The 445,796-nt window shown below is 65.9% G+C and carries 425 protein-coding genes, 6 pseudogenes and 1 other annotated feature (2 of these 432 only partly in view); of the genes and pseudogenes, 203 read left to right on the forward strand and 228 right to left on the reverse strand.

Annotated elements, in window-relative coordinates:
- A protein-coding gene (locus AC1RHV_RS04930) for a GFA family protein (protein WP_119451940.1) crosses the window boundary here: on the reverse strand, window positions 1-93 show its 5' end (the start). Its footprint begins 252 nt before the window's first position; 93 of the gene's 345 nt are visible here — the first part of the coding sequence; it begins with the start codon at window positions 91-93; its stop codon lies off the left edge, out of view.
- An 89-nt stretch (window positions 94-182) separates the two neighbouring features.
- Between AC1RHV_RS04930 and AC1RHV_RS04935 the strand changes: the two genes are divergently transcribed.
- Window positions 183-611 (forward strand): VOC family protein, encoded by a 429-nt coding sequence (locus tag AC1RHV_RS04935; protein WP_054453774.1) that lies wholly within the window; start codon window positions 183-185, stop codon window positions 609-611.
- Between the two features lie 46 nt (window positions 612-657).
- Window positions 658-2,097 carry an MFS transporter gene (locus AC1RHV_RS04940; RefSeq protein ID WP_175164149.1) on the forward strand — a complete coding sequence of 480 codons (1,440 nt, stop codon included), beginning with the start codon at window positions 658-660 and terminating at the stop codon, window positions 2,095-2,097.
- Window positions 2,098-2,160: 63 nt separating this feature from the next.
- On the opposite strand, the gene AC1RHV_RS04945 is transcribed toward AC1RHV_RS04940, so the two are convergent.
- Window positions 2,161-3,351 carry a M20 aminoacylase family protein gene (locus AC1RHV_RS04945; RefSeq protein WP_492299907.1) on the reverse strand — a complete coding sequence of 397 codons (1,191 nt, stop codon included), beginning with the start codon at window positions 3,349-3,351 and terminating at the stop codon, window positions 2,161-2,163.
- Window positions 3,352-3,408: 57 nt separating this feature from the next.
- The gene (locus tag AC1RHV_RS04950; protein WP_492299909.1) at window positions 3,409-4,467 is read right to left on the reverse strand and encodes a Bug family tripartite tricarboxylate transporter substrate binding protein; all 1,059 of its coding nucleotides are present in this window, start codon (window positions 4,465-4,467) and stop codon (window positions 3,409-3,411) included.
- Window positions 4,468-4,607: 140 nt separating this feature from the next.
- Here AC1RHV_RS04950 and AC1RHV_RS04955 point away from each other — a divergent pair, with 140 nt between their 5' ends.
- Window positions 4,608-5,321 (forward strand): GntR family transcriptional regulator, encoded by a 714-nt coding sequence (locus AC1RHV_RS04955; protein WP_492299911.1) that lies wholly within the window; start codon window positions 4,608-4,610, stop codon window positions 5,319-5,321.
- Window positions 5,322-5,340: 19 nt separating this feature from the next.
- Here the strand turns inward: AC1RHV_RS04955 and AC1RHV_RS04960 are convergent, their stop codons facing one another.
- Window positions 5,341-6,186: an IclR family transcriptional regulator gene (locus AC1RHV_RS04960; protein ID WP_054456468.1), complete on the reverse strand. Its 846-nt coding sequence runs from the start codon at window positions 6,184-6,186 to the stop codon at window positions 5,341-5,343.
- A gap of 180 nt (window positions 6,187-6,366) precedes the next feature.
- Here AC1RHV_RS04960 and AC1RHV_RS04965 point away from each other — a divergent pair, with 180 nt between their 5' ends.
- Together AC1RHV_RS04965 and AC1RHV_RS04970 are read left to right on the forward strand one after the other, a co-directional pair.
- Window positions 6,367-8,004, forward strand: coding sequence for a GMC family oxidoreductase (locus AC1RHV_RS04965; RefSeq protein WP_175181257.1), 1,638 nt, complete (start codon window positions 6,367-6,369; stop codon window positions 8,002-8,004).
- Between the two features lie 86 nt (window positions 8,005-8,090).
- Window positions 8,091-9,431, forward strand: a complete 1,341-nt coding sequence (locus AC1RHV_RS04970) for an MFS transporter (protein WP_175213495.1) — start codon at window positions 8,091-8,093, stop codon at window positions 9,429-9,431.
- A 53-nt stretch (window positions 9,432-9,484) separates the two neighbouring features.
- Here the strand turns inward: AC1RHV_RS04970 and AC1RHV_RS04975 are convergent, their stop codons facing one another.
- The 3 genes from AC1RHV_RS04975 to AC1RHV_RS04985 form a co-directional block, all read right to left on the reverse strand.
- A complete protein-coding gene (locus AC1RHV_RS04975; protein WP_175213496.1) occupies window positions 9,485-10,495 on the reverse strand; it encodes an aldo/keto reductase in 1,011 nt (336 codons plus the stop codon).
- Window positions 10,496-11,187: 692 nt separating this feature from the next.
- A complete protein-coding gene (locus AC1RHV_RS04980) occupies window positions 11,188-12,240 on the reverse strand; it encodes a serine hydrolase domain-containing protein (RefSeq protein WP_175162875.1) in 1,053 nt (350 codons plus the stop codon).
- 24 nt (window positions 12,241-12,264) lie between these two features.
- Window positions 12,265-13,461 (reverse strand): pyridoxal-phosphate-dependent aminotransferase family protein, encoded by a 1,197-nt coding sequence (locus AC1RHV_RS04985; RefSeq protein WP_175162877.1) that lies wholly within the window; start codon window positions 13,459-13,461, stop codon window positions 12,265-12,267.
- A gap of 285 nt (window positions 13,462-13,746) precedes the next feature.
- Between AC1RHV_RS04985 and AC1RHV_RS04990 the strand changes: the two genes are divergently transcribed.
- The 7 genes from AC1RHV_RS04990 to AC1RHV_RS05020 all read left to right on the forward strand — a co-directional run bounded on the left by AC1RHV_RS04990 (window position 13,747) and on the right by AC1RHV_RS05020 (window position 21,325).
- Window positions 13,747-14,418 (forward strand): GntR family transcriptional regulator, encoded by a 672-nt coding sequence (locus tag AC1RHV_RS04990; protein WP_492300789.1) that lies wholly within the window; start codon window positions 13,747-13,749, stop codon window positions 14,416-14,418.
- An 88-nt stretch (window positions 14,419-14,506) separates the two neighbouring features.
- Window positions 14,507-16,078 (forward strand): ABC transporter substrate-binding protein, encoded by a 1,572-nt coding sequence (locus tag AC1RHV_RS04995; RefSeq protein ID WP_119449429.1) that lies wholly within the window; start codon window positions 14,507-14,509, stop codon window positions 16,076-16,078.
- Between the two features lie 65 nt (window positions 16,079-16,143).
- The gene (locus AC1RHV_RS05000; protein ID WP_054456461.1) at window positions 16,144-17,061 is read left to right on the forward strand and encodes an ABC transporter permease; all 918 of its coding nucleotides are present in this window, start codon (window positions 16,144-16,146) and stop codon (window positions 17,059-17,061) included.
- 1 nt (window position 17,062) lies between these two features.
- Window positions 17,063-17,974 (forward strand): ABC transporter permease, encoded by a 912-nt coding sequence (locus tag AC1RHV_RS05005; RefSeq protein ID WP_492299916.1) that lies wholly within the window; start codon window positions 17,063-17,065, stop codon window positions 17,972-17,974.
- A 2-nt stretch (window positions 17,975-17,976) separates the two neighbouring features.
- Window positions 17,977-18,966, forward strand: coding sequence for an ABC transporter ATP-binding protein (locus AC1RHV_RS05010; RefSeq protein WP_492299918.1), 990 nt, complete (start codon window positions 17,977-17,979; stop codon window positions 18,964-18,966).
- Window positions 18,963-19,934 carry an ABC transporter ATP-binding protein gene (locus tag AC1RHV_RS05015; RefSeq protein WP_119449426.1) on the forward strand — a complete coding sequence of 324 codons (972 nt, stop codon included), beginning with the start codon at window positions 18,963-18,965 and terminating at the stop codon, window positions 19,932-19,934. Before AC1RHV_RS05010 ends, AC1RHV_RS05015 begins: the two co-directional genes overlap by 4 nt.
- The gene (locus AC1RHV_RS05020; protein ID WP_054456458.1) at window positions 19,931-21,325 is read left to right on the forward strand and encodes a M20 family metallopeptidase; all 1,395 of its coding nucleotides are present in this window, start codon (window positions 19,931-19,933) and stop codon (window positions 21,323-21,325) included. The genes AC1RHV_RS05015 and AC1RHV_RS05020 overlap by 4 nt, the downstream gene beginning before the upstream one ends.
- 47 nt (window positions 21,326-21,372) lie before the next feature.
- On the opposite strand, the gene AC1RHV_RS05025 is transcribed toward AC1RHV_RS05020, so the two are convergent.
- Window positions 21,373-22,269 (reverse strand): LysR family transcriptional regulator, encoded by an 897-nt coding sequence (locus tag AC1RHV_RS05025; RefSeq protein WP_492299920.1) that lies wholly within the window; start codon window positions 22,267-22,269, stop codon window positions 21,373-21,375.
- A 112-nt stretch (window positions 22,270-22,381) separates the two neighbouring features.
- Between AC1RHV_RS05025 and AC1RHV_RS05030 the strand changes: the two genes are divergently transcribed.
- Window positions 22,382-22,777, forward strand: a complete 396-nt coding sequence (locus AC1RHV_RS05030) for a hypothetical protein (protein ID WP_492299922.1) — start codon at window positions 22,382-22,384, stop codon at window positions 22,775-22,777.
- A 70-nt stretch (window positions 22,778-22,847) separates the two neighbouring features.
- Here AC1RHV_RS05030 and AC1RHV_RS05035 read toward each other — a convergent pair whose 3' ends face one another.
- The gene (locus tag AC1RHV_RS05035; protein ID WP_054456455.1) at window positions 22,848-23,468 is read right to left on the reverse strand and encodes a TetR/AcrR family transcriptional regulator; all 621 of its coding nucleotides are present in this window, start codon (window positions 23,466-23,468) and stop codon (window positions 22,848-22,850) included.
- Between the two features lie 77 nt (window positions 23,469-23,545).
- Between AC1RHV_RS05035 and AC1RHV_RS05040 the strand changes: the two genes are divergently transcribed.
- The 3 genes from AC1RHV_RS05040 to AC1RHV_RS05050 all read left to right on the forward strand — a co-directional run bounded on the left by AC1RHV_RS05040 (window position 23,546) and on the right by AC1RHV_RS05050 (window position 25,804).
- On the forward strand, window positions 23,546-24,004 hold the full coding sequence (locus AC1RHV_RS05040; RefSeq protein WP_054456454.1) for a hypothetical protein: 459 nt from the start codon (window positions 23,546-23,548) through the stop codon (window positions 24,002-24,004).
- A 120-nt stretch (window positions 24,005-24,124) separates the two neighbouring features.
- On the forward strand, window positions 24,125-24,703 hold the full coding sequence (locus AC1RHV_RS05045) for a hypothetical protein (RefSeq protein WP_175213504.1): 579 nt from the start codon (window positions 24,125-24,127) through the stop codon (window positions 24,701-24,703).
- A 129-nt stretch (window positions 24,704-24,832) separates the two neighbouring features.
- A complete protein-coding gene (locus tag AC1RHV_RS05050; protein WP_119449421.1) occupies window positions 24,833-25,804 on the forward strand; it encodes a tripartite tricarboxylate transporter substrate binding protein in 972 nt (323 codons plus the stop codon).
- A gap of 28 nt (window positions 25,805-25,832) precedes the next feature.
- On the opposite strand, the gene AC1RHV_RS05055 is transcribed toward AC1RHV_RS05050, so the two are convergent.
- From AC1RHV_RS05055 to AC1RHV_RS05065, 3 genes are all read right to left on the reverse strand, one after another.
- Window positions 25,833-26,150 carry a hypothetical protein gene (locus AC1RHV_RS05055; protein WP_119449420.1) on the reverse strand — a complete coding sequence of 106 codons (318 nt, stop codon included), beginning with the start codon at window positions 26,148-26,150 and terminating at the stop codon, window positions 25,833-25,835.
- Complete coding sequence (locus AC1RHV_RS05060) at window positions 26,140-26,646, reverse strand: 2-thiouracil desulfurase family protein (protein WP_492299925.1); 507 nt, start codon at window positions 26,644-26,646, stop codon at window positions 26,140-26,142. The genes AC1RHV_RS05055 and AC1RHV_RS05060 overlap by 11 nt, the downstream gene beginning before the upstream one ends.
- Window positions 26,647-26,749: 103 nt before the next feature.
- Window positions 26,750-27,016 carry a hypothetical protein gene (locus AC1RHV_RS05065; RefSeq protein ID WP_460361272.1) on the reverse strand — a complete coding sequence of 89 codons (267 nt, stop codon included), beginning with the start codon at window positions 27,014-27,016 and terminating at the stop codon, window positions 26,750-26,752.
- 97 nt (window positions 27,017-27,113) lie between these two features.
- Between AC1RHV_RS05065 and AC1RHV_RS05070 the strand changes: the two genes are divergently transcribed.
- The gene (locus AC1RHV_RS05070) at window positions 27,114-27,908 is read left to right on the forward strand and encodes an AraC family transcriptional regulator (RefSeq protein WP_054456448.1); all 795 of its coding nucleotides are present in this window, start codon (window positions 27,114-27,116) and stop codon (window positions 27,906-27,908) included.
- A gap of 26 nt (window positions 27,909-27,934) precedes the next feature.
- Here the strand turns inward: AC1RHV_RS05070 and AC1RHV_RS05075 are convergent, their stop codons facing one another.
- Entirely contained in the window at window positions 27,935-29,656 is a 1,722-nt protein-coding gene (locus AC1RHV_RS05075; RefSeq protein WP_492299928.1) for an NYN domain-containing protein, read from the reverse strand.
- A gap of 102 nt (window positions 29,657-29,758) precedes the next feature.
- Between AC1RHV_RS05075 and AC1RHV_RS05080 the strand changes: the two genes are divergently transcribed.
- The 3 genes from AC1RHV_RS05080 to AC1RHV_RS05090 all read left to right on the forward strand — a co-directional run bounded on the left by AC1RHV_RS05080 (window position 29,759) and on the right by AC1RHV_RS05090 (window position 32,434).
- Window positions 29,759-30,331, forward strand: coding sequence for a GNAT family N-acetyltransferase (locus AC1RHV_RS05080; protein WP_054456446.1), 573 nt, complete (start codon window positions 29,759-29,761; stop codon window positions 30,329-30,331).
- Window positions 30,332-30,581: 250 nt separating this feature from the next.
- Window positions 30,582-31,472, forward strand: a complete 891-nt coding sequence (locus AC1RHV_RS05085; RefSeq protein ID WP_119449415.1) for a motility protein A — start codon at window positions 30,582-30,584, stop codon at window positions 31,470-31,472.
- A complete protein-coding gene (locus AC1RHV_RS05090) occupies window positions 31,469-32,434 on the forward strand; it encodes an OmpA/MotB family protein (protein ID WP_192491966.1) in 966 nt (321 codons plus the stop codon). The genes AC1RHV_RS05085 and AC1RHV_RS05090 overlap by 4 nt, the downstream gene beginning before the upstream one ends.
- Before the next feature lie 48 nt (window positions 32,435-32,482).
- Here the strand turns inward: AC1RHV_RS05090 and AC1RHV_RS05095 are convergent, their stop codons facing one another.
- Window positions 32,483-32,935, reverse strand: a complete 453-nt coding sequence (locus tag AC1RHV_RS05095; RefSeq protein ID WP_054456444.1) for an Lrp/AsnC family transcriptional regulator — start codon at window positions 32,933-32,935, stop codon at window positions 32,483-32,485.
- A gap of 100 nt (window positions 32,936-33,035) precedes the next feature.
- On the opposite strand from AC1RHV_RS05095, the gene AC1RHV_RS05100 reads away from it, so the two are divergent.
- Window positions 33,036-33,668 carry a LysE family translocator gene (locus tag AC1RHV_RS05100; RefSeq protein WP_082401164.1) on the forward strand — a complete coding sequence of 211 codons (633 nt, stop codon included), beginning with the start codon at window positions 33,036-33,038 and terminating at the stop codon, window positions 33,666-33,668.
- A 17-nt stretch (window positions 33,669-33,685) separates the two neighbouring features.
- Here AC1RHV_RS05100 and AC1RHV_RS05105 read toward each other — a convergent pair whose 3' ends face one another.
- Complete coding sequence (locus AC1RHV_RS05105) at window positions 33,686-35,422, reverse strand: SulP family inorganic anion transporter (RefSeq protein WP_492299930.1); 1,737 nt, start codon at window positions 35,420-35,422, stop codon at window positions 33,686-33,688.
- 414 nt (window positions 35,423-35,836) lie between these two features.
- Between AC1RHV_RS05105 and AC1RHV_RS05110 the strand changes: the two genes are divergently transcribed.
- From AC1RHV_RS05110 to AC1RHV_RS05150, 9 genes are all read left to right on the forward strand, one after another.
- Window positions 35,837-36,685 (forward strand): hypothetical protein, encoded by an 849-nt coding sequence (locus AC1RHV_RS05110; protein WP_492300790.1) that lies wholly within the window; start codon window positions 35,837-35,839, stop codon window positions 36,683-36,685.
- Window positions 36,686-36,915: 230 nt separating this feature from the next.
- Window positions 36,916-37,662 carry a hypothetical protein gene (locus tag AC1RHV_RS05115; protein WP_492299931.1) on the forward strand — a complete coding sequence of 249 codons (747 nt, stop codon included), beginning with the start codon at window positions 36,916-36,918 and terminating at the stop codon, window positions 37,660-37,662.
- A 135-nt stretch (window positions 37,663-37,797) separates the two neighbouring features.
- A complete protein-coding gene (locus tag AC1RHV_RS05120) occupies window positions 37,798-38,151 on the forward strand; it encodes a YciI family protein (RefSeq protein WP_119449411.1) in 354 nt (117 codons plus the stop codon).
- A 419-nt stretch (window positions 38,152-38,570) separates the two neighbouring features.
- Window positions 38,571-38,981: a YciI family protein gene (locus AC1RHV_RS05125; RefSeq protein WP_054456440.1), complete on the forward strand. Its 411-nt coding sequence runs from the start codon at window positions 38,571-38,573 to the stop codon at window positions 38,979-38,981.
- Window positions 38,971-39,108, forward strand: coding sequence for a hypothetical protein (locus AC1RHV_RS05130; RefSeq protein ID WP_492299934.1), 138 nt, complete (start codon window positions 38,971-38,973; stop codon window positions 39,106-39,108). The genes AC1RHV_RS05125 and AC1RHV_RS05130 overlap by 11 nt, the downstream gene beginning before the upstream one ends.
- Before the next feature lie 18 nt (window positions 39,109-39,126).
- Window positions 39,127-39,534: a VOC family protein gene (locus AC1RHV_RS05135; protein WP_088140923.1), complete on the forward strand. Its 408-nt coding sequence runs from the start codon at window positions 39,127-39,129 to the stop codon at window positions 39,532-39,534.
- Window positions 39,531-40,808, forward strand: coding sequence for an RNA polymerase sigma factor (locus tag AC1RHV_RS05140; RefSeq protein ID WP_492299936.1), 1,278 nt, complete (start codon window positions 39,531-39,533; stop codon window positions 40,806-40,808). Before AC1RHV_RS05135 ends, AC1RHV_RS05140 begins: the two co-directional genes overlap by 4 nt.
- Window positions 40,809-40,905: 97 nt before the next feature.
- Window positions 40,906-41,730, forward strand: coding sequence for an AraC family transcriptional regulator (locus AC1RHV_RS05145; protein WP_175181486.1), 825 nt, complete (start codon window positions 40,906-40,908; stop codon window positions 41,728-41,730).
- 82 nt (window positions 41,731-41,812) lie between these two features.
- On the forward strand, window positions 41,813-42,772 hold the full coding sequence (locus AC1RHV_RS05150; protein WP_175213513.1) for a DMT family transporter: 960 nt from the start codon (window positions 41,813-41,815) through the stop codon (window positions 42,770-42,772).
- Window positions 42,773-42,783: 11 nt separating this feature from the next.
- On the opposite strand, the gene AC1RHV_RS05155 is transcribed toward AC1RHV_RS05150, so the two are convergent.
- Together AC1RHV_RS05155 and AC1RHV_RS05160 are read right to left on the reverse strand one after the other, a co-directional pair.
- Window positions 42,784-43,458 (reverse strand): HAD family hydrolase, encoded by a 675-nt coding sequence (locus AC1RHV_RS05155; protein ID WP_119449408.1) that lies wholly within the window; start codon window positions 43,456-43,458, stop codon window positions 42,784-42,786.
- Window positions 43,459-43,528: 70 nt separating this feature from the next.
- On the reverse strand, window positions 43,529-44,707 hold the full coding sequence (locus tag AC1RHV_RS05160) for an MFS transporter (protein ID WP_054456435.1): 1,179 nt from the start codon (window positions 44,705-44,707) through the stop codon (window positions 43,529-43,531).
- 107 nt (window positions 44,708-44,814) lie between these two features.
- On the opposite strand from AC1RHV_RS05160, the gene AC1RHV_RS05165 reads away from it, so the two are divergent.
- Window positions 44,815-45,753 (forward strand): LysR family transcriptional regulator, encoded by a 939-nt coding sequence (locus AC1RHV_RS05165; protein WP_492299940.1) that lies wholly within the window; start codon window positions 44,815-44,817, stop codon window positions 45,751-45,753.
- Here AC1RHV_RS05165 and AC1RHV_RS05170 read toward each other — a convergent pair.
- The gene (locus AC1RHV_RS05170) at window positions 45,720-46,511 is read right to left on the reverse strand and encodes a DUF169 domain-containing protein (protein WP_054456433.1); all 792 of its coding nucleotides are present in this window, start codon (window positions 46,509-46,511) and stop codon (window positions 45,720-45,722) included. The two genes, AC1RHV_RS05165 and AC1RHV_RS05170, sit on opposite strands and share 34 nt — an antisense overlap.
- 175 nt (window positions 46,512-46,686) lie before the next feature.
- Between AC1RHV_RS05170 and AC1RHV_RS05175 the strand changes: the two are divergent.
- A pseudogene (locus AC1RHV_RS05175) lies at window positions 46,687-47,438 on the forward strand (SDR family oxidoreductase).
- Between the two features lie 47 nt (window positions 47,439-47,485).
- Here AC1RHV_RS05175 and AC1RHV_RS05180 read toward each other — a convergent pair.
- Window positions 47,486-48,265: a HEAT repeat domain-containing protein gene (locus AC1RHV_RS05180; protein WP_054456431.1), complete on the reverse strand. Its 780-nt coding sequence runs from the start codon at window positions 48,263-48,265 to the stop codon at window positions 47,486-47,488.
- Window positions 48,262-48,792 (reverse strand): MarR family winged helix-turn-helix transcriptional regulator, encoded by a 531-nt coding sequence (locus AC1RHV_RS05185; protein ID WP_225588743.1) that lies wholly within the window; start codon window positions 48,790-48,792, stop codon window positions 48,262-48,264. The genes AC1RHV_RS05180 and AC1RHV_RS05185 overlap by 4 nt, the downstream gene beginning before the upstream one ends.
- Window positions 48,793-48,917: 125 nt before the next feature.
- Here AC1RHV_RS05185 and AC1RHV_RS05190 point away from each other — a divergent pair, with 125 nt between their 5' ends.
- Window positions 48,918-49,433, forward strand: a complete 516-nt coding sequence (locus tag AC1RHV_RS05190; RefSeq protein WP_492299943.1) for a GNAT family N-acetyltransferase — start codon at window positions 48,918-48,920, stop codon at window positions 49,431-49,433.
- Between the two features lie 35 nt (window positions 49,434-49,468).
- Window positions 49,469-49,927: a bleomycin resistance protein gene (locus AC1RHV_RS05195; RefSeq protein ID WP_310532319.1), complete on the forward strand. Its 459-nt coding sequence runs from the start codon at window positions 49,469-49,471 to the stop codon at window positions 49,925-49,927.
- A gap of 43 nt (window positions 49,928-49,970) precedes the next feature.
- Here AC1RHV_RS05195 and AC1RHV_RS05200 read toward each other — a convergent pair whose 3' ends face one another.
- The 4 genes from AC1RHV_RS05200 to tetR all read right to left on the reverse strand — a co-directional run bounded on the left by AC1RHV_RS05200 (window position 49,971) and on the right by tetR (window position 54,612).
- Window positions 49,971-51,935, reverse strand: coding sequence for a TRAP transporter large permease (locus tag AC1RHV_RS05200; protein WP_175181280.1), 1,965 nt, complete (start codon window positions 51,933-51,935; stop codon window positions 49,971-49,973).
- Complete coding sequence (locus tag AC1RHV_RS05205) at window positions 51,932-52,555, reverse strand: TRAP transporter small permease subunit (protein WP_054456427.1); 624 nt, start codon at window positions 52,553-52,555, stop codon at window positions 51,932-51,934. The genes AC1RHV_RS05200 and AC1RHV_RS05205 overlap by 4 nt, the downstream gene beginning before the upstream one ends.
- An 80-nt stretch (window positions 52,556-52,635) precedes the next feature.
- Window positions 52,636-53,760 (reverse strand): TRAP transporter substrate-binding protein, encoded by a 1,125-nt coding sequence (locus tag AC1RHV_RS05210; RefSeq protein WP_054456426.1) that lies wholly within the window; start codon window positions 53,758-53,760, stop codon window positions 52,636-52,638.
- 198 nt (window positions 53,761-53,958) lie between these two features.
- The gene (gene tetR, locus AC1RHV_RS05215) at window positions 53,959-54,612 is read right to left on the reverse strand and encodes a tetracycline resistance transcriptional repressor TetR (RefSeq protein ID WP_119449404.1); all 654 of its coding nucleotides are present in this window, start codon (window positions 54,610-54,612) and stop codon (window positions 53,959-53,961) included.
- A gap of 119 nt (window positions 54,613-54,731) precedes the next feature.
- On the opposite strand from tetR, the gene tet reads away from it, so the two are divergent.
- Window positions 54,732-55,916 (forward strand): Tet(A)/Tet(B)/Tet(C) family tetracycline efflux MFS transporter, encoded by a 1,185-nt coding sequence (tet, locus tag AC1RHV_RS05220; protein WP_492299946.1) that lies wholly within the window; start codon window positions 54,732-54,734, stop codon window positions 55,914-55,916.
- A 53-nt stretch (window positions 55,917-55,969) separates the two neighbouring features.
- Window positions 55,970-56,707 carry a hypothetical protein gene (locus AC1RHV_RS05225; RefSeq protein ID WP_054456423.1) on the forward strand — a complete coding sequence of 246 codons (738 nt, stop codon included), beginning with the start codon at window positions 55,970-55,972 and terminating at the stop codon, window positions 56,705-56,707.
- Here the strand turns inward: AC1RHV_RS05225 and AC1RHV_RS05230 are convergent.
- From AC1RHV_RS05230 to AC1RHV_RS05245, 4 genes are all read right to left on the reverse strand, one after another.
- Complete coding sequence (locus AC1RHV_RS05230) at window positions 56,694-57,359, reverse strand: DUF5074 domain-containing protein (protein ID WP_175162910.1); 666 nt, start codon at window positions 57,357-57,359, stop codon at window positions 56,694-56,696. The genes AC1RHV_RS05225 and AC1RHV_RS05230 overlap by 14 nt on opposite strands.
- Window positions 57,360-57,393: 34 nt before the next feature.
- Window positions 57,394-58,623 (reverse strand): helix-turn-helix domain-containing protein, encoded by a 1,230-nt coding sequence (locus AC1RHV_RS05235; protein WP_054456421.1) that lies wholly within the window; start codon window positions 58,621-58,623, stop codon window positions 57,394-57,396.
- 124 nt (window positions 58,624-58,747) lie between these two features.
- Entirely contained in the window at window positions 58,748-60,136 is a 1,389-nt protein-coding gene (locus AC1RHV_RS05240; RefSeq protein ID WP_119449401.1) for an ATP-binding protein, read from the reverse strand.
- Window positions 60,133-60,795, reverse strand: coding sequence for a response regulator transcription factor (locus AC1RHV_RS05245; protein WP_054456419.1), 663 nt, complete (start codon window positions 60,793-60,795; stop codon window positions 60,133-60,135). The genes AC1RHV_RS05240 and AC1RHV_RS05245 overlap by 4 nt, the downstream gene beginning before the upstream one ends.
- 478 nt (window positions 60,796-61,273) lie before the next feature.
- Here AC1RHV_RS05245 and AC1RHV_RS05250 point away from each other — a divergent pair, with 478 nt between their 5' ends.
- From AC1RHV_RS05250 to AC1RHV_RS05310, 13 genes are all read left to right on the forward strand, one after another.
- The gene (locus AC1RHV_RS05250; RefSeq protein WP_492299949.1) at window positions 61,274-62,971 is read left to right on the forward strand and encodes an HAL/PAL/TAL family ammonia-lyase; all 1,698 of its coding nucleotides are present in this window, start codon (window positions 61,274-61,276) and stop codon (window positions 62,969-62,971) included.
- Between the two features lie 42 nt (window positions 62,972-63,013).
- The gene (locus AC1RHV_RS05255; RefSeq protein ID WP_054456498.1) at window positions 63,014-63,997 is read left to right on the forward strand and encodes a Bug family tripartite tricarboxylate transporter substrate binding protein; all 984 of its coding nucleotides are present in this window, start codon (window positions 63,014-63,016) and stop codon (window positions 63,995-63,997) included.
- Window positions 63,998-64,011: 14 nt separating this feature from the next.
- Window positions 64,012-65,016 carry an ornithine cyclodeaminase family protein gene (locus tag AC1RHV_RS05260; RefSeq protein ID WP_054456417.1) on the forward strand — a complete coding sequence of 335 codons (1,005 nt, stop codon included), beginning with the start codon at window positions 64,012-64,014 and terminating at the stop codon, window positions 65,014-65,016.
- Between the two features lie 10 nt (window positions 65,017-65,026).
- Complete coding sequence (locus tag AC1RHV_RS05265) at window positions 65,027-65,845, forward strand: phosphate/phosphite/phosphonate ABC transporter substrate-binding protein (protein ID WP_492299950.1); 819 nt, start codon at window positions 65,027-65,029, stop codon at window positions 65,843-65,845.
- 198 nt (window positions 65,846-66,043) lie between these two features.
- Window positions 66,044-66,973, forward strand: coding sequence for a LysR family transcriptional regulator (locus AC1RHV_RS05270; RefSeq protein WP_192328168.1), 930 nt, complete (start codon window positions 66,044-66,046; stop codon window positions 66,971-66,973).
- Window positions 66,974-67,102: 129 nt separating this feature from the next.
- On the forward strand, window positions 67,103-67,930 hold the full coding sequence (locus tag AC1RHV_RS05275; protein WP_119449397.1) for a DUF3348 domain-containing protein: 828 nt from the start codon (window positions 67,103-67,105) through the stop codon (window positions 67,928-67,930).
- Between the two features lie 10 nt (window positions 67,931-67,940).
- Window positions 67,941-71,630 (forward strand): DUF802 domain-containing protein, encoded by a 3,690-nt coding sequence (locus tag AC1RHV_RS05280; protein ID WP_492299951.1) that lies wholly within the window; start codon window positions 67,941-67,943, stop codon window positions 71,628-71,630.
- Window positions 71,627-72,277 (forward strand): OmpA family protein, encoded by a 651-nt coding sequence (locus tag AC1RHV_RS05285; RefSeq protein ID WP_054456414.1) that lies wholly within the window; start codon window positions 71,627-71,629, stop codon window positions 72,275-72,277. The genes AC1RHV_RS05280 and AC1RHV_RS05285 overlap by 4 nt, the downstream gene beginning before the upstream one ends.
- Window positions 72,267-72,917 (forward strand): DUF2894 domain-containing protein, encoded by a 651-nt coding sequence (locus AC1RHV_RS05290; protein WP_492299953.1) that lies wholly within the window; start codon window positions 72,267-72,269, stop codon window positions 72,915-72,917. Before AC1RHV_RS05285 ends, AC1RHV_RS05290 begins: the two co-directional genes overlap by 11 nt.
- Before the next feature lie 80 nt (window positions 72,918-72,997).
- Window positions 72,998-73,243 (forward strand): ParD-like family protein, encoded by a 246-nt coding sequence (locus AC1RHV_RS05295; protein WP_054456412.1) that lies wholly within the window; start codon window positions 72,998-73,000, stop codon window positions 73,241-73,243.
- Entirely contained in the window at window positions 73,244-74,035 is a 792-nt protein-coding gene (gene map / locus AC1RHV_RS05300) for a type I methionyl aminopeptidase (protein ID WP_054456411.1), read from the forward strand.
- A gap of 108 nt (window positions 74,036-74,143) precedes the next feature.
- Complete coding sequence (locus AC1RHV_RS05305) at window positions 74,144-75,364, forward strand: MFS transporter (RefSeq protein WP_492299956.1); 1,221 nt, start codon at window positions 74,144-74,146, stop codon at window positions 75,362-75,364.
- Between the two features lie 94 nt (window positions 75,365-75,458).
- Entirely contained in the window at window positions 75,459-76,082 is a 624-nt protein-coding gene (locus AC1RHV_RS05310; protein WP_492299958.1) for a glutathione S-transferase family protein, read from the forward strand.
- A gap of 12 nt (window positions 76,083-76,094) precedes the next feature.
- Here AC1RHV_RS05310 and sodC read toward each other — a convergent pair whose 3' ends face one another.
- The 4 genes from sodC to AC1RHV_RS05330 form a co-directional block, all read right to left on the reverse strand.
- Entirely contained in the window at window positions 76,095-76,619 is a 525-nt protein-coding gene (gene sodC / locus AC1RHV_RS05315) for a superoxide dismutase family protein (protein ID WP_054456408.1), read from the reverse strand.
- A gap of 532 nt (window positions 76,620-77,151) precedes the next feature.
- Window positions 77,152-78,471 carry a DUF445 domain-containing protein gene (locus AC1RHV_RS05320; protein WP_082401160.1) on the reverse strand — a complete coding sequence of 440 codons (1,320 nt, stop codon included), beginning with the start codon at window positions 78,469-78,471 and terminating at the stop codon, window positions 77,152-77,154.
- Between the two features lie 52 nt (window positions 78,472-78,523).
- Window positions 78,524-79,912 carry a GntP family permease gene (locus AC1RHV_RS05325; RefSeq protein ID WP_054456407.1) on the reverse strand — a complete coding sequence of 463 codons (1,389 nt, stop codon included), beginning with the start codon at window positions 79,910-79,912 and terminating at the stop codon, window positions 78,524-78,526.
- Window positions 79,913-80,048: 136 nt separating this feature from the next.
- The gene (locus tag AC1RHV_RS05330) at window positions 80,049-80,978 is read right to left on the reverse strand and encodes a LysR family transcriptional regulator (protein WP_119451407.1); all 930 of its coding nucleotides are present in this window, start codon (window positions 80,976-80,978) and stop codon (window positions 80,049-80,051) included.
- A gap of 199 nt (window positions 80,979-81,177) precedes the next feature.
- Between AC1RHV_RS05330 and AC1RHV_RS05335 the strand changes: the two genes are divergently transcribed.
- Genes AC1RHV_RS05335 through AC1RHV_RS05360 form a run of 6 tightly spaced genes read left to right on the forward strand, consistent with a single transcriptional unit; the run spans window position 81,178 to window position 89,830 of the window.
- Entirely contained in the window at window positions 81,178-83,298 is a 2,121-nt protein-coding gene (locus AC1RHV_RS05335; RefSeq protein WP_492299960.1) for a 3-hydroxyacyl-CoA dehydrogenase NAD-binding domain-containing protein, read from the forward strand.
- A gap of 25 nt (window positions 83,299-83,323) precedes the next feature.
- Window positions 83,324-84,505, forward strand: a complete 1,182-nt coding sequence (locus tag AC1RHV_RS05340; RefSeq protein ID WP_306653372.1) for an acetyl-CoA C-acyltransferase — start codon at window positions 83,324-83,326, stop codon at window positions 84,503-84,505.
- A 9-nt stretch (window positions 84,506-84,514) separates the two neighbouring features.
- Entirely contained in the window at window positions 84,515-85,711 is a 1,197-nt protein-coding gene (locus AC1RHV_RS05345; protein WP_492299962.1) for an acyl-CoA dehydrogenase family protein, read from the forward strand.
- 9 nt (window positions 85,712-85,720) lie between these two features.
- Window positions 85,721-86,854, forward strand: coding sequence for an acyl-CoA dehydrogenase family protein (locus AC1RHV_RS05350; RefSeq protein ID WP_492299964.1), 1,134 nt, complete (start codon window positions 85,721-85,723; stop codon window positions 86,852-86,854).
- A gap of 16 nt (window positions 86,855-86,870) precedes the next feature.
- Window positions 86,871-88,802 carry an acyl-CoA synthetase gene (locus tag AC1RHV_RS05355; RefSeq protein WP_054456401.1) on the forward strand — a complete coding sequence of 644 codons (1,932 nt, stop codon included), beginning with the start codon at window positions 86,871-86,873 and terminating at the stop codon, window positions 88,800-88,802.
- 44 nt (window positions 88,803-88,846) lie between these two features.
- Window positions 88,847-89,830: a tripartite tricarboxylate transporter substrate binding protein gene (locus tag AC1RHV_RS05360; protein ID WP_054456400.1), complete on the forward strand. Its 984-nt coding sequence runs from the start codon at window positions 88,847-88,849 to the stop codon at window positions 89,828-89,830.
- Between the two features lie 17 nt (window positions 89,831-89,847).
- On the opposite strand, the gene AC1RHV_RS05365 is transcribed toward AC1RHV_RS05360, so the two are convergent.
- Window positions 89,848-90,462, reverse strand: coding sequence for an ABC transporter ATP-binding protein (locus AC1RHV_RS05365; protein WP_054456399.1), 615 nt, complete (start codon window positions 90,460-90,462; stop codon window positions 89,848-89,850).
- Between the two features lie 311 nt (window positions 90,463-90,773).
- Between AC1RHV_RS05365 and AC1RHV_RS05370 the strand changes: the two genes are divergently transcribed.
- Entirely contained in the window at window positions 90,774-98,321 is a 7,548-nt protein-coding gene (locus AC1RHV_RS05370) for an autotransporter-associated beta strand repeat-containing protein (protein WP_492299966.1), read from the forward strand.
- 84 nt (window positions 98,322-98,405) lie between these two features.
- Here the strand turns inward: AC1RHV_RS05370 and AC1RHV_RS05375 are convergent, their stop codons facing one another.
- Complete coding sequence (locus AC1RHV_RS05375) at window positions 98,406-101,483, reverse strand: autotransporter family protein (RefSeq protein ID WP_492299968.1); 3,078 nt, start codon at window positions 101,481-101,483, stop codon at window positions 98,406-98,408.
- A 303-nt stretch (window positions 101,484-101,786) separates the two neighbouring features.
- Entirely contained in the window at window positions 101,787-102,383 is a 597-nt protein-coding gene (locus tag AC1RHV_RS05380; RefSeq protein WP_175213537.1) for a short chain dehydrogenase, read from the reverse strand.
- A gap of 130 nt (window positions 102,384-102,513) precedes the next feature.
- Between AC1RHV_RS05380 and AC1RHV_RS05385 the strand changes: the two genes are divergently transcribed.
- Complete coding sequence (locus tag AC1RHV_RS05385; RefSeq protein WP_119451399.1) at window positions 102,514-103,404, forward strand: LysR family transcriptional regulator; 891 nt, start codon at window positions 102,514-102,516, stop codon at window positions 103,402-103,404.
- Window positions 103,405-103,447: 43 nt separating this feature from the next.
- Here the strand turns inward: AC1RHV_RS05385 and gcvA are convergent, their stop codons facing one another.
- Window positions 103,448-104,365: a transcriptional regulator GcvA gene (gene gcvA, locus AC1RHV_RS05390; protein WP_119451398.1), complete on the reverse strand. Its 918-nt coding sequence runs from the start codon at window positions 104,363-104,365 to the stop codon at window positions 103,448-103,450.
- Between the two features lie 150 nt (window positions 104,366-104,515).
- On the opposite strand from gcvA, the gene AC1RHV_RS05395 reads away from it, so the two are divergent.
- The 4 genes from AC1RHV_RS05395 to AC1RHV_RS05410 are packed head-to-tail and all read left to right on the forward strand — an operon-like array spanning window position 104,516 to window position 108,615.
- On the forward strand, window positions 104,516-105,190 hold the full coding sequence (locus AC1RHV_RS05395) for a cupin domain-containing protein (RefSeq protein ID WP_119451397.1): 675 nt from the start codon (window positions 104,516-104,518) through the stop codon (window positions 105,188-105,190).
- Window positions 105,187-106,299, forward strand: coding sequence for a flavin monoamine oxidase family protein (locus tag AC1RHV_RS05400; RefSeq protein WP_492299970.1), 1,113 nt, complete (start codon window positions 105,187-105,189; stop codon window positions 106,297-106,299). Before AC1RHV_RS05395 ends, AC1RHV_RS05400 begins: the two co-directional genes overlap by 4 nt.
- Window positions 106,296-107,366: an alcohol dehydrogenase catalytic domain-containing protein gene (locus AC1RHV_RS05405; RefSeq protein WP_492299972.1), complete on the forward strand. Its 1,071-nt coding sequence runs from the start codon at window positions 106,296-106,298 to the stop codon at window positions 107,364-107,366. The genes AC1RHV_RS05400 and AC1RHV_RS05405 overlap by 4 nt, the downstream gene beginning before the upstream one ends.
- Window positions 107,367-107,391: 25 nt before the next feature.
- On the forward strand, window positions 107,392-108,615 hold the full coding sequence (locus AC1RHV_RS05410) for an MFS transporter (protein ID WP_492299974.1): 1,224 nt from the start codon (window positions 107,392-107,394) through the stop codon (window positions 108,613-108,615).
- Between the two features lie 15 nt (window positions 108,616-108,630).
- Here the strand turns inward: AC1RHV_RS05410 and AC1RHV_RS05415 are convergent, their stop codons facing one another.
- Window positions 108,631-109,092 carry a GNAT family N-acetyltransferase gene (locus AC1RHV_RS05415; protein WP_054456388.1) on the reverse strand — a complete coding sequence of 154 codons (462 nt, stop codon included), beginning with the start codon at window positions 109,090-109,092 and terminating at the stop codon, window positions 108,631-108,633.
- A gap of 176 nt (window positions 109,093-109,268) precedes the next feature.
- Here AC1RHV_RS05415 and AC1RHV_RS05420 point away from each other — a divergent pair, with 176 nt between their 5' ends.
- Both AC1RHV_RS05420 and AC1RHV_RS05425 read left to right on the forward strand, forming a co-directional pair.
- Complete coding sequence (locus AC1RHV_RS05420) at window positions 109,269-110,297, forward strand: MerR family transcriptional regulator (protein WP_492299976.1); 1,029 nt, start codon at window positions 109,269-109,271, stop codon at window positions 110,295-110,297.
- 90 nt (window positions 110,298-110,387) lie between these two features.
- Window positions 110,388-111,074, forward strand: a complete 687-nt coding sequence (locus AC1RHV_RS05425; RefSeq protein ID WP_054456386.1) for a GntR family transcriptional regulator — start codon at window positions 110,388-110,390, stop codon at window positions 111,072-111,074.
- 15 nt (window positions 111,075-111,089) lie between these two features.
- On the opposite strand, the gene AC1RHV_RS05430 is transcribed toward AC1RHV_RS05425, so the two are convergent.
- Entirely contained in the window at window positions 111,090-111,974 is an 885-nt protein-coding gene (locus AC1RHV_RS05430) for a LysR family transcriptional regulator (RefSeq protein ID WP_492299978.1), read from the reverse strand.
- A gap of 154 nt (window positions 111,975-112,128) precedes the next feature.
- Here AC1RHV_RS05430 and AC1RHV_RS05435 point away from each other — a divergent pair, with 154 nt between their 5' ends.
- Entirely contained in the window at window positions 112,129-113,640 is a 1,512-nt protein-coding gene (locus AC1RHV_RS05435) for an MFS transporter (protein ID WP_492299980.1), read from the forward strand.
- 26 nt (window positions 113,641-113,666) lie between these two features.
- Here the strand turns inward: AC1RHV_RS05435 and AC1RHV_RS05440 are convergent, their stop codons facing one another.
- The 9 genes from AC1RHV_RS05440 to AC1RHV_RS05480 all read right to left on the reverse strand — a co-directional run bounded on the left by AC1RHV_RS05440 (window position 113,667) and on the right by AC1RHV_RS05480 (window position 125,363).
- Window positions 113,667-114,950, reverse strand: a complete 1,284-nt coding sequence (locus AC1RHV_RS05440) for a cystathionine gamma-synthase family protein (protein WP_054456383.1) — start codon at window positions 114,948-114,950, stop codon at window positions 113,667-113,669.
- A gap of 288 nt (window positions 114,951-115,238) precedes the next feature.
- Window positions 115,239-116,252, reverse strand: coding sequence for a response regulator (locus AC1RHV_RS05445; RefSeq protein ID WP_054456382.1), 1,014 nt, complete (start codon window positions 116,250-116,252; stop codon window positions 115,239-115,241).
- Window positions 116,253-116,286: 34 nt separating this feature from the next.
- On the reverse strand, window positions 116,287-117,297 hold the full coding sequence (locus tag AC1RHV_RS05450; RefSeq protein ID WP_054456381.1) for a chemotaxis response regulator protein-glutamate methylesterase: 1,011 nt from the start codon (window positions 117,295-117,297) through the stop codon (window positions 116,287-116,289).
- On the reverse strand, window positions 117,294-119,552 hold the full coding sequence (locus AC1RHV_RS05455; RefSeq protein ID WP_492299983.1) for a hybrid sensor histidine kinase/response regulator: 2,259 nt from the start codon (window positions 119,550-119,552) through the stop codon (window positions 117,294-117,296). The genes AC1RHV_RS05450 and AC1RHV_RS05455 overlap by 4 nt, the downstream gene beginning before the upstream one ends.
- The gene (locus AC1RHV_RS05460; protein ID WP_192328901.1) at window positions 119,549-120,199 is read right to left on the reverse strand and encodes a chemotaxis protein CheW; all 651 of its coding nucleotides are present in this window, start codon (window positions 120,197-120,199) and stop codon (window positions 119,549-119,551) included. The genes AC1RHV_RS05455 and AC1RHV_RS05460 overlap by 4 nt, the downstream gene beginning before the upstream one ends.
- A 4-nt stretch (window positions 120,200-120,203) precedes the next feature.
- The gene (locus tag AC1RHV_RS05465; protein WP_082401157.1) at window positions 120,204-121,487 is read right to left on the reverse strand and encodes a CheR family methyltransferase; all 1,284 of its coding nucleotides are present in this window, start codon (window positions 121,485-121,487) and stop codon (window positions 120,204-120,206) included.
- Window positions 121,484-122,014 (reverse strand): chemotaxis protein CheW, encoded by a 531-nt coding sequence (locus AC1RHV_RS05470; protein ID WP_374762720.1) that lies wholly within the window; start codon window positions 122,012-122,014, stop codon window positions 121,484-121,486. The genes AC1RHV_RS05465 and AC1RHV_RS05470 overlap by 4 nt, the downstream gene beginning before the upstream one ends.
- On the reverse strand, window positions 122,014-123,633 hold the full coding sequence (locus tag AC1RHV_RS05475) for a methyl-accepting chemotaxis protein (RefSeq protein WP_054456378.1): 1,620 nt from the start codon (window positions 123,631-123,633) through the stop codon (window positions 122,014-122,016). Before AC1RHV_RS05475 ends, AC1RHV_RS05470 begins: the two co-directional genes overlap by 1 nt.
- Window positions 123,634-123,881: 248 nt before the next feature.
- The gene (locus AC1RHV_RS05480; RefSeq protein ID WP_306653361.1) at window positions 123,882-125,363 is read right to left on the reverse strand and encodes an amidase; all 1,482 of its coding nucleotides are present in this window, start codon (window positions 125,361-125,363) and stop codon (window positions 123,882-123,884) included.
- A 217-nt stretch (window positions 125,364-125,580) separates the two neighbouring features.
- Here AC1RHV_RS05480 and AC1RHV_RS05485 point away from each other — a divergent pair, with 217 nt between their 5' ends.
- Window positions 125,581-125,988 carry a group III truncated hemoglobin gene (locus AC1RHV_RS05485; RefSeq protein WP_119451386.1) on the forward strand — a complete coding sequence of 136 codons (408 nt, stop codon included), beginning with the start codon at window positions 125,581-125,583 and terminating at the stop codon, window positions 125,986-125,988.
- On the opposite strand, the gene AC1RHV_RS05490 is transcribed toward AC1RHV_RS05485, so the two are convergent.
- The 9 genes from AC1RHV_RS05490 to AC1RHV_RS05530 all read right to left on the reverse strand — a co-directional run bounded on the left by AC1RHV_RS05490 (window position 125,989) and on the right by AC1RHV_RS05530 (window position 137,479).
- Complete coding sequence (locus AC1RHV_RS05490) at window positions 125,989-128,259, reverse strand: ATP-dependent DNA helicase (RefSeq protein ID WP_492299987.1); 2,271 nt, start codon at window positions 128,257-128,259, stop codon at window positions 125,989-125,991.
- Window positions 128,256-129,899 (reverse strand): VRR-NUC domain-containing protein, encoded by a 1,644-nt coding sequence (locus AC1RHV_RS05495; protein ID WP_492299989.1) that lies wholly within the window; start codon window positions 129,897-129,899, stop codon window positions 128,256-128,258. Before AC1RHV_RS05495 ends, AC1RHV_RS05490 begins: the two co-directional genes overlap by 4 nt.
- Before the next feature lie 69 nt (window positions 129,900-129,968).
- Window positions 129,969-130,481 (reverse strand): P-loop nucleotide/nucleoside kinase family protein, encoded by a 513-nt coding sequence (locus AC1RHV_RS05500; protein ID WP_192328230.1) that lies wholly within the window; start codon window positions 130,479-130,481, stop codon window positions 129,969-129,971.
- Between the two features lie 271 nt (window positions 130,482-130,752).
- Entirely contained in the window at window positions 130,753-132,066 is a 1,314-nt protein-coding gene (locus tag AC1RHV_RS05505; RefSeq protein WP_125473720.1) for a cytochrome c, read from the reverse strand.
- Between the two features lie 12 nt (window positions 132,067-132,078).
- Window positions 132,079-133,854, reverse strand: a complete 1,776-nt coding sequence (locus AC1RHV_RS05510; protein WP_492299991.1) for a GMC family oxidoreductase — start codon at window positions 133,852-133,854, stop codon at window positions 132,079-132,081.
- A gap of 3 nt (window positions 133,855-133,857) precedes the next feature.
- Window positions 133,858-134,571, reverse strand: a complete 714-nt coding sequence (locus AC1RHV_RS05515) for a gluconate 2-dehydrogenase subunit 3 family protein (protein ID WP_492299993.1) — start codon at window positions 134,569-134,571, stop codon at window positions 133,858-133,860.
- Window positions 134,572-134,894: 323 nt separating this feature from the next.
- Entirely contained in the window at window positions 134,895-135,617 is a 723-nt protein-coding gene (locus tag AC1RHV_RS05520) for an arylmalonate decarboxylase (RefSeq protein WP_175161428.1), read from the reverse strand.
- A 32-nt stretch (window positions 135,618-135,649) separates the two neighbouring features.
- A complete protein-coding gene (locus tag AC1RHV_RS05525) occupies window positions 135,650-136,609 on the reverse strand; it encodes a Bug family tripartite tricarboxylate transporter substrate binding protein (RefSeq protein WP_346545475.1) in 960 nt (319 codons plus the stop codon).
- Between the two features lie 93 nt (window positions 136,610-136,702).
- Window positions 136,703-137,479 carry a GntR family transcriptional regulator gene (locus tag AC1RHV_RS05530; protein ID WP_175161432.1) on the reverse strand — a complete coding sequence of 259 codons (777 nt, stop codon included), beginning with the start codon at window positions 137,477-137,479 and terminating at the stop codon, window positions 136,703-136,705.
- Window positions 137,480-137,656: 177 nt separating this feature from the next.
- Between AC1RHV_RS05530 and AC1RHV_RS05535 the strand changes: the two genes are divergently transcribed.
- From AC1RHV_RS05535 to AC1RHV_RS05550, 4 genes are all read left to right on the forward strand, one after another.
- A complete protein-coding gene (locus AC1RHV_RS05535) occupies window positions 137,657-138,223 on the forward strand; it encodes a hypothetical protein (protein WP_192328239.1) in 567 nt (188 codons plus the stop codon).
- Between the two features lie 169 nt (window positions 138,224-138,392).
- Window positions 138,393-138,989, forward strand: a complete 597-nt coding sequence (locus AC1RHV_RS05540) for a hypothetical protein (protein WP_175181308.1) — start codon at window positions 138,393-138,395, stop codon at window positions 138,987-138,989.
- A complete protein-coding gene (locus tag AC1RHV_RS05545) occupies window positions 138,986-139,567 on the forward strand; it encodes a hypothetical protein (protein WP_492299996.1) in 582 nt (193 codons plus the stop codon). Before AC1RHV_RS05540 ends, AC1RHV_RS05545 begins: the two co-directional genes overlap by 4 nt.
- Window positions 139,564-140,130 carry a hypothetical protein gene (locus AC1RHV_RS05550; protein WP_054456364.1) on the forward strand — a complete coding sequence of 189 codons (567 nt, stop codon included), beginning with the start codon at window positions 139,564-139,566 and terminating at the stop codon, window positions 140,128-140,130. The genes AC1RHV_RS05545 and AC1RHV_RS05550 overlap by 4 nt, the downstream gene beginning before the upstream one ends.
- A 1-nt stretch (window position 140,131) precedes the next feature.
- On the opposite strand, the gene AC1RHV_RS05555 is transcribed toward AC1RHV_RS05550, so the two are convergent.
- Complete coding sequence (locus AC1RHV_RS05555) at window positions 140,132-141,406, reverse strand: hypothetical protein (RefSeq protein ID WP_192352413.1); 1,275 nt, start codon at window positions 141,404-141,406, stop codon at window positions 140,132-140,134.
- Between the two features lie 107 nt (window positions 141,407-141,513).
- Between AC1RHV_RS05555 and AC1RHV_RS05560 the strand changes: the two genes are divergently transcribed.
- Window positions 141,514-141,969 (forward strand): GNAT family N-acetyltransferase, encoded by a 456-nt coding sequence (locus AC1RHV_RS05560; protein ID WP_119451378.1) that lies wholly within the window; start codon window positions 141,514-141,516, stop codon window positions 141,967-141,969.
- Here the strand turns inward: AC1RHV_RS05560 and AC1RHV_RS05565 are convergent.
- Window positions 141,962-143,575, reverse strand: a complete 1,614-nt coding sequence (locus AC1RHV_RS05565) for an ATP-binding cassette domain-containing protein (protein WP_175161443.1) — start codon at window positions 143,573-143,575, stop codon at window positions 141,962-141,964. The two genes, AC1RHV_RS05560 and AC1RHV_RS05565, sit on opposite strands and share 8 nt — an antisense overlap.
- A 137-nt stretch (window positions 143,576-143,712) precedes the next feature.
- Window positions 143,713-144,603 (reverse strand): LysR family transcriptional regulator, encoded by an 891-nt coding sequence (locus AC1RHV_RS05570; RefSeq protein ID WP_054456360.1) that lies wholly within the window; start codon window positions 144,601-144,603, stop codon window positions 143,713-143,715.
- Window positions 144,604-144,787: 184 nt separating this feature from the next.
- On the opposite strand from AC1RHV_RS05570, the gene AC1RHV_RS05575 reads away from it, so the two are divergent.
- The 7 genes from AC1RHV_RS05575 to AC1RHV_RS05605 are packed head-to-tail and all read left to right on the forward strand — an operon-like array spanning window position 144,788 to window position 153,213.
- A complete protein-coding gene (locus AC1RHV_RS05575) occupies window positions 144,788-145,732 on the forward strand; it encodes an ABC transporter permease (protein ID WP_054456359.1) in 945 nt (314 codons plus the stop codon).
- 6 nt (window positions 145,733-145,738) lie between these two features.
- Window positions 145,739-146,596, forward strand: a complete 858-nt coding sequence (locus AC1RHV_RS05580) for an ABC transporter permease (RefSeq protein ID WP_054456358.1) — start codon at window positions 145,739-145,741, stop codon at window positions 146,594-146,596.
- A 1-nt stretch (window position 146,597) separates the two neighbouring features.
- Window positions 146,598-148,253, forward strand: coding sequence for an ABC transporter ATP-binding protein (locus tag AC1RHV_RS05585; RefSeq protein WP_054456357.1), 1,656 nt, complete (start codon window positions 146,598-146,600; stop codon window positions 148,251-148,253).
- A gap of 31 nt (window positions 148,254-148,284) precedes the next feature.
- The gene (locus AC1RHV_RS05590; protein WP_492300001.1) at window positions 148,285-149,415 is read left to right on the forward strand and encodes a C45 family autoproteolytic acyltransferase/hydrolase; all 1,131 of its coding nucleotides are present in this window, start codon (window positions 148,285-148,287) and stop codon (window positions 149,413-149,415) included.
- A 40-nt stretch (window positions 149,416-149,455) separates the two neighbouring features.
- Window positions 149,456-151,009 (forward strand): ABC transporter substrate-binding protein, encoded by a 1,554-nt coding sequence (locus tag AC1RHV_RS05595; RefSeq protein ID WP_054456355.1) that lies wholly within the window; start codon window positions 149,456-149,458, stop codon window positions 151,007-151,009.
- A 10-nt stretch (window positions 151,010-151,019) separates the two neighbouring features.
- The gene (locus AC1RHV_RS05600) at window positions 151,020-152,060 is read left to right on the forward strand and encodes a CapA family protein (RefSeq protein WP_492300003.1); all 1,041 of its coding nucleotides are present in this window, start codon (window positions 151,020-151,022) and stop codon (window positions 152,058-152,060) included.
- A 28-nt stretch (window positions 152,061-152,088) separates the two neighbouring features.
- Window positions 152,089-153,213: a C45 family autoproteolytic acyltransferase/hydrolase gene (locus AC1RHV_RS05605; protein ID WP_175181315.1), complete on the forward strand. Its 1,125-nt coding sequence runs from the start codon at window positions 152,089-152,091 to the stop codon at window positions 153,211-153,213.
- A 134-nt stretch (window positions 153,214-153,347) separates the two neighbouring features.
- On the opposite strand, the gene AC1RHV_RS05610 is transcribed toward AC1RHV_RS05605, so the two are convergent.
- The 5 genes from AC1RHV_RS05610 to AC1RHV_RS05630 form a co-directional block, all read right to left on the reverse strand.
- Window positions 153,348-153,872, reverse strand: coding sequence for a helix-turn-helix transcriptional regulator (locus AC1RHV_RS05610; RefSeq protein ID WP_492300005.1), 525 nt, complete (start codon window positions 153,870-153,872; stop codon window positions 153,348-153,350).
- A 4-nt stretch (window positions 153,873-153,876) separates the two neighbouring features.
- On the reverse strand, window positions 153,877-154,152 hold the full coding sequence (locus AC1RHV_RS05615) for a hypothetical protein (protein ID WP_082401177.1): 276 nt from the start codon (window positions 154,150-154,152) through the stop codon (window positions 153,877-153,879).
- Window positions 154,153-154,407: 255 nt separating this feature from the next.
- Entirely contained in the window at window positions 154,408-154,821 is a 414-nt protein-coding gene (locus AC1RHV_RS05620) for a PaaI family thioesterase (RefSeq protein WP_054456351.1), read from the reverse strand.
- A 42-nt stretch (window positions 154,822-154,863) separates the two neighbouring features.
- Window positions 154,864-156,078 (reverse strand): multidrug effflux MFS transporter, encoded by a 1,215-nt coding sequence (locus tag AC1RHV_RS05625; protein WP_192352408.1) that lies wholly within the window; start codon window positions 156,076-156,078, stop codon window positions 154,864-154,866.
- 3 nt (window positions 156,079-156,081) lie between these two features.
- On the reverse strand, window positions 156,082-156,882 hold the full coding sequence (locus tag AC1RHV_RS05630) for an SDR family NAD(P)-dependent oxidoreductase (protein ID WP_054456349.1): 801 nt from the start codon (window positions 156,880-156,882) through the stop codon (window positions 156,082-156,084).
- A gap of 136 nt (window positions 156,883-157,018) precedes the next feature.
- Between AC1RHV_RS05630 and AC1RHV_RS05635 the strand changes: the two genes are divergently transcribed.
- Window positions 157,019-157,972: a GlxA family transcriptional regulator gene (locus tag AC1RHV_RS05635; RefSeq protein ID WP_054456348.1), complete on the forward strand. Its 954-nt coding sequence runs from the start codon at window positions 157,019-157,021 to the stop codon at window positions 157,970-157,972.
- A gap of 90 nt (window positions 157,973-158,062) precedes the next feature.
- Window positions 158,063-159,676, forward strand: coding sequence for an NAD(P)/FAD-dependent oxidoreductase (locus AC1RHV_RS05640; protein WP_175161458.1), 1,614 nt, complete (start codon window positions 158,063-158,065; stop codon window positions 159,674-159,676).
- 63 nt (window positions 159,677-159,739) lie between these two features.
- Here AC1RHV_RS05640 and AC1RHV_RS05645 read toward each other — a convergent pair whose 3' ends face one another.
- The 5 genes and pseudogenes from AC1RHV_RS05645 to AC1RHV_RS05665 all read right to left on the reverse strand — a co-directional run bounded on the left by AC1RHV_RS05645 (window position 159,740) and on the right by AC1RHV_RS05665 (window position 163,198).
- Window positions 159,740-160,087 carry a hypothetical protein gene (locus tag AC1RHV_RS05645; protein ID WP_054456346.1) on the reverse strand — a complete coding sequence of 116 codons (348 nt, stop codon included), beginning with the start codon at window positions 160,085-160,087 and terminating at the stop codon, window positions 159,740-159,742.
- 84 nt (window positions 160,088-160,171) lie between these two features.
- Window positions 160,172-160,276, reverse strand: a pseudogene (locus AC1RHV_RS05650) (VOC family protein); the annotation flags it as partial.
- A gap of 17 nt (window positions 160,277-160,293) precedes the next feature.
- Window positions 160,294-161,502: a hypothetical protein gene (locus tag AC1RHV_RS05655; protein WP_492300009.1), complete on the reverse strand. Its 1,209-nt coding sequence runs from the start codon at window positions 161,500-161,502 to the stop codon at window positions 160,294-160,296.
- 59 nt (window positions 161,503-161,561) lie between these two features.
- Complete coding sequence (locus AC1RHV_RS05660; protein WP_492300011.1) at window positions 161,562-162,569, reverse strand: hypothetical protein; 1,008 nt, start codon at window positions 162,567-162,569, stop codon at window positions 161,562-161,564.
- A gap of 23 nt (window positions 162,570-162,592) precedes the next feature.
- Entirely contained in the window at window positions 162,593-163,198 is a 606-nt protein-coding gene (locus AC1RHV_RS05665; RefSeq protein ID WP_492300013.1) for a hypothetical protein, read from the reverse strand.
- Between the two features lie 136 nt (window positions 163,199-163,334).
- Here AC1RHV_RS05665 and AC1RHV_RS05670 point away from each other — a divergent pair.
- A pseudogene (locus tag AC1RHV_RS05670) lies at window positions 163,335-164,131 on the forward strand (aminoglycoside adenylyltransferase family protein).
- 60 nt (window positions 164,132-164,191) lie between these two features.
- On the opposite strand, the gene AC1RHV_RS05675 reads toward AC1RHV_RS05670, so the two are convergent.
- The 5 genes from AC1RHV_RS05675 to AC1RHV_RS05695 are packed head-to-tail and all read right to left on the reverse strand — an operon-like array spanning window position 164,192 to window position 169,259.
- The gene (locus AC1RHV_RS05675; protein WP_054456341.1) at window positions 164,192-164,911 is read right to left on the reverse strand and encodes a GntR family transcriptional regulator; all 720 of its coding nucleotides are present in this window, start codon (window positions 164,909-164,911) and stop codon (window positions 164,192-164,194) included.
- On the reverse strand, window positions 164,908-166,575 hold the full coding sequence (locus AC1RHV_RS05680; protein WP_492300015.1) for a GMC family oxidoreductase: 1,668 nt from the start codon (window positions 166,573-166,575) through the stop codon (window positions 164,908-164,910). Before AC1RHV_RS05680 ends, AC1RHV_RS05675 begins: the two co-directional genes overlap by 4 nt.
- Window positions 166,572-167,570: an ABC transporter substrate-binding protein gene (locus AC1RHV_RS05685; protein ID WP_313388333.1), complete on the reverse strand. Its 999-nt coding sequence runs from the start codon at window positions 167,568-167,570 to the stop codon at window positions 166,572-166,574. The genes AC1RHV_RS05680 and AC1RHV_RS05685 overlap by 4 nt, the downstream gene beginning before the upstream one ends.
- Before the next feature lie 34 nt (window positions 167,571-167,604).
- Entirely contained in the window at window positions 167,605-168,462 is an 858-nt protein-coding gene (locus AC1RHV_RS05690; RefSeq protein ID WP_125472951.1) for an ABC transporter ATP-binding protein, read from the reverse strand.
- Window positions 168,463-168,491: 29 nt separating this feature from the next.
- Window positions 168,492-169,259: an ABC transporter permease gene (locus AC1RHV_RS05695; protein ID WP_175213560.1), complete on the reverse strand. Its 768-nt coding sequence runs from the start codon at window positions 169,257-169,259 to the stop codon at window positions 168,492-168,494.
- Window positions 169,260-169,340: 81 nt separating this feature from the next.
- Between AC1RHV_RS05695 and AC1RHV_RS05700 the strand changes: the two genes are divergently transcribed.
- Window positions 169,341-170,507 (forward strand): mandelate racemase/muconate lactonizing enzyme family protein, encoded by a 1,167-nt coding sequence (locus tag AC1RHV_RS05700; protein WP_492300018.1) that lies wholly within the window; start codon window positions 169,341-169,343, stop codon window positions 170,505-170,507.
- Window positions 170,508-170,564: 57 nt separating this feature from the next.
- Here AC1RHV_RS05700 and AC1RHV_RS05705 read toward each other — a convergent pair whose 3' ends face one another.
- Complete coding sequence (locus AC1RHV_RS05705; RefSeq protein WP_492300020.1) at window positions 170,565-171,479, reverse strand: LysR family transcriptional regulator; 915 nt, start codon at window positions 171,477-171,479, stop codon at window positions 170,565-170,567.
- A 226-nt stretch (window positions 171,480-171,705) separates the two neighbouring features.
- Here AC1RHV_RS05705 and AC1RHV_RS05710 point away from each other — a divergent pair, with 226 nt between their 5' ends.
- A complete protein-coding gene (locus AC1RHV_RS05710) occupies window positions 171,706-172,917 on the forward strand; it encodes an MFS transporter (RefSeq protein WP_492300022.1) in 1,212 nt (403 codons plus the stop codon).
- Window positions 172,918-172,997: 80 nt separating this feature from the next.
- Here the strand turns inward: AC1RHV_RS05710 and guaA are convergent, their stop codons facing one another.
- Both guaA and guaB read right to left on the reverse strand, forming a co-directional pair.
- Window positions 172,998-174,590 carry a glutamine-hydrolyzing GMP synthase gene (gene guaA, locus AC1RHV_RS05715; RefSeq protein WP_119451346.1) on the reverse strand — a complete coding sequence of 531 codons (1,593 nt, stop codon included), beginning with the start codon at window positions 174,588-174,590 and terminating at the stop codon, window positions 172,998-173,000.
- 118 nt (window positions 174,591-174,708) lie between these two features.
- Complete coding sequence (gene guaB / locus AC1RHV_RS05720) at window positions 174,709-176,169, reverse strand: IMP dehydrogenase (RefSeq protein WP_054456333.1); 1,461 nt, start codon at window positions 176,167-176,169, stop codon at window positions 174,709-174,711.
- Between the two features lie 378 nt (window positions 176,170-176,547).
- Here guaB and AC1RHV_RS05725 point away from each other — a divergent pair, with 378 nt between their 5' ends.
- The 5 genes and pseudogenes from AC1RHV_RS05725 to AC1RHV_RS05745 all read left to right on the forward strand — a co-directional run bounded on the left by AC1RHV_RS05725 (window position 176,548) and on the right by AC1RHV_RS05745 (window position 181,845).
- A complete protein-coding gene (locus AC1RHV_RS05725; protein ID WP_054456332.1) occupies window positions 176,548-177,717 on the forward strand; it encodes an acyltransferase family protein in 1,170 nt (389 codons plus the stop codon).
- A 462-nt stretch (window positions 177,718-178,179) separates the two neighbouring features.
- Window positions 178,180-180,147, forward strand: a complete 1,968-nt coding sequence (locus AC1RHV_RS05730) for an acyltransferase family protein (RefSeq protein ID WP_492300024.1) — start codon at window positions 178,180-178,182, stop codon at window positions 180,145-180,147.
- A gap of 223 nt (window positions 180,148-180,370) precedes the next feature.
- Window positions 180,371-180,535 (forward strand): annotated as a pseudogene (locus tag AC1RHV_RS05735) (IS110 family transposase); the annotation flags it as partial.
- A gap of 123 nt (window positions 180,536-180,658) precedes the next feature.
- Window positions 180,659-181,132 (forward strand): transposase, encoded by a 474-nt coding sequence (locus AC1RHV_RS05740; RefSeq protein WP_492300026.1) that lies wholly within the window; start codon window positions 180,659-180,661, stop codon window positions 181,130-181,132.
- A gap of 83 nt (window positions 181,133-181,215) precedes the next feature.
- Window positions 181,216-181,845, forward strand: coding sequence for a DUF2239 family protein (locus tag AC1RHV_RS05745; RefSeq protein WP_054456330.1), 630 nt, complete (start codon window positions 181,216-181,218; stop codon window positions 181,843-181,845).
- Window positions 181,846-181,965: 120 nt separating this feature from the next.
- On the opposite strand, the gene AC1RHV_RS05750 is transcribed toward AC1RHV_RS05745, so the two are convergent.
- Window positions 181,966-182,559: a LysE family translocator gene (locus AC1RHV_RS05750; RefSeq protein ID WP_306653332.1), complete on the reverse strand. Its 594-nt coding sequence runs from the start codon at window positions 182,557-182,559 to the stop codon at window positions 181,966-181,968.
- A 118-nt stretch (window positions 182,560-182,677) separates the two neighbouring features.
- Between AC1RHV_RS05750 and AC1RHV_RS05755 the strand changes: the two genes are divergently transcribed.
- Window positions 182,678-183,628: a GlxA family transcriptional regulator gene (locus AC1RHV_RS05755; RefSeq protein ID WP_306653331.1), complete on the forward strand. Its 951-nt coding sequence runs from the start codon at window positions 182,678-182,680 to the stop codon at window positions 183,626-183,628.
- A 107-nt stretch (window positions 183,629-183,735) separates the two neighbouring features.
- On the forward strand, window positions 183,736-184,116 hold the full coding sequence (locus tag AC1RHV_RS05760) for a DCC1-like thiol-disulfide oxidoreductase family protein (protein WP_013394373.1): 381 nt from the start codon (window positions 183,736-183,738) through the stop codon (window positions 184,114-184,116).
- Window positions 184,117-184,174: 58 nt separating this feature from the next.
- Here AC1RHV_RS05760 and AC1RHV_RS05765 read toward each other — a convergent pair whose 3' ends face one another.
- Window positions 184,175-184,444 carry a hypothetical protein gene (locus tag AC1RHV_RS05765; RefSeq protein WP_119451341.1) on the reverse strand — a complete coding sequence of 90 codons (270 nt, stop codon included), beginning with the start codon at window positions 184,442-184,444 and terminating at the stop codon, window positions 184,175-184,177.
- A gap of 122 nt (window positions 184,445-184,566) precedes the next feature.
- A complete protein-coding gene (locus AC1RHV_RS05770) occupies window positions 184,567-185,286 on the reverse strand; it encodes a carbonic anhydrase (protein ID WP_492300029.1) in 720 nt (239 codons plus the stop codon).
- Between the two features lie 193 nt (window positions 185,287-185,479).
- Here AC1RHV_RS05770 and AC1RHV_RS05775 point away from each other — a divergent pair, with 193 nt between their 5' ends.
- The 3 genes from AC1RHV_RS05775 to AC1RHV_RS05785 all read left to right on the forward strand — a co-directional run bounded on the left by AC1RHV_RS05775 (window position 185,480) and on the right by AC1RHV_RS05785 (window position 186,923).
- On the forward strand, window positions 185,480-185,665 hold the full coding sequence (locus tag AC1RHV_RS05775; RefSeq protein ID WP_054456325.1) for a hypothetical protein: 186 nt from the start codon (window positions 185,480-185,482) through the stop codon (window positions 185,663-185,665).
- A gap of 155 nt (window positions 185,666-185,820) precedes the next feature.
- Window positions 185,821-186,321, forward strand: a complete 501-nt coding sequence (locus AC1RHV_RS05780; RefSeq protein ID WP_225588745.1) for a hypothetical protein — start codon at window positions 185,821-185,823, stop codon at window positions 186,319-186,321.
- 2 nt (window positions 186,322-186,323) lie between these two features.
- Window positions 186,324-186,923 (forward strand): OmpA family protein, encoded by a 600-nt coding sequence (locus AC1RHV_RS05785; protein WP_119451338.1) that lies wholly within the window; start codon window positions 186,324-186,326, stop codon window positions 186,921-186,923.
- Between the two features lie 29 nt (window positions 186,924-186,952).
- Here AC1RHV_RS05785 and AC1RHV_RS05790 read toward each other — a convergent pair whose 3' ends face one another.
- From AC1RHV_RS05790 to AC1RHV_RS05800, 3 genes are read right to left on the reverse strand one after another with little or no spacing between them, the layout of a single operon-like run.
- Window positions 186,953-187,462, reverse strand: a complete 510-nt coding sequence (locus AC1RHV_RS05790) for a RidA family protein (RefSeq protein ID WP_492300031.1) — start codon at window positions 187,460-187,462, stop codon at window positions 186,953-186,955.
- The gene (locus AC1RHV_RS05795) at window positions 187,462-188,433 is read right to left on the reverse strand and encodes a Bug family tripartite tricarboxylate transporter substrate binding protein (RefSeq protein WP_492300033.1); all 972 of its coding nucleotides are present in this window, start codon (window positions 188,431-188,433) and stop codon (window positions 187,462-187,464) included. Before AC1RHV_RS05795 ends, AC1RHV_RS05790 begins: the two co-directional genes overlap by 1 nt.
- Window positions 188,434-188,458: 25 nt before the next feature.
- Window positions 188,459-189,466: a membrane dipeptidase gene (locus tag AC1RHV_RS05800; protein ID WP_492300035.1), complete on the reverse strand. Its 1,008-nt coding sequence runs from the start codon at window positions 189,464-189,466 to the stop codon at window positions 188,459-188,461.
- Between the two features lie 98 nt (window positions 189,467-189,564).
- Here AC1RHV_RS05800 and AC1RHV_RS05805 point away from each other — a divergent pair, with 98 nt between their 5' ends.
- The 12 genes from AC1RHV_RS05805 to AC1RHV_RS05860 all read left to right on the forward strand — a co-directional run bounded on the left by AC1RHV_RS05805 (window position 189,565) and on the right by AC1RHV_RS05860 (window position 201,881).
- Complete coding sequence (locus AC1RHV_RS05805; RefSeq protein WP_492300037.1) at window positions 189,565-190,446, forward strand: LysR family transcriptional regulator; 882 nt, start codon at window positions 189,565-189,567, stop codon at window positions 190,444-190,446.
- A gap of 16 nt (window positions 190,447-190,462) precedes the next feature.
- Window positions 190,463-190,672 carry a DUF7661 family protein gene (locus tag AC1RHV_RS05810; protein WP_119451334.1) on the forward strand — a complete coding sequence of 70 codons (210 nt, stop codon included), beginning with the start codon at window positions 190,463-190,465 and terminating at the stop codon, window positions 190,670-190,672.
- A gap of 283 nt (window positions 190,673-190,955) precedes the next feature.
- Window positions 190,956-191,186, forward strand: a complete 231-nt coding sequence (locus tag AC1RHV_RS05815) for a hypothetical protein (RefSeq protein WP_054456318.1) — start codon at window positions 190,956-190,958, stop codon at window positions 191,184-191,186.
- A gap of 237 nt (window positions 191,187-191,423) precedes the next feature.
- The gene (locus tag AC1RHV_RS05820; RefSeq protein ID WP_054456317.1) at window positions 191,424-192,401 is read left to right on the forward strand and encodes a LysR family transcriptional regulator; all 978 of its coding nucleotides are present in this window, start codon (window positions 191,424-191,426) and stop codon (window positions 192,399-192,401) included.
- The gene (locus AC1RHV_RS05825) at window positions 192,398-193,861 is read left to right on the forward strand and encodes a flavin-containing monooxygenase (protein ID WP_175161497.1); all 1,464 of its coding nucleotides are present in this window, start codon (window positions 192,398-192,400) and stop codon (window positions 193,859-193,861) included. The genes AC1RHV_RS05820 and AC1RHV_RS05825 overlap by 4 nt, the downstream gene beginning before the upstream one ends.
- Window positions 193,858-194,832, forward strand: a complete 975-nt coding sequence (locus tag AC1RHV_RS05830) for an ABC transporter permease (RefSeq protein WP_492300040.1) — start codon at window positions 193,858-193,860, stop codon at window positions 194,830-194,832. Before AC1RHV_RS05825 ends, AC1RHV_RS05830 begins: the two co-directional genes overlap by 4 nt.
- The gene (locus AC1RHV_RS05835; protein ID WP_042793948.1) at window positions 194,829-195,743 is read left to right on the forward strand and encodes an ABC transporter permease; all 915 of its coding nucleotides are present in this window, start codon (window positions 194,829-194,831) and stop codon (window positions 195,741-195,743) included. The genes AC1RHV_RS05830 and AC1RHV_RS05835 overlap by 4 nt, the downstream gene beginning before the upstream one ends.
- On the forward strand, window positions 195,740-196,747 hold the full coding sequence (locus tag AC1RHV_RS05840) for an ABC transporter ATP-binding protein (RefSeq protein WP_492300042.1): 1,008 nt from the start codon (window positions 195,740-195,742) through the stop codon (window positions 196,745-196,747). Before AC1RHV_RS05835 ends, AC1RHV_RS05840 begins: the two co-directional genes overlap by 4 nt.
- Window positions 196,744-197,757, forward strand: a complete 1,014-nt coding sequence (locus tag AC1RHV_RS05845; RefSeq protein ID WP_054456312.1) for an ABC transporter ATP-binding protein — start codon at window positions 196,744-196,746, stop codon at window positions 197,755-197,757. Before AC1RHV_RS05840 ends, AC1RHV_RS05845 begins: the two co-directional genes overlap by 4 nt.
- A gap of 65 nt (window positions 197,758-197,822) precedes the next feature.
- Window positions 197,823-199,394, forward strand: a complete 1,572-nt coding sequence (locus AC1RHV_RS05850) for an ABC transporter substrate-binding protein (protein WP_492300043.1) — start codon at window positions 197,823-197,825, stop codon at window positions 199,392-199,394.
- A gap of 3 nt (window positions 199,395-199,397) precedes the next feature.
- Entirely contained in the window at window positions 199,398-200,693 is a 1,296-nt protein-coding gene (locus tag AC1RHV_RS05855) for an acyl-CoA thioesterase/bile acid-CoA:amino acid N-acyltransferase family protein (protein ID WP_492300044.1), read from the forward strand.
- Between the two features lie 18 nt (window positions 200,694-200,711).
- On the forward strand, window positions 200,712-201,881 hold the full coding sequence (locus tag AC1RHV_RS05860) for a CMD domain protein (protein ID WP_492300045.1): 1,170 nt from the start codon (window positions 200,712-200,714) through the stop codon (window positions 201,879-201,881).
- 87 nt (window positions 201,882-201,968) lie between these two features.
- Here AC1RHV_RS05860 and AC1RHV_RS05865 read toward each other — a convergent pair whose 3' ends face one another.
- Both AC1RHV_RS05865 and AC1RHV_RS05870 read right to left on the reverse strand, forming a co-directional pair.
- On the reverse strand, window positions 201,969-202,598 hold the full coding sequence (locus AC1RHV_RS05865) for a LysE family translocator (RefSeq protein WP_492300046.1): 630 nt from the start codon (window positions 202,596-202,598) through the stop codon (window positions 201,969-201,971).
- A gap of 34 nt (window positions 202,599-202,632) precedes the next feature.
- A complete protein-coding gene (locus AC1RHV_RS05870; protein ID WP_492300794.1) occupies window positions 202,633-203,037 on the reverse strand; it encodes a VOC family protein in 405 nt (134 codons plus the stop codon).
- A gap of 229 nt (window positions 203,038-203,266) precedes the next feature.
- On the opposite strand from AC1RHV_RS05870, the gene AC1RHV_RS05875 reads away from it, so the two are divergent.
- The 5 genes from AC1RHV_RS05875 to AC1RHV_RS05895 all read left to right on the forward strand — a co-directional run bounded on the left by AC1RHV_RS05875 (window position 203,267) and on the right by AC1RHV_RS05895 (window position 208,074).
- Complete coding sequence (locus tag AC1RHV_RS05875; RefSeq protein WP_492300047.1) at window positions 203,267-204,127, forward strand: class I SAM-dependent methyltransferase; 861 nt, start codon at window positions 203,267-203,269, stop codon at window positions 204,125-204,127.
- A gap of 109 nt (window positions 204,128-204,236) precedes the next feature.
- Complete coding sequence (locus AC1RHV_RS05880) at window positions 204,237-204,812, forward strand: hypothetical protein (RefSeq protein WP_492300049.1); 576 nt, start codon at window positions 204,237-204,239, stop codon at window positions 204,810-204,812.
- Window positions 204,813-205,710: 898 nt separating this feature from the next.
- On the forward strand, window positions 205,711-206,010 hold the full coding sequence (locus AC1RHV_RS05885; protein WP_492300051.1) for a hypothetical protein: 300 nt from the start codon (window positions 205,711-205,713) through the stop codon (window positions 206,008-206,010).
- A 252-nt stretch (window positions 206,011-206,262) separates the two neighbouring features.
- On the forward strand, window positions 206,263-207,066 hold the full coding sequence (locus AC1RHV_RS05890) for a DUF2971 domain-containing protein (RefSeq protein WP_492300796.1): 804 nt from the start codon (window positions 206,263-206,265) through the stop codon (window positions 207,064-207,066).
- Window positions 207,067-207,480: 414 nt separating this feature from the next.
- Window positions 207,481-208,074 carry a hypothetical protein gene (locus AC1RHV_RS05895; RefSeq protein WP_492300052.1) on the forward strand — a complete coding sequence of 198 codons (594 nt, stop codon included), beginning with the start codon at window positions 207,481-207,483 and terminating at the stop codon, window positions 208,072-208,074.
- 112 nt (window positions 208,075-208,186) lie between these two features.
- On the opposite strand, the gene AC1RHV_RS05900 is transcribed toward AC1RHV_RS05895, so the two are convergent.
- Window positions 208,187-210,082 carry a P-loop ATPase, Sll1717 family gene (locus AC1RHV_RS05900; protein WP_492300054.1) on the reverse strand — a complete coding sequence of 632 codons (1,896 nt, stop codon included), beginning with the start codon at window positions 210,080-210,082 and terminating at the stop codon, window positions 208,187-208,189.
- 294 nt (window positions 210,083-210,376) lie between these two features.
- On the opposite strand from AC1RHV_RS05900, the pseudogene AC1RHV_RS05905 reads away from it, so the two are divergent.
- A pseudogene (locus AC1RHV_RS05905) lies at window positions 210,377-210,777 on the forward strand (transposase); the annotation flags it as partial.
- Window positions 210,661-210,777, forward strand: a sequence feature (AL1L pseudoknot). It overlaps the preceding pseudogene by 117 nt.
- Window positions 210,778-211,176: 399 nt before the next feature.
- On the opposite strand, the pseudogene AC1RHV_RS05910 reads toward AC1RHV_RS05905, so the two are convergent.
- The 4 genes and pseudogenes from AC1RHV_RS05910 to AC1RHV_RS05925 form a co-directional block, all read right to left on the reverse strand.
- Window positions 211,177-211,845: pseudogene (locus AC1RHV_RS05910) on the reverse strand (IS3 family transposase); the annotation flags it as partial.
- A gap of 101 nt (window positions 211,846-211,946) precedes the next feature.
- Entirely contained in the window at window positions 211,947-212,279 is a 333-nt protein-coding gene (locus AC1RHV_RS05915; RefSeq protein WP_492300056.1) for a transposase, read from the reverse strand.
- Window positions 212,280-212,388: 109 nt separating this feature from the next.
- A complete protein-coding gene (locus tag AC1RHV_RS05920; protein ID WP_492300058.1) occupies window positions 212,389-213,288 on the reverse strand; it encodes a DUF5677 domain-containing protein in 900 nt (299 codons plus the stop codon).
- A gap of 163 nt (window positions 213,289-213,451) precedes the next feature.
- Window positions 213,452-214,660: a PDDEXK-like family protein gene (locus AC1RHV_RS05925; protein WP_492300060.1), complete on the reverse strand. Its 1,209-nt coding sequence runs from the start codon at window positions 214,658-214,660 to the stop codon at window positions 213,452-213,454.
- 251 nt (window positions 214,661-214,911) lie between these two features.
- Between AC1RHV_RS05925 and AC1RHV_RS05930 the strand changes: the two genes are divergently transcribed.
- On the forward strand, window positions 214,912-215,241 hold the full coding sequence (locus AC1RHV_RS05930; RefSeq protein ID WP_492300062.1) for a YciI family protein: 330 nt from the start codon (window positions 214,912-214,914) through the stop codon (window positions 215,239-215,241).
- An 83-nt stretch (window positions 215,242-215,324) separates the two neighbouring features.
- Here AC1RHV_RS05930 and AC1RHV_RS05935 read toward each other — a convergent pair whose 3' ends face one another.
- Both AC1RHV_RS05935 and AC1RHV_RS05940 read right to left on the reverse strand, forming a co-directional pair.
- Window positions 215,325-216,125 carry a hypothetical protein gene (locus AC1RHV_RS05935; protein WP_492300064.1) on the reverse strand — a complete coding sequence of 267 codons (801 nt, stop codon included), beginning with the start codon at window positions 216,123-216,125 and terminating at the stop codon, window positions 215,325-215,327.
- Window positions 216,126-216,292: 167 nt separating this feature from the next.
- Window positions 216,293-217,264, reverse strand: a complete 972-nt coding sequence (locus AC1RHV_RS05940; protein WP_492300066.1) for a LysR family transcriptional regulator — start codon at window positions 217,262-217,264, stop codon at window positions 216,293-216,295.
- A 286-nt stretch (window positions 217,265-217,550) separates the two neighbouring features.
- Between AC1RHV_RS05940 and AC1RHV_RS05945 the strand changes: the two genes are divergently transcribed.
- The 4 genes from AC1RHV_RS05945 to AC1RHV_RS05960 are packed head-to-tail and all read left to right on the forward strand — an operon-like array spanning window position 217,551 to window position 222,322.
- On the forward strand, window positions 217,551-218,879 hold the full coding sequence (locus tag AC1RHV_RS05945) for an MFS transporter (protein WP_492300068.1): 1,329 nt from the start codon (window positions 217,551-217,553) through the stop codon (window positions 218,877-218,879).
- Window positions 218,876-219,655, forward strand: a complete 780-nt coding sequence (locus tag AC1RHV_RS05950) for an SDR family NAD(P)-dependent oxidoreductase (RefSeq protein WP_492300070.1) — start codon at window positions 218,876-218,878, stop codon at window positions 219,653-219,655. The genes AC1RHV_RS05945 and AC1RHV_RS05950 overlap by 4 nt, the downstream gene beginning before the upstream one ends.
- Before the next feature lie 34 nt (window positions 219,656-219,689).
- Window positions 219,690-221,432 (forward strand): dihydroxy-acid dehydratase, encoded by a 1,743-nt coding sequence (gene ilvD / locus AC1RHV_RS05955; RefSeq protein WP_492300072.1) that lies wholly within the window; start codon window positions 219,690-219,692, stop codon window positions 221,430-221,432.
- Window positions 221,429-222,322: an NAD(P)-dependent oxidoreductase gene (locus AC1RHV_RS05960; protein WP_492300074.1), complete on the forward strand. Its 894-nt coding sequence runs from the start codon at window positions 221,429-221,431 to the stop codon at window positions 222,320-222,322. Before ilvD ends, AC1RHV_RS05960 begins: the two co-directional genes overlap by 4 nt.
- 42 nt (window positions 222,323-222,364) lie before the next feature.
- Here the strand turns inward: AC1RHV_RS05960 and AC1RHV_RS05965 are convergent, their stop codons facing one another.
- Window positions 222,365-222,982 carry a cysteine hydrolase family protein gene (locus tag AC1RHV_RS05965; protein ID WP_054456292.1) on the reverse strand — a complete coding sequence of 206 codons (618 nt, stop codon included), beginning with the start codon at window positions 222,980-222,982 and terminating at the stop codon, window positions 222,365-222,367.
- Window positions 222,983-223,133: 151 nt separating this feature from the next.
- Between AC1RHV_RS05965 and AC1RHV_RS05970 the strand changes: the two genes are divergently transcribed.
- The 9 genes from AC1RHV_RS05970 to AC1RHV_RS06010 all read left to right on the forward strand — a co-directional run bounded on the left by AC1RHV_RS05970 (window position 223,134) and on the right by AC1RHV_RS06010 (window position 232,128).
- Window positions 223,134-224,084, forward strand: coding sequence for a GlxA family transcriptional regulator (locus tag AC1RHV_RS05970; RefSeq protein WP_306652738.1), 951 nt, complete (start codon window positions 223,134-223,136; stop codon window positions 224,082-224,084).
- Between the two features lie 279 nt (window positions 224,085-224,363).
- A complete protein-coding gene (locus AC1RHV_RS05975; protein WP_254593316.1) occupies window positions 224,364-225,191 on the forward strand; it encodes an ABC transporter permease in 828 nt (275 codons plus the stop codon).
- Window positions 225,188-226,042 (forward strand): ABC transporter ATP-binding protein, encoded by an 855-nt coding sequence (locus tag AC1RHV_RS05980; protein ID WP_492300077.1) that lies wholly within the window; start codon window positions 225,188-225,190, stop codon window positions 226,040-226,042. The genes AC1RHV_RS05975 and AC1RHV_RS05980 overlap by 4 nt, the downstream gene beginning before the upstream one ends.
- The gene (locus AC1RHV_RS05985; RefSeq protein WP_492300078.1) at window positions 226,035-227,072 is read left to right on the forward strand and encodes an aliphatic sulfonate ABC transporter substrate-binding protein; all 1,038 of its coding nucleotides are present in this window, start codon (window positions 226,035-226,037) and stop codon (window positions 227,070-227,072) included. Before AC1RHV_RS05980 ends, AC1RHV_RS05985 begins: the two co-directional genes overlap by 8 nt.
- Window positions 227,065-227,823: an LLM class flavin-dependent oxidoreductase gene (locus AC1RHV_RS05990; RefSeq protein WP_492300080.1), complete on the forward strand. Its 759-nt coding sequence runs from the start codon at window positions 227,065-227,067 to the stop codon at window positions 227,821-227,823. The genes AC1RHV_RS05985 and AC1RHV_RS05990 overlap by 8 nt, the downstream gene beginning before the upstream one ends.
- Complete coding sequence (locus tag AC1RHV_RS05995; protein WP_175162312.1) at window positions 227,820-229,043, forward strand: LLM class flavin-dependent oxidoreductase; 1,224 nt, start codon at window positions 227,820-227,822, stop codon at window positions 229,041-229,043. Before AC1RHV_RS05990 ends, AC1RHV_RS05995 begins: the two co-directional genes overlap by 4 nt.
- A gap of 228 nt (window positions 229,044-229,271) precedes the next feature.
- Window positions 229,272-230,132: a hypothetical protein gene (locus tag AC1RHV_RS06000; protein ID WP_175162310.1), complete on the forward strand. Its 861-nt coding sequence runs from the start codon at window positions 229,272-229,274 to the stop codon at window positions 230,130-230,132.
- Window positions 230,133-230,259: 127 nt separating this feature from the next.
- Window positions 230,260-231,183, forward strand: a complete 924-nt coding sequence (locus AC1RHV_RS06005; RefSeq protein WP_492300082.1) for a bifunctional helix-turn-helix transcriptional regulator/GNAT family N-acetyltransferase — start codon at window positions 230,260-230,262, stop codon at window positions 231,181-231,183.
- 60 nt (window positions 231,184-231,243) lie between these two features.
- A complete protein-coding gene (locus AC1RHV_RS06010) occupies window positions 231,244-232,128 on the forward strand; it encodes a DMT family transporter (RefSeq protein ID WP_175162306.1) in 885 nt (294 codons plus the stop codon).
- A 25-nt stretch (window positions 232,129-232,153) separates the two neighbouring features.
- Here the strand turns inward: AC1RHV_RS06010 and AC1RHV_RS06015 are convergent, their stop codons facing one another.
- The 4 genes from AC1RHV_RS06015 to AC1RHV_RS06030 form a co-directional block, all read right to left on the reverse strand.
- Window positions 232,154-232,726, reverse strand: coding sequence for an HD domain-containing protein (locus AC1RHV_RS06015; protein ID WP_492300084.1), 573 nt, complete (start codon window positions 232,724-232,726; stop codon window positions 232,154-232,156).
- A 45-nt stretch (window positions 232,727-232,771) separates the two neighbouring features.
- Window positions 232,772-233,152: a hypothetical protein gene (locus tag AC1RHV_RS06020; RefSeq protein ID WP_492300086.1), complete on the reverse strand. Its 381-nt coding sequence runs from the start codon at window positions 233,150-233,152 to the stop codon at window positions 232,772-232,774.
- A 67-nt stretch (window positions 233,153-233,219) separates the two neighbouring features.
- Window positions 233,220-233,864 carry a hypothetical protein gene (locus AC1RHV_RS06025; protein WP_306652751.1) on the reverse strand — a complete coding sequence of 215 codons (645 nt, stop codon included), beginning with the start codon at window positions 233,862-233,864 and terminating at the stop codon, window positions 233,220-233,222.
- Window positions 233,865-234,111: 247 nt separating this feature from the next.
- A complete protein-coding gene (locus AC1RHV_RS06030) occupies window positions 234,112-234,495 on the reverse strand; it encodes a hypothetical protein (protein ID WP_054456281.1) in 384 nt (127 codons plus the stop codon).
- Window positions 234,496-234,661: 166 nt separating this feature from the next.
- Here AC1RHV_RS06030 and AC1RHV_RS06035 point away from each other — a divergent pair, with 166 nt between their 5' ends.
- Window positions 234,662-235,177 carry a hypothetical protein gene (locus tag AC1RHV_RS06035; RefSeq protein ID WP_492300088.1) on the forward strand — a complete coding sequence of 172 codons (516 nt, stop codon included), beginning with the start codon at window positions 234,662-234,664 and terminating at the stop codon, window positions 235,175-235,177.
- 259 nt (window positions 235,178-235,436) lie between these two features.
- Here the strand turns inward: AC1RHV_RS06035 and AC1RHV_RS06040 are convergent, their stop codons facing one another.
- Window positions 235,437-236,582 carry an alpha-hydroxy acid oxidase gene (locus AC1RHV_RS06040; RefSeq protein WP_054456279.1) on the reverse strand — a complete coding sequence of 382 codons (1,146 nt, stop codon included), beginning with the start codon at window positions 236,580-236,582 and terminating at the stop codon, window positions 235,437-235,439.
- Window positions 236,583-236,744: 162 nt separating this feature from the next.
- Between AC1RHV_RS06040 and AC1RHV_RS06045 the strand changes: the two genes are divergently transcribed.
- Entirely contained in the window at window positions 236,745-237,083 is a 339-nt protein-coding gene (locus AC1RHV_RS06045; RefSeq protein WP_119451289.1) for a hypothetical protein, read from the forward strand.
- Between the two features lie 113 nt (window positions 237,084-237,196).
- Window positions 237,197-237,628 carry a VOC family protein gene (locus AC1RHV_RS06050; RefSeq protein WP_492300090.1) on the forward strand — a complete coding sequence of 144 codons (432 nt, stop codon included), beginning with the start codon at window positions 237,197-237,199 and terminating at the stop codon, window positions 237,626-237,628.
- 28 nt (window positions 237,629-237,656) lie between these two features.
- On the opposite strand, the gene AC1RHV_RS06055 is transcribed toward AC1RHV_RS06050, so the two are convergent.
- Complete coding sequence (locus AC1RHV_RS06055; protein ID WP_054456276.1) at window positions 237,657-238,073, reverse strand: VOC family protein; 417 nt, start codon at window positions 238,071-238,073, stop codon at window positions 237,657-237,659.
- Entirely contained in the window at window positions 238,070-240,085 is a 2,016-nt protein-coding gene (gene pdxR, locus AC1RHV_RS06060) for a MocR-like pyridoxine biosynthesis transcription factor PdxR (protein WP_492300092.1), read from the reverse strand. The genes AC1RHV_RS06055 and pdxR overlap by 4 nt, the downstream gene beginning before the upstream one ends.
- 90 nt (window positions 240,086-240,175) lie before the next feature.
- Between pdxR and AC1RHV_RS06065 the strand changes: the two genes are divergently transcribed.
- Window positions 240,176-241,879, forward strand: a complete 1,704-nt coding sequence (locus AC1RHV_RS06065; protein ID WP_492300094.1) for an NAD(P)H dependent flavin oxidoreductase family protein — start codon at window positions 240,176-240,178, stop codon at window positions 241,877-241,879.
- Between the two features lie 24 nt (window positions 241,880-241,903).
- On the opposite strand, the gene AC1RHV_RS06070 is transcribed toward AC1RHV_RS06065, so the two are convergent.
- Together AC1RHV_RS06070 and AC1RHV_RS06075 are read right to left on the reverse strand one after the other, a co-directional pair.
- Complete coding sequence (locus AC1RHV_RS06070; RefSeq protein ID WP_492300096.1) at window positions 241,904-243,817, reverse strand: B12-binding domain-containing radical SAM protein; 1,914 nt, start codon at window positions 243,815-243,817, stop codon at window positions 241,904-241,906.
- A gap of 111 nt (window positions 243,818-243,928) precedes the next feature.
- Window positions 243,929-244,471 carry a hypothetical protein gene (locus AC1RHV_RS06075; protein WP_175162290.1) on the reverse strand — a complete coding sequence of 181 codons (543 nt, stop codon included), beginning with the start codon at window positions 244,469-244,471 and terminating at the stop codon, window positions 243,929-243,931.
- Window positions 244,472-244,640: 169 nt separating this feature from the next.
- Between AC1RHV_RS06075 and AC1RHV_RS06080 the strand changes: the two genes are divergently transcribed.
- Both AC1RHV_RS06080 and AC1RHV_RS06085 read left to right on the forward strand, forming a co-directional pair.
- Entirely contained in the window at window positions 244,641-245,063 is a 423-nt protein-coding gene (locus AC1RHV_RS06080) for a hypothetical protein (RefSeq protein WP_492300098.1), read from the forward strand.
- A 110-nt stretch (window positions 245,064-245,173) separates the two neighbouring features.
- Window positions 245,174-246,391 carry a restriction endonuclease gene (locus AC1RHV_RS06085; protein ID WP_313388410.1) on the forward strand — a complete coding sequence of 406 codons (1,218 nt, stop codon included), beginning with the start codon at window positions 245,174-245,176 and terminating at the stop codon, window positions 246,389-246,391.
- A gap of 167 nt (window positions 246,392-246,558) precedes the next feature.
- Here AC1RHV_RS06085 and AC1RHV_RS06090 read toward each other — a convergent pair whose 3' ends face one another.
- Window positions 246,559-247,722 (reverse strand): GGDEF domain-containing protein, encoded by a 1,164-nt coding sequence (locus AC1RHV_RS06090; protein WP_313388409.1) that lies wholly within the window; start codon window positions 247,720-247,722, stop codon window positions 246,559-246,561.
- Window positions 247,723-247,965: 243 nt separating this feature from the next.
- On the opposite strand from AC1RHV_RS06090, the gene AC1RHV_RS06095 reads away from it, so the two are divergent.
- Window positions 247,966-248,901, forward strand: a complete 936-nt coding sequence (locus AC1RHV_RS06095; RefSeq protein ID WP_082401132.1) for a DNA/RNA non-specific endonuclease — start codon at window positions 247,966-247,968, stop codon at window positions 248,899-248,901.
- Between the two features lie 21 nt (window positions 248,902-248,922).
- Here AC1RHV_RS06095 and AC1RHV_RS06100 read toward each other — a convergent pair whose 3' ends face one another.
- The 4 genes from AC1RHV_RS06100 to AC1RHV_RS06115 all read right to left on the reverse strand — a co-directional run bounded on the left by AC1RHV_RS06100 (window position 248,923) and on the right by AC1RHV_RS06115 (window position 251,998).
- Window positions 248,923-249,729, reverse strand: a complete 807-nt coding sequence (locus AC1RHV_RS06100; protein WP_192354868.1) for a hypothetical protein — start codon at window positions 249,727-249,729, stop codon at window positions 248,923-248,925.
- A gap of 1 nt (window position 249,730) precedes the next feature.
- Window positions 249,731-250,396 carry a hypothetical protein gene (locus AC1RHV_RS06105; RefSeq protein ID WP_306652771.1) on the reverse strand — a complete coding sequence of 222 codons (666 nt, stop codon included), beginning with the start codon at window positions 250,394-250,396 and terminating at the stop codon, window positions 249,731-249,733.
- A 138-nt stretch (window positions 250,397-250,534) separates the two neighbouring features.
- Window positions 250,535-251,014, reverse strand: a complete 480-nt coding sequence (locus AC1RHV_RS06110) for a VOC family protein (RefSeq protein ID WP_175162280.1) — start codon at window positions 251,012-251,014, stop codon at window positions 250,535-250,537.
- Window positions 251,015-251,059: 45 nt separating this feature from the next.
- Complete coding sequence (locus AC1RHV_RS06115) at window positions 251,060-251,998, reverse strand: helix-turn-helix domain-containing protein (RefSeq protein ID WP_313388408.1); 939 nt, start codon at window positions 251,996-251,998, stop codon at window positions 251,060-251,062.
- 249 nt (window positions 251,999-252,247) lie between these two features.
- On the opposite strand from AC1RHV_RS06115, the gene AC1RHV_RS06120 reads away from it, so the two are divergent.
- Both AC1RHV_RS06120 and AC1RHV_RS06125 read left to right on the forward strand, forming a co-directional pair.
- Window positions 252,248-253,585 carry a DUF1254 domain-containing protein gene (locus tag AC1RHV_RS06120; protein WP_313388407.1) on the forward strand — a complete coding sequence of 446 codons (1,338 nt, stop codon included), beginning with the start codon at window positions 252,248-252,250 and terminating at the stop codon, window positions 253,583-253,585.
- Between the two features lie 96 nt (window positions 253,586-253,681).
- A complete protein-coding gene (locus AC1RHV_RS06125) occupies window positions 253,682-255,169 on the forward strand; it encodes a DUF1254 domain-containing protein (RefSeq protein WP_313388406.1) in 1,488 nt (495 codons plus the stop codon).
- A gap of 56 nt (window positions 255,170-255,225) precedes the next feature.
- Here the strand turns inward: AC1RHV_RS06125 and AC1RHV_RS06130 are convergent, their stop codons facing one another.
- Complete coding sequence (locus tag AC1RHV_RS06130; protein ID WP_492300102.1) at window positions 255,226-257,253, reverse strand: alkyl/aryl-sulfatase; 2,028 nt, start codon at window positions 257,251-257,253, stop codon at window positions 255,226-255,228.
- 363 nt (window positions 257,254-257,616) lie between these two features.
- Here AC1RHV_RS06130 and AC1RHV_RS06135 point away from each other — a divergent pair, with 363 nt between their 5' ends.
- The 9 genes from AC1RHV_RS06135 (at window position 257,617) to AC1RHV_RS06175 (ending at window position 266,868) form a co-directional block, all read left to right on the forward strand.
- The gene (locus tag AC1RHV_RS06135; protein WP_492300104.1) at window positions 257,617-259,191 is read left to right on the forward strand and encodes a GGDEF domain-containing protein; all 1,575 of its coding nucleotides are present in this window, start codon (window positions 257,617-257,619) and stop codon (window positions 259,189-259,191) included.
- Window positions 259,192-259,206: 15 nt separating this feature from the next.
- Window positions 259,207-259,989, forward strand: coding sequence for a bestrophin-like domain (locus AC1RHV_RS06140; RefSeq protein ID WP_054456266.1), 783 nt, complete (start codon window positions 259,207-259,209; stop codon window positions 259,987-259,989).
- A gap of 57 nt (window positions 259,990-260,046) precedes the next feature.
- On the forward strand, window positions 260,047-261,015 hold the full coding sequence (locus AC1RHV_RS06145; RefSeq protein ID WP_492300106.1) for a hypothetical protein: 969 nt from the start codon (window positions 260,047-260,049) through the stop codon (window positions 261,013-261,015).
- A 172-nt stretch (window positions 261,016-261,187) separates the two neighbouring features.
- Entirely contained in the window at window positions 261,188-261,937 is a 750-nt protein-coding gene (locus tag AC1RHV_RS06150; protein WP_492300798.1) for a DUF899 domain-containing protein, read from the forward strand.
- Between the two features lie 218 nt (window positions 261,938-262,155).
- Window positions 262,156-262,707, forward strand: coding sequence for a hypothetical protein (locus tag AC1RHV_RS06155; protein ID WP_054456264.1), 552 nt, complete (start codon window positions 262,156-262,158; stop codon window positions 262,705-262,707).
- Between the two features lie 104 nt (window positions 262,708-262,811).
- Window positions 262,812-263,297, forward strand: a complete 486-nt coding sequence (locus AC1RHV_RS06160; protein WP_054456486.1) for a nucleoside deaminase — start codon at window positions 262,812-262,814, stop codon at window positions 263,295-263,297.
- A gap of 96 nt (window positions 263,298-263,393) precedes the next feature.
- Window positions 263,394-263,882 (forward strand): hypothetical protein, encoded by a 489-nt coding sequence (locus AC1RHV_RS06165; RefSeq protein ID WP_192352349.1) that lies wholly within the window; start codon window positions 263,394-263,396, stop codon window positions 263,880-263,882.
- Window positions 263,883-263,969: 87 nt separating this feature from the next.
- On the forward strand, window positions 263,970-265,271 hold the full coding sequence (locus tag AC1RHV_RS06170; protein ID WP_054456262.1) for a UDP-N-acetylglucosamine 1-carboxyvinyltransferase: 1,302 nt from the start codon (window positions 263,970-263,972) through the stop codon (window positions 265,269-265,271).
- A 205-nt stretch (window positions 265,272-265,476) separates the two neighbouring features.
- Window positions 265,477-266,868, forward strand: a complete 1,392-nt coding sequence (locus tag AC1RHV_RS06175; protein ID WP_492300108.1) for an FAD-binding oxidoreductase — start codon at window positions 265,477-265,479, stop codon at window positions 266,866-266,868.
- Window positions 266,869-266,895: 27 nt separating this feature from the next.
- Here the strand turns inward: AC1RHV_RS06175 and AC1RHV_RS06180 are convergent, their stop codons facing one another.
- Window positions 266,896-267,312, reverse strand: a complete 417-nt coding sequence (locus AC1RHV_RS06180; protein WP_119451275.1) for a DUF1801 domain-containing protein — start codon at window positions 267,310-267,312, stop codon at window positions 266,896-266,898.
- 137 nt (window positions 267,313-267,449) lie between these two features.
- Here AC1RHV_RS06180 and AC1RHV_RS06185 point away from each other — a divergent pair, with 137 nt between their 5' ends.
- Both AC1RHV_RS06185 and AC1RHV_RS06190 read left to right on the forward strand, forming a co-directional pair.
- Complete coding sequence (locus tag AC1RHV_RS06185) at window positions 267,450-268,847, forward strand: HdeD family acid-resistance protein (protein ID WP_054456259.1); 1,398 nt, start codon at window positions 267,450-267,452, stop codon at window positions 268,845-268,847.
- A 27-nt stretch (window positions 268,848-268,874) separates the two neighbouring features.
- Window positions 268,875-269,924 carry an Lnb N-terminal periplasmic domain-containing protein gene (locus AC1RHV_RS06190; protein ID WP_492300110.1) on the forward strand — a complete coding sequence of 350 codons (1,050 nt, stop codon included), beginning with the start codon at window positions 268,875-268,877 and terminating at the stop codon, window positions 269,922-269,924.
- Here the strand turns inward: AC1RHV_RS06190 and AC1RHV_RS06195 are convergent.
- The gene (locus AC1RHV_RS06195; RefSeq protein WP_492300111.1) at window positions 269,873-271,468 is read right to left on the reverse strand and encodes an FAD-dependent monooxygenase; all 1,596 of its coding nucleotides are present in this window, start codon (window positions 271,466-271,468) and stop codon (window positions 269,873-269,875) included. The genes AC1RHV_RS06190 and AC1RHV_RS06195 overlap by 52 nt on opposite strands.
- Before the next feature lie 159 nt (window positions 271,469-271,627).
- Window positions 271,628-272,533 (reverse strand): LysR substrate-binding domain-containing protein, encoded by a 906-nt coding sequence (locus AC1RHV_RS06200; protein WP_192352347.1) that lies wholly within the window; start codon window positions 272,531-272,533, stop codon window positions 271,628-271,630.
- Between the two features lie 113 nt (window positions 272,534-272,646).
- Here AC1RHV_RS06200 and AC1RHV_RS06205 point away from each other — a divergent pair, with 113 nt between their 5' ends.
- Genes AC1RHV_RS06205 through AC1RHV_RS06215 form a run of 3 tightly spaced genes read left to right on the forward strand, consistent with a single transcriptional unit; the run spans window position 272,647 to window position 275,767 of the window.
- Complete coding sequence (locus AC1RHV_RS06205; protein ID WP_054456255.1) at window positions 272,647-274,329, forward strand: alkaline phosphatase family protein; 1,683 nt, start codon at window positions 272,647-272,649, stop codon at window positions 274,327-274,329.
- Between the two features lie 10 nt (window positions 274,330-274,339).
- The gene (locus tag AC1RHV_RS06210) at window positions 274,340-274,792 is read left to right on the forward strand and encodes a cupin domain-containing protein (RefSeq protein ID WP_054456254.1); all 453 of its coding nucleotides are present in this window, start codon (window positions 274,340-274,342) and stop codon (window positions 274,790-274,792) included.
- 3 nt (window positions 274,793-274,795) lie between these two features.
- A complete protein-coding gene (locus AC1RHV_RS06215) occupies window positions 274,796-275,767 on the forward strand; it encodes a Bug family tripartite tricarboxylate transporter substrate binding protein (RefSeq protein ID WP_492300114.1) in 972 nt (323 codons plus the stop codon).
- A gap of 25 nt (window positions 275,768-275,792) precedes the next feature.
- On the opposite strand, the gene AC1RHV_RS06220 is transcribed toward AC1RHV_RS06215, so the two are convergent.
- The 5 genes from AC1RHV_RS06220 to AC1RHV_RS06240 form a co-directional block, all read right to left on the reverse strand.
- Entirely contained in the window at window positions 275,793-277,091 is a 1,299-nt protein-coding gene (locus AC1RHV_RS06220) for an acyl-CoA thioester hydrolase/BAAT C-terminal domain-containing protein (RefSeq protein WP_492300116.1), read from the reverse strand.
- 9 nt (window positions 277,092-277,100) lie between these two features.
- On the reverse strand, window positions 277,101-278,087 hold the full coding sequence (locus tag AC1RHV_RS06225; RefSeq protein WP_054456251.1) for a Bug family tripartite tricarboxylate transporter substrate binding protein: 987 nt from the start codon (window positions 278,085-278,087) through the stop codon (window positions 277,101-277,103).
- Between the two features lie 227 nt (window positions 278,088-278,314).
- Window positions 278,315-278,872 (reverse strand): DUF1415 domain-containing protein, encoded by a 558-nt coding sequence (locus AC1RHV_RS06230; protein WP_054456250.1) that lies wholly within the window; start codon window positions 278,870-278,872, stop codon window positions 278,315-278,317.
- 69 nt (window positions 278,873-278,941) lie between these two features.
- Window positions 278,942-280,414, reverse strand: a complete 1,473-nt coding sequence (locus tag AC1RHV_RS06235; protein WP_054456249.1) for a M20 family metallopeptidase — start codon at window positions 280,412-280,414, stop codon at window positions 278,942-278,944.
- Between the two features lie 249 nt (window positions 280,415-280,663).
- Complete coding sequence (locus AC1RHV_RS06240) at window positions 280,664-282,289, reverse strand: methyl-accepting chemotaxis protein (RefSeq protein WP_054456248.1); 1,626 nt, start codon at window positions 282,287-282,289, stop codon at window positions 280,664-280,666.
- Between the two features lie 169 nt (window positions 282,290-282,458).
- Between AC1RHV_RS06240 and AC1RHV_RS06245 the strand changes: the two genes are divergently transcribed.
- The 3 genes from AC1RHV_RS06245 to AC1RHV_RS06255 all read left to right on the forward strand — a co-directional run bounded on the left by AC1RHV_RS06245 (window position 282,459) and on the right by AC1RHV_RS06255 (window position 286,423).
- Entirely contained in the window at window positions 282,459-282,965 is a 507-nt protein-coding gene (locus AC1RHV_RS06245; RefSeq protein WP_054456247.1) for a sigma-70 family RNA polymerase sigma factor, read from the forward strand.
- Window positions 282,962-283,924 (forward strand): FecR domain-containing protein, encoded by a 963-nt coding sequence (locus AC1RHV_RS06250; protein ID WP_192328462.1) that lies wholly within the window; start codon window positions 282,962-282,964, stop codon window positions 283,922-283,924. The genes AC1RHV_RS06245 and AC1RHV_RS06250 overlap by 4 nt, the downstream gene beginning before the upstream one ends.
- A gap of 102 nt (window positions 283,925-284,026) precedes the next feature.
- A complete protein-coding gene (locus tag AC1RHV_RS06255) occupies window positions 284,027-286,423 on the forward strand; it encodes a TonB-dependent siderophore receptor (RefSeq protein WP_175181383.1) in 2,397 nt (798 codons plus the stop codon).
- 82 nt (window positions 286,424-286,505) lie between these two features.
- On the opposite strand, the gene purL is transcribed toward AC1RHV_RS06255, so the two are convergent.
- The gene (gene purL, locus AC1RHV_RS06260; RefSeq protein WP_492300120.1) at window positions 286,506-290,555 is read right to left on the reverse strand and encodes a phosphoribosylformylglycinamidine synthase; all 4,050 of its coding nucleotides are present in this window, start codon (window positions 290,553-290,555) and stop codon (window positions 286,506-286,508) included.
- 357 nt (window positions 290,556-290,912) lie between these two features.
- On the opposite strand from purL, the gene AC1RHV_RS06265 reads away from it, so the two are divergent.
- The 3 genes from AC1RHV_RS06265 (at window position 290,913) to AC1RHV_RS06275 (ending at window position 293,879) form a co-directional block, all read left to right on the forward strand.
- The gene (locus tag AC1RHV_RS06265; protein ID WP_492300122.1) at window positions 290,913-291,461 is read left to right on the forward strand and encodes a TRAP transporter small permease; all 549 of its coding nucleotides are present in this window, start codon (window positions 290,913-290,915) and stop codon (window positions 291,459-291,461) included.
- On the forward strand, window positions 291,458-292,756 hold the full coding sequence (locus tag AC1RHV_RS06270) for a TRAP transporter large permease (RefSeq protein WP_054456243.1): 1,299 nt from the start codon (window positions 291,458-291,460) through the stop codon (window positions 292,754-292,756). Before AC1RHV_RS06265 ends, AC1RHV_RS06270 begins: the two co-directional genes overlap by 4 nt.
- A 94-nt stretch (window positions 292,757-292,850) precedes the next feature.
- Window positions 292,851-293,879, forward strand: a complete 1,029-nt coding sequence (locus AC1RHV_RS06275; protein WP_119451268.1) for a DctP family TRAP transporter solute-binding subunit — start codon at window positions 292,851-292,853, stop codon at window positions 293,877-293,879.
- A gap of 118 nt (window positions 293,880-293,997) precedes the next feature.
- Here the strand turns inward: AC1RHV_RS06275 and greB are convergent, their stop codons facing one another.
- The 3 genes from greB to AC1RHV_RS06290 form a co-directional block, all read right to left on the reverse strand.
- The gene (gene greB / locus AC1RHV_RS06280) at window positions 293,998-294,549 is read right to left on the reverse strand and encodes a transcription elongation factor GreB (RefSeq protein WP_306652804.1); all 552 of its coding nucleotides are present in this window, start codon (window positions 294,547-294,549) and stop codon (window positions 293,998-294,000) included.
- A gap of 71 nt (window positions 294,550-294,620) precedes the next feature.
- The gene (locus tag AC1RHV_RS06285; RefSeq protein ID WP_054456240.1) at window positions 294,621-295,466 is read right to left on the reverse strand and encodes a 3',5'-nucleoside bisphosphate phosphatase; all 846 of its coding nucleotides are present in this window, start codon (window positions 295,464-295,466) and stop codon (window positions 294,621-294,623) included.
- Between the two features lie 65 nt (window positions 295,467-295,531).
- Window positions 295,532-296,467, reverse strand: a complete 936-nt coding sequence (locus AC1RHV_RS06290; protein WP_175162245.1) for an alpha/beta fold hydrolase — start codon at window positions 296,465-296,467, stop codon at window positions 295,532-295,534.
- A gap of 292 nt (window positions 296,468-296,759) precedes the next feature.
- On the opposite strand from AC1RHV_RS06290, the gene cfa reads away from it, so the two are divergent.
- Entirely contained in the window at window positions 296,760-297,941 is a 1,182-nt protein-coding gene (cfa, locus tag AC1RHV_RS06295) for a cyclopropane fatty acyl phospholipid synthase (protein WP_306652806.1), read from the forward strand.
- Between the two features lie 71 nt (window positions 297,942-298,012).
- Here cfa and AC1RHV_RS06300 read toward each other — a convergent pair whose 3' ends face one another.
- Window positions 298,013-299,617, reverse strand: coding sequence for a GMC family oxidoreductase (locus AC1RHV_RS06300; protein WP_054456238.1), 1,605 nt, complete (start codon window positions 299,615-299,617; stop codon window positions 298,013-298,015).
- Between the two features lie 206 nt (window positions 299,618-299,823).
- Between AC1RHV_RS06300 and AC1RHV_RS06305 the strand changes: the two genes are divergently transcribed.
- From AC1RHV_RS06305 to nirD, 3 genes are all read left to right on the forward strand, one after another.
- Window positions 299,824-300,711: a LysR family transcriptional regulator gene (locus AC1RHV_RS06305; protein WP_054456237.1), complete on the forward strand. Its 888-nt coding sequence runs from the start codon at window positions 299,824-299,826 to the stop codon at window positions 300,709-300,711.
- A 318-nt stretch (window positions 300,712-301,029) separates the two neighbouring features.
- Window positions 301,030-303,579, forward strand: coding sequence for a nitrite reductase large subunit NirB (gene nirB / locus AC1RHV_RS06310; RefSeq protein ID WP_492300126.1), 2,550 nt, complete (start codon window positions 301,030-301,032; stop codon window positions 303,577-303,579).
- Window positions 303,579-303,929: a nitrite reductase small subunit NirD gene (nirD, locus tag AC1RHV_RS06315; protein ID WP_054456235.1), complete on the forward strand. Its 351-nt coding sequence runs from the start codon at window positions 303,579-303,581 to the stop codon at window positions 303,927-303,929. Before nirB ends, nirD begins: the two co-directional genes overlap by 1 nt.
- 17 nt (window positions 303,930-303,946) lie before the next feature.
- Here nirD and AC1RHV_RS06320 read toward each other — a convergent pair whose 3' ends face one another.
- The gene (locus AC1RHV_RS06320) at window positions 303,947-305,998 is read right to left on the reverse strand and encodes a transcriptional regulator (protein ID WP_492300128.1); all 2,052 of its coding nucleotides are present in this window, start codon (window positions 305,996-305,998) and stop codon (window positions 303,947-303,949) included.
- A 125-nt stretch (window positions 305,999-306,123) separates the two neighbouring features.
- Between AC1RHV_RS06320 and AC1RHV_RS06325 the strand changes: the two genes are divergently transcribed.
- On the forward strand, window positions 306,124-306,972 hold the full coding sequence (locus AC1RHV_RS06325; protein WP_054456233.1) for a class I SAM-dependent methyltransferase: 849 nt from the start codon (window positions 306,124-306,126) through the stop codon (window positions 306,970-306,972).
- Window positions 306,973-307,191: 219 nt separating this feature from the next.
- Here AC1RHV_RS06325 and AC1RHV_RS06330 read toward each other — a convergent pair whose 3' ends face one another.
- From AC1RHV_RS06330 to AC1RHV_RS06360, 7 genes are all read right to left on the reverse strand, one after another.
- Window positions 307,192-308,052: a D-amino acid aminotransferase gene (locus tag AC1RHV_RS06330; protein ID WP_460361174.1), complete on the reverse strand. Its 861-nt coding sequence runs from the start codon at window positions 308,050-308,052 to the stop codon at window positions 307,192-307,194.
- Window positions 308,053-308,076: 24 nt separating this feature from the next.
- Complete coding sequence (locus AC1RHV_RS06335) at window positions 308,077-308,805, reverse strand: amino acid ABC transporter ATP-binding protein (protein ID WP_175162230.1); 729 nt, start codon at window positions 308,803-308,805, stop codon at window positions 308,077-308,079.
- Between the two features lie 27 nt (window positions 308,806-308,832).
- Window positions 308,833-309,516, reverse strand: a complete 684-nt coding sequence (locus AC1RHV_RS06340; RefSeq protein ID WP_054456230.1) for an amino acid ABC transporter permease — start codon at window positions 309,514-309,516, stop codon at window positions 308,833-308,835.
- Window positions 309,513-310,268, reverse strand: a complete 756-nt coding sequence (locus AC1RHV_RS06345; RefSeq protein ID WP_492300129.1) for an amino acid ABC transporter permease — start codon at window positions 310,266-310,268, stop codon at window positions 309,513-309,515. The genes AC1RHV_RS06340 and AC1RHV_RS06345 overlap by 4 nt, the downstream gene beginning before the upstream one ends.
- An 82-nt stretch (window positions 310,269-310,350) precedes the next feature.
- Window positions 310,351-311,259 (reverse strand): transporter substrate-binding domain-containing protein, encoded by a 909-nt coding sequence (locus AC1RHV_RS06350; RefSeq protein WP_492300131.1) that lies wholly within the window; start codon window positions 311,257-311,259, stop codon window positions 310,351-310,353.
- 101 nt (window positions 311,260-311,360) lie between these two features.
- Window positions 311,361-312,260, reverse strand: coding sequence for a LysR family transcriptional regulator (locus tag AC1RHV_RS06355; RefSeq protein ID WP_125470654.1), 900 nt, complete (start codon window positions 312,258-312,260; stop codon window positions 311,361-311,363).
- A 114-nt stretch (window positions 312,261-312,374) separates the two neighbouring features.
- Complete coding sequence (locus tag AC1RHV_RS06360; protein WP_054456227.1) at window positions 312,375-313,436, reverse strand: LacI family DNA-binding transcriptional regulator; 1,062 nt, start codon at window positions 313,434-313,436, stop codon at window positions 312,375-312,377.
- Window positions 313,437-313,548: 112 nt separating this feature from the next.
- Here AC1RHV_RS06360 and AC1RHV_RS06365 point away from each other — a divergent pair, with 112 nt between their 5' ends.
- From AC1RHV_RS06365 to AC1RHV_RS06385, 5 genes are all read left to right on the forward strand, one after another.
- Complete coding sequence (locus AC1RHV_RS06365; protein WP_054456226.1) at window positions 313,549-314,568, forward strand: TRAP transporter substrate-binding protein; 1,020 nt, start codon at window positions 313,549-313,551, stop codon at window positions 314,566-314,568.
- 9 nt (window positions 314,569-314,577) lie between these two features.
- Window positions 314,578-316,458, forward strand: a complete 1,881-nt coding sequence (locus tag AC1RHV_RS06370; RefSeq protein ID WP_054456225.1) for a TRAP transporter large permease — start codon at window positions 314,578-314,580, stop codon at window positions 316,456-316,458.
- A gap of 66 nt (window positions 316,459-316,524) precedes the next feature.
- Window positions 316,525-317,064 carry a VOC family protein gene (locus AC1RHV_RS06375; protein WP_175162222.1) on the forward strand — a complete coding sequence of 180 codons (540 nt, stop codon included), beginning with the start codon at window positions 316,525-316,527 and terminating at the stop codon, window positions 317,062-317,064.
- A 22-nt stretch (window positions 317,065-317,086) separates the two neighbouring features.
- Complete coding sequence (locus AC1RHV_RS06380) at window positions 317,087-318,364, forward strand: ribulose-bisphosphate carboxylase large subunit family protein (RefSeq protein ID WP_119451258.1); 1,278 nt, start codon at window positions 317,087-317,089, stop codon at window positions 318,362-318,364.
- Complete coding sequence (locus AC1RHV_RS06385; RefSeq protein WP_492300132.1) at window positions 318,361-319,710, forward strand: four-carbon acid sugar kinase family protein; 1,350 nt, start codon at window positions 318,361-318,363, stop codon at window positions 319,708-319,710. Before AC1RHV_RS06380 ends, AC1RHV_RS06385 begins: the two co-directional genes overlap by 4 nt.
- Window positions 319,711-319,742: 32 nt before the next feature.
- On the opposite strand, the gene AC1RHV_RS06390 is transcribed toward AC1RHV_RS06385, so the two are convergent.
- A complete protein-coding gene (locus AC1RHV_RS06390; RefSeq protein ID WP_192492073.1) occupies window positions 319,743-320,861 on the reverse strand; it encodes a porin in 1,119 nt (372 codons plus the stop codon).
- Window positions 320,862-320,980: 119 nt separating this feature from the next.
- Window positions 320,981-321,322: a hypothetical protein gene (locus AC1RHV_RS06395; RefSeq protein WP_166738284.1), complete on the reverse strand. Its 342-nt coding sequence runs from the start codon at window positions 321,320-321,322 to the stop codon at window positions 320,981-320,983.
- On the opposite strand from AC1RHV_RS06395, the gene AC1RHV_RS06400 reads away from it, so the two are divergent.
- Together AC1RHV_RS06400 and AC1RHV_RS06405 are read left to right on the forward strand one after the other, a co-directional pair.
- Window positions 321,293-322,180 carry a LysR family transcriptional regulator gene (locus AC1RHV_RS06400; protein ID WP_492300800.1) on the forward strand — a complete coding sequence of 296 codons (888 nt, stop codon included), beginning with the start codon at window positions 321,293-321,295 and terminating at the stop codon, window positions 322,178-322,180. The two genes, AC1RHV_RS06395 and AC1RHV_RS06400, sit on opposite strands and share 30 nt — an antisense overlap.
- Window positions 322,181-322,243: 63 nt before the next feature.
- Window positions 322,244-323,155, forward strand: a complete 912-nt coding sequence (locus tag AC1RHV_RS06405) for a TonB family protein (protein WP_492300134.1) — start codon at window positions 322,244-322,246, stop codon at window positions 323,153-323,155.
- Here AC1RHV_RS06405 and AC1RHV_RS06410 read toward each other — a convergent pair.
- Window positions 323,152-323,874, reverse strand: coding sequence for a GntR family transcriptional regulator (locus AC1RHV_RS06410; RefSeq protein ID WP_119451254.1), 723 nt, complete (start codon window positions 323,872-323,874; stop codon window positions 323,152-323,154). The genes AC1RHV_RS06405 and AC1RHV_RS06410 overlap by 4 nt on opposite strands.
- A gap of 128 nt (window positions 323,875-324,002) precedes the next feature.
- Between AC1RHV_RS06410 and AC1RHV_RS06415 the strand changes: the two genes are divergently transcribed.
- The 5 genes from AC1RHV_RS06415 (at window position 324,003) to AC1RHV_RS06435 (ending at window position 329,924) form a co-directional block, all read left to right on the forward strand.
- The gene (locus tag AC1RHV_RS06415) at window positions 324,003-324,998 is read left to right on the forward strand and encodes an Ldh family oxidoreductase (RefSeq protein WP_119451253.1); all 996 of its coding nucleotides are present in this window, start codon (window positions 324,003-324,005) and stop codon (window positions 324,996-324,998) included.
- A gap of 31 nt (window positions 324,999-325,029) precedes the next feature.
- Window positions 325,030-326,253 carry an iron-containing alcohol dehydrogenase gene (locus AC1RHV_RS06420; RefSeq protein WP_492300136.1) on the forward strand — a complete coding sequence of 408 codons (1,224 nt, stop codon included), beginning with the start codon at window positions 325,030-325,032 and terminating at the stop codon, window positions 326,251-326,253.
- A gap of 34 nt (window positions 326,254-326,287) precedes the next feature.
- Window positions 326,288-327,736 (forward strand): NAD-dependent succinate-semialdehyde dehydrogenase, encoded by a 1,449-nt coding sequence (locus AC1RHV_RS06425; protein WP_054456212.1) that lies wholly within the window; start codon window positions 326,288-326,290, stop codon window positions 327,734-327,736.
- 70 nt (window positions 327,737-327,806) lie between these two features.
- Window positions 327,807-328,895, forward strand: coding sequence for an isocitrate/isopropylmalate dehydrogenase family protein (locus AC1RHV_RS06430; RefSeq protein WP_492300138.1), 1,089 nt, complete (start codon window positions 327,807-327,809; stop codon window positions 328,893-328,895).
- Window positions 328,896-328,940: 45 nt separating this feature from the next.
- Window positions 328,941-329,924: a Bug family tripartite tricarboxylate transporter substrate binding protein gene (locus AC1RHV_RS06435; protein WP_492300139.1), complete on the forward strand. Its 984-nt coding sequence runs from the start codon at window positions 328,941-328,943 to the stop codon at window positions 329,922-329,924.
- A 19-nt stretch (window positions 329,925-329,943) separates the two neighbouring features.
- Here the strand turns inward: AC1RHV_RS06435 and AC1RHV_RS06440 are convergent, their stop codons facing one another.
- Window positions 329,944-332,319: a DNA internalization-related competence protein ComEC/Rec2 gene (locus tag AC1RHV_RS06440; protein ID WP_492300140.1), complete on the reverse strand. Its 2,376-nt coding sequence runs from the start codon at window positions 332,317-332,319 to the stop codon at window positions 329,944-329,946.
- A 229-nt stretch (window positions 332,320-332,548) separates the two neighbouring features.
- On the opposite strand from AC1RHV_RS06440, the gene AC1RHV_RS06445 reads away from it, so the two are divergent.
- A complete protein-coding gene (locus AC1RHV_RS06445; RefSeq protein ID WP_492300141.1) occupies window positions 332,549-333,763 on the forward strand; it encodes a benzoate/H(+) symporter BenE family transporter in 1,215 nt (404 codons plus the stop codon).
- A gap of 23 nt (window positions 333,764-333,786) precedes the next feature.
- On the opposite strand, the gene AC1RHV_RS06450 is transcribed toward AC1RHV_RS06445, so the two are convergent.
- On the reverse strand, window positions 333,787-334,647 hold the full coding sequence (locus AC1RHV_RS06450) for a DUF2272 domain-containing protein (RefSeq protein ID WP_313389598.1): 861 nt from the start codon (window positions 334,645-334,647) through the stop codon (window positions 333,787-333,789).
- Window positions 334,648-334,938: 291 nt separating this feature from the next.
- On the opposite strand from AC1RHV_RS06450, the gene AC1RHV_RS06455 reads away from it, so the two are divergent.
- The 5 genes from AC1RHV_RS06455 (at window position 334,939) to AC1RHV_RS06475 (ending at window position 340,253) form a co-directional block, all read left to right on the forward strand.
- Window positions 334,939-336,462 carry an amidohydrolase family protein gene (locus AC1RHV_RS06455; protein WP_054456203.1) on the forward strand — a complete coding sequence of 508 codons (1,524 nt, stop codon included), beginning with the start codon at window positions 334,939-334,941 and terminating at the stop codon, window positions 336,460-336,462.
- Window positions 336,463-336,579: 117 nt separating this feature from the next.
- A complete protein-coding gene (locus AC1RHV_RS06460) occupies window positions 336,580-337,689 on the forward strand; it encodes an ABC transporter substrate-binding protein (RefSeq protein WP_492300142.1) in 1,110 nt (369 codons plus the stop codon).
- A gap of 9 nt (window positions 337,690-337,698) precedes the next feature.
- Window positions 337,699-338,562 (forward strand): ABC transporter permease, encoded by an 864-nt coding sequence (locus tag AC1RHV_RS06465; protein ID WP_306652835.1) that lies wholly within the window; start codon window positions 337,699-337,701, stop codon window positions 338,560-338,562.
- Window positions 338,559-339,368 carry an ABC transporter permease gene (locus tag AC1RHV_RS06470; RefSeq protein ID WP_054456200.1) on the forward strand — a complete coding sequence of 270 codons (810 nt, stop codon included), beginning with the start codon at window positions 338,559-338,561 and terminating at the stop codon, window positions 339,366-339,368. The genes AC1RHV_RS06465 and AC1RHV_RS06470 overlap by 4 nt, the downstream gene beginning before the upstream one ends.
- 15 nt (window positions 339,369-339,383) lie before the next feature.
- Window positions 339,384-340,253, forward strand: coding sequence for an ABC transporter ATP-binding protein (locus tag AC1RHV_RS06475; RefSeq protein ID WP_125470670.1), 870 nt, complete (start codon window positions 339,384-339,386; stop codon window positions 340,251-340,253).
- 66 nt (window positions 340,254-340,319) lie between these two features.
- Here AC1RHV_RS06475 and AC1RHV_RS06480 read toward each other — a convergent pair whose 3' ends face one another.
- From AC1RHV_RS06480 to AC1RHV_RS06520, 9 genes are all read right to left on the reverse strand, one after another.
- Window positions 340,320-341,273, reverse strand: coding sequence for a Bug family tripartite tricarboxylate transporter substrate binding protein (locus AC1RHV_RS06480; RefSeq protein ID WP_119451245.1), 954 nt, complete (start codon window positions 341,271-341,273; stop codon window positions 340,320-340,322).
- A 112-nt stretch (window positions 341,274-341,385) separates the two neighbouring features.
- Complete coding sequence (locus tag AC1RHV_RS06485) at window positions 341,386-341,805, reverse strand: nuclear transport factor 2 family protein (RefSeq protein ID WP_054456194.1); 420 nt, start codon at window positions 341,803-341,805, stop codon at window positions 341,386-341,388.
- Window positions 341,806-341,813: 8 nt separating this feature from the next.
- Window positions 341,814-343,037, reverse strand: a complete 1,224-nt coding sequence (locus AC1RHV_RS06490) for an NAD(P)/FAD-dependent oxidoreductase (RefSeq protein WP_492300144.1) — start codon at window positions 343,035-343,037, stop codon at window positions 341,814-341,816.
- A complete protein-coding gene (locus AC1RHV_RS06495; RefSeq protein WP_492300145.1) occupies window positions 343,034-343,354 on the reverse strand; it encodes a non-heme iron oxygenase ferredoxin subunit in 321 nt (106 codons plus the stop codon). Before AC1RHV_RS06495 ends, AC1RHV_RS06490 begins: the two co-directional genes overlap by 4 nt.
- 2 nt (window positions 343,355-343,356) lie before the next feature.
- On the reverse strand, window positions 343,357-344,625 hold the full coding sequence (locus AC1RHV_RS06500) for an aromatic ring-hydroxylating dioxygenase subunit alpha (RefSeq protein WP_175162201.1): 1,269 nt from the start codon (window positions 344,623-344,625) through the stop codon (window positions 343,357-343,359).
- Window positions 344,626-344,647: 22 nt separating this feature from the next.
- On the reverse strand, window positions 344,648-345,139 hold the full coding sequence (locus tag AC1RHV_RS06505; RefSeq protein WP_054456184.1) for an aromatic-ring-hydroxylating dioxygenase subunit beta: 492 nt from the start codon (window positions 345,137-345,139) through the stop codon (window positions 344,648-344,650).
- A gap of 35 nt (window positions 345,140-345,174) precedes the next feature.
- Window positions 345,175-346,275, reverse strand: a complete 1,101-nt coding sequence (locus AC1RHV_RS06510) for a cupin domain-containing protein (RefSeq protein WP_054456182.1) — start codon at window positions 346,273-346,275, stop codon at window positions 345,175-345,177.
- 59 nt (window positions 346,276-346,334) lie between these two features.
- Entirely contained in the window at window positions 346,335-347,333 is a 999-nt protein-coding gene (locus AC1RHV_RS06515) for an ornithine cyclodeaminase family protein (protein ID WP_054456180.1), read from the reverse strand.
- Window positions 347,326-348,195 carry a fumarylacetoacetate hydrolase family protein gene (locus AC1RHV_RS06520; RefSeq protein WP_492300146.1) on the reverse strand — a complete coding sequence of 290 codons (870 nt, stop codon included), beginning with the start codon at window positions 348,193-348,195 and terminating at the stop codon, window positions 347,326-347,328. Before AC1RHV_RS06520 ends, AC1RHV_RS06515 begins: the two co-directional genes overlap by 8 nt.
- A 216-nt stretch (window positions 348,196-348,411) precedes the next feature.
- Between AC1RHV_RS06520 and AC1RHV_RS06525 the strand changes: the two genes are divergently transcribed.
- From AC1RHV_RS06525 to AC1RHV_RS06535, 3 genes are all read left to right on the forward strand, one after another.
- On the forward strand, window positions 348,412-349,143 hold the full coding sequence (locus tag AC1RHV_RS06525) for a GntR family transcriptional regulator (protein WP_054456177.1): 732 nt from the start codon (window positions 348,412-348,414) through the stop codon (window positions 349,141-349,143).
- A gap of 15 nt (window positions 349,144-349,158) precedes the next feature.
- Window positions 349,159-349,977, forward strand: a complete 819-nt coding sequence (gene thiM, locus AC1RHV_RS06530) for a hydroxyethylthiazole kinase (protein ID WP_492300147.1) — start codon at window positions 349,159-349,161, stop codon at window positions 349,975-349,977.
- Between the two features lie 86 nt (window positions 349,978-350,063).
- Complete coding sequence (locus tag AC1RHV_RS06535; protein ID WP_492300148.1) at window positions 350,064-352,178, forward strand: 5'-nucleotidase C-terminal domain-containing protein; 2,115 nt, start codon at window positions 350,064-350,066, stop codon at window positions 352,176-352,178.
- Here the strand turns inward: AC1RHV_RS06535 and AC1RHV_RS06540 are convergent.
- The 5 genes from AC1RHV_RS06540 to AC1RHV_RS06560 are packed head-to-tail and all read right to left on the reverse strand — an operon-like array spanning window position 352,175 to window position 357,952.
- On the reverse strand, window positions 352,175-352,939 hold the full coding sequence (locus tag AC1RHV_RS06540; protein WP_119451240.1) for an iron ABC transporter ATP-binding protein: 765 nt from the start codon (window positions 352,937-352,939) through the stop codon (window positions 352,175-352,177). The genes AC1RHV_RS06535 and AC1RHV_RS06540 overlap by 4 nt on opposite strands.
- The gene (locus AC1RHV_RS06545; RefSeq protein ID WP_175162182.1) at window positions 352,936-353,922 is read right to left on the reverse strand and encodes an iron chelate uptake ABC transporter family permease subunit; all 987 of its coding nucleotides are present in this window, start codon (window positions 353,920-353,922) and stop codon (window positions 352,936-352,938) included. Before AC1RHV_RS06545 ends, AC1RHV_RS06540 begins: the two co-directional genes overlap by 4 nt.
- Window positions 353,915-354,907 (reverse strand): ABC transporter permease, encoded by a 993-nt coding sequence (locus AC1RHV_RS06550; RefSeq protein ID WP_306652846.1) that lies wholly within the window; start codon window positions 354,905-354,907, stop codon window positions 353,915-353,917. Before AC1RHV_RS06550 ends, AC1RHV_RS06545 begins: the two co-directional genes overlap by 8 nt.
- 33 nt (window positions 354,908-354,940) lie before the next feature.
- Window positions 354,941-355,891 carry a siderophore ABC transporter substrate-binding protein gene (locus AC1RHV_RS06555; RefSeq protein ID WP_082401124.1) on the reverse strand — a complete coding sequence of 317 codons (951 nt, stop codon included), beginning with the start codon at window positions 355,889-355,891 and terminating at the stop codon, window positions 354,941-354,943.
- 42 nt (window positions 355,892-355,933) lie between these two features.
- Window positions 355,934-357,952 carry a ligand-gated channel protein gene (locus AC1RHV_RS06560; protein WP_119451239.1) on the reverse strand — a complete coding sequence of 673 codons (2,019 nt, stop codon included), beginning with the start codon at window positions 357,950-357,952 and terminating at the stop codon, window positions 355,934-355,936.
- A 212-nt stretch (window positions 357,953-358,164) separates the two neighbouring features.
- On the opposite strand from AC1RHV_RS06560, the gene AC1RHV_RS06565 reads away from it, so the two are divergent.
- Window positions 358,165-358,878, forward strand: a complete 714-nt coding sequence (locus AC1RHV_RS06565; protein ID WP_054456165.1) for a response regulator transcription factor — start codon at window positions 358,165-358,167, stop codon at window positions 358,876-358,878.
- Entirely contained in the window at window positions 358,878-360,269 is a 1,392-nt protein-coding gene (locus AC1RHV_RS06570; protein ID WP_054456162.1) for a sensor histidine kinase, read from the forward strand. Before AC1RHV_RS06565 ends, AC1RHV_RS06570 begins: the two co-directional genes overlap by 1 nt.
- Before the next feature lie 12 nt (window positions 360,270-360,281).
- On the opposite strand, the gene AC1RHV_RS06575 is transcribed toward AC1RHV_RS06570, so the two are convergent.
- From AC1RHV_RS06575 to AC1RHV_RS06585, 3 genes are read right to left on the reverse strand one after another with little or no spacing between them, the layout of a single operon-like run.
- Window positions 360,282-361,100, reverse strand: a complete 819-nt coding sequence (locus tag AC1RHV_RS06575) for a TatD family hydrolase (RefSeq protein WP_054456160.1) — start codon at window positions 361,098-361,100, stop codon at window positions 360,282-360,284.
- Window positions 361,101-361,139: 39 nt separating this feature from the next.
- Window positions 361,140-361,829, reverse strand: coding sequence for an ABC transporter ATP-binding protein (locus AC1RHV_RS06580; RefSeq protein ID WP_119451237.1), 690 nt, complete (start codon window positions 361,827-361,829; stop codon window positions 361,140-361,142).
- Complete coding sequence (locus tag AC1RHV_RS06585; RefSeq protein ID WP_233564600.1) at window positions 361,822-363,054, reverse strand: lipoprotein-releasing ABC transporter permease subunit; 1,233 nt, start codon at window positions 363,052-363,054, stop codon at window positions 361,822-361,824. The genes AC1RHV_RS06580 and AC1RHV_RS06585 overlap by 8 nt, the downstream gene beginning before the upstream one ends.
- Window positions 363,055-363,232: 178 nt before the next feature.
- Here AC1RHV_RS06585 and AC1RHV_RS06590 point away from each other — a divergent pair, with 178 nt between their 5' ends.
- The gene (locus tag AC1RHV_RS06590; RefSeq protein WP_492300149.1) at window positions 363,233-364,177 is read left to right on the forward strand and encodes a hypothetical protein; all 945 of its coding nucleotides are present in this window, start codon (window positions 363,233-363,235) and stop codon (window positions 364,175-364,177) included.
- Entirely contained in the window at window positions 364,159-365,859 is a 1,701-nt protein-coding gene (gene recJ / locus AC1RHV_RS06595; protein ID WP_119451235.1) for a single-stranded-DNA-specific exonuclease RecJ, read from the forward strand. Before AC1RHV_RS06590 ends, recJ begins: the two co-directional genes overlap by 19 nt.
- 92 nt (window positions 365,860-365,951) lie before the next feature.
- Here the strand turns inward: recJ and AC1RHV_RS06600 are convergent, their stop codons facing one another.
- A complete protein-coding gene (locus AC1RHV_RS06600; protein WP_125470689.1) occupies window positions 365,952-367,262 on the reverse strand; it encodes an MFS transporter in 1,311 nt (436 codons plus the stop codon).
- A gap of 257 nt (window positions 367,263-367,519) precedes the next feature.
- On the opposite strand from AC1RHV_RS06600, the gene prfB reads away from it, so the two are divergent.
- The 4 genes from prfB to AC1RHV_RS06620 all read left to right on the forward strand — a co-directional run bounded on the left by prfB (window position 367,520) and on the right by AC1RHV_RS06620 (window position 371,291).
- Window positions 367,520-368,624 (forward strand): peptide chain release factor 2 gene (gene prfB / locus AC1RHV_RS06605; protein WP_119451233.1). Its coding sequence is split into 2 segments (ribosomal slippage): window positions 367,520-367,600 and window positions 367,602-368,624, totalling 1,104 coding nucleotides; the frame shifts between segments, so codons are not numbered across the junction.
- 41 nt (window positions 368,625-368,665) lie between these two features.
- Complete coding sequence (locus AC1RHV_RS06610; RefSeq protein WP_119451232.1) at window positions 368,666-369,421, forward strand: SDR family oxidoreductase; 756 nt, start codon at window positions 368,666-368,668, stop codon at window positions 369,419-369,421.
- Window positions 369,422-369,431: 10 nt separating this feature from the next.
- On the forward strand, window positions 369,432-370,955 hold the full coding sequence (lysS, locus tag AC1RHV_RS06615) for a lysine--tRNA ligase (protein WP_054456145.1): 1,524 nt from the start codon (window positions 369,432-369,434) through the stop codon (window positions 370,953-370,955).
- 15 nt (window positions 370,956-370,970) lie between these two features.
- A complete protein-coding gene (locus tag AC1RHV_RS06620; RefSeq protein ID WP_054456143.1) occupies window positions 370,971-371,291 on the forward strand; it encodes a preprotein translocase subunit TatB in 321 nt (106 codons plus the stop codon).
- Between the two features lie 21 nt (window positions 371,292-371,312).
- On the opposite strand, the gene AC1RHV_RS06625 is transcribed toward AC1RHV_RS06620, so the two are convergent.
- Genes AC1RHV_RS06625 through AC1RHV_RS06660 form a run of 8 tightly spaced genes read right to left on the reverse strand, consistent with a single transcriptional unit; the run spans window position 371,313 to window position 379,775 of the window.
- Entirely contained in the window at window positions 371,313-371,948 is a 636-nt protein-coding gene (locus tag AC1RHV_RS06625; protein ID WP_054456141.1) for a TetR/AcrR family transcriptional regulator, read from the reverse strand.
- Window positions 371,949-371,954: 6 nt separating this feature from the next.
- Entirely contained in the window at window positions 371,955-373,109 is a 1,155-nt protein-coding gene (locus AC1RHV_RS06630) for a thiolase family protein (protein ID WP_492300151.1), read from the reverse strand.
- Window positions 373,106-374,965 carry an AMP-dependent synthetase/ligase gene (locus tag AC1RHV_RS06635; protein ID WP_492300152.1) on the reverse strand — a complete coding sequence of 620 codons (1,860 nt, stop codon included), beginning with the start codon at window positions 374,963-374,965 and terminating at the stop codon, window positions 373,106-373,108. Before AC1RHV_RS06635 ends, AC1RHV_RS06630 begins: the two co-directional genes overlap by 4 nt.
- Window positions 374,962-375,756 (reverse strand): ABC transporter ATP-binding protein, encoded by a 795-nt coding sequence (locus tag AC1RHV_RS06640; RefSeq protein ID WP_054456135.1) that lies wholly within the window; start codon window positions 375,754-375,756, stop codon window positions 374,962-374,964. The genes AC1RHV_RS06635 and AC1RHV_RS06640 overlap by 4 nt, the downstream gene beginning before the upstream one ends.
- A gap of 52 nt (window positions 375,757-375,808) precedes the next feature.
- A complete protein-coding gene (locus AC1RHV_RS06645) occupies window positions 375,809-376,990 on the reverse strand; it encodes an ABC transporter substrate-binding protein (RefSeq protein ID WP_054456133.1) in 1,182 nt (393 codons plus the stop codon).
- A 41-nt stretch (window positions 376,991-377,031) separates the two neighbouring features.
- Window positions 377,032-378,069, reverse strand: a complete 1,038-nt coding sequence (locus AC1RHV_RS06650; RefSeq protein WP_013394582.1) for a branched-chain amino acid ABC transporter permease — start codon at window positions 378,067-378,069, stop codon at window positions 377,032-377,034.
- Window positions 378,070-378,072: 3 nt separating this feature from the next.
- The gene (locus tag AC1RHV_RS06655; RefSeq protein ID WP_054456130.1) at window positions 378,073-378,951 is read right to left on the reverse strand and encodes a branched-chain amino acid ABC transporter permease; all 879 of its coding nucleotides are present in this window, start codon (window positions 378,949-378,951) and stop codon (window positions 378,073-378,075) included.
- Window positions 378,951-379,775, reverse strand: a complete 825-nt coding sequence (locus AC1RHV_RS06660; protein WP_054456127.1) for an ABC transporter ATP-binding protein — start codon at window positions 379,773-379,775, stop codon at window positions 378,951-378,953. Before AC1RHV_RS06660 ends, AC1RHV_RS06655 begins: the two co-directional genes overlap by 1 nt.
- 230 nt (window positions 379,776-380,005) lie before the next feature.
- Between AC1RHV_RS06660 and AC1RHV_RS06665 the strand changes: the two genes are divergently transcribed.
- Complete coding sequence (locus AC1RHV_RS06665) at window positions 380,006-380,809, forward strand: enoyl-CoA hydratase/isomerase family protein (RefSeq protein ID WP_492300155.1); 804 nt, start codon at window positions 380,006-380,008, stop codon at window positions 380,807-380,809.
- Window positions 380,810-380,812: 3 nt separating this feature from the next.
- Here the strand turns inward: AC1RHV_RS06665 and AC1RHV_RS06670 are convergent, their stop codons facing one another.
- The 11 genes from AC1RHV_RS06670 to uvrB all read right to left on the reverse strand — a co-directional run bounded on the left by AC1RHV_RS06670 (window position 380,813) and on the right by uvrB (window position 390,430).
- The gene (locus AC1RHV_RS06670; RefSeq protein WP_492300156.1) at window positions 380,813-381,697 is read right to left on the reverse strand and encodes a methylglyoxal synthase; all 885 of its coding nucleotides are present in this window, start codon (window positions 381,695-381,697) and stop codon (window positions 380,813-380,815) included.
- 138 nt (window positions 381,698-381,835) lie between these two features.
- Window positions 381,836-382,030 carry a Fe-S cluster assembly protein IscX gene (iscX, locus tag AC1RHV_RS06675; RefSeq protein ID WP_054456117.1) on the reverse strand — a complete coding sequence of 65 codons (195 nt, stop codon included), beginning with the start codon at window positions 382,028-382,030 and terminating at the stop codon, window positions 381,836-381,838.
- Window positions 382,030-382,371 carry an ISC system 2Fe-2S type ferredoxin gene (gene fdx, locus AC1RHV_RS06680; protein WP_013394592.1) on the reverse strand — a complete coding sequence of 114 codons (342 nt, stop codon included), beginning with the start codon at window positions 382,369-382,371 and terminating at the stop codon, window positions 382,030-382,032. The genes iscX and fdx overlap by 1 nt, the downstream gene beginning before the upstream one ends.
- 9 nt (window positions 382,372-382,380) lie before the next feature.
- A complete protein-coding gene (gene hscA, locus AC1RHV_RS06685) occupies window positions 382,381-384,243 on the reverse strand; it encodes a Fe-S protein assembly chaperone HscA (protein WP_175181413.1) in 1,863 nt (620 codons plus the stop codon).
- Window positions 384,244-384,315: 72 nt separating this feature from the next.
- Complete coding sequence (gene hscB / locus AC1RHV_RS06690; protein WP_054456112.1) at window positions 384,316-384,828, reverse strand: Fe-S protein assembly co-chaperone HscB; 513 nt, start codon at window positions 384,826-384,828, stop codon at window positions 384,316-384,318.
- A gap of 3 nt (window positions 384,829-384,831) precedes the next feature.
- Window positions 384,832-385,155 carry an iron-sulfur cluster assembly protein IscA gene (gene iscA, locus AC1RHV_RS06695; protein ID WP_042794073.1) on the reverse strand — a complete coding sequence of 108 codons (324 nt, stop codon included), beginning with the start codon at window positions 385,153-385,155 and terminating at the stop codon, window positions 384,832-384,834.
- A gap of 2 nt (window positions 385,156-385,157) precedes the next feature.
- On the reverse strand, window positions 385,158-385,565 hold the full coding sequence (gene iscU / locus AC1RHV_RS06700; RefSeq protein ID WP_054456111.1) for a Fe-S cluster assembly scaffold IscU: 408 nt from the start codon (window positions 385,563-385,565) through the stop codon (window positions 385,158-385,160).
- Window positions 385,566-385,598: 33 nt separating this feature from the next.
- Complete coding sequence (locus tag AC1RHV_RS06705; protein ID WP_054456109.1) at window positions 385,599-386,810, reverse strand: IscS subfamily cysteine desulfurase; 1,212 nt, start codon at window positions 386,808-386,810, stop codon at window positions 385,599-385,601.
- A 21-nt stretch (window positions 386,811-386,831) separates the two neighbouring features.
- Window positions 386,832-387,374: a Fe-S cluster assembly transcriptional regulator IscR gene (gene iscR / locus AC1RHV_RS06710; RefSeq protein ID WP_054456107.1), complete on the reverse strand. Its 543-nt coding sequence runs from the start codon at window positions 387,372-387,374 to the stop codon at window positions 386,832-386,834.
- 194 nt (window positions 387,375-387,568) lie between these two features.
- Window positions 387,569-388,060: a low molecular weight protein-tyrosine-phosphatase gene (locus AC1RHV_RS06715; protein WP_006386176.1), complete on the reverse strand. Its 492-nt coding sequence runs from the start codon at window positions 388,058-388,060 to the stop codon at window positions 387,569-387,571.
- Between the two features lie 249 nt (window positions 388,061-388,309).
- Window positions 388,310-390,430: an excinuclease ABC subunit UvrB gene (gene uvrB / locus AC1RHV_RS06720; protein WP_225588755.1), complete on the reverse strand. Its 2,121-nt coding sequence runs from the start codon at window positions 390,428-390,430 to the stop codon at window positions 388,310-388,312.
- Window positions 390,431-390,505: 75 nt separating this feature from the next.
- On the opposite strand from uvrB, the gene AC1RHV_RS06725 reads away from it, so the two are divergent.
- A complete protein-coding gene (locus AC1RHV_RS06725) occupies window positions 390,506-391,705 on the forward strand; it encodes an amino acid aminotransferase (RefSeq protein WP_054456103.1) in 1,200 nt (399 codons plus the stop codon).
- A 202-nt stretch (window positions 391,706-391,907) separates the two neighbouring features.
- Window positions 391,908-392,558, forward strand: a complete 651-nt coding sequence (gene lexA / locus AC1RHV_RS06730; RefSeq protein ID WP_054456101.1) for a transcriptional repressor LexA — start codon at window positions 391,908-391,910, stop codon at window positions 392,556-392,558.
- A 126-nt stretch (window positions 392,559-392,684) separates the two neighbouring features.
- Here lexA and lon read toward each other — a convergent pair whose 3' ends face one another.
- From lon to loiP, 5 genes are all read right to left on the reverse strand, one after another.
- Window positions 392,685-395,135, reverse strand: a complete 2,451-nt coding sequence (gene lon / locus AC1RHV_RS06735) for an endopeptidase La (protein WP_054456099.1) — start codon at window positions 395,133-395,135, stop codon at window positions 392,685-392,687.
- Between the two features lie 259 nt (window positions 395,136-395,394).
- Window positions 395,395-396,693, reverse strand: a complete 1,299-nt coding sequence (gene clpX / locus AC1RHV_RS06740) for an ATP-dependent Clp protease ATP-binding subunit ClpX (protein WP_054456097.1) — start codon at window positions 396,691-396,693, stop codon at window positions 395,395-395,397.
- Between the two features lie 101 nt (window positions 396,694-396,794).
- On the reverse strand, window positions 396,795-397,448 hold the full coding sequence (clpP, locus tag AC1RHV_RS06745) for an ATP-dependent Clp endopeptidase proteolytic subunit ClpP (RefSeq protein ID WP_054456095.1): 654 nt from the start codon (window positions 397,446-397,448) through the stop codon (window positions 396,795-396,797).
- Window positions 397,449-397,452: 4 nt separating this feature from the next.
- On the reverse strand, window positions 397,453-398,763 hold the full coding sequence (tig, locus tag AC1RHV_RS06750; RefSeq protein WP_054456093.1) for a trigger factor: 1,311 nt from the start codon (window positions 398,761-398,763) through the stop codon (window positions 397,453-397,455).
- Between the two features lie 169 nt (window positions 398,764-398,932).
- Entirely contained in the window at window positions 398,933-399,688 is a 756-nt protein-coding gene (gene loiP, locus AC1RHV_RS06755) for a metalloprotease LoiP (RefSeq protein ID WP_119449349.1), read from the reverse strand.
- 259 nt (window positions 399,689-399,947) lie between these two features.
- On the opposite strand from loiP, the gene AC1RHV_RS06760 reads away from it, so the two are divergent.
- Window positions 399,948-400,499, forward strand: a complete 552-nt coding sequence (locus AC1RHV_RS06760) for a TIGR00645 family protein (RefSeq protein WP_054456088.1) — start codon at window positions 399,948-399,950, stop codon at window positions 400,497-400,499.
- A gap of 120 nt (window positions 400,500-400,619) precedes the next feature.
- Here AC1RHV_RS06760 and AC1RHV_RS06765 read toward each other — a convergent pair whose 3' ends face one another.
- The 5 genes from AC1RHV_RS06765 to AC1RHV_RS06785 all read right to left on the reverse strand — a co-directional run bounded on the left by AC1RHV_RS06765 (window position 400,620) and on the right by AC1RHV_RS06785 (window position 403,340).
- Entirely contained in the window at window positions 400,620-400,826 is a 207-nt protein-coding gene (locus tag AC1RHV_RS06765) for a cold-shock protein (protein WP_006225311.1), read from the reverse strand.
- 330 nt (window positions 400,827-401,156) lie between these two features.
- On the reverse strand, window positions 401,157-401,720 hold the full coding sequence (locus AC1RHV_RS06770; protein WP_492300161.1) for a DUF924 family protein: 564 nt from the start codon (window positions 401,718-401,720) through the stop codon (window positions 401,157-401,159).
- Between the two features lie 228 nt (window positions 401,721-401,948).
- Window positions 401,949-402,152, reverse strand: coding sequence for a cold-shock protein (locus tag AC1RHV_RS06775; protein ID WP_006220190.1), 204 nt, complete (start codon window positions 402,150-402,152; stop codon window positions 401,949-401,951).
- Between the two features lie 375 nt (window positions 402,153-402,527).
- Window positions 402,528-402,848 carry a hypothetical protein gene (locus tag AC1RHV_RS06780; RefSeq protein WP_054456085.1) on the reverse strand — a complete coding sequence of 107 codons (321 nt, stop codon included), beginning with the start codon at window positions 402,846-402,848 and terminating at the stop codon, window positions 402,528-402,530.
- A 93-nt stretch (window positions 402,849-402,941) separates the two neighbouring features.
- The gene (locus tag AC1RHV_RS06785) at window positions 402,942-403,340 is read right to left on the reverse strand and encodes a hypothetical protein (RefSeq protein WP_054456082.1); all 399 of its coding nucleotides are present in this window, start codon (window positions 403,338-403,340) and stop codon (window positions 402,942-402,944) included.
- Window positions 403,341-403,465: 125 nt separating this feature from the next.
- Here AC1RHV_RS06785 and AC1RHV_RS06790 point away from each other — a divergent pair, with 125 nt between their 5' ends.
- Window positions 403,466-403,765: a DUF2513 domain-containing protein gene (locus AC1RHV_RS06790; protein ID WP_054456477.1), complete on the forward strand. Its 300-nt coding sequence runs from the start codon at window positions 403,466-403,468 to the stop codon at window positions 403,763-403,765.
- A gap of 12 nt (window positions 403,766-403,777) precedes the next feature.
- Here the strand turns inward: AC1RHV_RS06790 and AC1RHV_RS06795 are convergent, their stop codons facing one another.
- From AC1RHV_RS06795 to AC1RHV_RS06805, 3 genes are all read right to left on the reverse strand, one after another.
- On the reverse strand, window positions 403,778-404,050 hold the full coding sequence (locus AC1RHV_RS06795) for a hypothetical protein (protein WP_054456080.1): 273 nt from the start codon (window positions 404,048-404,050) through the stop codon (window positions 403,778-403,780).
- Between the two features lie 70 nt (window positions 404,051-404,120).
- Complete coding sequence (locus AC1RHV_RS06800; protein ID WP_054456078.1) at window positions 404,121-404,507, reverse strand: RidA family protein; 387 nt, start codon at window positions 404,505-404,507, stop codon at window positions 404,121-404,123.
- A gap of 24 nt (window positions 404,508-404,531) precedes the next feature.
- Entirely contained in the window at window positions 404,532-405,689 is a 1,158-nt protein-coding gene (locus AC1RHV_RS06805; protein ID WP_492300164.1) for a DSD1 family PLP-dependent enzyme, read from the reverse strand.
- Window positions 405,690-405,787: 98 nt separating this feature from the next.
- Here AC1RHV_RS06805 and AC1RHV_RS06810 point away from each other — a divergent pair, with 98 nt between their 5' ends.
- On the forward strand, window positions 405,788-406,693 hold the full coding sequence (locus AC1RHV_RS06810) for a LysR family transcriptional regulator (protein ID WP_054456075.1): 906 nt from the start codon (window positions 405,788-405,790) through the stop codon (window positions 406,691-406,693).
- Here AC1RHV_RS06810 and AC1RHV_RS06815 read toward each other — a convergent pair.
- Together AC1RHV_RS06815 and AC1RHV_RS06820 are read right to left on the reverse strand one after the other, a co-directional pair.
- Window positions 406,690-407,088, reverse strand: a complete 399-nt coding sequence (locus tag AC1RHV_RS06815; protein ID WP_054456073.1) for a RidA family protein — start codon at window positions 407,086-407,088, stop codon at window positions 406,690-406,692. The genes AC1RHV_RS06810 and AC1RHV_RS06815 overlap by 4 nt on opposite strands.
- Window positions 407,089-407,151: 63 nt before the next feature.
- Window positions 407,152-408,342 (reverse strand): MFS transporter, encoded by a 1,191-nt coding sequence (locus AC1RHV_RS06820; protein ID WP_346545713.1) that lies wholly within the window; start codon window positions 408,340-408,342, stop codon window positions 407,152-407,154.
- Window positions 408,343-408,434: 92 nt separating this feature from the next.
- On the opposite strand from AC1RHV_RS06820, the gene AC1RHV_RS06825 reads away from it, so the two are divergent.
- The 4 genes from AC1RHV_RS06825 to AC1RHV_RS06840 all read left to right on the forward strand — a co-directional run bounded on the left by AC1RHV_RS06825 (window position 408,435) and on the right by AC1RHV_RS06840 (window position 411,528).
- Window positions 408,435-409,019: a TetR/AcrR family transcriptional regulator gene (locus AC1RHV_RS06825; protein WP_125470709.1), complete on the forward strand. Its 585-nt coding sequence runs from the start codon at window positions 408,435-408,437 to the stop codon at window positions 409,017-409,019.
- A 117-nt stretch (window positions 409,020-409,136) separates the two neighbouring features.
- Window positions 409,137-410,579 (forward strand): MFS transporter, encoded by a 1,443-nt coding sequence (locus AC1RHV_RS06830; RefSeq protein WP_054456067.1) that lies wholly within the window; start codon window positions 409,137-409,139, stop codon window positions 410,577-410,579.
- A 94-nt stretch (window positions 410,580-410,673) separates the two neighbouring features.
- On the forward strand, window positions 410,674-410,982 hold the full coding sequence (locus tag AC1RHV_RS06835) for a hypothetical protein (RefSeq protein WP_059373681.1): 309 nt from the start codon (window positions 410,674-410,676) through the stop codon (window positions 410,980-410,982).
- Between the two features lie 126 nt (window positions 410,983-411,108).
- Window positions 411,109-411,528: a shikimate kinase gene (locus tag AC1RHV_RS06840; protein WP_492300168.1), complete on the forward strand. Its 420-nt coding sequence runs from the start codon at window positions 411,109-411,111 to the stop codon at window positions 411,526-411,528.
- A gap of 1 nt (window position 411,529) precedes the next feature.
- Here the strand turns inward: AC1RHV_RS06840 and AC1RHV_RS06845 are convergent, their stop codons facing one another.
- Window positions 411,530-413,179, reverse strand: a complete 1,650-nt coding sequence (locus tag AC1RHV_RS06845; protein WP_054456064.1) for a PqiB family protein — start codon at window positions 413,177-413,179, stop codon at window positions 411,530-411,532.
- A gap of 176 nt (window positions 413,180-413,355) precedes the next feature.
- On the opposite strand from AC1RHV_RS06845, the gene AC1RHV_RS06850 reads away from it, so the two are divergent.
- The gene (locus AC1RHV_RS06850; protein ID WP_492300170.1) at window positions 413,356-413,841 is read left to right on the forward strand and encodes a GNAT family N-acetyltransferase; all 486 of its coding nucleotides are present in this window, start codon (window positions 413,356-413,358) and stop codon (window positions 413,839-413,841) included.
- A 21-nt stretch (window positions 413,842-413,862) separates the two neighbouring features.
- On the opposite strand, the gene AC1RHV_RS06855 is transcribed toward AC1RHV_RS06850, so the two are convergent.
- The 8 genes from AC1RHV_RS06855 to AC1RHV_RS06890 form a co-directional block, all read right to left on the reverse strand.
- Window positions 413,863-414,171: a hypothetical protein gene (locus AC1RHV_RS06855; RefSeq protein ID WP_054456059.1), complete on the reverse strand. Its 309-nt coding sequence runs from the start codon at window positions 414,169-414,171 to the stop codon at window positions 413,863-413,865.
- 66 nt (window positions 414,172-414,237) lie between these two features.
- Window positions 414,238-415,095 carry a 3-deoxy-8-phosphooctulonate synthase gene (gene kdsA, locus AC1RHV_RS06860; protein WP_054456057.1) on the reverse strand — a complete coding sequence of 286 codons (858 nt, stop codon included), beginning with the start codon at window positions 415,093-415,095 and terminating at the stop codon, window positions 414,238-414,240.
- 93 nt (window positions 415,096-415,188) lie between these two features.
- The gene (locus AC1RHV_RS06865) at window positions 415,189-415,752 is read right to left on the reverse strand and encodes a cytochrome b (RefSeq protein WP_492300172.1); all 564 of its coding nucleotides are present in this window, start codon (window positions 415,750-415,752) and stop codon (window positions 415,189-415,191) included.
- Between the two features lie 77 nt (window positions 415,753-415,829).
- Window positions 415,830-416,519, reverse strand: a complete 690-nt coding sequence (locus AC1RHV_RS06870) for an MgtC/SapB family protein (RefSeq protein ID WP_054456053.1) — start codon at window positions 416,517-416,519, stop codon at window positions 415,830-415,832.
- Between the two features lie 51 nt (window positions 416,520-416,570).
- A complete protein-coding gene (aqpZ, locus tag AC1RHV_RS06875; protein WP_054456051.1) occupies window positions 416,571-417,284 on the reverse strand; it encodes an aquaporin Z in 714 nt (237 codons plus the stop codon).
- Window positions 417,285-417,544: 260 nt separating this feature from the next.
- On the reverse strand, window positions 417,545-417,937 hold the full coding sequence (locus AC1RHV_RS06880) for a VOC family protein (RefSeq protein WP_125470718.1): 393 nt from the start codon (window positions 417,935-417,937) through the stop codon (window positions 417,545-417,547).
- A 116-nt stretch (window positions 417,938-418,053) separates the two neighbouring features.
- Window positions 418,054-418,383 carry a hypothetical protein gene (locus AC1RHV_RS06885; protein ID WP_054456047.1) on the reverse strand — a complete coding sequence of 110 codons (330 nt, stop codon included), beginning with the start codon at window positions 418,381-418,383 and terminating at the stop codon, window positions 418,054-418,056.
- Window positions 418,384-418,426: 43 nt separating this feature from the next.
- Window positions 418,427-418,759 (reverse strand): cupin domain-containing protein, encoded by a 333-nt coding sequence (locus AC1RHV_RS06890; protein WP_054456045.1) that lies wholly within the window; start codon window positions 418,757-418,759, stop codon window positions 418,427-418,429.
- Window positions 418,760-419,147: 388 nt separating this feature from the next.
- On the opposite strand from AC1RHV_RS06890, the gene AC1RHV_RS06895 reads away from it, so the two are divergent.
- Both AC1RHV_RS06895 and AC1RHV_RS06900 read left to right on the forward strand, forming a co-directional pair.
- Entirely contained in the window at window positions 419,148-419,831 is a 684-nt protein-coding gene (locus AC1RHV_RS06895; protein WP_492300175.1) for an SOS response-associated peptidase, read from the forward strand.
- 49 nt (window positions 419,832-419,880) lie between these two features.
- Window positions 419,881-420,174 carry a hypothetical protein gene (locus tag AC1RHV_RS06900; RefSeq protein WP_492300177.1) on the forward strand — a complete coding sequence of 98 codons (294 nt, stop codon included), beginning with the start codon at window positions 419,881-419,883 and terminating at the stop codon, window positions 420,172-420,174.
- On the opposite strand, the gene AC1RHV_RS06905 is transcribed toward AC1RHV_RS06900, so the two are convergent.
- From AC1RHV_RS06905 to AC1RHV_RS07060, 32 genes are all read right to left on the reverse strand, one after another.
- Window positions 420,171-420,701, reverse strand: coding sequence for a hypothetical protein (locus tag AC1RHV_RS06905; RefSeq protein WP_492300178.1), 531 nt, complete (start codon window positions 420,699-420,701; stop codon window positions 420,171-420,173). The two genes, AC1RHV_RS06900 and AC1RHV_RS06905, sit on opposite strands and share 4 nt — an antisense overlap.
- Window positions 420,698-421,189 carry a glycoside hydrolase family 108 protein gene (locus AC1RHV_RS06910; RefSeq protein ID WP_492300179.1) on the reverse strand — a complete coding sequence of 164 codons (492 nt, stop codon included), beginning with the start codon at window positions 421,187-421,189 and terminating at the stop codon, window positions 420,698-420,700. Before AC1RHV_RS06910 ends, AC1RHV_RS06905 begins: the two co-directional genes overlap by 4 nt.
- On the reverse strand, window positions 421,186-421,533 hold the full coding sequence (locus AC1RHV_RS06915; RefSeq protein WP_306650434.1) for a hypothetical protein: 348 nt from the start codon (window positions 421,531-421,533) through the stop codon (window positions 421,186-421,188). The genes AC1RHV_RS06910 and AC1RHV_RS06915 overlap by 4 nt, the downstream gene beginning before the upstream one ends.
- Before the next feature lie 21 nt (window positions 421,534-421,554).
- Window positions 421,555-422,106: an XkdW family protein gene (locus tag AC1RHV_RS06920; RefSeq protein ID WP_492300182.1), complete on the reverse strand. Its 552-nt coding sequence runs from the start codon at window positions 422,104-422,106 to the stop codon at window positions 421,555-421,557.
- A gap of 4 nt (window positions 422,107-422,110) precedes the next feature.
- Window positions 422,111-423,241 (reverse strand): hypothetical protein, encoded by a 1,131-nt coding sequence (locus AC1RHV_RS06925; protein WP_492300183.1) that lies wholly within the window; start codon window positions 423,239-423,241, stop codon window positions 422,111-422,113.
- Window positions 423,242-423,347: 106 nt separating this feature from the next.
- Window positions 423,348-426,053: a lytic transglycosylase domain-containing protein gene (locus AC1RHV_RS06930; RefSeq protein ID WP_492300184.1), complete on the reverse strand. Its 2,706-nt coding sequence runs from the start codon at window positions 426,051-426,053 to the stop codon at window positions 423,348-423,350.
- Window positions 426,053-427,432 carry a hypothetical protein gene (locus AC1RHV_RS06935; RefSeq protein ID WP_492300186.1) on the reverse strand — a complete coding sequence of 460 codons (1,380 nt, stop codon included), beginning with the start codon at window positions 427,430-427,432 and terminating at the stop codon, window positions 426,053-426,055. The genes AC1RHV_RS06930 and AC1RHV_RS06935 overlap by 1 nt, the downstream gene beginning before the upstream one ends.
- A gap of 1 nt (window position 427,433) precedes the next feature.
- Complete coding sequence (locus tag AC1RHV_RS06940) at window positions 427,434-427,748, reverse strand: hypothetical protein (RefSeq protein WP_492300187.1); 315 nt, start codon at window positions 427,746-427,748, stop codon at window positions 427,434-427,436.
- Window positions 427,745-428,527 carry a hypothetical protein gene (locus AC1RHV_RS06945; RefSeq protein WP_492300189.1) on the reverse strand — a complete coding sequence of 261 codons (783 nt, stop codon included), beginning with the start codon at window positions 428,525-428,527 and terminating at the stop codon, window positions 427,745-427,747. The genes AC1RHV_RS06940 and AC1RHV_RS06945 overlap by 4 nt, the downstream gene beginning before the upstream one ends.
- 9 nt (window positions 428,528-428,536) lie before the next feature.
- On the reverse strand, window positions 428,537-429,733 hold the full coding sequence (locus tag AC1RHV_RS06950) for a hypothetical protein (protein ID WP_492300191.1): 1,197 nt from the start codon (window positions 429,731-429,733) through the stop codon (window positions 428,537-428,539).
- Window positions 429,730-430,140, reverse strand: coding sequence for a GNAT family N-acetyltransferase (locus AC1RHV_RS06955; protein WP_492300193.1), 411 nt, complete (start codon window positions 430,138-430,140; stop codon window positions 429,730-429,732). Before AC1RHV_RS06955 ends, AC1RHV_RS06950 begins: the two co-directional genes overlap by 4 nt.
- The gene (locus AC1RHV_RS06960; protein WP_492300195.1) at window positions 430,140-430,451 is read right to left on the reverse strand and encodes a hypothetical protein; all 312 of its coding nucleotides are present in this window, start codon (window positions 430,449-430,451) and stop codon (window positions 430,140-430,142) included. Before AC1RHV_RS06960 ends, AC1RHV_RS06955 begins: the two co-directional genes overlap by 1 nt.
- Window positions 430,452-430,462: 11 nt before the next feature.
- A complete protein-coding gene (locus AC1RHV_RS06965) occupies window positions 430,463-431,911 on the reverse strand; it encodes a hypothetical protein (protein ID WP_492300196.1) in 1,449 nt (482 codons plus the stop codon).
- The gene (locus AC1RHV_RS06970; RefSeq protein WP_492300198.1) at window positions 431,908-432,507 is read right to left on the reverse strand and encodes a phage adaptor protein; all 600 of its coding nucleotides are present in this window, start codon (window positions 432,505-432,507) and stop codon (window positions 431,908-431,910) included. The genes AC1RHV_RS06965 and AC1RHV_RS06970 overlap by 4 nt, the downstream gene beginning before the upstream one ends.
- A complete protein-coding gene (locus AC1RHV_RS06975) occupies window positions 432,504-432,818 on the reverse strand; it encodes a hypothetical protein (RefSeq protein ID WP_492300200.1) in 315 nt (104 codons plus the stop codon). The genes AC1RHV_RS06970 and AC1RHV_RS06975 overlap by 4 nt, the downstream gene beginning before the upstream one ends.
- Window positions 432,819-432,865: 47 nt before the next feature.
- Entirely contained in the window at window positions 432,866-433,807 is a 942-nt protein-coding gene (locus AC1RHV_RS06980; RefSeq protein WP_492300202.1) for a DUF5309 domain-containing protein, read from the reverse strand.
- Window positions 433,808-433,817: 10 nt separating this feature from the next.
- Window positions 433,818-434,753 (reverse strand): hypothetical protein, encoded by a 936-nt coding sequence (locus AC1RHV_RS06985; RefSeq protein ID WP_492300204.1) that lies wholly within the window; start codon window positions 434,751-434,753, stop codon window positions 433,818-433,820.
- A gap of 112 nt (window positions 434,754-434,865) precedes the next feature.
- Entirely contained in the window at window positions 434,866-435,213 is a 348-nt protein-coding gene (locus AC1RHV_RS06990; protein WP_492300206.1) for a hypothetical protein, read from the reverse strand.
- Window positions 435,206-435,508, reverse strand: coding sequence for a hypothetical protein (locus tag AC1RHV_RS06995; protein ID WP_492300208.1), 303 nt, complete (start codon window positions 435,506-435,508; stop codon window positions 435,206-435,208). The genes AC1RHV_RS06990 and AC1RHV_RS06995 overlap by 8 nt, the downstream gene beginning before the upstream one ends.
- Window positions 435,486-437,615, reverse strand: coding sequence for a portal protein (locus tag AC1RHV_RS07000; RefSeq protein ID WP_492300210.1), 2,130 nt, complete (start codon window positions 437,613-437,615; stop codon window positions 435,486-435,488). The genes AC1RHV_RS06995 and AC1RHV_RS07000 overlap by 23 nt, the downstream gene beginning before the upstream one ends.
- Window positions 437,615-438,880 (reverse strand): PBSX family phage terminase large subunit, encoded by a 1,266-nt coding sequence (locus AC1RHV_RS07005; protein WP_492300212.1) that lies wholly within the window; start codon window positions 438,878-438,880, stop codon window positions 437,615-437,617. The genes AC1RHV_RS07000 and AC1RHV_RS07005 overlap by 1 nt, the downstream gene beginning before the upstream one ends.
- Before the next feature lies 1 nt (window position 438,881).
- Window positions 438,882-439,118, reverse strand: coding sequence for a hypothetical protein (locus AC1RHV_RS07010; protein WP_492300214.1), 237 nt, complete (start codon window positions 439,116-439,118; stop codon window positions 438,882-438,884).
- Between the two features lie 222 nt (window positions 439,119-439,340).
- A complete protein-coding gene (locus AC1RHV_RS07015) occupies window positions 439,341-439,778 on the reverse strand; it encodes a hypothetical protein (RefSeq protein WP_492300216.1) in 438 nt (145 codons plus the stop codon).
- 2 nt (window positions 439,779-439,780) lie between these two features.
- Window positions 439,781-440,167, reverse strand: coding sequence for a hypothetical protein (locus AC1RHV_RS07020; RefSeq protein ID WP_492300218.1), 387 nt, complete (start codon window positions 440,165-440,167; stop codon window positions 439,781-439,783).
- Between the two features lie 166 nt (window positions 440,168-440,333).
- Window positions 440,334-440,969, reverse strand: coding sequence for a hypothetical protein (locus AC1RHV_RS07025; RefSeq protein WP_492300220.1), 636 nt, complete (start codon window positions 440,967-440,969; stop codon window positions 440,334-440,336).
- Window positions 440,966-441,907 (reverse strand): AAA family ATPase, encoded by a 942-nt coding sequence (locus AC1RHV_RS07030; protein ID WP_492300222.1) that lies wholly within the window; start codon window positions 441,905-441,907, stop codon window positions 440,966-440,968. The genes AC1RHV_RS07025 and AC1RHV_RS07030 overlap by 4 nt, the downstream gene beginning before the upstream one ends.
- Window positions 441,904-442,290 carry a hypothetical protein gene (locus tag AC1RHV_RS07035; RefSeq protein WP_492300224.1) on the reverse strand — a complete coding sequence of 129 codons (387 nt, stop codon included), beginning with the start codon at window positions 442,288-442,290 and terminating at the stop codon, window positions 441,904-441,906. Before AC1RHV_RS07035 ends, AC1RHV_RS07030 begins: the two co-directional genes overlap by 4 nt.
- Window positions 442,272-443,003 carry a hypothetical protein gene (locus AC1RHV_RS07040; protein WP_492300226.1) on the reverse strand — a complete coding sequence of 244 codons (732 nt, stop codon included), beginning with the start codon at window positions 443,001-443,003 and terminating at the stop codon, window positions 442,272-442,274. Before AC1RHV_RS07040 ends, AC1RHV_RS07035 begins: the two co-directional genes overlap by 19 nt.
- Complete coding sequence (locus AC1RHV_RS07045; protein ID WP_492300228.1) at window positions 443,003-443,467, reverse strand: hypothetical protein; 465 nt, start codon at window positions 443,465-443,467, stop codon at window positions 443,003-443,005. The genes AC1RHV_RS07040 and AC1RHV_RS07045 overlap by 1 nt, the downstream gene beginning before the upstream one ends.
- The gene (locus AC1RHV_RS07050; protein ID WP_492300230.1) at window positions 443,455-443,862 is read right to left on the reverse strand and encodes a recombination protein NinB; all 408 of its coding nucleotides are present in this window, start codon (window positions 443,860-443,862) and stop codon (window positions 443,455-443,457) included. The genes AC1RHV_RS07045 and AC1RHV_RS07050 overlap by 13 nt, the downstream gene beginning before the upstream one ends.
- Complete coding sequence (locus tag AC1RHV_RS07055) at window positions 443,862-444,041, reverse strand: hypothetical protein (RefSeq protein WP_492300231.1); 180 nt, start codon at window positions 444,039-444,041, stop codon at window positions 443,862-443,864. Before AC1RHV_RS07055 ends, AC1RHV_RS07050 begins: the two co-directional genes overlap by 1 nt.
- Window positions 444,038-444,412: a helix-turn-helix domain-containing protein gene (locus AC1RHV_RS07060; RefSeq protein ID WP_492300233.1), complete on the reverse strand. Its 375-nt coding sequence runs from the start codon at window positions 444,410-444,412 to the stop codon at window positions 444,038-444,040. Before AC1RHV_RS07060 ends, AC1RHV_RS07055 begins: the two co-directional genes overlap by 4 nt.
- A 97-nt stretch (window positions 444,413-444,509) precedes the next feature.
- Here AC1RHV_RS07060 and AC1RHV_RS07065 point away from each other — a divergent pair, with 97 nt between their 5' ends.
- Window positions 444,510-444,674: a hypothetical protein gene (locus tag AC1RHV_RS07065; protein ID WP_492300235.1), complete on the forward strand. Its 165-nt coding sequence runs from the start codon at window positions 444,510-444,512 to the stop codon at window positions 444,672-444,674.
- Between the two features lie 125 nt (window positions 444,675-444,799).
- On the opposite strand, the gene AC1RHV_RS07070 is transcribed toward AC1RHV_RS07065, so the two are convergent.
- The gene (locus tag AC1RHV_RS07070) at window positions 444,800-445,024 is read right to left on the reverse strand and encodes a helix-turn-helix domain-containing protein (RefSeq protein ID WP_306650373.1); all 225 of its coding nucleotides are present in this window, start codon (window positions 445,022-445,024) and stop codon (window positions 444,800-444,802) included.
- Window positions 445,025-445,097: 73 nt separating this feature from the next.
- Between AC1RHV_RS07070 and AC1RHV_RS07075 the strand changes: the two genes are divergently transcribed.
- Together AC1RHV_RS07075 and AC1RHV_RS07080 are read left to right on the forward strand one after the other, a co-directional pair.
- A complete protein-coding gene (locus AC1RHV_RS07075) occupies window positions 445,098-445,778 on the forward strand; it encodes an XRE family transcriptional regulator (protein WP_306650371.1) in 681 nt (226 codons plus the stop codon).
- On the forward strand, window positions 445,750-445,796 hold the 5' portion of the coding sequence (locus AC1RHV_RS07080; RefSeq protein ID WP_492300237.1) for a DUF4136 domain-containing protein. The gene runs 640 nt beyond the window's last position; 47 of the gene's 687 nt are visible here — the first part of the coding sequence; its start codon is at window positions 445,750-445,752; its stop codon lies beyond the right edge, outside the window. The genes AC1RHV_RS07075 and AC1RHV_RS07080 overlap by 29 nt, the downstream gene beginning before the upstream one ends.

The raw sequence follows: 445,796 nt of genomic DNA on the forward strand, positions 1-445,796 counted from the left end.
GCTGCAGTGCGAGCAATTGCATTCCAGTACCTGGGACGGTTCGCCATCGACTTCGAACGCGATCTGTCCGCAATGGCAGCTTCCTTTCAGCATGGCCGGGCTCCTTTGTACGTGGGGTCAGGCTTCCATCATAGAGCGGCGCCGCCCTCCTGGCACCGTCCGTTCGTCACCCTGGAGACATCATGCCCCAACTATCCGCCTACCTCAGCTTTGACGGCAATTGCGCCGAGGCCATGCACTTCTACGAGCGCGTGCTGGGCGGGCGGATGGAGGCCATGATCCGCTATGCGGACGCCCCGCCCGACGCCGCCATGCCGGTCTTGTCGGACGAAGACGCCGGCCGTATCATGCACGCCCGCCTGGGCCTGGACGAGCAGACCCTGATGGGCAGCGACGCGACCGCCGGGCATCCCTATCCCGGCAAGCAGGGCGTGGCGCTGGCGCTGGCCTATCCCACGGTTTCGGACGCGCAACGCGTCTTCGACCTGCTGGCCGACGGCGGCAGCATCACCATGCCCTTGCAGAAGACCTTCTGGGCCGAGGCCCATGGCTCGCTGATAGACCGCTACGGCACGCGCTGGATGGTCAGTGGCGGGCGCGTTTCCCACTAGAAAAGCAACGCGGCGGATCGAACCGCCATCCACGGAGCAACAACTGATGACGCATGGAATACATGGCAAGCAACGCTGGTGGGCGCTGATGGTGCTTTGCCTGGGCGTGTTGATGATCGTGCTGGACACCACCATCGTGAACGTCGCCCTGCCCTCCATCCGCGAAGACCTGCATTTCACCGAGACCTCGCTGGTGTGGGTGGTGAACGCCTACATGCTGACCTTCGGCGGCTTCCTGCTGCTGGGCGGACGGTTGGGCGACCTGCTGGGGCACCGCCGCATGTTCCTGGCGGGCCTGGTGGTCTTCACGATTGCCTCGCTGGCCTGTGGCCTGGCGCAGAACCAGGCCCTGCTGATCGGCGCGCGCGCGGCGCAGGGGCTGGGCGGCGCGGTGGTGTCGGCGGTGTCGCTGTCGCTCATCATGAACCTGTTCACCGAAACCGGGGAACGGGCGCGCGCCATGGGGGTGTATGGCTTTGTCTGCGCGGGCGGAGGCAGCATCGGCGTGCTGCTGGGCGGGCTGCTGACCAGCGCGCTGTCCTGGCACTGGATCTTCCTGGTGAACCTGCCCATCGGCGTGGTGGTCTATGCGCTGTGCCTGCGGCTGATTCCGGCCGCACCGCCTGCCGCCGCCGGCGCCCGGCTGGACGTGGCCGGCGCGCTGAGCGTCACCGCCTCGCTGATGCTGGCGGTGTATGCGGTGGTCAACGGCAACGAGGCCGGCTGGACCTCGACGCAATCGTTGACCCTGTTGGGCGCGGCAGCCGCGCTGATGGCGCTGTTCCTGACGATCGAAGCGCGGGTGGAATCCCCGCTGATGCCGTTGGGGCTGTTCCGCCTGCGCAACGTGGCCACGGCCAACGTCGTCGGCGTGCTGTGGGCCGCGGCCATGTTCGCGTGGTTCTTCGTGTCGGCGCTGTACATGCAGCTGGTGCTGGGCTACAGCCCCATGGAGGTCGGCCTGGCCTTTCTGCCGGCCAATCTCATCATGGCGGCGTTCTCGCTGGGGCTGTCGGCCAAGCTGGTGATGCGCTTTGGTATCCGCGGGCCGTTGGCCACGGGTTTGTTCATTGCCGCGCTGGGGCTGGCCTTGTTCGCGCGCGCGCCGGCGGACGGCAGCTTCGCCGTCGATGTCCTGCCAGCCATGCTGCTGCTGGGCCTGGGCGCGGGCGTGGCCTTCAACCCGATGCTGCTGGCCGCGATGAGCGATGTGGAGCCCAGCCAGTCCGGCCTGGCGTCCGGCGTAGTCAACACAGCTTTCATGATGGGCGGCGCGCTAGGTCTGGCGGTGCTGGCCAGCCTGGCCGCAGCGCGTACCGCGGGGTTGGCAGCGGCTGGCGCGGCGCCGACCCTGGCGCTGAATGGCGGCTATCAGCTGACCTTCCTGGCGGGCGCCCTGATTGCAGGGCTGGCCGCTGCGCTCAGCGCGCTGCTGGTGCGCACACGTAACCACGAACTGTCGGTCCAGGCCGGTTCGTCGCACTGACACGGGATAGTCGCGGCGCGCGGGCGGCAGGCGCTGTCCTGTCCGCCCGCGCCGCCATTGCCGCTACTTGCGCGGCATCCAGTTCTCAGCCAGCTTCACGAAGGCGCTCGCGCCGATCGGCAGCAATGCGTCGTTGAAGTCATAGCTGGTGTTGTGGACCAGGCATGGGCCTTCGCCGTGGCCGGGTTCACGGTGGTCGCCTTCGCCGTTGCCGATGAAGCAATAGCTGCCGGGCACCTCTTCCAGCATGAAGGAAAAGTCCTCGGCCGCCATGATGGGCGCCTGCACCAGCACGCGCTCCTGCCCTACCACCTGGGTCAGCGCGTTGCGCATGAAGGCGGTCTCGGCCTCGTGGTTGATGGTCGACGGATAGTGCCGCGTGAAGACGAATTCGCATTGCGCGCCGAACATGCCGGCCACGTGCTGCGCGATCTCGCCCATGCGGCGCTCGATCAGGTCCAGGGTTTCGCGGGTATAGGCGCGCACCGTGCCGCGCAGTTCGCAGGTGTCGGGGATGACGTTGACTACGCCGCCCGCCTGCACCGTCGTCACCGAGATGACCGCTGTCTCCAGCGGCTTCTTGTTGCGGCTGATGATGGTCTGGAAGGCCTCGATCATCTGCGCTGCCGCGGGTATGGGATCGATGGACAGGTGCGGCATGGCCGCGTGGCCGCCCTTGCCGCGCACGGTCACGTGGAATTCGCTGTTGGACGCCAGCACCGGCCCCGCGGACGAGGCGAAGCAGCCCACCGGAATGCCGGGCATGTTGTGCATGCCGAAGACCGCTTCCATGGGGAATTTCTCGAACAGGCCGTCGCGCATCATCTCGCGCGCGCCGCCGCCGCGCTCTTCGGCGGGCTGGAAGATCAGGTACACGGTGCCGTCGAAGTTGCGATGACGCGCCAGATGCTGGGCCGCGCCCAGCAGCATGGCGGTATGGCCGTCATGGCCGCAGGCGTGCATCACGCCGGGATGCTTGCTGGCGTGGCTGAACTGGTTGACCTCGTGCATGGGCAACGCGTCCATGTCGGCGCGCAGGCCCAGCGTACGCCCGGAGTCGCCATTGCGGATCACGCCCACCAGGCCGGTCTTGCCGAAGCCGCGATGCACCGGGATGCCCCAGCTTTCCAGCAGCTGGGCCACCAGGTCGGAGGTGCGGTTCTCTTCGAACGCCAGTTCCGGATGCGCATGGATGTCCCTGCGGATGTCGCGGATGGACGGGGAGTTTTCAACAATCTCTTCGATCAGGTTCATAAGCTGCTGCGGGCCCCGCAAGCGGAGCCCCGAATACCAGGGTTGGAAGTAGGAAGTTCAATCGGGCTTGATGCCCAGCTTGCGCAGCACGGGACCGGAAGTGTCCCGCTCGGTTGCGACGCGCTGGGCGAAGGCCGCCGCCGCCAGATGGTACGGCAAGGAGCCGTGGCTGGCGTACATCTGCTTGAGCGCGCCGTCCTGCTGCGCGCGGCCGATTTCTTCGTTGAGCCGCTGCACGATGCCGTCCGGCGTGCCGGCGCGCGCGGCCACGCCCAGCCACACCGCGCCCTCGAAGCCGCGGAAGTTGCTGGCGGCCAGCGTGGGCGTCTTGCCGAAGGCAGCGTCGGGCACGGTCTCGCTCATTGCCAGCGCGCGCAGGCGGCCGTCCTTGACCATGGGCTCGACCAGCGCGGTGCCGGCGAAATAGATTTCGGTATCGCCCGCCAGCACCGAATTCAGCGCGGCAGTGCCGGTTTTGAATGGGACGTGCAGGATGTCCACGCCTGCCTGTTCACGCAGCATTTCGAACAGCACGTGGGGCGGGCTGCCGTTGCCCGAGGACGCGTAGTTCAGGCGGCCAGGCTTCTGGCGCGCCAGCGCCAGCAGTTGATCCAGGGATTTGGCCTCCAATTTGTCGTTGACGGTCAATGCCATGGGGATGACCGCCAGCGGGCTGACCGGCTGCAGGTCGCGCGCCGGATCGTAGGTCAGGGCCGGAAAAATGTAGGGGTTCCACACCAGGTGCGCGTTGGTGACCAGGGCCAGCGTGTGGCCGTCGGCCGGCGCGGACTTGAGCTGCTGCATGGCCAGCATGCCGCCGGCGCCGGGTTTGTTTTCGACCACGACGGGCTGGCCCAGGGCGCGGTGCAGGCGTTCGGCCAAGGGCCGCGCGAACAGGTCCGGCAGGCTGCCAGGACCGCCATTGACCAGCAGGGTCACCGGCCGCGACGGCCAGGTTTCCGCGCTGGCTGCAGGGCCGGCAACCAGTGCGGCCACCGCCGCCACGCAGGCCGCAACATGACGCAGAACCGGGCGCAACAAGGGCCGCCGGGCGGATGTTTCGGGCAGGTTGCGGGTGCGCGGGCCGGTGCGCCGGACGTCATGTAGCCGTATCACTGTGCTTGTCTCCTGGGCGCGCCAGCCGCCGGCTGATTACCGGTCGTGGTCTCGACGCTTTTTTCTACGATAAGCAGCATAAATCTCGGCGTCAATAATTTTTATCGAGATTTTTTAAAGCCAGTGATAAAGTAGCTCCCATGTCAGACGGCGCCACCCTCCCCCCGCTTGCCCATTCCGCCTCGGCCAACACCCTGGTCGGCTCGGCCTATGTCAACCTGCGCCGCGACATCATCCAGGGCGTGCATCCGCCGGGCTCGCGCCTGCGGGTCGAACACCTGAAGGACGATTACGGCGTGGGCGCGGGCACGTTGCGCGAAGCGCTGGCGCTGCTGGTGTCGGACGCGCTGGTCATCGCGCAAGGACAGCGCGGCTTTCACGTCACGCCGATTTCGCTGGAAGACTTCCGCGACATCACCGAGAACCGCGTGCTGCTGGAGACCCAGGCCCTGCGCCAGTCCATCGCCCTGGGCGATGACGACTGGGAAAGCGCGGTGCTGGCCGCCTTCCATCGTCTGAGCAAGGCCGAACAGCGCCTGGCAGCCGACCCCGACACCCGTTTTGAAGAGTGGGAACAGCGCAACCGCGAGTTCCACCGCGAACTGATCCGCGCCTGTCCGTCGCGCTGGCTGCATCATTTCCTGGGCATCCTGTACCAGCAGGCCGAACGCTATCGACGCCTGACCGTCACGCGCAAGCCCATCGCGCGCGACCTGGACGACGAACACAAAGGCATCCTGGACGCCACGCTGGCGCGCGATGCGGACCGCGCCTGTGAATTGCTGGCCGCCCACATCCGCCTGACCTACGAGGCCGTGGCGCGCCTGCCGCCAGACCTGTTCACGCCCGATTGAAAACCCGCAGGCCGGGCCGCTACGTCGCGCCAGTTCGGTGCTGCGCCAGCACGTCGTGCATGGCCCGCGCGGCGCGCTCCAGCACCGGCACCGCGCGCAGCAGCTCGTCCAGCATGACGCGCGCCGTCGGCGCATGGCAGGCCACGGCCGCCACCACGCGGTCGTCCGCGTCGCGCACCGGCACTGCCACGGCGCTCATGCCGCGCACGAATTCCTCGTTGTCGATGCCAATGCCGCGCGCAGCCAGCCGTTCGAGTTCTTCTTCCAGCCTGGCCGGGTCTGTCAGCGTGCGCGGCGTGTTGCGCGTGAGCGGCAGGCGCGCCAGCACCCGCCCGCGCTCCAGCCGATTCATGGACGCCAGGAACAACTTGCCGCTGGCGGTGCAGTGCATGGGCACGTGGCTGCCCACCGCGAAGAACAGGCGCAGCGGTTCCTCCGTTTCCACGCGTTCCATGTAGATCACGCGATCGCCGTCGGGTGCGGTCAGGTTGCAGGTTTCGCCCAGGGTGCCGACCAGTTGGGCGAGCACGGCGCGGCAGGCGCGCGTGAAGGCCGAGGCGCGAAGAGTTGCCAGGGCCAGGGTCGCTGCCTGCGGTCCCGGCACGAAGCCGTTCTCGGTGGGCGTGGCGGCCACGAAGCCGGCACGCTGCATGGCCGCCAGCAGGCGCATCAAGGTGGTCTTGGGCATGTCCAGCCGTTGCGCCAGTTGCGCCAGCGTGGGTGGATGCTGGGCGCGCGCCAGGTGATCCAGCACCACCAGCGCCCGCAGCGAACGCGCGGCCTCTTGATGGGTGGCGGCGTCGTCGGCCTGCTGCGCCGATGCTGCACCGCGATTTTGAAACTGAATCTGCATATTCTGTTCCACTTTTCCGCCCCCGCGCCTGTTGTGCTTTGCTCTGCGCGCGTGCTTCCTAGAATCGCCTCAAATGCCGCAGCGCTCAGGCGCCGGCATCGATCCAGTATATAAGTGCGCCCCACAACGACAAGCAGGGTTAACGCGCCGTAGGCTTGGCGCCGCGCCCTGCTGCAGGGAGAGCTTGCGGACATGTCCGATACCGTGGATTACATCGTGGTTGGCGCCGGCTCGGCCGGATGCGTGATGGCCAACCGGCTGAGCGCCAGCGGCGCGCACAGCGTCTGCCTGCTGGAAGCCGGCCCCAAGGACAGCAACCCGTGGATACACATCCCCATCGGCTACGGCAAGACGATGTTCCACAAGGTCTTGAACTGGGGCTACTACACCGACCCCGATCCCGGCATGCTGGACCGGCGCATCTATTGGCCGCGCGGGCGCACGCTGGGCGGCTCCAGCTCCATCAACGGCCTGATCTACATCCGCGGCCAGCGGCAGGACTACGACGCCTGGGCCGCCGCCGGCAATCCCGGCTGGAGCTGGGACGAATGCCTGCCCTACTTCCGCAAGCTCGAGAACAATGACCTCGGCCCCGGCCCCACGCGCGGCACCGAGGGCATGCTCAACGCCACCTCGATCAAGACGGCGCATCCGCTGGTGGAAGCGTTGATAGGCGCCGCGCAAAAGCTGGGCCTGCCGCATGTGCAGGACTTCAATACCGGCGACCAGGAAGGCGTGGGCTACTACCAGCTCACCACACGCAACGGCCGGCGTTGCTCAACCGCCGTGGCCTACCTGCGTCCCGCGCAGGACCGCAGCAATCTGCGCGTGGAAACCGACGCACACGCCATGGCCGTACTGTTCGAAGGCACGCGCGCCTGCGGCGTGCGCTACCGGCGCGACGGCCAGGTGCATACCGTTCGCGCCCGCCGCGAAGTGGTGCTGTGCGCCGGCGCCCTGCAATCGCCGCAGCTGCTGCAGCTGTCCGGCGTCGGACCCGCAGCCCTGCTGCGCCGGTTCGGCATCGGCGTGGTGCGCGACCTGCCGGGCGTGGGCGAAAACCTGCAGGACCATCTGCAGATCCGCCTGATCTACGAGACCACCCGCCCCATCACCACCAACGACCAGTTGCGCAGCCTGACGGGCCGCGCCCGCATGGGCCTGGAATGGCTGCTGTTCCGCGGCGGGCCGCTGGCGGTCGGCATCAACCAGGGCGGCGTGTTCTGCCGGGTAGACCCGGCCAGCCGCACGCCCGACACGCAGTTCCATTTCGCCACGTTGTCGGCGGACATGGCGGGCGGCAAGGTGCATCCGTTCTCGGGCTGCACCTATTCGGTGTGCCAGCTGCGGCCCACGTCGCGCGGCCGGGTCCAGCTGCGCAGCGCGGATCCCTTCGAGGCGCCGTCCATGCAGCCGAACTACCTGTCCACCGAACTGGACCGCCACATGGCCGTGGCGGCGGTGAAGTATGCGCGCAGGCTCGCCGCCACCGAACCGCTGGCAGGCCTGATGAAGCGCGAATTCCGCCCCGGGCCGGACGTGCGCACGGACGACGAGATTCTGCACTTCTGCCGTGAATACGGCGCCACGATCTTCCACCCGTCCGGCACCGCCAGGATGGGGCCGTCCAGCGACCCGATGGCCGTGGTGGACGAACGCCTGCGCGTACACGGCGTGGCGGGGCTGCGCGTGGTGGACTGCTCGATCATGCCGACGCTGGTGTCGGGCAACACCAACGTCCCCGTGGTGATGCTGGCCGAACGCGCGGCCGAATTCATGTTGCAGGACCTCAGGCAAGCGCAGCCGCAGGCGCTGCGCGTCGCCGCCTGAATCGGAGATGACGGACCCCGGATAGCAGAACCCCAAGGCGCAGGACAACGCAGATTGCCCCACCGCCCCACCAAAGGAGACTAGACATGGCCAAGCAAAACGAAGCCGCGGTGCGCAAAGTCGTCGCCGCGTCGCTGATCGGCGCCACCATCGAGTGGTACGACTTTTTCCTGTACGGCGTCGTCGCGGGCATCGTGTTCAACAAGCTGTACTTCCCTACCGGCGACCCGCTGGTCTCGACCATGCTGGCCTACACCACCTTTGCCGTCGGCTTCGTCACGCGACCGCTGGGCGGGCTGATCTTCGGCCACTTCGGCGACCGCATCGGCAGAAAGAGCATGCTGGTGATGACGCTGATGATCATGGGGATCGCCACCTTCCTGATCGGCCTGGTGCCCACCTACGACAGCATCGGCATCTGGGCGCCGATCCTGTTGCTTTTGCTGCGGGTGTTCCAGGGCATAGGCCTGGGCGGCGAATGGGGCGGCGCGGTGCTTATGGCCTACGAATACGCGCCGCCGGGCAAAAAAGGCTTTTATGCCTCGCTGCCGCAGATCGGCCTGGCCATCGGCCTGTGCCTGGCCTCGGGCACGGTGGCGCTGCTGTCCACCCTGCTGACGGACGCGCAATTCATGGCCTGGGGCTGGCGTATCGCCTTCCTGGCGTCCGCCGCCATGGTGCTGGTGGGCATGTACATCCGCCTGAACATCAAGGAGACGCCCGAGTTCGCGGCGGTCAAGGCCAACAACGCCGAGAGCCGCATTCCGTTCTTCGACATGCTCAAGCGCTATCCGGGCAATGTCTTCAAGGGCATGGGCGCGCGCTACATCGACGGCGTGTTCTTCAACGTATTCGGCGTGTTCTCGATCTCGTACCTGACGCAGACCGTGCAGATCAGCCGGACCGAAGCGCTGATCGGCGTGATGGCCGCGGCCCTCGTGATGTGCTTTTTCATTCCTTTCTTCGGCCGGCTGTCCGACAAGATCGGCCGCACGCGGGTTTACTTCTGGGGATCGCTGATCACCGCCGCGGCATCCTTCCCCGGCTTCTGGCTGATGCTAAATAGTCAGGGCAGCGTGATGCTGATCTGGTTGGCCATCATCATTCCGTTCGGCATCCTGTACGCCGCCGTGTACGGACCGGAAGCAGCGCTGTTCTGCGAGCTGTTCGATGCCAAGGTGCGCTACACGGGGATTTCCTTCGTCTACCAGTTCTCGGGCATCTTCGCCTCGGGCATCACGCCCATCATTGCGACGGCGCTATTGAAGACGGGCGGCGGCCAGCCCTGGCTGATCTGCCTGTACGTGCTGTTCGCGGGGGTGGTGTCGGCGATCTGCGCCATGCTGATCGGGCGTGGCGTGCAACCGGCTGAATTGGAAGCGGCGGCGCAGCCTGCCATGCCGCGCGGGGGATTGGGCAAGGCTTGAACGTAAGAGCGCCGGCCACATGGACCGGCGCGCTTTTCCCCTGGGCTTATGCTTCAGGCCGCTGCTACCGGGCGGCCGTAGAACGGATAGTTGGGGTCGTTGTAGCCGTGGCTGGACGCATGGCCCGGCGTGACCCAGTCGTTGACGACGGCCTCGTCCTCGGCCGTGATCTTCACGTCCAGCGCCGCGTAGTAGTCCTCCATCTGCGCCAGGGTGCGCGGGCCGGCGATGACGGCGGTGATGACGGGATTGGCCAGCACCCAGGCAGTGGCGAAATGCCCCGCCTGCGTGCCGCGGACTGCGGCGTGCGCCACCAGCTTTTGCGCGATTTCCAGGGACTCTTCGCGGAATTCGGTCGCCAGGATACGGCGGTCGCCGCGTCCGGCCCGGGTGTCGGCCGCGGGCGCCTGGCCCGGCAGGTACTTGCCGGTGAGCACGCCGCGCGCGATCGGGCTGTAGGGCACGACGCCCAGTCCATAGTGCTTGCAGGCGGGCAGGATCTCGACTTCGGGACCGCGGTTGAGCATGTTGTAGTAAGGCTGGCACACGACGGGTTGCGGCACGCCCATTTTTTCGCACAGGCGCATGACCTCGGCGATGCGCCAGCCACGGAAGTTGGACAGGCCGAAGCTGCGCAGCTTGCCGGCGCGGATCAGGTCGCCCAGCGCCCACAGGGCTTCTTCGAGGTTTTCCTCATGGTAGTCGCGGTGCAGGTAGAGGATGTCCATGAAGTCGGTGCCCAGGCGCGCGAGGCTTTCCTCCACGCCGCGCATGAGCCACTGGCGCGAATAGTGGGCCTGGTTTGGGCCGGTTCCGACGGCGTTGCCGATCTTGCTGGCAAGCACCCAATCGTGGCGCTGGCCTTTCAGTAGCTTGCCGACCACCTCTTCGGAGCGGCCGCCGTTATAGACGTCGGCGGTGTCGATGAAGTTCAACCCATGGTCACGCGCGGACGCGACGATGCGGGCGGCTTCGTCGTCGGGGGTCTGCTCGCCGAACATCATGGTGCCCAGGCAGAGCGGAGAGACGCGGAGATTGCTGCGGCCGAGGCGGCGGTAGTTCATGGTTGGCTTCCTCTCGTTCACGGAAATGGATTAGGCGGGAGCATGCAACGGCAGGCCCGCGCGAGTCAAATTCGCATCTTGGGCATTCTTGGATGGATTGTTGACGTTTGGTGTTGTGAGGCTGGGGTTCTTGAGTCGCCGGCGTCCGGACTGCGGGATTCCGATGCTCGCCCCGGTGGGGCTGCGCTTCGGATCCCTCCGCCCGGCCACCGGCTCAAGGCATCTGCCCATGAATGGGCCTGAAACCAATGCATAAGGCTGCTGTCAGCCGAGGCGGCCCGGAGCCATCCGAAGCGCAGCCCCACCGGGGCGAGCATCGGAATGGCGCAGGGCTGCCTCGGCGGCTAAAGAACTCCGACATCCGCAAGCTCAAAGCCCTGTCGCTTCGGTTTTGTGAGGCAGGGTTCTTGAGTCGCCGGCGTCCGGACTGCGGGATTCCGATGCTCGCCCCGGTGGGGCTGCGCTTCGGATCCCTCCGCCCGGACACCGGCTCACGGCATCTACCCATGAACGGACCTAAGACCAGTGCATTCGGCTGCTGTCAGCCGAGGCGGCCCGGAGCCATCCGAAGCGCAGCCCCACCGGGGCGAGCATCGGAATGGCGCAGGGCAGCCTCGGCGGTTCAGAACCCCGACATCCGCATACTCGAAGCCGCCTACAGCCGCCACATCAAATACCTAGCCAAAAACGATCTAGACCCCAGCGTCCACCGCCTCCAGGATCTTGCCGAACAGCGCGTCGGCGTGGGCCGAGTTCAGCCAGCGCACAATCACCACCATCTGCCGCTCCGGTTCCACCCACGTAAACGAGCTACCCGCCCCCACGCCAAAGAAGCTGGAAGCCGGCACGCTGGGAAACACGCGGCCTTCATGATTCAGCCAGATCAGATAGCCGTAATACGGCGCGATCGCGCATGGCGTGCGCATGTCCCGGATCCACTCGCTGGACAGGATGCGACGGCCGTTGGCCATGCCGTCGTTCAGCAGCATCTGACCGATCAGCGCCTGGTCGCGGGCGCTGATGGACATGCCGCCGCCCCAGTGCGAACCGCCAGGCACCGACGGCATGCGCTGGCCGTCGATCTCGACCCAGGCGTTGTCGTAGCCCACCCACTGCCAGTTTTCGCTGGCGCCGATGGGCCGCGTGACGGCCTCACGGAAGACTTCGGGCAAGGGCTTGCGGAACAGATGCAGCAGCGCATACGACAGCTGATTGATACGCACGTCGTTGTATTCCCAGTACGTGCCGGGACGTTGCAACGGCCGCGCTTCGCCCTTCTTGCCGTCCGGCGGCACGCCGAAGGTGACGGCGCGATAGCGATCGGCCTGGTCGGATACGCCAAAGCGTTCGCCTTCCCATTCGCTGGTCTGCTGCAGCAGATGACGCCAGGTGATGTCGGCGTTCTGCCCTTCGTCGAAGCCGATGCCGGGCACGCGCTTGCCCACAGGCTCGTCCACGTCCGGCAGCAGGCCGCGGTCATGGGCCACGCCGGCCAGGATTGCCAGGTACAGCTTGGCCACGCTGAAGGTCAGGTCGGCGCGCTCGGGCTCGCCCCAGGACGCGACGGTCTCGCCGCGCACGGTGACCACGCCCGACACCGGGCCGCGGTCGTGGATGGGGCCCAGCAGGCGGTTCCAGGGCGGCGGATCGTTCAGGTGCACGCCAAAGTTGCCCTTGACGCTGCGGTCCCAGGCGGATTCGTGGTCGTTGGCGAACTGGATCGCCTGCTGCATGAGTGTGTTCATCGTTTCCCTCGTTATGTGTGTGTCTCAGGCCGCTACGCTTGCGCGCGAGCCGGCCAGGAATTCCATTGCCGCCTGCACGCCGCCCGCCCTATGCGGCACGGCTGCCGCGGCCAGGCCCATTTCCACGCCGGCCAGCGTGCCGCACAGCGTCAGGTCGTTGAAGTGGCCCAAGTGGCCGATGCGGAACACGCGGTCGGTGAGCTTGCCCAGGCCCTGCCCCAGCGACATGTCGAAACGTTCCAGCACCAGCTTGCGGAAGGCGTCGGCGCCATGGCCTTGGGGCATGACCACCGCAGTGAGCGCCGGGCTGTGCGCGGCCGGATCCAGGCTCAGCAGCTCCAGCCCCCACCCGGCCAGAGCCAGGCGCGTGGCCTGGGCATGGCGCTGGTGGCGCGCGAAGACTTGCGGCAAGCCTTCTTCGCGCAGCATGGCCAGGGCTTCGTGCAGGCCGTAAAGCAGGTTGGTCGAAGGCGTGTACGGAAAGTAGCCGCGGGCGTTGGCGGCGAGCATCTCGCGCCAGTCCCAGTACGAGCGCGGCAGCCGCGCCTCGTCGGCCGCGGCCAGGGCGCGTGCGCTGACGGCGTTGAAGGCCAGGCCGGGCGGCAGCATCAGGCCCTTCTGCGAACCGGCCACGGTCACGTCCACGCCCCATTCGTCGTGGCGGTAGTCGATGGAGCCCAGCGACGAGATCGTGTCCACCATCAGCAGCGCCGGGTGCGCGGCGCCGTCGATCGCGGCGCGCACGGCCGGGATGTCGCTGGTCACGCCGGTGGAGGTTTCGTTGTGCACCACGCACACGGCCTTGATCTTGCGCCCCTGGTCTTCGGCGAGGCGGGCGGCGATGGCTGCCGCGTCCACCGGGTGGCGCCAATCGCCTTCCAGGAAGTCCACCTCCAGGCCCAGCCGCCCCGCCAGCTTGCGCCACAGGCTGGCGAAATGGCCGGTCTCGACCATCAGCACGCGGTCGCCGGGCGACAAGGTGTTGACCAGCGCGGCCTCCCAGGCGCCGGTGCCGGACGACGGGAAGATCACCACCGGAGACTGCGTCTGGAACACCTGCTTGACGCCTTCCAGCACCGCCAGGCCCAACGCGCCGAACTCGGGTCCGCGATGGTCGATGGTGGGCTGGTCGATCGCGCGCAGCACGCGATCGGGCACGTTGGTGGGCCCCGGAATCTGCAGGAAATGCCGGCCGGACGGATGACTGTTCAGGGTAAGCATGCGTAGTCCCAAAGTGGAATATTTTTGTATACCAACGAAAGGCGCAGGGCAGACAAGCAGGACTTTCCCCGCGCGCGGACTTGCGGCATGCGTCACTCTATCCCATTGTTTTTGCGTTAATAACCTAGGGTATACACCCATCTGGCGATACGGAAAGACAGGTTTATAGTTTCGCAAAACACGGGGAATTTTTGTATACCAATGAGCAGCGTTTCCAGCCTGATGCCTGATTCCGGCGCCACCAGCGTGGCCGCCGAAACCGCGCCGCCGCCTGCGGCGCGCGGCATGGGCAACGGCCGCACGCTGCCGGCCACGGTGGCCGGGCAACTGCGCGAACGCATCATCCAGGGCGAATTCCCGCCCGGCTCGCGGCTGAACGAGCGCACCCTGTGCGACCTGCTCGGCGTGTCCCGCACCCCCTTGCGCGAAGCCTTCCGCGTGCTGGCCGCCGAAGGGCTGGTGCAGATCGAACCGAACCGCGGGGCGCAGGTAGTGGCGCTGTCGGAAGCGAACATCCGCGAAGCCTTCGAGGTCATCGGCGGGCTGGAGGCCATGTCCTGCCGGCTGGCCTGCGAACGGGCCACGGACCAGGAAATCGCCGAGATCCGCGCGCTGACCTACGAAATGATGGCCAGCCACGCGCGCCACGACCTCCCCACCTATTTCCGCACCAATCGCGAAATCCACGAACGCATCAGCCTGGCCGCGCACAACAGCCTGCTCAAGCAGCTGTACGACGCCCAGAACGCGCGCATCCAGAACCTGCGCTTCGTCTCGAACGAGAACCGCCAGAAATGGGATCTGGCGATGCGCGAGCACATCGAGATGGCCGAGGCCCTGGACACGCGCGACGCGGACCGGTTGGCCGGCATCATGCGCCAGCACTTGCAGCGCAAGTGCGAGGCCGCGTTGAAGGCCCTTACCCAACCGCCCGCGGCGGCGGCCGATTCCGGCTGACCCGCCGCAGGCAGCACAGCGGGCCGCGCCGCCCGCGACAAGATGGCAGATAAGCAGTACGTGCAGTGACTTCCACAGGAGCCTCACCATGACTGATTTCCGCATCACCCCCGCAGCATCCGCGCCGACCTGGCGCAGCCCCCTCCCCCTCAAGGCCCTGGCTGCCGCCCTGTTGGCCTGCGCCACGCTGGCGGCCCAGCCAGCGCTGGCCGGCAAGAAGGACGACACCGTGCGCATGGCCTACGACCAGGCGCCGGAAAGCGTGGATCCCTACTACAACAACGTGCGGATCGGCGTCATCATCGCCGCCAACGTCTGGGACACCCTGCTCTACCGCGACCCGGTCACCAACGAGTACAAGGGGCAGCTCGCCAAGAGCTGGAAGCAGGTCGACGACAAGACCATGGAATTCGAGCTGCGCGAAGGCGTCAAATTCCATAACGGCGAGGAGTTCGACGCGGATTCGGTGGTGTACACGCTGAACTACGTGGCGGACCCGAAGAACAAGGCCGTCACGCAGCAGAACGTGGCCTGGATCGACAAGGTCGAGAAGATCGACAAGTACAAGGTGCGCCTGACCACCAAGGAGCCCTTCCCCGGCGCCAAGGAATACCTGTCCACCACCGCCGCCATACATCCGGCCAAGTACTACCAGGAAGTCGGGCCCAAGGGCATGAACGCCAAGCCGGTGGGCTCCGGTCCCTACAAGGTGGTGGACTACCAGCCCGGCAAGTCCATCACGCTGGAGCGCAACGCCGATTACTTCAAGGATTCGCCCAAGGCCCAGCCGAAGATCGGCAAGGTGGTGATCCGCTTCATCCCCGACCGCCAGACGCAGATGGCCGAGGTCATCTCGGGCGGCGAGGACCTGATCATGAGCGTGCCCAAGGACCAGGCCGAGCAGCTGGGCGGCATGCCCTCGCTGCAGATGGTCACGGGCGACACCATGCGCATCGTCTTCATGCAGATGAACATCCAGGAAGGCACGCCCGCGCCGCAGCTCAAGGACGAACGCGTGCGGCGCGCCATCATCCACGCCATCGACCGCGAAGCCATGTTGAAGAACATCGTGGGCGAAGGCGGCGGTCTCATCAACACCATCTGCACGCCTTCGCAGACGGGCTGCACCCAGGAAGGCGCGCCGGTCTACAAGTACGATCCCGCCCAGGCCAAGAAACTGCTGGCGGAAGCGGGCTACCCCAACGGCTTCGACATCGACCTGGTGGCGTATCGCGAGCGCAACCAGACCGAAGCCATCATCAACTACCTGCAGGCGGTGGGCATCCGCGCCAAGCTCAACTTCCTGCAGTACGCCGCCATGCGCGACATGATCCGCGCCAACAAGGCCTCGCTCACGCACCAGACCTGGGCGTCCAACCTGGTCAACGACGTGTCCGCGTCCACGCCTGTGTACTTCGCCTTCGGCAACGACGACATCACCCGCGACCCGCAGGTGCGCGACCTGCTCAACAAGGGCGACCACACCATCGAGAGCGGCGCGCGCAAGGCCGCCTACAAGCAGGCGCTGGACCTGATTGCACAGAAGGCCTATGCGGTGCCGCTGTGGACCCTGCCCGCCTACTACGTGACCACCAAGGACCTGAACTTCAAGCCCTATTCGGATGAACTGGTGCGCTTCTGGGACATGAGCTGGAAGTAAGGCGCGGCCCCGCGCCGGCCTGGCATCGCGCCGGGCCGCCGTGAGTCCAACGAAGAGGAAGCCCTATGCTGTATTTCACGATCAGGCGCCTGGGCCTGGCGGTGCTGGTGGCGCTGACGGTCTCGATCCTGGCGTTCCTGCTGCTGCACCTGTCTGGCGACCCGGCGCTGGCGCTGGCCGGCGAAGGCGCGCGCCAGGCCGACATCGACATGATCCGCAAGACCTACGGCCTGGACCGGCCGCTGGCCGTGCAGTACGCGGACTGGCTCTGGCACATCCTGCAGGGCGATTTCGGCACCTCGGTGTATTTCAAGACCGAGGCGGGACCGCTGATCCTCTCCAAGCTCAAGACCACCCTGCTGCTGGGCCTGGGCGCGCTGGCCTTCGCGCTTCTGATCTCGATTCCGCTGGGCGTGCTGGCCGCGCTGTACAAGGGCAGCCTGATCGACCGCATATGCCTGGCCATCGCCGTGCTGGGGCAGGCGCTGCCCAACTTCTTCTTCGCGCTGATCCTGATCATGCTGTTCTCGATATCGCTGCGCATCCTGCCGGTGTCGGGCAGCGGCAGCTGGCAGCATTTCGTGATGCCGGCGATCGCGCTGGGCTATTACGTGGCCCCCGCCTTCATGCGCCTGATCCGCGCCGGCATGATCGAAGTCCTGGCCGCCGACTACATCCGCACCGCGCGCGCCAAGGGCCTGCCGGCACGCAAGATCGTCTTCAAGCACGCGCTGCGCAACGCCATCGTGCCGGTGGTTGCGCTGGCCGCGGTGCAGCTGGGCTACCTGCTGGGCGGCTCGGTCGTCATCGAAACCATCTTCGCGCTGGACGGCCTGGGCTACCTGGCCTACCAGAGCATCACCTACAAAGACTATCCCGTGATGCAGCTGATCGTGCTGCTGCTGTCGGTGCTCTACGTGCTGCTGACCCTGGCCGCCGATATCGCCAACGCGTGGCTGGACCCGCGCATCCGGGTGTCCTGACATGAACGCGCCTACCCTGACCCCGTCCGCTTCCGGCGCCCCGGCGCCGCTGGAACTGTCCGCGTCCGCCCTGCGCTGGCGGCGGCTGCGCCGCAACAAGGCGCTGCTGGCCGGCGGCGGCATCCTGCTCGTCATCGTGCTGATCGCGCTGTTCGCGCCCTGGATCTCGCCGCATGACCCCTACTACCAGGACCTGGCCTACCGCACGGCGCCGCCGGTCTGGTACGCCAAGGGCACCTGGCTGCACCCGCTGGGCACCGACCAGCTGGGCCGCGACTACATGTCGCGCCTGTTCTACGGCGCGCGCATCTCGCTTCTGATCGGCATCAGCGTGGCGCTGATCTCGGGGCTGATCGGCACGGCCATGGGCATGGCGGCCGGCTACTTCGGCGGCAAGGTCGACATGGCGGTGTCGTTTCTCATCACCACCCGCTTGTCCATGCCCGTGATCCTGGTGGCGCTGGCCACCGTCGCCATCGTCGGCGGCTCGCTGTGGGTCGTGATCCTGGTGCTGGGGCTGCTCAAGTGGGATCGCTATGCGGTGGTGATGCGCAGCGCCACCCAGCAGGTGCGCTCGCTGGAATACGTGGCCGCGGCGCAGGCCGCGGGCGCGTCCACCTGGCGCATCGTCTGGGGCGAAGTGCTGCCCAATGTGGTGCCGCAACTGATCGTGATCGCCACGCTGGAAGCCGCCAGCGCGATCCTGCTGGAAGCTTCGCTGTCCTTCCTGGGCCTGGGCGTGCAGCCGCCGCTGCCGTCGTGGGGCCTGATGATCTCGGAGGCCAAGGCCTACATGTTCTTCTCGTTCTGGCTGATCGCCATACCGGGGTCGGCGCTGGCGCTGCTGATCTTCGCGATCAACCTGGCCGGCGACGGGCTGCATCAACTCCTGACGCCTGAAGAGAGGGCCTGAGCATGAGCGACACCGACATCGTGCTGGACGTGCAGGGTCTCACCGTCGACATCGCCACGCCGCGCGGCCCGCTGCACGCGGTGCGCGACGTGTCCTTCCAGGTCCGGCGCGGCGAAACGCTGTGCCTGGTGGGGGAATCGGGCTGCGGCAAGTCCATGACCTCCCTGGCCATCATGGGTCTATTGCCCAAGGCCGCCCGGCGCAGCACGCGGCGGCTGGCGGTGCTGGGCGAAGACCTGTCCGCCGCGCGCGGCGGGCGCATCAACGCGCTGCGCGGCAGCAAGATGGCCATGATCTTCCAGGAGCCGATGACGGCGCTGAACCCCGCCTACGCCATCGGCGAACAGCTGACCGAGCACTACATCCACCATTGCAAGGCCGGCGCGCGGCAGGCCCGCGACCGCGCGGTGGAGCTGCTGGAGAAAGTCGGCATCGCGTCGGCCGGGCAACGGCTATCCCAGTATCCGCACCAGCTCTCCGGCGGCCTGCGTCAGCGCGTGATGATCGCCATGGCGCTGATGTGCGGCCCGGAGCTGCTGATCGCCGACGAGCCCAGCACCGCGCTGGACGTGACCATCCAGGCGCAGATCCTGCGTCTGCTGGCCGACCTGCAGGCCGAGCTGGGCATCGCCATGGTGCTGATCACCCACGACCTGGGCGTGGTCGCGCGCATCGCGCGCCAGGTCGCGGTGATGTACGCGGGCCAGATCGTGGAAGAAGGACCCGTGGCGGAACTGTTCGCTTCGCCGCGCCATCCCTACACTCAGGGGCTCCTGGGCTGTATCCCCGTGCCTGGGCGCACGCCGCCCGGCGAGGCGCTGGGCACCATCCCGGGCGTCGTGCCCGCGCTGGTGGGCGAACTGCAGGGCTGCGCCTTCCGCGACCGCTGCCCGCACGCCCAGCCGCAATGCCGCCATGAGGTACCCGTACACGGCGCCGCGTCCGGCCAGCAATGGCGCTGCATCCTCGAATACGAAGGAGTCCCGGCATGAGCCCCTTGCTGCAAGCCGAGGCCGTCAGCAGGCAGTTCTCGATCCGGTCGGGCATGTTCCGGCCGCGCAGCACGCTGCACGCCGTCAACGGCGTGGACCTGGCGGTGGAGCGCGGCGCGGTGCTGGGCATCGTGGGCGAATCCGGCTGCGGCAAATCCACGCTTGCCCGCATGCTGCTGGGACTGACGCCGCCCACCGAGGGGGCGATCCGGCTCGACGGCCAGGACATCCGCAACCTGGGCCGGCGTGCGCTCGCCCGCCGCGTCCAGCCCATCTTCCAGGATCCATATTCGTCGCTGAATCCGCGGCGCTCCATCGCCTCCATCGTCTCGCTGCCGCTGGAAGTGCACGGCATTCCCAATCCGAAGCAGCACAAGGCCATCGAGATGCTGGAGCGCGTGGGCCTGCCGCCCCGGCTGGCCCACAACACGCCAGGCCAGCTGTCCGGCGGCCAGCGCCAGCGCGTGGCGATTGCGCGAGCGCTGGTGATGCATCCCGAGATCGTCATCTGCGATGAGCCGACCTCGGCGCTGGACGTGTCGGTGCAGGCGCAGATCATGAACCTGCTGATGGACCTGCGGCGCGAATTCAACCTGACCTACGTCTTTATCAGTCACAACCTGGCGGTGGTGGAGCACATCGCCACCCACGTGGCGGTGATGTACCTGGGCCGGGTGGTGGAATCCGCGGCCACGGCGCAACTATTCCATGATCCGCGCCATCCCTACACACAGGCGCTGCTGGCCTCGGTGCTGACGCCCGAACCCGGACTGGGCATACCCGACATGGGCCTGGGCCTGTCATTCCCGGATCCGCTGCGTCCGCCCTCGGGTTGCCCCTTCCACCCGCGCTGTCAGCAGGCCATGGCGCAATGCAAGACCGAACGCCCGGCATTGGTCCGGCGCGAGCAATCCGTGGTGGCCTGCCACCTCTATCCCCCTACCTCCAACGGAGTCCAGCCATCATGACCCGCGCACAAGCCATCGCCCAGGCGGAACAGTGTTTTGATTCCGGCGCCTTCCGCGCGCTATTGGCTCGCCGCCTGGCCCAGCCCACCGAAAGCCAGAACCCGGCGCGCGCGCCCGAACTCGCGGCCTACCTGGAAGCCGAGATCCGGCCCGCCTTCGAAGCGCTGGGCTTCACCTGCCGCACGCTGACGCACCCGAAGGCGCTCGCGCCGTTCCTGTATGCCGAGCGCATCGAGGATCCGGCCCTGCCCACCGTGCTGGGCTACGGCCATGGCGACGTCATCCGCGGCCTGGAAAAGGAATGGAAGGAAGGCCTGTCGCCCTGGGCGCTGACCGAAGCCGAGGGCCGCTGGTATGGCCGCGGCATCGCCGACAACAAAGGCCAGCACAGCATCAACATGGAAGCGCTGCGACTGGTGCTGGAGACGCGCGGCAAGCTGGGCTTCAACGCCAAGTACCTGATCGAGATGGGCGAGGAAACCGGCTCCATGGGCCTGCGCGACCTGTGCGAGGAACACCGCGCGCTCCTGGCGGCGGACCTGCTCATCGCCTCCGACGGCCCGCGCCTGAGCGCGGAACGCCCCACCATCTTCCTGGGCGCGCGCGGCAGCCTGAACTTCGACCTCAGCATTGACGCCCGCGCGGGCGGCCACCACTCGGGCAACTGGGGCGGCCTGATCTCAAATCCCGGCATCCAGCTGGCCCACGCCATCTCCACATTGGTTTCGCCCACCGGCCAGATCCGCATCCCCGAATGGGTGCCGCGCGAACTGCCCGCCGCGGTGCGGCGCGCCCTTGCCGATTGCCAGGTGGACGGGGGCGCCGATGGTCCCGAGATCGAACCCTGGTGGGGCGAGCCGGGGCTGTCGCCGGCAGAGCGCGTGTTCGGCTGGTGCTCGTTCGAGGTGCTGGCCTACAAGACCGGCAATCCCGACACGCCCGTCAACGCCATTCCGCCGCGCGCCTGGGCCCGCTGCCAGCTGCGCTTCGTGGTGGGCGTAGATCCGGACGACCTGGTCCCCGCCCTGCGCCGCCATCTGGACCGCCAGGGCTTCCCCATGGTCCAGATCACGCTGACGCGCGAGAACATGTTCCGCGCCACCCGCATCGACCCTGACGACGCCTGGGTGCGCTGGGCGGTGGATTCGCTGGAACGCACCTCCGGCGCCAAGACCGCCGTGCTGCCCAACCTGGGCGGCTCTCTGCCCAACGACATCTTCACCGACGTGCTGGGCCTGCGCACGATCTGGGTGCCGCACTCCTATCCAGGCTGTTCCCAGCACGCGCCGAACGAACACTTGCCGCCGGCCTTGCTGCGGCAGGCGTTGAGCCTGATGACAGGACTGTATTGGGATCTGGGCGCGGGCGGCACGCCGGCACTGGAGCGCTGAGACGCGAGGCCCGAGCATGTTCGCATGCAAAGGACCATGCGCCGCCCCTAAGGCTTGCCGGACGGCACCAGCCGCTCCCGCAGGAAATCGATGAAGCGCCGGACCTTGGCGCTGACGTGGCGGGTGTCGGGATACACGGCGTAGACCTCCAGGCGCGGCAGCGCATACGAAGGCAGCAGGCGTTGCAATGTGCCGCGCGCCAAAGGCTCTTCCAGCAGCCACTCCGGTAGCGCGGCCACGCCGCATCCGGCCTCGGCAAAAGCCAGCAGCGCCGAGGCCGTATCGGCCTGCGCCACTGGCGCCACGCGCAGCTCGTGCTCGCGCCCCTTGCTGTCCGTCAGCCGCCAACGGTCGCTGCGGCCAGGTCGGTTGGCCAGCCAGGGCAGCGCCGCCAGCGCCTGCGGCGTGCGCGGCGCGCCGTGCTGCGCCAACAGGTCCGGACTGCCCACGATCCATAGCCTGAACTGGCCGATGCGCGTGGCCCGGTAGCTGGAATCCTCCAGCGCCCCCACCCGTATGGCCAGGTCCAGCCGTTCGGCGATCAGGTCCGCATGCGCGGACCCGGCGCGGTAGCCCACCCGCAAGGCGGGATGCGCACGCGCGAATGCCGCCAGCGCCGGCGCCACCACCCGGTTGCCGTAGTCCACCGACGCCGTCACCCGCAGGCTGCCCGACAGCGCCGTCTGGCCGGAACGCGCCTCGTCCACCGCGGCCTCGGCTTCGCGCAGCAGCCGCGCGCAGTGGCCGTAAAAGCCTTCCCCCGCCTCGGTCAGCGCCAGCCGCCGAGTGCTGCGCGTGAGCAGCGCCACGCCCAGCTCCTGTTCCAACTGCTTGATGTTGAAGCTGACCACCGCCTTGGTCGTGCCCAGCGCATCGGCCGCCGCGGTAAAAGAGCCGGCCTCGGCCACCGCCGCATACATCGCCAGACGATTCAGATTGATCATGGAAGGCCTGGATTAATTGTCAAAAAAACACGAACAGTATATCCATCGATAGGTCGTTTTTCGGGAACAACCTGGCTCCTAGAATGGCGCTCCCTTTCCAGGAATCCCACCCATGTCCGACCTTTCATCCCATTGCCTGCGCCTGGCTGTCGACGTCCATTCCCGTATCGAAGGCTGGATAGGCTCGCCCGGTGCCCCGGATACACATCTGACCGCCCTGCTCAAGGATTTTGCGCCCGGCTTCAGCATGATCGCCGCCGACGGTCAGCGTCTGCCCGCGGAGGCTTTGCCGGCCTTGTTCGGCAGATTGCGCGGCTCCCGCCCCGGCTTGAAGATCGACATCGACGAGCTGGCCGTGCTGCACGCCGGCGCGGATTCGGTCTTGCTGAGCTACCGTGAACGCCACGCCTGGAGCGCGGGCGCGACCCAGCGCCGGGCGACAGCGCTGTTTGCCCTCCAGCCCGGCGGCCAGCCGCAATGGATGTATCTGCAAGAAACCTGGGCTTGAGCGCCGGACCGCGCGAATGCAATTCAGGCCCGGATTCGGATCCGGATTCCGGCCAAAAAAAAGCCTCCGGCTAGGAGGCTTGTCGGAGCGGTTTTCGTATCCCGTCCAGCAACAGGCTGGTGACGACTTCCGCCAGGGCTTGCTGCCTGGCCGCATCCGGCTCCTGCCGCGTGAACCGTTCGATGATGCCCATCATGGATTGGGCGTACCAGTCGGCCGGAATGTCCTCGCGGAGCAGTCCCACCTTTTGCTCGGCCCTCACGTTGTCGGCGATCATCGCGGCCAGCTCGTTCTTGAGCGCCTCGGCCTCGGCGGCCTGGAAGAAGCCGATGCGCGTCAGGTTCGGATCCTCTTGCAGAATGGCGAGCAGGCCGCTCACGCCCAGGCGGACGCGACTGTCCAATCCGGCGTCTTGCAGGCCGTCCGGCATGCGCGCCTGGCCGATGGCCTGGCGCAAGCGCTGCGCGAACAGGCCCACCAGTTCATCGTAGGCTGCCTGTTTGCCGGCGAAGTATTGATAGAAGACAGGTTGGGTCACGCCGGCGCGGGCGACGATGTCGCTGATCCGGGTATGCTGGAATCCGCGTTCCGCGAATTCCGCTGCCGCGACCTCCAGAAGTTGAGCCCGTGTGCGTTCACCCTTGGTGAGACGCTTGTCTTGCGGTAAAGAAGAAGGTCGTGCCGTAATCATCGCGAGAAAATACTACCCTTCCGCGCTTTTAGCCACTGGTTTTACCCACGGTTCCCACAACGGATACAACCATTGCAATGTCCTTCCCAAAGTGCTTGCCGACCATTGCCCCCCTGGCGCTCGCCAGCCTGCTATCGGGCTGCGTGCCCTACCCCGTGTACAAGACCATGCAGCCTGACGCCCGCGCCACTGTGCTGGACGAAAATTCCCAGCCCCTGGCCGATGCGCGGGTGGTGTTGATCAGCAGCACGTTTCCCTATGGGCGGGAACAATTCCGCAATGAAACCCGCAGCGCGTCCGACGGCAGCGCCGCGTTCGGGGCCCTGAAGGAATGGCGCGCCGAATCGATGATGATCCACGGGGCGCAGGTGTACTTCTGGAACTGGTGCGTGGAGAAAACGGGCTACGAAACCTACATGACGCTGGACCGCGACGCCGCGTATTTCAACGATAAGCCGCAGATCACGTTGCGCCCCGGCGAGTCGCGTTCCTGCAACAACTGGCCCGACCGCCGGGACCCGTCCGCCTCCCGCTGAAATCAGTTGAAATCTCCGTAGCGCTTGAGACACTTTATGGGAGCGGCCAGGCGGTAAAGTGGCAATATCGGTCCGGGTCCCGCGTCACGCTGGGCCCCGGGGCGGATCAGGAGCAAGATCATGAAGCGGTTTTCTGGCCGTATGGCCATCGTCGCGGCGCTGGCGTTGGCCGTGGCAAGCGCGCCTGCCATGGCTGGCGGGCGTGGCGGCGGTTATTGGGGCGGCGGCCACGGCGGCGGATACCACGGTGGCGGATACCACGGCGGGTACCACAATTACCATGGCGGCAGCAGCAGTTCCGACGGTTGGTGGATAGGCGGCGCCTTCGCGCTGGCCACCATAGGCCTGCTGTTGGCGGCTGATTCCGGGCCCTCCTACACCCAGGCGGGCGTCTATTCGTCGGGCGTGGGCTACACCAGCCCGCCGGTCTACGCGGCCCCCGTCTACAACGCGCCAGTGTACGAGGCGCAGCCCGTGTACAGCGCGCCCCAGCCTCAGTACGAGCCGGTGCAATACGAGTCCACCGCGCCCGTCAACAGCGCCCAGGCCAGCGCCACCATGGACTGCCAGCGTTGGGCCATGAACCAGAGCGGATACGACCCGGCCACCATCACGCAATGGACCACCCAGGTCATGGTGGACTCCTACAACCGGGCGCTGGATTCCTGCATGACCAGCCGCGGCTACCGCTCGCACTGAAGCGCCATTCCGGGTATTCCCGCTTGCCCTGCCGCGCCGGCCTGCACACACTGCATGCCGGCGCGCCTCTTTGCAGGGCCGTTGCCGCGTCCCGACGGACAGGCCGTCGGGCATAGACAAGGGGAAAGCATGTTGAATTTCAAGCGGATCGCCGGGCTGTGCGCAATCAGCGCAGCCTGCGCGTTCTCTGCCGCCGCGCAAGCGCAAGCCGACGCCAAGGCCATGACCATCGTCGTGCCCTATGGTGCGGGCGGCATCGTCGACAACACGGCGCGCGCGTTCGCGCAGAAACTGGCGGCGGAACTGGGCCGGCCCGTGGTGGTCGAGAACCGCGGCGGCGCGGGCGGCATGATCGGCATGAACACGGTGGCGCGGGCTCACGACGAGAATACCCTGGCCTTTACCGCCGTCAGCCCCGTCACGCTATCGCCGCATGTGATGAAGACGCTGTACGACCCCTTGAAGGATCTGGCGCCGGTGGCCTCCGTGATGTATTCGCCGGTGTATCTGGTGGGCGGCCCGAAGTTCACGGGCAAAACCTTCCAGGACATGCTGGCCCAGGCCAAGGCCGATCCCGGCGGCCTGTCGCTGGCGACGGCCGGCGTGGGGTCGCTGGGGCATTTGATGCTGGAGCAGATCAATGGCCAGGCGGACGTGCGCATCACCCACGTGCCGTACAAGGGCATGGCGCAGATGGTGCCCGATGCCCTCGGTGGGCAATTTACGCTGATGCTGGTGAATGCCTCCGGTCCGGTCAATGCGCTGATCGACGAAGGCAAGCTCACGCTGCTGGCGGTGGGTTCCCCCGCCCGGCTGCCCGGACGGCCCGGCACGCCCACGCTGGCCGAACTGGGCTATCCCATGGCCAACATGACATCCACTTTCGGGTTTTTCGCTCCCGCCAGCACCAGTCCGGATTTCCGCCAGCGCATGAACGGCCTCATCAACCGCATCGCCGCCATGCCGGACATCAGCAAACCGCTGACGGACGCGCTGAACATCATGTCGCCCGGGACGGTGGAGCAGTTCACGGCCCAGGTGCAGAAGGAATACGCCGATAACGGCCGGATCGTGAAGCAGGCCAACATCCGCAGCGAATGACCGCGTGAGGCAGTAAGCGGCTGGCGGCTCAGCGGCGCCAGCCGCGCCAGCCGCAGAGCAGGCCGACGGCCAGCATGACGCTGGCGGGCAGGATCCAGACAAATCCCGAATCCGTGTAGACCACCTGGTCGACCGGATCGTAGTAACGGCCCAGCTCGTTGAAGTCCCACTTCAGGTATTGCGCGTACCAGGCGTAGAAAAAGAAGCCCGACAGGGCCAGGCAGAGGCCGGCGGCCAGGCGCAGGAGGCCCTTGCTGCGGCCGGTGCGCACTGCGGCCTTCCAGGCCAGGACCGCGCAACCGGCCACTCCCAGCAGCACCAGCAGGTCGCCCACATCAACGCCCATCGGCCGCCTCCAGGCCGGCCAGACAGGCCTGGGCCTCATCCCACTGTTTCTCGCTGAAGACGCGCAGGCCGGCCCGGGCCAGCAGTTCGGCCGTCACGCCCACGCCGGGCTGCTTGCGGCCGGCGAAATGGCCGTCGTACACGTAGCCGCTACCACAGGAAGGGCTACCCTCCTTCAGCACCGCGATGCCGATGCCGTGCTTGCGCGCGGCTTCCAGCGCTGCTTGCGCGCCATGCACGAAGGGCGCGGTGACATCCTCGCCCGACACCGCCATGACGCGAGCGCGGCCGGCCAGCACGGCGGCGGCGTCCGAGTCCGGCTCGATCTCGGCGGGCGGACGCGGAACCGGCATGCCGCCCGCCATTTCCGGACAGACCGCCACCACCCGGCCTTCGTCCCGCCAGCGCGTCAGCGCGGCGTGGTCATGGGAGGCGCCGCGTCCGTCGTAGCGTACGGGGTTGCCCAGCAGACAGGAACTGACCAGAACGTATTGCATGCGTAATCCGAGGCGATGGACCGCAACACGGCGCGCGGCCCTTATTCAAAGCATGCATGATAGAGCACCGGGCTTGGCGCGCGGACGCCTGTGTGGCCAGGGCTCAGCTTGCGGCCGCGCCCATTTCGCGCATCCAGGCGCGCAGCGCGGGATCCCGTACCTGCAGCACGTCGAACAGCCCCAGCGCATTGAGCGCCGGCAAGGCATCCTGGATGTCCGTACGCGCATCGGCCACGGCCCGGGCCGGCGCCTGTGGGTCGAGGCAGACGCGGGCGTTGGCGAGAAACGCCCCCACCGTACCCTTGCGCACCGCCACGCCGTTGAACTCCCCCAGATCCCTGCCGTCGGGCAGGATATCGCTTGCTTTCATGTTGTGCTCCTGTAGCTGTTCAAGACAGGAGTTACGATAGACGGGCCCGCGTGGCAAGTCTGCGCGGTTCTGGCCATCCAATACGGTATTTCTGCCAATGGCACTGCCTGCTCTCACCCCTCCCTTGCTCGATCCTGGACGCGCCCGCGACCGCGGCGGTCCCAGGCTGATCGCCGTACGCAGCCAGGATGGCGCGCTACGCCATACCGCCATGCATCAGCATGCGCGGGGGCAACTATTGGGCGCCTATCAAGGCTTGCTGACGGTCTATGCGGGAGACCATCAATGGGTGGTGGCATCCCGCCAGACGGTGTGGATACCCCCCGACGTACCGCACGGACTGTACTCGCATGGTCCGTATGCCGGCTATAGCGCGTACTTGAGCCCGGCGGCTTGCGCGGGGCTGCCTGCCGGTCCTTGCGTGCTGCACGCCTCCGATCTGCTGCTGGCCGCCGTGGGCCGCGCCGCGTCCTGGAGCGACGACGCAATCGACCCGGCGCGCAGCCGCCTGATCGAGGTGATCCGGGATGAAATCAGAACCCTGCCGCATGCCGGCCAGCCCCTGCTCCTGCCGCGAGACGCGCGTCTGCAGCGGCTGGCGCTGGCGCTGTCGAACCAGCCCTCGGACACCCGGACGCAAGAAGAATGGGCCGCCGCCATCGGCATGTCGCCGCGCACGCTGGCGCGCCGCTACCTGGCGGAAACCGGCCTGACCCTGGGCGCCTGGCGGCAGCGCGCCCGCCTGATGCGGGCGCAGGAAATGCTGGCCGAAGGCGCGGCCGTGACCACAGTGGCCTTGGAGCTGGGCTATGACAACGTCAGCGCCTTCATTGCCATGTTCAAGCGCGAGCTGGGCGCCACGCCGGGCCGCTACGGCGGCCCGGGCGGTTGAGCGCTGTCAGCCCTGAAGCCGGGGCTTCAGGATTCCCCGGCCGTCTTGCTGGCCCGGCGCGCGCGGGGAGCCGCCTTGCTGGCGGTCTTGGCGGCGCTCTTGCGGGCAGGCTTGGCGGGCGCTTCGGATACCGCCGCAGCCGCTGGCTCGGCCGGCGCCACGGGTGCGGTCTTGGCGGCGGTCTTCTTGGCAGCGGGACGGCTGCGGGTCGCGGCCCGTTTCGCTGCGGGCTTGTCGGCTGCGGGCTCTGCAGCCGCATGCGTGTCCGCCACTGGCTGGACAGCCTTGGCCTCGTCCCTTGCGGCAATCCTGGCCATGCCGCCCTCGAACGGGTCGGACATCTTGGCAGGCGTTTTGCTCGCGGGCTGGCTGCGGCTTTCCGCGGCAGGTTGGGCAAAGGTCCATTCAGCGATGTTCACCGCCGGCAACGGCTGGCGCGCTTGCGGCAGGGGCTTGGGCATGGGCGGCAGACGCGAGGGTTGGACCGGTTTCGATTCCTGCGCCCGAGCCAGGGCGTCGGCCCGCATGGCGTCCAGCTTGGCGGCATCCGCTTGTTCGTCGGCCTGCCTGGCGGCATCGGCCTGCGCGGTCGCCGACGCTATGGCGGCGGATTGCGCGGCTGCCTCAGTCGGGGCCGGCGCCTTGGTTGCGGGTTGGACGGAAGACGCCGCGGACGAAGCTTCGGACGGCGCGGCAGCGCTCTCGCCAGCGGTTTCCTGCTCGGCAGTCTGGTTGGCTCCCCTGCCCTCGCCGCCCGACTTGCGCCCGCCACGCGATTTGCGGCCGGAGCGGGAACGGGATTCTTCCTGAGCCGCGCCGGCAGACGCGTCGCCGGTCTCGGCCGCTGCCGGCTGCCGGGCCGAGGCTGAACGGGATCCGCCATCGGCTGCGGCGCGATTCGCGGCCGCAGCCCCGTCCGCGCTGTCGCGGTATACGTAGGTGCCGGCGTTTTCCTCGCGCCCGACTTCCAGCAGGCCGCGCGACTGCGCCTCGTCCAGCAGGTTGCCGAAGGCGCGGAAGCCGTAGTAGGACTCGTTGAAATCCGGCCGGCGGCGCTTGAGCGCATCCTTCAGGGCGGACGCCCAGATCTTGCCGCTGTCGCCGCGTTCGGCCATGAGGGCTTCGAAGGTCTCGGCGACCATTTCCACCGCCTGGGTCTTGCGGGCCTCGAGTTCTTCCTTGCGGCGGCGTTCCTCGTCGGGCGTGCGGCGCTGCTGGCCCGCGGCGGCGCCGCCACGGTTGTCGCGGCGCGCGTCGGCTGCGCGCTGGCCTTCGCGGGCCAGGTCGTCATAGAAGATGAATTCATCGCAGTTGGCGATGAGCAGGTCCGAGGTGGACTGCTTCACGCCCACGCCGATCACTTTCTTGTTGTTCTCGCGCAGTTTGGACACCAGGGGCGAAAAATCGGAATCGCCGCTGATGATCACGAAGGTATTGACGTGGGACTTGGTGTAGCAAAAGTCCAGCGCGTCCACGACCAGCCGGATGTCGGCGGAATTCTTGCCGGACTGGCGCACGTGCGGGATCTCGATCAGTTCGAAATTGGCCTCGTGCATGGGGGCCTTGAATTCCTTGTACCGCTCCCAGTCGCAATAGGCCTTCTTGACCACGATGCTGCCCTTGAGCAGCAGCCGTTCCAGCACCGGCCGGATGTCGAACTTCTGGTACTTGGTGTCGCGTACGCCCAGCGCCACGTTCTCGAAATCACAGAAAAGCGCCATGCTGACGTTTTCGTTGGGGGTATTCATGTTTTTGCTCCAATGCTGCCGCGGCGCCGGGCGAGACGCCGCCAGATGACGCTCATGATATACATATCTGCCGCCGGCACGCGGCGCCCGCCCCCAGCAGCCATGCCTGAAGCCCCTTTGTTCCCGCCTCTTGCCACCGACCGCCTGATCCTGCAGCCCTTGGAAATCGGCGACGCCGAAGCGATCCAGCGCCTGTTCCCGCAGTGGGAAGTGGTGCGCTACCTGGTCGACCAGGTGCCATGGCCCTACCCGCCCGACGGGGCGCGCAGCTATCTGGAACAAGTGGCGATCCCTGCGATGCGGCGCGGCAAGGAGTGGCACTGGTCCATCCGCACCCGTCAGGCGCCCGCCAGCCTGATAGGCATCGTCAGCCTGATGGACGACGATTCCTGGAACAACCGCGGTTTCTGGCTGGACCCCGCCCATCACGGCCGGGGCTACATGACCGAGGCCAGCGAAGCCGCCACCGCCTACTGGTTCGAGGTCCTGGGCAAGCCTTTGCTGCGGGCGCCCAAGGCCGCCCCCAACACCGCCTCGCGCCGGATTTCGGAGCGAAGCGGCATGCGCCTGGTCGCCACCGAGGAGCGCGGCTACGTCAGCGGACGGCTGCCCACGGAAATCTGGGAGATCACGCGCGAGGAATGGTTCGCCCGGCAGGATCGCCAGGGCCGATAGGGCCGACGCGGGATCGACGAGGAGCCGATGCGGGGCTCGCGGCTTGCCGGCATATGCACCGGCCGATCCTGCGTCTTATCCGACCCTTTTATTTCCGGACCGACCTGCGCCCCGCCGACCGCTTCAAGCCGCCGCTTACCGCCCTTTTCGCCCCGTTTTCCGGCCGATTGACTCAGCCCTGCCCTGGCTAGAATTCCCCGAAATCCGGCATTCCGCGTACGGGGATGCCTATGTTTATCGGGCAAGATCCATGAATCCGTCTACCGTCATCGGCGCCGCCGTCGGCCTGCTTACCCTGGTTATCGTTGTGGCCCTGGCCGCCACCGACCCCGGCATGTACATCAACCTGCCGGGGCTGGCCATCGTGCTGGGCGGCACCGCGGCCGCCGTGTTCATCGCCTACCCGCTGTCGGAAGTGCTGCGCGTCTTCAAGCTGGTGCGCACCGTCTTTCGCAACGACCAGCACGACCAGCAGCGGGACATCGAGGAACTGGTGTCCATGGCCCAGCTGTGGATGAACACCGACGTCCGCAAGGTCGAGCAGGAACTCAAGAAGGTCAGCAACCCCTTCCTGCGCACCGGCGTGCAGCTGATCATCGACAACACGCCCGAAGACCAGATCATCGAACTGCTGCAATGGCGCGTGGCGCGCCTGCGCGCGCGTGAACAGGCCGAGGCCCAGATGTTCCGCGTCATGGCCACCTTTGCCCCGGCCTTCGGCATGCTGGGCACGCTGGTGGGCCTGATCAACCTGATGTCGGTGCTGGGCGACGGCAGCATGCAGATGATCGGCCAGCAGCTGGCCATCGGCCTGATGACCACCTTCTACGGCATCCTGCTGGCCAATCTGGTCTGCAAGCCCATCGCGCTCAAGCTGGAACGTCGTACCGCAAGGCGCGTCGAATCCATGAACATGGTGCTGCAGGGCATCGCCATGATGTGCGAGAAGCGCGGCCCCGCGGTGGTGCGCGAAACGCTGAATTCCTTCGTCATGCACGTTGAAGACGAAATCTACGACGGCGGCGCGGACGCCAAGCCCCAGGCCGCGCAAGCCAAGGCGGAAGGTCAGATCAAACCCGCGGCCAAACCTGGCGCGGCCCAGCCCGTCTCCATCGCCCGTCCTGCCGCCGCGCGCCAATGAGCCTGATTTCTCCCACCCTGGCGCAGCGGATCGAGCAGGCCCGCCAGGCCCAGCTACGCGCCGAGAAAGCGGCGGCCAATAGCGGCTGGCGTCCCAGCAAGGGCGACCGCAAGGACCGCTATGCCCGCTGGCACGTCGAGGAAACCGTCGAACAGGACTCCGAGAACTGGCTGCTCAGCTACCTGGACCTGATCACCCTGCTGCTGGCCATGCTGGTCGTGCTGCTGGCGCTCACGCGGCTGCACGGCGGCGCATTCGGCCAATCGGAACAACCCGTGGAGCTGGTCGGCACGCTGGCCGCCAGCGGCCTGCCGGCCTACGACGGCGAATACTCCGAATTCGACGCGGTCCAGATTCCGGCAAGCTGGGCGCAGGCCGAAGCCCCGGCCGTTGCCGTGGCCGCAGCCACGGCCCAGCCTGCCCAGGAAGGCGAGGTCGTCGCCGACGCCGCCCCGCCGCTGCGCGCGCCCTCCAAGGAATCGCTGGGCCTGGCCGACCTGGGCAAATCGGTGGACGTGATCATCAACGAGCAGTCGGTGAGCTTTCGCATCAGCAATGAACTGCTGTTCCCGTCCGGCCAGGCCACCCTCAGCCCCACCGGCCTGGACGTGATCAAGCGCCTGGCCGCCATCCTCAACAAGAACGAATACCAGGTCTCGGTCGAGGGCCACAGCGACCCCGTGCCCATCCAGACCCGGCAATTCGCGTCCAACTGGGAACTGTCCAGCAGCCGCGCCACCAGCGTGCTGCGCGAGCTGGTCCGCGACGGCGTATCGGCCCAGCGCCTGCGCGCCGTCGGCTACGCCGAGACCCGCCCCATCGAGTCCAATGACACCCCGGCAGGCCGCGCGGCCAACCGGCGCGTGGAACTGATCATGGACATCGCGCCCTCGCAGAAGACGGCGCAGGGCGCGACGCCTGGGGCCGCCGCGGCCGCCCCCGCCCCCGCCGCGAAATCCTGATCCGGGCCCAGGTCGCGCGCACCTGCGCGGCCTGTCTCTCCGCCCGCCTCAGAGCGGCACAGGCCGGTTCCTCAGCACGTTCTTCATCACCAGCGTCGACCGCAATCGCAGCACGCTCGGCAGCGCCGACAACACCCGGTCATAGAGCGCCTGGAACGCGGGCAGGTCCTGGGTGACGACGTGCAGCATGTAGTCCGGGTCGCCGAACAGCCGCTGCGCCTGCACCACCTCGGGAATATCGGCCAGGGCTGCCTCGAACGCCGACACCCGGTCGCTGCTGCCTTCGCGCATGGTGACGAAGACGATGGCCGAAAAATTCAACCCGACCGCGGCCAGGTTGATGTTTGCGCCGTAGCCGCTGATGACGCCCGCCTCTTCCAGCGCCCGCAGCCGCCGGTGGCACGGGGACAGGCTCAGGCCAACCCGTTCCGCCAGGTCCGTGATGGAAATGCGGCCGTCTTCCTGTAGCTGCGCAAGAATTTTTCTATCCAAGTCATCCATGGGGAAGATTCTACCCACAACTATGTATTTTCAGGTAGATAGCAGGAGCACTTCCCCTTGCTTCGCCGATAACATTCCCCGCCTGAGACTCATTTGGGGTATGCAGTTGGAAACCGGCAATCTGGTGGCGTTTTGGCTTGTTTCGCTTTCTTTGGTTGTCGTCCCGGGCGCGGATTGGGCGTATGCCATATCCGCCGGCTTACGGGACAAGGCCGTCCTTCCCGCCGTCGCGGGCATGTTGACCGGCTATCTGATGATCACCATGGTGGTCGCGGCGGGCATAGGGGCGCTGGTTGCGAGCGAACCCGCCATCCTCACCGTGCTGACGCTGGTCGGCGCGGCGTATCTGCTCTGGCTGGGGGCCAACGTGCTGGCGCATCCGTCGGAGCCCATAGCGGGTGACGCGCGGGCCGCGGGGCATTGGCTGGGCTGGGCCGCAAGAGGTTTCGCCGTCAGCGGCGTGAACCCCAAGGCCATCCTGCTGTTCCTGGCCTTGCTGCCGCAATTCACCAGCCGCGACGGCGCCTGGCCGATTTCCACGCAGATCACGGCGTTGGGAATCCTGCAGATCCTCAATTGCGCCGTCATCTACACCCTGGTGGGCCTGGGGTCGAAGGCGGTGCTGCAATCGCGCCCGGTGGCCGCGCGCAGGGTCAGCCAGTTCTCGGGCCTGGCCATGATCGTCATTGCGTTGATCCTGTTCGGCGAACAGGTCGCCGTGTTGATGGCCTGACCCAGGCGAGGCGGGCCTCAATCTCCAGGATGCCCGCCGCCCCCGCTCTCCAGGTAACTGTCCACCGCGCTGCCCACCGTGGGATGGAAGCGGTCGTCGCCAAAAACCTCGGTCAGTTCGAAGCGCTTGAGCTTGTCGCGCACGGGGTCCTTCATTTCCGCGAAATGCAGCGCCGCGCCTTGCTGGGCCAGGCTGCGGCTGAGTTCGCGCAACATGTCCGCCGACGTGACGTCCACACTGGTGACCGGCTCGGCAGCCACCACCACCCGGCGCACCGGCGTGGGCGAGGCCTCCACGGCTTCCATCAGGCGTTGCTGGAAGAGTTCGGCATTGGCGAAGAACAGCGGCGCGTCCCAGCGGAACAGCACCAGGCCGTCGATCAGTGCAGCATTCGGATAGCGTTTCAGGTCGTGGTAGCCGCGCAGGTTGGGCACGCGGCCCAGCACGGCGAAGTGCGGACGCCAGCCGTCCCACAGGAATTCGATCACGGCGATCAGCACGGCCAGGCAGATGCCGGGAATGGCGCCGAACACGGCCACGCCGGCAAAGCACGCCATCGACAGCCAGAACTCCCATTGCTGGATACGGTAGATGCGGCGCAGGTCCTTGAATTCAAAGAGGCCGATGGCCGCCGCGATCACCACCGCGGCCAGCGCGCTGTTCGGCAGATAGCGCAGCAGGTTGGGCGCTGCGACCAGCAGCCCCGCGACGGCAAGCGCGCCCACCACGCCCGTGAGCTGCGTGCGCGAACCCGCCGCCTCGGCCACCGGCGTGCGCGAAGCGCTGCTGCTGATCGGAAAGCCCTGGAAGAAGCCGGCCGCCAGGTTGGCCACGCCCAGGCCCACCATTTCCTGGTTCGGATCGACCCGCGTGTTGGTACGCGCGGCGTAGGTGCGCGACAGCACGCTGGTGTCGGCGAAGGCGATCAGCGCCACCGCGCAGCCGCCCAGCGCGATCTTGACCAGGTCCGCGTTGCTGAGCCAGGGCAAGACGAACTTGGGCAGCCCCTGCGGGATTTCGCCCAGCACTTTCACGCCCTGCGAGTCCAGGTGGAACAGGCTGACGGCCAGCGTCGCCAGGATCACCGCGATCAGGATGCCCGGCACGCGCTCGTAGCGTTTGAGCAGCAGGATCACCGCCAAAGTCGCCGCCCCTACCCCGAAGCTGTACCAGTTGGTCTGCCCCTGGTAAACGGCCTGGCCCAGCTGCACCAGTTCGCGCAGCGGGCCGGCGTCTTCGATGGAGATGGCAAACAGCTTGGGCAACTGGCTGACCAGCACCGTCAGCGCAATGCCGTTCATGTAGCCATAGCGGATCGGCTTGGACAGCAGCTCGGTGATGAATCCCAGCCGCAGCAATCCCATCACGATGCAGAACAGCCCGGCGACCAGCGCCATCAGGCTGGCCGCGGCCACCGCGCGCATCGGATCGCCTTGGGAAACGCTGAGCACCACTGCCAGGATGGGCGCTGCCAAAGCGGAGTCCGGTCCCAGCACCAGGATCCGGCTGGGGCCGAACAGCGCATAGGCCAATAGTGGAATGATGGTGGCATAAAGGCCATAAACGCCCGGGACGCCGGACGCTTCGGCATAGGCAATGCCGACCGGCACCAGCATGGTCGTCAGCACCAGGCCGGCGGCCACGTCCTTGGGCAGCCAGGCGGCCTGGTATGACCTGAGCATCGCCAATCCGGGCAGCCAGCGCAGCCAGCTGCGGGCGTGGGCGTTGCCAGCCCCCTGCGTGTCGAAAGCCATAAGACCTCTTTCAAGAGAATCGTGCCGGATATCGTGCCAGACAGCAGAGCAAATTGCGCCGGTCTCGAGCAAAAGATGCTGGACGGCCAAAGGAAGACGCTAACGACCATGCTGGCGAAAAACTGCATACCCAATTCTAAGTATGACCGGCCTCTCCGCGCGTCCTAAGCTATGCCCACATTTCAACCCATTTCGCACGAACCACTTGCGCACTGCGACGAAGCACGGAAACGAGTGGGCGACTTAGGGAAAAAATCCCATTTTGCCGCAAACAGTCGTGCACACATTCGGAGAAAATTCATGGGAAACCGCCGTGTTCTTCTTCTATGCCTAATGCTCGCGCCGGCGGCCAACGTGGTGTCGCAACCGATAGGCCCAATTCAGTCTCGTCAGGGTTGCATCGTCGATCTGGACATGCGTGGAGCGGCGCCTACATATGTGGATTGGACTGGCGCTTGCCAAGCTGGCAAGGCGACAGGCTCGGGCGTCCTGACTCTGCAGTACGCTGAAAGTCGGAGTACGTATGAAGGGACAATGAGCAATGGAAAACGAGACGGAAACGGCCGCTATGCTTACCTCGACGGCCGCGTATACGAAGGAGGATTCCGCAACGACAGCCCAAGCGGAACAGGCGAAATAATTTATCCGAATGGAAATCGACTGCAGGGTCAGTTTGATAACGGGGTTATGCGCAGCGGCGCGTTGTATGGCCCGTCGGGGGAAAAAATCAAGAACCTGGCTGCCGGGGCGAATCCGCGCGACATCTATTTGTTGGCCGCAGCGCCTCACACAAGTACTCCTGCAACTCGATACGAGCGAGTGGCACAGGCTACCTCCGCGAGCGGACGTTGTCGCAGCAACATGCAATACCTCGCGGGCAGGATACCGGTGACCGGTAACGCCCAGGTGGATAGTATCCGGTCACAGGTACTGGCGACAGATGTTATGGAGGTGATGCGGTCGGCTTCAACTCAAGGGTACTCGCCCAACGCTGCCGTCCAAGCAACACTGGATCAGGCAAGAGAGTTTGACCGAACGACAGCCGAAGCACTATCTGCCGCGGCTGCAACAGATGCGTTCGGTACAACTGACGACCAATTTCTGGACAAGTTGAAATCCGGAAAAATTTCCATAAAACAATGTGACGGCATTCGCAACAATTCCCTTTGTGCGGCCGCAATTACCAAGATCGGCGCAATTGTGAACCGCGCAGTCGCAGCGGAAATGCAATGCCATATACGCGCCAACACATGGCCCCGCTGATACGCGCGGCAATCCAATGCGGCAGGTCGCGATTCAAAGCGCGGACGATACCATTCGTGCGTTACGGATGTTTATTGATACCGCTTTTCTGCATGCTGGCTGCCGCCCAAGGACAGCCATCTCAGCCTTTACCGCAGATGCCAACCCCACCGACCATTACAGCTTGCAGAAAGTTTTCGCATGATGTTTTCGTGCAGTTGAGTGGCATATACAGACAGCAAAGTCAGTGTATGAGCCAAACTCGGGCGAATATCGGAGCGGGGCTGGAATGCAACGCGTTGACAGGGATTGTCCGGCGCACGGTAACTGCCTGGCCTCAATGTTTCGAATCCTCGGCAGAGGATCATTGCGAACTTCTTCGCTTGCGGTCCTTGGCTCAGGTTTGTATCCAGCAGGCTCAAACGTCCGCGGGAAAATCCCGACAGGCAGCGCAGACAGTAGCCAAGCTTGCCGAAGCCGAGCAACAAGGCCGATCATTGATTTCTGCCTTCCAGAATACCCGTGACGCTTTCAATGATCCTAAGGAGTTCATACAGCAGCAACTACAGGACCATTTGAACTCAGAAATCCTGTCCATCATCCGGCAGCCGTCAGGGGATTTGAATCCCGCCGGGCTTGGACCTCTACAAGAAGTTTATGACTACCTGTTCGACAAAACGCTCGCGAATGACAGCCTGCTTTCTGGCAACCCTGTAATCCATGCGATACAGGGCGAAATCGCTCAGCGAATACGACTCGCTCATGCGGCCAACATCAATCAGTTGAGACACATCGTGGAGTCAATAGAACATATCGGTTCGGAACCGGGCCAATCCCGGCCAAATCCTCAACGGGCGCCGTTGATTCGCCCGACTTCGCCTGCGATTCCGGGTGACGCGGATTGTGCGTTGCTGGACAGTGAGGCCCGAATTGATTTCGTGCAGGACCACCCGGACGAGTTCGAAGCTTTGGTAAAACGCTGCGGCACGCGGCGTTAGAATTGCTTACAGACTCGTTTGCTACATCCAGCGGGAGCACGAGTCAAAACTCGCACGAACTCTTCCAAGTGGCCGAAATGGGTCGATCAGCGGTAATCTGGCGAACCTTATCGGCAGTCCGAACTGGAAGATCCCATGTCCTATCTGCTTTTCATCGTCGAACCGGTGGGCCAGCGCGCCCAGCGCACGCCCGAAGAGGGCCGCGAAGCCTACGCGCAGATGCTGCGCTATGCGGAAGACCTGAGTTCGCGCGGCCTGTTGGCGCGCGCGGAATCCCTGAAGTCCGAATCGGAAGCCGTGCGCCTGCGGATCCGCGACGGCGAACGTTCCCTGGTGGACGGCCCCTATGCCGAGGCCAAGGAAATGATAGGCGGCTTCTTCCTGCTGAACTGCGATACCCGGGAAGAGGCGCTGGCGCTGGCGGCCGAGTGTCCGGCCGCCCAGTGGGCCACGGTTGAGGTCCGCGAACTGGGTCCCTGCTTCATGTAGGCACGCGGCCCATGCTGGACCTGCGGCTGGCGCGCGCGCCAGCCGCAAGATTCAACAGTTTCCTTTCTTGGCCTGGCCCGGCGGACAGAAACCGCCACGGCCGCCGCCGTCATGAGGATCGACGATGACCGCGCCACTGGGGGTATAGACGGCACAGCCCGTCAGCAAGGAAGCCAGCAAGGCAAGACTGCACAGGATTTTCATATTGGTGTTCAAAGTTGTGGACGCTGCGAGTGTATGGAGGCGCGCTGCAACCAGGGCTGTGCCTTTGTAACGGTGTGCAGGATCAGGCCGGTCCGCCCGCTTTCTTGGTAGTTACCCTAGGTTCATCATTTTTCTGTCGATTCCGCGTCTTGCCGTTCGTCGTGCCAGTACAAGCCCCCCTCGGGCCTTGTAGTCAGAATCGAGGAGTCCCAGGAATGCGATACATGATCATCGTCCGCGCCACGCCGGACAGCGAAGCCGGCGTGATGCCCCAGGAAAGCCTGCTGGCCGCCATGGCGACCTATCACGAGGCGCTGGCCAAGGCCGGCGTGCTGCTGGACGCCAATGGCTTGCACCCCTCTTCCAAGGGCTGGCGAGTGCAGTACGACAAGGACCAGCGCACGGTGGTCGACGGCCCGTTCGCCGAAACCAAGGAGCTGATCGCCGGCTACACCATGATCCAGGTCCGCTCGCGCGAGGAAGCCATGCAATGGGCGCTGCGCTTTCCCCAGCCCTTCCCCGGCCAGTCCTGCGCCGTCGAAGTGCGGCAGGTCTTCGAACTGGACGAATTCGGCCCCAGCGAGGGAGTCGAACGCTACCGGCGGATATCCGGCAATGGCCAATGAGCGGCTGAACCACGCCCCCAAACCGGTGCATCTCTTTTGCAACATGGACAGCATGGTCGGGAAGGATTTCGAAGACGGGCTGGCCAACCTCAAGGCCCTGGCGGAAAAGCGCCAGGACACAAACTAAAAAGGAAGCGGGAACATCATGCACAACCAGATCTTCGTCAATCTCCCCATCGCTGACATGCAGAAATCGCAGGCTTTCTTCAAGAGCCTGGGCTTCAGCTTCAATCCGCAGTTCACCAACGACCAGGGCGCCTGCATGGTCGTGAGCGACAGCATCTACGTCATGCTGCTGGTGAAGGACTTTTTCCAGACCTTCACCGGCAAGCCGGTAGCCGATGCCACCAAGACCACCGAGGTGCTGATCGCGCTGTCCTGCGACAGCCGCGCCGAAGTGGACGAGCAGGTGAAGCGCGCCCTCGCCGCCGGCGGCACCGCTCCGCGCCAGCCCCAGGACCACGGGTTCATGTACGCGCATGGCTTCGAGGATCTGGACGGCCACGTCTGGGAGCTGGTGTACATGGCCCCTGGCGAAGTGCCCAACGCATGACGCGGGAGGCCGTGCATCGCGCCATCGAGGCGGTCTGGCGGATCGAATCCGCCAGCGTCATCGCCGGCGTCGCGCGCCTGGTGCGCGACGTCGGACTGGCTGAAGAGCTGGCGCAGGATGCCTTGGTCGCCGCCCTGGAACGCTGGCCCGAAACCGGCGTGCCGGACAACCCGGGAGCGTGGCTGATGACTACCGCCAAGAATCGCGCGCGCGACCGCCTGCGGCTGGACGCGCTGCATACGCGCAAGCACGAGCAGATCGGGCACGAGCTGGAGGCCCTGCAGGCCGACGTCGAGCCCGATTTCGTCGACGCGCTGGACGCCGCGCGCCAGGACGACATCGGCGACGACCTGCTGCGGCTGGTGTTCACCGCCTGCCATCCGCTGTTGTCCACCGAGGCGCGCGTGGCGCTCACCCTGCGCCTTTTGGGCGGGCTGACCACCGCCGAGATCGCGCGCGCTTTCCTGGCCTCGGAATCCACCATCGCGCAGCGCATCGTGCGCGCCAAGCGCAGCCTGTCCGCGGCCAACGTGCCGTTTGAAGTCCCCCGGGCCGAGGAGCGCGCGCCGCGCCTGGCGTCGGTACTGGAAGTGATCTACCTGATTTTCAATGAGGGCTATTCCGCGACGTCCGGTGATGACTGGATGCGTCCCGCGCTGTGCGACGAGGCGCTGCGCCTGGGCCGCATCCTGGCCCAGCTGGCGCCGGGCGAAAGCGAGGTCCACGGACTGGCGGCGCTGATGGAATTGCAGGCGTCGCGCCTGCATGCCCGCACCGACGCGCAGGGCCGTCCCGTCCTGCTGATGGAGCAGGACCGCAACCGTTGGGACCCCCTGCTGATCCGCCGCGGATTGGCGGCGCTGGCGCTGTCGGACAGTCTGGGAGCCCCGCGCGGCCCTTACGCCTTGCAGGCCGAACTGGCCGCCTGCCACGCCCGGGCGCGCACGCCCGAGGAAACCGATTGGCCGCGCATCGTGGCGCTGTACGACGCGTTGGCCCAGGCCGCGCCCTCGCCAGTCGTGGAGCTGAACCGCGCCGTCGCCGTCGGCATGGCATTCGGCGCCCAGGCCGGGCTGGACCTGGCCGACCATTTGGCACAGGAACCGGCGCTGGCCAACTACCACTGGCTACCCAGCGTGCGCGCGGACCTGCTGGCCAAGCTGGGGCGCAAGTCTGAGGCCCGCGCCGAGTTCGAACGCGCGGCCGGCATGACGCGCAATGCGCGCGAACGCGAACTGCTGCTGGCGCGGGCGCGCGACATGTCCGGTTCCTGAGCGCGCGGCCCAAGGGGCGCTGCGGCGCTTGCCGGCATGCTTAAATCCAATCATGCGCCCCGCCGACCATGCCCTCTCCGACCTTGCCGCGCCCGTCATGCCGGGCGTGCCGCAGGCGTTCGAACATCCCGGCGACCGCGCCGAGTTCCGGCAGGCGGCGCACCTGCCCGGCGTGGAGCTGTACCGCGCGCACATCGTCCGCTACGCCTTCGAGCCACATACCCACGAAGCCTACGGGCTGGGCGCGATCGAGTCCGGCGTCGAGCGCTTCCGCTACCGGGGGGCGGAGCATCTGGCGCCCTCGGGCTCGGTGGTGCTGATGAACCCCGACGAATTGCATACCGGCCGCGCCGAAACCGAGGGCGGCTGGCGCTACCGCATGGTCTACCTGGACCCGGACGTGGTGGCCCGCGTCACCGGCGAAAGCGGCTGGTGGTTCGATACGGCGGTCGGCCATGACGCGGCCGGCGCGCAGCGCGTCACCGCGCTGCTGGACACCTTATGGCAGGCGCGCGAACCGCTGGCGTTCGACAGCGCCTTGTACGCGCTGCTGGGCGAGTTTCGCCGCCACGCGCGTGTGCCGCGCACGGCCAGGGACACCGGCGCGCCGCGCTTTGCGCCCGTCATCGATTACCTGCGCGCCAACCTGGCGCGCCGCCTGACGCTGGACGAGCTCGCGGCCGTGGCCGGCCTCAGCCCTTTTCATTTCCTGCGCAGCTTCCAGGCGCAATACCACGCCACGCCGCAGCAGATGCTGATGGCGCTGCGGCTGTTCGAAGCCAAGCGCCGGCTGGCCGCGGGCGAATCGCCTGCCCAGGTGGCGCTGGCCTCGGGACTGACCGACCAGGCGCATCTGACCCGCGCCTTCTCGCGCCGCTACGGCGTCACGCCCGCGCGCTACCAAAAGCAAGTCCGCGCCTGAGTTCCGCACCGCAATCTGGTACAAGACGCGCCGCCCGCCCGCTGGCTAGACTGCCGCCATTCGTGACCTGGAGCGACGTCGTATGTGGGCTGGAACCCTTTATGCCCTGGCCGCCGGCCTGATGTGGGGGCTGGTGTTCGTGGGTCCCCTGCTGCTGCCGGAATACCCTGCCGCGCTGCAATCCGTGGCGCGCTACCTGGCGTTCGGCCTGATCGCCCTGCCGCTGGCCTGGCTGGATCGCCGCGGCCTGCGCCAGTTGCAGCGCGCCGACTGGATCGAGGCGCTGAAGCTCGCCGCCATCGGCAACCTGCTCTACTACCTGTGCCTGGCCAGCGCCATCCAGCGCGCGGGCGGGCCGCTGCCCACCATGATTATCGGTACGCTCCCCGTGGTCATCGCCATCAGCGCCAACCTGCGCAACGCTCGGCGCGACGGCCGGCTGCCCTGGAAGCGGCTGGCGCCCGCGCTGGCGCTGATCGCGTTGGGCATCGCCTGCGTCAATCAGGTGGAATTGCAGGCCTTGCGCCAGGATGCCGACGCCGACATGTCGCGCTACGCCATCGGCGCGCTGCTGGCGCTGGGCGCAGTGGCGTGCTGGACCTGGTATCCGCTGCGTAACGCGGACTGGCTCCGCGCCCATCCCGACCGCAGCCCGCGCACCTGGGCCACGGCCCAGGGCGTGGCGACATTGCCGCTGGCGCTGGCGGGCTATCTTGTGCTGTGGGCCGGCATGGCCGCGGCCGGCAGCGACTTTCCCATGCCGGCTGGTCCCAGGCCCGAGGTCTTCCTGGCCTTGATGGCGATCATCGGCCTGTTCGCGTCCTGGCTGGGCACCTTGTGCTGGAACGAAGCCAGCCAGCGCCTGCCCACCGCCCTGGCGGGGCAATTGATCGTGTTCGAAACGCTGGCGGCCCTGGCCTATGCCTACATCCTGCGCGGGCAGATGCCCCAGCCGCTGACGCTGATCGGCATCGCCTGCCTGATGGTGGGCGTGCTGCGCGCGGTGCGGGTCAAGCCGGAGCCCTCGCCTGCCGCGGCATAGGCGCGCGCGTCCTAGTCCAGCAGCAACTCCGGCAAGCGCCGCAAATCGTCGATGACGTCCGATGCGCCTTCGTCCAGCAAGCGCTGGCGCTGGTCCGGCCCGTTATGCGAAGCGCCCACGTAGCCGATGGCGCGCATGCGCGCGGCGCGAGCGGCACGCACGCCGGGCACGCTGTCTTCCACCACCACGCAATCCAGGATTGCGGCTCGCATCTGCCGGGCGGCAAAGAGAAACACGTCCGGCGCCGGCTTGCCGTGCGCCACCTGCGCGGTGCTGAACACATTGGGCGCGAACTGATCCCACAGGCCAACCAGCTTCAAGGCCGCCTCCAGCTTGGGCGGCGTGCTGCTGGAGGCCACGCAGACCTGCAGGCCGCGCTCGCGCAGCATGCGAACCGTCTCCAGCGCGCCCGGCAACGCGCGCAACTCCTGGCGGAAGATGGCTTCGAGCCCGTCCGCGTATTCGCGCGCAAATCCTTCGGGCAGGCTGCGGGCGTTTTCCTGTTGCAAGGTCTGCCACATGTCCGCATCGGGGATGCCTGCGAAGCGGCGCGCGGCGTCCTCGGGCGTGATGGCAATGCCATGCGCGGCCAGCGCCCGCGATTGGGCGCGCGCCGCGATGATTTCGCTATCGATCAGGACGCCGTCGCAGTCGAAGATGACCAGGCTGGGGGGAGGCGTGTGCATGGTGGCTCCATTTCAGGACAAGTTCCCATGATATGCCTGGCTCGTGACACCACCGCGCGATCCGGGCGCTCTATAACCCCGGACCTTTGAGGCGCCGCAAGCGCCACGCCAGAAACACCCCGCCCAGCCCGGCGGCCGCGACGATCAGCGATGCCACCGACCAGCCGTAGCGGTCGATCGCGCCGCCCACCGCCACCGGGCCGATCACCTGGCCCAGGCCGCTCCCCTGCATCACCAGCCCCACCGAAGCCGGTGTCAACGCCGGCCGCGGCGCCAGCAGCGGCGCCGTGCCCAGCAGCGTGGCCGGTATCAGTCCGCCCACCGCCGAGAACAGCACACACAGCAGGAAGGTGGGCATGGCCGGCAGCACCGAGCGAAAGATCAACAGCGCCACCGCGCCCATGATCAGGCTGGCGCAGGCGATCAGGGTGGAACGCCCCCAGCCGCGCGCCAGCAACACGCCCGCGCCCAGGTTGCCGACCACGTTGGCGGCGCTGGCGATGGCGCTGTACAGGCCGGCGGTCGCCAGCGGCAGGCCCAGTTGCTCGGTCAGCAGCACGGGCAGGAAGGTGAACAACGCGAAGAACATCAGACTGTAGAGCGTGAACGACAGCGCCAGCAGGCGCGGACCGGGCGCGCCCATGGTATCGACCGTGTCCTGCCGCAAGCCTCGCCACGACAGGCTGGCCCCGCCCGGGTTGGCCGGCGCCAGCGCCGCCACGCATACCATGGCGACCAGCACCGCTGCGCCGGCGCACCACCAATAGGCCTGCCAGCCGCTGAAGGCCTGCGAGGCCAGCATCGCAATCGCCATGCCCGCCGGCATGTAGCAACTCCACAGCGCGAAGGCGAAGTCGCGGGTGGACGCCGACACCATGCGTTGCAGGGCCGCGGGGCCAGCCACGGTAATCATCAGAAAGCCCAGCCCCTCCACCACCCGCGAGACCAGCAGGACGCTGTAGGCGGACGCCATCGCGCCCATCACGGAGCCCACCGCCGTCGCCGCCAGGCCCGCCAGCAGCATGCGCCGCGCGCCATAGCGGTTGATGACGCCGCCCGCGGCAATGCCGCCGACCAGGCCCAGGATCGAAAACACCGCGGCCAGCGCGCCGATGGAGGCCAGATCCAGCCCCATGTCCTTGCGCAGCAAGGGCGCTGCAATGATGACCTTGCCCACTTGCAGCGCCGCAACCACCCCTGCCCCCACGATGGCCAGCACCGCCGACCAGCGCGTTCCTTCCTTGCCCATCCTTGTCTCCCTTGTTTTGCGACCCAGCCAGGATGCCAGCGCAAACCGATCCCCGTAAGTGATAATCTTTTGATGGAATTGATCGATTGGATAGATCAGCCGGCAGAATGATAGACGCCCTGACCCTGGACCAGTTGCGCGTATTCGCCGCCGTGGCCGACGCCGGCAGTTTCCGCGCGGCCGCGCGCCGCCTGTCGCGCGTGCAATCGGCCGTCAGCCACGCCATTGCCAACATGGAAGCGCAGCTGGGCGTGACCCTGTTCGACCGCAGCGGCCACCGGCCCGTGATGACGCCGCAAGGCGCGGCCCTGCTGGTCAACGCCCGCGACATCCTGCTGCGCGTGGATGCCATGCGCGCCCGCGCCCAGGGCCTGGGCGAAGGCGTCGAGCTGGAGCTGTCGCTGGCGGTGGACACGCTGTTTCCGATCGCCGAGGTGGGCGCCGCCCTGAACGCCCTGCGCGCCGTCTACCCGTCCGTCGCCGTCCGCGTTTCCGTGCTGCCCCTGGGCGGCCCGATCGAAGCCCTGCTGACGCGCAGCCATACGCTGGCCATCGTTGCAGGCGACCATTTCCGCAACCCGCGCATCGTGATGCAGGCGCTGTCGTCCGTGCAAATGGTGGCGGTGGTCGGCGCCGGGCATGCGCTGGCGCAGCGCGTCGCCGCCGACCTGCCGCTGGGTCCGGCCGAACTCGCCGACCACGTGCAGATCGTGCAGATGGACCCTTCTTCCCTGACCCAGGGCCGGGACTTCGCGGTGCTGTCGCCGCAGACTTGCCGCGTCAGCGGCCAGGACACCAAGCACGCCCTGATCCTGGCGGGCGTGGGCTGGGGCCGGCTGCCCTACTGGCAGGTGGAGCGCGACCTGGCCGAAGGCCGCCTGCTGCGCCTGCCGACCGACAGCCTGGGGCGCGGCAGCCAGGTGGTCAGCGAAACCTATCTGGCGCACCGCATCGACCAGCCGCTGGGACCGGCCGCCCGCGTGCTGGCGGGCGCCTTGCGCGCAGCCGTCCATCAGGGCTTGGACGACGCTGGCGCACGCGCATAGCTCACGCCCATGCCGGCGCGCACGTCGTTCTGGATGCCGTAGGGCGGAATCGGGTAGCGCAGGCCATTGGCCGACAGCGCCTTCATGCCCTCGATTGCGATGGGCAGGTAGCGCGGCGGCAAGGCCATCAGCATTTCCTCGTCGGGCACGCCGCCGTAGCGGCGCTCGGCGTAACAGGGCAAGGACAGGCTGGGCTCGCCGGTGGCGAGCGCGCGGCCCCAGGAGTCGGCACAGGCCGTTTCGCCCACCACGCTCCAGTCAAAGCGCCGGTAGTTCTTCCATTGCAAGCCATTGATGAGGATGATCATCTGGCCCGGTGTGGCGTAGATCAGGCAGACGTCCGGCGGGTCCAGCCGGCCCGAGGCCAGCGGCGACACCACCAGCCCGCGGTACTTGCCCGCCGGCACACAGGACAGCGCCTCCTGGCGCGCCTGGGCATCTTCCTGGGTGGCGTGCCAGACGCCCACGTAATCCTCGCCGCGCTTCCAGGCCTCATCCTGCGGCCCCAGGCCGACCACGGCGCGGCATTGCGCGCCGACCAGGTCGTCGCCCGTGATTCCTACCGTCCAACCGAGCCGGGCGGCCATGCCCACGATCTGGTCGGTGGTGTGCGTGGCCTGCGGACGCCGCAGGCCCTTGACCGCGGCCATGTCGTCTTCGCGCTCGTAGAGCTTCATGCCGATGACCGTGGTCTTCAGGCGCAGCAATTTGTTCAGATCATCGACCAGCGATGCCCAGTTCAGTGTCGTCTCTTCCATGCCCGTCCCTTGGACTGTTTTGTGCGCGGACTTCGCCGCATTGCCGCAGATTGATCGCGGTCAGCAATGACTATAACGAATCGCCCGCCGGGCCCCTGATTGATCTATCGTGGATAGCGGCAAACCCGCCCGCCGCAAACGCGCAGGACACCCCCCGGCTTCCAAGGAGCCCACCATGAACCGTTTCGAACAGAAGACCGTCCTGATCACGGGCGGCACCAGCGGCATCGGCCTGGCCGCCGCCCAGGCTTTCGCCGCCGAGGGTGCCCGCGTCGTCGTCACCGGGCGCGACGCCGCGGTGCTCAAGCAGGTGCGCGCCAGCCTGGGTTCGCATGCGCTGGCGCTGCGCAACGACGCCGGCGCCCCCGGCGCCCCCGCTGCGCTGGCGGCCGAACTGCGCCAGGCCGGCATCCGTCTGGACGCCGTCTTCATCAACGCCGGCGTGGCCCGCTTTGCGCCGCTGGCCGAAGCCACCGAGGCCCTCTGGGACCAAACCTTCTCGACCAACGTCAAAGGCGCCTTTTTCCAGTTGCAGGCGCTGGACCCGCTGCTCAACCCGGGCGCGTCCATCGTGCTAAATGGTTCGATCAACGCCCGCATCGGCATGCCTGCCTCATCGATCTACGCGGCCAGCAAGGCCGCGCTGATTTCGCTGGCCAAGACCTTGTCGGCGGAGCTACTGCCGCGCGGCATATACGCGTCAACGTCATCAGTCCCGGCCCGGTCGCTACGCCGATCTACGACAAGCTGGGACTGGATGCCGCGGCGCTGGAGAAGACCGCCGCCAGCATCCGCGCCCAGGTGCCGCTGGGGCGTTTCGGCACGCCGCAGGAAATCGCCTCCACGGTGCTGCACCTGGCCTCGCCCGAATCCGCCTTCATCGTGGGCACGGAAATCATCGCGGATGGGGGCATGAGCCAGTTGTAATCGCTGGCCGGCCGGATGGGCGCAAGCGTATCTGCCCAAACCCGCGGCTAGGCGCCGATGGAACGCAGCGCGCGCTGGCAGATGCGTTGCGTCGCCGCGGCCGGCTTGCCCCGCGACCAGCGCGCGCAGACTTCGCGCACCCAGTCCGGCTGGTCCTTGCTGGCGTCATTCAGCCAGTTCGCCACCGAGTCCTGCACGTAGATGGCCGGATCGGCCCGCAGCGGTTCCAGCAGCGGCAACGCGCGGCCGGGATCAGCCTTCAGGGCCGCAATGTGCGCGCACCATACCCCGCGTGGGCGCAGCGACTCGCTGGCAAAACGACGTACGCGTTCGGACGCGTCCGCGGTCCAGGGCCGCAGCAGTTCCACTGCGGCGTCCAGTTCCGCCGCCAATTGTGGACGCACCGCCAGCCAGGCCCATTCCCGCACGCCGAAATGCCCGTCATCGGCCAGCGGCCGGATCAGCGCCACCCGCTGCTGCAAGCTCAGGTCCGGCATTGCGCCGACCATGAAGCAGGCCCAGCCCCGGACGGTATCCGAACGGTGATCACGCAGTTGCTTGAAGGCGTCCGCGCCCAGGCCGTCCAGCAGCGTCCGCGCCGCCACGGCCATGCGCTTGGAGATGCCCGTCGCAGCCTGCGCGCGCAGAACTGCGATGGCTTCGGCGCCGACCTGGGGCGCGGCTGCCTGCATCAATTCGGCAAAGTCCACGGCCAGGCATTCGGTCAGATTGCGTGCCGGCTCGCCCGCGTTCAGCTGCGCCAGGCGTTCCGCGCCGATGTCCTTCACGCCCCTGCCCGTCGGCGCGGCGGCAGCTTTCTTGTTCATTGCGTGCTCTCCTGTCCCGCGGTCCGGCCCGCGTCGGTTCCCTGCCAGATCTTGCCCAGCAGCGTGCGCAGGCGCGCCCGGTCCGCCGGGCCCAAGCCCGCAAACAGGGAATCTATCCAGTCCGTATGCGTCTTGAACAGCTGCGCGGCCTCGGCCCGCCCCTTGGCGCTCAGCTTCACGATGATCTTGCGCCGGTCTTCCTTGCCCGCGCGGCGCGAGACGAAACCATCGCGCTCCAGGCCGTCCAGCAGGCCCGTGACCGTGGCCCGCGTGACGCCCGCGCCATCGGCCAGCTCGTGCGGCGACATGCCGTCGGCCTGCTCATGCAGCAGGAACAGCAGCACGAACTTTCCCTCCGACAACTTGCGCGGCGCCAGCCGGGCAGCGCAGTCGCGGTCGATGGCGCTGGCCAGCGACAGCAGCTGAAAGCAAAGGGCTATGCCGTCGGCCGACGGCAGGCCGCGCTTGGCGGCGACGTCGAGCAGCGCGCGGTGTTTGGGTTCAAGCATGTGTTGTGGGTCTTGCATGAGTAATCCAGCCCAGTGATTCTCGATGCCGAAATAATAAGGCGCCTAACCATATTTCCGCAAGACGGGCTGGTGGCTATGAACGGCTATCATCCTGGCTACCCAAGCAGCCAGTGAATGAATCCATGCCCTTGCCTCCCCGCCTGACCCTGCGCCGCATGCAGGAAGATGACATCCCCATGCTGCTGGCCATGGAATCCGACCCCGAGGTCATGCGCTACAGCACCGGCATCAAACCGGCAGACGAGGCACGGCGGCAGGAGCTGCTGGCATGGCTGCGGGAACCGCCGACCCAACTGGGCCACTGGGCGATCACAGTAGGCGGCGTCGCAATGGGCTGGGTAAGCCTGGTCCCATTGGCTGGCACGGACAGCATCCAGCTTGCCTATCGGCTGCAGCGCGCGGCTTGGGGAAAGGGATATGCAAGCCAGGCCGCGCAGCAATTGTGCGAGTATGCCTGGCGCGAAACGGAAGTTTCCGAACTCGTCGCGGTTGTCTGGCCCGACAACCAAGCCTCCGTACGGGTCCTGGAAAAACTCGGGTTTACGTTCCGGGCGCGCGAACGCCACTACGACCGCGAGACCATCGTCTATACACTGCCGCGTCCTGCCGCTGGATCCGACCGGTTCCCGCGGCATTGATCCCCGCCCTCCTGCGCATCCTGCAAACCTCCGCCATGAACTACCCCGTCCTTCCCGCCGCCGAATTCTCCGCCGCCCGCGTCGTGCCCGAACTGCTGGTGTCCGACATCCGCAAGAGCCTGCATTTCTGGTGCGGGCTTTGCGGGTTCTCGATAGCCTACGACCGCCCGGAAGACCGTTTCGCCTATCTGGACAAGCACGGATCCCAGGTCATGCTGGAGGAATACGGCCACGGCAGGAACTGGATCACCGGCCCGCTGGAAGCGCCCTTGGGGCGCGGGATCAATCTGCAGATCGAGGTGCCCGCGATCACGCCTGTCGTCGATGCCCTGCGCGGCGCCGGCTGGCCGCTGTACATGGAGCCCGAGGAAAAGTGGTATCGCGCCGGGACCACGGAGGTGGGCGTGCAGCAGTTCCTGGTACAGGATCCGGACGGCTATCTCATCCGCTATTCGGCGGGCCTGGGCCGGCGCGACATTCAGGCAGAGGCCTGAGGCAAGGCGGAACGGGAGGCGGCGCGACCGCCGCCCCCGCCTCTTACCGGTACAGTACCGTCGGCAGCCACATGCCAATGCCCGGGAACACGTACAGCAGGAAGATCGCCACCACCTGGATGCCCATGAACGGCATCATGCCCAGGAAGATCTGGTTCAGCGTCACGTGCGGCGGCGACACGCCCTTCAGGTAGAACGCCGACATGGCGACTGGCGGCGACAGGAAAGCCGTCTGCAGGTTCAGCGCGACCAGCAGGCCGAAGAACAGCGGGTCGATGCCGAAGGTGTTGAGCAGCGGCACGAAGATGGGCATGAAGATCACGATGATCTCGGTCCATTCCAGCGGCCAGCCGAGCAGGAAGATGATGACCTGCGCCAGCAGCAGGAACTGCAACTGCGACAGCCCCAGCGACAGCACCCATTCCTCGATGATGCGCTGTCCTCCCAGCAGCGCGAACGCCGCCGAGAAGATCGATGAACCGACGAACAGCCAGCACACCATGGCGCTGGTCTTGGCGGTCAGGAACACGGATTCGCGCAGCACCGGCAGGTTCAGCCGCCGGTATGCCAGGGCCAGCAGCGCGCCGCCCATGGCGCCCATGGCGGCGGCCTCGCTGGGCGTGGCCAGGCCGAAGGCGATGGAGCCCAGCACCGCCGCGATCATCACGGCCAGCGGGAAGAACGAGGCCATGAGCATCTTGAAGATTTCCATGCGCGCCCAGGTCAGCATCGCATAGAACGCCACCAGGATGGCCGCGCATATGGCCGCGAAGATCCAGAAACCCTGGGGCGCGGCGATACTCTCGCCGGCCGATGCCGGCGCCTGCGCGGCGGCGGCGGTCTCGGGCGCGGCCGCTGGCGTGGCGGCGGGCGTGCCAGGCGGCTCGGCCAGGCCGCCGGCCGCGGGCGGATCATTCGCAGGCGGTTCGGCCAACTCGTTCGAAGGCGGCTCCGCCAGCCCATCGTCTGCCGGCGGCTCGCTCAGGCCCGAATCGAATCCCCCCGACCCCAGCTGCAACTCGGCAGGGATCTCGTACACGACCGCCGGCCGCGTCGTCGCCTGGTAGACCACGCCCACCAGCAGCACCGTGACCGCCAGCGGCGCAATCGCCAGCGCCATGTTGCGCATCAGGAAGCCGAACGGCACGTCCTTGTTGCGGCGACCCTTGAACAGGGCCGCCAGCATGCCGGACACGGCGCGCGTGTAGCCGCCGGACGCCAGCGCGGCGGATTCCGGGGACAGCGGCACGCCGCGCTCTTCCTTGGGCAGGGGCGGCGCCATGTCGGGGCGCAGCTTGGCCACGATGATCACATAGACCATGTACAGCACCGCCAGCATGATGCCCGGGAACAGCGCGCCGGCATACAGCTGCACCACCGATACGCCGGTGGTCGCGCCATAGACGATCAGCATCACGGAAGGCGGCAGCAGGATGCCCAGGCAGCCGCCAGCGGTAATCGAACCCGCGGTCAGGCGCACGCTGTAGCCGGCCTTCAGCATGGCGGGCATGGCCAGCAGGCCCATCAACGTGACCACGGCGCCCACGATGCCGGTGGCGGTGGCGAAGATCGCGCAGGTCGCCAGCGTGGCCACCGCCAGCGCGCCCGGCAAACGCGCCAGCGCCAGGTGCATGGAGCGGAACAGTTTTTCGATCAGGTTGGCGCGTTCGACCAGATAGCCCATGAACACGAACAGCGGGATCGAAATCAACGAGTCGTTGGTCATCGTGGCGTAGGTCCGCTGCACCATCAGGTCCAGCGTCTGCCCGACCGAGCGGCCCGCGTCGGAACTCTGCATGTAGTACGCCAGGAAGGTGAACAACACTCCCATGCCCATCAGTGTGAACGCCGTCGGAAAGCCCAGCATGATGGCCACCACGATGAGCGCCAGCATCAAGAGGCCGATATGCCCCGTGGTCAGATGGTCCCAGGGCGTCAGGAACGCGATCATCAGCAGCACCAGGCCGATGCACGACAGGCCGAACCACAGCGCCTTGTGGATCTTCATGAGCGCGGCTCCCCGGTGGTGACGTAGCGGTCCAGCTTGGCGATGTCCTCGTCCTTTACATGCACCATCTTCTTGAGCTTGTCGACGTCCACTTCCTCAACGTCCTCCTCGCGCGAGGGCCAGGCGCCGCGCTTCAGGCACAGCACGCAGCGCAGCACTTCCGCCACGCCCTGCACCAGCAGCACCGCGCCGGCTATCGGGATGAAGGCCTTGAAGGGATAGATGGGCGGCCCGTTGGCCATGAGCGACGAATGCTCGCGGATGGCGATGGAGTAGCCGGCGTAATACCAGCCCGCCCACACCAGCGCGATCACGCCGGGGAAGAAGAACACGATATACAGGATCAGGTCCAGCGCCGCCTGCACGCGCGGCGGCAGGAAGCCGTACAGGATGTCTCCGCGCACGTGTCCGTTCTTGGCCAGGGTATAGGCCCCCGCCATCATGAACAGGATGCCGTAATACATCATCTGCATGTCGAACGCCCAGGCGCTGGGCTGGTTCCACAGGTAGCGCGCGGCCACCTCCCAGCAGACGTGCAAGGTCAGGACTACGATCAACCAGGCAAAGGTTTGCCCGACAAAAGTGGAGATGCGGTCTATGAAACGTATGATTCGGATCATCTCGCTTCCAGGTCAAGACGCATGGCGTCCCGCCGCGCACCGGTGAATGGCGCGCGGCGCGGGATACAGGTACCGGCCCTTCAAGCCTGTTTGGTGGAGCGCGAGAAGTAGTGGTTGTAGGCCATGCGGAAGTTGACCGAGGTGTCCCCGTGCCAGCGCCCCACCCGCTCGGCGAAGGTCCGTTGCGATTCCAGCACCTTCTTGAACAAGGGGTTTTCGGCCGAGCGCTTGGCGATCATCTCGTCCCAGATCTTCAGCTGCTGCTGCAGGATGGCGTCTGGCGTCTTGTAGAACTTGACGTTGTGGTCCTTCTGCAGCTTGACGTAGTCCTGCGAATAGCGGTTCGCCGCCTTCCAGGACATGTCCGCGCTGGAGGCCTGCGCGGCATAGCTGAGGATGTGCTTCAGGTGTTCCGGCAGCGCGTCGTACTTGGCCTTGTTGAAGAGGATTTCGAACTGCTCCGCGCTTTGGTGGAAGCTCTGCAGCATGCAGATCTTGGAGACGTCCTGGAAGCCCAGGGCCAGGTCCGAGGAAGCGTTGTTGAATTCCGCCCCGTCCAGCAGCCCGCGGTCCAGCGCCGGCACGATTTCCCCGCCGGGCAACGCGTTCACGGCCGCGCCCATGGCGGTATACATGTCGATGGCCAGGCCGACGGTGCGGAACTTGAGGCCCTTGACCTCTTCCATCTTGGTGATCGGACGTTTGAACCATCCGAACGGCTGGGTCGGCATCGGCCCGTACATCAGCGACACCACGTTCACGCCCATGGCCTTCTGGATTTCGACCAGCAGCTCCTTGCCGCCGCCGTATTCGTGCCAGGCCAGCAACATGTTGGCGTCCATGCCGAAGGACGGCCCCGATCCCCACAGCGCCACCGCCGTGTTCTTGCCGTACCAGTAGGCGACCACCCCATGCCCGCCGTCCAGCGTGCCCGCGGACACCGCGTCCAGCAGGTCGAAGGCCTTGACCACGGCGCCAGCCGGCAGGATCTCGATCTTCAACTGGCCGCCGGCCATGTCATTGACCTTCTGCGCATAGTCGCGCGCGAACTCGTGGAAGATGTCGTTGGCGGGCCAGGTGCTCTGAAAGCGCAGGGAAACCGGGGCATTCTGTGCCCGGGCCACTGCCGGAAATCCGAGCGCGGCGGCCCCGGCGACAGCGGCGCCGGAGATGAACTTGCGGCGGGGCTTGGTAACGTGTTGCATGGCGTGTTGTCTCCTGAATTAGGACTACATGGACCAGCTTGTAGTTACTACTCCTGCGTGGGCGCGGGATGGTGAAGCCTGCTGCGGAATCCCGCCGGCGCGATTGCGGACGATGCGCAAAGCGTGAGCCTGATTAAACCTTTCTGACTAATCGCTGACAATCAGCTTCTCGTCAGGAATTACCCTAGAAACCAAGTACTAGTGCTTACGCACGATCTTCCCGGGCAACGCGGAGTGCCCACGCCGCTGCTCCAGTCCATCGAGTATGGCCGCGAGTCCAAACTCGAATGCCGCATCGGGTCCGGCGGCGTCGAGGGCCTGCAAAGCCGCGGTTAGCAATGGCGTCGCCAAGGACGGGGTCTGCTTCGCGCCGGCCTGCCGCTCCTGCTCATCGGCCGCGGCGGCCTGCTGTTCCAGCACGGCGCCGACCGTGAAGTAGCTGACAGTCGTCAACGCGTAGGCGGCATCGGCGGGCGCGAAGCCGTCCTTGCACAGGAACGCCAACTGCGCCTCCACGGCTTCGAATTGCGGCTCGCTCGGCCGGGTGCCGGCGTGTATGCGTGCGCCGTCACGATAGGCCAGCAATGCGCGCCGGAAACTGCGCGCATTGCCGTTGAGGAATGAACGCCAGGTGTCGCCGGGCCTGGGCATCGAATACGCGTGGCTCTCCGACAGCATCGCCTCGCCCAGGCGGTCCAGCAGTGCGCGCTTGTTCTTGAAATGCCAGTACAGCGCGGGTTGCTGGACCCCCAGGCGTTCGGCCAGCTTGCGCGTCGTCAGCCCATCGGCGCCGACCTCGTTCAGCAGGTCCAGGCCAGCCCGGATCACGACATCCACTTGCAATTTGGTCACGGCGATTCCTCGTTCATCTTGAAATTTTATCGATGATAAATTATCGTAGCGAAAAATTTATCACTGATAAATAACAGATCAAACAACATGCAGTCCATCCACCCGCCACGAGGCCGCGCATGAGAGCCGGCCACGCCCTGGTCATCCTCAGTACCGTCGCCCTGGACGCCGCAGGCATAGGCCTGGTCATGCCCGTCCTGCCCGGCCTGTTGCGCGGCCTGGTCCAATCGGAGGGCATAGCGGCCCATTACGGCGCCCTGCTGGCAGCCTATGCCCTGATGCAGTTCTTGTGCGCTCCGGCGCTGGGCGCGCTGTCCGACCGCTACGGCCGGCGGCCCATCCTGCTGCTCTCGCTGGCGGGCGCCGCCATCGACTACCTGATCATGGCGACAGCGCCAACGCTGCCGGTCCTGTACGCGGGACGGCTCGTCGCCGGCATCACCGGCGCCACGGGCGCCGTGGCGGGCGCCTGCATCGCCGATCTTGCGCGGGGCCACGAGCGCGCGCGCTACTTCGGCCTGATGAGCGCCTGCTTCGGCGTCGGCATGATTGCGGGGCCCGTCATCGGCGGCCTGCTGGGCGGCGTCTCGCCGCATACGCCGTTCCTGGCAGCCGCAATCCTGAACGGCGTCAATTTCCTGATGGGTTGTTTCCTGTTGCCCGAATCGCATGCGGGCGAACGGCGGCCGCTATCGCTAAAGGCGCTCATGCCCGCCTCTTCGTTCCTGTGGACGCGCGGCAGAACCGTAGTCATCGCACTGATGGCCGTCTTCTTCCTCATGCAGTTCGTGGGACAGGTGCCTGCCACCTTGTGGGTCATTTACGGCGAAGACCGCTACCAGTGGGATGCCGCCACGGTCGGCGTCTCGCTCGCCGCATTCGGCGCGCTGCACGCGCTGATACAGGGACTGGCCACCGGGCCCGTCACAGCGCGGCTGGGCGAAAAACGTACGCTGTTGCTGGGCATGGGCGCCGATGCCCTGGGCTACGTCCTGTTGGCGTTTGCGTCGCGGGGATGGATGGCGTTCCCCATCATGCTCCTGCTGGCTTCGGGCGGCATCGGCATGCCCGCATTGCAAGCCATGTTGTCCGCGCAGGTGGAGCAAGAACGCCAGGGCCAGTTGCAGGGCGCGCTGGCCGCGCTGTCCAGCCTGAGCGCGATAGTCGGGCCGTTGGCCATCACGGCGCTCTATGCCGCGACGCTGAACGCGTGGAAAGGATGGGCATGGATCGCGGGCGCCGGGCTGTATTTTGCCTGCCTGCCGGTCTTGCGCCGCGGAACCTCGCAAGGCAAGGTCTGGTAGGACTGCACTGGTCCCGCGCTACTATCGGGGAACCACAATCGGCAAGGAAAGGAATGAACCAGAAGCAGCGCGCCGTCAACCGCCGCCGGATTCCACGCAAGGCCTGGGCCTTGGGCCTGATCATCGCGGGCGCCGCGGGTTTTTATGCATGGTGGCAATCACCCCTGGGTCCGGGCCTGACCGAAGGCAAGATGCGCAAGATCCTGGTCGAGGCCACGGCGCAACCGGAATATGCGCCGGTCGGCGCCTGCGTCAACGTCGTGGGCGTGCGGCCCTTGCCCACTGATGTCTACACCGCTTTCCTGGAAAGCCAGGACAGGATCGTGCAGGGGTTGATCAAGCATCAGCTGGTCACGGTCAAGCGCGTCAGCGCCAACGGCGACGGCGGGCCACCGCAAGCGGACGAGGATCCCGAGGACGCGAGCAGCCGCATGGAGCTGACGGATAAAGGCCGGCCCTACTACACGGATGGCGAGGCCCGCCTCAACTCCAAGCTGGTCTATACCGCGAAGTTCTGCGCCCCCGGCCTGCAGATCGGCAAGATCCTCACCCATACCAAGCCGCTCAAGAATCCATTCGACGACAACCCCAACCTGGTCTCGGCGGTGAAGTTCGAATGGCGGCTGGACCGCAGCACCGCGGACTGGGCGGCGGATCCCGCCTTCCGTCCGTACCTGTCCGGCTTTGCGCCGGAAGACCAGCCGGACGAATGGCAAACCGAGTACATCATGCTGGAACGGAAAGACGGCGTGTGGGAACTGGGAGACAGGCCCTACATCATCCGTTGGTGACCGCCGTATCGTCGGCCTTGGCTGGCGGACGGCGCACCGCCCTCAGCTTGCCGCTGTCGCCGCCGCCGCAGAAAAAGCAGCCGGCGCCATCCGATTCCAGCCCCGACACGCCGATGCCGGCCGGCATCTCCACGCTTTGCAGCACTTCGCCGGTCTTTTCGTCCAGCTGCCGCAGATCGCTGGCGCCGTCCTCCCAGGTGCCGTGCCACAGCTGGCCGTCCACCCAGGTCACGCCGGTGACGTAGCGGTTGGATTCGATGGTGCGCAGCACGCGGCCGGTCTCCGGGTCCACCTGGTAGATCTTGCGCTGGCGGTACTCGGCCACCCACAGGCTGCCCTCGGCCCAGGCCATGCCCGAAGCGCCGCCGCCGCCGGGCGCGGGGATGCGGCTCAGCACCCGCCCGCTCTGCGGTTCCAGCTTGACGATGGTGCCGTCGGAGATCTGATAGAGATGCTTGCCGTCAAAGGCCGTGCCCGCGTCGGCAACAATGTCGATCGAGGCTTGCGTGCTGCCGCTATCCGGGTCCATGGCAATCAGCTTTTCGCCGGCGGCAAACCAGACCTGCCGGCCGTCATAAGTCACGCCATGCACGGCCTGCACGCCGGGAAATGGGCCGTACTCGCGAATGATCTGGGCTTGCGTTCGTTTCATGTCGGTTCCTTGAACTGGAGTTCGAGCCTTCATGCTAGTCGGCGGCCAGCGCGGCCGGGAGTAACAAGGTTGTCGTGAATCCCGGTACCTGCGGCGTCATCCAGCGGCGCGCCCGGCCCTGTCCGCAAGCCTGCACCTTGTCTGCCGCCGCCAGCGCGTCCAGCGTGCGCTGCACGGTGCGCTGGCTTGCGCCCAAGGCCAGGGCCAGGGCCGAGCTGGACCAGGCTTCGCCGTCGGCCAGACAGGCCAGCACCGCTCCCTGATCCCTGTCGCCCTCGCCGCTTGGCCGGGCCAGCAACGCAACCGGCCTGTCGGCTTCGGGCCTCAGAACGAAACCGCCGCGCGCGGCGCTGATGCCGGCCACGCCGTCCAAGGCCGCGCGCAGGCGTCCTATCTCCACCCGCAAGCGCGCGCGGTGCGTTTCATCGAAATAGGCCGTGCGGAAGGCCTGCTCAATAAGCGTTTCCCTGGGCGCGGGCTGCGGCCAGGCTTCGGCCAGGACGCGGGCCAGCGCGAACAGCACCGGCCGGCTCGCCAGCGGAATCTCGCGGCCAGCGCTGCGCACCGCGTGACGGCAACCATCCACCACCAGCGTGTCGGATGCCAGCAGCGCTTCCACTTCATCCAGCAGAATGGGCCGCTGGACGCCCTGCCCGATCAGGCGCGCGGCCGGCGTATTCAGGACCAGGGTGGCGTGTTCCACCTCGGCCATCAGCGCGGGGATGCCGGCGACGCGGGCCGCAAGCTCGGCCTGGGTCAGCGCGGCGCGCGCGCGCTCGGTGCGCAGGCGCCGCAAGGCGATACCGGCTGCGATCAGTTCGTGGATGGCGCGGGAAGCCGGGGCCAGCGAGGCCGGGTCCAGCATGGCCAGGGCGTCCTCGGCCCGATCGAGCTGGCCAAGCAGCAGTTCACGCCGCGCCTGCAGATGCCTCGCATGCGCGGCGTTGGCCGGATCGCCATGGGCTTCCAGCGCGGCGCGTGCGGCCTCCAGGGCCTTTTCCGGCCAGGCCAGATCGCGCGATACCAGGGCGATCTCGGCCTCGGCTACGACGCATCTGGAGCGGGCCAGCACATTCTTGTGATCGAAGTTCCGGGCCGCGCTGCGCAGCAAGGCGCGGGCGCGGCGGAAATCGCCCAGTTGGGCCATGGCGATGCCGCGCAAGGCCAGCGCGGGCGCGTCATCGCGCAAGGCCACGAGGTTCAGGGCGCCCAGCGGATTGCCGGCGGCCAGTGCGCGCGCTGCCGAGGTGATCAGCAAATCCATGGAAATCCCGCCACTGACGCCGCTCCCTCAGTCCGATTGCCGGAAACTAATCTACCACCTGGCGAGGATTTGCTGCGCAGTCAGGCCGGCCGGCATTTCAATCCCCGCCCCCGGTCCGGCGGGTTCAAGCGCCCTGCGCGCCTGCTGCGGGAGTTCCCCCGGCTGCAGGCGGGAAAGTCACCGTCAGCGCCACGCCCGCGCCGCGCAGGCCCTCGCCCAGCGTGATCTCGGCTCCATGCTGTTGCGCGATCTGCGCCACCAGCGACAGGCCGATGCCGCTGCCCCCCGCAGCGCTGCCTGGGGCGCGATAGAAGCGGTCGAACACGCGCGAGCGTTCCTGCGGCGCGATGCCCGGTCCGTCGTCAGCCACGCGCAGGCAGGCTCCGCCGTCGGGCGACGGTCCGCAGGAAACCACGATCTGGCCGCCGCTCTGCGTATAGCGCACGGCATTGTCCAGCAGGTTGCGCACCAACACGCCCAGCGCGTCCAGCCGCCCCCTGACGACGCAGGCCTGCACATCCAGCTGGATGCGCAGCTGCTTTCGGGTGGCGTCGGATTCCCAATCGCGCACCAGCATGGCCACCAGCGCGTCCAGTTCGACCAGCTCCGGCTCGTCGGCGCTGGCGCTGAGCGCATCCATGCGGGCCTGGTCCAGCAATTGTTCGGACAGGCGCGAGGTGCGCTGGGCGACCAGCCGCAGTTTCTCGATGGCGGCCGGGGCGTCGCCGGAACCCGCGCTGCGGGCCACCAGTTCGGCATGCGCGCTCAGCGCGGCCAGCGGGGTGCGCAGTTCGTGCGCGGCATCTTCCAGAAAGCGGCGCTCGCGGTCCATGCCACCCTTGACCCGCAGCAACAGCTGGTTGATCGAGCGGATGAAGGGACGCAGTTCGCCCGGCATGCCGGCCATGGGCAGCGGCGCCAGGTCGAACGGGCCGCGCCGCGCGATGGCCACGCCGGCGCGGTCCACCTTGCGGAAGGCGCGGCCGACCACCATCCAGCTCACCACGGCCAGCAGCACGAACAGGACAGACACGATAAGCAGTCCGCGCTTCAGGCTGTACAGCGACTGCGCGCGCAATTCGCTCTGCGGCCGCGCCACCTGCACCTGCACCCGCCCCTGCGCGTCGGAGATCGCGTACACGCGCCAGTCCACGCCGTCGGCGCGCACGTCGAAATAGCCGTCCTGGAAGCCGCCGCTCAAGGGTTGCGCGGGCGACTCGGGCGAGCGCAGCAGCAGCCGGCGATCGGCCAGCGACCACAGGTGGAAACGTACCTTGTCGCCGTCGACACGGCTGGATGCGGGCGGAGTGAAACGCTCGGACGGGGCCTCGTTGCCCAGCAGGCTGACCGGCAGCGACGCCAGCATCTGGCTGGCCGCGTCGTGCAGCCATTGATCGCGCGCGCCGGTCTGCGAGCGCGTGGCTTCGTACTGCTGGAAGGCGAACACCGCGATCCATGACAGGGTCATCGTCACCAGCAGCGTCAGCGTGAGCTGCTTGCGCAGCGTCTTCATTCGCCCGCCTCGATGCGGTAGCCCAGGCCGTGGACCGTGGCGATGAGCTTGTCGCCCAGCTTGCGGCGCAACTGATGGATGTAGACGGCCACCGTGTTGCTTTCGATGGCGCCGCTGTCGCCGTAGACGGCGGCCTCCAGTTGTTCGCGGCTGACGGTGTGGCCGATGCGCTCCATGAGGGCGAGCAGCGTTCGGTATTCATGCGCGCTGAGACTGACTTCCACGCCTGCGCGGGTCACCGCCCGCCTGGCCGGCTCCAGCACCACGTCGCGGCAGCGCAGCGCCGAAACCACGGCGTTGCTGCTGCGCCGGACCACGGCGCGCAGCCGCGCCAGCAGTTCGTCCAGTTGGAATGGCTTGACGATGTAGTCATCGGCGCCGGCATCCAGGCCTTGTATCCGCTCGCTCAGCCGGTCGCGGGCGGTCAGGATCAGCACCGGCGTGGCATCGTAGCGCGCACGCAGATGCTTCAGGACCGTCAGCCCGCTGCCATCCGGCAGCCCCAGGTCCAGCAGCACGGCTTGAAAACCATGATCCACCAGGGCCAGCCGCGCCTGCGCAACGTCGCGCACCCATTGCACGTCGGCGCCGGACTGCGCCAGGCTGGTGTGCACGGCGTCGCCCAACATGGCGTCGTCTTCAACTAGCAGGACACGCAAGAAAACTCCAGAACCGTCACCCATGCCGCAGCATGCCGGCCTCGGTTTAAGAACTTGTTAAGAAGCCATGCCCGCGGCTTGCGGCCAGCCCCTTGCGGAAAGCGCGGAGCGGGCGATGGACCAGAGCGGCGGATTTTAGCAAGCGCCCCCCCGTCGACGCTGGCGCAGTCTGGCTACGTCCCTCTTACTGGCTATACCGTCATTAGCATATGCTTGACTGTACTTGTATATACGAGTTAAATAAATCCCGCTGACACCGCATCCCCGGAACGCGCCAAGAGCGCCACCCGCCGCACCGCACCTGGGCGCCACCCTCTCGCCTTCAAGTACGCGCCATCCGTCGGCCCCGGATCCGCCCCTAACTCACGCTGCAGTCCCTCTACTTCCCTCCCTCCCAGGAGCAGTGATGCGTCATCTTCCGGCAGTTGAAGTTCGCGTTTTCAGAGGCTTTACACATAAATGCGCAGGTCCGCTGCTATTGGCACTGGCCACGGCCCTTGCTGCCGCGCCCGCGTGGTCAGCCACAACGGCCGCAGCCGCCGCGCCGGCCACTACCGCCGAAGCGCGCGCCGCGGCCCGCAAGGCGCCCCTGGCGCTGGACGGGCGCTCGCTTACCACCGCGGACGTGGTCGCCGTGGCGCGCGGCGGCCAGCCCGTGGCGCCCACCGAAACTGCGTGGCAGCGCGTGGCCCGCTCGCACGACCTGCTGCTGGAATACGGCCGCCTGGGGCAGCCCGTGTACGGCCTGAATCGTGGCGTGGGTCAGAACAAGGACCAGACCATCTTCTCCGGCGACACGCTGTCGGACGAGGCCCGCGCCTTGTCGGCGACCTTCAACCATCGCATGCTGCTGTCGCACACCGTGGCCTATGGCGAGCCGGCGGCGACGGACACGGTACGCGCCGCCATGCTGATACGGTTGAATACCGCGCTGGCGGGCGGCACCGGCATGAGTCCGCCGCTGGTGCGCCAGTACGCCGACTTTCTCAACAAGGGCTTGACGCCGGTGGTCTTGGGCCAAGGCTCGGTCGGCCAGGCCGACATCACGATCCTGCCGCAGATCGGCCTGGCCATGATGGGCGAAGGCATGGTGGAAACCGGCGGCAAGCGCCTGCCGGCAGCCGAGGCCATGCGCCAGGCAGGCCTGGCGCCGATCCAGCCCTACGCCAAGGATTCGCTGTCCTTGTTGAGTTCCAACGCCTATGGCGCGGCCCTTGCCATCCTGGCCGCGCACGACGCCAGCCGGGTGCTGGACCGCGCCGATGAGGTGGCGGCCCTGTCGCTCGAAGGCCTGAACGGCAATATTGCACCCTTGCTGCCCGCCACCCAGGGCCAGCGTCCATATCCGGCGCAGCAGCAGGTGGCCCGGCGCATCCTGTCGCTGCTCGAAGGCAGCGCGCTGTGGCAGACGGATGAACAGCGGCCGTTGCAGGATCCCCTGAGCTTCCGCACCGTGAGCCAGGTCCATGGCGCGGCCCGCGAAACGCTGCGCCAGCTGGACGTGCAGCTGCTGGTGCAGATCAACAGTTCTGATGACAACCCGACCGTGGCGCTGGATGTCTCGCCGCCACCGGGCGCCACGCCGCAGGAAACCCGCTACTACGTGACGCAGGGCAAGCTGCGCGGCGCGGTGCTGCCCAGCGCCGGCTTCGATCCCACCGCCTGGGTGTTGCCGCTGCAGTCGGTGGGCGTGGCGCTGGCCCAGGTAGCCCAGTCTTCGGCGCAACGCGTGCTGCGCATGGGCGACCCGGCCTTCACCAAGCTGCCGCGCTTTCTGTCGCCCAATGACACGACGCTGGCCTACACCACGATACAGAAGCCCGTGTCGCTCCTGGCGACCGAAATCCGGACGCTGTCGCAGCCCGTCTCGTCCGATGCGCTGGCGGTCGCCGGCAACATCGAAGACGTGGCCACCAACGGCCCGCTGGCGGCGCAGCGCGTGGGCCAGCAGGCCGCGCGCCTGCGCACGCTGCTGGGCATAGAACTGATCCATGCGGCGCAGGCCGTGGATCTGCGCACGCGCGCGGAGCCGCGGCGTCCGGTGGGCAAAGGGACCGGCGAGGTGCTGGCGGCCTTCCGGCAGGAAGTGCCGTTTCTTTCGCAGGACAGAAGGCTGGCCGACGACATCGCGCGCGCCGACCGGTTTCTGAACCAGGAGCGCGGCGCGGCGCAGTAAGCGCCACGCCGCGGCCTGAACCACACAACAAGGGGAATGACCATGAAAAAGTACCTTGCGCTGTGCCTGAGCAGCGCCCTGCTGGCCGCCGCGCTGCCACTGCCTGCGGCAGCCGCCGATGGCAAGTATCCCGCCAGGCCCGTCACCATCGTCGTGCCGTTTGGCGCGGGCGGCATCGCCGATGCGCTGCCCCGCATCGTCGGCCAGGAACTCAACAGCAAATGGGGCGTGCCGGTAATCATCGAAAACAAGGTCGGCGCCTCCGGCAACATCGGCATGGACTTTGTCGCCCGCGCCAATCCGGACGGCTATACGCTGGCCCTGGCGCCGGCGGGCAACCTGACCGTGAACCCGCTGCTCTATACCAAGCTGCCGTTCAACACCGCAAAGGACTTCGCGCCGGTGACCATGCTGGCCACCTCGCCCAATGTGCTGGTGGTCAACGACAAGGTACCGGTCAAGAGCTTCACCGAACTGGTGGCCTATGCGCGCCAGCATCCGGACAAGCTCAACTATTCCTCGCCCGGCCCCGGTAGCGGGGCCCACCTGGCGGGCGAACTGCTGAACCAGTCGGCCGGCATCGTCACGCGCCACATCCCCTACAACGCCATGGCTGCTGCAGTCAACGACGTGGTGGCGGGCAACGTGGACATGATGTTCGCCGGCGTATCCACCGTGCTGCCGCATATCCAATCCGGCAAGCTGCGCGCGCTGGCGGTGGCCGGTCCGCAACGCCTGCCGCAACTGAAGGACGTGCCCACGGTGGCCGAGAGCGGCTATCCGGGCTTTGACGTGACGTCCTGGTACGGCATCGTCGCGCCAGCCAAGGTGCCGCCCGCGATCCTCGACCAGTTGCAGGCCGACATTGCCGCCGTGCTGCAAAAGGAGTCCGTGCGCCAGAAGTTCGCCGGCCTGGGCGTGGAGCCCGCCGGCTCGAATCGCGCGGATTTCACCCAGGCGATCCAGCAGGAAACAGCAAAGTGGGCGGCCATCGTCAAGCAGGCCGGCATCCAGCCCATCCAATGAACAGAGGAGACATCATGCAATCCATAGACATCACCTATTTGAACGGCCCTGACGTGCGCGCGCTGGCGCTGACCGATGCGGAAATCCTGGCCGCGGTGCAAAGCGCGCTGGACGCCCAGGGACGCGGCAAGACCGTCATCGAACCCCGCATGCACCTGGTGCCGGAGTCTTCCGCCAAAGGGCACTTCAATGTGCTGCGCGGCTACATCGAGCCGCTGCACGTCGCGGGCGTGAAGGTGGTCAGCGACTTCGTCGACAACTACAAAGTCGGCCTGCCTTCGGAGATGGCCCTGCTCAATCTGTTCGATCCGGTCAACGGCAAGCCGTTGGCCGTGGTCGACGCGACCGCCATCACCGACATGCGCACCGGCGCCGTCACCGCGCTGGGCGCCAAGTACCTGGCGCGCAAGAACAGCAAGGTGCTGGGGCATATCGGGTCGCGCGGCACTTCCTATTGGAACGTGCGGCTGCTCGACAGCCTTTACGACTTTGACGAAATCCGCGTGCACTCGCGCCGGCCGGAAAGCCAGCAGGCCTTTGGCGAGCGCCTGTCGCGCGACCTGGGCAAACCGGTGAAGGTCGTCAATGACTGGGAATCCTGCGTGCGCGGCGCCGACATCGTGGTCGAAGCCTCGCGCCTGCCTGAACCCACGCCGCTGCTCAAGACCGAATGGATCAAGCCCGGCGCCCTGGTCATGCCCTACGGCACCATGAGCGCGGTGGAACTGAGCCTGACCGACATCATGAGCAAGGTGGTGGTCGATGACTGGGGCCAATGCCGCAAGGGGCTGCCCTATGGCGCGCTGCGCGCCCACGTCGACAGCGACCGCATCACGGAAGAAAACCTGCACGCCGAACTGGGCCAGATCGTGGCGGGCCTGAAGCCGGGTCGCGAGCGCGATGACGAAACCATCCTGTTCTGGCACCGCGGCCTGTCCACCACCGACATCGCGCTGGGCCACGCCATGCTGGAAAAGGCCCGCAATATGGGCCTGGGCCAGACCTTGAAATTTGCATAGGCGCAGCGCCATGGATCTCATCACTTCGACGCGCATGTACGACGTGGCGCCCGCGGCTCGGGCTGCCTGGCATGCGCTGCTGCAGGCCGCGCACGCCAGCGCCGGACTGGAGGTGCGCTTCGTCGAGCACGGCTGGCCCACGCCCATCGGCGAACTCTGGGAACGGCCCGGCCTGTGCGGGGTCTTCATTTGCGGCTGGCCCTACGTCAACGCGCTGCAGGCGGGCCGGGCCTTTGCGGCGGTCGCTGCGGTGGTGCCGGACTGGCCGGCCTACGAAGGCCTGCCGCGCTATCGCAGCGAATTCCTGGTGCGCGCCGACTGCGGCTGGTCCTCGCTGGCTGATGCGGCCGGCAGCCGCTATGGCTGGATGGTGCGTGACTCCCAATCGGGCTGGAATGCGCCGCGCGCGGCGCTGGCCGGGCTGGCCGCGGCTGGCGGCTCACTGTTCGCAGCGTCCAAGGGGCCTTATGGCAACCCGCGGGGCCTGCTGCGCGCGCTGGCTGACGGCGAGATCGACCTGACCGCGGCCGACAGTTGGTACCTGGATCTGCTGCGCGCGCACGATCCGGCCGCGCTGGCCGGACTGCGCACGCTGGCGTATACGCCATGGACGCCGAATCCCCTCCTGGTGTCCGGACCCGACGTGGCCCCGGCCGCTACGCAGGCCCTGTCGGATGCCCTGCTTGCCATGCACGAGAATCCGGCGCACCAGCCGCTATTGCGCGCGGCGCATGTCGCGCGCTTCGCCCGCCCGGATCCGGCCGCCTACTCTGTCCTGGACGACATGGCGCAAGCCGCCGTGACGGCAGGCTATCCCGAGATACGCTGAAACCGGCGCAGGCCCCGCCTTTCCAGGCGGGGCGGACTGCCACTTTCCCCTGGCGCGGCGGCGCTTTAAAGAATTATTAAAACCCCGTGCCGACAATGCCCTCCTGCGACGGCTGGCCTTCCCTGGGCTGCCGGCAACACGCACATCAAGCAATGGAACATGGCGCTGATCCGTCCGGACCGCGCGGGAGATGCACTCATGAAACGCCTGCAAGGCATGGAATTGTTCGCCGAAGTGGCGAAGGCGCATAGCTTCAGCCGGGCCGCCGCGACGCTCGGCATGCCCACCTCCACGGTGTCGCGCCACGTGGCCGAACTGGAACGCTCGGTGGGCCTGCGGCTGCTCAGCCGCAACACGCGCCGCGTGGAGCTGACCGATGCCGGGCGGCTGTACTTCGAACGCTGCCGCCGCATCGTGGCCGAAGCCGAGATCGCCCACGAGGAACTGCGCGAGCAACTGGAACTTCCCAGCGGGCCGCTGCGCGTCCAACTGCCCGCGGCGTATGCGCTGGACGCCTTGATGCCCGCCCTGGTGGCATTCGGCAGCCGCTACCCGGATATCCGGCTCCAGATGAGCGTGGCCGGACCCGAGTTCGCCGAGCACCCGCCCGAGATCGGCGACGTCTCGATCCGCCTGGGCGAACTGCCCGACTCGTCGCTGGTGGCGCGCCGCCTGGGCGTGGTCCATGCCGGCCTGTACGCCTCGCCCGCCTACCTGGCCGCCCGCGGCATGCCTGCCAGCCCCGCGGACCTGGCGCGCCATGACTGCATCGGCTTGCGCGCCGGCGGCGGGCAGCCCGCGCCCTGGCCGCTACAGCGCGGCCGCGAGCAGTTGCTGGTTCCGGTGGAGCACCGCTACGGCGCCAACGACGCCTGCATGGCCAGGCAGCTTGCCGTGTTGGGCGCCGGCATCGCGGCGCTGGGCGGCGACGAAAGCGGCCGGCTGCGCTCGGGCGAGCTGGCGCGCGTGCTGCCGGCCTGGAGCCTGGGGCCGATCGAGGTCCACGCCGTGACCGAAACCCGTTTGCTGCCCGCCCGGACCCGGTACCTCATCGATTTTCTGGCGGACTACCTGGACAATCCGGCGCATGGCCTGGCGCCAGAACTCCGGATTCGCCGGGTGGCATAATCCCGTCACAATATTGCATCGGCAGATGATGCGACCCTCTTTTTTCGGGCGGCACGCCCTTGCCGCCCGTCCCCCGCCCCTGGCGCCGCCCTCCACCGTGTAAACTCCCCCCTTTTTGACTCTGGTGGTATGTTGCAGGCCCCACAGCGCACAGGTTTAAGCGGCCCGACGCTCATTCGCTTGCTGACTCGCCTGACGGATGTCGATGTTCCGCAATCCAGGCAATCGCTCTCGGACCATCTGAGCCAATGGCTCGGCTGGACGGACGCGATCGCGCTCTCCGCGGCGCTAAATACCAGCCCGCCGGTGATCGCCCCCGGCGCCCGCATGTTCAGCAGCGCCGAAGAGCGCGAGTGCGAACGCGTGCGGACCACGCTGGCCGACGCCATCGCCAGCGACACCGCGGCCACGGCCGCCAAGCGGCGCACGCCGGGACAAGCGCCCGCGCCCGCCAAGCAACTGGCGGCGCTGGCCGAGGCCGACGCCGATTACGCGAATTTTCGCCAGCGCTATCTGTCGTTGCAGCACACGATGGAAACCGCCGTGGGCAATTTGCGCAGCCGGCTGCGCGGCATGGTCGCAGCCAAAAACGGCGAAATGACGCGACTGGCAGTGGTCGACGCCATCATGGACCGCGCCCTGCTGCCCAAGGAACGCGCGCTGTTCGGCGCGATTCCGAAATTGCTGCAAGGCCATTTCGAGCGCCTGCGCGACGCGGAGGCCGCGGCCCTGGCCGAGGCTGCCGCATTGGCGCAAGCGCAAGGCGAGACCGAAGCCGAGGCGCAAGGCGATGCCGCGGTCGAGACGGGCGCGGCGCCCGCTCCGGCGACGGCATCGATAACGCCGGGCGCCTGGCTGGACACGTTCCGCAAAGACATGCGCAGCGTGCTGCTTGCCGAATTGGATGTTCGTTTACAACCGGTCGAAGGGCTGCTTGCCACCCTTCGCGCCAGCTAACCGGGACACTATGTCCAAATATCTGACTAATCTCGTAGTTTTCTTGGCGGGTCTGGCCGTCGTGGGCTGGATCGGCGTGGGCTATGCGGGCACCAACCCGCTGGCGCTGGCCGTGACCTTGCTGATAGCCGTCTGTTACCTGGCCGGCGCGCTGGAACTGCTGCGCTACCAGCAGGCGACATCCTCGTTGACGCGCGCGCTCTCGGGCCTGTCCGAAGCGCCCGGCAATCTGGGATCCTGGCTGGACCAGTTGCCGCCGGGCCTGCGCAACGCCGCGCGGCTGCGCATCGAAGGCGAGCGCGCGGGCCTGCCCGGACCGGCGCTGACGCCGTACCTGGTCGGCCTGCTGGTGCTGCTGGGCATGCTGGGCACTTTCCTGGGCATGGTCGTGACCCTGCGCGGCACTGGCCTGGCGCTGGAAAGCGCCACCGATCTGGCCGCCATCCGCGCCTCGCTCGCCGCGCCGGTCAAGGGCCTGGGCTTTGCCTTCGGCACCTCGATCGCCGGCGTGGCCAGCTCCGCCATGCTGGGCCTGCTGGCAGCCCTGTGCCGCCGCGAACGCGTGCGCGCCGCGCAACTGCTGGACAGCAAGGCCGCGACCACGCTGCGCGTGTACTCGCAGGGCTATCAGCGCGAGGAATCCTTCAAGCTGCTGCAACGCCAGGCTGAAGTCATGCAGCGCCAGGCGGAAGCCATGCCTACCCTGGTGGACAAGCTGCAAGCCATGATGAGCGACATGGCCCGCCAGAACCAGGCCCTGAGCGACCGCCACATGGCCAGCCAGGACGCGTTCCAGGGCAAGGCCGAGGCGGCCTATTCGCGCCTGGCCGCCGTCATGGAACAGTCCATGAAGGAAAGCGTGTCGCAAAGCGCGCGCTCGGCCGGCGCCGCCCTGCAACCCGTGGTGGAAGCGACGATGGCCAGCCTGTCGCGCGAAACCGCTTCCCTGCAGGACACCGTGACGCAAGCCGTGCAGCGCCAACTGGAAGGACTGACCTCGGGCTTCCAGGCCACCACCAGCAATGTCGCCGGCATCTGGAACCAGGCCCTGGCCGGCCAGCAGCGCGCCAGCGAGGCCCTGTCCCAGGACCTGCGCGCCTCGCTCGACCACTTCGCCCAGACCTTCGAACAGCGCTCGGCCGCCCTGCTGGACAGCGTGTCCTCGCGCCTGGAGGAATCGTCGGGCAGCATGTCGCAAGCCTGGACCCAGGCGCTGTCGCGCCAGGAGCAGGCCAGCGAAAAGCTGGCGGGCGACAATCTGCAGGCCCTGACCGCGGCCGCAGCCAGCTTCGAGCAGCATTCGGCCTCGCTCTTGCGCACGCTGAACCAATCGCACACCTTGCTGCAGTCCGAGCTGGCCTCGCGCGACCAGCAGCGCCTGGCCGCCTGGACCGACACCCTGGGCGCCATGGGCGCCACGCTGCGCCAGGAATGGGAACAGTCCGGCGCGCAGGCCGCCGAACGCCAGGAAGCCATCAGCGCCACGCTGGCGCAGACCGTGCGCGACATCACCGCGCAGGCCGAAGTCCAGGCCCGGCTGCTGGAAGGCGTATCCGCCCGCATGGAAGCGGCCGCCAACGGCGTCTCGGAACAATGGGCCACCGCGCTGGCACGCCAGGAACGGGCTGGCGAAAAGCTGGCAGGCGACAACCGCGAGGCCCTGGCCGCCGCGGCCGCCACGTTCGAACAGCATTCCGCGGCCCTGCTGCAGACGCTGGACCAGTCGCACACGCAATTGCAGGCCGCGCTGGCCTCGCGCGACCAGGAACGCCTGGCCGCCTGGACCGGCACGCTCACCGCCATGGCCGCCACGCTGAGCCAGGAATGGCAGCAGGCTGGCGCCGACACCGTGGCCCGCCAACAGGCCGCCAGCGATACGCTGGCCCAGACCGCGCGCGACATCGCCGCCCAGACGCAGGCCCAGGCCGGCATGCTGGAAAGCGTATCGGCCCGCCTGGAAACGGCGGCCGGCAGCGTCACCCAGGCCTGGACCGAGGCGCAAGCCCGCCAGGAACAGGCCAACGCCAAGCTGGCTGGCGACAACCAGCAAGCGCTGGAAACCGCCGCCGCCACCTTCGAACAGCATTCCGCCGCGCTGATGCAAACGCTGGACCAGTCGCACGCCGAATTGCAGGCCGCACTGGCCTCGCGCGACCAGGAACGCCTGGCCGCCTGGACCGGCACACTGACCGCCATGGCCGCCAAGCTCGGCCAGGAATGGGAACAGGCCGGCACCCAGGCCGCGCTGCGCCAGCTGGAAGTCAACGACACCCTGGCCCAGACCGCGCGCGACATCACGGCCCAGACCCAGGCTCAGGCCGGCCTGCTGGAAAGCGTGTCGTCACGCCTGGAAACGGCGGCCACTGGCGTCACCCAGGCCTGGACCGAGGCGCAGGCGCGCCAGGAGCAGGCCAACGCCAAGCTGGCCGGCGACACCCAGCAAGCGCTGGAGACCGCCGCCGCCACCTTCGAACGGCATTCCGCCTCGCTGCTGCAAACGCTGGACCAGTCGCACGCCGAATTGCAAACCGCGCTGGCCTCGCGCGACCAGGAACGCCTGGCCGCCTGGACCGGCGCGCTCACCGCCATGGCCGCCAAGCTCGGCCAGGAGTGGGAACAGGCCGGCACCCAGGCCGCCCTGCGCCAGCTGGAAGTCAACGACACCCTGGCCCAGACCGCGCGCGACATTACCGCCCAGACCCAGGCTCAGACTGGTCTGCTGGAAAGCGTGTCGGCCCGCCTGGAAACGGCGGCCACCGGCGTCACCCAGGCCTGGACCGAGGCGCAGGCACGCCAGGAGCAAGCCAACGCCAAGCTGGCCGGCGACAACCAGCAGGCGCTGGAAGCCGCCGCCGCGGCATTCGAACAACACTCCGCCGCCCTGCTGCAAACGCTGGAGCAATCGCAGACGGACCTGCAGAATGCGCTCGCCGCCGAGGACGAAGCGCGCCTGGAAGTCTGGACCGGCAAGCTCGGCACGATCGCCGACTCGCTGCGCACCGAATGGGAACAGACCAGTTCCTACACCGCCAACCAGCAGCAGCAGATCTGCGACACGCTGGCCATCACGGCACAGGACATCAGCGCGCAGACCCAGGCCAGCGCCAACGACACCATCGCCGAGATCGGCCGCCTGGTGCAGGCCGCCTCTGAAGCGCCGCGCGCCGCCGCCGAAGTCATCGGCGAACTGCGCCAGAAGCTCTCCGACAGCATGGAGCGCGACAACGACATGCTGGAAGAACGCAACCGCCTGCTGGAAACCCTGGGCACCCTGCTGGACGCCGTCAACCACACCGCCGCCGAGCAACGCACGGCCGTGGACGCGCTGGTGTCTTCGTCGGCAGAGCTGCTGGACCGCGTCGGCACGCAGTTCACCGAACAGGCGCAGGCCGAAACCGGCAAGCTGGCCGAGGTGGCCGCGCAGGTCGCCAGCGGAGCCGCCGAAGTGGCCAGCCTGGGCGAGTCCTTCGGTACTGCGGTGCAGCTCTTCGGCGAATCCAACGACAAGCTGGTGGCGCACCTGCAACGCATCGAAGCGGCGCTGGACAAGTCCATCGCGCGCGGCGACGAGCAGCTCGCCTACTACGTGGCGCAGGCCCGTGAAGTGGTGGACCTGAGCATGGTGTCGCAGAAGCAGATCATCGAGAACCTGCAGCAGCTCGCTATTCAGCGCGCGACGGCCGGAGCGGAAGCGGCATGAGCGAGGACATCGACGGCGGCGTGGAGCCCACAGTCCCGGCCTGGGCCGTCTTCGGCGACCTGATGTCGGTGCTGCTGGGCGCTTTCGTCCTGATCCTGGTGAGCGTCGTTGCCGTGCAGCTGCAGCTGTCCACCCAGCTGGAGGAAGAGGTCAAGCAGCGCCAGGTCGAGACCCAGCGCCGCGAAACGCTGGAGCAGGCGCTGGCGGGTCCGCTGGCCGCCGGCCGCGTGACCCTGATCGACGGCCGCATCGGCATCAGCGGCAGCGTCCTGTTCGCCCTGAACTCGGACCAACTGCAGCCCGAAGGCCGTGAAGTCCTGAAAAGCCTGATCGAACCCCTGTCGGCCTATCTGAAGTCGCACAACGAGATCCTGATGGTCAGCGGCTACACCGACGACCAGCAGGTGCGCGAAGGCAACCGGCGCTTCGCCGACAACTGGGACCTGTCCGCGCAGCGCGCCTTGACCGTGACGCGCGCGCTGATCGACGAGGGCGTGCCTTCGTCGGCCGTGTTCGCCGCGGCCTTCGGCTCCGAACAGCCGGTGGCCTCGAACGCGGATGAGGACGGCCGGTCCAAGAACCGCCGCGTCGAAATCGCGCCCATCCCCAAGCCCTCCAGCGACGCCGGGACCTCGCATGGCCAGTGACGGCACCCGCGGCGAAATCATCGACGCCCGGGCCATGCTGGACGCCTGGCGCGAGGCTGGCGCCGACCGTGTGGCCCCGGTACGCTTCCAGTTCATGGACGCGCTGCAACGGCGCGCAGCCGCACAGGGCGGCGAAGCCCGCAGACTGCTGGACGCCAAGCTGGCGGCGTTGATCCAGGCCTACGAGGCCGAGCTGGAAGGCGCGCCCGTGGATGCGGCCGAATATGCCCCCGCGCCGGCTTCCGCCATCCCGGAACCCGGACCGCTGGCGGCGCTGACGGCTTATATCGCCGATCCCGGCACCGACGCGCGCGGCGCCGCCGACCTGCGCGCCACCTATCCTGAACTGCAAACGCTGGAGTACTTCCGCGGCGTCTGGTCGCGGGTCAGCGCCGACCGCCAGGTGCGGCAGTCGCAGGAGCAGGTACACAAGAACGCCGGCCCGCTCAACTCCAACCAGCTGGTGCACCGCGCGCTGTCGCTGATGCGCGAAGTGTCGCCCGGCTATCTGCAGCAGTTCCTGTCGTACACCGACGCGCTGATGTGGATGGAGCAGGTGCACGCCGCCATCGCGCCCCCGCCCAAGGAGGCCGCGCCCCGCGCCGGCGCCAAGAAGACGGCGCGCGGCAAGGGCCGCTAGCCCCCTCACGATTTGCGCCCTGCTGCCCATCGGCGGTAAGATACGATCCATATACAAACCATATATGGATCGTTAACTCCATGGGCATCGTCAAGATCTCCGAGCAGATGCATGAGAACCTCCGCGTCGCCAGCGGCGCGCTCAGCCGCTCCATCAATTCCCAGGCCGAACACTGGATGCGCATCGGCATGCTGTCCGAGCTCTACCCCGAACTGCGCCACGCCGACATCTGCCAATTGCTGATCCGCATCGAACAGGCCGAGGGCTTCGCCATCGCATCCTTGTCCCAAGGCTTGCCACAGCCAGCCCAGCAGGAGGCCGCGTAAATGGCGAAGAAGGTTTCCATCAAGTCCGCCGCCGACATCGAAATGGCCCGCAAGGCCGGCGCCATGGCGGCGGAAGTGCTGCACATGATTGCCGAGCACGTCCGCCCGGGCGTCACCACCGATGAGCTGGACCGCATCTGCCACGACTACATCGTCAACGTCCAGAAGGCGATACCCGCCAACGTCGGCTACCACGGCTTTCCCAAGACCATCTGCGCCTCGGCCAACCACGTGATCTGCCATGGCATCCCGTCGGCCAAGGTGTTGAAGAACGGCGACATCCTCAACATCGACGTGGCCGTGATCAAGGACGGCTGGTTCGGGGACACCAGCCGCATGTACTACGTGGGCCAGCCCAGCCCGCTGGCGCGGCGCCTGGTCAACACCACCTACGAAGCCATGCGCGCCGGCATCATGGCCGTCAAGCCCGGCGCGACGCTGGGCGATATCGGCCACGCCATTCAGACCGTGGCGCACCGCGAGCACTTCAGCATCGTGCGGGAATACTGCGGCCACGGCATCGGCCAGATCTATCACGACGATCCGCAAGTGCTGCACTACGGCCGCCCCGGCGAAGGCATGGTGCTGCAGCCCGGCATGATGTTCACCATCGAACCCATGATCAACGCCGGCAAGCCCCAGACCAAGCAACTGCCCGACGGCTGGACCGTAGTCACCAAGGACCGCTCGCTGTCGGCGCAATGGGAGCACATGGTGGTCGTGACCGAGACCGGCTATGAAGTGCTGACGCCTTGGCCGGACGGCTTCGGCGACTATCCGCCCATCCCCTGAGAAAGAGGCGAAGCGGCGCGCGCGCCTTGCCCATGGCAAGGAACGGAGTGCCGGAGGACAAGGGCACGATCATGATCGTGCCCTTGTCGTTTCCGCCGTCCGCGCCCCATGCCCGCCCTGCCCTCAGCGTTCCGCCGCCTGGCCGCCTCCAACCTGGCCGCCCAATTCTCCGAACAGATGGCGCTTGCGGCCGCCCCGTTGGTCGCGGTGCTGGCGCTGGGCGCCAGCGCTGCCGAGACGGGCTATCTGCAGACGGCCCAGACCCTGCCCTTCCTGCTGCTGTCCCTGCCTGCCGGCGTGCTGGCCGACCGGATGTCACGGCGCGCCCTGATGACCGCCGCCGAATGCGTGCGCGCCGCCAGCCTGCTGGGCCTGCTGGCGCTGCTGGCCACGGGCGGACTTAATCTGGGCTGGCTGGCCGCGCTGGGCTTCCTGGGCGCGGTGGGCACGGTCGCCTACAACGTGGCCGCGCCGGCGCTGGTGCCGCGGCTGGTCCCGCCCGCAGGACTTGCCAGCGCCAACCGCTGGCTGGAACTGGCCCGCAGTACCGCTTTTTCCGCAGGGCCAGCCGCCGGCGGCGCGCTGGTCGGGTGGATGGGCGCGCCCTCGGCGTATGTGCTGGCCACCGTGCTGTCGCTGCTGGCGGCCCTGCTGCTGGCCGGCCTGCCCCACGACACTCCCGGGCCAGCGCCGCGCCGCCGCGTGCTGGAGGAACTGCGCGAGGGCGCGGCGTTCGTACTCACGCATCCGCTGCTGCGCCCGGTGCTGGTGACCGCCGTATTCTTCAATACCGCCTGGTTCGTGCTGCAGGCCATCTACGTGGCCTACGCCATCGAACGGCTGGGCCTGTCGGCCACGGCCGTCGGCCTGACGCTGGGCGTGTATGGCGGCGGCATGGTGGCCGGCGCCTTGCTCGCGCCCTGGCTCGCACAGCGGCTGAGCTTCGGCGCCATGATCGCCGCCGGCCCCCTGGCCGCGCTGATCGCAAGCGCCATCCTGCTCTCCACGCTGGCGTTTCCGTCCGGCGCGTGGGCGGCAGCGGGCTTCTTCCTGTTCGGTGCGGGTCCCATCCTCTGGACCATCACCACCACCACGCTGCGCCAGGCAATCACCCCCAACGCCGTGCTGGGCCGCGTGTCCGCCGTCATCCTGACCGCCACCTTCGGCGCCCGCCCGGTTGGCGCGCTGATCGGCGCCGCGCTTGCCGCCCGCGCCGGCGTCGAAGCCTGCCTGTGGGTATCGACCGCCGGCTTTGCCGTGCAATTCGTGGTGCTGTATACCTCGCCGGTGCTGCGCCTGCGCACCCAGCCCGAAGCCGGCGCCTATTGAACGCTGTTGCGCACGCAAAACCGGCAATCTGTATCTGTGCGCGCCCGCCGCCGCCCGCTAGACTGCCCCGGTCAGTCAACACGGCGGCGGCAAGATGCTGAAGATCCTGGGTAAAGCCTCATCCATCAACGTGCGCAAGGTGCTCTGGGCCTGCGCCGAACTGGACCTGCCTTTCGAGCGCGAAGATTGGGGCTCCGGGCTCCAACCCACCAGCGAGCCCGCCTTCCTGGCGCTGAATCCGAACGCGATGGTGCCGGTCATCCAGGACGGCGATTTCGTGCTGTGGGAGTCCAACAGCATCATCCGCTACCTGGCCGCGCAATACGGCGGGCTGGACCTGTACCCCGCCGAACCCAGGCTGCGCGCCCGCGTCGACCAATGGATGGACTGGCAGGCCACCGACCTGAATCGTTCCTGGAGCTACGCCTTCATGGCCCTGGTGCGCGAATCTCCCGCCCACCGCGACCGCGCCGCGATCGAAGCGTCCTGCCGCGAATGGGCGAGCTTCATGGCGATACTGGACCGGCGCCTGGAACAGGCCGGCGGCTACGTCGCCGGCCCCGCGTTCTCGCTGGCCGACATACCGGTCGGCCTGTCGGTGAACCGCTGGTTCAGCACGCCCTTCGACAAGCCGCGATTGCCGGCCGTCGCCGCGTACTACGACCGCCTCGCCGAACGCGCAGGCTACCGTCTGTACGGCCGCAACGGCACGGCCTGACCGCCCAAGCGGCTACTTCACCACGCCGCAAACCAGCCGGCCGCCCCCGCCGCCCAGCGGCGCCGGCGTATCGCTGTAGTTGTCGCCGCCCACGTGCACCATCACCGCGCGGCCCTTCACATCGGCCAGCTTCAGATGCGGCGCCACCACCGCCTTCGTCGCCGTGCCGTCGGCAGCGACCACGATGAACGGCAGATCGCCCTGATGCCCGTCAGTCGCCATCGGCCCCTTGTGCGCCTTGGTGCCCTTGGGATCGAAATGCCCGCCCGCCGCGCCGCCAGCCGCCATCTGGTTGTTCACCATGCCAGGCTCGCACGAACCCTTCTCATGCACATGGAAGCCGTGCTCGCCGGGCGGCAGGCCCTTCAGATGCGGCGTAAGCTGCAGCCCGCCTTTGGTGTCCTTGAGCGTGATCGTGCCAGCGCTCTTGCCCACGCCGTCCACGCTCAGGAACGACATCGACACGTCTTCCGCCAGCGCCGCGCCAGACGCGCCTGCGAACGCAAGCGCCGCGACCAGCATCGAGATTTTCTTCATGGGGTGCCTCCAAGATACGCGCCCGCAGCCCGCGGACGCCCGGTGGTGCATGGACGGCCCGTGCCGGCCATGCCGGAAAAAACAATAGCATTTGGGTCAGGGCGTCTGCCAGCAATCTTCGTTCCTGATACAAACGCAGATCTTGCAAAAAAGAGCCATCCCGCCACATTCGCGCGAGCGCGCAAAACCCCGACGACACGCCCGACGTACGTCAATTGCGGCCGTCCGGACGGCCGCAATTGACGGGCATCGCAAGACTCGGAACCGAACCCGGCTCTAGCGGCGCATCAAATCTGTACGCACGTAGCCCGTCGGCGCGGGCGCCTGGGTGGCGAGCAACCTCGATGCGCCCGAGGGAATCTGAAGGGAAGGCCGCAGGCCTGGACGAAGATGACGACGGGGCAGTCCGGAGCGAAGGCTCCGGACCGCAATCGTGGGCGCTCGCCACCCAGGCGCCCGCGCCGACGGGCGGCCTACGAAGCGCAGAAAACAGCAGCCGAATCCTCAACAGCCATCCCATACGGCAATCGCATCACCCTCGAACCAGCAACACGACCGCGTGCAGTGCCACCCCTATCAACCCGCCCACCAAGGTGCCATTGAACCGTATGTACTGCAGATCCTTCCCCACGCTAAGTTCCAGCTCATCCACCAGATGCCGTTCATCCCAATTCTTCACCGTGCGGGAAATGTGCTCCGTGACCCCGCTACGCAAGCGCCCCGTCAACCTCCGCGCCCCGCCCAGCACGTGATTGTTGATCGCCTCCCGCAACCCCGGATCCTCCCCCAGCTTGCGCCCCAAGGCCAGCAATGCGCTCTCCAGATGCCGCGCCAGCGCCGAATCCTCCGATGACAGATCGCGCCTCAGCGCCGCATGGATATCGTCCCACAGCCCCTGCACGTACTCCTGCACCTTCGGATGATCGATCGCCCGCTGCTTCAGCGCCTCCACCTGCGCCGACAAGGCCGGATCATCCTTCAGCCGCCGGATGTAATCCTGCACCCAGGCTTCATAATCCCGCCGCACCGGATGCCCAGGCTCGGACAGCACGTCCCGCAGTTCCTCCACCAGCGCCCGCGCCAGCCGGTCCGCCAGATTGTCGGCAATTCCGTCCACCGACTTCACCACGTCCACCGCCGCAATGATGCGCGGCCATTCCTTCTTCGCGAACTTCACCAGCAGGCTCGAGGCCCGCGCCTTCACGTCCTCGTCGCCCAGATAGCCGCCCAGCCGCTCCAGCGCCGCGTCCAGCAGCTCCTGATGCCGCCCGTCACGCGTCAACAAGCCCAGCACCTCGCCCGCCGTATCCGCCGCGTCCCAGCGCCGCAGGTTCTTCACCACGAATTCCTGGATCACCCCGCGCACCGCCCGGTCGTCCAGCAGGTCCAGCGTCTGCAAGGCCACATTGCGCGCCCCCTCGCTCAAGGCCCGCGCCTGCCGCGGGCGCCCCAGCCAGCGCGCCAGGCGCGCCGCGGGATCGAACACCCGCAGCTTCTCCATCAGCGTGTCCGGATCCAGGAAATGGTCGCGCACGAACACCGCCAGGTTGTCCCCGATGCGGTCCTTGTTGCTGGGAATGATGGCCGTATGCGGAATCGGCAGCCCCATCGGCCGGCGGAACAGCGCCACCACCGCGAACCAGTCGGCCAGCGCGCCCACCGTGGCCGCCTCGCAGAACGCCCGCACCCAAGCCCAGGCGCCCTGCCCGCCCATGACGTGACTGGTGATGAAACCGCAGACCATCGCCACCAACAGAGCCAGCGCGGCGATCTTCATGCGCCGCAACTGCGTGCGGCGCGCTTCGGAAGCCAGCGCGGAATGCGTGGCGGCGGAACGGGGCATCTCTGTCATGGGGTCTCCGGAAACGACAGACCCAGCATAACAATTACGGCCCGCAGCGGCGTCAGCCCAGCGGCGGCAGCATGTTGAACAGCAGCACCATGATGAGCCCGACCACCGACACGATGGACTGCACCACCGAAATCGTCTTGGTCGCTTCGCCCATGGTCATGCCGAAGGACTCCTTCACCATCCAGAAGCCTGCGTGATTGGCGTAGTTGAAGAACAGCGAGCCGCAGCCGATGGCCAGCGCCAGGAGCGGCAGGTTCAGGCTGGGATCGGCGCCCGCCAGCGGCGCCAGCAAGCCCGCCGCGCCCACGATACCGACCGTGGCCGATCCGGTGGACACCGACAGCAGCATGGCGATCAGCCAGCCCAGCACCAGCGGCGGCAAGGAAAACTGATGCGTCAGCTGCACGATGGCATCGCCCACCTTGGCGCTGGTCAGCACCTGCTGGAACGCGCCGCCGCCCGCGATGATGAGCATGATGCCGGCGATGGGCTTGAGGCTCTTGCCCATGGCGTCGCGCAGCTTTTCCGCGTCGCCGCCGCGCATCAGCACCAGGGTGAAGGCGGCGAACAGCACGCCCAGCAGCATCGCGACCATCGGGTCGCCCAGGAACGCCGCCACGTGCATGGCGCGCGAGTCCTTGGGCAGCAGCATCTCCGCGCCCGCGTGCACCAGCATCAGCAAGGCGGGCAGCAAGGCCGCCAGCACCCCCAGGCCTACGCTGGGCGCATTGCGGCCGGCAGCCTCCTGGCGGGTGGTGGTGAACTGTTCCAGCAGCGCCTCGTCCGGACGCGTCGTCATGCGCGGCGAAATGAAAGCGCCGTACAAGGGGCCGCCGAAGACCATGGCCGGCAGCGCCGCGATGAAGCCGTAGATCATGGTCGGCCCCACCGTGGTCTTGAGCGTGGCGATGGCGGTCAGCGGACCCGGATGCGGCGGCACCATGCCGTGCATCGCCGCCAACGCCGAGATCACCGGCACGCCCACGTACACGTAGGCCGAGCCCTTGAATCGCTGCTGGCTTTCCAGCTTGCGCGCCACGCTGAAGATCAGCGGCAGCATCACCACCAGGCCGACCTCGAAGAACATCGGTATGCCGATGACGAAGGCCACCAGGGTCATGGCCCAGGGAATCATGCGCGGCGAAGTATGGCTGAGGATGGCATTGGCCAGGCGTTCGGTCGTGCCCGAGTCGGCCAGGATCTTGCCCAGCATCGCCCCCAGCGCGATCACCACGCCCACCGCGCCCAGCGTCTTGCCGGCGCCATTGCTCAGGTTCTTGACGATGGCCACGGGCTCCATGCCGGTGGCGAACCCCACGCCGATGGAGACGATCAATAGCGCCAGCAGCGGATGCATGCGGATGCGCGAAACGATCAGCGCAACCAGCACCAGCACGCTAGCCAGCGCGGTAAGAAGCAATTGGACGTCGGAAGAGGACATGGACGGGCCTGGAAAAAATGGGCGCGGCCCTGCGGCCGTTTGCCGTAAAGAACAGGAATTTTATGCCTGCCAAGCTGAACGCCCAGTCAGGAAAACCACGCCGCCCGGCCCTCTACACCCAAGCGGGCCGGGCCCGCTACCCCACCGCCTCCAGCAACCCCGGCCTGCCTTCGTGCGCAGCCTGGGCGCGCTCCAGGATGAATTCGATGATCATCGAGATCGCCCGCGGGTGGTGCCGATTGGGCATATACAGCATGTACATGCCGCGCCCGAAGATGCTCAAGCGCCATTGCGGCAACGCGGCCACCAGGTCGCCGCGCGCGATGTCGTCGTGCACCACGTAGTCCGGCACCACGCCCACGCCCAGCCCGGCCAGGATTGCATCGCGCAGGAACGCGTAGTTGCGCGAGATCACCGTCGGCTCCATCACCACGTGCTGCCGCGGCTGGCCGCCGTAGTAGGCCGAAAGCCGCAAAGGCCGGCCGATGACCGCCGCGCTGATGATGGGCGTGCGCGACAGCTCTTCCGGATGCTGCGGCAGGCCCCGGGCGGCGGCATAGTCCCGCGAGGCGCAGGCCACGTAGCGGACCTGGCCCAGCTCGCGCGCCACCAGGTTCTGCGGCGGCTCGGACATGATGCGCACCGCGATATCGACCTCGTCGCGCAGCAGGTCATCCACGCTGTTCTCGAACAACACGTCCAGCACAATGTCCGGATAGGTCCGCTTGAATTCCAGCAGCCAGGGCGTCATCACGAACTGCCCGTAGCCGCTGGGTACGCTCAGCCTGACCTTGCCCTGCGGCGTCTTGCCCAGGGTCTCGACGGATTCACGCGCCGCGGCGAGTTCGTCCTGGATGCTGCGCCCGTGGTGATACAGCTTCAGTCCGATTTCTGTCGGCTCCACATGCCTCGTTGTGCGCCGCACCAGCTGCATGCCTACCGAGCGTTCCAGCTGATTCAAGTGGTAGCTGACGTTAGCGCGCGTCATCTTCAGGCGGCGCGCGGCCTCGCTGAGGTTGCCCGCGTCCAGGATTTCCACCAGCAACGTCAGGGATTTAGTGTCCATTCCGGGCCTCCACGCCGCAGCAAGTCACCTCCACATTGTCAAATTTTTTTGACTTCAATGTCAATTATCGATGCCATTGTCAAGACTTCTTTACTGCGAAAGAATGAGGCCATAAAAGACGGGCCGTTCCTGGTCCGCCCGGCCCTAGCCCTCGCCCCCAGCGGCGCTCCGGCGGCAGGCCTCATCGGAGACACTGTCCATGACAGACAGCGCAAGCACCGGCGCGGCCAACGCGCGCCGCTATGACGACATTCTCGTCGTCACCATCGACCATCCCCCCGTCAATGCCCTGAGCGCCGCCGTGCGCGGCGATCTGGCCGCGGCCGTGCGCGACGCCCAGGCCGATCCGCAGGTCCGCGCCATCCTGCTGATGGGCGCGGGCAAGAACTTCATCGCGGGCGCCGACATCCGCGAATTCGGCAAGCCGCCGCAGCCGCCCATCCTGCCCGACGTCTGCAACCAGATCGAAGCCAGCGCCAAGCTGGTGGTTGCCGCGCTGCACGGCGCGGCGCTGGGCGGCGGACTGGAAGTGGCGCTGGCGGCGCACTACCGCGTCGCGCTCGCGGGCGCCAAGCTGGGCCTGCCCGAAGTGAACCTGGGCCTGCTGCCCGGCGCCGGCGGCACCCAGCGCGCGCCGCGCCTCATGGGCGCGCAGGCCGCGCTGGATTTGATGCTGACCGGCAAGCACCTCTCTGCCGGCGCCGCCCTGGAAGCCGGATTGGTGGACGCGCTCTCCAGCGAGACCGATCCGCTGGACGCGGGCCTGGCCTACACCCGGCAATTGCTGGCGATCGGCGCGGGTCCGCGCCGCACCCGCGACGGCGGCGCGCTCGCCGACCGGACCGCCGCGCTGGCCCAGGTCGAGGCAGCGGCCGAACGCGTGGCGCGGACCACCCGTGGGCTGTACTCGCCCGGCAAGATAGTCGAAGCCGTGCGCGCCGCCATCGAGCAGCCTTTCGAGGATGGCCTGCGCACCGAACGCGCGCTGTTCCTGCAATGCCTGGACAGCCCGCAGCGGGCGGGCCTGGTGCATGCCTTCTTCGCTGAACGTGACACGGCCAAGATGCCGGGCCAGCAAGCGGCCCGGCCGCGGCGCCTGGAGCGTATCGGCATCGTCGGCGGCGGCACCATGGGCGCGGGCATCGCCGTCTCGGCGCTGGACGCCGGCTTTCCCGTGACCATGGTCGAGCAGGACGATGCCGCGCTGGAACGCGGGCGCGGCCGCGTCGCGCAGGTCTACGAGCTGCTGGTCAAGAAAGGCCGGATCAGCGCCGACGAGCGCGACGCCCGCATGGCGCGCTACACCGGCTCGACCCGCTACGAGGCGCTGGACGACGCCGATCTCATCATCGAAGCCGTGTTCGAAGACATGGCGGTCAAGCAAGCCGTGTTCGCGCAGCTGGACCGCGTCGCCAAGCCCGGCGCGGTGCTGGCCACCAATACCTCGTACCTGGACGTCAACCTCATCGCCGCCGCCACGCGCGGGCCCGCCGACGTACTGGGCCTGCACTTCTTTTCGCCGGCCAACATCATGAAGCTGCTGGAAGTCGTGGTGGGCGAGCACACCGCGCCCGACACCGTGGCCACCGGCTTCGAACTGGCGCGGCGACTGCGCAAGATCCCGGTGCGCGCGGGCGTGTGCGATGGCTTCATCGGCAACCGCATCCTGGCCGTGCACCGCCAGGCGGCGGACATGATGATGGAAGACGGCGCGTCGCCCTACGAGATCGACGCCGCCGTGCGCGACTTCGGTTATCCCATGGGTCCCTACCAGATGGCGGACCTGGCCGGCGGCGACATCGGCTGGGCCACACGCAAGCGCCGCGCGCCCACCCGCGACCCAGCACTGCGCTACGTGCAGATTCCCGACCGGCTGTGCGAACGGGGCTGGTTCGGCCAGAAGACGGGCCGCGGCTTCTACCTGTACCCCGACGGCGCGCGCCAAGGCGAACAAGACCCCGAAGTCCTCGCCATCATCGATGCCGAACGCGCGCGCGCGGGCGTCACGCCGCGCGCCTACACGCAAGAAGACATCCAGCGCCGCTACCTGGCCGCCATGATCAACGAAGCGGCCAACGTGCTGCACCAAGGCATCGCGCAGCGCCCGTCCGACATTGACGTGGTGTTCCTGTCGGGCTACGGCTTTCCGCGTTATCGCGGCGGCCCCATGCACTACGCCGACAGCGTGGGGCTGGACTGCGTGCTGGCCGATATCCGCGGCTATGCGCAGGAAGACCCCGCCTTCTGGAAACCTTCGCCGTTGCTCGTGCAGCTGGCCGAATCCGGCCGCAATTTCGCCAGCCTGAACCAGGCCGGCTGACCCGGACACTTTACAGGAACACGCCATGCGCGAAGCCGTCATCGTCTCCACCGCCCGCACCCCCATCACCAAGGCGGGGCGCGGCGAATTCAACCTCATCGCCGGCCCCACGCTGGCCGCGCACGCCGTGCGCGCCGCCGTCGACCGCGCCGGCATAGACCCGGCCCTGATCGAAGACGCGTTCATCGGCTGCGGCTATCCAGAAGGCGCCACGGGTCGCAACATAGGCCGCCAGGCCGTGATCCGCGCCGGCCTGCCGGTCAGCGTGGGCGGCGCCACCGTCAACCGCTATTGCGCCTCCGGCCTGCAGGCCATCGCCTCGGCCGCCAGCCGCATCGTCATGGACGGCGCCCCCGCGATGATCGCGGGCGGCGTGGAACTCGTGTCGCAGATCCGCACCCGCGACGACGGCGTGAGCGGCATGGATCCGTGGATCGTGGCAAACAAGCCCGAGCTCTACCTGCCCATGATCGAAACCGCCGACGTCGTCGCGGCCCGCTACGGCATCAGCCGTGAAGCCCAGGACCATTTCGCCGCGCAAAGCCAGGCGCGTACCGAGGCCGCGCAGGCCGCTGGACGGTATCTGGAAGAGATCGTTCCGGTCACCACGACCATGTCCGTCACCGACCGCGCCACCGGCGCCGTCAGCGAGCGCGAAGTGACCGTGGACCGCGACACCTGCAACCGCCCCGGCACCACCTACGACGCCCTGGCCTCGCTGGCCCCTGTGCGCGGCGCCGGCCAGTTCGTCACGGCAGGCAATGCCTCGCAGTTGTCGGACGGCGCCGCCGCCTGCGTGCTGATGGAAGCCGCTGAAGCCCAGCGCGCCGGCATCACGCCGCTGGGCGCGTTCCGCGGCCTGGCGATCGCCGGCTGCGAACCCGACGAGATGGGCATAGGCCCCGTCTACGCCGTGCCCAAGCTGCTTGCGCGCCACGGCCTCAAGGTGCAGGACATCGACCTCTGGGAACTGAACGAGGCCTTCGCCTCGCAAGCCCTGTATTGCCAGCAAAAGCTGGGCATTCCGATGGACCGCCTGAACGTGGACGGCGGCGCCATCGCCCTGGGCCACCCCTTCGGCGTCACCGGCGCCCGTCTGGCCGGCCACGTGCTGATCGAAGGCCGCCGCCGCGGCGCCCGCTATGCCGTCGTCACCATGTGCGTGGGCGGCGGCATGGGCGCGGCCGGCCTGTTTGAAATCTACTGAGGATCCCCCATGGACCTGGAATTCACCCCCGAAGAAAACGCCTTCCGCGACGAAGTGCGGGCCTTTCTCGCCAGCCACCTGCCCGAGCGCCTGTCCGCCAAGGTCGCGCAGGGCAAGCTGCTGACGCGCGCCGACATGGTCGAGTGGCACGCCATCCTCAACCAGCAAGGCTGGCTCGCCAGCCATTGGCCGATGGAATACGGCGGCACCGGCTGGAGCGCCGTGCAGAAGTACATCTTCGAAAACGAATGCGCGCTGGCCGGCGCGCCGCGCATCGTGCCCTTTGGCCTGAGCATGCTGGGCCCGGTGCTGATCAAGTACGGCAGCGAGGCGCAGCGCCGCCACTGGCTGCCGCGCATCCTGGACGGTTCCGACTGGTGGTGCCAGGGCTATTCCGAACCCGGCGCGGGCTCGGACCTGGCCTCGGTCAAGACCACCGCCGTGCGCGACGGCGACAGCTACCTCGTCAACGGCCAGAAGACCTGGACCACGCTGGGCCAGTACGCCAACATGATCTTCTGCCTGGTGCGCACGTCACAGGAAGGCCGACGCCAGGAAGGCATCAGCTTCCTGCTGATCGACATGGCGAGCCCCGGCGTGGAAGTGCGCCCCATCATCACCCTGGACGGCGAGCACGAAGTCAATGAAGTGTTCTTCTCCGACGTGCGGGTGCCTGCGGCCAACCTGGTGGGCGAGGAGAACCGCGGCTGGACCTGCGCCAAGTACCTGCTGACCTACGAACGCACCAACATCGCCGGCGTTGGACAATCCACGGCAGCGCTGGAACGCCTGAAAACGGTAGCCGCAAGACTACGCAAGCACGGACGTCCGCTATCGGAAGACCCGGACTTCGCCGCGCGGCTGGCGCGCGTCGAGATCGAGCTGGCCAACATGCGCACCACCAACCTGCGCGTGGTCGCGGCGGTGGCCGGCGGCGGCGCGCCCGGCGCCGAAAGCTCCATGCTGAAGATCCGCGGCACCCAGATCCGCCAGGAGATCAGCGCGCTGAACCGCCGCGCCATGGGCCCCTATGCCCGCCCCTTCGTGCCCGAAGCGCTGCACGACGGCTATGACGCACCGCCCATCGGCCCCCACGGCGCCGAGAGCGCCGCCGCGCAGTACTTCAACAACCGCAAGCTGTCGATCTTCGGCGGCTCCAATGAAATCCAGAAGAACATCATCTCCAAGATGATCCTCGGACTGTAAGGGCCGGCCATGAATTTTGAACACACCGAAGACCGGCGCATGCTCTCCGACATGCTGCGCCGCTTTGTCGCCGAACAGAGCGACTTCGCCACGCGCGACCGCAATGCCCGCTCGGAGCGGGGCTACAGCCTGGAGCTGTGGCAGCGCTATGCCGAACTCGGCGCCATCGGCGCCCTGTTTGCCGAAGCAGACGGCGGACTGGGCGGGACCGGCTTCGACATTTCCGTCGTGTTCGAAGCGCTGGGCCGCGGCCTGGCCGTCGAACCGCTGCTGGACGCGCTCATGGTCGGCAGCGCCATCGCCGAAGCCGGCACGCCGGCCCAGCGCGAGGCCCTTGAAGGCCTGATCGCGGGCAGCATCACGGCCTCGCTGGCCCACGCCGAACCCGGCTCCGGCTATGAACTGGCGCGCGTCGAGACCCGCGCCGAACGCAACGCAGACGGCTGGGTGCTCAACGGCGCCAAGGCCGTGGTCGCGGCGGGCGAACACGCCGACCTGTTCCTGATCCCGGCCCGCAGCGCCGCCGCCCCGGAGGACGAAGCCGGCATCAGCCTGTTCCTGCTCAGCGCCGGCACGCCCGGCCTGACGGTCCGCGGCTATGGCCTGATCGATGGCGGCCGCGCGGCCGAATTGGTGCTCGACGGCGTACAGCTTGCGCCAGAGGCCTTGCTGGGCGAGGCCGGCGCAGGCTACCCGCTGCTGGAACGCGCCGCCGGGCGCGGCATCCTGGCGCTGTGCGCCGAAGCCGTCGGCGCCATGGACTGCGCTCGCGACGCCACCCTGGAATACCTGCGCACGCGCCGCCAGTTCGGCGCTCCCATCGGCAGCTTCCAGGCGCTGCAACACCGCATGGCCGACGTGCTGCTGGAGATCGAACAAGCGCGTTCGTCCGTGATCAACGCCGCGGCCGCACTGGACCACCCGGACCGCGCCACCCGCGAGCGCGCGCTGTCCGCCGCCAAGTACACCATCGGCCGCATCGGCACCCTGGTGGCTGAAGAGAGCATCCAGCTGCACGGCGGCATCGGCATGACCTGGGAGCTGCCCCTGGCGCACTATGCCAAGCGCCTGGTCATGATCGACCACCAACTGGGCGACGAAGACCATCACCTGCGGCGCTACATCGCGCTGGGGCAGGCCTGAGCGGAGGACCACGCCCATGACCCAGGTCCATGCCGCCCCGCCCCTCTCGCCGCCTTTTGCGGCCCCATTCCCCGTGCGCAGCGCGGCGGACGTGCAGCGGCTGCAAGCCCGGCCGCTGACCGAGACGCTCACGGTGCAGAGCACCTACGAGATCTTCCGCAACTCGGCCGCGGCTTTCGGCGACAAGACCGCGCTGACCTTTCTGCGCAGCGCCGATCCCGGCGACACGCCGGTGCGCTGGAGCTACCGCGAACTGCTGGCCGGCATCCACCAGACCGCCAACCTGCTGCATGAACTGGGCGTGGGCCCGGGCGACGCCGTCGGCATCCTGCTGCCCGGCTGCCTGGAGTACCACCTGGCGCTCTGGGGCGGCGAGGCCGCCGGCATCGTCCAGCCCTTGAATCCCCTGCTGGCCGAGGACAAGCTCGCCTCCCTCATGACCACGGCGCGCGCCAAGGTACTGATCGCCTACGGGTCCGACGTGGAATGCGGCTCCTGGTCCAAGGCGCTGCGCCTGCGCGAACGCGTGCCCACGTTGCACACGCTGCTGCGCGTGGCGCCGTTGGACGAGCCGGCCTCGGCCCGCCCGGCGCTGCCGGATCATGCGCTGGACTTCAACGCCGCGCGCGCCGTGCAGCCGGTCGACCGCCTGGTCAGCAACCGGGAAATCCACGCCGGCGACGTGGCCGCCTATTTCCATACCGGCGGTACCACCGGCGCGCCCAAGCTCGCCATCCACACCCACGCCAACCAGGTCTTCAGCGCCTGGGCCGCGGTGCAATTGCAGAACGCCGGACCGGACGACGTGGTCATCAACGGCTATCCGCTGTTCCATGTGGCGGGCGTGTTGCCGGCATCGCTGGCCGCCCTGTCGGCGGGCGTGGAAACCGTCATCCCCACCACCCTGCTGCTGCGCAACCGCGACGTGCTGCGCAACTACTGGCGCCTGGTCGAACACCACCGCGCCACCTCGCTGCAAGGCGTGCCGACCATCCTCGCCGCGTTGGCCGAAGTGCCGCTGGCCGGCGCCGACATCTCGTCGTTGCGCTATTGCCGCACCGGCGCCGCGCCCCTGCCCGCCGAGCTGGCCGCTCGCTTCAAACGGCTGTTCGGACTGCACGTCAACGAAAGCCTGGGCATGACGGAGATGGCGGGCATCTCCACCATCTCGCCGCCAGGCTGCGAGTTTCCGGTCGGCTGCGTCGGCTTTCCGCTGCCCTACGTGCAGGTGCGCATCGTCGGCCTGGACGTGCCGGCCGGCGCTCCCGCGCGCGACCTCCCCGCAGGCAAGCCCGGCATGGTGCTGTTCAAGGCGCCCAACGTCATCCCCGGCTTTCTTGATTCCGAAGACACGGCGCGCGCTTTCACCGAGGACGGCTGGCTCATCAGCGGCGACGTCGGCTACCTGGACCCGGACGGCCGGCTGCATCTGCAGGGCCGCGCCAAGGACCTGATCATCCGCAGCGGCCACAACATCGATCCCAAGACCATCGAGGACGCACTCGCCTCGCACCCGTCGGTGCAGCTCTGCGCCGCCGTCGGCGCCCCCGACGCCTATGCCGGCGAACTGCCCATCGCCTTTGTCACGCTGGCCGAAGGCGCCCAGGTCCCGGAAGCCGAACTGCTGGCCTATGCCGCCGAACACGTGGACGAAAGCCCGGCGCGGCCCAAGCGCGTCATCGTGCTGGACAGCATGCCCATGACCAACGTGGGCAAGATCTACAAGCCCGACCTGCGCCGCCTGGCCACCGCGGTATCGGCCCAGGCCGTGGTGGCGCGCACCTTGCAGGAAGCCGGCCTGATCGACGACGGCGCGCTGTTCCGCGTACAGGCCGACGCTCAACCCGAGGTCGCAGTCCAGGCCGACGCCCGCGCGTCCGCAGCGCTAAAGGCCAGCCTGCGCGACGCGCTGGCCCGCTTACCGGTCAAGGTCGCCCTGCGCGACTGAGCAGTCCCCTTCCCACACACAACAACACCCCAGGAGACAAACCCATGACCCATAAGCCCCTGCGGCGCGCCTGCCTCGGCGCCGCGCTGCTCTCGATGGCCGGCATTGCATTGCCCTTCGCCGCCGGCGCGCAAGGCGCCTATCCGTCCAAGCCCATCACGCTGATCGTGCCCTTCCCGGCTGGCGGCTCCACCGACCGTCACCTGCGCACCGTGGCGCAGGACGCCTCCAAGTACCTGGGCCAGCCCGTTATCGTCGAAAACCGGCCCGGCGCCGGCGGCACCCTGGGCCCGGCGACCATGGCCAAGACCGCCAAGCCCGATGGCTACACCATCACGCTGTACACCCTGGCCATGCTGCGCATGCCGTACATGCAGAAAAGCAGCTGGGACCCCATCAACGATTTCACCTTCATCCTGGGCCTGTCCGGCTACACCTTCGGCTTCACCGTCCGCTCCGACTCGCCGTACAAGACCTTCAACGAATACATCGAGGCGGCGCGCAAGGCGCCCGGCACCATCGACTATGGCTCCACCGGCATCGGTTCGTCGCCGCACCTGCTGATCGAGGAAGTCGCCATCAACGCCAAGGTGAAACTGAACCACGTGCCGTTCAAGGGCAACGCCGACATGCAACAGGCCCTGCTGGGCGGTCACGTCATGGCGCAAAGCGACGCCACCGGCTGGGACCAGTTCGTGGATTCCGGCAAGATGCGCCTGCTGGTCACCTTCGGCGAAAAGCGCACCACGCGCTGGCCCGACGTGCCCACCGCCCAGGAACTGGGCTACAAGGTCGTGTCCACCTCGCCCTATGGCCTGGCCGGCCCCAAGGGCATGGATCCCGCGGTGGTGAAGACGCTGCACGACGCCTTCAAGAAGGCGCTGTTCGACCCCGCCAGCATGGACGTCATGAAGCAGCTGAACCAGGAGCCCGCCTACCGCAACAGCCAGGACTACAAGGAATGGGCGCAGGCCACCTACGTCAAGGAAAAAGGCTTGATCGAGTACCTGGGCTTGATGGCGAAGTAATAATGGCGGCGCCGCCTTCAGCGCAGCGCCGCAACCTCGATTGATCTGGCGCCGCAGGCTTCTACCAGTTCAGGATCGTGGCTGGCGAACAGCACCACCCGATCCTGCGCCCAGATCTTGAACTGTTCTGCCAGCACGCCGCGCGCCTGCGCATCCAGGCCGTTGCTGGCCCCATCCGCAATGATGACGGCCGGGTCGCCCAGGGCGGCGGCCGTCAGGTAGACCTTGCGCCGCGTGCCCGTGGACATCTGCTCGAAGCGCTTGTCCAGATGCGGCTCCAGCCCCAGCCGGAACGCCAGGTCCAGCACGCTGTCGGCCAGCGGCACATTCTTCTCTGCCGCCACCTGTTCCAACAATCCGCGCCCCGTCTGTGCGGGCAACGCCATGCAATTGTCGGGCACATAGGCCAGGCGGGACCGGGCTTGCGCCGGCGCCTGGCTCAGCGCATGTCCGTCGATCCAGACCTCTCCCGCATCCGGCGCGATCACGCCCGCAATGATGCCCAGCAGCGTGGACTTGCCGGTGCTGTCTTCTTCGCACAACGCCACGCATCCGGGCGTGAACGTATGGGTCAGCCCCTGGAAGACGAGATGGTCGCCGTAGCGCTTGCCGAGATTGTCGATTCGTAGCATGGCCGGGAGTGTACGCAGGAATGCAGCGCTCGACCAGCGGCGCCTCAGCGTGGCTTCAACGCAGCAAATATGAACCGAATTCAGATTTTTCCGCATTGACGATGTGGTGATCCGCATTTTTGCCGTACATTACTTGGCGTAAATAAATGTTAATTTTCAGCAGAAAATTTCGACTTTTGTAGCGGTTGCCTCGCCCGTTCATGCTATCGGCTCGATGAGCGACCTACCACCAAGACGCATTTAGTTTCATTTAAATCAATACAACATCCAATTTTGCCGGCCCGGCATCGGCGCCGGCATAGAAGAGATCAATGAATCACGTCTATCGAGTAGTCTTCAACGCCGCCGCTGGCGTATGGCAAGCCGTCAGTGAAATCGCCCGCGGGCCGGCCAAGAGCAGCAGCCCTGCCCGGCGCCTGCGCCGCAACGGCGCGCAGTTGGCGGGCGCGCTGGGCATTGCGCTGGTTGCCACGGGCGCGCATGCGGTTCCCGTCAACCCGCAACTGTATTGGGACGGCGGCCACTCCGTGGCGAACGGCTCGGTGGATGGCGCCGCCGGCATCTGGGACTACACCAACACCAACTGGACGTCCGCCGACGGTTCGTCGAATCAATCCTGGAACGACAGCAACGCGGTGTTCTCGGGCACCGCCGGCACGGTGGCGGTTGGCGGCCAGCACAGCATCACGGGCCTGGAGTTCAAGAGCGACGGCTACAAGCTGGTGGGCGGAGCCAATGGTCAGCTGAATGCCAGCGGCGTTGCCGTGATTCGGGTCAATCCCAACGTGACCGCAACCTTGGGCGTCGCCATAGGCGGCAGCGGCACCCTGCACAAGCAAGACAGCGGCACGCTGGTACTCAACGGCAACAGCACCTATGCCGGCGGCACGATAATCGAGGCCGGCCGTCTGGAGGTCGGCAGCAATACCGCGCTGGGCAGCGGCGCCCTGACGGCGCTCAACAACACGGTGCTCGACGCCAATAACAAGGTGGCCCTCGACAACAACGTGAATCTGTTTGGCAGCGTGGAGATAGGCGGAAGCGCCGACCTGACGCTGAACGGCGTCGTTTACGGCCCAGGCTCGCTGATCAAGAACGGCGCCGCCAACCTGACCTTGAACGGGGCCAACACCTATCTGTCGGGTACCACGCTGAACGCCGGCACGCTGACGGTGGGCAACGATCAGGCTTTGGGTCTCGGCAACTTGACCGTGGGCGGCGCTTCCACCCTGACGGCAAGCAACACGGTAACGCTAGGCAACGCCATCGCCCTCAATGCGAATCTGACGGTTGCCGGCGACAATGACCTGACCTTGAATTCCCAGATTTCGGGCGCCGGCCAATTGGTCAAGACTGGCAACGGTACGCTCAGCCTCAACGCCATCAATACCGCCCACACTGGCGGCATCGCCCTCAGTGGCGGTACCTTGGCGTTCAACAACAATGAAGCCCTCGGGAGCGGCGCGCTGGTCGCCAATGGCACGGCCACGCTGAAGAACACCCAGCCCACGAGCCTGCAGAACGCCGTCCGCGTCAACGGCAACCTGACCATGGAGCTCCAGGAGCAGCTGACCTTGGCGGGCCAGCTGAGCGGCAGCGGCAAGCTGATCAAGACTGGCGCGGCCGAATTGTTCCTGTTTGGCAACAACCCATCATTTGCCGGCGACCTCGAAATCCATCAAGGTTACGTCACGACAGCCGGCGGTAATGGCCTGGGCGCTCCTGCCAGCGTGAAGCTGGCCGCGGGCACCACGCTGAGCCTCAATGATCCCGTCGTCCGGATTGGCGCCCTGAGCGGCAGCGGCACTACCGACATCAGCTGGTCCACCGTGTTGCAGGTGGGCGGCACCAACGCCAGCAGCGCATATGCCGGCATGCTGAGCGGCCTGGGTTCGCTGGAAAAGACGGGCGCAGGCACGCTGGAACTCACGGGCACAAGCGCCCTGAACAACAACGTCACCGTCACGGCCGGCACCCTGAAGGTCAGCGGCACCCTGAGCAGCCCCGCTGTCATCGTCCGGACCGGAGGCACCGTGAGCGGCGGCGGCTTCATCAATAGCCAGCTGAACATCGACAGCTTTGGCCATCTGGCCGGAACCAGTGGCAGTACGCTGACCGCCAGCGCACTGGTCCTGGCCCAGAACTCAAACGTCGATGTGGCGCTGGGTTCCTCGTCTACCGGAAACACCCCGCTCTTCAATGTCATGGGCAACCTGACGCTGGCCGGAAAGTTGAATATTTCCGATGCTGGCAACCTCGGCGACGGTGTGTATCGCTTGTTCAATTACGGTGGCGGTCTTACCAACAACGGCATCGACGTCGACACGAGCAGAGTGGGCGGTATCGGCGGAATGACCGTACAGACAGCCACCGCCAATCAGGTCAACCTTTTCGTCCAATCGAATTTGCCGGTGCAGGCCTGGGACGGCTCGCGCTTGGTCGCTGACGGCTCGATCGACGGTGGCAACGGCACGTGGAATGCCGCCAACAGCAATTGGACCAGTGCCGACGGCACGATTAACCAAAGCTGGCTCAACAAGTTCGCTGTGTTCATGGGCGACCCCGGCACCGTCACGGTGGAAGGCACGCACGAAATCGGCGGCATGCAGTTCATGATCGATGGCTACCACCTCGTCGCTGGCAACAACGCGGAGCTGCGGGCCAACAACGGAACCAGGGGCCAGTTCGCCGTAAGGGTTGATCCCAACGTTACCGCGACCATCAATGTTCCTATTAGCGGGCTGAACACCCTACGCAAGCTGGACCTCGGCACGCTGGTGCTGAACGGCGCCAACAGCCACGCCGCCACCCTGCTGGAGGGCGGCACCCTGGTACTCGGCAACGATGCCGCGTTGGGGCAGGGGCCGCTGGCCGCGTACGGCGACACCACGCTGGACAACAACCAGGCGCTCACGCTGACCAACCAGATCTTCGCCCAAGGCCAGTTGAACCTGGGTGGCAGCAATGACTTGACCCTGAACGGCGACATCGCCGGCAACAGCGGCGGCCTGAACAAGAACGGCAGCGGCACCTTGACCCTGGGCGGCAACAACTCCTTCGGCGGCACGATGGCGCTGAACGGCGGCAAGCTGGTGCTGGCCTCCAGCAATCCGCTGGGCAACAGCACCCTGACCGCCGCCTCCGGCATGCAGCTGGACAACAGCGTGGCATTGAGCCTGAGCAACACCATCAACCTGGCTGGCGACCTGAACCTCGTCGGCAACCAGGACCTCACGTTGGGCGGCCTGGTCAACGGCCTCGGTGGCCTGACCAAGCGCGGCACGGGCAAGCTGACCTTGAACGGCGCCAACTCTTTCCAGGGCGGCGTCAACCTGACGGGCGGCAACCTGGCCGTGGGCCACGACGCAGCGCTCGGCGAGGGCACGCTGACCGTGCGCAACGCGGGAACCCTGGAAGCCAGCCGCGCGGTGACCCTGGCCAACAACGTGCAACTGAGCGCCTCCCTGGCGCTGGACGGCAGCAATGATTTCACCCTGAACGGGGTGATCAATGGTTCCACCGAGCTGGTCAAGAACGGCGCCGGCCGACTCACCCTCAATGGCGAAAACCGCCATAGCGGGGGCACCACGGTCAATGCCGGCGACTTGAGCCTGGGCAATGCCGCGGCGCTGGGCACCGGCATGCTGACCGTCACGGGCAACACGCAACTGGATACGGCGGGCCCGATGCGCCTGGGCAATACCGTCAATGTCGACGGCGCGCTCACGGTGGCGGGCAACAACAGCCTGATCCTGGATGGACAGCTCAACGGCAACGGCACGCTGCGCAAGACCGGTGCGAACGACCTCTCGCTTACCGGCAGCGCCAACACCTTCAGCGGCATGATCGATCTGCAGGGCGGCAGCTTGACCACCGCGGGCAACAACGCGCTGGGCCAGAATGCCACCGCGAACGTGGCAGCCGGCGCCAATCTGTTCATCACCAATCTGGCTCGTCTGGCCAGCCTGAACGGCAATGGCACCGTGACGGTCTCGAACGGGAACAACCTGACCATCGGGGCCAATGGGGCCAATAGCAACTTCGGCGGCCAGCTCAACGGCAGGGGCTTGTTGACCAAAAGCGGCACGGGATCGCTGGTTCTTTCCGGCAACAACACGCTTACCGGCCAGACCTCGGTCAGCGCCGGCAGCCTGTGGGTAGACGGCTCGCTCGCCAGCACGAATGTGATGGTGTACAGCGGCGCTGCCCTGGGTGGAACCGGCAGCATCGCCGGCAACGTGACGGTCATGGGTGACGCCGCCCTGAAATTGACGGACGGCTACACCCTGTCGGTTGGCGGCCTGCAACTGGGCACCAACTCGATCGTCAACGCCAGCCTCGGCGCCCCCGCCCTCGGCGGCGGCACCGCCTTGGTGGACGTGACCGGCAACCTGACCCTGGGCGGCACGCTCAATATCAGCGACGCCGGCGGCTTCGGCACCGGCGTGTACCGCCTCATGAACTATGGCGGCAGCCTGAACGACACCGGCATGCGCTTCGGCAACGTTCCCGGCAGCGTGCAGCCCTCAGACTTGCAGCTGCAGACTGCCGTAAGCAATCAAGTCAACCTGCTGGTTACTGCACCGAACATCACCGTGCAGTTTTGGGATGGCGCGAACCAATTCGGCAACGGTTCCATCGATGGGGGCACCGGTGTCTGGGGGCTAGGCGCCAAGAACTGGACCAATGTCGACGGCACCGATAATCGTACCTGGGCTGGCGGTTTCGCAGTGTTCCAGGGAACCGCAGGAGTGGTGCAAGTCCTCGGCAAGGCGAACATCACCGGCATGCAGTTCCTGACCGATGGCTATCAAATTGCGCCCCTCGACCGGCTTAGCGGATTGGACTTGGTCGATGGTGACCAGGGCAATGCCTCGATCCGCGTAGACCCGGGCGTGACGGCGACGATCGATGCGCGCCTGAACGGCAGCAGCACACTAGGCAAGTACGATTCGGGAACCTTGGTGCTCAACGGCGCCAACGGCTACACCGGCGGCACGGCGCTCAACGGCGGCACGCTGGTGCTGGGCAACGACAAGGCCCTGGGCAACGGCCTGCTGACCGCCGCCAACGGCACCACGCTGGACAGCAACACGGCAGTCACCGTGCGCAACAAGGTCGCGCTGAACGGCGCGCTGACGATCGCCGGTTCCAACGCCATGGACCTGAACGGCACCGTCGGCGGCGCTGGCGGCCTGATCAAGAACGGCGCGGCCAACCTGACCCTCAGCGGCGTCAACAGCTACGCCGGCGGCACCCTCCTGAACGCTGGCGGCCTGATCGTCGGCAACGGCGCCGCGCTCGGTTCCGGCACGCTGACGGTAGGCGGCGCGGCCACGCTGGACAACACTCAGGCGCTGGCGCTGGCGAACAACATTGCCCTGAACGCCGGCCTTGCCGTGCAAGGCAGCCACGACCTGACGCTCGACGGCAACATCTCGGGCACGGGCAGCCTGACCAAGAACGGCGCCAGCACGCTGACGCTCAACGGCACCAACAGCTATACCGGCGGCACCTACGTCAACAACGGCACGGTAGTGTTGGGCGTGGGCAGCAGCCTCGCCGCCACCGGCATCGTGACCGTCGCCAACGGCGCGACCTTCGACCTGTCGGCAGGCCAAGGCGCCCAGGTGTTCGGCACCCTGGCGGGCGCCGGCAACATCAAGATGGGAACCAACACCCTGCTGGCGGGCGGTTCGGCCGACGGCATCTTCAGCGGCTCGGTCATCGGCACAGGCACCCTGGTCAAGCAGGGCTCGGGCACGCAGACCCTGACTGGCGCCAACAGCTATACCGGCGGCACGCTGGTCGCGGACGGCACGCTGCGCGCGGGCTCCACCACAGCACTGGTCCAAGGCACCGGCTATCAGGTGCTGTCGGGCGCCACGCTGGACCTCAACGGCAACGCGCTGCAAGCCAGCAGCCTGAGCGGCGCCGGCACCGTGGCGCTGGGCGCGGGAACCCTGACCGTCAATTCCGCGGCTGGCAGTACGTCCTACTACTCGGGCATCGTCGTGGGCAGCGGCGGCCTGGTCAAGACCGGCGCCGGCGCGCTGGCGCTGACCGGCGGCAGCGCCTTCTCGGGCGGCGTGCAGCTCAAGCAGGGCAGCATCGGCCTGGGCCACTCCCTGGGCCTGGGCACTGGCATGCTGTCCATGGACGACGGCACTGTCATCAACCTGATTGCCAACGGCCTGACCATCGTCAACAACCTGCACATGACGGGCACCAACGACCCGGTCATCGACACCGGCGCCAACACGGCCACCTGGGCCGGCGCCATCACCGGCGGCGGCTTCCTTACCAAGCAAGGTAGCGGCGTCCTGACCCTGACCAGCGCGGGCAACAACTACACCGGCGCGACCGATGTCGCGCAGGGCACGCTCAAGGCTGGCGCCGCCAATACATTCAGCAGCGCCTCGGCCCACACCGTGGCCAGCGGCGCGGTGCTGGACCTGGCGGGCTACAGCCAGACCGTGGCCAGCCTGAACAACAGCGGCGCGGTCAATCTCGGCGGCAGCACGCCGGGCGCCGTGCTCAAGGTCACCGGCCCCTACGTCGGCAACAACGGCAAGCTGGGCGTTTCCACCGTGCTGGGCGCGGATGGTAGCGCCACCGACAAGCTGCTGTTGAGCGGCGCCGGCGCCATCGCCAGCGGCAGCACCAGCGTGCAGATCACCAATGCCGGCGGCCTGGGCGCACAGACGGGCAGCCAGGGCATCCAGGTCATCGCCACCGAAAACGGCGCCAGCCTGCAGCCCGGCAGCTTCACCTTGGCCGGCGGCCATGTCGATGCCGGCGCCTACGAGTACCGCCTGACCCAGACGGCGCAAGGCGCCGCGCTGCACTCGACCAACACGCAGGTGAACCCCGGCCCCGGCGTCACCCCGGCCCCCGCCTATCGTGAAGAAGTGCCGCTGCTGTCGTCCCTGCCCGCGCAACTGCGCCAAGCCGACATGGCGATGCTGGGCGACATGCGCAAGCGCATGGGCGATGAAGCCGCCCAAGGCGCCATCGACCTGGACCCCAGCCATCGCGCCTGGGCCCGCGTGCTGCGCACGGCTCCCACCATCACCCAGCAAGGCACGGTCAACCCCGAGAGCAGCGGCCATCTGACCGGCTTCCAGGCCGGCGTGGACGTGTACGCCAGCCGCAATCTCAGGGCCGGCCTGTACGTCGGCCAGCTGGACGGCGACATGGGCGTGCGCGGCTTCTCCAGCGGCATGGAGCGCAAGTACGCGGGCTACAACAACCTGCGTGGTCGCTACGTGGGCCTCTATGGCACCTGGCAGCACGACTCCGGCCTGTACGCCGACGCCGTGATCCAGGGCGCCGACTACCGCAGCAGCCTGCGCACGGCCGACACCGGCGCCGGCGCCACCACCAAGGGCCACGGCTGGCTGGCCTCGCTGGAAGTGGGCAAGCCCTTTGACCTGGGCAGCAGCTGGCAGTTGGAGCCGCAGGCGCAAATCATCTACCGCAAGCTCAATCTGGACGACACCACGCTGAGCCTGGCCAAGGTGAAGAACGATGCGGACGATGACTGGACCCTGCGTCTGGGCGCCCGCGTCAAGGGCAGCTACAGCATCGGCGGCACCGTGCTGCAGCCCTTTGCCCGCGTCAATCTGTACAAGGCCAGCAATACCACCGACGTGGCAAGCTTCAGCGCCCCGGCCGGCACCACCGACATCCGCGCCAAGGGCGGCTACACGTCGACCGAGTTCGCGGTGGGCGCCATGCTGCAGCTGACCAAGAACACCAGCCTCTACGGCGACATTGGCAAGCTGTGGGCCAACAGCGGCGACAGCCGCGTCAAGACCGGCGCACAGGGCTCTGTCGGGTTGAAGGTGCTCTGGTAAGCCTTATGAGCTGGGCCGGGTAGCCGGCCCCTGGCATGCATGACCAAAGCCCGCAGCGGTCTAGCCGCCGCGGGCTTTTCACATCTACCAGGTGTACTTCACACCTATCCTTGCCGCGTACTGGTGGTAGTCCTGCGCTCCCCATGACCCGGCGACATTGGTCCAGCCCGTCCAGCCCTTGTTGAAGTCGGCATGCACGCCGAGCTTCAACTCATAGCGGTCTTTCGGATAGAGGTCGCCCACCGGCAATTGATTGAACGACACGGAGCTGCCAGTGCTGCTGTGCCACCAGTTCAGCGTCGCGAACGGCTGCGCCTTGCGGCCATTGCCCAGGTCGAAGGTGGTGTGCGTGCGCACGCCCAGGCGCGTGATGGTGCCGTGGGAATCCGCGCTGCCCACCCGGGTGCCGTTGGATTCCGTCAGGCTGTCCGTGTCCGAGCTGACGTAGATGATCTGGGCCTGGGGTTCCAGTATCCAGTCGCCGCGCAGCTTGAAGGCGTAGCCGGTCTCGGCCGACACGGCCCATGCGCGGGAATCGTAGTCCACGCGCGGCAGCTCCTCGCCCGTCACCCGGTTGTTGTACCAACCGTACTGGAACCAGGTATCCACATAGGCGCCGAGCTTACTCTCGTCGTTCTGGAACCAGGTGCCATACACGCCGGCGCTATAGCCTTGCACCCTGCCCTTGGCCTTGTAGGGGTTGCCCTCGGCCCGGGCCGTGCTGTCGGCGCTGCCATAGCCCAGCATCAACCCCAGGTGCAGCCGGTCGGTCTCCGAGAACAGCTTCCATTGCGCCACGTCGCCGCCGCCTTGCAGCAAGAACATGTCGGTGCTGACGTCGAAGTTGCCGTCGCGGCTATGCGAGCCCTCCCACCTGCCCACGGCGCGCAGCCAGAGCGCCCGGCGCTTGCTGTCCTCGGTTTGAAACTGCTGGCCCTCGATGAATTGCGGCTCGCCCAGGCGGTCGTGCATGCTCTGCACGAACATCTGCCCAACCAGTCGCTGATTCGCGAGATAGGCGGCGACTTCAGGACGGTACAGCGGCTCCGGATCGGGAGTGGGCGGCGTTGGCGGCGCCGGTGGGACAGGCGGCACCGGAGGCTCGGGAGGCGGCGGCGGAGGAGGCGGAGGAGGAGGCGGCGGATCCGGCTCCTTCTCGGATCGCAGATACCAGCTCTGATCGGCCGGTGCGCTTGCCGAACCTTGGTACAGCCGATACTCGTAGGGACCGGCCACCACCCGGCCCGAAAGCGCAAATGCGCCCGCTCCGGAGATACCGCCATTGACGACCTCGACCACCTGTATCCCGCTGGCCGTCGTCAAGGCGCCCGGCCCGCCCGTGTTCTTGATGCGCAATTGCGAAGCGCCGCTGGCGCTGCCGCCGTTGATGACCAGCTTGTCCGAGGGCGAGCTGTCGTCGCCCAGATAGGTGTTCAGCGCGATGGTGCCGTCGCCGCTGTAGTTACGCACCGTCAGCGTCTTGTACGCGCCCGCCTGCGGCGGCGTGAAGTCGATCAGGCTGGGATCGTTGACTAGGTTGGTGATGGTCGAGTTGCCGGTCAGCGTCCAGGTCGAATCCACCAAGGTCACGTTCGAGATGCTGCCGGCCTCGGTGACCGCCGCTCCCGTCAAGGTAGAATTGCGCGCCGTCACGTTGGCCGTGGCCGGAGAGCCCGCCTGCGCGCCGGCAACGTTGATGCCGCCCGGATTGCCGGCATCCGGCGCCAGGCTCGGGTCTATGCCATGCAACGTACGGGTCCTGCTTCCAAGCAAGGTTCCAGAGCTGGCGACATGCAGCCAGTTGGTCGCGCCCTGGACCGTGGTGCCGTCGAGCTGGATGTTCGCCGTGCCCCCGTCGACGCCTATGGCAGTCCCGGTCGCGCTCGCGATGCTGCCGCCATTGATGGTCGCAGCTTGCGTGCCCGTGTCGCTGGTCAGCAGGAGACCGATCGAGCGTGCGCCGCTGACGCCGATGGCGCTGCCCGTCGCCGCGACGCTCGACGCGCCCGCCACCACCACGCCATGGGCCTCGGTCCCGGACGTCTGCACCGAGCCGTCATCGAACACCACGCTGCTGGCCGCGCCTTGCGCCAGGATGCCGAAACCGCCCTGCCCGCTGGTCACGACCGTGTTGCGCGCTGCCTGGAAGACGGTCGCCGGCTGCCCGCTGACCGTATACGCATACAGGCCCACCGCGTCCGTGCCGCGGGTCTCGGTCCTCAGGTCGGACAGTTCCGCGCGTGAGCCGTCTATGCCTATCACCCCGTAGGCGTCCGCGCCCTCGGTAAGGATGTTCGCCGTGGAGCCGCCCTGCGGGGCTACCACCAGATGGTTGGTCGGGCTGACGTAGCGGCGCAGGAACATGCCGCTGCTGTCCCGGCCCGTGGTGTGGATGTCGGTGGTGCCCTGCATCACCGCCTCGCCCACGCCCAGCATGTAGAAGCCGTCGGCGGTCTGCCCGGTGGTGCTGACGCGCAGCGTCGAGCCTGGCGCTGACGTGTAGCGGCGTACGACCGAGTCCGGATAGGTCAGGCTGTAGCCCAGTTCAACCCCACGCCCATATGTCCCGCCCGTGGTCTGCACATCCAGAACGCCGCCGGCATCCAGCGTAATGGCGGTGTTGTTGCTCGTCATCACGCCCTTGGGCCAGGGATTGCCGCCGGCCGGCGCGGTCTCGATCTTCAGCGTCGCGCCATTGCCGATCTGAAGCTGGCTCATGGTGCCGAATGGCGTATGGCCCAGATTCACACCCTGAAAGCCGCGTATCGTCACGTTGGAACCCGGCGCCAGCGAGAACGTCGCCTGCGAATTCGTGGTGGACTGCAATCCCAGGCCGGTGGTGGTCACTGTCGTGATGGTGACGTTGGTGCCGGTCTGGAAATTGATGTTGGTCGCCGCGCCATTGGTGGCGAAAACGCCCAGATCGACATTGCCGATGGCGATGTTGCCAGGGCCGAAGTTCAACGTGGCGTTGCCGACCCGAATGGCCGAACTCGATCCCGTACCTGTCACGCTGTCGCCGCCATTCAGGGTGAACGTCGTGCCTGAGGGTACGATGAATGGCGCGTAATTGACGCTCCAGGCGCTGCTGGCGGCCAGCGACATGGCCACGCCCAGCGAGCGGGCGAACAGGGGTATGGAGGGACTTGCGTGGTGTGCCATCTGATTCGTCTCCGTGTAGCCGTCCGGGCGGTGGGCCGGGACGCGCTCAAACCAGACCCCGGAGTGCCGGGGGTAACGACGATAGACTTTCGGTACCTACGCCAAACGCCCTAATCCGGGCGTGCAATGCGTGTAAATATTCGCATCAAATTCACGGATAATCACTTTGTTCTGCATAATTCGCAGACAGGTGTGCCATTTTGGCAACGCGCTGAGGGCGCTCCGCGACCAGATCGGAGAGCGCCACATCCAGGCAACAACAGGACGCACAAGGCCGTGCCGGCCTTTGCCCGCCGCGGGAAATCACCACACCCGGAACACCTGCCCCGTCTGCGCGCCTTCCACGCTGCGGCTGTAGGCCAGCGCGACGCGGCTGGCGGGCGCCGATTCAAAGCCCTGGAAGTACGGACCATAGGCATCCAGCGATTCCGTCAGGACCGTGGGGCTGACCGAGTTGATGCGCACGCCGCGCAGCTCCACCGCCGCGCCGCGCACGAAGCCATCGATGGCCGAGTTCACCGCCGACGCGTTGGCGCCGTAGCGGATCGGTTCATCGGTCAGGATGCCGCTGGTGAGCGTGATGGAACCGCCTTCGTTGACGTAATGCTGGCCGATCAGCGCCAGATCCACCTGCCCCAGCAGCTTGTCGTGCAGACCGATCTTGAACTGCTCCGCCGTCATTTCGGCCAGAGGGCCGAAATGCAAGCTGCCCGTGGTGGAGACGATGGCATCCACCTTGCCCACGCGCTCGAACAAGGCGCGGATGCTGCCGCTCTGGGTCACGTCGACCTGATGCTCGCCGCGCGTCTTGCCCACTGCAATGACGTCGTGGCGCTGGCCCAGTTCTTGGGCGACCGCGCGGCCGATGGTGCCGGTGGCGCCGATCAGGATGATTTTCATGGAAACTCCGATTCGTATGTTGTGGGATGCGCCCGCGATATCGCCAGCGCTTGTGCCCATTCTGGCCAAGGGCGCGTCCCGGAAAAATCCTAAAATGGTGGGTTCACTTCACACTCAGGGTGCGTAATCCATGGACCGCCTGCTCAGCATGGAAGTCTTCGTGGCGGTCGTCGAACTGGGCAGCCTGACCGCGGCGGCGGCTCGCCACGAGATGTCGCCCGCCATGGCGGCCAAGCACATCAAGGGCCTGGAGGCGCGGCTGGGCCTGAGGCTCATGAACCGCACCACGCGCCGCCAAAGCCTGACGGAAGCCGGCCAGGCCTATTTCGCGCGCTGCAAGGTGATCCTGTCGGACATCCGCGATGCCGAGCAAGGCGCCGAAGCCATGCGCGCCGCGCCGCGAGGCCATCTGCGCATCACCTCGACCGTGACCTTCGGCTCGTTCGCGCTGGCCCCCGCCATCGCCGACTACCTGTCCGAGTACCCGGACGTCAGCGTGGACCTGACCTTGAGCGACGCCGTCGAGGACGTGGTGGCCTCGCGCTACGACCTGGCGGTGCGCATCGGCGAACCCGCCGATTCCAGCCTGGTCGCGCGCAAGATCGGGCGCTATCAGATGATCATCTGCGCGGCGCCGGCCTATCTGCAACGCCATGGCACGCCCGAAACCGCGAGCGACCTGGCGCGCCATCAATGCCTGGATTTTTCCTACTGGAACCGCCGCACCGGCTGGCGCCTGAACTCGGAGGATGGCGGCGCGGCCTACCCCGCCGGCCGCTTCGTGTCCAACAACGGCCAGGCGCTCAGGCAGGCGGCGCTGGCCGGATTCGGCATCGTGCTGCAGCCGGAACTGTTGCTGGCCGAAGATGTGCGGGCCGGCCGGCTGGTCCCGATCCTGGAGTCCGCCTGGCCCGTGGCCCGGCCGATCACGCTGCTGTATCCCAAGGACCGCAAGGCCTTGCCCAAGCTCACGACCTTCGTGGAATTCATGGTGCAGAGATTCACCCGCGCCGCAAGGTAAGCGCGGCGGGCGTCGCGCAAGGTCCGCCGGGCTCCGAACCCGGCTACCGACAGGCAGCGGCCTCGTCGAACAGCCAGTCTCGGAAGGCGGCCAATCGGGGCAACTCGCGCGCCTGGGGCCGATAAACAACGTAGTAGGCCAACGCGGAGGGAACCGCCAGCTGCGGAAACAGGCGCACCAGGCGGCCGGCAACCAGATCATCATGCGCCATCACGCTGCGGGCCAGCGCCACGCCATGGCCATCGATAGCCGCCTGCAGCACCGCGGCGGAATTGTTGATCTTCATGCCGCGGGCGGTGGATACGCCTTGTACGCCGACTTTCTCCAGCCACATGGCCCAGGTCGGAAATCCCGTCTGCGCGTCCATCGAAAGATCATGGATCAAGGTCTCGCCCGCCAGCTCGGCCGGACGCTTCGCCGCCTTGCGCCGTCGCAGCAGTTCCGGGGAACAGACCGGGTAGACCTCTTCGTCCATCAGCTTTTCCGCCGCCAGGCCGGGCCAGACGCCAGCGCCATAGCGCACGCCGATATCGATCTGCTGGGCCGCGAAATCCACGGGCTTGAGGTTGGTGTCCAGACGCACGTCGGTATCGGGCCAGGCATGCTGGAAGCGCTCGATCCGAGGCAACAGCCACTTGGCGGCGAAAGCCGGACTCACGGCCACGGTGAGCATGCCGCTCAAGGAACCTTCCTTCAAGCGCTCCAGGCCCAGCGCCAGCTTGCCGAGCCCCGCCTGTATCTCCGGCAACGCGCGTTCAGCTGCTGCCGTGGGGACCAGCCGCGCCTTGCCGCTGGCGCCGCGATGGAACAGCGGCGCGCCCAGCCATTGCTCCAGCGCGCGCACGAGCTGGCCCACCGCAGCAGGAGTCACGTGCAGCTCGGCCGCAGCTGCCGAAAAGCTTTGATGGCGCGCACTGGCCTCGAAGGCGCGCAGCGCGTTGAGATGCGCAAGAGACTTCATGGCGATAAAGTTTTTCTTTCAATCAAAGGTAGTTTATCTGGTTTGTCCGCGGCTGCCGATTGGCGAAGAATACGCCCTTTCAGCAGCCAATTTCAGCATATGGCAACCAAGGGCCGGACATCACCTTGGAATAGCTTTTCTACCAATATCATGCTTATCAACGCCGATTTCTCACGCAACGCCATCGTGACGCCGGAGCAATACCAATGGGTGCCGTCGCCGCAGCACGGCGTGGAACGCATGATGCTGGACCGCGTGGGCGGCGAACAGGCACGCGCCACCAGCATCGTGCGCTATGCGCCGGACAGCCGCTTTCCGCCGCACGCGCATCCCGGCGGCGAAGAAATACTGGTGTTGTCCGGCACCTTCTCCGACGCCAGCGGCGACTATCCGGCAGGCTGGTATCTGCGCAATCCGCCGGGCTCCGCCCATGCCCCTTCCAGCAGGAACGGCGCCACCATCCTCGTCAAATTGCGGCAGATGCCTGCGGATGAACAATCCGTCGTACGCATCGACACGCGCGATCCCGCCGCCTGGACGCGCGAGCGCGGCGGCGAAATCTGCCCGCTTTACTCCGCGTCCTATGAGCAGACCTGTCTGCGGCGCCTGCCCGCCCATGCACCGCTGCCGCGGACCGCAGCCGTGCATGCGGAAATACTGGTTCTGGCCGGATCGATTGCCGACGGACAAGCTTCTTATCCGCAAGGCAGCTGGCTGCGGCTTGCCCGTGGCGCGCAAGCCGCACTCGACGCCGGCGCCGAGGGTGCCACCGTCTATCTGAAGACCAACCATCTGCCGGACCCGAACGGCGGGAGCCAGCCATGACGACGTCAGTGGACACCGTCATCATCGGAGGGGGACTCGCGGGCCTGTACGCCTCCCTGCTGCTGCAGCGGCATGGCGCCGGCAGCCATATGCTGCTGGAAGCACGCGACAGGCTGGGCGGCCGCATCCTGGGCGCCGGCTCCTACGATCTGGGCCCCACGTGGTTCTGGCCAGCGATCCAGCCCAGGCTTGGCGCCCTCGTCCGCGAGTTCGGCTTGTCTATCATCCAGCAACACGAAGCGGGTTTCATGATGGTCGAGCGTTCAGGAACGCCGGTACGTATGCACAGCTACCCCAGCCATCCGGAGTCCTTCCGGCTAACCACTGGCATGAGCGGCCTGATCGATACCCTGCTCGCACGCCTGGATCCGACATGCATCAAGCTGGGCCGGACCGTGACCCGGCTGCATGCCACAGGCCGCGCCATCGAGGTGCATGCGCGGGACGGCGAGGGACGAGCCAGCGTCTTTCAGGCCTCGCAGGTGCTGCTGGCCGTCCCTCCGCGCCTGGCGCAATCCCGTATCGCTTTCGACCCTCCGCTGCCGAGCGCGCTGGCAACGCAATGGCGCGGCACGCCGACCTGGATGGCTCCCCATGCCAAGTACCTCGCCGTCTACGGTTCGGCATTCTGGCGCGAGCAAGACATGTCTGGCGCAGCCCGCAGCAGCCGGGGACCTCTGGCCGAGGTCCACGACGCCAGCACCCCGCAAGGTCCTGCCCTGTTCGGATTCGTAGGCATGCCCGCGGCGGCGCGCCGGTCGGCAGGCCAGGACGTGTTGATGGCCCTCAGCCGCGCGCAGCTCGCCCGGTTGTTCGGCCCCCTGGCGCTCAAGCCCGAGCGGGAGTTCTACAAGGACTGGGCGCAAGACCCCGACACCTCGACGGCTGCGGACTGCGGGGATGGCGGCGCGCACCCGGCAGCACCCGCCGTTGCCGCCGAGACTGGCGTATGGGCGGGTCGCTTGGCCGGGATAGCCAGCGAATGGTCCGCCGCATTCCCCGGCTATCTGGCTGGCGCCATCGATGCCGCGGACGCGGGCGTGAAGTGGCTGCTGAACTGCGCTGCACCCTCCCCCAATGCGGTCCCGCCTGGAGCCCCCGCCCAATGACACGCCTCCCTTCCACCTATCGCGCCATTCGGACCACCGCGCCCGGCCGGCTCGAGTTCGTTGAATTGTCCACGCCCGAACCCGGCCCCGGAGAAGTACTGCTGCGCGTCGAAGCTTGCGGCGTCTGTGGCGCCGACGCGGCCGATATCGACAATCCGGCGCTGCAACGGCCGCGCGTCCCCGGGCATGAAGCCGTCGGCCGCATTTCGGCGCTCGGCGCGGGCGTCGACGCCCGCTGGAAGATCGGCCAACGGGTCGGCGTGGGGCGCCTGGGCGGTCATTGCGGCGCCTGTACGCAATGCCGCCAGGGCCTCTTCAATCTGTGCGCGAATCAACCGGTAGTCGGCGTTACCCGGGATGGCGGTTATGCCGAGATGATGCTGGCCCGGGCGACCGGACTGGTTGCCATACCCGACGAGCTCGACGCCATGCAAGCCGCCCCGATACTTTGCGCCGGCATCGCCACCTTCAACGCGCTCCGGAAATCCGGAGCGCAGGCCGGCGATCTCGTTGCCGTGCTGGGCATAGGCGGCCTGGGCCACATGGCGTTGCAATACGCCCGCCGCATGGGCTTGAAAGTGGCGGCAATCGGCCGGGGCCTGGACATCACCGCTGACGCCTTGCGCCTGGGCGCCCATGTCTACATCGACAGCAACGAGGAAGACGCCGCGCAACGGCTCCTCGACATGGGCGGCGCACAAGCGCTGATCGCCACCATCACCGACACGCAGGCCGTGTCCGGGGCCATGCGCGGACTGGCTCCGCAAGGCCGCACGATGTTGCTGGGCGTGGGCCGCGACCCGCTGGCGGTGCCGCCCGGCTTTCTGGTGGGCGGCGAGCGCACCGTTGCCGGGTCCATGACCGGCACGCCTTGGGAAACTGAAAAAGCGCTGAATTTCAGCGTACTTGCAGAGGCGCTGCCCATGGTCGAGACTCTACCCCTGGAGCGCGCAGCTGATGCCTTGCTGCGGCTGAAGTCCGGCGATGCGAAGTTCCGCGTGGTCCTGACCATGGACGGCGCGCGGGAACCGCAACGCGCTCGGCAAATCAACACCCATATCAACTAAAAGCACGACTCTCGAGGAGACCCACTTGTCCGCATCAACCCCGGCGCCATCGGCCGCACCCAGCGCTGAACTCACGCCGCAGGCGCAGCGCGGCAACATCGCCCGGCTGACAATCGCCCAGGCGCTGGCAGGCGCCAACGCCGTCGTGGTCTACGCCACCGGCGCCATCGTCGGCGACATGCTGGCGCCGGACAAGGCGCTGGCGACCCTGCCCATTTCCATCTTTGTGGTCGGCATGGCCGCCTGCATCCTTCCTGCTGGCGCCATCGCCAGGCGCCATGGCCGCCGCGCGGCATTTCTTGCCGGCACCGCCTGCGGCGTGCTGGTGGGCCTGCTGGCCGCCGCCGCCATCGTGCTGAGTTCCTTCTGGCTGTTCTGCCTGGGCACGTTCTTCGGCGGCGCGTACGCCGCCGTCGTGCTGTCGTTCCGCTTCGCGGCGGCCGACGGCGTGTCTCCCGCCAGGCGCGCCCGCGCCCTGTCCTTCGTGATGGGCGGCGGCGTGCTGGCCGGCGTGGTCGGCCCGCAGTTGGTCACGTACACGATGTACCTGTGGCCCGTCCACATGTTCGCGGCGACCTATCTCATGCAGGCGGCGGTAGCAGCGGTCTCGGCCCTGGTCCTGCTGGGCGTGCACCTGCCCATGCCCAGCGCGGCCGAAGTTGCGGGCGGACGGCCGCTGGGCGTGATCGCGCGCCAGCCGCGCTTCATCACGGCGGTGGTCTGCGGCGCCGTCTCCTACATGCTGATGAATTTCCTGATGACCGCCGCGCCGCTGGCCATGCATCTTTGCGGCCATTCCCAGGAAAGCGCCAACCTCGGCCTGCAATGGCACGTCATCGCCATGTACGGCCCCAGCTTCTTCACGGGACGCCTCATCACGCGTTTCGGCGCCGGACGCATCGTCACGGCGGGCCTGGCGCTCACCGGCCTGTCCGCGGCCATCGGCCTGACCGGGATCGATGTGGCCCACTTCTGGGTGACCTTGGTCCTGCTGGGCCTGGGCTGGAACTTCGGATTCGTGGGCGCGTCGGCCCTGGTTCTGGAATGCCACCGGCCGGAAGAAAAGACCCGGGTGCAGTCGCTCAATGACTTCATCATCTTCGGCACCATGGCGGTCGGCTCCTTCGCATCGGGCGGCCTGCTGGCGGCCTATGACTGGGCGACGGTGCTGTGGGTTTCGTTCATTCCCCTGGCGATCGCAGCGGTCGCGCTGCTGGCCGGGTCTGCCAAGTCGCGGCAACAGGCCTGAACCCGGCCGTTCGGCTCAACCGAGGTCGCCGGATACCGGCGGCCTCGCGATGAATGCCTGCTTGCCATGCCTGTCAAAACCCGCGGACTCGTAGAATCGAAGGGTCGCTTCGTCCTTTCTACCGGTCATCAACATGACCTTGTAGCAATTCCCGCCCCAGGCGAACGCCAGCGCCTCGTCGAGCACCGCCTTGGCAAGGCCCTGACGCCGGTAAGCGGCATCCGTCACCACGTTCTCGATCACGCCATAGGGCCGACAACCACGCGTCAGATTGGGAATGACGGTAAGCGTGCAGCTTGAAGCGAGCTTGCCGTCGGCATACGCGCCAAAAACCCTGTGCCGAGTGCTTTCCATCAGTTCCTGCCAGACCGCCGCGACCGCTTGCGCGCCCGGCAGGGGATCATCCGCTGGATGCAGATGCCGATACAAATCCAGCAGACTCGACAACTCGGAAGCATCCAGCTCACGGATATTCATTGTTCGTTTCCTCTTCGGGGGACGCCCATTATTCCAGCAACGGCCAAGGCCGCCGCTCAAAATCGCTGGATCCCATCGCCCGACGTGTCAGACTAGCTGCCGCCCGCGGTAACTCTTGACCCTCACGCAACGTCATGTCCCAGAGTTCGTTCCGCGCCATCAACAGGAGGAATGCCGTGCAACTGAAAGTAGGAGAACTGGCCAGGCGAAGCGGGCTGACTGTCCGCACGCTGCACCACTATCACGCGATCGGGCTGCTCACGCCTTCGGCGCGCGCCGACAACGGCTATCGGCTGTATGGCCGCGACGACATCGCCCGGCTGCATCAGATCCAGGCGCTGCGCCGCTTCGGATTGCCGTTGGCCGAGATCGGCGCTTATCTGGACCAGCCCGACACTCCCATGGACGAAATCATCGCCAAGCAGATCGCGATGCTCGACCGCCAGATCCAGCAAGCCTCCCGGCTGCGCGAGCGTCTCGCCCAGCTGCAGGGCCAGTTGGCGCAAGGCAAGGAGCCAGAGCTGGCCGATTGGCTCACCACTCTGGAACTCATGACCATGTACGACAAATACTTTTCCCCCGATGAACTGGCCCGCCTGCCCATGTACCGCAGCAGCCAGAATGGCGACGCCGACTGGCTCGCGCTGGTCAAGGAGGTGCAGGCGCAGATGGATGCCGGCGTCGCGCCCGAAGCGGCGCAGCCGCGCGAACTGGCCTTGCGCTGGATGACCCTGCTGCTGCGCGACACCAATCGCGATCCGCGCCTGCTGGTCAAGCTGAACCGGATGCACGAACGCGAGCCCTCGATGCAGGCGCACATGGGCATCTCGCCGGCCTTGCGCGATTACGTGCTGCAAGCCTTCTCGGAAAGCAAGCTGCGGATCTACGAGAAGTACCTCACGCCGGACGAGGCGCGCTACATGCGCGAGCATTACGGCGATCGCATTGGCGAATGGCCCGAACTGATGGCCGAGGTGCGCGACGCTCTCGACGCGGGCGTGGCTCCGGACTCGCCCACGGCCCTGGCGTTGGCCCGGCGCTGGCTGGACCTGTTCCGCAGCTATGCCGGCAACGACCCCGCCACCCAGGCGAAATTCCGCCACGCGCTGATGACCGAGCCCGAGCTCACCGCCGGCACCTGGACTGATGACGCCACCCTGTCGTTCATGCGGCAGGCGATGGGCGCGCTGGCGGCGGCGCGCTAGCGCGGGTCCGCCCAGCCATGGGCAGGCCCGCTCCCCGCCGGGCCTGCCCATTTGCTAGACTGACCAGCCCTGTCCCTCGCCTGCCCCAACATGTCCCAGGAAGTCCGCCCCGACCCCAGCGCCGACGATATCGCCAAGGAAATCTCGGCGGCCATCGTCGCGCACAAGCTGCCGCCCGGCACGCGGCTGCGCGAAGAGGCGCTGGCGGGGGTGTATCAGGTCAGCCGGACCAAGATCCGCGCCGCGCTGCTGATGCTGTCCAAGGACAAGCTGATCAACATCGTGCCGGACAAGGGCGCGTTCGTGAGCAAGCCGGACGCGAACGAGGCGCGCGAGGTCTATGCGGTACGGCGCATCCTGGAAGCAGCGCTCGCACGCGAATTCGTGGCGCGGGCAACGGCGGCGGACTACCGCCGCATCGACGCCCATCTGGCCGCGGAGCGCCGCGCGCTGGAAGGCGGCGACGTGCAGGAACGCAACCGGCTGCTCGGACACTTCCACATTCTGCTGGCCGAGACCGTAGGAAATTCCGTGCTGACGGGGATGTTGCGCGAACTCTCGGCCCGCAGCGCCGTCATCACCGTGCTGTATCAAAGCTCGCACGATGCCAGCTGCTCGTCGCAGGAGCATCACGCCTTCATCGAGGCCGCCCGCGCGGGCGATGCCGACCGTGCCTGCGCGCTGATGGACGCGCATCTGGAGCATGTGCAGACGGCTCTGGATTTCAAGAACGGCGGCCGCAGCGGCGGCGACCTGGTCAGCGCCCTGCTCAGCTGAAGCCGCCCCCCCGCGCTACGGCTGCGCCAGCGTCCCCGCCAGCAACTGGCCCATGCGCTGCTGCAGCCAGAGTTCCGTCTCGCTCAGGCTGCCGCCCCTCAGCCACAGCGTACGCACGGACAACATGGGCAGGAACAGGTCCGCGCAGCGCACGCTGACGAGCTCGTTGCTGAAACCCTGGTATTCGCCGATGTTCAGCGGCAGGATGGCCCAGCCCACGCCATTGGCGGCCATGGCAGCGATGTTGTAGCTGCTGTCGGCCCGCCAGACCGACGGGCTCAGCACCACCTGGTCGACGCCGTCCATCTGCATGAGCAACTGCCGGTGACGCGCCAGGTCATTGCGCCCGACCTCGGGCAGCGCGGCCAGCGGATGGCCCTGCGCCACGAAGATGCCCTGCGCCACATTGCCCAGATGGCGATGGGCGAAGGCGCTGCCCGGATCGCCGCGATCGAACTGGAAGGCCAGGCTGGCGCGGCCCTGTTCCACGTAATCGGCGACCTCCGTCGCGGTGCCGTTGAGCTGGGTCAGCTCCAGCGCCGGATAGCGTTCGGCCAGTTCCTTCAGCAACTGGTCGGCCACCAGATAAGGCAGCCCTTCGTCCAGCGCGACGCCCAGGCGCGCTTCGCGCCCGGCGGCAAACGACAAGGCGCGCTGCTCCAGCGCGCCTGCCTGGCGCAGCAGTTCCTGCGCCTCCTGCAACATGACCTCGCCGGCGGCCGTCAGGGTTGCGTTGCGCCGCGACCGGTCGAACAACTCCACGCCCAGGTCCGCTTCCAGCAAGCCTACCGAGCTACTGATCGCCGACTGCGCCCGGCCCAGGCGTCGCGCCGCCGCCGAGAACGATCCCGATTCCGCAGCGGCGACGAAATGACGTAGCTGATCCAGTGTCCATTGCATGTCTCGACTCCTCGTTATCCATCTATTTTATAGATGGTTTCAAACTTTTTTATGCGAATTGGAAGATGGATAATGGCGCCCTCTGAGACCCGGCCAATCCCGGCCCCGCCCGCGTTCGCGGCGCGGCAGGCGTTTCAGTTTCAGGAGTAGAACCATGCAGCGGACTGAACCGAACGCTGTCGCCACGGCCGCGCCCGGCCGCTGGCTGGTGCTGGCCATCGTGTCCAGCGCCTTGCTGTTGATCGTGGTCGACATGACCGTCCTCTATACCGCCCTGCCCCGGCTCACGCATGAATTGAACGTCAACGCGTCGGAAAAGCTGTGGATCGTGAACATCTACGCGCTGGTCGTGTCCGGCCTGCTGCTGGGCATGGGCACGCTGGGCGACCGCCTCGGCCACAAGCGCCTGTTCATGGCGGGGCTGGTCGTGTTCGGCACGGCGTCCCTGTGCGCGGCCTACTCGCCCGGCGCGGCCACGCTGATCGCGGCGCGCGCGCTGCTGGCCGTGGGCGCCGCCATGATGATGCCTGCCACGCTGTCCATCCTGCGCCTGACCTTCGCCGACGAGCGCGAACGCGCCATCGCCATCGGCGTATGGGCCTCGGTTGCCTCGGGCGGCGCCGCGGTCGGCCCGGTGGTGGGCGGCGTGCTGCTGGAGCATTTCTGGTGGGGTTCCGTGTTCCTCATCAACGTGCCCATCGTGCTGCTGGCGCTGCCGCTGGCCTGGCGCCTGATTCCTGCCAGCCGTCCGGACGCCTCGCGCCCCTGGGACCTGCCGGGCTCATTGCAGGTGATGGCCGGCCTGATCCTGTGCGCCTACGCGCTGAAGGAGCTGGGCAAGACCGACCCGTCCTGGCGCGACGCCGGCCTGGCCTGCGCTGCGGGCGCGGCCATGCTCGCCGTGTTCGTGCGGCGCCAGCGCGCGCGGCCTTATCCGCTGATCGACTTCGCCATCTTCCGCAACCTCAGCTTCAGTTCGGCCGTGGCGGCTGCGCTGTTCGCCGCCGCTGCGCTGCTGGGCATGGAGCTGGTGTTCAGCCAGCGGCTGCAACTGGTCATGGGAATGTCGCCGCTTGAAGCCGCGCTCTTCATCCTGCCGCTGTCGCTGGCCGCTTTCATCGCGGGTCCGCTGGCGGGCTGGCTGCTGGGCCGCGTCAACAGCGCCACCATGCTGTTCCTGTCGTTGCTGATGTCGGGGCTGGGCATGACCGGCTACCTGCTGAGCTATGACGCGGCGCTGCTGCCGCAGATGGTCAGCCTGTGCGTGCTTGGCGCCGGCATAGGCGCCACCATGACCGCGGCGTCCAGCACCATCATGCAGAGCGCCACCCCGGAGCGCGCCGGCATGGCGGCCTCGATCGAAGAGGTGTCGTACGAGCTGGGCGGCGCGCTGGGCGTCACCCTGATGGGATCGATCCTGTCCGGCGTCTATGCGCACACGCTTGCCGTGCCGGTTGGCCTGCCCCAGTCCGACCTGGCGCGCGACAGCCTGGACCAGGCCCTGATCGTGGCGGACGGACTGTCGTCGGACCTGGGCATGGCCTTGACCCGCCTGGCCAAGACCGCCTTCGACACGGGCTATGCCGCAGTCATCGCCACCGCGGCTCTGATGCTGCTGGTCACGGCGGGGTTCGTGCTATTCAACCGGCGGCGCATGGCAGCCTGAAACAGGCCTGCCATGCCGGCCCCGGCTCAGCAGTTGCGGAAGGCGTGGTCCATGTCGGCGATCAGGTCTTCCTCGTGCTCCAGTCCGATCGACACGCGCACCAGCCCCTCGGACACGCCGGCCGCGTCGCGCTCGGCCGCCGGAACGCCGGAATGCGTGGTGGACGCCGGATGGCAGATCAGCGATTCGGTGCCTCCCAGGCTGACGGCCGACTTGAACAGATGCAGCGCGTTGATGAAGCGGAACGCCTTGGCGCGCCCGCCCTCAAGCACGAAGGCGAAGGTCGAACCCGGCCCGGTGCACTGGCGTTTGTAGACTTCCTGGTAGGCCCGGTCCGCAATCATCTCCGGATGGAAAATCTGCACTTTTTCATGCGGATTGCCGGACAGCCACTGGGCCACCTTGGTCGCCGTGCGCGCGGCCTGCTTCATGCGCAGCACCACGGTCTCCATCGAACGCGTGATCATCCAGCAGGAATGCGGGTCCAGCTGAGAGCCGAACGCGCTGCGGATGGCTCGCACCTTCTTGACCAGCGTCTTGCTGCCGGTGACCGCGCCCGCAACCAGGTCGCTATGGCCGCCCACATACTTGGTCAGCGAATACACGCACAGGTCCACGCCATGCTCGGCCGGTTTCTGGAAGATCGGGCCCAGCAGGGTGTTGTCGCACACCGACACCGGACGATAGCCGTGCCGCGCTTCGAAGGCGTCCAGCTCATTCTTCATGGCCTCGAAATCGATCAAGGCATTGGTCGGATTGGCGGGCGTTTCAACAAAAAACAGACGCACCGGCCCCTGCGCCGCCGCGGCCTCCAGCGCTGTGCGCATGCTCTTGGCCGACAGGCCGTCCTCGACGGCATGCGAACCTATCCCCCACTCCGGGAAAATCTTGGAGATCAGGGTTTCGGTGCCGCCATACAGCGGCACGGATTGCACCAATTGATCGCCGGGCCGCAAGAATGCCAGGAACACGGCGCTGATCGCCGACATGCCGCTGGAGGTCACCGCGGCGTCTTCCGAACCATCCAGCAGCGCCAGGCGGTCCTCGACGATTTCCAGGTTGGGATGGTTGAAGCGGCTGTACACCAGCCCCGCGGACTCGCCCTGGGGCAAGGGTTTGCGGCCCGAAACCAGATCGAAGAACGCCGCGCCATCCTCGGCCGAGCGGAACGCGAAGGTAGACGTCAGGAACACCGGCGGCTTGACCGCGCCCTCCGACAGGAAGGGGTCGAAGCCGTACGACATCATCTGGGTTTCGGCATGCAGCGGGCGGCCGAAAATGTCCTTCTTGTGGTAGCTGGAGTAACTCATGCTATGCCTCTCTGTCTGGTTTCCGGGTGCCCGGCCGGGCCGTCGGGCTGGCGCTTCACGCATGCGAAAACAATAGCGCCGCCCGCCTCGGGCTGCATGGAAGAATGACAGTAGCCGGCCGCAAGAGTCCTTCCGCTTGCATCGTCCGGCGAGGACAGTGAGAAACAATATTTCCCCTTATGGGGATTTCCTGAAAGGCGCTGCCTGATTACCTCAACTTGGCGCAATCGACAGGAAAATCATGAAACCCGCGGAGGATGGCTGGCGCAGCCTGCCTGCGGCCGCGCCCTACATCACCCCGGGAACAACGCGATTGCGGCCCTGCCGCTTGGCTTGATAGAGGCCTCGGTCGGCCACCTGGATCAGGTCGGTGCAGGGCTGGTCGCCTTGCGGCACCGCCGTGGCCGTGCCGATGCTGACCGTCAGCCACGGGCCGTCGCCAGTGTCCTTCTGCGGAATCTGCAAGGCTTCCACCGCGCGGCGCAGCTTCTCGGCGGCCAGGCGCGCGCTGCCGGCCGGGGTGCCAGGCAATACCAGCGCAAACTCCTCGCCGCCAAAGCGCGCCGCCAGGTCGGTGGACCGGTCGCAACTGGCGAAGATGGTGTTGGCCACCCGCTTGAGCGCCTCGTCGCCAGCGATGTGGCCGTAGGTGTCGTTGTAGGCCTTGAAGTGGTCCACGTCGATCATGAGCATGCTGATTTCGCGGCCGTCGCGGCGCGCACGCTGCCACTCGGCATTGAGGTATTCGTCGAAATAACGGCGGTTGCCCAGGCCCGTCAGTCCGTCGGAATTGGTCAGCCGGCGCAACTCCATATTGCTTTCCAGCAGTTGCTGCTGGCTCTGGCGCAAGGCCTGGTAGGCCTCGTCGCGCTGCACCAGGGCCAGGTAGGAGCGCGAGTGGTAGCGGATGCGCGCCACCAGCTCGATGGAGTCGGGCAGCTTGACCAGATAGTCGTTGGCGCCGGCGGCAAAGGCCGCGCTCTTGATCGCCGGATCTTCCTTGGTGGACAGCACGATGATGGGGATATCGCGCGTCACTGGATGACCACGGTATTCCTGCACCAGGCTCAGTCCATCCACGCCCGGCAGCACCAGGTCCTGCAGGATGACGGTGGGCCGGGTCTGGATCGCCACGGCCAGCGCCTTTTCCGGATCCGAACAATAGTGGAAGTCGATGTTGCCCTCCGTGGCCAGGGCCCGCCTGATGGCCTCGCCGACCATCACCTGGTCGTCGACGAGCAACACCATGGCCGCATGCGAATGCAGGTTCGCCGAAGCCGAGCTGTCAATGGGAGGTTGCATAGTGAGTCCTTGAATGCTGTCGAGGTCCGCGCGCTCAGGCAAAGGCCTGGATCACGCGGGGAGCGATTTGGTCCAATGGGCGGATTTCCACGGCCGCCTGCATGGCGGCCGCGGCCTTGGGCATGCCGTAGACGGCGCTGCTGGCCTGGTCCTGCGCAATCGTCAGGTAGCCGCGTTCGCGCAGCGCCTTCAGCCCGCGCGCGCCGTCCTGGCCCATGCCCGTCAGCAGCACGCCGACGGCCAGGCCGCGCCAGTGCTGCGCCACGCTATGGAAAAAAACGTCGATGGAAGGCCGGTACAGGCTTTCCTTGGGAGTTTCGGTGTAGCGCAGCGTACCGTCGGCCAGCATGTGCAGATGGTCGCCGGTGCCGGCCAGCAATATCTGGCCAGGTTCGGGCCATTCGCCCTCGCGCACCAGCCTGACGGGCAGCGGCGCCTGTTCATTGAGCCAGTCCGCCATGCCCGCGGCAAACGAGGCGTCCACGTGCTGTACCAGCACGATGCCCGCGGGGAACTCCGGCGGTATTCCCTTCAGCAGATGCGCCAGCGCCGGCGGACCGCCAGCCGATGCGCCGATGACCAGGAGCCGCTTGGCATCGCCCTGTTGCATGGGCCGGGCCACCGGCGTCAGGGCAGGCCGCTTGCCATAGCGGCCGATCAGCCAGCCCACGTTGCGGATCTTGCGCAGCAGCGGCGCAGACGCCGTGCGCATGTCGCCGCTGCCGATTACCGGGGTATCTGCCGCGTCCAGCGCCCCATGGCCCATGGCGTCGAACACGCGCGAGGTATGGCGCGCCACGTCGGCGGTCACCACCACGATCGCGCAGGGTGTTTCAGCCATGATGCGACGCGTGGCTTCGACGCCGTCCATGATGGGCATGATGAGGTCCATCAGCACCACGTCCGGCCGGTCGCGGGCGCACAGGTCCACGGCCTCCTGGCCGTTGGTCGCGACCCAGGCGAGGTCCAGCCCCGGCTCCAGCGCGATCGCGCGCCGCAGCACTTCCACTGCCATCGGCATGTCGTTGACGATTCCGACTCTCACGTGCGCGCCTTTCCGATCAGGTCTTCCACCGCGTCGAGCAGCGCGTCATCATGGAAGCTGCCCTTCGCCAGATAATAGTCGGCGCCGGCGTCCAGCCCGCGCCTCCTGTCCTCTTCCCTGTCCTTGTACGACACCACCATCACCGGCAGGCCCTGCAGCTTGGGATCGGCCTTGATGCGCGACACCAGTTCGATGCCGTCCATGCGCGGCATGTCCACGTCGGTCACGACCAGGTCGAACGACTCGCTGCGCAACATGTTCCAGCCGTCCATGCCGTCCACGGCCACGGCCACGTCGAAGCCGCGGTTCAACAGCAGCTTGCGCTCCAGCTCCCGCACCGTAAGCGAGTCGTCCACCACCAGCACGCGCTTGCGCCGCCGCGCCTGTTCGGCCGCGCCCGCGCCGTCCACCCGGCTCAGCTGTCCGCCTTCCACCAGCTTCTGCACCGACACCAGCATGTCTTCCACGTCGAGGATCAGCAGCGGCGTGCCATCGTCCATCAATGCGCCCGCCATCACGTCCTGCACCTTGCCCAGACGCGGGTCCAGCGGCTGCACCACCAGCGTGCGCTCGCCCACGTAACGGTCCACGGCAACGCCATAAAGCCGGTCGTGGTCGCCCACCAGCACCACGCATACCGTTTCGGAGGCCGGCGCGGCGCCGCCCGTGCGCAGGATCTGGCGCGCGGACACCAGCCCGATCTGCCGGTCCATGAAGCGGAAATGCTGATGCCCTTCGAGCTGTTCGATGTCTTCGGCGCGCACTTGCAGCGCGTGGTTGACGTAGGCCAGCGGGAATGCGTAGATCTCTTCCTGCACCTCGACCAGCAGGCTGCGCACCACCGAGAGCGACAAGGGCATCTCCAGCATGAAACGGGTGCCCTGCCCTGTCTGCTGCTGGATGCGCACCGCGCCGCGCAACTGGCGCACCATGGTCTGCACCACGTCCAACCCCACCCCGCGCCCCGAGATCTCCGTGACTTCGCCGCGCGTGCTGAAGCCCGACAGGAACAGGAACTCCAGCAGCTCGGCCTCGGTCAGCCGGGCCGCGGTTTCCGCGCTGGCCAGCTTGCGCTGCACCACTTCCACGCGCAGCCGGTCCAGCGAAATGCCGGCGCCGTCGTCGCTGAGTTCAATCAGCAGCATGCCGGCCGCATGGCGCGCCGACAGCCGGATCCGGCCTTCGGCCGGCTTGCCCGCCGCCAGCCGGTCCTGCGGCATCTCGATGCCGTGGTCCACCGCGTTGCGCAACAGGTGCATCAGCGGCGCGTCGAGCTTTTCCAGGATGTCGCGATCCACCTGGGTGGACTCGCCTTCGATTTCCAGCCGCACCTGCTTGCCCAGCGCGCGGCCTACGTCGCGGACCATGCGCGCCATGCCTCCCACCCCGTCGCCGAACGGCCGCATGCGGCAGGCCAGCGCGGTGTCGTACAGGCGCTGGGCCAGGTGGCCCATGCGCCAGCCGAATTCGTCGACCTCGCTGGTGCGCTGCGACAGCTCCTGCTGGCATTGCTGGACGATGCGCAGGGCATCGTCCAGCGCGGCTTGCGCCTGCGCGTCCAGCGCCTGGCCCGCCAGGGCCGCGCGCACGCCGTCCAACGCCTGGACCGCGCCCGCCTGCATGCGCTTCAGACGCAGCATGGACGCGCCAAAGGGCGCGATCCAGTGCGACTCCACCAGGGTCTCGCTGGACAGGCCCAGCAATTTGTTGAGGGTGTCAGCCGTCACGCGCAGCACGCGTTCGCCCTCGCCCAATCCCGCGTCCGAGCTGCGCCGTTGCAGCGCGGTGGCGGGCGGCTCATCCAGGACCGGAATCGGCGGCAGGAAATCCGCGGGCTTCGGGACCAGCGCTGCTGTCGACGCTGCCGGCGCCGCATGCGGCGCATTGCTCAGGCGCGTCACCAGCTCGTCGATCTCGCTACCCAGCTCCACACCCGGCGTGGCCACGCGCTGCAACAGGTCCGCGCCCATCAGCAGGGCGTCGATGTCCGCGGCCTGCAGCCGCAGCCGGCCTTCGCGCGCCTCAACCAGGCAATCCTCCATGGCGTGCGCGATGCGCACCGCCGGATGCAGATCGACGATGCGGGCCGCGCCCTTGAGCGAATGCGCCGCGCGCATGCAGGCTTCCAGCTGCGGCGCGGACGTGGGGTCGTGCTCCAGGGCCAGCAGGCCCTTGTTCAGCACCTCCACCTGGGTGCGGGTCTCCAGCTGGAACAATTCCAGAAGCGAGGCATCGCGCATCTGATCCGGATTCACGCCAGGCTCCGTTCCAAAGCTTGCATCAGCAAGGTCTCGTCCAACACGCCCACGGCGCGGCCGCCGCAGCGGGCCATGCCGCGCGAGTACTTGAGGCTTGCGCCCTCCACGGTCGCGGGCAGGGGCTCCAGCCCGTCCAGGTCCACGGCGTGCATGCCTTCGACCTCATCCACCGGCACGACCACCGCGCGGCCTGCGCCGCCCAGTATCAGCATGCGCGCCGTGGCCGGCCGCTCGCGCGCGTCCTCCGCTGCCGCCTCCAGACCCAGCAGGCGCGCCAGCGACACGCACACAGTGAGGGAGCCGCGCACATTGGTCACGCCCAGCATCGCCGGATCGCGCCGGTGCGGCAGGCTCAGGATGCTGCGGGTGCCGGCCACTTCGTCCAGCGCCCGGGTCGGCAGCCCCAGCCATTCGCGGTGCACGCGGAACACCAGCAGCGAAGACAGCCTGGCGCGCTCCTGCTGGGCCTCTTCGGCGCCCTGCTCTTCCATTTGCGGCGGCAGACGGTCAAGTATGCGCTTGGCCGCCGCCGCATAGACCGGACAATTGCGGCAATGCACGTGGTCGGCCAATTGCGCGCAACTCTTGTCGCCGCGGATGCCGATGCGGTTCCAGCAGTCGTCCACGTCGGACAGCGCGCCCATGATTTCAACCACGTCGCGCCTCCCCGCGAGCCGCGCGCGCCTGCAGGCGGCTGGCCGCTTCGTGATCGCCGTCCGACGCCACCAGCGCGGCCAGATGCAGCAGGGCTTCGCGATGGGTCGGATCGAGATAGAGCGCCTTGCGGTAGGCCGCTTGCGCCTGCCGCGCGTCGCCTGCCGCGTCCTGCAGCAAGCCTTGCAGATACAGGGCCTCGGCGCTGGCGCCGTGGGTGCCTATGTGCGCCTGGCACTGCGCCATGGCGTCCTGCACCCGGCCCTGGTCGGCCAGGGCCGCGATATGGCGCAAGGAGGCCTGCGCGTCGCGCAATCCGGCCGAGGCGACCACGGGCGCCGCGGGTATCGCCGGTATGGGCGCATGCGCCAGGGGCAGGCCGGGCTCCGGCGCCTGGGCCAGCGGCCGCCTGGGCGGCGTCCAGCTGTGCACGATGGGCCGCGCTGCCGCCGGCGCGACAGGCTCGGCCGGCGGGGGCAGCGGCTTGGCCAGGAAGGCGAACGAACGCGCCATGGGCACTGCCGGCAGCCTGCGGCCGGTCAGCAAGGTGGTTTCGGCCGGGCCGACGAAAAGCACGCCATCCTCGCGCGTAAAGCTGCGCAGCACCTGCACGGCGCGGGCCTGCGTTGCCGCGTCGAAATAGATGAGCAGATTGCGGCAGAACACAAAGTCATAGGGCGCCACCCCTGCCAGCAGATCGGGATCGAACAGATTTCCGGCCTGGAACCGCACCTGCGCCGCCACGTGGGCGGCCAGTTGGTGGCCGTCGGCGGTCTCCGAAAAATAGCGGTCGCGGTACCCCAGGTCATCGCCGCGAAATGAATTGCGGCCGTACAGGCCGCGCCGCGCGAATTCGACCATGCGCACGCTGATGTCGAAGGCGTCGATCTGGAAACGTTCGGCGGGCACGCCGGCGTCCAGCAGCGCCATGGCGATGGAGTAAGGCTCCTCGCCGCTGGAACAGGGCACGCTCAACACGCGCAACACACGGCCTTCGGCGCCCGTGGCGTACAGGCGCGCCCGCGCCAGCGCGGCCATGGCCGCCTGCGATTCGGGATAACGGAAAAACCAGGTCTCCGGCACGATGACCGCTTCGATGAGCTGCTGCATCTCGGCAGGCGCCGCCTGCACCTGCCACAGGTAATCCTGCTCATCGGCAATGCCGGCCATGCCCATTCTGCGCCGCACCGCGCGCTCGACGGCGGCCTTGCCGATGGAGCCGCTATCCAGGCCCATGCGCCGCTTGAGCAAGGCGCTGAACTCGTCGATCAGCATCATGGCCGCGCCTCGCGCGCCGCGCCTGCGGCGTCGGCGGGAAACAACAGCGCCTGCACGGGCGCAGGCAGCAGGTCGCGCACGTTGACAGCCTGCACCATGCCGTCGGCATCGCCGAGCACCGCGCCCAGATAGCGCGCCTGCGGATTGTCCAGGCCGCCGGACTGAAACGCTGCGGGATCGTAGTGCACGGTTTCGGTCGCCTGCTCCAGGATCAGCCCCAGCAGATGTTCCGGCCCGTCCGACTGCGCCTGATAGCGCACCAGGGCCAGCCGGGTGCTGGTGACGGCGGCGGCCGTGCCGCCCCCCGCCAGCGCGCTCATGTCGATGACGGGGACAGCCACGCCGCGGCGGTCCATCACGCCGGCCACCCACGCCGGCGCGCCCGGCACCTGCTTGAACGGGCGCAGGCCCAGCACCTCGGCGATGTCTCTTGCGTCCAGCGCATAGCGGTCGCCGCCGATGCGGAACAGCAGGTACAGCCGGCGTCCGGCCGCAGCAGAGGGAGCGCGCTGCGCCATGGCAACCATCACACCTTGAAGCGCGAAACGCCGCTGCGCAGGTCGTTGGCGACCAGCGTCAGTTCTTCGATCGCCAGCGTGGACTGGCGCAGCGATTCCACGGTCTGCTGGGCGGCGTCGCTCAGCTGCTGCAGGGCCTGGTTGATCTGTTCGGCGCCGGTGGCCTGCGCCTGCATGCCTTCGTTGACCATTTGCACGCGCGGCGCCAGCGTCTGCACCTGCTGGATGATCTGCGACAGCTGGTCGCCCACCTGCTGCATGTCGGCCATGCCGCGCCGCACTTCCTCGGAGAACTTGTCCATGCCCATGACGCCGGCAGACACCGACGACTGGATCTCGCGCACCATCTGCTCGATGTCGTAGGTGGCGACGGCGGTCTGGTCCGCCAGCCGGCGGATCTCGGTCGCCACCACCACGAAGCCGCGGCCGTATTCGCCGGCCTTCTCGGCTTCGATCGCCGCGTTCAGCGACAGCAGGTTGGTCTGGTCCGCCACTTTCGTGATCGTAGTAACCACTTGCGTGATGTTGCCGGCCTTCTCGTTCAGGATCGCCAGCTTGGCGTTGACCGAACCCGCCGCCCCGACCACGTTGCGCATGGTGTCTTCCATGCGCGCCAGGCCCACCTGGCCGCTGCCCGCCAGCGCCGCGGTCTGCTCGGCCGCGCCGGAGACTTCGGCCATGGTGCGCACCAGCTCGCGCGAGGTGGCGGAGATTTCGCGCGAGGTCACGCCGATCTCGGTCGTGGTGGCGGCGACTTCGGAGGCCGTCGCCTGCTGCTGCTTGGAAGTGGCCGCGATCTCGGTGACGGAGGTGGCCACCTGCACCGCGGAGCGCTGCGTCTTGCCAACCAGACCGGTCAGCTCGTCCACCATGCCATTGAAGCCGGTTTCGATGGCGTTGAATTCGTCCTTGCGCGCCAGCGTCAGGCGTCGCGTCAGATCACCGCCGCCGGTGGCCTCCAAGGTCTTGACGATGGCGCGCATGGGGTTGGCGATGGCGCGCATCAGCAGGATGCCGCAGATGATGGCGGCCACGATCGCCAGGCCCAGCGACAGCAGCATGCGCGTTTCGGCGCTGTTCACCGATTGCTTGATGGCGACGGCCGCTTCGTCGGCCTGTTTCTTGTTTTCCTGCACCATCCTGGCGAGGATGTCGCGGCCCTTGTAGAACGCCGGCCGCAGTTCCGCCTTGATCAGCGCCTGCGCCCGCGCCGGGTCCGCCAGCGCGGCAGGCGCAAGAATGTTGGCGCGGATGCGTCTGTACTCCTGCAGTTCCTTCTCGAACTCCTCGAACATCTGCCGGTCGTCGGCGCGCGCGATGGTGCGACGGTATTGCTCGATATCGTCCGCCAGCAACTTATCGGTCTCGGGCAGACCCGCCAGGATGCGGCTGCGTTCCTGGTCCGTCTCCATGTTGAACGCGTCCTGCACCAGCACGAAGCCGGCGAACCAGGAGGCCCGGATCGAAGTGCTGTAGTAGATGCCGGGCACGGCATCATTGTTGATCAGCTCGACTTCCGACTCGATGACCAGCAGGCGCCGGTAATCCATCACCACCATCAACGCCATGATGGCCAGAATCGCCAGGAAGCTGGCCAGGATGCGCTGGCGTAGTGTCAGATTCTTCATGCCGGGAGACCTCTATGCAAAATCAACTCGTCGATTGGACCGAAATATTCTGGAACAGAACCGGGGACACAAGGCTGTCCATTTATTACGGGATGTTGTGAGTTGGTTGACAATTATTGCAAAGGCAAACGCTGACAGCCACGGAAAACGCCGAAATTGCGGGAAATATGGCGCTTTGCGTCGGAAAAAAGCAAAGCCCTCTTACAAGGGCTTGTCTTTTCCCGCAACAATGCGTACCGGACCCGTTTTCAGGCGGCGCCGCTCCAAAGCGCCGCGGGCGGACGGGATTGCACCCAGTCTTGCGCCTGCCCATAGGCGTGCGCAAGCTGCAGCACAGCCAGGTCCGCCTGCGGCGGCCCAATAAGCTGCATGCCCATGGGCAGCCCTGCGGCGTTGAATCCCACCGGCACGCTGATCACCGGGCAGCCCGCCAGCGTCCAGGGCGTGACGGTCTCCATCCAGCGGTGATAAGTGTCCATGGGACGCCCGGCGATCTCCTTGGGCCAGTCCAGCGCCGCGTCGAAGGGGAACACCTGGGCCGACGGCACCGCCAGATAATCCACGTCGTCGAACATGCGCTGCACGGTCTGGTACCAGGCGCTGCGCTCTTCGGTGGCCTGGTAAACCTGCCGCGCCGTCATGCCTTCCAGCCCTTCGACTTCCCAGACCACGGCCGGCTTCACCAGCTTGCGGGTTTCGGGATTGTGGACGAGGGGGTGCAGTTGTCCGCCCACCATCAAGTGGCGGTGAGCCAGCCAGATGCGCCAAAGGCGTTCGCCGGCGAATGGCACCTGGTAGTCGACGGCCTCGCAGCCGGTCTGCGCCAGGCCGGCCAACGCCTGCTCGCACAGCTCCAGAATGCCCGGCTCCATCGGCAGGTAGCCATTCCAGTCACCCAGCCAGCCCACGCGCTTGCCCCGCAGGTCGGCGTCCAGGGACTGCGCGAACTGCGCCGGGTCGCCGGTCAGGGACAGCGGCACGCGGCGGTCGGGCCCCGCCATCACGGACAGCAGCATGGCCACGTCGCGCGGTGTACGGCCCATCGGCCCCTCAACCGCCAGCTGCTTGAGGAAAACCTCGGTCGACGGTCCGTAAGGCACGCGGCCAGCGGACGGGCGCATGCCGTAGACGTTGCAGAACGCCGCGGGATTGCGCAGCGAGCCGCCGAAATCGCTGCCGTCCGCCACCGGCAGCATGCGGGCCGCCAGCGCGGCCGCAGCGCCGCCGCTGCTGCCGCCCGCGGTCCGGGACGGATCGTAGGGATTGCCCGTGACGCCATATACCTGGTTATAGGTGTGCGAGCCCAGGCCGAACTCCGGCACGTTGCTGCGGCCGATGAAGATGGCGCCGGACGCGCGCATGCGCTCGATGATGATGGAGTCGTGCGCCGTGACCTGGTCCTTGTAGACCAGCGAGCCCATGGACGTGACCATGCCGCGCACGGCGGTCAGGTCCTTGGGCGCCTGCGGCATGCCATGCAGCCAGCCCAGCCACTGTCCCGCGGCCAATTGGGCGTCGCGCTCATCGGCCTCGCGCAGCAGTTCGTCGCTGTCGCGCCGGGCGACGATGGCGTTGAGCTTGGGATTGACCCGGTCGATGTGCGCCAGGTAGGCCGCCATGACCTCGCGGCAGGACACCTGACGCTTGCGGATCGCCTCGGACAGCGCGTGCGCGGGCATCGCCACGATGTCGTTCAATGGGACGGCTGCGGCCGGGGCGGCAATGGTCATGCGGGTCTCCTTGCGGCGCGCCTTCGACTCGGGGCGCCTGATCATATGGGGTCACGCTTGCCGGACGCCGGCCGCGCAGGCAGACGATACTACGCAAACCACAGGCGCCGCGCTTGGCGCGCCGGATCCCGCGGCAGGCCGGAAAACTTGCGCCAGATCAAACCGCAGGCTGGCGCACCCGCCCTAAGATCGCCTTCCGCCCCACAAGGAGACGACCTTGACCTCAGACGCAGACATCTGCACCGAAGCCGAAATCCGCGACCTGGTGCACGCCTTCTACGGCAAGGCGCGCGCGGACGCGCAGCTGGGCCCGGTCTTCAACAGCCAGGTGCACGACTGGGACGAGCATCTGGCGACCCTGTCGGATTTCTGGTCCGCCGTGCTGCTGGGCACGCGCCGCTTCACCGGCATGCCCATGCCCAAGCATGCCGCCATGCCGAACCTCAGCGCAGAACTGTTCGAGCGCTGGCTGGCGCTATGGCAGGAGACCACCGACGCCCTGCCCAACCGGGCGCTGGCCGACGCAGCCCAGGAAATGGCCCGGCGCATGGCGCGCAGCCTCTGGTATGGGTACCAGCTCAGCCGCGACCCCAGCCAGCCGCTGACCGAACTGCACCCGGCCTGATCACTCGATCCGCCACCAGCCCGGCAGCAGCCCGCGCACCTTGGCGCGGCGGTAGCGGTCGTCGATCAGGTGCACCGTGCCCACGTCGTGTTCCGTGCGGATGACGCGGCCCGCCGCCTGCACCACCTTCTGCATGCCGGGGTACAGGTAGGTGTAGTCGTAGCCGTTCTCCACGCCATAGCGCAAGTCCATGGCGCGCTTCATGTTCTCGTTCACGGGATTCACCTGCGGCAGCCCCAGCGTGGCGATGAACGCGCCGATCAGCCGCCTGCCGGGCAGGTCCACGCCTTCCGAAAATGCGCCGCCCAGCACCGCGAAGCCCACGCCCTGCCCCGTTTCGGTAAAGCGCGCCAGGAACGCCGCGCGGCCCGCCTCGTCCATGCCCGGCGTCTGCAGCCAGATCGGCACCGCGGGATGGCGCTCACGCATCAGGTCCGACACCTGGCGCAGATAGTCGAAACTGCTGAGAAAACCCAGGTAGTTCCCCGGCCGCTCGGCGTATTGCCGCGCAATCAGTTCGACGATGGGCGCCAGCGAACGCTCGCGGTCGCGATAGCGCGTGGATACGTTGCCCACCACCCTCACCGCCAGCTGCTCGGCCTGGAATGGCGCGGCCACGTCCAGCCAGGGCGTGGCCGCGGGCAGGCCCAGCGTGTCGCGGTAGAACTGCTGCGGGCTCAGCGTGCCCGAGAACAGCACCGTGGCATGCGCCGCCGCGTAACGCGCCGCGAGGTAAGGCGCCGGGATCACGTTGCGCACGCACAGCACGGAGGGCGGCGTCTTGGCGCCGGCCGCGCTGGCGTCCGACAGAGTCACATCGAACAGCGCGTGCGAGCCGAACTGCTCGGCCAGCCGCATGAATTGCAAGGCCTCGAAGTAAAACGCCAGCACGGGATCGTCCTGCGGCAGCGGGTTCTCGGCCATGTGCTCCATGATCGCGCCCACCGCCTTCTGCACCGCGGCCAGCACGCCGGCCGCGACCTCGTCATAGGCCTGGTAGCGCTCCGCCTGCTTCTTGTTGAGCGCGTTCCATGAGCGCTGCAAACCATCCAGGGACTTCTTCAGCCCCTTGGGCGCGGCGTAGCGCGCCGCCGCGAGCGAGGCCTGGTCGAGCTCGCCCGTGTACATGCGGCGCGCCCGGTCGACCAGATTGTGAGCCTCGTCCACCAGCACCGCCACCTTCCATTGGTACACCTGCGTCATGGCGTACAACATCGCAGTGGCGTCGTAGTAGTAGTTGTAGTCGCCCACCACCACGTCGCTCCAGCGGATCAGCTCCTGCGACAGGTAGTACGGGCAGACCTGATGTTCGCGCGCGGTGGCCGCCACCGTGGCGGCATCCAGCCGCGCATGCGACAGCGCGGCCTCGCGCGCCTGCGGCAAGCGGTCGTAGAATCCCTGCGCCAGCGGGCAGGACTCGCCGTGGCAGGCCAGGTCCGGGTGGACGCAAGTCTTGTCGCGCGCCTGCAAGTCCAGCACCCGCAAGCCGGGCGCAGCCGGCTGCGCGTTGACCGTGTCCAGCGCCTCAAGCGCCAGGCCGCGGCCCGGACTCTTGGCGGCCAGGAAGAAAATCTTGTCCAGGCTCGCGCCCGGGCTGGCCTTGAGCAGCGGGAAGATCGTCCCCAGCGTCTTGCCTATGCCGGTGGGCGCCTGGGCCATCAGGCAGCCGCCGTCGCGCGCCGTGCGGTACGTGGCCACGGCGAGCTCGCGCTGCCCCGCGCGGAACTCGCCGTACGGAAACTTCAGCGCTTCCAACGCCGCATCGCGCGCCTGGCGGTGCGCAAGCTCGGTCGCTGCCCAGGCCAGGAATCTTCCGCATTGCTCGCGGAAGAACGCCTGCAGCGCGGCGGCCTCGTGCGTTTCCACCAGCACCGTCTCTTCCTCGGTGACCACGTTGTAGTACACCAGCGCCACGTGCAGGCTTGCGAGTCCGCGCGCCTGGCACAGCAGATGCCCGTACACCTTGGCCTGCGCCCAATGCACTGCGCGGTGGTTATCGCGCACACTTTCAAGCTGGCCGCGGTAGGTCTTGATCTCTTCGAGCTGATTGGCCACGGGATCGTAGCCATCGGCGCGGCCGCGCACCAGCAGGTTTTCATGCAGGCCGGACAGCGCCAACTCGATCTCGTAATCCGGCCCCCGGCGCCCCGTCACGGCGGCATGGCCCGCCATGCCCTCCAGACCCGTAGGCGCAGGCGTGAAGCGCAGGTCCAGATCCCCCGCCCGCGCCGTGAATTCACACAGGGCGCGCACCGCCACGGCGTAGCTCATGCCGCGTCCTCGCGCCAGCTGACGTGGCACACCCGCACCGGCATGCCGTGCGACACGCAGTACCGCAACCAGCGGATCTGGTTGTCCTGCAGCTTGTCGCCCGGCCCCTTGACCTCGATCAGCTCATAGCGGCGCTCGGCCGGCCAGAAGCGGATCAGGTCCGGCAAGCCGGAGCGGTTGGTCTTGACGTCGCGCAGCAGGCGTTCGAAGTACAGCTTCAAGTGGGCGGCAGGCAGGCAGTCCAGCGCCTGCGTCAGCAGGCCCTCGGACAGGGAGCCCCAGAAAACAAAGGGCGATTGCAGTCCGGATTTTTCGGCGTAGCGTTGCAGGATCAGGTCGCGGTAGCCCGGCGTGTCCAGCTGCGCCAGGCATTGCGCAAACAGCGCCGCGCGGCGCTCATGGAAATCCGGCGCGTCCAGGTCCGCCGGACCGCGCTGGAACGGATGGAAGAAGGCGCCCGGCAAGGGCGCGAACACCGCGGGCCAGCACAGCAGTCCGAACAGCGAATTGATCAGTGCGTTTTCCACGTAGTGCACGGGTGCGTCGTCCCGATGCAGGTGATCGCGGGTGACGAATTCCACCGAAGTTCGCTCTGCCGGGCGCGCCAGCGTCAGATCGGTGCGCAGCAAGGCGGGAGCCGACTCGCACGCCGGAGCGCCCTGCCCCGCGCCGCGATACAGCCGCGGCAGCATGCGCGCCAGGCGCTGGCTTTCCTCTTCGCTTTCAGGTTGGGCCTGCGCCTGCAGAGCCAGGGCCAACGCGTCGCCGTGCCGCGCCATGCGTTCATACACGCGGATGCGGCGATGGCGCGCGCCAGGATATGCGCAGGCCTCGTACACGCGCTGCGCGGTGTCCCAGTCCTGCGACCGCTCGCAGGACTGCCCGATGCGCAACAGCACTTTGGCGCGACGCTTTTCGAGCCAGGGGTTGGCGCTGGCGCAGGCCTGCACGGCCTGCATCAGCGCATCGGCATCCGCCCCCTCATCCAGGGCGACGCGGCAGGCGTGCAGCGCCAGATAGCAGTCCACGTCTTCGCGCGTCTGGAAGGCGCGCGACGAGGCATCGAACGGCACGGTCTCGTACTGGAATACGCCCAGGTCGGCCAGCACGAACTCCGACCAGTCCTGGTGCAGATTGCCGAAGAACATCAGGCGGAATCGCTCACAGACATCCGATACGGCCACGCGCCAGACTGGCTCGTCCGCTGCAGGATTCCAGTCCGCATAGGGCCGCGCATCCGCGCACGCGACGCGCACGGCCTCCAGCAGATCGCCCTTGCGCGGGGCGGACTTGGCCGGCACCTGCGCAAACATGCGATTCAGCTCCGGCTTGGTATGCAGGCCGAAGAGTTCATCCAGCGTCATCGGCGCCTGCGCGTCCAGCCAGCCCAATTGCAGCAGCGGCCCGGCGGCGGCCTCGGCCGCGCCGATCTCCTCGTAGGTCAGCCGGCTGGCGCGGAACCATGGCCCGCGCCGCATCAGCATGCGCACCATCAGGGCCTGGGATGCCTGCGGCAAGGCCGGAAATTCCGCCATGAAGCGGCGCTCGGCGTCGTCCAGCAGGTCGGCGTAGCGGTCGCCCACCCACGTCAGCGCGCGCTGGAAGTTGTGCAGATAGTAGTAACGGTAGGCGGGGAACATCGGCCGGGCCGGAAGACTGGATATTTATCCAGCAATCATAGCAGGCGCGCCCGGCCGGCGTCCCTCTCTTCAGGCTTGCCCGTGGCGCACCAGATTGAACCCTTCGTCTTCGTCCGGCTCGACGAAGTACGCCGTGATCATGTCGAACTGTTCGTCCGTGGTGGTGTAAGGGTGCGTGCCCGAGGCATTGCGCGCGCGCAGCCTGGCCTTGCAGACCTCATCGGGCAGATCCAGAAAATGCAGCTGATGGGCGCAGCCGGCCTCTTGCGCCACTTGGCGCAGCCATTCACGGCTGCGCCGCGTGTTGGCCGGGAAGTCCAGCACCACCGACAAGCCCGCCCCGACCAGCGCCGCCACGTGGCTGCCCATGGCATTGCGCAGGCGGCTGGCGCAGCGGGCGTAGTCGGTCAGGTCCACGATTTCTCCGGGATACAGCGCCGCCAGCCAGCTGTCCTCGCTGAGCAGGATGGTGCCGGGCCGCGCGGCCAAGGCTTGCGCCAGCGTGGATTTGCCGGCGCCGATCTTGCCGCACAGAAAGTGCAGCATGGGCGTGGCGGCGGCGGAAGGTTCTGTGGACATCATGAAGTGCTCTCCTGGAAAAAACTGCGGCAGGAGGCGGGCCAACAAAAAACCCGCCTCTGGCGGGTTTATGTAGCGATGTACCGACGCGCGCTAACCCACCATGACCTTGATGGTGGTAATAATCAAAGCGAACGGGGTCAGGGATCGGCGCATGTGGTGAAGCTTGCGCCCGGCATCGGCTCTTGTCAAATTCCGCGGAAAAAACAGCGCCGGCAAGCCCTGCAGCTTGCCGGCGCCGTGTTGCATCACGCTGCGCGATGCCGCGGGGACCTCAACGCGCGGGCTGCGGCGCCGCCCCCACGTCCTTGCGCACCTTGGCCACGTCGGCGGCGGTGACGGCCGCCCCCTGGTTGCCCCAGCTGGACCGCACGAACGTCACCACATCGGCGACTTCCTTGTCGGTCATGCGCCAGTCGAAGCCCGGCATCGCGTAGGCAGTGGGCGCCGCCGCGGTGGCCGGCATCTGCGCGCCCTTGAGCACGATGTGGATCAGGGACGCGGGGTCCGCCGAATTCACCGTCGAGCTCAACGCCAGCTGCGGGAAGGTTTCCGCATAGCCCTTGCCGGTACTGCGGTGGCAGGCCGCGCAATTGTTGAGGAAGGCCATGGCGCCGTCGCCCTTGTCCTTGCCCGTGCGCAGCGCCTGCGCCACGGACTCGTTGTAGGCCAGCGGCTTGGTGGCGTCCTTGTTCACCGGCGGCAGGCTCTTCAGATAGGCCGCGATGGCGTTCAGGTCGGCATCGGACAGGTGCTGCGTGCTGTCGCCCACCACCTGCGCCATGCCGCCAAAAGCCGCGGAATGGCCGTTGCGACCGGATTTCAGGAAGGCCACGATGTCCGCCTGGCTCCAACTGCCGAGGCCGTCGGTCGTGTCGCCGCGCAGGTTCTTGGCCAGCCAGCCTTCGACCACGCCGCCGGACAGGAAGGCCGAGCCGTCCGCCTCGGTCAAGGCCTTTTCCTGCAAGGCGACGCCGCGCGGCGTGTGGCAGGTGCTGCAATGGCCCAGGCCTTCGACCAGGTACTGGCCGCGCAGGAGCGCGGCGCGGTCGGCGCCCTGGGTGTCCGCGGTCACGGGGGCCGTGGCCACGTCGGGCGCAAACATCCAGCGCCACACGCCCAGCGGCCAGCGCATCGACAAGGGCCAGATGATGTCCGTATCCTTGTTCTCCTGCTTGACCGGCTCCACGCCGTGCATGAAGTAGGCGTACAGGGCCTTCACGTCCTCGGGCGTGACCTTGGCATAGGCGGTGTACGGCATCGCCGGATACAGCGAGTGCCCGTCCTTGGCCACGCCATGGCGCACGGCCCGGTCGAAGTCCTCGTAGGAATAGCCGCCGATGCCGGTGTCCTTGTCGGGCGTGATGTTGGTGGAATAGATCATGCCCAGCGGCGAATCGATGCCCAGGCCGCCCGCAAACGGCTTGCCGTCCTTGGCCGTGTGGCAGGCGATGCAGTCGCCGGCGCGCGACAGGTACTCGCCCTGCTTGATCATCTGGGCGTCGGCGGCGGCCGGCGTGCCGTCCGCGGCGAACGCGGCGCTGGCCACCAGGGCGGAGATGGCCGCAACAATGGTCTGCTTAATCATTGTGCCGTCTCCTTAAGCCTGGACCAGCGGGCCGGGGTTCTTCAGATACAGGTCGCGGATCGCTTGCGCCGACCAATAGGCCAGCGCCCCGACCAGGCCGGTGGGGTTGTAGCCCATGTTCTGCGGGAACACGCAGGCGCCCATCACGAACAGGTTGGGCACGTCCCAGCTCTGCAGGTACTTATTGACCACGCTATCCTTGGGGTTGGTGCCCATGATGGCGCCGCCCGTGTTGTGCGTGCTCTGGTAGACCCGCGTGTCGTAGCGCGCGCCCTTCTTGCGCACTCCCACGGCGTACTTTTCGGGCTTCATGGCCTTGGCCACTTCTTCCATGCGCTTGCCCATGTAGCCCAGCATGTCGAACTCGTTGTCGTGCCAATCGAAGGTCATGCGCAGCAGCGGCTGGCCAAAGCTGTCCTTGTAGGTCGGGTCCAGCGACAGATAGGCGTCGCGGTACGACATCACCGAACCGGAAATGCCTATGGACATGTGGCGCTGGTAGGCGTCCTGTACGCCGGCCTTCCAGCCCGTGCCCCAGCTGGGCGTGCCCGGCATGGTGGGCGTCTGCTTGATGGGACGGCCGCCGTAGCGCACGTGGCGGATGCTGGCGCCGCCCAGGAAGCCCAGCGGGCCGTGGTCGAACTGGTCGCCGTTCAGGTCGTCCATGCCCACGCCGCCCGCGCCCGTGCCCACGAAGGGATTGAGCTGGGTGCCCTTGGGCAGCAGCACGCTGACCGCGCCGTTCATCTGGTACGCATAGTTCTTGCCGACCACGCCTTCATTGGTCTTGGGATCGTAGGGCTTGCCGATGCCGGACAGCAGCAGCAGGCGCACGTTGTGCATCTGGTAGGCCGACAGGATCACCAGGTCCGCCGGCTGCTCCACTTCGCGGCCTTGCGCATCGATGTAGGTCACGCCCACGGCCTTCTTGCCGCTCGAGTCCAGGTTGACCTTGATCACGTGCGAGTGCGTGCGCAGCTCGAAGTTGGGCTTCTTCAGCAGCACCGGCAGGATGGTGGTCTGCGGCGAGGCCTTCGAGTACATGTAGCAGCCGTAGTTCTCGCAGAAACCGCAGAAATTACAGGGGCCGAGACGCACGCCATAAGGGTTGGTGTACGGACCCGAAGCATTGGCCGCAGGCGCCGGATACGGATGGAAACCGACCTCGCGCGCCGCCTTGTCGAACAACTGGGCGCCGTAGGTGGTGGTCAGGGGCGGCAGCGGAAATTCCTTGCTGCGCTTGCCTTCCAGCGGATTGCCGCCTTCGACGATCTGGCCGTTCAGGTTGCCGGCCTTGCCGGAGGTGCCGCATACGTACTCGAACTTCGTGAAGTACGGCTCCAGCTCATCGTAGGTCACGCCGAAATCCTGGATGGTCATGCCTTCAGGGATGAAGTTCTTGCCGTAGCGCGTTTCATACCGGGTGCGCAGCTCCAGTTCTTCGGGCAGCACACGGTAGTGCATGCCATTCCAGTGGAAGCCCGCGCCGCCCACGCCCGTGCCCAGCAGGAACGAGCCGTTCTGGCGGTACGGCACGGCCACGTCGTCCACGCCATGGCGGATGGTCACGGTTTCCTTGGACAGGTCCTGGAACAGCTTGCCGCGCACGGAGTACGCCAGCTCATCCGCAACCTTGGGATACTCGGCGTCCTTGGGCGTGTCCTGCATCGCGCCGCGCTCCAGCGCCAGTACATGCAAGCCGGCCTCGGTCAGCTCCTGGCCGAGGATCGCCCCGGTCCAGCCGAACCCGACCAGCACCGCATCGACTTTGTCTTTCTTGATCGCCATGGCTTAACCCTTCTCCCCAGAGATCGACACCGGGCCATAGGGATACTTCGCGTTGGGCTGGTCGGCCCAGTCCATGAAGTCCGCGCGCGCGCCCGGGAAACCCACCATCTTCCAACCCACCATGTTCTTGTTGCCGCCATACATCGGATCGGCGAAGAAGCCTTCCTTGGTGTTGGAAAGCAGGAAGCTGAAGAACGTCGTGGCAGGCACGGTTTCGAACTTGATCTTGCCGCCCTGCAGGTCCTTCAGGATCTGCTCCTGCAGCGGCTTGTCCAGTTCGGCGTAGGCCTTGCCGTGCGTCTTCACGCACCAGGCGTCACAGGCCTCGATGCCGTGGCGATAGACCTCGCGGGGATTCTGGTTCAGCTGGTAGCCCAGTTCCGGCACCTGGTCGGTGTGGAACGGACCTTGCATGTACCAGAGCTTGCCGTGGCCGAACGGGGTTTCCATCTGGCGGTCGATGAACTCCGGCACGCCGGCCTCGATGGCGCCGGGACCGTACTGGTCTGCGGGAATCAGATGATCCACCGCGGCCACGATGAAGGCCCATTCGGCCTTGGTGAAATAGGTGGGTTCGTAAGGCTTGGCCGCGCGCGCTGCGGCGCTATCCGGCTCGTTGGCACAGCCGGTGGTCATTGCGCCCACCGCCAGCGTCGACGCCGGCACAATGGCCAACGCCTGCAGGAACCGCCTGCGCGGCTTTGCGTCTTCTGTCATAGACATCTCCGTGAATACTCCAAGTTGTCCTAGCTACCGAACATGAACCTGGGAACACGAACCGCCGAGCTAGTGACAACACGCTCTTCGCTTGCAGAAAATCGACCCGATCCCCACGACATGGAGCTTGGGAAAGGGTGCGCACATTATGCGCTTTTTAGGCCATCTGATACGCTCAGATGACCATATCAGATCGATTTTCTTGACATGAAAATAAGTTTTGCATTAAGGACAAAGTAAGAAACCCGCTTGCGCGGGTTTCATGGCACTGCGGTGCGCGGCTGGCGCGCGCTTGCGGCTTTGCCGCGGACGAGGCGCTATGGTCAGGACTCGTCGAACAGGCGGCCGTATCCGGGCCTGGCCTTGCCCCCTCCCCCCGCAAGCCGCACTGCGTCCCAGAACCCTGCAGGCGAACTCGACACCACCGGCACGCCCAGACGGCGCTCGACTTCGGGTATGGCGTCCAGCGTCAACAGGCCGCCGCAAGACAGCAGGATGCCGTCGCTATCGGGCGCCGCCTCGAATGCGCGCACGCACAGGTCGACCAGCGTGTCCGTATCCACGCGCCCCATGGCTTCGACGCCCGTGATGCCGAGGCTGCGGCAACCGGTGGGAACCAGTCCTTCCTCGGCCAAAAATGCCGCCAGGCGCTCGTTCACATCGTCGATATAGGCCGTCGCCAGCGCGACGCGCTGCACGCCCAGGGCGCGCAATCCGTTCAGGACCGCCGTGCTCATGGTCGTGCACGGCAGTCCGGTGGCTTCGCGCATCGCCTCGGTCAACGCGGCATTGAAGGCCGCGCCCCGGTAGAAGCTGAGCGAGGTGCCCATCAGCGACACCACCGCGGCGCCCTGCTCCCGCAGGCGGCGCGCATGGTCCACCACCGATTCGATCACGGCGTCATAGCCTTGCGGCGTGACAGAGCCCAACCCCAGTCCGCTGGCGATAAAGGGCAGATCGGGATAGAGCCGCGCCCCGTCCGCCGGCACCAGGCCCGCGGCGGGCGGCACGATCATGCCGATGGTGGGGGTGCTTGATTGCTGCATGAAAAGTTCTCCTGCTGTGGATACCGAAAATCTCAAGGGGCGAAGGTCAGCTTGGCGCGCGAGATCAGGTCGACCCAGCGTTGCTCCTGCACCGGCAGCCATGCGGCAAGTGCGGCGGCAGGCTGGTAGCGCACCAGCGAGCCCTGCGCGATGAACGCCTCGCGCAGCTTGGGCTGGGCCAATACCTGCGGCAACGCCTGCGTGATCTTTTCCAGCGCGGCAGCCGGCGTCTTGGCCGGCGCCAGCAGGAAGATCGCGGGGGTCGCGTCAAAGCCCGGCAGCGTCTCCGCCACCGTCGGCACATCCGGCAAGCCGGGGAACCGCTCGGCGCCCAGCACCGCCAGGATGCGTATACGTCCTGCGCTCGCCTGCGGAATCACTGCCGGCAGGCTGGAAATGGCGGACGACACCTGATCCGATGCGACCGCCTGCGTGGCCGGGCTGCCGCCCTTGTATGGCACATGCACCAGGTCCACGTCGGCCATGGACTTGATCAATTCGCCACCCAGATGGTGCATGGACCCCACGCCCACCGAGGCGTAGGTGTAGTGGCCCGGTTCCTTGCGCGCCATGGCCAGCAGATCCGGCAGCGTCCGCGCCGGGCTGGCCGCAGGCACGGCCAAGGCCAGCCCGGCGTCGCCCACCATTGCAACCGGCGTGAAGCTCGTGCCCATCCGGTAATTGACCTTCGGATAGATGTGCGGCGCGAGCAGCAGCGACGTATCCGCCAGCAGCAGGGTCGCGCCGTCGGATTCGGCCCGCGCCACCACGTCGGCGGCGATGGTGCCTCCCGCCCCCGCCCTGTTCTCAACCACCACCGGCCGCTCGATCGCCTGCGCCAGCCCCTGGGCCAGCAGCCGCGCCAGCGTATCGACGCCGCCGCCGGGCGAAAACCCGACCACGATCTTGACCGGCGTGGTCTGCGCCTGGACAGCCGGACTGGCGGCGGCGATGAACACGGCGGCCGCAAGGCCTGCAAATCGATGCAACACGGCGAGTCTCCTGCTTCTGTTTTTGATCGATGGCGCAATAGCGCCGGACAGCATCACGCCCCGGCCGGCGCCGGTAAACGCGGTGGACAAGGTTCAGTTGACCGGCTTGGTATGCCTGGCCGCGGTGCGCGGACCATACAGCCAGGCAAGCGTGGCCGCGGCGGGCGCAGCCTGCTGCTCCGCGCGCATGCTGCCTACCGCCGCGTAAAGGCCCTGCGGAAAGCGTTCGGCGAATTCGCGGAACTGCTGCCCCCCCTCGACGATGTGGCGGGTGGCGGCCTGCGAGGCGGCACGCTCGTCGCCGTCCAGCACCGCCTCCAGCACGCTGGCGTGTTCCCGCCATGAACAAGCCAGGCGACCCGGCTGATCGAAATGCCGCAAGCGGTACGGGTGCGTGCGCTTGCGTATCGCCATAATCTGCTGGATCAGGTAGCTGTTGCCGCTGGCGCGATAGAGGACGTCGTGGAACTGGAGGTTCGCCGCCGCGTAGCCGCCAGGACGGCTTGCGGCCCGAGCCGGCTCGGCGTCGCGGTGGGCTGCCAGCAGTTCACCGCGCCCGGCCCGGGTGATGCGCTGGCTGGCCAGCCCCGCGCACAGTCCTTCCAGGTAGGCCAGGGTTTCGAACATATTGGCCAATTCGTCGGGTTCGAGCGCGGCCACGAATATGCCGACACGGGGCTTGATGTGCACAAAGCCCTGGGCCGAGAGTTGCAGCAAGGCGTCGCGCACCGGCGTGCGCGAAACGCCGCAACGCTGCGCCAGCAACGCCTCGTCCAGCGCCAGGCCCGGCGGCAGCTCGGCATTGACGATCTGATCCTCCAGCGTCTGCCGTATCCGATCAGCCGCCGTGGCGGGGTAAGGCTTCTGCATCACGATTCCTTGCTGGCAACAGTGGAAGAATTATCGTCAGGGATATCTGATATATCAACGCACGGCGGCAGCCCGGCAAGCTGCGGGCCCTGCTGATTTCCTTGACATGAAAACACCTTCTGCATTAATGACTAGGCCGGCGGCCCTGGACGCGATCCGCACACCTATGGACGAGCAATGAACAAAGAAACCAAGACCTGGCGCAGCACTACGACGACGCGCAGCTGGAGTGCCGCGAAGGACCTCACGCCTGAACAGCGCGCCAACATCGAAGATCTGCTGGACGGCGGAATGGACGGCGCCACGGTCAACGAGACCTGGAGCTATGCCGGCATCGAAAACGGCGAGTCCTTCAAGGTCGAGATCAAGAATGGCGCGGTCACGGTCAATGGCCGCAAATACGACAGCCTGGACGAAGTGCCGCGCGCCGAACGCGAACGCATCGAGGCATTGCGCGCCGGCCAGGGCGATGGCGGCCTGTGGGACATGCTGCGCAATGCCGGCGTGGACGTGGAAAATCTCGCGCCGGGATTGAAGCCGCAGGGCGCGAAGCCGGAGTTCGTGATCGAGACCGATGAGCCGACGCCGACCCGCGCCCCGACGGCAGCCGTCCAATCGGACCCGAACGCGGGCCTCCCTCCGGGCGCCGTGCCGGCCAAGGGCGGCGGCCTGCGCAGGACGCTGCTGATCGGCGTCGCGATCGGCTTGGGCTGGTGGGTGGCGCGGGCGCTGAACCTGTTCTGAAGCGCCCGGGACTGCGCAACGCGCCCGGCGAATTGTTTCAAAACTTGGCCGGCGCACGCAGCATTGCCGCCCCCGACATGCATGGAAACATAAGGACAAAACCCGCCAGGAGCGACACGCCTACGATCTGGGATTCCCGATGCGCGCGGCCTGCGCGCCTGGAGTCCGGATGCGCGTACTGCACTCGCTCAGAGCCCGTGTCGCAGCCAGCCTGGCAGGCATAGGCTCTCTGGTCGCCGCGGCCAGCGTGGCGATTTACGGCGCCTACGGCAAGCTCAACCGCGTGTCCGAACCCGTGTATGGCGCCGATATCTCGATCCAGACCGGCCAGTGGCAGGTGGTGCCGCGCCGGGCCTGGACCGCCTCCACGCCCAAGGTCTACGGCGTGCCGCTCAAGCCCGGCGCCACGGCGCTGGTGGTCGAGGCCGACCTCACCAACCGCACCGCCGAATCGAGCGCCGACTATCTCGGACTGCTGCGCTGGAATGCACCGCCGGGATCGGCTGCCGGCAAGCCCATGGTGGTCGGCCTGCGCGACTCCCAGCAAATGCCTTATCTGCAGCCCGGCCTGCCCGAGCGCATGGCCTTCGTCTGGATGCTGCCCCCCGCGGCCGCGGTTCCCATGCGCACCGCGCTCGCGGTGCAGAGCAAGATCTACAAGCCCGTCGACAACCTGTATGGCGCGCCGGGCTGGTTCAATCCCGCGAACGTGGGCCGGATCGAGTTGCCGATAGCCCCAGGCGGCGCGCCGGAGTCGGCCCCATGAGCGCGCGGCTGGGCACGCTGCTGCTGGCGCTGGCCGCCGCGCTGGCTCTGTACGCCATGCAGCGCACCACGCCCCGCTACATGGCGCTGACCGGCCCCATCACGGCAAGCGGCGCCATGGGACAGACGGTGAGCGCCAGGCTGTTCGACGTCACTGTGGAGCGCGTGCAGTTCGCGCAGCAGCTGAACTACAAGAGCCTGAGCGCCACGCAGACGCGCACGACGGGCGGCGTCTGGGCCATCGTCTGGCTGCGCCTGGCGGCACGGGACACGTCGGCCACGGTCGGCGAAGCCGCCTGGCTCGGACCCGGCGGCCTGGCCTACCGCCATACGGACCGCCTTGCCCTCGCGCGCAACCAGCCGCCCCACGCCTTGGAACCGGGCCTGCCGCGCACCGTGCGGCTGGTGTTCGAGATCCGGCCGGATCAGGCGCGCGGCGCCACGCTGCTGCTGTCCGCGCGCTATGACCCGCGCCTGGATTCGCAGGTGCGCATTACGCTGGACGACGTCCCGCTGGACGCCTCCGGCCGGCCCATCGCCGCCGCCAACCATGATCTGGAACAGGAGGCCGCCCCATGAACGATGCGGCCGCGAGCGAACGCCGCTGGCGCCGCCGCAGCCTGTGGCTGCTTCCTGTGCTGCTCGCGCTGACGCTGTACTGGAGCGGTCGCGACAGCGTGGCCCGCTGGCTCGCAGGCCGTGAATTGCAGCCGCGCGAAATCGCGGCGGGCGCGCAGGCGCCGCTGGGCGGCGCGCAATGGCAGCTGCGGCAATTCGCGGTACTGGAACCACCTGCCGGCAGGGGTTGGCAGCCCGGCTCGCGCGCCGCGCTGGCTGCTTTCTCCGTGCAGGTGCAATCTGCCGATCTGCCCACGCGCTGGCGCGGCTGCCGTATTGCGCTGCACGACGCGCAGGGACGCACCTGGCTGCCCGCCATCGCCCCGGCGCTGCGCCTGCCGCGCGGCACCGCACGCGGTTGCGTGGCGGCGGCCCACAGCGGCGCCGCACCCGGCGCCAGCGTCGAAATCATGGAAGCCTTCATGGTGCCCGCCGACGCAGCCGCGCCCTGGTCTATCACCGTGTCCATCGACGCCGAACGGCCCGCCTACCTGCGCTTCGCGCCGCCGGAGCCTGCCGGCTGACTCACGCTGCTGGCGCGGGCGCCGCGCTGCGCATCTTCCAGGGTGCGTAAGCGCATTCCAGCACGGCCGCAAGAAAGCAGATGCGCACGGGTTCGATCAGCAGGCCCGTGGAAGAATCGCGGAAGGGGCTGCCGAACAGCAGCGAAACGCCATGCGCCAGCACCTGCCAGGTATCCAGGTCGTGCGGACCGATCAGGCGCGCCGCGCCGTACCACAGCCACGCGGCGCCCCAGTCGATCAGGCGGTAGCCCACGATGAGCGTAACCAGCAGCAGCGCGCTGCTGTGAAAGGCCAGCCGCACGCCGCTGGCCAGCGGCAGATAGCGCTTGCGGTAGCCGGCCACGAAATGCTCGACGAAATCGCGCAGAAAACGCGGCACGGCACGGTAGCGATCGCCCAGCCGTTGCAGCCGTTCATAGCGCCTGAGATCGGCATCGTCGCGCACGTCATAGCCATAGACCAGTGCGGCCATCACCAGCCATATCACCGGCAACAAGGCATAGAAGAACAGGCTGAGCAGCGCGGCGCCCAGGCCGCGCCCCTGCGCCTCCACGGGCGTCATGCCCGCCGCCCAGGCATTCGTGACGGGCGTCAGCATGTTCATCAGGGACTGCAACAACGCCTCCAGGCCGCGCCGGTCGGCCAGCCACTGCCACGCCTGGTCCTTCCAGCGGCTGATGACGTACAAGCCGATCAGCACCCAGTTGGTTTCGCACAGCACCACCAGCCATTGCCAGCGACCCTTGCCGGTGCGGTCGCGCGCCGTCACCGCCGCCTTGCGCACCAGCCAGGAAATCGCCACCGACACCAGCAGCCAGCGGGAATCCAGCGCGTCCAGCACATTGCCGTGCTCGCCCAGCGGATCCAGCCCATAAGCAAGACGCGAGTATTGCCGCACGATGTCGCCCAGGAAACCCCAGGCGGCGTAGTAGGCGAAGAACGGCAACAAGGCCACGGTCAGCGCCCGCCCCAGACGTCCGTTGCTGCCGCCGGCCTCCGCCTGTCCGGCGCGCGCCGCTTCCTGTGCGCTTCGCAAGGCTGGCAGACCCGGTAGCAGCACCAGGAACATGGCGACAGTGGTGACCAGCTGCGCCAGGGCCACCAGCGTAAGCACGGCCAGGCCGGCCAGATGGTTGGCGAAGCCGGTCTGCGCCGCCACCCACAGCAGCACATCGCGGGCCAGCGTGCCTGCCAGCACCAGCGCCATCAATTGCGGCCAGAACCGCAGCCACAGCCGGCCGGTGAGCGCCCATGGCGCGAGTACGGACTCGAGCATGCCTACACCCTGCAGTGCGCGGATTGAAGCGGACGATGTTAATGCCGCCCGGACGCGCGGAGTGTTACCGCTCGCCACGATTGCGCACAGGGTGTCAATATACGGACATGAGCACATTGACATTCCGCCCCGCCACCGCCGACGACGTCCCTGCCTGCCTGACGATCCGCGGCCAGACGAGAGAGAACGCATTTTCCGTGGAGGAACTGCACGCATTGGGCATCACCGAGGACAGCTGGGCCGCTGGCGTGCGCGCGGGCGACCTGCCCGGCTTCGTCGCCTGCGCGCACGGCCGGGTGACAGGCTACTGCTTCGGCGACCGCGAGACCGGCGAAATCGTGGTGCTGGCGCTGCTGCCCGAAAGCGAGAACCAAGGCGCGGGCAAGACGCTGCTGCAACTGGTGGTCCGCCATCTGGCCAGCCTGGGACACGAACGCCTGTTCCTGGCATGCGCCAGCGATCCCGCCGTGCGCTCCCATGGCTTCTACCGCCACTTGGGGTGGACGCCCACCGGGGAGCGCGACGAGGCTGGCGACGACATCCTGGAACTGTCGATCAGATAGTTTCCAGGCGCCAGCCTTCCCTGCCCGCAACCAGCCGGTGCGTCAGGTCCAGACGCTCCATGAACGCGTCGTCATGGGACACCACGACCAAGGCGCCCCGGTAGGCGCGCAGCATCGCCTCCAATGCCTGCATCGAAGGCAGATCCAGGTGATTGCTGGGTTCATCCAGCAACAGCAATTGCGCGGGCGGGTCGGCGTACAGCGCGCAGGCCAGCGCGGCCTTCAGGCGCTCTCCCCCGCTGAGCTCGCCGCTGGGCGCCGCGATCTTGCGCGCGTCCAGCCCCAGTTGGGCCAGGCGCGTGCGCAAGTCGGCTTGCGTCGCGCTGCGATTGGCCGCCTGCAACTGCTCCAGCACCGGCCGCTGCGGCGCCAGCATGGCCAATCCCTGGTCCAGATACACGGCCTTTGCCGCGACCCGGCAGGTTCCGCCCGGTGCCTGCAGCTGTCCCGCCAGCACCTTGAGCAAGGTCGACTTGCCGCAACCATTCGGACCGACCACGCCCACCCGTTGCTGCCCGCCCAGCGTAAGGTCGATGCGGCGCGTGGCGGCCGGAACAAACGGCAGCTCCACTGCATCCAGTTCGGCGACGCGCCGCTGCGCCGGCATCGCGGCGGGCGGCGCATGCAGCACGATGGCGTCCTGGTCGTCGACCTGCGCGGCCGCCTCGCGCACGCGCAAGGCAAGCCGCTCGCTGGCCGCCGCATGCTGGTGGCGCAGCTTGCCCGCGGAAGTTTCACTGCGCGCCTTCTGCCGGCCCAGCAGGATCTTGGCCTGATTGGCGTCGCGTGCCTGACGGTTGCCGCGCGCCTGGCGGCGTTCCTGGCGTTCGTGCTGTACACGCAGGGCCTGTTCCTCGCGTTGGCGTTCATGCTTGCGCTGCTCCAGCAGCGACAGCGCATTGCTCCGTTCCTCTTCCTTGCGCTGCGCGTAAAAGCTGTAGCCGCCCCCATACCCGCGCAGTCCTAGCGTCGACAATTCCACGATGCGCTGCATCGCCTCCAGCAATTGCCGGTCGTGGCTGATCACCAGCAAACCGCGCGGCCAGCGTTGCAGCTGCTCGGCCAGGGCCTGCCGGTTCGGCCTGTCCAGATGGTTGGTGGGTTCGTCCAGGATCAGGAAGTCGGCGTCCGACAGCAACGCGCCGATCAAGGCGACACGCATGGCCTCGCCGCCGCTGAGCGCGGCGGCCGGCGTCGCCGCATCCAGATGGCCCAGGCCGCAGCGTTCCAGCTCCTGCTGCAACGCGAGGCGCGCCCCCCAGCGCTCGCCCACGATGTCGAAGTCCTCGGCGGCGGCGCTGCCCGCTTCGATGCGCTCCAGCGCAGCCAGCGTGGCCTGCATGCCCGCCAGGCCGCCCACGGTTTCCGCCACGCCGGGCGCCGCCTGCTGGGCCAGGTAATGCACGCTGCCCGAGCGCAGGCAGCGGCCGTGGGCCGGCGGCAGCTGCCCGGCAAGAATGCGGGCCAGCACGCTCTTGCCCACGCCATTGCGGCCCACCAGCCCGGTAGGCCGCAGGTCGAACTGTTCGTCGAGACCGGAGAATAGCGTTCTGCCGTCCGGCAGAACATAAGACACGCCTTCCAGCGCGATATAGGGATTCGTCATGTGCAATTCCAAGGATGCCAAGAACTCCCCCTGCTCTTTGGGGGTGGGTGGAGACTGGCCGTCGCGTAGACGGCGGCATCAGTGGCGCATGGCGAATGACTCCTGGTGAGGTGATGAATACCGCATTGTAATGGGGATCACCGCCTGACCTGGGCATCCTGCTCGATCGTGGCGAGCAGAACGCGCCTGAGGGCGCTGGTCAGATGGCTGCGCGCCTCGTTCTCGAACAGCCCGACGGTGCGCTGCGCGGAGGGATCATCGAAGTAAGCCACGCGCAGCCGCGGATCCTCCTCCCAATGCGCCGCGCGCGTCAGCGGAACAATGGTCACGCCGACATCCTGGTGCACCAGTTCAACCATGGTCCGCAGCGAATTGATTTCCAGGTACTCGCCAAACTTCAGGTGATTCCTGCGGACGAAGGCATCGATCAGCGCCCCCGTGTGCGTGTCGCGCGAAGGCCGCAGGAAGAGCCGCCGCGCCATCAGGCTGGCCACGTCCGCCTTGCCCGCCGCCTGACGGTTGGCGATGAACACAAAGGGTTCTGTGTAGAGCGGCGTCCATTGCGTGCCCGAAGGCAGCTTGTGGGCGTTCTTGACCGCCAGCGCCGCGTCCAGCTCCCCTGCCCGCACGCGCAGCGACAGGTCGCCGGAAAAACTGATCACCGGCTGCACGTTCAGCTTGGGATGCGAGTCCCGCAGGGTCAGTACGGCGCGCGCAAGGAACGCCATGGACGTGCCCACCGACCCCACATCGATGGAACCCACCAGCTCGTCGCCGGCCGGGCCGTCGCGCAGGTCGTCGTACACCGCCAGCAGTTGCTCCGCGCGCGGCAACAGCCGGTGTCCGCCTTCGCTCAGCGACACGATCTTGCCGCTGCGGTCGAACAGGGTGACGCCCAAGTCGTCTTCCAGCGCGCGCATCTGCAGGCTGACCGCGGCCGGCGTCAGCGACACCCGTTCCGACGCCGCGGCGAAAGACCCGCTGCGCGCCACGGCGACGAAGGTGCGGAAGAAGCGGATCGAGCTCATCGGGTGGGCGCCATATCGGTAAGAAGAACTTTATATATCACAAAGTAATTTTAGTTTTACTTCTTTATGACAGGACGTCAAAGTTACGTCGTCCCGCAGCCGAGCCGGCATAGCGGCCCCGTCAACCGTATCGTCACCATCGCGCTGCCGCGGCAGGCGCCGGGACGTGAGCTACGAGCCCCCTATGCTTCGCTTCGCACTCTCGCGCATCGGAATGGCCATACCGACACTGCTGATCGTGTCCGTCGCCGTTTTCGTGCTGATCCGCATGATCCCGGGCGATCCGGCCCAACTGCTGCTGGGCGACCTTGCCGACCCCGCCAGCCTGGAAGAACTGCGCCAGCGCATGGGCCTGGACCTATCCTGGCCCGCGCAATTCGCCTTGTGGTTCGGCGACCTGCTGCAGGGCGACCTGGGGAAATCCATTACCACCGGCCAGGCCGTGCTGTCCCTGGTCTGGGACCGCTTCCTGGTCAGCGCCCCCATCGTGCTGGCCGCCGTGGCGGCCGCCGCCCTGGTCGCGGTGCCGGCCGGCATCATCGCCGCCTGGCGCCAGAATCGTGCCACCGATATCGCGCTGGTCGGCATGGCCACGCTGCTGGTTTCCATCCCCACCTTCTGGCTGGGCCTGCTGCTGTTGCTGCTGCTGGGACTGAAGCTGGAATGGCTGCCGGTCGTGGGCTACGTGTCGGTGTCGGAGGACGCGGTCGCCGGCCTGCTGTACCTGGCCATGCCCATCCTGACGCTGTTCCTGCACGAGATCGGCGTGCTGATGCGCATGGCGCGCGCCAGCGCCCTGGAGGTCCTGCGCCTGGATTACGTAACCCATGCCCGCGCCAAGGGCCTGAGCGAGCGCGCGGTACTGACCCATCACGTATTCAAGAATTCCTTCGGCCCCACCTGGACCCTGATCGGCCTGGTGCTCGGCAATCTGCTGGGCGGCATCGCGGTGGTCGAGACCGTGTTCACCATACCCGGCCTGGGCCGCCTGCTGGTCGATTCCATCTTCGCCCGCGACTACCCGGTGATCCAGGGTTGCCTGCTGTTCGTCGCGGTCATCTACGTGCTGGTCAACCTGTTCGTCGACCTGCTCTATCCCGCCTTCGATCCCCGCGTTGGAGCGGAGTAAACCGCCATGCAACTGACTACAGCCATCAATCCCGTGAAACCGCGGCGCCGCCGCCTGCCCGCCAATGCGGCCATCGGCGGGGTCATCATCGCCATCGTCGTGGGCGCCGCCCTCATCGGCGCCGTCTGGACCCCGCGCGACCCGCTGGGCATCAGCTTCGCGTCCCGGCTCAAGCCGCCAGGCGCCCAGTTCTGGCTGGGCACCGATGAATTCGGCCGCGACGTGCTCAGCCGCCTGATGGTGGGCGCCTCGACCAGCGTCTGGATCAGCCTCTTGACCGTTTCGTTCTCCATCGTGCTGGGCACCGCCATCGGCGTGCTGACCGGCTTCGTGCGCGGCTGGACCGACCGCATCATCATGGCCTTCAACAACGCCCTGCTGGCCTTTCCCGGCCTGCTGCTGGCGCTGGGCCTGCTGGCGGTGGTAGGCGCCAACAAGTACGGCATCATCCTGGCGCTGGGGCTGGCCTATACGCCTTCGGTGACGCGGATCGTGCGCGGCACGGTGCTGTCGCTGCGCGAGAAGGAGTTCATCGAATCCTCGCGCGTGCTGGGCAATTCCGAGCTCTACACAATGTTCCGCCACGTGCTGCCCAACTGCGTCGCGCCGCTGACGGTTCTGGCGACTTCCATGTTCGGCTGGGTCATCCTGGCGGAAAGCGCCCTGTCCTTCCTGGGGCTGGGCGTGCCGCCTCCCGCGCCGACCTGGGGCAACATGCTGGCCTCGGCCCGTCCGTTCATGGCGCAGGCGACGTATCTCAGCATCTTCCCCGGCATCTGCATTTCGCTCACGCTGCTGGGCATCAACCTGCTGGGCGACGCCGTGCGCGACCGCCTGGATCCGCGCATGCGTACGGGTGAATGACATGACGACCAAGCATATGGACGCCGGCGCGACGCTGGCAGAGGTGAACGGCCTGACGCTGACCGTGGGCGCGGGCGGCCGGGAAATCGTCAAGCGGGTCAGCTTCTCCATCAAGCCCGGGGAACTGGTCGGCATCGTCGGCGAATCGGGCAGCGGCAAGACCCAGGCGGCGCGCGCCTTGCTGGGCCTGACGCCGCCGCCGCTGGTGCGCGCGGCGGGCTCGATCACGTTCGAAGGCAAGTCGCTGACCGACGCCCGCCCCGCCACCCTGCGCAAGCTGCGCGGAGCGCGCATCGGCATGGTCTTCCAGGAGCCGATGACCTCGCTCAATCCTTCCATGAAGATCGGCCGCCAGCTCGATGAAGGTCTGGCGCTGCACCGCAAGGACCTGTCCGCCGCCGCCCGCAAGCAGCGGATACTGGAGATGCTGGCGCGCGTCGGCCTGCGCGACCCCGCGGCTGCGCTGGACGCCTGGCCCCATGAATTCTCCGGCGGCATGCGCCAGCGCATGATGCTGGCCGCCGTCATGCTGCTGGAACCCGCCCTGCTGGTGGCCGACGAACCCACCACGGCATTGGACGCCGTGGTGCAGCGCGACGTGCTGGAACTGATGCTGGAGCTGACCCGCGCCCGCAATACGGCCGTGCTGATGATCAGCCACGACCTGCCCATGGTCGCCAAGTACACCGAGCGCATGATCGTGATGCGCCACGGCGAGATCGTGGAAACAGGCACCACCCAGCAGATCCTGGACCGTCCCGCGCATCCGTACACGCGGCAATTGCTGGCGGCCATGCCCATGCGCGGCCCCGCCCGTCCCATTCCGACCGAGGCGCCCATCGTCGACGTGCGCCAGCTGCTGGTGGACTACGCCGGCCGCCAGCGGCTGTTCGGCCGCACCCAGGCCAAGCGCGCCCTGCACGGCATCGACCTGCAGATCCGGCCGCGCGAGGTGGTGGCGGTGGTGGGCGGATCGGGTTCCGGCAAGACCACGCTGGGCCGGGCCATCGCGGGGCTGCTGGCCCCCACGGACGGCGGCATCTACTTCCGCGGCAAGCCCATTGCGCAGACGGGCGCCGCCTGGAACGACTACCGCCTGAACTGCCAGATGGTGTTCCAGGATCCCTATTCCTCCTTGAATCCGCGCATGACGGTCGGCGAGCTCACGGCCGAAGGCTTGCGCCAGGTCGACGGCATGACGGCGGCGCAGAAGGCCGAACGCGTCCAGACCGTGCTGACCGAGGTCGGGCTGGGCCCGGAGTACGCCAGGCGCTACCCGCATGAATTGTCCGGCGGCCAGCGCCAGCGCGTGGCGATAGCCCGCGCCATCGTACGGCGCCCCGCCTTCGTGATCGCCGACGAGCCGGTCTCGGCGCTGGACGTGACCGTGCGTGCGCAGGTGCTCAAGCTGTTTGCCGAATTGCAGCAACGCCACGGCTTTTCCTGTCTGTTCATCAGCCACGACCTGGGCGTGGTCGAGCAGGTGGCAGACCGCGTGGTCGTGATGCAGGACGGCCAGATCGTCGAACAGGGCCTGCGCGACCAGATCTTCGACGCGCCCCAGCATCCCTACACGCGCAAGCTGCTGTCGGCCATTCCGGCCCTGGAGGCCAACGACAGCGGCGGCGTACGCCTGAAATGGCGGTTCGACCAATGACGCCCGCAGCCCCGCAGGCATAGGAACAGACATGGAAGCGCAAGCCTACTTTCCGCTGGTCGAGGTGGCCGGCACGCCTTACCAGCGCGGACTGCAGCACGGACGCCTGGCCGCCGCGCGCGTGCGGCGCAGCGCCGGGATCTACGCCCGTGCGCTGCAAGAGCTGCGGTACTCGCCCGCGGACCTGCGCCGGCTCATCGCGAACTTCTCGCGCGCCGTCGAGGATTTCGAGCCTGCCTACCTGGACGAGATGCGCGGCATCGCCGAGGGCGCCGGCGTTTCCTTCGAAGACGTGCTGATGATCAACGCCCGCACCGAGATCGTGGCCCAGGCCCGGCGCGCGCAGCTTGCCGGTTCTGCCGCGGTGGCAAGCGACGAATGCACCGGCGCTGCCATCCTGCCTACCCGCAGCGCCAACGGCAGCTTCCTGCAAGGCCAGAACTGGGACAACCGCCAGGACTGCGCCGACACCATCATCATCCTGCGCGTGCTGCGCGACGACGGCCCCGACCTGCTTACCTTCGTTGAAGCCGGCGGCCTGGCGCGCTATGGCATGAACTCGGCCGGTTTGACCCTGAACGGCAACGGCATGTCCTCCAGCCGCGACTACCAGCAGGACGGCGTACCCCTGCCGCTGGTGCGCCGCAAGGCCCTGGAACAAGAGCACTACGCGCTGGCCCTGCAGATCGTCACCGGCACGCCTAAAGCGTGTTCGTGCAACCTGATCCTGGGCACGCAACTGGGCCTGGCGCTGAGCCTGGAATGCGCGCCCGACGAGACCTTCCTGGTCTATCCCGAGGACGGCCTGCTGGTCCACGCCAACCATTGGACCAGCCCTGTGGCGCTGGGCAAGCTGAAAGAGACGGGCATCGCCAGCTCGCCGGAAAGCCTCTACCGCGACCAGCGCGTGCGCCAGCGCCTGTCCGCCGCGGGCAACAAGCTCGGCGTGCAGGACCTGAAGGCCGCCTTCGCCGATACCCACGCCACTCCCTTTTCCGTCTGCCGGCCGGGGCGCGTCAGCGCCCAGGGCTATGCATCCTGCACCACCGCGGCGCTGATCATGGAACCCGCGGCTGGCGTGCTGGAGGTCGCGCGCATGCCCTGGCAGGGCGCCACCTACGCCCGCTATACGGTGGAGCGCGGATCCTCCCCTTCTTTCTGAACGTCTTCCGGCTGCAAACCGCTCACAACAAGGACCCATCATGAAACGACCTCTGTATGCGTACACCGCCCTGGCCGCCCTCCTGACGGCCGCCGCGCCGGCCCTGAGCGCCACCGTGCTGCGCGCCCACCAGGACGCGGACATCCGCAGCAGCGATCCTGGCGTCAACCGCGACGCCAATACCGATGGGGTGATCCTGCACGTGGTTGAAGGACTGGTCGGCTACAACGCGAAGGGCCAGCCCGCCCCCTTGCTGGCCGAGAAGATCGACGTATCCGAAGACGGCAAGACCTACACCTTCCACCTGCGCCAGGGCGTGACCTTCCACAACGGCGCGCCCCTGACCGCGGACGACGTGGTCTGGAGCTGGAACCGCTACATGGATCCCAAGACGGGCTGGCGCTGCCTGACCGACTTCGATGGTCGCATCGGCCTGAAAGTGGAAAGCGCCGCCGCCACCGATCCCGCCACCGTCGTGTTCAAGCTGGACCGGGCCGCGCCGCTGTTTCTCGATTCGCTGGCGCGCAGCGATTGCGGCATGACGGCCATCACCCATCGCGACTCCGTCAAGCCCGACGGCACCTGGGACAAGCCCATCGGCACCGGCCCGTTCCGCTTCGCGGAGTGGCGCCGTCGCGAATACGTGAGCCTGACGCGCTTCGAGAACTACGCCAACCGGCCGGGCAAGCCCGACGGCTATGTGGGTTCCAAGCGCCCGCTGGTCGACGAAGTGCGCTTTGTCGTGATCTCCGACCCGGCGACGGCCAAGACCGCCCTGGCCAGCGGGGCTATCGACGTGATGTCCAAGGTGCCGTATTCCGAGGTCGCTGAATTGGCGCAGAACAAGGCCATCAGCACCAATGTCTCGCCCCAGTTGGCGCCTTCCACGCTGACGATCCAGACGCGCGACAAGCTGCTGTCCAATCCCTATCTGCGCCAGGCCATCGCCGCGGCGCTGAACTACAAGGAACTGGTGGCCGGCGTGACCTACGGCCTGACCGAGCCCAACAACTCGCTCGTCCCCGTAGCTTCGCCCTACTATGGCGAAGCCGAAAAGCAGGGCTACGTCTACGACCTGGCGCGCGCCAAGGCGCTGCTCGCCAAGGCCGGCTACAAGGGCGAGAAAATCGTCATTTCGACCAACAAGCGCAATCTGCCGAACTACGACGCGGCCGTGATCACACAGGCAATGCTGCAGCAGGCCGGAATCAACGCCGACATCGAGGTGCTGGAATGGGGCGCCCAGCAGGACAAGTGGCAGAAAGGCAATTACCAGATGATGTCGTTCTCGTACTCCAGCCGCATGGACCCCGCCCTGAACTTCGAGGCCGTCACCGGCGACAAGAGTTCCCAGCCGCGCAAGCTGTGGGACGACCCCGCTGCCCGCGCGCTGCTGGAAAAGGCCACCAACGCCACGGCGCCCGCCGAACGGCAGGCCTTGCTGGATCAACTGCACCGGCTGATGCTGGAGCAGGTCCCCATCATTCCCCTGTTCAATACCTTGAGCACGGGCGCATACCGCAAGAACGTCCAGGGCTTCGAATCGTCGATCTTCGGCGCGCCGCTGCTCTGGGAAGTCTCGAAGGCCGACTAGGAACGCCACCATGAATCAAACCCTGTATCTGCTGGGCGACATCAACCTCAAGGGTGTGGACGACGCCAGCGGCCTGTTCGACCGCGTCAGCCAGCCGCTGCGGCAAGCGGACCTGGTGTTCGCCAACCTGGAATGCTGCCTGTACGACCTGCCCGAGCACGCCCAGGAGCGGCGCGGCTTCTATACCTCCCCCCGGCACGCGCAGGTCCTGCGCGACGCCGGCCTGCAGGCGGTGGGCAACGCCAACAATGTCAACATCGGCCATGAAGCGGTGCTGTCCTCGCTGGCGGCCTTGCGGAACGCTTCCCTGTCCAGCGTGGGCGCCGGTGCGAACGCCAGTGCCGCCCGCGCTCCGCTGATCGAGGTACGCGACGGCGTGCGCTACGGCTTCCTGCAGCGCACCGCCGTGTACTGGCCGGACAACCATGAAGCCACCGCGCACCATGCCGGCGTCGCCATCATCCGCGGCCATACCGCCTACCGGCCGCGGCTGGAAATGCAGGCGGCGCGCACGCGCCCCGGCGTGCCGCCCGAAGTGCTGACCTGGGCCGATCCGGAGTCGCTCGCGCAATTCCGGGCCGACGTGGCGGCGCTGCGGGAACAGGCGGACGTCGTGATCGCCTCGCTGCACTGGGGCTACCGGCGCGAAGTGCTGCAGTACCAGCGCGAGTACGCGCATGCGGCCGTCGAGGCCGGCGCCGACATCGTGCTGGGACATGGCCCCCACATGATCCTGCCGATCGAACTGCATCGCGGCAGGCCCATTCTTTACGGCAGCGGCAATTTCTCCTTCCAGGTCGCCCACCAGGCGGACGCGCATACGGAGTGGACCGGCATGACGGTCCGCGTCGACATCCGCGACAAGCGCCCCGCCGCCATGCAGTTCCGTTTCGTGCAGCTCAACGACGCCAACCAGACCGTATTCCTGCCCGCGTCCGACGTGGCCCAAGAACGCGACCTGCTGATCCGCGCATCCGCCGCGCTGGGCGCGGACCTGCACGCCGACGGCGATGCCCTGCTGCTGGACCTGACCGGCCACGCCGCCTCCTGAACATCCGTCTCCCCCATTTGATGCTCCCATGAAATACGCCCCGTTTCCCCTAGTCTCGATCTCCGGCGCCCCCTTTGAACGCGGCGTGCAGTACGGCCGCGCCGTGCCCGAACGCATTGCCCGCAGCGCGCGGCACTATCGCGGCGAACTCGACAAGATCGGCACTTCCATGGCCGCCCAGGCTGCCCTGATCAAGGAGTTCGCAGACCAGATCCAGAAGTTCGACCCCGCGCATACCGAAGAAATGCGCGGCATCGCGCAAGGCGCGGGCTGCGCCTTCGACGACGTAGCCCTGATCAACGCCCGCACCGAAGTCATCGCCAAGGCGCGGCTGCTGGCCAAGATGGGCAACCTGGACCCCGCCGAGGGCGAATGCACCGCCGCCCTGGTCATGCCCGGGCGCAGCGCGACCGGCACGCTGATCCATGCCCACAACTGGGACTGGGAACCCGACGCCTGCGACAGCACCATCGTGCTGCGCGCCACCCTGGAAAGCGGCATCACCTTCCTGACGCTGGTGGAGGCCGGCGGCCTGGCGCGGCACGGCTTCAACTCGGCCGGCATCGGCCTGACCGGCAACTATCTCAGCAGCGACCGCGACTACACGCAGTCCGGCGTGCCGCTGAGCAGCGTGCGGCGCGCGGTGCTCTGCCAGCAGCACGTCGCCATCGCCATGCAGCTGATCGCCGCCACGCCCAAGGCCTGCTCCAGCAACATGATCGTCAGCCAGAACGGCTGGGTGATCGACTTCGAATGCGCACCCGACGAGAGCTTCACCTTGCTGCCGCAGGACGGCCTCTTGACCCATTCCAACCATTTCATGAGCGAAGTCGCGCTGGGCAAGCTGCGCGAAGCGGGCCTGAAGAATGCCGTGGACACCTATTACCGGGCCTGGCGCGTGCGCCAGTTGCTGGACGCCTGCGGCCCCCGGATCACGGTGATAGACGTGCGGCGCGCCCTGGCGGACGACTGGGCCACGCCTTATTCCGTCTGCCGCCCGCCGCGCGGCACGCTGACTGGAGGCCGCTCGGCCACCGTCGCCACCCTGGTGCTGGACACCGCAGGACTCACAATGGATATCGCCGCCATGCCGTCGTTCGGGCAGTTCTTCACCCGCTATGGCCTGGAGGGCGAGGCCTATCCGATCGACTGAACGGGTTGGGCCATGAGCGCATGTTTTTCATGCGCATCGCCGGCGCGAAGGAATATTGCCGGGGCCCGCCTTGCAAATCCTGGACGAGATCGGGACGCTGGCGCGGGCAAGCGCTCTCAAAATGCGCAGGACCGTCATCCCACCAGCGCTTCCAGTTCCTTGGAGGCAGAACGCGAAACGCGCTGCCCTTCCTTTGCCGCATTGACCTGCAAGGCCACGCGCGCCACGTCGATGACTTGTTCGACCTGCGGATAGCCGCCCTTGGCCTGCAACCAGGCCAGCACGTCCGCCAGGTGCCAGATCGAGGTACTGCCCTCATGGACCGGCAGCGGAAAGCTGTCTGGATACGCCAGCATCAGTTTGCGCATGTTCTGGCGCGAGACGCCGACGATCTCGGCCACATCAGTCAGGCCCACCAGATCGGGTGCGGCCTCGATCAGCTTGGCGGTTGGAACCGCGCGCCTGACGTCTGCCAGCGCCGAGCGCACGGCGGATTCCGCGCTTTCAGCCTCGCGGGTGAACTCCAGCGCGATGCGTCCCGGCAGCCCGGTGCCGACCAGGGCATCGTCGCAACCGGCCGCACCCAGGCGTTCGACCAATGCATCCATGTCATGGTCGCCGTCGGCAAGCTGGTACTTCAAGGTGAAGGTGTATTCCATCGCACTACTCCCATGCGCCGCCGTCAGCCCTAGGCAAGTGGCGGTGCGCAGTACAGTTATTTACGACGCGCAGCAAGGCGCGCGCATGATTGCCGGGGTTCTTCGGGGTGCTCCAGATGCTGGTGATGCAGAATTCGCCGCAGCGGCAGTCCGCCAGATTGCTGGGGCAATAGATCCGCCCCCATGCGTGGCTACCGCCAACCTCCACACGCCAGCCGCATTCTTCGGCATGGTGCAGTGCTGCCTCGACCTCTTTTTTGGGATGGGACGGACGAGCCATCATTGGTATCCAGTATGAAGACATAAGAATAGGTTGTCAATAGACAACCAAGCCACAGCTTCAGGGGATGCCAACAGCGTCGGGCGTCGTGAACGAACGGCGTTCTTTGCGCCATGGCCGCCGGTCCTGAAAGCCGACATTGCAGCTTATCGAGGGCGCTCGCGGGAACCAAGGCGGAATCCGTCTGAGAAACGGACGAAAAGGCTGGAATGGCTTGCGGGTTCTACCATCGCGGCCCATCACCGGGCCGCGCGCTCACCAAAGGATGATCTGCGAACAACGGAACAGCGACAGCTTGCGGCCGCTTGCGTCGACCACGGTCGCCGACCAGACCTGGGTCGTGCGCCCCATGTGCTCCGCCACCGCCTCTACGGTCAGCACGCCTTCCCGAGCGGTGCCCAGGAAGTTCGATTTCAGCTCCAGCGTAGTGAAGCCCTTGGCCCCTTCGGGCAGATGCGCCAGGGTGGCGTAACCGGCGCAGGTATCGGCCAGCATCACCTGCGAGGCTGCGTGCAGATAACCGTTGGGCGCCATCATCCACGGCGCCACCGTCATTTCCATGGACATGCGCCCTTCCTCGATTGACAGCGGCCGCACGCCGAAGGTGTCAGGCAACGTGCCGCGTTGCCGTTCGAAGAGACTTTCTATGGTTTCGGGAGAGCGCAGCATTGCGTTTGTCCTTTGTACAGGTTGTCGAGAATCAGGAAAGTACTACCGCTGGCGCTTGCCCGCCATCAACGCAGCGCACGCAAGCACAGAAGCGCCAGCCAACACCCCGCCCAATATCAGCGTTGGGCTGCCGCCCGCCAGGCTGGCCAACGCCGTCATGCCACCCGCGCAAGCCATCTGCAGGCCGCCCAGCAGCGCGGACGCCAGCCCGGCCTGCCGGCTGAAGGGTCCCAGCGCCAGCGCAGTGCCCAGCGGATTGACCAGTCCCATGCCGAACAGATACAGCGCCACGGCGGCCGTGAACTGCGACAGGCCGCTATCTTCGCCGCCCGCCAGCAAGGTCAGCGCGCCCGCCAGCGCCACCGCGCAGCCGGATCGCGCCACCCTGGCCGCGCCAAAGCGGTGAGCCAGGCGCGGCGCCAGCATGCCGGCGGCGAACACCACAAACACCGTGCAGGCGAAGAACAATCCCAACTGCAGCGCGCTCAGACCGAGACGCCCCATGAGCATGGCTGGCGTGGCAGCAAAAATGGCATACAGGCCGCCGATGACCACGCTCACGGCAGACGCCGGACCGATGAACCGGACATCCCGCGCCAAGTCCGCATAGCCGCGGAGCACGGCAGCGGGCGTCGCCGCAGCGCGCCGGTCGGCCGGATGCGTCTCCCCCACCGTCGCCACATAGGCCAGCGCCAGAACAAGCCCCAGCACCGCGACCAGCGCAAAGCTCGCGCGCCAGCCCGGCCCGTACTCCATCGCGCTGCCCAGCAGAGGCGAAAAGCCCGGCGCGGCGGCCATGGCCACCATGGTCAAGGCCAGGGTGCGCGATAGCGCTTCGCCTTCGAACAGGTCGCGCGCGATGGCCCGCGACAGCACCGAGGCCGCGCATACGCCCAGCGCCTGCACCACCCTGCCCGCCACCAGCAGCGGCAAGGTCGACGCCCACACGCAGACCAGGCTGCCAGCGATGAACAGGACCAGTCCACCCACCACCGGAGCGCGCCGTCCCCAGCGGTCCGACAGCGGCCCGACGAACAATTGCCCGATGGCGAAGGCCAGGAAAAAGCTCGACAGCACCAGTCCCATATCGCGGGCGTCCACGCCCAGTTCGGTTGCCATGCTGGGAAACGCCGGCAGGATAATGTTGGTGGACAGCGCGCCCAAGGCCGCCATGCCGGCAAGCACGGCCAGCAGGCGCCCGGTCAGGCGCGCAGGCGCCGCACTGCCCGGCGCCGCAGCGGAGATGGCGGTGTCCATGGTTCAGACCGCGGCCGTGTAGCGTTGTGCAACGGCGCTGCTGGACAGATGGGGCGCCATGGCCAGGCGCGCGGCCTCGTAGGCGTCCCATTCCTCGCCAGCATGCAGCGAGGGAATGGTGACCTTCTCGCCGCGCGCGAAGCCCAGCAAGGCGGCGTCGACCAGGTCTTCGGCGCGCATCACGATGCGCTGGTCCAATGTTTCCACCGGCCGCCCGCCGATGGCCCAGAAGTCCGTGGCCGTGGCGCCGGGCAGCACAGCCTGGACCTGCACGCCAGTCCCGGCCAGCTCGTGTTGCAGCGACTGGCTGAACGCCAGCACGAATGCCTTGCTGCCGCCATAGACGCCATTAAGGACTTCGGGCGCAAGCGCCACGACGGAAGCGATATTGATGATGGCGCCCCGGCCTCGCGCGACAAAGCCCGGAACCGCCGCATAGGTCAGCCGCATCGGCGCGGTGACGTTCAGGTCGACCATGCGCGTCATCTGCTCCACGTCGCTTTGCAGCAGCGGCGTATGCGTGCCGATGCCGGCGTTGTTCACCAGCAAGGTAATGCTGGCGTCCTGGCGCAGCTGCTCTTCGACGCGGGCCAGCGACGCGCGGTCGCCCAGGTCCGCCGCCAATACCTCCACCGCGCGGCCGCTGCGGGTGCTGATGGCGCTGGCCAGCGCGTTCAGGCGTTCGCGGTTGCGCGCGACCAGGATCAGGTCGTAGCCCTGCTGCGCGAGCTTTTCCGCGTACAGCGCGCCGATGCCGCTGGATGCGCCCGTAACGAGGGCAGTGCCGGGTTGGGTTTGTGCCATGGTGAGACTCCGTAGGGGTGATTGCGATGGAAGCCATATTGCGGCTTGCAGCCCATGGCGTAAATGACGTATATAGTCATAAATAAGGACATTGACGCAGGACATACGCGGGGCCATAGCCCGCAAGGACGCTCCCATGCACCGCATCGGTTACATACTTCCCGAAGGCTTCCAGATCATCGGCCTGGGCACGCAGGCCGTGTTCGAACTCGCCAATGTGGTGGCGCGCGAGCCCTTCTACGCGGTGGAGAGCTACGCCCTGGATGGCGCGGTGCGCGCCTCGGCTGGCCTGACGGTACAGGCCCGTCCGCTCACCGTCCGCAGCCAGGCCGACACCTGGCTGGTGGCCGGCGTGCTTTCGCCCCTGTCCAGGCCCGTCGCGCCCGAACTCCCCCGGCTGCTGGAAAAACTCGCGCCCCGCTCGCGCCGCGTCGCCGGCCTGTGCACCGGCGCGTTCCTGCTGGCCGACGCCGGCCTGCTGGACGACCGGCGCGCCACCACGCACTGGTACTGGGCCGACGCCTTGCAGCAGCGCCATCCGCGCGCGCGGGTCGAGGCCGACCGCATCTACATCGCCGACGGGACGGTCTGGACCTCCGCCGGCATGACCGCGGAAATGGACCTGGCCTTGGCGCTGGTGGAAAAAGACCTGGGCGCGGATATCGCGCGCGCGGTGGCGCACCGGCTGGTCATGCATCAACGCCGCTCGGGCGGCCAGTCGCAGCACTCGGAAATGCTCAGGCTCGCGCCCAAGTCCGACCGCATCCAGCAGGCGCTGGAACATGCCCGCCGCAACCTCGCCCGCCCCTTGAGCGTGGAGGATCTGGCCCAGGCCGCCAGCCTGAGCCCGCGCCAGTTCAGCCGCGTGTTTACGGCCGAGACCGGCCAGTCGCCCGCCAAGGCCATCGAGGGGCTGCGGCTGGAAGCTGCCCGGCTGATGATAGAAAGCAGCCGGCATCCGCTGGAAGTCGTGGCCAGGGAAACCGGTTTTCGCGACCGCCGCCACCTGCGCGAGGCTTTTCTGCGCGGGTTCGGCATGCCGCCCCAGGCAGTGCGGCGCGACGCGCGGACCAGCCCTCCCGGCCCCTGACCGGCGCCAGATACCCCGCGGCCCCCTGCCTGCGGTCCAGTACAATTCGCGTTTGGCGACGTTGTGCTCGCCCATTTATCTGGACCAAAGATGTTGCGACTGTCTGAAATCAAGCTGCCGTTGAATCACGCGCCCGAAGAATTGCCCGCCGCGATTCTCAAGAAACTGGGTGTAGCGGCCAGCGATCTGCGCGGCCATACCGTTGCCTCCCGCAGCTATGACGCGCGCAAGAAGCACAACATCCTGCTGATCTACACGCTGGACGTCGACGTCGAAAACGAAGCGGCGCTGCTCAAGCGCTTTCACGACGACCGCAACGTCAAGCCCACTCCCGACACCGAATACAAGTTCGTCGCCCAGGCGCCCGCCAACCTGGCCAAGCGCCCCATTGTCATCGGCACCGGCCCCTGTGGCCTGTTCGCCGGGCTGGTCCTGGCGCAGATGGGCTTCAAACCCATCATCCTGGAGCGCGGCAAGGCCGTGCGCGAACGCACCAAGGACACCTGGGGCCTGTGGCGCAAGCGCATCCTGAACCCCGATTCGAACGTCCAGTTCGGCGAAGGCGGCGCCGGCACCTTCTCCGACGGCAAGCTGTACAGCCAGATCAAGGACCCCAAGCACTACGGCGAAAAAGTGCTCAAGGAATTCGTGCTGGCTGGCGCGCCCGAAGAAATCCTGTACGTCAGCAAGCCGCACATCGGCACGTTCCGCCTGGTCGGCATGGTGGAAGTCATGCGCGACACCATCACAAAGCTGGGCGGCGAAGTCCGCTTCTCCAGCAGGGTGGAAACGCTGCATCGGGAAAACGGCCGCGTCACCGGCGTAACCCTGGCCGGCGGCGAGCACATCGAGGCCGACCACGTCGTGCTGGCCATCGGCCACAGCGCGCGCGACACCTTCCAGATGCTGCGCGACCAGGGCGTGTTCATGGAAGCCAAGCCCTTCTCTATCGGCTTCCGCATCGAACATCCGCAGTCGCTGATCGACCGCGCGCGCTTCGGTCCCAACGCCGGCCACCCCATCCTGGGCGCGGCGGACTACAAGCTGGTGCACCATGCCAGCAACGGACGCTCGGTCTACAGCTTTTGCATGTGCCCGGGCGGCACGGTGGTGGCAGCCACCTCCGAACCCGACCGTGTCGTCACCAACGGCATGAGCCAGTACTCACGTAACGAGCGCAATGCCAACGCGGGCATCGTGGTCGGGATCTCGCCCGAGGTCGATTACCCCGAACATGTGCTGGCGGGCGTGGACTTCCAGCGCAAATGGGAATCCCAGGCCTTTGAGCTGGGCGGCCGCAACTACAGCGCGCCAGGCCAGTTGGTCGGCGACTTCATCGCCGGCAAGGCATCGACCGAATTCGGCTCCGTGCTGCCGTCATACACGCCGGGCGTGCACCTGACCGACCTGGCCACCGCGCTCCCCGAATTCGCCATCACCGCCATCCGCGAGGCGCTGCCCGTCTTCGACAAGACCATCAAGGGTTTCGGCATGCACGACGCGGTGCTGACCGGCGTCGAAACCCGCACCTCGTCGCCCATCCGCATCAAGCGCGACAACGAAACCTTGCAGAGCCTCAACACCCAGGGACTGTTCCCGGCGGGTGAAGGCGCGGGCTACGCCGGCGGCATCCTGTCGGCGGGCGTGGACGGCATCAAGATCGCCGAGGCGGTGGCCTTGAGCATCATGAGCCGGCAGGCGTAAACAGTCGCACCTGCGGCGCCCGGGTTGAAGTGCCTGTGGCCGTCGCCAGGCCGGAGGTCGTTCTCAATCCAGCTTGGGATCAGGAAACGGCAGCTTATCCTGGGAAACGCTGGGCTGCGCTTTCCACTTGCCGTCCTGCTTGTAGAAATCCATCTGGTTCTCGCTGACCGCGGCCCCCAGGGTCACCGCGACCGTGCAGGCGACCTGGCCCGGATACGTGGCCTCCACCGCCGGGATGCAGGTTCCGAGCTTGACCTTGGACGGCCGGGGCATGCCCGTGTCCGCCAGCATGTCGACGATCGCATCCGTCGCTTCGGGAATGGAAGGCAGGACCAGATCCTGGGCCCGGGCCATGCCGCCCATTCCCAACAATGCAACCATCGACGCCACGGAAATCAAGGGCTTGAACATGCGCCAGCTCCATCAGAATTGAGACTCGCGGAGCTTAAAGGAAGCGCCCCTTTGTCACCGTAACAGAGCGCTACGCGTCTATTCCTAAGGCAGCATCCGAGGGTTGTAGACCACTTCCCACAAATGCCCGTCCGGATCCATGAAGTAGCCCGCGTAGCCGCCATAGAAGGTATCGCCTGCGGCCTTGACCACGGGTAAGCAACGCCTCAGTAATCCCTGGCCTCGTCGAACCAGCGCTGCGTCTGCGCTTCGCTTACTCCCAGCCGTTCGACCTGGGCAAGCTGGCTGAACTGCCACACCGCCTCGCCTATGTCTTCGCGCTCGCTGGTCTCGATCCCCTTCATGCTGTTGAAGTGGCGGGTAAAGACAGAGATTGCGGCTTGGACTTCAACGGTATTGCTTGCGCTTTCCAGCGCCGACCGGGCCGTGTCGTAGGCCGTATTCGCCGACTTCGCCATGCGGCTGTTCCAGCCCGAGAAAGGCCGGCCGTATTCGCTTTGCCACCACTCCCGCTTGCGCAGCTGGGAGACGGAGTTGTAACCGCCCCATGCGCGGACCTTCTCCCTTGCCTTCATCTGCGCCTTCAAGCGCTTGCCCGCGGCTTCGTCGACGTTGTAGGCGATGAACCTGTCCAGCGCGGGCCAACTGGCCAGTTCCGGCAAGCCATCCAGATCGGGCGTGAACCGGATCTCCAGACTTGTCAGGCGCGGCAGGCGGGCAAGCGCCTCCCAGTCGCTGAAGCCGCCCCAGAGCGACAGGCTCTCCAACTCCGGAAAGCGATCGATTCCCTGCAGCGAAATGGGCTGCCCCAGCGGCGCGCCATGCAGCGCCAGCGCGCGCACGCCCCGCAGCGGGCCGAGGTCGGGCAAGGCGTAAGGCGCCACGCCAGTCCGGCGCCCCAGCGCCGGCCGCAGCGACAACATATCGGGCAGTTCGCCCGCCACGGCAATGTGCGTCAGGTCGCCAAACAACTCCAGGTCACGGACCTGAGGCAACCTGGCTTCAAGATGCCCCGACACCTGGTCCAGCCGGATGCGCAGCGTCTGGATTCTTGCCGCGCCCGCGTCGATGGCGCGCCTGCCTGAGTATGCCGGCGCCCAGCTGAACTGCTCGATTTCGCGGCCCTGCGACCAGCCGAAAAAACCGCTGTCGTTGCCGTAATAATCGATATGCCGCGGCCACGGCGAGCCGGCAGGCGTGGAGAACGGTTCAAATGCAGCCCAGTTGATGGCCTCGTCGCCAGCCACGTGCAGATCAGCCTTCTTGCCCATGCTGGCCGGGCCGATGATCAGATTGCCGCGCCCTGCTTCGCGTGCGAAGACGTGGCTGCCCGCCGCGGTCAGGCTCACCTGATAATGCCCTGCCTCGCTCACCGAGCCCGCGGGCTCGCCGGACACGTCTGTGGGTACGGACATGCAACTCTCCTTTTGCTTGGCGGGATCCACTGATGGCGGTTCCGCCGATTCATTGACGCTTACGCAGGCTCGCCGTCCACGCGGAAGAACAGCGCAGTCTGCCCCTTCATGCCGCCATCCAGGAACTCGAACTCGACGCGCCTGCCGGGTTCGACCACGTCGCCCAGGTATTCGACCCGATACATCACGCCGCCGATGCGGTAGTTGTGGACCAGCGAGACGATCGAGGAGTTGGGGCTGCGCAGCCGGTAGACCACGGCCTCTTCGACCACGCCCCGCACGCCATGTTTGTAGAGCCCCCGCTGCAATTTGCGGCTGCGCATGCCGAACAGCATCCCCAGGATCGCAAAGATCGCCGCGACGAACAGCAGCGGCGGCAGAAACAGCCCTCCCACCAGCGGCACAAGGGCAAAGATCAGCATGAACTTGCGCGCGTCCAACTCTTCCCCGCGCACGGCCGCACGGTCGGCATCGCTGATCTCCTCGACGGCGAGCAGGGACTCCGTGCTCATGGGATACTCCGCCCGCAACAGCACGGGAGGCGCGTCAGGTTGCAGCGTAAGCAGATGCAGGCGCACGGGCAGATCCGTCAAGCCCACGGCCGTCGCGGGTCCATGCCCGCTGCGCGTGTCGCTGGCAATCTCGTTCCAGAACGGCAACGCGGCCTCAACGCGCTGCTCGCCGAATCCGTAGCACACGCCCGGCGTCGAGAAGCCCGGACCAAATGACGTCAGCCGGCCTGAAACGATCTGCTTGGCAATACGCCCCTTCAGCGCCCGGTCGAGGCTGCGCCAGCCTGGCGGCATGCGCAGCAGCTTGCGTCCGAAAAACACCGCCAGCGCTCCCATCACCGCAATGCCCGCCAGCAGCACCGCGCCCACGCCGACGTCCAGCGCGCGCCACTCGGACAGACCAAGCACGACAAAGGTCAACACGGAAAGCGCCAGCAGCAGCACCACGAAGACGCCGAACACGGCCATCAACAGTCTGCCGCGGGAGCATCTGCGCAGCAGCAGGATGTCATCCTCGGCGAGCGGGGCATCCTCGATTTGCAGGGTCTGGCTCATGCGGTGGTCGTCGCCTCCCGGGCTCAATAGGTTCCGATGGGAACCTCGATCTTCAGCGGCGCGCCGCCCTTGGCCGGACGCAGGCTGTACGTGTACAGGCCGCCATCGTCATCAGCCAGCGTCGAATCCTTGCGCTCCACCGCGTAGCGCTGTCCATCGATTTCCAGCGAGCGGGCGGCGACGACATCGGCATGGTCGGGGACCAGCAGGCCGCCCACGCCGTCGCCAGCATCGGCGAACTCGTAGTCGCGCAACTCGCCATCCGCGCGCAGCAATTGCACCCGCGGCCGGTAAGGCGCCGCGTCCAGGTTCCAGCCATTGGTCAGATCGGTGATCCAGGGGCCCGGAATGTCGTAGACGCTGCCCAGTTGCTCTTCCGACACTTCCGGCCCTTCCACCACCAGGCAGCACACCACCTTCCCCGCGCGGGAGTCGTACACCGCCCAGTTGCTGCCGATGGCCGCCACGCCGGGCAGCATCGAGAAATGGAATTGCCGGTTGAACTGGCTATCCGACACCTGGCGCCAGCCTCCAATATTGGGCGCGGCCGCAGGCGGTTGCGCCTGGCTGGCCGTTGCCATCAGGACGCCTGCGGCCAGGACGCCTGCTCGGAACAATAAACGGTTCATCTCGGTGCCTGTCGTGGGCTTGTTGGGATCAGCGGACTTGGGCCTTGCGCCGGCATAGTACCAGTGCCGGCGCGGCGATCATGGCCTGCGCGCCGCCGCCCTGCCGGCTGCGAGCAAACTTCGCTACTATCGACGCATGGCTCATCTCGTTCCCCCCTCAATCGCCCCCCAGGTCGCAGCGGCCAGCAGCCTCATCGAACGGCATCTGGGCGCTGGCCTCGTCGCCATCCATCTGTTCGGCTCCGCCGTGGACGGCGGGCTGCAGCCCCATAGCGATATCGACCTGCTCGTTACCGTGACCCAGCCGCCGGACGAAGCCGTGCTGCGCGCGCTGGCCGCGGCGCTATTGGCGATCTCCGCGCCGCCGGCTCATCACCCGATTTGCGCGCGCTCGAAGTCACCGTGCTGGCGCTGGAACACGTCGTGCCTTGGCGCCACCCGGCCAGACGCGAACTCCAGTTCGGCGAATGGCTGCGGACCGATCTGATGGCGGGCGTCGTGGAACCGCCCATGATGGACCACGATCTGGCCATACTGCTCACCAAGGTCCGTGGACACAGCATTCCCATCTTGGGGCCGCAGGCCGATCAGTTGCTCCAGGCCGTCCCCCGCGAAGACCTGAGGCGGGCGCTACTGGACACTGTCGCGCAGTGGAACACGCCCGAGGACTGGGCCGGCGATGAAAAGCACATCATCCTCGCGCTGGCGCGCATCTGGTACACGGCCGTCTCCGGGGGCATCGCATCCAAGGACCAGGCGGCGGCATGGCTGCTCGAGAGGTTGGAAGCGCCCTACCGCCCCGTCCTCGCCAAGGCGCGCGCGATCTATCTGGGACAAGAAGAAGACGACCTGGCGCAACGGCACGATGCCGAAACCGCGGCGTTCATTGCCCACGCCCGCGCCGCTATTGAAGGACTGGCCGGCAGCCGATAACCCGGGGACACGTGAAGGGCCTGCTTGCCTGCGCGGATACAGCGGGCAGCCTTTCAGCCATCACGGCTTCAGGTCGATTTCCATGCGCACGAAATCGCCGCGATACGTCACTTCGCCCAGGTAGATGACGCGGCGGTCCGGCCCGGTGAATACGCGCCGGACTTCCGCCACGGGCGCGTTCACGTTGATGCCCAAATGCCGCGCCACTTCGACGTCAGCGGTCGAGATGGTCAGCACCTGACGGGCAGAGACAATATCCACCGAGGACATCCCCATCAGAATGGGAATGACGGTCTCTTTGCGAAAGCGCGCAGGGTGCTTGGCAAAGATGGCGGCGTCCAGGTAGATGTTGATGACGCAATACGGCTGCCCGTTGCGGGCATGGATGCGCCGCATGAACACGTACTTTTCCGCGGCGACGCCGTCCGACTCGTTCAGCAACGGCGTGCGCGTGGACTCGTCGATATTGAGTATGGTCGGGTGCGTATCCCGATAGACGCTGGACAGGTTCTCGAGCGTGGTCTCGACACGGAACCAACGGTTGTCCTGGGGCGCTCCCGTCACGAAGGTGCCGCGCCCCCGCTGCGGTGAAAGCAGTCCGTCGCGGGTAAGCCTTTCGATTGCCTGGCGCACCGTGACCTTGGCCACGTGGAACTCCTCGGCCAGCGCGTCGAGCGAGGGCAATTTTTCGCCGTTCTTCCACACACCCTTCAGGATCCGCTGCCGGAACAGATCCGAAAGTTGAACGTAGAGAGGGGCTTGGGCGGTGTCGAGAATCATGGCGTCAAAGTGTCCGCGACTATATCACGCGCTTGCGGCCGGGCAGCGCCGCGCGCGTCTTCCAGGATCAGCGCGGCGCCCTTCTCGCCGATCATGATCGCGGCGGCGTTGGTGTTCGTCGACACCATGCGGGGCATGACCGAAGCGTCGACGACGCGCAAGCGTTCCACCCCGCGCACGCGCAAGCGCGCGTCGACCACCGACCCGGCGTCGCCGCCCATGCGGCAGGTGCCGGCAGGATGGAACACCGTGCCGCCCTTGTCGCGCGCGAATTGCTCCAGCGCGGCGGCTGTCGTGACATCGTTTCCCGGCAGGTACTCAACTCCGGTTACCAAGTCGCGGAACGACGGCTGGGCATAGATGTCGCGCAACATGCGCAAGCCCGCGACCAAGACCTTCGCATCGCGCGGTTCGGTCAGGTAGTTCGAGACGATGCGCGGCGATGCGAACGGATCCGTGCCCGCGATCTCGACGGTGCCGCGCGAATCGGGCCTGCATTGCGTCGCCGACGCGGAAAAGCCGGAAAACCGGTGCAGCGCGTCGCCTGGCTTGTCCACGGATAGCGGCATGACATTGAAAAGTATGTCCGCACGGCCGCCCACCGCGTGCTCGGTCGCCGCCAGCCCGCCTACCTGGCCCGCGCCCACCGTGAGCGGTCCCCTGCCCTGGAACAGCCACTGCGCCCCCATGCCTGCGAGGCTGAACGGATTGCGCACCGCGTCGTTGAGCGACATGCGCCGTTTAAGCTTGACGATCACGCGCGCCTGGTAATGATCTTGCAGGTTGCGGCCGACTTCCGGCGAATGAGCGGCGACCGCGATGCCGTGCCTGGCAAGCAGCGCTGCGTCGCCCACGCCCGAAAGCTGCAGTACCTGGGGCGATTGCAGCGCACCCGCAGCAAGCGCCACCTCGACATCCGCCATCGCGCGCTTCAAATGGCCCTCTTGCACCCACTCCACGCCCAGCGCCCGGCCGCCTTCGATCAGGATGCGCGTGACTTGGGCGCCGGTCTCGATCACCAGGTTCGGACGCGACCTGACCGGATAAAGAAACGCGGTCGCGGCGTCGCAGCGCCAACGGCTGCCGAGCGTCAGCTGGTAGGAACCCACGCCCTCCGATTCGGCGCCGTTGAAGTCGTCATTGCGCCGGCAGCCGGCCTCGACTGCCGCTTCCACCCAAGCAGCCGTGTAAGGATGTTCATTGCGCAGGTTGGAGACACGGAGTTCACCGGAAGCGCCGTGATACTCGGACTCGCCCCCGTCGTAGCGCTCGGATTTCTTGAAGTACGGCAGCACGTCCCGATAGGCCCATCCCGTTGCGCCCAGATCGGCCCAGTCGTCGTAGTCCTCATGCTGTCCACGGATGTACAACAAGCCGTTGATCACGCTTGAACCGCCCAACGCCTTGCCGCGCGGCCACAGGATGGTGCGATTGCCGGTTTCGGCCTGGGCTTCGACCGGGAACAGCCGAGCAAACCGCGGATCGTAAATGGTCTTGAAGTAGCCCACCGGCAGCTTGAGCCAGAAATTGTGCGCAGCCGCGCCCGCCTCCAGCAGCAGCACGCGCACCGCAGGAGCGCGGCTGAGCCGGTTAGCCAGCACGCATCCGGCGGAGCCGCCGCCGACGACGATGTAGTCAAAGCCCGCGCCAGCCGGAATGCTCATGCCTTGATCGCCTCCAGATAGGCCGAGGGATCGAAGTAGCGCGAAGCGGGAACCGGATTCGGAATGTTCCCGGCCTGCGCGAAGAAATCGGTCACCTGCTGCAGCCAGCGTGTCACTGAGCCGTCCTCGTACTTGGTGCGCCATTCCGCCGTGGAGAAATACTTGGCCTGCTTGAACTGCGCCTTGAACTCGGCCAGCGGCACGTCCTTGTATTGCGTCTTCTGCAGCGTCTCCACCGCGGCGTCCGGCGTTTTCACGATTGCGTCATTGGCCTCGCCCCAGGCAGCGATGAGGCTGCGGATGGCCGGCTTCTGGGCCTCGTAGAAATCGTTCCTGGCCGCCCATCCGCCCATGATCGCCGCCTCCGGATAGAACGCGGAAGCGTCGATCAGCATGCGCGCATTGGACACCTTGGACCGGACGATCGTGTCAAACGGAACCCAGAGCGCAACCGCGCTGACCGCGCCGGACACGAACGAGGTAACGGCATCGGCCATGCGCTGGTTGACGATCTGCACGTCCTTGCCCGGATCGAGCTTGGCGGCGCGCAAGGCCCGGTCCAGGAACACATGGGCGGTCGTACCCGTGGTCGTGGAGATCTGCTTGCCCTTCAGATCGGCCACGGTCTTGATCGACTCGTCGCGGACCCAAAGCTGGGCAGTACCGTACTCGATGTCGTTCACAAGAAAAACCTTGCCCTGCCCGCGCGCGGGAAAGTTCGACACAACCGCGCCGGTGGCCAGCACATCCAGGCTGCCGCCTATCATGGCCTGGAAGATCTCCAGCCCCGTAGTGAAGACAATGGGGTCCAGTTCCAAACCATGCTTGGCGTAGCTGCCCATCTGCAAGCCCAGCCACAGGTGGCCGTCGACGGCGGGCGTATGCAAGTAGCCTACGCGCAGTTTCTTGCGCGCCTGGCCGATGGCAGGCGCCGCGATTGCTGCGATGGAAGCGGCCATGCCGGCCTTGAGTAGGGTTCTGCGGTCGAGTTTCATGGAGTCTCCTTGTGGTGGGGCTGCTGACGCTGGCTCAATCCGTCGGGCGCACGGATTGGCGGGCCTGGGCTTCGTACTCGAACATGACCAGCTCCCGTATCTCGCGGCTCAACTCGACGAAGCGAGGGTCCTCGTGGACCCGCTCCGAACGTGGGTAGCCGAAAGGAACCTCTATCACCTTCCGGACCTTTGAGGGCCGGGCGGTGACCACGACGATCTTTGACGACAGGTAGACGGCTTCCTCCACCGAGTGGGTGATCAGCATCACCGTCTTGCCTTCGGTCTGCAGCACTTCGAGCAGCAGGTCCTGCATCGCGGTCCGGGTCTGCGCATCCAGCGCGCCGAAGGGCTCGTCCATCAACAGGAATTGGGGCTTGACGGCGTAGGCGCGCGCGATCGCCAGCCGCTGCCGCATGCCGCCGGACAAATGCTTCGGAAAGTGATCGGCGAAGTCGCTCAGGCCCATCAGCTTCATGTAGCGCTGACAGATCTCGGCGCGTTCCCGCGGGCTCGTCTTGTTGGCCGCGAGCTTCATGCCGAATTCGATGTTGCCGCGCACCGTCAGCCACGGGAACACGCCGTATTCCTGGAAGATCACGCCGCGGTCGGGCCCGGGCGCCGTGACGGGCCGGCCGTCCAGCGTCACGGAGCCGGCTGTGGGCTGCACGAACCCGCCGACGATATTCATCAAGGTCGTCTTGCCGCAGCCTGAAGGGCCGATGATGGAGACGAACTCCCCATCCCGGATGTCCAGGGTCACGCCATCCACCACCCTCATCGGGCCTGTGGCCGTGGGAAAGTCCACGGTGACGTTATCGAACCTGATTCTGACTTCCGGTTCCTGGGAAGGCTTAGGCGTAGCGGTGTCCACGCTGCGCAGTTGAGTGCTCATGGTCATGGTCTTGTATGTCCGGAACGGTCTCAGGCGATGCGGTCTTGCCACGCGACCAGGCGCCGGCTCACGGCCCGCAGCGCCAGGTCCATCAGCATGGCGATGAGGCCGATGCAGATGATCCCCACGTAGATCACGTCCAGCTGGAAGAACGACGATGCATTCTGGATAAGCGCCCCGAGCCCCTGCTGGGCCGCAATGAGTTCGGACGCCACCAGCGTGGCCCAGGCCACGCCCAGCGCCACCCGGATGGCCGTCAGGATGTGCGGTACGGTAAGCGGCACGATGACCTTGGCGAAGATCTCCAGGTCGTTGGCGCCCAACGTGCGGGCGACGCGCACGAAGATCGGGCTGATCTGGGCGATGCCTTCGTACATCACGATGACGCCGGCAAAAAACGAGGCATAGAACAGGATGACGGTCTTGGCCGATTCGCCGATGCCGAAATAGACGATCACCAGCGGAATCAACGCGATCGGCGGGAGCGCGCGAAAGAAGTTGATGACGGGATCGATGAAGACCCGCAGCCCGCGGTACCAGCCCAGGCAAAAACCCACAGGCACTGCCACCAGGATGCCCAGCGCGACGCCCGTGAAGACGCGCCGGGCCGACATCCAGATGTCCAGCCACAGGCGGTCCTTGGAGAGCTCGATGAACTTTTCGACGACGGCGGCGGGCGAAGGCACAAGCGCGGGGCTGACGAGTCCGCTGGCGCGCACCGCCAGCCACAGCAAGAGGATGCATAGCCATGGCGCCGCGATGAGCAGCGGGCGCGAGATGAAGGACGGAAGGCGCATGGTGTGTATAGAGGGTTAGACCTGAGTTGCAATCCGTAAGTGCTAAACATACTATAGACCAGCACTTAATATCTTCATGCCATGACAAACCCTAATACGACTCAAGCCTGGTCCATCAAACCATTCACGCTGGCGCGTATCGAGGCCTACGTCCTGCGATGGCCGGTCAAGCGTCCGGTACAGACCTCGTTCGGCACCATGCATGACCGCCCCGCCCTGCTCGTGCGGGTAGAGGACACGGATGGCGCAGTGGGCTGGGGCGAGGTCTGGTGCAACTTTCCCGGCTGCGGCGCGGAACACCGCGCCCGTCTGCTTGAAACCGTTGTCGCGCCGCTGGTCGTCGGTCAGCCTTACGCCTCGGCCCAAGCCGCGTTTGCCCACATGAGCGCGCGCACCGCGGTGCTCGCCATCCAGTCGGGCGAACCCGGGCCCATCGCGCAGGTGATCGCCGGCATCGACCTGGCCTTGTGGGACATGCTGTCGCGCCGGGCGGGCGTGCCGCTATGGCAATTCCTGGGCGGCGTCTCGGACGTGATCCGCGTCTATGCAAGCGGCATCAACCCTGACCGCCCCGAAGATACGGTGCTCGCAAAACACGCGGAGGGCTATCGCGCTTTCAAGCTCAAGGTGGGCTTTGGCGAAGAGCGGGACCTCGCCAATGTCAGAACGGTGCACGCCCGGCTTCCTTCTGGCAACGAGCTCATGCTGGACGCCAATCAGGCCTGGGACCTGGCGGGTGCGCAGCGCATGGCCAGCCACTTCAGCGAGTTCGCGCCGCGCTGGCTGGAGGAGCCGCTGCGCGCGGATCGCCCACTATCGGAATGGGCGCAGTTGGCTGCTCAAACGGACATCCCCCTGGCAGCCGGGGAGAACCTCATCGGTTCAGATGCCTTCGAGACCATGATCAATAGCAGGACGCTTAAGGTCGTGCAGCCGGATCTGGCCAAATGGGGCGGCATATCCGGCTGCCTGCCCGTCATCGACAGGATTCACGAGGCCGGACTGCGCTACTGCCCGCATTTCCTTGGCGCGGGTGTCGGCCAGCTTGCGTCGGCGCACATTCTGGCGGCGCGAGGACGAGCCGGCGGCATGCTTGAAATCGATGCCAACGAGAACCCGCTGCGCGCGGCCCTCAGCCCGGCGTTGGGCGTCATCATCGAAGGAGAGGCCAAGCTCGGAAACGCGGCGGGCCTGGGCGTGGAGCCGGATCTCGCGCAATTGCACGAGATCTGTGGTTTACGTTCATAACATCCCAGAAAGAAGGCCCGCAATTGCCCAGGCTGCAGGGGTCAACAGGGCTTGACGTCAGCCGGCCGCGCTTGTCGCAAGACGCATCTGGAGAAAATCGAGGAATACCTGGACCTTCTTGGAGTGCCTGCGATTCGGTAGATACGCCGCATGGACGCACACACTCTGCTCTTGAGGATTGACCTCGTAGTCCTCGAAGAACCGGCGCAGCCGCCCGGCCCGCACGTCCTCCCGGATCAGCCATTCCGCCAGCAGCGCGATGCCCTGTCCATCCAGCACGGCTTCGCGCAGCATGTCCGAGTTGTTGGCGGCCAGACGCCCCTGCACCTCCACATGCTGCACCTTGTCATCGCCCCGAAGAAACGACCAGCGCTGCGGCCCGGCCTGGTGGGCGAATCGCAGACAGTCGTGCTGTGTCAATTCCTCCGGCGCAGTGGGCGTGCCGTGCCGCTCCAGGTATTCCTGGCTGGCCACCACATAGCGCCGATGCTCGGCCAATTTGCGCACGATCAATTGCGGCTGCAAGTCCGGTGTGCCAATGCGGACAGCGACATCGATCCGCTCCGCCGCCAGGTCCACATACGCATCGGATAGCACCAGATCCAGTGACACGCGCGGATTCTCGCGCAGGAAACCCGAGATATAGGGTCCCAGGCACAAGCGCGCGAAGGTCACGGGCAAGGAAACCCGCAAGGGTCCGACCGCGACCGCGCCAACGTCCGACACGCTGCCGTCGGCCTCCTCCAGATCCGACACAACCCTGGACACCTGCTCCAGGTAAGTCACTCCTGCGTCGGTCAACGTTACCCGGCGCGTCGACCGGGTCAGCAGCGCGGTACCGAGAGACGCCTCCAGGGTATCGATCAGCCGCGTGACGGAAGACGTGGCGACCCCCAGGCGCCGCGCGGTTCTGGAGAATCCTCCTGACTCGGCCACGTCCAGGAAGACGCGCAAGGCTTGCAGTTTGTCCATGGTTATCTTTGCGATTAACGCAACTCTACGTTGCGATAAAGACCAATTCATTGAATTCCATGCAAAGACTAATCTGGCCTTCCGCTCAACGCAAGGAGCTACGCCGTGAAATCCCTGTGCATCGGCGCTTCACTCGTCAGCGCTGCGCAACCCCTCGCGCCGTTCCTGCAAGCCTTTCAACAAGCCGCTGCGGCGGCCGCCCACCAAGCCCCCGGAACATAGCAACATGCCTTCCACGCAAATTACCGCCACCAAGGATCAGGATCCGACCGCCTCCTCGGGGCTGCCACTACGCTTGACCTTCATGCTGGCCGGCAGCGCCGGCCTGTCGGTCGCATCCCTGTACTACAGCCAGCCCATGCTGGGCGTGCTGGCTCCGGACATCGGCGCCTCTCCCCAGTCGGTCGGACTGCTGCCGACGCTGACCCAGTTGGGCTATGCCCTGGGCATCCTCTTCCTGGCGCCGCTGGGCGACCGGCACGACCGGCGCAGGATCATCCTGCTCAAGGCCGCCATCCTGTCTGCCGCGCTGCTGCTGGCGGCGCTGTCACCTACGCTGGCGACGCTGCTGGCCGCCAGCCTGGCCGTCGGCCTGTCCGCGACAATGGCGCAGGACATCGTGCCGGCAGCCGCAACGCTGGCGCCAGCCGCGCACCGCGGCAAGATCGTGGGCACGGTGATGACGGGCCTGCTATTGGGCATCCTGCTGTCCCGGGTAGTCAGCGGCTTCGTTGCCGAGAACTGGGGTTGGCGCGCCATGTTCGCGGCCGCCGCCGCCAGCATCGCACTCGTGGGCCTGGCCGCAAGCCGCCAACTCCCGCGCTTCGAGGCCAGCACGCGACTGCCCTACTTTGCGCTGCTGCGATCGCTGGCCGCGCTATGGCAGCAACATGCCGCACTACGTCGCGCCACTTGGGCCCAAGGCCTGCTGTCGATCGGCTTCAGCGCCTTCTGGTCCACCCTGGCCGTCATGCTGCATGGCGAACCCTTCAACCTGGGCGCAGCCGCCGCCGGCGCCTTCGGACTGGCCGGCGCGGCAGGAGCCATGGCCGCTCCCATCGCCGGACGCCTCGCCGACCGTCACGGCGCCGCGCTAGTCACCCGCCTGGGCGCAGCTCTGGTCGTCGTGTCCTTCGCCGTGATGGGTTTGACCCCGTTCCTGGCGCCCGGCGCGCAGTTGGGATTGCTGGTCGCCAGCGCCATCGGCTTCGACCTGGGCATACAGGCAGCGCTGATCGCGCACCAAACCATCATCTACGGTATCGATGCGAACGCCCGCAGCCGGCTCAACGCGGTGCTGTTCACCGGCATGTTCATCGGAATGGCCGTCGGGTCGGCATTGGCAGCCTTGCTGTATGCACAGTTCGGATGGATGGCGGTGACGGTGCTGTCCACTGCCACGGCGCTCGGAGCATTCTTGGTGCGATTGAGGGGATGACGGCAGCGCTTTCATCTCCCGACTCAAAATGAAAGAGGCGCCGAAGCGCCTCTTTCATTCACCGCACGACAACAGCGGGATCACTCCCACTCAATCGTCGCAGGCGGCTTGCTCGACACGTCGTAAACAACGCGATTAATGCCACGCACCTCATTGATGATCCGCGACGACACCCGCGCCAGCAGCGGATGCGGCAGCGGCGCCCAATCGGCGGTCATGAAGTCGAAGGTCTGCACAGCACGCAACGCCACCACGTATTCGTAGGTGCGCCCATCGCCCATCACCCCCACCGACTTCACCGGCAGGAACACGGCAAACGCTTGTGAGGTCAGCTCGTACCAGGTCAGGCCGCTGGCCTCGTCCTTGGTGTTGCGCAGCTCTTCGATGAAGATCGCGTCGGCGCGGCGCAGCAGTTCGGCGTATTCATGCTTCACTTCGCCCAGGATGCGCACGCCCAGGCCGGGGCCAGGGAACGGGTGGCGGTAGACCATCTGCGGCGGCAGGCCCAGGGCCACGCCGAGTTCGCGGACTTCGTCCTTGAACAGTTCGCGCAGCGGCTCCAGCAGTTGCAGGTTCAGCGTGTCCGGCAGGCCGCCCACGTTGTGGTGCGACTTGATGGAGGTGGCCTTGCCCGTCTTGGCGCCAGCGGATTCGATGACGTCGGGGTAGATCGTGCCCTGGGCCAGCCACTTGGCGCTCTTCTGCTTGCCCGCCTGTTCCTGGAACACTTCGACGAATTCGCGGCCGATGATCTTGCGCTTGGCTTCGGGGTCGGCCACGCCGGCCAGCTTGCCCATGAATTGGGCAGTGGCGTCGACGTGGATGATCTTCACGCCCATGTTTTCAGCGAAGGTCTGCATGACCTGCTTGCCTTCGTCCAGGCGCAAGAGGCCGTGGTCGACGAACACGCAGGTGAGCTGGTCGCCGATGGCCTTGTGGATCAGCGCCGCGGCAACCGAGGAGTCCACGCCGCCGGACAGGCCCAGGATGACTTCGTCCGTGCCGACCTGCTCGCGGATGCGGGCGACGGCTTCGGCCACGTAGTCGGGCATGTTCCAGTCGCCTTCGCAGCCGCAGATCTCGTTGACGAAGCGGGCCAGCATGGCCTTGCCCTGGACGGTGTGCGTGACTTCGGGGTGGAACTGGACGGCGTAGAACTTGCGATCTTCGTCGGCCATGCCGGCGATGGGGCAGGACGGCGTGGAAGCCATCAGCTTGAAGCCCGGGGGCAGCTCGGTGACCTTGTCGCCGTGGCTCATCCAGACCTTGAGCATGCCGTGGCCTTCGGCCGTGGAAAAGTCTTCCAGGCCTTCCAGCAGCTTGGTGTGGCCGTGGGCGCGGACTTCGGCGTAGCCGAATTCGCGGTGGTCGGAATAGCTGACCACGCCGCCCAACTGCTGCGCCATGGACTGCATGCCGTAGCAGATGCCGAGCACGGGCACGCCCAGTTCGAACACCGCATGCGGCACGCGCATGGAGCCTTCTTCGTAGGCGGAAGCGTGGCTGCCGGACAGGATGATGCCCTTCAGGCCTTGCGCCATCTGGTCGCGCACGAAGGCGTCGTCGACGTCGCCGGGGTGCACTTCGGAGTAGACGCCGGCTTCGCGGACGCGGCGGGCGATCAGCTGGGTGACTTGCGAACCGTAGTCGAGAATGAGGATGCGCTGGTGCATGGAGACTCTACCGGTAAAGAATAAAACCGCAGTAAATAAAACCGCACCGGCAGAACCGCTGATTCATGTTGCGGTTCTGCCGGTGCGCGATGCATGACATTGTAGTTGACTGTACGGATCAGTCGGCGCGGTAGTTGGGCGCTTCCTTGGTGATCTGTACGTCGTGCACGTGGGACTCGCGCACGCCCGCGGAGGTGATCTCCACGAATTCGGTCTTGGTGCGCATGTCGTCGATGGTGGCGCAGCCGCAGTAGCCCATCGAGGCGCGGATGCCGCCGACCAGTTGGTAAATGATGGCCAGCACGCTGCCCTTGTAGGGGACACGGCCTTCGATGCCTTCGGGAACCAGCTTGTCGGCGTTGTTGGACGGATCCTGGAAGTAACGGTCGGCGGAGCCGTCCGTCATGGCGCCCAGGCTGCCCATGCCGCGGTAGGACTTGTACGAACGGCCCTGGAACAGCACGACTTCGCCCGGCGCTTCTTCGGTGCCGGCGAACATGCCGCCCATCATGCAGGCGAAAGCGCCGGCCGCCAGGGCCTTGGCAACGTCGCCCGAATAACGGATACCGCCGTCGGCGATCAGGGGCACGCCCGTGCCTTCCAGCGCCTTGGCGACTTCGGAGATGGCGTGGATCTGCGGCACGCCGACGCCCGCGACGATGCGGGTGGTGCAGATGGAGCCCGGGCCGATACCGACCTTGACGCCGTCGGCGCCGTACTCGACCAGCGCGCGCGCGGCGGCGGCGGTGGCGATGTTGCCGCCGATGACTTCAACCTTGGGGTAGTTCTGCTTGACCCAGCGCACGCCTTCCAGCACGCCCTTGGAATGGCCGTGGGCGGTGTCGACGATCAGGACGTCGACGCCAGCCGCAACCAGCTTTTCCACGCGTTCTTCGGTGCCGGCGCCCACGCCCACAGCCGCGCCCACGCGCAGTTGGCCCTGGGCGTCCTTGCTGGCCATCGGGTGTTCGGTGTTCTTGACGATGTCCTTGACGGTGGCCAGGCCACGCAGTTCAAAGCCGTCGTTGACGATCAGCACGCGCTCCAGGCGGTGCTTGTGCATCAGGGACTGCGCCTCTTCCAGCGTGGCGCCTTCCTTCATGGTGACCAGGCGTTCCTGCGGCGTCATGATGTTGCGCAGGGGCTGGTCCAGGTTTTCTTCGAAGCGCAGGTCGCGGTTGGTGACGATGCCGACCAGCTTGCGTCCTTCGACCACCGGCAGGCCCGAGATGCCATGCTGGCGCTGCAACGCGATAGCGTCGCGCACCTTCATTTGCGGGGTGACCGTGACCGGATCGATCACGATGCCGAATTCATGGCGCTTGACGCGGGCGACCTCGCGGGCCTGGGCTTCAGCCGACAGATTCTTGTGGATGATCCCGATGCCACCCTCTTGCGCCATGGCGATGGCCAGGCGCGATTCGGTCACGGTGTCCATGGCGGCGGACACGAGCGGGATGTTCAGGGTGATGTTGCGAGTGAGGCGCGTAGCCAGGGAAGTGTCGCGAGGCAGGACCTCGGAATACGCAGGCACCAGCAACACATCGTCGAAGGTGAGCGCTTTTTGTACGAGACGCATGGGTAACTCCGGGCGCAAAGCAAGATTATACGCCGCTTGCGTGTTTTGCCTAGGTGTTGACCCTAGGATTTTTTTGTAGCTCTATACATATCAATGACTTACAGGCGGAGCCCATTGCCCATCCCCCGCCGATATGTAACAAATTGGCCACAAGCCACGTCAACGCTACGGCAGACCTGACAGGCAATCTCCATGACGAGTTGCTGGAATCGCGGCACAAGTGCGCAAGAACACTCCGTCACAGGGTCGGGTCGTGTTTGGGGGACGGATTTCCGAGCCCGAGGCCATGCGCTGCCCGACGGTATACTCCGCACACTCATTAGCCCGAATGCTGGTGATTGGCCCTTTGGCGCCCTCTTCTCGTCTTACAAAAAAATCATGGAATCGACGAAGCAGTATCCAAAAATTCTTAGCTTGGAAGGTCTGCGCGGGGTCGCCGCGTTGGCCGTCGTACTTTCTCATCTGGCACTCCAGTTCTTCCCCCACGCTGCGGTAGGAGGAAACCATCCGATCCATTCCAGCATCGACTCCTGGCTCTACAACAGCCCACTCCGGGTCTTGTACGCTGGATTCTTCGCGGTCTGTATTTTCTTCGTGATGAGCGGTTATGTGCTCTCCAGAAAGTTCCTGAGGACGCACGACAACAGGATCCTCATAGACGCGACTGCAAAGCGCTACTTCCGCCTCGCAATTCCGGTCCTCACATCATGCATCTTCATGGTAGTCACGGCCTCGCTTGTCCAATCCATGGAAGGGTTGGGTTCAAGGTTGTGGGGCGCTAGTGGAGAAGCCTTGTATGGCGCGTTCTTCTTTGGCAGCAACAGCTACAACGCCGTCATCTGGACGATGCAGGTCGAATTCTTGGGATCGATGATCCTGTTTGCCTTTTTGTTCGTGTTCGGACGCTTCGGTTATGCACCATTGGCTGCGGTGGTCTTATGTTCGGGAATGATGTACCTGAATCAACTGACAGGCTACTTCTTTGCCATGTTCATTATTGGCATCTACGTCGATAAGCTCACGTTCCTGATTCGTCATTGGACATTGAGCGTCCCCGTCTTCTTGTTTGGCCTATATTTGGGCGCTTACGATGGTCCGTCGAACGCCTATCGCCAAGTTGCCATTTTCGCGAATATCCTGCAATTTGATCACGGCATAAAGCTCAATTGGCCTGTTCTGTTCCCCGGTCTGGGAGCAATTTTGGTAGTTGCCGCAACGCTCGCAGCCGGCCCGGTGAACTCATTCTTTTCATCCCGCGTACCGGTTTGGCTTGGAAAGGTGTCCTTCTCGCTGTATCTGACCCACACCGTCGTGCTGCTGGTGCTTGCCGCACCTGTCGCAAAGCTGTTGGCCAGCCTGGGCAGCGTACAGGCAGCGCTCATTGCCTGTGCGGTAAGCGTCGTTGCCTCTCTTGGTGTATCAGTCCTTTTTTATCGAGCGGTCGACAAACCTTCGGTCACTTTCGCCAATTGGTTCGGACGGTTTGTAGTTTCGAGATTTGGCGAACGGGTTCAGTCTCCCTCCTTGATTGGGAAGGCGCCACTTTAGAACTCGGACGAGGCGCCGATCACCACCCGCACAAGACGGCAGGGCAGGTGTACCGGAAGCAAGCCAACAGCCTAGGGGCGCAGCACGATTTCGTGGGCGTCCCTGTCGATGATCAGAGGATCCCTGCAGCGGCGAACAGAGTGATGCAGTACCGCCCGATGGTTCCGTAACGGGCACCTGCCGGCGCATTCACCCCCTGCCCCACGTAGGGGCTGCTCCCGCCGGTACCGCCCTGTTTTTCAGGCGCGCCCCAAAGCAAACGGCGCTCGTTCCATATACAACCTATCGATTATCGGATCGCCACTCGTCCACGAGGGCCCCGCGCCCCGGTAGCTCGGACCTCGCATCCCCTTTTACTTCTACAATCGACCGCTTTCTTCAATTTGGGTCAGTCGAGGGACTGTTGCTCATGTCCCCACCACATCCGGAAATAGGAATTTCGCTTAGAGCGAACCGACAAACATGTCATTACCTCAGCACCAAGCAGGATACCGCCCCGACATCGACGGTCTGCGCGCGATCGCGGTACTTGCCGTTGTCGTTTTTCATCTGAACAAAAGCTGGCTTCCTGGCGGTTTTGTCGGTGTTGACGTCTTCTTTGTTATCTCCGGATTTCTGATCACTGGCATCCTCACCCGAAACATCACGGGTGGCACGTTCTCCTTTTCCGGCTTCTACCTGGCTCGTGCCCGCCGGATACTACCTGCATCGTTCTTCTGTATCTTTGTCACACTCACCATCGGCGCCATCTTCATGCTGCCCAGGGACGTCAAAGATCTGGGAGCCTCGGCTGCCGCCAGCGTGATATCCGCAGGGAACATCTACTTCTGGAAGTTCCTGGACACCAGTTATTTCGCCGCATCGTCGGAAACCGTTCCGCTGTTGCACCTGTGGTCGCTCGCCGTTGAAGAGCAGTTTTATCTGTTCTGGCCATTAATTCTGCTCGTAGCCTTCAAGTCGTCCCCCCCTTTCATTCGGCTTCTATCAGCGCTCATCGTAGGTGCGGCCAGCTTCTATATTGGTCAGAGGTACCTAGCTTCAGATCCATCGTTCTCCTATTACATGCTGCCAGCACGCGCGGGGGAACTGATGATGGGAGCCGCGGCATATTGGCTGGCTACTCGAACAACAAAACTCCATCCGGCAAATGCCGAGTTGCTCGCCCTGACCGGTTTCGCACTCATCGTCTGGTCAGTAGTAAGCCTGAGTGAAGCGGCAGGATTTCCCGGCTATGCAGCGATCCCGCCCACCTTCGGCGCCGCGATGCTTATCCTTGCTGGCTCCACGCGCAAGAGCATGGTAGGACGATTGCTATCCATGGCGCCTATGGTCGCCATCGGACGGGTTTCCTTCTCGTTGTATCTTTGGCACTGGCCGATCATGGCCTTCTATCGATATGCCTATGGAGAACCGACAACGGCAGGCTATCTCGCCTGCGCAACCGCCATGGCAATCATGACGCTGATTTCGTACTTCGGCGTTGAAAAACCTTTTCGGATCGCCAGCCCCAAGCCTAATGTCCAATCTGCACTGAAGTTCGCTACGGTGAGTGCCACGCTGGCAGGTATTGCTATGGCTACCGCCTTCACCAGCGGGCTGCCCTTCTTCAAACCAACTGGCTACGGCGCAGAATTGGCCAAATTGGACGGCACCACCAAACCGGCAAGTGAGTATCCATTCAATTGCCAGATGGGCGGTTTCGACGAACGGATGTTGACCGACGCCCGGTGCATCATAGGAGCCAAGAATGCGGCAGCGAAAACTCTGCTCTGGGGCGACTCCCATGCCGCACATTACGTTGGCTTTTTCAAAACGATTGGCGAGCATACAGGAGTCGCGCTCAGAAATATCTCCCTCTCAGGCTGCATGCCACTCTTCGGCACATCCTCGCAGTATGCGCCGGTCACCATCCGTGAAACTTGCGCCAAGTTCAACGAAGCAATGGAAACCGAGGTGACTAAGTACGACACCGTGATTGTGGGAAGCGCCTGGGCTGGCTTCGATCGGGACAATTCTCGGAGAGACATCGCCAACACAATCGAGGAATTGAGCAAGAAGGTTCCGCGCGTCGTGATCGCACTATCGGCACCGCTGTTTCTCCAGTACGACCGCCAGTGCGACAGGAAGGCGCTGATGATCCCCGGGATGCACTGCGAGGAAAAACGCTCGCAGCGCGACGGCCCGGAACGGAACATCAATGCATACTTGGTGGAATTGGCCTCGAAGTTCCCAAATGTCGAAACCTTCGATATTCACAATCTTCTATGCGATGGCGCCATGTGCAGGGCCGAAGTCAAGGGCCAGCCGGCCTACTTCGATGCCGGGCATATAAGCATGACAGGCTCCGAGAGTTTGGCGGAAGAGGCCATCGCGCAGAACCATACGCCGACATTCATGTTGCCGGCCAGCGGATCTGCCCTGCGGCCCTGATCTACAAATTGACAAGAGCCGCTTGAACAACCGCAGCGAGTGGCGCCCCGCCACACGGTCACGTGTTGGCCATTCCCCCTGGAGCCCCATCCTTGTATGGTGTAGGTGCCTCTTCCACGGTTGGGAACGGTCGGTCCAGCATCGTCGGTTGGCTCAGGCGGCTGCTCGCTGGTTGCGTGATCGCAATGGAAGCCCGGTGGCTATCAAGAGCTTTTAAGCCGGGCTGGCCCATGAACGTGGGTTTACGGTTTATGTTTTAAACCCTACGCGCGTCCATCACTATGCGATCTCGCTGGGCAATCGAGGCAAGACCGACCGCCTGGATGCCGAGGTGACCGCCCAATACGTCGCGCAGCGTCATACGACCTTGCATCGCTATGAGCCGATCTCGGCAGAGCTACAACAGGTTCGAGCGCCTCAAGCGCTTAGATCGACGGTGGTACGCGTAGGGACTTCGCTAAGGTTGTCGGCGCAGCGACATGGTTGCGTAAGCTGTCATCAGAAGACGGCCTTGGCCAGTCTGAGTTCGTGGGCGCAACAGCTAGAACGGGAGCTGATCGCCAAGGTCAAGGTCCAGAGCGAGTGGACCAAGACATACGGTCTACTAACCGGAATCTGCGACATTGGGCCGATCAATGACGCTGCCCTGACAACCTTGTTCAACCGCGTTCACTTCACGAGCAGTGACGCTGCGGTGGCCTTCTGTGGGCTGGTTCCCAGGCCAAACGAGTCTGGCAGAAAGGTCGGTAGGCAACGCCTGAGCAAACAGGGTGACAAGGCCGCCAGGACCTTGCTGCACAACGCGGCCAGTTCGGCGGCTCGCACGGTTTACTTCAAGGATTACTACGCCATGCTCAGTACTCGAGGACTAGCCTCGAGGGCAGCCTTGGTGGTGATCGCACGCAAATTGTTGCGCATCGCCTACGGAGTCTGGCGCACTGGCCAAGCCTTCGATCCTGGAAGGTCGAGCCTCAGAAAAGCTTGACCCGCACCATAGAATCTCGTTCATTGACATTTAATTTTATCCGGATAATAATTGGTTTTAAATTTTACCCGGATAAAATTAACATGTTCCTCCACGCCTCCGCCAACACTTACACCGTCTTCGACAATTCGCGCATTCTCACATCAGGCGCACTCGGCTCCGTGGCCCTGACCGTCAAACGGATAACGGCTGTGCGCGCCGATGCCACAGTCCTCGTCTTTGACGACCGGTCGGGCAAACAGGTAGATCTCGATCTGCGAGGTAGTGACGCTGACATCATCGAGCGCCATCAACCGACTCCCAAGATCCCAATTACACGAGCCGTAGCGGAAATGGAAGCCGGCGACACCCAATCGCGCGGCCGAGGCCGGCCCAAGCTGGGTGTGGTAGCGCGCGAAGTGACTCTGTTGCCGCGCCACTGGGACTGGCTGGGCGCGCAGCCCGGCGGCGCCTCGGTGGCCTTGCGCAAGCTGGTGGAACAGGCGCGGCGCGACAACGAGGCGCGGGACCGCCGCCGCGAGCGCCAGGAGGCCGCCTACCAGTTCATGTCCAGCATGGGCGGCAACCTGCCCGGCTTCGAGGAAGCGACGCGGGCGCTGTATGCCGACGACCGCGAGCGCTTTGAGCGACAGATCGCTGCGTGGCCTGAGGATGTGCGCGGCTACGCCACGCAATTGGCGTGGGACACCTCCGGCGAAGCCACGGCGGAGTAGTCCAGACCGGGGGCCCAGGAAGTGGTCCGCGCGCCTGGCCGGCCCGTTCGCCCTGGACTCCTTGCTCGAAAACGCGCTGACGCGGCACGCCGAACGAACGAGTCCGGCTGCCGCGGCTCGTCACCGCAGCATCGGCCACAACGTCAGCGCCAGCAGCGTTCCCATGCCGATGTTGAACCACTTCAGCCTTCCAGGCTGCGCCAGGAATCCGCGCAGCGCCACGCCGAAGCCCGCCCACAGCGAAACGCTGGGCACGTTCACCACCGCGAACACCAGGCACATCCACGCCAGCGACGCCCAGGGCGCCGCGGCATCCACATAGACCGCCACCGAGGCCAGCGCCACGACCCAGGCCTTGGGATTGATCCATTGGAACAAGGCCGACTCCATGAACGTGAGCGGCCTGGCGGACGCCTGCCCCGCACCCATGGAACGCGACAAGGCGATGCGCCATGCCAGGTACAGCAGATAGACCGCGCCCCCTACCTTCAGGCCCGCCGACAGGGCCGGCCAGGCGTGGAACAACGCGCCCAGGCCCAGACCTACCCCGAGCAGCAACGAAGTGAAGCCAACCGTGATGCCCAGCACCTGAGGCAGCGTCCGGCCGAAGCCGAAGTTCGCGCCCGAGGTCATCAGCATGACGTTGCTAGGCCCTGGCGATAGCGAGGTCACGAAGGCGAATACCGTCAGGGCAAGCAGATTTTCAAAAGACAAGACAAGGCTCCGGCAAGACGCGGCGCACGCTTGCGCCAGCGGTCAGACAGCGCCATTGTGAGTCCGGGCGGGCCTTATTAATATTGGCGGTTTTGACATCTTTGATAGCGTTCTTGCCATGAAGATCCAGATCCTGGCCCTGGAGGGCGTGTTCGATACCGGCCTGTCGGCCATCCTGGACGTGTTCACCACGGCCAACGAGCTGGCGCCGCTGCTGCCCGAACCGGTCCAGCCGTTCGACGCGCGGATCGTCGGCATGCGCCGCAAGGTGCGTACCGCACAGGGATTCGGCGTGCCCGTCTCGGGCAGCCCGGACCCGTCGGACCCGGACTGGCTCGTGATCCCGGCCATTGCCTGCAAGATGCCCGAAACCCTGCTGCCCGCGCTGGACCGCGCCGACGTGCGCGACGCCGGCCGCATGCTGCGGCAGCGCTCGCCCGGCGCGAACACCGCCGCAGCCTGCATCGGCACCTTCGTCCTGGCGGAATCCGGCCTGCTGGACGGCCACAAGGCCACCACCACCTGGTGGCTGGCCCCGCTGTTCAGGCAACGCTATCCGGCGGTGGACCTGGAGGACGAACGCATGCTGGTGCGTTCGTCGTCGCTGCTGACCGCAGGCGCGGCGCTCAGCCACATGGACATGGCGCTGTGGCTGGTGCGCCAGGCCAGTCCGGAGCTGGCCGCGCTGGTGGCGCGCTATCTGATCGTGGACCAGCGGCCCTCGCAGTCGGCCTATGTCATTACCGATCACCTGACGCATGCCGAGCCGCTGGTACAGGCCTTCGAGCGCTGGGCCCGCGCGCATCTTGCGCAGGGATTCTCGCTGGACGCCGCGGCGCAGGCGCTGGGCGCCAGCAAGCGCACGCTGGCGCGCCGCATGCAGGAGGTCCTGGGCAAGAGCCCGCTGTCGTTCTTCCAGGACCTGCGCGTGGAGCGCGCGGCCCATTTGCTGAAGACCAGCAACCAATCGCTGGAGCAGATCGCGGCGCAAGTCGGCTATGCCGACGGCGTCACGCTGCGCAACCTGCTGCGCCGGCGCCTGGGCCACGGCGTGCGCCAGATGCGCTGAAACCCGCGCCGCGATGCGGGCGGTGGGCGCTTGCCGCGATATGCGTTTTAATCGGATGTAAGAGGCAGGCGCGCCTTTCGCGCCCGCGCATTTCCACACGGTGCATCATGGCCATCGCAAAGAACTTCCTGCTCTACGACGGAGACTGCCCTTTCTGCTCGAACTACGTGCGGATGCTGCAACTGCAAAAGGCCGTCGGTCCCATCGATCTGCTGAACATGCGCGACCACCCAGACCTGGCGGTGGCCTACAAGGCGCAAGGCTACGATCTGAACCAGGGCATGCTGCTGCACCTGGACGGGCAGGACTACTGGGGCGCGGACTGCATCAACCGCCTGGCGCTGATCAGCACCGGCAACGACCTGTTCAACAGCGTCAACGCGGCCGTGTTCCGCAACCCCTGCCTGTCGACGGCGCTCTACCCCTTCATGCGCACCGGCCGCAGCCTGGCGCTGACGCTATTGGGCAAGAAGAAGATGCAGATGTAGCTGCGCCAGCCGCTGAGCCAACGCAGGAACGGTATCTGATTAAATACGGCGCGCCACGCTACGCGGCGCCGACGGCTCTCGCCAAAGGCGCTTCGGCCTTTTCCGTGTGCACGCCCGCATCGGAGCGGCGCCACCCCGAAGCCGGGTCGCGCTTGTCGTAGAGATAATCCCAATCCGTGCCGCACACCGCACAGGTGTACGCCTCGTGCTGCACGCCGCGTTGCTGCTGCCCCGTCGATCGCACCACGCCCAGGCTGATCAGGCTGTCATGACCAGGCGCGTCGCGCCGGTCCCTGACGATAGCCTCGCATTTTTCGCACGCCCCCATGCCTCTTCCCCTTTCAATATCCTTTCATCGGATATTACGAAGGGAAAAACGATTAAAGCTCAGCAATTCTCACCAGTTCGAGGCCGGCCGGCGCTGGAATTCAGCCGACCCCGGCGCTGGCGTCAGACCAACGTCACCTTGCCCGTTGCCAGGCTGTACACGCCGCCCACCACTCCCAACTTTTTCTGCTGCACCATCTCTTGCAACAGCGGCTGCGCAGTCTTCAGGCGTTCAACCGCAAGGCGCACATTGGCCTGCACGGCAGCCGACATCAGATCCCTTGCGCCCGACTTGCTCGCCATCTCGACAGCGGGCTTGATCGCGTTCACCAGCGCGGGCAGATGGCCAGGGAATTCCGTCTTGTCCTGCCACGCCTTCACCGTCGCATCGACCGCGCCGCAGTTGTCATGGCCCAGTACCAGGATGAGCGGCGCCCGCAGGACCAGCGTGCCGTACTCCAGGCTGGCCAGGCCGTCTTCGTTCACGAAGTTGCCGGCCACGCGCACAATGAAGAGGTCGCCCGGCCCTTGGTCGAAAGCCAGTTCCGGCGCCACCCGCGAGTCCGAACAGCCCAGGATGGCGGCGATGGGCTTTTGCTTCACGGCGCGAGCGGCGCGTCCCGCGGAATAGTCCCGCATGTTCGGCTTGTTGGCGGCGTAGCGGGCATTGCCGGCCATCAGGCGTTTCAGGGCCTCGTCAGGGCCGATATCGTTTGACGGCACGGCGGCTTGGGCATCGCCCAGCCAGCCTGAAGCGCCGGCCGCGGCGATCGCTGCGGCGCCGAACAGCAGGCGGCGGCGGTTGAATTGCGGGGAATGGGCGAAAGAGGAACAGTCGCACATGAGGCTCTCCTGAAAGAAGAACATCTGGGAAACCAGCGCAGGACCATTGTGCTGCCGCGGCCACTACAAATGCTCAAACATTGCGCTGCCACAATCAAAAAAAGCGCCGTAGCCGCAGCTTGAGAAACACGGATGAGGGGCGTAATGTGGAAAAGCGGCATATGCCGCGTCACCTGCTTGATAGGTACGCACCATGACGCCCAACACTCCCCACCCCAATCCCTCCCACACCGCGCCAGACACGCATGCCGACAAGGAACGCGCCCGCGCGGATCAACAGCATGAGGAAGCCCGGCGCAAGGCCCTGGTCGGCTCGCAGCACAAGGAAAACGTCCGCAGCGTCGCCGCACCGCGCTACCACGGGCACCGCGGCGGATGAGGCTTGTGCCGGCTAGATTCCGTAACGTCTTGGAAAAACATCAAACTGAAATAAGCGCCTGAAAGTTGGACCATCTTGCGTTGGACTTTGGACGGGACCAAAAGGATGAGTCTTGGTCCGGATGCCCTGCCCTGAATGGTTTTCAACGACAAAGGATGCTTATCGTGATTCCGATCAGAAAGACAGCCGCCGCCTGTGCCCTGGGTTTGGGCATGATGGTGGCGGCAGCCGGCCAGACCGCCATGGCGCAAGGCCAGGCCGACGCTCCCGCGCCCCTGGCCACCGGCCTGACCGATTCCGGCAGCGCGGAAGGCCAGGTCATCGAAGCGGTGCGCAGCGGTGACATCCTGTCCATCAAGATCCGGTTCAAGCCCATCGTCGACGGCAAGACGGAAATGATCTACTCGCAGATCAGCAAGGACGACTACGCCAACAGCTTCTACGTCATCGCCGGCAACAAGAAGCACCTGCTGCTGAAAGACAGCAGCGACAAGCCGCTGACCAATCCCAAGCTGCTCATCCGCACGTCCAAGGACACCCCCATGGCCGGTTCCTGGCAGGGCAAGTTCCCTGCCCCGCCCAAGGAAATCAAGGAGGTTTCGCTGACCATCCCGGGCGTGGAGACCTTCGACGCCATCAAGATCACCGACCGCTGACCATGGCCGCCGCCACGCGCGCGCCGACTCTCCTGGCCGCGGCGCTGCTCGCCGCCGCCAGCGGCTCCTGGGCGCAGGAGCCTCCCTATAAGGCCGAGATCCTGGATCTGCAGGCCACCATCCTGGACCTGAAGGGATTGCCTGCCGATGCCAGCGGCGGCATATCGGACCTGAACGCGCAGATAGACGGACTGGCCGCGCGCCACGACGGCCTGTCGGTGCGGCAAGACAAGAACGCCGTGACCGTCGCCATGCTGGGCGATGTGCTGTTCGATTTCGACAAGACCGCCATACGCCCCGCCGCCGAACCCACGTTGCGGGACATCGCCAGCCTGATCAAATCCAGTTCGGCCGGCACCGTCGGCATCGAAGGCCACACCGACTCCAAGGGTTCGGCCTCGTACAACAAGGATCTGTCATTGCGCCGCGCGCAGGCGGTGGCGCAATGGTTGGCAAGCCATGGCGTGGACAAGTCGCGGCTGACGGTCAAAGGACTGGGCGATACCCAGCCGATCCAGTCGAACCGGCTGGCCAACGGTTCGGACAATCCGCAAGGACGGGCGCAGAACCGGCGGGTGGAGTTCGTGCTGCCCAAGCGCTGAGCAAGTCCTGCGTGGGGCCGGCAGCGGCCTCAGCCGGCCGGCATTCGCGAGGAGTCCGCAGCCGTCAGTGCCACGTCCATGCTGACCAGCACCGGCGCATTGCGCGGCAGCTCGCGCACGCCAATGACCGAGCGCGAATGCTCGCCCTGGCGGCCGAAGATCGCGACCAGCAGTTCCGATCCCGTATCGGCAATGGCGGATAGCCGCGTGCTGGCGCGCTCGCCCACCTGGAAGAAGTAGTTGACGCGCAATACCTGTTCCACCGCATCCAGGCTGCCCTGCGCGTGGTGGGCCACCCACGACAGCGCATGCAGCACGCACAGGCGCACGGCCTCGCGCGCCGCTGCTTCGCCGACCTGCTCACCCACCGCGCCTTGAACCAGCAACTGGTCCGCGCTGAGCTTCGGAATCTGCCCCGCGACGTACACCGTGCTGCCGTGGCGCAGCGCAGGCAGATAGGCATAGTGCGTAGGCGTAGGCTGCGGCAAGGCCAGGTCCAGGGCTTGCAAGCGCGCATCGGCTCCGGTCAGGATGCTCATCACAAACTGCCGGGCAGGAAGTTGACTTGTTTGGCCAGCGTCGCCCAGCGCTTGTTTTCGGCCGCGACGAAATCGGTAAAGGCCTGGGCCGAGCCGCCCTTGGTGCTTACCCCTTGCTCCTTCAGGCGCGAGGCCACTTCGGGCGACTGCAAGGCCCGGTTGAAGTCCTCGTTGAGTTTCTTGACGACTGCCTCGGGTGTACCAGCCGGAGCGACGATGCCCTGCCACGAAGTGATGTCCATATCCACCAGGCCGACTTCCTTGTAGCTGGGAATGTCCGGCGCCGTATCTATCCGTTCAGACGAAGTGACCGCCAGGGCCCGCAGCTTGCCGGCCTGGACGTGCGGCAGCAAGGTGATCACCGGATCCAGGATCAGACTGATGTGTCCGCCAAGCAGATCGTTGATGGCGGGTGCGCTGCCCTTGTAGGGGATGTGCGCCATGCGGATGCCCGCCCGCTGCTTGAACAGTTCGCCGGCCAGAAAGGTCGAGCTGGACGCGGAACCGAAAGTCAGCGTGTCCGGCTTGTCCTTGGCATAGGCGATGAACTCCTTCATCGTCTCGGCGGGCACGGCGTTGCCGGTGGCGATGATGTAGGGTTGGTCGGCCAACAGGATCACGGGCGCGAAGTCCCGCGTGGCGGAGTACGGCAGGCTGCTGTACTGCAGTTCATTGATCGACATGATCGGCAGGTTGGCCAACAGCAGCGTGTAGCCGTCCGCCGGCGCGCGGGCCACGAACTCGGCCCCGATGATGCCGCTGGCGCCGGGCTTGTTCACCACCAGCACGGGCTGCTTGACGTCCTGGCCCAGCTTTTGCGCGACAGTGCGCACGACCAGATCGGCCACGCCGCCCGGCGGGAACGGCACGACGATCTGTATGCTTTTGTTGGGAAAGTCCTGCGCGCTGGCGTTGCAGACGGCGCCCAGCGCCAGCGTGGCGCACGCAAGGATGCGAATGGCGTTCTTCATGTAAGTGCTCCGAGGTTGCGACCGTTCAGGGCTTGCGGGTAGTAGTGGCTTGCGGGCCGAAGCTTGCATCGAAAAAGCGCATCCAGTTGCCGCCCATCAATAGCGCCACCTCGTCCGCTGAAAACCCCGTGGCGCGCAAGCCCTGTTCGATGTTCTTGAAATCCCGGCTGTCCTGGAACCAGCCGGGCTGCGGCGGAAACCCCGGCTGCGCGGCCGAGCCTTCGCCGTAGTCGATGTTCTTGGTATAGCGGCCCGTGCGCATCCACTGGACCACCGAGTCCGGCTGGTCCTGGCACAGGTCCGAGCCCAGGCCCAGGTGCTCCACCCCCACCAGATCCGCGGTGCGCGCCACCATGGCGCAGAAGTCGTCCAAGGTACAGGCCGATTTGTTCTTGAGGTGATGCGGATACAGCGAAAAGCCGAACATGCCGCCCGCGCCAGCCAGCGCCTTGAGCACCGTGTCCGACTTGTTGCGCAGCGCCTGCGCCCATGAATGCGGATTGGCGTGACTGATGGTGATGGGCCGCTCGGACAGTTCTATCGCCTCCAGCGTGGAACGTTCGCCCGAATGGCTCATGTCGATGACCAGCCCGACCCGGTTCATTTCCTTGATCACTTCGCGCCCCATGCGGGTGACGCCGCTGTCGACCGCTTCATAACAGCCCGCAGCCAGCAAGGACTGGTTGTTATAGGTCAGTTGCATGAAGCGCACGCCCAGCGTGTGCACCACCTCGACCAGGCCGATGTCGTCTTCGATGGGCGACGGGTTCTGCAGCCCGAAAATGATCGCGGTGCGGCCGGTCTCCCGGGCGCGCCTGACGTCGTCGCCACTGCGCGCCTGCACGATCAGGTCGGGATAGCGCTCGAACCACCGGTTCCAGCGTTCGATGTTGTGGATCATCTCCCGCAGGTTCTCGTGGTACGCGATGGTGACGTGGACCGCGTCCACGCCGCCTTCGCGCAGTTGGCGGAATATCTTTTCGGACCAGTTGCTGTACTGCAGTCCGTCGACGCGTAAGGCGCTTGCGCTCATTGCTTGCTTCCTTGAATGGCAGTGAGCGGTACTGTAGATTTCCGGCCAGAATTCAGTCAAACTAAAATAACTTCGTTCTATTTAATATTTTCTTAAATATGAAACTCGAGCATCTGCGCATGTTCATGGCCGTGGTCGATGCTGGCGAACTGGCGCAGGCCGGTGACCGCGTCGGCCGTACGCCGGCGGCGCTTTCCATGACCTTGAAGCAGCTGGAGTCGGAGCTGGGCGGCCCCTTGTTCGAAGGCGAACGCAAGATCCGCTTGTCTCCCCTGGGCCTTTATGTCCGCGCGCAGGCGCAGCGGGCCATTGCGGAATTCGACTCGGCCGTGGCCCACATGGTCCGCTATGCCAGCGGCGCGCTGGGAACGGCCAAGGTGGCCGCCGTGCCCTCGGCGTCCATCCGGCTATTGCCGCAGGTCATCGGTTCGATGCGCAAGCAGTATCCACAGGTACGTGTGGACTTGCGCGACATAGACTCGGCCGCGGTGGGCAAGGCGGTGGCCGATGGCGAGGTCGATTTCGGCATTGCCACGCTGCCGGCGCCCCTACCCGGCATCGTGACCGAGCCCCTGTTCGAAGACCGTTTCGTGCTGGTGTGTCCGGCCGGGCACCGCCTGACGAAGCTGCGGCGCGAGGCGCGCTGGCGCGATATCGACGCCGCGGAGTTCATTGCGAACGGCCTGTGCGCCCGGTTCGACTCCCCGGAAGTGGCCGCGTTGGTGGACGCCTCGCTGCTGACCGTGCGCAACACCACATCCTTGCTGACCTTTGTCGAACAGGGCTTCGGCGTCACCATCCTGCCCGCCCTGGCGGTGACGGCAAGCGCAAAATTGGCGATCGTGCCCCTGGTCGACCAAAGCGCCGTCCGCAGCCTGGAAGTACTGACCCGCGGCGGCGAAACGCTCAGCCCGGCCGCTCAAGCGCTATTGGGACTCACGCGCAGCATGGCTGCCGAGCTGGCACTGGCCTGGTCATGATTTTTTCGGGACATCGATGAAATTCGACATCTACGGCAGGTTTCAGCTCGACATCCAGCGCGAGGGCGCGGTGTGGACGGCGTACCGTTCGGACGCCGGCAAACGCGTACGGGCTGCGGACATTGCCATTCCTGCCGATGTGCCCGCGGACGGGCTGGCCGAATATCTGGATGACATCTATCACGAGTTGTCCGGTCCGGGCGACCGGATTGAGCGTATCGGCTAGGGCAGCCGGACTACTCCTCTTCACCGTAGCCGAAAGGCCAACGGCGCTTGTTCGGCTCGGGCGCGGGTTGCTGACTGTGCATGACGGGCTCCTGAGGTTCGATGGACGAATACTACCGGCATCCGCCAAATCGAACTGCAAAGGTTCGCAAAGATCGCGGCAATCATGCCGCAAGAGCCCCATCCGTGTTTCTAACACAAGGTGGACGCAACCCGCATCGGGGCTAGAACGTATGCCATTTCCCGGACCGGCGCGTAGGATTGAAGCCGTACGGGAGAGCGCCATGCCAGATTCCAGCTGGATTTGCGGCAGCGAGCCGCCGGGTCGCCAGGGATTCTTCGAGACGGAATTCAATACTGGCCAGACCGAAGTCACGATGTACTCCGTATTGGGCTGGATGCCGCCAGCGCATCGCGGCTACGTGGTCCGGTGGCGCTCGCTGGAACCAGCGGTGGAACAGGCGGAGATCGAACGCTATCTGTATTACCGGCGCGAGGGACGCGGGCATTCTTGACGCCCCAGGCTGGCCGCTTCTCTCCCGTTAATGCTCGCAAAGCCCGCGAATGCCGACGCGGGCTTTTTCTTTGTCCGGCGCGGCGTACAGGCGCCACCGCCGCAAGCCCTTGAAATAACTACCAGTTATGAAATTCCCTGATGAAAACCCCATCAGGGAATTTACTTATGCTCTTTAATTATTTGCAAAGCGCATACTTGCCGGGCAAGAATTCGTCCTTGGCATAAATCAAACCAGATGGAACTTCGTCAACTCGAGGCCTTCGCGGCCGTCATGTCCACGGGCAGCGTCACTGCTGCCGGCCGGCTGTTGGGACGCTCCCAGCCGGCGATCAGCCGGTTGTTGCAGGAACTGGAAGCCGAGATCGGCTATCCCTTGTTTGCGCGCAGCGGCCCGCGCGTGACGCCCACCGAGCAGGGCTTCCTGCTGTATGACGACGTCGAGCGCGCGTTGGCGGGCATGCAGCAGATCCGCAGCCGCGCCGATGAAATCGCGCGCGGCCAGGCCCAGCCGCTGCTGATGGCCGCCACTTCCGCCTTGGCGGCGGGCCTGGTGCCCGACGCGCTCAAGCGCATCGAGGACCGGGTCGGCGCCGCGCGCATCCAGTTGCGCAGCGCCTCGCCCGAGCGCGTGGTGCACGCCGTGCTATCCGGCGCCGCGCAACTGGGCGCGACCAGCCTGCCGCTGGAGCATCGCGGCCTGACGGTGCACTGGATCGGGCAAGCGCCCTGTGTGGTCGCGCTGCCGGAAAACGATCCGCTGGCGCAACAAGCCGTGGTGCCAGTCGCCGCACTGGCCGGGCGCCGCATGATCACGATGGCCAATCCCTATCGCCTGCGCCGCCGCCTGGATGCCGCGCTGGCGCAGAACGCCCAGACGCTGGGCACCATGGAAACCAACTCGTCCGTCAACGCCCTGGCCGCCGTGCGCGCCGGGCTGGGCGTGTCGGTGCTGGAACCGATCACCGCCTACGGCGCCCCCATGCCGGGCGTGGCGATCCGTCCCATCGACCTGGACATACCCTTTTTCTTCGGGGTCATCACCCCGCAGTCGCAAACGCTGACGCCGGCCTGCCAGGCCATGGCGGACGCGCTCGCCCAAGCCGCCGCGGCCCTGCTGCCCGGCTTCGCCCTGCACGACGCCGCCGAGCATTCGGCCCTGCTGCAGTCGATCTATGGCGACGACGCCCCTCTTACGGAATCCCCTGCTATATGAATCAGCCTGTAGCCACCCCGCCGCAAGGCCTAACCGCGCTGGAAGCGCGCCTGCGGCAAGACCTGTCCTGGCTGGAAATCCCCGCCAAGAACTGGGTCACGCCCCGCCTCGTCGACGGCCAGCCGGTGCTGGACGTGGCCATCATCGGCGGCGGCATGGCCGGCCTGGCCGCGGCCGCCTCGCTCAAGCACCTGGGCATCAATGCCCCGATCTTCGATCAGGCGCCCGAAGGCTACGAAGGTCCCTGGGCCACCACCGCCCGCATGGAAACCCTGCGTTCGCCCAAGCAGCTGACCGGCCCCGCGCTGGGCCTGCCGGCGCTGACCTTCCGCGCCTGGTTCGAGGCGCAGTTCGGCTCCGAAGCCTGGGAAGCGCTGGACAAGATCCCGCGCCTGCAATGGATGGACTACCTGCGCTGGTACCGCCGCGCACTGGACCTGGACCTGAAGAACGAACACCGCATCCTGGCCGTGCTGCCGCGCGCCGACCAACTGGTGCAGCTGGACATCGAATCCCCCGCCGGACGCAGCACGGTGCTGGCGCGCCGCGTGGTGCTGGCCACCGGCCGCGACGGCCTGGGCGGCGCCTATGTGCCTGATTTTGCAAAGAAGCTGCCGCGCAACCGCTGGGCGCATTCGTCCGACGTGATGGACTACAACACCCTGGCCGGCAAGCGCGTGGGCGTGGTAGGTGCCGGCGCGTCGGCCATGGACAGCGCGGCCACCGCGCTGGAAGCCGGCGCCGCCAGCGTGGACCTGCTGATCCGCCGCAACGACATTCCGCGCATCAACAAGGGCAAGGGTGCGGGCAATCCGGGCCTGACCCATGGGCACCTGACCCTGCCCGACGAATGGAAGTGGAAGATCCGCCACTACATCAACGCCGCCCAGGTGCCGCCGCCCCGCGGCAGCACGCTGCGCGTCTCGCGCCACCCCAACGCCCGCTTCAACCTGGGCTGCGGCGTGCAGGACCTGGCGCTGGTCGGCGACGAGATCCACGTCACCACGCCCAAGGGCGTGTTCGTGCTGGACTTCCTGATCTTCTCCACGGGTTTCCGCATCGATTGGACCGTGCGTCCGGAGTTCGCCGCGCTGGCGCCGCACGTGCGCGCCTGGGGCGACCGCTACGTGCCGCCGGCTGGCGAAGAAGACCAGGAACTGCACGACTCGCCCGACCTGGGCGCGGTATTCGAATTGCAGGAAAAGACCCCGGGCGCCTGTCCCGGCCTGGACCGCGTGCATTGCTTCTCCTACCCCGCCGCGCTGACGCAAGGCACGATCTCGGGCGACATCCCGGCCATCAGCGAAGGCGCCAAGCGCCTGGCGCAAGGCATCGCCGGCCTGTTCTATCGCGAGGACGTGGAGACGCACTACGCCAATATGGAAGCGTTCTGCGAGCCGGAAGTGTTCGGCGATGAATGGACGCCGGCCCCGGCCCCGCAAGCGGAGACCGCGCAATGACGGGCTGGTTGCTGCGCCGCATCGCGCAAGCCGCGGTGGTGGTCTTCCTGATGACGCTGATCGTCTTCGTGGGCCTGCACGCCATCGGCAATCCGGTGGACATCCTAATTGGCCAGGACGTGGACCAGGTGGACCGCGCCCGCATCATTGCCGAACTCGGCCTGGACAAGCCGCTGTGGGAACAGTACCTGGCGTTCCTGAACGGCGCCCTGCACGGCAATCTGGGCAATAGCTTCGTCTACAACATCCCGGCCGTGGAACTGGTGATCCAGCGCCTGCCGGCGACTTTCGAACTGGCCATCGCCGCGATGATGCTGGCCGTGGTGGTGGGCCTGCCGCTGGGCCTGTACGCCGGCCTGTATCCGGACAGCCGCTTCGCCAAGATGATCATGGCGGGCAGCATCGTCGGCTTCTCGCTGCCGACGTTCTGGATCGCGCTGATGCTGATCATGACCTTCAGCGTGTCGCTGGGCTGGCTGCCGGCCAGCGGCCGCGGCGAGACGGTGGAATTTCTGGGCTTCCAATGGTCCTGGCTGACGGCCGACGGCTGGCGCCATCTGATCCTGCCGGCGTTCAACCTGTCGCTGTTCAAGATCTCGCTGGTGATCCGCCTGACCCGCGCCGGCGTGCGCGACGTGCTGCCGCTGGACTTCGTGAAGTTCGCGCGCGCCAAGGGCCTGTCGCCCATGCGCGTGGTCTGTGTGCACGTGTTGCGCAACACCATGATCCCGCTGGTAACGGTGCTGGGCCTGGAGCTGGGCTCCACCATCGCCTTCGCCGTGGTCACGGAAAGCATCTTCGCCTGGCCCGGCGCCGGCAAGCTGATCCTGGACAGCCTGAACGCACTGGACCGCCCCGTCATCGTGGCCTACCTGATCGTGGTGGTGTGCCTGTTCGTGACCCTGAACCTGCTCGTGGACATTCTTTATAAAGTGCTGGACCCGCGGGTGCGGCTGGAGGCCTCGGCATGAGCGCCGTATCGACAAACCCCACTCCCGCGCTGCGCCGCGAATCGCCGTGGCGGCGCAACCTGGCCGAGTTCATGTCGTCCAAGACGGCAGTACTGGGCCTGACCGTTGCCACGCTGCTGATCCTGGCCGCCATCCTGGCGCCCTGGATCGCGCCGCAGAATCCCTATGACCTGCTGCAGATCGACGTGCTGGACGCGCGCCTGCCGCCGGGCAGCATGAACGGCCTGGACACCTTCCACTACTGGCTGGGCACCGACGGCCAGGGCCGCGACCTGCTCTCGGGCATTCTGTACGGCCTGCGCATCAGCCTGATGGTGGGCGTGGGCTCGGCCGTCATCGCCGGCATCGTCGGCACGCTGCTGGGCCTGCTTGCGGCCTACGCCGGCGGCAAGGTCGACGCGCTGATCATGCGCCTGGTCGACCTGATCCTGTCGTTCCCGTCCATCCTCGTGGCCATGATGATCCTGGCCTACCTGGGCAAGGGCGTGGGCAACGTGGTGCTGACGCTGGTGATCCTGGAATGGGCCTATTACGCCCGCACCGCGCGCGGCCAGGCCCTGGTCGAGCGCCGCCGCGAATACGTGGAAGCCGCCCGCTGCCTGGACATCCCCAACTGGCGCATCATGTTGAAGCACATCCTGCCCAACTGCCTGCCGCCGCTGATCGTCATCGGCACCTTGCAGATTGCGCGCGCCATCACGCTGGAAGCCACCCTGAGCTTCCTGGGCCTGGGCGTGCCCGTGACCGAACCGTCGCTGGGGCTGCTGATCTCCAACGGCTTCCAGACCATGCTGTCCGGCGAATACTGGATCAGCTTCTATCCTGGCATCGCGCTGTTGGTCACCATCGTGGCGATCAACCTGGTGGGCGACCGCCTGCGCGACGTGTTGAACCCGAGGACCCACAAATGAGCGCCGACCGCCATACTGCCGGCGCGCCGACGCTGGAGGTGCGCAACCTGCGCACCCACTTCCACACCCGCGCGGGCGTGCTGCCCGCCGTGGACGATGTGTCCTTCACGCTCGAACGTGGCAAGATCCTGGGCCTGGTCGGCGAGTCCGGCTCGGGCAAGTCCGTCACGGGCTTCTCAATCATGGGCCTGGTCGATGCCCCCGGCCGCATCGTCGGCGGCGAAGTGCTGTTCCAGGGCCGCGACCTGACCAAGCTTGCGCCGCGCGAGCTGCGCAAGCTGCAGGGCAACCGCATCGCCATGATCTTCCAGGATCCGATGATGACGCTGAACCCCGTGCTGCGGGTCGATGCGCAAATGATCGAGACCGTGCGCGCCCACAACAAGATGAGCGTGGCCCAGGCCCGCGCCCTGTCGCGCGACACCCTGGGCATGATGGGCATCCCCAGCCCCGAAGAGCGGCTGCTGGCCTATCCGCATCAGCTGTCCGGCGGCATGCGCCAGCGCGTGGCGATTGCGATTGCCATGCTGCACCGGCCCGACCTGATCATCGCCGACGAACCCACCACCGCGCTGGACGTCACCATCCAGGCGCAGATCCTGTCCGAAGTGCAGAAGCTCGCGCAACAGCACGGCACCAGCCTGATCTGGATCACCCATGACCTGTCGGTGGTGGCCGGCCTGGCCGACGACGTGGCGGTCATGTACGCCGGCCGCATCGTCGAGCACGGCACCGTCGACGACGTGCTGGACCGTCCGCAGCACCCCTACACCGTGGGCCTGATCGACAGCCTGCCCAGCAACAACCGGCGCGGCCAACGCCTGCGCCAGATTCCCGGCATGACGCCCAACCTGCTCAACCTGCCCGCGGGCTGTGCCTTCGCGGCGCGCTGCTCGCGCGCCACCGCCGCCTGCGGCCGGCAGCCCGGCATCACCCAGGCCCTGCCCGAACACAAAGTGCGCTGCTTCCATCCCACGATCCAGACCAGCGAGGTAATGGCATGAGCGCGACCGCCCCTACCCCGCTGATTGATCTCAGCCAAGTCAGCAAGCGTTTCGGCGAACGCCCCACAGGCCCCGCGACGCGCGCCATGCAGCGCCTGGGCCTGTCCAAGCCGCCCGCCGTGACCCGCGCCGTCGACAACGTCGACCTGATCGTCAACCCCGGCGAAGTGGTCGGCCTGGTCGGCGAGTCCGGCTGCGGCAAGTCCACGCTGGGCCGCATCGCCGCGGGCCTCTTGACGCCGTCCGGCGGCGAGATCCGCATCAACGGCGTGCGCCCGGCCGACATGAACTCGGCCCAGGCCCATGCGGCGCGTCTGCAAGTGCAGATGATCTTCCAGGACCCCTACGCCAGCCTCAACCCGCGCCTGCGCGTGGACGAGATCGTGGGCGAAGCGGCCCGCATCCACGGCCTGGTCGGCAACGGCGACTTCGACGACTACGTCAGCGCCCAGCTGGAACGCGCCGGCCTGGACCCCGCGCTGCGCCAGCGCTATCCGCACCAGTTCAGCGGCGGCCAGCGCCAGCGCATCGGCATCGCCCGCGCCCTGGCCGTGCAGCCCACCATGCTGGTGTGCGATGAAGCGGTGGCCGCGCTGGACGTGTCGATCCAGGCGCAGATCCTCAACCTGTTCATGGACCTGCGCGAAGACCTAGGCTTGACCTATCTCTTCATCAGCCATGACCTGGGCGTGGTCGAGCACCTGTCCGACCGCGTCGTGATCATGTACCTGGGCCGCGTGGTGGAAACGGCCACGGTGGAAGAAGTCTTCCGCCATCCCAACCACCCGTACACGCAGGCCCTGCTGGCCGAGATCCCCAGCCTGAAGTCGCGCCACAAGACCTTTACCGCGATCAAGGGCGAGATCCCCAGCCCGCTGAATCCGCCGGGAGGCTGCCATTTCCATCCGCGCTGCCCGCATGCGATGCCGCGCTGCAAGACCGAGGTTCCCACTTTGAAGGGAATCGCTATCAACCACCTGAGCGCCTGTCACCTGAACGACATGGCGTGACCACCGCCGCCGCGCCGCGGCGCCCGAACCAACCGCCAGTTCCCCCTATACCAAGGACTCCGAACATGAAACGCCTGATTCTCACCACCCTGACCGCCGCCATCCTCGGCGCTTCCGCCGCCGCCAGCGCCGACGACCTGTCCATCGGCTTCGCCGACCCGCTGTCGTCCCTGGACCCGCAGCTGAACAACCACGCCGGCGACCGCTCGGTGGCCCTGCACTTCTGGGACCTGCTGATCGAGAACAAGTGGAACAAGCTGCAGCCCGGCCTGGCCGTCAGCTGGAAGCCGCTGGACGACAAGACCTGGGAATTCAAGCTGCGCGAAGGCGTCAAGTGGCAGGACGGCACGCCCTTCACCGCCGATGACCTGATCTACTCCTACACCCGCGCGCGCGCCGTGCCGGGCAGCGTGGCCACCTACGCCGGCTATCTGCGCACCATCGACACCATGACCGCCAAGGATCCGCTGACGCTCATCGTCAAGACCAAGGCCCCCAACCCCGACCTGCCGCTGAACCTGGCGTCGGTGCACGTGGTCAGCAAGCACGTCGGTGAAAAGTCCACCACCGAGGACTACAACTCGGGCAAGGCCATGGTCGGCACCGGCCCCTACAAGTTCGTGTCCTACACCCCCGGCGACCGCGTCATCATGGAACGCAACGACGCCTACTGGGGCGACAAGCAGATCTGGGACAAGGTCAACTACCGTTACATCAACAACGCCGCCGCCCGCACCGCCGCGCTGCTGGCGGGCGACGTGGACGTGATCGACAAGGTCTCGGTGTCCGACCTGGCCAAGCTGCAAAAGGCCGCCAACGTGTCGGTCTACCCCTACGACGGCCTGCGCGTCATGCTGCTGCAGCCCAGCTTCAACCCCGCGCCCAACCAGTACATCACCGACAACAACGGCAAGCCGCTGGACAAGAACCCGCTGCTGGACGTGCGCGTGCGCCAGGCCCTGAACCTGGCCATCAACCGCAAGGCCATCGCCGACCGCATCCTGCAAGGCGCGGCCACCGAAGCCAACCAGTGGATGCCCAAGGGCACCATCGGCTACAACCCCGACGTCAAGGACATCCCCAACGACGTCGCCCAAGCCAAGAAGCTGCTGGCCGAAGCCGGCTACCCGGACGGCTTCAAGCTGACCATGCACGTACCCAACGACCGCTACCCGCAAGGCCCGGAAACCGCCCAGGCCGTGGCGCAGTTCTGGACCCGCGCCGGCGTCAAGACCCAGGTGGAAGTCGTGCCATGGGCCGTGTACTCGGGCCGCGCCAACAAGAACGAATTCGCGGTCAGCATGCTGGCCTGGGGCAACGGCACCGGCGAAGGCAGCTACGCGCTGGTCAACATCCTGGCCACCGCCGACGCCAAGAAGGGCCTGGGCGCGTCCAACTGGGGCCGCTACAGCAACCCCAAGGTCGACGCCGCGCTGGAGCAATCCACCTCGGAATTCGACGTGCCCAAGCGTGAAGCCATCCTGCGCGACTCCGTCAAGATCGTGTACGACGACGTCGGCATCATCCCGCTGTTCCACTACAAGAACATCTGGGCCACCAAGAAGGGCCTGAAGGTCACCCCCATGACCAGCGACCGCACGGCCGCCATGATGGTGACGAAAGAATCGGGCAAGTAAGCCATGACGCCCACCCTGACCATCACCCCGGCCGTCGACCTGATCGACGTGCCGCGCCAGATCCGGGTCGAACACGTCGCCCCCGGCCAGACGGTGGAGATCACCGCCCTGACCCGCCGCAACGGCGTGCTCTGGCAAAGCCAGGCCGCCTTCGTGGCGGGCGCCGACGGCACGGTCGACCTGGGCCGCGACGCGCCCGTGTCCGGCGACTACGCCGGCGTGGCGCCCATGGGCCTGGTCTGGTCGCAGTCCCCCGTGGACTCGTCCAGCCGCGAACACTTCAACCACCCGGTGACCGAGGCCCTGGTCACCGACGTGGTGGCGCGCGTCGCCGGCGCGCAGGCCCAGGCCAGCTTCACCCAGCGCCTGGCGGCTGACGGCGTCACGCGCCAGGACGTGCGCGAGGAAGGCCTGGTCGGCACGCTGTACCTGCCGCCCGGCCCCGGCCCGTTCCCCGCAGTCATGATCCTGAACGGCTCCGGCGGCGGCATCAACGAACCGCGCGCGGCGCTCTACGCATCGCGCGGCTATGCCGCCTTCGCGCTGGCCTACTTCAAAGCGCCGGGCCTGTCGGACTACATCTCCAACACCCCGTTGGAATACTTCCAGACCGGCCTGCGCTGGCTGCGCAAGAAGGTCCAGCCTAAGCACGACTTCGTCGCCATCAGCGGCCAGTCGCGCGGCGGCGAACTGGTGCTGCTGCTGGGCGCCACCTTCCCCGAGGAAGTCTCGGCCGTGGTCGCCTACGTGCCCGGCGCCGTGGTCCACAGCGGCCAGAACGCCTGCGACCCCAAGATCGGCCGCGAAGGCCCCACGTGGCTCTTGGGCGGCAAGCCCATCCCCCACGTCTGGGAAAACAACCGCACCGCCACCTGGGCGCCGTTCGACGAAGGCCCCTCGCCGCACCGCCACGAGAAAGCCATCCTCACCGCCCTGCAAGACCCCGACGCCGTGGCCCGCGCCCGCATCAAGGTCGAAGACATCCAGGGCCCCGTCATGCTGCTGTCCGGCACCGACGACGGCTCCTGGCCGTCCAGCATCTATTCCAAGATGGTGCAGGACAAGCTGGCCGAGGTGAACCACCCCTATCCGGTCGAGTGGCTGGACTACGAGAACGGCGGGCACTCCATCCTGTTCCCCTACGTGCCCACCACCCAGCTCGTCTACGCCCACCCCGTGTCCGGCAAGATCAGCACCAGCGGCGGCAACCCCAAGGACAACGCCCGCGCCGACCAGGAATCCTGGGAAGGCGTGAAGCAGTTCCTGGACGCCGCTGTCGCAGCACGCGCCGCCAAGTAAAGCATCAAGGAGATCCGCATGGCTGAACCCATCGTCTACAACGTCACGGACGACCTCGTCGACCGCCTGATCGGCCTGGCCCCGGGCGCCAAGACCTACGAAGTGCGCCACTTCCGCGAGAAGGTCGCCGCCGCCACCCAAGGCAGCTACGACGCCCTGTTCGACCCCGCGCTGCCCGGCCTGTCCCTGGCCGAGCGCCTGCTGGTCGCGCTGTACGCCACCCGCATCACCCCGTCGCCGCTGCTGACCGCGCACTACCGCAAGCGCGTGGCCGAGGCCGGCGCCACCCCGGCCGACATCGCCGTCGCCGAATCAGGCAAGCCGTCAGACGCCGCCACCCCGCGCCTGGCCGCCATCCTGGAGTTCACGCGCAAGCTGATCGAGAAGCCCGTCGAAGGCGACGAAGCCGCGCTCAAGACCCTGCCCGCCGCCGGCGTCTCCACACCCGCCGTGGTCACGCTGTCCCAGCTTGTCGCCTTCCTGTCCTACCAGGTCCGCCTCGTCGCCGGCCTGGAAGCCATGAAGGCCCTGGAAGGCCAGCCCGAGCGCGCCGCCGGCACCCCGCCCGCGCCCTTCCCCGCCAACACCGCCGCCACCGCGCCCGGCGCCGTCATCAAGGCCCACGGCTTCACCAACGAATCGCTGGAATGGAAGGCCTGGCTAGACGTCGTCAACGTCGAAACCGCCACGCCCGAACAAGTCGCCGTCCTGGAAGAAAGCCACCCCAAGGCCAAGGTCTCGGACTACTACCTGTTCCTGGTGCATCAGCCCGAAATCCTGCGCCAGCGCTCCACGGCCTTCAACGCCATCATGTATGCGCCCGGCGGCCTGTCGCGCGCGGAGCGTGAGCTGGGTTCGACCTACGTGTCGCGCATCAACGGCTGCGTGTACTGCGCGTCGGTGCATGCCCAGCGCTTCGAGCAGCTGGCCAAGCGCAACGAGGTAATCGCGCAGGTGTTCGAGGATCCCGCCACCGCCGGCACCACGGCGCGCGAACTCGCCATCGGCAAGTTCTCGATCCAGATCACCGAAGCGCCTGCCGCGGTGAACGCCGACAGCATCCAGGCCCTGAAGGATGCGGGCTTGAATGAAGGCGAGATCCTGGATCTGCTGCATTCGGATGCGATCTTCGCCTGGGCGAATCGCCTGATGCTGAACCTGGGCGAGCCGGTTTTCCCTAAGGCTTGACCCCGCGGCGCCCGGCCGCTTGCGTGCCGGACGCTTTGCCTGCGGCTTGTCATCGCCGACCAGTATCGGCAATGACAAGCCGTGATATCAACGCTGCCAGGTCAGCAGCTTGACGCCCGCAACGCCAAACACCACGGCCACCGTCCCTTCGATCCAACGCCGCAGCCTGGCGTACAGCGCGATCATCGGCGCGGTCGAAAAAGCGATCGCATAGCCGCCAAACACCATCACGCCGAGCAACGCGCAACCGCCAATAATCGCGGGCAAAGTGCCGTCCGACGCGCTCTCCCCCAGCCCCAGCGACATGATCGCCATCCAGGCCAGCACCGCCTTCGGATTGCCGATATGCATGAGCACGCCCTGGCGGTACAGCACCCGATAGCGCGGCGTCGCACGGCCCGTTTCCACCTTCGCAAAGGCCGCGCCCCGCCTCAACGCCGACCTGGCGCTGCGGAACGCCAGGTAGAGCAGATAGACTCCCCCCACCACCTTGATGATGAATAACGCCTGGGCGGAAGCCGCCAGCACGGCGGAAATCCCAGTCGCCGCCAGCGTCGCCCAAAACAACGAACCCGTAATGACGCCCGCCGCCAGCGCAAGCGCCGGCACACGGCCGTGACGCATCGCGGTTGCCATGATCGCCATATTGCTGGGTCCGGGACTGGCCGTGGCAATCAGATAGGTGCCGTACACAAGAGCAAGCTGACTCACGAGCATTTGCGTTTCTCCAGGGATGTCGGGCCTCTCCGCCTTACAGCGGGAGGTCTCCGCGATGAACGATATGGACCTTGTTGCCGTCAGGATCGCGCAGATACGCGCCGAAGTAGCCGTCGCCATAATGAGGACGCACTCCCGGCGCCCCTTCATCCGTCCCGCCCTGCGCAAGCCCGCCCGCATGGGCCGTGCTCACGGCTTCCTGCGTAGGAGCCAGAAAAGCCACCATGCTGCCATTACCCACCGTCGCCGGCTCGCCATCGTAGGGCATGTAGACATAGAAGCGCGGCAGCAGCGATTGACCGGTCACCCAGCAAAGCGCCAAGGGCCCGCCATCCGGCGTGACAACGCGGCGCTTCAGTCCAAGCGGAAGCAGTACCGCGTCATAAAAACGGCCCGCGCGCTCAAGATCACGCGTTCCGACAGTGATATGGCTGAACATTTGATGACTCTCCACGCGCCCGCCCTGATGGTCAGGCGCTTTCAGAAATGCATGACATGCCTCAATCGCATCGGGCATGTTACTCGCATGCCAGATAAGCTGGACCGCAAAATACTGCACAGTCCAGGGCCGTTTTCCCGGTTCGCCAGCGTCGGCGGCGTTTTCGTTAAACTGACGCTTTCCGCCTTCTTATGCGCCCCGCCCATCGCGGGGCGCATTGCCTTACCCCATGTCCGACAAAACCCACGACATCCGCCCCGGCCAGTCGATCGAACTGCTCAAGGCCCTGCACATCCTGACCCGCGACGGCAAGATGAACCAGGACAGCCGCCGCAAGCTCAAACAGGTCTACCACCTGTTCCAGTTCATCGAACCGCTGCTCAAAGACGTCCAACAACAACGCGGCGCCGTCACCCTCGCCGACCACGGCGCGGGCAAGTCGTACCTGGGCTTCATCCTGTACGACCTGTTCTTCAAGGAACAGCCCGAGGCGCTGAAGAACGGCTCCCACATCTACGGCATCGAAACCCGCGAAGAACTGGTGAAGTCGTCGGAAGAACTGGCCAAGCGGCTGGGGTTTGGCGGCATGTCGTTCCTGAACCTGTCCGTGGCCGATTCGATCACGTCGGACAAGCTGCCTGCCACGATCGATGTGGTCACCGCCCTGCACGCCTGCAATACCGCCACCGACGACGCGATTCACTTCGCCTTGGAGAAGAAGGCCAAGTACATCGTCGTCGTGCCCTGCTGCCAGGCGGAAGTGGCTTCGGTGCTGCGCAAGAACAAGGCCAAGGCGCTGGCTGATCCGCTGGCTGAGATCTGGCGGCATCCGCTGCATACGCGGGAGTTTGGGAGCCAGATCACGAATGTGCTGCGGTGCTTGCAGCTGGAGGCGCATGGGTATCAGGTCAGCGTGACTGAGCTGGTGGGATGGGAGCATTCGATGAAGAATGAGCTGATCATTGCGCAGTACAAGGATTTGCCGCGCAAGAAGGCAGCTGAGCGGCTGACGGAGATGTTGGAGAGGATTGGGCTGCAGGAATTGAAGGATCGGTTCTTTGTGCCGCAGCCTGCGGAGGCGGCGGCGTAAGCGCCTGTCCTGCTTCATGCCGCAGCGTCAGCATCCGTGGTGCGTGCCGTCGTCTGCTGCCGGATGCACCGCATGACGCGGTGAACGCCATTCGAACAGCATTCCCCACATGTCCTCTCGCCCGCGCAAGGCATCCCCTGAGCAGACGGCGCCGCTAACAGCGGCCTTCCCCGCGCGACTGCGAGCCGAAGTGGCACATATCGCCGAGAAGATCTGCCCCTCGGTCATGACTGGCCGCGGCCTGTCCGTCATCGTGCAGGACGAGTCGTTGGCGCTGCCCTATCGCGTTCAGCATGGGGGCAACGGCTCCCTGTCTTCCAAGCTGGACGAACCCCAGGCACTGATCTACGCCTGCATGCAGTCACGCCATCACGACGGCCTCGTGCGCCAGCGCCAAATTGAGCGGCTGGCTGTGGCTTCCGAGCCTTGGGTTGTGCCGTTCGTGGTGCAGCTCTGCAGCGAATACGTCGTTGAAATTCTGCAGGACATCGAGGCGTGCCTGCCCTTGCTGGACAAGTGCGTCTATGGAACGGTTCTGCGAGGCAATCCGGCCTTTCTGGATCTGGCGCAGCAACGCATGACCAGCTACTGGGATTGCTACTACCGGCGGCGCTGGCTCAGGAGCGAAACCTACGTGGGGTTTCGCTTGTTCAAGCAGTTTCGCGACTGGCAGGTCTCTGGCTAGGACCTCACGAGCTCGAAAAGCCCGATCCGCGGATCAATTGCCAGAACTGCGGCGCAACCGATCGGATGAGTTCTTGTTCAAGCGCTTCGCTTCGTCTTCCGCGTAGTCTTCCTCGCCCTCTTCGTACTTGCCTTCATACATGCAGCTGCTGCGGTTCCATCCGCACTCGCCGCCTAATGAACAACCGGAGCTCAAGGCGGCAAGGAACAAGAGGATGCTGCAACGGCCTAATCTTTGAATCGACATATCGCTCCCTGATGATCGGGGTAGTGTACGGGATGGGGATGACGGCTGAGCGGGCAAACCGGGCCAGGACTTCATCTTGTACGACCCGTTCCTCAACGAGCCGCCTGAGGCACGGACGAACGGCACCCACATCTACGCGCATCGAAACCCGCAAAGAACTGGCGAAGTCATTGGATGAACTAACCAAGCGGCTAAGGCTTTCCGGGATACCCTTCGTGGACCCGTTCGTGGTCGGTTCGATCACGTCGGATAGGATTGCAGAAACTGAAGGACCGGTTCTCCCCGCCTAAAATTGCGTGAGAATAGGCAAAGGATCACTTGCTGTCCCCTGTCCATTTAGGCATTAGTCTTCGGAAGGGACGAAAATGCCACCCGTCGCATTACTGCCATGATCCGTTCCGCCTATACTTGCCCTGCGGTCGCACCAACGATCGTCCGGATTGACAGCCGGAGTTAACAGGAGCGGACAGCCGCCGCAATAGCGGCATTTTTACGTCCGTCGGCCGACGCACGTCCCTGCTATGGGCGGGCCTTGGCTGGGGCACGTTCGCGTGCGCCGGTTGCTCCTGTTACCGGTCTGTCAACCCGGCCTTGTGCCCGCCCACCCCGATTGACAGCGGGACGCGGGCTCCTCACTCAACAGGAGGCCGTAATGAATGACCACCCCTACACCCTTGACCGTTGGGCAACGCCGGATGATCCCGAGCATGGCGTTGTTCGATTTTCAGACCTTCGGAAGATGGAACGGGCTTGCCAGGGAATTTGGGCAATTAGCCGAATCGTTGGCAATGGGGCAAATGACTCGGAAAGGGCCGGTAGCCAGCAGCTCGATCCTTGGGTTGTATCGAACTTGCTAGGCGGCATTGAAAGTCTCTGCGATCACATCACAGATCTTGTTGAATCTGCTCTTGATGAATCCAGATTCACCGACGAAGCAAAACCGATTCATTAAAAGATTTGTCTGGCGAAGTCAGCATTGACGTGATGCTGACTCGCGATAGCACAGCCAGAGCGTCAGATGCAAGAGAATCAGCTTACTACCCGAAGCGGACCTTAAGATCCCCCGAACGCGGCCGTTCACCATTGAAGTAGTAGGTAGTCCTGCATCGACTACACAATGATGGGCGAGTGCTGGATTTCTCCTATGTGGAGAAGAAAATTTAACTCGTTGTTCGAATAAATTAAATACAAGGATGACAGCGTGATGATAGAAAAAAAAGCGACGACAAGCAATAAGATCGAGATGAGCACTGAACCTCCTGTCGGCTATATATTTTCTGAGCGAGACCTTGAGGCTGCAGATATTGATATTTGGATGGATTCTAGAATTTATCGAATTTTTCCAATAAGCCGCTTCATCCAGGTGCTGACCACCAAAACGCTCACATTGGTCAAACCAAAAAAGTGGGATGATCCGTTTGAAAACACATTACTCTCATCAACATTTCTAGTAGGCGGGGAAGCCACAAGTTTTGCTGCGAAGGAATCGGTCTACGGGCAATGCTGGACCTTGCATCGCGAAACTGATGCCATGTGGCGCATATACTCCCATGGGAAAGACGGCGTGCGAGTGACGACTACACCTAGAAAATTGTTGGCTGCGCTAAAGGAGCATGTGGGCATGCATGCTAATGTTAAATGCTTCATCGGCAAGGTTCAATATGCGAAAAAGACAAATCTCAAGGATATTTTTGAGAAAATTGACTTAATGAAGACGGATGGCTCGGGCATAGCAGAATCGCTGCTGTATAAGCGTCAGGAATTCGCTCATGAGAAGGAGATGCGACTTATCTACGCTGGCGACGATAACCAGTGCGAGAACGACATCTTCAGCTTTGGGATTAATCCTAACGAACTCTTCGACAGAATTCTCTTCGACCCTCGGATGGAGAGATCTTTGCAAAAGGCCTACATGGATACGCTGAAGAGTCTTGGGTGCGAGGTGGAAGTGAGAAGGTCAACGCTGTATGACCCGCCAAAAAGCATGCAAATCACAATTCCTGATTGACCAATTAGCGTTAGCTGACCCCGCAGTCAACTCGTCATCTCAAACAGTCAAAGATTTTGAAATATGATGAGTCAGCCTATTGGTCCAATTCACGAGACCATCTACAATGGTGAACTTGAAGCCCTGTTTGCCGCCTTCAAGGCTGCTTGCAATTGGCTAACTAATGTCGGAGTTCCGTCAAAAATAAAAGGTATCAGCCTGCAATTCCGCTTTCCGGAATTGCAGGCTGATACCTTTATTCGATGTGCATGCTCTCTCATCGTTATTTTTGCGTCTGGCGCGCTACTCAATTCGCCTTAAACTCAGCCTACATCGTCAATGCTTTGCCCATGAGTGGAATGTCGTTTGATTGGGCCTTGGACGGCTAATCGGCGAGGCTTACGATTTGTCTTTATCCCATCGAGGTTATTAAAATTGAACTATCATGATGAAGATTTAGACGTTGTTATCGGCAAGGGCAATTGGATATATATCGGTTGCGATGTCGATAAATTAAATTGGTCAAAAGTCGGCATGACCACCGAAGGATTACACACTCGTCATAGGTCGTCTCAGAATCCAGACTACTGCATTTATACTGCCTTTGAAATAATCTCTGGCGAGGTTAATGATATTGAGAAGAAACTACTAAATCATCTTGAATTGCACTGCGGGCTTCAGAGATTGCCTCATATTAGCACTAGTAATGATAGTGAATGTTTTAGGCTAGATCCAGAAGCAATGACTTGGCTTGTCGAGCAGTTTATTAAGAACCAATTCGGATCGTGTGTCACGTATGAAACTGGTCTTCATGGAGAGATGAGTCGCTATCGTTGTGATGATAAAATTTACCGTCATTTTCAAAATTTACGCGACTCTAAATCACAACCACTGCCATTGCAGCCTCTGTCATTGGGAAGAAAAAGTTACTTTACAGGCAATCAAGAGATTTATGAAGTGGATCTCGGAGGTGGTTATTATGTCGATGTGTCCAGCGGTATGACTAGACACAGAGACGATGATCTTTAGAGTAAAAATGGTGTCAGACTACAATTTCCCCGGCGAAATTGTAGTCTGACACCTAGGGCATGGGAAGGGCCCCTTTTTTGGAAGCCCCCCCTCAAAGAGCTTTCACTCTAGTTCACTGTTTAAAGCGAGCGCGCGCTCCAATTGCCGTCTGGCTTTGGCCTGCCTTCCGCTTCTCTGCCCCGGGCCCTCTTAGCTGGTCACTCCCTAATTTGCCGTCTTTATTTGGTTGATTTGCGTCGGCCGCACGCGGTGCAAGATGATGCGAGGTTCTGGAGTGGTTTTTCTCTTTCGACGGCCTTTTCTTTTCCGACGGGCCATCACCTTGCGACTTACCTTGTCTCGAGTGGTGAGGCCTGGCAAACTTCGCAGCCCGCTTATGCTCGGGATGTTGCCCCCCTAAACGCTGTTGCGCTTGCAGTCCAATATCCAGTGCTTTAGAAATTCCAGGGTTAACCTTGAGCATGCCGGACATTTTGACTTTGGGCGCAATATCACTCAATGTGCGCTCGCGGAATGCCCAATGCACGAACATATTGCTTGACGGCCCATTCCCCTCATTTCGCCCCTCCATTGCCTCCGTATAGCCAATAACGTTTACGTCGTAGAAAAACTGCAGCAGAGCTTCCGGGTCGCGCAGATAGCTCGTAGCCTGCAAGGGCTCCCCGTTGACCCATTTCTTAAATCTAACGAATGCCTCGCGAAACTGCGTATAGGTGAACTCCGATTTTCCGTTCAAATATTGAAAAAACTTTAAATAGGTTGAAAAATCACCTTGCTCCATGTAGAACGCAGCATAATTTTTCACTTCACCTAGCAGGTACGCCGCATATTCCTTCGTAAATACGGGGTGACTCAATACTTCAGGGGGAAGTTGATTCTCCGCCCCTTTTCCCAACCTATTAATAGCAACATCCCTGGCGGTCTGGATAAACGTGAGGACGTCGCGCGGCTTTTGGAATGATATTCTAAGGAAGCGCCGAAAGACCGTCTCACCTTTATCCGCACTAAAATACCAGTTGGCGGCCTCAACCGGATTCATATCGTCTATCGGCACCTCTTGTTGGCTGGAAAAATAGCGGCCTGCTGCGCTATAAAGCCTAGACTGAGCCATCTCTTTTTCAGTGGTCGCCCAGTCCAGCAGAACCGAATTGTCGCGCAATCGGGAATTGGAGTTATAGATATTCATCGAATGAAAAACGTCTGGTCGAAGCAACAAAACAATCTTCATTCGGCCTCTTGAATCTCGTATATTCCCGAGATAATCCGAATTCAAGTGCCACGCAGCCTCCCCCAAGCCTTTAATACATGCAAGATAATCTGCATAGGGGACGCTTTCTGGACGATAGTCAATTCCGTCGATGAAGAGCACAACGTCCTTACCTAGCTTTAGGTCAGCGATGGCTTGCTTCAACTCCGACTCTTTTCGCAATAAGTGATGTCGGATGATTTCGATCTCATCGGTGCGCTGAGTGGAGTCTTCAAAAGTCAGCGAGGCGACTTTCTCGACACCGATTCCTACCTTGTCTTTCGATTCACTGACAACCCGAAATGCCACTTCAACTTCAGGATTCAAGGATGCGTCGTCGAACGTAGCGATCAACTCTTCAATAGCAGTGAATTTCCCAGTTATATTACCCAGGAAGCTTTTGCACCGCTGAACCAGAACCTGTGCCAACATGGAAAGAAGCATCGGGCGCCAAATATTCGCGTAATCGCTGTACTCCAGCTTCCCTTGACGCTTGAGAGCAATGAATCTCTTGTATTGGCTCTCCGTCATTGTCGTGAGTTTGCATTGCGTCTCATTGATCGTGTTGTTATCGAGATACGTTGCATAGGCCGTCTTACCTGACCCTTTCTCGCCCAGCAAATAGTAAATTGCTGGATCCAGGCATCTATACAGATCCTCTGTCCGTAGAAACAGTTGGTTGAAGAAATCCTTTTGTTGGCGGGTTTTATAATTCTCCGCGTCGTTGAAAGTATCCTTAAGTTGCCTCAACTCCTTCCACATCCCTCTTTCCTCTCCAAAGGATTAGCGCTCTGGGCTCGGTGAAACATCGTCGGTATCGCTGATCGATATTACGCGATTTTGTCTCAATCGGAAAGTTTTTGAAATATCGATTTAGCTATGCCGGTTAACAGCGCATGTTTGCAATCCCTCGTCAGATCGGTGGCGGCCAATGGAAACCCGGCGTAGGCCCATCGATCAGGCAGGCATCAGCCGGTAGAAATTTGGCGTCTTTCAGAACTCGAGATGAATCGCCCCGGGATTCGCAAAGGCTCCAACTCTTGAGGAAATGGAGCTATGAGCAAGAACAATGCGAACAAATTTTCCCCAGAAGTGCGTGAACGGGCGGTGCGCCTGGTGCAGGAGCATCGTGGCGGGTATCCATCGCTGTGGCTGGCGGTGGCGTCGATCGCTCCGAAGGTTGGCTGTTCGTCGCAGCCCCTGCTGAACTGGGTCAAGCGCGAGGAGGTCGACGGCGGGCAGCGTGAGGGCCTGAGGACCAGCGAACGCGATGAACTCAAGCGGTTGCAACGTGAAGTCAAGGAACTGCACCGGGCCAACGATATCCTGCGCACGGCGAGCGCTTTTTTCGCCCAGGCGGAGGTCGACCGCAGACTGAAGTCGTAAACACCTATATCGACCGGCACCGGGCTGTTCACGGGGTCGAGCCGATCTGCAAGGCGTTGCAGGTTGCCCCATTAATAAAGGTGTCAGACTACAATTTGGCCGAAGAAATTGTCAGTCTGACTCCTATTCTCACGTGGGTGGACAGCATCCAGGCCCAGGCGCGAACGACACGGTGTTCGCCCCCCCTGCCGCCGAGGAAATTGCCCACGATCACGGAGACACCATAGAGCGCAAGCCGCTCTTCCGTGCCACCCTTCCTGGCGGCGGCGCAGGTAAGGCACGATGCTCAAGAGTCCCAGCACCGCCAGCCCCGCACCGATCCATAACGCGACCCGAAACTCATGAAAAATGGTGTCAGACTGAGCTGACCCGGATTTCTCGGACAGTTTGGTTAAGGCACGGAGGCCTCGACCTGGGCAGGGGTTCGATAACCTAGCCCCTGGTGGATTCGCTGGCGGTTATAGAAGACCTCAATGTTTAAAGATCGCCAGCCGCGCATGCTCCCTGCTGTGGAAGACCTTGTGATGCGTTAATTCGTTCTTTAAGTTGCTGAAGAAGCTCTCTGCCACGGCATTATCGTAGGGATCCCCCTTGGCGCTCATGCTGATGATGATGCCGTGGTCCTTAAGCATGCCTCGGTACTCTGCCGAACTGTACTGCGCACCGCGATCGCTGTGGTGCAACAGTCCAGGATCGGGACGGCGCCGGGCTAGGGCCATTTGAAGTGCATGGACCAACAACCTGCGGTCGGCCTTCTCGGCCATGCTCCAGCCGATCACCGACCGAGAGTAGAGATCCAGCAGTACGGCCAGATATAGCCAGCCTGTCCGTGTTGGTACAACCGTTATTTCACCCACCCAAACTTTATTGGGACATTGCACGGTGAACTGACGTTGCAGGCGGTTCGGGGCTGGCCCCAGCAGCGAATGCTTCTCCAGCCGACGAAACCGCTGCTTGCGCAGCGCCTCGATGCCGGCCTGGCGTCGCAGTCTTGCGACGCGATGCTTGCCGCACGCCACGCCGCTGGCGTTAAGCGCGCGCCAGGTCTTTTCCGCGCCATACGCTTGCCGGCAGGTCTGATGGGTCCGCTCGATGGCCGCGAGCAGCTTGACGTCCTCTTGCTGCCTTGCCGAGGGTTTACGACGTTGCCAGTCCTAATATCCGCTGCGGCTGACGTGCAAGGCCCGGCATAACCGAGCGACCCGGAACTGCTGCTGATGAGCCTGCACAAAGGCGTACCTCACGGCAGTTCCCGCGCAAAGTACGCTGCCGCTTTTTTTAAGATATCGCGCTCTTCGGTGACCTCGGCCAACTGACGCTTGAGGCGCTGAATTTCGGTCTGCTCGGCGGTGCGAGCCTTGCCTTTAGCGGGAAATGAGACCTCTGGGCCGTGTGTCGCCAGCTCTTTCTTCCATCGGTAAATAATCGACCGCTTCACGCCCAACATCAGCGATAGTTGCGTGCCGCTGACCTTGCCTTCCTCCAGTTGTCTGACCGCCTCGATCTTGAACTCTCGACTGTGATAATGGCGTTTGGCTTCAAGCGGCTTGCCTTCGGGTTTGGATTTATCCATGGGACACCTCCTTCAAGTATTGTCTACTTCTTCGGGTGTCCGGAAAACCCGGGCTAGCTCAGTCCGACACTTTTTTCGAGACAGTCGCCAAATGCGACATCTTTCTATGCTAGCCGCCACTCGATCGCCGCGATTCAAGAAATTCACGCAGTTCAGCGTCTGCCGCATCAACTTCTATGACAAATTCCTCCATGCGTGCGATCACGTCTAGAAGTTCTTTACTTACATTACCCCCTCCATCAAGCATCAACTCTCGCAATACCACTCCATAAAAAAGAACCGCATTTGCGCCTAGATAGGTGGCATATGATGCTTTTTCAGCTGAGAAAACTGCCCCGATGGACTCAGCGGACTCTCCGAGCGAAACCATTCGATCAGAGTGAATGCGATTATAGGCATCCTCGGCGAGAGTATGAACAGAATCAGACGCTGGTGCGAATATTTCGTGGTAAAACCCCTCAAGACCAACAGAAATAAACCGAGACTTCGCATCAGGCCAACCTGTTGCATTGTCCAGCCTATCTATGGAGCCACGCTGGAGCTTCAACTCTCTTAAACGCCGCTCCGACGCCAGCACTACGTTAGAAATCTTTTCTCGCACCCCGTATGCATGCCATTTTTTTAGCCGAGACAAGGAACTATCAAAATAATGTTTAACGAACGACCTAGATCGCGCATTAGTCTTCTCTTCAAAAATATACATCAGATTGACGGAATGTTCGACGGATATTCGAGCCAAGGCTTCTGCCGCAGTAAACTTGAAATTCTGTAGACAACTCAATATTTCGTCGACAAGTTCTTCTACTGCACTCAAGATGACCGCACATTGAGCCTTTTTTGACATCGAATTACATTTCAATCTTAGGAGGTCATCCGATTCCCGATGTATGCGTCTTATCGAATCCAGCATATTCATCAGTTCAGGAATGCGCCCATGATCTCGCGAATGAACAGCATGCGCGAAATTCAGCTCTTCGTAAAATTTTTCTTGATTATTTTTATTTTCCATAAATATTGCCTACAGGGAAAATGGTATCAGACTGCAATTTCGCCTCCGAAATTGCAGTCTGATACTTTCATTTGATGTTGGATTTTGCTCTTACATCGCCGGCCTACCAGCCGGCGACATTGCAGTCGCCGTGAAATGCCCAACCCTAGTACTCGAAACAGCGTCAGCGCGATGAAGAGGCCATCTCACACCCCTCTATCCACTCCTGCAAAGCAGAGCGAACTGACTCAGCTGCTTTGCCGTTCGCCAGCTTGCTCCACGCTTTGTTCATGGCATCTAGCAGCTCTTGGACAGAGTCATCCTGAAGTTCGATATTCACCCGTGTTACGCGCGCTCTTCGGGTGCTTCTAGGAGCTCTTTTGACTTCAAATTTCTGCGCAAGCGCTTCAAATAGCGCGATCCAGCTGTTTTCTGCCGACAGGCTCAATATGGGCCCCATTTGCAGGCATAGCGCGAGCCTATTTGCCTCGATACGGAACCAGAAACGCACCGGAAAGTCGCTTGTCCAACCTGCAGCGCGGTCAGCCACAGGCCGACCTGGCAACTGCAACCAACTTTCGTGATGGAAAAATACCGCTTCCGAGCGCAACGTCGTCACCGTCAGTCCAGGGTGGGCCGCCGCAAATTGATCGAACGCTGTTCCGAGTGCGGACTGCTGTCCGTGTTCCACAATGAGATCAAACGCCGCCCTGTGCTTAAGGTAGATTTCTCGGCAAGCTCTGACCAACTCCGGGGAAGCCATAATTCTCCTTTGAACAAGTTCGATGTAGTGTTTGATAGCGATGGTGACATCATCGGCGAGAGCTTCCTGTCCCAGGATACGCGTAAGAACTTCGCAGACGGCTCCGTAGCTAAGAGTGAACCAATTCTCGTCCGCACCTTCATAGCCATCTGGCGTCAAGAAACACCCTAGGAACCGATATTCACCGTAACGCTCCTGGGCGCGTTTGCGGTAGGTTTCGAGTTGCGCTTCGCTTTCTGCGGCTCCGACTTTGTTCTCAATAACGAAAAGCAGCTCCAGTTCTGGGATCTGGACGGTTATGTCGAAATGATCGCGCTCACAATAGACCGCCGCATCGGAAAGGTCCTTGAGCTCTACATCCAGCCGGCTCACCGGACATTGAGAGTCATCGCCGATCGTCGTTCGCAAAATAGCGCGAAGGAACTGATCGCCTAGGCCGTGCGTCTCGTTCGGATCAAGCAAATACGCCAAAAAGCGGGAATGGCGAATTTCCTGGCGGGTGATGTTCAGTGCTTCGAAAAGATTGAATCCTTTGCGGATCCGATGGTCGCGTTCTAACTTGGTCAGGGCTGTCATCAGGTCCAGGAGATCTTGCTCCACCTGAGTCAAATCGTCTTTTCCCGGAGCCATTGGCATTTTCTCCTCTCGCGTTGAAACGCGTCGACTTTACGCGCATTTGGGAGCGCACTATCGAGGGAAAATACGTTGGAATACTAGCCATTCTTCGACTTGACGCATGCCAGCGAAGACCGCTTCTGGCCTCGAGCCGCCGTTAGTGATGAGCCGCTGGCGACCTCGCAAAAAATGATGTCAGACTACAATTCTCTCGGCAGATTGCAGCCAAACACCATTTCTCCCACGCACAAGGGGGGGGGTAACCCATGCCAAAGTTCGTAACCATCGGATATGGCGATCAAGAGGGCTACGATCGTACGCCCGCGGCCATCCGAAACGCAGCGCATGCGCACGACGCAAACTTGCAGGCAGACGGCGTGTTGATGGGCATTGCAGGCACGCCAGTACAAGTTCGTAACCACGAGGCCACTCGGGTCGAAACAACGCCCGGCCCATTCATGAAATCCGCCTTACCCGTAGCCGGTTTCGCCATCATCGAAGCCGCCGACATGGCCGAAGCTATAGCGATGGTGTCGCAAACACCCTGCGCCGTCGCGCACGGGGTCGTCGAAGTGTGGCCGCTGGAACAGCCGTAGCGGCACCTCTCATTTACACCGTAGGTTTATGTCCCGCAAGAACAAGGGAATGGCAACCCAGCTGCCTATCCCCTACCCTGCATTCACAAATGCCGATGGCTACAAACCATGACCTGCCCCGTCAGCCCCTCGACCAGCCTGGCCAGCCCCCTGGCGCTACCCTCATCCAACCATTCCATCCGAACCATCCGAAACCCCATCGCCAGGCTGTACTGCCAATCCAACTCCAAGATCCGGTAATCGCAGCAATTCTCCGCGCAATGCCACCGCGCAGCGGGATCCTCATAAGCCGCCCCAATGAAATCAACATGCGAGTCAAACGGCGGCATGGATTCCAGCAGTACGTCTGAACCCGGCAAACTGGGCTCGGAGAGATTTTCCCCCACCGCCACGCGCGGCTCAGGGCCGTCGTAGGCCAGCAGCACCAGCGGAAAATTCCTGGGATCTGCGTCGTAGGAGGCTTGGGTGTCAGGAGTGAGATAGGGTCTTGCCGCAGGCCCCAGGCAGTATTGCGGGCTGTTCCAGTCACTGCCCTCATTATCCGCATACAGTTCCCCGGGCGTGATGCCGTGGCTGGCCAACAACTCCAGAGCTTCGGCCATGGTGTCGTTATGGCGAATGGGAATATCCGCAGGCAGATACCCTGCCCGCACGTACATCGCGATCACGTCGCCTGTGGTGCGCAACGGTTCCTGATGCTGGTACGAGCCCTCGTTCAGGGTGGCCAGGCCGAAGCTCAGGTTCAGCAAGGCGCGGTACGGGATATTGTCGCCGCGCGGCTCGAGTACGTATCCGCCTTCCAGCAGCTTGGTTTCCAGCGCCCGCCAGTCGGGTGGCGGCAAATGCAGGTCGCGGGGGCACAGGAACTGGTGGTGTTCGGACATTAATGGGACTCGCTCTGTTGAAATGTCTAAATAAAGTCTGCGAAGGCGACGGCGGGCTGTGTCGCCATCCGCGGTAGCCATAATTAAAGCGTCAAGGGTATACGGAGATGGCGCGATCCATTTAGGACGGACCGTGTCCACGCCAAAACAAGGCGATCAGCGGCTCGCTACGCGCCCGCAGCATCAATCAATTCCGCCGACGACTCCCGCAAGCACTCGGCAAACAGCTCCGTGGTGGATGTCGTCGTATCTTCGCGCCAATACAGAATCGCCTCGCCCAATGGCCCCAGCGGCGGCAGCGGCAGCATCCGCATGGTTCCGCGCTGCACGTAGCGCCGCGCGAGCGACAGCGGCAGGATCGAGACGTATCCCCCGTCGCGCAGCAAGGACAGGTTCAGCGCCAATGAACTGGACTCGATGGTCGGACGCAACAGGGTCACGCCATGTTCGGCCAGGATCTCGACCATGGTCGCAAAAGCGGGCGAACCCTGCATGGGCGTGATCCAGCGCACGTCCTGCAGGTCGTTCCAGGCCACGGGGGTGTCGGGACCGCCCAATGGGTGGCGCGTACCCACCACGAACACGAACGGCTCGTGATGCAAGGACTCGTGGCGCATCACCGGAAGATATCCTGTCACGCGGTTGCGGCCCAAGGCCAGGTCGAGATTGCCTTCGTCCATCATCTTGAGCAGGCGGTCGAGCGTGGCTTCGACGAACGAGAACGAGGCGTTCGGCGCGCGCCGCGTGAACAGTTCGACGGCATGCGCGATCAGGGGCTGGGGAATCGTCACAACGGCGCCGAATCTGACGTGGCCGGCCGTGCCAGAGGCCAGCGCCTTGACGTCGCGCCGCGCCAGTTCGATCTGGCGCAGGATCTCGCGCCCGCGTTCGACCAGCACGCGGCCTATGCGCGTCAATTCGATGGCGTTGCCTACGCGGCGCACGACCGGCGTGGCCAGCGCCTCCTCGATCTCCGCGATCTGCTTGGAGATGGCAGGCTGCGTGACGTGGAACGCCGCGGCCACCCGCGTCACCTGGCGCAGCTCGCCCAGCGCCACCAGGATGCGCAGATGCCCAAGCTTCAGGCCGCTGCGGAAGAAGCGTTCTATCGAATTGTCGGACGGCGTGCTGGCGGACATGTCGTGAATGGAAAGACGGGGGTATCGGTCGCCATCGGGTCATGGCACAAGCCGTCAATCATAACCAAACGGTAATGCCGAATGCGGAAAGTGTGATTTGCCGCCGAATGCGAGCAGCCCGTACCCTTCGAACGGACAGCACTGTAGCGCGGGCTTCTCATGAAGCATCGACGAATAACCGGGAGCAAGGATTGATCCCACGCCGATGCCGCATCGCATAACCGAACTCGCAGGCTGCCGAATAACTCGATGTGCCCCATGGCACACACCCACGGAGACAACACCCATGAGCTCGTCCCTTTCCGGCGGCGCGCCGGCCTATGCCGGCGCGCAGGCCGCGCAGAATCCTGCGCAGCTAGACGCGCTGTACCGCAAGCTGGCCTGGCGCATCATGCCGTTCCTGTTCCTGTCGTTCATCGTCGCCTACATCGACCGCGTGAACGTGAGCTTCGCCAAGTTGCAAATGCTGGCCGACCTGTCGATGTCGGAAACGGTCTACGGCTTGGGGGCCGGCATTTTCTTTCTGGGTTACTTCATTTTTGAAGTACCCAGCAATCTGATCCTGCATCGCGTGGGCGCGCGCATCTGGATCGCGCGCATCATGGTCACGTGGTCCATCATTTCCTGTCTGACGATGTACGCGCAGGGACCGCTGTCGTTCTATCTGCTGCGTTTCCTGCTGGGGGTGGCGGAAGCCGGCTTCTTCCCGGGCATCGTGCTTTATCTGTCGACCTGGTTCCCGTCGAGCCGCCGCTCGCAGATCATCGCGCTGTTCATGGTGGCCATTCCGGTGTCGGGCGCCATCGGCGGTCCGCTGTCCGGCTGGATCATGGAGCGGTTTGGCGGCATGCATGGCCTGGCCGGCTGGCAGTGGCTGTTCCTGGTCGAAGGCCTGGGGTCGCTGCTGGTCGGGATTGCCGCCTTCTTCATGCTGCAGGACCGGATCGAGACGGTGAAGTGGCTGAACGCGGACGAGAAGCGCCTGCTGGCGCAGGATCTGGCGGCCGACGACAGCACCCGCGCCCGCCATAGCGTGCGGCAGGTGTTCGGCGACCGTAAAGTGTGGCTGCTCGGCCTGCTCTATTTCTGCATCGCCATGGGCAACTACGGCCTGGTGTTCTGGCTGCCGACGATGATACGGGCCGCGGGCGTGGCCAATCTGGGCAATATCGGCCTGCTGTCGGCGGTGCCGTCGCTGGTCAGCGCGGTGGCGATGATACTCATCGCGCGCCATGCGGACCGCACGAACGAACGCCGCATCCACGTTGCCGTGTGCTGTGTGCTGGGCGCCGTCGGCATGCTGGTATCGGTGCTGCTTGCCGAACACCTGTGGTGGTCGATGGCCGCCCTTATCGTCGCCGCCATCGGCATCAATTCGATCGCGCCGGTCTTCTGGGGCATCCCCACGGCGATGATGAGCGGCGCGGGCGCTGCAGCGGCCATCGCGCTGATCAACTCGGTCGGCAACCTGGCCGGCTTCGTCAGCCCCTATGTCATCGGCTTTCTCAAGGACGCCACGGGGCAGCTGCTGCCCGGCATGATCCTGCTGGCCTGCGCGTTGGTCGGCGGGGCCTTCATCGCCATGTCGCTGCGTACGAAGCGGGAGCAAGCATGAGCATGCCCGTCTGTCTGGTAACCGGTGCGGCCAGCGGCATCGGGGCCGCCACGGCCCTGCGTTTCGCGCGTGAAGGCTGGGCCGTGGCCATCAACAATTTCGACGACGGCACGCGGGCGGCGGCCGAGGCGGTGGCCGCGCAGTGCAGCGAGGCCGGCGCGCAGGCCATCGTCGTGGATGCCGACGTGGGCGACGACGCTGCCTGCCGCGGCATGGTCGATGCCGTCGCGGCGAAGTGGGGACGGCTGGACGCGGTCGTGAACAGCGCGGGCACGACCCGCGTGATTCCGCACGGTGACCTGGAAGCGGTCGATGCCAGCGAGTTCGAACGCGTCTATCGCGTGAACCTCATCGGCATGTTCCAGATGACGCGCGCCGCGGCTCGCCTGTTGCGCGAGCGTCCGGCAGGCGCGGCGTCGGGCTGCGTCATCAATATTTCTTCGCTGGCGTCCTTGAATGGCACGGGATCGTCCATCGCCTATGCGGCCTCGAAGGGCGCGGTCAATTCGCTGACGCTGTCGCTCGCGCGCAATCTCGCCCCGCAGGTCCGTGTGAATGCCATTGCCCCGGGCATGGTCGACGACGGCCTGCTGCGGCGCGTGCTGGGCGACGAGGCCTACGCCCGCGTGATCGACGGCATGCGCGAGAACGCGCCGCTCAAGCGGGTGTCGCAGCCTTCGGAAGTCGCGGACCTGGCCTGGTTCATCGCCGCCCGCGCGCCGGCGATGACCGGCCAGGTGCTGGCCCTGGAAAACGGCTTGATGCTCAATACCTGAGCCTCCCCCGATACTGATACTAGGAATTCCATCCATGAAAGATCTGCACAAACACCGCTCCCGCACGGTCACCGAGGGCGTGACGCGCGCGCCGCACCGCGCTTTCCTGCGCGCCACGGGCCTGGACGACGAGGCCATCGACAAGCCGTTCGTCGCCATCGTCGACACGTACGGCGAGAACACGCCCTGTTCCATGTCGCTGAACCAGATCTCGGACAACGTCCGTCTCGGGATCGCGGCCGGCGGCGGCGTGCCGATACGCGGCTCGGCGATCTCGGTCTCCGACGGCACGTCGATGAATCACTCGGGCATGCGGTTCTCGCTGGTGTCGCGCGAGACCATTGCCGACAGCGTCGAGTTGTTCGTGCGCGCCCACTGCTACGACGCGCTGGTCGGCGTGGCCGGTTGCGACAAGACCCTGCCCGGCATCCTGATGGGCATGGTGCGCGTGAACGTCCCCGGCGTGTTCCTGTTCGGCGGGGCGATGTTGCCGGGCGTGGCCCCGGACGGATCGCAGGCCACGATCCTGACGGCCATCGAGGCCGTGGGCGCGGCGCAGCGCGGCGATATGTCGGCCGAGACGCTGCGCGGCATAGAAAAGCGCTGCACGCCGACCGCCGGTTCCTGCCCGGGGCAATTCACGGCCAACACCATGGCGATGGTCGCTGAGGTGCTGGGGCTGGCTCCGCTGGGCTCGGCGATGGTGCCGGCCGTCTACAGCGAACGCATCGCGATTGCCCGCCGCGCCGGCGAAAACGTCATGCGCGCGCTGCGCAACGGCGGGCCGCTGCCGCGCGACCTGGTGACGCGCAAGAGCCTGGAGAACGCCTGCGCGGCCGTCGCGGCCACCGGCGGGTCGACCAATGCCATGCTGCACATCCCGGCCATCGCCCACGAGGCAGGCATCACATTCACGCTCGACGACGTCTCGGAAGTGCTGGCGCGCACGCCGCTCATCGGCGACATGCAACCCGGCGGACGCTATCTGGCCGTGGACCTGCATCATGTCGGCGGCGTGCCGGCGGTGCTCAACGCCCTGCTCGCGGGCGGGCATATACACGGCGACACGCTCACGCAAAGCGGCGAAACGCTGGAAACGGCGCTGCGCGCCTTCCCCGGCCCGGACGGCCGCGTGGTCAAGCCGCATGACGAACCGCTCTCGCCCAACGCGGGGCTGGTGGTCCTGCGCGGCAATCTGGCCCCGGACGGCGCCGCGCTGAAGACGGCCGGCCTCAAGCAGCTGGTGTTCTCGGGCACGGCGCGCGTATTCGAGACGGAGGAAGACTGCATGGCCGTGGTTGCCGCCGGCACCTATCGGGAAGGCGACGTCCTCGTCATACGCAACGAAGGGCCCAAGGGCGGCCCGGGCATGCGTGAAATGCTGAGCGTGACCGCCGCGATCTACGGGCAAGGCATGGGAGAAAAGGTCGCGCTGCTGACCGATGGCCGGTTCTCGGGCGCCACACGCGGCATGTGCATCGGCTATGTCGGCCCCGAAGCGGCGGCGGGCGGCCCGATACGCCTGCTGCGCGACGGCGACCGCATACACATCGATGCAATCAAGGGGAGCCTGGACGTCGAGCTCTCCGACGAGGAACTCGCGCAACGGGCGAAGGCCAGCCAACCGTTCGCGCGCGGCAGGCTGGGCGGCGTGCTTGAGAAGTATGAAGCGCTGGTGCGTCCGGCCAAGCTGGGCGCCGTGACCCATTCCGGGGCCGTGAACTGGCCTTACGAACCGTCGCTCGGGGAAGCTCCTGCCCAAGGGGGCCAGGAATGACGAAGACGCCGCGCATCGGTTTTTGCGGCATCGGCCGCATGGGTGAACCCATGACCCGGCGGCTGTTGGCCGCTGGTCACGAGGTCGCCGTCTGGAACCGCTCCAGCGCGAAGCTCGACTCGCTTGCCGCTGCCGGGGCCGTGGCAAAGGCAACGCCGCAGGCGCTGGGCGAGAGCGTGGACATCGCCCTGCTTTGCCTGGGCGACGGCAAAGCCGTGGAGGACGTGGTGTTCGGCGCGCACGGGCTGGCGCAAGCCGCCACGCCGCCCGCTTGCCTCATCGACCATTCGACCTTGTCGCCCGCGCTCACTCGCGCCCTGGCCGGGCGTTGGACGGCAGCGACCGGCGGCGTGTGGATCGATGCGCCCGTCTCGGGCGGCACCGACGGCGCAGCGGCCGGCAAGCTGGCCATCATGGCGGGCGGACCGGCGGATACGATCGAAGCCGTGACGCCCGTGCTGCGCGCCTACGCCGCGCGCGTCACGCGCATGGGGAAGGTCGGCGCGGGCCAGACCACCAAGCTCGCCAATCAGGCCATCGTCGCGACCACGCTCGCCGGCCTGGCCGAAGCCTTCGTGCTGGCCAAGCGCAGCGGCATCGATACGGCGGTCCTGCCTTCGGCCCTGCAAGGCGGCTGGGCCGACTCCGTGCTGCTGCAAACCTTGTGGCCGCGCATGGTGAACCCGCCCGAGCATGCCACCGGCACGGTGCGCGTGCTGCTCAAGGATCTGGACGCGATTGCCGAACTGGCCGAAGCGAGCGCCACGGTCCAACGCGTGCTGCCGGAAGTGCGCCGGCTGCTGCAGGATGCCGCGCAGCGCGGCATGGGAGATTGGGATCTATCTCAAGTTTTCCGGATCGGTGAAGCGGAGAGCCAGGCCGGCGCGTAATGGACTGCACGATGGGGAGCGCCTGGCGCCCCCCATCCTCCGTCAACCCAACGGCAACTCCAGCACCTGCTTCGTCGTCATGATGTCGCCGAAAGTGTCATCGATGCTCGCCAGCGCGGCGCGATGCAGCATCGCATGCGGCAAGGCCGACTGTTCCCCCGCACCCGTATCCAGGTCGCGCGTGGCGCAGGCATCGGCCGCCACGATCACCTGATAACCCAGCGGCACTGCGTCGCGGGCCGCGCCAGCGACGCAGGCGTGCGTCATCAGGCCGGTGATCAGCAGCGTGCGTACGCCAGCCGCCTTCAGGCGCTGGTCGATGTCGGTGCTGGGAAACACGCTGACCGTGGACTTGCGCAGCACCGTATGGCCCGGCGCGGGGCTCAGGTCGGGGTGGAATTCGATGCCCGTGCTGCCGTCGGCGAAGACCGGGCTGCCGGCGGGCGTGGCGTGCTGGATGTGGAAGACCGGGATGCCATGCTGATCGGCGTGGGCAACGAGCTGCGCGGCGTTGCGCAGGGCCGCGGGGCCTTCAGGGATGGGCAGCCTGCCGCTGAAGTATTCATTCTGGAAGTCGATCACCAGCAAGGCGGTGCTGGCCGGGTCGATGGACTGCGGGGCGGTGGCGCCGGCGATGGCGCGAATGGTCGGGTGGTTCATCGTAGGTCCTTGATCTGTAGGCGTTTAGTGTGCCGTTCACGCACGAGGGCGAACGGCATCAAGGATGCGCCATCGGGCATTAACCCGAAAGTGGCCCGAATACGAATTAGTGATAGGATCGGGCCAAATCCGCATTCCTGCCTCTTGTGCCATGCATACCATCGCCGTCGTCGCCTTCGCGGGCATCAGTTCCTTCCACCTGTCCGTGCCCTGCATGGTGTTCGGCGATGACCTGGCCCGCCTCGGCGTGCCGCGCTACCGCCTGCTGGTCTGCGGCGAAGCGGTCGGACCCGTCGCGACCATGTCGGGTTTCGATATCCATGTGCCGCACGACTATTCGGCCCTGGCCGAGGCCGACACGGTGATCGTGCCCGCCTGGCGCGATCCGGACGAGCGCCCGCCGGCAACCATGCTGCAGGCCCTGCGCGAAGCGCATGCGCGCGGCGCGCGGGTCATCGGCTTATGCCTGGGCGCCTTTGTGCTGGCGGAGGCCGGCCTGCTGGACGGCCGCCCGGCTTCGACGCACTGGGTCTGGAGCGACGACTTCGCCCGCAAGTACCCGCAGATCCGTCTCGACCGCAAGGCCCTGTACGTGGACGACGGCGACATCCTGACATCGGCCGGCACGGCGGCCGCCATCGATTGCTGCCTGCACCTGCTGCGCTGCGACCATGGCGCAGAACTCGCTAACCGGGTGGCCCGCCGCATGGTGATGGCGCCGCACCGCGATGGCGGGCAGGCGCAGTACATCGAACGGCCGCTGACGCGGGAGGACGGCGGCGACCCGATAAGCGTCGCGATGGAATGGGCCATCGAGCATTTGCAGGAGCCGCTGGGGCTGGACCGCCTGGCCGACCACGCCGGACTGAGCCGCCGCAATTTCACGCGCCGCTTCAAGCTGAAGACGGGCACGACGGTGACGCAATGGGTGCTGAACCACAGGCTGGCTGCGGCGCAGCGCCTGCTGGAGACGGGCGGGCTGTCGGTGGACCGGGTGGCCGAGGCTACGGGGTTCGGGTCGACGGTGTCGCTGCGGCAGCATTTCACGGCGGCGTTTTCGGTGTCGCCTGCCGCTTATCGGAAGCAGTTCCGGCAGCGGTGATGGCGTTTTGTATCGACGAACCAAGGCTCGGATGCCGGCCAGGTTTGATCGATGCGCGCGGCGCAACAAATAATTCAAACAGAGTTTGTCTTTTCAAGCTGGCGCTCGCCAACTAAGCATAGTCAAAAACAAGATTTAGCCTCCCTTCTCCCCACGCTATATTTTTTTCATCAGCCGCGCCTCGCACAGAGAGCCGGATCAAACCGCCCATGGCCATCAATCGTCGCGGCGCTTATTAATCATCCAGCGGCATCACACCGGAAAGCGATGAAGAGAAGAATGTCCAATGAGACACAGGGAGTCTTTTTCTTGCGGGCGATGCGTGCGCTGCGCGGCGGCGCACACGCCCTTGCAGGACGCCTCAGCCTGCCGCTCATCATTATCGCGGCTTGGCAATCGGCTTCCGTCACAGGCCTGATTTCGCCCACCCTCTTGCCCTCCCCGCTCCATGTCGCCGAGACGGTGGCGTACCTGATCGACAGCGGAGAACTCTGGCGCCACGTCAGCGCCAGCGGCCTGCGAGTGATACAGGGCTTCGTCGCGGCTGCCGCGCTGGCGCTGACATTGGGAATCTCCATGGGAATCTTCAACCGCCTGGAGCGATTCGTGGATTTCCTGATTCAAATACTCAAGCCGGTTCCCCCTATCGCCTGGATTCCGCTGTCGGTCCTCTGGTTTGGCATTGACGAAGGCGCCAAGATTTTCATCATCGTGCTCGGCAGCTTTTTCCCGATTCTGACGACTACCGTGGACGCCATCCGCCAGACGGACCGACGCTACGTGGAGCTGGCCCGGACGCTGGAGCTGCCCCGCCATCTGTTCATCCGCAAGATCATGCTCCCGGGCGCTGCGCCGCAGATCATGAGCGGTCTGCGCGTAGGCCTGGCCATGGCCTGGATGTGCGTTGTAGCCGCCGAGCTGATAGCAGCGCCCAGCGGAGTGGGCTTTCTGATCATGGACGGCCGGGCGATGTCCCAGGCGGATTTGGTGCTGGCGGGCATGCTTACCCTGGGTGTGCTTGGGAAGATCACTGACGACGTTCTACGCGCGGTGGAACAGCCGCTGGTCCTCTGGCGTCCTCAGTTCAAGGGGATGACACGCACATGAACGTCCTATCGCAAGCGCAGCAACGGGCAGGCAACGGCATGCAAGCCCTGAATGTGAGCAAGCAATACCTGGGTCCCCATGGCCAGCATGTGGCTGCGTTGGTGAACATAGATCTCGTCTTTCCCGAAGGCAGCATTACCTGTGTAGTGGGGACCAGCGGTTGCGGCAAGAGCACCTTGCTCAGGATCCTGGCGGGGCTGGATGGCGATCATGGCGGCAGCGTCACGCTAGGCGCACAGACTTTCTCCGGGCCATCGCTCCAACGCGGCGTGGTGTTCCAGGACCATCGCCTGCTGCCCTGGATGACGATTGCGGAAAATGTGGCACTGGGCCTGCACCGCGAGACCGCCCAGAGACGCCGGGAGATCGTGGACCGAAAGCTGGAGTTGGTTGGGCTATTGGCGTTTCGCGACACCTATCCTGCACAGCTTTCGGGCGGCATGGCCCAACGTGTAGCCATTGCACGTGCGCTGGCGCATGAGCCGCGCGTGCTGCTGCTGGACGAGCCGTTCGGCGCGCTGGACACCATCACCCGGCTGCAGATGCAGGATGAGTTGCTCCGAATCCGCGAGAAGGAACGGGTGACGACCGTGCTGATCACCCATGACATCGAGGAAGCCGTCTATCTGGGCGATCGGATTGCCGTCCTGTCGAGCAGGCCGGGCACGGTACGGGCCGTGGTCGATGTCGAGTTGCCTCACCCGCGCAAGAGGACAAGCGCCAGCTTCGCGGCCTTGCGCCAGTCGCTTTACGAGCAGTTTCTACAACATGCCTCCGGAGCGCCGCCAAGCAACGTGCCAGAGCATGGCGATACGGCTTACACCCCGATAGCAGGTGGCACCCATGCATGAACGATTCCGGAACCTCATGACAGCGGCGGTCTTCGGCGCAGTCTTGCTCTGCTCCATGGCGGCCCACGCCACCGATACGCTGCGCCTGGGCGTCATGCCCTTCGTGCCGTACTCGGCAAGCCTGCTGGCCCGGCAATACGGCTGGGTGGAAGAGGAACTGAAAAAGGCCGGCCACGACGACGTCAAAGTCATCTGGACGCAATTTTCCGGCGGCCCGCCGATCAATGAGGCGTTTGCTTCCGGCGACCTGGACATCGCCGCGCTCGGTGACACTGCCGCATTGATCGGCCGCGCTTCCGGAATCGACGATCGCATTATCGGTCTGTCATACAAGGGAGAGGAAACGCTGGCGCTGATGGTGCGCAAGGATGCGCCATTCCAGAGCGTGGCAGAGCTCAAGGGTAAGAAGGTGGCGACGTTGCGCGGGGGAAACGTGCATGAACTGCTGGCGCTTATCCTTGCCGAATCCGGCCTGAAACTGACGGACGTACAGTTTCTCAACCTGTCTCTGCAGGACATGAACACGGCGCTGCTCAATAGCGATATTGACGCCGCGCTGGTGTGGGACCCCGTCTTCACTCAGTTGGAGACCGAAGGCCAGGCACGCACGCTGCGCGATGGCAAGGGCCTCAAGAGCAATCTGATTCCCATCATCGCCTCCGCATCGCTCATCCAGCAGAAGCCCGAGTATGTCCAGGCCTACCTGCGCGGTATCGCCCGCGGCGCCGACGCGCTGAAACGCCGGCCCCAGGAAACGGCCGCCGAGCTGGCTCCTGTTTTCGGATTGAGCCCGGCGCAGACGTTGACCGCATTCAGCCGTTCCACCTGGGTCCCGCGTCTGGACGCGCAAGCGTTGGCCGAACTGAGGCGTTCAGTCGAGTTCCTGTTGGGCAATCGAATGATCCGCAAGCCCCTGGATCTGGACAAGTTTGTCGATCCTGCAGACGCCGCAGCCACAGACCTGACGGGATATTTGGGATCCGCCCGTGATCCCTCCAACCCGATCCCGGCGGGAGTGCCCCATGCCTGAATCAAACAAAGGCATAGCGCCCCAAAACACGGATGATCAACCCCGGGCCTTGCCGGCGCGGCTGGTGCTTCGGCCTGCGGCGCGCCCTGATTTCCAAGCCGTTCGCGACATCGTGCTCGAAGCTGAAGCGTTGGGCGCAAGCGCGGCGCTGATCACAGGCGGACGCGGCGCGCTGGAACCTTTGACCGTGGTAGGCGCGCTGGCGCCGCTGACCGCACGCATAGGCCTGCTCGCCGAAGTCGACGCTGCCGAAACCCATCCCTATACCGCTGCCCGCCGACTGGCGGCGCTCGATCACATCAGTGGCGGCAGGATTGGCTGGTCGCTGACTGGCGCTCGCGAACCTGGCCGCATTCGGGACTACGTCGATGCGGTGCATGCGCTCTGGGATAGTTGGGATGACGATGCCCATCGATTCGACAAGCGCAGCGGCGTCTACATCGATACGGATCGGATCGCGGCAGCGGACCACGCAGGGCCGTTCTATCGCGTGGCAGGCCCGCTCGATATTCCTCGACCGCCGCAGGGCCGCCTGCCCAGGGTGGGCGATGACAGCACTGCGGATGTCTCTTTCAGTGAGTGGATTGACGTCGTGGCAGTTCCGACCGCATGGCGCAAGCTGCGCGCCCGGTTCGAACCGGGCGTCGCGGATACCGCCGGACGGCCGCCTCGGACGCTGCGGCGCGAGTTAGGCCTATCGGACATTCCCCCGCAGTACTCCAACCGTCTTGCCGCCGCCCCAAATCCATGACCGCTCAAGATCGATCGTTGATTCTGCTCGTGAACGCCTTTGTCGCGGGCCACCACGAGGGGGCTTGGCGGCTGCCCCAAGCTCAACCAGAACGCCTGCGTGACATCCGCTATCACCAGGAAATCGCCCGCCTCGCCGAGACTGGGGGCTTCCATGCCATGTTCGTCGCGGATTTCTTCGTGTTCAATCCGGGCGCGCGCCATAGCCCGCGCTGGGAACTGGATCCGCTGACGCTCCTGTCGGGTGTCGCGCAGGCGACCGAACGGCTGGGCTTGATCGCAACAGGATCGGCCACGCTGAGCACGCCGGAAGAAATTGCGCGCACCTTTTCCACGTTGGATCATGTCAGCGCCGGACGCGCCCTCTGGAACATCGTGACCAATGGCGATCCCGCGGCAGCCGCCAATTTTGGACAGGACAAGCCCGTACCGCATCAGCAGCGCTACCAGATCGGCGCGCAGGCTGTTCAAGACGTGCTGCAGCTTTGGCGCAAAGGACAGGACGTGCCAGCGCCAGTCCAGTCGCATCCGGTTCTGGTGCAGGCCGGGTCCTCATCGGATGGCCGCGACTTCGCCTCGCGCTATGCCGAACTGGTATTCACCGCGCAAAACACCATCGGGGAGGCACATGCGTTTCGTCACGACTTGCTGACACGCGCCGCGGCGCATGGACGCAAGCCTGGTGCTGTGAAGCTCATACCCGGCATCAGCCCCGCCATCGGCAGCACGGTTGAAGAGGCGCGCCGCAAAAAGCGCGACCTTGACGAGTTGATCGTGCCGGAAGCTTCGCTGGCGTGGCTGGCTGGCTTTGGAATCGATCTGGGAGCCCACGACCTGGACGGTCCCCTGCCGCCGATATTGGGTGACATCGATAGATTCGAAGGGATAAAAAGCCGTTTCGGGGTAATCGCTTCGGTAATCGAACGCCACCGCCCGACGACCATCCGTGCGTTGCTCCAGTTACTTGCGGGCAGTCGCGGCCATGCCAGCCTGAGCGGCACGCCGGAGAGCATCGCGGACCTGATTGCCGAGTGGTTCCAACAGGGCGCGGCCGATGGCTTCATGCTGATGCCGCATGCTTTCCCCAGCGAGTTCCAGTTGTTCGTGGACGAAGTCGTGCCCTTGCTACGCCGACGCGGCTTGCTGCGGAATGGAGAGCGGCAAGCGGGCTTGCGTGAGCGCCTGGGGTTGCCGATGGAAGGGCTGGGCGAGCGAATCTAGGAAATATCTGCGCAATGCCCCCCAGATGAGGGTCTGAAAAGGCATTCGTCTGCCGCAGTAGGCCAAGGGCCTATGAAATGGGGCAAAGCGGCGCGATCGCCCGCAATCGACGAGCATCTGCCCACGCGACTCCAGAGGCACAAAGAAAATCCCGCCATATCAGTACATTTACATCCGCTCCTGCCGTAAATCTAGCTAAGTCTGGTTTATTGAAAACAGGAGTTTGATGTGGCAGAAAAAGGCTTGATCCGTGGACTTGTGATCGGCGTACCCTCATTGGTGGTTTTGGGAGCCGCTTCCCTCTCCATGCTGGGGTACGGTGCAGCCAGTGCCATTGAAAGCCGCTTTGGCGTGCCTACGGAATTGACGTATGACACGCCACTAGATCTTCTGCATCTCTCCAGTCACGCGTTTTCCGGCTGGATAGAAATTGCGGACGAGATACACACCCTCGAAAACTTCAAACTGTTGGCCATCGTCATGGCGGCCATAGGCCTCGCAATCACCTTGGTTTTCATTGGCTCGCACACGCCGAAAGTGCGCGAACCCGTGATAAAGGCCGGAAGCAGCATCGCGCTCATGCTCTCCAAAATTCCTGGCTGGCAGTTCATTCAAAGAGGCCGGAGATGGCTGCGCAAGGAAATAATCAGCTTCATTCCACTAGCCGCACTCAGCATTGCACCTTGGCTACTTATTTTCGCCATGAAGACCGTGCTGATTCTATTTGCCCTCCTTCCCTATTTGGGATACGTGGGGGCAATGAAACAGCTCCAAACCTGGATAGTTTCCGCTGAGCATTGCACCCCAATCGGCAGCAGAAATGAGAGATTGATTCTCTCCGACCTTCCAAAGACATCTGCCCAGCAAGAGAACAAAAGCAAGGCCACTCCATGCCTCGCTCTCTGGAGAAACGGTTCCATGATTGCAGAAGGCCGACATGTCGCGTCAACCGGAAGCACCATCATCCTTTTTGATCCGGTAAGCGGCAATGTGACGATAGAGCCGACCGAGGGAAGCTCCTTGCGTTTACACGGCCTTTCCGCAATGACGCTGAAAGAGTTGATTGAAACTCCCAACACCGACAACTAAGGCGGAAAATGGCCCGATCATTTGATAGAAAACATCTATAGCCTTGAAATAATCATAGCAAAATATATATAATTACTTGCCTATAGCAAACAATAATATGCCTTAAGCAAGTAATTGGAACTCCCCCATGACAGAGCAATCGCTCTACGACCGCGCCGAAGCGGTCCGGCATTTCAACCGTTTCTACACCCGCCAGATCGGCGTCCTGCATGAGCACCTGCTGGCCAGCGAGTTCTCGCTGACCGAAGTCCGCATTCTTTATGAACTGGCCCACAGGCCGGCGCTCAGCACGTCGGACCTGTGCCGGGAACTGAACCTGGACGCCGGGTATGTCAGCCGCGTGATCTCGGGCTTCGAAAAGAAAGGCTTGATCGCCAAGACGCGCTCGGCCGCGGACGCCCGCGTCGGCCTGCTGGAACTGACAGAGGCCGGCCGGGCGGCGTTTGCTCCGCTCAATGAAGCGTCGCGCAACGAGATCATCGCCATCCTCAAACAGCTTTCGGAGCCGGCGCAAGCGCAGCTGGTCAACGCCATGAACGAAATCCAGAACCTGCTCGGCGACAAAGCCCCCATGCCCTATGTGCTGCGTGATCCGCGCCCGGGCGACATGGGGCTGGTGGTGGCAAACCAGGCCATGGTCTATGCGCAAGAATTCGGCTGGAACTCGGAGTACGAGGCGCTGGTGGCCGAGATCGTGGCGAAGTTCATCCGGGAGTTCGACCGCGATCGCGAGCGCTGCTGGATCGCGGAGAAGGACGGGAAGATGGTGGGCTCTGTCTTCGTGGTGCGGCAGGACGAAACCACGGCGAAGCTGCGCCTGCTGTATGTGGACGGCTCCGCGCGCGGGCTGGGCATAGGCCATCGGCTGGTCGACGAGTGCCTGCGTTTTGCGCGGCAGGCGGGCTACAAGCACATGGTGTTGTGGACCAACAGCGTGCTGACGGACGCGCGCCGGATCTATGAAAAGGCCGGCTTCGAACTGGTCGAGGAAGAACAGCACCACAGCTTCGGCAAGGATCTGGTGGGACAGTATTGGGCGCGGGATCTGTAGGAAGCGCGATGCATCCCTGCGGCCAGATCAAATCCGTTTCCACGGACAGGCTCGACTCCGGTGAGTGAACGCGCCCAGGCCATATGCGCCGCCGCCGTCACAGGCGCGCTTGTGGGGGCCGCGATGGTGTCCACCCGCGCGGTGTCGAGCAACGTGTCGCCCGAGACGCTGGCTTTCCTGCGTTATGCCATCGGGGCGCTCGTGCTTGCCGCGCCCATGCTGCGCCGATGGTCTGTACGGTTCACGGCCAAGGATTTCTGCGCGGTGGCGGGCCTGGGCATACTGCAATTCGCGATGCTGATATTGCTGTTGAACTACGCGCTGGCCCGGCTGCCGGCCGCCACTTGCGCGCTGGTGTTTTCCACGCTGCCGCTGGTAACGCTGTGCCTGGCGATTGCCACGGGACGCGAGCAGTTCAGCTGGCCGCGGCTGATCGGCGCGGTCGTGGCGGTCTCGGGGATTGCGCTATTGCTGCAACCCTCTGCCGCCGCGGTGGGCAGCGCCGCAGATGGCTGGGCATGGGCCGCCTTGTTGGGCGCGACCTTCATCGGCGCGGCTTGCAGTCTTTTATATCGTCCGTACCTGCGTCGCTATCCATCCATATATGTCAGCGTGGTGGCGATGCTGGTGTCGGTCTTGTTCCTGGCGGGCGTCTGCCTGGCGCGAAGCGCGCCATTGCTGCCCAGCCTGTCCGGCTTTCAATGGGCGAACGTGGTGTTCATCGGGCTTTCCAGCGCAGTGGGCTATTTTTGCCTGCTGTGGGCGCTGAGCCGCCTGGAGGCAAGCCGGGTAATGTCGTTTCAGGCGCTGGCGCCGATCACGGCAGTATTGATCGAGCTGCTGAGCGGCTCGTATCCGCTGACCTGGCGCCTGACGGGGGCTTTTGTTCTGGTGTTATCGGGCGTCTGGTTCGGCACGCATGAACGGCGCGCGAGCGCCGCTTGACTCTGCCTCTGGAGCATCAAACCGTTCAGGTTTCTGGATTGATCCGGGCGCGCGTCTTCTCGTCCAGGATGCTGCGCACCAGCGCAAACAAAGGATCCGCGTCGGTGTGCTTCTGGCCGTAGGTCAGATTGAACCCATAGTCGAAATCCGGCGGATTCAAACCCTGCGTGTGCTGCAGGATGGTTTCCAGCTTGTCCAGGGCCTTGACGGCTTTGGCTTCCGGCGTGGCGGCATCCTCATATTCCTGCCAAAGCGCCAGGATTCCTGCGCGCTGTTGCTCATCCAGGGAACGGGTCAGGTGCAGCAGGTCGGCTTTCTCCTGTCTGGCCTTATCCGGATGATGGTGTTTCTCGATCGCGGGTACGTCGCCATGGATGGCCTCGCCCAGATCGTGCAGCACACACAGCTTCAGAACCTTGAGCATGTCCAGGCCGGCCAACTCGTCTTCGAAGGCCATGGCCATCAGGCACAGGCGCCAGCTGTGTTCAGCCGTGCTTTCGGGGCGGCCGGTGGACGTGAATCCGCTACGCAGCACGCTCTTGAGTTTTTCGGCTTCCTGCAGAAAGGCCAGCCGGCCTTTGATGTTCTCGATATTCATTTCAATTCCAACCCAATGCGGCGCGGCCATGGGCCGCGCCGGCCATCACAAGGTCGGCTGCGGAATGGGGATATCCTTCGATATCAGGTCGCCGTCTTGAATCCTTGTGTCGCACCCGGAGCTAAGGCCCCACTTGGTGACCGTGCCGTCATCAATCCTGAACTTCTCCGTGCATCGGTAGATGGTGTTGTTGATGATGCCACGGACGTATTCGTACGAAATGATCTTGCCGCCGTTGGACAAGGTATAGCTGTTGGTGGGCGGCCCCCATTTGGAAACCAGCTTTTCTTCGCTTTCGCCAACCCACGATTGCATCATGTCAGCCCTGGTTTCCTGGCGTTCATTGTTGATCATATTGCCTAGCGGGGAACCCGCGCACCCGGCAAGCAGTTGAGCCACAAGAACCGTCAAGACTAGCTTCTTCATTTACTTTTTCCCCTGGGAACGGCCTGACATGGCCGTGGATTGCAAAGACAGCAGTTCGCAATGCGGCCTAGCGGCAAGATTCCTTCGGCAGATCGAACCCGACCTTGACGCTGGTCGCGATCACGTTCTTGAAAGCTGCATCGGCGACGCTGTTGTAGCGGGCGTCGCAATTGAATTTGTTATTGAGCAGGTAATCCTTGCCTTCCGCCTTTTCCATCTGCGTGGCCCATTTCTCGGCTGCATCCAGCGCTTGGTCTCCGGCCTGTACAAAGCCCAGCATGATTTCCATGCCACCGGCTGCGCGAGGCGCGGTCCAGCTTGCGTACACCCAGGGATCGGCGGCGTTGCCGCAGTCGGTCAGGCAATCTGCCGTATACGTCAGGTCAGAGCCAAAGGCGGCGGGGGTAATTTTCTGCCCAGGCTTGGGCGCATATTCGCCGATGAAGCTGGCGAGGTCGGGCTTGCAGGTTTCGGAAGGCTCCAGGCTCAGCGCCGATACCTTGCCCGACTTGATCGTCGCGGTGACCAGGCAGCCCTGCACGTCGAACACGCGATCGTCGCCATAGGATTCCTGCGGCGCGCCGGCTATCGTTTCGAAATGCGCCTGGCTCTTGCCCAGCATTTTTCCATTGAAGACTTCCTGCACGGTGGCGGCTTGCGCAATATTGCCGCCGGCCATCAGCAGCCCCATGGCCAAAACTCTGAAATACATACTGGATCAGGCTCCGTCGAATATGGGTTTTGCCGCGGGCCAAACCTCGCGCGCAAACGGAGCGTATTCAAACATAGATGGCACTGCACGGATGGGCAAAAAATCGGTAATTCACCGGCATACGCCTGCGGATACTTCGCATTCACTGGAAGCCGCGGATTCAAGCAGTAACAACTGCGGCAGCGGGGCAACAAATTATCACGTTTACGATACGGCCCTGGCAGATCGCCGTATGACCGGCCTCCGATTAACGCTTAGGCGCGAATATCACCTTGACCGGCGCGCCCTGCTTGACCGTGCTGGCCCAGGGGCCATTCTTCGGCTCGAACGCGGGATGCCAGGCCCTGAGTTCCGTATCGGAAATCCATTCAAGCTGCAGTTGCTCATCAGGCGTATACGACCGGAACTGCGTCAGCGCCACGATGAACGCATTGCACTTTTCCGACACGCCGGTCTCGACCACGGATACCTGGGTCTGCTCGTCCCAGGTCAGCGACCCGCGCTGCGGGCATTTGCGGACCTCGACGTGATACTTTCCGCCAGGCGAAGGGAGATCGGCGATGATTTTGTCGGGACCGCAAGCCGTCAGCAGCATGGACGACAGCAATACCAGCGGAATGCTTTTTTTCATTGAAAAGCCTTCTGACCGTGAAGGAGGTCGATCCGTGAAAACCTGCGCATGATACCTTGCGACCTTGCGCACCGTTGAAGCCTGAAGCGTTCACACATGGACGATCGATGAACACACCTACGCAATACTGCAGCCAGAAGTTTGCCCGCAAGCCCTGGAGGCTCGCATGCCGATAGCCCTGGCCGATCTGGAGCAAGGCGTCATGGAGCTGTTGCGCGCACAGCCCGCGTTCGCTGGCTGGAAGAAAAAGGGCAAGCGTTGCCTGTGGCGAGCCTGCGGCGAATTGCAGCAAGGCGTGGAACTGATCCGCTACAAGGGCTCGTTCGACGACGCGCAGCACGTGTCCTTGGGCGTTTACGTGTCCTTTCCGTATGAAAAGGAATGGCCGGTTTACGTGCCGGCAGAAGTCTGGAACAAGGGACGCCTGTACCGCCGCGCCTATTTGAAACCGCGAGAAGGGCTGATCCAGGACCCGACCCTGGGCAGCGGCGCGGTGCTCAAGATCAGCAGTGCGCAGGACCTGAAGGACTGGCTGTCGACCTTGGCGGCGGATGTCGAAAATCATCTGGCTCCATGGTTTCAGCGCTATCAGACTCTGGAGGAAGCGTGGTACGAGTACCGCATTCCGTCCTGGCGTCTGCAGGCGGCCGGCCTTAAACCGGAAGAAAGACCGGAGCGCTAAATCAAGGGAGAGTAAAGCCCGCCGCGCCATTCCCGAAGTTCTCCACGCTGCGCGGGGACGCAACGATAGGCTCGTTCCCGGGTCATATCGTTTTCGTCAATCTGCACATTCTGGCGACGCCACGGCCCCTTGCATAAAAGGACGATATCTCCAAAAGAATATCGCACCCACGCCCGCACGGTGACATGTTTGTCAGCGACCTCACCGATCTGAAACTCAAGTGGTCTTAACGCATCCAATAACACCGGCGAAGAGACGATCAGCGGAACCGCAGGTGCCGCCGCTGCAATTCAGCAACGGTCCTGCACCCCATCAGCTTCATGGCCCGCTCGATCTCGACCCGCATCAGTTCCAGCGCCCGCTCCACGCCCGGCCGGCCGGCGGCCGCCAGCGGAAACAGGTAGTAGCGGCCCAGCCCCACGGCCTTGGCGCCTAGCGCCAGCGCCTTGAGCACATGAGTGCCACGCTGCACGCCGCCGTCCATCATCACGTCGATGCGGTCGCCAACCGCGTCGACGATTTCCGCGAGCTGGTCGAAAGCGCTGCGCGAGCCGTCCAATTGGCGGCCGCCGTGGTTGGACAGCACGATGCCGGTGCAGCCTATGTCGGCCGCGCGCCTGGCGTCTTCCACCGACATCACGCCCTTCAGGCAGAATTGCCCGCCCCATTCCTGCACCATCGCGGCGACATCGTCCCAGGTCATGGCCGGGTCCAGCATGTCGGTGAAGTAGCGGCTGATGGACATGGCGCCGCCGCCCATGTCGACGTGGGTGTCCAGCTGCGGCAGCCGGAAGCGTTCGTGAGTTAGGTAATTGAGCGCCCAGGCTGGCTTGATGGCGAACTGCGCGATGCCGGCAAGATTGAGCCTGAACGGAATGGCGAAGCCGGTGCGCTTGTCGCGTTCGCGGTTGCCGCCGGTGATGCTGTCCACGGTCAGCATCATGACCTGCACGCCGGCTTCCTTGGCGCGGGCCATCATTTCGCGGTTCAGCCCGCGGTCCTTGTGGAAGTAGAACTGGTAGACCTGGGGGCCGCCGCTGATCTTGCGGGCTTCTTCCAGGCTGACGGTGCCCAGCGAGGAGACGCCGAACATGGTGCCGAACTTGCCCGCGGCGGCGGCCACGGCGCGTTCGCCGTCATGATGGAACAGCCGCTGCAAGGCGGTGGGCGAGCAATAGACCGGCAGCGCCAGCTTCTGGCCCATGACGGTCACCGACATGTCCACTTCCGCCACGCCGCGCAGCACATCAGGCAGCAGGTCGCAGGACTCAAAGGCCGCGGTGTTGCGCCGATAGGTGGTTTCATCGTCGGCCGCGCCGTCGATGTAATTGAAGATGGGGCCCGGCAGCCGCTGGCGGGCCATGCGGCGAAAGTCGTGGAAGTTCTGGCACTGATGCAGACGCATGGGTGGACCTTTATCGACACTACACGTACAGACAGCCTGAGCCCCCGGATGGAGCGGGAGGAATTGTAGACCGATAGCCACATTTCCAAGGCCATCAAAATGGACCCCAGCGCAGATCGTGTTAAATGCGGGCTTTCGCCCTACGAACGGAAGTACTCCGCAATGCCTCACCTCCTGCTCAAACCGGCCACGCTGATCGCGGCCGCCGTCCTGTCGCTGCCCGCCGCAACCGTCTCGGCGCAACAGAACCTGGAGCGCGCCACCTCCTTGGCCCAGATCCACGCCATCATGGAGTATTGCGAGGTGCTGACTCCCGAACTGCTGGAGGTCCTGAAGAAGCGGCAGCAGTCCGCCACGCGCGAGTCCGGCGTGTCGTCGCTGGTGTTCGATGCGGAGTATCTGCGCGCCTACGCCAAGGCGCGCAAAGACATGGCGGACTTCGGGGAGGAAGAAAAGGAGCTGACCTGCCAGCCCATGCGGGCCATGGCCGGCAAGGACTGAGCCCTCATTGCCACGCACCCGAAGTGGCTGCGCGGCGCCTTGAAACATGGCGCCGGCAAGCGTAGTCTGACACCGCTGATTCTTCCCCCCACTGCCATAGCCGGGAGCGATTCATGGCGCAGAAAGAACGACATAAGGGCCGCTTGATAGATCACATCGGGCTGGTGGTGCGCGACCTGCCCGCCAGCAAGGCGTTCTACACGGCGGTCTTCAATGCGTTGAAGATTCCCATCGGCGGTTCCGACGGCCCGGACTTCTGGACGGACGAGCTGTTCATTTCCTCGCGCGGCAGCGCCGAGGTGCAGGACGAACTGACCGGCCGCATCCATCTGGCGTTCCAGGCGGAAGACCGGGCCATGGTAGATGCCTTCTACCAGGCGGCGTTGGCGCATGGCGGCCGGGATAACGGTCCGCCGGGCGAGCGCGCAAACTACCATGCCGGCTACTACGCCGCGTTCGTGCTGGACCCGGACGGCAACAATATCGAAGCCGTCACGCGCGCGGGCGCCCAACGCAGCGCGGCCTCGGTGCGGATCACCTACTGAACGCGCCGCCAGCGCCCGGGGCTGGACGTCAGGCCGCGCCCCGCGGCGCCTGGATCATCTTCCAGCCATTGCCCGCCGGATCGCGAAAGCCCGCGTCCACGCTGCCGTAGCGTTCGATGGGTTCCTGCGTGAACTCGACGCCCAACGCCTGCAGCCGGGCATAGTCTGCGCGGCAGTCGGCCACATGCAGGACCAGAGGCGGCATCGCGCCTTTGGCGACCATGGCACGCAGCGTCTGCGCCGTGGCCTCGTCGTGGATGGGCGGGCCGGGCGCAAACAGGCCGAGCTGAAACGAGGGCTGGTCCGGATGCTGGACCGTCAGCCACCGGTACGGCCCGTTGCGCACGTCCGTATGGACGCGGAATCCGAGCTTGTCCACGTAGAACGCCAGCGCCGCGTCCTGATCGTCCACGTATATACCCGCCACGTTGATGCCTGAGTTCATGAGACCTCCTTGGTTGATGGCGGAAATTTACCGTCGGTCTCGCGGCGGCGCTTCTCCAAAACAGCGATGTTGAGGTCGGGGCGCTGCGCGGCCTTCGCTACGCAGCCGGGCATGCTGTCCAGTGGCGGCGTCCCCGCCCGCGCCTGCACCCGCATGGCGCTGGGGCTGAGCCCCGTGACGTCGCGGAAAATGCGGCTATAGGTGCCGAGGCTTTCCCACCCGGTCGCATAGGCGATTTCCGTGACGCTCTGCTCCGTGTCCCGCAGCATGGCCACGCTTTGTTCGATACGCCGCGTCAACAGGTAGCGGTGCGGCGGCAGGCCGAAGGCGCGCTTGAAGGAGTGCGCGAAATGGGCCTTGGAGATGCCGCTGACCTCGGCCAGGCGCTCCACCGGCCAGGCTTCGTGCGAGGCCGCATCCATCCGGTCCTTGACGCGCAGCAGGCGGCGCAGCAAGCCCGGATCCTGCTGCGCGCCTGCGCCTGGCGCGGCTTGTGCCAGCAGTGTCCCCAGCTTCAGCAAGGCGTCTTCCTGCACCGTGCTATAGCCCACCACCACACCCGACGCCAGCTCCACCTTGCGGCAGAAGTCCGCCACCGGCTGCATGCCCACGCCCGCGGCCCGCGCCGCCGCCACGGCCTGCGCCACATCCCAGCCCGGGGGCAGCCACCACAGCAGATGAAAGCCGGCGTGTTCGCCACCGACGCGCAATGCATCGCTGCCGACGGCCTGGCGCAAGGCGCGCAGCACGGCGTCGCGCCGGCGCGCGTACACGCCGCGCGCCTTGCGCACGTGGCGCGCGAAACTGCCGTCCTGCAGGAACGCCGCCAGCGTCATTTGCTCGATGATGCTGGGCGAGCGCCCCGCGCGGCGGCGCGCCTGCACGAAAGCGGGCGCCAATTCCTTGGGCACCACCGCATAGCCGATGCGCAGCGCGTTGAACAAGGTCTTGTTGAAGCTGCCGCAATGGATGACACGGTCGACCGTGTCCAGACTCTTCAGGGCGGCCAGCGGCGCGCCGTCGTAGCTGAATTCGCTGTCGTAGTCGTCCTCGACGATCCAGCAGCCGGCTTGCGCGGCCCAGTCCAGCAATTCCAGGCGGCGAGACACCGGCATGGTGGCGCCAGTGGGCGCCTGGTGGGCGGGCGTGACGTGCACGAGCTTGACGCCGCGCTGGAGCCGAGCCTGCGTCACCGGAAAGCCCTCGGCATCGATGGCCAAGGGGACGATGTGACGCGTGTACTGGCCGAAGATGGGCTCGGCGTTCAGGTAACCGGGATCCTCGATCAGCACCTTGTCTAGCGGCCGCAGCAGGAGATGGCCGCAGAGGTCCAGGCCGTCACGGATGCCGCCCAGGACGATGACCTGCTCCGGATCGCAACTGATGCCGCGCGCCGCGCCAAGGTAACGGGCGATCTGCTCGCGCAAGGGGCGCCAGCCTTGCGGTTCATCGTTGGCAAGCTGGGCCGGCGTGACGCGCCGCGCGCTGGCCATCAGCCCCTTGCGCCAGCGCTCCATGGGAAAGAGCGCGGCGTCGGCGCTGCGGGAGTAGAACTGGGAGTTGGGCTGCGTCGGCGCGAAGATCGCAGCCATGTGCGGGACGGCCCCCGGTGCGCCGGCCGTTGGCCCGCCTGCTTGCGTTGCCGACCGCGAGCCCGAGGCCTTGGACGTTGCGGCGCCCTCGCCCGGCAACCCCGCCCGGAAAAAGTTGTCCGGAATCATCGCCGCCACATAAGTGCCCGAGCCCACCGTGCCCGCGGTATAGCCTTCGCTGCGCAATTGATCGTAGGCAGCCTCGACCGTGGAGCGCGCAATGTGCCAGCGCCCGGCCAGGCTGCGCGTGGACGGCAGGCGCGCGCCGGACGGCAGCGCGCCCTTCAATATGCGTTCGCGGATCTCGCGGTAGACCCAGGCCTGCTTGGATTCCCCGGGCCGCGCGGCGTCCATCGGCAGGTCCAGGCTGGCTTCCTGGCGTTTCGCACCAGGCTGCCGTGCGGAAAGTGGCTTGTTCATATTGACAGAAATGGCTCTATTCAATGTAGCCATTCTATCGGTAGATTGCCTGCCTGAGCCCCTTGCGGGGCAAATTTCCTGGAACCCGCCATGACCGCCACTGCGCCCTGCCACACCATCACCCTGGAGACCGGCCCCTTCGTCACGGACGGCACGACCTCGATCCTGGAGGCGGCGCTGGCCCAGAACGTGCCTGTGCCCTTTTCCTGTCAGCGCGGGGCCTGCGGCTCATGCCGCGCCGTGGTCATGGATGGCAGCTATGAACGCATGGCGCCGCCCGCGGACGGCGGCTACCAGACGGCCAGCGACGAACTGCTGATGTGCCAGTGCCGTGCCGCCAGCGACCTGACGCTGCGCTTCCCGCATTGGCGCGCCCCCGAAGAACCCAGTCCGCCGCGCCGCGCCCGCGTCGCGTCGCGCCTGCCGCTGGCCCCCGACGTCACCCAGCTCATCGTCGAAATGCAGGGCGAGGACGACTACGGCTACCTGCCCGGCCAACATGCCCGACTGATCCTGGACGGCGGCGCCCGCCGCAACTTCTCGATTGCGAATACGCCCGGCGCGGCGGGGCCTGCCCGGCTGGAGTTCCACATCCGCCGCATGCCTGGCGGCGCCTTCACCGATGGCATCCTGCCCTGTCTCCAGCCCGGCGACATGCTGACCCTGGACGGCGCGCAGGGCGGCTGCACCTGGCCAGCGGAGGTGCCCGCCGGCATCGACCATCTGGTGCTGCTGGCCACCGGCACGGGCTATGCGGGGGTGGCTCCCATCCTCATGGCAGCGCTGCAAAGCCGCGCGCTGGAGACGGTGACCTTGTACTGGGGCGGACGCACGCCGGACGATTGCTACGCTGGGCAGATGCTGGACGCCTTGCAGGGCAAGGGCGACGGGTTCCAATGGCATGCAGTGCTGTCCCAGGCCGATAGCGCAGATGGCCAGCCCCGACGCCACGTGCAGGACGCCGCCATCGCGGCGGACCACGAGTGGTCACGCAGCCTGGTCTACGCCTGCGGCAATCCGGCAATGGTGCAGGCAGCCCACGACCGGCTGCTGGCGGTCGGCCTGCCCGCCGACCGCTACCGGTCCGAGGCCTTCCACCCCGCAGCGGGAGACACGGCCGGCGTCGCGCCGCAGCGCGAGGCGCATCCTTGGGAACGCCTCAGTCCGCGCTACACGCTGGCAGGCATCCTGGACGCGCGCCGGAGATCCATGCAGGCGGTGGCGGAAATCGCCGCGCTGATGCGCCCCGGCATGACCACGCGCGAGGCCATCGCCGTGGCGGACGAGCACTTGCGCCGGATGGGTGCATCCAACAACTGGCACCCGACCTATGTGCGCTTCGGCCCGGATACGCAGTCCCCGCCCATCCAGCGCACCGACTATGACCGCAAGCTGCAGGAACATGACATCTTCGTGCTGGACATCGGCCCGGTGTGGGACGGCCACGAGGGCGACTATGGCGACACCTTCGTGCTGGGCGCCGATGCAGACCGCCTGCGCTGCGCCGAAGCCGCGCGCGAGGTCTTCCGGCGCGCCCGCCTGGCGTGGCTGGAAGGCCTGACGGGCGCCGCCCTGTACGACCGCGCCTCGGAATATGCGCGCGAGCTGGGCTGCGAACTGGTGCGCGAGATTCCCGGGCACCGGGTATCGGATTTTCCGCATGCGCTGTACGGCAAACATCTGCTGGCGCAGGCGGACTTCGTACCCGCCGACGGCATCTGGGTACTGGAGATCCAGGTGCGGGATGCAGAGCGGCCGATGGGCGCGTTCTACGAGGACGTGTTGCTGCGCTAGCGCGGCGGGCGCGAAGCCCGCGCCTTACCCCCGCTGGCTCAATGCCCGGCTGATCCGGTGCTTCGACACGGTGGTCTTCGGCACATGGAACGGGAACCAGCTGCGCACGTCCTCGTCCAGCCCGATGCCGTGCATGTAGTTGTAGATGGCCTTCTTCAGCGCACGGCCGAGCGCATCGTGATCCACGCCGGTAGGGTCATGGAAGCCGATGTCGTTCTTGGCGAAGGTGATCGGCGGCAGGGGCTTGAGGGTAACGCCGTATTCCTCGGGGTTCTGTCCAACCGGTGAATGCACCGTACAGGCGAACCGGTGGAAAAAGCCGCTCTGGATGCAGCCGTTGTCGAACAGTTGCCGCACGTACTCCAGCGCGTCCACGGTGTCCTGCACGGTCTGCGTGGGAAAGCCGTACATCAGGTAGGCATGCACCAGGATGCCGGCGTCCGTGAAGGCGCGCGTGACCCGTGCCACCTGGTCGACCGAGACGCCCTTCTTCATCAGGTTCAGCAGGCGGTCCGAGGCGACCTCAAGGCCGCCCGACACCGCAATGCAGCCGCTGTCGGCCAGCAGTTCGCAAAGCTCGGGGCTGAAGGTCTTTTCGAAACGGATGTTGCCCCACCACGAAATACCGGTATCGCGCGCGATCAGTTCGGTCGCAAGCGCCTTGAGCGACTTGGGCGGCGCGGCCTCGTCGACAAAGTGGAAACCGGTCTGCCCGGTTTCGCGCACGATGGCCTCGATGCGGTCGGCCAGCACCGCGGCGGACGCGCCTTCGTAGCGGCCGATGTAGTCCAGGCTGACGTCGCAGAAGCTGCATTTCTTCCAATAACAGCCATGCGCCACGGTCAGCTTGTTCCAGCGCCCGTCGCTCCACAGCCGGTTCATGGGATTCAGCATGTCCAGCAGCGACAGGTAGCGGTCCAGCGGCAGCCCATCCCAGGTGGGCGTGCCCACCTCGGCGAAAGCGATGTCGGGTTCGACCATGTTGACGTAGCGCACCGCGCCCGTGTCCGCGTCGCGCAGGAAGGTGCGCACCAGGCGCTGGCGCGAGCGCTTGCCCTGCAGGTGCTCCAGGAGCGACAGCAAGGGACGCTCGCCCGCGTCCAGGGTCACGTAGTCGAAATAATCGAAGACCCGCGGGTCTTTCAGTTCGCGCAGTTCGGTATTGACGAAGCCGCCGCCCAGCACGGTGACGATGCCGGGATCGTGCGCCTTGATGGTCTGGGCGATGCGGAAGGCGGCATAGACTGCGCCAGGGAACGGCACGGACAGGAGCACCACGGTGGGTGTGTGGCGGGCCAGCGCTTCTGAAGTCAGGCTGCGCAGCATGTCATCCACCAGCGTGGGCGGCGCCGCCAGCGCCTGGGCCAGCGGGTCGAACGTGGGCTGGCTGCCCGCCAGCGATTCGGCGTAGCGCACGAACTCGAAACGCGGATCCACCGCGTCGCGCAGCACGTCGGCCAGGTCGTTCAGGTACAGGGTCGCCAGATGCTTGGCACGGTCATGCAGGCCCAGGGCGCCGAAGGCCCAGCCCAGCGGATCGCCGCCGTCTTCGTCCAGATACACGTCCAGCGAACTGAAGCGCGGCCCCTCGGGCAGGAAATGGCGGCCGACGATGCGGTGCGCCAACGTCGAATCGCGGCCCTGCAGGAAGGCGATCACAGGCCCGATGGTCGCCAGGTAGCGCGCCTGCTGCGCCACGAAGGACTGGACCGCGGGGCTGTGCTTGTCCGCCGGCAAGGCGGCGACGCGTTCCGCCACGGCGCGCAGGCCGTCGGCCGACAGCAGGCGCAGCACCAGGGCCAACGCCAGGTCTTCCTGGAACGAGGTCACGTCGCGCGACCGCAGAAAGCCGGTGAGGTAGGCGGTGGACGGATACGGAGTATTGAGCTGCGTCATCGGCGGAATGACCGACAGCACGCGTAGAGGCAAAGAGGACATGAAACACGGCAAGATTGCCGTCGAAGCGGGGATCGGGGCCATTATAGGCAGCGCGGCGGAACCGGACCCGGCTGTCAGGGAACGACCGCCGGGTTGCGCCGGACGCAGGCGTCAAAGATCGCCGAGCACGCGGGGATCGAATTGCCAGCGGTGGCTGCCATTCACGCTGCACACCGCCGTCGTCTTCTTGTCGCGCTTCGGACCGATCTCCCGGAGCTTCAATTCGCCATTGCATACCGGGCACTGGCCGCCAATTTCGGTGTAGAAAACCTCGCCGGCGCGATTGGCCTCCAGGTTGCACATCATTAAAACCCGCGAATAACGCTTGCGTTTCAGATCACGCCCCGTCTCCAGGCTGACGAGGCTCAGGAAAATCAGGATGAACCACCACGCCGACATCCCCCAGGCATAGACGCCCAGGGCGGTGAGCGCCAAGCCTGCCGCGCCGGCTGCCAACAGCCAAACCACCCTGACGGGCTTGCCGCGCAGCCGCAGGGGCACAATGTGGTAGCGCTGGAATGCTTCGGCCCAGCCGCCGCGAGAGGCCACGGCAGTTGGCGCACTGGCGGCGGGCTGCGGGCTCGTCGCAGCGGGCGGCGTCTCATCCGCCCCAAAACTGCCGGTGTCCGATGCGAAGATGCTCTTGCTGGGCATGTTGCCCAGCACTCTTGCGCATTCGTCGCATACGCTGTTCTTGCCCTTGTGGGCGGCTCCGCATCTAGAGCAATGCACGCTATCCCCTCGACTGGAAACTTTAATCCGGCACCATTATTACCATTATTCTTGGGTTCCCGCCGCAACCCGTCCCGCCTGACGTCATTTCATGCGCAACCGATCAGACCCATTTGCCCCGCCCCCGAAACAACGGAACGTCCGCCTCAATTCGTTGCTCTGGATCCTGGAACCGCTGGAGCGCGATGCCGGCTACCTGCGCCGCAAGATGTTCGGCTGCGACGCGGCCTACCTGGACGGCCTGTTGTACCTGGTCGCCGCCGATCGCGAGGATCCCTGGAGCGGCCTGCTCGTCTGCACCTCGCAGGAGCGCCACGAGGCGCTGTTGGCGGAGTTCCCCGCCCTGCGCCCGCACCCCGTGCTGGGGAAATGGCTGTACCTGCCCCAGACCGACGAGGACATCGAGACAATCGCGGCGCGGTTGGCGCAGCTTGCGCTGGCGCGTGATTCGCGGATGGGGGTGGCGCCCAGGCCGCGGACGCGACGCAGCCGAATTAAGCTGGCCAACATATAAATGGCAAGAACGTGGAAATATCGCCAGCAAAAAAACGCAACCCTAATGAACAGCAAATAGTAAATTCAGGCATCGTTGACTAGCCCGACCACTCAATACGGAGACAGGACGTGATTTATCAGTGCAGCTGCTGCAATAAAACCTCATTCGAAACGGCATGCCCTTGGTGCACACCCGCTTCTGCAGCTGACCCAGAACTGCAATCTCCCGATGCCCAACAAGTTCCGCTTGATCCGTCCTTCTATCCCGAGTTCCAGTACCAATCAAAAGGCTTTCTAAAAGATCTCCTGGGAAAGAAAAAGGAACAAGCCCAGCTCAATGAGCTTCTTCGAAGTGTGCTTAGAAAGTACTCCGAACTCAGAAAACCGTACTTCGCAAACTTCTTTCATACCGTCCACCACCAAACGAGTGAGACGGACGATGCCGCCATGCCAGGCGCTCGACCGAACGGCTCCTACTCCAATCGTGAACTATTTCGAGAAGTGTTGATACGCAAGGGCTTCACCGAGTTGGAGGAACTGCCGCACTTGCTCGAAAAACTACTGCGCACAACCGGGTTCAATTCCTCATATCTAGGATTTTCCAATGAGATCTCAAGACACATTGAAGAATCGCTACTTGGTAGCCTAAGGTCATGGATTGAAGAGGCAGGAACTACTTTTCGAGAAGATCTCAGCCTTTTCTTCTACTTTCTGTGGGACAACGATATTCGATATTCCGAGCTTCAGTTTGTGGAGCAGGCAGCGTCGTCTTTCGGTACACCACTCTTGCCATGGAATACCCTTCAGTCTTGGCTGCAAGCCTGCGAGCAGCTTCACTTCGACATCCTCGTGCAACGCTTGGCCACGAAGTTGGAGCATTTCGACCCCAACAGGTTTGTGACGATGTACCACGTTGACTCTATGGGTGGATACGATTTCGAAAAATTCCTCGCAGAAGTATTCCAGACTGCCGGCTATGAAGTAGAAGAAACCAGGCTTAGCGGCGATCAGGGTGCTGATCTGTTCGTGCGCCGATTTGGAAAGAAGATTGTCATTCAAGCGAAGAACTATTCTGGGAGCGTGGGCAATGCCGCTGTCCAAGAAGCCATTTCTGCCAAGAGCTTTTTCGACTGCGACGAAGCTATGGTCGTTACGAACTCGTACTTCACAAAATCAGCAGTGGAGCTGGCAGAGGCCACATCAGTTCGCCTGATTGGCCGTCGCGAATTACAGGGTTATCTTGATGAGTACAACCAACGAATAATCGAGCAATTCCGTTTGGATGAGACGGAAGACCAACAGGGAGATGGATTCGCATTCACCGCAGGAACCCTCACCCGAGAGTAGTGACTCTCCTTAATCTGACGCTCAATGTTGCCATTGCAACCGATTGACTTCATGGTGGTCGGCACTGCCTGAGGCCGCACTCAAGCAACGCTTCATGCTGGTTGAACCGTGCGGCCGCCAATATCGATGGCCCAGTTTCTTGGGCGGGAAAAAATCCTGCCCGAAACTCAGCAGCTCACGGCACCCGCCAGCTCCACCCTATTCCCGCCCAGCGCCTTGGCCTGATACAGCGCCCGGTCGGCCGCGGCCAGCGCGTCGGCCAAGGGCGGAACCTTGTCCTCGAATTGCGCCAACCCGACGCTGACCGTGGCCGGTATGCCCAGACTGTCGTCCCGACCGGACACCGTTACGGAAAAGCGTTGCGCCACGGCCGCGCCCAGCACCGTTGCGCGGCGCGCGTCGGGACCGGCCAAAAGGGCGGCGAACTCTTCGCCACCGATGCGCGCAAGCAACACGTCGTCGCCCAACACGCAACGCGCGCTGTCGGCGAAAAATTTCAACACCTGATCGCCCGTCTGATGGCCGTACCTGTCGTTGATGGCCTTGAACTGGTCCAGATCGAAGGCCAGCACCGCAACCGGCCCGCGCCCTGCTCCACCCTCGATGATGCGTGCGCCCTGCTCGAAGAACCAGCGGCGGTTGCCCAGGCGGGTCAGATAGTCCGTCTGCGACTCTCGCAACAGCTGCCCGTGGGTCTCTTCGCGGATCAGCTTGAGCAGCGTCATCGGCAGCACGATGGAATACAGCACGCCTTCGTACATGGTAAGGGTGCTGGCGGTCAGGTGTATGGCCGGCCCGTGCTCCGCCACCCACCAGGGCAGGATGAAGGCGCGCGCGGCGTAGACCAGTGCGTGGAGGGTTACCGCCGCCGTTGCAATGCGCAGCGGCGTCAACGACCTGAGCGACTGGCACCGCAGCAGTTCCCAAGCGGTCACGCCGCTGACCAACGCGATCGGGAATGCGCTGATGTACTTCCAGACGAGATCCTCCCACTGTGCGCCGGCCGCCAGCCAGATCAGCGCCATGACGACCAGCAAGCCGATGGAAGCGCCCCGATGGCGCCTGCCGCTCAACGAGGCCGCGCCGTTCATGATGAGGAGATAGCCGCTGAGGACGATGAGATTGGCGACGGCCGAGCCCAACGGGCTGGGAAGCCTCGCGCGAAACAGCGCGACAGTGCAGCCCACGGCCAGCGTGGCGAAGCCCGCCGCCAGGATGCGCAATGATCCGCTGCGGCTGGGGTGGGTCCGATGCTCCCAGAACGTCAGGCCTGCACTGGCGAGCAGCGTTCCAATGATGATGAAGTAAAGGGTGAGGAGATCGACGTACATCTTCAACGCGTGAATATCGCGCCGCGGCAATCGCCGCAGCCAGCAAGGATTCTACGTGGGAAATGCGTCATGGAAACATAGCGTAACCCCTGTCACAACTTGGTTGCGCGTCATGCAACACCGGACCGCGCAGCCGTCTCTTCAAACGAAAGAATCCCGTGCAAGTGGCAAATTTGCCACTCATCTACAATCCGTGGCGGTGCCGGTTGCCAACTGCAATCGGGCAGTAGCTCACAGGTAGTAATGACGCGCGCGAAGACACCCGCTTCCAAGAAGAGAAGTCCCCCAAGCAGATCCAAGGCCCGGGCCGGTTCCCGATCCAGCGGCCGCTTCCCCCGATTCCTGAAGGCCCTGCTGTTCTCGTCGCTGGCGAGTTTCGGCGCGGCGACCTATATGCTGAATCCGCAGTGGCGGATCCCGGCGCCGGTGCAGGAAGTCATCACGCGCCTGGGATGGCCGCAGCAGCGCCAGACCGCGGCGCCCGCGGCGGTGCCGACCGCAGCGCGGACAGGGGCGCCTGTTCAAACAATGTTTGCCGAATGCCGGCAGTTCTTTCCGCATTCGCGCCCGCCGGAAGTCCCGGGCGGCCAGAAGCTGCGGGAGGTGTGCTTCTCGGCCTTCGCCATCCTGCACGACGGGCAGACCAAGACGCCGGTGTTCGTGGCGGAACGCCTGAATCGCCAGATGCTGACCCAGGCCCAGGGGCAGCGCCGCACCGACAAGTTCTACGCCGAAGCGCGGCTGCCGCGCGCCGAACGGGCCGAGCTGGACGACTACCGCGGCTCCGGTTATTCGCGCGGCCACATGGCGCCGGCGGGCGACATGTCCACGCCCGAAGCCATGGCGCAGAGCTTCTCGCTGGCCAACATGGTGCCGCAGGATCAGATACACAACGGCGGCGCCTGGAGCAGCATCGAGCAGGACACGCGCAAGTACGTGATGCGCGCCGCCGGCGACGTCTACGTCTTCACCGGTCCCGTCTATGCCGACAAGCCCAAGACCATAGGCGCGGGCGTGGCCGTGCCCACATACATCTACAAGGTCGTGTATGACGCGACCACCGGGCGCTCGTGGGTGCATTGGCAGGCCAACGCCGCCAGCACCAAGGCCGGGCCGCCGATCAGTTACGAGGAATTCGTCAAGCGCACGGGCATCCGGGTGCTGCCGGCAGGCAGCTGATGCGCGGACTGACGGGCCCGCTCATAGTTTGGACTCGTAGAACTCGACTTCGATGCGGTCCGCGCTCAGATAGCCGCAAAGATTGGCCGGAAAGCGGGCTCGGCTGCACGCGGTGTAGGCGTTTCCGTACAGCACCGCGGTCTGCAGGAAATTGCGGCTGAGCGCCGTGCTGTCGGAGTGGATGGAGCGCGTGAGTTCGGCTTGCAGCTGCTCGCTCGCCGCGCGCATCGGCCGCAGGATTTCTGATTCGAACTTGCGGGCTACCGTTGCTTCGGCTTCGCTCGCCGGCACGCTGGAATGCTGGGGATCATAAGCGTCCAGCAGCTCGTTCGGAGCGCGGCGCGCGCAATAGAACGCCTGATAGTACGAGCCCGTCGCAGGCCGTTTGAGGCGAGCTTGGGCCAGGTAGACCAAGGAAGGCACGGGGGAACTCCAGGAGATCAAGGTGCTGGTCGTGCCCGGCTTCACCGTGCTCACGTACGCGGGCAGGCAGGCGCCCAGTGGCTCACGCCTGGACCGCAGATCCGCCAGCCTTGCGGCGGCGTAGCGGTCTCCATAGCGCAGCACGTCCTCGTAATTGCCACTGAGATGGCTGCCTATGATTACCCCTTGCACCACCCAGACGCAGTAGCCCTCGACGGTCAGCCCGTCCTGGCAATACGTCGCCAGCGCGCGCTTCATGCTGGGTCCCATCGCCTGGAACCCCAAGTCCAGGGCAGCCGAATATGCCTTGAATAAGGCTTCGCTTCTCCCGTCACCCAAGCCCAGCGGGGCGCCGAGGGTCGAAGAGGCCAGCACGGCCGCCGCCACCGAAGCAAACAATGCCATATCACTTCTCCAGTTGGGTGGCCGACAGCCGGCTGCGGTCGCGCGCGCTCAGCACCGTATCGGGATAGCGGTACGCCCAACGTCCGTCCTTGCATTGATAGACCCGCCCGCCATAGACGACGGTCGAACCTTCGCTGTAGTAGTTCAGATGCGCGGCATCCGAGGGGCGGGTGAAATACTCGCAGGCCTGGCCGGCGTAATCGAGCCCAGGATCCTTGGCGGCGGTTTTGGATGAAGGGGACGGATCCGGCGCGCCGGCGGGGGCATTGCGCGGCTTGTCGCGGCTGGCGGTGTTGTTGCCCCAGGGATTCAGGGCGGGATCGGTGCTGTAGCGCTCCTTGATCCGGTCGCGGTTGCGCAGGTAGTCGGCTTCCTGCTGTTTCGCCCGGGCCCTGGCCGCCGCGTTCTGCGCATCTTCATATTGCTGCCGCAGCCGGTCCTGCGTCTCCTGGTTCAGCAGCGCATCATCCTGCTGGCTGGAGTCTCGCAGGTAATCGCTCAGGGCGCGTTGCGCCGCATCGATGGCGGCGTCGGCATTGCCGCGCGAGGAAGTCGAGGAACGCGACTTCCCGGTGGCCTCAATGGCCTGCCCCGGTCCCGCGAACGCCGCGTGGCCGATGCCGGCCGACACGATGGCCGCCATAAGGCGGACCGCAAGCGTGGCCATAGGAAAGCTCCCCGAGGATGATCGCGCAAACGCCGCCGCCTCCAGGGACTGGCCGTGCAGATGGCCGGCCCGCGTGCGGTGTATCCATGATAGATCGCGCCATTGCCGCGGGAATCAGCCAAAAGGAGGAATCCTCCCCTACCCCCGCCGCGCCGCCTCAATGGCCGCGATATCGATCTTGCCCATCGTCATCATCGCATCGAACGCGCGCTTGGCTGTGGCGGGATCGGGGTCCGAGATCGCTTCGATCAGCACGCGCGGCGTGATCTGCCACGACAGGCCCCACTTGTCCCGGCACCAGCCGCATTCGCTGGCCTGGCCGCCGTTGCCGATGATGGCGTCCCAGAGGCGGTCGGTCTCGGCCTGGTCTTCGGTCGAAATCTGGAAGGAAAAGGCCTCGCTGTGCTTGAAGGCCGGGCCGCCGTTCAGGCCCACGCAGGGTATGCCCGCGACCGTGAACTCGACGGTCAGCACATCGCCCTGCTTGCCCGAAGGATAGTCCCCCGGCGCGCGCAGGATCTTGCGCACGGCGCTGTCCGGAAAGGTCCGGGCGTAGAACTGCGCGGCTTCCAGGGCATCCTGGTCGTACCAGAGGCAGACGGTATTTTTGCTGGCCATGCTTGCACTCCTTTCAGTAGCAAGCGCACCGACGGATCTGCTGCGCTATCCGGCCTCGAGCTGGCCGGTTCCGATGAAGAAGCGTCGGCGCGTCGCCGACGGCGTCTCGCCAAACAGAGCGCGATAACGTGTCAGCGCGTAGTTGGAATAGGGATAGCCTTGACGCTCGAAAATGTCCGCAATGGACCACTCTTCCGCGGCAGCGCTGGCCAACGCCGCATGGACCGCATGCAGCTGCCGCAGATGCATATACTGTATCGGGCTCAGGCCGAAGCAGTGGCGAAAGAACGTCCTCAAGGATCTTTCGCCGACCTTCAGTCCATCGTAGCGAGTGGCGCCGCTCATGTCTGCATCCATCGCCCGAAAATGACTCAAGGTGGCATTGCACAAGTCGTGCAGGGAAATGCCAGGCCTGCCGCTGGCGGCCGGCTGCGGCTGGCGGGAAAACACCAGGGAGGCTATCGCCCGCTCGATGCTCAGGCGCCCCGCCTCGCCAGCCATGCAGGATCCGTCCGCGGACAGAGCAGCCTGCTGCAAGGCCACGATGCGCGAAGGCGTCGCCGTCAACACCTTGGTCGAGCGGGTCCAATAGCGCAAGACCTGGCCGACCTCTCCATCAGCCTGGAACATCGGCGACGATAGAGGTACCGCAATGGTCACCCAACTGTTGGGACCATCCGCGCGAAAGACAAAACCCTGTCCGGGAGCAAGCACAGCCACCTTGTCCGGACCCAACTCGGCGCCATTGAGCCAGGCAGAACCCGGACCCGCATCGGAGATCAGAAACATGAGGTGCGTAGTCGCCACTGCGGCTTCGCACAGATTCGGGACTGTCTCGATGCCGCGTTGGACGGTAATCCCGCCGACATTCGCATGCCCGAGCCGCCATCCGCCGTCCCGGGGTCCCAGAAGACGCACTTTCAGGTCTACGTCAACCACTGCGGCTTCGTACTCTTCGAACGATCCGAACTGCAGCAACTCCATCGGAACCCTCGTAAATTTCTGACGATTTATTGCCGAAATTAGCATGGACTTGTGATCGAGTCACTAGTGAAAATGGCGTCTCCCGCAAGTGGGTTGGCAGTTCCCTCCAGGAGCGTAAGAATGAAGCACGGTGTCGCAATTCTGTCGTTTTTGTGCCTGAGTCTTGCGACGGGCGCCCCGCCCGCCTTAAGCGCCTCGCCGGCATCGGGCACAAAAACCGCACCGACTCTGCCAGCGCCAGACGTCGTCATGCACCCCGAGTACGCCAAAGCCATCGGCCGCTTTGCCTATGTCTGGGGCTGGCCCATGGTGAACATGCTGAACCGCAACGACCGTATCACCAAGGCGCCTCGTCCCGGCCTGTTGGGCGGGATTCTGCCCGCCGCGCCACGCGGCCAGGTAGGCATGCTGCACAACTACATCGCCCCCGAAGAAACATTCGTCACCTGCCCGAATCAGGACGTAGTCTATGGCCTGGGGTTCTTCTCGCTGGATGAAGAGCCCGTGATCGCCCAGGTTCCAGACTTCGGCGACCGCTTCTGGGTCTATGCGCTCTATGACCAGCGCACCAACCAGTTTGGCGAACTGGGCAAGCCCTACAAGACCAAGCCAGGCTTCTATCTGCTGGTCGGCCCCAACTGGAAAGGCAAGCGGCCCGCCGGCGTGCAGGGCGTCATCCGCAGCCCGACCGCGCTGGCCAACGCCATTCCGCGCATTTTCATGGACGACACGGAGCAGGACCGCAAGGCTATCCAGGCCAAGATAAACCAGGTGGTGTTCTATCCGTTGAAGGACTTCGACGGCAAGATGAAGACCATAGACTGGAAGACCACGCCCGACATTCCGAACCCCCAAGCGGACAGCGCCAGCTCGGGAGAAACACGTTGGGTAGTCCCCGAGACATTCTTTGACCAGTTCGGCAAGGTGCTGGAGATGGTCCCGCCGCTGCCGGGCGAAGAAGCCATGTACGCCCAGTTCCGCTCCGTGCTCGCCGCAGCGGCACGTGACCCAGCGATCAAGGAAGCGCTGCTCCAGGCAGCCAAGGAGACCGAGGAACAGGTAATCGCGCCCTTCTTCCAGTGGAAACACAACGGCCGCCCCGCCGGCAACAACTGGAACCGGTCCACCAACAACGCCCAAACCGGCCTGGATTACTTCAACCGCACGGGCACGGCCAAATCGAACATGTTCGACAATCGCCCCACCGAAACGCAGTACTTCTATACGGACTTCGATGCGGCCGGCGCGCAGCTCGACGGCAACCAGCGCTATGAAATCACCTTTGCCAAGGACCAGTTGCCGCCCGTCAAGGGCTTCTGGTCGCTGACCCTCTACAACAAGCTGCATCTCTTCAGTCCGAACGAACTCAATCGCTATTCGCTGGGCACCAAGAACAAAAATCTCGCGCGTAATGCGGACGGGTCGCTGACGCTCTACGTCGGACCGACCTCTCCGGGCAAAGACAAGGAAGCGAACTGGCTACCCTCGCCAAAAGAACCGTTGTCGCTCTACATACGCGCGTACTGGGGCCAGCAAGCCATACTCGACGGCAGCTGGAAGCCGCCGCAAGTCAAGAAAGTGGATTGATCTTCCGGACCGGCAGAGTGCCGGTCCGCAGCGTCAGTTCCACCTCGCCATGGCATGCGCGAAAGCGTTGCCGCGCCCGTTACCAGGAGTCCATTCATGTGCGCCCAACCTCGATTCAAACTGCTTGTGGCTGTGCTGGTTGCCGCCTTTTCCGCAGGCGCAAGCGCCGCGCCGGAACAAGCCGCCATCTCGCCACTCGTCAGGCAAATCAACAATGGCAACTGGCTCGATCAAAAGGAGGCCGAAGGCCTGCGCGACGAGCTCTACTACCAGCGCGCCATCCACGCCTATATGACCATGCTGCCCGCGCTCAACGTCATCGGCATGCGCGATGGCTCCGAGAAGACGTTCGGCGCCGGCTACAACGTGCTGCCGATTTGGAAGGAGCGCATGGACGCCAAGACCATGGTGCCCACGCCCAATGCCGACGTCATCTACTCGATGAGCTACCTGGATCTGAAGAAGACCGGTCCGCTGGTCGTCAAAGCGCCGCCCAACGTCATCGGCATGTTCACGGACTTCTTCCAGCGGACCATCACCGACGTGGGCGCCATCGGCCCGGACCGCGCGCGCGGCGGCCTGTACCTGCTGCTGCCGCCCGACTATGACGGCCACATTCCCAGCAGCTACTTCGCCTTCAAGTCGCCGACCTACAACGTGTTCCTGTTCTTCCGCACGGTCATGGCGAAGGGTGACGGCAAGCCCGATCCGGGCCCTGCCGTCAAAGCGGCTGAAACCACCCGCGTCTATCCGCTATGGGCCGAAGAAAAGAACATCAAACCCATGGAGTTTCCGGACGCCAGCGGCAAGCGCGTGGACATGATGTATCCGGTGGACCGCCAGTTCTGGCAGAAGCTCAAGGACTTCGTCGATTATGAGCCCGTCTCGGCCATCGATCCCGAATTGCGAGGCGTGCTGGCGTCCATCGGCATCATCAAGGGCAAGCCCTTCGAGCCCACGCAACGTCAGCAGGACATGCTGCAGAAGGCCGTTGAAACGGCACCCAGGATGATATTGGCAATGCGCCAGCTAGGCCGGGAAGACGGACGCAACCTCTACTACAAGGACCGGCAGTGGGAACGGGCCTGGGCGGGCGGCACGGCCGAGTGGATGCAAGAGAGCTATCTGGATGTAAACCAGCGCGCCGGCTTCTTCCAGTACGCTTATTCGTCGGCGCCGGCAATGGTCATGCGCACGACGGGCGCGGGCTCGAAGTATCCCTACACGGCCAGGGATGCGGCGGGGAACTTTATGAACGGTTCAAATACCTACAAGCTGCGGCTGCCGGCAAACGCGCCAGCAGCCTTGTTCTGGGCAGTCACGGCCTACAACGTGACCGACGGCACCATGCCGGAAACGAAGCAGCTCATGCCGTCCACCAACGGCTACTACAACATCCCCAAGCAAGCGGACGGTTCGCAGGAAATCTGGTTCGGGCCGCAGAAGCCCGACGGCATCGCCGACGCCGCCTTCATCCAGACCATACCCGGCCGCGACTTCCTGATCGCGCTGCGGCTGTACGGAGCCGAAGACGCCTTCTACGACCAGACTTGGAAGCCGGACGACGTCGTCAAGGTGAAGTAGGCGTGCATCCGCGCCAACAAAGGCGGGGGGCCGGCATCGGCCTCCCGCCCCCGTCGCTAGGGCGTCACGATGTTGAACCAGAACGGGAAGTCATCCAGCGCGCCAAAGACCTCGGCAAGCTTGGCCTGATCGCCGCTGACCTTGACATCGCCTTTGGCCATGGCGTCCTTCAGCGTGGTCTGCTTCAGCATGATGTTGTTGAGGGTGTCGCGGGTCAGGGACACGCTGGCGCTGGGGTCCTTGGCCTGCCTGCCCTCGGAATGGTTGAGCACGCTGTTGGCCATCTCCAGCATGTACTTCTGCTTCGTGTCGGTGAAGTCCACGTTCAGCACCACGTGCTTGCCCTCGGTCTTCTCGCGATTCAGGCGCACCGCGAAATAGTCGAACAGCATGTCCAGCGTCATGGCGCGCACGGTATCCGGGCTGGCCGTATCCGGCACGGGCAGCTTCTGCACGCCTTCGCGCAGTTCCTTGGCGCCGGTCAGGTAGAAGTTGCGCCATGGGCCGCTTTCGGCCTGGTAGCCCAGTTGCTCCAGCGCATCGGCCTGCAGGTTGCGCGCGTCCTGGTTCTTCGGATCCGCGAACACCGCGTAGTTGACGACTTCGGCGACCCAACGGTAGTCGCCCTTGGCGTAGTACTCGCGCGCCTTCTTCACCACGGCATCCACGCCGCCCATCATGTCGACGTAGCGCTTGGCGCCCTCTTCGATGGGCAGGGTGTGCAAAGTGGCGGGGTTGCCGTTGAACCAGCCCAGATAAAGTACGTAAGTCGCGCGGACGTTGTGATTGACGGAGCCGTAATAGCCCCGGTTGGAGAACTTGGTGGCGATCGACTTCGGCAGCTTGACCTGTTCGGCGATCTCTTCCTTGTTGAGGCCCATGTTGGCCAGGCGCAAGGTCTCGTCGTTGATGTAGCGGTACATGTCACGCTGCAGGCTCAGCTGTTCGCGCACCTCCTTGTTGTTCCAGACCGGCCAGTGGTGCATGGCGTACATCACTTCGACATCGTCGCCCCACAGGTTCAGGGCCTCGTTCAGGTACTTCGACCAGGCCAGCGGATCGCGGATCTTGGCGCCGCGCAAGGAATAGGTGTTGTGCAGCGTGTGGGTGGAGTCCTCGGCCGTGTTGAGCGCCTTCTTTTCCCTGATGTAGTACAGCATCTCGGCAGGCGCTTCGCTGCCGGGCGCGTACAGGAATTCATAGGTCAGGCCGTCGATGGTGCGCTTTTCGCCGGTCTTTTCGATGATGTCGGTGGGCGGAATCAGCGTGACCGTGCCCGCCGAGGTCGTCGTGCCCAGGCCCGCGCCCACCTGGCCCGTCGCGCTGGGCGGCAGCAGGTTCCCGTACATGTAGCTGGCGCGGCGGCTCATGGCCGTGCCGGCCATCACGTTTTCGGCCACGGCGTGTTCCAGGAATCCCAGCGGGGCATAGATCTTGACCTTGCCCGCCTTCACCTCGGCCTCGTCGACCACGCCGCGCACGCCGCCGTAGTGGTCCACGTGGCTATGGGTGTAGATGACGGCCACGACAGGCTTCTTGGGACGGTGCTGATAGTAGAGGTCCAGCGCGGCCTTGGCCGTTTCGGTGGAGATCAGCGGATCCATGATCGTCAGGCCTTCCTTGCCTTCGACGATGGTCATGTTCGACAGGTCCTGATTGCGGACCTGGTAGATCCCGTCCATCACCTGGAACAGGCCCGAAATATTGATCAGTTGCGCCTGGCGCCACAGACTGGGATTGACGGTGTCGGGCGCATCCGAGCCTTCCTTGATGAAGCCGTACTTGTCCGAATCCCAGACCAGGTTGCCCTCGGCGCCCTTGATCATGCCGGCGGGCAGCGGTGCGATGAAGCCTTTATGGGCCAATTCGAAGGCGGTCTTGTCCGAGAACGGCAATTCCTTCAGAAGGGCCGCGTTGGCCTCCTTGGTGGAGGCCTCGGCGGGCTTGGGTCCATTAGCCGCCCATGCCGGCGCTGCAAGCGCGAACGCCAGGGCCGTCAATGCGGCTGGCGCCGAGCAACGACGGCGCCTGGACGGCAGGCGTTGCTGTGCATGGAAATCGGTCGCGCGGCGAAGCAGCTTCATGATCACTTTCTCCAGACGGGTAGAGGACAAACCGCCCTGAATATGGCGGTCCGGCAAGCAACTGAGTCAGGCGAATGCAGAGGACAAGATCAAACTTGCAGGGGACGAAGCGTGAGGCCAACGCGCCGGAGGAGAAAGGAATCAGCCCGGATGAGCGATCGCATGCGACGGGGTGTTGGCTGTATCGAACAAAGCCTACACATTTTTCCTTCTAAATCAATCGTGGATTGCAATTAATCACGTTTCGCATTGCGAACGGCGGCGCCTCCATTTATCTTTGTCAGACTGAACGCGGTCGATACCCACCCCAGGCATGGCATATTGCATGGAGCTTCGATGAGCCCCCGGTCTAGCCACGCAGGCATGCGCAAGCGCAAAATCGGCCTGCTTGCGGTACTGGTCGCCCTGGCCGTGCTGAGCGTTGCCGTCGGCTTTTCCAACGCCATGTACTCGAGCTACCAGGTACAGAAGGCGCAGATCATCAAGAACGCGCTGGCCGCCAACCACGCGCGCGCGGAAAAACTGGCCGAGGTCATCGACGTCTATGTCGCCGCGTTGCACCGCCAGGCCCGGAGCGCCGCCGACCGGCTTCCGGGGTCCCTGGGCAAGCCCCAAGCGCTGCAGGATGAGTTGCAGCGCCTGGCCGGCCAGATCGATTCGCTGCACGCGGTCATGCTGGCCGACGCCGAGGGCCGTATCGTCGCCCGTTCCCCCATGGGGCAGCTCGCGGATGCCAAGGTCCTGCGTCTTGCCGACCTGGGCGTAAGCGCCCAGGGCCCAGCGTCCTGGGTGACGACAATACCCGGGGCGCAAGCCGCGGTGCTTACCGTGGCCGAACCCGTGGAAGACGCGGCCGGCGCGCCCCTGGCCTACCTGGCCATCGCCATCACGCTGGACGCCGGCAGCGGCATGGACCGCATCATCGGCGACCGCGACGAAATCGCCGGCATGTCGGTGTTCCTGGTCGGCAGCAACGGCGACGTGCTGTACCGCAGGCATGCCCCTGCCGGGACGTTCGATCTGGCCAGCCTGGAGCCTGCACGGCACGGCGGCGCCGCCCTTTATCCGAAGGCGGACGGCGGCGCCGTATTGATCGGCTACGCGCCTTTGGCCAAGGGCAATTGGGCCGTGGTGGCTCAACGTTCGCTGGATCAGGTGCTGTCGCCGCTGCGCGAATTGCTCGGGGATGCCCTGCGCTCGGCCATCCCGGCCATCGTGCTCACGCTGTTGCTGGTATGCGGCCTGGCCTATGCCATCGCCTCGCCGCTGTCGCGTCTGACGCGCGCCATGAGCGCGGGCAAATCGCCTGGCGTGGACCTCGGGCGGCTCAACGCATGGTATGCCGAAGCCGACACCTTGCGCGACGCGGTGGAGCTGACGCTCAACCAGCATCAGGACGAGGTGGGTCGCCTGAATACCCAGGCGCTGACGGATCCCATGACCGGACTATTGAACCGCCGCGCCATGACCGACGTGCTGGACGCCTACGCGGCCGATGGCGCATCCGTGGCCGTCATCGCCATGGATCTGGACCACTTCAAGCGCATCAATGACAGCTTCGGCCACATGACGGGCGACAAAGTGCTGATCGCACTGGCCGAGGTAATCCGCGCCGGCCTGCGCGACCAGGATCGCGCCTTCAGGGTGGGCGGAGAAGAGTTCATCGCCCTGTTGCCTACCGGCTCGGCCGAAAAGGCGTGCGAGATCGCCGAACGCCTGCGCACCGCCGTAGCCCGACGCCTTATGCCGGACAGCGTAGGCCGTGTAACCGTGTCGATCGGCGTCGCGCTCTGGCCGCAGGACGGGGAATCCGCCGCCGACGTCATACGGCGGGCGGACGAAGCGCTCTACGAATCCAAGCAGCTAGGCCGCAACCGCGTGACGCTATGGCGCGACCGCGCCGCCACCGAACAGTCCCCTCCGAACAAGCGCAATTGAACACACGGTGACCAAATGAACTATTCCCTCTTGCTGGCGGGTTTGGCTGTCCTGTTCTTCGCGCTGCTGCTGCTTGCCATGAGAATCGGAAGACGGCTCGGACATGGCGCGGACGACAAAAGCGGCGCGGGGACCGCCGCCATCGAGGCGTCCGTGTTCGCGCTGCTGGGCCTGCTGGTGGCCTTCACGTTTTCGGGCGCGGCCCAGCGCATGGCCGAGCGCCGCGACCTGCTGGTCCAGGAGGTCAATGCCATCGGGACGGCGTGGCTGCGCATCGACATGCTCGATGCCGCCGACCAGCCCAAGCTGCGCGAGCAGTTCCGCCGCTATGTCGACAGCCGTATCGAGTATTACAGCCACGTCGCCGCGCTGGATCAACGCGAAGCGATTGCGGCCCGCGTGGGGGCCCTGCAGAAAGAAATCTGGACCACCTCCATGAGCGCGGCGCGCCATGCCGTGCCGCCCTTTGCCGCGTCGTATGTGGGCGCAGTCAACGACATGTTCGACGTGTCCACCGCGCAGACCGTGGCGCAGAAGGTTCACCCGCCCGTTGCGACCTATGCCTTTCTGGTCTTTCTGGCCCTGGTCTGCGCCTGCCTCATCGGATCGAAACTGGCCTTGTCCCAACGCGACAGCCTGCTGCATCAACTGGTCTATGCCGTGGTCATGACCGCTGCGATATACATCATCGTGGACTTCGAGTTTCCACGCATAGGCACGATTCGGATCGACCAGAGCGATGCGCTGCTGGCCGCCCAGCGGCAGGCCATGGTTGACCCGCCTGCCGCGGCCAAGTAGATTCGCTGACGCCGCAAGGCCGGCTGCTGTTGGACACGCATTCATTCCGGAGATGACATGCCCCCGCCCGTGATGATGGTGATACGGCGTTCAGGCTGGTTGCTCGCGCTGCTTAGCAGCGCAAGCTTTGCTCCTGCCATGGCCCAGGGCCTGCGGCTAAGCCAGGACGACCTGCAAAAGCGCGCCAACGGGGTGCTCGCGATCATGTCGTTCTCCATCGTGCCCGACATCACGACCAGTTCCCTGAACATAGGCGGAGGCAGCGGATCGGTCTCGGGATCCAGCGAATTCGCCATGACGCAGCTGGGCGGCGGCGACACCATCTCCAAGTCGGTCCCGATCTACCTGGAAGGCGTGCTGGCGGCCAGCCGCTACGACCCGACATTTGTCGCCACGCAGGGCGCGGAAACCCGCAAGATCCCCACCAAATGGAACAGTTTTTCGGCTACCGGCGGCATAGGCTGGGACTTCAAGCTGACCGACGAACTGAAGCTGCGACCCATTTTCAATTTCGCGCTGGGCAACGTCACCAGCGATTTGCGCGCCGCCAGCTGGTATGTGGGACAGCAGACCGGAAAGGACATCAGCTTCCTGGACAAGGGTTCACTCAACGCCTATGGCCTGGGCGGCTCGCTGATGCTGGACTATGAGCATTACCGCCCCGGCTACGAGGTCGACGTGGAGCTGCGCTATTCCGACATGCGGCTGCAGAGCTTCAACAGCTCGGCGGCCGTCGAGGGCCATGCCACGGCGCAGTCGGCCAATCTGTGGGCGCGCTACCGCGCCCCCACGGGCATTGTGATGCTGCAGCGGCCGCTGCGCTACGTGCTGGAGCTGACCCATTCGGAGTTCCTGGGCGACCAGCGCGGCATCCTGGGATTCGACCGGCTGACCTCCGTGGGCGCCGGCCTGGAGCTGGATTCCAGCGCCTATGACGTGATCATCACCCGCACCCGGCTGGTGGGCCGCTATGTGTTCGGCACCAATGTGTCGGGCTTCTCCGTCGGGCTGGCAGTGAGCTTCTGAACCGGCCGCCGGCGGAATTGCGCCGGATTTGTTACTCCCCCCTCTCCGCCCGGCGATGCCAGACTGTTTCCAGGCCGCCGAGCAGCCAGTCTGCGCGCAGACCCTTGCGCCAGGGCCTCGGCCCGCGATAAGGAGGTAGGAAATCATGACTGCATCAAGCAATGGCGCCCCCATGCGCACGCCCCCGGTCGTCTCGCCCCAGGACTGGGAAACCGCCCGCCAGCAGCTGCTGGTCAAGGAAAAAGCCCACACCCGCGCCCGCGATGCGCTGGCCGCCGAACGCCGGCGCATGCCCTGGACGCCAGTGACCAAGGCCTATGCGTTCGAAGGCCCGTCGGGCATGCTCGCCCTGCCCGACCTGTTCGACGGCCGCCGCCAACTGATCGTCTACCGCGCCTTCTTCGAGCCGGGCGTGTATGGCTGGCCGGAGCACGCCTGCCGCGGCTGCTCCATGGTGGCCGACCAGGTCGCGCATCTGGCGCACCTGAACGCCCGCGACACCACGCTGGTCTTCGTGTCCCGGGCGCCGCAGGCGGACATTGCGCGGCTGAAAGCGCAGATGGATTGGAAGATGCCCTGGTACACGCTGACCGATGGCTTCGATACCGACTTCGGCGTGGACGAGTGGCATGGCACCAATGTGTTCTACCGCGACGGAGACCGCATCTTCCGCACCTATTTCCTCAACAACCGCGGCGACGAGCAGATGGGCGGCACCTGGAACTACCTGGACATCACGCCGCTGGGCCGCCAGGAAGTCTGGGAGGATTCTCCCGAAGGCTATCCGCAGACCCCGACCTACAAGTGGTGGAACTGGCACGACAGCTATGTGCCGGACGCGCCGCCGGACAGAAAATGGGTCGAGATTTCCGATGCGGGCGAGGCCGCATTCCGGGCGCAGAGCGCAGCCGCCAAACGGTGAGCGGGCGGGCGGCTGGCCGGGCGCGGCCGCTTGCCGTATTCATTGGTAATTAAAATAACCAATAGATACACAAGCTCAAACAACAGCAATTATCGGGGTCCGATGACCGTGCTAATTTATGCGCCCGCCGACCTTCGGCCCGGGCGCATCCCCAGCGTCCCCGTCAGGCGGCCGTTGCCGGGCCGCTGCGCCCTCCTACCCCTATTTGACGAGAACCCATGCACAAGAACCTCGAGAGCGACACGATCATCGCCCAGGGAAAAAAGCGGATGTCCGGCTTGTTGCTTGCGGCAGGCCTGGCGCTTGCGGCAACCGCGCCAGCCATGGCCGTACCGCCGATCAAGGCGCACGGCGCGCCCGCCGCTACGCCTGCCGCGGCCTCGCCCTCGGGTTCGGTGCAGAAGACCGACATCCAGAACCAGGCCGCCTATGAGCGCCTGATGAACAACAGCGGCATCACCCTGCAATGGCTGTGGTCGGCGCAACGCGGCCACCTGACCGCCACGGATGAGAACGACGTGGTGCGCATCGAGGGCACGCAGGCCAACCACGAAGGCACGCTGAAGATCAAGGGCGATATCGTCTCCATCGCCAGCGACCGCTTTATCTTCCGCGGCACGATCCTGATCCTGGACGCGCCGGACAAGGGCCGCCGCTGCGAACGCAACGGCGAGTTCGAGTTCCGCGCGACCGGCAAGCGCAAGTACTGGCGCCTGCAGCAGATGGAAGCCTGCGGCGGGCTGACGGACTACGTGGACGTGTACTACTGAGCCCAGCCTGCAAGAAGGCTATGCTTGCGCATCGATGCCGGCGGCCTCCTCATGCCGCAGTCCGCCGGCGCCACGGCGCGCGGCATATCTCTGAGGAGGTTTACATGATCACCGAAGTGGACAAGAAGCACCTGGCGCGCTGCGTCGAGCTGGCGAAACAGGCGCTGGAAGCGGGCGACGAACCCTTCGGCTCGGTGCTGGTTTCACCCGACGGCGTGGTCCTGTTCGAAGACCACAACCATGTCTCCAGCGGCGACCGCACGCGGCATCCGGAATTCGAGATCGCGCGCTGGGCCGCCAGCAATCTGCCGCCGGCCGAGCGCTCGGCCTGCACCGTCTACACCTCGGGCGAGCACTGCTCCATGTGCGCCTCCGCGCATGGCTGGGTGGGCCTGGGCCGGATCGTCTATGCCAGTTCTTCTGCCCAGTACCGGGAATGGCTGCGGGAATGGGGCGTCGCCCCCACGACCAAGGTGCGGCCGCTGGCCATTGCCGAAGTCGTGGACGGCATACCGGTGGAAGGTCCCGTGCCGGAGTTCGCCGAACAAATCAAACTGCTGCACCAGGAAAGAATGCGCCGCCGCGGCTAGGCGGCGCCCTGCCCGGTTCGCCGTTACCGCCCGTCTCAATCGTCAGCAGCAATCCGCAGTATTCTCGCTGCACCGCACTATGAACAGGACTCCCGCATGCCCTCTGCCCTGACCAAATGGCTCACCAGCATCGCGTTCGGCCTGCTAGTCGCCTGGGCCAGCGGCGGCGTCGTCAATCCGGTCATGCAGCAGGCGCTCGGGCTGGCGGACTTGACTGGGCTTGCCTATATGGCGGCGCTGGACAGAATGCTGATCACGACGGGCGTCGTGTCGCTGCTGATAGGCGTGGCGCTAGTCGCAGCGCTGGTCCGCATTCCAAATTTTCGCCGCCTGATCGGCTGGGGCTGCGCCATGCTCGGCCTGGCCGTCCTGCTGAACCTGCTCGGCGCCGTGCTTGCAATGGAACCCGGAATCTTCAATCCGGCCACCGGCGGCAAGCAGGCGGCCAACGACGCCTATACGGCGCTGTTTTTCTGGGCGCTGATTTTCGGCCTGCCTTATCTGGCCGGCGGGCTGGCGCTGACCATAGGTGGCTGGGTCCTGATCCGCAAGAATCCCGGCCCGGGCGCGGCCAGGCCGGCATGACACGGCCGCCGTGCGCCCTTAAAGTGTGAAATTAACCGGAGCTTCGCAAGCTCCCATCTCCCTGTTTTTTCTGGCCCTACTCGCTCCATGTCCAACCTCATCGTCCACGGCGGCACCCCTTTGCGCGGCCGCGTCATCCCTTCGGCCAACAAGAACGCGGTCCTGCCTGTGCTGTGCGCCACCCTGCTGACGGACCAGCCGCTGCGGCTGCACGGCGTGCCCGACATCACGGACGTGCGCAAGATCCTGGACATCTTCCGCACGCTGGGCAGCGAGGTGCGGCTGGACGAGTCCACCCGCACCCTGGACCTGCATCACCGCGACACCGCCTTCGACGCCGCCCGCCACCGGCTGCCCGAGGAAATGCGCTCTTCCATCATGCTGGTGCCGCCGCTGCTGGCGCGCTTCGGGGTCGCGCGCCTGGAAGACAACGTCAAGGGCTGCACCCTGGGCGTGCGCGAGATCGATCCGCACGTGGACATCTTCCGCTCCTTCGGCGGCGAGGTGGAACGCGCCAGCGGCTCGCTGCTGGTCCGCAGCAGCGGCCCGTTGAAGCCGACCCACCACTGGCTGGACTACGCCTCGGTGACGACCACCGAGAACTTCGTGCTGTGCGCCGCCGCCGCGCAAGGCGAGTCGACGCTGACCAACGCCGCCTCCGAGCCGCACGTGCAGGAGTTCTGCCGCTTCATGGCGATGATGGGCGCGGACATCGACGGCATCGGCACCTCGCGGCTGACGGTGCGCGGCGGCGTCAGCCTGGGCGGCGGCGAATTCACCTTCGAGGAAGACTTCCACGAGATCACCACCTTTCTCGCGCTGGGCGCGATCACGGGCGGCGACGTGGTGGTGCGCAACAGCACGCCCGCGAACTTCCCGCTGATCGACCGCACCTTCGCCAAGTTCGGCGTGCAGATCGTGCACGAGAACGGCTGGTCGCGCGCGCTGCGCTCGGGCCCCTTGAAGGTACAGACGCCCTTCACCAGCAATGTGCTGACCAAGGTCGAAGCGGCGCCATGGCCCTATTTCCCGGTGGACCTGCTGCCCATCTTCATCGCGCTGGGCGTGTGCGCCGAGGGCAACGCCATGTTCTGGAACAAGGTCTACGACGGCGCGCTGGGCTGGACCGGTGAGCTGTCCAAGTTCGGCGCGCACGTGTTTTCGTCCGATCCGCACCGGCTGATCACGTTTGGCGGCCGGCCGCTGACGCCCGCGGTGGTCGAAAGCCCCTACATCATCCGCGTCGCCATCGCGCTCTTCATGATCGCCAGCAGCATCGACGGCCGCTCGGAAATCCGCAACGCCACGCCGATCCGCCGCGCGCATCCCCGCTTCGTCGAAAACCTGCGCAGCCTCGGCGTGCAGGTGGAATGGACCAGCGAGGAGTAAGCTTTCCAGATACGCACGCCACGGCGCGCATAACGGGAGCGGGCCGACCGGCTCCCGGCGCGGCGCGCCGCCCTCCTTAGGTCATGGCCTCTCACGCAGGAGGCGTACTCCATGCCGCGTCCGAACCCATAGGCGGCCAGGGCCTGCTTCGCAGGCCCCAGTTTCAAAGGTTGTTCACGAAGCAGCACCTTCAAGGAGGTGTGTGATGAGCCAACTTTCCGATAGCGCCCTGGATGATCTGAGAGCCTCAGCCCGAGGCCAGGTCCTCTGCCCGGGCGACCCCGGCTACGACGACGCCCGCAAGATCTGGAATGCGATGATAGACCGCCGGCCGGCGGTGATCTTCCGATGCGCCGGCGCCGCCGACGTGCGCCGCGCCGTGGATTTCGCGCGCGACAACGGCCTGGTCCTGTCCGTGCGCGGCGCAGGCCACAACATCGCAGGCACCGCGGTCTGCGAAGGCGGCATGATGATCGACCTGTCGCCGATGAAGTCGGTGCGCGTCGATCCCGTGCGCGCCCGAGCCTATGTGGAGCCCGGCGCGACGCTGGCCGATTTCGACCACGAGGCCCAGGCTTACGGCCTGGCGACGCCGCTGGGCGTGAATTCCACCACCGGCGTGGCCGGGTTGACGCTGGGCGGCGGTTTCGGCTGGCTGACCCGCAGGTTCGGCATGACCATCGACAACCTGCTCTCAGCCGATGTCGTCACCGCGGATGGCAAGCTGCTGCACGCCAGCGAACAGGACAACCCGGATCTGTTCTGGGCAATCCGGGGCGGCGGCGGCAATTTCGGCGTGGTCACCATGTTCGAATTCCAGCTGCATCCGGTCGGACCCGAGGTTTATGGCGGCCTGGTCGTGCTGCCGCTGGAACAGGGTAAAGAAGCGCTGTCGAAGTACCGCGATGCGCTGGCGACCCTGCCCCAGGAACTGACGGTCTGGGCCGTGCTGCGCCTGGCTCCGCCGCTGCCGTTCCTGCCGCAAGCGGTGCACGGCAAGCCCATGGTTGCCTTCGCCATGTGTTATTCGGGCGATCTGGCCAATGGCCCAGCCGCGGTGGAAGTGGTGCGCGGCTTCGGCACGCCTTATGGCGAGCACCTGGGCCCCATGCCCTACGCCGCCTGGCAAAAGGCCTTCGACCCGCTGCTTACACCCGGCGCCCGCAATTACTGGAAGTCGCACAATCTGGGCGGGCTGGAAGACGGGCTGATCGACGCCATAGTGGCGGCGGTGGAAAATCTGCCTTCGCCGCAATGCGAGATCTTCCTGGGCTACATCGGCGGCGTAGCGGCGCAGGTGCCGGTGTCCGCCATGGCCTATCCGCACCGCTCGGCGCAATTCGCCATGAACGTGCACGGCCGCTGGGACTTTCCGGAAGAAGACGAGCGCTGCATCGCGTGGGCCCGGACGCTGTTCCGGACCACGGAGCCCTATGCGCAAGGAGGGGTGTACGTCAACTTCCTGACACAGGACGAACCGGAGCGGCTGGGCGCGGCCTATGGTCAGAACTTCGACCGGCTGGTCCAGGCCAAGACCCGCTACGACCCGCAGAACCTGTTCCGGCATAACCAGAACATCAAGCCGGCGTCGCCTTGAACCGGACCTGCGCGGCGGGGAATCCGACTAGCGGGCGCCGGACTTCCCCGCCGCGTTCAGGGCCGCGGCCGCTCGGATCAGCGCCGCCAGGGCCGTTTCGTCCAGCGTTTCCCCCTCGCGGATATCGATGGCGCGCCGCGTGTTGCCGTCCAGGCTGGCGTTGAAGAGCCCGGAGGGATCCTCCAGCGCCGCACCCTTGGCGAAGGTCAGTTTCACGGCGCTTTTGTAGGCTTCGCCGGTACAGATGATGCCGTCGTGCGACCACACCGGCACCCGCCATTTCCATTCCTCGACTACGCCGGGATCGGCCTGCCTGATGATGGCCCTGACCCGCGCGAGCGTCTGGCCGCGCCAGTCGTCCAATTCTCGTATCCTGGCGTCTATCAAGGCGGAGGCCGTCTCTTGCGTTGCCTCTTTGGTTGCGTTGCTCGTCTTGGTGTTCATGCCATGTCCCGGGAAAGATCGCAGACGGATGCGTCAGGAAGAATACCTGCATCGATCCCGGAAAATTTGTTAACTTGGTTAGCAAACCAAAATAGCTAGCACCGTAACGGGGTCACGGAAGAGGAGAATCAAGCGCAATGGCCAATCTGGTTTTGCTGCTGCTGGGCGTGGACTACCTGCGCAAGCGCGCCCGCGGGCTGTATGTCATCGGCGGCCTGCTTTTCATTACAGGCGTCACGCTGTTCATCGACGCGCTCGATAATGCCGTCTATTTCCCGCTGAATTTCTTCGCGGCGCTGCTGGTCCTCGAAGGCCTGGCCACGCTGGTGATCGCCAAGTCCGGCGTGGGTGGGCAGCGGGTGCTGCGCTATGCCAAGGGCGCCATCGTGCTGACGGCGGGCATCCTGGTCCTGATCGGCCACCATCACGGGCACTTCGCGCTGTCCATGCTGTTCGGCCTCATGTTCCTGGTGGACGGCCTGATCCAGTGCACCGCCGCCTACGTGGTGCGCTATGACCGCTGGCGCTATGTCTTTGCCTCGGGCGTGGCCGAAATACTGCTGGCCATCTTCTTTTTCCAGCCCTACCCGACCCATTACGTCGGCACGGTGCCGTACTGCCTGGGCCTGTTCCTGGCGTTTACAGGGCTGCGGCTGCTGTCGCTGGCGCGCCGCGTCCGCCACCTGGACTCCAACCCTGCGCTGGACGTCAATCCGCATCCGGACTTCATGCCCACGCGCGCCGACGCCCATGCGCAAAAGGTGTTCGACGGCCCGCCGCTGGAATCGGAGCGCGCGCTGACCGTGCACGTCTGGACGCCGTCGGGTTCGGCCAAGACCGAGACGCGCAACTATCCCGTGGTGAACCGCTACATCGCCGCCGTCGACATCAACGGCGTGGTGTCGACCGGCCACGCCGCGCTGGAATCACCGGAAGGCGTGTACATCAGCCTGTATCCGGCCCAGGAGATCGACCACTCTCCGGAACAGTTCGGCACCCTGCTGCGCGCCACGGCCGAAAACAACGTGCCCGGCGTGTACCAGCCCGACTACGCGACCGAATCCAAGGCCTGGACCCCGTCCACGATGCGGGTGCGCATCCGCAACTACGACGCAGCCAAGCTGCAGGCCTTCTGGGACGAATACCGCAAGACCGAGATCTACAACCTGACCCACCGCAACTGTTCCAGCTCCGTTTCCAGCGCGCTGGAAGCGGCGCTGGACGGCGTGGTGGGACGCCTGCACGGCCCGGATGCCGGTTGGCGCGTGCTGCTGCGCCTTTTGCTGACGCCGGAACTGTGGGTGGCGGCGCAGATCCGCAAGCGCGCGCTGACCATGGCCTGGACCCCGGGCCTGACGCTGGACTATGCCCGTGCGCTCAGCATGCTGGCCGACCCGCGCCCGTTCGGCTGGTGGAAGATGTCGCAGGACGCGCTGCGCCAGATCGCGCGCATGCGCGCCGGCTGGCGCAAGCAGGACCGCAAGGCCCAGGCCCGCAATGCGGAGCAGGCCGAGTCCTCGCAAGGGGCGCAATGACGGCCCCGCAACGCGCGTGAAGACGCCATGATTGCGCAGATCGTGAGCGGCGTGGCCATCGTGGCCGGCGCGGCCTGGGGCGCGGCGGCGCTCTGGTTCCAATCGCCGTTCCCCGGCCGCGCGCGCGCCGTCCTGCCGGCGGCCTGGCTCGCGCTCGCGGCCGGCGCGCTGATCGGCCTGTCTATCGGACAGCCCTTGATTGCCTGGCTGTTCGGCGCCCTGCTGCTGGCGCTCTTGGCCTGGTGGTGGCTGGGTGTGCGGCCGTCCAACGAGCGCCAGTGGATGCCCGAGGTGGCGCGCCAGACGCAAGGAACGGTCGAGGGCGACATCGTCACCCTGCGCAACGTGCGCAACTTCGACTGGCGGTCGCGCACCGATTACGACATGCGCTGGGAGACCCACAGCTACGACCTGTCACGCCTGGAATCGGTAGACCTGGCGTTGTCCTACTGGGGCCGGCCCGCCATCGCGCACGCCTTGGTGTCGTTCGGTTTTGCGGATGGCCAGTACGTGGTGTTCTCGGTGGAGATACGCCGCAAGCTGCACGACGTATTCTCGGAAATTGGCGGTTTCTTCCGCCAGTACGAGTTGTCGGTGCTGGCCTCGACCGAGGAAGACAGCCTGCGCGTGCGCACCAATGTGCGCGGCGAAGAAGGCTATCTGTACCGCGTGCACATGCCGGACGGCGCGGCTCGCAAGCTGTTCCTGGCCTATGTGGAGACCGCTACCCGGCTGGCGGACAAGCCGCGTTTCTACAACACGCTGACGGGCAACTGCACCACCATCGTGTACCGGCTGGCCGACCAGATCGTGCCGGGGTTGCCGCTGGATTACCGCGTGCTGTTCTCGGGTTATCTGCCCGAGTACCTGTACCGCCTGGATGCTCTGGAAGGAGCGGATAGTCCGCTGGCGTATCGGCAGGCCGGCCATTACACGCAGCGTGCCCGCGCCACCGCGGACGCGGCCGAATTCTCGCGCAACATCCGGCGGGGCGTGCCAGGCGTGCCGCAGGCGCCCGGCCCCGCTCAAGATGGCGCGGCCATGCCCGACGCAGGCGCGCGCAGCCGCGCCAAGTAAGCGCCCAGTGTCTCCAGGTGGCTTTCTTCCGAGCGCAGCCCGACATGGCCATCCGCCCTGACGGCCAGCACGAGGATATGCCGCACGCCGAGCCCTCCGGCCACCGAGGGATCCACATAGCCGTCCACGCCATCGACATCCGCATTCGCCGTCAGCGCGACCACGGCCTCGATGATGGCGCCGTCCGATAGCGGCTCGATCGCGGCGCGAACCTGGGCAAGCGCGTCCGCAGACGTCCGCGGGCCGCCCAGGATGAAGACTGTATGGCCCTTGCGATGGGCGCTCTCATGCAACATCCCCGCGCCGCCCGCCGCAAGGCGTATCGGGATCTGGTCGGGCAGCCGCTGGCCCGGCGAAACCGGGTCGTGCCGGTCTCCCATGACGATGGGCGAATCGCGGTAATCGATGTCCAGCTCCGCCTCGGCAACGGCCTCGTGATGCTGCGAGGCGCCATCCTCGAAGGCTTTGCGGATGGCGGCATTGCGCTCGCGCAGCACGTCCGGGTCAGTGGCCAGCTGGGCGCTCTCGGCCTCGTCGCCCGACGCCAGCACGCGCTGCGCGGCCGGCCGGCGCTCCGCCTGGTAGCTGTCCAGCAGACTGTCCGAGCACTGGCCGCCGCAGACCAGCGCAAGCTTCCAGGCCAGGTTGACGGCGTCGTGCAGGCCGCTATTCATGCCATGGCCTTGGGCCGGACTGCAGGTGTGCGCGGCGTCTCCGGCCAGCAGGATGCGACCGGCCCGGAATTGCCGCGCGACTTTGGTGTAGCAACGGAAGCGCGCCGGATGGGCCACGTCCTCGAAGTTCGCCTCGGGCAGATAGCGCCGCAGCGTGGACAAGGCATCGGCCACCAGATCGGAGTCTTCGGCAGTAGGCCGCAGATACACGCGCCAGCGCTGGCCCGGCAGCGCCGTCAGGATCACCGGGATCCTGTCCAGGTAGGCGTAATTGGCCTCGAAGATCTCGGGCCAGCCGCTGATCGCGGCGTCGAACACCGCCCAAGGCTGGCTGATGTCGTGGCCGTCCTGCTCGATGCCGGTCAGCTCGCGCACCGTGCTGTGGTGGCCGTCGCAGCCTATCACCCACTCGGCCAGCACTTCGATTGCCCCGCCCGGCTGCTCGATCCTGGCCAGCATGCCGTCCGGCCGTTCCTGCAGACCCACCAGCTTGCTGGCCCGCTGGACGGCGCCGCCGTGGCTGGCCAGATAGTCGGCGAGGATGGACTCCGTGACCTCTTCCGAAATCCCGATGTTGTAGGGGTAGCGGCTGCCGCAAAGGTCCAGATCGATCTCGCCCAGCACCTTGCCGTCGGCATGGATGCGCGCGCCGCGCTGCTTCACGCCCGCGGCCAGCAGCGGCTCGACGATGCCCAGCGAATCGAAGATCTCCAGCGAGCGGGGGTGGACCACCGTTGCGCGGTCCCATTCCAGCGGCCGCTCGTGCGCATCGATCAACAGGCACTGCACGCCGCGCCGTTGCAGCTCGGCGGCGGTGAGCAGGCCCGCCGGACCGGCGCCCACCACCAGGACTGTCGTTGCAATCACCATGATGTCGCCTCGAGAAATTTCGAGGCGACCTGGATTGCGCCTCGGCACGAACCAAAAAAAATAAGGCCGCGCATCGCTGGCCGTCAAAGATATTGAGGCTTACGCCGCTGGCATGACGCCGCGGACGGACCTCAACCTTTTGGACCGATCCCTGGCGACTCAGGGGTGGCCGGCCAGCTGCGCGGCCTCGCCCAGCAGCGCGTCCAGCAGGCGGCGCGCCGGCACCGTCAGAGGCGCATCGGCGCGGTGCGTCACGTAGATGACGGTCTTAGGCAAGGGATCGATGATGTCCAGCCGCACCAGCCCCAACGCCGGCCCGTAACGGTCCAGGAACCCTTGCGGCATGATGCCGATCAGGTCCAGCTGCGGCATCAGCGCCAGCAGCGTGGAAAAGGACTCGCATTCCAGCTGCAGGTGCAGCGCGCGTGCCTGCGTTTCGTCGCTGTACAGCGCCCTGGGATCGCCGGGCCCCTGCGCCGGCCCGGTCAGCACCCAGGCGGCTCCGGCCAGTTCGCTCAGGCGCCGGGCGCCGGCCAGCGGATGCGACGCCCGCGCAACGATGACCGACTGGCTTTCGAACAGCGGCTGCACGGCCAGGTCGCCTCCCCCGCCCGCTTCGGGCAGCGGCCCCAGCGCCATGTCAAGTTCGCCCGAACGGATGCGCTCCAGCGCCTGCGGATACAGCGTGTCGCGCACCCGCAGCCGCACCTGCGGCCAGCGCGCGCCGTAGCGCGCCACCGCGCCCGGCGCCAGCAGGATGGCCGCGGCGGGCGATACGCCCAGGGTCACCTGGGCTTCGGCGCCGCGCAGGTGCCAAGCCAGGTCTTCATGAGCCTTCTCGATTTCTCGCATGACGACCGCGGCGCGCGCCGCGAGGATCTCGCCGGCCTGCGCCAGCCGCACGCCCTTGGGCGTGCGCACCACGAGTTCGGCGCCGACCTCTTCTTCCAGCTGGCGCAGCGACTTGGTCAGCGCCGGCTGCGACACGTTCAGGACCTGCGCGGCGGCGCGCATGCTGCCAGTCCGGGCCAGGGTGAGCAACAGGTTCAGATGCTGGAGTCGCAAGCCGCCTCTCCGGCCGATTACCTGGGGTAATCGACATCAAAACAATTCAAGGGATGCGCGCGCAGGCCGTCGATAGAATTCCTGCATGCCCCAATCGGAGACAGGAGCCTAGCATGACCCGAGGCGTGAAGAACATTCTCTTCATCATGTGCGACCAGCTGCGCTACGACCATCTTTCCTGTTTCGGCCACCCCAGGCTGAAGACCCCGAATCTGGACGCGCTGGCCGCGCGCGGCGTGATCTTTGACCGCGCCTTCGTGCAGTCGCCCGTTTGCGGCCCGTCGCGCATGAGCTACTACACCGGACGCTACGTGCATGCGCACGGGGCCAGCTGGAACTTCGTGCCGCTGAAGGCCGGCGAGATGACCATCGGCGACCATCTGCGGCCGCTGGGCGTGCGTTCCGTGCTGGTGGGCAAGACCCACATGCGCGCCGACATGGCCGGCATGTCGCGGCTGGGCATAGACCCGGCCTCCGTCATCGGCCGCCGCATTGCCGAATGCGGCTTCGACGCCTACGAGCGCGACGATGGCATCCATCCGTATTCTGGCCACGACCCGGACCCGCGCTACAACGACTATCTGCGCGCGCAGGGCTACGGCGGCGACAATCCCTGGGAAAGCTGGGCCAATTCCGCCGTGGACGCGGACGGCACGGTGCGCTCGGGCTGGTTCCTGAAGTACTCCAACCTGCCCGCGCGCGTGCCCGACGAGCATTCGGAGACGCCGTACATCACGCGCCGCGCGATGGACTTCATCAGCGAGGCGGGCGAGCAGCCCTGGTGCCTGCACCTGTCCTACATCAAGCCGCACTGGCCCTATCTGGCGCCTGCGCCCTACGCCGGCATGTACAACGCGCAGGACGCGCTGCCTGTGGTGCGATCGGAGGCCGAACGCGCCGACCCGCATCCGGTGTACGCCGCGATGATGCAGCATCGCGTGTCGGCGACCTTTTCCGAGCCCGGCGTGCGCGAAGCCGTCATGCCGGGCTACATGGGATTGATCAAGCAGATCGACGACCAGCTCGGCGCGCTGTTCCGCTTCATGGAGGCGCGCGGACTGTTCGACAACACCATGATCGTATTCACGTCCGATCACGGCGACTATCTGGGCGACCACTGGATGGGGGAAAAGGACCTGTTCCATGAACCCGTCATCCGCGCGCCGCTGATCGTCTACGACCCGGATCCGCGGGCTGACGCCGCCCGCGGCACGCGCTGCGCGGCCATGGTCGAAGCAATAGACCTGGCGCCGACCTTCCTGGAGGCCTGTGGCGGCGTGCCGGTGCCGCACATCATGGACGGGCGTTCGCTGCGGCCCCTGCTGTTCGGCCAGACGCCGCCGGATTGGCGCGACCACGTCATCTGCGAGTACGACTATGCCTTCCAGGATTCGCGCATCGCGCTGGGTACGCCCGCGCGCCAGGCCTGGCTGCGCATGGTGCGCGATGAACGCTGGAAGTACGTGCTGGCCGAAGGCTACCGGCCGATGCTGTACGACCTGCAGGAAGACCCGAACGAATTCGTCGACCTGGGCGCCTCGCCCGCGCATGAGGCGGTGCGCAAGCGCATGGAGGAATTGCTGTTCCGCTGGGCGCGCCAGCCGCGCCAACGCGCCACGGTGGCCGACGGCACCATCGAATCGATCGAAGTCCAGCCGCGCATTTCCGAGGGCGGCATCCTGATCGGCTATTGGGACGAAGCCGACCTGGCCCGCGCCAGGCAGACGTTCAAGCCCCGTTTCGCATCATCCAACCCGCTCGTGAAGCCGACGCTGGATCGGCTGTCGCAATCCTGAGGAGTGCAGCATGATTCTCGAAACCCCCGACATCACCCGCGCCCAGGCCGGCCTGGACGGCGTCTCCTGGAACATCCTGGGCCAGGTGTACGTGCCCAAGCAGGTCAGCCTGGACAGCATTTCCTGGCACGCCACGTTTCCGGAAGAGAGCTTCGTGCCGCCGCACGTGCACCCCAACCAGGACGAGTACATCTTCGTGCTGGACGGCCGCATCGACCTGCTGCTGGACGGCAAGAAGACCTCGGCCGGCCCCGGCGACCTCGTGCGCATGCCTCGTGGCGTGCCGCATGCCTTCTTCAACAATTCCGGCGTCGCCGCCACCGCGCTGTTCTGGGCCGCGCCCGCGGGCAAGCTGCTGGAGCTTTACCGGCGCATCCACAACATGTCGAGTCCGGCGGAGGTCGTTGCGGTGGCGCCGGAGTACGACGTGATCTTCATGCCGCCTGTCTCGTCAGCGGCCTGAACCATGCGCCGCCGCACGCTACTGAAGGGCCTGTCCGGCGCCCTGGCCTGTACCCTGCCCTGGGCCGCCCGCGCCGCGTACCCGGACAAGCCCGTACGCATCATCGTGCCGCTGCCGGCGGCCAGCCCGCCCGACGTCCTGGCGCGCGTGATCGGCGAAAGGCTGCAGCGCCTGTGGGGGCAGCCGGTGGTGGTGGAGAACCGGCCCGGCGCGACCGGCATGATAGGGCTGGACGCCGTCGCCCGCAGCGCTCCCGACGGTTACACCGTGGGCATCATGTTCCTGACGCATACCGTGCTGCCGGCGCTGTTCGGCAAGGTGTCGTACCGCACGGATGGCGACTTCGCGCCGATCGCGAACCTGGTCTGGCTGTATAACGCCCTGCTGGTGGCGCCAGGCAGCGAGTACGCCGACGTCCGCGGCCTGGTCGAACAGGCGAAGCGCCAGCCCGGCAAGCTCAGCTACGGTTCCGGCGGCAACGGCTCGCCCGCCCATCTGCTGGGCGCGGCCTTCTGCCAGGCGGCCGGCATAGACATGCTGCACGTGCCGTTCAAGGGTCCTGCGGAAGCGGCGCAGGCGCTGATGGGCGGCTACGTGCAGACCATGTTCGCCACCGCTTCCGTCGCCGTGCCGCTGGCGCAGTCCGGCAAGCTGCGCGCGCTCGCCGTCACGCGCGATGGCGGCATGGCCGCCTTGCCCGGCGTGCCCACGCTGGCCGAGGCCGGCGTGCATGCGTTCAACCTGAAAGAATGGGAGGGAATCGTCGCGCCCGCAGGCACGCCGCCAGACCTGATCGCCAAATGGAACGGCGCCATGCAGACCATCCTGGCCGACGCCGAGGTGCGCGACAAACTAGCCGGCCTGGGCATGGAAGCCGCCCAGGCCAACACGCCGGCCGAGTTCACCGGGCTGATACGCGGCGAGCTGCAACGCTGGTCGGCGTTCGTGTCGGAACAGAAGCTGCGCAACGGATGACGGGCGGGCGGCCAAGCCCGGCCGCCTACTTCGCCACGCCCCCCACCCTGCCCAGGAACTCCAGCACCGCCAGATAGGAGCCTTCGTTGCCCGCCGCGTTGGCGCTGGGCGTGCCGCCCGCGTCCAGCAGCAGGCCGGACATGGCGTGCGGCTTGCTGATCAGGGTCGCGGGCAGGCAGGGATAGTGCACGTGATGGCCGGCGCCCAAGCAGACATGGTGGAAGGTGGGCAAGCCATGTTCCTGGCGCCGCCGCATGACGATTTCAGAGTACGCGGTGCTGGGCCAGAAGCCGTCGTCCGACGCGCTGACCAGCAGCACCGGACCAGGATAGTTCTCGACCGGAATGCGGGCGCGCTCGAGCGCCGCGCTGTCGCGCGTGGCGCTGAGAAAGGCGTGCGTCTGGCGGTACGGCGGCTGGGACGCGTAGGCGGCGTCCCAGTTGGCGCTGGCGTTGTCCTGCCACAGGTGCGGCAGCGGCTCGCCGCCCTTGGTCCAGACCTGCGCGTCGCGGCCGGTGCCGGGCGCGCCAGCGCTGACCACGCCATGCATCACGGGCGAAGGCACATAGGCGACCACTGCGCTTACCAGGTCCGGGTAATGCGAGGCCACCAGCAGCGAGGTCTCGCCGCCGCGGCTGATGCCGGACAGGGCCACGAAGCCGTCGCGCGGCTTGAGCTCCGCGCGTGCCCAGCGCAGCGCATGCTCGAAATACTCCAGCGGCATGTCGTTCAGATACTTGGGGCGGCCCTCGTAGTTGAAGATGGCCAGCGCCAGGCACTGGTAGCCGCGGGACGCGAACAGCGCCGCGCGCGGCGCGTTGACGCCGCCGGACGAGCCGTTCATGTAGATCACCAGCGGATGCGGGCCCGGTCCGGCGGGGGTGTAAAGCTCGCCCGACAGCGTCATGCCGCCGACTTGCTCGCGCACGCTGCGGTGCGTGACGCCTTCGGCCTGGAATTCCTGCACCAGGGTCGCCGCGGCGGACTGGCGTCCGTCGCTGGCTTCGATGCGGATGACGAGCGGCTCGGTCCGGTCCGGCGGGAACACCACGCTGGCCACGTCCTCGCAGGCCATGGACCAGACGATGCCCATGGCCGCGGGTTCGGCGTAGCTGCCGGACACGGGGCAATCGCGGGACAGGTCCAGGCTGCCGTCATGGCCCGCCACGAATACCGCTTGCGAGCGCCATGGCGCGCCGCACATCGTCATGCTGGCCGTGACCGTGATGAAGGCGTAGGCCGGAAAGCCGCTCACGCGGATCTCGCGCGTCACGTCGATCAGGGCGCGTTCCGGGGTGACGGTGATGCTGGGTTGTTCTGCCACGGTGGCTCCTTAGCTCTTCAGGTCGGTCTTGGGCACGCCGTTGGCCTTGATGACCTGGGCCCACATGGCGGATTCATCGGCGATGACCTTGTCCAGGTCGGCCGACGAGGTGAACTCCACGGTCACGCCCTGGTCCGCGAACTGCTGCACCAGGCTGGGATCGCGCGTGCCTTCGCGCACGGCGTTCTCCAGCGCCGCGACCACGGGCGCCGGCATGGCGGCCGGACCCGAGATCATCATGCGGGTATAGAGCTCGAAGCCGTCCACGCCCGCTTCCTTCATGGTGGGAACGTCGGGCAAGCTGGACAGGCGCTTGTCGGAGGTGACCGCCAGCACCTGCAGCTTGCCAGACTTGATGTTGGGCAGCGCCGAGGTCGGGAAGTCGAAGGTGCTCTGCACCGTGCCTGCCATCAGGTCCAGCAGCGCGGGGCCGCTGCCCTTGTAGGGCACGTCCTGGAACTGCGTGCCGGTCTTGGACTGGAAATGCAGCAGCGCCAGGTGGTTGATCACGCCGCGGCCCGCATGCGCGCAAGTGATGTCGCCGGGCTTCTTCTTGGCCAGCGCAATGAATTCCTGCACGTTCTTCACGCCCAGGTCGGGATGCACGATCAGCAGCATCGGCGACTTGCCCATGGAGCCCAGCTGCTTGAAATCCGACTGCTGGTAAGGCAGGTTGTTGTAGAGCAAGGGATTCAGGATCATGCCGTTGGTGCCGGCGAAACCCAGCGTGTAGCCATCGGGCTCGGCGCGCGCCACCGCCACCGTGGCGATGATGGCCTGGCCGCCGGGACGGTTTTCCACCACTACGCTCTGCTTCAAGGTCTTGCCCATGCGCTCGGCCAGGGCGCGCGCCGCGATATCGGTCAGCCCGCCAGGGGCAAAGCCCACCAGCAGGCGCACGGGACGGGTCGGAAAGGTATTCTGGGCCCAGGCGGGGCGCGAGATCAGGGGCAGCGCGGCGAGCGCGCCCAGGGCATGGCGGCGGGTAAATCGCATACAACTCTCCAGGCAAGGACAACGCCCCCGCGCCCGGGAGAGGCCGCGGGGCAAAGCAATCGAAGGGAAAGGACGCGCGGGCCGCTCACCTTACGGCGAGCTGTCACGGCGTCAGTATGTTGTATGCAATACCGCGGACGGGCTATCTAGGGATATCCCGAGGCTCTCCGTGGAGCAAGCGAGCGCTTTATTCCGAACAGCGGTATTTGGTATGCGATCTGAGGGCGCTATGCCTTGGTCATCAGCTTCTTCCAACCTTCCAGCCCCAGCCGCTTCATCGTATCGATGTTCTTCTCGTAGATTTCGGCGGCGTCCGGGAAGGACTCCACCGCGCGGTCGATGCTGTCTTCGCGCAACAGGTGCAGGATCGGGTACGGCGACCGGTTGGTGTAGTTCTCGATGTCGTCCGGCTGCGTGTCGGCAAACTGGAACTGCGGATGGAAGGTGGCCACCTGCAGCTCGCCCACCAGACGCATGCGCTTGAGCAGACGGTCGGACAGGTCTTCGAAGTCATTGAAATCAATGAAATCGTCCAGCGCGTCGGGAATGATCAGCAGCGTGGTGTCGATCTTTTCCGGATCGGCTTCGGCCAGCAGCGCCAGTTCGTCCTGCAGGTCGGTCAGAACGCCTTCGGCGTCGGTGGCATCGCTGACGGCAAAGCGGATCTGGTCCTTGACCTGCACCGCCTTGGCGAAGGGACAGAGGTTCAGGCCGATCACGGCCTGGTTCAGCCAGTGCTTGGTCTCAGCGACCACGTTGGCGTAGGCGTCGGAAGTGGAAATCATGGGTGTCCGTCCTGGAAAAAAGAAAAGCGCGGGCGTTGCGGCCCGCGCTTTGAAGAGCGTCGCCGCCGCTTACGCGGTGGGCATGGCGGCCATGGTCTGGGCCACGGCTGCGGTCAGTTTCTTGCCGTAGGGCACGTGCAGGAATTCATTGGGGCCGTGGGCGTTGGACTTGGGGCCCAACACGCCGCAGACCATGAACTGGGCCTTGGGAAAGCCCTTCTGCAGGATGCTCATCAGCGGAATGGTGCCGCCCTGGCCAATGTAGCCGCAGGACGCGCCGTAGTATTGCTGCGAAGCCGCATCCAGCGCCTGGGTCAGCCAGGGCGCCGAGGCCGGGGCGTTCCAGCCGGTGGCGGCGCCTTCGTTGGCCTTGAAGATCACCTTGGCGTTATAGGGCGCGTCGGCTTCCAGCAGGGCCTTGATCTCTTGCGAGGCGGCCACGGCGTCGATCAGCGGCGGCAGGCGCAGCGACAGCTTGAATGCAGTGCGCGGGCGCAGCACGTTGCCGGCGCTGGACAGCGGCGGCAGGCCTTCGGCGCCGGTCACCGACAGCGTCGGACGCCAGGTGCGGTTCAGCAGCGCCTGCTCGGGTTCGGTCGTCATGGGCAGCACGAAGCCGCCGTCGGCACCGCAGCTCCAGGGGAAACGGCGCCAGACTTCGTCGCCCAGGATGCGCGCGGTGGCGTGCACTTGTTCCACGCGTTCGGCGGGGATCTCGCAATGCAGGCTCTGCGGCAGCAGGCGGCCGGTGCTGCTGTCTTCCAGGCGGTCCAGCAGATGGCGCAGGATGCGGAACGAGGACGGCACCACGCCGCTGGAGTCGCCCGAGTGCACGCCTTCGTCCAGCACCTGGACTTCCAGCGTGCCCGACACCATGCCGCGCAGCGAGGTCGTCATCCAGAGCTGGTCGTAGTTGCCGGCGCCGGAGTCCAGGCACACCACCAGGGCCACGTTGCCCAGACGGTCGCGCAGCGCGTCCACATAGGGCAGCAGGTCGTAGCTGCCGGATTCTTCACAGGTTTCGACGATGCCCACGCAGCGCGGACGCGGAATGCCCTGCTTGTCCAGCGCCATGATGGCGGTCAGCGAGGCGTACACGGCATAGCCGTCATCGGCGCCCCCGCGGCCGTAGAGCTTGCCGTCTTCGAGCTTGGGGGTCCAGGGGCCGAGGCCTGCGCGCCAGCCGGAGAATTCGGGCTGCTTGTCCAGGTGGCCGTACAGCAGCACGGTGTCGCCGTTGTCGCTGCGGGTGGCGGGCGCGTCAAAGAAGATGACGGGCGTGCGGCCCGGCAGGCGCACCACTTCCAGCTTCAGGCCGGAGACCTTCTGCGCCTCGACCCACTGCGCGGCGTCGCGCACCACGCGCTCGATGAAAGCGTTCTTTTCCCAGTCCGCGTCGAACGCCGGGCTCTTGGCCGGGATGGCGATGTAGTCGGTCAGCGCCGGGATGATCTCGTTGTCCCATTTCTCGTCGACGAAAGCCTGCAGGGCCTTCGGGTCCAGGGTGGGAGGAAGAGCGTCTTCGGGGATGCGTGCGTTCATGGCGCGGGATCCTGTGTGCGGGAGGGGGTAGGCAATCCGCTATTTTATGCCTGTGTGGCGCGGCTGGCACCTTTTGTCCCTGGTTGTCGTCGGCGCCGGGAAATGGTGCCGCCATGTGGTGCCGCCCTGTGGGCCGCAGATCTGGCCCATGAACAAAGCCCCCAAGGCGCAAACACGCAGGGGGCTTTGGTTCAGTTCACGGCCAGCCCTCCGGGCCGGCCGCCTTATGGGCCAAGGTCAGCGACGCAATCAGGCGCCGAGCAAAGCCGGTTCGCCGTTGCGGCCCACGGCCGGCGCGTCGGCGTCGATCACGCGGCCGGTCTGCAGCTTGAACACGGCCACGGCTTCGCGCAGGCGCTGCGCCTGGGTTTCCAGCGAGGCTGCGGACGCCGCGGCCTCTTCGACCAGCGCGGCGTTCTGCTGCGTCACGCTGTCCATCTGCGACACGGCCTGGTTGACCTGCTGGATGCCCTGCGACTGTTCTTCAGATGCGCTGGAAATTTCGTTGATGATGTCCGTCACGCGACGCACCGAGACCACGATTTCCTGCATCGTGGCGCCGGCGGCTTCCACCTGGTCCGAACCGACCGATACCTTCTGCACGGAGTCGTCGATCAGGCCCTTGATTTCCTTGGCGGCGGCGGCGCTGCGCTGCGCCAGGGCGCGCACTTCGCTGGCCACGACGGCGAAGCCCTTGCCCTGCTCGCCGGCGCGCGCCGCTTCCACTGCGGCGTTCAGCGCCAGGATGTTGGTCTGGAAGGCGATGCCGTCGATCACGCCGACGATGTCGGCGATGCGGTTGGAGCTGTCGGCAATGCCGCGCATGGTGCCGACCACGTCGCCCACGGCCTGGCCGCCGCGCGTGGCCACTTCGGACGCCGCCACGGCCAGTTCCGAGGCGCTGCGCGAGCTTTCCGCGTTGTTGCGCACGGTGGAAGACAGTTCATCCATGCTGGCGGCGGTTTCTTCCAGCGAGGCGGCCTGCTGCTCGGTGCGCGAAGACAGGTCGATGTTGCCCGCGGCGATCTCGCGCGCGCCGGTGTGGATCTCTTCCACGCCTAGCCGCACAGCCGACACGGTACGCGCCAGGCTGTCCTGCATGCGCTTGACGGCGGCGTAGAGCACGCCGATTTCGTTGTTGCCGCGTTGCTCGATGCGGTTGGTCAGGTCGCCGCCGGCGATGCGGTCGAACAGGCGTCCGGCTTCATGCAGCGGACGGAACACCGCGCGGCCGAACACCGCGTACAGGCCCACCACCAGCGCGGCCACCACGACCAGCAGGCCGATCAGGACGGCGATCGCGCCGTTGATGCGGGTGGAGGCGTCGCGCGCCACGCGCTGGCCGACTTCGTCGGCGTAATCCACGTACTTCTGGATGGCGGCGGTAAAGGTCAGGCCCAGCGGCGTGACTTTTTCCAGGTTGAGGCGGTTGGAATCCTGTGCGTTGCCGGCACGGATGGCCGCGATCATGGGCACGATGGCGTCGCGGTGATAGACGTCGTAGGCCGCCAGCGCCGCGTCCAGCAGCGGCTTGCCCTGGGGCGAGGTTTCGGGTGTCTTGCGCGCTAGGTCGATCAGCTCGCCGGCCTTCTTGGTGTAGCCGTCCAGGCGCTGCATGCTGGCCAGGTTGTCCAGGCTTTTGCCTTCCATCAGCGCGGTCTGCGCGGCCAGCAGCACCAGGCGGGCGCGCAACAGTTCGGCGCCAGCGCCGTTCACCGCATTGGCGCGGACCAGGTTGGTGTCCAGCAGCACTTCGATGGAATTGCGGTTGGAGGTCAGCTGCTGGTGGACGGCGATGCCGGTTAGCAGGAAAAGCGCGAAGAAAACGGCTAAAGCGGTCGTCAAGACCGCGCGAATACTGAGATTCTTGAACATTGGGGTCACTCCGGGTTGCGTGTAGCGGCTACCTATGCTTTACGACAGGTTGCAATGAAAAGTTAAACATCTCATTTGATTGCATGAGGCATTTCGTTCCGCGCCGCGCTTGTCCAACACAATTAACAACGATTATCATTTGCAGTTTTGGACCTGACGGGAACCCATCGTGACGGCGGCCACCCAGCCCACGGCGCACCATGCCTTGAACCTGCTCTACCGCGACCATCACGGATGGCTGGCGGGCTGGCTGCGGCGGCGGCTGGGTTGCGCCCACGACGCCGCGGACCTGTCGCACGACACCTACGAACGGCTGCTGAACTCGGGCCGGCTGCCCGAAGCCGGCCAGGCGCGCGCCTTTCTCACCCAGATCGCCCGGGGCCTGGTGGTGGACCTGTACCGCCGCCGCGCGCTGGAAAGCGCCTACCTGGACGCCCTGGCCAGCTTGCCCGAAGCGCACATGCCTTCGGCCGAGGCGCGCGCGCTGGCGCTGGAAACGCTGATGGCGGTGGACGCCGCGCTGGACGCCCTGCCCGCCCGCGCCCGCCAGGTCTTCATCCTGTCCCGGTTCGAGGGCCGGACCTATTCCGACATCGCGCAAAGCCTGGGCGTGTCGGTGGCGCTGGTGCGCAAGCACATGCTGCGCGCCGCCCAAGCCTGCCTGGCCGCGCTGTGAGCGCCCGGCACGGGGACATCCCCGAACCGATACTGGCTCAAGGACTGGAATGGCTGGTCATCCTGTGGTCCGGCGAAGCCAGCGCCGACGAACGCGCCGCCTGGCAGCGCTGGCGCGCCGCCCATCCGGACCATGAGCGCGCCTGGCAGCAAGTGCAGCGGATCGATACGCGGCTGATGGACGTGTCGCCCGAGGCATCGGCCCAGGCTCTGGCCCGCTCGGGCCGGCAGGCGGGACGCCGCAAGGCCCTGCGCTTGATGGGCTGGGCGGTCCTGGGCGCCGGCGCCGCGGGCCTGGCGGCCCAACGCCTGCCTTGGCAGGCCTACGCCGCCGACTACCGCAGCGCCGTAGGCGAACGGCGCGAAATCACGCTGGCCGACGGCACCCGGCTCGTACTCAACGGCGACAGCGCCGTGGACATGGAGTACACCGCCGACACACGCCGGCTGGTCCTGCGCCGCGGCGAGATCTACGTGCAAACCGGCCACGGCCCGGCCGCCGCGGGCCGCCCCTTTTTCGTCGCCACCGCCTTTGGCGACGTGCAGGCGCTGGGCACCCGGTTCACGGTGGAGCAGCAGCGCGACCGGATACGGGTCGGCGTCTATGAAGGCGCGGTGGAGATCCAGCCGTTCCGGGGCCGCCCCCTGCGCCTGGACGCGGGCCAATCCGCCGCGTTCACGCCGCTGGCGGCCGAGCCGATGCCGGACGCCTTGCAGCAGGCGCCAGCCTGGCTGCGCGGCCAACTGGTGGCCGAACGCCTGCGCCTGGCCGATTTCCTGGAGCAGGTCGGACGCTACCGGCGCGGCGTGATCCGCTGCGACCCGCGCGTGGCCGACCTGATCGTGTCGGGCGTGTACGCCCTGGACGACACGGACCGGATCCTGGCCTCGCTTGCAAGAGCCCTGCCGCTGCGCGTGTCGCGCTACACGAGCTACTGGGTGGTGGTGGAACCCAGATAGCCCTCCACAAAAAAATTTCGCGAAAACCGTAGCACTTTTTATTTCTCGTTCGGGATACCTGCATATCCGCAGCATTCACGTCCGCAACGAGGAACCCACTACATGCAAGCCCGCTCCACTCCCAAGCCCGCCCGCAGCACGCTGGCGCTGGCCCTGACCGCTTTGGCGCTGGCCGCGCCCCCCGCCGCCATGGCCGCGGAACCGGGCGCCCCCTCGCCCCAGGAGCGGGCCGCCAGAAGCTACGACATTCCCGCCGGCCCGTTGGACCAGGTGCTTAACGCCTATTCGCAGCAGGCGGGCGTGACCATCACCATCGACGGCGCCCTGACCGCGGGCCGGCGCAGTCCCGGCCTGCGCGGCGCCTATGGCCTGAACGCGGGCTATGCCGCGATCCTGGCCGGCAGCGGCCTGGCGGCGCGCCTGGAAGGCGGCGGCTACGTGCTGCGTCCGCTGCCGCCCGGCGCGGCTGGCGTCTCCACGCTGGAGCCGGTCACCGTGCGGGCCTCGAGCGTAGCGCCCGACAGCTACGTAGCCGAGGAAACCCGGGCCGGCACCAAGACCGACACGCCCATCCTGGAAGTGCCGCAGTCGATCTCGGTGGTAACGCGCGCGCAGATGGAAGCGCAGAACGCGCAAAGCGTGACCGAAGTGCTGCGCTACGTGCCTGGCGTAACGGTGGAAACCTACGGCGTGGACCCCAAGGGTTTCGATTGGGTCATGCTGCGCGGCTTCAACGCCCAGGCCACCAGCGACTATAAGGACGGCCTGCGCCAGGCGACCTCCGGCTACACCCTGTTCCGCAGCGAACCCTATGCGCTGGATCGCATCGAGGTGCTGCGCGGCCCCTCTTCCGTGCTGTACGGCCAGGGCGACGCGGGCGGGGTCATCAACCGCGTGAGCAAACTGCCCTCGGCCACGCCGCACTACGAGGCCGAGCTGGAGTACGGCAGCTTCCAGCGCAAGCAGGCGGCGGTCGACCTGACCGGCCCGGCGACCGAAGACGGCACGCTGATGTACCGCGTCATCGGCGTGGCGCGCGACGCCAACACGCAATTCACCTATCCGAACGGCGACCGGATCTCCGACGACCGCCTGTTCCTGGCGCCTTCGCTGACCTGGGCTCCTTCCGCCGCGACCCGCTTCACGCTGCTGACGGAGTACCTGCGCGACCGCTCCGGCGGCACCATCGGCACGGTCACGGTCAACGGCAAGCCCACCAATCTGCGCAACGGCGATCCCAATTTCAACCGCTACGACCAGGACCAGAAGAGCATCGGCTACCTGTTCGAGCACCGCTTCAACGACACGCTGCAGGTACGGCAGAACCTGCGCTACGGGCGGGTCGATTCGATCCTGGACAACATGTTCCTGGCCGGCCTGACGCCCACCGGCATCGCCCGCACAGCCCGGCGCTACGACGAAAGCATGACCGCGCTGGCGTTGGACAACCAGGCTCAGTTCGACCTGCGCACCGGCCCGCTGGCCCATACGCTGCTGCTGGGCCTGGACTTCAACCGCAGCAGCGCCGACGTGTCGCGCACCATGGGGCCGGCGCCCAGCCTGAACCCGTTCGACCCGGTCTATGGCGTGGACGTGCCCACGCCAACCATACCGCTGGCCAACTACCTGGAGCGCACGCACCAGACCGGCCTGTATCTGCAGGACCAGGTCCGCTTCGATGAACGCTGGGTGCTGACCCTGGGCGGCCGCTACGACTGGTACAGCCAGAAGACCGAAAACCGGATCCTGAACAACGACACCGATCAAAGCGGCAGCCGCTTCAGCGGCCGCGCCGGCCTGAACTACGTCATGCCCAACGGCATCGCGCCCTACGTCAGCTTCGCCCAGTCCTTCCTGCCCAATACCGGAACCTCTGCGCCGGCCAATGGCAGTTCTCCGTTCGCGCCCTCGCGCGGACGCCAATGGGAAGGCGGCATCAAGTTCCAGCCGCCCGGGTCGAATGCGCTCTACACGCTGGCGGTCTTCGACATCAAGAAGAGCAACGTGCTGACCAATGACCTGCAGAACCCCGGCTTCCAGGTCGCCTCGGGCGAGGTGCAATCGCGCGGCGTGGAACTGGAAGGCAAGTTCAGCCTGGGCGATGGCTGGGACTTCACCGGTTCCTATACCTATGTGCGCGCCCGGATCACCCGCGCCAACAACGGCACCGAAGGCAACCGTCCGGCCCTGGTGCCCGAGCACAGCGCCTCGGGCTGGCTCAACTACACGGTGCGCAACAGCGCCCTGGCCGGGCTGAGCCTGGGCGCCGGCCTGCGCTACGTGGGCTCGACCTACGGCGACAACGCCAACACGCTGAAGATCGCCGGGCGCACGCTGGTGGACGCGGGCGTGTCCTATGCGGTGGACAAGCACCTGACGCTGTCGGTCAACGCCACCAACCTGTTCGACAAGGAATACCTGGCGACCTGCTCCGACCTGAGCGATTGCTATCCGGGCAGCCGGCGCAGCGTCATCGGCCGGGTGAAGTACCAGTTCTGAACTCCGCAATGAAAACGCCCCGCCAAATAGCGGGGCGTCTCGCGCAGGCGCCGGGAAGCTCATCCCGGCGCGAGCGGTTGGCTTACTTCAGCCAGACGCGCGCGTTGCGGAAGATGCGCATCCAGGGGCTGAACGCGCCGCCCTTGTCCGCCTTGCCCCATTTCTCGGGCGCCCACGACATCATGACGTTGCGCGTCACGCGTTCCGGGTGCGGCATCATGACCGTGAAGCGGCCGTCGGCGGTGGTGACCGAGGTCAGGCCGCCCGGGCTGCCGTTCGGGTTGAACGGGTAGGCTTCGGTGGCCTGGCCGCGGTTGTCGATGTAGCGTGCGGCGGCCAGCAGGCGGCTGGCGTCGCCCTGCTGCGAGAAGTCCGCATAGCCTTCGCCGTGCGCCACGGCCACCGGAATGCGCGCGCCTTCCATGCCGGCGAAGAAGATCGACGGCGACTTGGCCACTTCGACCATCGCCAGGCGGGCTTCGTACTTTTCCGACAGGTTGCGCGTGAAACGCGGCCAGAACTCTGCGCCCGGGATCATCGGCGCCAGCGCAGCCATCATCTGGCAGCCGTTGCAAACGCCCAGCGCGAAGGTGTCGGGACGCGCGAAGTAGGCGGCGAACTGGTCCGACAGCTTGCTGTTGAAGCGGATGGTGCGTGCCCAGCCTTCGCCGGCACCCAGCACGTCGCCGTAGCTGAAGCCGCCCACGGCCACCAGGCCTTGCACCTGAGCAAGATCCACGCGGCCGGACAACAGGTCGGTCATGTGCACGTCAACGGCTTCAAAGCCGGCGGTGTCGAAGGCCCAGCCCATTTCCACCTGGCTGTTGCAACCCTGCTCGCGCAGGATCGCCACGCGCGGACGCTTGCCGGTGTTGATGAAGGGCGCAGCCACGTCTTCCTGGGGATCGAAGTCCACGTTGGGGCTCATGCCCGGGTCCGTGGCATCGTTCCAGACGTCGAGTTCGGCCTGGGCGCAGGCCGGGTTGTCGCGGCGCGACATGATGCGGTAGGACACTTCGCTCCAGGCGCGGCCGAGTTCGGCGCGCGGCTGGCCCCATACCTTCTTGCCGTCGCGGTAGAACTCGACTTCGTCGGCGCCGTTCAGGCCGCCGATGACATGCGAGTGCGCCGACAGGCCCGCGCCGCGCAGCACCTGCATGACGGCGTCGCGCTGGGCGGCCGGCACCTGGATGACGGCGCCCGCTTCTTCGGAGAACAGCGCCTTGAGCGTCAGTTCCTCGCGCTGCACCGCCACCTGCTCGGGGCGGATCTTGTAGTCGCCCCAATCCGCCGATTGCGGATCGAAGGTCAGCATGTCCAGGTTGACCGAGATGCCGGTGCGGCCGGCGAAGGCCATTTCGGTCAGGGTCGCGAACAGGCCGCCGTCGGAACGGTCGTGGTAGGCCAGGATGGTGCCGGCCTCGGCCAGGGTGCGGATGGTGACGAAGAAGGCGCGCAGGTCTTGCGGCGCGTCGATGTCCGGCACGGTTTCGCCGACCTGGTTATAGGCCTGGGCCAGGATCGAGCCGCCCATGCGATGGCGGCCGCGGCCCAGGTCGATCAGGATCAGCACGCTGTCGCCTGCGTCGGTGCGCAGTTGCGGGGTCAGGCTGGCGCGCACGTCGGCCACGGGCGCGAATGCCGTGACGATCAGCGACACCGGCGCCACCACCTGGCGCTGTTCGCCGTCCTGTTCCCAGGACGTCTTCATGGACAGGGAATCCTTGCCCACCGGGATCGACAGGCCGGTGGCCTGGCAAAGTTCGCTGACGGCCGACACGGTGTCGTACAGCGCGGCGTCCTGGCCGGCAACGCCGCAGGCGGCCATCCAGTTGGCCGACAGCTTGATGTCTTCCAGGCGCGCCACGTCGGCGGCGGCCAGGTTGGTCAGGGCCTCGGCCACGGCCATGCGGCCGGAGGCCGGCGCGTCCAGCATGGCGATCGGGGTGCGTTCGCCCATGGACATGGCTTCGCCGCGGAAGCCCTCATAGTCCGCCAGCGTCACGGCGCAATCGGCCACCGGCACCTGCCAGGGACCGACCATCTGGTCGCGGCTGGACAGCCCGCCCACGGTGCGGTCGCCGATGGTGATGAGGAAGGATTTGTTGGCCACCGTGGGGTGGCGCAGCACGCGGTAGGCGGCTTCGGTCAGGTCGATGCCGGCCAGGTCCAGCGGCGCGGACACGCCGGGCAGGCGCGTGACGTCGCGGGTCATGCGCGGCGGCTTGCCCAGGATGACGTCGATCGGCACGTCCACCGGACGCACTTCGGCTTCGCCCTGCGGACGGATCGTGTCCAGGCCAGGCAGTCCCTCGCCGTCCACCACGCGCAATTGGCGCTCCTCGGTGGCCACGCCCACCACCGCGTAGGGGCAGCGTTCGCGGCGGGCGATGGCGTCAAAGCGTTCCAGGTCCTTGGGCAGGATCGACAGGACGTAGCGTTCCTGCGATTCGTTGCTCCAGATTTCGGCGGGCGACAGGCCCGATTCTTCCAGCGGCACGCGCTTCAGGTCGAAGATGGCGCCGCGGCCGGCGTCGTTGACGAGTTCCGGGAAGGCGTTGGACAGGCCGCCCGCGCCCACGTCGTGGATCGCAATGACGGGGTTGTTCTCGGCCTGCTGCCAGCAGCGGTCGATGACCTCCTGGGCGCGGCGCTCGAGTTCAGGGTTGCCGCGCTGGACGGAATCGAAGTCCAGCTCGGCCGAGTTGCTGCCCATGCTGATGCTGGAGGCGGCGCCGCCGCCCATGCCGATGCGGAAGCCCGGACCGCCCAGCTGGATCAGCAGCGCGCCCGGAGGAATCACGTCCTTGTGCGTCAGGCCTGCGTCGATGCTGCCCAGGCCGCCCGCGATCATGATGGGCTTGTGGTAGCCCCAGCGCGTGCCGCCGGCGGTCTGCTCGAACGAACGGAAATAGCCCAGCAGGTTGGGACGGCCGAATTCGTTGTTGAACGCCGCACCGCCGATAGGGCCGTCGATCATGATGGACAGCGGCGAGGCGATGCGCCCGGGCAGGCCATGATGGTCGGCTTCCCAGGGTTGCAGCGCGTCGTCAAAGCGCAGGTGCGACACGGTGAAGCCGGTCAGGCCGGCCTTGGGCTTGGAGCCGCGGCCGGTCGCGCCTTCGTCGCGGATCTCGCCGCCCGCGCCCGTCGAGGCGCCGGGGAACGGCGCGATCGCGGTCGGGTGGTTGTGGGTTTCCACCTTCATCAGCGTGTGCACGGTGGTGTCGCGGCGGATGTACCTGGCGCCTTCGACGCCCTCGCCGGTCACGCCCGGCACGCCGGCCTGGAAGCGCTGGGCGGGGCCGCCTTCCATGATGGCGGCGTTGTCCGAATAGGCGACCACGGTGCCTTCGGGCTGCGCCTTGTGGGTGGCGCGGATCATGCCGAACAGCGTGTTGGGCTGTTCCTGGCCGTCGATCACCCACTGGGCGTTGAAGATCTTGTGGCGGCAGTGTTCGCTGTTGGCCTGCGCGAACATCATCAGTTCCACGTCGGTCGGATCGCGACCCAGGTCGGTGAAGGACTTGGCCAGGTATTCGATTTCGTCGTCCGACAGCGCCAGGCCCAGCGAGATGTTCGCCTCGGCCAGGGCTTCGGCGCCGCGCGCCTGCACGTCGACCGTGCGCATGGGCTTGCCGGCCAGCGGCTGGAACAGCGCCTGGCCGTCGAAGCTGGCGTCCACCACGGTTTCCGTCATGCGGTCGTGCAGGCAGTCGGCCGCGCGCGCCAGCATGGCGTCGTCGAAGGACTTGGTACCCAGCAGGCCGCGCTCGGGAGTGATCACGTAGCGCACGCCGCGTTCGATGCGGTGCACCGACGCCAGGCCGCAGTTGTGGGCGATGTCGGTGGCCTTGCTGGCCCAGGGCGAAATCGTGCCCAGGCGCGGAATCACCAGCAGGGACAGGCTCTTGGCCGGCGCGTCGCCGGTGGCGGGAGTGCCGTAGTCCAGCAATTGGGTCAGATGTTGCTGCTGTTCGGCCGTCAGGGCCGCGTCGGTGCTGACGAAGTGCTCGTAGCGGGCGGATATGTCGGCCACCGGCAAGCCGGCTTCCTTCAATTGCGCCAGGAGGCGATCGCGGCGGAAGGAGGACAGGACGGAGGAACCAGGCAGATGCTGAACTAGGGACACGATGCGGGCGCCGTATAAAGAGAGGAGAGCAAAAAGAGATTTTACCTGTTTAGGGGGTTTTCCCGGAGCCGTTGTTCAATCGATCCCGAACGCCCCTGTTTCGGCCATTGTTACAAAAGAATTCCGAAGGCCGCGCACCGGGATGGTGCGAAGCAGCATCCGCGCCAACTCCGCGCCGCTGCGAATCTTTCCTAATACCGCCCGGCGCCCTGCCTGCGGTTTTATATTGCGTCGCAACATGTTGCGATCATCCCGCACCGCGGGAAAACACGAACTTCCGGTCCCACGGCGCGACGGTAGGATGCAGCGACCCCCATTAACGCATGGCGCCTACCCGCGCGCCGGCCGCTGCCTCACATGTCCCGCCCCGAAGCCCCCGCCGAGCCTGTCGAACCGATCATTCCCGCAGAAGCAGATCCCGCAGTCAAAGTACCGCTGGCCATCGAGGACTGGCTGGCCGTGATCCTGCTGGCGACCCTGGCCATCATCACCTTCCTGAACGTGCTGGTGCGCTATTTCACCGACCAGTCCTTCGCCTGGACGGAAGAAATCTCGGTGTTCCTGCTGATCGTGCTGACCATGGCGGGCGGCAGCGTCGCCTTCGTGCGCAACCACCACATACGTATCGAGATCCTGGCGGACTCCGGCTCCCCACGCCGCCAGCGCATCATGGCGCTGATCTCCAACGGCTGCGTGCTGGCCTTCTTCCTGCTGCTGACCGTGCTGTCGGTGAAGCTGGTTTCCGACGAATATATCTACGAAGAAACCTCGCCCGCCATCGGCGTGCCTACCTGGTGGTATTCGATCTGGCTGCCCGTGATGGCCGCGGCGATCTCGCTGCGCACCATCGGCACGCTGCGCCGCATCGCCAAGAGCGGACGCGCCGCCGGGCAGGATCAGCAATGATCGCCGCCATCCTCTTCATCGTCTTCATCGTCCTGATGCTGATCGGCGTGCCGGTCGGCGTGGCCCTGGGCCTGGGCGGGACCGTGGCCATCGTGCTGTCCAACCTCGACACGCCCTGGTATGGCCTGTTGACCGTGCCGCAGAACTTCTACGCCGGCCTGGCCAAGTATCCGCTGCTGGCCATCCCCATGTTCGTGCTGGTGGGCTCGATCTTCGACCGCTCCGGCGTGGCCAAGCGGCTGGTGGATTTCGCCATTGCCATCGTCGGCCGCGGCCCGGGCATGCTGCCGCTGGTGTCGATCGCGGTGGCCATGTTCCTGGGCGGCATCTCCGGCTCCGGCCCGGCCTGTGCCGCAGCGGTGGGCGCGGTGATGATCACCGCCATGTCGCGCGCCGGCTATCCGGGCTCGTTCTCGGCCGCCGTGGTCGCGGCCGGCGCCGCCACGGACATCCTGATCCCGCCCTCGGTGGCCTTCATCATCTACTCGGTGCTGGTGCCCGGCGCCTCGGTACCGGCGCTGTTCGCCGCCGGCATGATCCCCGGCATCCTGGCCGGCATCGCCCTTATCGTTCCGGCGGTGTGGCTGGCGCGCAAGCACAAGATGGGCGCGCTCGAAGCCCACTTGCCCCGCCCGCCCTTCTGGGCCAGCCTGCGCGAAGCCTCATGGGGCCTGGCCGCACCCGTCCTGATCCTGGGCGGCATGCGCATGGGCTGGTTCACGCCCACCGAAGCGGCCGTGGTCGCAGTGTTCTACGGCCTGTTCGTGGGCATGTTCATCCACCGCACCATCAAGCTGCGCGACCTGTACACCATCCTGCGCGAAGCCGCCGAGCTTTCCGCCGTCATCATGCTGGTGGTGACGCTGGCCGGCATCTTCGCCTGGGCCCTGTCCACGCTGAGCGTGATCGATCCCATCACCCACGCCATCGTCAACTCCGGCCTGGGCGAATGGGGCGTGCTGGCGCTGCTGATCCTGCTGCTGATGACGGTGGGCATGTTCCTGGACGGCATTTCCATCTTCCTGATCTTCGTGCCGCTGCTCATGCCCATCGCCAACGCCTATGGCTGGGATCCGGTGTGGTTCGGCGTGATCCTGACCTTGAAGGTCGCCCTGGGCCAGTTCACCCCGCCGCTGGCCGTGAACCTGATGGTGTCGTGCCGCATCGCGCGCGTGCCGATGGAGTCCACGGTGCGCTGGGTGGTGTGGCTGCTGGGCGCGATGTTCCTGGTGCTGGTCGCGGTGCTGGTGTTCCCGCAGCTGGCGCTGTGGCTGCCCAAGAAGCTGGGTTATTGAAAGGGCCGAACGGGGCGACCTCAAGGGGCGCCCCCAAGGCCGGCGGTACCGGTATTCATTACAACAACAGACACGCAAAGAGAGGAGACGCAACATGAAATTCCGCAACCTGATCGGAGCAGCCCTGTGCGCGGCTGCCGTCGTCGGCATGGCGCCCGCGCACGCGCAGAACTACAAGTCCGAGTACAAGCTCTCCATCGTGGTCGGCACCACCTTCCCCTGGGGCCAGGGCGCCGAGATCTGGTCCAACCTGGTGCGCGAGCGCACCCAGGGCCGCATCAACATCAAGGTCTATCCCGGCACGTCGCTGGTCCAGGGCGACCAGACGCGCGAGTTCACCGCCATCCGCCAGGGCGTGATCGACATGGCCGTGGGCTCCACCATCAACTGGTCGCCGCAGGTCAAGCAGTTGAACCTGTTCTCCCTGCCCTTCCTGATGCCCGACTATGCCGCCATCGATGCGCTGGTGCAGGGCGACGTGGGCAAGGAGATGTTCAAGCTCATCGAGAAAGCCGGCGTGGTGCCGCTGGCCTGGGGTGAAAACGGCTATCGCCAGCTCAGCAATTCCAAGCACGAGATCAAGAAGCCCGAAGACATGAAGGGCCTGAAGCTGCGCGTGGTGGGCTCGCCGCTGTACATCGACACCTTCACCGCGCTGGGCGCCAACCCCACGCAGATGAGCTGGGCCGATGCCCAGCCGGCGCTGGCCAGCGGCGCAGTGGACGGCCAGGAAAATCCCCTGTCGATCTACACCGGTTCCAAGCTCTACACCGTCGGCCAGAAGTACCTGACGCTGTGGAACTACGTGGCCGACCCGCTGATCTTCGTGGTCAACCGCGAGGTGTGGAATTCCTGGTCCGAGAAGGACCGCGACATCGTGCGCCAGGCCGCGCTGGACGCCGGCAAGCAGCAGATCGTGATCGCGCGCAAGGGCGTGACGCCTGAAGACCCGTCGCTGCTGAAGGAAATCGCCGGCCACGGCGTGACCGTGACCTCGCTGTCGCAGGCGGACCACGAGGCCTTCGTCAAGGTGACCAAGCCGGTCTATGACAAGTGGAAGAAGCAGATCGGCGAAGACCTGGTGAACCTGGCTGAAAAGTCGATCGCCAGCCGCAAGAAGTAAGCCCGCCAGAACAAGCAGCAAGCCCCAGGGGAACGGCGGCGCAAGCCGCCAACCGAGGCCGGGACGTCAGATCCCGCCCACCAACGGGCGCCAGCCACAAGCTGGCGCCCGTTTTCTTTCATGCGGGATAGCTGACTTCCAGGATGTCCAGCTCTTCGATCCCGCCGGGCGTGCGCAGCACCACGGTGTCGCCCTCCTTGGCCTTGATCAGCGCGCGCGCCACCGGCGAGATCCAGCTGATCTTGCCCGCCAGCGGCTCGGCCTCGTCGACGCCCACGATGGTCACGTTGTGTTCATCGCCGGCCTTGTCCGAATACAGCACCGTGGCGCCGAAGAACACCTGGTCGCGGTTGGGTTGCGCAGCCGGATCGACCACTTCGGCGATATCCAGCCGTTTGGTCAAGAAGCGCATGCGGCGGTCGATCTCGCGCAGGCGCTTCTTGCCGTACAGATAGTCGCCGTTCTCGGAACGGTCGCCGTTGGACGCGGCCCACGACACCACCTGCACGACAGAGGGGCGCTCCACGTTCATCAGGTGCGTGAGCTCGCTGCGCAGGCGCTCGTAGCCGCCGGGCGTCATGTAGTTCTTGGTGCCGGCAGGCAGCGCCTGGGCTTGCGGCAGATCGTCGTCGTCCTCGTTGTCCGACTCTTTGACAAAGGCTTTGTTCATGGCGGTTGCGCCGGTCGGGCGCGATTACAGTCGATTGTGTGCAAGGGCTGGCGACATGGCCGCCGCCTGCGTCAGAACCAGTCGTGCCAGACCGGTTTGAGGTCGGGCGGCAGCGCCGGCAAGCGGCCCAGGTCCACCCGGCTTTCCTTCGGACTATGGAAGTCCGAACCGCGCGACGCCAGGAATCCATAGCGGCGCGCCACATCCGCATAATAGCGGGCCTCTTCCGGGGTATGGCTGCCGGTGTTGACCTCGATGCCGAGGCCGCCCAGCTGCAGGAATTCGTCGAACAGCGCGGCGAACTGTAGCGGCGTGTACTTGTAGCGGCCGGGATGCGCGATGACGGCGATGCCGCCCGCGCCGCGGATCCAGCCCACGGCTTCCGCCAGCGTGGCCCACTGCATCGGTACGTGGCCCGGGCGGTCGTCGCCCAGGTGCCTGGTGAACACGGTCTGCACGTCGGGGCAATAGCCGGCTTCGACCAGATAGCGCGCGAAGTGCGTGCGGCTGATGAGTTCGGGGTTGCCTGCGAACGGCAGCGCGCCTTCGTAGGCGCCGGGCATGCCCATTTCCGCCAGGCGTTCGCCGATGCGCTTGGCGCGTTCGGCGCGGCCGGAGCGGGTCTTGCGCAGGCCTTCGGCCAGCGCGGCGTTCTCGGGGTCGAAGCGCAGGCCCACGATGTGCACGGTGACGCCCGCCCAGGTCACGGAGATCTCGACGCCGGTGGCGAAGTCCATGTCCAGCTCGCGCGCCGCGCGGGCCGCTTCGGCCAAGCCGCCGATTTCGTCGTGGTCGGTCAGGGCCCAGACGTCCACGCCGTTGGCATGCGCGCGCTGCGCCACGTCGCGCGGCGCGAGGGCGCCGTCCGAGACGGTGGAATGGCAGTGCAGGTCGATATTCAATGTGCGCGCGTTCATCCAGCTATTGTAGAGAAGGCCCGGCAGCGTGGATAGCGCCGAGCCGTCCCTTGTTTACGGCGCCGTCAGGACAGCAGAAAGGACGCGACCGGATCCACCTGCTCGTCCGAGATCAAGGTGGGCGCATGGCCCACGCCGGCCACTTCATGGGCCTGCGCCCGCGGATTGCGCTTGAGCATTTCCTCGACCGTGGCGCGCGTCAGCAAGTCGGATTCCGCGCCCCGCACGATCAGCACGGGACACGGCAGGGCATCATACGAACGCCACAGGATCTGTTCGCCGGCCGCCAGTTCCTCGGGAGTCTGCGCGGCCAGGGCCTGCGACAGCGCCAGGTCGTAATGCTTGACCCATTTGTCGCCCTGCTGGGGATACAGATAGCGCGCCAGGTCCGCCCACTGCGCGTCGGTATGCGGGCCGAACGTGACGGAGTTGGCGCGCATGGTGGCCACGGCCTCTTCGAAGCTCGCGAACTCGCCCGGCTCGCCCACATACTGGCCGATGCGCGCCAGGGCGCCCGTCTCCAGACGAGGCCCGACGTCGTTGAGCACCAGTTTGTCCAGGTGGAAGCCTTGCTCGGGCGGCAGCATGCCCGCGTGCGGGCGCATGGCCAGCATGGCGCGCGCGAACACGGCCGCGCCCGACAACGCCAGGCCGATGAGCCCCCCCATGGACGTACCCACCCAGGCCAGCCGCGCCGGCTTCAGGCGCGCCAGCAGGGTCACCATGTCCGAGACGTACTGCGGCACCGTGTAAAACGCGGGATTGGCCAGCCAGTCGGAACGGCCGCGTCCCACCACGTCCGGGCAGACCACGCGATAGCGCCCCGCCAGCCGCCGCGCCAGCGTATCGAAGTCCCGCCCGCTGCGGGTCAGGCCATGTACGCAGACCAGCACCTGGTCGTTGCCCGGGTCGCCCCATTCCCAGTAGGCCATGCGGTGCAGGCCCGCCGGGCTGGCGCATGTGACGAAATCCAAACGGGGTTCCAGGCTGGCGTCCACCATCGATACACTCCACGAGTCGTTGCGCGCCATGGCGAAGGCGCGCCAGGCCGGTATCTTATAGGACGGCAGGCTGCGCCGCCGCAACACCCGGCGGTGGGGTTCTGGACTATCGGCCCGGTCGTCGCTACGATCCTTGCATCCGGATCGCCGCCCCCACCTCCACGCACCGCGGGGTGCCTTTGCCTATCGAGGCGATCCAATCATTAAATTGGAGTTGCGGACCTGTTAGGATCAGACTCGGAAGTTTCAAGCATTGCCAGATCAGTCATCCCAAAATTGATATGGAGTCCGTATGCAGCAGAGCAGTCCTTCCTCGCCGTTGGCCGCCGGCCATCAATCCGCCAGTTCCCCTCCCCCCGAACCTCCCAAAGTGCTCCAGGACGTCCTGGCCCGCGCCGATGTCCGCATCAACGGCAACCGCCCCTGGGACATACAGGTTCATGACAAGCACATGTACGAGCGCGTCTTCGCCAGCTGGTCGCTGGGCCTGGGCGAATCCTACATGGACGGCGAATGGGACTGCGACCAGCTCGACGAACTGTTCACCCGCCTGCTGCGCGCCGACATGGGGTCGGCGGCGCTGGGCCTGGCGCGCGTCAAGCTGATCGCCGAGCACCTGCGCCACAAGCTGTTCAACCTGCAGTCCAAGAACCGCGCGTTCGAGGTCGGCGAACAGCATTACGACGCGGGCAACGACGTGTTCGAGGCCATGCTGGACAGCCGCATGATCTACTCCTGCGCCTACTGGGAAAACGCCCAGACGCTGGAAGAAGCGCAACTGGCCAAGCTGGAGATGATCTGCCGCAAGCTGCAGCTGCGCGAAGGCGAAACGCTGCTGGACATCGGCTGCGGCTGGGGCGGACTGGCGCGCTTTGCCGCCGAACGCTACGGCGTCAAGGTCACCGGCGTGACCGTGTCCAAGGAGCAACTGGCCCTGGCGCAGGAAAGGGTCCAGGGCCTGCCCGTGCAACTGCTGCTGCAGGATTACCGCGACCTGCAGGGTAGTTTCGACAAGGTGGTGTCGGTGGGCATGTTCGAGCATGTCGGCCCCAAGAACTACGACACCTACTTCAGCAACGTGCAGCGCCTGATGGCGCCGGACGGCGTGTTCCTGCTGCACACCATCGGCATCGCCTCCACCAGCCAGAGCACCGATCCCTGGATCGACCGCTACGTGTTTCCCAACGGCAAGCTGCCGTCCGCGCGCGAGATCGCCACCGCCGTGGAAGGCCGCTTCATCATTGAAGACTGGCACAACTTCGGCGCCGATTACGACCGTACCCTGATGGCCTGGTGGGACAACTTCGAACGCGCCTGGCCCGGACTGGAATCGCGCTACGGCAACCGCTTCTACCGCATGTGGAAGTACTACCTGATGTGCTGCGCGGGCTTTTTCCGCTCGCGCGAGGGCCAGCTCTGGCAAGTGATGCTGACCCACCCGCAACGCCAGGAAATGTACCGTTCGCTGCGCTGAACGCGGTGACGCCATCGCCAGAAAGCCGCCCTTTAAGGGCGGCTTTCTTTTCTGCCGCGCCCACGGTAGATTCAGCGCCCTGCAGCGTCCTCGCGGATCATGTCGGCGGCCCGCTCCGCGATCATGATGGTCGGCGAATTGGTGTTGCCCGACGTGATCAAAGGCATCACCGAGGCGTCGGCCACACGCAGGCCCTCCAGGCCATGGACGCGCAGCCGCGCGTCCACCACCGCCCCGCCGTCCGCGTCGCGTCCCATCGCGCAGGTCCCTACCGGATGGAAGATGGTGGTGCCGATCTTGCCGGCAGCTTCCCGCAGCTCGGCGTCCGTCTGGAACGCAGGTCCCGGCAGCCACTCCTGCGGCTGGTAGCGCTGCAAGGCTGGCGCCGCCGCGATCCGCCGCACCAGGCGGATCGAGTCCGCCGCCACGCGCAGGTCTTCCTCGGTGCTCAGATACCTGGGCGTGATGGCCGGCGCGCCCTGCGGCCCCTGCGCATGCACGCTGCCGCGCGAGGTCGGCCGCAGATTGCACACGCTGGCGGTGAAGGCGTCAAAGCCATGCAGCGGTTCGCCAAACGCGCCCAGCGACAGCGGCTGCACGTGGAATTCCACGTTGGCGCGTGCCTGGCCCGGATCCGACTTGGCAAACGCGCCCAACTGCGACGGCGCCATGCTCATCGGGCCGCTGCGCTTGAGCAGGTACTCCAGGCCGATGCCGGCCTTGCCCAACCAGGTGGAGGCGATGCGGTTCAGCGTCTTCACGCCCTGCACCTGGATGATGACGCGCAGTTGCAGATGGTCCTGCAGGTTCTCGCCCACGCCCGGCAAGGCGTGCTGCAAGGCGATGCCGCTTTCGCGCAGGCGCGCGGGCTCGCCCACGCCGGAGAGTTCCAGCAGGTGCGGCGTGTTGACCGCGCCAGCCGCCAGCACCACCTCGCGGCGCGCGCGCAAGGTAGCGCTCTGGCCGTTGCGGCGCAGCTGCACGCCGACGCAGCGCTTGCCCTCGAACACCAGTTGCTCGGCATGGGCGCCCGTCATCACGCGCAGGTTCGGACGCTTTTGCACCGGCCGCAGGAATGCCTTGGCGGTATTCCAGCGCCAGCCGCCGCGCTGGTTCACTTCGAAATAGCCGCAGCCGAAATTGTCGCCGCGGTTGAAATCCTGCACGCGCGGGATGCCCTCCTGCTCGGCCGCGCCGGCAAAGGCTTCCAGGATGTCCCAGCGCAGGCGCTGCGATTCCACGCGCCATTCGCCGCCTGCGCCATGGAATTCGTCCGCGCCGCGGTGATAGTCCTCGCTGCGCTTGAACACCGGCAGCACCTGGTCCCAGCCCCAGGCGGGGTCGCCGGACAGTTCGGCCCAGTCCTCGTAGTCCTGGCGCTGGCCGCGCATGTAGATCATGCCGTTGATCGATGAACTGCCGCCCAGCACGCGGCCGCGCGGGTAGATCAGGGAACGGCCGCCCAGACCGGCTTCCGCCGCGGTGCGGTACATCCAGTCCGTCCTGGGATTGCCGATGCAATGCAGGTAGCCCACGGGGATATGGATCCAGTGGTAGTTGTCGCGGCCACCGGCTTCCAGCAGCAGCACCTGCACGGCAGGGTCGCGGCTCAGGCGGTTGGCCAGCACGCAGCCGGCCGAGCCCGCGCCAACGATGATGTAGTCGTATGTCTCCATAAGCTCTTCTTATCTTCTTGCCGGGGCGGTACGCCTGCGGACTGGGTGAGCCGACCCGGCTCTGGCGACCTTGCGCGCGCCGGGCATCTACCGTGACTCTCGCGCAGCCGGGTGGAACTGTCCAATGAATTGTTGAAAAACGGTTTATAAGCAACTTAAATAATGCTCAGCCCCTTTTGCTCGCCGCCTACTCCGGGAACCGCCCCATGGACCTGAAGCACATCCGCACTTTTGCCGCCGTGGCCCGCGAGGGCAACCTGACGCGCGCGGCCGAGCATCTGCACCTGACCCAGCCCGCGCTCAGCCTGCAGTTGAAGAACTTCCAGGAATCGCTGGACCTGACCTTGTTCTCGCGCACCGCCCAAGGCTTGGCGCCCAATGCCGACGGCCGCGCGCTGCTGCCTTCGGCGCAGCGCATCCTGGACGCGCTGGACGACTTCCAGCGCGCCCTGGGCGCCCTGCGCGACACCGTCCAGGGCGATCTGCGCATTGGCACCATCCTCGATCCGGAATTCCTGCGCCTGGGCGCCACGCTGCAATACCTGGTGGAGCACTATCCCAAGATCCGCCCCACCCTGCGCCACGGCATGTCCGGATCGGTGGCGAAACAGGTACGGGCGGGCGAACTGGACGTGGGTTTTTCCCTCGGCCCGCAAGGACGTGACGCGGCGCCCGCCGGGCTTGAAGCAATGCCGCTCGCCTCCTTCGCCTATTTCGTCGTGGCTCCCAAGGGCTGGGGCGCGCAGGTGGCCGGCCGCGACTGGGCCGCGATCGCCGCCCTGCCCTGGATCTGGACGCCGCCGGATTCGGTGCACCACCGGCTGCTGTCGGACAAGTTCGACGCGCTGGGCGTCGCGCCCAACGCCGTGGCCGAAGTGGACCAGGAAGCGTCGATGCTGGACCTGGTGCGCTCGGGCGTGGGCCTGTCGCTGGCGCGCGACTCCGTCGCGCTGCGCGAATCCCAGGCCAGCGGGCTGGTGCTGGTCAAGGGCCTGGCGATCCAGGCCGAACTCGCCTTCATCACCCAGGCCTCCCGCCGCAGCGATCCCCTGGTCGCCGCTGCCTTCGCCGCCGTCCAGGCGGCGTTTGCCTAGACCGCTGCGCTGCGCCAAACGGGTGCGGCGCCGCACAGGAATATGCACCGCCTTGATGCACGCCGGCCGGGGCGGTGCGACGCGCGACGCGGCCGCAAAAGCGATCCTGAGGCCGCTTTCCCTATGAAGCGCCCGGCGCGCCCACTCGCGCCGCTGACCGCCGGCATCCCTGGCATGGACTTTGCTTGATGATTCATGCGCGGGCCGCAAGGCCGGCGAGACAACTAGAGCAGTAACGGCAATGGCGCCCCGACCGCAAGGTCCAGGGCGCCTTTGCGTTTTCTGAAACCCGAATACCCAAGCCCACGGGGACATCCCATGAAAGTAGCGGCCTCATCCGATTCTCTGCAGACCCTCGTCGTCATCGGCAACGGCATGGTGGGCCACCATTGCGTCGGACAACTCATCGCCGGCGGCGCGCTTGCGCGCTACCGCATCCACGTCTACGGCGAGGAAAGCCGCCGCGCCTACGACCGCGTGCACCTGTCCGAATACCTGAACGGACGCGACGCCGAATCGATGGCGCTGGGCGACGCGGCGCTGTATGAACAGGAAGGCGTGACCGTGCACCTGGGCACGCCGGTGCTGGAGATCGACCGCCGCCGGCGCGAGATCGTGACCGCGCGCGGCCGCGGCGCCTACGACAAACTGATACTTGCGACGGGCTCCTACCCCTTCGTGCCGCCGATCACGGGCGCGGAAGGCGCATCGCGCCTGGTGTACCGCACGCTCGACGACCTGGACCTGATCCGCGCGGCCGCCCACGGCGCGCGCCGCGGCGTGGTGGTGGGCGGCGGCCTGCTGGGGCTGGAAGCCGCCCATGCGCTGAAGTCGCTGAAGCTGGAGGCGCACGTGGTCGAATTCGCGCCGCGCCTGATGCCGGTGCAGCTGGACGAGCAAGGCGGCGCGGCGCTCAAGGCGCGCATCGAGGCGCTGGGCGTGGGCGTGCACCTGTCGCGCGCCACCCAGGACATCAAGCCCGGCACGCAGTACCGCTACCGCATGCGCTTTGCCGAAGGCGCGCCGCTGGAAACCGACCTGATCGTGTTTTCGGCCGGCATCCGGCCGCAGGTGGCGCTGGCGCGCAAGGCCGGGCTGACGCTGGCCGAGCGCGGCGGCGTGGCCATCGACGATCAGTGCCGCAGCAGCGATGAGCACATCTACGCCATCGGCGAATGCGCGGCCTGGAACGGCAGCGTGTTCGGGCTGGTGGCGCCCGGCTACCAGATGGCGCGCACGGTGGCGGCGGCGCTGTGCGGCAGCGGCCAGCAGACATTCAGCGGCGCCGACATGTCCACCAAGCTCAAGCTGCTGGGCGTGGACGTGGGCTCGATCGGCGACGCCCACGGCGCCACGCCCGGCGCGCGCAGCTACCGCTACATCGACGAAGCCGGCGCCGGCTACCGCCGCCTGGTGGTGTCCGCCGACGGCAAGCGCGTGCTGGGCGCGGTGCTGGTGGGCGACAACAGCTACTACGACACGCTGCTGCAATACGTGCAGAACGGCATCGCGCCGCCCGCGGACCCGGCCAGCCTGATCCTGCCGCAGGGCCAGGGTGCGCCGCTCCTGGGCGTGGATGCGCTGCCCGCCGCCGCCACCATCTGTTCCTGCCATAACGTGAGCAAGGGCGCGGTCTGCGCCGCGATCGACGGCGGCTGTGCCGACCTGGCCGCGGTCAAGGGCTGCACCAAGGCGGCTTCCGGCTGCGGCGGCTGCGCCAGCCTGCTCAAGCAGGTGGTCGAACACGAACTGGCCAGCCGCGGCGTGGCCGTGGACAAGAGCCTGTGCGAACACTTTCCCCACACGCGCCAGGAGCTGTACGCCATCGTGCGCGTCAACGGCATCGAATCCTTCGACGAGCTCCTGGCCAGCCACGGGCGCGGCCAGCAGGGTTGCGACATCTGCAAACCCGCGGTGGGCTCCATCCTGGCCTCGTGCTGGAACCGCCCGATCCAGGATCCCCATCTGGTGCCGCTGCAGGACACCAACGACACCTTCATGGCCAACATGCAGAAGAACGGCACCTATTCGGTGGTGCCGCGCATACCCGCGGGCGAGATCACGCCCGACGGCCTGATCGCCATCGGCGCGGTCGCCAAGAAGTACCAGCTGTACACCAAGATCACCGGCGGCCAGCGCATCGACCTGTTCGGCGCGCAACTGCACGAGCTGCCGGACATCTGGGCGGAACTGATCGCCGCCGGGTTCGAGACCGGCCATGCCTACGGCAAGTCCACCCGCACGGTGAAGTCCTGCGTGGGCAGCACCTGGTGCCGCTATGGCGTGCAGGACAGCGTCAAGATGGCGCTGGACATCGAACACCGCTACAAGGGCCTGCGCTCGCCGCACAAGCTGAAGTTCGCAGTATCCGGCTGCACCCGCGAATGCGCCGAGGCGCAGAGCAAGGACATCGGCGTCATCGCCACCGAAAACGGCTGGAACCTCTACGTCTGCGGCAACGGCGGCATGCGCCCGCGGCACGCGGAGCTGTTCGCCACCGACCTGGACGACGCCGCCCTCATCCGCACCATAGACCGCCTCTTGATGTTCTACATCCGCACCGCCGACAAGCTGCAGCGCACCTCGGTCTGGCGCGAATCGCTGGAGGGCGGCCTGGACTACCTGAAGCAGGTGGTGCTGGAGGACAGCCTGGGCCTGTGCGCGGAGCTGGAAGCGCAGATGCAGCTGGTGGTCGACCGCTACGAATGCGAATGGGCCAACGCGCTGAACGATCCGGAAAAGCTCAAGCGCTTCCGCACCTTCGTCAACGACGCCAGCGCCGACCCCGGCATCCGGTTCGTGCGGGAACGCGGCCAGCCCCGACCCGCTCCCGCGCGCGTCATCGCCATTACCGAGGAGATTGCCTGATGGACGCCCTGATCCACGAATCCCAAGACTGGCGACCGGTTTGCCGGCGCCAAGATCTGGTGCCAAATTCCGGCGTGGTGGCGCTGGTGGATGGCGCGCAGATTGCCTTGTTCTACGTGCCGCAAGCCGCGGGCGACGGCGTTTATGCGATCGATAACCGCGACCCCAAGTCCGGCGCCAACGTCATCGGCCGCGGCATCGTCGGCCACGTAGGCGGCGAACTCGTCGTGGCCTCGCCGCTCTACAAGCAACACTTCCGGCTCGCCGACGGCGCGTGCGTGCAGTACCCGGAGCAACGGCTGCGGACCTGGCGGGCGCGCTTGAACGGCGATGCGGTGGAGATCGCCTGAAACGCAACGCCGCCGGCTCAGCCCAGCCCGATGCGCCGGGCGCCCGTCCTGAACAGCGCCTCGGCATCTCCGGCCAGGCGGAAGGCCGCCAGGAAGTCGTCCACGCAGTATGAGGGATGCGTCTTGCGGATCGCGGCCAGCAGGCCGGAGGTCTCATCGTCCTTGCCGGCTATCGCCAGGCAGCAGGCCGCGATCGCCAGGATGTGCACATGGGCGTTGGGGCGGGCCGCCGCCTTCAGCGCCCAGCCGGCGGCTTCCTCGAACCGGCCGAGGCGTACCAACGCCAATGCGCGCACGGCCAGCATGCCGAACAGCAGCGGGTCGTACGGGCTCAGGTCGCGAGAATGGTCGGACGAGCCTATCGCGGCCTCGGCGTCGCCCGACTGGCAATGGACGAAGCCCAGGGTGTAGTGCGCCAGGGCGAAATTCGGGCTCAAATCCACGGCGCGCGTCAACTCGGCCAGCGATTGATCCTGGCTGCCGCGCAGCCATAGCGCCCGGCCCATGGCCCAATGCGCCGCCGGGTCGCGGTCATCGGCGATCAGGCCCTGGCCGGCGGCTTCGAACGCCATGTCGATGGCCGGCGCCTGCTCGCCCCAACGCTGGAACGCGTCCTGCCAATGGGTGAATGACAAGCCCGCGTAGGCCCGCGAGAACGTCGGATCGAGCCTCAAGGCCATCTCGAAAAAGTGCCGCGCCTGCTCGTTGTCGGCGCGGTTGAAGCGGTACATATGCCACAGGCCGCGGTGATGGGCCTGCCAGGCGTCCAGGGAGTTCGGCGGCTTCAGAATGGCCCGGTTGCGCTCGGCGGCCTCGATTTCGATGTCGATGGCGGCCACGATCCGGTTGCCGATTTCGTCCAGGGCCAACAGGGCATCGTCCAGCTGCCGGTCGTAGACGTCCGCCCACACGATGCGCGCGGTCCGGGCTTCTATGAGTTCAACGGCTACGGCGATGCGGTCTTGCCGACGCTGCAGCCACCCGCTCACGACATAGTCCACATTGAGCGTGCGGCCGGCCTCGTCGGGTCCCACGTTGCGCTGGTCCAGCGCGAACACCGTGCCTTGCGCTATGACGAACAGGCTGCGCAGCTTGGCCAGCCGGGTGATGATGTCATAGGCCAGTCCATCGGCCAGCCCGCCGCGCACGCCGGCCTGCGCCGAGCGGTCCACGAAAGGCATCACCGCGATCGACGCGCGGCCCGCGCGCTCCGCGGACGCCGCCTCTGACGCCGCTCCTGGCGCCGCCTCGAGCCGCGGCGTCTCGCTTGCCCGCCCCCTCAGATTCCGCCACGTATCGCGCAAGGGCCGCCAGTCCAGCCCGTCCGCCTCGAAGGCGCGGACCGCCGCGGCCAGATGCTCCTCGCCTTCGCGCCATTGACCGCGCTGCGCCAGCAAGCCCAGCAGCAGCTCATGCGCACGCCGGTCGAAGGGCGCGAGCTGCAGCCACTTGTCCAGGCAGGCGAAGGTATCGCCCGACCCTGCCGGAAGGCTGGCCGCCAGATGTTCCAGGACCGCGGCATGGCAGGCCCTCAAACGCCGGCGCTGCGCGGTCAGCCAGTTGTTGAAAAAGGGGTTGCGGTCGATCTCCAGCCCCTCGAGGAAATCGCCCGAAAACAGCGCGGCCAGCGCTTGCAGCCGCCCGCAGTCCAGCTGGGCGATGCCCTGCTGCATCGCGCTGCCGATTTCGATGGCGTCGACGTGGCAGTCGACGAGGTCCAGCCTCACCGTGTCCTGCACGGTCTCCACCCTGCGCCGGCCGGGCTCGTCCAGCAGAGTCCTGGCCTTGCTGAGACACCAGCGCAGCTCGCCGCGCGGATCGTTGGGAACGTCCCACAGCAGTTCGCACAGATGCGCGCGTTGCACGGGATGCGGGGCCAACGCCAGATAGGCAATGAGCGCGCGCAGCTTGCGCGACGGCGGCAGCGCCAGGGCCGTGCCCGCCCGGCTGATCGCCATGGGTCCGAGCAGGCGCAACCGGACCTCGCCGCCGGCGACGGAACCGGACGGCTGCGCGGGGCCGGCCGAACCCTCGGCCGATTCCACGCCGGCTACCACGCCCGCCTCCATGGCCCGCTCTTAACTTGGATTCCGGGAAGCACGGCACACGCAAACCCGCGCGGCGCCGGTTGCGGTTCCCCGGCAGGCCCGCATCGCGCACTGCCGCATACACAGAGCCTTAACGGAGACAGACCATGTCCATTTCCTCCCTCGCCACCAGCCCCGTGCGCGATTCCGCGCAGCCCGACCTGGCCGCCTTGAAGACACGCCAGCAGGGCACCTGGGCTTCCGGGGACTATGCCGTAGTCGGCACCACGCTGCAGATCGTAGGAGAACAGCTGTGCGAATCGCTGGACGTCCGCGCCGGACAGAAGGTGCTTGATGTCGCCGCCGGCAACGGCAATGCCTCGCTGGCCGCCGCCCGCCGCTGGTGCGATGTCGTTTCGACCGACTATGTGCCCGCGCTGCTGGGACGCGGCCGCGAACGCGCCGCCGCCGAGCACTTGAAGATCGAATTCCAGGAAGCCGACGCCGAGGCCCTGCCGTTCCCGGATGGCGGATTCGACGCGGTCGTCTCGACCTTCGGGGTGATGTTCACCCCCGACCAGGACCAGGCGGCCGCCGAAATGGTCCGCGTCTGCCGCGCTGGCGGCAAGATCGGCCTGGCCAACTGGACGCCTGACGGTTTCATCGGCCAGGTCTTCAAGACCATCGGCAAGCATCTGCCGCCGCCCGCCGGGGTCAAGTCGCCGGCGCTGTGGGGCACCCGGGCGCGCATCGACGAAATGTTCGGTCCGCATGCCTCGTCGATCCAGGCCGAGCCCCGCCACTTCGTGTTCCGCTACCGCTCCCCGGAACACTGGCTGCAGGTCTTCAAGACCTACTACGGCCCCCTGCTCAAGGCGTTCGGCGCATTGGACCCGGCGGCGCAAGCCACGCTGACCAGCGACCTCATGGTGCAAATAGACCGGTATAACCGCTCTGGCGATGGCACGATGGTCGTACCCAGCGAATACCTGGAGATCGTGGTGACGCGCCGGTGACCGGACCTTGATGCCTGGCTTGGGCCGGTCCGGGCCATCCACGCGGACAGCGGACGGGAAGCGATCCATGGCGCAACGCCTTCACGGCCGCCCGCGGAATGGCCCGGGCGGCCGATGTAGAGCAACCATACGATGAGGTAGGCAATGGCGTGCCGGCCATTGCCGGACGGGGTGCGAGCCCTTATGCGGAATCATACGCCCGCCATGGCTCGCGCGCCGCTATAGCGCCGAGGCCAGCGCGTACTCCATATACAGCTGCCGCAGCTCGCGGCACACGGGTCCGGGCCGGCCCGTGCCGATGGGCTGGCCGTCCAGCTCGATGACCGGCAGCACGAAGTGCAATGCCGACGTCAACACCAGCTCCGTCGCCCGCCGGCATTCGTCCAGCGTGAACTTGCGTTCTTCCACCGCCACCCCGCGCTTGGCGGCCAACGCCAGCACCGCGGCGCGCGTGCAGCCCGGCAGTATCTCGCGCGACAAGGGCCGCACCACGATCCGTCCTTGCGCATCCACCAGCAGCGCGCTCGACGACGAGCCTTCCGTCACCACGCCGTCGGCATCGACCATCAACGCCTCGAACGCGCCCGCGCCCTGCGCGGCCTGCTTGGCCAGCACCTGGGCGATCAGCGACACGCTCTTGATGTCGCGCCGCTGCCAGCGCATGTCCGGCACGCTTGCCACCCGCACGCCAGATTCCGCCAGCGGATTCACGCGCAAGGACTTCTGGCTGACGTACATCATCACGGTGGGCTCGACGTCGGCGGGAAAAGCGAAGTCGCGCTTGCTGTCCGCGCCGCGCGTCACCTGCACATAGACGGACCCTTCGCGCAAGCCGTTGCGCACCACCAGTTCGCGGCAACGCGCCAGCAGCGTGTCGCGCGGCAGCGGATTGCGGATGCCGACTTCGGCCAGGCTGCGCGCCAGGCGGGCGGCGTGCCGCTCGAACTCCAGCAGCAGGCCGTCGATCACCGCGATCACCTCATAGACGCCGTCGCCAAAAAGAAAGCCCCGGTCCAGCGCCGGGATGACGGCCTGCTCGGCCGGAACAAGACTGCCGTTGATATGGAAAATGGAGGACATGGAAGTTCTTGTGGGTAAGGGAAATCAGTGGCTGATGATGCGGGACAGGAAGGCGCGCGAGCGCGCCGACGCGGCGTTGCCGAAGAACGCCTCGGCGCTGGCGTCGTCGACGATCTCTCCGGACTCCATGAACACGACGCGGTCGGCGACGCGGCGCGCGAATCCCATTTCGTGCGTGACGACCATCATGGTCATGCCGTCGCGCGCCAGCCCCGTCATTACGTCCAGCACTTCGCCGATCATTTCCGGATCCAGCGCCGAAGTCGGCTCGTCGAACAGCATCACCACCGGGTCCATGGCCAGCGCCCGCGCAATCGCGACCCGCTGCTGCTGGCCGCCCGAAAGCTGTCCCGGATGCTTGCCGCCATGCGCCGCCACGCCGACGCGCTCCAATAGCGTGGCCGCCTTCTCCAAAGCCTGCGCGCGGCTGCGGCCCAGCACGCTGACTTGCCCCAGGCAGACGTTCTCCAGCACCGTCAGATGCGGGAACAGCTCGAAATGCTGGAACACCATGCCGACGCGGGCGCGCAGCTTGGGCAGGTCCGTGCCGGGCGCGCCCACGTCGGTGCCGTCGACCACGATGCGGCCCGCATCGAAGGGTTCCAGCCGGTTCACGCATTTGATCAGCGTGGACTTGCCCGACCCGGACGGCCCGCAGACCACCACGACCTCGCCGCGCCGCACGCGCAGCGAACATTGCTTGAGCACCGGCAGATCGCCGTAGCGCTTGCCGACCTGTTCGATCTCGATCATGTATGTAGACTCCTCATGGAAACAGCTTCAGGCCCCGATCCGGGCGCGCAGCGCCCGCACGCCGCGCGAAGCGGTGAACGAGATCACGAAAAACACCAGCGCCACCAGCATGTACATCTCCACCAGGCGGTTGTCGCGCTGCGCGATCTTGGTCGCGGCTCCAAGGAAATCCGTGAGCGACAGGACATAGACCAGCGCCGTTTCCTGGAAGATGACGATCACCTGCGTCAGCAGCACCGGCAGCATGTTGCGGAACGCCTGCGGCAGGATCACCTTGCGCAGCACCTGTCCGTGGGTGAGGCCCAGGGCGCTGCCCGCCGCATACTGGCCATGCCCCACGCTGCCCACGCCTGCCCGGATGATCTCGGAGAAATACGCGGCCTCGAACAGGATGAAGGTAATGAAGGCCGACCCCATGGCGCCCAGCACGATGGGCCGCTCAGCCCCCGTAACCGCCTGCAATGCGTAAGGCAGGATGAAATAGATCAGGAAGATCACCAGCACCAGCGGCAGCGAGCGGAACAGGTTCACATACACCGTGGCGGGCCAGGCCAGCAGACGGCCGCCGTACAGCCGCGCAATCGCCAGCAAGGTGCCCAGCAGCAGGCCGCCCACGGTCGACGTGAAGGTCAGCAGCAAGGTAAAGCGCAGGCCCGACAGGATCAGGTACGGCAGCGCGTCGACGATGGCTTGCAGGTCGAAATCCGTCATGCCCTGCCCCCTTTCGCCGCACGCCCGCCGACTGCGCGCCCCGGAATGCGCAACTTGTATTCGAGCGCCCGCATCACCACGATCACAATCAGGTTGAGCGCCAGATAGGCCATGGTCGCGGTCAGGAACGCCTCGAACACCTGGAACGAAAACTCCTGCATCGCATGGGCCTGGGCGGTCAGTTCCGCCAGCCCGATGGTCAGCGCCACCGAAGTGTTCTTGATGGTGTTCAGGCAATCCGAAGTCATGGTGGGCAGGACCGTGCGCAGCGCATTCGGCAACAGCACGTGCCAGTACAGCTGGGGCAAGGTCAGTCCCAGCGCCAGGCCCGCGTTGCGCTGCCCTTTGGGCAGGGCCTCGATCCCGGCGCGCAGCTGTTCGCCGATGCGCGCCGACATGTACATGCCGATGGCCAGCGCCGCCGTGTAGAAGGACGCGTCGGGCAACTGCTTGATCCAGTCTCCGGCCGCGGCAGGCAGCAGCTCCGGCAAGACGAAGTACCACAGGAACATCTGCACGATCAGCGGGACGTTCCGGAACACTTCCACATAGACGGCCCCCGCCGCGCGCACCCCGCGGTAGGGCAGCGTGCGCGCGACGCCGACCGCCAGGCCCAGCGCCAGCGCGATCAGCCACGCCAGCGCCGCGGTCTTGACCGTCACGCTCAACCCGTCCAGCAGGGTTTGCAGATAGGTTTGCCCGCCATCGGGCGACGGGGCCAGCAGCACGCCCCAATTCCATTGATATGCCATGCTTTTCTCGATGATCAGGCCGCGCGCGGTCCCGGCCCCCGGGGCGGGGCCGCGCATCGGCGTATTGCGGCAGGTTCCGGGCCTAGCGGTAGGCGGCGGGATCGCCCGAATCGGTGGGCGTGGCGACCACGCGCTTGAGCGCCTCGCTCATCGCCACGTTCAGGTTGATGCCCTTGGGCGGCAGCGGGCTGCGGTACCAGCGGTCATACAACGCCCGGAACTCGCCGCTGGCATAGAGCGTCTTGATGGTGTCGTCCACCAGCGCCTTGAACTGCGGATCGTCGCGGCGCAGCATGATGGCGTAGGGTTCGATCGACAGAGACTCGTCGGACACCTCGTAGCGGTCCGGCTGCTTGGCGTTGGCGATCAGGCCGTAGAGCAGGATGTCGTCCATGACGAAAGCGGCGGCGCGGCCGGTCTCGACCATCAGAAAGCCTTCCGCGTGTTCCTTCACGGGCACGATCCTCATGCCCAGCCCGCGCTTTTCGTTCAGCTCGTTAATCTGGCGGATGTTCGCGGTCCCGGAGGTAGAGGCCACGACCTTGCCCTTCAGATCGTCGACGCTGCGCAACTTGGAGGACTTCTGGCTGAGGAACCGGTTGCCGGTGACGAAGGTCGTGACCGAGAACGCCACCTGCTGCTGGCGGTCCAGGGTGTTGGAAGTCGAGGCGCATTCCAGGTCTATGGTGCCGTTGCCCATCAGCGGAATGCGCGTGGCGGAGGTGACGGGCAGATACTTCACCTGGATGTCGCTGCGCTTCAGACGGGCCTGCACCGCGCTGACGATGCGATTGCAGATGTCGATCGAGTAGCCGACAGGCTTCTGGTTGCCGTCGTAATAGGAAAACGGAATCGAGGTCTCGCGATGGCCGATGGTGATCGCGCCGGTGTCCGCGACCTTCTTCAGCGTGCCGTCCAGCTGCTGGGCCGCGACGGGGCCTGCCATTGCAACCGTCAATGCCGCGATCAATGCCTTGATGGAAAGTGCCATGCTTTTCTCCTTGGGATTCATGTACTTGTGGGGTGCTGCGCAGGACTCGCCGCCGAGCGCGCCCGTCTCCCTGCCGTGGCGGGAGCTTCGGGCGCGGCCAGTCAACGTTGGGTATAGAGGTTGAACACGCGCTCCACCGGCTCTTGGGCTGGTCCCTGGCGGCGCGCATACATGCAGATCTGCATCGGGACGGCGCAGCGCCTGTCCTTGATCGCCACGATCTCTCCCGCGTCCACCGACACCCGGGCGCTGGACTCGGGCAGCCACGCCAAACCCACGCCGGCGCTGACCAGCGTGCGGGCGCCGTCCACGAAATCGGTTTCGCAGACGCGCTGCAGGACGGGGCGTTGCAAGAGGTCGCCGCAAGACAGGTCGACCAGCCGCCGGAAATAGGCGCCCTGGGCGTGCGACACATAGGGGTAACGCGCGGCAGAATCGGCGTCGTACAGTGCGGTCTCGTCCACCGGCATCGTGGCGGGGCGGAACAGGCGCAGGAAGTCGGGCTCCATGCCGGTCCTCATATAGGCTTGCGGATCCAGCTGTATGTCTTCCGCGGCGTGGCGAAAGCACACCAGCAGGTCCACCACGCCGGCCGCCAGCCACTCGACCGAATCATGCACATTGCCCACATGCAGGCGCAGCGACTCGACCCCGCTCTCTTCCTTCCAACGGACGCACCAGCCCGGGAAGTGCGAGGTTGCCAGGCAATGGGGCATGGCCACCCTGAGGACCGCGCCGTCATGGCCGGTGACGCCGGCCTCGCCGCGCGCATCCACCACCTTGCGCACGATTTCGGCGGCGTTGGAACGGAACTGTTCGCCCGCCGCCGTCAGACGCAAGGGAAAGCAGCCGCGGTCGATCAGCGCGGCGCCCGCCCAGGTTTCCAGGGACTGGATGCGGCGGCTGAATGCCGACTGCGATACATGCCGCAGCTCAGCCGCCGTGGTGAACTGTCCGCATTCCGCCAAGGTCAGGAAATCCTGGAACCAACGTAGATCCATTGCAACCGCCGCGCCGTCAGAGTGAATGCGAGGCAGTATAGGGACCGCGCCCGGCGGGCTTATGCATAGTTTGCATAACGCCCCCGCAGTCAGGGTTACTCCCGACTTTTCCGTCTAGGGCAGGTTTTCCCGGAAGATCACCTGGCTGCGCGCCAGCTCCACCCCGTTCATCGGACTGCGCTTGTCGCGCAGGTTGCAGAAGATGCGCACGCAGCTCATCAGCGCCTCCATCGGGCTTTGCGTGATGACGGCGTCCATGGTGCCGTCGATCAGCAGCGCGCGGGTGTCGGGCGTGAGGCCGTGACCGATGAAGACCACCCGGTGTTGCTGCCCGGCTTCCTTCAGCGCGCGCGCCACGCCATCCGAGGCTCCGCCGATGTTGTAGATGCCGGCCAGCTGCGGATACTGCTCCAGCAGCTGGCGGGTCTGCTCGTAGTTGCGCTGCGCGTCGTCGTAGCCTTCGCGCAGGTCCACCACCTGCATGGCCTGGAACTGTTCGGCGTACAGCTGCAGGAAGCCGCCTTCCCGCTCTTCGTGGGCGCGGTAGTGGCGCGACCCGGCGATCAGCGCCACGTGCGCCGCGCGCGACCCGATAAAGCGTGCGATCAGGTAGCCCGCGGTGCGCCCGGCCGCGCGGTTGTCCAGGCCCACATAGGCCACGCGGGCGCTGTTGGCCAGATCGGAGATCAGCGTCACCGCCGGCACGCCCTGCTGCGCCAGCAGGTTGACGGCCTCGCGCACCGCCGGATGCTCCAGCGCCATGAAGGCGATGCCGTCGGCGCGCTTGCCGTGCTTGGCCAGGGCCTGCGCCAGCGCATCCGGATTGAAGCTCTCCACGTACTCGACCTGGCACCTGGCGTTGAGCGGCCCGAAGTGCTCCTGCGCATAGCTCACGGTATCGCCCAGCATGCGCAGGTAGCGGTTGCTGCCGCGCGGCAGCAGGAACACCAGCCGCAAGGGTTCCGGCGCCGCGGCCGCACGGACCTCCTGTTCCGGCAGATAGTCCAGTTCGATGGCCGCCTTGAAGACTTTCTGGGCGGTACTGGCGCGCACGCCGGGCCTGCGGTTCAGGACCCGGTCGGCCGTGGCGGTGGACACTCCTGCGCGCTCCGCCACATCGGCCAGACGCGCGAGCTTGCGTTCGGGAGGCATGCGATTCACATCAAAATCCATCATTAATCAGGTTTGACGATATTGGCAACGATTCACTATTGTCCACTCTGCCGCATGGTACTGGCGCTGTTGTGGCACATCAAAAAACATCATAACCAAGATTATGGAGACAACCATGAAGCTGCTGACACGCCGTAGCGCCCTGCGCCGCCTTTGCGCGGTTCCCGCCGTCGCCCTGACCTCGGGCTTCCCGCTGATCGCCCGCGCCGCCGACTACACGCTCAAGTACGGCAACAACCTGCCGGTCACGCACCCGCTGAACATCCGCGCCCAGGAAGCCGCCGAACGCATCCTCAAGGAAAGCAACGGCCGCGTGGACATCAAGATCTTCCCGAACAACCAGTTGGGCGGGGACACCGACATGCTGGCCCAGGTGCGCTCGGGCGGCATCGACTTCTTCACCCCTTCCGCACTGGTCATCGCGACCCTGGTGCCGGTGGCGGCGATCAATGCCGTGGGCTTCGCCTTCAAGGACTACAACCAGGTCTGGAGCGCCATGGACGGCGCGCTGGGCGCCCACGTGCGCGCCGCCATCGCACAGCGCCGCCTCTACGCCTTCGAAAAGATGTGGGACAACGGCTTTCGCCAGACCACCAGCAGCAAGGCGCCGGTCAAGTCCGCCGCCGACATGGAAGGGCTGAAGATCCGCGTGCCGGTCAGCTCGCTGCCGATCTCCATGTTCAAGGGCCTGGGCGCCGCCCCCGCCAGCCTGCAGTTCAGCGAGGTCTATTCCTCGCTGCAGACCAAGGTGGTGGACGCGCAGGAGAACCCCTTGCCCATCATCCAGGTGGCCAAGCTGTACGAAGTGCAGAAATACTGCTCGCTCACCAACCACATCTGGGACGGCTACTGGTTCATCGCCAACGGCCGCATGTGGGAAGGCCTGCCGCAGGACCTGAAGACGGTGGTGGCGCGCGGCATCAACGAGGCCGGCCTCGCCCAGCGCGAAGACATCAAAAAGCTCAATGCCTCGGTGCAGTCGGACCTGGAGGGCAAGGGCCTGCTGTTCAACCAGCCGTCGGCCGACAGCTTCCGCGAGCAATTGCGCGCGGCCGGCTTCTACAAGGAATGGCAGGGCCGCTTCGGCAACGAAGCCTGGACCCTGCTGGAGCAGGCCGTCGGCAAGCTGGCCTGAGGACGCGCCATGTCCTCCCTGTCCGCTCCCCACGCCGCGCCGCAGGCGCTGCCGGCCCATCCGCTGCGCCGCGCCGCCGGCGCCCTAGACGCGCTGCTGGGCAGCGTGGTCGAACACGTGGCCGCGGCCATCGTGCTGATCGAGATCGCCGTGTTGTTCGCGGGCGTCGTCGCGCGCTACGCCTTCCACAGCCCGCTGGTCTGGTCCGACGAGCTGGCGTCCATCCTGTTCCTGTGGCTGTCGATGCTGGGCGCGGTGGTCGCCCTGCGGCGCGGCGAACACATGCGGATGACTGCGCTGGTCAACAACGTCAGCCCCGCGCGCCGCGCCCAGCTGGAAACGCTGGCGCTGGCCGCATCGCTGGCCTTCCTGGCGCTGATCCTGGCGCCCGCCGTGGAGTACGCGCATGAAGAACACTTCATCATCACGCCCGCGCTGGAGCTGAGCAACGCCTGGCGCGCCGCCGCGATTCCGGTGGGCATGGGACTGATGGCGGTGGTGGCGCTGCTGCGCCTCCTGCGCACCCAGACCGCGCCGCAAATGCTGGCGGCGCTGGCGGGAGCCGCGGCGGTGGTCGCGCTGTTCTGGGTGGCGCAGCCCCTCTTCGCCACGTTGGGCAAGCTGAACCTGCTGATCTTCTTCGTGGGCATCGTCGCCGCCACGGTGTTCTCGGGCGTGCCCATTGCCTTTTCGTTCGCGCTGGCCACGTTCTCCTACCTGGCCCTGACCACCAACACGCCCATGGTGGTGATGGTGGGCCGGCTGGACGAGGGCATGTCGCATTTGATGCTGCTGGCGGTGCCGCTCTTCATCTTCCTGGGTTCGCTGATCGAGATGACCGGCATGGCGCGCGCCATGATCCAGTTCCTCGCCAGCCTGCTGGGCCACGTGCGCGGCGGACTGTCCTATGTGCTGATCGGCGCCATGTACCTGGTGTCCGGCATCTCGGGATCCAAGATCGCCGACATGGCAGCCATCGCGCCCGTGCTGTTCCCGGAAATGCAGAAGCGCGGCGCCAAACCCGGCGACCTGGTGGCGCTGCTGTCGGCCACCGGCGCGCAGACCGAGACCATTCCGCCGTCCATCGTGCTCATCACCATCGGCTCGGTGACCGGCGTGTCCATCGCCGCGCTCTTCACGGGCGGGCTGCTGCCGGCCGTGGTGCTGGGCCTGGCCCTGTGCTCGGTGGTGTGGTGGCGCTACCGCAAGGAAGACCTGAGCCTGGCGCAGCGCTTCAGCGCCCGCGAGATCGGACGCTTCTTCGTCATCGCCCTGCCCGCCGTGGCCCTGCCCTTCGTGATCCGCGCCGCGGTCGTCGAAGGCGTGGCCACCGCCACCGAGGTCTCGACCATCGGCATCGTGTATTCGGCAGTGGTCGGCCTGCTGATCTACCGGCGCTTCGACTGGGCCCGCTTGAAGCCCATGCTGATCGAGACCGCCTCGTTGTCGGGCGCCATCATGCTGATCGTGGGCTGCGCCACCGCCATGGCCTGGGCGCTGACGCAGTCCGGCTTCTCCGGCGACCTGGCCAAGCTGATGGCCGGCATGCCCGGCGGCAGCTACGGCTTCCTGGCCGTCTCCATCGTAGCCTTCATCATCCTGGGCAGCGTGCTGGAAGGCATACCCGCTATCGTGCTGTTCGGCCCGCTGCTGTTCCCGATCGCGGCGCAGGCCGGCGTGCACGAAGTGCACTACGCCATGGTCGTGATCTTCGCCATGGGCATAGGCCTGTTCGCGCCGCCCTTCGGCGTGGGCTACTACGGCGCCTGCGCCATCAGCCGCGTCGATCCCAACGAAGGCATAGGCCCGATCTGGGGCTACGTCGCCGCGCTGCTGGTGGGCCTGGTGATCGTCGCTGCCTTCCCCTGGTTCTCCATCGGTTTCCTGTGAGGTCCGCGGCCCGCAGCGGGCCGCATCCTCCCGACATCCTCAAACCTCTCCCGCAAAGAATCCATCATGAGTCGTTTCCTGGGCGAAATCCGCCAACTCGGTTATGTGGTCCACGACATCGAAGCCGCCATGGACTACTGGAGCAGCACGCTGGGCGTGGGGCCCTGGTACTACAACCCGCGCGTGCCCATCGTGAACTACCAGTACGACGGCGAGCGCCACGAACCGCACAACTCGGTGGCGCTGGCGAATTCCGGCTTCGTGCAGGTCGAGCTGATCCAGACCCGCAACGACGTGCCCTCCATGTACCGCGACTTCCTGCAGGCCGGCCGCACCGGGCTGCAGCACGTGGCCTATTGGACCGAAAGCTACGACGCCGACCTGGAGCGCCTGCTGGCGCAGGGCTTCAAGCCCAAGATGAGCGGCGAAGTGGGCGAGAAAGGCCGCTTCATCTACTTCGACACCGAGTACCACCCCGGCACCGTGATCGAGCTGTCCGAAGTGGCCGGTCCCAAGGGCCGCCTGTTCGACCTGATCCGCGACAGCGCCCGGGATTGGGACGGCAAGGACCCCGTGCGCCCCTTCCCCGATCTGAACCGGATCTGATCCCTTACCTGCCACCTCCGCCATGAATTCCCAATCGTTTACCGCCACCTACCTGATCGAAACCCCGCTGGACCCCGGCAAGGTCGCGGAGATCATGGCTGGCGAGCAATCCTGCGGCACCTTCACGCGGGTGCAGGGCGAAACCGACGAACTGCGCGCCCGCGCCCGGGCGCGGATCGAGTCCATCGAACCCCTGGAGTCCGCATCCGCGCCCAGCCTGCCCAACGCCTGGCTGGCGCGGCAGCCGGGCGGCATGCCTGGCCGCTGCCAGCGCGCCCGCGTGCGCATCGCCTTTCCCGTCGCCAACGTCGGCGCCAACCTGCCGACGCTGGCGGCCACGGTAGGCGGCAACCTGTACGACCTGGGCGAAGTCACGGGCCTGCGCCTGGAAAGCATGGAACTGCCGGCCAACTACCGCGCCCAGTTCGACATGCCGCGCGCGGGCATTGCCGGCACGCGGCAACTGACCGGCGTGGCGCATGGCCCGCTGGTAGGCACCATCATCAAGCCCAACGTCGGCCTGTCGCCCGAGCAGACCGCGCATCTGGCGGCGCAGCTGTGCAATGCAGGCGTGGACTTCATCAAGGACGACGAGGTCTGCGCCAACCCTGCCCACGCGCCGCTGGCGCAACGCGTCGCCGCCGTCATGGCGGTGGTGCGCGCGCACCGCGAGCGCACCGGACGGCAGGTCATGGTGGCGTTCAACATCAGCGACGAGACCGACGCCATGCGCCGCCACGCCGACCTGATCGAACGCGAAGGCGGCTCCTGCGTCATGGCCAGCCTGAACCATTGCGGCTACTCGGCCATCCAGACCTTGCGACGCAGCACCCCGCTGGCGCTGCACGGCCACCGCAACGGTTACGGCGCGCTGTCGCGCCACCCCATGCTGGGCGTGGGCTTCCAGGCTTACCAGACGCTATGGCGGCTGGCCGGCGTGGACCATATGCACGTGCACGGCCTGCAAGGCAAGTTCGCCCAGGAAGACGCCGAAGTCGTCGAGTCCGCGCGCGACTGCCTGGCCTCGCTGACTCCCGGGATCGATGACCCCGTCATGCCGGCGTTTTCGTCCGGCCAATGGGCTGGCACCGTGCCCGCCACCTGGGCCGCCGTGCGCAGCGACGATCTGCTGTTCATGTCCGGCGGCGGCATCCTCGCCCACCCGGACGGACCCGCCGCAGGCGTGCTCAGCATCCGCCAGGCCTGGCAGGCCATGCGCGACGGCGAGCGCCTGGAAGACTACGCGCGCAACGCCCCGGAACTGCGGCGCGCCATCGAGTTCTTCGGCAGCCGCGCATGAGTTCAGCGGCGCAAGACGCAACGCGGCCGCGGCTGGGCTGGTACGGCGACGACTTCACCGGCGCCACGGATACGCTGGCCGAAACCGCGCGCGCCGGCCTGCGCAGCCTGCTGTTCCTGGGCGTGCCGACGCCGGACCAGCTGCGCCGCGCCGGACCGCTGGACGCCATTGGCATCGCCGGCGCGGCGCGCGGCATGGCGCCAGCCGAAATGCAGGCCGAACTGCAGGCCGTGGGCCGCTACATGGCGGGTGCGGGCGTGCGCGTTCTGCATTACAAGTGCTGCTCCACCTTCGACAGCGCGCCGCACGTGGGCAGCATCGGCGCCGCCGTGCGCGAACTGCGCCGCCACATGCCCAACCCGCTGGTGCCTATCGTGGGCGGGCAGCCCAGCATCGGCCGCTATTGCAGCTTCGCCCAGCTGTTCGCGCGCGCGGGGTCCGCGCCCGAGATCCATCGCATCGACCGCCATCCGGTCATGAGCGCGCATCCCGTCACTCCCATGCACGAAGCCGACCTGCGCCTGCACCTGGCGGCGCAAGGCTTGGCGGACATCCGCTCCTTGCCGCACACGGCCTACCCGCGGCTGCGGCGGGCGGCGGATGCGCCGCTGCTGGACGACTGGATCGACCAGGTCATCGAAAGCACCGACGGACCGCTGCTGCTGGACCTGGTCGACGAAGAACAGCTGGCCATCATCGGCCGGCTCATCTGGCGCGCGGCGTCCTGCCTGCCGTTACTGGCGGTCGGCCCCAGCAGCGTGCAGCAGGCGCTGGCCCGTGCCACGCCAGCCGGCGGCGGCAGCGCCGCAGCCGCGCCGCTGCAACCGGCCTCGGGTCCCGTGCTGGCGGTCGCCGGCAGCCTGTCTCCGGTCACGGCCAGGCAGATCGCCGCGTGCCGGCAATACCAGCTCCAGCCGCTGCAGGCGCAACGGCTCTTGCAAGACCCAGCCTACGCCGCCCAGCAAGCCCAGTTGGCCGCCGCCACGCTGGCCCAGGGGCGTAACGTGCTGGCGCACACCGACCGGCCCGCCCAGCTCCTTGCACCCCATCAGACCGCCGCGACCGCCCGCGCCACCGGTCAACTGGTGGCGGATATCGTGCGCGCCAGCGCGCAAGCCGGCGCGCCCCTGTCGCGCATCGGCATCGCCGGCGGCGACACCTCCAGCCAGGCGACGTTGGCCCTGGGCGTCTGGGGCCTGGCGTTCCGCTGCGTGCTGGCGCCCGGCGTGACGGTCAGCCTGACGCGCAGCGATGACCCTGTGACCGACGGCATTGAACTGATGCTCAAGGGCGGACAGATGGGCGGCGATCTGCTGTTCGATGAGTTGGCGTCGGGAGCGGCCTGAGCCGGCATGACGCGCCACGGCGCGCCATGCCCTCAGAACTTGTGCCGGATGCCTAGCGCCAGGGCGGCCTGGCTGTCCTTGCCCGGGGGTAGCGTGGCAAGCGGCGCAAAGTTCAGCGCGGAGTTACGCGCATAGGCGCCGACCGCATACAGGTCTGTGCGCTTGGACAGCCCGCTGTAAAGCAGCTGCAAGACATGCTGTTTGGGATTCGGCGGATTTCCTCCCCCTGCGTCGGCCTTCACGTCGTCGTAGTAAAACGCGGCAGTGACCTGCAGGACCCGCGAAAGGCGGTACCCGACTCCGATCCACCACATGTCGTCGCGCTGGTTCAAGCTGCCTCGGGCCGTCTTGTCCTGCGCCCAGCGGTAGCCCGCCGTCAGGTGCCAAGGATCCGGCGCGTAGGAAGCGCTCAAGGCCAGCTTGCGCAGCCGGTTCGACGCGGTTGTCGGCTTTGCGCCGCCGGCCTCGTCGTAGACTGCCGCCAGGCCAAACAGGCCGGACAGGTAGCTCGCTCCCCCGCCCCAGGCCGACCGCTGATAACGCGTGCCCGCCGCATCATCGAGCTGGTAATGCGCCTGCGCCGACAGCGCCCCCGTCCCGACGCGATACTTGACCAAGTTGTCGTGACGCACACCACCCAAGAGAGCCCCCGAAGGCTCGTAGGCCGGCGCGTAGGCCTGAGGCACCATCGGGAACAACAGGCTGAACATGCTGGTGTATTGCCTTCCCAAAGTCACCATGCCGTAGGGGCTGTTCAGACCCAGGAAAGCCTGGCGGTTGAACGGCCGTCCCTCCTCGGCCATGGTTCCCGTATGCGTATTCAAGCCGCCTTCAAGCGTGAAAACAGCCTGCATCCCGCCACCCAGGTCCTCCACTCCCTGCATACCCCAACGGGAACCCGACAAACCGCCGGAGCCCATCCGCATCGAGGATCCGCCGGACGAAGACGATCGCCCCGCCGACGCGCCGCGCTTCTTGTTATCGATGTTGTTGCTCTTGTACTCGATATACGTGTCCGCTATTCCGTAAAACTTGAGACTGGACTGCGCGAACACCGCAGGCGAGTGCGCGGCATAGACAGCCAATGCCGCGCACATCGCCGGGACCTTGAATTGCTTGCCACACTTCCTGTATTGCTTTCCATACTTCATGAACCACCCCCTTTGAAAATCGTTATGTTTGCCGTGGCCGGCAATAGGCCAGCCCCAGGACACTGCAACTCTCGGCGCCACGCGAACCGGTGCTCGAACGGCCTCGGACTACAGGTTGGTCAGCTTTGCCAGATAGTTTTCTTCGGTGCCATGCAGATCCTGATCCTGCGTCGCCAATGCCAGGATTCCCCGCTTATGCCTACTACTCCCGCGTCGATATCGGACTGATTCCCGCGTATTGGAGGAAGACATTCCTGCTCATCCTTCCCGCCCCTTGCGACTGCACCAAAGCGTCTGTTCTTTTCTGTGCCACGCCTGTCTCCGTCGCTATAATCAGCCGCGATATTGACATCGCCAAACCCCGCAATTAAAGGGTCGCGCCGGAAATAAACGGTTTCGTTGCGGGAAAGAATATGAATCGCCTGGTCGCAATGAATGTCTTCTGCAAGGTCGTCGAACATGGAAGCTTTACGATCGCTGCAACGCGCTTGAACATGTCCACCGCCTCGGTGAGCAAGAACGTTTCTGCGCTGGAAGACCACATAGGCACGCCGCTGCTTGCGCGCACCACTCGCCGCATCGTGCTCACCGATGCGGGCAAGACCTACTACGAAAAATGCACCCGCATCCTCGAAGATGTGGAAGAAGCCGAACGCACCGCGGGGCAGGTACAGACCACGCCACGGGGCATCCTGAAGGTGCGCGCGCCGATCGCCTTCGGCGCGGCGGATCTGGGCCGCCTGATCACGGAATTCACCGCGATCTTTCCCGAGGTCACCGTTGAAATGACACTCAACGACAAGTATCTCGACCCGGCGGACGAAGACATCGACGTCGCGCTGTATATCGGCGCAACCCCCAAGCATTTCGCGGCGGGCGCCCAGACCATCGCCACCCTGCCCAGGGCGCTGGTCGCCGCGCCGACCTATCTAAAACGCCAGGGCACCCCAAAGGACATCCGGGATCTCGCCAGCCATCAGTGCCTGATCTATAAGCGCGGCGCCAACCACAACGAATGGCGCTTTACGCGAGACGACCTGAAGCAAACCGTGCATGTCAGCGGCCCCCTGCGCAGCAACAACAGCCTGACTCTGCGCGACGCAACGCTGAACGGCGCCGGTATCGGACTGCTGCCCGCTTATCTGGTCGCGCAGGACCTGGCCGACGGCCGTCTCATGTCCCTGCTGCCGGATTGGCAGCCCGCGGAGCGAAACCTGTATGCCGTGTACCCGCAGCCGCGGCGCTCATCGCCCAAGGTGCGCGAGTTCATCAATCTGTTGGCCAGCAGCCTGGACCTGGGTGCTGCTTGCTCACGCTAGCAGCGGGTTATGCTGCCGACGCGCCCGCCTTTGCGGGTTCCTACGATCAGGAGACTTGCCCACATGAACTGGCCGATACGCGCTTGCACCATGGCAGCGATCGCCCTCTGCGCGTCCGCGGCTGTTTCCGCCGCCGCCCCTGCGAATCAGGCCGAATGGACCACTGGCGCAATGCGCAAACTGCAAAGCCATCTGGAAATGCCCAGGGAAGCGTACGAACTTGACGGTCCCCTAAGCCTGCGCCTGCGCCTCACTGTCCTGCGGGACGGCAAGATCGACGCGGTGGACCTCGCCAGTTCCTCGGGGTATGTCGCCATCGACAAGGCCGCGGTCCGCATGGTCCGGCGCGCCAGCCCGCTGCCCGCCTTCACCAGCGACATGCAGGCCGACAGGGAAATCCTGATGCTGCCGGTGCGGTTCCAGATGATCGAGGAGCCCGCCAGCGACGCCGAGCGCCGCTACGCCGACCGGACGCGCGGATTCGGCGTCACCGTGCCCGCTGCCTATCGGATCGTGAAGAGCGGCAAATCCGACGAATTCGATGTGCTGGTCGAGATCGTCCGCGCCAACGGCGCGCCGCAAGCCGCGGGCGCGGCCGGCTACCTGTGCGCCGTCGGCTTCAGCACGCCGCGCAAATCGCTGAAGACGCATCCCGGCGCCGAAGCGCCGCTCTCTGCCGCCGAGCGCATGGCTGCGGCCGAAGCGATCCTGGCCGCGCAGGGCGAATCGCCCGAGCAGCGCAGCGGCTTCGAGTTGCAGGGCGCCAAGGGCATCGACTATGTCGCGCCCGCGGGCGCAGGACCGGATGGCACGCGCCTGCTGGAATACAACGCCTTGCTGGATACCGCGACGCTGCGCGTCGCGATGCGCTGCACCGCGACTGCCGAGGACATGCCGGCAGGCCTGCCCGCGTTCCGCAAGATACGGGACGGCATCAGCCTGGGCGGGCATACGGCTGCACCGGCCGCGCGCTAATCCAACATTTCGAAGTACGGCGCCATGCGCTCGCGCGACCTGAGAATGTGGTCGCGCATGGCATCCTGAGCGCCATCGGCATCACGCTCGCTCAGCGCCCGCACGATGCGTGCATGCTCGGTCACGGCTTCTTCCGTGACCCTCGAGTGGAAGCGCAGTCGGAACAGATGGGTATGCGCGTACAGCCGGGCCAGCGCTTCGGCAAGCAGTTCATTGCCGCTCTGCTCCGCGATCCAGGAGTGGAACTGCGCGTCCAGCACGGCGAATTTTCCATAGGCCACGCGCGCATCATCGGCGCTCGGGGCGCTCATTGCCGCAGACAGCGCCGCCAGTTCCTGCAGTGACGCGTCCGTCATGCGTTGCGCCGCCAGCCCGGCACCGAATGGCTCCAGCTGCAAGCGCAGTTCGTACATCTGCTCGAAACGCCTGCGCGTAGGCATGGGCGCCGCGCTGTATCCCACGTGATGCGTCTTGACGACCAGCCCTTCGGTTTCAAGCCGGATCAGCGCGGCGCGTATCGGCGTTTGCGATACGCCTAGCTCACGCACCAGCGCATCGACCGCGATGCGCATGCCGGGCGCGATCTTCAGGGAAATGAGCTGCGACAGCAGCGTTTCATAGACCTCGTCGCCCAACGACCGCACGCGCTCGCCCAGGCGCTGGCCGGCCGCGGGCATGGTCGAGGGTACGGCTGCGGAACCGCGAGAGAGTGTCGTCATGGTTGTTTCACCCGATTTGCCAACTATGTGTTGACGTCCAATTTGTTACGAGGTTAGCATAAATCAGATCGTATTTCAGATCCGATCGGATTTAACAACTTAACGACACTATGACGACAACGATAAAAATGGGGGAGGCAAGGCAGGTTTGCATCCGCGCGCTGGAACTGGCCGGAGCCCCGACCGACCACGCTGCGACGCAGACCGACCTGCTGCTTGAAGCCGAATTGCGCGGGCGCGCGTCCCACGGCCTGCTACGCCTGCCGCGCATCATCGAACGCATCCACAACGGCGTGGCCGACCCGAAAACCCGCGGCACGGCCGTCTGGCGCTCCCCAGCTTTCCTGGACATGGATGGCGAACGCGGCCTGGGGCCGGTGATCGCGCTGGCGGCCCTGGAGCAGATCCGCGAACGCGCCCGCGAGACCGGAATCGCCATCGCCGCGGTCAGCAACAACAACCATATCGGCATGCTGGCGCTCTACGCGGAAAGCGCGGCGCGCGAAGGCCAGATCCTTTTGGCCCTGTCGACCAGCGAAGCCCTGGTCCATCCCTGGGGCGGCCGTCAAGCCCTGATCGGCACCAACCCGATCGCTATCGGCGTACCCACCGCGGACGAACCGTTCGTGCTGGACATGGCCACCAGCCAGGTCGCCATGGGCAAGATCCACGACTACGCCAACCATGGCCGGCCACTCGAGCCGGGCTGGGCGCTCGACGGCGCCGGCAACCCCACCACGGATGCCGAAGCTGCCAAAGCGGGCGCACTGGCCCCCTTCGGTGAAGCCAAGGGTTACGCGCTGGGCCTGGCGTTCGAAGTGCTGGTCGCCAGCCTGACGGCATCCGCGCTGGGCAACGCCGTCAAGGGCACGCTGGATTCCCGCGAGATATGCAACAAGGGCGACGTCTTCATCGCGATCGAGGCCGGGTCGGGCGGGATTGCCAGCCGCGTCACGAGCTACCTGGATGACATCCGCGCCTGCCCTGCCCTGCTGCCCGGGCGGCCCGTCGCGGTGCCAGGCGATCGGGCGCGCACCGAACGCCGCCTGCGGCTGGATGCAGGCATCGAACTGGCCGACGAGGTCTGGCGCCGCATCCTCGACCTGGCGCAATGCGCCGCCTGAATTTCCCCAGACACCCTTTCAAGGATCCACAATGAATGAATTGTTTGGAATCATGCGCGCACCGCGCGCCGTGCTGTTCGGCAACGGCCAGCGCCTTGCGCTGGGCCGCGTCGCAGCCGCCCTGGGCCAGCGCGCGCTAATCTGTACCGACGAGCGCTTCGCCGCCACGGCGGAAATGTCCGAACTGCTGGCCACGCTGGAAAGCGCCGGCGTGCGCGTCCAGGTGTACGACCGCACCCAGCCGGACCTGCCCGTCGAGGGCGTCTACGAATGCGTGGCAGCGCACGGCGCGTTCCAGCCAGAGGTAATCGTCGGACTGGGTGGCGGCAGTTGCCTGGACATGGCAAAGCTGGTCAGCCTGCTGCTGACGCATGGCGGGAAGGCCTCCGATTACTACGGTGAATACAAGGTGCCCGGCCCGGTGCTACCCGTGATCGCGCTGCCCACCACATCGGGCACGGGCTCCGAGGTCACGCCAGTCGCCGTGCTGGCCGATAGCGCCCGCGATCTGAAAGTAGGCGTCTCCAGTCCGCACCTGATTCCCCACACCGCCATCTGCGATCCTGAACTGACGCTGACCTGCCCCAAGGGACTGACCGCCATCGCCGGCGCCGACGCCTTGACCCATGCCATCGAGGCCCTGACCGCGGTCCGTCGCAGTCCGGATGCCGACATCGCGCAGACGCGCGTATTCGTTGGCAAGAACGCCTTCAGCGACCAGCAGGCGCTGATTGCCATCCGCGCGCTCGCGTCCTATCTGCCCCGCGCCGTCGACGACGGCTCCGACCTTCATGCCAGGGGCCAGGTCATGGCCGCGGCGCTTGCCGCTGGCCAGGCCTTCGGCGTGGCGGGCACCGCAGCGGCCCACGCCATCCAGTACCCGATCGGCGCGCTGACGCACACGGCGCACGGCGCAGGCGTGGCGACCCTGATGCCCTATGTCATGGATTTCAACGCAACGGCCTGCAGCGCGGACTATGCGGCCATCTCTATGGCGATGGGGGACACGGAAACCGATCCCGCGCGCCTCGCCGCCCGCGCGCCGCGCCATGTCTACGACCTGTTCTCGCGCATCGGCATCCCTGCAACGCTGGCTGGACTGGGCGTGCGCGCCGACCAGCTCGAATGGATCGCCGCGCAGTCCATGCTGGCCGCGCGCCTGGTCACGAACAATCCGCGACCGCTGGACCAGGACGGCATCGCCGCCATCGTGGCCGCCGCCTACGCGGGACGCGGCTCGTTTCGCGCATCTTGATAACCCGCCTTCCACCCACATCCGGAGCTGACGCATGACCATCGAGGCCAACAAGCTGTCTACAGACCTTTACATCGACGGCGCCTGGCGCGCCTCCACCTCGGGCCGTCGCATCGACGTGTACGACCCGTCGACCGAGCAGGTAATCGCCAGCGTGGCGGACGCCACGCTCGAAGACGCCGCCGCGGCCGTGGACGCAGCGGCGCGCGCTGCCGCAGGCTGGGCAGCTACACCCGCGCGCCAGCGCGGCGAAATCCTGCGCAAGTGCTATGAACTGATGGTCCGCGACGCCGACCATCTGGCACATCTGATTTCCCAGGAGAACGGCAAGGCGTTGACGGACGCGCGCGGCGAGGTCGCCTACGCCGCCGAGTTCTTCCGATGGTTTTCCGAGGAGGCGGTGCGCATCAATGGCGACATCAGCGTATCGCCCGGCGGCGCCAGCCGCATCATCGTGCAGTACCAGCCCATAGGCATCGCCCTGCTGGTCACCCCGTGGAACTTCCCCGCGGCCATGGCAACCCGCAAGATCGCGCCCGCGCTGGCCGCCGGCTGCACCTGCATCCTCAAACCCGCGACCGAGACCCCCTTGACCGCTTACGCCGTCATGCGCCTGCTGGAAGAAGCCGGCGTGCCTGCGGGCGTGGTCAACGTACTGACGACCTCCTCGGCTGGCAAGTTCGCCAACGCGGTGCTGGATGATCCGCGCGTGCGCAAGCTCTCCTTCACCGGTTCAACGGAAGTGGGCCGCGTGCTGCTGCGCAAGGCGGCGGATTCCGTCATCAGCTGCTCGATGGAGCTGGGCGGCAATGCGCCGTTCCTGGTCTTCGACGACGCGGACATCGATGCCGCCGTCGAAGGCGCCATGATCGCCAAGATGCGCAACGGCGGCGAAGCCTGCACGGCGGCCAATCGCTTCTACGTGCAGCGCGGCGCAGTCGAGGAATTCAGCGCCCGCTTCGCCGCGCGCATGGCCGCGCTGAAGACCGGCGACGGCGTCGATCCCGGCACCCAATGCGGCCCCTTGGTCAATGCGGGCGCGGTGGACAAGGTGGCATCGCTGGTGGCCGACGCCGTCGCCAAGGGTGCGCGGATCAAGGCCGGCGGCAAGCGGCTGGACCGCGCCGGGCACTTCTACGAGCCCACCGTGCTGGTGGATGTGCCCGCCGACGCCGACCTGCTTGCCGAGGAAATCTTCGGTCCCGTGGCGCCCATCGTGGCGTTCGATACCGAGGACGAAGCCGTGGCCTTGGCCAACGCCACGGAGTATGGGCTGGTCGCATACGTCTATACCCGCGACCTGGCGCGCGGACTGCGCGTATCTGAACGCATCGAAAGCGGCATGATCGCCCTGAACCGCGGCCTGGTATCCGATCCCGCGGCGCCTTTCGGCGGCGTCAAGCAAAGCGGCCTGGGCCGCGAAGGCGCGCACCATGGGCTGCTTGAGTTCATGGAAGCCAAGTACATATCCACCAATTGGTAAGCCCTGACGGCCGCGTCCCGGGCGCGGCCGTCCCTCTGATTGCAAAACCCTCACGAGGAGACAGCCACACATGGCTAAGTATGAAATTGCGACCATCGACGGCGATGGCATCGGTCCGGAGGTCTGCCAATCGGCGATCACCGTACTGAAGGAAGCCTGCGGCGCCGACCTGCTCTCATTCAGCAGCTACGACGGCGGCGCCGACCACTACGTCAGGTCGGGCCAGGTTTTGCCCGACGACACCTACGCAGCCTGCAAGGCGGCTGACGCCATCCTGCACGGCGCGGCCGGCATGCCGGGCGTGACCTACCCCGACGGCACCGAAGTCGGAAACGACCTGCATCTGCGCCTGCGTTTCCGGCTGGACCTGTACGCCAACGTGCGCCCGATCCGCTTGTACCAGGGCGTCGATTCGCCGCTCAAGAATTTCAAGCCGGGACAGATCGACTACGTCATCGTGCGCGAAAACACCGAAGGCCTGTACGCCAGCCGCGGCGGCGGAATCGTGCTGCGCGATGAAGTGGCGACCGACACCATCGTCGTCACCCGCAAGGGCATCGAACGCGTCGCCCGCTTTTCCTTTGAGCTGGCGCGCCAGCGCAACGGCGCGCCGCGTGACGGCAAGCGCCGCGTCACGGTGTGCGACAAGGCCAACATCCTGCGCACCTACGCCTTCTTCCGCGCGGTCTGCGATGACGTGGCCGCCAGCTATCCCGACGTCGAAATCGATTACGCCTATGCCGACGCCATCACAGTGCACATGCTCAAGCGGCCGGATTTCTATGACGTGATCGTGGCGGAAAACATGTTTGGCGACATCATTTCCGACCTGGGCGCCGCCACGATAGGCGGCATGGGCCTGTCGGCGTCTGCAGAACTGGGCGACACCCACGGGCTCTTCCAGGGCGCGCACGGATCCGCGCCCGACATAGCCGGCCAGAACGCCGCCAGTCCGCTGGCCACCATTCTGTCGGGCGCGCTCATGCTGCGCTGGCTGGGCGACAAGCATGCCGATGCCGCGCTCTCCGATTCCGCGCAACGCATCGAGCGCGGGGTCGAACAGGTGCTCGCCATAGGCGACCACGTGCCACGCGACCTGGGCGGCACGGCAAGCTGCACCGACATGACCCAGGCCGTCTGCCGCGCGTTGTCGCGCTGACGGCAAGGCCCCCCACCTAGAAAAGAAAATACGAGGAGACACCCCATGCTACGCATCACCCCCTTCCTGTGCGCCGCCCTGACCGCGGCAGCCTTTGCCGCTCCGGCCGCCGCCCAGGACTATCCCAGCCGCGCCATCACGGTCATCGTGCCCTTCGCGCCCGGCGGCACCAGCGACACGCTGGGCCGCCTGGTGGCCACTTCGCTGTCCAAGCAATTGGGCCAGACGGTGGTCGTCGAAAACTCAGGCGGGGCCGGCGGCCTCATCGGCATGCAGAAGCTGCAGAAGAGCGCACCGGACGGCTACACCCTGGCCTTCAACAACATGTCGCTGGCGATCCTGCCGCATCTGCATCCCAAGGCCAACTACGATCCGCAAAAAGAATTGGCGCCCATCGGCGTCGTCGCGACCGTGCCCATGGTGCTGTCGGTCAGCAACAAGAGCGGCATCCAGGATCTGCCCGCCATGCTCAAGCGCATCCGCGACGTGAACGCCGTCAAGCTCAACCTGGGCTCAAGCGGGCCGGGCAGCACGGCGCACCTGGCCGAGGCCATGTTTCTGCACTTCGCCGACGCACGCGGCGAACTCATTCCCTATCGCGGCACAGGTCCCGCGCTGACCGACCTGATGAGCGGCATGATCGACGGGGTCATCGACCAGACCGTGACCATGCTGCCCCTGCATCAGGACAAGCGCGTCAAAGCCATTGCCGTGACCGGAACCGCGCGCCTGGCGCAAAGTCCGGACATCCCCACCTTTGCCGAGGGCGGACTGCCTGAGTTCGATCTGGCCATCTGGAATGGCCTGGTGGCGCCGGCTGGCACGCCGCAGCCTGTGGTCGAAAAACTGGCCGCCGCCCTGTCGCAGGCAATAGACACCCCAGAGTTCAAGACTCGTCTGGAACAATTGGCGGCGCAAGCGCCTGCCGCACAGGAACGCGGCCCCATCGCATTCTCCGATCTGCTCAAGCGCGACTCGCAACGCGTATCGTCGCTGGTCAAGAGCGCGAACCTGCTCGGCGCCAATTGAACGCCGCGGGCGGCCTCAGTCAGCGCCCATGCCAATACCGCCGCCCGCGTTCACGCTCAGCCCACACATGCAGACCCCCAGCGCCTGAAGTCGCCATCACCGCGCCATCGCGGTCGCTGCGCCAAAACGCCGCGCCCGCGCGCGTCCACCGCAGTTCCACCGCGCGGGCCGGATGGCGAAAACGGTTCAAATGGCCCACCTGTGCGATCGCATGGCCGGCTGCGGACGCGTCCACCAAGTCCCTGCCCGAGGACGATGCCGAACCGTGATGCGGCGCCATCACCACGTCGACTCGGGGCAATACCCGGGCCAGCGCATTTTCCTGAGCCACGCCCACATCGCCCGTCAGCAGCAGCGCATGCGATGTCCCCTGCACCAGCAACACGCAGCTATCGGCATTGCGGCCCTGCCCGTTCCTGCCGCCGGCATCCGCGGGGTTCAGGAAGGTGAATGTCACGCCGTCCACCTCCCAGCTCATGCCGCGCCGGCAACGCCCCATATCGGCGGGCAACGGCGGCGCGGCGCTGCCCGCCTGCGGCCACATCCGGATATCGCGGCGCAGGAACGCAGCGAGATCGAACGATGCGTAGCTGCGCCCTGCCGGAACCGCCGCCAGCACCGCGCGCAATCCGCCCACGTGGTCCAGGTCGGCATGCGACAGGACCAACACGTCCAACCGCCGGATACCCCGCGCCAGCAGGAACGGCGCGACGACGCGTTCGCCCGCGTCGCTGCCGCCGTAATGGCGCGGCCCCGCGTCAAACAGCAAGGCCTGGCTGGCCGTCTCTACCAGGATGGCGCTACCCTGCCCCACATCCATCGCGCTCATGCGCCAATATCCTTGCTCGGGCCGGTCGGGCCGCCAAAACAGCAACGGCAGCATGCAGAGCCATCCCAGATGCCTGCCCGGCCATCCGCGCACCTGCAGCGCCCAGACCATGCCCGCCAAGGCCATCAGCAGCCAGGGCCACGACGCCGCCGCAACCGGCACGCTGGCCCAGGACGCGTTGCCCACCCAGGACACCGGCGCCATGACCAGGTCGAACGCCTGCAGGCCCCATAGCCCGGCCAACTCGGCCAGCCCCTGCGCCCCCGGCAAGACCGACAAGGCGGCACACGCCAAAGCCAGCGGCGTCACGACGAAGGTCACGACGGGAATCGCCACCGCATTGGCCAACGGCGATCCCAACGACACCTGATGCACCAGGTAGGCCAGCAAGGGCGTCAGGCCCACGGTCACCATCAGCTGCAGGCGTACCGCTTGCGCCAGCCTGGCCGAGCAGCGCCGGCGCCAGCCGGCTTCGCGGTCGACCGGCGCATCTGCGATGCGCAACAGCACCGCCACCGCGCCGAACGACAGCCAGAATCCCGGCGACACCGGCGCCCATGGATCCAACGCCACGACCGCCGCAGCCGCGCATGCCAGCACCCGGCCGCCCGACAGCGGCAGACGCGACACCGCGGCCGCCAGCACCACCGACAGCATGAAGAACGTGCGGCGCGCCGGCACGCCCCAGCCCGCCAGCAGGCAATACAGCAGTGCGACCAGCGCGGCCGCCGCCCCGCCCGCCACGCGCGCGGGCACGTGCTCGGCCAGCCCCGCGCCGCGCCAGCGCCCTCGCCGCCAGAACGCTGCCACCAACAGCCCGGCGATGCCCGCTATCGAGGTCACATGCATGCCGCTGATCGACACCAGATGCGTGATGCCGCTGCGGTTGAACAGCAGCCAGTCCTCGCGCGCGACGCCGGCCTGATCGCCGATGGCCAGGGCGACCATCACTGGCGCATAGCGATGTTCCCCCAAGGCCGCGCGCAAACCCTCCCGCACGCTGTGGCGCGCCCGCTCTATCGCGATGCCCGGCGTCGCCCAGGGCTTGTCCGCCAGCAGCCTGGGCTGTCCGCGCACCGTAGCCACGGCCCGTATCCCTTGCGCGAACAGGCGCCCTTCCACATCCGGCCCCGCTGGATTCAACAAGCCGTGCGGACGCCGCAACACCAGCGCCATGCGCCAGACCTGGCCGGGCTTGATTTCGGGAATCAGCGCCTGCGGGCCGGGCGGCGCCTGCCACGAGACCTGAATGCGCGAGGGAATGCCGGGTGGCGCAGGCTCATCCAGTTCGGCCAGAAAGCGTTGGCCTCGCTCGCCGCCATCCGGCAGGCTGGCCACGCGCAGCGCCAGGCGCGACACGGCGTCCTGATGCTCATCCGACAGCGCATCGTCCAACCTGGCTTGGGCTTGCAGACTGGCGTTCAGCGAACCCGCACACACGCCCAGCATCAAGGCGGCAAGCTGGCGCGCCAGACCAGACCGCGAGCGCAGGCAGGCAACCAGCCCAAGCAGGCAAGCCCCTGCCAGCCACCATGCGGCGCCCGCGCCGGGCAGCCGCGGGGACACCTGGACCAGTCCCGCGCCAGCCACGAACGCGACGCAGAAAATTCGGCCAGTGATAGCGATCTCCCAAAACCGGGGAGCGTAGGCGCATGCATTGCCGCATGGGCATGGGAGTGACCGGATTTGCCCACCTCGGCTGGGCGCAAGCGCAGCCAGGGTGCCGCCGCACGCGATATTTCCTGTATTGTTTCGGTGCTCGGCAAAATGCTTCACTCATTAATGAGATAAGTCCATGGCCCCTCCAGAAACGATCCCAGCCGCCTCGTCCTCGTTCCCGGCGACTGAGCTGACCAACGCTTTCGTCGCTTTCCTGTTTTCCGCGTCCGCGCCGGTAGCGATCATCCTGAGCGCGGGCGTGAAAGGGGGACTCAGCCAGGCCACCCTCGCCTCCTGGATCTTTGCGGCCTTCGTGCTCAACGGCATCCTTACCATCGTGATGTCCGCCATTTACCGGCAGCCGCTCGCCTTCCTGTGGACCATCCCGGGCGCGGTGCTGGTCGCCAGCGCCCTGCAACACCTGCCCTTTGCCGAGGTCGTCGGCGCCTATTTGCTGACCGCCGCGCTGATGCTGGTACTGGGGCTGACCGGCTGGGTCGGCGCCATCATGGACCGCATCCCCATGCCCATCGTCATGGGGATGGTCGCGGGCGTTTTTCTGAGCTTCGCGCTGGACTGGATCCGATCATTCGCCTCCGATCCGTGGCTGGCTGGCGCCATGACCGCGACCTTCTTCGCGGTCTCGTTGTTCCCCGCGGTGCAAAAGCGGCTCTCGCCCATCATCGGCGCGCTCATCGCCGGCGTATGCACGCTGGCGTTCACGGGCAGGACGCCCGCGCTGGAACATGTGACGTTCGCGACCTCGCTGGCAAGCCCGCAGTTCTACGCCCCGGTATTCTCTTGGGGCGCCGCGTTCGAACTGGTGTTGCCGCTGGCCGTGACCGTGATCGCGGCGCAGAACGCGCAAGGCATTGCCGTGCTGCGCAACTCGCTGCACCGCCCGCCGGTCAACGCCATCACCAATGCCTGTGGCGTGTTCTCGGCGCTGACCGCCTGCCTGGGCTGCGTCTCCACCTGTCTGGCCGGGCCGTCGAATGCCATCATCGCCTCCGGCGCCAACGCGTCGCGGCACTGGCTGGCCGCGGTCTTCCTCGGGGTGATGGTGATCGTGTTCGGGCTGTTCTCCCCGCTGGTCACGCAGGCGCTGCTGGCCACGCCCGCGGCCTTTGTCGCCACGCTGGCGGGACTGGCGCTCTTGCGCATCCTGCAAGGCGCATTCCACACCGCGTTCCGCCAGCACTTCACGCTGGGCGCCCTGGTTGCCTTCCTGGTGACGCTGGGCGGCCTGCCGCTGCTGGGCATCGGCGCGCCCTTCTGGGGCGTGGTGTTCGGCGTGGCGACCAGCTTCATCCTGGAGCGCGGGGACTTTGCGAAGCAGTCGGCGGCTTGAGATCGCCTGCGCAACAGCGCCCCTCAATCAATTCGGTTCTTCATCAGGACGATAGCTTCTCCGACCAGTTTTCCCTTGAGGAAACGTTGGTTCTTCGCGATGTTGCCATCGGCCGTCAGCTGATACCCGGTGACGAAGACCGACTGGCTGACGTTGCCCCCTATGGCCAACGCAACCTCGGTGCCTACCGCCACGATGATGTCGGAATGGCTGGGAGCTTCCGGATTCTTTGAGGCTGCGAGATATTGATCGAACGTGTAGGGCTTGTCCCGCCAACTGCCGATGATGTCGCCGACCTGCGGCTTTTCTTCCGTTATGCGTACGCCCCAAAACGGCGCGGACCGGTCCTCGCTCGCCCGCTTCCTGATGGCATCCCACATATAGGCCGCGTGACCGACGGACCGCTTGAATGCCTGGAACTCAGGGATGGTCTTCGCCGCATTGCTCACCATGAGGGAAATGGCGGCGGCCGACCAGGGATAGCCGGTGTCCTTTCCGGTCAGATTCCTTTTCAGCGCCTTCCACATCTCGTGGATGTAAGTGCTATAGGGTTCGACGGTCTCCTTTCCCCGCCCTTTGTCGAATCGTAGCCACTGTTCCACTGCCGCTGCCACGAGCGCCTCGCGAGCCGGAGTATCGAGTGGCCGCAGCGTTGGCTGCTTGGCAGTGGGGGCCCACTTGAATTTCGAATCCGCCAGGCCATCGACCGAATAGCCTTCGACGGTCAGGCCGCCCATTTTCGTCCGAACATGGTGCCACCCCGCGGGTGCGCCTCCCAGATCGTCCACCTCCTGGCCCAGGGTCAGGCTACCGATAGGCGTGTTGTTCTCGGTACTGGGAATGGACCGCAGGTTGACGGCTTCGACACTGACGAAACGCTTCATGAGACGCTCCCCGATCTGCTCGGACATTGGCTGCGTGACCCGACAGTACGCGATAACGTTCCGACAAGCCCTCCTCCGGTCGCATGAGAGGCGCAGCCGCAGATACCATCCGCACAAGATATGGGGATGCCGGAATTCCAAGAGTCTCCCCAAATGCCATAAGCACATCACTTAGTTGGAAATTGCGAATCGGTCGTTTGGCCGGGCGGTCATCTCCCGTACTGTGACCTGTCCGCGCCGGCCTTGCCGAATCCGCAAGGCGCCGCGTCCGTTTCACTCTCGGAGACCCGCATGAACGACCGGCTGCACCGTACCCAGGCTTCCCGCTCCGCCGCAATCAAGGCGAAGCTGGACTATCCCGTGATCGATACCGACGTACACGTCAACGACTACGCGCCCGTGCTGGAGGACTACATCCAGCACTATGGCGGCTCCAAGCTGGTGGACGTGCTGCGCAAGACGCAGGGCTCGCGCTTTGCCACCAAGTCCCAGGGCAAGGACTGGTACCAGCAGACCCCGGAAGAACGGCAGCGCAACCGCACGCTGCGCTCGCCCTGGTGGGCGCGCGTCACGCGCAATACCCTGGACCTGGCGACCGTCACGCTGCCCGAGCTGCTGTACGAGCGCCTGGAGGAACAGGGTTCGGACTACTCCATCCTGTTCCCCAACGACGTGCTGGCGCCGCTGGGCGCTGGCGACGAGTACCGTCAGCCGCTGCATCGCGCCATCAACCACTTCCATGCTGACCAGTACCGCAAGTACAGCGACCGCCTGACGCCCGTGGCGGGCATTCCGCTGAATACGCCGCAGGAAGCCATCGAGGAACTCGAATTCGCGGTCAAGACGCTGGGATTGAAGGTGGCCAATATCCCTGGCGGCGTGCGGCGACCGATCAAGGCCATCGCCGACAAGTATCCGCCCGCTGAATTCCCGGAGATCGCGCGCCATGCGTCCTACGTGGATTTCTTCGGCCTGGACAGCGAGTACGACTACGATCCGTTCTGGGCCAAGGCGGTGGAGCTGGGCGTGCCGCTGGCCACCCACTACGGCAGCCAGGGCTGGACCGGGCGCCACTCCATCAGCAACTACATGTTCAACCATATCGGCCACTTCGCCGACGGTTCCCAGGCCTTCGCCAAGGCGCTCTTCTTCGGCGGCGTGACGCGGCGCTTTCCGAACCTGCGCGTGGCCTTGCTGGAAGGCGGCGCGGACTGGGGCGCGCACGTATACGCGCACCTGGTGGACCGCTGGGAAAAGCGCAATCGCAACGCCGTGCAGCAGTACAACCCGGCCAACGCGGACGTGGAGCTGCTGGCCGACCTGTTCGAACGCTATGGCGCCAGCCTGCTCAACGGACGCGAGCTCAACAAGGACACCTTGCTGCGCGACAGCCTGGGCATCTCGGCGCTGCACCACAGCCGGGAACCGCAAGGCGACGAGCTCGACGACTTCGCCGCGGCCGGCATCGAGAGCGTCGAGGATATCCGCAAACGCTGGGTCGACAGCTTCTACTTCGGATCGGAGGCCGACGACCGAACCATAGGCGCGGCCTTCAACGACCGCGCCAATCCCCTGAACACCAAGCTCAACGCGATCTGGTCGTCCGACGTCGGCCATTGGGATGTGCCGGACCTGACCGAGCCGCTGGCCGAAAGCTGGGACCTGGTGGAAGACGGCGTGATCTCCGCGGCCGATTTCAAGGCCCTGGTGTTCGACAACCCCTACCGCTTCTACACCCAGGCGAACCCCGAGTTCTTCAAGGGCACGCGCATCGAGCAGAAGCTGCAGGCGCACGCAGAAAAGCGCGCGGCCTGACCTTATCGCATACCTGCAATCCCGCCCGCCGGCACATGCCGGCGGGCGCCTGGCCCTGTCCGCGGCCGGCGCTTGCCCGCCCGGACCTGTCTTTCATCATCGATATACGGAACAACCATGCGCACCCTGCCATCCCCCCTCAGCCTGATCTCACGCCTGATGCTGGGCGTTGCCTTGTGCGCTGTCAGCCTCGCCTCCCTGGCCGCGCCCGACGTGGTCCGCATCGGCGTGGCGACCGCCGGCGGCGGCGACCCCATCACCTGGGGCGGCTCGCCAGGCGGCGTGGCGCGCGCCAACAACTGGCTGGAAGAGGCCTTCAAAGGCACCGGCACCGAAGTGCAATGGTTGTTCTTCAAGGGTGCGGGCCCCGCGGTCAACGAAGCGCTCTCGAACAAGCAGATCGATTTCGCCTACCAGGGCGACCTGCCGTCGGTGGTAGGCCGCTCCAACGGGCTGAAGACCCGCATCCTGCTGGGCAGCGGCGTGCGCAACAACCTGTACGTCTCCACGCCCAAGGACTCCGCGCTGCAATCGCTGGAAGACCTGAAGGACCGCAAGGTCTCGATCTTCCGCGGCACCAACGGCCATCTGGTCGCCATCAACGTGCTGGCCTCGCGCCAGCTGACCGAACGCGACATCAAGGGTGTGAACCTCGACACCGGCAGCGCGCAGGCGGCGCTGGTCTCCAACGGCGTGGATGCGGCGTTCGGCGGCTATGAGTACTTCAAGCTGCGCGACCAAGGGCTGGCGCGCATCATCTACTCAACCAAGGGTCAGGACCCCTCGTTCACGCGCCAGGCATCCCTGCTGGTGCGCGAGGATTTCGAAAAGGAGAACCCCGAAGCCGTGCAACGCGTGGTCGACGTGTTCGTGCGTGCGGCGCAATGGTCTTCGGACGAGCAGAACCGGGACGCGCTCTTCAAGATCTGGGCGCGCAGCGGCACGCCTTACGCGTCCTGGCAGGCGGAGTTCGACGGCGAAGTGCTGGCCGTGCGCAATTCGCCGCTGCTGGACGAGTTCCTCGCAGCGCGCTACCAGGCCGTGGCGGACGACGCGCTGAAACTGAAGCTGATCCGCCGTCCCGTGAGCGTAGATGGCTGGTTCGAACCCCGCTACCTCAATGCCGCGCTGCAAAAGGCAAATCTTGCCGCCCGCTGGACCGCGTTCAATGCGCAAGGCCAGCCTGCCGCCAGCGAGCGCCAGGCCAGCGCCGCCGCCGCGCGATAAGGAGCCGCCATGTCCGGGAACACACTGAGCGCCCCGCTTGCGTCCGCGCACCGCGGCGCTCGCCTGGCGCCTGCCGCGCTGCTGCGCAACGCCGGCAGCCGCTTGCTGCCCTGGCTGCTGCCGCTGGCGCTGCTCGCGCTTTGGCAGCTGGGCGCGTCGCAGGGTTGGATCTCGCCGCAGGTGCTGCCCTCGCCCCACTTCGTCTGGCTTACCTTGCAGGACCTCTACAGCAGCGGCGACCTCTGGCTGAATGTGCAGGCCAGCATGCAGCGCGTGCTGGTGGGTTTCGCAGCCGGCAGCGTGCTGGGCCTGGCGCTGGGCGCCGCGATGGGATTGTGGCGTCCGCTGGAAGCCTACATCCTGCCCACCTTCAACGCGCTGGTGCAGATCCCGGTCCTGGCGTGGCTGCCCTTCGTGCTGCTGCTGGTGGGCATAGGCGAGCCATTGAAGTACATCCTGATCGCCAAGGCCGCGCTGGTGCCGGTAACGCTGAACACCTTGCAGGGATTCCGGCAAACGCCCGCCAGCCTGCTGGAAGTGGCCCGCGTCTACGGCTACACGCGCCGCCAGCAGGTGCTGGAAGTCGTGCTGCCCCACGCCCTGCCCACGCTCTTCACCGGCTTGCGGCTGGGCTTCACCAAGGCCTGGCTGTCGCTGGTGGTGGTGGAGCTGGTCGCGTCCAGCGAAGGTCTGGGCTACCTGATTGTCTACGGCCGGCAGCTGTTCCAGCTGGACCTGGTGATGGCGGCGGTGATCGTGGTGGGCGCCATCGGCTACGCCATCGACAAGCTGCTGGACCTGGTCGAAGCCCGCGCGGGCGGCGGCCAGGCTGCCACCCGCCTGGGCGCGGCATCCACGGGAGCGCGGGCATGAGCGCGGCGTCCATCTCCACGCTTCCCGTGGTCCGACGCGGAGGCGCCTGGTTGCGCGCGCGCTGGCGCGGCCTGGTGCTGCCCGCCGCCGCCATCCTGGCCTGGTGGGCGCTGGCGCGGCTGGACTGGGTATCCACGCCGCTGCTGGTGTCGCCGGGCAAGGTGCTGGAGACGGCGGCCAGCCAGATCTCCTCAGGCCGTCTATGGCGCGCGCTGAGCGCCAGCCTGGCGCGGGAATTCACCGGATTCGCGATAGGCACCGCGCTCGGCCTGATACTGGGTGCGCTGCTGGGCCTGCTGCCCTTGTTCAACCGCATCGTGGGTCCCAGCTTCAACACTTTCAAGCAGATCTCGCTGTTTGCCTGGATCCCGCTGATCTCGGTCTGGTTCGGCCTGGGCGACGTGGCCAAAGTGACGTTCCTGTCGCTTGCCGCCCTGGTGCCCGTGGTCGTCAATACCTGCGACGGCATACGCAGCACCCCCACGGCGCTGCTGGAAGTGGCCCGCGTGTTCGGCTATTCGCGCTGGCAGACGCTGCTGCATGTGGTCCTGCCAGCGGCCGCGCCTTCGATCTTCACCGGGGTATACCTGGCGCTGATCTACTCCTGGCTGGCGACGATAGGCGCGGAGTATCTGCTGGTGGCCGGCCACGGCATCGGCAACACCTTGATCGAAGGCAGCGAACACTTCCAGATGGACCTGGTGATCTTCGGCATGTTCGTGATCGGCCTGGTGGGCTGGTCCATGAACGCCTTGGCCCGCGCGCTGGAGCGCAGGCTGGCGCGGCACCGCTACGGCGCCGCCTGATGGAGCAGGAAAGGAATGACGAGCATCTTCGGCAAGGAATTGAACATTCGCGGCGTGGGCAAGCGCTATGCCGGCCCGGGCGACGGCGCAGAAGCGCTGCAGGTCCTGCAGGACATCAACCTCGACGTGCCCGCCGGGCATTTCGTCAGCATCGTGGGCGCCAGCGGCTGCGGCAAGTCCACGCTGCTGCGCCTGATCCTGGGGCTGGACGGCGAGTACTCCGGCCAGATCCTGCTGGACGGCGCCCCGGTGCGCGGCGCAGGCCTGGACCGCGGCATCGTATTCCAGGACCATCGCCTGTTTCCGTGGCTGAACGTGGAACGCAACATCGCGGCGGCGCTGCGCAACGCGCCGCTTTCGAAGGCAGAAAAGCGCGAGCTGGTGGCCGAGCACATCGCGCTGGTCGGCTTGCAGGGTTTCGAGAAGTCCTACCCGCATCAGATCTCGGGCGGCATGGCGCAGCGCGTGGCGATCGCGCGCGGCCTGGTCAACCGTCCGCGCGTGCTGCTGCTGGATGAGCCGCTGGGCGCCCTGGACGCGTTGACGCGGTCCCGGCTGCAGAACGAGTTGCAGCGCATCTGGCAGCAGGAGCAGATCACCATGGTGCTGGTCACCCACGATGTGGAGGAAGCCGTGTTCCTGGGCGACCGCGTGGTGGTGATGCAGCCGCGCCCGGGGCGCATCCGCCGCATCGTTGACGTCGATCTGCCGCATCCGCGCAACCGCAGCGATCCGCGCTTCATCCGCCTGCGCGACGACGTGCTGAGCGATTTTCTCGATCCGGACGGGCGCGTGACCCGCCATGAAGAACAGCCGCCGCCTGGCGGCCTGGCGGCGACAGTGGGAGCATTGCCCGCGTTGGGACGCTTGCGCATGGCCTGGTAGCTGCTTGCGCAGAAAAGCAAGCCGGCGGCACGCGCCGCCGGCTTGGTTGGTTCAGGCGTCAGCCGCTCAATCGATCGACGCGCCCGCCACCTTCACGACCTTCCCCAGCCGCGCATACTCTTCCGCGCCGAACTCCGCCAGCGCCTGGCGCGACGTGGGCGCAGGAATCGCGCCCCGAGACTCCAGCATCTTGCGGACTTCCGGCTGTTGCAGCGCGCGGTTGACCGCGGCGTTGAGCTTGTCCAGCACGGCGGCCGGCGTGCCCTTGGGCGCGTACAGGCCGTCCCAGGCAAAGAACTCATAGCCCTTCAGGCCCGCTTCGCTGATCGTGGGAATGTCCGGATTGGAGGCCACGCGGTCCGGCGTCGTCACGCCCAGCGCCCGCAGCTTGCCCGCCGCGATCTGGCCCGACACGTTGGGCATCACGTCGATCATGAACGAGATACGCCCGCCCAGCAGATCGGTCATGGCCGCGCCGCCGCCCTTGTAGGGAATGTGCATGACCTTGGTGCCGGCCATCTGGTTCAACAATTCACAGGCCAGGTGCGAGGACGTGCCATTGCCGGCGGAACCGCAGGTCAGTTCGCCCGGATTAGCCTTGGCGTAGGCCAGCAGCTGCGGCAGGGTCTTGAAGCGCTCGTCCGTGGCATTGACCACCAGCGCCGCCGCAATGACGGTAAAGCGCGAAATCGGCTCGAAGTCCGACGGCGCATAGCCCGGCGACTTGTACAGCCAGTGATTGGTGGCCTGGGTGCCGTTGGTGCCGTATGACAGCGTATAGCCGTCGGGCTTGGCGCGCGCCGCGATCGAGGTGCCGATATTGCCGCCCGCGCCGGGGCGGTTCTCGACGATGATGGACTGCCCGAGTTCGCGCGACAGCGGCTCCGCGACCAGGCGCGCCAGCGTGTCGCCGCCGCCGCCGGCCGCGAACGGCACCACCAGCGTGATCGGATGGTTCGGCCAGTCGGCCTGCTGCGCCTGGGCGCCGGACACGACGGCGGCACAGGCGGCCGCCAGCATGCAATGCAAGATTCTTGAGGGTTTCACGGTTTGTCTCCTGAGGTATTTACGGTACGCGTCCGCTGCTTTTTGAATGGTCCGGACGCGTGGGTTGGTATCGATTCGAGGCCCGTCATTCGGGCGGAAGATGACGGCGGCTGCTCTTGTCGGCCAGCCGCCAGCCGGCGTCCGTCTCCACCAGCACGTCCTGGCATTCGCGGATGGCCACCAGGCGCGGCGCGCCACCCTGTTCATGGGGCACGCTTTCGTAGGCGGTCAGGAAGTAGCCGACGGTGGCGCGCGCGCCGGCCAGCTCGACCAGCCGCAGATTGGTGATGACATGGCAGGTGCTGCGCTCGGGCGCGCGGGCATTCAGGGCTTGCAGGACTTCCTGGCGGCCGGCAAGCCGGCGTCCCTGCCGTTGCCAGACGCCGTCCTCGGCCATCAGCGCGGCCGCGGCCTCGTGACGCCGCGTGTCCAGGGCGTGGAAGAACTCCAGCACCACGGATTCGCAGGCCGTCTTGGCCAGCATGGGCAAAATCGGGTTTTCCATTGCAATCCTCATCCGATCTGGGCGCTGGCCAGCGGCACGTCGGGCCGCTCGAGCAACGCCGGGTCCAGGGCCGCGCGCTGCGCGATCCATTTGCGCAGCTGGCGGAAATCGCGCGCCGCATCCACCGATACGCCAGCCACGGCGCGGCCGCTGGCGTCCAGCGCCACCGACAGCAAGGCGCGCTCCCCTGCCTGCGGCCGCAGCACTTCGCTGCGGGCCAGGCCCGGGAATCCGACGATCTGCACCATGGCGTCGTATTGCTCCGACCAGACGGCGCCGGTCGGCGCATAAGGTTCGCCCAGGCCCAAGGCTGACAGCGCGGCTGCCGTGCCCTGGTCCTGCGCGTTCTGCCACGATTCCATGCGCGCATGGCCGTCCTCGGCCGTCAGCACCGCGACGTCCCCTGCCGCATAGACGTCCGGGGCAGAGGTCCTGCAATACTCGTCGACCAGCACGCCGCGTTCGCAGGCCAGGCCGGCATCACGCGCCAGTTCGTCATTGGCCCGCAGGCCCACGCCCAGCACGATGGCGTCCGCATCCAGACGCGTGCCGTCGGCAAGTTCCGCCACGGGGCGGCCGTCCGCCTGCGCCAGCACCGCGCGCAGGCCGGTGTTCAAGCGCAAGTCCACGCCATGGGCGGCATGCAGCGCGGCCAGGTGCGCCGACACCGCAGGCTGCACGCTGCGGGCGCACAACCGCGCCCCCTGCTCCAGCACGGTCACGGCGCTGCCGGACTGGCGCGCCGTCGCCGCCACTTCCAGCCCGATCCAGCCGCCCCCGACCACGACCAGGCGGCGGCCCGGGCCGAGGCTGGCGCGCAGGCGCAGCGCGTCGCAGCGGGTGCGCAGCACGTGCACGCCGGGACCGTTTACGCCGCGCAGCGCGGGGACTACCGGCCTGCCGCCCATGCACAGGATCAGCTTGTCGTAGGCGATGCTGCCGCCGTCCGAGGTATCCACCTGCCTGTCGGCCACGCGCAGCCGCGTCGCCGCCACGCCCGGCTGGAACTCGATGCGCAGCGCCGCCAGCCGCTCGGCCGAAAACAGCTCGGTGCTTTCGGGCACGGCCTGGCCGCCCAGCACCGCCTTGCTCAAGGGCGGGCGTTCGTATGGCGCGTGGGGCTCATCGCCCAGCAGCACGATGCGGCCTTCGTAGCCGCGTTCGCGCAAGGTCGTCGCGGCCCAGCCGCCGGCCTGACCCGCGCCGACCACCACGATGGCGCCGGAGTTCATGCGGCTTCCGCCTTCAGGTAGACCGTGCCCGACTCCACCCGCACCTCGTAGCGGCGCAGGTCCGTCGTGACCGGCGGGCATTGCGGCTTGCCGGTGCGGATGTCGAAGACGCCCTGGTGCAGCGGACATTCGATGGTGCCGTCTTCCAGGTAGCCGTCGGCCAGGCTGGCGTTGCCGTGCGGACAGCGGTCCTGCGTGGCGCAAATATCGCCCTGCAGGTTGTAGAGGCAGATGCCCTCGCCTTCATGCACCACGCGCAGGGTGCCGGTATCGGGGGAAATGTCCGACACCATCGCCACGGGTTTCCAGGTATCCATGCTCACAGCCCCATCGCCTTGCGGTAGTAATCGTAGAAGGACCGGATCAGCACCTCGGTCACCATGTAGTCGGCGGGCTCGGTATCGCGGCCGCCCATCTCGATGATGCCGCGCTCTTCCGGATAGCCGGTGACGCCGATCTGCACCTGGTTCAGCATTTCGCTGTCGTCCATCGACACGAAGCCGGCCGGACCCAGCAGGTTGGCGTGCTTCAGGCGCAGGCGGGTCATCTCCTCGTCGTCGTCTTCGTAGCCGTAATAGGTGAACACCAGTTCGTGCTCGGTCGGGCTGCGCGGAATGACGTGGCGGGTCTTGAGCGAGTTGGCCTGGATGCCGAACTGCGCGGCCGGGAACACCCACGCGCCGCCGACGCGGCCGCGGTTGAACTCGGCGCGCGGCGTCACGGTTTCCAGGTCCAGCAATTCGAGGTCGTCGCGGAAACGGCTCATTTCCGTGGTGGCCTCGGTCTTCTTCTTGCCCTCGTTGTGCGACACCATCACGCTGTGCGCGCCGCCGCCGGTGGGGATGCATTCGGACTTGGAGTCCGCGCGCCACAGGCCGAAGGTGATGTAGAAGGTGTGCAGCAGCGTGGCGTGGTACGGATCCTTCAGGTTCTCCAGGTACATCTTCCAGTTGCTGGGGATCAGCTGGCGGCTGTAGCCCAGCAGCTTGAGCGGCTTGCCCGGCAGCATGTGGTCGATTTCCGCCAGCACTTCCGGACCGCAATAGTCCTCGAAGCTGGGCGCGTCCTCGGCGAAGGTGGCCCAGATCGAGCCGCCGCGATTCACGCTGCGCAGCTTGCGGATACCGTTCTGCTTGGGATCGAAGTCGCGCGGCATGCCGCCCTTGCCCATGGCGCCCCGGCGAAACGGCACGCCCTGCAGATTGCCGTTCAGGTCATAGTTCCACTGGTGGTACGGGCAGGTGAAGTCCTCGACCTTGCCGGTGTTCTGCCAGCAGATCTGCGCGCCGCGGTGCGCGCAGCGGTTTTCCAACACGTTGATCTCGCCTTCCGCGTTGCGGACCATGACCACGGGGCGGTCGCCGATCCAGTTGCGCTTGTAGCAGCCGACCTCGGGCACTTCGCATTCCAGGCCCACGTAGTTCCAGGTCTTGCCTCCGAAGAAAACGTCCATCTCCTTCTTGAAGATGGCGGGATCGGTGTAGACCCAGTTGGGGATGCGCGTATAGCCTTCCTTGGGCCAGCGGCGCTCGATATGGATGGGAGCCGCCGCCGGAGCCTCTGGCGCGGTGGTGTGGGTACAGGTCATGATGGGTATCCTCGGGGCGGATTCAGATGGGAACGATGAGCGAGGTGCGCACACGGTAGTTGTCGTACACGCAATCGCGGCGGCTGAAAGCCAGGCCCTCGGGCGTTACGCGCACCACGTCCAGATAGCGGCCCACCATGTTCAAGGTGGGCTCGCGGTCGGACAGCGACTCCATCACGGCGAAGTTGGCCTGCGCCACGATGTGGTCGCCCTGCACTTCCAGGACGCGCACGCCGCTGATGAAGTGACGCAGCGAACGCGGCTCGAACATGGTGGTTTCGCGCAAGGCCGTAACGCGGTCACGCACCATGTTCTTGTTCATGCAATAGATCAGGCCCAGGGGCAAGCCGGCGTCATGGTTCTCCCGCGACAGCACCCGGTAATGGCAGTCTTCGGTGAAAAATGCTGGCCAGTCCTCCAGCCGGTCTTCGTCCAGGCAGTAGGCGTAATCGTCATAGAAGTCCCGCAGGCGCGCGCGCAGCGACGGGGTATCGGAAAGCTCGGTCATGGTCATTGCGGATCCAGGTATCGGTTCTAGGAAATCGCGTCCTATCGGGCCGCGGCCAGCTGCGCGCGGTTACTCTCGAAACCGCTCTGGCTGCCCAGCGCCAGGATGGGTTCCTGCATGCGCTCCTGCCAGATCAGCGACTCCATGGCGATCTGCAGCGGATGGTCCTGCACCGTCAGCGCGGAGGTGGTTTCCGTGCCCGAGTGATGCGAGTGCATGGCCCAGCCCGGCGCCGACAGGATCAGGTCGCCCGCCTTCCAGTCCAGCCGCGTGCCGTTGACCTTGCTGTAGCCGTTGCCGCGCAGGTAGTAGTTGATGGCCGACGAGCTGTGGCGGTGCGGCACATGGTGGTTGTCCGGCGGCGACGAGGAAATCGTCGCGAAGAAGCTGTGCGTGGTGCCGATGCGGCGTTCCGTCGCCGGGTTGTACAGCACGAACAGGCGACGGCCGTTGTAGCCGCGCGCCATGTCCTCGACGCTGGGCAATTGGCGCGACACCGCGGCCCAGGGCCAATGCAGCGCCTTGGATTCCAGCACGTCGATGTCGATCAGCCATTCATAGCCCAGCAGCCAGGCGCCCTCGGGCGTGATCTGCTCGCGCAGCGCCAGGTCGCGCGAACGGGCCGCGTCGGGCGCGCGCGGCGGCACCGGCTTGGTGTTGGCATCGGCCGGCGGCACGCTGCCCTCGAACTCCTCGACGTAGTGGATCTCCAGCTTTTCCAAGAGCGGCGCGTTGGAATACGACAGGCGCACCCAGGGCGTCTTGCCCTCGTTGCGATAGGAATGCACCTGCATGGCGGGGGTGTTCCAGACGTCCCAATGCCCGACGCGGATGTCACGCCCGGCCACCGTGGCCACGCCCTCGCCGCTGATACAGATCTCCAGCATGTTGGAGTTCTTGCGCAGGTTGAAGGTGCTTTCGCCCGGATTGACCACGTTGATGGTGACGTCCGTTCCCGGGGCCAGGCCCAGGCCCGGCGCCGTGGCTTCCGGGTGCACGATGAGGGAGGCGCGGCGGCCGTTGTCCGGCCGGGGCGCGTCGGTCAGGCGCGCGATCTCGAGATCGATATCCTCCTTGGGGATGACGATGGACGGCCATTTGTTTTGTTCCCGCGGACTGGCGCCGCTGACGTCTACGAACATGTATGTCTCCTCTTGCCGCCGGCGCCCTGCGCCGGCTGTACGGTTATGCGAATTCGGTATCAGGGCTGCGCCAGCAGCAGGTTCTCGCGGGTCTGGGGCGGCAGCGCCACGCCCAGGCCGTGGTCGCGGGCGTGCTCGTACACGACGCGCGCCATCGCCAGGTCGGACAGGCCCATGCCCATGCCCTTGAAGATCGTCAGCCGCGCGCCTTGCGGGCGGCCCTCGCCGGCGGCGAGCAAGTCGCTCAGCACCGCCACGCCCTGCCACGGCGCGCCGTCCGCGCCAAAGCGTTCGCGCAGTTCACGCGAACCGCGGCGGGCGTTCTCCAGGTCGTCCACCACCACGCGGTCCGCGCGTTCGAACACGTCCTGCGCGAATTCGGCCTTGGCCGGCAGGATCGCGCCGACGGCGTTCAGGTGCCTGCAGTCGGCCAGCATGGCCGCATCCACGAAAGGCTCGACGGCGCGCGTGATCAAGGTGACGATCTCCGCGCCGGCCAGCGCCTGTTCCAGGCTGGCCGCTTCCTCGACTTCGAATCGATACTTGCCTTGCACGCTGGCGACAAAGGCGCGGCGCTTCTCGGGCGTGGGGCTGTAGACGCGCACGCGGCGCAGGTCGCGCACGGCGGCCAGCGCGGCCAATTGGGTGACGGCCTGCGGACCAGTGCCAATCAGCGCGGCACAGGCGGCGTCGGCCGGCGCCAGCGCGCGCGTGGCGACTCCGCTGATCGCCGCGGTGCGCAGCATGCCCAGCGCGCGCGCCTCGATTACGGCGCGCAGGAATCCCGACTCGGCGTCGAACAGGCTGAACAGCGAGCCTCCGCCGCTCTTGGTATGGACCCAGGTCTTGAAACCCGCGTAGCCGCCGGCGCCGGTCTGCACCGAACCCAATGCATGCATCGAGCTGCCGTCGCCCCAGGTCGCCAGCGCCTTGGGCAGGTTGCGCGCCTGTTCGCGCCCTTGCGCGACCAGCATGGCATGCAGGGCTTCGATCGCCTTGGGAATATCCAGGACCGAGACCACGTCCCGTTCCGTCAGGTACCGCAGCGCATCAGACATGCGCGTCTCCTTGTTCGTCGGCGGCGGGCTCGTCCGCCACCGTGTTGAGCAGTGTTCCGATGCCGGGGATCTCCACTTCCAGCGTGTCGCCGGCGCGCATAAAGCGCGGCGGCTTGCGGCTGGAGCCCACGCCCTCGGGCGTGCCGGTGGCGATCACGTCGCCCGGCGACAGGCGGGTGAAGCTGCTGATGTAGGCGATCAGCTCAGGAATGGGGAAGATCAGGTCGGACACCTGGCCGTGCTGCATGAGCTCGCCATTGAGGCGGGAAATGACTTCCAGGCCTGCCGGGTCGCCGATCTCGTCGGCGGTGACCAGCCAGGGGCCGAGCGCGCCGCTACGTTCGAAATTCTTGCCCGGCGTCACCTGTGCGTTGTGCTTCTGGAAATCGCGCACGGAGTTCTCGGCCATGCAGGTGTAGCCAGCCACATGAGCAAGGGCGTCCTTGGCGGCGATATGGCGGCCGCCTTTGCCGATCACCACGGCCAGTTCGGCCTCGTAATCGAAACGATCGGAGGCGCGCGGCTTCCATACCGCCTCGCCGTGACCGACGAAGCTGTCCGCAAAGCGCGCGAACAGCGAGGGGTGCGCCGGCAGTTCACGTCCGGCCTCGGCCACATGGCGGCCGTAGTTCAGGCCCACGCAGAGAATCTTGCGCGGCGCCACGACCGGGGGCAGCAGACGCAGCCCGGCCAAGGGCATACAGGGCTGGCCGGCCGTCTCTGCGGCGCGCGCGATCTGTTCCACCCCTGCCTCCAGCGCCTCGACCATGTCGGGCCAGACCTGAGTCAGCGCCACGACTTCGGCGCCGCGCACCGCGCCCCAGGCGCTGCGGCCTGCCTGAACGAAGCTGACGAGCTTCATGTTGTCTCCTGTGCTTGCGGCGGCGCATAGCATGCATTGACGGATTTCTTTGCATGCATTTATCGCTTCAACCGCACTTGAATCGCTGTTTTTCCGAATTATTGCATGCAATTTTGATAAATCGCAAGGTCATAAAGGTTTTTTTCTTGACTATTGCATGCAATTTTGACGGTACACTGAAAGCCCTCACAGACCGGAACCAGCCCGCACCTCTCTATGGCCGCACAAATCGATAAAGTCATTTCCGAACTCCGGGACATGGTGCTTTCGGGCGTCCTCCAGCCCGGAGAACGCGTGGTCGAGTTGCAGTTTTCAGCGCGCCTGGGCGTATCGCGCACCCCGTTGCGCATTGCGCTGACCGAGCTGGAAAAGGAAGGCCTGCTGGAGCGGCTGCCTTCGCGCGGTTTCCGGGTGCGCGCCTTCACGGTGGATGAGATCGGCGACGCGGTGGACGTGCGCGGCGTGCTCGAAGGCATGGCCGCCCGCCTGCTGGCCGAGCGCGGCGCCTCGCAGGACGTGCTGGACCGCTTGTCGCAGGCGGTGGACGAAGGACGCGCCCTGCTGGCGCCGGCCCGTCGCGATCCCAACACCACCGTGGACGCGCGCGCCTGGGGCCAAATCAATCGGCGCTTTCACGAGATCCTGTGCGAAGCCGCGGGCAACCGCGCGCTCCTGTCGGCGCTGGAACACAACAACAAGACGCCCCTGGCCGGCCCGGCCGCGCTGACCCTGCCGTCCACGCCGTCGTTGCTTGAAACGCCCTTCGTGCTGCGCGCGCAGGCGGACCACGAAGACCTGCTGCGCGCAATCACGCGCCGCGAGGCCGTGCGCGCCGAAAACCTGATGCGCGAACACGCCTACCGCAGCCGCGAAAACAAGCGCGTGCTGCTGGAATCGCTGCGCGGCGCCCTGCCCGCGCAGCCTGGACTGTCGGACGTCAGCGCATAAACAGGACCCTACGGCATGCAATCCATTCGTGACCTTTCCACCCAGGCGCTGATCTCGCGCGACCTGGTCGCCGCCCTGCGCCGCGACGCGCCGCTGGTGCAGTGCCTGACCAATTTCGTTTCCATGAACACCGCGGCCAACGTGCTGCTGGCCATGGGCGCCTCGCCCGCCATGGTGCACGCGCAAGAGGAAGCGCCCGAGTTCGCGCGCGTCTGCGGCGCGGTCGTGATCAACATCGGCACCCTGTCCTCGCCCTGGCTGGACAGCATGCTGCTGACCGCCGCCTCGGCCAACGAAGCCGGCATACCTTGGGTGCTGGATCCGGTGGCGCACCATGCCACCGCATTCCGCCGCGACGCTGTGCAGCGCCTGCTGGACTTGCGGCCCGCCATCATTCGCGGCAATGCCTCGGAGATCATCGCGCTGGCCGGCGGCCAAAGCGCCAGCAAGGGCGTGGACTCGCGCGACGCGGTCTCGCAGGCGGAGCAGTCCGCGCATGCCATCGCCGCCCACCGCGGAACCGTTGTGGCAGTGACGGGCGAGACCGACTACGTCACGGACGGCACGCGCGCCGTCCGCATCGTGGGCGGCTCGCCCTTGATGCCGCGCGTCACAGCCACCGGCTGCGCGCTGACGGCGGCCGTAGGCGCCTGCGCCGCAGTATCCAGGACTGACCCGTTTTCCGCGGCAGTCGCCGCCCTGTCGTGCTTCGCCATCGCGGGGCGGCGCGCCGGCGCACAGGCGGAAGGACCCGGATCTTTCGCGTGGCGCTTCCTGGATGCGCTGGCGGCTTTGGATGCGGACGACCTCAGCGGCGAATCGCCGCTGCGCTAGGCGGGACACCGCGGCATCCGCTCATGTCACGGGCGGGTCACACACTGTCCCCAGAATTTCTTTCCTTCAAACCCGGAGGAAAGACGGTGAAGCCGAATCTAGGAAAGATCCTTGCGATGTCCGCCAGCGCCGCGCTGCTGGCGGGCCTGGCCGCCTGTGGCGGCGATGATGACGACGATGACGCGCCGCAGACGCCGCCGCAGGCGAGCGTGCCCCAGGGTTCCACGCTGGACGTGGCCATCCTCGGCACCACCGACCTGCATGCCAACGTGCTGGGCTACGACTACTACAAGCTGGCCGAGGACAAAAGCTACGGCGTGGACCGCACGGCCACGCTGATCGCCAATGCCCGCAAAGAGAACGCCAACACCCTGCTGTTCGACAACGGCGACACCATCCAGGGCACGGCCCTGTCCGATTACCAGGCGCTGGTGGCGCCGGTGCAATGCAGCGACATGCTGGCGATTTACAAGCAGATGAAGCTGCTGGCCTATGACGCGGCCACGCTGGGCAACCACGAGTTCAACTACGGCCTGCCCTTCCTGTCGCAAGTCACGAATGCGGACTTCGGGCTGGCCGGCATCGGCAAGGGCACGGCGCAGACCAATTCCGCCGGCGCCAAGGACTGCGCGGCGCCGGGCTTTCCCTTCGTCTCCGCCAACGTGGTGTCCGCCGCCAGCAAACAGCCCATCTTCAAGCCCTGGGTCCTGCTGAACAAGACCTTCAAGGCCACCGACCCCAACGGCAAGCAGATCGAGGTCGCGCTGAAAGTCGGCGTGATCGGCTTTGCGCCCCCGCCCATCCTGCAATGGGACAAGGCCAATCTGGAAGGCCACGTGGAAGTCGCCGGCTGGAAGGAATCGGCGCAGCGCTACGTGCCGGAAATGCGCGCGGCCGGCGCGGACCTGGTGGTGGCATTGGCGCATGGCGGCATCGACATGCTCACCGAGTACAGCCCGGCCATGGAGAACGGCGCCGGCTACCTGAGCCAGGTGGCCGGTATCGATGCGCTGATCACCGGCCACCAGCACCTGCTGTTCCCCGACACCAATGCCAAGTCGCAATTCGCGGGCCAGCCCGGCATAAATCTGGAGAAAGGCCTGATCAACGGCGTGCCGGCGGTGCAGGCCGGCCAATGGGGCAACAACCTCGGCCAGATCACGCTCAAGCTTGCCTATGACAAAGGCTGGCAGGTGCAGAAGGACGCCACGCGCGTGCAGCGCATCTCCACGCGCCTGACCGCGCAGAACGGCGCCACGCCCGCGACCTACGTCGAACCCGATGCCGCCGTGCAACAGCTGGTGCAGGCTGAACACGCCGCCACCATTTCCTATGTCAAAACGCCCATCGGCCAGAGCCGGTTCGACATGGCGACCTATTACGCGCTGGCGGGCGACGTGTCAGCGCTGCAGATCGTCAACATGGCGCAGATCGATTACCTGACGGACTACATCGCCAAAAACAAGCCGTCATACGCCGCCCTGCCCATCCTGTCGGCGGCTGCGCCCTTCAAGGGCGGACGCAACGGTCCGGGCGACTTCACCTACGTAAAGCAGGGCAACATCGCCATCAATAACGCCGCCGATCTCTACCTGTACCCGAACACCTTGCAAGTGGTGCGGGTCAGCGGCGACATCGTGCGCCAGTGGCTGGAGAAGACTGCCGAGCAGTTCAGGCAGATCGACCCGGGCCAGGTCGCGCCGCAGGACCTGATCGACACGGGCTTCCCGACCTTCAACTTCGACGTGCTGTATGCCGCGGGCAATGCCCTGCGGTATGAAATCGACGTCACCCGCCCCAAGGGCTCGCGCATCACGAAGCTGACGTACCAGGGCGCGCCGCTAGACCCCGCCGCGCAGTTCCTGGTGGTCACGAACAACTACCGCGCCAGCGGCGGCGGCGACTTCCCCGGCCTGGCCGGCGGCAAGGGAGACATCGTGCTGCAAGCCCCGGACGCCAGCCGCGACGTGCTGATCAGCTACATCAGGAAGCACCCGGACCTGGATCTGGCGACCTACGGCCTGGACCGCAGCTGGCGCTTTGCGCGGGTGGGCGCCCTGGCCGGTCCGGTGGTGTTTTCGTCGGTGCCGGGCACCCTGGCCATGGCCGCGGCGCATGGCGTGGACAACGTCACGGTGCACGACGCCACGCCCGACTCCGTGACCCAGTTGTCGCGCTACGCGGTGGACCTCAGCCGCTAAGGCTGGCGGTAGTACACGCAGATGCGCCGGCCGCCGATCTCGTGCACCTCGATCGGCAGCTCGTAAAGTTCGCTCAGGACCTCCGGCCGGACCAGTTCGGCCGGAGTCCCCTGATGCGCGATGCGCCCTGCCCGCATCGCCACGATGCGGTCCGCGTATGTGGACGCGAAGTTGATGTCGTGCAGCACCAGCACCACCGTCTTGCCCAGCTCGTCCGCCGCGCGCCGCAAGGTGCCCATCATGGCGACGGCGTGCTTCATGTCCAGGCTGTTCAGGGGTTCGTCCAGCAGGACGTAGCGCGTGTCCTGGCACAGCACCATCGCCACGAAGGCGCGCTGGCGCTGCCCGCCCGACATCTCGTCCAGGTAGCGGTCGGCCAGCGGCTCCAGGTTCAGGTAGGCGATGGCGCGGTCGATGTGGGCCTTGTCGTCCAGCGTCAGGCGGCCGCCCGTGTGCGGATAGCGGCCGAACGCGACCAGATCCCTCGCCGTCAGCCGCAGCGGCAGGTGATTGTCCTGCCGCAGGATGGCCAGGCGGCGCGCCAGTTCGCGGCTGTCGGCGCGGGTCACGTCCAGCCCCTCGACCAGCACGCGGCCCGCCGACATCGGCAGCAGCCGGCTGACCATGGACAGCAGCGTGGACTTGCCCGCGCCATTGGGACCGATGATGGCCGTCACGCCCCCCGCGGGCAGCGACAGGCTGACGTCGTCGACCACCACGCTGTCGCCGTACTGCTTGCTGACTTGCTGGATCTCTATCATCGGCGCCCCCTGCGCAGGATCAGGACGAGGAACATCAGCCCGCCCAGGAATTCGATCACCACGCTGACGGTGGTATTCAGGCCCAGCACGCGTTCAAGCAGCGTCTGGCCGCCCACCAGGAAGATCACGCTCAGCAGCACGGCCGCTGGAACCGTGTGGCGGTGCCGGTCGGACCCCATGGCCTGATAGGCCAGGTTGCTGACCAGCAGGCCGAAGAATGTCACCGGCCCCACCAGCGCGGTGGACACCGACACCAGCACCGCGATGGCGGCCAGCGTCAGCATCAGCGTGCGGCGATAGTCCACGCCCAGGTTCACCGCAATGTCGCGGCCCAGCGCCAGCACGTCGTAGCGACGCCGCATGCGCCACACCAGCAGCGACGCCGCGCACACCGCGGCCAGCGCGATCGGCAGCAAACCCACGCGCACGGTATTGAAGCTGGCGAACATGCGGTCCTGCAACACCAGGAATTCATTGGGGTCGATCAGCCGCACCACGAAGTTGGACAGGCTGCGAAACAACAGGCCGAAGATGATGCCCACCAGCATCATCAGGTGCAGGCTGCGCACCGCGTCCGAAAACAGCCAGCGGAACAGCAGGCAGGCGAACGCCGTCATGGCGCCGACCTCCAGCAGGAAGGCGGCCACCGGATGGCTGGCGGCCGTGGCCGCCTGGCCGAAGCCGAACACCACCACGGCCTGTATCAGCAGGTACAGGGCGTCAAAGCCCATGATGGCCGGCGTCAGGATGCGGTTGTGGGTGATCGTCTGGAACAGCACCGACGACACCGCCACGGCATAGGCCACCAGCAGCATCGCCGCCAGCTTGGCGCCGCGGAACGGAATCACGAAGGACCACTGGCCGTTGGCGCCCAGCGTCATGAAGGCGATGGCGCAGGTCAGCGCAAGAGCGCCCAGCAGCCACAGACGCCAGGTTTGCGGCGCACGGACCGGCGCCGGCGCGGAGATGGCGAGTTCAGCCAAGCCGGTTCCTCCGCGTGCGCAACAGCCACAGGAACAGGATGCTGCCCAGCACGCCGACCACAGTGCCGATGGGAATCTCGTAGGGATGGATCACCAGCCTGCCGATGACGTCGCAGGCCAGCACGAACACGCCGCCCAGCACCGCCACCCAGGGAATGGAGCGACGCATGTTGTCGCCCAGCACCAGGCTGACGGCGTTGGGCACGATCAGGCCCAGAAAGGGTATGCCGCCCGCCGTCACCACCACCACGGCCGAAATCGCCGACACGATCAGCAGTCCGGCCAGCGTCAGCCGCGCATGGTTCAAGCCCAGGTTGGCGGCGAACTCGCGGCCCATGCCGGCCACGGTGTAGCGATCGGCCGCCGCGTAAGCCGCGCAGGCCAGGCCGAAGCCTATCCATAGCAGTTCATATCGTCCCCGCAGCACGCCGGAAAAATCGCCCGTGGTCCAGGCGTGCAGCGACTGCAGCAGGTCGTAGCGGTAGGCGACGAAGGTGGTGGCGGCGTGGATCACCCCGCCCAGGATCAGGCCGATCAGCGGCACGATGAAGGGCGTGCGCAGCGGTACGCGCTTGAGCAGCGCCAGGAACAGCAGGGTGCCCGCCAGCGCAAAGCCCGTGGCCGTCAGCATCTTGCCGATCACGGGCGTATCCGGCGCCAGCAGCGTGACCGCGAGTATGCCCAGTGTGGCGGACTCCACGGTGCCGGCCGTGGTGGGTTCGACGTAGCGGTTGCGCACCAGCATCTGCATGATGAGCCCCGCCACCGCCAGCGACATGCCGGCCAGCAGCAAGGCCAGCGTGCGGGGAATGCGGCTGACCATCAGCAGGCGCCAGGCGCGCTCGGCCTCGTCGCCATTGCCCCACAGCGCGGACAGGCTGAGCTGCCCCGCGCCCAGGCTGACGCTGGCCGCGCACAGGGCCAGGAGCAAGCCCACTGCCGCCGCCAGCCCGCCCCAACCGCCTATCGACTGCCGCCAACTCACCCGCGATTACTCCCGCCGCTCACGCATCAGGCTTTACTTGCCCGCGGCCAGCGCGGCCGCGATCTCGTCCACGTTCTGCTGCATGGCGGTCAAGCCCGCGCTGCCCAGCAGGTACCAGTTGTAGCCGTTCAGGTAAACCACGCGCTTGTTCTTCCAGGCCTTGGTCGGACGCACCAGCTCGTTGTCCAGCATGCGCTGGGCCGACACGCCTTCACGGCCGATGGCGGCGTCGCGGTCGATCACGAACAGCCAGTCGGGGTCGGTCTGGGCGATGAACTCGAACGAGATCGCCTGGCCGTGGTTCGACACGCTCAGCCCCGTCGTCGCCGGCTTGATGCCGAAGGCGTCGTGGATCACGCCGAAGCGCGAACCCGGACCGTAGGCGCTCATCTTGCCGCCAGTGGTCAGCACGATCAGCGCGGTGCCGGCGTTGGCCGCCTTGCCGTTCAGGTCCGCGATCGAAGCGCGCAGGGCGTCGAGCTTGGTCTTGGCGACATCCTGCTTGCCGTAGATGGCGGCCAGCGTTTCGGTGTTGCGCGTCACGCTGCCGACCAGGTCCTTCGCGTTGACCGTCAGGTCCACGGTGGGCGCCAGCTTGGCGAGCTCGTCGTACTTGGGCGCGGAGCGGCCCGCGACGAAGATGAGTTGCGGCGCGGCGGCGTGGATCACCTCGTAGTTGGGCTCGAACATCGACCCCACCTTCAGGTAGCGCTGATCGGCATACTGGCTGAGCTGCGGCGGCCACTTGGCCACCGTCGGCACGCCCGCCACGTTCACGTCCAGCGCATGCAGGGTGTCCAGCACGGCCAGGTCCATCACCACTGTCTTCGCCGGGTTGGCCGGCACGGCGGTTTCGCCGCGCGCGTGCTTCACCGGCACCGTCGCCTGCGCGGCGCATACCGCCGTGGCGGCGCCCAGGACCAGCGCGGCCCCGGCCTGCATCGCCCAACGCCGGACGCGGCCTGCCTGCATTTGCTTCTTCATGCGTACCTCTTCATGTTGCGGGCGCCAGGCGCCCTTTCAAACTCAGAACTTGACGCCCACGCCCAGCCAGTAGCGGCGGCCGTCCTCGACGTAACCGTAGTCGTCGTACGTGACCTGCTTGTCGAACAGGTTGTAGATGCCGGCGTACACCGCCACCGTCTTGTTCACCTGGTACGAACCGCCCAGATCCACGAACGTGTAGGAAGGCGCGACCACCGACGAGGACGAGGGGCCGGTGATGGGCTGGCTTTCCTTGCCGCGGTAGTTCAGGCGCGCCCATGCCTGCAGCGCGTCCGAGGCCTGCCAGTTCACCGTGGTGGTGAACAGGTGCTTGGGCAGTTGGTTCAGCGGCTGGCCCTTGTACTGGCCCGACTTCTGCTCCGACTTGGTGAAGGTGTAGCTGCTGGTCAGGGACCAGTCGCGCGACAGCGGCAGCTTCAGGTTGGCTTCCACGCCGCGCGAATTGGCCTTGTCCACGTTCATGTAGGTGGTCGGGTCCGAGCCGAACTGGTTCGGGCCGTCCGTGCACTGGGTCGCCGGGCAAGCCACGCGGGTGATCTTGTCCTTGAAGTCGTTGTTGAAGATCGTCAGGCCGGCGTTGAAGCCTTCGCCGTCGTCATACAGGATGCCGATTTCCTCGGTCACCGACTTCTCGGGCGTCAGGTCCGGGTTGCCGTACATATTGCCGCCGCGGCTGACCTGGCCCCAGCCCGCCACCGTCTGGCGCAGGTCGGGCGCGCGGAAACCGGTGGACACGCCGCCCTTCAGGGTCCAGCGGTCGGCCATGTGCCAGACGCCGTACAGGCGCGGGCTGAAGTGCGTGCCGAAGTTCTCGTCTTCGTCCATGCGCAGGCCGGTGGTGACGGCGAAGGTCTCGGTCAGGCGCCATTCGTCTTCGGCGAACAAGGCCCACTGGTAGCGGTCCACCTTGCTGGGGCCGTTGGCCAGCTGGTTGCCGGTCTGGTCGTTCAAGCGCTGGCTCAGGTAGCTGCCGCCCAGGGTCAGCATGTGCGAACCCAGGGGCAAGGTCCAGCTCGTCTGGATGTCCAGGTTCTTGATCTTCATCTGGCGCGAGCGGTTGTCGAACTCTTCCTGCTGCACATAGCTGTCCGACACGCCCCAGCCCCAGCGTCCGGTATGCGACAGCGCCCACTTGTTGCTGCGGTAGTCGGTATCGGACGAGGCCGGGCAACCATTGCGCCCGCAAGCCTGGCCGGGCGGCAGCGGCTCGACCGTCTTGCCCAGCGTTTCGTGCAGCTTCTGGCGCATGGTGGTCGCTTCCAGCACGATGTCGTGGTCGCGGTTGGGCGTCAGCGCCAGCTTGGCCGTGACGCTTTCCGAGTTGCGCTTGCGGAAGCCGTCGACGATGTCGTCTTCGTCGCGCTGCGTGGCCTGGCCGTAGATCTGCAGGCCCAGCAGGTCCGTCTTGATCGGGCCGGACAGGTAGAAGTTGCCCTGGTAGATGTCGCCCGACTTGTTGCTTTCCTGGATGGTGGTGTCCAGGCGGATCTCGCCGCCCCACTCAGAAGGCACCTTGCGCGTGATGATGTTGATCACCCCGCCCATGGCGTCCGAGCCGTACAGCGAGGACATGGGGCCGCGCACCACCTCGATGCGCTCGATGGCGGAAAGCGGCGGGGTCCAGCCGCCTTCGACGCCCGTGGAGTCCGAGTTGGTGCGGGTCTCGCGCGAGTTCTGGCGCTTGCCGTCGATCAGGATCAGCGTGTACTTGGGGCCCATGCCACGCAGGCTGATGTCCTGGCGGTCGCCGCCGCCGGTGACGATCACGCCTGGCACGTCCACCAGCGCGTCGTTGATGTCGCGGTAGAACTTCTTGTCCAGGTCCTCGCGGGTGATCACGCTGATCGATGCCGGCGCATCCTGGATCTGCTGTTCATAACCCGAGGCCGTCACCACCACGGTATCCAGCGTCTTTGCGGTGTCGGCGCTCTGCGCCCACGCGGGCTGCGCCACGCCGAAACCCGCTGCGCACAGGGCTGCCGCCAACTGCGTGCGCGAACCCGGACCGCGCCGGCCGGCGACCAATTCTTTGCTGCTCATGATTCCAGTTTCTCCCGTCCCAGGCCCGCGCCCCACCCCGCGTGCGGCGTCCGTCCTGCCCCGTATTTATTAATGAAAACCATTCTCATATTAGAATTGGACCTGCCGGGAGCCAGCAACACGCTTTCCGCAACTTTTATCTTCTTTGAACTTCTTGACACTCCGGCCCGCGGCCATAAGCCAAACTGCCGGATGCAGAACCGACGACACGCATGCCTTTTTCCCACGCACCGGCGACTCGCCGCATCCTGCTGATTGACGACGATGTCGAGCTTGCGCAGATGCTGCGCGAGTACCTGGAACCCGGTCACTGCCAGCTCACCCTGGCGCATAGCGGCACGCAGGGCCTGGCCCTGTTGGCTCAGGACGACTACGACCTGGTGCTGCTGGACCTGATGCTGCCCGACGGCAACGGGCTGGATCTGCTGAAGCAATACCGCCAGCGCTCGCGCCGGCCGGTCATCATGTTCACCGCCCACGGCGGCGAGACGGACCGCGTGCTGGGCCTGGAGTTCGGCGCCGACGATTACCTGGCCAAGCCCTTCAGTCCGCGCGAACTCAAGGCCCGCATCACGGCCGTGCTGCGCCGTTTCGAGGAAGTGCCGGACACGGCCCGCCCCGCCCTGGCGCTGGGCGCAGTGTCGCTGGACGCCGCCACCGGCGTGCTGCGGATGGGCGATAGCGAAATCCCGCTGACCGGCGCCGAACAGCGCATCCTGGAAATCCTCATGCGCACGCCCGGCCAAGTGGTCGCGCGCGACCAGATCGGCCTGTACGCGCTGGGCCGCAAGCCGGACCGCTACGACCGCAGCATCGACACCCACATCAGCTCGCTGCGCAAGAAGCTGCGCAGCGACGGCGGCGCCGAGACCTTGGCGATCCGCAACCTGCGCGGCCTGGGTTACGTGCTGGCGGGCGCTGACTGATGGCCTGGCTGCCCACCCGCTCGCTATTCGGACGCGCCTTCCTGACCTTCTGGGGTGCGATGGCCGTCATCCTGGTCTGCGGCATGGTGCTGACGGCCGCGGTCGCCTGGTACCGCTTCAATTCCCTGGATGGCCTGAATCCCGGCAATCTCACGCGCGATGCTGCGCAGATCGCCCGCAGCGAGGGCGTGGATGGCCTGGAACGCTGGGTCGAAGCCATGGACCGGCGCTACTCGGCGCTGAAGATCTACGTCATGGACGCCCAGGACAAGGACATCCTGGGCCGGCGGCTGCCCGCCCGCATGGAAGACTGGCTGAGCGATTTCCGCGCCGGGCCGGACCGTTCGCCGAAAGCCGACTACCTTCCCGCCGACCCCACCGGCGAGCGCGTTTCCTGGTGGGAACCGCAAAAGCTGGTCTTGCCCGATGGTTCGCAACTGCTGCTGCTGTTCCTGCCGTTCGATTCATCGCATTGGGAAGTGCTGGCCCTGTCGCCCGTGGCGCTGGCCCTGGTGCTGTTCGCGCTGGCGGTGACCGCACCGTTCTGCTGGGCCCTGAGCCGCCACGTGACGGCGCCCTTGGCGCAGTTGCGCCAGACCACGCATGCCCTGTCCGCGGGGCGGCTGGATGCGCACACGCCCGCCAAGCTGGCCCGCCGCAAGGACGAACTGGGCCAGCTTGCGCGCGACTTCGACGCCATGGCCGACCGGCTGAAGGCGCTGGTCGACACGCGCGAACAGCTGCTGCACAACATCGCACACGAACTGCGTTCGCCGCTTGCACGGCTGCGGCTGGCGGCGGAGCTCGCGCGGCGCAAGGACGAGCGCCAGGATCTGCAGCTGGACCGCATCGAACTCGAATGCGAACGCCTGGACGCGCTGGTCGGCAACACCTTGCGGCTTGCGCGCCTGGGCGCCCTGCCCGTGCCTACTGACACCCTGGACCTGGCCGAACTCGTGTCCGACGTCGTCGAGGACGCACGCTTTGAGGCTGGCGGCCGGCAGATCCGCATAGAGTGGAGCCAGCATGCGCCCGTGCCCCTGGTCGGCGACCGCTGCAGCCTGGCCAGCGCCATCGAGAACGTACTGCGCAACGCCCTGCGCTTTGCGCCCGCGCACAGCGCGATCCGCGTGCGCCTGCTGTCGAACGCGCACGAAGCCTGCCTGGAGATCGAGGATCATGGGCCCGGCGTGGCCGCCGAAGAGCTGCAATCGCTGTTCGAGCCCTTCTATCGCACCGCCTCGGGCGCGCGCAAGCCGGGCAGCGGCGCCGGACTGGGCCTGTCGATTGCCCAGGCCGCCGTGGCCGCGCACAAGGGCAGGATGTCGGCCCGCAATATTTCGCCACAGGGGCTGAGCGTGCGGCTGGAACTGCCGCGCCTGAACGGCTGAAGCCAGGGTCGATCAGTCGGCGTCGGCCAGGATCGCGGCCGGCAGCCGCGGCAATACCCGCATGGCGTTGGCGGTGGTGGCATGGGCCACCTGCGCCGGCGTGATGCCACGCAATTCCGCCAACGTGGCCGCGATGCGGACCAGTTCGGCAGGCGCATTGCGCCGATGCGGCGGATGCAGCCAGGCCGGAGGGATGTCCGGCGCATCGGTTTCCAGCACCAGGTGCGCCAGGTCCACGTCTACCGCATGGCGGCGTATCTGCAAGGCGCGCTCATAGGTCATGGCGCCGCCCAGGCCCAGCGCGAATCCCTGGTCTATGAATGCCTGCGCCTGCTGCGCGCTGCCGTTGAAGGCGTGCGCAATGCCGCCGATGCGCGGATGGCGGCGCAGGTACTTCAAGAGGATGTCCTGCGACTTGCGCACGTGCAGCAGCACCGGCAGGCCGAACTCGGCAGCCAGCGCCAGTTGCGCAGCGTAGAAGCGCTCCTGGCGCTCGCGCGGTTCGCCGGAGGCTATTTCGGGAACGAAGAAATCCAGGCCGATCTCGCCGATGGCGACGAAGCGAGGATCGCCCAGCGCATCCTTGACGGCAGCGCGCAGCGCTTCCAGATCGGCGTCGCTGGCGCGCTGGACGTATAGCGGATGGATGCCCAGCGCATAGGCGCCGCCGGCCGTCTTGCCGGCCAGCTCGCGCACCGCGGAAAAATTGGCGCGTTCGACCGCTGGAATCACAATGGACTGCACGCCTGCCTGGCAGGCGCCGTCGGCGACTTGCTCGCGGTCGGCGTCGAACTCGGCGGCATCCAGGTGGCAATGGGTATCGATCAGCATGGGCGCGACCTCCTTGCCCGGATTATCCCCCGGCGCGCCTTAACCCGAAACCAGGCGGCCGTTTTCCATGAGCAGCTGGCGGTCGGCGCGGGCGGCCAGTTCCGGGTCGTGCGTGACGATGGCGAACGCCGTGCCGGACTCCTGGTTCACCCGCGTCAGCAGTTCGAACATATTGTGCGCCGTGTGGCGGTCCAGGTTGCCGGTGGGCTCGTCGGCCAGCACGCAGACGGGCCGCGTGACCAGGGCGCGCGCCAGCGCCACGCGCTGCCGTTCGCCGCCGGACAGCTGGCCCGGGAAGTGACCTTCGCGCGCGGCCAGGCCCACCATGCCCAGGACCTCGTGCGCGGCTTGCCGCGCCTTGTCGCGGCTTTCACGGCGCACGATCAGCGGCATCGCCACGTTGTCCAGCGCCGAGAACTCCGGCAGCAGGTGGTGGAACTGGTAGACGAAACCCAGGCTGCGGTTGCGCACGGCGCTCTTGCGGGCCTCGGACAGCCCGACGGCAAGCTGGCCGTCCACCGAAACCGAGCCGCTGGTGGGCACGTCCAGCAGGCCCAGGATATGCAGCAGCGTGCTCTTGCCGGAGCCGGAGGCGCCGACGATGGCGACCATTTCGCCGCGCGCCACGGTCAGGCTGACGTTGCTCAGCACTTCGATGCGCGCAGGGCCTTCGTCGTAGACCTTGACGATGTTGTCGGCCTGCAGCGCGGGAGTCAGCATGTCAGTCATGGCGCAGCACCTGTGCGGGTTGCAGGCGCGAGGCGCGCCAGCTGGGGTACAGGGTCGCCAGCAGCGACAGCACCAGGGAGGTCACGCCGATGGTGACGATGTCGCCCATCTGCGGATCCGACGGCAAGGCGCTGATGAAATAGATTTCGCGCGGCAGGAAATGCACGCCCAGCAGACCTTCGATGAACGGCACGATCACGTCCACGTTATAGGCAATGAGGATGCCGCCCGCGACCCCCAGCAGCGTGCCGATCACGCCGATCAGCGCCCCTTGCACCAGGAAGATGCGGGCGATTTCTCGCGGTCCCGCGCCCAGCGTGCGCAGGATGGCGATGTCGGACTGCTTGTCCTTCACGGCCATGACCAGGGACGACAGCAGGTTGAACGCGGCCACGGCCACGATCAGCGCCAGGATCAGGAACATCATGCGCTTTTCGGTCTTCACCGCCGCGAACCAGGTGCGGTTGTTGCGCGACCAGTCGCTGGCCATCATGTAGGGCGGCAGCACCTTCTGCAATTCGGCCGCCACTTCCGGCGCGCGCTGCATGTCGGCGATGCGCAGGCGCACGCCGGCGGTGCCGCTGTCGCGGAACACGCGGGCGGCGTCCTCGTCGTCGACGAAGGCCAGCGAAGAATCGTATTCGTAGTGGCCGGACGAGAACACGCCCACCACGGTGAACTGGCGCATGCGCGGCGTGAAGCCCGCCGGGCTGATCGAGCCTTGCGGCGCCATCATCAGGAGCGTGTCGCCCAGCTTGACGCCCATGCCGTCGGCCAGTTCATTGCCCAGCACCACGCCGAAGCTGCCGGGCTTCAGGTCGGCGAGCTTGCCCGACACCATCTGGCGCGGCAGGTCCGACACATTGCCTTCGGTCTGCGGATCGATGCCGCGCACCTGCACGCCGCGCAAGGCCTGCCCGCGCACCAGCATTCCCTGCGCCGCCACGAACGGAGCGCCGGCCTTGACGGCGGGATTCTTCTCGGCGGCGGAAGCGAACTCCTGCCATCTCTCCAGCACCCGCTCCGGCGCCGCGCCGGGGATGTAGAGTTCGATGTGCGGCAGCACCGACAACATGCGGTCGCGCACTTCCTTCTGGAAGCCGTTCATCACGGACAGCACCACGATCAGGGCGGCAACGCCCAGCGCGATGCCCGCCATGGAACTGGCGGCGATGAAGGAGATGAAGCGATCGCGGCGGCCGCGTCGCTGGCGGATTCGGGCCAACCCGGCATAGCGGGCGCCTATCCATAGTTCGTAGGGTATTTTCAGCACGAGCGCATTATGGCATTAACCGCCTGTATTCCGCCCCGCGGATGTGCGGTTCCGAGACCAGGCGTTTCAAGCTATGGCAGTGGCGGACGCCGCTTAGTTCCCGCGGCCCGCGCGGACTACAATCGCGCCCATGCTGATCGTCATTCCGGGCGCCCTGCCCGCCCTTCCCGTCGCCGCTGAACTGGCCAAGCTCTTGCCCGAACGCGCGCCCACGCTGCACGGCTGGCTCCAGGCCGGCGCCGCCCGGCCCCAGGCCCATGACGTGCGCGCCCAAGGCTGTACGCCCTACGAAGCCTGGCAGTTGGCCCGCGCCGGCTACGTCCCCGAAGCGGACCTGCCGCCCGGCGCCGGACTGGGTCCGCTGCTGGCCGGCGCCCAAACCGGCGGCGATGGCCCCGTCTGGCTGGCCGAACTGGTCCACCTGGCGCTGGGCACGGACCAGGCCGCCTTGCTGGACCCCGGCCTGATGGAACTGCGCGCCGAGGAAACGGCTGCTCTGCTGGAGACCGCCCGCCCCCTGTTCGAAGGCACGGGCTTCGAGGTCCAAGCGCTCTCGCCCGAACGCTGGCGCCTGCGCCTGCCGGAGGGCCTGCGGCCGCAGACCGCCAGCCCGCTGGCCGTGGCCGGACAGCGCCTGAACGACTGGTGGCGCCAGGACGCGGAAGCGCGCCCGTGGCGCCGGCTGCTCAATGAAATACAGATGGCCTGGCACGAACACCCGGTCAACGACGCCCGCGCGGCGCGCGGCCTGCCTCCGGTCAATGCGCTGTGGCTGTATGGCGGCGGCAAACCTTGGACGCAGTCCCAGCCGGCCCCGGCGCAGGTTTACAGCAACCTGGACGCCCCCCAGCGGGCCGGCGACTGGGCCGCCTGGCTGGACGCCCTGGCCGCGCTGGACGCACAGCATCTGCGCCCGCTGGCCGGCAAGCAAGGCCTGCCGGCCGCGCCCGCCGAACTGCTGCTGCTGGGCGACGACCGCAAGGTCGCCCTCACCCTGAAACCGCGCGGGGGCCTGCTCGGCTTGCTGCCCGCGCCCAAGAAAAACTGGAGCGCCTGGTGGTCTCACCCCGCTTAACCGTCCGCACGCCCGACCTGCAAGCCTGCCGCATCCTGGAAGCCTCGGGCATCCACCCGCTGCTGGCCCGTCTGTGGGCCGCCCGCGGCGTCACCCATCCCGATCAGACCCAGCTCGCCTGGAAGTCGCTGCTGCCGCCCAACGGCCTGACGCATTCGGACCACGCCGCCGGCGTGCTGGCCGACGCCATCCAGACAGGCAAGAAGCTGCTGATCGTGGCCGACTACGATTGCGACGGCGCCACCGCCTGCGCGGTCGGACTGCGCGCGCTGTCCGCCATGGGCGCCGACGTGGACTTCCTGGTGCCCAACCGCTTCGAAACCGGGTACGGCCTGTCGCCGGCCGTGGTCGAGCTGGCGGTCCGGCACCGCGCCGGCAAGCCCGACATCATCATCACCGTGGACAACGGCATCGCCAGCGTGGACGGCGTGGCCGCGGCCAATGAGGCCGGCATCGGCGTGGTGATCACCGACCACCACTTGCCGGGCGACACGCTGCCGGCGGCCCTGGCCATCGTCAACCCGAACCAGCCGGGCTGCGGCTTTCCGTCCAAGAACCTGGCGGGCGTGGGCGTCATTTTCTACATGATGCTGGCGCTGCGCGCCGAACTGCGCCGCCGCGGCGTCTACGCGGCCGATGGCGGCCCGCGCCTGGACGCGCTGTCCGACCTGGTGGCCCTGGGCACCGTGGCCGACGTGGTCAAGCTGGACGCGAACAACCGCCTGCTGGTCACCCAAGGGCTGCAACGCATGCGCGCAGGCCGCCTGCAACCCGGGCTGCGCGCGCTGTTCGCCGTGGCCGGACGCGAGCCGCGCGCAGCCAATGGCTTCGACCTGGGCTTTGCGCTCGGCCCGCGCATCAATGCGGCCGGCCGCCTGGCCGACATGAGCCTGGGCATCGCCTGCCTGACCACCGACGACGAGGCGCAGGCGCTGGAAATGGCCCGCGAGCTCGACAACATCAACCGCGAGCGCCGCACCATCGAAGCCGAAATGCGCGAACAGGCGCTGGCCGCCATGGAAGAGCCGAACGCTGCCGCCGGCGCTACGGTCTGCGTGTTCGATCCGGGCTGGCACCAAGGCGTGGTAGGCCTGGTGGCCTCGCGCCTGAAGGAAAAATTCTGGCGCCCCACGCTGGCCTTCGCGCCCGCCGGCGACGATGAAATCCGCGGCTCCGGCCGCTCCATTCCCGACGTGCACCTGCGCGACGCGCTGGACCTGGTGTCCAAGCGCCATCCCAACCTGATCCGCAAGTTCGGCGGCCACGCCATGGCGGCCGGCCTGACGCTGGGCCGCAACGACTTCGCGGCCTTCGCCCCCGCGTTCGACGCCGCCGTGCGCGAGCTGACGGGCCGCGACACCTTCGAGCCGGTGATCGAGACCGACGGCTCGCTGGACACCGGCTACGCCAACGCCGACGTGGCCGGCATGCTGCAGCAGCAGGTCTGGGGCGCCGGCTTCGCCGCGCCGCTGTTCCTGGACGAGTTCGTGGTGCGCAACCAGCGCCTGGTTGGGGAAAAGCACCTGAAACTATCGCTGGAGCGCGGCCACCAGCGCTTCGACGCGATCTGGTTCGGCCACGACCAGTCGCTGCCCGAACACATCCAGGCGGCATACCGGCTGGAGCAGAACGTGTGGAACGGGATGGTGTCGGTGCAGTTGGTGATCGAGCACGCGGGCTAACAAGGCCCGCCATGTAGGCGAGCCCGCCGCGACCCGCGTAGGGTTGCGCGCGGCGGGCGCCTGAACTCTCGTCTCAGGCCGCGCGCTCCCTCCTACTTGTTCACCAGCTTCGCCGGCTGCGCCAGGGCCACCAGCGCCCCCACCACCAGGCAGCCCGACAGCATGTAGAGGCCGGTATTGGTGGTGCCGGTCATGTCCTTCAGCCAACCCACCAGGTACGGGCTGACGAAACCCGCCAGATTACCCACCGAATTGATGAGCGCGATGCCGGCCGCGGCCGCCGTGCCGCCGAGCAAGGCGGTGGGCAGGCTCCAGAACAGCGGCAGCACCGTGCAGATGCCGATGTTCGCCACCGTCAGCGCAGCGATCGCCAGCACGGTATTGCCGCTCCAGACCGCCGACAACAGCAGGCCCAGCGCGCCAAACAGCGCGGGCAGCGCGACGTGCCAGCGGCGTTCGCGGTGGCGGTCCGAGTTGCGCGAAATCAGGATCATGCCGATCACGGCGAACAGGTTGGGAACCGCCGTCAGCAGACCGATGGCCAGCGGGCTCTGCACCCCTGTGCCCTTGATCAGGGTCGGCATCCAGAAGCCCACGCCGTAAAGCCCCATCACGAACGAGAAGTAGATCAGCGACATCGCCCAGACGCGCGGCTTGGCCAGCGCGGCGCGGATCGGCGGGTCTTCCTTCTGCTGTTCCTCGGCCGCGATATTGCGGATCAGCACCGCCTTTTCCGTGGCGGTCAGCCATTTGGCCTTATTGATGCGGTCATCCAGATAAATCAGCACCAGCACGCCGATCAGCACCGACGGTATGCCCTCCAGCAGGAACAGCCATTGCCAGCCCGACAGGCCATGGTCGCCATGGAACGTGCTCATGATCCAGCCGGAGATCGGCCCGCCGATCAGCCCGGACATGGGCACCGCGGTCATGAAGAAGGTCGTGATGCGGCCGCGCCGCGCCGCGGGGTACCAGTAGGTCAGGTACAGGATGATGCCCGGAAAGAATCCGGCCTCGGCCGCGCCCAGCAGGAAGCGCAGGATGTAGAACATGTGCACGCTGGTCACGAACATCATGCAGGCGGAGATGATCCCCCAGGTGATCATGATGCGTGCGATCCAGATCCGCGCCCCCACCTTGTGCAGGATGATGTTGCTGGGAATTTCGAAAATGAAGTAGCCGATGAAGAAGATGCCCGCGCCCAGCCCGTACACGGTCTCGCTGAACTGAAGCTCCTGCAGCATCTGCAGCTTGGCAAAACCCACGTTCACGCGGTCCAGGTAGGCCACGACGTAGCAAACCACCAGCAGCGGCACCAGCCGCCAGCCTACCTTGCGGTAGATCCGGTCTTCCTCAGACGCCGGGATCGCCGGCGAAACCCCGGGGGCCATCGCATTTTCCATCTATGTCTCCATTCCTCTATCGGGATAGGCCGGCTGCGCCGGCGCCTTTACGGCCCGGTCATCCCGATCAGGAACGGCTGGACCGCTTATACGCAGCCTAGAACCCCTGACTTGACAAAAAACTGAACAACTTGGGGCCCACGCCGGGAAACCGCCTGCTCGCGATCCGTCCCCCTTCCCGCCAACGCGGCCGCGCACTTGGCCCAAGCACGGTAAAATGTTTGGTTTCGCACAAAAGTCATCAGGACAGGATCATCATGGAAGCCGAACGTCAGAACCAGCTCGCAGCCCGCCTCGCCGATTACGCGGAGCGCGAACAGGCTCTACGGAGGTATCTTTGACTACGATGCCAAAGCTGAACGCCTGCAAGTCGTAAACGCCGAGCTGGAAGATCCGGCGGTCTGGAACGACCCCAAGCACGCCCAGGACCTGGGCCGTGAAAAGAAAGCCCTCGAAGACGTGGTGGAAACGCTCACGGCGCTGGGCACAGGCCTGTCCGACTCGAACGAACTGTTCGAAATGGCCGCCTCCGACGACGACGACGCCACCCTCGAATCCATCGAGCAGGACGCCGACGCCTTCCAGGAAAAGCTGGAAGCGCTGGAATTCCGCCGCATGTTCTCCAATCCGGCCGATCCGCTGAATTGCTTCCTGGACATCCAGGCCGGCGCCGGCGGCACGGAAGCGCAGGACTGGGCCTCCATGCTGCTGCGCCAGTACCTGAAGTACGCCGAGCGCAAGGGCTTCAAGGCCGAAGTGCTGGAAGAATCCGAAGGCGACGTGGCGGGCCTGAAGTCCGCCACCATCAAGATCGAAGGCGAGTACGCCTTCGGCTACCTGCGCACCGAAACCGGCGTGCACCGCCTGGTGCGCAAGAGCCCGTTCGACTCCTCGGGCGGCCGCCACACCTCGTTCGCCAGCGTCTTCGTCTACCCGGAAGTCGACGAATCCTTCGAAGTCGAAGTGAACCCCGCCGACCTGCGCGTGGACACCTACCGCGCGTCCGGCGCGGGCGGCCAGCACATCAACAAGACCGACTCGGCGGTGCGTCTGACCCACATGCCCACCGGCATCGTGGTGCAGTGCCAGAACGACCGTTCGCAGCACCGCAACCGCGCCGAAGCCATGCAGATGCTGAAGTCCAAGCTCTACGAACTCGAGATGCGCAACCGCATGGCCGAGCAGCAGAAGCTGGAAGACTCCAAGACCGACGTGGGCTGGGGCCATCAGATCCGTTCCTATGTGCTGGACCAGAGCCGCATCAAGGACCTGCGCACCAACGTTGAAATTTCCAACACGCAGAAAGTGCTGGACGGCGACCTGGATCCCTTCATCCAGGCCAGCCTGAAGCAAGGCATCTAAGTTTCGCGATACTCCCCCTCAACGCATCCAGAGGTTCACGAATGTCCGACACCATTGCAATTCTCACCGGCGCATCGCGCGGCATCGGCGCCGCCATGGCGCGCGGCCTGGCCAAACCGGGCACCCGCCTGATCACCCTGGCGCGCCGGGAAGATCCCGAGCTGGCCGCCTATGCGCGTTCGCAGGATGCGCAGCTGGAACAGCTGTCCGTGGACCTCTCGGACCTGAACGCCGTTGAAGCGGCGGCGCAGCGCATCTGCGCGTCGCTGCCGCGCGATGCCAGCCGCTATCTGCTGATCAACAACGCCGGCACGGTGCACCCCATTGCCGGCACCGACGCGCTGGTCGACGGCGCGGCCATCACCGCCGCCTTCAACCTGAACGTCAGCGCCGTCATGCTGCTCACCGCACGCTTCCTGGCCGCGGTCGAAGACCTCAAGGCCGACCGCCGCGTGCTCAACATCTCCTCCGGCGCGGGCCGCAACCCGAACGCCGGCTGGGGCGTCTACTGCGCCACCAAGGCCGCGCTCGACATGTACTCGCGCGTGGTCAAGGCCGAGCAAGGCGCCGACGGCGCGCGCATCGTCGCGCTGGCCCCCGGCATCGTCGACACCGACATGCAGGTCGCCATCCGTTCCAGCGATCCGGAAAGCTTCCCGGCGCTGGCCAAGTTCCAGGAGTTCCACGCGACCGGCAAGCTGTCCTCGCCCGCCAACGTGGCCTCCCGCATCCTCGCCTACCTGGATCGCGAAGATTTCGGCACGACCGAGATCGACGACATCCGCAATTACGACTGATTCCCCGACCATGACCGACCACTCGACCACTCCGGCGCCCGCCCAGGATGAAAACCGCTTGATCGCCGAACGGCGCGCCAAGCTGGCCAAACTGCGTGAAGCCGGGGTCGCGTACCCCAACGATTTCGTTCCCGACGCCCGCGCCGCCGCCTTGCACGACAAGTACGACGGCCAGGAGCAGGAAGCCCTGGCCGCCAACCCCGTCACCGTCAAGGTCGCAGGCCGCATGATGCTCAAGCGCGTCATGGGCAAGGCCAGCTTCGCCACGCTGCAGGACAGCACCGGCCGCATCCAGATCTACCTGGACCGCGGCACCCTGGGCGAAGACAGCTACGCCGCGTTCAAGCAATGGGACATCGGCGACATCATCGCGATCGAAGGGTCGGTCTTCAAGACCAACAAGGGCGAACTGTCGGTGCACGCCGCCAGCGCGCGCCTGCTGTCCAAGTCGCTGCGCCCGCTGCCGGACAAGTTCCACGGCGTGGCCGACCAGGAACTGCGCTACCGCCAGCGCTACGTCGACCTCATCATGACGGACGCCACGCGCCGCACGTTCGAGGCGCGCAGCAAGGCCGTGGGCAGCATCCGCCAGTTCATGCTGAACGCGGGCTTTCTTGAAGTGGAAACCCCGATGCTGCACCCGATCCCGGGCGGCGCGGCGGCCAAGCCCTTCGTCACGCACCACAATGCGCTGGACATGGAAATGTACCTGCGCATCGCGCCCGAGCTCTACCTCAAGCGCCTGATCGTGGGCGGCTTCGAACGCGTGTTCGAAGTCAACCGCAACTTCCGCAACGAGGGCGTGAGCCCGCGCCACAACCCTGAATTCACCATGATGGAGTTCTATGCGGCCTTCGCGGAATACCGCTGGCTCATGGACTTCACCGAAGAGCTGATCCGCCAGGCCGCCATCTCGGCCACCGGCAGCGCCGTGCTGACCTACCAGGAACGCGAACTGGACCTGTCCAAGCCGTTCGACCGCCTGACCATCTGCGAAGCCATCCTCAAGTACGCGCCGGGCTACACCCAGGCGCAACTGGACGATCCGGCCTTCGTGCGCGCGGAACTCAAGAAGCTGGGCGCCGACGCCGACGGCCCGGTGCTGTCGCGCGCCGGCCTGGGCGCGCTGCAGCTGGCGCTGTTCGAAGAGACCGCCGAAGCCAAGCTCTGGAACCCCACCTACATCATCGACTACCCGGTGGAAGTCTCGCCGCTGGCGCGCGCCTCCGATACCCGCGAGGGCATCACCGAGCGCTTCGAGCTCTTCATGACGGGCCGCGAAATCGCCAACGGCTTCTCGGAGCTGAACGATCCCGAAGACCAGGCCGAGCGTTTCCGCTCGCAGGTCGAAGCCAAGGACGCGGGCGACGAGGAAGCCATGTTCTACGACGCGGACTACATCCGCGCCCTGGAATACGGCATGCCTCCGACGGGCGGCTGCGGCATCGGCATCGACCGCCTGGTCATGCTGCTGACCGACAGCCCCAGCATCCGCGACGTCATCCTCTTCCCGCACCTGCGCCGTGAAGACTAAACGGGCGCTGGCATCATGATCTTCAAGATCCTGATGCTGCTGCTGGTCGTGGCGGGGCTGGTCTACTGGATCAAACAGCCCCGCAGCGGCTCGCCCTATTCCCCCTATCCGGCGGCGCGGCCGCGTCGGCCGGCGTTCATCGCGCTGTGTATCGCCGCGGCGCTGTCGGTGGCGGCTTCGCTCATGACCTTCCTGTTGTGGGCGGGCGGCGTGGCCGGCGGCGTAACCGGCGGCGGCTATCACGGGCAGGTGGATTTCCTGCTGCCCGTGGCGGGCACGCTGCTGGCGCTGGCCGTCGTCTGCGCCGTAGGCGCGTTCCTCAAGCGCCGGGGCTGAACGCCCGCCCCTGCCGCGCGCCTATTCGGGCCACTTGCCGGCGCCCGCCGGCAACGACGGCAGCGAGGCCTGCAACATCGCATCGATGAATTCGGCGGGCGGCAAGCGGCCGTCCGGCTTGTACCACTGCACCGTCAGGTTCATGGCGCCCAGCACGCAGCGCTTGATGACGCGCGCATCGCCTTGCAGCAGCCCCGCCGCGACCGCTGCCGCCACCGCGTCCTGCCACATCTCCTCATAGTGGTCGCTCAGCGATTTCACGGCCGCGCGGCTGGGTGCGGACAGGCTGCGCCATTCATAGACCAGCGCGTTCATCGCGTCGCCGCCCGCGCCGTGCAGCATGCTCCACATATGCACGCGGAACAGCGCCGCCAGCCGGTCAGCCGGCGCCCGGTAGCGCGCCAGCGCCCGTTCGCCGTCGTCTATCACTTCCTGGATGCCGTTGTTCATCACCGCCACCAGGATCTCCTCCTTGCTGCGGAAATGATGGAACAGGCTGCCGGACTGCAGACCCACCGCCCGCGCCAGCTCGCGCACGGTGGTGCGTTCATAGCCGTGCTTGCAGAACAGCTGTCCGGCCGTCAGGATCACCTCGCGCCGGCGTTCGGACTCCGAACCCTCGTCCCGCCCTTGCGCGGCCTCCCGCAGTTTCTCCATGTCCGGTCACAGCCTCTGGATGATGGTCGCCGTGGCCATGCCGTGGCCGATGCACATCAGCTGCATGCCCAACTCGCCTTCGGTGGCTTCCAAACCCGTCAGCATCTTGGCCATCAGGCCGGCTCCCGTCGCCCCCAGCGGATGCCCATGCGCGATCGCCCCGCCCCAAGGATTGACGCGCGACAGATTGGCGCCCAGTTCACGCTGCCAGGCCAGCACCACACTGGCGAAGGCTTCGTTGATCTCGATCCAGTCGATGTCTTCCAGGCTCAGGCCGGCGCGCGCCAGCGCCTGCCGCGCCGCCGGGATCACGCCCGTCAATTGCAGCACCGGATCCGATCCCACCACCACCCGCGCCAGGAAGCGCGCGCGGGGTCGCAAGCCATCGGCCAGCGCCGCATCTCGGTCGGCCAGCAGCACCGCGGACGCCCCGTCCGCCAACTGGCTGGCGTTGGCGGCCGTGACGCCACCCTGGCCCGGCGGCCGCAAGGCAGGCGCCATGGCGGCCATGCGGGCGAGGTCGGTTTTCTCGCGTATGCCTTCGTCACGCCCGGCATCGGCCCGCGGCCCCGGCAGCAGCTCGGCGTGGCGGCCGGCCTGCGCGGCGCTCCAGGCGCGCGCGTGGCTTTCCCTTGCCCATTCGTCCATCTCTGCCTGGGACAGCTGCCAACGTTCTGCGATCCGCTCCGCGCTCTCGATCTGGTGGATCAATGGATAGCGCTCCAGCAGGGCCGGGTTCAAGCCTTCGAAGCCGCGGAACTCGCCCTGGCCCAGCGTCACGTCCAGGAACATCGGCACCCGGCTCATGCTCTCCACGCCGCCCGCGACCACGTAGCGCATGTCGCCCGCGGCGATGGCTTGCGCGCCGAAATGCACCGCCTGCTGGCTGGATCCGCACATGCGGTTCAGGGCCACGCCCGGCACGCTCTCAGGCAGGCCAGCAAGCATGGCGGCCAGCCTGCCGATGTTGGCGCCCTGCTCGCCCGCCTGGCTGACGCAGCCCGCGATCAGGTCCTCGACCTGGGCCCCCGGCAGTCCGGCCCGCGCCAGCAGGCCGGACACCGTCTCGGCCAGCAGCGTATCCGGCCTGGTATCCGCCCACCATCCGCCGCGCCGCCCGAAAGGGGTGCGCACGGCCTCCACGATCACGGCGTCGTTCATGCCGTCGTCTCCTCAACGTAGAGCGCTTCGATCTCATCCGCATAGCTGCGGTAGATGCTGGCGCGCCTGACCTTCATGGTCGCGGTCACTTCGCCATCGTCGTGATCCAGCTCCTTGGTCAGCAGATGGAAGCGCTTGATCTGCGCCACCGGCGCCAGGCCGGCGTTGGCGCGCGCGACTTCCTGCTGCACCAGTTCGCGCACCTGCGCGCATTCGGCCAGCGAGCGGAAATGCGTGAAGGCGATGCGGCGCGACTCGGCCCATTTGCCCACCGTGTCGAACTCCAGCTGGATCAGCGCGGACACGTACTTCCTGCCGTCCGCGATCACGATGCATTCCTTGACGTAAGGGCTGCCCTTGACCGCGTTCTCGATCTCGGAGGGCGTCAGGTTCTTGCCGCCCGCCGTGATCATGATGTCCTTCAGGCGGTCCACGATGCGCACGCGCCCCGCGTCTTCGGCCACCACATCGCCCGTATACAGCCAGCCGTCGCGCACGGTGCTGGCGGTGGCTTCCGGATTCTTGTAATAGCCCTGGAACACCATATCGCCGCGCACCAGCAGCTCGCCGGCCTCGCCCATGCGCCATTCCACGCCCAGGATGGGTTCGCCCACGGTGCCCACCTTCACGCGGTCCGGATGCTGGCCGAAGATCATGCCGGCGGACTCCGTCAGCCCATAGACCTCGATCAGCGGCACGCCCAGCGTGCGGAAGTAGCGCACAACGTCCGGCGAGATCGGCGCCGCGCCGGTCATGGCCACGCGCACCCGCCGCAGCCCGATGAAGTTCTGCAGGGCGCGCAGCACCAGCCAGTACCAGAGCCAGCGCGTCCAGCGCTCGCGCAACGTGTACTGCGCGGGGGACTTTTCCAGGAACGGCGTGCAGGCGGCCAACGCGCGTCCGTAAAGCCATTGCTGCAAACGCCCGGCCTCCTGCATCTTGATCGAAATGGCGGCGTGCAGTTTTTCCCAGATGCGCGGCACGCCCAGGAAGATCGTGGGCGCGACTTCGCGCAAATCTTCCTGCACCGTGCGTATCGATTCGCCAAAGTTCACCTGCGCGCCCAGATAGATGGGCACGAAGGTGGACAGCATCTGTTCGGCCACGTGACATAGCGGCAGGTAGGACAGGTGCACGCTGCCGCCGTCCATCGCCAGGCGGTCGGCAATGCCCGGCGCCACGCCGCGCATATTGCCGTAGCTCAGCATCGCGCCCTTGGGCTTGCCGGTGGAACCGGACGTGTAGATCATGAGGCCGGTATCGTCCAGCCGCTGGCCGTCCAGCGCCGCGTTCAACGCGGCGAGTTCCGCCGCCTCGCGCCGCGCGCCCTCGGCCTCGATCTCGGCGTAGGTCACGATGCGCTCGCGCTCGGCCGGCGCATAGGAGCGCAGGCCCTTGGTCTCCATCATGACGATGCGGCGCAAAAGGGGCAGCCGGTCCGCCACCTGCAGCACCTTGTCGGTCTGCTCCTGGTCCTCGCACACCACCAGTTCCACGTCCGCGTGTTCCAGCACGTAGCCCATCTCCTCGGCCGGGCTGGTGGAGTACACGCCCACCGCCACCGCGCCGACCGCGCCTGCGCCCATCTGCGCCAGCAGCCATTCGACGCGGTTCTCGGAGACGATGGCGACCCGGCCGCCCGCGCTCAGTCCCAGGGCGCGCAGGCCCAGCCCCACGCGGCAGGCCCGGCTCCAGTATTCCGCCCAGGTCATGGGCTTCCAGATGCCGAAATCCTTTTGCCGGATGGCGATGGCCGCGGGTTGGCGCCGGGCCTGTTCGCGCAGCATCTGCGGCAGCGTCAAGGCCGGCCACGCCTGCGCCGATGCGCCGGAGGTATCCATATGCTTGTCCATCATGACAGCCAGCGCTTGCGGCGCTTGTAGTGCTTGATGTCGCGAAAGCCACGGGCCTCGCCCGTGCCGCCCACGCCCAGGTAGAACTCGCGCACGTCGGGATCCGCCGCCAGCTTTTCGGCGCTGCCGTCGATCACCACCTTGCCGGTCTCCATGATGTAGCCATAATGCGCCACCGCCAAGGCCACCGAGGCGTTCTGCTCCACCAGCAGCATCGACACCCCTTGTTCGTGGTTGATGCGCGCGATGATGGAGAAGATGTTCTCGACCAGCATCGGCGACAGGCCCAGCGAAGGTTCGTCCAGCAGCATCAGCCTGGGCTGCGCGATCAGCGCGCGGCCGATGGCCAGCATCTGCTGCTCGCCGCCCGACAGATAGCCTGCCAGGCCGCGGCGCCGCTCGAACAGGCGCGGAAAGTAGCCGTAGACCAGGTCGAAGTCGACCTTCGCACCCGGCCTGCCCGTCAAGGCATAGGTCGCGGCCACCAGGTTTTCCTCGACCGTCAGGTCCTCGAACACCCGGCGTCCCTCCATCACATGCGCCAACCCCGCGCGCACCAGGTTCTGCGGCCTGGCGCCCGCGGTGTCGCCGCCGTTGAAGACGATCTGCCCGCGCACCAGCGCACCGTCCTCCAGATCCAGCAGGCCGGACACGGCCTTCAGGGTGGTGGACTTGCCGGCGCCATTGCTGCCCAGGAGGGCCACGATGCTGCCGGCGGGCACCGACAGGGACAAGCCGCGCAGCACCTGCACCGCCTTGTTGTAGACGACTTCGATATTGTTGATATCGAGCACCGCCGCTGCGGGCGCTGCGGCATGCGCGTCATGTCCAGGGTTCACAGCCGCCTCACTTCAGCACGATCCAGTCGGATGCCGGCACCATCTGCTTCTGCTTCACATCGGCGCGATAGATCCGGCCCACCGGGATGGAGTTGCCCTTGATCGAGATCGGCACGCCGATCAGGCCGCCCGTGTCGAAGTCCTTGATGCCGTCCAGCGCCGCCTTCATGTTGGCGCTGGTCAGCTCCTTGCCAGCGTCCAGCGTGCGCTTGGCGACCTCGGTGAACAGCATGGCGGCCAGGAAGCCCTGCATGTAGCCGGTGCTCTGGTACTGCGGGCGCATTTCGCGGATCTTCTTCAGCATCGGCGCGTCGGCCGCCGTGTCGTAGTAGTAGCGGTACGGCATCACGCCCATGAAGCCTTCGGCGTCCTCTCCCATCTGCATCACGGTGGAGTTGTCCATGGTCCAGAACGTGCCCATGTAGCGCGTCTTCAGGCCCATGCGCTTGCCCTGCCCCACGAATTCCGGAATCGGCGCCAGCACGTAACCGTGGAAGATGGTGTAGTCCGGATCGGCGCGGCGCAGCTTGATGACCTCGGTCGACACGTCCACGCTGCCCGGCGGCGTCATGATCTCGGTCGCGACCTTCAGGCCCAGCTTTTCCGCCACCGCGCGCGAGCTGGCGATGGGATCGCGGCCGAACTCCGTGTCCGAATACACGAAAGCCACCTTGGCGCCCGGCTGTTCCTTGGCGATATAGCGCAGCAGTATGCCGAACATTTCCGTGTAGTCAGGTCCCAGCATGAACTGGGCCGGGTACTTGGCCGGATCGTTGAGTTCGGTGGCAAAGGACGCGCCTGTCATCAGGATGTCGCCCGTGCGGTTCAGCTCGGCGTTGATGGTCTTGGAGAAGCCTGTCGAGTCGCCGTAGTAGAAGTTCACCTTGTTCTGGCTGGTGATCTTCTTGAAGGCCGCCACCGACGCGTCCACCTTGTAGGCGGTGTCTTCCGGCACGTAGCGCAGCTTGCGGCCCTTTACCCCGCCCTGGTCGTTGACGATCTTCACGTAGTCGGTGATGCCGGCGTGGATGCCCTGCCCGGCGAAGGCGAACACCCCGCTCAGCGGGATGGAACCGCCCAGCACCAGGTCCTCGGCCGCCTGCGCGGCGGGCGCCGCCGACAGGGCCGCCGCCAGGCCCAGCGGGGCCAACAACCTCGATAAACCGCTGCCGATCCGGATGCGCTTCATGGTTAGTCTCCTGAGGGTCTTATGGATGGCCGCCGCCATGGCTAGGTACGGAAAGGCCAGAGGTGGAAGTAGCGGCGCACGCGCCGCCAGATTTCCGCGAGCCCGTGCGGCTCGAAGATCAGAAAGCCCACGATCAGCAGGCCGAAAACAATGGTGCGCACCGGCGAAATCAGGCGCAGCGCGTCGCCGCCCACCGGCAGCCAGCCCACGATCAGCTTGAGCAGTTCCGGCACCATGGTCATGAAGATGGCGCCCAGGATGGACCCCAGGATCGTGCCCATGCCGCCCACGATGATGGCCGCCAGGAAGAAAATCGACATGATCAGCGGGAAGCTCTCGGGCGTGACCACCCGGAAGAAATAGGCCCACATGCCGCCCGCCACGCCGGCGTAGAACGAGGACAGGCCGAACGACAGCAGCTTGTAGCGCAGCAGGCGTATGCCCAGCACCTCGGCCGAAATGTCGCGGTCGCGTATGGCGATGAAGGCGCGCCCGATGCGCGTGCGGAACAGGTTGGCCGCCCCCAGCACCATCAGCGCCGTCACCGGCACGATCAGCCAGTAGATCTTGAACGAGGTATCCAGGTCCACGCCCAGCACCCGCGCCGGCGGCACCTGCATTCCCGTCGTGCCGCCCGTGAACTGCCAGTTGGCGAAGATGAAATGCGCGATGAACGACGCGGCGATCGTGGCGATGGCCAGGTACAGGCCCTTCACTCGCAAGGACGGAATGCCGACCAGCAGGCCGCCCAGCATCGCCACCAGCCCGCCGGCCACCAGATTGAGCAGCACCGGCGTGCCCAGCCGCTGCTCCAGCACCGCGACCGTGTACGCCCCCAGTCCCATGAAGGCGGCCTGCCCCAGGCTGACCAGGCCGGTATAGCCCGTGAGGATATTCAGTCCCGTGGCGCTGGCGACGTTGATCGCCACCAGGCAGGCCAGGTACAGCCAGTAGGCATCCGCCACGAAGGGAAACATGACCAGGGACGCAGCCAGCAAGACCAGCCACGCCTTCTGCGTACGGGTGTCGAACAGCGCTTCGTCCGCAAGATAAGTCTGCTTGGCAGTCGCGATGCGCATCGGTCAGAGCCTCTCGATTTCACGGGTGCCGAACAGGCCATAGGGCCTGACCATCAGCACCACCACCAGCACGATGAAAGTGGCCAGCAATTTGTATTCGCCGCCCATGTAGGCGCCGGCCCAGGCTTCCAGCAGGCCGATGAACACGCCGCCCACCAGGGCGCCCGCCACGCTGTCCAGCCCGCCCACGATGACCACCACCAGCACCGACAGGCCGAACACGCCCATCGACGAGGAGATGCCGCCGATCGCGCCCACGATCACGCCCGACACCGCGGCCAGCGCGCCCGCCGCCACCCAGGCCAGCGAAAACACGCGCGGCACGTTGATGCCCATGGCGTAAGCCGCGCCCTGGTCCGAAGCCGTGGCCCGCAGCGCCACCCCGCCGCGCCAATAGCGGAACACCACCAGCACCAGCAGCGCCAGCACTACCGCCACCCAGAAGCCGTAGAACACCTTGGGCGCGACGAAGGCCTCGCCTATCATCACCGGCGAACGCGGCATGAATTCCGGCAGGCGGCGCTGGTCCGCCGTCCAGATCAGTTCGACCACGCCCACCAGGATCGACGCCAGCCCCACCGTGATCATGAATACCGAGATCGGCGCTTCGCCCAGCATGGGACGGATGGTCAGCCGCTCGACCAGCGCCCCCAGCGCGCCCGACACCACCACCGCTCCCACGATGGCCAGCCAGATCGGCCATTCCATGCCGGTGGCAAAGGCATAGAACACGTAGGCGCCCAGCATCAGGAATTCGCCGATGGCGATGTTCACCACCCGGGTCGCCTTGTAGACGATGACGAAGGCCAGCGCCGCCAGCGCATAAAGCCCGCCGCTGCCCAGCCCGGCCAGCGTGACTTCCAGGAAGAACAGCATGTCCATCAAGCCGCCTCCCGCAGGCGCCGCCGCAGATCGCCGACGTCGCCCGCGCCCAGATAGGCCTGGATGACCTGCGGGTCTGCCTGCACCTGCGCCGGCGTGCCATCGGCAATGACTTGGCCGAAGTTCAGCACCACCACGTGGTCCGACAGGTCCATCACCATGCCCATGTCATGCTCGACCATCAGCACCGTTACGCCCCATTCTGAGCGCGCGTCCAGAATGAAGCGCGCCATGTCGTCCGTCTCTTCGCGGTTCATGCCCGCCACCGGTTCGTCCAGCATCAGCACCTTGGGATTCATGGCCAGCGCCCGCGCCAGCTCCACCCGCTTTTGCAGGCCGTAGGACAGCGCGGCCACCGGCGCGTGGCGGATGTGGTCGATCTCCAGAAAGTCGATGATGCGTTCTTCGATGTCGGCGCGCAGCGCCATCTCTTCGCGGCGCGCCCGCCCGAAATACAGCAAGGCATCCAACACATTGGTCCGCAGGTGGGCGTGGCGGCCCAGCTTGATGTTGTCCAGCACCGTCATGCCGCGGAACAGCGCAATGTTCTGGAAGCTGCGCGCCAGGCCCAGCCGGGCGCGTTCGGGCGCCGCCACGCGCGTGATGTCGCGACCCTGGAAGCGGATCTGCCCGGATGCGGGGCGGTAGAAGCCGGAAATGGTGTTGAACAGCGAGGTCTTGCCCGCGCCATTGGGGCCGATGACCGTGGTGATGGAGCCGGACTCCACGCGAAAGCCCACACCGGTAAGCGCCTTGACCCCGCCGAACGCCAGCGTGACCCCATCCACCTCCAGCAAGGGAGGGCTGTCGGACTGATCCACCATTTGTCTCCTCGCCTTTACATGCGAAGTTTTTATCGACGTTGGTCTGGCGAACCCGCGAGGCAGGAGATGCAACGAACCTGTCTTTACCTACGCCAGTACAGCGCCGGAAAATCGTTCTATGCGTTACGCTAAGCGTGCTTAAAAGAAAACCAAGCAAGCGCTCGGTTCAGACCATAGCATCGCGGTTTTTGGATCGACAGTTGGTACTTACCCGATAACGGAGACTCGCCATGACCCAAGAACACCCCGCCTTCCAGACGCTGTTTCTGGAAACCGACGGCGCGATCGCGACCGTGACGCTGAACCGCCCCGACGCGCTGAACGCCATCGACGTGGCGATGGCGCAGGACTTGCAACGGGCCGCGCAATGGCTGGAAGCGCGCGATGAAATCCGCGTCGTGCTGCTGCGCGCGACGGGCAAGGCTTTCTGCGCGGGCGGCGACATCAGTATGTTCACGGGCGAACCCGCGTTGGTGCGCGCCACGCTGCTGGACCTGTTCACGCCATTGAACGACTTCATTGCGCGCATCGCCCGCATGGACAAGATCTGGATTGCCCAGGTCCACGGCATTGCCGCGGGTGCGGGCCTGTCGCTGGTATTGGCCTGCGACCTGGCCATCGCCGACGCCGACGCCCGCTTCATGACGGCCTACCTCAAGCTTGGAGCGACTCCCGACGCCGGCATGACCCACGGTCTCACTCGGGTGCTGGGCGCCCGTCGCGCGCTGGACTTGCTATTGCGCCATGACCCGTTCCCCGCCAGCGACGCGCTGGCCTGGGGCATCGTCACGCGCACCGCCCCAACCGGAGAACTCGCGCAAGCCGCGCAAACCTACGCGCAAGAGATTGCCCGCCACGCGCCGCACGGCATCGCGGGGGCCAAGGACCTGCTGCGCTCGGCCGAACACGCCACGCTGGAAACCCAACTGGCCGAGGAAACCGCGCGCTTTCTGGACAGCGCCTCGCGCACGGACTTCGCGGAAGGCGTGCGGGCATTCCGCGAGAAGCGGACGCCGCAGTTCAAGGGCAGATAAGACTCAAACGACGCGCTTTTCCACCGCCTGCGCCCAGCGCCGCGCCACTACCGGCGAAGTCGCGCAGGTCGCGGACTCGGTCACCACCCGCACCGCGCGTTCCAGCAGCTGGATGTCGGCCTCGTGCTGGCGCGCCACATGCGGATCCTCGAAGAAGATCACACGCTGGCATTGGTGTTCCAGCACCAGCTCCGCGATCTGGGCGTCGCCGCCCAGCGGCCCGCTCAGGTAGCGGTGCACCCAGGGCCTATCCTTGGGCCAGCCGCGCGACCAGGCCAGCTCGTTCAAGCGGCCGCCGGTGGTGCCCGTGGCGACGCGCCGCGCAAACCGCGACAGCACGTCGAAATGCTCGCTGGCGAATGCCACCATCTCGTCCTTGAGCGCATCGTGGGCAATCAACGCCACCGTCTGGCCAGTGAAGTTGAAATGGCGCGAAGCCGAGACGTCCGGCGCCAAGCCGGCGTGGACGCGTTCGACTTCCATCCATTCGATGGCGCCGGCAAGCGTCGAGATGAACGGGCGGCCGTGCGTGATGCACTGGCGCTTGAGCGCCAGCGCCTCCGGGAAAATCGACGACGGGTCGACGGGATCGATCAGATAGATCGCGCCGTCGAACGGCGCCTGCCCGTCACGCCCTTCCGTCACCCGGGCCACCAGCTTCATCAGGCCGCCCTCGCGGCCGTACGGATAGCGGATCAACCCGCCGTAGCCCTGCAGCATGCCCTCGCGCACGATCGCGTCGTGCGTGCGGCCTACGGTGTGCAACTGCACGCCCAGCTCGCGTATCGTGCCCGAACAGGCGCGCAGCCAGGTAAACAGCGCGGCATCGGGAGTTTCGTGGTGCAGCCGGTTGGCGGCCAGGCCAAAGCGCAATTGGGCAGCGGGCATCGGTGGACTCAGGCAAGTAGGGACAACAAGAAGATCCTTGATGATACCGTGGCGGGCATGGCCGCGGCAGCTTTGGCCCGGATCCGCCGCGCTCAAAAACAAAAACGCTCCCCGCAGGGAGCGTTTCTGGTTTGGCGATCAGTCCGCCTCGTCGATCCAGGCCATCTGGATGGCCTCCAGGATCTTCTCGCCGCAATGCGCGGGGTCGTCGTTGAAGCCCGGCAAGGCCAGGACCCATTCGCGCAGCTGCACGAAGCGCAGCGTCTTGGGGTCCGCGTCAGGATGCGCGTCGAGCAGAGCCTCGGCGATCTGGTAGGTGTCGGTCCACTTCATCAATGGCCCTCTTTGGCGTGGTTGATGGTGTATTTGGGGATCTCGACCGTCAGGTCGGCGTCCGTCACCAGCGCCTGGCAGGACAGGCGCGAGGTCGGGGTCAAGCCCCAGGCCTTATCCAGCAGATCCTCTTCGTCATCGGTCGCGTCTTCCAGCGAAGAATAGCCCTGCTTGACCACCACGTGACAGGTCGTGCAGGCGCACGACAGTTCGCATGCGTGTTCGATGTCGATGTGGTTATCCAGCAGCACGCGGCAGATCGACACGCCCTTGGGCGCGTCTTCGATCACGGCGCCTTCCGGGCAGTAGTCGGGATGAGGCAATACAGTCAGTTTCGGCATAGCGTGTTATCAGGCAATCTCATCAAGTTTGCGGCCCGCCAGCGCGGCGCGGATGCTGCGGTCCATGCGGCGCGCAGCGAAATCATCGGTCGCGGCCGACAGGGCCTGGACCGCGTCCTTCACTGTGTCCACGTCCTGCGCATCCTGGGCGGCGATGGCAGCCTGCAGGCATTCGTCCACGCGCTTGCGTTCTTCGGCGTCCAGCAGATCGCCATCGACGGCCAGCGCGGCCTGCACCGACTCGACCAACTGGCGCGCGTCCACCTGTTGCTCGCGCAACATGCGGGCGCGGGCATCGGTGTCGGCTTGCGCCACGCTGTCTGCCAGCATCTGCGCGATCTCGTCGTCGGTCAGGCCATAGGACGGCTTGACCGACACCATGGCCTCGACGCCCTTGCTCTGCTCGCGCGCGGTCACGCTCAGCAGGCCGTCGGCGTCCACCTGGAAGGTCACGCGGATGCGTGCTGCGCCGGCCACCATGGGCGGAATGCCGCGCAGCTCAAAGCGCGCCAGCGAGCGCGAATCGGAGACCAGGTCGCGTTCGCCTTGCACCACGTGGATGCTCATGGCCGTCTGGCCATCCTTGAAGGTCGTGAATTCCTGGGCGCGCGCCACGGGAATCGTGCTGTTGCGCGGGATGATGCGCTCCACCAGGCCGCCCATGGTTTCCAGCCCCAGCGACAGCGGGATCACATCCAGCAACAGCCAGTCTTCGCCGGGAGCGCGGTTGCCCGCCAGCAGATTGGCCTGCAAGGCGGCGCCCAGCGCCACCACCTGGTCCGGATCGAGGTCGGTCAGCGGTTGCGTGCCGAACAGCTTGCCCACGGCAGCGCGCACGACCGGCATGCGCGTGGCGCCGCCGACCATCACCACGCCGCGCACATCGGCTGGCGTCAGCGAGGCGTCGCGCAAGGCGCGGCGCGCGCAGTCCAGCGTGCGCACGATCAGGGGCTGCGCCAGTTCTTCAAATGCCGCCCGCGTCAGGTTCGTGTCCACGGTCCGGCCATCGGACAATTCCAGCTTCAGGCTGGCCGCATCGGCGTCCGACAAGGCTTCGCGCGCAGCGCGCGCCGCCATCAGCAGGCGGCGGCGGTCCGCCGGCGAAAACTCGCCAGCAGCGAGTCCGGCCACCACGTGATCGACGATCAAGGCATCGAAGTCGTCGCCGCCCAAGGCGGTATCGCCGCCCGTGGCGATGACTTCGAACACGCCCTGGGTCAGGCGCAAGATGGAAACGTCGAACGTTCCGCCGCCCAGGTCGTACACCGCATACACGCCTTCGGCGGCATTATCCAGGCCGTAGGCAATGGCCGCCGCCGTGGGTTCGTTCAGCAGGCGCAGCACGTTCAGGCCGGCCAGACGCGCGGCGTCTCGCGTCGCCTGGCGCTGGGCGTCATCGAAGTAAGCAGGCACCGTGATGACCGCGCCGACCAGGTCATCGCCCAGCACGTCCTCGGCGCGCTGGCGCAGGACGGCCAGGATCTGCGCCGACACTTCAACCGGGCTCAGGTCGCCCTGGACGGTGCGGATGCGCACCATGCCAGGCGCGTCCACGAATTCGTACGGTGCGCGGCTGGCGCGCGCCTCTTCCAGCGAACGGCCCATGAAACGCTTGACCGACACAACGGTATTCAGAGGATCTTCGGCCTGCTGCGCGAGCGGTTCCCGCCCCGTGGTGACCTTGCCGCCGGCGAAATAGCGCACGGCGGAAGGCAGCAAGGCGTGGCCTTGCTCGTCCCTCAGCACTTCGGCGACGCTGCTGCGCACGGCCGCGACCAGGGAATTGGTGGTGCCCAGGTCGATCCCGACCGCCAGCTTGCGCTGGTGAGGCGCGGGCGATTCGCCAGGCTCTGATATCTGCAATAAGGCCATGATTCTGTTTTTTTGGTCAGTAGGCGGCGCTGTGCCGGCGCCCGTCTCGCGGACGCCCCGGCGCGGCCTGGGCTATGCGGCGGGCTGGGCGTGCGCCAGTTCTTCCGCCAACTTCTCCACGAACATCCACTCCCGCACCTTGAGCCCCGCCGCGGCGTAGTCGCGGTCCTGGTCCAGCAGACGGGCCAGCGTGGCGCGCATGGCAGCGCGCGCCTGCTGCAATTCCGCCTGCAAGGCCGCCAGAGCGTCGGCGTCGTCGCGCGCGTCGTCCAGCATCTCGCGCCACGTCATCTGCTGCATCAGGAACTCGGGGTCCATGGCCGTGTTGCTCTCGGTCTGCAGATCCACGCCGGCCTGCTCGCAAAGGTAGCGCGCCCGCAGCAAGGGATCGCGCAACAGGCGGTAGGCCTCGTTGGCGCGAGCCGCCCACTGCATGGCCACGCGGCGTTCCGCGGGGCTGGCAGTGGCGTAGCGGTCGGGATGCACCTGCGCCGCGACGGTGCGCCACGCGGACTCAAGCGCCTGGGCGTCCAGATCGAAACGCGCCGGCAAGCCGAACAGGCCGAAGTGATCGTCTCCAGCCAAGACTTACACCGTGAACGACTCGCCGCAGCCGCAGGTCGCCTTTTCGTTGGGGTTGCGGAACTTGAAGCCTTCGTTCAGGCCTTCGCGGGCGTAGTCGAGTTCGGTGCCGTCCAGGTAGGCCAGGCTTTTCGGGTCAATGAAGACCTTCACGCCGAAGCTTTCGAACACCACGTCTTCCGCTGCCGCGTCGTCCACGTATTCGAGCTTGTAGGCCATGCCGGAGCAGCCCGTCGTCCTAACGCCGAGCCGCAAGCCGATACCCTTTCCGCGCTTCTGCAAGTAGCGGCCGATATGGGTGGCAGCCTGTTGGGTCAGGGTAACGGACATGTTCAGCCCGCCACAGCAGCTTCAGCCGGGGCCGAATGCTTTTCTTTGTAGTTCTGCACCGCGGCCTTGATCGCGTCTTCGGCCAGGATGGAACAGTGCACCTTCACGGGCGGCAGGGCCAGTTCTTCGGCGATCTGCGTGTTGCGGATGTTCATCGCCTCGTCCAGCGTCTTGCCCTTGACCCATTCGGTCACGAGCGAGCTGGAAGCGATGGCCGAACCGCAGCCGTAGGTCTTGAAGCGCGCGTCTTCGATCACGCCGGCTTCGTTCACCTTGATCTGCAGCTTCATCACGTCGCCACAGGCGGGTGCGCCGACCATGCCGGTGCCGACCGACTCGTCCGACTTGTCGAACGAACCGACGTTGCGCGGGTTTTCGTAGTGATCCAGGACTTTGGTGCTGTAAGACATGTTAATTCTCCACGAATTTCAAGGCGCGGGCGCTTAGTGCGCAGCCCACTGCACGGTGTTCAGGTCGATGCCTTCCTTGGCCATTTCCCACAGCGGCGACATATCGCGCAGCTTGCCGACGCGGCTCTTGAGCAACTCGATGGCGTAGTCCACTTCCTTTTCGGTCGTGAAACGGCCCAGCGTGAAGCGGATCGAGCTGTGCGCCAGTTCGTCGTTGCGGCCCAGGGCGCGCAACACGTAGGACGGTTCCAGGCTGGCCGAGGTGCAGGCCGAGCCGCTGGAGACGGCAAGTTCCTTGATCGCCATGATCAGGGACTCGCCTTCGACATAATTGAAGCTGACATTCAGGTTGTGCGGAACGCGTTGGTCCATGTCGCCGTTGAGGTAGACCTCTTCGATCTGCGACAGGCCAGCCCACAGGCGGTCGCGCAGCATGCGGATGCGCTCGTTCTCGGTGCCCATTTCTTCGCGGGCCAGGCGGAAAGCTTCGCCCATGCCGACGATCTGGTGCGTGGCCAGCGTGCCCGAGCGGAAACCGCGCTCATGGCCGCCGCCGTGCATCTGCGCTTCGATGCGGATGCGCGGCTTGCGGCGCACATACAGCGCGCCGATGCCCTTGGGGCCGTAAGTCTTGTGAGCCGAGAACGACATCAGGTCGACCTTGAGCTTTTGCAGGTCGATTTCCACCTTGCCGGTTGCCTGGGCGGCGTCCACGTGGAAGATGATGCCCTTTTCGCGGCAGATCTCGCCCAGCGTTGCCACGTCCTGGATCACGCCGATTTCGTTGTTCACCATCATCACGGATACCAGCACGGTATCGGGGCGCAGCGCGGCCTTGAAGGTGTCCAGGTCGATCAGGCCGTTGTCCTTGACGTCCAGGTAGGTCACTTCGAAGCCCTGGCGCTCGAGTTCGCGACAGGTGTCCAGCACGGCTTTGTGCTCGGTCTTGACGGTGACGATGTGCTTGCCGCGTTCCTGGTAGAAGTTGGCAGCGCCCTTGATCGCCAGGTTGTTGGATTCGGTGGCGCCGGAGGTCCAGACGATTTCGCGCGGATCGGCGTTCACCAGCTTGGCGACTTCTTCGCGGGCGCGTTCAACGGCTTCTTCGGATTCCCAGCCAAACGCATGGCTGCGGGATGCCGGGTTGCCGAAGTTGTCGTACAGCCAGGGCACCATCTTGTCCACGACGCGGGGGTCGACGGGCGTCGTGGCGGAATAATCCAGATAGATCGGGCGGGTGGTCATTTCTACAACTCCTGATACTGCTTATACGGTGGCGTTGGCGGCGACGGTCGCGGCCGGGGCGTTGGCGGCATTGTTGGCGCCCCCCACCCGGTTCACGCGCACCGCGCAAGCCTGCGCTTGATTGTTGGCTTCCTGCAATTGGCGCACGCGCTGCTGATCGACGAGATCCTGCAGGGACACCGAATCCAGGTAATCCACCATCTTGCGATTCAACGTAGCCCAGAGTTCGTGCGTCATGCACTTGCCCGGCTTGCCGTCGTTGCCGCTCGTACAGTCCCGCTTGCCGCCGCAGCTGGTGGCGTCCAGGGGTTCATCGACGGCGAAGATGATGTCGGCAACGGTAACGTTGCGGGCGAGGCGCGCGAGCGAGTAGCCGCCCCCGGGGCCGCGCACGCTGTCCACGAGTTCGTGGCGACGCAGTTTCCCGAACAGCTGTTCCAGATAGGACAGCGAAATGTTCTGACGCTGGCTGATGGCCGCAAGAGTGACCGGACCGCTATGCTGCCGCATAGCCAGATCGATCATGGCAGTCACGGCGAAACGCCCCTTGGTAGTTAGCCGCATGGTAGGTTCCCAGTGATTCGGCAATGGCCGCAGGCGAATCCAGCGGTCAATACCCGAGTAATTGCCTCAAGTATAGCCTATTCCCGACTAATTTGGTATGGCTCCCGGCTAGAAAAAACCGCGCATTCGCGCGGTCTTTTACTGCCAAGCACCTCCGAGAACCGCCCGGCGGGCAGCCCTGCGGCAAAAGCGGATCAAGCCGCCTGGTACTGGGTAGCGCGCTTGCGCACCAGCTCGAGGACGCCCTGACAGGCGTCTTCCAGGTAGTCCAGGACCTTGCCGAAGCCATCGGCGCCGCCATAGTACGGATCGGGCACGGTGGCCTCTTCGAACTCATTGGCAAAGCGCATCAGCAGCATCAGCTTGTGCTGGTAGGCCTTGGGGCACTGCTGCTGCATGGCGGACAGATTGTCCCAGTCCATGGCGAGGATCAGGTCGAAATCGCGGAAATCTTCCGCGGTGACCTGACGCGCTTCGCAGTGCGTGATCTCGTAGCCGCGCTTGCGCGCTGCGGCCTGCGCCCGGGCATCAGGCGCCTCGCCGATGTGAAACGCGTGCGTGCCCGCGGAGTCGATGCGAACCACATCGCCCAAACCCGCGTCGTTCACCAAATGGCGAAACACGCCCTCTGCGCTCGGCGAGCGACAGATATTGCCCATGCAAACGAAAAGTACCTTGGTCATCATGGAAGTAAGTGTGCGGGAAAACCCGAGATAAGGCAAGCTTTTTTTGCGTCTGCGGGATTCTGACCGGGCGAATATGACCCCAATATTTATTCAATGAAATCAAATACTTAGGAAGAAATCTGGATCCAGCCTGTGAACACTGAATCCGGATATTCGGACGAATCGTGGCAGCCTGATTGCAACGCAGCAGATTTCCGGCATATTCAGCCGCCTGTCAGCATATAGAAACATTCAGACATGATTTCGCCGCTACACCGCCCCATCCAGCAGCACGCGCTGCTTCAGCGCGGTCAGCGCATCGCGCGCCGCGGCAGCCTGTTCGAACTCCAGGTTTCGGGCATGATCCATCATCAGCTTTTCCAGGCGCTTGATCTCGCGAGCCAGGGCCTTTTCGTCCTTCAGGAACTCGGCCGGAACCGCGGCCTCGAGCGCATCGTGCTGGGTTGGAGCGACAACGCCATCGATCAGTTCCCGCACGGCCTTTTGCACGCCCCGGGCGGTAATGCCATGGTCGGCATTGAATTTCAGCTGCTTGGCACGCCGCCTCTCGGTTTCCTCCATGGCGCGTTGCATTGAATCGGTGATGCGGTCCGCATAGAGGATGGCGTGGCCATTGAGGTTGCGCGCCGCGCGCCCGATGGTCTGGATCAGGCTGCGCTCCGAACGCAGGAAGCCTTCCTTGTCGGCGTCCAGGATCGCCACCAGCGACACTTCGGGAATATCCAGCCCTTCGCGCAGCAGGTTGATCCCCACCAACACGTCAAAGGTGCCCAGACGCAGGTCGCGGATGATTTCGACACGTTCGACAGTGTCGATATCCGAATGCAGGTAGCGCACGCGCACGCCATGCTCGCTGAGGAAGTCGGTGAGATCCTCCGCCATGCGCTTGGTCAGGGTAGTGACCAGCACGCGCTCCGCTTGCGCCACGCGCGCCTTGATCTGCCCGAGCAGATCGTCGACCTGGGTGCGGGCGGGCAAGACCTGGACCAGCGGGTCCACCAGGCCGGTAGGCCGGACCACCTGCTCCACCACATTGTCGGTGTGCTCTTTCTCGTAGGCGGCCGGCGTGGCCGACACGAACACGCACTGGCGCATCCGGGCCTCGAATTCCTCGAGCTTCAGCGGCCGGTTGTCCAGCGCCGACGGCAGGCGGAAACCGTACTGCACCAGCGTTTCCTTGCGCGCCCGATCGCCCCGGTACATGCCGCCCAACTGGCCGATGGTGACGTGGCTTTCGTCGATGAACATGAGCGCATCGGACGGCAGGTAGTCGATGAGGGTGGGCGGCGGTTCGCCCGGCGCCGCGCCCGACAGGTGGCGGGAATAGTTTTCGATGCCTTTGCAGAAGCCCAGCTCCTGCAGCATTTCCAGGTCGAAACGGGTGCGCTGCTCCAGCCGCTGGGCTTCGACCAGATGACCGTCGTCGACGAAGCGCTTGACCCGTTCGCGCAGCTCTTCCTTGATGGTCTCGATGGCGCGCAGCACGGTGTCGCGCGGCGTGACGTAGTGCGAACCGGGGTAGACAGTGAAACGCGGCAGCTTCTGGCGGATGCGGCCGGTCAGCGGATCAAACAGCTCCAGGCTTTCGATCTCGTCGTCGAACAGCGTCAGGCGCAGCGCCAGTTCCGGGCTTTCCGCCGGGAAGATGTCGATGGTCTCGCCACGCACCCGGAAAACGCCGCGGGTGAACTCGGCGTCATTGCGGGTGTACTGCATGGCGACCAGGCGGGCCAGGATCTCGCGGCGCGAGATCTGGTCGCCGGCGCGCAGGATCAGCACCATGGCGTGGTAGTCGCCGGGGTTGCCGATACCGTAGATGCAGGACACGGTGCCCACGATGATGGTGTCGCGGCGTTCCAGCAGGCTCTTGGTCGCCGACAAGCGCATCTGTTCGATGTGCTCATTGATGGACGAATCCTTTTCAATGAACAGGTCGCGCGTGGGGACGTACGCCTCGGGCTGGTAGTAGTCGTAGTACGAAACGAAGTACTCGACGGCGTTCTTCGGGAAGAACTCCCGCATTTCGGCGTACAGCTGGGCGGCCAGGGTCTTATTGGGGGCCAGTACCAGCGCCGGGCGCCCCATGCGGGCGATGACGTTGGCCATGGTGTAGGTCTTGCCGGAGCCCGTCACGCCCAACAGCGTCTGGAACATCAGGCCGTCTTCGACCCCCTGGGTCAACCCCTCGATGGCGGTGGGCTGATCGCCCGCCGGCGGATAGGGTTGGTACAGATGAAACGGGCTGCCCGGGAAATCGATGAATCCAGGGCCTGGCGCGGACGGATCCGCCACGGCCGATGCCGCCGCGGGATCGGCCGCCAGGTTCGCTGCGGCCCCCGCCGTAATCGGGTCTATTGCGCTCTTAGGCATGCTAGACTCTTCCAGGGTAAACCCCTCATTATCCACAGCAGCCTGTACTGCGTCCACCCACCTCATCAGACTCCCATGAGCACCCTTTTCGATTCCGTCGAACTCGCCCCGCGCGACCCCATTCTTGGCCTGAACGAACAATACAACGCTGATACGCGTCCCGGTAAAGTCAATCTGGGCGTGGGCGTGTACTACGACGATCAGGGTCGCATCCCCCTGCTGGGCGCGGTCCGCAAGGCCGAAGCCGCCCGCATCGAAGCCGCCGCCGCCCGCGGCTACCTGCCGATCGAAGGCATCGCCGGTTACAACAACGGCGCGCAAGCCCTGCTGCTGGGCAAGGATTCCGCGCTGGCCGCCGCCGGCCGCGTGCTGACCACTCAGGCCCTGGGCGGCACCGGCGCGCTGAAGATCGGCGCTGACTTCCTGCGCCAGCTGCTGCCGACCTCCAAGGTCCTGATCAGCGACCCCAGCTGGGAAAACCACCGCGCCCTGTTCGAGCGCGCCGGTTTCGAAGTCGGTACCTATTCGTACTACGACGCCGCCACGCGCGGTCTGAACTTCGATGCCATGCTGGCCGACCTGAAGGCCGCGCCGGCCAAGACCGTCGTCGTGCTGCATGCCTGCTGCCACAACCCGACCGGCGTGGACCCCACCGCCGACCAGTGGAAGCAGATCGCGGCCGTCGTGAAGGAAAACAATCTGGTCCCGTTCCTGGACATCGCCTACCAGGGCTTCGGCGACGGCCTGACCGAAGACGCTTCGGTCGTGCGCATGTTTGCCGATCTGGACCTGACCATGTTCATCAGCTCCTCGTTCTCGAAGTCGTTCTCGCTGTACGGCGAGCGCGTCGGCGCGCTGACGGTCGTCGCCGGCAGCAAGGACGAAGCCACCCGCGTGCTGAGCCAGCTCAAGCGCGTGATCCGCACCAACTACTCCAACCCGCCCACCCATGGCGGCACGGTGGTGTCGACGGTCCTGAACACGCCTGAACTCTTCGCGATGTGGGAAGAGGAACTCGCCGGCATGCGCGACCGCATCCGCCTGATGCGCAAGCAACTGGTCGACAAGATCAAGGAACACGGCGGCAAGCAGGACTTCAGTTTCGTGCTGCAGCAGCGCGGCATGTTCTCGTACTCGGGCCTGACCGCGGCGCAAGTGGATCGCCTGCGCGAAGAGCATGGCGTGTATGCCGTCTCCAGCGGCCGCATCTGCGTGGCCGCGCTGAACAGCGGCAACATCGACAAGGTCGCCAAGGGCATCGCGGCCGTGCTGTAAGCCATTTGCAGCGCACAGGCCCACGCGGGCCTGCCGTCAGGAACGGGACCTTCGGGTCCCGTTTTTCTTTTGGTCCGGACCAGCTTCTTCTTTTGGTCCGGACCGGCTTTTTCTTTTGGTCCAGACCGGCTTGCTTTTTTGCGCTGCGTCCCCCAGAATGGCGCTGTATATATGTACAGTCCGCTAGCACCGGATCATCGCCATGGCCAGCAAACTCACTGATCGCCAACAACAAATCCTGGATCTCATCAGGCAGACCGTCACTCGCACCGGCTTCCCGCCGACGCGTGCCGAAATTGCCCTGGCCCTGGGTTTCCGTTCCCCCAACGCGGCGGAAGATCACCTCAAGGCGCTTGCCCGCAAGGGCGCCATCGAACTGACGGCCGGCGCGTCCCGCGGCATCCGCCTGAAAGACACCTCCCCTGCTCCCACGCAAAGCTCGCTGCCCATGCCGGGCCTGGCGCAGTTGCTGCTGCCGCTGGTCGGCCGCGTGGCCGCGGGCAGCCCCATCCTGGCTGCCGAGCACGTCGAACGCGAGGTCGGCGTCGATCCCAACCTGTTCGCCCAGACGCCCGACTACCTGCTCAAGGTGCGCGGCATGAGCATGCGTGACGCCGGCATCCTGGAAGGCGACCTGCTCGCCGTAAAGAAAGCCTCGGAAGCCCGCAACGGCCAGATCGTGGTGGCCCGCCTGGGCGACGACGTCACGGTCAAGCGCTTGCAGCGCCAGAACGGCCACATCGAACTACTGCCCGAAAATCCCGACTTCGAACCCATCGTGGTCGAAGCCGGCCAGGATTTCGCGTTGGAAGGCATCGCGGTGGGCCTGATCCGCACGCACGCGCTGCACTAGCCCCCCCCATTACTCCCGCGTTTGCGCGCGGCATGAAAAAAACCCCGCCAAGAAATTGACGGGGTTTTTTGTTGGAAGCTATCCAGAAGGGGCGCCGCTTACCGGCGGCGTCCCTCCCGGTGTCCATCAGTGCTTGAGCACCGGGTCGGTCGAACCAGGTTCGGCAGGCTTGGCCACCAGGGGTTCCTTGACCGCTTCTTCCTCGGCCAGGGGCTCCGGCAGACGCTCCAGCGCCAGTTCCAGCACCTTGTCGATCCAGCGCACCGGCACGATCTCAAGGTGGTTCTTGACGTTGTCCGGGATCTCCGCCAAATCCTTGACGTTTTCTTCCGGGATCAAGACCGTCTTGATACCGCCACGGTGAGCCGCCAACAGCTTTTCCTTCAGGCCGCCGATGGGCAGGACTTCGCCGCGCAGCGTGATCTCGCCGGTCATGGCGACATCGGCGCGCACCGGAATGCGCGACAAGGCCGACACCATGGCCGTGGTGATCGCGATACCCGCGGACGGACCGTCCTTGGGCGTGGCGCCTTCCGGCACGTGCACGTGCATGTCGTGCTTTTCGAAGACGCTGTCGGCAAAGCCCAGACGGCGGGCGCGGGAACGCACCACGGTGCGGGCCGCCTCGACCGACTCCTTCATCACGTCGCCCAGCGAACCGGTGCGTTGGATGACGCCCTTGCCCGGCATGTCCGCGACTTCGATCGTCAGCAGGTCGCCGCCAACTTCCGTCCAGGCCAGACCCGTCACCTGACCGATCTGGTTTTCCTTTTCGGCCATGCCGAAGGCGTAACGGCGCACGCCCAGGAAATCGCTCAGGTTGTCGCCCGTGACGTTGACCGGCTTGACCTCGGCGGTCTTGCCTTCGGCCTTGGCGCGGTCGCTCTGGGTCAGCAACTGCTTGATGACCTTGCGGCAGATCTTGCCCACTTCGCGTTCGAGCGCACGCACACCGGCTTCGCGGGTGTAGTAGCGCACGATGTCGCGCAGCGCGCTGTCGTCGACCGTGAGTTCGCTATCCTTCACGCCGTTGTTCTTCATCAGCTTGGGCAGCAGATGGTCGCGGGCGATGTGGATCTTCTCTTCCTCGGTGTAACCCGACAGGCGGATCACTTCCATGCGGTCCAGCAGCGCCGGCGGAATGTTCAGCGTGTTGCTGGTAGCCACGAACATGACGTCGGACAGGTCGAAGTCGACTTCGATGTAGTGGTCCTGGAACGTGTGGTTCTGTTCCGGGTCCAGCACCTCGAGCAGCGCCGACGAGGGATCGCCGCGGAAATCCATGCCCAGCTTGTCGATTTCATCGAGCAGGAACAAGGGATTGCGCACGCCGACCTTCGACATGTTCTGGACGATCTTGCCCGGCATGGAGCCGATGTACGTACGACGGTGGCCGCGGATCTCGGCTTCGTCGCGCACGCCGCCCAGCGCCATGCGCACGAACTTGCGGTTCGTCGCCTTGGCGATGGATTGGCCGAGCGAGGTCTTGCCCACGCCCGGAGGGCCGACCAGGCACAGGATCGGCGCCTTCACCTTGTCCACGCGCTGTTGCACGGCAAGGTATTCCAGGATCCGTTCCTTGACCTTTTCCAGACCGTAGTGGTCGTTGTCCAGCACCGTTTCGGCGTTGCTGATGGAATTGTTGATCTTGCTCTTCTTCCTCCAGGGGAGGTTGATGAGCGTATCGATGTAGTTGCGCACCACGGTGGCTTCGGCCGACATGGGCGACATGAGCTTGAGCTTCTTGAGCTCGGCATCGGCCTTCTTGCGCGCCTCTTTGGGCATATGGGCAGCGATGATCTTCTTTTCGAGCTCTTCGATGTCCGCGCCCTCTTCGCCTTCGCCCAACTCCTTCTGAATGGCCTTGACCTGCTCATTCAGGTAGTAGTCGCGCTGGCTCTTTTCCATCTGCTTCTTCACGCGGCCGCGAATCCGCTTCTCGACCTGGAGGATGTCGATTTCGGTTTCGAGTTGCGTGAGCAGACCCTCGAGGCGCTCGGAGGTGCCGACGATCTCGAGCATCTTCTGCTTCTGCTCGAGCTTCAAGGGAAGATGCGCGGCGATCGTGTCGGCCAGGCGTCCGGCATCATCGATGCCAGCCAGCGAGGTCAGGATCTCCGGGGGGATCTTCTTGTTCAGTTTTACGTACTGCTCGAACTGCGCGACGATGGCGCGGCGCAGGGCTTCGGTCTCGGAGCCTTGCATGGCGTCCGGTTCGATCGGCGACACCTGGCAGGTGAAATGCGAATCGGCATCTTCGATGCTGTTGATGCGGGCGCGCTGGGTACCTTCGACCAGCACCTTGACGGTGCCGTCGGGCAGCTTGAGCATCTGCAGGATGCCGGCTACGCAGCCGATCTCGTAGACGTCTTCGGGGGTGGGATCATCCTTGCCGGCGGATTTCTGGGCCACCAGCATGATGCTCTTGCCCGCTTCCATCGCAACCTCGAGCGCGCGGATAGAGCGCGGACGGCCGACGAACAGCGGGATGACCATGTGCGGAAACACCACGACATCGCGCAGTGGAAGCAGGGGCAGGTCGATCGGGTCGGAAGGCAGGGTCTGGCTGGCAGACATAGGAGGTTCCTCGGTATGACTCGGCGTATCGGGGACGGGAGGCCTGGGTATACCCGGACAATCCACGTCGGTTACGTCTGTTATGGGAACAATAGCCGAAAATTCAAGATCTCGGCGCCTGGATCCCCCAAAGGCTGAAAAAAACCGCGGGGCGGCACCCTCAGTATGCAAGCGTCGCGCCTGCAGGAAAAGCGTGTTTGCACCCGGGAATGTGCCTTAGGCAAAAAAACCCGTTACAGGAACGGGCTTTTTTGAAATATCAGGCTGCGGCGTCGCGGACTTCTCCGCGCTCTGGCTTGTCTGAAGCCGCGTCCTCGTCGGCGTAGATGAGCAATGGCTTGCCCTCGCCTTCGATCGCGTTCTCGTCCAGCACCACGCGCTTGACGTTGCCCTGGGAAGGCAGGTCATACATGGTGTCGAGCAGGGCCTGCTCGATGATGGAACGCAGACCGCGCGCGCCCGTCTTGCGGCGCAGCGCCTTGCGGGCGATCGCCTTCAGGGCGGCGGGACGCACGTCGAGCTCGGCGCCTTCCATGGCGAACAGCTTCTGGAACTGCTTGAGCAAGGCATTCTTGGGCTCGGTCAGGATTTGCACCAGGGCCGCTTCGTCCAGCTCGTCCAGGGTTGCGACCACCGGCAGACGGCCAACCAGTTCGGGGATCAGGCCGAACTTGATCAGGTCTTCGGGTTCGACTTCGGAGAACAGTTCGCCCACGCCGCGCTCCGACTTGGCGCGCACCGAGGCCGAAAAGCCGATGCCCGATTTCTCGGTGCGGTCGCGGATGACCTTTTCCAGTCCGTCGAAGGCGCCGCCCACGATGAACAGGATGTTGGTCGTGTCGACCTGGACGAAGTCCTGGTTCGGGTGCTTGCGGCCGCCCTGCGGGGGCACCGAGGCGACCGTGCCTTCGATCAGTTTCAGCAAGGCCTGCTGCACGCCCTCGCCCGATACGTCGCGCGTAATGGACGGGTTGTCGGACTTGCGCGAAATCTTGTCGATTTCGTCGATGTAGATGATGGCGCGCTGCGCCTTTTCCACTTCGTAGTTGCAGTTCTGCAGCAACTTCTGAATGATGTTCTCGACGTCTTCGCCCACGTAACCGGCCTCGGTCAGCGTGGTGGCGTCGGCCATGACGAAGGGCACGTTCAGCATGCGCGCCAGCGTCTGGGCCAGGAGCGTCTTGCCCGACCCGGTGGGGCCGATCAGCATGATGTTGCTCTTGGAGAGCTCGACTTCGTCGCCCTTGATCTCGCCGTGGCGGATGCGCTTGTAATGGTTGTAGACGGCCACGGCCAGCATGCGCTTGGGCGAGTTCTGCCCAATGACGTACTGGTCGAGGAAGGTCTTGATTTCAGCCGGAGTGGGCAGTTCGGAACGAATCGCCGCGCGCGCGGTGGCTTGCGCCTCCTCGCGGATGATGTCGTTGCAAAGATCTATGCATTCATCGCAGATGAATACCGACGGACCCGCGATCAGCTTGCGGACTTCATGCTGGCTTTTATTGCAAAACGAGCAATGCAGCACTTTTGCGTCTGCCGATCCCTTTTTTTCAGGCATATATGTTCGTATCTCAGGTAAAGATGCGCCAGGCCGGCTAAAGGGCCTAGCGCATGCGCTTACTCAAACGTGGTGGCAGCGGGTTCGGGTCAACCGGGAAGTCAGCCTTCCGAGCGGGAGGTCATAACCTTGTCCACCAGTCCATACGATACCGCATCTTCGGCCGACATGAAGTTGTCACGCTCCGTGTCTATGCCGATGCGTTCCATGGTCTGGCCGGTATTGTCGGCCAGGATGCGGTTCAGGCGTTCACGCAGGTCCAGGATCTCGCGAGCCTGGATCTGGATGTCCGAAGCCTGCCCCTGGGCGCCGCCCGAGGGCTGGTGGATCATGATGCGCGAGTTGGGCAGCGTGAAGCGCTTGCCCTTCTTGCCTGCCGCCAGCAGGAACGCGCCCATGCTGGCCGCCAGGCCGGTGCAAAGGGTGGACACGTCCGGCTTGACGAATTGCATGGTGTCAAAGATGGCCATTCCCGCATACACCGACCCGCCGGGCGAGTTGATGTACAGGGAAATGTCCTTGTCAGGATTCTCCGATTCCAGGAACAGCAACTGCGCCACGACCAGGTTGGCCGTTGCGTCATTGACCGGACCCACCAGGAAAATGAGCCGCTCGCGGAGCAGACGCGAATAGATGTCGTAGGCGCGTTCGCCGCGCCCCGACTGCTCGATCACCATGGGAATGTAGCCCAGGCCGGTGGGGGTCACCGAAGACCCGCCATTCATTGCCGCATAGAAATCGGTGAATCTCTGCATAGTGTTACGCCATCCCCATCAACTGATCGAAAGGCACCTTCTCTTCGGTGACCTTGGCCTTTTCAAGCACGTGCGCGACGACATTGTCTTCCAGCACGATAGCCTCGATTTCAGCACGACGCTGGCGGTCGGCCAGGTAATAGCTGACAACCTGTGCGGGTTGTTCGTAGTTCTCGGCGAACTCTTCGATACGCGCACGGACTTGTTCGGGCTTGGCTTGCAGCTGGGCTTGCTTGACCAGTTCCGACACCAGCAGGCCCAGGCGCACGCGGCGCTCGGACTCGGTGGCGAAGGCTTCGGCCGGGATCGGCACGGATTCGGCGTTGGGGATGCCGCGCTGCTTCAGCTCTTCGCGGGCGGCGGCGACACGGCCTTGCACGTCGTTGTCGACCAGGGCCTTCGGCACGTCGAACTTGCCGGCTTCGACCAGGGCGTCCATGACGCTGGACTTGGTGCGGCCAGCCGAACGGACCTTGACTTCGCGCTCGATGTTGCTGCGGATGTCGGCCTTCAGCTTTTCGATGTCGCCTTCGGCCTGGCCGAGGGACTTGGCGAATTCGCCGTTCAGTTCGGGCAGCACGCCTTCAGCCACTTCCTTGACGGTGATGGTGAATTCGGCGGTCTTGCCGGCAACTTCCTTGCCCTGGTAGTCATCGGGGAACTTGAGCGGGAAGACCTTGCTTTCGCCAGCCTTCAGGCCGCGGGCGGCTTCTTCGAATTCGGGCAGCATGCGGCCTTGGCCGAGCACGAACGGGAAGGCTTCGGCCTTGCCGCCTTCGAACGGCACGCCGTCGATGGTGCCGGCGAAGTCCAGCGTGACGCGGTCGCCGTCTTGCGAGGCGCGGCCTTCACGGGCTTCGAACGTGGCGCGCTGCTTGCGCAGGACGTCCAGGGTCTGCTGCACTTCGGCGTCGGTGACGGCCGTTTCGTAGCGGGTGACGGCCAGGGCCGACAGATCCGGCACGGCGACTTCGGGGTAGACCTCGAACGTGGCGGTGAACGCCAGCGTGTCGTCGGCAACGCCTTCAGTCTTGGGCTCGAGGTTCGGGGCGCCGGCGACGCGCAGCTTGGCGCCATCGACAGCTTGTTCAAAGGCACGGCCAACTTGGCTATTGATCACGTCGTAGCGGATGCCGGGGCCATGGCTGCGCTCGAGCATGGCGAGCGGAGCTTTGCCCGGACGGAAGCCGGGGACCTTGGCGGTCCGGGCCACGCGCTTCAATTGCGCCTGGACTTCCTTTTCGACGTCGGCCACCGAGACGGCCAGATCAACACGGCGCTCCAGGCCGGAGAGGGTTTCAACCACAGGCTGCATTAAAAGACCTATTTTCCGAGAGATAAAGAGATGACGGGCGGATAAACGGGGCATTTTACCGGAAACTTCCGGTCCCCTGACGCAAAGGGGCGCGAGCACCCGGATAAGTCCGGATACTCGCGCCCCGTTTTCCACCCGGGACGGGAGAATATACGTCAGCCAGAAAGCCTTATTTGGCCTTGGCGATGCGCTCTTCGATGTGCTGCGCGCGCTTGGCCGAGGACGGATGCGAGCTCATCATGTCGCTCTTGCCGCCGTCCAGCTCAGCCAGCTTCTGGAACGCGGTCACCAGGCCGCGGGTGTTCAAGCCCTTGGCCTGCAGCTGGTCGAACGAGTAATCGTCGGCGGCGCTTTCCTGCGACTGCGAGAACTGCGCGTTGATGAACTTCTCGGTCAGGTCGCCCAGTTGCGAAGAGCTGAGCGCGGCCACGGTGGCGCCGCCTGCCGCATTGGCGGCATCGCGCGCGGCGGAAACGGTGTAGGCAGTCTGCATCGCCTTCTTGCTGTGGCCCAGCGCGACGTGGCCGATTTCGTGGCCCACCACGCCCATCACCTCATCGTCGGTCATCATGTCCATCAGGCCGCTGTAGACGCGGATGCAGCCGTTGGCCATGGCCCAGGCGTTGACGTCCTTGGTGATGTAGACCTTGTAGCTGGCCTTCTGGCCGTTGACCGTGCCGCCCAGTTGCTTGGCGATCTTCTGCAGGCGGGCGTCGTACTTGCTGCCGGGAGCGGCGATCTTTTCCTGGGAATCGCTCTGGGCGCAAGCCTTGTCCGACAGGGTCTTGATCTCGGCATCGCTCAGCGTGGCAGCTTGAACGACCTTGCTGCCGGCGCCGACCAGGCCGCCGATGTCCAAAGCGTGGGAGGCGGAGAAAGGGGCGAGCGCAACGCCCAGGGCGGCGACGGTGTAGCGGATCTTCATGGGAACAAACTCCTCTTTACTGGCTCTATGCGAACGAGGCCGCAATTCTATATACGACCAATGCGCACCAAGCGTTTCGCCACACAGTTTCGCAAATGCCAGTTTTCCTTACATAAAACCCGAACAGGATTTGCGCAATCGTGCTAGCGGGTATTCCCTTGGATCAGACCCTCTCAAAGAAACTGATATCTGCGGCAACGCGGCGTTGATAGAATTGCGCCCGCCATTTTTTCGCACACACCATAGGGCTCGCACCCAAATGATCTCCAACACCCCTCCCCGCCTGGGCCTGCTGCCCAGCCTGATCTTCAGCTCGCGCTGGCTGCAACTGCCCCTGTACCTGGGATTGATCGTCGCGCAAGGCGTCTACGTCATGCTGTTCCTGAAAGAGCTCTGGCACCTGGTGACGCACGCCAGCAGCTTCGGCGAAATGGAGATCATGCTGATCGTGCTGGGCCTGATCGACGTGGTGATGATCTCGAACCTGCTGGTCATGGTGATCGTGGGCGGCTACGAAACCTTCGTGTCCCGCCTGCGCCTGCAAGGCCACCCGGACCAGCCGGAATGGCTCAGCCACGTGAACGCCAGCGTGCTCAAGGTCAAGCTGGCCATGGCCATCATCGGCATCTCCTCGATCCACCTGCTGCGCACCTTCATCGAGGCCGGCACGCTGGGCACGCCCAACGCGCGCTTCTCCGAGGCCGGCGTGATGTGGCAGACCATCATCCACGCCCTCTTCATCCTGTCGGCGCTGGGAATTGCGCTGGTGGACAAGCTGGCCACGCCACCGGCGAACCACGCGAAGCACTGACGCCGGCAAGCGCCCCAGAGGCGCGCCCGCCCGGCAACAAAAAAAGCCCCCGCACATTGCGTGCGGGGGCTTTTTTCTGGGCGGAGCGCCGGGCCGGCCCGGGGCGCTGCCCTGCGAAGGTCAGGCCGCTACCTTGATGTTCTTTGCGCTGGGACCCTTGGGGCCGGTACCGACCTCAAAGGTGACGCGCTGGTTTTCCTGCAGCGACTTGTAGCCTTCGCTGCGGATTTCCGAGTAGTGAGCGAAAAGATCCTTGCTGCCATCATCGGGCATGATGAAACCATAACCCTTTTCGGCGTTGAACCACTTAACGATGCCGGTTGCCATGGAGTGTCCTTGAACCTAGAAAAAGCGATTGCTCGCGGGGCGCCAGATCATCAAGGATGGGAGAGGAAGCAACCGCAGTACCACTGACGGCGACAAGTGAAACGCAGACCGCGTCGCTTGAAAATCTCGCTGAACCCAGTGTATTGGCGAACCCCGAAAAACGTCAAACATCCGCAATTTCAGGAGTACCGCCAAAGCAGCGGAGAGGCAAGGCCGGCGCGGGTTTGACACCGCCAGGCAGGCCAGGAATTTTCAACTTGGCACGCGTAGACACATGCGGATACCTGCTGCCGGAAAGGCGCCTGGACCCACGTGCCGCGCGCGGTGCGCCTACCCCGCAAACCCGCCGGAATCGAGAAACTCCTGCTCCGCCTGCGTAGTTTGCCGGCCCAACGCGGCATTGCGATGGGGAAAGCGCCCGAAGCGCTTGATGATGTCGCGATGCAGGACCGCCCAGCGCAGCGAGTCGGCGTCCAATGGTTCCATCAAGGCCACGGCGCGGTTTTGCGCGGCGAGGTTCTCCGCGTGCTCGAAGGGCAGGTAGAAAAACTGACGCAGTTGCGGGTCCACCCCCAGATCATGGCCGGCCGCGATGGCCCGGTCGGCGAAGTACTGGGCCAAAGGGTCCGTGGCGAACATGTGCGCCGTCGCCCGGTAGGCGTTGCGCGGAAACTGGTCCAACAGGACCATCAGGGCCAAGGCGCCGGTGGCATCGTCCAGCCACGCATCCAACTGGCGCGCGGCCGCAGCCATGTGGGCGGCCTCGAAACGGGCGCGGAAGGCTGCGTCGAAGTCCGCGCTCTTGTTGAACCACTGTTGCGGGCCGGCATCGCGCCAGAACGCCACCACCTCGTGGGGTTGCGGAACGATTTGCGTGGCGGGGGTAGAAGTCATGAGCGCGCATATCCTGAAGTCGAAAGCAAGGCCGACAATAACAGAGACGCGCACCATATTAGGATCCATACACCGAATGAATGAATCGGGTGTGACTTGGAAACCTGAATAACGCAATCTAGGGATTACCCTGAGATTACAAGCGCAGCGATACTTTCCATGTTTAGGAACGCTGCGGCAGAAAACAAAAAAGCCCCACGAGGGGGCTTCTATCGAAAACTCAGACCCTTACAGGACCTGGATCTTCGTAGCTTGCGGGCCCTTGGGGCCGTTGGCCGTCACAAAGCTGACGCGCTGGTTCTCTTCCAGAGACTTGAAGCCCGAGCCCTGAATTTCGGAGAAGTGAGCGAACAGATCCTTACCACCCGCTTCCGGAGTGATGAAGCCATAGCCCTTTTCCGAGTTGAACCACTTAACGACGCCGGTTTCCATACTGTATTTCCTAGAGATAATGGGCAAATGCCCGGAGGTCACGAATCAATCAAGGAGGGGACAGTAGAACAATAACGCTGAGCCGGAAAAGGCACGGCACTGAACGAAAATCGCAACGCTTGTGATCGTGTGCCGACACTATCGTTAGGTTCCCCTCACAAGTCAACATAATCCTAAAAAATGCGTGCCAATAATGCAACAAAGAGAAACTGCACGCGGATTCCACACATTTTCATAGGCAATAAGAAGTCCTGCATAGGTGTTTACACCCACGCATCATAAAAAAACAATCTAGGCTTATATAAATGCCGCCTGCCCGCGTACGAGGATTTCTTCATACGCCGTTCGGGCTAGCACTTTGGTTTGCCGCCAGGCTTACTCGTCGATAGGTAAACCCAGCAGATCGAGCGCCGCGCCGAAAGCATCGGGACCCGAGCAAAGGAAAACCGCCACGTCGCCGGGATTCATATTCTCCAGGACTTGGTCGATCTGTTCTTGCGCATTATCAACATTGTCGACACTAGAGGCGTGTATGTCAGCCCCTGCTTCGACTTTTTCACGCGGCACGATGTCTGCGATCGCATTGAGATCCGCCACGCCTTCCAGGACGTAGACGCTGATGCTCTCGCCATCCAGCGTGGTGTGCAGCTCGACGCCGCCCGCTACGTCGGCAACCTGCCGACTTACTATTTCCATGATCACTCTTCCTTGACTTGCGGGCGCTGCCCGCCTGGGCACGCACCTTGCAGGTGCACTCGCACGCCCAGGCGCGACTATAACAGCCTTGGGCTAATGCTTCTTGACAGTAGGACCAAGCGACTGCCGCGCGGCGCCGGAGGTGGCGGCAACGGAACGGGTCCGCACCCCGGCATCGGCCAGAACCCGGACCAGCGGCTTCTGCGCCGCCAGGAAGCGGTCCTTCTCCTCGCCGGCGAGCTTGCAGACGAACATCTGGGCCAGGAGCTGTGTACGGCGGGCCTTGCGGTTGCCGGCCTCCTGGGCCAGCCAGTCGCCGACCCACGCCGCCGCCGCATCCGCATCGCCCTGCAGCTTGATATGGCCAAGCAGATCGAACACGGTCACGCCTTCGATGCGGCCGTCCTCGCTGCGCGTGAGAAAGAGCTTGGCGGCCTGGCCCGTGTAGCCGGGGATCAGCGCGAGGCAATCGCGCTCTGCGGGTTTCTTCATGGAATCTGCATGTATCGGTTATCGAGAACCCTGGACTGTAACCCGGCTGCGGCCCCTGTCGCGTCGCGGCAATGGATCTCTGCTATCGTCGGCCTGTCTTTTACCCCCAATGAATGGTGGACAACATGCAACGCGATTTCGACCTGGTCGTCACTATCCTGGGCGCCCTGCGCGACGCCCCCGGCCCCAACCTGAGCACGCACGACATCAAGAACGTGGCCCTGGCGCCGCATCCCGAAGAGCAAGGCCTGCAACTGATTGCGCATCACCTCGACCTGCTGGAAGACGCGGGCCTGGTCAAGCAGATCAGCGAGACGGCGGCCACCGCGGGCGCGACGCGCTGGCGCATCACCTGGAAGGGCTACGACGCCCTGGAACAGGATGAAGAAGACGAAGACGACGAAGATTTCGACGCCGAAGAATAAGGCGCGAAGCGCTCAGCGGCGCAAGAGTATGCGCCGCGTGAGCAGCGATGCGGCGGCGCCGATCACCAGGCTGAACATGAAGGCGGCGATCGACAGCATCGCCGACAGTTCGCTGAAGCCGCCGTGGCGGGACAGCAGGAACACCGCCACGCCCACCGCCGCGGCCAGCGCGACAACCCCCAGCAGCACCCGCTTGACGGAGCCCAGGCGCCCGCATAGCGAGCCGCCTGCCAGCGCCGCCGCCACCATAGCGGCCATGGACCAGAACAGGTATTCGTACTGCATGCGGACGGTCTCCCCCGAGGGTATTGAGGCGCAGGCATTATAGGCGTCCGCCTGCGCGGTCCGCCGCGGGCTAGGCGACGGCGACCACGCTGATCTCCACCTGGGCGCCGTAGTGCAGCTCGCGGGTGGGCACAATGGCCCGCGCGGGCCGGTGAGCGCCGAAGCACTCCTCGTAGACTTGGTTGACCTCGTCCCAAAGCGCCACGTCCGGGATGTACACGGTCACGCTGGCGACCGCGGCAAGCGACGCGCCGGCCGCTTCGAGTATGGCGCGAACACTGCGCAGCGCTTCCCGGGTCTGGGCCGCGGCGCCATCGGCCAGCGCTGGTCGCGCGCCCGGCGCAGCGGGCGGCAGGAAGCCCAATTGCCCCGAAACGAATATGAAACCGTTGGCGCGGACCGCCTGCGAATAATGGCCCGCGGGCGGCGTGGCCCGATTCGTATGGATGAGATCCATGCATGCCTCCTCGTGAAAGGCGGCTTACCAGCCGCGAAAGCGTTCCCAATGCGCCACCACCCCGGACGAATCCGGACGCACGACCTCGTAGGCATCATGCTGGGCGCAGGTCGCGCAGGCGTGATTGGGCACGATGCGCAGCTTCGCCCCCAGCGGCAGCTCGGGCAAGGCGGCGCCGCTGCCAGGACGCACCTTGATGATGCCCTGCTCCTGGTTGGTCTCGGCCAGCAGCAAGTCGGGATAGACCGTGCCGCTGGCGTCGCACACCAGGCCGTACAGTTGGTCCACCCGCTGCTTGGCCGTGCCCCGGTCGCGCGACATGGCCATCCATCCGGCATCCACCAGGATCCAGCCCTTGTCCGGCTGATGGCCGATCACGGTCGTCAACACCGTGGCGGCGATGTCGTCGACCGTACACACGCCCAGCCCGGCCATCACCAGATCGAAGAATACGTATACGCCCGCGCGCACTTCGGTCACGCCATCGAGCTTGCGGGCGAAATGCGCGGTGGGGGTGGATCCCACGCTGACCACGGGACATGGCAGGCCAGCCTGGCGGATCGCCTCGGCGCAACTCACGGCCGCCACGCGCTCCTGCTCGGCCATGTCGGCAATGGCGTCGACGCTATCGCAGCCGTACGACTCGCCGGCGTGCGTCATGACGCCGCGCAGGCACGCGCCGTCCTCATGCAGGACGCGCGCAATCGCCAGCAACTGTGCCGTATTACCCGGCTGCACCCCGGCGCGATGGCCGTCGCAGTCGATCTCGATCAGTGCCGGGATGGCGTCGCCAGCATCCCTCCCCCGCTGGGCGACGGCGCGCGCCGCTTCCAGGCTGTCCACCACCACGGTGAGATCCACGCCGCGGCGGCGCAGCGCCAGCACGCGGTCCAGCTTTGCCGGCGACACGCCCACGGCGTACAGCAGGTCGGTGACGCCGGCAGCCGCGAACTGTTCGGCCTCCTGCAGCGTGGACACGGCGGCCGGCCCCTGGGGTGTAGACATGAGCCGGCGCGCGACATCTATCGATTTGGGCGTCTTCAGGTGCGGACGCAGTTGCACCCCGTGCCCGGCCATCAGCGCATTCAGACGCTCGATGTTGCGCATCATGCGCGTCTCGTCGAGCAGCAGGCACGGGGTATCCAGGGTCTCGAGGGAGGAAGGCGTGGCGTTCTGGTTCATGGCGTTCTCGGCATGGCGTATCGGAATGGCTGAAGTATGGCGCGGCGGCGGTTCCGCGTGTTTAATCTAGACTTAATCATCCATTAATCCATGCCTGCATGATTACGACCGAAGACCTGCGTTTCTTCCTTAGCCTGGCCGCCACCCGCTCGCTGGCCGAAGCGGCGCGCGCGCTGGATGTCACGCCGCCCGCAGTCACCCAAAGACTGCATACGCTGGAAAAACGGCTGGGGGTCAGGCTGGTCAACCGTTCGGGACGCGGCACCGCGCTGACCGACGAAGGCAGGCTGCTGGCGCTGCGGGCGGAACAGATCTGCGGCGAACTGGGCGACCTGGCCGACGAACTGGCAGGCCGCAGGGGCGTGGTGGCAGGCCATCTGCGCGTGGTCGCGCCGCTGGGATTCGGGCAGCGCTACATCGCTGGGCTGGTCGCCGAGTTCCGCAGCCAAAGCGCGGACGTGACCGCCAGCCTGACGCTATCCGACGGGCCGCCGCGGCTGGCTTCCGATGACTGGGATGTGATGGTTCACATCGGCGAGCTGCGCGATTCGACATTGGTCGCGTACCCGCTGGCGCCCAATCGCCGGATCCTGTGCGCGGCGCCCTCCTACCTGGCGCGCCACGGCGCTCCTGCCAAGCCCGAGGACCTGCGCGGGCACGACTGCATCGCGCTGCGCGAGAACGATGAAGACGTGACCTTGTGGCGCTTCAAGCATGGACGCGGCCCGGCCGTGGGGGTGCGCGTGGCGCCGGTGCTGTCCAGCAATGCCGGGGAAACCGCCGTGGAGTGGGCCCTGGCCGGGCACGGCATCATCGTGCGCTCGGAATGGGATGTGGCCACGCATCTGCAGGCGCGCGCGCTGGTGCCGCTGCTGCCCGGCTGGACCTTGCCGTCGGCCGACGTGGTGGCCCTGGTGAAATCGCGCCAGGAACTGCCCGCGCGCACGGCCGGCTTTCTGGCGCATCTGCGCGCCGCCTTTGCAACGGCGCCCTGGCGCGCCTAGTCGAGCATGGCCTCGGCCTCGATCTCGATCAGCCATTCCGGCAGCGACAGGCCGCTGACGATGATCCACGATGAGGGCGGAGGATCTTTCTTGAAGCGGTCGCGCAGCGCCTGCGCAATGACTTCCTGATCCTCCCTGGCCGTTTCGCAGATGTAGATGCGCAGCATGATCACCTGCGCCAAAGTGCCGCCGGCCGCAGCCAGCACGCGCTCGACATTGTCCAGCGCGGCTTCGGTCTGCTCCTGCAGGCCCGGCCCCGCCGTACGCTCGTTGATGTCGACGCCAACCTGGCCGGACAGCAGCATGCGGCGCTGCCCCGTGACGATGACGGCCTGGCTGAATCCATACTGGACGGTGTTGAACACGGTGTCGGGATTGACGACTGTTCTGGACATGCGGTTCTCCTTGCGGCGCGCCTGGGGAGGGCGCCGGACTCCCCATTCTATCGGCCGGCCTGGTCAGGCGCCGGCGCGACCGGCCACGGGACTGCGTCCCACCGGCATGGCGGCCAGCAGCACGATGGCGCCCGCCCCTACCGCCGTCCAGAATCCCGCGCCCACGCCGTAGTGGTCGACCACCCAGCCCGCCAGCGCCGCGCCCGCCGCGACGCCCGCACCCAGGCCAGTCACCAGCCACGTCAGGCCTTCCGTCAGGCGATGGCCAGGCACGCTGCTTTCCACCAGCGCCATCGCGATGATCATGGTCGGCGCGAACGACAGGCCGGCCAGCAGCACGCCCAGCACCAGGGTCGGCAGATCGTTCACCAGCAGCAGCGGAACCGTGGTGAACGCCGTGACCGCCGCCGCGACCACCAGCAGGCGGGCCAGCGGCACCTGGAACTTCAGTACGCCGAACACCAGGCCGGCCACGCAGGAACCCAGGGCATAGGCGGAAAGCACCAGGCTGGCGCCGGCCGGCATGCCCTGCTGCCGGGCAAAGGCGACGCTCAGGACGTCGATGGTGCCGACGATGACGCCCATGGCGGCCATCATCGCCAGCAGGGACCGCATCGGCGGCATGCGCAACACCGACGCCTGACGCCCTTCCTGCGTAAACCGCACGGCAGGCGCCGTGGCCCGCTGCAGCACGAAGGCCGTGACGCCCACCGCGAGCAGCAGCGCCGCGAACAAGGGGCCGGCCTGCGGAAAGAACAGCGCGCTCAGCCCGACGGCCAGCGGCGGGCCGACGATGAAGCTCAGCTCGTCGGCCACGGACTCCAGCGCGTAGGCAGTGCGCAACTGCGGCTGGTCCCTGAATATCTCGGTCCAGCGCGCGCGTATCATCGCCGGCATGCTGGGCAAGGCGCCAGCCAGCGCGGCGAAGACAAACAGGGTCCACTCGGGCGCATTCCATTGCACGCAGGCCGCCAGGCCAACCAGCCCCGCGACGCACAGGCCCGCGGCTACCGGCAGCACCCTGCCCTGGCCATGGCGGTCCACCAGGCGGGAAATCCGCGGCGCCAGCAAGGCCGTGGCCAGCGCAAACGTGGCGGCGACGGCGCCCGCCAACGCGTAGGACCCGCGAACCTCGGACAGCATGGTGATGATGCCGATGCCGATCATGGGCAAAGGCAGGCGGGCGATGGCGCCGGCCAGGACAAAACCCAGTGCGCCGGGCGCCTGGAACAACTCGCGATACGGATTCGACACCGGAAACCTTTGATTGCCATGGACAGCGGCATCGTATTCACATACGATGCGTATGTCAATTTACATACGTATCGTATGTGCATGGAGAGAGCATGACGCGTTCCCGCGCCGAGATGATCGAAGCCACCCGCGCGAAACTGTTGGCCACGGCCCGGCAAGCCTTCCGCGATGTCGGCTATGCGGCCACGTCCATGGACGACTTCACGGCGGCGGCGGGGTTGACCCGAGGCGCCCTGTACCACCACTTCGGCGACAAGAAAGGCCTGCTCGCCGCCGTGGTCGAACAGATCGACGGCGAAATGGACCAGCGCCTGGCGGCCATCGCAGCGCGGGCGCCCGATGCCTGGTCCGCCTTGCAGGGACGCTGCCGCGCGTATCTGCAGATGGCGGCCGAAACCGAGATCCGGCGCATCGTGCTGCAAGATGCACGGGCGGTGCTGGGCGGGGCGGCGGACGGCTCGCAGCAACACTGCATTGCTTCCCTCGCCGCGCTGTTGCAGACGATGATGGATCAGGACCTGATCGAAGCCGCCGCGCCGCAGGCGCTGGCGCGGCTGATCAACGGCAGCCTGGTCGAAAGTGCCTTCTGGATCGCGCAGGACGCCGAGGACGGCCCGCGTCTGGCGCAGGCCTTGCAGGCGCTGGACCTGCTGTTGCGCGGCTTGCTCAAGCGCTGACCGCCGCCGCGGCGAGGACTGCGGCGCTCGTACACAGCGTTTGCTGTTGCACGCCGGCATGCGTATTATCCAATAAATATCTTGTTTAAATAATTTTTCTCGAAGGCGGAAGACCGCGTGAGCACCGGCACAACCCATGTTTCAAGCGCGTCCTGGGCAGATCTGCTGCACGGGACCAATGCCCTGCGCTCGATCGCGCTGGCGGGCGGGGTGGCGCTGCACGCCATCAACGTCTACATCGTCACCACCATCCTGCCCAGCGTCATCAAGGACATCGGCGGCTTGGAGTATTACGCCTGGAACACCACACTGTTCGTCGTGACCTCCATCGTCGGGTCGGCGCTGTCGGCCAGACTGATCGAATCGCTGGGGCCGCGCGCGGCCTACCTGCTCGCCGTCGCGGTGTTCACCGCAGGTTCCGTGGTGTGCGCGCTGGCGCCGAGCATGCCGGCGCTGCTGGCCGGACGCAGCATCCAGGGCTTGGGTGGCGGCATCCTGTTTGCGCTCAGCTATGCCCTGATCCGCCTGGTATTCGAGGCGCCGCTCTGGTCGCGCGCAATGGCCCTGGTGTCCGGCATGTGGGGCGTCGCCACCCTGTGCGGCCCCGCCATCGGCGGCGTCTTCGCCCAGACCGGGCACTGGCGGCTGGCGTTCTGGGCCTTGTTGCCCGTGGCCGCCGCCCTGGCGGCGATCGTGGCCCTCAAGGTAGGCGGCAAGGAATCGGTTCCGGCCTCGCGGCCAAGCCCGCTGCCCGTGACCACGCTGGGCCTGCTGGTGGCCAGTGTGCTGGCGATCACGCTGGCCAGCCTGTCGACGGACCTGCGCTGGAATCTGGCGGGCATCGCCGCCGGACTGGCGATCGCCGCGCTGATCGCGGCGGTGGACCAGCGCGCCGCAAAGCGGCTGCTGCCGACCGGCGCCTACTCGATAGCCACGCCGCTGGGCGCGCTGTACGCGGTGATGTGCCTGGTGGTAGCGGCTATCACCACCGAAATCTTCGTGCCGTATTTCCTGCAGGTCATCCATGGCATGACACCGCTGGCGGCCGGCTACATGACGGCGGCCATGGCGGCGGGCTGGACCTTGGCCGCCATGCCCAGCGCCACCCGCAGCGGCCCGGCGGCGAATTTCCTGGTGCGCCTGAGTCCCATGGTGATCCTGGCCGCGCTGGCCGCCCTGGCCTATATGACGCCGCGCACGGCGCAACTGCAGTCCTACCCGGGGCTGGCGCTCTATGTGCTGGCGCTGGCCGGCGTGGGCTTCGGCATCGGCCTGAGCTGGCCGCACCTGCTGACGCGCATATTCACCGCGGCGCCTGCCGGCGAAGAAACCCTGACATCTTCGTCCATCACGACGGTGCAGCTTTACGCGACGGCATTGACGGCGGCGCTGGCCGGCGTCATCACCAATAGCGCAGGCCTGGCGGATCCCGGAGGCGTCGCGGGCGCACAGCATGCGGCGCAATGGCTGTTTGCTGCATTCGCGCTGGCGCCGGCCGGCGCCCTGCTGCTGCTCGGGCGCATCACGCGCAGCCATGCGCAGGACGCCATCCAGCAATAGCAGCCAGCCGGGCCCGCCAATTTCCGCCAAAGGCGGTATGGATGGCCCGGGCCGCTTTTGCTACGCTGGACGCTATCTGCAAGGGGTCCTGGCCATGATCAACAGAATCCGCGTGCTGACCGTCCAGCCGTCGTCGTTCTCGGCGCGTTTCGCGTTCCTGGGTATCGCCCTGCGCTGGACTCTGGGCGCAACGCCCCGCCCCAGCCGGCTGCTGATCGGGCCGCACGACCTCGAACCGGTAGGCTCCGAGGCAGCCTTCTGGCAATTCGCCTTGCGGCATGCCGCGACCGGCCGGTCCTTCCTGGTGACGCGCGGCGACCGCTGGGACCTGGCGGCGTCCGTGGACGGCGACGAAGTGCGGGCTTTCGGCCGCAAGTTCGCTTTGCGACAATGCCTGTTCTGATTCGGCCGGCGCGGACGCCTCGCGCGCCCGCCTGCACTGAAAGGAACAGCCATCTCAACGCCCGACACCACCGTCATCCATCTCAACGGCCCGATCAACAGCGGTAAATCCACGGTCGGCGCAGCGTTGGCCGGCCTGCTGCCCGCTGCACGCTTCATCGACGGCGACGATCACGACGCCCCCAGCCATCTGCCATACACCGAGCAATGGGCGCTGGCGCTGGCCCGCCTCACCAGGCTGATCGCCGAGGCGCAGGAGCGTTATCTGGTCATCGCCTACCCCTTGGAGCAGGATAGCTACGAGCAAATCCTGGCTGCGTGCCGGCAACGCGGCGCGTGCTTGCGCGTAGTGACCCTGGCCCCCACGCTGGCGGCCGCGCAATCGGACAGAGGCGGACGGGTATTGACCGATTGGGAGCGGGAGCGCGTCGCGCAGATGTACCGCGAAGGCTATGCCACGCGTCCGTTCAGCGACCTGGTGCTGGACACTTCAGGCACGGATGCGCAAACCAGCGCCCGCCAGATCGCGCAGTGGCTCGCGGCCTAGCCTAGCGCGCCGGCTGGCGCTGATACTGGGCATCGGGAGCGCGGCCGCGCAGCAACGACTCCGGATGCGCTTGCAGATAGTCCGACAGTTCCCGCAGCGACCGGGCCGCCCGCGACAGTTCCTGCAAGACTGCATTGGCATTGACCGGCAGGCCGGCGTCCGGATTCAACACCCCGCCCACGGCAGCCAAGGACTTGCTGGCCTGGCGCAGCATGGCTTGCGCCTCGGGCGCCAGGCGGGTATCGAGCCGCTTCATCAGGCTGGAAGTGGCGCGCAGCAATTGGCCCAGATCGGCGCCCAGGCCTTCGAACGGCACCCTGTCCAGCTTGGTGAGGATACTGTTGATCTGCTGCTGCAACTGATCCAGGTTGTTCGGCACGGTAGGAATGAAGGGATCCTCTTCCATCTTGAACGTCACCGGCTTGGCGTCGGGGAACACCGCCAAGGCGACATATAGCTGCCCGGTCAGCAGATTGCCGATACGCAGTTGCGCGCGCAGGCCCTGCTGGATCAAAGCGGCCAGCAGCTTGCCGCTGGGATGCTGCAGCGTCGAACCCGAGTATTCCTTGATTTCCTCGACCGTCTGCGCGCCCAGGCGTTCGGGGTAGACGGTGGCTCCGACCAGCGCATAGAACTGCTTGATCGCCGGATCGAACTCCAGGCGGATCGAGTCCACCTGGCCGATGGACGCGCCATACGCGTCGATGGGCGCGCCGACCACCAGCCCCCGGACCGACTGGTCAAAGCGCATGCGGATGTGCAGCGGCGTGCCATCGGGTTGCGCGCGGGCCGCGCCTTCAGACGAGAAGATGGTGAACTCGGCATCGGCCTTGGCCGCCACATGCGCATGCTGCTCGACGGTGTCGAACGCAACGCCCCCCACGATCACGGACAGCAGCGACTGCGAGCGCACCTGCAGGCCGCGCGCATCAACGCTGAAATCCACGCCGCTGGCATTCCAGAAGCGCGTGGCGCTGTTGACGAAGTCGTCATTGGGTGCGTCGATGAAAACCTGCACGTTGACGCCTTCCCCGCTGCTGTCCAGATGGTAGGCGACCACCTCGCCCACCGCGATGCGGCGGAAGTAGACGGGTGAACCTATGTCCAGCGAACCCAGGTCGTGGGCTTTGAGGGTGAAGCGCTTGCCGGCGCGGTCCTGCTGCACCTCGGGCGGCGTCTCCAGGCCGACGAAGCTGTACTTGGTGGCGCGGGTTTCGGTTTCCTGGCGGAACTGGTCGGACGGGTCCACGCCTATGTAGGCGCCGGAGAACAGGGTGCTCAGGCCCGATACGCCGCTCAGGGTCAGCCTGGGCCGGACCACCCAGAACATCGTCCCTTCCTGCAGCAGGCTGCCGGCGTCCTTGTTGATGCGCACGGTCGCGACGATACCGGAACGGTCCGAGTTCAAGGCCACGCGTTCGACCACGCCGACAACGACTTCCTTGTAGCGGACCTGGGTCTTGCCGGCCTCCAGCCCTTCGGCGGTCTGGAAGCTGATGGTGGCGGTGGGGCCGGCTTCCATCCAGACGCGTACGACCAGCGCCAGTCCGCCCACGGCTGCGATGAGAGGCACCAGCCAGATCCAGGACAGGCGACGCCTTTTACGGCTTGCGGCAGGCGTGCTGGCAACGGCGGACCCAGATTCAGGCATGGGAGATGTCCCCTGTTGTACGCATTGGACTCGAGGGCAGAACGCTTTCAAGAATCGCGCCCGCAGGGTCAGCGCGCAAGTAAGGGTATTCCCGGAATGGACGCGCTGGCCAAAAATGCGCGCCGCCCGATTCACGGGTAGGATAAGGCCCCCAAAAGCAGCAGCAGGAAGTACCCGTGACTATCGAAATTCGCCCCGCCGTCGCCTCGGACGCGGCGCAGATCCATGCCTTCATCACCGAGCTGGCCGTGTACGAACGCGCCGCCCATGAAGTGATCGCCAGCCCCGTGGACGTCGAGCGCACCCTGTTCGCCGAGAACGCGCCGGCCAAGGCCCTGATGTGCCTGCTGGACGGCAAACCCATCGGCTACGCCGTCTACTTCTACAGCTACTCGACCTGGCTGGGCAAGAACGGCATCTATCTGGAAGACCTGTACGTCACGCCGGAGCAGCGCGGCATCGGCGCGGGCCGCGATCTGTTGCGCCATCTGGCGCAAGAGGCGGTGGCCAATGGCTGCGGCCGCCTGGAATGGAGCGTGCTGGACTGGAACACGCCCGCCATCGATTTCTACCAGTCGATCGGCGCGCTGCCGCAGGATGAATGGGTGCGCTACCGGATGGCCGGAGACGCCCTGCTCAATTTCGCGCAGGGCCGGCGCTAGGCGCCTGCCGGGCTGCCCGCATCAGAATTCGGGCAGGTCGAAGAGCGTGTACAAGGTCGAGCTGGGAACCGGCGCGGACGCGAGGTGTTCGCGTCCGTCGTCATCCACCAGCACGCGCACCGGCCGCAACGCCACGCTCATGCCGTCCTGGCTGATGGCGGTTTCGACTTCCACGCCGTCCTTGATGGCCTCGATGACCTCGGATGCCGCCGCCGTCACCGGCTCGGTGACCCAGCCGGGGACGCCGCGTTCTGCCTGGCCCCAGCGCACATAGGCCACGTGCCCGCTGACGGGCTCTTTTCGAACGGCGACGATCACATACAAAGACATCCAGGCCTCCCCAATGTTTGGCCCGGATCGTATAACAACTTTGCGCAGCCGTTATGACCGCGGGATTCAGGGTTCGATGTCGATAGGGGCAAAGGACTTCACCAGGTCGTCCAGCATCTTCAACTGGGTCAGGAAGGGCTCCAGCTTGTCCAGCGGCAAGGCGCTGGGACCGTCGCACTTCGCGTTCTTGGGATCGGGGTGAGCTTCCAGGAACAGGCCGGCCAACCCCACAGCCATGCCCGCGCGCGCCAGTTCGGCCACCTGCTCGCGGCGGCCGCCCGATGCCGCATCCAGCGCCGAGCGCTGCTGCAAGGCATGCGTGACGTCGAAAATGAGCGGCCGGTTGCCGGACACTTTCTTCATCACGCCAAACCCTAGCATGTCTACAACCAGATTGTCATAGCCGAAGCAGGTACCGCGGTCGCACAGGATGAGCTTGTCGTTGCCGGCCTCGGTGAACTTCTCGACGATGTTCAGCATCTGGGTCGGGCTGAGGAACTGCGGCTTCTTGATGTTGATGATGCGCTGCGTCTTGGCCAACGCCACCACCAGGTCCGTTTGCCGCGCCAGGAAGGCCGGCAGTTGCAGGATGTCGACGACCTCGGCCACGGTCGCGGCCTGCCAGGGTTCATGCACGTCGGTGATGACGGGCACGCCGAATTCCTTCTTGACCGCCTCGAAGATCTTCATGCCCTCTTCCAGGCCCGGGCCGCGATAGGAATGGATGGACGAGCGGTTGGCCTTGTCGAAGGAAGCCTTGAACACGTAGGGGATGCCCAGCTTGCGGGTGACGCGCTGGTATTCCTCGCAGGCGCGCAGCGCCAGTTCCTTGGATTCCAGCACGTTGATGCCGCCGAACAGCACGAAGGGGCGGTCGTTCGCGCAGCTGATCGAGGAGGAGATAAACACTTCAGGGGCGGTCATGATGGGTACATCCTGTGGAAGTAAGGCAGTGATAGTGCGTAATGTACAACCTGCCCGGCCCGGCTTTCACGTCCCGCCCTTGCCGCGCGCTCCTCAGCGGCTGGAGAGCATGCGGCGCAGCACACCGTCACGCAGGACATAGTGGTGGAACAAGCCGGCCAGGGCATGGAGCAGCGCCAGCACGATGATGCACCAGGCCACGGTGTTGTGCAGTCCGCCGATGAAGCGGCGCTGCTCGTGGTCGATGGCGATCAGCGTGGGCACGTCGAACAGGCCGAAGAAGGCGAACGGCTCACCCTGCGCCCAGCGGAACAGAAAGCCCAGCACGATCTGCGCCGCCATCAACAGGTACAGCAATCCGTGTACGCCCGTACTAGCCGTGCGCAGCCAGCCCGTGGCGGCCGGCGGCAGGCGCCTGCCCGCGCTCACGCGCCAGATGGCGCGCAACACGAACGCGGCGGCAAACAGCAGGCCGAACGAAATATGCAGGTGCTGCAGCAGGCGCCGCCTGGGCGTGCCGCGCGGCAGGAACCCCCAGATTTCGGCCAGCGCGAACAGGCCCACCACCAGCGCCGCCGTCAGCCAGTGAAACGCGATGCTGACGCGGTCATAGTGCGCCACGCCGGCGGGCCCGGCAGGGGGAATCGTTGTCGTCACGGAATACGCTCATCTTCTTGGAATCGGAGTGCAAGCGTATTGAGATCGGACTTACGGCGTCCTGATTCGGGCCGGCTTCAGGCGTTGCCGGTGTCGGAGGTCCACCTGGCCGAGTAGGTCTGCGGCAGCAGGCTGAGGCTGCCCACCAGTTGCTCCACCCGCTCGTCTTCCTGGCGCATGGAATAGACCACCGCGGTCACTTCGGAGCGGCCGCCGTCGCGCTGCTGGCTTTCCACGCCGCGCAGGCGCAGGCTGTGCTTGCCCAAGGCGTTCAGCAATTCCGCCCGCACCATGGCTTCGTCCGTGGAGGCGCAGGTCAAGGCGATGTTGTAGTAACGCTCTTCGGTTTCCGCATCGGGCACGTAGCGGTCCATCAGCCTGGCGCCGCGCCGCAGCAGCACATTGGTGACCAGGATCAGCGCCGTGACCGCGCTGGCTTCGGCCTGGAAGCCATAGCCGGCAAGTACCCCTACGGCGCCGGTAGCCCAGATGGTGGCCGCGGCGCTCAGGCCGCGTATGGTCAGGCCGTCGCGCATGATCAGGCCCGCACCCAGAAAGCCTATGCCGGTCACGACCTGGCTGCCCAGGCGCATGTCGTTGCCGGCGTCCAGCAGCGCCGGCAAGGCGGTATAGGCGGCCGCGCCCAGCGAGACCAGCGCATGCGTGACCACGCCGGCATAGTTCTGCCGCCATTGGCGCTCGGCGCCGATGGCGGCGCCAAGCAGCATGGCCAGCACAAGATTGATGGCGATTGAAAATTCGTTCATGGGACCAGGATCAGAGACTTGGCCCCATTATCGCCCGGTGCAGCGCCTGGCTCAGCTACGCTCCTGCGCGGGATCGCTGACCAGCCGGTAGGCGATGGCGCCGACGATCGCCCCGACGATGGGCGCGACCCAGAACAGCCACAGCTGCTCCAACGCCCAGCCGCCCACGAACAGCGCCGGGCCGGTGGAACGGGCCGGATTGACCGAGGTGTTCGTCACCGGAATGCTGATCAGGTGGATGAGCGTCAGCGCCAGTCCGATAGGAATCGCCGCGAAGCCGGCCGGCGCGCGCTTGCTGGTCGCCCCCAGGATCACGAAGATGAAGCCAGCGGTCAGCACGACTTCCGTCACCAGGGCGGACACCATCGAGTACTTGCCCGGCGAATAGGCCCCGTAGCCGTTGGCCGCGAAATGGCTGCCCTTCAGATCGAAACCCAGCTTGCCGCTGGCGATGCAGGCCAGCACCGCAGCGGCCACGATCGCGCCCAGGACCTGGGCAATGACGTAAGGCAGGATTTCCTTGGCGGGAAAACGGCCGCCCGCCACCAGGCCCACCGTGACGGCCGGGTTGAAATGCCCGCCGGAAATATGGCCGACCGCGAACGCCATGGTCAGCACGGTCAGGCCGAAGGCCAGCGCCACGCCTGCGAAACCGATGCCCAGTTCCGGGAAACCGGCGGCCAGCACAGCGGCGCCGCAGCCCCCTAATACCAGCCAGAACGTGCCAAAGAACTCCGCGCCGCAACGCTTGGAAAGCGGATACATGTCGACTCCCGAAAAACGAAAATGCCACGGTATCGCGGGGCGGCGACGGCAACTTCAAAGCAATGTAAATTCTTGACAATTCTTGAGCGCAGCCGGACGCGGACACCCCTGCCGCAACCAAGGTAACGGCGTAGGGCGGACTCGGGGATCGTCCGGACCGGCTAGACGGAAAGGCGCACGCCGCACGGACACCGATGATGCGGGCCGCAGCGGCAGCGTCTCGGAGCGCTTGGCCCCGGCCGCGGCGACGAGCGGCGTGCCTAGCCCTGCATGGGAGTGCAAAGCTCCACCAGCGTGCCGTCCGGACAACGCACATAGGACACGACCTGCCCCCACGGCTTGGAGACAGGCGCGCTCATTTCCGTGGCGCCCGCCGCAAGCGCGCGGGCGTGCGCCGCGGCCAGGTCGTCCGTCACGAAAGCCACTTCCATGCCCAACGGCTCGGCCGACGCCGAAGCCGCAACATGGCCGCCGCCGAAATTGGCGTCGGCCAGTTCATGCGCCGCGAACGACAAGGTGGTTTCGCCGGTGTCCAGTTCGCCGTAAGTCTGGGACTCGTGCAGAAAACGCCTGGCGAAACCGAATGCCTGTTCAAAAAAGGACAGCGATGCGGCGACGTCCGGTACGTAGATGATGGTGTATCCGAATTTCATGGTTCGTCCTGATCGTGGGAAATGGCGCTTTTGCAGGTGCATGCGCCGGAGGCATGATGGGATTGAACCAAATTACTGTTTATTTATCCAGTAAATTATGAAGTACCAAACCTCTCCTACGCCGCCTCTTGGTGCAGCCCGCCGCTGGACCACCGGTCCACGTCGCGGATCAGATACAGCAGGAACTTGGTGTACGCCACGTCCAGCGCCTGCACCCAGGCGGAGTTGTCGTGGCGGGCGCAGGACGCGCGGATGGCGCAATCCAGCGTTTCCGCCAGATGGCTGACCGTGGTCCCGGACATCCGGAAGCAGATCGGCGCCTGGCAGGAATGCCGGTGGGCATGGCGCAGCGCGCTGTCGCGCGCCTGCGCCGTGGCGTGCGCATCGGCCACGTCCCGCAGCAAGCGGTTCAGGATTTCGCACCAGTCGGCCAACAGCTCATGCACGGCTCACCTCTCAGGGAACACGTCTGCGTCAGGAATCGGAGTACTAGGCCGGGGCGTGCAGCACCGTCACCAGCACGGTCGCGTCGCGCACGGCCTGCAGCGCGTGCGGTTCGTGCGCGGCCAACGCGACGAGCTGGTTTTCGCGCAACTGGCGCACGCCATCGCGCAATGCCAAGCTCACCTCTCCGGCGATGCAATGAATGGTGATTTCGCCCGCCACGGCATGTTGCGGCAGGCCCTTGCCGGCGGGCAGCGCCAATTGCAGCAGTTGCATATGCGCCGTTTTCATCAGGCTGACGCTGACGGCCTCCCCGTGTTCCCGATGCGGGGTGCGTATATCGATGACATCCAGAAATGCAGCGTGCTTGAGCGCCATGGGAGGCTCTCCTTATCGTGCTGTGTACGGGGCTGTTGGAGAGGCTGTTGCGATGCCGGCCAGCGGCAAGCCTCCACCGAAGAGCGCGAAGATATATCAAAAATGCGCTTTCGGCACGGGAGGTTATCCCTAAGCGCAAGGGCGCGCCGGCAAAGGAAAAGCCCCAAGGCATTCAATGCCTTGGGGCTTGCGGGACACTGGTGGCATGAAGCCGGATCAGTGCCTGAATAAGGTTGGTGCGAAGGAGGGGACTCTCGGAGCTAGTATTGGAGCGGCTTCGCGTAATTTTTGGGGCCTTTTTGGGGCTGGCCCCACGCTTCGCCTCAACGGCTCCGACTCGAACGCGCACCCGTATACTCGGCACGTGATCGGCTCTCCCGGAGGGACCATGTGCAGCCACTATCAGACCCTGAAGGATGCGGAGTACCTGCTGAAGAAATTCGGGGTTCCGGAGAAGCCGAAGGCCGTAGGCAAGTACGACATGTGGCCGAAGTATCAGGGGCTGTTCGTGCGGCGGCCGCCCGAGCATGACGCGGGCGACGAGGCCGTGCCGGAGCGGGAGGCAATCGTGGGCCGCTGGGGGCTGATCAGCGCCATGACCAAGGCGGACGGCCTGGACAAGGCCGGCAAGTTGTCGACCTTCAACGCCCGCAGCGAGACGGCGGCCAAGTCCTTCACTTTCGGCAACGCCTGGCGCCGGGCACTGCGCTGCATCATCCCGGCCGATGCGATCTTCGAACCAGACTGGCGGTCGGGCGCCGCGGTGGCTACCCGGTTCACCCGGGCTGACGGCGCGCCGCTGGGCATCGCCGGTCTGTGGGATCGCTACCGAGACGCCGCCGGCCAATGGCAAGAGAGCTACACCATGCTCACCATCAACGCCGACCAGGATCCGCTTTTCCAGAACTACCACCAGGCGGGCAAGGAAAAGCGCATGGTGGTGATCCTGCCGGAAGGAGCCTACCAGGACTGGCTCACCGCGCCGGTGGCCGACACCCGCGATTTCCTGGTCCCCTACCCGGCCGACCGGCTAGTGGCCACGCCCATGGGGACGGGAAAGCCCGATAGCTGACCCCGATTGTCGACGGAATATACTGGATGCCTGACCAGTGTTTTCCGCCATGCCGTTCAAAGACCCGCTCACCTTCGCCGACCTCCGGGCCATCCGGGAGCGTCAGCCCTGGAACCCTGATGTGCTCTCCCTGCTATGGGAGGTGAAGCGCCTGCGCGCGGCCCTACTGCGCCTGCATCAGGTGTCCTTCGAACTGAAGCGGCCCGCCGGCCTGACAGGCGACATCTACGACGACCTGCTGGCGGGCCTGGCCAAGGAGCCCTGTGTGCTGGAGCGGGACCAGATGACAGCAGAGCTGCTGGAATCGCCGCGCAAGCTGCGTAAGGGAATGGCGCCGCGCTAGGGCTTCGTCTTGGCCAGCAGCTCGGACTTCTTCTGGCCGCCGGCCGTGCTGCCAAAATAGTAAGCAATGATGCTGGTCCAGGCGGTACCCAGCGAGCCCAGCAGGATGTACAGCGGCTCCTTGCTGGCCGCGGGGATCTCGGCGAAGACCATCACCGACAGCATGCCGAAGAAGCCGGCCGTCACCAGGTAGGCCAGGATGCGCGGCGTCCAGTCTTGGCGCTCGACCTCCCGCTGGCGCGCGCTGGCGCGGTCGTCGGCCTCGATCCTGGCCAAGTCGGCCTCGCTCTTGAATCCCAGTTCGGCCATGCGCGCCGAGAACTGGAATTCGGCCTCCTTGAGCGCGCGCAGGGTGTCAGGGCTGGCGGTGGCCAGCTTCTTGGCGATTTCGGCGTCAGAGGCATTCGCGCCCAGGCCCAGCGCCTCAGTGATCGCGGCCACCGCGCCACCGGCGAGCGGGCCACCCAGCGCGGTCGCCAGCATCGGCGCCAGATTGCCCAGCGCGCCCTTCCAGTCGAAATTCATCATGCGTCCTCAGCGGCGTACCGCAGATTGCCGGCAACCCGGCGCGCCCAGCCTTTGCCAAAGGTCGGCCAGGTGGTCAGCTTCGTGTAGAAATCCAGCCGCTCAGCATTGAAACGCGCCAGCACGTCGGGCACAGACATTGCCCGCACCGCAGAGAGCGTCACGGGCCCGACAGCACCATCATCGGCGACGCCCACGGCGCGCTGCAGGAAACGGATTCCCTGGCCGATGCCATGGTTCACCGCGGCGTCGAAGAGTTGAAATGCAATGGCGCCGTCGTACTGGTCGGCTTTTGCCCGGTTCCAATAAGCCTCGCGATATATGGCCTTCGCTTCCTGGCGCGTCAGTGCGCGCATGGTCCCGGTGTAGCCAGCCTCGCGCGCGGTGCGCAGCGTGATTCCCCAATTCGTTTCCCCGCCTGGGTCGTCCGGATGGTTCACGTAGCCGCCCTCATGCCCGATGAGACGGTCAAATGCTTGGTCAAAGTTCATTTCAGGATCCACTCCTTGAGGCGCGCCCCGATCATCGGGACCAGATACAGGAACAGGCCGGCGAGCATCGCCCAGGTGCCGGTCTTGGCGAGGTGCAGCAGAATTCCCTGCCAGAACTGGCGGCGCTGCTCTTCCCGCTCAATGACCAGCTCGTGATAACGGCGGTGCCCGTCATAGTCGCCACCCGGGAAACCGGTTTTCACGCTCGCGGACACCGCCAGCATTTCCTTCTGGAGCGACTCGAATTTGGCGTCTGTCTCGCGGCGCGCATCGGCGTTCATTTCATGGAGCGCCGCCAGGATCGCGCGGGCATCTGGGCTCAAGCCCGGGGCGGTTTCGAACACCTTTTCACCCGGCATTCGCGTCTACCACTCGATGGCCGCGAGTTCCGCCGCGGCGCCCGGGCCGTCCTGCACTGCGTAGACAGCATCCCGCAGGCGCTGACGCTTGCCGACCAACTGCTGGCTGATGGCGACGAACTGGTGGACCTGGTCGAGCGTCTTCTGGCGCATGACCGCCGGATCCAGCCCGCGCACCGCAGCCAGGCCGTCCAGGTAGGGCGTGGGCGTCGCGGGATTGTTGCCCCAGTCCAGCGCCTCGCGCTGCTGGAATGGCCAGGTTGCGCGCTCTTCTTCCGGGTACGGCGCCAGGACGGCGGCCGCCTCGGCAGAGAAGCGCGCGTTGATTTCAGACAGCTTCGCCTCCCGCGCGTAGCCGAGCGTGTAGCGCGCGCACAGGGCCGCCAGCTCCTGCTTCGTGGGCTCGGGGATAGCTGCGTTCCAGCGAACGATGAACGCGTCATCCAGTTGCTGTCCGGTCTGCTGATCGATGCGCTGCCCTGCAATGAAGTCCTGCCCGTGCACCAGGCCATGCTCGCGCCCGAGCGCGTAGATAATTTGATCGTGCGTCAGCATCATCACCTCAGATGTTTTTCAGTTGGACGAAGCGGGGATAGAGCAGCTTCCCGACCGTGGAGCGCACACCGATCATCACGTAGCCAGGCCCGACTTGCGTAGACCCATCTAGCGTGAGATCCCCCATGGAGTTGAAATTGATGTAGCCGGTCTCCACGACGCTCGTGTTGTATTGGCACGCCGCGCCAGGCGTGAAATCCCAGGTGCCCAGCAGGCTGCCGCCGGCGCCGCGGCTGATTCCGAGTCGGCCAAACGTCCATGCGTTGTTCTGCGAGCCGACATGCAGGACGATCGAGCATTCGGAGGACGTGGTTCCACCTTCGTAAGCGTCGATCCCGGCGATATTCCGGCCACCCCAGCGCGTCCAACGCAGCCCCATATACACCTTCGCCGGGTCCAGGCTGTCCACCTGAAGCGCGGCTATGCGCGTGCTCGACCAGGTGGCGAATGGGCCGCCTATGTCAGCAGAGATACGGAACGCGCCGCCCGCATAGGTCACGGCATTGCTGTACGCCGTCGCGGTGAACGATGCGCTGCCCGCCTGAACCGGGCTCGGGAGGTTGCCCGTGTCCCAGGGCGTCAATCCCCCCTGCCAAGACGGCCGCACGCTGAAGCGCGCCAGGCCCGTCACGACATCCAGCGACAAGGGCGTGTCCTGATAGGTGCCAGTCACGTCGTGGCGGTTCACGACGAAATTGTTGTTCGTGCCGTTCAGGCCGTAGCTCCAGCGCCGCACGGAAACGTTATCCAGGGCGGTCAGAACGTCGTTGCCTGACACGGTCGGCGCCAGGCGCAGCGGGAAGTTGCCGCCCGTCATCGACACCTGACCGGTGAAGGTGTCGCCTGCCCGGTCTGCCTTGCCCGAGGCGTCATTGCCGAGTATGGCCCCGACGTCGACCCAGCCCGTGTTATCCGCGTTGCGTCGCCGCATCCGACCCGTGCCGGTATCCGCCCACATTTGGTAGGCGTGCGGCTGCGGCGGCGCGCTGGCGCCTGCCTGATCCCCCGAAACCTGCCGGACAAATGCGTACGCCGTGCGCAGGTAGTCGTCGAGGTTCGGTCCTACCGTCTCCGTCCCGATCGGGCTGTTGGTCGTCGGCGACGGGGCAAGCTCAGAAATGTAATTCGGCACAGGCATGATGGCTCACCAATAAAAATGCCGCCTTGCGGCGGCGGTTTGATCGTAGAATTTGCGGATGAATTTCGATCCGATCCTATTGGGCTATCTGGCGGCGGCCGTCATCCTAGGGGCCATAGACGCCTGGCGCCGAAAGTAGGCCACCCGCAGCGGCCGCGCCCGGCAGCAGAAACGGCGCACTGACGCTACCCTGGCGCCTCATTTCCTCGGCAAGCAATCCCGGCAGCACGTTCTGAGCGCCGCGCTGGCGCATCGACACCTCTATGTTGCGCAGGGGCGTCAGCAACGCCGATTCGCCGAACGGGATTTTCCCCAGCACGCCTTTCAGGAAGTCGTAGCCGCGGCCGGCTAGCAGCGCCCCGGAGTTGCTGTTGTTCACGGCAGATCCGACCGGCTGGGCCTGCATGTAGCTGCCCACCCGACCGACCGCGCGCAGTTGTGAGATTTCCGCCGGACTGAAGAACTGCCCCAGTTTGCGATTGCCGATGGCGTTGAGCGCCTTGTTGTAGGCTGCCGCGCTGAACTTGCCAACCTCGTCGGCCGCTCCGTTCAGAGCCTTGCCCTTCAGGTAGTCGACCAAATGATCGCGCACCGCGCCGACCGCATATTGATTGTCACCCAGCCCGCGACGCAGCGCCGCCACGTCAGCGGCTGTAGCCCCTTTCCCGAGGATGAAGCGATTGACGAACTGGTCGGGCGTCGCGGTCCCTTCGAACACCGCGCGCAGCGCCGGGCTCGCCTCGACGTTCTGCATCATCGCCCGATTGGCGGCGCGCGCCTGGTTGAACGCGGCGATCGCCTCTTCGCCAAGCTGTGGAGCCCCGGGCGCGGCGGCCAGGTTGCCCGGGTTGACCGCACGCGCGCCGGCCGCGCCGGTCTGCTGCCCCAGACCCAGAACAGGCGTGTTGTCCAGCTCGTTACGCACCACGCCCAGCGCCATGCGCACCTGGCCATCAGAGGATGCCCGTTGCAGATTGCCCATGGCTGTCTTCAGCTGCTCGGCATAATCGACGGTAAACGGCACTTCGCCGCTGGCTATCCGGTTAAGGTGGTTGCGCACGTCCGCCGGTAGCGCGCCGCCGAGTAGGCGGTCATCCAGGGCCTGCGCCGTGCGGGTCGTGAAGGAAGCGCCATCAAGTGGGAAGCTGCGACCCGCGCTGTCACGCGCGTTCGAGTACAGCGCGCTGACGTTGCCGCGCTGTGCGTCCAGGTTACGCGCCAGTGCCCCGATGGCGGCCTCCCCTGCATCGATTGCCTCCGGCGCACGCGCTGCCCCTGCTTCGTTCAGGCGATTGATCAACGTGGCGTTGTTCTCGTTCTGCATGCGCGGCAGGCCGGCCAGTTGGTCGTCGGCGCTGTTGGCGGCGATCTTGGCCAGATTCTGCTCGCGCGTCAGCTGCACGGGATCCAGCGTAATCGACCCACGTGTCGGCGTCGCGCCGACCGCTCGGAAGTCCGCCAGGCGGCGCACAGCGTCCGGGCGTAGCTCGCGGCCCGTGCGCAGCGCGGCCTCCATTTCCGCGCGCAGCCCCCGGGCCACGTTCGCCGGGATCGTGGACAGGTCGATGCCTGCCTCATCCATGAGCCGATTGAAGCGGATATCGAGATCCGCCGGCCGGGTCGCCATGCGCGTCGCGGCGTTGCGCGCGCTGTTGGCTAGGCTGCTTCCGGCCATGACCGCGCCGCCGCCCAACAGGCCGCCGGCCAAGGATGCGCCGAACTGCCCGAGCGCGCCGGCCCCGTTCTCGCGGGCCAATCCGCCCAGCGTGCCAGCACCGGCTGCAGAGCCTAGCTGCACACCCGGATTTGCAGCCAAACCCGCCATGACGCTTTGCCCAAGACCTGCGGTGCTGGCCGTGGGCAACAGACCACCGGCCGCCGCAGCGCCGCCACTTGCCGCTCCCAGCGCACCCATCATGCCGCCGGCGCCTGCCATGAGCCGCGCCGCATCGCCTACGATGCGCTCCTGGCGCCCCTGCGGTTCAGGCAGCCCCAGCGTGTCGGCCAACGAGGCCATCGTGCTGCCAGACGAGGTAGCGGGCGGTAGGCCCAGCATGTTTGCCGCCGGGTTCACCACGTAATGCCGCAGCGGCTCGGTCACCAGCTGAGATGCTTGGCCCAGGCCCTCCAGGCCATACCGCGCCGTCAGACCGAGCTGCCGCGCCCATTCGGATGGCGAGCCGATGCCGTCGAAGAATCCCCTTTTCTCGGCCGCAGGTGTCGCTGAGGCAGTTCCGCCCATTTCCACGCGCAGTACCCCATCCGGGCCGCGGCTCGTTGTCGCGTCGCCGGCCCCGGCTTGTTGGCCACGCGGCGGCTCCTGCGCGGGCGCGGCCGGCATCGCGAACTGCTGGTTCAACTGCTCCCAGGGGTCCGCCTCTTGGCGCGCCGGCGCCGCCGTCTGCTGGGAGAACTGGCGGTTCAGCTCGTCCCACGGGTCATTCTCTTGTGCCATGCCTGCCCTCACCTTCTGGATGTAGCCCCGGGTTTCGGCCGGCGCATTCTCGATGCCCTTGCGCTGCAGGTTTCCGATGCCCCAGTTGTAAGCGGCCAGCGCGCTGTCCAGGCTGCCCGTCTGATCGATCATGTCCCGGTACATCCTGGCCGCGCCGCGGGCAGACTGCGGCAGGTCGTTGGGGTCCGTCACACCGTACTGGGCGGCGGTCGGGTCCATGAAGCCGAAATGACCTTTGGCACCCGCCGGCGAGAGCATGTTCTGCCCACGACTCGACTCTGCAGCCCAGACGCTGTCCAGCAGGCCGGCCGGCAGCCGGTACTGCTCTTCGAGCGAGGCAAACAGGGGCTGCGCCATTACCGGCGCTCCTGAGGACGATACGGGGCCAGAATCGGGTCGTTCCATATCGAACCCTGGATCTTGCGCCACTCGCGATCAACCCGCGCCAGGTCGCCCGCGCGTTGGGCCAGCGGCAGAGCCGCCTCGTAGTACTGGGCTTTGCGCATACGCTGGTTGGCCTGCGCCTGCGCGAAGTCGACGATGAAACGGTTGGCGGCCGGCGTGTTGGACAACCGCGCGAAGGTCTGGGCAGCGCGCTGCGCATCGCCTTCGGTCTGCGGCCCCTTCTGCAGCATCAGCGCGTTCTGCAACCGGTCCATGGCGACGGATTGGAAGCGCTGGGCGTCGGTGGCGTACTGCGCGACCGATTCCGGCGCGATGCCTAGGCTGGTCAGCATGTTCGCCGCGGCCGCCTTCGTCTCCGTACCCCAGCCCGTTTCCAGCGGAATGGAGCGGAACGCCGCCAGGCTGCTGGATAGGTCCGACGCTGCCTTGCCGTCATCCAGCGCAGGCCGGTAGCTGTTCGTCAGCCAATCGTTGTTGATGCTCTTCGCGGCGTCCTGCGTTACCGGGCCCGGGTTGTAGCCAAGGCCACCAGTGCGGCCCGGTTGACCACCACCGCCAGCGGCCGGCGCTTGGCCGGACAACGCCTGCGCGAGCGCGGCGCGTGGCATGGAAATGGTGCCGCCGCGCCCGTCAGGGACCTGCACGATATCGAGCTGCGCGCCAGTCAATTGCTGGTCACGGTTCTGGGCGATGTTGTAAGGCAGTTGTGCCGCGGCGATAGCGCCGGCCCGCGCGCCCTCCGCGCCGGCGTTCGCCGCGCTGTAGCCAGGGATCGGTAGCACCGAAGGCGAGCCATCCGGCCCGTAGATGACCTGCATGCCCTCGGCCACCTTGGGCACGAACTCCATCTGGCCTGTCATCGGGTTGCGATAGGTGGCGCCAGCCTCGCGCTTCGCCCCTTCGTTCGCATACTTGAGTTGGTCCAGAAGGTCCGGGCCGCCCAGGGCCTTGAGCATGGTCACATCTTGCAGGCTGAGCGGGAACGCACTGCCGCCGACGCCTGCCGTGCCCGGCCCACCGGCCGGGGCCGCGCCCTGGCCGCCAGGGGCCCCACCGAAGCGGGACGACAGAAGAGACTGAATCCCCCTCTGCTTCGCCGCGTCCTGCTCCAGCTTCCCGATCTGCGCCTGGCGGTAGGCATTCTGCATTTCGAAGTCTCGGGCGTTCTGCATACCCTGCGCCGCGCCCATCATTCCTGACGCCAGCGCCGGCCCGAATGCGCCGTAGTTTCCATTCGCACCCGAAAGCAGCCCGGCGCCCATCCCCAGCAGGCCCATAGCCATGGGATTGTTGCCGTCGTTGGCATAGAGCGAATCAAGTAGGCCAGCCATATCAGAACCCTCCCCGGAACAGATTCACCGCTGGCGTGAAGCCGTTGCCCGCACCTTGTGGGGCAAAGAGCTGGCCTAGCATCGCCTGGTTCGCCTGCGGCGCGGCCAGGACTTGCCCAGCAGGAGCCGCGGCCGCGCCATTCAATTGCTGCAATTGCTGGTTCAGCGTGCTGAACGCGCCGATGTCGCCGCCATAGATGGCCCATTGCATCTGGTCGTACAGATTCTGCCGCTGCTGGTCGGGCGTCATCTGAGGGGCCACCTGTGCGGTCTGCGGGTCAGCTTCGCCCATCACGCCGCTGAGAAGTCCGTTCATCGAAGACCTCCAAGAATTTGATCGAGCAGCCCAGAAGTGCGGCTGACTTGGCGCGGCGCCATCTGAGGGGCAAACCTCGAAAACAGCCCTTGCATGTTGCCCGGCGCGCTGCCGCCCATCATGGGCATGGCCTGTTGAGGCTGTTGCTGCTGCTGGCGCTGCTGCCCCATCATGTTCTGGCCCAACTGCATTGCATCCATGGCCGAGAACGGGCTGGCGGCCGCTGCCGTGCCGCCAAGCGTGGCAGCGCTCGTTCCTGTCGCGCCCATGCCCATGCCGGCCGTGCCCGTTCCCAGGCCCTGCATCAGCGGGCTGGCGTAGGCGCCCATGGTGTTGAAGGTGCCGGTACCCAGCGCGCCCATGCCGCCAGCCCCCAGGCCCGCCCCAGTCCCTGCCCCTGCGCTGCCGGCCGCGCCAGCGCCGCCAGCACCGCCCATCCCTGCTGCGCCGGCCAGCGCCGGAGCCGCAAACATGCTGCCGATCGCGATGCCGACCGCATCACCCGGCTTGTCCCGAATCACGTCGCCCACGCGATCCACAATCGGGATCTGGCGCACTGGGTTGATCGTCTCGTCGATACGATCGAAGGGGGTCATGATCTTTGACCCTACCTTGTTCGTCAGTTCCGGGATCTTGTGGCTGGTCAGATCCACCCACTTGTCGCCCAGCCCGCCCGGCAACCACGCCAGTGGATCCGTCCATTTCTGGATAGGCGCGCCGATCGCGCCGAGGATCGATTCGTTATTGCCAGAATCGAAAAGTCCGTCGAGAAGTCCCATTGCCGCCCCTTATCCGAACAGACCGCCGAGCAGGCCAAGGCCGCCGCCAATTGCCGTGCCCCATGGGCCAAACATCGAGCCCAGGCCCGCCCCGCTCATCGCCCCACCCAGCGCGCCCGCCGTGCGGTTGACCTGGTTGGGGTTCGGCCCGACCTGGTTCTTCGCCACGCCGCCGCCGGTCGCTCCCATGATCCCGCTAGCGAGCAGTTCCATCTGCTGGTACGGCTGGTTGGCAGCCTGTTGCCAGCGGGTCAACGCGTCGTTGAGCTGGCTCTGGCTGTAGTCGCGCTGGATATCGCCGATGCCCAGCAGCGCCTGGTAGTCCTGGTAGTCCGTGTTCGCGAGATTCGGGGCCAGGCCCATCGCCTGAAGTTGCCGCTGGCGCTCGGAGTTCCAGAGCGAGTCCCCTCGCGAGAGCTGGGATTCGGCCAGTTGCGCATTCCGGGCGAGATCCTGGCCGGCCATGGAAGCGTTGCGGTCCAGATCCTGCCCAGCCAGTTGGGCATTGCGCGCCAGGTCCTGCGCCGAAATCTGGCGCTGAATGTCGTAGTCCTGCATGCGCATGCTGCTGCTCGCATTCGCCAACGCGTCGCCAAGAGCGCGGTTCTGCGTGTCTTGCGTCTCCTGCATGGCCGAGCCACCGAACGCACCCGAGTTGCGGAACTGGGCCAACGTCTGGGCGCCCGTGCCTGCCGCGTAGTTGCGCGCGATATCGCCCTGCGTCTTCTGAATGGCGTTGTCCAGGTAGGCATTCGGCCCTGCGTAGGCATTGGCCTGGCCCATATAGGCGTTGCCCTGCCCCATATAGGTGTTCGCCTGCCCCGTGTACGGATTGGCCTCGGCGCCGCGCATGTACTGGCCCTGCAACGTCGAAGTCAGCCCCTCGCGCGCGGCGTTGATATCCGGCGAGCCGTTCAGCGCTCGATCCCGGATGCCGTTCATGGCCGTGGTGTGGTCCTGATTCAGCCCCGCCGTAAGCTGGCCGCCGTATTGCGGCGTAGGCTGCTGGGCGAGGTTGTAGGACCAGTCCATGAGCCGTTCGGCATAGGGCCGCACGTAGTCGGGCAGCTCCACCCGCGTCGTGGTCGTGCCACCGCCACCGCCGCCCTTGAACGCCGGCCGGCTTCGGCCAAAAGAAAAGCCCCGATTTCCGGGGCCTTGGTCCTGCGGGTCGTAGAACCCGCCATCGTCGCGATATCGACTCATATGTCACACCTCACCACTTGATAGGCCACATGGAAGCCCAGGCGGCACCAGAGCCTGGCCACGGCCGGCGGGCAGTACCCCTGGATCTTGGTCGCGCCCCGCTCCTTGAGCCAGGCTTTCAGCTGGTCCACATCGCCCGCACGCGCAAACAGGCGCCGGCCACCCGTAGCAATGAAATTCGCCACACGGTAATTGGGGTACTGCATGAATTCGATGGCAATGGCGCCCACCAGCGCGCCTTCGTCGACCACCAGGACCAGCTCAGCCTGGCGGGCGGTGATCAACAAACGCAGTTGCGACAGGTCCAGCTCTCCCTCGCCCTTCGAGAGCGCGGCGTTCAGCATTGGAGCGACCTCCGGCCAGACCGTATCCAGGCGCGCCGGGTCGAAATGGGTAAGCGTGCGCATCAGTTCCCCGTCAAAACGCGGTTTTCCCGCCAGGTGCCGGGCGTGCCGTTCGCCACGCATACCCAGCCGATGACGACATAGCGCGCGCCGGCCGTTCCCGTCTCCACCGGCGCCACGTTGCGGATGAAATCGCCCTGCTTGTACTCGCCCGCAGTGGGAGGCGCGGCCAGCGCGTTGTATGCGGCCGAAATACGCCCCTCGGCCAGGTTGTTGACCTGCATGGCCATGCCCGACCAGAGACGGGAAATCGCGAAGGTCAACTGCTGCAGGTAGCTGACGCCGTCCTTCGCGGACGGGAGATTCGAGTTCACCGGGATTTTCATCATCGCTCCCCGTCCGGTTGGACGCGCGGCTGGTACCCGATCGCCTCGGTGTTGCCCGTGAAGGTCATCTGCGCCCGGTGGAAGCGCGCGGACCGCAGCACATCGAACTTCCCATCAGCCAGCACGCTGGACACGCCATACTCCAGATCCGTGCCCACGCCGCTGTGGTGGAAGGTCTGGCATGCGCCGGTCGTCGGGTTCAGGGCGAACCGCAGCCGGATGCCCTGCAGGGTCGAATACTGCCAATCGTCCCCGAAGTCCCCCGTCATCAGCATGGAGTCCTCGCCATCGCCCGTAAGCGACATCACCTTGTGGTTGGTGTCGACGATGGCCGGTACGATGGATGCCGCCAGCCAGAAGGGCGAATCGTAGGGGATCAGTGGCAGATCCTCATAGGTGCTGTACCGGTCGCCCAGCGTGTCGTAGGTGATCTGCGCCGACGCATAGTCGATGACCGCCTCAATGCTGCGGTTCGCCCGGCCCCACTGGTTGCGCCGGTAGTTGTAGACGATGGCCGAATCTATCGAGCCGTCAGCGCTGGAATTGGACGGGTAGTACCAGATGACCAGGCCGCTGATCGGGTCATGCTGCCCGATGACATGGTAGCGATAGGTCTGGTTCAGGTCGCGGAAGAACCACGACTTCACCGAATCGCCGATGGCCTGCGGCCGCGTGCCGTCGAAGATGTAGAAGTTGTCCCAGCCGATGAACACATGCGCCGTGCCGATGGACACCACGCATTCCTGATTGGTCGCGCCGATTTCGCCCGGGACCATTTGCCACGCCCAGACGACGGGGGGCCCCTGGTAGCGGCCGATGTACATGGACCGCTCCTTGTAGGCGATCATGTCGCTGCCCAGCGCGCGGCCGGCGCGGATCTCGCCTGGCGAGTCCAGCAAGCGGCCCGTGGCGCACTGCGATGCGATCGCGGGCGTCCAGACCGTGTGATCGTAGATGCCCGAGCACCACCAGCGATCCGGGCTATCCCCATAGGTCGCGTCATCGGTATTGAACGCGAACACGAAGCCCTGCGTCACCTCGATGATCTGGGCCTTGGGCGCGCCGGCAATGTCCGAGAAGGCTCCGGCCACGCTCTGCTGGATCGGATCGGCGCTGTTGCTGGCCAGTGTGGCGTTGCCGAACTGGGCGAAGCGCCAGCGGTTGTCCGTGATCGTCGTGTACCCGCCACCGCGCGAGACGTCATTCCAGGCGAACGCCACGCGCTCATATAGCCGGTTGCTCGTGCCGACGATCAGGCGCTTGGCGTTGTCCAGGCGCGTCACCGCGGCGGCGCCATGCACTGCACCAGGCAACGCCGGCAGACCCGCATCGACCGCCTTGGGCGCCGCGCGCATGCCCTTCGTGCCCGGCACCAGCATCGAGCAGTCGGTGATGACGCCCGGCGTGGTCGGATCGAGGTCTGGCGCGAAGCCGATAAAGGGAATCACGACCGAATCTCCAGGGAGCCACCCGAGAATCGGGCCTTATCGCTCGAAGCTTGCAGATCGCCCAGCGCGACCTGGAACAGCGCCCGCCACGTTTCCATGCGGGGATCGTTCTTCAGGTACGGCTCTGCCTCTAGGAGCGAGCCGTACAGGTAAATGTCGGGGCCGGTGGCCAGCAGCCAGTTTTGCGGCGCGGCGTCCGTCAGCGCCGGGATGCGCGCGTAGTAGGTGTATCCCAGCTCGACCGTGTTGGCGATGCGCGATCCCACCACCAGGTCATTGCCGCGGATGGTGTAGAAATCGCCCTCGTAGCGGCCCATGCCGCCGCTGCGTTCCTGCATCTGGTCGCTGGTGACGAAGCGCAGGGGCGCCCCGTCCACCGTGGGCTCGCCGCGCAGCTCCAGCCAGTCCGCCGGAAACGCGTTCACCGGCCCGGAAATCGTCTGCGTGACGGTCGTTTCCATCTGGCGCACGCGCAAATTGCGGTTCAGCCGTGTCTCGGCCAATGTGATCAGGTCCGGCGCCACGATAGCCATGTCGGTACGGCTCAGCCAGCGGCCGATTGCGGCCTGCAACTCGGCGTAGTTCGTGATGCTCATACCCGGCCCCCATGGACGCGGAAGGCGGCGTTCTCGGGGTCGTTCACGCACTCGCGCAGCAGGCGAACGTCCTGCATGACCGCGTCGAAGGTGACGCCGCGCTTCTGCGCCCAGGCGTTCACCACCACGATGGGGATTTCCGCCACATGGCGGTCGCCGTTGGCCGCGCGCGTCTGACCAGAGGCGGCCAAGTCGTGCGCGAAATCGACGATTTTCTCCACGTCGGCCACGGTCTGCAGCCCGATCTTGCCGTCTGCCTTGTGGAAGATGGTCTGCGTGCCGCGCGAGGCGGAAAGGAGGTGTTTTTCCATAAAAAAGGCCCCCGGTTATTGGCCGGGGGCCTTCCTTCAGGGTGGGTTTATGCCACGGTCAGGTCGCGCACCGCGAAGTTGCCAGCTTCGTTGTCACACTTCAGCGTCCACTCGGTGTTGACCATCTTCTTGATGTTGTCGCCCGTCTTGGCCAGCTCGATCGACTTGAACGGACGCAGTGTCAGCACTTCCCACATGGTGGGGTCAATACCGAACACATCGCGCCCACGCTGGTGGCGGCTGTTGACGACTTTGTAAATGCCGTAGTCACCCTCGTACACGCCGATGGTCGCCGTCAGTTCCTTTTCATTGATGGCGTACTGCTTCTGAGCGCCAGCATTGAAGCCACTGAATGCGCCGCGCTGCGCCTTCGGGAGAAACAACAGCGTGGGATTGCCACCGCTTTCCCATGCCTTCGCCGCAGCGTCGATCAGCAGTGCCTCGGTGAATGCGCGCTGCGTGCCGTCCGTCGGTGCGGTGTTCGTCACCGGATCCGGGTCTACGCCATCGCTGGCCTTGTTGGTGTTGGTCTTGATGAAACCCAGCGCCCCACGCGACTGCGGCGCCGTGGCCGCGGCGGCAGCAATGGAGGTCGTGTTCTGCAGGCAGGCGAAGTCGATGTCCTTTTTCAGTTCGATCATCTTCTTGATGTCTTGATGGGACACTTCCGACTTGCGGCCGGCCTTGTTGACGACTTCCTGCGTGCCGGTGACGGCGAACGTCTTCTCGGAGATCTGCGTGCGGTTGCCCAGACGGATCGTCGGCGTGATCACCTGCGGGGTCGGCTCGTTACCCTGCACGACCTTGTTGTTGGACGCAGGCTCCAGCGCCTCAGTCTGCCATTCCTCGTACACGGCGGTGGCTTTGCCCTTGCCGATGGACGAGACGAATGGGGTGTCTTGGGGCGAGATGTTGTAGATCTGATCCGAGAGCGCTTCGCGGTTGCCGACCGCGTCGAAAGTGGCGAAAGAGTTGGCGAGTTTTGCCATGATTACCTCACTATTTGGCGGCATTCCAGAGCACGGCCATTGCCTCGAGAGAGGGCTTATTGGCGAAGCTCTTGGCTGCCTTTTGCACGGTGGTGGGAGGGACAGAACGGGTCTGCGGGGCCGGTTTCGGCGCCGCCTGCACCTTCTTGAGCGCCTCGGGCTTCTTCGCCTGCAGTTCGCGGTACTTCATCGCGTCATGCAGCACCCGAATATGGCGCGGGTCGGTGATCGTCGACATTTCCTCGGGGGAAAAGCCGTAATCCCGTCCGGTCACGTTCAATTTCTGAACCAGTTCTTTGCCGAATCCCGGTATCGCGGTTGGCCCCGTGGAAAGTTCAGCCGCCGCTTGCTGTTGAGCAGCCCGGAAAGCCTGGCTTTGCTCTTGAGTGCGGGCCTGCTGGACATTCTGGAGATGGGCGGCCAACCCATCCCGCTGCTGTCGGGCCATCATCAATTCGCTCACCGCGCTGCTGTAGCCCACCGGGTCGTCGTGGCGGTTGATCTGGGCGATGTTCGCCTCCAACTGCTGGATGATCCGGTGTTGCACCTGCAGCGCGCCGAACTCCTGCGCGTACTGGTGAATCTGCTGGAACTGCTGCTGTACCCGCTCGTTGAACGAATCACGCTCACGCGCCAATTCTTGCGTCTTGTGCGTGTAGTCCTGGTTGCGCATGTAGCCGGCCTTCAGCTCGGCCACCGGCGCGGAGAACTTTTCACCCGAGCCCGTTTCCCACTCGATGACCTGTTCATCCGACAACTCCCCTGCGGGTTGGTCGTCGGTACCGCCGTCAGGGTCGCCCTGCGGGTCTTCCTCCTGCTCGTCGCTGGGCTGGCCTGCGCTGTTCGCCTCCCCTTCGGGTTGGGCGGGATCGCCTTCCGGCAGCTCGGTGTTATCCGGCTGCTCCCATTGATCTACAAGCTGCTCGATGGTGGTGGTTTCGTCCATTGCAAATACCTCGTGAGGTTTGACTCCGACAACAAAAAGGCCCGCTATCTGCGGGCCAATCGGTTGGTCTTTCTACGGGCCGCCATCAAAGGCCGGCGGCTTGCCCAAGAAATCATTGGTGCTGCGTCCCGTCGCTGTACGTCGCCAGCGCGTCGCCCGCGGCCAAGCGGATACCGCCGTAGCGGCCGGCGTGCACGCTCTCGGCGGCGTCGGGATGGGCGGCCAGGGTGACAACGATGCCCAGCACCATGGCGGCGTCCTCGTGCCGGGCGATGAACGCGCCCAGCGGCTCGGCCGGCACAGGCGCGGGAGGCGGCACCACTGGCGGCGCCGGAGGCTCGACAGGCACAGCGACCTCCACCGACTCCTGCGGCGCCATGGCGGCGTCCTCGTGCTGCGCCAGCGGCGTCTGGGTCTGGTCTTGCGGCTCGGCGGCCGGGATTTGCGGTTTCTTAGCCACGGAAAAACTCCTTTGCGCGGGCCAGAGCGTTCTTCCGCTCTTCCTCGGCCTTCAGATGGGCGGAAACCAGCGCGCCAGTCTCCATGTGGGTCTTCAGGGCCAGTTCGAACTTCTCGGCGACCTTGAAGAAGCGGAAAAGGTGCTCGCGGCCCTCGGTGTCGCGTGCGGGCGATGCCTGCCAGGCGGCCAGAAGCTCCGCGCGAATGTCCGCCAGCGCATCCACCACCAGCGGGTCTTCGAGGATCAGCCGCGCGCGCTCGGCGCGGGCCAGATCAATACTGTCCTTGTGGTCCATATCCGGGGCTCATGAAGGTTTGGAACGTGTCGCGCCGTTCCTGACGGTCCTTGCGCTCCTGCTCGTCGGCGGCCGTGGCGGCCTTGACCAGAGAATCGCGGTTCTTGATGCCGAGTTCTTCCTGCTTCTGCTGGAGCTCCAGCATCTTGATCTGCAGTTCGACCCTCTTGGATTCCAGATCGATCTGCTTTCCCTCCAGCATCGCCTTCGCCTTGACCTGTTCGGCTTCGACAAGGGCCTTGGCCTGCACTTCCTCCGGCGACGGCGGCGGCGGCTCCTTCGGCTTGGCGTTGGCCGGGTCGGTGAAATACAGCTCGGCGCCCTTGATGCCCATCGCCTTCATCAGTTGCTGCAGGGAGTGGTAGACGTTCGTCTCGTCGGCCAGGCTGGAGCCCGCGCCGATCGCCTGCTGCTGCATGGCGATGACCTGCTGCCACATCGCGACCTGCTCGGACTTGTCACCCGTGCCCAGCCCCACGTTGATGGTCACGTCCATCTCGTGGGACCACTCGCGCGGGTCGAAGGCCACGAACTTGTTGCGCAGGCGCACCACCGCGGCCTTGTCCTGGTACTGGCACACCAGGCGCAGCACCAGGCGATACAGATCCTTGACGCCCGTCTCGGCGAAGATGCGGGCGATCATGAGCATGCGCTTATCGCCCTTGCCCATGATCTTGGTGACGCCAGTGGCGGTCTTGTTCAGGCTGTCGGCGTCCAGGCCCTGGTTGTAGCGGGTGACGCCCGTGCGCGCCTCGCGGCGGCTGTCCATGAACTCGATGCCCTGCAGAGCTTCGCCGGAGACGTTCGTCGTCTGCAGCGGGCCAGCAGCGTTGAGCTGCTTCATGCGAACGACGCCGCCGATGCGATTCGAAAGCAGGTCGTCCAGATTGACCTGGCCATCGATCGCGAAGGTGCGCGGGTTGTTCGCCAGGTACAGCGAGTCCAAATACTGGCGCTGGAGCGCGGTGTTGGTCGTCTGGATCGGCGCGACCGGGTCGGCCAGCGCCATGCCGTAGACGGAATGCGGGATAGGAATGGGCGTCAGCAGGCAGTAATCCGGGCCATCGTCCGCCTCGACGTTCTTGAGCGTCTTGTTGCCGCCGCGCAGCACGTAGCGCCACTCCGCGACGCCGTCGCCGTCGAAATCGGCCTTGATGTAGCCGCAGAACAGGACAACTTCCTCGGTGGACTTGTCGACGCTCTCGGGCTCGCCAAAGCGCCAGGTGCTGGATTCATGCTCGGCGCGCTCCTTGAGCGAATCGCCCGTCTCCAGCACGCGGTAGTCGTAGTCCTGGACCTCGTAGGCCTCCGCATGGTCGATGCCCATCTCGACCAGGTCGGAGCGGGTGAACGGCCGGATTTCGCCCTGGAGGATGGCGTCCGCCTGCTTGGTGGCGCGCTTGGAGATGATGAAGGTTTCCGGCCGCACGCCGTCGATGCAGACCTTTCCCGCCGGGCGCGTGACCTTGATCTCCACGTCGTAGAGCATCTTCGGCGGCTGCTCCAGCATCTGCTGGACCTGCTGCGCCTGCTCGGGCGGCATGCTCTGCATCTGCTGCATGGCGTCCTGCCGCTGGGCCTCGTCGGCCGGGTCCGGGCGCTCTTCCTGCGCGACAATCTCGACGCCCTCGGCATCCAGCAGCATCGTCAGCTGCTCTTCGGTCAGGCCGCGATACCGCTCCTTCTTGACCGATTTGCCAGCGTTCCAGTAGGCCCGCACGATCCCCAGCTTGGCCAGCAGCGCGTCCTTGAACCAGGTGTTAAACACCAGGAAGCCAGGATTCTGCTTACGCACGATGTGGTTGATGTAGTCGGTCGCCTGCTCGGCCCCCGGCTCATCCTCCGGCCCGCTCGGTTCGAACTCGCCGATGTTGTCGCCGGCCAGGAAGATCTCCAGCAGGTCCGGCAGCACCGATTCAACCGTTTCGAACACGTCCCAGGAAACGACCTGAGAGCGCCCCTCGACCTCATTGCCCAACGGCAGGCCGAGGTAGTACTGGTAGTTGCGCTCGCGCTCGCCGCGGATCGCGGAATCCTGCCAGAAGACGGACTGCTGGACCTCGTCGTCCACAAGCCCGTCGAAGGTATCGTCGTCCATCTTGTCCATCAGGCCAGGCCCAGGTTCGGGTAGTTGAGGGCGCCGCCCCAGGTTTCATTGGTCATCCGGTCGGCATTGATTGCGATGTAGCGCAGGTTGTCGGCGCCGTGGCTGAATTCGTCATGCAGTGGCGCGCCCGGCTCGTTGGTCTGCTGGTTCACGCTGCGGCGGTAACGCTTGGCGCACTGCACGATGCGCGCGGCCTTGGTCTTGTCGAAGTACATGCGGGGAAACGCCATGCGCGCGGTCCGGATGCCATCCTCGACGGACATGCTGGGCGTGATATCGACAGACCAGCCGAGCGCCTCCATGATTTCCTGGCTGCTCTTGCCGGTCTTGAAGTCCTTGTTGCGGCCGTCGTGCGGCAGGAACATCGTCCCCCAGTTCAGATTGCGCTTGCGCAGCTCCGCCGAGTACCAGTCGAGCGTCTTGTGGCTGTCTTCCAGGGTCTCGATGACGCGCAGGTCGGACAGGCCCCGCTGGACCAGGGAGATGAACATGGCATCGTTCCAGCCCAAGTCGACGACCACGTGAACCTTGAGCATAGGATCGTAGGGGACGTTGGTAATGCGGCCATGCTCCTGCGCCGCGGCCATCTCGTCGTAGTAGATGGCGCCGGCCACGGCCGGCAGGCACTTCCCTTCCCAGATCTGCGGATAACCCTTCGGATCGCGCCGCAGGCATTCCAGCCGTTCCTGTTCCAGCACGTCGGGGAACCAGGGGTTGTCGGAATAGTTGATCTGGACCACCACCGCGTTGGGCGGCGGGTCCAGCACGAAGCGGCTGTAGGTCTCGTCCGATTCCAGCTCGGGATTCAGCGAGATCCAGATCTCCGATCCTTCCTTGCGGATGGTCGGAATCAGGATGTCCCACGAGCGCTTGCTGACCTTGTGCGCCTCTTCCACCCAGACGACGTCCACGCCCTCGTAGGACTTGATGGACTCGACGGTATGGTCGGCCAGGCCGGCGAACAGGAACTCCGTGCCGTTGGCCCCGCGGATCTCATTGTTCTGGACCACGTAGAACCAGCCCAGGCCGATCGCCTCGATCTGATCGGACAGCAGCTTGTGGACCGAGTCCTTGATGGACTTCTGCACTTCGCGCGTGCACAAGATGCGCAGCTTGCGCTGGGCGCCGAGTGCCAGCAGCGCGCGAGCGAACGACCAGGACTTGGCCGAGCCTCGCCCACCGTGGGCGACCTTGTACCGGGCTGGCTCGAAAAGGCATTGCAGCTTTTCGGGGAACTCCAGCTCGGGCAGGTCGCGGGCGCCCATGTCATTCCCCAGGGCGGCGGAAAGCAATCCGCAACGCCATGTTGATGGGCTTCTCCGGGTCGCCGCCCTCGATGGGCTGGACGGACTTGCCGTAGGCGCGGTCCAGAAGCTCCTTGGCAGCGGCCACTCGCGAGGCGGACGGCTGCTTCGCTCCCTGCATGATCTTCACCAGGGTGGCGATCGCGTCGGGCCCGTGCTGCTGGGCCAGGGCCTTGATTTCCGACGTAGCCTTGTTCAAGGAGCCCCTGGGCCGTCCTTTCCCGGCATTGCCCCTATTTACGCCTTCTTTAGGCGCGACTTTCCCCCCAGCGGCGGGAGGATTCGCGCTGGTTGGTTTCGTGGCCATGGCTCTTCAAGTAAAAAGCCCCCGCCTCTGGGACCACCAGAGAACGAGGGCTGCAATGAAAAACGCCCGCCAACCTCTCGGTTGCGGGCGCACTTTTCCAGACTTGGCGCAATGCTACTGCCGAATTTCGCCGTTTGCAAGTCTCCATGAGGCGGGCGGGTAGACATCAGCCTCGTCCAGCAAGCCGGCGTCGACGCACCCCGCCGCCAGCCTGCCACGGGCTTCCTCCCAGAACTCGGCCAACTGCTCCGGCGTCAGGCGGGCGTTGCGCCACACGCGCGGGCCTACCCGGTTGGCCACGTGCAGCTCCACCGCCACCCGGTATTCCCAGCTGGGCAGCTTGTCGATCAGGTGGTCCATGGCCCTGGCCTTGATGGCGCGCAGGCGGCTGGCGACCACGTCGTCATCGTCATGCACGTTACCGGCTGCCGGCCTGGCGTCCCGGAACATCGGCGAGCAGCGCGCATCGCCCAGGTGCGGGCGCTGCGCCGCCGTCCAGTGGTACCAGGTGGTCAGCAGGTCTTCCAGCGTTTCGCGGAATGGGTTCTGCATGATCACTCCCCTCCCCGCCGGCCGCCCGAGAGCGAGGGCGTCTTCGGCTGGGCCTGCAGCGCGCGGTCGCCGTTCAGGCGCAGGCCAACCGACGAGAGGCTGAGCGCCGGGCGCGCCATGGCGTTGGTGGTGCGCGGGCCGGCGACGAATACCGGGATGTCCAGCCCGCTGAGTGCCTTGGGCTTCTGCGGGCGGCTGCGGGTGCGTTGCGGCTTCTCCTTGGGCAACGGCACGATGGCCTCGGCCTGGCCGTAATGCTCCAGGCCGCCCTTGATCGTGGCTTCCAGCCAGCGATTGAACGCCTGGCGTGGCGTCTGGCCGGTGTTCATCACGTCTGCGGACTGGCAGCGCCAGACGCCGCCGATGAGCTTGATGTGCGGTTTGTTCATGCCAACCCCTTCCCGCCGCCTTCGGCATGGATGTGAAAGCAGAGCCAGAAAACACTCAGGCTCCAGTTGCTGAAAATGTCCGGACGGCGGAATACAGCGCGCGGCCACCAGTAGAACCATGCACGGCGAAAGCGCCCGCGCCTTGCGCTCATTCCCATGCAGATCCTCACGCTTTGCGCTCCTGTTCCACCGCCCAATGCAGGATCGCCAGGGCGTCGGCGTCGTTGTCGGTCTCGGGCCGGAAGCCGCGGGCATTCGCCTCGGCGACCATGTCGGCCTTCTTCGCCCGACCGCTGCCGGTGAAGCTCTTCTTCACGGTGGCCAGATTCACGCCGATGGCGTCCACGTTGAAGCTGTCGCACACCATGTGCGTGATTGCCTGGAAGGCCCCGTAAGCGTGGGCGGCGTCCCAGAGGGGCCGGCCCTTCACCTCATGGCGGATGACCAGCTCGTACACCACCTGATGGACTTGGCCCTCGCGGATCGTCTCGGTCAGCCAGGCGCGATACCGGGCCCACTTCTGCCCCTCCGACCAAGACTTGCGCGGGGTGAAGTCCTGCGTGCCATGACCGATCCGACCGTCGCGCCGGCGCAGCGCGTATCCCGTCTTCGTGCCCAGGTCCAGCGCCAGGATGCAGACGTTGACCGCAGCGGCCGGCGCCTCGGGTGCGAACAGGCCGGCCTGGGCAGCGTCCAGCCCAAGAGGCCGGGTCTGCACGCGCGCGAAGCTGTCCGGCGCTTCCTGCATGCTCGCCAGCGTTCCCGCCATGGGGTCGTAGGATTCGGTGGGGGTGAGGTTCATGCCAGGGCTCCGATCATGTCCATGGGTTGGCGACGCTTGTCGCTGGTGAACTGCAGGCTTTCGGCGTGGCGCCAGAGGTTGATCCGCCCTTCCCACTCGCCGTGGCGGTTCTTGTCGCAGATCAGCATCGCGTCTGGCAGGTCGGCGGTGTCGGCGGATACCTCGCCGTCCTTGCGCAGCTCGGCTTCGGCGATGCGCTCCTTGCGCTTGTTGCGCCAGACAGTGAGCATCTGGTCCACCTGGTCGACGATGGCGCCCGAGCCCTTGGCGGCGAACTTGCCCGGCACCTGGTCCTCGTCGGCCTGTTTCTTGGCGTGGTGCACCAGGTGCACGTGGATGCCGAGGTCGCGCGCCAGCGTGCACAGCATGTCCACGAAGTCCTTCTGGCCGTTGTGGTCGTCCTCGCCGCGGACGCACTTCATCAGGCTGTCGATGACCATGTGGCGCACCTTCTTGCGGTCTGCGCAGTACCGTGCGACGGCGTAGAGCATGGGCGGCGTTACCGTCCCCTGCTGGTCGTACAGCCACAGGCGATCGCGCGACCAGTCGATGAGGCGGTCGACGGCCTGCACGCTGGGTCGCCCGTTCATGGCGGTCTGGCGCAGCATGCGCTTCAGGGTGGACTGCGGCTTCATTTCGAACGAGGCGATGCAGACGCGCTCGCCTTGGGTGGCAAAGCCGATGCAGGCCTGGCCCAGCAGCTCGGACTTGCCGTGGCCGTTGATGCCCTGCCACAAGGTCACCTCTCCAGCGCGGAAGCGCAGCAGGTCGTGCGTCTTGGCCCACGGCAGCTTCGCGCCGGTGAGCTGGTCGCCATGCTCCACCGAGCGGACCAGATCGTCGCGCCACGCCTCGGCGGCCAGCACCTTGGCCTGTGGCTCGGTTTCCTCCATGTACGCCCGGAAGTCGAAATCGTTGGGGGTGAGAATCTGGCTCATGCGGGGTATTCCTCGGTTTCTTGCGCCGGGTGCCAGACGATCAGGCCCCACGGGCCGGAGGCGATGACCTTGGCCGGCGAACAGTCCGACACCTGGCGCATCAGTTGCAGGGCGCGCCGGCGATTCGGCGCGAGGATGTGGACGGTCAGGCCAGCGACGACACGCAGGTCCAGCAGCGCCGCGTTCTCGCCGTCGTAGATGTGGATCTCGGGCAGGCCAACCCAGCGCCCGTTCGTCATCCGGCCGATCTGCGCATCGGGGTGCGTGAAGCTGCCGCACTCGACACCTTCCGGCACGCAGGACACCCAGACGTCGGCAGGCTGGTAGCCCGCCATGCGGGCAGCGATGAGGGATTGATGGCCGATCACACTGCCCCCACCCATGGCTGCTCACCGGCCGCGCCCGACAGCAGGCTCAGCGAAGCCGGCGGCATTTCATCCTCCCAGCGGCGGCCGTTCAGGTACGTAGCGGGCGCTGGTTCGAAACCGCGTTTCCACTGGTCCGACTCGCACATCGCTTCGACGTGGGCCACGATCTGGTCGGCAATGGACTCCAGCCCGTGCCGTTTCCAACGCTTGCAGCAATCCGCTTTGTCGACCTTTCGCGGTGAGCGTGGCCAGGCATCCCAGAATCGAACGAAACCGGGTGGCACGACCGGCACGTCGGCGCCAGCCGACAGAGTGGTTTCTTTCTTCCCTTCCTTATCCCTTCCATTCCCTTCCGGGGGTGAGGACTCGACGAGCACTCGACGAGGCAGACTCGAATCTTCGGGTTTGTAGGGGGGGTGCTTGAACGTTGGGCGGTCGATTTTCTGGTGATGCCAGCCCGTAACATGCAGGAAGTCCTTGTTTTCAAAGGAGTAATAGACGATCAGATCATTCACCGACAACTCGTCGAGCAGTTCCTGAATGCTCGACGAGGTAATGTCGTCTCCTGGGAACACATTGGCCTTGATGGTCTTGGCGCTGGCCACGTGGTTGCCCGCGTCGTCGCAGAAATTCCACAGGCCAATGAACAGTAGTCGAGCCATCGGCGAGCAGTTCATCACCTGTTCGCTGGTCCAGAACTCGGGCTTGATGGTGCGGATGCGGGCCATTACGCGGCCTCCTTGAACTTGTCGCTGTTCGCGGCCATCTTCCGGGCGCGCACGGGTTCCCACCGCGTGTATCCCCAGTTCCAGGTGGCGCGCTTGATTTCGCGGTCGATCCCGCTCTGGTCATAGAGCGCGTGGCAGAAGTGGCAAGCGGGAACGGTGAAACGATCGGGCACCTTGAGGCCCATGCCCTTCCCTTCGTTCTGGTGCGCCGGTACGACCGTGGGGTCGTCCTGGTAGCTCTTGCAGCCGGGGAAGTTCAGGTAGCAGCACTCGCCGCGGCACGCGGCCAGGTACTTCGGTTCGTGGCCGGCGCGCTTCTTCGGTGCGCGGCGCTTGATGGAGGCACGCTGGAGGGGTGCCTGCCGCTCAATACCGGCGGCGTAGGGGGTGGGCCGCCGGAATCCGGTGGCGCGCAGCGGGGTCTTGCGCTTGAGTTCGGAGCGGCGAAGCATCAGCGCACCCATCCCGGGATATCGTCCGGCCCAGACCAGCGCACGCCGCGCTCGGAGCCGAAGGCATCGATCAGGTCGATCAGCTCGCTCATCTTCCGCTGGCTCATGCCGCTGGTGCTTTCGCCCAACATGACGAAGCCACCGCGCAGGCCGGCGGCCAGGCGCTGTTCCTGGTTCAGGCTGGCCGTGAAGATTTCCTTCCAGGCCTCGGCCGACAGCCGCTCTTCCACACCGTTGACGGGCCAGCGCAGTTGGCGCGCTACGTCGTTCAGCATCGCCCACATCTTGGCGTTCAGCGACAGCTTGCGCGTGGGCTCGGCCGGCGGCAGGAAGAAGAAGCCATCGGGCGCCGCATCGATCGCCTGATGCGCGCGCTGGCGTGTCCGGGAGTTCAACGGGTAGCGCATCAGTGCCTCGTCGAGAATGCGGTATGGCGGCCGATCACCAGGAAGGCCTCCCGCAGTTGGGGATTAAGGTCTTCGCGCAGCATCATTTCCTCGTATGCCTTGACGCGGTCCCAGCCGTGCTGACGCAGGGCTTCTTCGAAAGCGCGCTTGGTGAGGGCCAGGGCTTCGTCATAGCTCATGCGGCCCTCTGGGCGATGACTTCTTCCATGATCGTCAGCCGGCCCAGATGGTTCAGGTACTGGCGGATGGCGTGGTTGCCCACGGCTTCCTCGAAGGCGTCGATGCAGTCGGCTGGCAGGTCCAGGCGCGGCCGCTTCTTGTTGTCCAGCGGCTCCGGGTGCAGGTAGCTGCTGACGTGAGGCGCGTACAGGCCGCACTCTTCCGCCAGGCTGCGCTGCGTCATATTGGGCCGGGCCCGATGTTCCCAGGCGAGGCGCACGGCCTCGCGGAAGGTCTTGCATGCCGCCACAGCAGACAGCGGCAGGAATCGCTTTCCGGCAGGCGCCGGCAACGTACTGGCGCCATATACAACTGCGGGATGGGTGTGCACTTCGCTTCCTTTTAGGAAAAAATCATCGGGTTACAACGTGAGTTACAGCGTGGACCAGGGCAAAAATCTTTCGTACCGACAACCCGATACGAACGACATGACCGAAACCGAAAAGCTGCTGAACAACGCCCAGGACATCGCCCGCCGGGCCTTCGTGGACCCGAGCGAGGCCGCGGTGCTGGCCATCTTTGATGAGCTGCGCGCCGAGCGTGACCGCATGGCGTGGGCGACCGAGGGGCGCGAGAGCGCGACGGTGCATTGATGAGGTCATTTCTTGACCAGCCTCTTGATACGCCGGTAAGCGCGCCACAGGATGGCGGTAGCGATCACGGCGTAGCCCATGAAGACGGCGGCAATGAGCGCCAGCAGGAAAAGGATCAGGTCCATCTACGCCGCCTCCTGCTGCACCGGCGCGGGGTCGGCGCGTTTACGTCGCCCCACTGCGCGCAGATGCAGCCGACGCAGCTTGTCGCCCGTCGTCCAGCGCACCTCTTTCTGGGCGCCAGACGCGAGCGCCGCGATGGTCGGCTGCGAGCAGTCGACGCGCCTGCCGATCTCGACCTGGGTCAGTCCGGAGTCGAGAAGGTCTTGAATGAGCGTTTTCCAGTCCATGGCACGAAGAGTATAGGCTGTCCTATGTTTTGTCAATAGGCCATCCAATGCGTCCCTGTATAAGAATCCCTATATGAGCAAAATAGACTTCGCCAAACGCCTGAAAGACTCCCGCAAAGCGGCCGGACTGAGCCAAGCCCGGGCGGCCAAGCTTGCGGGAATCACGCAGCCCACGCTGTCGCAACTCGAAAACGCGGCCTACGAGCAATCCGTGGCTGTTGTTGACCTGGCGACCGTGTACGGAGTCAATCCGACCTGGCTGGCAACGGGCAAGGGGTTGTCAAACGCCACGGCGAAAACCAAGGAGGTTCTGCAGGAAGATGCATACGACGGTGAGGTGGGGAGGATTCCATACTGGGACGCACGCGGCTCATGTGGAGGTGGCTTTCTCAACTATGAGCAGCTGCCTGTGGGACATCTAGTCAAAGAAGCGTCGTTCTTCAAAAAGTACAGCCTGTCCCCTGCTCATGCTGTAGCGATTTATGCAGATGGCGACAGCATGTCGGATTTCATTGTCGACGGCGATATCGTGATCTTCGATACGTCCAAGACGGAGCCGCGGTCAGGAAAGATTTTTCTGATCGAACACCCGGACGGGCTGCGAATAAAACAGTTTCGCCGCGAGCTTGACGGCACCTGGTTGTTGGAAAGCCGCAACCCCGACAAGCGGAAATACCCCGATGAGCGGGTCGAACCCGACAAGCTGGAGTTCCTGAAAATTCAAGGTGAATTTGTTTACCGCCAAGGAGGCTAGGTTGAAGCGATTTGCGCT

It is taken from the genome of Achromobacter sp. GW823-FHT04E03, from assembly GCF_058796095.1.

What these genes read in the sequence shown, in the direction of transcription:
- AC1RHV_RS05075 (WP_492299928.1), bottom strand. Translation starts at nt 29,656, where the DNA reads ATGAATACCCCCAACGAAAACGTCAGCATGGCGCTTTTCTGTGATTTC.
- AC1RHV_RS05950 (WP_492300070.1), top strand. Translation starts at nt 218,876, where the DNA reads ATGAGCATGCCCGTCTGTCTGGTAACCGGTGCGGCCAGCGGCATCGGG.
- AC1RHV_RS05125 (WP_054456440.1), top strand. Translation starts at nt 38,571, where the DNA reads ATGCGATACATGATCATCGTCCGCGCCACGCCGGACAGCGAAGCCGGC.
- AC1RHV_RS07040 (WP_492300226.1), bottom strand. Translation starts at nt 443,003, where the DNA reads ATGGCCCGCATCCGCACCATCAAGCCCGAGTTCTGGACCAGCGAACAG.
- AC1RHV_RS05975 (WP_254593316.1), top strand. Translation starts at nt 224,364, where the DNA reads ATGTCCAATGAGACACAGGGAGTCTTTTTCTTGCGGGCGATGCGTGCG.
- AC1RHV_RS05405 (WP_492299972.1), top strand. Translation starts at nt 106,296, where the DNA reads ATGACACGCCTCCCTTCCACCTATCGCGCCATTCGGACCACCGCGCCC.
- AC1RHV_RS05635 (WP_054456348.1), top strand. Translation starts at nt 157,019, where the DNA reads ATGCACCGCATCGGTTACATACTTCCCGAAGGCTTCCAGATCATCGGC.
- AC1RHV_RS05065 (WP_460361272.1), bottom strand. Translation starts at nt 27,016, where the DNA reads ATGAAAGCAAGCGATATCCTGCCCGACGGCAGGGATCTGGGGGAGTTC.
- AC1RHV_RS06225 (WP_054456251.1), bottom strand. Translation starts at nt 278,087, where the DNA reads ATGCGATTTACCCGCCGCCATGCCCTGGGCGCGCTCGCCGCGCTGCCC.
- thiM (WP_492300147.1), top strand. Translation starts at nt 349,159, where the DNA reads ATGCAATCCATTCGTGACCTTTCCACCCAGGCGCTGATCTCGCGCGAC.
- AC1RHV_RS05275 (WP_119449397.1), top strand. Translation starts at nt 67,103, where the DNA reads ATGTTGCAGGCCCCACAGCGCACAGGTTTAAGCGGCCCGACGCTCATT.
- AC1RHV_RS06800 (WP_054456078.1), bottom strand. Translation starts at nt 404,507, where the DNA reads ATGGATCTCATCCATACGAATCGGGCCACGCCGCCCGCGGGCCATTAT.
- AC1RHV_RS06600 (WP_125470689.1), bottom strand. Translation starts at nt 367,262, where the DNA reads ATGGAAAATGCGATGGCCCCCGGGGTTTCGCCGGCGATCCCGGCGTCT.
- AC1RHV_RS06505 (WP_054456184.1), bottom strand. Translation starts at nt 345,139, where the DNA reads ATGACCATGACCGAGCTTTCCGATACCCCGTCGCTGCGCGCGCGCCTG.
- AC1RHV_RS05885 (WP_492300051.1), top strand. Translation starts at nt 205,711, where the DNA reads ATGAATGACCACCCCTACACCCTTGACCGTTGGGCAACGCCGGATGAT.
- AC1RHV_RS06190 (WP_492300110.1), top strand. Translation starts at nt 268,875, where the DNA reads ATGATTGCGCAGATCGTGAGCGGCGTGGCCATCGTGGCCGGCGCGGCC.
- AC1RHV_RS06215 (WP_492300114.1), top strand. Translation starts at nt 274,796, where the DNA reads ATGCGCCGCCGCACGCTACTGAAGGGCCTGTCCGGCGCCCTGGCCTGT.
- AC1RHV_RS06580 (WP_119451237.1), bottom strand. Translation starts at nt 361,829, where the DNA reads ATGACTGACATGCTGACTCCCGCGCTGCAGGCCGACAACATCGTCAAG.
- AC1RHV_RS05990 (WP_492300080.1), top strand. Translation starts at nt 227,065, where the DNA reads ATGCCTGAATCAAACAAAGGCATAGCGCCCCAAAACACGGATGATCAA.
- AC1RHV_RS06455 (WP_054456203.1), top strand. Translation starts at nt 334,939, where the DNA reads ATGAACGACCGGCTGCACCGTACCCAGGCTTCCCGCTCCGCCGCAATC.
- AC1RHV_RS06095 (WP_082401132.1), top strand. Translation starts at nt 247,966, where the DNA reads ATGACGCGCGCGAAGACACCCGCTTCCAAGAAGAGAAGTCCCCCAAGC.
- AC1RHV_RS06180 (WP_119451275.1), bottom strand. Translation starts at nt 267,312, where the DNA reads ATGAACACCAAGACGAGCAACGCAACCAAAGAGGCAACGCAAGAGACG.
- AC1RHV_RS05060 (WP_492299925.1), bottom strand. Translation starts at nt 26,646, where the DNA reads ATGCAATACGTTCTGGTCAGTTCCTGTCTGCTGGGCAACCCCGTACGC.
- AC1RHV_RS06620 (WP_054456143.1), top strand. Translation starts at nt 370,971, where the DNA reads ATGATCTTCAAGATCCTGATGCTGCTGCTGGTCGTGGCGGGGCTGGTC.
- AC1RHV_RS05305 (WP_492299956.1), top strand. Translation starts at nt 74,144, where the DNA reads ATGCCCGCCCTGCCCTCAGCGTTCCGCCGCCTGGCCGCCTCCAACCTG.
- AC1RHV_RS06845 (WP_054456064.1), bottom strand. Translation starts at nt 413,179, where the DNA reads ATGCCTGAATCTGGGTCCGCCGTTGCCAGCACGCCTGCCGCAAGCCGT.
- AC1RHV_RS05310 (WP_492299958.1), top strand. Translation starts at nt 75,459, where the DNA reads ATGCTGAAGATCCTGGGTAAAGCCTCATCCATCAACGTGCGCAAGGTG.
- AC1RHV_RS06880 (WP_125470718.1), bottom strand. Translation starts at nt 417,937, where the DNA reads ATGAAATTCGGATACACCATCATCTACGTACCGGACGTCGCCGCATCG.
- AC1RHV_RS05830 (WP_492300040.1), top strand. Translation starts at nt 193,858, where the DNA reads ATGACGGGCTGGTTGCTGCGCCGCATCGCGCAAGCCGCGGTGGTGGTC.
- AC1RHV_RS06705 (WP_054456109.1), bottom strand. Translation starts at nt 386,810, where the DNA reads ATGACCACCCGCCCGATCTATCTGGATTATTCCGCCACGACGCCCGTC.
- AC1RHV_RS05960 (WP_492300074.1), top strand. Translation starts at nt 221,429, where the DNA reads ATGACGAAGACGCCGCGCATCGGTTTTTGCGGCATCGGCCGCATGGGT.
- AC1RHV_RS06330 (WP_460361174.1), bottom strand. Translation starts at nt 308,052, where the DNA reads ATGTCCTCCATTTTCCATATCAACGGCAGTCTTGTTCCGGCCGAGCAG.
- AC1RHV_RS05800 (WP_492300035.1), bottom strand. Translation starts at nt 189,466, where the DNA reads ATGAGCGCAAGCGCCTTACGCGTCGACGGACTGCAGTACAGCAACTGG.
- AC1RHV_RS05760 (WP_013394373.1), top strand. Translation starts at nt 183,736, where the DNA reads ATGGCCATCGCAAAGAACTTCCTGCTCTACGACGGAGACTGCCCTTTC.
- AC1RHV_RS05510 (WP_492299991.1), bottom strand. Translation starts at nt 133,854, where the DNA reads ATGGCGATCAAGAAAGACAAAGTCGATGCGGTGCTGGTCGGGTTCGGC.
- ilvD (WP_492300072.1), top strand. Translation starts at nt 219,690, where the DNA reads ATGAAAGATCTGCACAAACACCGCTCCCGCACGGTCACCGAGGGCGTG.
- AC1RHV_RS06560 (WP_119451239.1), bottom strand. Translation starts at nt 357,952, where the DNA reads ATGAGCAGCAAAGAATTGGTCGCCGGCCGGCGCGGTCCGGGTTCGCGC.
- AC1RHV_RS05660 (WP_492300011.1), bottom strand. Translation starts at nt 162,569, where the DNA reads ATGAGCCAGACCCTGCAAATCGAGGATGCCCCGCTCGCCGAGGATGAC.
- AC1RHV_RS05430 (WP_492299978.1), bottom strand. Translation starts at nt 111,974, where the DNA reads ATGCAATGGACACTGGATCAGCTACGTCATTTCGTCGCCGCTGCGGAA.
- AC1RHV_RS05875 (WP_492300047.1), top strand. Translation starts at nt 203,267, where the DNA reads ATGTCCGACAAAACCCACGACATCCGCCCCGGCCAGTCGATCGAACTG.
- AC1RHV_RS06655 (WP_054456130.1), bottom strand. Translation starts at nt 378,951, where the DNA reads ATGGACATGCTGTTCTTCCTGGAAGTCACGCTGGCCGGGCTGGGCAGC.
- AC1RHV_RS06340 (WP_054456230.1), bottom strand. Translation starts at nt 309,516, where the DNA reads ATGACGGATTTCGACCTGCAAGCCATCGTCGACGCGCTGCCGTACCTG.
- AC1RHV_RS05350 (WP_492299964.1), top strand. Translation starts at nt 85,721, where the DNA reads ATGAATTTTGAACACACCGAAGACCGGCGCATGCTCTCCGACATGCTG.
- AC1RHV_RS05265 (WP_492299950.1), top strand. Translation starts at nt 65,027, where the DNA reads ATGGATCTCATCACTTCGACGCGCATGTACGACGTGGCGCCCGCGGCT.
- AC1RHV_RS06090 (WP_313388409.1), bottom strand. Translation starts at nt 247,722, where the DNA reads ATGTACGTCGATCTCCTCACCCTTTACTTCATCATCATTGGAACGCTG.
- AC1RHV_RS06995 (WP_492300208.1), bottom strand. Translation starts at nt 435,508, where the DNA reads ATGGACCACAAGGACAGTATTGATCTGGCCCGCGCCGAGCGCGCGCGG.
- AC1RHV_RS06435 (WP_492300139.1), top strand. Translation starts at nt 328,941, where the DNA reads ATGCTACGCATCACCCCCTTCCTGTGCGCCGCCCTGACCGCGGCAGCC.
- AC1RHV_RS05465 (WP_082401157.1), bottom strand. Translation starts at nt 121,487, where the DNA reads ATGATGCTGATCGACGAGTTCAGCGCCTTGCTCAAGCGGCGCATGGGC.
- AC1RHV_RS05225 (WP_054456423.1), top strand. Translation starts at nt 55,970, where the DNA reads ATGAACCAGAAGCAGCGCGCCGTCAACCGCCGCCGGATTCCACGCAAG.
- AC1RHV_RS05095 (WP_054456444.1), bottom strand. Translation starts at nt 32,935, where the DNA reads ATGGATGACTTGGATAGAAAAATTCTTGCGCAGCTACAGGAAGACGGC.
- iscA (WP_042794073.1), bottom strand. Translation starts at nt 385,155, where the DNA reads ATGTCCGTTACCCTGACCCAACAGGCTGCCACCCATATCGGCCGCTAC.
- AC1RHV_RS05200 (WP_175181280.1), bottom strand. Translation starts at nt 51,935, where the DNA reads ATGAAGATCCACAAGGCGCTGTGGTTCGGCCTGTCGTGCATCGGCCTG.
- AC1RHV_RS05515 (WP_492299993.1), bottom strand. Translation starts at nt 134,571, where the DNA reads ATGACAGAAGACGCAAAGCCGCGCAGGCGGTTCCTGCAGGCGTTGGCC.
- AC1RHV_RS06980 (WP_492300202.1), bottom strand. Translation starts at nt 433,807, where the DNA reads ATGGCAAAACTCGCCAACTCTTTCGCCACTTTCGACGCGGTCGGCAAC.
- AC1RHV_RS06020 (WP_492300086.1), bottom strand. Translation starts at nt 233,152, where the DNA reads ATGAAGAAGCTAGTCTTGACGGTTCTTGTGGCTCAACTGCTTGCCGGG.
- AC1RHV_RS06475 (WP_125470670.1), top strand. Translation starts at nt 339,384, where the DNA reads ATGACGAGCATCTTCGGCAAGGAATTGAACATTCGCGGCGTGGGCAAG.
- AC1RHV_RS06870 (WP_054456053.1), bottom strand. Translation starts at nt 416,519, where the DNA reads ATGAACGAATTTTCAATCGCCATCAATCTTGTGCTGGCCATGCTGCTT.
- AC1RHV_RS05505 (WP_125473720.1), bottom strand. Translation starts at nt 132,066, where the DNA reads ATGATTAAGCAGACCATTGTTGCGGCCATCTCCGCCCTGGTGGCCAGC.
- AC1RHV_RS05500 (WP_192328230.1), bottom strand. Translation starts at nt 130,481, where the DNA reads ATGATGTCCACAGAACCTTCCGCCGCCGCCACGCCCATGCTGCACTTT.
- AC1RHV_RS05680 (WP_492300015.1), bottom strand. Translation starts at nt 166,575, where the DNA reads ATGAGCATTCCGGCTGGCGCGGGCTTTGACTACATCGTCGTCGGCGGC.
- AC1RHV_RS06030 (WP_054456281.1), bottom strand. Translation starts at nt 234,495, where the DNA reads ATGAAAAAAAGCATTCCGCTGGTATTGCTGTCGTCCATGCTGCTGACG.
- AC1RHV_RS06100 (WP_192354868.1), bottom strand. Translation starts at nt 249,729, where the DNA reads ATGGCATTGTTTGCTTCGGTGGCGGCGGCCGTGCTGGCCTCTTCGACC.
- AC1RHV_RS05330 (WP_119451407.1), bottom strand. Translation starts at nt 80,978, where the DNA reads ATGGACACTAAATCCCTGACGTTGCTGGTGGAAATCCTGGACGCGGGC.
- AC1RHV_RS05270 (WP_192328168.1), top strand. Translation starts at nt 66,044, where the DNA reads ATGAAACGCCTGCAAGGCATGGAATTGTTCGCCGAAGTGGCGAAGGCG.
- AC1RHV_RS06895 (WP_492300175.1), top strand. Translation starts at nt 419,148, where the DNA reads ATGTGCAGCCACTATCAGACCCTGAAGGATGCGGAGTACCTGCTGAAG.
- AC1RHV_RS06940 (WP_492300187.1), bottom strand. Translation starts at nt 427,748, where the DNA reads ATGAACGGACTTCTCAGCGGCGTGATGGGCGAAGCTGACCCGCAGACC.
- AC1RHV_RS07045 (WP_492300228.1), bottom strand. Translation starts at nt 443,467, where the DNA reads ATGGGTGCGCTGATGCTTCGCCGCTCCGAACTCAAGCGCAAGACCCCG.
- AC1RHV_RS06785 (WP_054456082.1), bottom strand. Translation starts at nt 403,340, where the DNA reads ATGAAGAAACCCGCAGAGCGCGATTGCCTCGCGCTGATCCCCGGCTAC.
- AC1RHV_RS06450 (WP_313389598.1), bottom strand. Translation starts at nt 334,647, where the DNA reads ATGAAGCGTTTCGTCAGTGTCGAAGCCGTCAACCTGCGGTCCATTCCC.
- AC1RHV_RS05565 (WP_175161443.1), bottom strand. Translation starts at nt 143,575, where the DNA reads ATGACGAATCCCTATATCGCGCTGGAAGGCGTGTCTTATGTTCTGCCG.
- gcvA (WP_119451398.1), bottom strand. Translation starts at nt 104,365, where the DNA reads ATGAAGTCTCTTGCGCATCTCAACGCGCTGCGCGCCTTCGAGGCCAGT.
- AC1RHV_RS06765 (WP_006225311.1), bottom strand. Translation starts at nt 400,826, where the DNA reads ATGGCAACCGGCATCGTTAAGTGGTTCAACGCCGAAAAGGGTTATGGT.
- tig (WP_054456093.1), bottom strand. Translation starts at nt 398,763, where the DNA reads ATGCAGCCTGTGGTTGAAACCCTCTCCGGCCTGGAGCGCCGTGTTGAT.
- AC1RHV_RS06775 (WP_006220190.1), bottom strand. Translation starts at nt 402,152, where the DNA reads ATGGAAACCGGCGTCGTTAAGTGGTTCAACTCGGAAAAGGGCTATGGC.
- AC1RHV_RS06460 (WP_492300142.1), top strand. Translation starts at nt 336,580, where the DNA reads ATGCGCACCCTGCCATCCCCCCTCAGCCTGATCTCACGCCTGATGCTG.
- AC1RHV_RS07070 (WP_306650373.1), bottom strand. Translation starts at nt 445,024, where the DNA reads ATGGACTGGAAAACGCTCATTCAAGACCTTCTCGACTCCGGACTGACC.
- AC1RHV_RS05160 (WP_054456435.1), bottom strand. Translation starts at nt 44,707, where the DNA reads ATGGGCAAGGAAGGAACGCGCTGGTCGGCGGTGCTGGCCATCGTGGGG.
- lon (WP_054456099.1), bottom strand. Translation starts at nt 395,135, where the DNA reads ATGTCTGCCAGCCAGACCCTGCCTTCCGACCCGATCGACCTGCCCCTG.
- AC1RHV_RS06005 (WP_492300082.1), top strand. Translation starts at nt 230,260, where the DNA reads ATGACAGAGCAATCGCTCTACGACCGCGCCGAAGCGGTCCGGCATTTC.
- AC1RHV_RS06365 (WP_054456226.1), top strand. Translation starts at nt 313,549, where the DNA reads ATGAAGCTGCTGACACGCCGTAGCGCCCTGCGCCGCCTTTGCGCGGTT.
- AC1RHV_RS05850 (WP_492300043.1), top strand. Translation starts at nt 197,823, where the DNA reads ATGAAACGCCTGATTCTCACCACCCTGACCGCCGCCATCCTCGGCGCT.
- AC1RHV_RS06375 (WP_175162222.1), top strand. Translation starts at nt 316,525, where the DNA reads ATGAGTCGTTTCCTGGGCGAAATCCGCCAACTCGGTTATGTGGTCCAC.
- AC1RHV_RS05255 (WP_054456498.1), top strand. Translation starts at nt 63,014, where the DNA reads ATGAAAAAGTACCTTGCGCTGTGCCTGAGCAGCGCCCTGCTGGCCGCC.
- AC1RHV_RS06930 (WP_492300184.1), bottom strand. Translation starts at nt 426,053, where the DNA reads ATGGCGCAGCCCCTGTTTGCCTCGCTCGAAGAGCAGTACCGGCTGCCG.
- AC1RHV_RS06115 (WP_313388408.1), bottom strand. Translation starts at nt 251,998, where the DNA reads ATGGAGTTGCTGCAGTTCGGATCGTTCGAAGAGTACGAAGCCGCAGTG.
- AC1RHV_RS06645 (WP_054456133.1), bottom strand. Translation starts at nt 376,990, where the DNA reads ATGAAGCGCATCCGGATCGGCAGCGGTTTATCGAGGTTGTTGGCCCCG.
- nirB (WP_492300126.1), top strand. Translation starts at nt 301,030, where the DNA reads ATGAAAGTAGCGGCCTCATCCGATTCTCTGCAGACCCTCGTCGTCATC.
- AC1RHV_RS05845 (WP_054456312.1), top strand. Translation starts at nt 196,744, where the DNA reads ATGAGCGCGACCGCCCCTACCCCGCTGATTGATCTCAGCCAAGTCAGC.
- AC1RHV_RS06125 (WP_313388406.1), top strand. Translation starts at nt 253,682, where the DNA reads ATGTGCGCCCAACCTCGATTCAAACTGCTTGTGGCTGTGCTGGTTGCC.
- AC1RHV_RS05360 (WP_054456400.1), top strand. Translation starts at nt 88,847, where the DNA reads ATGACCCATAAGCCCCTGCGGCGCGCCTGCCTCGGCGCCGCGCTGCTC.
- AC1RHV_RS05785 (WP_119451338.1), top strand. Translation starts at nt 186,324, where the DNA reads ATGGCCGCCGCCACGCGCGCGCCGACTCTCCTGGCCGCGGCGCTGCTC.
- AC1RHV_RS06625 (WP_054456141.1), bottom strand. Translation starts at nt 371,948, where the DNA reads ATGGAGAAACTGCGGGAGGCCGCGCAAGGGCGGGACGAGGGTTCGGAG.
- AC1RHV_RS06270 (WP_054456243.1), top strand. Translation starts at nt 291,458, where the DNA reads ATGATCGCCGCCATCCTCTTCATCGTCTTCATCGTCCTGATGCTGATC.
- AC1RHV_RS06935 (WP_492300186.1), bottom strand. Translation starts at nt 427,432, where the DNA reads ATGGCTGGCCTACTTGATTCGCTCTATGCCAACGACGGCAACAATCCC.
- AC1RHV_RS06510 (WP_054456182.1), bottom strand. Translation starts at nt 346,275, where the DNA reads ATGTTCGTAGACGTCAGCGGCGCCAGTCCGCGGGAACAAAACAAATGG.
- AC1RHV_RS05005 (WP_492299916.1), top strand. Translation starts at nt 17,063, where the DNA reads ATGAACGCGCCTACCCTGACCCCGTCCGCTTCCGGCGCCCCGGCGCCG.
- AC1RHV_RS06565 (WP_054456165.1), top strand. Translation starts at nt 358,165, where the DNA reads ATGCCTTTTTCCCACGCACCGGCGACTCGCCGCATCCTGCTGATTGAC.
- AC1RHV_RS05700 (WP_492300018.1), top strand. Translation starts at nt 169,341, where the DNA reads ATGACAAACCCTAATACGACTCAAGCCTGGTCCATCAAACCATTCACG.
- AC1RHV_RS06835 (WP_059373681.1), top strand. Translation starts at nt 410,674, where the DNA reads ATGATCAACAGAATCCGCGTGCTGACCGTCCAGCCGTCGTCGTTCTCG.
- AC1RHV_RS06920 (WP_492300182.1), bottom strand. Translation starts at nt 422,106, where the DNA reads ATGATGCTGACGCACGATCAAATTATCTACGCGCTCGGGCGCGAGCAT.
- AC1RHV_RS06900 (WP_492300177.1), top strand. Translation starts at nt 419,881, where the DNA reads ATGCCGTTCAAAGACCCGCTCACCTTCGCCGACCTCCGGGCCATCCGG.
- AC1RHV_RS06025 (WP_306652751.1), bottom strand. Translation starts at nt 233,864, where the DNA reads ATGTATTTCAGAGTTTTGGCCATGGGGCTGCTGATGGCCGGCGGCAAT.
- AC1RHV_RS05025 (WP_492299920.1), bottom strand. Translation starts at nt 22,269, where the DNA reads ATGATCAATCTGAATCGTCTGGCGATGTATGCGGCGGTGGCCGAGGCC.
- AC1RHV_RS05110 (WP_492300790.1), top strand. Translation starts at nt 35,837, where the DNA reads ATGCGTGGAGCGGCGCCTACATATGTGGATTGGACTGGCGCTTGCCAA.
- AC1RHV_RS05890 (WP_492300796.1), top strand. Translation starts at nt 206,263, where the DNA reads ATGATAGAAAAAAAAGCGACGACAAGCAATAAGATCGAGATGAGCACT.
- AC1RHV_RS05230 (WP_175162910.1), bottom strand. Translation starts at nt 57,359, where the DNA reads ATGAAACGAACGCAAGCCCAGATCATTCGCGAGTACGGCCCATTTCCC.
- hscA (WP_175181413.1), bottom strand. Translation starts at nt 384,243, where the DNA reads ATGGCCTTATTGCAGATATCAGAGCCTGGCGAATCGCCCGCGCCTCAC.
- AC1RHV_RS06210 (WP_054456254.1), top strand. Translation starts at nt 274,340, where the DNA reads ATGATTCTCGAAACCCCCGACATCACCCGCGCCCAGGCCGGCCTGGAC.
- AC1RHV_RS06325 (WP_054456233.1), top strand. Translation starts at nt 306,124, where the DNA reads ATGTCCATTTCCTCCCTCGCCACCAGCCCCGTGCGCGATTCCGCGCAG.
- AC1RHV_RS05080 (WP_054456446.1), top strand. Translation starts at nt 29,759, where the DNA reads ATGCCTGAAGCCCCTTTGTTCCCGCCTCTTGCCACCGACCGCCTGATC.
- AC1RHV_RS06290 (WP_175162245.1), bottom strand. Translation starts at nt 296,467, where the DNA reads ATGGTGGACGCCAGCCTGGAACCCCGTTTGGATTTCGTCACATGCGCC.
- AC1RHV_RS05205 (WP_054456427.1), bottom strand. Translation starts at nt 52,555, where the DNA reads ATGATCCGAATCATACGTTTCATAGACCGCATCTCCACTTTTGTCGGG.
- AC1RHV_RS05285 (WP_054456414.1), top strand. Translation starts at nt 71,627, where the DNA reads ATGAGCGAGGACATCGACGGCGGCGTGGAGCCCACAGTCCCGGCCTGG.
- AC1RHV_RS05280 (WP_492299951.1), top strand. Translation starts at nt 67,941, where the DNA reads ATGTCCAAATATCTGACTAATCTCGTAGTTTTCTTGGCGGGTCTGGCC.
- AC1RHV_RS06080 (WP_492300098.1), top strand. Translation starts at nt 244,641, where the DNA reads ATGCGCAACCGATCAGACCCATTTGCCCCGCCCCCGAAACAACGGAAC.
- AC1RHV_RS05120 (WP_119449411.1), top strand. Translation starts at nt 37,798, where the DNA reads ATGTCCTATCTGCTTTTCATCGTCGAACCGGTGGGCCAGCGCGCCCAG.
- AC1RHV_RS05050 (WP_119449421.1), top strand. Translation starts at nt 24,833, where the DNA reads ATGTTGAATTTCAAGCGGATCGCCGGGCTGTGCGCAATCAGCGCAGCC.
- AC1RHV_RS05530 (WP_175161432.1), bottom strand. Translation starts at nt 137,479, where the DNA reads ATGCAGAAGCCTTACCCCGCCACGGCGGCTGATCGGATACGGCAGACG.
- AC1RHV_RS05185 (WP_225588743.1), bottom strand. Translation starts at nt 48,792, where the DNA reads ATGCAAGACCCACAACACATGCTTGAACCCAAACACCGCGCGCTGCTC.
- clpP (WP_054456095.1), bottom strand. Translation starts at nt 397,448, where the DNA reads ATGCAGAGATTCACCGATTTCTATGCGGCAATGAATGGCGGGTCTTCG.
- AC1RHV_RS05000 (WP_054456461.1), top strand. Translation starts at nt 16,144, where the DNA reads ATGCTGTATTTCACGATCAGGCGCCTGGGCCTGGCGGTGCTGGTGGCG.
- clpX (WP_054456097.1), bottom strand. Translation starts at nt 396,693, where the DNA reads ATGCCTGAAAAAAAGGGATCGGCAGACGCAAAAGTGCTGCATTGCTCG.
- AC1RHV_RS05395 (WP_119451397.1), top strand. Translation starts at nt 104,516, where the DNA reads ATGCTTATCAACGCCGATTTCTCACGCAACGCCATCGTGACGCCGGAG.
- lysS (WP_054456145.1), top strand. Translation starts at nt 369,432, where the DNA reads ATGACCGACCACTCGACCACTCCGGCGCCCGCCCAGGATGAAAACCGC.
- AC1RHV_RS04965 (WP_175181257.1), top strand. Translation starts at nt 6,367, where the DNA reads ATGTCCGATACCGTGGATTACATCGTGGTTGGCGCCGGCTCGGCCGGA.
- AC1RHV_RS05605 (WP_175181315.1), top strand. Translation starts at nt 152,089, where the DNA reads ATGAAATACGCCCCGTTTCCCCTAGTCTCGATCTCCGGCGCCCCCTTT.
- AC1RHV_RS05880 (WP_492300049.1), top strand. Translation starts at nt 204,237, where the DNA reads ATGTCCTCTCGCCCGCGCAAGGCATCCCCTGAGCAGACGGCGCCGCTA.
- AC1RHV_RS05260 (WP_054456417.1), top strand. Translation starts at nt 64,012, where the DNA reads ATGCAATCCATAGACATCACCTATTTGAACGGCCCTGACGTGCGCGCG.
- AC1RHV_RS04955 (WP_492299911.1), top strand. Translation starts at nt 4,608, where the DNA reads ATGTCAGACGGCGCCACCCTCCCCCCGCTTGCCCATTCCGCCTCGGCC.
- AC1RHV_RS05040 (WP_054456454.1), top strand. Translation starts at nt 23,546, where the DNA reads ATGTCCTTCCCAAAGTGCTTGCCGACCATTGCCCCCCTGGCGCTCGCC.
- AC1RHV_RS06805 (WP_492300164.1), bottom strand. Translation starts at nt 405,689, where the DNA reads ATGAACCAGAACGCCACGCCTTCCTCCCTCGAGACCCTGGATACCCCG.
- AC1RHV_RS06300 (WP_054456238.1), bottom strand. Translation starts at nt 299,617, where the DNA reads ATGGAGACATACGACTACATCATCGTTGGCGCGGGCTCGGCCGGCTGC.
- AC1RHV_RS05140 (WP_492299936.1), top strand. Translation starts at nt 39,531, where the DNA reads ATGACGCGGGAGGCCGTGCATCGCGCCATCGAGGCGGTCTGGCGGATC.
- AC1RHV_RS06945 (WP_492300189.1), bottom strand. Translation starts at nt 428,527, where the DNA reads ATGGGACTTCTCGACGGACTTTTCGATTCTGGCAATAACGAATCGATC.
- AC1RHV_RS06400 (WP_492300800.1), top strand. Translation starts at nt 321,293, where the DNA reads ATGAATGTCTTCTGCAAGGTCGTCGAACATGGAAGCTTTACGATCGCT.
- AC1RHV_RS06540 (WP_119451240.1), bottom strand. Translation starts at nt 352,939, where the DNA reads ATGATAGAGATCCAGCAAGTCAGCAAGCAGTACGGCGACAGCGTGGTG.
- AC1RHV_RS05020 (WP_054456458.1), top strand. Translation starts at nt 19,931, where the DNA reads ATGACCCGCGCACAAGCCATCGCCCAGGCGGAACAGTGTTTTGATTCC.
- AC1RHV_RS06825 (WP_125470709.1), top strand. Translation starts at nt 408,435, where the DNA reads ATGACGCGTTCCCGCGCCGAGATGATCGAAGCCACCCGCGCGAAACTG.
- AC1RHV_RS05365 (WP_054456399.1), bottom strand. Translation starts at nt 90,462, where the DNA reads ATGCTACGAATCGACAATCTCGGCAAGCGCTACGGCGACCATCTCGTC.
- AC1RHV_RS05810 (WP_119451334.1), top strand. Translation starts at nt 190,463, where the DNA reads ATGAAATTCGACATCTACGGCAGGTTTCAGCTCGACATCCAGCGCGAG.
- AC1RHV_RS05825 (WP_175161497.1), top strand. Translation starts at nt 192,398, where the DNA reads ATGAATCAGCCTGTAGCCACCCCGCCGCAAGGCCTAACCGCGCTGGAA.
- AC1RHV_RS06795 (WP_054456080.1), bottom strand. Translation starts at nt 404,050, where the DNA reads ATGCAGTACGAATACCTGTTCTGGTCCATGGCCGCTATGGTGGCGGCG.
- AC1RHV_RS06910 (WP_492300179.1), bottom strand. Translation starts at nt 421,189, where the DNA reads ATGAACTTTGACCAAGCATTTGACCGTCTCATCGGGCATGAGGGCGGC.
- guaA (WP_119451346.1), bottom strand. Translation starts at nt 174,590, where the DNA reads ATGCACCAGCGCATCCTCATTCTCGACTACGGTTCGCAAGTCACCCAG.
- AC1RHV_RS05610 (WP_492300005.1), bottom strand. Translation starts at nt 153,872, where the DNA reads ATGGAATACACCTTCACCTTGAAGTACCAGCTTGCCGACGGCGACCAT.
- AC1RHV_RS05935 (WP_492300064.1), bottom strand. Translation starts at nt 216,125, where the DNA reads ATGTCCGAACACCACCAGTTCCTGTGCCCCCGCGACCTGCATTTGCCG.
- AC1RHV_RS05045 (WP_175213504.1), top strand. Translation starts at nt 24,125, where the DNA reads ATGAAGCGGTTTTCTGGCCGTATGGCCATCGTCGCGGCGCTGGCGTTG.
- nirD (WP_054456235.1), top strand. Translation starts at nt 303,579, where the DNA reads ATGGACGCCCTGATCCACGAATCCCAAGACTGGCGACCGGTTTGCCGG.
- AC1RHV_RS06145 (WP_492300106.1), top strand. Translation starts at nt 260,047, where the DNA reads ATGCCCCCGCCCGTGATGATGGTGATACGGCGTTCAGGCTGGTTGCTC.
- AC1RHV_RS06380 (WP_119451258.1), top strand. Translation starts at nt 317,087, where the DNA reads ATGAATTCCCAATCGTTTACCGCCACCTACCTGATCGAAACCCCGCTG.
- AC1RHV_RS06140 (WP_054456266.1), top strand. Translation starts at nt 259,207, where the DNA reads ATGAACTATTCCCTCTTGCTGGCGGGTTTGGCTGTCCTGTTCTTCGCG.
- AC1RHV_RS05085 (WP_119449415.1), top strand. Translation starts at nt 30,582, where the DNA reads ATGAATCCGTCTACCGTCATCGGCGCCGCCGTCGGCCTGCTTACCCTG.
- AC1RHV_RS06105 (WP_306652771.1), bottom strand. Translation starts at nt 250,396, where the DNA reads ATGGCCACGCTTGCGGTCCGCCTTATGGCGGCCATCGTGTCGGCCGGC.
- AC1RHV_RS05295 (WP_054456412.1), top strand. Translation starts at nt 72,998, where the DNA reads ATGGGCATCGTCAAGATCTCCGAGCAGATGCATGAGAACCTCCGCGTC.
- AC1RHV_RS05560 (WP_119451378.1), top strand. Translation starts at nt 141,514, where the DNA reads ATGAGCACATTGACATTCCGCCCCGCCACCGCCGACGACGTCCCTGCC.
- AC1RHV_RS06630 (WP_492300151.1), bottom strand. Translation starts at nt 373,109, where the DNA reads ATGAACGACGCCGTGATCGTGGAGGCCGTGCGCACCCCTTTCGGGCGG.
- AC1RHV_RS06470 (WP_054456200.1), top strand. Translation starts at nt 338,559, where the DNA reads ATGAGCGCGGCGTCCATCTCCACGCTTCCCGTGGTCCGACGCGGAGGC.
- iscU (WP_054456111.1), bottom strand. Translation starts at nt 385,565, where the DNA reads ATGTCTTACAGCACCAAAGTCCTGGATCACTACGAAAACCCGCGCAAC.
- pdxR (WP_492300092.1), bottom strand. Translation starts at nt 240,085, where the DNA reads ATGAACAAGCCACTTTCCGCACGGCAGCCTGGTGCGAAACGCCAGGAA.
- AC1RHV_RS06490 (WP_492300144.1), bottom strand. Translation starts at nt 343,037, where the DNA reads ATGAACTCCGGCGCCATCGTGGTGGTCGGCGCGGGTCAGGCCGGCGGC.
- AC1RHV_RS05745 (WP_054456330.1), top strand. Translation starts at nt 181,216, where the DNA reads ATGTTCCTCCACGCCTCCGCCAACACTTACACCGTCTTCGACAATTCG.
- AC1RHV_RS06660 (WP_054456127.1), bottom strand. Translation starts at nt 379,775, where the DNA reads ATGGTGGATCAGTCCGACAGCCCTCCCTTGCTGGAGGTGGATGGGGTC.
- AC1RHV_RS05930 (WP_492300062.1), top strand. Translation starts at nt 214,912, where the DNA reads ATGCCAAAGTTCGTAACCATCGGATATGGCGATCAAGAGGGCTACGAT.
- AC1RHV_RS06305 (WP_054456237.1), top strand. Translation starts at nt 299,824, where the DNA reads ATGGACCTGAAGCACATCCGCACTTTTGCCGCCGTGGCCCGCGAGGGC.
- map (WP_054456411.1), top strand. Translation starts at nt 73,244, where the DNA reads ATGGCGAAGAAGGTTTCCATCAAGTCCGCCGCCGACATCGAAATGGCC.
- AC1RHV_RS07000 (WP_492300210.1), bottom strand. Translation starts at nt 437,615, where the DNA reads ATGGACAAGATGGACGACGATACCTTCGACGGGCTTGTGGACGACGAG.
- AC1RHV_RS05460 (WP_192328901.1), bottom strand. Translation starts at nt 120,199, where the DNA reads ATGGGCGCGCTGTCCGACGTGGACGACTGCTGGAACCGCATCGGCATC.
- AC1RHV_RS05415 (WP_054456388.1), bottom strand. Translation starts at nt 109,092, where the DNA reads ATGAATATCCGTGAGCTGGATGCTTCCGAGTTGTCGAGTCTGCTGGAT.
- AC1RHV_RS05790 (WP_492300031.1), bottom strand. Translation starts at nt 187,462, where the DNA reads ATGAGCATCCTGACCGGAGCCGATGCGCGCTTGCAAGCCCTGGACCTG.
- AC1RHV_RS05795 (WP_492300033.1), bottom strand. Translation starts at nt 188,433, where the DNA reads ATGAAGAACGCCATTCGCATCCTTGCGTGCGCCACGCTGGCGCTGGGC.
- AC1RHV_RS05490 (WP_492299987.1), bottom strand. Translation starts at nt 128,259, where the DNA reads ATGAGCTACGCCGTGGCGGTGCGCGCCCTGTGTGAATTCACGGCGCGG.
- AC1RHV_RS06855 (WP_054456059.1), bottom strand. Translation starts at nt 414,171, where the DNA reads ATGTCTTTGTATGTGATCGTCGCCGTTCGAAAAGAGCCCGTCAGCGGG.
- AC1RHV_RS04990 (WP_492300789.1), top strand. Translation starts at nt 13,747, where the DNA reads ATGGGCAACGGCCGCACGCTGCCGGCCACGGTGGCCGGGCAACTGCGC.
- AC1RHV_RS05520 (WP_175161428.1), bottom strand. Translation starts at nt 135,617, where the DNA reads ATGCAGCAATCAAGCACCCCCACCATCGGCATGATCGTGCCGCCCGCC.
- AC1RHV_RS05435 (WP_492299980.1), top strand. Translation starts at nt 112,129, where the DNA reads ATGCAGCGGACTGAACCGAACGCTGTCGCCACGGCCGCGCCCGGCCGC.
- AC1RHV_RS05925 (WP_492300060.1), bottom strand. Translation starts at nt 214,660, where the DNA reads ATGGCTCCGGGAAAAGACGATTTGACTCAGGTGGAGCAAGATCTCCTG.
- AC1RHV_RS06070 (WP_492300096.1), bottom strand. Translation starts at nt 243,817, where the DNA reads ATGTCCTCTTTGCCTCTACGCGTGCTGTCGGTCATTCCGCCGATGACG.
- AC1RHV_RS06590 (WP_492300149.1), top strand. Translation starts at nt 363,233, where the DNA reads ATGCTGATCGTCATTCCGGGCGCCCTGCCCGCCCTTCCCGTCGCCGCT.
- AC1RHV_RS05470 (WP_374762720.1), bottom strand. Translation starts at nt 122,014, where the DNA reads ATGGTTGCCATGGCGCAGCGCGCTCCCTCTGCTGCGGCCGGACGCCGG.
- AC1RHV_RS05585 (WP_054456357.1), top strand. Translation starts at nt 146,598, where the DNA reads ATGACGACCAAGCATATGGACGCCGGCGCGACGCTGGCAGAGGTGAAC.
- AC1RHV_RS06770 (WP_492300161.1), bottom strand. Translation starts at nt 401,720, where the DNA reads ATGACTTCTACCCCCGCCACGCAAATCGTTCCGCAACCCCACGAGGTG.
- AC1RHV_RS06390 (WP_192492073.1), bottom strand. Translation starts at nt 320,861, where the DNA reads ATGAAGTATGGAAAGCAATACAGGAAGTGTGGCAAGCAATTCAAGGTC.
- AC1RHV_RS05600 (WP_492300003.1), top strand. Translation starts at nt 151,020, where the DNA reads ATGAATCAAACCCTGTATCTGCTGGGCGACATCAACCTCAAGGGTGTG.
- AC1RHV_RS05135 (WP_088140923.1), top strand. Translation starts at nt 39,127, where the DNA reads ATGCACAACCAGATCTTCGTCAATCTCCCCATCGCTGACATGCAGAAA.
- AC1RHV_RS06670 (WP_492300156.1), bottom strand. Translation starts at nt 381,697, where the DNA reads ATGCCCGCTGCCCAATTGCGCTTTGGCCTGGCCGCCAACCGGCTGCAC.
- AC1RHV_RS05835 (WP_042793948.1), top strand. Translation starts at nt 194,829, where the DNA reads ATGAGCGCCGTATCGACAAACCCCACTCCCGCGCTGCGCCGCGAATCG.
- AC1RHV_RS05900 (WP_492300054.1), bottom strand. Translation starts at nt 210,082, where the DNA reads ATGTGGAAGGAGTTGAGGCAACTTAAGGATACTTTCAACGACGCGGAG.
- AC1RHV_RS05090 (WP_192491966.1), top strand. Translation starts at nt 31,469, where the DNA reads ATGAGCCTGATTTCTCCCACCCTGGCGCAGCGGATCGAGCAGGCCCGC.
- AC1RHV_RS06235 (WP_054456249.1), bottom strand. Translation starts at nt 280,414, where the DNA reads ATGAACGCACGCATCCCCGAAGACGCTCTTCCTCCCACCCTGGACCCG.
- AC1RHV_RS06555 (WP_082401124.1), bottom strand. Translation starts at nt 355,891, where the DNA reads ATGAAGAAGCAAATGCAGGCAGGCCGCGTCCGGCGTTGGGCGATGCAG.
- AC1RHV_RS06425 (WP_054456212.1), top strand. Translation starts at nt 326,288, where the DNA reads ATGACCATCGAGGCCAACAAGCTGTCTACAGACCTTTACATCGACGGC.
- AC1RHV_RS07050 (WP_492300230.1), bottom strand. Translation starts at nt 443,862, where the DNA reads ATGCGCTACCCGTTGAACTCCCGGACACGCCAGCGCGCGCATCAGGCG.
- AC1RHV_RS05170 (WP_054456433.1), bottom strand. Translation starts at nt 46,511, where the DNA reads ATGGAAGAGACGACACTGAACTGGGCATCGCTGGTCGATGATCTGAAC.
- aqpZ (WP_054456051.1), bottom strand. Translation starts at nt 417,284, where the DNA reads ATGTATCCGCTTTCCAAGCGTTGCGGCGCGGAGTTCTTTGGCACGTTC.
- AC1RHV_RS06195 (WP_492300111.1), bottom strand. Translation starts at nt 271,468, where the DNA reads ATGGTGATTGCAACGACAGTCCTGGTGGTGGGCGCCGGTCCGGCGGGC.
- AC1RHV_RS05625 (WP_192352408.1), bottom strand. Translation starts at nt 156,078, where the DNA reads ATGGACACCGCCATCTCCGCTGCGGCGCCGGGCAGTGCGGCGCCTGCG.
- AC1RHV_RS06520 (WP_492300146.1), bottom strand. Translation starts at nt 348,195, where the DNA reads ATGAAGCTCGTCAGCTTCGTTCAGGCAGGCCGCAGCGCCTGGGGCGCG.
- AC1RHV_RS07055 (WP_492300231.1), bottom strand. Translation starts at nt 444,041, where the DNA reads ATGAGCTATGACGAAGCCCTGGCCCTCACCAAGCGCGCTTTCGAAGAA.
- AC1RHV_RS05705 (WP_492300020.1), bottom strand. Translation starts at nt 171,479, where the DNA reads ATGGACAAACTGCAAGCCTTGCGCGTCTTCCTGGACGTGGCCGAGTCA.
- AC1RHV_RS05370 (WP_492299966.1), top strand. Translation starts at nt 90,774, where the DNA reads ATGAATCACGTCTATCGAGTAGTCTTCAACGCCGCCGCTGGCGTATGG.
- greB (WP_306652804.1), bottom strand. Translation starts at nt 294,549, where the DNA reads ATGAACAAAGCCTTTGTCAAAGAGTCGGACAACGAGGACGACGACGAT.
- AC1RHV_RS06725 (WP_054456103.1), top strand. Translation starts at nt 390,506, where the DNA reads ATGAGCACCCTTTTCGATTCCGTCGAACTCGCCCCGCGCGACCCCATT.
- AC1RHV_RS05475 (WP_054456378.1), bottom strand. Translation starts at nt 123,633, where the DNA reads ATGAAGAATCTGACACTACGCCAGCGCATCCTGGCCAGCTTCCTGGCG.
- AC1RHV_RS06205 (WP_054456255.1), top strand. Translation starts at nt 272,647, where the DNA reads ATGACCCGAGGCGTGAAGAACATTCTCTTCATCATGTGCGACCAGCTG.
- AC1RHV_RS06790 (WP_054456477.1), top strand. Translation starts at nt 403,466, where the DNA reads ATGCAACGCGATTTCGACCTGGTCGTCACTATCCTGGGCGCCCTGCGC.
- AC1RHV_RS06360 (WP_054456227.1), bottom strand. Translation starts at nt 313,436, where the DNA reads ATGATGGATTTTGATGTGAATCGCATGCCTCCCGAACGCAAGCTCGCG.
- AC1RHV_RS04945 (WP_492299907.1), bottom strand. Translation starts at nt 3,351, where the DNA reads ATGAACCTGATCGAAGAGATTGTTGAAAACTCCCCGTCCATCCGCGAC.
- AC1RHV_RS06610 (WP_119451232.1), top strand. Translation starts at nt 368,666, where the DNA reads ATGTCCGACACCATTGCAATTCTCACCGGCGCATCGCGCGGCATCGGC.
- AC1RHV_RS06275 (WP_119451268.1), top strand. Translation starts at nt 292,851, where the DNA reads ATGAAATTCCGCAACCTGATCGGAGCAGCCCTGTGCGCGGCTGCCGTC.
- AC1RHV_RS06890 (WP_054456045.1), bottom strand. Translation starts at nt 418,759, where the DNA reads ATGGCGCTCAAGCACGCTGCATTTCTGGATGTCATCGATATACGCACC.
- AC1RHV_RS06905 (WP_492300178.1), bottom strand. Translation starts at nt 420,701, where the DNA reads ATGATGAATTTCGACTGGAAGGGCGCGCTGGGCAATCTGGCGCCGATG.
- AC1RHV_RS06170 (WP_054456262.1), top strand. Translation starts at nt 263,970, where the DNA reads ATGTCCAACCTCATCGTCCACGGCGGCACCCCTTTGCGCGGCCGCGTC.
- AC1RHV_RS06395 (WP_166738284.1), bottom strand. Translation starts at nt 321,322, where the DNA reads ATGTTCGACGACCTTGCAGAAGACATTCATTGCGACCAGGCGATTCAT.
- AC1RHV_RS04970 (WP_175213495.1), top strand. Translation starts at nt 8,091, where the DNA reads ATGGCCAAGCAAAACGAAGCCGCGGTGCGCAAAGTCGTCGCCGCGTCG.
- AC1RHV_RS06480 (WP_119451245.1), bottom strand. Translation starts at nt 341,273, where the DNA reads ATGCTGGCGGCCGCCTGTGCCGCCGTCGTGTCCGGCGCCCAGGCGCAG.
- AC1RHV_RS05015 (WP_119449426.1), top strand. Translation starts at nt 18,963, where the DNA reads ATGAGCCCCTTGCTGCAAGCCGAGGCCGTCAGCAGGCAGTTCTCGATC.
- AC1RHV_RS06185 (WP_054456259.1), top strand. Translation starts at nt 267,450, where the DNA reads ATGGCCAATCTGGTTTTGCTGCTGCTGGGCGTGGACTACCTGCGCAAG.
- AC1RHV_RS06950 (WP_492300191.1), bottom strand. Translation starts at nt 429,733, where the DNA reads ATGAGTCGATATCGCGACGATGGCGGGTTCTACGACCCGCAGGACCAA.
- AC1RHV_RS05445 (WP_054456382.1), bottom strand. Translation starts at nt 116,252, where the DNA reads ATGCAACCTCCCATTGACAGCTCGGCTTCGGCGAACCTGCATTCGCAT.
- uvrB (WP_225588755.1), bottom strand. Translation starts at nt 390,430, where the DNA reads ATGCCTAAGAGCGCAATAGACCCGATTACGGCGGGGGCCGCAGCGAAC.
- AC1RHV_RS05180 (WP_054456431.1), bottom strand. Translation starts at nt 48,265, where the DNA reads ATGAACAAGAAAGCTGCCGCCGCGCCGACGGGCAGGGGCGTGAAGGAC.
- AC1RHV_RS06715 (WP_006386176.1), bottom strand. Translation starts at nt 388,060, where the DNA reads ATGATGACCAAGGTACTTTTCGTTTGCATGGGCAATATCTGTCGCTCG.
- cfa (WP_306652806.1), top strand. Translation starts at nt 296,760, where the DNA reads ATGCAGCAGAGCAGTCCTTCCTCGCCGTTGGCCGCCGGCCATCAATCC.
- sodC (WP_054456408.1), bottom strand. Translation starts at nt 76,619, where the DNA reads ATGAAGAAAATCTCGATGCTGGTCGCGGCGCTTGCGTTCGCAGGCGCG.
- AC1RHV_RS05655 (WP_492300009.1), bottom strand. Translation starts at nt 161,502, where the DNA reads ATGTCCGTACCCACAGACGTGTCCGGCGAGCCCGCGGGCTCGGTGAGC.
- AC1RHV_RS05320 (WP_082401160.1), bottom strand. Translation starts at nt 78,471, where the DNA reads ATGACAGAGATGCCCCGTTCCGCCGCCACGCATTCCGCGCTGGCTTCC.
- AC1RHV_RS05165 (WP_492299940.1), top strand. Translation starts at nt 44,815, where the DNA reads ATGATAGACGCCCTGACCCTGGACCAGTTGCGCGTATTCGCCGCCGTG.
- AC1RHV_RS06065 (WP_492300094.1), top strand. Translation starts at nt 240,176, where the DNA reads ATGACCGCCACTGCGCCCTGCCACACCATCACCCTGGAGACCGGCCCC.
- AC1RHV_RS05385 (WP_119451399.1), top strand. Translation starts at nt 102,514, where the DNA reads ATGGACCGCCTGCTCAGCATGGAAGTCTTCGTGGCGGTCGTCGAACTG.
- AC1RHV_RS05195 (WP_310532319.1), top strand. Translation starts at nt 49,469, where the DNA reads ATGAACTACCCCGTCCTTCCCGCCGCCGAATTCTCCGCCGCCCGCGTC.
- AC1RHV_RS06175 (WP_492300108.1), top strand. Translation starts at nt 265,477, where the DNA reads ATGAGCCAACTTTCCGATAGCGCCCTGGATGATCTGAGAGCCTCAGCC.
- AC1RHV_RS07035 (WP_492300224.1), bottom strand. Translation starts at nt 442,290, where the DNA reads ATGGGTGGGGGCAGTGTGATCGGCCATCAATCCCTCATCGCTGCCCGC.
- AC1RHV_RS05345 (WP_492299962.1), top strand. Translation starts at nt 84,515, where the DNA reads ATGGACCTGGAATTCACCCCCGAAGAAAACGCCTTCCGCGACGAAGTG.
- AC1RHV_RS05540 (WP_175181308.1), top strand. Translation starts at nt 138,393, where the DNA reads ATGCGCGTACTGCACTCGCTCAGAGCCCGTGTCGCAGCCAGCCTGGCA.
- AC1RHV_RS05865 (WP_492300046.1), bottom strand. Translation starts at nt 202,598, where the DNA reads ATGCTCGTGAGTCAGCTTGCTCTTGTGTACGGCACCTATCTGATTGCC.
- AC1RHV_RS06045 (WP_119451289.1), top strand. Translation starts at nt 236,745, where the DNA reads ATGCCTCACCTCCTGCTCAAACCGGCCACGCTGATCGCGGCCGCCGTC.
- AC1RHV_RS06410 (WP_119451254.1), bottom strand. Translation starts at nt 323,874, where the DNA reads ATGACGACACTCTCTCGCGGTTCCGCAGCCGTACCCTCGACCATGCCC.
- AC1RHV_RS05765 (WP_119451341.1), bottom strand. Translation starts at nt 184,444, where the DNA reads ATGGGGGCGTGCGAAAAATGCGAGGCTATCGTCAGGGACCGGCGCGAC.
- AC1RHV_RS06355 (WP_125470654.1), bottom strand. Translation starts at nt 312,260, where the DNA reads ATGGATCTACGTTGGTTCCAGGATTTCCTGACCTTGGCGGAATGCGGA.
- AC1RHV_RS05340 (WP_306653372.1), top strand. Translation starts at nt 83,324, where the DNA reads ATGCGCGAAGCCGTCATCGTCTCCACCGCCCGCACCCCCATCACCAAG.
- AC1RHV_RS06035 (WP_492300088.1), top strand. Translation starts at nt 234,662, where the DNA reads ATGCCGATAGCCCTGGCCGATCTGGAGCAAGGCGTCATGGAGCTGTTG.
- AC1RHV_RS05570 (WP_054456360.1), bottom strand. Translation starts at nt 144,603, where the DNA reads ATGAGCTCGATCCGCTTCTTCCGCACCTTCGTCGCCGTGGCGCGCAGC.
- AC1RHV_RS06335 (WP_175162230.1), bottom strand. Translation starts at nt 308,805, where the DNA reads ATGATCGAGATCGAACAGGTCGGCAAGCGCTACGGCGATCTGCCGGTG.
- AC1RHV_RS06370 (WP_054456225.1), top strand. Translation starts at nt 314,578, where the DNA reads ATGTCCTCCCTGTCCGCTCCCCACGCCGCGCCGCAGGCGCTGCCGGCC.
- AC1RHV_RS04975 (WP_175213496.1), bottom strand. Translation starts at nt 10,495, where the DNA reads ATGAACTACCGCCGCCTCGGCCGCAGCAATCTCCGCGTCTCTCCGCTC.
- AC1RHV_RS05495 (WP_492299989.1), bottom strand. Translation starts at nt 129,899, where the DNA reads ATGTTCCCCGCCTACCGTTACTACTATCTGCACAACTTCCAGCGCGCG.
- AC1RHV_RS05665 (WP_492300013.1), bottom strand. Translation starts at nt 163,198, where the DNA reads ATGAACCGTTTATTGTTCCGAGCAGGCGTCCTGGCCGCAGGCGTCCTG.
- AC1RHV_RS05210 (WP_054456426.1), bottom strand. Translation starts at nt 53,760, where the DNA reads ATGCAACACGTTACCAAGCCCCGCCGCAAGTTCATCTCCGGCGCCGCT.
- AC1RHV_RS05100 (WP_082401164.1), top strand. Translation starts at nt 33,036, where the DNA reads ATGCAGTTGGAAACCGGCAATCTGGTGGCGTTTTGGCTTGTTTCGCTT.
- AC1RHV_RS06515 (WP_054456180.1), bottom strand. Translation starts at nt 347,333, where the DNA reads ATGTCTGATGCGCTGCGGTACCTGACGGAACGGGACGTGGTCTCGGTC.
- AC1RHV_RS05775 (WP_054456325.1), top strand. Translation starts at nt 185,480, where the DNA reads ATGACGCCCAACACTCCCCACCCCAATCCCTCCCACACCGCGCCAGAC.
- AC1RHV_RS06430 (WP_492300138.1), top strand. Translation starts at nt 327,807, where the DNA reads ATGGCTAAGTATGAAATTGCGACCATCGACGGCGATGGCATCGGTCCG.
- AC1RHV_RS06760 (WP_054456088.1), top strand. Translation starts at nt 399,948, where the DNA reads ATGATCTCCAACACCCCTCCCCGCCTGGGCCTGCTGCCCAGCCTGATC.
- AC1RHV_RS05710 (WP_492300022.1), top strand. Translation starts at nt 171,706, where the DNA reads ATGCCTTCCACGCAAATTACCGCCACCAAGGATCAGGATCCGACCGCC.
- AC1RHV_RS05155 (WP_119449408.1), bottom strand. Translation starts at nt 43,458, where the DNA reads ATGCACACGCCTCCCCCCAGCCTGGTCATCTTCGACTGCGACGGCGTC.
- AC1RHV_RS05985 (WP_492300078.1), top strand. Translation starts at nt 226,035, where the DNA reads ATGCATGAACGATTCCGGAACCTCATGACAGCGGCGGTCTTCGGCGCA.
- AC1RHV_RS06075 (WP_175162290.1), bottom strand. Translation starts at nt 244,471, where the DNA reads ATGCCCAGCAAGAGCATCTTCGCATCGGACACCGGCAGTTTTGGGGCG.
- AC1RHV_RS06465 (WP_306652835.1), top strand. Translation starts at nt 337,699, where the DNA reads ATGTCCGGGAACACACTGAGCGCCCCGCTTGCGTCCGCGCACCGCGGC.
- AC1RHV_RS06165 (WP_192352349.1), top strand. Translation starts at nt 263,394, where the DNA reads ATGCCCTCTGCCCTGACCAAATGGCTCACCAGCATCGCGTTCGGCCTG.
- AC1RHV_RS05070 (WP_054456448.1), top strand. Translation starts at nt 27,114, where the DNA reads ATGGCACTGCCTGCTCTCACCCCTCCCTTGCTCGATCCTGGACGCGCC.
- AC1RHV_RS05725 (WP_054456332.1), top strand. Translation starts at nt 176,548, where the DNA reads ATGGAATCGACGAAGCAGTATCCAAAAATTCTTAGCTTGGAAGGTCTG.
- kdsA (WP_054456057.1), bottom strand. Translation starts at nt 415,095, where the DNA reads ATGACCGCCCCTGAAGTGTTTATCTCCTCCTCGATCAGCTGCGCGAAC.
- AC1RHV_RS07025 (WP_492300220.1), bottom strand. Translation starts at nt 440,969, where the DNA reads ATGAACCTCACCCCCACCGAATCCTACGACCCCATGGCGGGAACGCTG.
- AC1RHV_RS05840 (WP_492300042.1), top strand. Translation starts at nt 195,740, where the DNA reads ATGAGCGCCGACCGCCATACTGCCGGCGCGCCGACGCTGGAGGTGCGC.
- AC1RHV_RS07075 (WP_306650371.1), top strand. Translation starts at nt 445,098, where the DNA reads ATGAGCAAAATAGACTTCGCCAAACGCCTGAAAGACTCCCGCAAAGCG.
- AC1RHV_RS05770 (WP_492300029.1), bottom strand. Translation starts at nt 185,286, where the DNA reads ATGTGCGACTGTTCCTCTTTCGCCCATTCCCCGCAATTCAACCGCCGC.
- AC1RHV_RS06495 (WP_492300145.1), bottom strand. Translation starts at nt 343,354, where the DNA reads ATGGATACCTGGAAACCCGTGGCGATGGTGTCGGACATTTCCCCCGAT.
- AC1RHV_RS06350 (WP_492300131.1), bottom strand. Translation starts at nt 311,259, where the DNA reads ATGGCACTTTCCATCAAGGCATTGATCGCGGCATTGACGGTTGCAATG.
- AC1RHV_RS05870 (WP_492300794.1), bottom strand. Translation starts at nt 203,037, where the DNA reads ATGTTCAGCCATATCACTGTCGGAACGCGTGATCTTGAGCGCGCGGGC.
- AC1RHV_RS05855 (WP_492300044.1), top strand. Translation starts at nt 199,398, where the DNA reads ATGACGCCCACCCTGACCATCACCCCGGCCGTCGACCTGATCGACGTG.
- AC1RHV_RS05945 (WP_492300068.1), top strand. Translation starts at nt 217,551, where the DNA reads ATGAGCTCGTCCCTTTCCGGCGGCGCGCCGGCCTATGCCGGCGCGCAG.
- AC1RHV_RS05590 (WP_492300001.1), top strand. Translation starts at nt 148,285, where the DNA reads ATGGAAGCGCAAGCCTACTTTCCGCTGGTCGAGGTGGCCGGCACGCCT.
- AC1RHV_RS06130 (WP_492300102.1), bottom strand. Translation starts at nt 257,253, where the DNA reads ATGAAGCTGCTTCGCCGCGCGACCGATTTCCATGCACAGCAACGCCTG.
- AC1RHV_RS05780 (WP_225588745.1), top strand. Translation starts at nt 185,821, where the DNA reads ATGCTTATCGTGATTCCGATCAGAAAGACAGCCGCCGCCTGTGCCCTG.
- AC1RHV_RS05440 (WP_054456383.1), bottom strand. Translation starts at nt 114,950, where the DNA reads ATGAGTTACTCCAGCTACCACAAGAAGGACATTTTCGGCCGCCCGCTG.
- AC1RHV_RS06810 (WP_054456075.1), top strand. Translation starts at nt 405,788, where the DNA reads ATGATTACGACCGAAGACCTGCGTTTCTTCCTTAGCCTGGCCGCCACC.
- AC1RHV_RS05820 (WP_054456317.1), top strand. Translation starts at nt 191,424, where the DNA reads ATGGAACTTCGTCAACTCGAGGCCTTCGCGGCCGTCATGTCCACGGGC.
- AC1RHV_RS06985 (WP_492300204.1), bottom strand. Translation starts at nt 434,753, where the DNA reads ATGGACGAAACCACCACCATCGAGCAGCTTGTAGATCAATGGGAGCAG.
- AC1RHV_RS05375 (WP_492299968.1), bottom strand. Translation starts at nt 101,483, where the DNA reads ATGGCACACCACGCAAGTCCCTCCATACCCCTGTTCGCCCGCTCGCTG.
- AC1RHV_RS06345 (WP_492300129.1), bottom strand. Translation starts at nt 310,268, where the DNA reads ATGGCATATCAATGGAATTGGGGCGTGCTGCTGGCCCCGTCGCCCGAT.
- AC1RHV_RS06570 (WP_054456162.1), top strand. Translation starts at nt 358,878, where the DNA reads ATGGCCTGGCTGCCCACCCGCTCGCTATTCGGACGCGCCTTCCTGACC.
- guaB (WP_054456333.1), bottom strand. Translation starts at nt 176,169, where the DNA reads ATGCGTCTCGTACAAAAAGCGCTCACCTTCGACGATGTGTTGCTGGTG.
- AC1RHV_RS06015 (WP_492300084.1), bottom strand. Translation starts at nt 232,726, where the DNA reads ATGAATATCGAGAACATCAAAGGCCGGCTGGCCTTTCTGCAGGAAGCC.
- iscR (WP_054456107.1), bottom strand. Translation starts at nt 387,374, where the DNA reads ATGCGGCTAACTACCAAGGGGCGTTTCGCCGTGACTGCCATGATCGAT.
- AC1RHV_RS05940 (WP_492300066.1), bottom strand. Translation starts at nt 217,264, where the DNA reads ATGTCCGCCAGCACGCCGTCCGACAATTCGATAGAACGCTTCTTCCGC.
- AC1RHV_RS07030 (WP_492300222.1), bottom strand. Translation starts at nt 441,907, where the DNA reads ATGAGCCAGATTCTCACCCCCAACGATTTCGACTTCCGGGCGTACATG.
- AC1RHV_RS05575 (WP_054456359.1), top strand. Translation starts at nt 144,788, where the DNA reads ATGCTTCGCTTCGCACTCTCGCGCATCGGAATGGCCATACCGACACTG.
- iscX (WP_054456117.1), bottom strand. Translation starts at nt 382,030, where the DNA reads ATGAAGTGGACCGACACCTACCAGATCGCCGAGGCTCTGCTCGACGCG.
- AC1RHV_RS06815 (WP_054456073.1), bottom strand. Translation starts at nt 407,088, where the DNA reads ATGTCCAGAACAGTCGTCAATCCCGACACCGTGTTCAACACCGTCCAG.
- AC1RHV_RS05335 (WP_492299960.1), top strand. Translation starts at nt 81,178, where the DNA reads ATGACAGACAGCGCAAGCACCGGCGCGGCCAACGCGCGCCGCTATGAC.
- AC1RHV_RS05815 (WP_054456318.1), top strand. Translation starts at nt 190,956, where the DNA reads ATGCCAGATTCCAGCTGGATTTGCGGCAGCGAGCCGCCGGGTCGCCAG.
- AC1RHV_RS06420 (WP_492300136.1), top strand. Translation starts at nt 325,030, where the DNA reads ATGAATGAATTGTTTGGAATCATGCGCGCACCGCGCGCCGTGCTGTTC.
- AC1RHV_RS06055 (WP_054456276.1), bottom strand. Translation starts at nt 238,073, where the DNA reads ATGAACTCAGGCATCAACGTGGCGGGTATATACGTGGACGATCAGGAC.
- loiP (WP_119449349.1), bottom strand. Translation starts at nt 399,688, where the DNA reads ATGAAGATCCGCTACACCGTCGCCGCCCTGGGCGTTGCGCTCGCCCCT.
- AC1RHV_RS04940 (WP_175164149.1), top strand. Translation starts at nt 658, where the DNA reads ATGACGCATGGAATACATGGCAAGCAACGCTGGTGGGCGCTGATGGTG.
- AC1RHV_RS06405 (WP_492300134.1), top strand. Translation starts at nt 322,244, where the DNA reads ATGAACTGGCCGATACGCGCTTGCACCATGGCAGCGATCGCCCTCTGC.
- tet (WP_492299946.1), top strand. Translation starts at nt 54,732, where the DNA reads ATGAGAGCCGGCCACGCCCTGGTCATCCTCAGTACCGTCGCCCTGGAC.
- AC1RHV_RS06255 (WP_175181383.1), top strand. Translation starts at nt 284,027, where the DNA reads ATGCAAGCCCGCTCCACTCCCAAGCCCGCCCGCAGCACGCTGGCGCTG.
- AC1RHV_RS05130 (WP_492299934.1), top strand. Translation starts at nt 38,971, where the DNA reads ATGGCCAATGAGCGGCTGAACCACGCCCCCAAACCGGTGCATCTCTTT.
- AC1RHV_RS05105 (WP_492299930.1), bottom strand. Translation starts at nt 35,422, where the DNA reads ATGGCTTTCGACACGCAGGGGGCTGGCAACGCCCACGCCCGCAGCTGG.
- AC1RHV_RS06485 (WP_054456194.1), bottom strand. Translation starts at nt 341,805, where the DNA reads ATGGAAAACCCGATTTTGCCCATGCTGGCCAAGACGGCCTGCGAATCC.
- AC1RHV_RS06160 (WP_054456486.1), top strand. Translation starts at nt 262,812, where the DNA reads ATGATCACCGAAGTGGACAAGAAGCACCTGGCGCGCTGCGTCGAGCTG.
- AC1RHV_RS06150 (WP_492300798.1), top strand. Translation starts at nt 261,188, where the DNA reads ATGCGCACGCCCCCGGTCGTCTCGCCCCAGGACTGGGAAACCGCCCGC.
- AC1RHV_RS06975 (WP_492300200.1), bottom strand. Translation starts at nt 432,818, where the DNA reads ATGGAAAAACACCTCCTTTCCGCCTCGCGCGGCACGCAGACCATCTTC.
- AC1RHV_RS05755 (WP_306653331.1), top strand. Translation starts at nt 182,678, where the DNA reads ATGAAGATCCAGATCCTGGCCCTGGAGGGCGTGTTCGATACCGGCCTG.
- AC1RHV_RS05355 (WP_054456401.1), top strand. Translation starts at nt 86,871, where the DNA reads ATGACCCAGGTCCATGCCGCCCCGCCCCTCTCGCCGCCTTTTGCGGCC.
- AC1RHV_RS05580 (WP_054456358.1), top strand. Translation starts at nt 145,739, where the DNA reads ATGCAACTGACTACAGCCATCAATCCCGTGAAACCGCGGCGCCGCCGC.
- AC1RHV_RS05555 (WP_192352413.1), bottom strand. Translation starts at nt 141,406, where the DNA reads ATGCTCGAGTCCGTACTCGCGCCATGGGCGCTCACCGGCCGGCTGTGG.
- fdx (WP_013394592.1), bottom strand. Translation starts at nt 382,371, where the DNA reads ATGCCGAAACTGACTGTATTGCCTCATCCCGACTACTGCCCGGAAGGC.
- AC1RHV_RS05805 (WP_492300037.1), top strand. Translation starts at nt 189,565, where the DNA reads ATGAAACTCGAGCATCTGCGCATGTTCATGGCCGTGGTCGATGCTGGC.
- AC1RHV_RS06575 (WP_054456160.1), bottom strand. Translation starts at nt 361,100, where the DNA reads ATGCTGATCGATACCCATTGCCACCTGGATGCCGCCGAGTTCGACGCC.
- AC1RHV_RS05480 (WP_306653361.1), bottom strand. Translation starts at nt 125,363, where the DNA reads ATGACCATTGCCGCCCCGGCCGCAGCCGTCCCATTGAACGACATCGTG.
- AC1RHV_RS06240 (WP_054456248.1), bottom strand. Translation starts at nt 282,289, where the DNA reads ATGTTCAAGAATCTCAGTATTCGCGCGGTCTTGACGACCGCTTTAGCC.
- AC1RHV_RS05550 (WP_054456364.1), top strand. Translation starts at nt 139,564, where the DNA reads ATGAACGATGCGGCCGCGAGCGAACGCCGCTGGCGCCGCCGCAGCCTG.
- AC1RHV_RS06415 (WP_119451253.1), top strand. Translation starts at nt 324,003, where the DNA reads ATGGGGGAGGCAAGGCAGGTTTGCATCCGCGCGCTGGAACTGGCCGGA.
- AC1RHV_RS05115 (WP_492299931.1), top strand. Translation starts at nt 36,916, where the DNA reads ATGAGCCAAACTCGGGCGAATATCGGAGCGGGGCTGGAATGCAACGCG.
- AC1RHV_RS06050 (WP_492300090.1), top strand. Translation starts at nt 237,197, where the DNA reads ATGGCGCAGAAAGAACGACATAAGGGCCGCTTGATAGATCACATCGGG.
- AC1RHV_RS06120 (WP_313388407.1), top strand. Translation starts at nt 252,248, where the DNA reads ATGCACCCCGAGTACGCCAAAGCCATCGGCCGCTTTGCCTATGTCTGG.
- AC1RHV_RS05010 (WP_492299918.1), top strand. Translation starts at nt 17,977, where the DNA reads ATGAGCGACACCGACATCGTGCTGGACGTGCAGGGTCTCACCGTCGAC.
- AC1RHV_RS06285 (WP_054456240.1), bottom strand. Translation starts at nt 295,466, where the DNA reads ATGAACGCGCGCACATTGAATATCGACCTGCACTGCCATTCCACCGTC.
- AC1RHV_RS06650 (WP_013394582.1), bottom strand. Translation starts at nt 378,069, where the DNA reads ATGCGCATCGCGACTGCCAAGCAGACTTATCTTGCGGACGAAGCGCTG.
- AC1RHV_RS04985 (WP_175162877.1), bottom strand. Translation starts at nt 13,461, where the DNA reads ATGCTTACCCTGAACAGTCATCCGTCCGGCCGGCATTTCCTGCAGATT.
- AC1RHV_RS06525 (WP_054456177.1), top strand. Translation starts at nt 348,412, where the DNA reads ATGGCCGCACAAATCGATAAAGTCATTTCCGAACTCCGGGACATGGTG.
- AC1RHV_RS05545 (WP_492299996.1), top strand. Translation starts at nt 138,986, where the DNA reads ATGAGCGCGCGGCTGGGCACGCTGCTGCTGGCGCTGGCCGCCGCGCTG.
- AC1RHV_RS04980 (WP_175162875.1), bottom strand. Translation starts at nt 12,240, where the DNA reads ATGAACACACTCATGCAGCAGGCGATCCAGTTCGCCAACGACCACGAA.
- AC1RHV_RS05425 (WP_054456386.1), top strand. Translation starts at nt 110,388, where the DNA reads ATGTCCCAGGAAGTCCGCCCCGACCCCAGCGCCGACGATATCGCCAAG.
- AC1RHV_RS07020 (WP_492300218.1), bottom strand. Translation starts at nt 440,167, where the DNA reads ATGAACAAACCGCACATCAAGCTCATCGGCGGCGTCTGGCGCTGCCAG.
- AC1RHV_RS06665 (WP_492300155.1), top strand. Translation starts at nt 380,006, where the DNA reads ATGACCCAAGAACACCCCGCCTTCCAGACGCTGTTTCTGGAAACCGAC.
- AC1RHV_RS06500 (WP_175162201.1), bottom strand. Translation starts at nt 344,625, where the DNA reads ATGACCTGTACCCACACCACCGCGCCAGAGGCTCCGGCGGCGGCTCCC.
- AC1RHV_RS05380 (WP_175213537.1), bottom strand. Translation starts at nt 102,383, where the DNA reads ATGAAAATCATCCTGATCGGCGCCACCGGCACCATCGGCCGCGCGGTC.
- lexA (WP_054456101.1), top strand. Translation starts at nt 391,908, where the DNA reads ATGGCCAGCAAACTCACTGATCGCCAACAACAAATCCTGGATCTCATC.
- AC1RHV_RS05980 (WP_492300077.1), top strand. Translation starts at nt 225,188, where the DNA reads ATGAACGTCCTATCGCAAGCGCAGCAACGGGCAGGCAACGGCATGCAA.
- AC1RHV_RS05150 (WP_175213513.1), top strand. Translation starts at nt 41,813, where the DNA reads ATGTGGGCTGGAACCCTTTATGCCCTGGCCGCCGGCCTGATGTGGGGG.
- AC1RHV_RS06970 (WP_492300198.1), bottom strand. Translation starts at nt 432,507, where the DNA reads ATGAGCATCACGAACTACGCCGAGTTGCAGGCCGCAATCGGCCGCTGG.
- AC1RHV_RS06925 (WP_492300183.1), bottom strand. Translation starts at nt 423,241, where the DNA reads ATGCCTGTGCCGAATTACATTTCTGAGCTTGCCCCGTCGCCGACGACC.
- AC1RHV_RS05030 (WP_492299922.1), top strand. Translation starts at nt 22,382, where the DNA reads ATGTCCGACCTTTCATCCCATTGCCTGCGCCTGGCTGTCGACGTCCAT.
- AC1RHV_RS05630 (WP_054456349.1), bottom strand. Translation starts at nt 156,882, where the DNA reads ATGGCACAAACCCAACCCGGCACTGCCCTCGTTACGGGCGCATCCAGC.
- AC1RHV_RS05730 (WP_492300024.1), top strand. Translation starts at nt 178,180, where the DNA reads ATGTCATTACCTCAGCACCAAGCAGGATACCGCCCCGACATCGACGGT.
- AC1RHV_RS04995 (WP_119449429.1), top strand. Translation starts at nt 14,507, where the DNA reads ATGACTGATTTCCGCATCACCCCCGCAGCATCCGCGCCGACCTGGCGC.
- AC1RHV_RS05325 (WP_054456407.1), bottom strand. Translation starts at nt 79,912, where the DNA reads ATGTCCTCTTCCGACGTCCAATTGCTTCTTACCGCGCTGGCTAGCGTG.
- AC1RHV_RS05240 (WP_119449401.1), bottom strand. Translation starts at nt 60,136, where the DNA reads ATGAAGACGCTGCGCAAGCAGCTCACGCTGACGCTGCTGGTGACGATG.
- AC1RHV_RS05675 (WP_054456341.1), bottom strand. Translation starts at nt 164,911, where the DNA reads ATGATTCTCGACACCGCCCAAGCCCCTCTCTACGTTCAACTTTCGGAT.
- AC1RHV_RS05860 (WP_492300045.1), top strand. Translation starts at nt 200,712, where the DNA reads ATGGCTGAACCCATCGTCTACAACGTCACGGACGACCTCGTCGACCGC.
- AC1RHV_RS05685 (WP_313388333.1), bottom strand. Translation starts at nt 167,570, where the DNA reads ATGAAACTCGACCGCAGAACCCTACTCAAGGCCGGCATGGCCGCTTCC.
- AC1RHV_RS05055 (WP_119449420.1), bottom strand. Translation starts at nt 26,150, where the DNA reads ATGGGCGTTGATGTGGGCGACCTGCTGGTGCTGCTGGGAGTGGCCGGT.
- AC1RHV_RS05920 (WP_492300058.1), bottom strand. Translation starts at nt 213,288, where the DNA reads ATGGAAAATAAAAATAATCAAGAAAAATTTTACGAAGAGCTGAATTTC.
- AC1RHV_RS05400 (WP_492299970.1), top strand. Translation starts at nt 105,187, where the DNA reads ATGACGACGTCAGTGGACACCGTCATCATCGGAGGGGGACTCGCGGGC.
- AC1RHV_RS04935 (WP_054453774.1), top strand. Translation starts at nt 183, where the DNA reads ATGCCCCAACTATCCGCCTACCTCAGCTTTGACGGCAATTGCGCCGAG.
- AC1RHV_RS06155 (WP_054456264.1), top strand. Translation starts at nt 262,156, where the DNA reads ATGCACAAGAACCTCGAGAGCGACACGATCATCGCCCAGGGAAAAAAG.
- AC1RHV_RS05190 (WP_492299943.1), top strand. Translation starts at nt 48,918, where the DNA reads ATGCCCTTGCCTCCCCGCCTGACCCTGCGCCGCATGCAGGAAGATGAC.
- AC1RHV_RS05690 (WP_125472951.1), bottom strand. Translation starts at nt 168,462, where the DNA reads ATGAGCACTCAACTGCGCAGCGTGGACACCGCTACGCCTAAGCCTTCC.
- AC1RHV_RS06040 (WP_054456279.1), bottom strand. Translation starts at nt 236,582, where the DNA reads ATGCGTCTGCATCAGTGCCAGAACTTCCACGACTTTCGCCGCATGGCC.
- AC1RHV_RS05695 (WP_175213560.1), bottom strand. Translation starts at nt 169,259, where the DNA reads ATGCGCCTTCCGTCCTTCATCTCGCGCCCGCTGCTCATCGCGGCGCCA.
- AC1RHV_RS05535 (WP_192328239.1), top strand. Translation starts at nt 137,657, where the DNA reads ATGAACAAAGAAACCAAGACCTGGCGCAGCACTACGACGACGCGCAGC.
- AC1RHV_RS07065 (WP_492300235.1), top strand. Translation starts at nt 444,510, where the DNA reads ATGACCGAAACCGAAAAGCTGCTGAACAACGCCCAGGACATCGCCCGC.
- AC1RHV_RS06265 (WP_492300122.1), top strand. Translation starts at nt 290,913, where the DNA reads ATGTCCCGCCCCGAAGCCCCCGCCGAGCCTGTCGAACCGATCATTCCC.
- AC1RHV_RS06320 (WP_492300128.1), bottom strand. Translation starts at nt 305,998, where the DNA reads ATGGAGGCGGGCGTGGTAGCCGGCGTGGAATCGGCCGAGGGTTCGGCC.
- AC1RHV_RS05620 (WP_054456351.1), bottom strand. Translation starts at nt 154,821, where the DNA reads ATGCTGCGCTCTCCCGAAACCATAGAAAGTCTCTTCGAACGGCAACGC.
- AC1RHV_RS06135 (WP_492300104.1), top strand. Translation starts at nt 257,617, where the DNA reads ATGCGCAAGCGCAAAATCGGCCTGCTTGCGGTACTGGTCGCCCTGGCC.
- AC1RHV_RS05035 (WP_054456455.1), bottom strand. Translation starts at nt 23,468, where the DNA reads ATGATTACGGCACGACCTTCTTCTTTACCGCAAGACAAGCGTCTCACC.
- AC1RHV_RS05145 (WP_175181486.1), top strand. Translation starts at nt 40,906, where the DNA reads ATGCCGGGCGTGCCGCAGGCGTTCGAACATCCCGGCGACCGCGCCGAG.
- AC1RHV_RS06110 (WP_175162280.1), bottom strand. Translation starts at nt 251,014, where the DNA reads ATGGCCAGCAAAAATACCGTCTGCCTCTGGTACGACCAGGATGCCCTG.
- AC1RHV_RS05595 (WP_054456355.1), top strand. Translation starts at nt 149,456, where the DNA reads ATGAAACGACCTCTGTATGCGTACACCGCCCTGGCCGCCCTCCTGACG.
- AC1RHV_RS06445 (WP_492300141.1), top strand. Translation starts at nt 332,549, where the DNA reads ATGGCCCCTCCAGAAACGATCCCAGCCGCCTCGTCCTCGTTCCCGGCG.
- AC1RHV_RS05235 (WP_054456421.1), bottom strand. Translation starts at nt 58,623, where the DNA reads ATGGATTTGCTGATCACCTCGGCAGCGCGCGCACTGGCCGCCGGCAAT.
- AC1RHV_RS05615 (WP_082401177.1), bottom strand. Translation starts at nt 154,152, where the DNA reads ATGGCTCGTCCGTCCCATCCCAAAAAAGAGGTCGAGGCAGCACTGCAC.
- AC1RHV_RS05640 (WP_175161458.1), top strand. Translation starts at nt 158,063, where the DNA reads ATGTTGCGACTGTCTGAAATCAAGCTGCCGTTGAATCACGCGCCCGAA.
- AC1RHV_RS07015 (WP_492300216.1), bottom strand. Translation starts at nt 439,778, where the DNA reads ATGCAGAACCCATTCCGCGAAACGCTGGAAGACCTGCTGACCACCTGG.
- AC1RHV_RS05970 (WP_306652738.1), top strand. Translation starts at nt 223,134, where the DNA reads ATGCATACCATCGCCGTCGTCGCCTTCGCGGGCATCAGTTCCTTCCAC.
- AC1RHV_RS06230 (WP_054456250.1), bottom strand. Translation starts at nt 278,872, where the DNA reads ATGATTTCCACTTCCGACGCCTACGCCAACGTGGTCGCTGAGACCAAG.
- AC1RHV_RS05915 (WP_492300056.1), bottom strand. Translation starts at nt 212,279, where the DNA reads ATGGATAAATCCAAACCCGAAGGCAAGCCGCTTGAAGCCAAACGCCAT.
- AC1RHV_RS07005 (WP_492300212.1), bottom strand. Translation starts at nt 438,880, where the DNA reads ATGGGCGCCCGCGACCTGCCCGAGCTGGAGTTCCCCGAAAAGCTGCAA.
- AC1RHV_RS06780 (WP_054456085.1), bottom strand. Translation starts at nt 402,848, where the DNA reads ATGGAAATAGTAAGTCGGCAGGTTGCCGACGTAGCGGGCGGCGTCGAG.
- AC1RHV_RS05290 (WP_492299953.1), top strand. Translation starts at nt 72,267, where the DNA reads ATGGCCAGTGACGGCACCCGCGGCGAAATCATCGACGCCCGGGCCATG.
- AC1RHV_RS05965 (WP_054456292.1), bottom strand. Translation starts at nt 222,982, where the DNA reads ATGAACCACCCGACCATTCGCGCCATCGCCGGCGCCACCGCCCCGCAG.
- AC1RHV_RS06955 (WP_492300193.1), bottom strand. Translation starts at nt 430,140, where the DNA reads ATGCGCACGCTTACCCATTTCGACCCGGCGCGCCTGGATACGGTCTGG.
- AC1RHV_RS05995 (WP_175162312.1), top strand. Translation starts at nt 227,820, where the DNA reads ATGACCGCTCAAGATCGATCGTTGATTCTGCTCGTGAACGCCTTTGTC.
- AC1RHV_RS06385 (WP_492300132.1), top strand. Translation starts at nt 318,361, where the DNA reads ATGAGTTCAGCGGCGCAAGACGCAACGCGGCCGCGGCTGGGCTGGTAC.
- AC1RHV_RS05645 (WP_054456346.1), bottom strand. Translation starts at nt 160,087, where the DNA reads ATGTTCAAGCCCTTGATTTCCGTGGCGTCGATGGTTGCATTGTTGGGA.
- AC1RHV_RS06635 (WP_492300152.1), bottom strand. Translation starts at nt 374,965, where the DNA reads ATGATGGACAAGCATATGGATACCTCCGGCGCATCGGCGCAGGCGTGG.